The sequence below is a fragment of the Rhizobacter sp. OV335 genome (assembly GCF_900142965.1).
In the GTDB taxonomy this organism is placed as follows: domain Bacteria; phylum Pseudomonadota; class Gammaproteobacteria; order Burkholderiales; family Burkholderiaceae_C; genus Rhizobacter.
The window spans coordinates 1-341,316 of sequence record NZ_FRCQ01000004.1 but is presented as its reverse complement, the minus strand read 5'-3'; the positions used below and the strand labels follow the sequence as shown (position 1 = coordinate 341,316).

The 341,316-nt window shown below is 68.9% G+C and carries 301 protein-coding genes, 5 tRNA genes, 3 rRNA genes and 1 pseudogene; 171 read left to right on the top strand and 139 right to left on the bottom strand.

Translation table 11 applies throughout. The features are described from left to right. Nucleotides 1-253: 253 nt before the first annotated feature. A complete protein-coding gene (locus tag BUE42_RS06780) occupies nt 254-2,839 on the bottom strand; it encodes a winged helix-turn-helix domain-containing protein (protein WP_159445379.1) in 2,586 nt (861 codons plus the stop codon). A gap of 247 nt (nt 2,840-3,086) precedes the next feature. On the opposite strand from BUE42_RS06780, the gene BUE42_RS06775 reads away from it, so the two are divergent. Then, complete coding sequence (locus BUE42_RS06775) at nt 3,087-5,870, top strand: YncE family protein (protein ID WP_200798911.1); 2,784 nt, start codon at nt 3,087-3,089, stop codon at nt 5,868-5,870. 9 nt (nt 5,871-5,879) lie between these two features. Here the strand turns inward: BUE42_RS06775 and BUE42_RS06770 are convergent, their stop codons facing one another. Further along, on the bottom strand, nt 5,880-6,428 hold the full coding sequence (locus BUE42_RS06770) for a carboxymuconolactone decarboxylase family protein (protein WP_073463843.1): 549 nt from the start codon (nt 6,426-6,428) through the stop codon (nt 5,880-5,882). A gap of 143 nt (nt 6,429-6,571) precedes the next feature. Here BUE42_RS06770 and BUE42_RS06765 point away from each other — a divergent pair, with 143 nt between their 5' ends. The 9 genes from BUE42_RS06765 (at nt 6,572) to BUE42_RS06730 (ending at nt 13,056) form a co-directional block, all read left to right on the top strand. Beyond that, nucleotides 6,572-7,444 carry an AraC family transcriptional regulator gene (locus BUE42_RS06765; RefSeq protein ID WP_073463842.1) on the top strand — a complete coding sequence of 291 codons (873 nt, stop codon included), beginning with the start codon at nt 6,572-6,574 and terminating at the stop codon, nt 7,442-7,444. Then, the gene (locus BUE42_RS06760) at nt 7,437-8,792 is read left to right on the top strand and encodes an alpha/beta hydrolase family protein (RefSeq protein WP_083613931.1); all 1,356 of its coding nucleotides are present in this window, start codon (nt 7,437-7,439) and stop codon (nt 8,790-8,792) included. The genes BUE42_RS06765 and BUE42_RS06760 overlap by 8 nt, the downstream gene beginning before the upstream one ends. An 11-nt stretch (nt 8,793-8,803) precedes the next feature. Further along, nucleotides 8,804-9,322: an O-acetyl-ADP-ribose deacetylase gene (locus tag BUE42_RS06755; RefSeq protein WP_073463841.1), complete on the top strand. Its 519-nt coding sequence runs from the start codon at nt 8,804-8,806 to the stop codon at nt 9,320-9,322. Continuing rightward, nucleotides 9,306-9,449 carry a hypothetical protein gene (locus BUE42_RS32945; RefSeq protein WP_159445378.1) on the top strand — a complete coding sequence of 48 codons (144 nt, stop codon included), beginning with the start codon at nt 9,306-9,308 and terminating at the stop codon, nt 9,447-9,449. The genes BUE42_RS06755 and BUE42_RS32945 overlap by 17 nt, the downstream gene beginning before the upstream one ends. A 14-nt stretch (nt 9,450-9,463) precedes the next feature. Beyond that, nucleotides 9,464-10,006, top strand: a complete 543-nt coding sequence (locus BUE42_RS06750) for an ankyrin repeat domain-containing protein (protein WP_073463840.1) — start codon at nt 9,464-9,466, stop codon at nt 10,004-10,006. A gap of 38 nt (nt 10,007-10,044) precedes the next feature. After that, the gene (locus BUE42_RS06745) at nt 10,045-10,566 is read left to right on the top strand and encodes a DUF2199 domain-containing protein (protein ID WP_073463839.1); all 522 of its coding nucleotides are present in this window, start codon (nt 10,045-10,047) and stop codon (nt 10,564-10,566) included. A gap of 35 nt (nt 10,567-10,601) precedes the next feature. Continuing rightward, a complete protein-coding gene (locus BUE42_RS06740) occupies nt 10,602-11,012 on the top strand; it encodes a DUF4259 domain-containing protein (RefSeq protein WP_073463838.1) in 411 nt (136 codons plus the stop codon). Between the two features lie 118 nt (nt 11,013-11,130). Next, nucleotides 11,131-11,844: a DUF899 family protein gene (locus BUE42_RS06735; RefSeq protein ID WP_073463837.1), complete on the top strand. Its 714-nt coding sequence runs from the start codon at nt 11,131-11,133 to the stop codon at nt 11,842-11,844. A 36-nt stretch (nt 11,845-11,880) separates the two neighbouring features. After that, entirely contained in the window at nt 11,881-13,056 is a 1,176-nt protein-coding gene (locus BUE42_RS06730; protein ID WP_073463836.1) for a sensor histidine kinase, read from the top strand. A gap of 28 nt (nt 13,057-13,084) precedes the next feature. On the opposite strand, the gene BUE42_RS06725 is transcribed toward BUE42_RS06730, so the two are convergent. Then, a complete protein-coding gene (locus BUE42_RS06725) occupies nt 13,085-14,107 on the bottom strand; it encodes a zinc-binding dehydrogenase (protein ID WP_073463835.1) in 1,023 nt (340 codons plus the stop codon). A 103-nt stretch (nt 14,108-14,210) separates the two neighbouring features. Here BUE42_RS06725 and BUE42_RS06720 point away from each other — a divergent pair, with 103 nt between their 5' ends. Beyond that, nucleotides 14,211-15,062 (top strand): LysR family transcriptional regulator, encoded by an 852-nt coding sequence (locus BUE42_RS06720; RefSeq protein ID WP_073463834.1) that lies wholly within the window; start codon nt 14,211-14,213, stop codon nt 15,060-15,062. Nucleotides 15,063-15,065: 3 nt separating this feature from the next. On the opposite strand, the gene BUE42_RS06715 is transcribed toward BUE42_RS06720, so the two are convergent. The 5 genes from BUE42_RS06715 to BUE42_RS06695 form a co-directional block, all read right to left on the bottom strand. Next, entirely contained in the window at nt 15,066-16,469 is a 1,404-nt protein-coding gene (locus BUE42_RS06715; RefSeq protein WP_073463833.1) for a DHA2 family efflux MFS transporter permease subunit, read from the bottom strand. Continuing rightward, nucleotides 16,466-17,095, bottom strand: a complete 630-nt coding sequence (locus BUE42_RS06710) for a TetR/AcrR family transcriptional regulator (protein WP_073463832.1) — start codon at nt 17,093-17,095, stop codon at nt 16,466-16,468. The genes BUE42_RS06715 and BUE42_RS06710 overlap by 4 nt, the downstream gene beginning before the upstream one ends. 407 nt (nt 17,096-17,502) lie before the next feature. Further along, nucleotides 17,503-19,002, bottom strand: coding sequence for a hypothetical protein (locus BUE42_RS06705; RefSeq protein ID WP_073463831.1), 1,500 nt, complete (start codon nt 19,000-19,002; stop codon nt 17,503-17,505). Continuing rightward, nucleotides 18,999-19,484: a hypothetical protein gene (locus BUE42_RS06700; RefSeq protein WP_073463830.1), complete on the bottom strand. Its 486-nt coding sequence runs from the start codon at nt 19,482-19,484 to the stop codon at nt 18,999-19,001. Before BUE42_RS06700 ends, BUE42_RS06705 begins: the two co-directional genes overlap by 4 nt. 51 nt (nt 19,485-19,535) lie before the next feature. Then, complete coding sequence (locus tag BUE42_RS06695) at nt 19,536-20,417, bottom strand: LysR family transcriptional regulator (protein WP_073463829.1); 882 nt, start codon at nt 20,415-20,417, stop codon at nt 19,536-19,538. 104 nt (nt 20,418-20,521) lie between these two features. On the opposite strand from BUE42_RS06695, the gene bla reads away from it, so the two are divergent. Beyond that, nucleotides 20,522-21,418, top strand: a complete 897-nt coding sequence (bla, locus tag BUE42_RS06690) for a class A beta-lactamase (protein ID WP_073463828.1) — start codon at nt 20,522-20,524, stop codon at nt 21,416-21,418. Here bla and BUE42_RS06685 read toward each other — a convergent pair. The 3 genes from BUE42_RS06685 to BUE42_RS06675 form a co-directional block, all read right to left on the bottom strand. After that, nucleotides 21,415-23,352: a putative bifunctional diguanylate cyclase/phosphodiesterase gene (locus tag BUE42_RS06685; protein WP_083613930.1), complete on the bottom strand. Its 1,938-nt coding sequence runs from the start codon at nt 23,350-23,352 to the stop codon at nt 21,415-21,417. The genes bla and BUE42_RS06685 overlap by 4 nt on opposite strands. 4 nt (nt 23,353-23,356) lie before the next feature. Further along, nucleotides 23,357-23,821 (bottom strand): YfiR family protein, encoded by a 465-nt coding sequence (locus BUE42_RS06680; RefSeq protein ID WP_083613929.1) that lies wholly within the window; start codon nt 23,819-23,821, stop codon nt 23,357-23,359. A gap of 225 nt (nt 23,822-24,046) precedes the next feature. Continuing rightward, nucleotides 24,047-25,783, bottom strand: a complete 1,737-nt coding sequence (locus BUE42_RS06675) for a beta-1,3-glucanase family protein (RefSeq protein WP_200798910.1) — start codon at nt 25,781-25,783, stop codon at nt 24,047-24,049. 329 nt (nt 25,784-26,112) lie between these two features. Between BUE42_RS06675 and BUE42_RS06670 the strand changes: the two genes are divergently transcribed. Next, complete coding sequence (locus BUE42_RS06670; protein ID WP_073463825.1) at nt 26,113-26,832, top strand: SDR family NAD(P)-dependent oxidoreductase; 720 nt, start codon at nt 26,113-26,115, stop codon at nt 26,830-26,832. Nucleotides 26,833-26,848: 16 nt separating this feature from the next. On the opposite strand, the gene BUE42_RS06665 is transcribed toward BUE42_RS06670, so the two are convergent. After that, nucleotides 26,849-27,412: an NADPH-dependent FMN reductase gene (locus tag BUE42_RS06665; RefSeq protein WP_073463824.1), complete on the bottom strand. Its 564-nt coding sequence runs from the start codon at nt 27,410-27,412 to the stop codon at nt 26,849-26,851. A 322-nt stretch (nt 27,413-27,734) separates the two neighbouring features. Between BUE42_RS06665 and BUE42_RS06660 the strand changes: the two genes are divergently transcribed. Next, nucleotides 27,735-28,145, top strand: a complete 411-nt coding sequence (locus tag BUE42_RS06660) for a hypothetical protein (RefSeq protein ID WP_073463823.1) — start codon at nt 27,735-27,737, stop codon at nt 28,143-28,145. 94 nt (nt 28,146-28,239) lie between these two features. Beyond that, the gene (locus BUE42_RS34070; RefSeq protein WP_369822954.1) at nt 28,240-28,587 is read left to right on the top strand and encodes a methyl-accepting chemotaxis protein; all 348 of its coding nucleotides are present in this window, start codon (nt 28,240-28,242) and stop codon (nt 28,585-28,587) included. 79 nt (nt 28,588-28,666) lie between these two features. Here the strand turns inward: BUE42_RS34070 and BUE42_RS06650 are convergent. The 6 genes from BUE42_RS06650 to BUE42_RS06625 all read right to left on the bottom strand — a co-directional run bounded on the left by BUE42_RS06650 (nt 28,667) and on the right by BUE42_RS06625 (nt 35,298). Beyond that, a tRNA-Thr gene (locus tag BUE42_RS06650) sits at nt 28,667-28,742 on the bottom strand. A gap of 27 nt (nt 28,743-28,769) precedes the next feature. After that, the gene (locus tag BUE42_RS06645; RefSeq protein WP_073463822.1) at nt 28,770-29,819 is read right to left on the bottom strand and encodes a class 1 fructose-bisphosphatase; all 1,050 of its coding nucleotides are present in this window, start codon (nt 29,817-29,819) and stop codon (nt 28,770-28,772) included. Beyond that, the gene (gene pepN / locus BUE42_RS06640; RefSeq protein WP_073463821.1) at nt 29,816-32,512 is read right to left on the bottom strand and encodes an aminopeptidase N; all 2,697 of its coding nucleotides are present in this window, start codon (nt 32,510-32,512) and stop codon (nt 29,816-29,818) included. The genes BUE42_RS06645 and pepN overlap by 4 nt, the downstream gene beginning before the upstream one ends. A gap of 15 nt (nt 32,513-32,527) precedes the next feature. Continuing rightward, entirely contained in the window at nt 32,528-33,190 is a 663-nt protein-coding gene (locus tag BUE42_RS06635) for an HAD family hydrolase (protein ID WP_073463820.1), read from the bottom strand. After that, a protein-coding gene (gene prfB / locus BUE42_RS06630) for a peptide chain release factor 2 (protein WP_143171335.1) occupies nt 33,190-34,294 on the bottom strand; the annotation gives its coding sequence in 2 pieces (ribosomal slippage) (nt 33,190-34,212 and nt 34,214-34,294; 1,104 coding nt in all). Before prfB ends, BUE42_RS06635 begins: the two co-directional genes overlap by 1 nt. A 77-nt stretch (nt 34,295-34,371) precedes the next feature. Beyond that, nucleotides 34,372-35,298, bottom strand: a complete 927-nt coding sequence (locus tag BUE42_RS06625; RefSeq protein ID WP_073463819.1) for an alpha/beta fold hydrolase — start codon at nt 35,296-35,298, stop codon at nt 34,372-34,374. A 129-nt stretch (nt 35,299-35,427) separates the two neighbouring features. Here BUE42_RS06625 and BUE42_RS06620 point away from each other — a divergent pair, with 129 nt between their 5' ends. The 4 genes from BUE42_RS06620 to BUE42_RS06605 all read left to right on the top strand — a co-directional run bounded on the left by BUE42_RS06620 (nt 35,428) and on the right by BUE42_RS06605 (nt 38,923). Beyond that, entirely contained in the window at nt 35,428-35,673 is a 246-nt protein-coding gene (locus BUE42_RS06620) for a hypothetical protein (protein WP_143171334.1), read from the top strand. Nucleotides 35,674-35,787: 114 nt separating this feature from the next. Continuing rightward, entirely contained in the window at nt 35,788-36,363 is a 576-nt protein-coding gene (locus BUE42_RS06615; protein ID WP_073463817.1) for a hypothetical protein, read from the top strand. Then, on the top strand, nt 36,360-38,546 hold the full coding sequence (locus tag BUE42_RS06610) for a TIR domain-containing protein (RefSeq protein ID WP_073463816.1): 2,187 nt from the start codon (nt 36,360-36,362) through the stop codon (nt 38,544-38,546). The genes BUE42_RS06615 and BUE42_RS06610 overlap by 4 nt, the downstream gene beginning before the upstream one ends. Continuing rightward, complete coding sequence (locus BUE42_RS06605) at nt 38,543-38,923, top strand: hypothetical protein (protein WP_143171333.1); 381 nt, start codon at nt 38,543-38,545, stop codon at nt 38,921-38,923. The genes BUE42_RS06610 and BUE42_RS06605 overlap by 4 nt, the downstream gene beginning before the upstream one ends. A gap of 43 nt (nt 38,924-38,966) precedes the next feature. Here the strand turns inward: BUE42_RS06605 and BUE42_RS06600 are convergent, their stop codons facing one another. After that, nucleotides 38,967-39,440, bottom strand: coding sequence for a hypothetical protein (locus BUE42_RS06600; RefSeq protein ID WP_073463814.1), 474 nt, complete (start codon nt 39,438-39,440; stop codon nt 38,967-38,969). A gap of 151 nt (nt 39,441-39,591) precedes the next feature. Here BUE42_RS06600 and BUE42_RS32940 point away from each other — a divergent pair, with 151 nt between their 5' ends. After that, complete coding sequence (locus BUE42_RS32940; protein ID WP_159445377.1) at nt 39,592-39,750, top strand: hypothetical protein; 159 nt, start codon at nt 39,592-39,594, stop codon at nt 39,748-39,750. Between the two features lie 161 nt (nt 39,751-39,911). On the opposite strand, the gene BUE42_RS06595 is transcribed toward BUE42_RS32940, so the two are convergent. Continuing rightward, the gene (locus BUE42_RS06595; protein ID WP_073463813.1) at nt 39,912-42,425 is read right to left on the bottom strand and encodes an ATP-binding protein; all 2,514 of its coding nucleotides are present in this window, start codon (nt 42,423-42,425) and stop codon (nt 39,912-39,914) included. Between the two features lie 132 nt (nt 42,426-42,557). On the opposite strand from BUE42_RS06595, the gene BUE42_RS06590 reads away from it, so the two are divergent. Genes BUE42_RS06590 through BUE42_RS06575 form a run of 4 tightly spaced genes read left to right on the top strand, consistent with a single transcriptional unit; the run spans nt 42,558 to nt 46,804 of the window. Continuing rightward, a complete protein-coding gene (locus BUE42_RS06590) occupies nt 42,558-43,406 on the top strand; it encodes an alpha/beta hydrolase (RefSeq protein WP_073463812.1) in 849 nt (282 codons plus the stop codon). A gap of 45 nt (nt 43,407-43,451) precedes the next feature. Then, nucleotides 43,452-43,961 carry a GNAT family N-acetyltransferase gene (locus BUE42_RS06585; RefSeq protein ID WP_083613927.1) on the top strand — a complete coding sequence of 170 codons (510 nt, stop codon included), beginning with the start codon at nt 43,452-43,454 and terminating at the stop codon, nt 43,959-43,961. Nucleotides 43,962-44,015: 54 nt separating this feature from the next. Continuing rightward, nucleotides 44,016-45,740: an acyl-CoA synthetase gene (locus tag BUE42_RS06580; protein ID WP_073463810.1), complete on the top strand. Its 1,725-nt coding sequence runs from the start codon at nt 44,016-44,018 to the stop codon at nt 45,738-45,740. Next, a complete protein-coding gene (locus BUE42_RS06575; RefSeq protein WP_073463809.1) occupies nt 45,737-46,804 on the top strand; it encodes an aldo/keto reductase in 1,068 nt (355 codons plus the stop codon). Before BUE42_RS06580 ends, BUE42_RS06575 begins: the two co-directional genes overlap by 4 nt. Nucleotides 46,805-46,819: 15 nt before the next feature. Here the strand turns inward: BUE42_RS06575 and BUE42_RS06570 are convergent, their stop codons facing one another. Both BUE42_RS06570 and BUE42_RS06565 read right to left on the bottom strand, forming a co-directional pair. Beyond that, complete coding sequence (locus tag BUE42_RS06570; RefSeq protein ID WP_073463808.1) at nt 46,820-47,884, bottom strand: thioredoxin family protein; 1,065 nt, start codon at nt 47,882-47,884, stop codon at nt 46,820-46,822. Between the two features lie 46 nt (nt 47,885-47,930). After that, a complete protein-coding gene (locus tag BUE42_RS06565; protein WP_073463807.1) occupies nt 47,931-48,974 on the bottom strand; it encodes an alpha/beta fold hydrolase in 1,044 nt (347 codons plus the stop codon). A gap of 160 nt (nt 48,975-49,134) precedes the next feature. Between BUE42_RS06565 and ybaK the strand changes: the two genes are divergently transcribed. The 5 genes from ybaK (at nt 49,135) to BUE42_RS06540 (ending at nt 52,717) form a co-directional block, all read left to right on the top strand. After that, on the top strand, nt 49,135-49,626 hold the full coding sequence (ybaK, locus tag BUE42_RS06560; protein WP_073463806.1) for a Cys-tRNA(Pro) deacylase: 492 nt from the start codon (nt 49,135-49,137) through the stop codon (nt 49,624-49,626). Between the two features lie 33 nt (nt 49,627-49,659). After that, nucleotides 49,660-50,376 (top strand): glycerol-3-phosphate 1-O-acyltransferase PlsY, encoded by a 717-nt coding sequence (gene plsY / locus BUE42_RS06555; protein ID WP_073463805.1) that lies wholly within the window; start codon nt 49,660-49,662, stop codon nt 50,374-50,376. Further along, nucleotides 50,373-50,732, top strand: coding sequence for a RidA family protein (locus tag BUE42_RS06550; RefSeq protein WP_073463804.1), 360 nt, complete (start codon nt 50,373-50,375; stop codon nt 50,730-50,732). The genes plsY and BUE42_RS06550 overlap by 4 nt, the downstream gene beginning before the upstream one ends. 94 nt (nt 50,733-50,826) lie before the next feature. After that, entirely contained in the window at nt 50,827-51,048 is a 222-nt protein-coding gene (gene hemP, locus BUE42_RS06545; protein WP_073463803.1) for a hemin uptake protein HemP, read from the top strand. A gap of 94 nt (nt 51,049-51,142) precedes the next feature. Beyond that, on the top strand, nt 51,143-52,717 hold the full coding sequence (locus BUE42_RS06540; RefSeq protein ID WP_073463802.1) for a methyl-accepting chemotaxis protein: 1,575 nt from the start codon (nt 51,143-51,145) through the stop codon (nt 52,715-52,717). A gap of 4 nt (nt 52,718-52,721) precedes the next feature. Here the strand turns inward: BUE42_RS06540 and BUE42_RS06535 are convergent, their stop codons facing one another. The 6 genes from BUE42_RS06535 to BUE42_RS06510 are packed head-to-tail and all read right to left on the bottom strand — an operon-like array spanning nt 52,722 to nt 58,979. Continuing rightward, nucleotides 52,722-53,354 carry an L-threonylcarbamoyladenylate synthase gene (locus tag BUE42_RS06535; RefSeq protein WP_073463801.1) on the bottom strand — a complete coding sequence of 211 codons (633 nt, stop codon included), beginning with the start codon at nt 53,352-53,354 and terminating at the stop codon, nt 52,722-52,724. Nucleotides 53,355-53,365: 11 nt separating this feature from the next. Next, complete coding sequence (locus tag BUE42_RS06530) at nt 53,366-54,292, bottom strand: DMT family transporter (RefSeq protein WP_073463800.1); 927 nt, start codon at nt 54,290-54,292, stop codon at nt 53,366-53,368. Next, nucleotides 54,289-55,152: a 3',5'-nucleoside bisphosphate phosphatase gene (locus BUE42_RS06525; protein ID WP_235002147.1), complete on the bottom strand. Its 864-nt coding sequence runs from the start codon at nt 55,150-55,152 to the stop codon at nt 54,289-54,291. Before BUE42_RS06525 ends, BUE42_RS06530 begins: the two co-directional genes overlap by 4 nt. 55 nt (nt 55,153-55,207) lie before the next feature. After that, nucleotides 55,208-56,311: a PQQ-dependent sugar dehydrogenase gene (locus BUE42_RS06520; RefSeq protein WP_073463798.1), complete on the bottom strand. Its 1,104-nt coding sequence runs from the start codon at nt 56,309-56,311 to the stop codon at nt 55,208-55,210. After that, a complete protein-coding gene (gene recJ, locus BUE42_RS06515) occupies nt 56,308-58,047 on the bottom strand; it encodes a single-stranded-DNA-specific exonuclease RecJ (protein WP_369822953.1) in 1,740 nt (579 codons plus the stop codon). The genes BUE42_RS06520 and recJ overlap by 4 nt, the downstream gene beginning before the upstream one ends. Then, nucleotides 58,047-58,979: a hypothetical protein gene (locus tag BUE42_RS06510; protein ID WP_073463797.1), complete on the bottom strand. Its 933-nt coding sequence runs from the start codon at nt 58,977-58,979 to the stop codon at nt 58,047-58,049. Before BUE42_RS06510 ends, recJ begins: the two co-directional genes overlap by 1 nt. Before the next feature lie 86 nt (nt 58,980-59,065). Here BUE42_RS06510 and BUE42_RS06505 point away from each other — a divergent pair, with 86 nt between their 5' ends. The 4 genes from BUE42_RS06505 to sixA are packed head-to-tail and all read left to right on the top strand — an operon-like array spanning nt 59,066 to nt 63,580. Then, nucleotides 59,066-59,965 carry a UDP-2,3-diacylglucosamine diphosphatase gene (locus BUE42_RS06505; RefSeq protein WP_073463796.1) on the top strand — a complete coding sequence of 300 codons (900 nt, stop codon included), beginning with the start codon at nt 59,066-59,068 and terminating at the stop codon, nt 59,963-59,965. Beyond that, nucleotides 59,962-61,041, top strand: coding sequence for a glycosyltransferase family 4 protein (locus tag BUE42_RS06500; protein ID WP_073463795.1), 1,080 nt, complete (start codon nt 59,962-59,964; stop codon nt 61,039-61,041). The genes BUE42_RS06505 and BUE42_RS06500 overlap by 4 nt, the downstream gene beginning before the upstream one ends. After that, nucleotides 61,038-63,113, top strand: coding sequence for a polyphosphate kinase 1 (gene ppk1 / locus BUE42_RS06495; protein WP_073463794.1), 2,076 nt, complete (start codon nt 61,038-61,040; stop codon nt 63,111-63,113). Before BUE42_RS06500 ends, ppk1 begins: the two co-directional genes overlap by 4 nt. Before the next feature lie 5 nt (nt 63,114-63,118). Further along, entirely contained in the window at nt 63,119-63,580 is a 462-nt protein-coding gene (gene sixA / locus BUE42_RS06490; RefSeq protein WP_073463793.1) for a phosphohistidine phosphatase SixA, read from the top strand. A 66-nt stretch (nt 63,581-63,646) separates the two neighbouring features. Here sixA and BUE42_RS06485 read toward each other — a convergent pair whose 3' ends face one another. Beyond that, a complete protein-coding gene (locus BUE42_RS06485; protein WP_073463792.1) occupies nt 63,647-64,135 on the bottom strand; it encodes a type III secretion system chaperone in 489 nt (162 codons plus the stop codon). A gap of 234 nt (nt 64,136-64,369) precedes the next feature. On the opposite strand from BUE42_RS06485, the gene BUE42_RS06480 reads away from it, so the two are divergent. The 4 genes from BUE42_RS06480 to BUE42_RS06465 are packed head-to-tail and all read left to right on the top strand — an operon-like array spanning nt 64,370 to nt 69,018. Next, nucleotides 64,370-65,371: a cytochrome-c peroxidase gene (locus BUE42_RS06480; protein ID WP_073463791.1), complete on the top strand. Its 1,002-nt coding sequence runs from the start codon at nt 64,370-64,372 to the stop codon at nt 65,369-65,371. A gap of 23 nt (nt 65,372-65,394) precedes the next feature. Continuing rightward, nucleotides 65,395-67,191, top strand: a complete 1,797-nt coding sequence (locus BUE42_RS06475; RefSeq protein ID WP_159445376.1) for a DAHL domain-containing protein — start codon at nt 65,395-65,397, stop codon at nt 67,189-67,191. Between the two features lie 43 nt (nt 67,192-67,234). Further along, the gene (locus BUE42_RS06470; RefSeq protein WP_083613926.1) at nt 67,235-68,176 is read left to right on the top strand and encodes a response regulator; all 942 of its coding nucleotides are present in this window, start codon (nt 67,235-67,237) and stop codon (nt 68,174-68,176) included. Nucleotides 68,177-68,229: 53 nt separating this feature from the next. Beyond that, a complete protein-coding gene (locus BUE42_RS06465) occupies nt 68,230-69,018 on the top strand; it encodes an NUDIX hydrolase (protein WP_073463789.1) in 789 nt (262 codons plus the stop codon). Between the two features lie 10 nt (nt 69,019-69,028). On the opposite strand, the gene BUE42_RS06460 is transcribed toward BUE42_RS06465, so the two are convergent. Continuing rightward, nucleotides 69,029-70,696, bottom strand: a complete 1,668-nt coding sequence (locus tag BUE42_RS06460) for a Na/Pi cotransporter family protein (RefSeq protein ID WP_073463788.1) — start codon at nt 70,694-70,696, stop codon at nt 69,029-69,031. A 72-nt stretch (nt 70,697-70,768) separates the two neighbouring features. On the opposite strand from BUE42_RS06460, the gene BUE42_RS06455 reads away from it, so the two are divergent. Next, entirely contained in the window at nt 70,769-72,349 is a 1,581-nt protein-coding gene (locus BUE42_RS06455) for an ABC transporter substrate-binding protein (protein ID WP_159445375.1), read from the top strand. A gap of 123 nt (nt 72,350-72,472) precedes the next feature. After that, entirely contained in the window at nt 72,473-75,175 is a 2,703-nt protein-coding gene (locus tag BUE42_RS06450; RefSeq protein WP_159445374.1) for a glycoside hydrolase family 76 protein, read from the top strand. A 4-nt stretch (nt 75,176-75,179) separates the two neighbouring features. On the opposite strand, the gene BUE42_RS06445 is transcribed toward BUE42_RS06450, so the two are convergent. After that, on the bottom strand, nt 75,180-75,995 hold the full coding sequence (locus BUE42_RS06445) for an IclR family transcriptional regulator (protein WP_073463786.1): 816 nt from the start codon (nt 75,993-75,995) through the stop codon (nt 75,180-75,182). Between the two features lie 192 nt (nt 75,996-76,187). Here BUE42_RS06445 and BUE42_RS06435 point away from each other — a divergent pair, with 192 nt between their 5' ends. The 6 genes from BUE42_RS06435 (at nt 76,188) to BUE42_RS06410 (ending at nt 80,665) form a co-directional block, all read left to right on the top strand. Further along, nucleotides 76,188-76,550, top strand: coding sequence for a hypothetical protein (locus tag BUE42_RS06435; RefSeq protein ID WP_143171332.1), 363 nt, complete (start codon nt 76,188-76,190; stop codon nt 76,548-76,550). 61 nt (nt 76,551-76,611) lie between these two features. After that, on the top strand, nt 76,612-77,376 hold the full coding sequence (locus BUE42_RS06430) for an ABC transporter substrate-binding protein (protein WP_073463783.1): 765 nt from the start codon (nt 76,612-76,614) through the stop codon (nt 77,374-77,376). Further along, nucleotides 77,376-78,065 (top strand): ABC transporter permease, encoded by a 690-nt coding sequence (locus tag BUE42_RS06425; protein ID WP_073463782.1) that lies wholly within the window; start codon nt 77,376-77,378, stop codon nt 78,063-78,065. Before BUE42_RS06430 ends, BUE42_RS06425 begins: the two co-directional genes overlap by 1 nt. A gap of 10 nt (nt 78,066-78,075) precedes the next feature. After that, the gene (locus BUE42_RS06420; protein ID WP_073463781.1) at nt 78,076-78,765 is read left to right on the top strand and encodes an ABC transporter permease; all 690 of its coding nucleotides are present in this window, start codon (nt 78,076-78,078) and stop codon (nt 78,763-78,765) included. Between the two features lie 17 nt (nt 78,766-78,782). Further along, complete coding sequence (locus tag BUE42_RS06415; protein ID WP_073463780.1) at nt 78,783-79,901, top strand: succinylglutamate desuccinylase/aspartoacylase family protein; 1,119 nt, start codon at nt 78,783-78,785, stop codon at nt 79,899-79,901. Next, the gene (locus BUE42_RS06410; protein ID WP_073463779.1) at nt 79,901-80,665 is read left to right on the top strand and encodes an ABC transporter ATP-binding protein; all 765 of its coding nucleotides are present in this window, start codon (nt 79,901-79,903) and stop codon (nt 80,663-80,665) included. The genes BUE42_RS06415 and BUE42_RS06410 overlap by 1 nt, the downstream gene beginning before the upstream one ends. On the opposite strand, the gene asd is transcribed toward BUE42_RS06410, so the two are convergent. Together asd and BUE42_RS06400 are read right to left on the bottom strand one after the other, a co-directional pair. Then, complete coding sequence (asd, locus tag BUE42_RS06405; protein ID WP_073463778.1) at nt 80,648-81,511, bottom strand: archaetidylserine decarboxylase; 864 nt, start codon at nt 81,509-81,511, stop codon at nt 80,648-80,650. The genes BUE42_RS06410 and asd overlap by 18 nt on opposite strands. Before the next feature lie 66 nt (nt 81,512-81,577). Further along, entirely contained in the window at nt 81,578-82,486 is a 909-nt protein-coding gene (locus tag BUE42_RS06400; protein ID WP_073463777.1) for a dienelactone hydrolase family protein, read from the bottom strand. 190 nt (nt 82,487-82,676) lie between these two features. Here BUE42_RS06400 and BUE42_RS06395 point away from each other — a divergent pair, with 190 nt between their 5' ends. After that, complete coding sequence (locus BUE42_RS06395; RefSeq protein ID WP_235002136.1) at nt 82,677-83,522, top strand: lipase family protein; 846 nt, start codon at nt 82,677-82,679, stop codon at nt 83,520-83,522. Between the two features lie 3 nt (nt 83,523-83,525). Here the strand turns inward: BUE42_RS06395 and BUE42_RS06390 are convergent, their stop codons facing one another. The 3 genes from BUE42_RS06390 to BUE42_RS06380 form a co-directional block, all read right to left on the bottom strand. Next, complete coding sequence (locus BUE42_RS06390) at nt 83,526-84,404, bottom strand: ion transporter (RefSeq protein WP_073463775.1); 879 nt, start codon at nt 84,402-84,404, stop codon at nt 83,526-83,528. A gap of 8 nt (nt 84,405-84,412) precedes the next feature. Continuing rightward, nucleotides 84,413-85,411, bottom strand: coding sequence for a Gfo/Idh/MocA family protein (locus tag BUE42_RS06385; protein ID WP_073463774.1), 999 nt, complete (start codon nt 85,409-85,411; stop codon nt 84,413-84,415). Between the two features lie 71 nt (nt 85,412-85,482). Then, a complete protein-coding gene (locus BUE42_RS06380; protein WP_073463773.1) occupies nt 85,483-85,944 on the bottom strand; it encodes a GNAT family N-acetyltransferase in 462 nt (153 codons plus the stop codon). 80 nt (nt 85,945-86,024) lie between these two features. Between BUE42_RS06380 and BUE42_RS06375 the strand changes: the two genes are divergently transcribed. Continuing rightward, a tRNA-Ala gene (locus BUE42_RS06375) sits at nt 86,025-86,100 on the top strand. A gap of 212 nt (nt 86,101-86,312) precedes the next feature. Here the strand turns inward: BUE42_RS06375 and BUE42_RS31995 are convergent. After that, nucleotides 86,313-86,513 (bottom strand): hypothetical protein, encoded by a 201-nt coding sequence (locus BUE42_RS31995; protein WP_143171331.1) that lies wholly within the window; start codon nt 86,511-86,513, stop codon nt 86,313-86,315. Between the two features lie 167 nt (nt 86,514-86,680). Here BUE42_RS31995 and BUE42_RS06370 point away from each other — a divergent pair, with 167 nt between their 5' ends. Continuing rightward, nucleotides 86,681-87,001, top strand: a complete 321-nt coding sequence (locus tag BUE42_RS06370) for a type II toxin-antitoxin system ParD family antitoxin (protein ID WP_143171330.1) — start codon at nt 86,681-86,683, stop codon at nt 86,999-87,001. A 34-nt stretch (nt 87,002-87,035) separates the two neighbouring features. On the opposite strand, the gene BUE42_RS06365 is transcribed toward BUE42_RS06370, so the two are convergent. The 9 genes from BUE42_RS06365 to BUE42_RS06325 form a co-directional block, all read right to left on the bottom strand. Then, nucleotides 87,036-88,262 carry an AGE family epimerase/isomerase gene (locus BUE42_RS06365; protein WP_073463771.1) on the bottom strand — a complete coding sequence of 409 codons (1,227 nt, stop codon included), beginning with the start codon at nt 88,260-88,262 and terminating at the stop codon, nt 87,036-87,038. 27 nt (nt 88,263-88,289) lie between these two features. Next, nucleotides 88,290-89,540, bottom strand: a complete 1,251-nt coding sequence (locus tag BUE42_RS06360; protein WP_073463770.1) for a YbiU family protein — start codon at nt 89,538-89,540, stop codon at nt 88,290-88,292. Nucleotides 89,541-89,566: 26 nt separating this feature from the next. Continuing rightward, nucleotides 89,567-90,619 carry an ABC transporter ATP-binding protein gene (locus BUE42_RS06355; RefSeq protein ID WP_073463769.1) on the bottom strand — a complete coding sequence of 351 codons (1,053 nt, stop codon included), beginning with the start codon at nt 90,617-90,619 and terminating at the stop codon, nt 89,567-89,569. Between the two features lie 20 nt (nt 90,620-90,639). Continuing rightward, nucleotides 90,640-91,518 (bottom strand): carbohydrate ABC transporter permease, encoded by an 879-nt coding sequence (locus BUE42_RS06350; protein WP_073463860.1) that lies wholly within the window; start codon nt 91,516-91,518, stop codon nt 90,640-90,642. Continuing rightward, complete coding sequence (locus tag BUE42_RS06345; protein ID WP_073463768.1) at nt 91,511-92,380, bottom strand: carbohydrate ABC transporter permease; 870 nt, start codon at nt 92,378-92,380, stop codon at nt 91,511-91,513. Before BUE42_RS06345 ends, BUE42_RS06350 begins: the two co-directional genes overlap by 8 nt. A 7-nt stretch (nt 92,381-92,387) precedes the next feature. Beyond that, the gene (locus tag BUE42_RS06340) at nt 92,388-93,647 is read right to left on the bottom strand and encodes an ABC transporter substrate-binding protein (protein ID WP_073463767.1); all 1,260 of its coding nucleotides are present in this window, start codon (nt 93,645-93,647) and stop codon (nt 92,388-92,390) included. 131 nt (nt 93,648-93,778) lie between these two features. Continuing rightward, nucleotides 93,779-94,765: a LacI family DNA-binding transcriptional regulator gene (locus BUE42_RS06335; RefSeq protein ID WP_073463766.1), complete on the bottom strand. Its 987-nt coding sequence runs from the start codon at nt 94,763-94,765 to the stop codon at nt 93,779-93,781. Further along, nucleotides 94,762-95,790, bottom strand: coding sequence for a hypothetical protein (locus tag BUE42_RS06330; protein ID WP_073463765.1), 1,029 nt, complete (start codon nt 95,788-95,790; stop codon nt 94,762-94,764). Before BUE42_RS06330 ends, BUE42_RS06335 begins: the two co-directional genes overlap by 4 nt. 41 nt (nt 95,791-95,831) lie before the next feature. After that, complete coding sequence (locus BUE42_RS06325; RefSeq protein ID WP_073463764.1) at nt 95,832-96,506, bottom strand: HAD family hydrolase; 675 nt, start codon at nt 96,504-96,506, stop codon at nt 95,832-95,834. Nucleotides 96,507-96,576: 70 nt separating this feature from the next. Here BUE42_RS06325 and BUE42_RS06320 point away from each other — a divergent pair, with 70 nt between their 5' ends. The 4 genes from BUE42_RS06320 (at nt 96,577) to BUE42_RS34170 (ending at nt 100,971) form a co-directional block, all read left to right on the top strand. Continuing rightward, nucleotides 96,577-96,828, top strand: coding sequence for a hypothetical protein (locus tag BUE42_RS06320; RefSeq protein ID WP_073463763.1), 252 nt, complete (start codon nt 96,577-96,579; stop codon nt 96,826-96,828). Further along, nucleotides 96,825-97,496 (top strand): hypothetical protein, encoded by a 672-nt coding sequence (locus BUE42_RS06315; RefSeq protein ID WP_073463762.1) that lies wholly within the window; start codon nt 96,825-96,827, stop codon nt 97,494-97,496. The genes BUE42_RS06320 and BUE42_RS06315 overlap by 4 nt, the downstream gene beginning before the upstream one ends. A 139-nt stretch (nt 97,497-97,635) precedes the next feature. Continuing rightward, on the top strand, nt 97,636-98,742 hold the full coding sequence (locus BUE42_RS34175; RefSeq protein WP_073463761.1) for a beta/gamma crystallin-related protein: 1,107 nt from the start codon (nt 97,636-97,638) through the stop codon (nt 98,740-98,742). A gap of 222 nt (nt 98,743-98,964) precedes the next feature. Continuing rightward, nucleotides 98,965-100,971 carry a hypothetical protein gene (locus tag BUE42_RS34170; protein WP_200798909.1) on the top strand — a complete coding sequence of 669 codons (2,007 nt, stop codon included), beginning with the start codon at nt 98,965-98,967 and terminating at the stop codon, nt 100,969-100,971. Nucleotides 100,972-101,014: 43 nt separating this feature from the next. Here BUE42_RS34170 and BUE42_RS06300 read toward each other — a convergent pair whose 3' ends face one another. Then, complete coding sequence (locus BUE42_RS06300; RefSeq protein ID WP_073463759.1) at nt 101,015-101,677, bottom strand: TetR/AcrR family transcriptional regulator; 663 nt, start codon at nt 101,675-101,677, stop codon at nt 101,015-101,017. Nucleotides 101,678-101,806: 129 nt separating this feature from the next. Here BUE42_RS06300 and BUE42_RS06295 point away from each other — a divergent pair, with 129 nt between their 5' ends. The 8 genes from BUE42_RS06295 (at nt 101,807) to BUE42_RS06260 (ending at nt 109,104) form a co-directional block, all read left to right on the top strand. Further along, nucleotides 101,807-102,493: a helix-turn-helix domain-containing protein gene (locus tag BUE42_RS06295; RefSeq protein ID WP_073463758.1), complete on the top strand. Its 687-nt coding sequence runs from the start codon at nt 101,807-101,809 to the stop codon at nt 102,491-102,493. Between the two features lie 137 nt (nt 102,494-102,630). Then, nucleotides 102,631-103,962 carry an ABC transporter substrate-binding protein gene (locus tag BUE42_RS06290; protein ID WP_073463757.1) on the top strand — a complete coding sequence of 444 codons (1,332 nt, stop codon included), beginning with the start codon at nt 102,631-102,633 and terminating at the stop codon, nt 103,960-103,962. A 3-nt stretch (nt 103,963-103,965) separates the two neighbouring features. After that, the gene (locus BUE42_RS32935; protein ID WP_073463756.1) at nt 103,966-104,472 is read left to right on the top strand and encodes a hypothetical protein; all 507 of its coding nucleotides are present in this window, start codon (nt 103,966-103,968) and stop codon (nt 104,470-104,472) included. After that, the gene (locus BUE42_RS32930; RefSeq protein WP_073463755.1) at nt 104,469-105,167 is read left to right on the top strand and encodes a GNAT family N-acetyltransferase; all 699 of its coding nucleotides are present in this window, start codon (nt 104,469-104,471) and stop codon (nt 105,165-105,167) included. The genes BUE42_RS32935 and BUE42_RS32930 overlap by 4 nt, the downstream gene beginning before the upstream one ends. Before the next feature lie 60 nt (nt 105,168-105,227). Beyond that, nucleotides 105,228-106,409 carry an aminotransferase class V-fold PLP-dependent enzyme gene (locus BUE42_RS06275; RefSeq protein ID WP_200798908.1) on the top strand — a complete coding sequence of 394 codons (1,182 nt, stop codon included), beginning with the start codon at nt 105,228-105,230 and terminating at the stop codon, nt 106,407-106,409. Further along, nucleotides 106,406-107,011, top strand: a complete 606-nt coding sequence (locus tag BUE42_RS06270) for a YdeI/OmpD-associated family protein (RefSeq protein ID WP_073463753.1) — start codon at nt 106,406-106,408, stop codon at nt 107,009-107,011. The genes BUE42_RS06275 and BUE42_RS06270 overlap by 4 nt, the downstream gene beginning before the upstream one ends. Nucleotides 107,012-107,209: 198 nt before the next feature. Further along, nucleotides 107,210-108,739 carry a serine/threonine protein kinase gene (locus tag BUE42_RS06265; RefSeq protein WP_073463752.1) on the top strand — a complete coding sequence of 510 codons (1,530 nt, stop codon included), beginning with the start codon at nt 107,210-107,212 and terminating at the stop codon, nt 108,737-108,739. 182 nt (nt 108,740-108,921) lie between these two features. After that, complete coding sequence (locus BUE42_RS06260; RefSeq protein WP_073463751.1) at nt 108,922-109,104, top strand: hypothetical protein; 183 nt, start codon at nt 108,922-108,924, stop codon at nt 109,102-109,104. Between the two features lie 15 nt (nt 109,105-109,119). On the opposite strand, the gene BUE42_RS06255 is transcribed toward BUE42_RS06260, so the two are convergent. The 9 genes from BUE42_RS06255 to BUE42_RS06215 form a co-directional block, all read right to left on the bottom strand. Continuing rightward, nucleotides 109,120-110,052, bottom strand: a complete 933-nt coding sequence (locus BUE42_RS06255; protein ID WP_235002134.1) for a sugar kinase — start codon at nt 110,050-110,052, stop codon at nt 109,120-109,122. Beyond that, nucleotides 110,042-111,517: an N-acyl-D-amino-acid deacylase family protein gene (locus BUE42_RS06250; RefSeq protein WP_073463749.1), complete on the bottom strand. Its 1,476-nt coding sequence runs from the start codon at nt 111,515-111,517 to the stop codon at nt 110,042-110,044. Before BUE42_RS06250 ends, BUE42_RS06255 begins: the two co-directional genes overlap by 11 nt. Continuing rightward, nucleotides 111,514-112,416 carry a MurR/RpiR family transcriptional regulator gene (locus BUE42_RS06245; protein ID WP_073463748.1) on the bottom strand — a complete coding sequence of 301 codons (903 nt, stop codon included), beginning with the start codon at nt 112,414-112,416 and terminating at the stop codon, nt 111,514-111,516. The genes BUE42_RS06250 and BUE42_RS06245 overlap by 4 nt, the downstream gene beginning before the upstream one ends. A 10-nt stretch (nt 112,417-112,426) precedes the next feature. Further along, a complete protein-coding gene (locus tag BUE42_RS06240; RefSeq protein ID WP_073463747.1) occupies nt 112,427-113,716 on the bottom strand; it encodes an amino acid deaminase in 1,290 nt (429 codons plus the stop codon). Between the two features lie 172 nt (nt 113,717-113,888). Then, nucleotides 113,889-114,836: an ABC transporter ATP-binding protein gene (locus BUE42_RS06235; RefSeq protein ID WP_073463746.1), complete on the bottom strand. Its 948-nt coding sequence runs from the start codon at nt 114,834-114,836 to the stop codon at nt 113,889-113,891. Beyond that, nucleotides 114,833-115,852 carry an ABC transporter ATP-binding protein gene (locus BUE42_RS06230; protein ID WP_073463745.1) on the bottom strand — a complete coding sequence of 340 codons (1,020 nt, stop codon included), beginning with the start codon at nt 115,850-115,852 and terminating at the stop codon, nt 114,833-114,835. The genes BUE42_RS06235 and BUE42_RS06230 overlap by 4 nt, the downstream gene beginning before the upstream one ends. Beyond that, a complete protein-coding gene (locus BUE42_RS06225) occupies nt 115,852-116,691 on the bottom strand; it encodes an ABC transporter permease (RefSeq protein WP_073463744.1) in 840 nt (279 codons plus the stop codon). The genes BUE42_RS06230 and BUE42_RS06225 overlap by 1 nt, the downstream gene beginning before the upstream one ends. Further along, nucleotides 116,688-117,629 carry an ABC transporter permease gene (locus BUE42_RS06220; protein ID WP_073463743.1) on the bottom strand — a complete coding sequence of 314 codons (942 nt, stop codon included), beginning with the start codon at nt 117,627-117,629 and terminating at the stop codon, nt 116,688-116,690. Before BUE42_RS06220 ends, BUE42_RS06225 begins: the two co-directional genes overlap by 4 nt. Then, entirely contained in the window at nt 117,630-119,192 is a 1,563-nt protein-coding gene (locus BUE42_RS06215) for an ABC transporter substrate-binding protein (RefSeq protein WP_073463742.1), read from the bottom strand. A 181-nt stretch (nt 119,193-119,373) separates the two neighbouring features. Here BUE42_RS06215 and BUE42_RS06210 point away from each other — a divergent pair, with 181 nt between their 5' ends. The 4 genes from BUE42_RS06210 (at nt 119,374) to BUE42_RS06195 (ending at nt 123,139) form a co-directional block, all read left to right on the top strand. Then, nucleotides 119,374-119,763: a RidA family protein gene (locus BUE42_RS06210; protein WP_073463741.1), complete on the top strand. Its 390-nt coding sequence runs from the start codon at nt 119,374-119,376 to the stop codon at nt 119,761-119,763. Between the two features lie 92 nt (nt 119,764-119,855). Then, nucleotides 119,856-121,385, top strand: coding sequence for a Fic family protein (locus BUE42_RS06205; protein ID WP_073463740.1), 1,530 nt, complete (start codon nt 119,856-119,858; stop codon nt 121,383-121,385). Nucleotides 121,386-121,524: 139 nt separating this feature from the next. Next, nucleotides 121,525-121,875 (top strand): helix-turn-helix domain-containing protein, encoded by a 351-nt coding sequence (locus BUE42_RS06200; RefSeq protein WP_073463739.1) that lies wholly within the window; start codon nt 121,525-121,527, stop codon nt 121,873-121,875. Continuing rightward, on the top strand, nt 121,865-123,139 hold the full coding sequence (locus tag BUE42_RS06195; RefSeq protein ID WP_073463738.1) for a type II toxin-antitoxin system HipA family toxin: 1,275 nt from the start codon (nt 121,865-121,867) through the stop codon (nt 123,137-123,139). Before BUE42_RS06200 ends, BUE42_RS06195 begins: the two co-directional genes overlap by 11 nt. A 61-nt stretch (nt 123,140-123,200) precedes the next feature. Here BUE42_RS06195 and BUE42_RS06190 read toward each other — a convergent pair whose 3' ends face one another. The 3 genes from BUE42_RS06190 to BUE42_RS06180 form a co-directional block, all read right to left on the bottom strand. Next, nucleotides 123,201-125,366 carry a peptidase domain-containing ABC transporter gene (locus BUE42_RS06190; protein ID WP_073463737.1) on the bottom strand — a complete coding sequence of 722 codons (2,166 nt, stop codon included), beginning with the start codon at nt 125,364-125,366 and terminating at the stop codon, nt 123,201-123,203. Then, nucleotides 125,363-126,637, bottom strand: coding sequence for an HlyD family secretion protein (locus BUE42_RS06185; RefSeq protein WP_083613918.1), 1,275 nt, complete (start codon nt 126,635-126,637; stop codon nt 125,363-125,365). Before BUE42_RS06185 ends, BUE42_RS06190 begins: the two co-directional genes overlap by 4 nt. Before the next feature lie 88 nt (nt 126,638-126,725). Further along, complete coding sequence (locus tag BUE42_RS06180) at nt 126,726-127,787, bottom strand: HTH-type transcriptional regulator GntR (protein WP_073463736.1); 1,062 nt, start codon at nt 127,785-127,787, stop codon at nt 126,726-126,728. A gap of 226 nt (nt 127,788-128,013) precedes the next feature. Here BUE42_RS06180 and BUE42_RS06175 point away from each other — a divergent pair, with 226 nt between their 5' ends. Genes BUE42_RS06175 through BUE42_RS06160 form a run of 4 tightly spaced genes read left to right on the top strand, consistent with a single transcriptional unit; the run spans nt 128,014 to nt 131,355 of the window. Next, nucleotides 128,014-128,499 carry a gluconokinase gene (locus tag BUE42_RS06175; protein ID WP_083613937.1) on the top strand — a complete coding sequence of 162 codons (486 nt, stop codon included), beginning with the start codon at nt 128,014-128,016 and terminating at the stop codon, nt 128,497-128,499. Then, on the top strand, nt 128,496-129,002 hold the full coding sequence (locus BUE42_RS06170; RefSeq protein ID WP_073463734.1) for a TRAP transporter small permease: 507 nt from the start codon (nt 128,496-128,498) through the stop codon (nt 129,000-129,002). The genes BUE42_RS06175 and BUE42_RS06170 overlap by 4 nt, the downstream gene beginning before the upstream one ends. After that, nucleotides 129,002-130,294 (top strand): TRAP transporter large permease, encoded by a 1,293-nt coding sequence (locus tag BUE42_RS06165; RefSeq protein WP_073463858.1) that lies wholly within the window; start codon nt 129,002-129,004, stop codon nt 130,292-130,294. Before BUE42_RS06170 ends, BUE42_RS06165 begins: the two co-directional genes overlap by 1 nt. Nucleotides 130,295-130,341: 47 nt before the next feature. Beyond that, nucleotides 130,342-131,355 carry a TRAP transporter substrate-binding protein gene (locus BUE42_RS06160; RefSeq protein WP_083613917.1) on the top strand — a complete coding sequence of 338 codons (1,014 nt, stop codon included), beginning with the start codon at nt 130,342-130,344 and terminating at the stop codon, nt 131,353-131,355. A 341-nt stretch (nt 131,356-131,696) separates the two neighbouring features. Here BUE42_RS06160 and BUE42_RS06155 read toward each other — a convergent pair whose 3' ends face one another. From BUE42_RS06155 to BUE42_RS32920, 4 genes are all read right to left on the bottom strand, one after another. Continuing rightward, complete coding sequence (locus BUE42_RS06155; protein WP_073463733.1) at nt 131,697-132,899, bottom strand: metallophosphoesterase; 1,203 nt, start codon at nt 132,897-132,899, stop codon at nt 131,697-131,699. A gap of 13 nt (nt 132,900-132,912) precedes the next feature. Then, a complete protein-coding gene (locus BUE42_RS06150) occupies nt 132,913-134,613 on the bottom strand; it encodes a choice-of-anchor Q domain-containing protein (RefSeq protein ID WP_073463732.1) in 1,701 nt (566 codons plus the stop codon). 119 nt (nt 134,614-134,732) lie between these two features. Further along, on the bottom strand, nt 134,733-137,705 hold the full coding sequence (locus BUE42_RS32925) for an InlB B-repeat-containing protein (RefSeq protein ID WP_073463731.1): 2,973 nt from the start codon (nt 137,703-137,705) through the stop codon (nt 134,733-134,735). Between the two features lie 152 nt (nt 137,706-137,857). Beyond that, on the bottom strand, nt 137,858-140,611 hold the full coding sequence (locus BUE42_RS32920; RefSeq protein WP_159445373.1) for an InlB B-repeat-containing protein: 2,754 nt from the start codon (nt 140,609-140,611) through the stop codon (nt 137,858-137,860). A gap of 673 nt (nt 140,612-141,284) precedes the next feature. Here BUE42_RS32920 and BUE42_RS06135 point away from each other — a divergent pair. The 8 genes from BUE42_RS06135 to BUE42_RS06100 all read left to right on the top strand — a co-directional run bounded on the left by BUE42_RS06135 (nt 141,285) and on the right by BUE42_RS06100 (nt 151,351). Beyond that, entirely contained in the window at nt 141,285-142,565 is a 1,281-nt protein-coding gene (locus BUE42_RS06135; protein WP_073463729.1) for a nucleotide sugar dehydrogenase, read from the top strand. Further along, a complete protein-coding gene (locus BUE42_RS06130; RefSeq protein ID WP_073463728.1) occupies nt 142,565-143,623 on the top strand; it encodes an SDR family oxidoreductase in 1,059 nt (352 codons plus the stop codon). Before BUE42_RS06135 ends, BUE42_RS06130 begins: the two co-directional genes overlap by 1 nt. A gap of 70 nt (nt 143,624-143,693) precedes the next feature. Next, a complete protein-coding gene (locus tag BUE42_RS06125) occupies nt 143,694-143,936 on the top strand; it encodes an acyl carrier protein (RefSeq protein ID WP_056815198.1) in 243 nt (80 codons plus the stop codon). 49 nt (nt 143,937-143,985) lie between these two features. Continuing rightward, complete coding sequence (locus BUE42_RS06120; protein WP_073463727.1) at nt 143,986-145,158, top strand: acyl-CoA dehydrogenase family protein; 1,173 nt, start codon at nt 143,986-143,988, stop codon at nt 145,156-145,158. A 21-nt stretch (nt 145,159-145,179) separates the two neighbouring features. Beyond that, nucleotides 145,180-146,100 carry an amino acid--[acyl-carrier-protein] ligase gene (locus BUE42_RS06115; protein ID WP_073463726.1) on the top strand — a complete coding sequence of 307 codons (921 nt, stop codon included), beginning with the start codon at nt 145,180-145,182 and terminating at the stop codon, nt 146,098-146,100. Nucleotides 146,101-146,110: 10 nt separating this feature from the next. Further along, nucleotides 146,111-147,082 (top strand): DUF1839 family protein, encoded by a 972-nt coding sequence (locus tag BUE42_RS06110; RefSeq protein WP_073463725.1) that lies wholly within the window; start codon nt 146,111-146,113, stop codon nt 147,080-147,082. Nucleotides 147,083-147,093: 11 nt separating this feature from the next. Next, nucleotides 147,094-149,538: a glycoside hydrolase family 2 protein gene (locus BUE42_RS06105; protein ID WP_073463856.1), complete on the top strand. Its 2,445-nt coding sequence runs from the start codon at nt 147,094-147,096 to the stop codon at nt 149,536-149,538. Continuing rightward, entirely contained in the window at nt 149,528-151,351 is a 1,824-nt protein-coding gene (locus tag BUE42_RS06100; protein ID WP_073463724.1) for an alpha/beta fold hydrolase, read from the top strand. The genes BUE42_RS06105 and BUE42_RS06100 overlap by 11 nt, the downstream gene beginning before the upstream one ends. A gap of 192 nt (nt 151,352-151,543) precedes the next feature. On the opposite strand, the gene galE is transcribed toward BUE42_RS06100, so the two are convergent. Continuing rightward, entirely contained in the window at nt 151,544-152,557 is a 1,014-nt protein-coding gene (gene galE / locus BUE42_RS06095) for a UDP-glucose 4-epimerase GalE (protein WP_073463723.1), read from the bottom strand. Nucleotides 152,558-152,660: 103 nt separating this feature from the next. Between galE and BUE42_RS06090 the strand changes: the two genes are divergently transcribed. The 6 genes from BUE42_RS06090 (at nt 152,661) to aspS (ending at nt 159,347) form a co-directional block, all read left to right on the top strand. After that, nucleotides 152,661-153,194, top strand: a complete 534-nt coding sequence (locus BUE42_RS06090; RefSeq protein ID WP_073463722.1) for a hypothetical protein — start codon at nt 152,661-152,663, stop codon at nt 153,192-153,194. Then, nucleotides 153,191-154,738, top strand: a complete 1,548-nt coding sequence (ubiB, locus tag BUE42_RS06085; RefSeq protein ID WP_073463721.1) for a ubiquinone biosynthesis regulatory protein kinase UbiB — start codon at nt 153,191-153,193, stop codon at nt 154,736-154,738. The genes BUE42_RS06090 and ubiB overlap by 4 nt, the downstream gene beginning before the upstream one ends. Before the next feature lie 83 nt (nt 154,739-154,821). After that, nucleotides 154,822-156,285, top strand: coding sequence for a high affinity choline transporter 1 (locus BUE42_RS06080; RefSeq protein WP_073463720.1), 1,464 nt, complete (start codon nt 154,822-154,824; stop codon nt 156,283-156,285). An 81-nt stretch (nt 156,286-156,366) separates the two neighbouring features. Then, complete coding sequence (locus tag BUE42_RS06075) at nt 156,367-156,717, top strand: FmdB family zinc ribbon protein (protein ID WP_073463719.1); 351 nt, start codon at nt 156,367-156,369, stop codon at nt 156,715-156,717. Beyond that, a complete protein-coding gene (locus tag BUE42_RS06070) occupies nt 156,714-157,415 on the top strand; it encodes a DUF502 domain-containing protein (RefSeq protein ID WP_083613911.1) in 702 nt (233 codons plus the stop codon). Before BUE42_RS06075 ends, BUE42_RS06070 begins: the two co-directional genes overlap by 4 nt. Before the next feature lie 135 nt (nt 157,416-157,550). Beyond that, nucleotides 157,551-159,347, top strand: coding sequence for an aspartate--tRNA ligase (aspS, locus tag BUE42_RS06065; RefSeq protein WP_073463718.1), 1,797 nt, complete (start codon nt 157,551-157,553; stop codon nt 159,345-159,347). A 31-nt stretch (nt 159,348-159,378) separates the two neighbouring features. Here the strand turns inward: aspS and BUE42_RS06060 are convergent, their stop codons facing one another. Together BUE42_RS06060 and BUE42_RS06055 are read right to left on the bottom strand one after the other, a co-directional pair. Then, nucleotides 159,379-163,008, bottom strand: a complete 3,630-nt coding sequence (locus BUE42_RS06060) for a fibronectin type III domain-containing protein (protein WP_083613910.1) — start codon at nt 163,006-163,008, stop codon at nt 159,379-159,381. Nucleotides 163,009-163,287: 279 nt separating this feature from the next. Then, nucleotides 163,288-168,141 (bottom strand): beta strand repeat-containing protein, encoded by a 4,854-nt coding sequence (locus BUE42_RS06055; protein ID WP_073463716.1) that lies wholly within the window; start codon nt 168,139-168,141, stop codon nt 163,288-163,290. 228 nt (nt 168,142-168,369) lie between these two features. On the opposite strand from BUE42_RS06055, the pseudogene BUE42_RS31475 reads away from it, so the two are divergent. Next, nucleotides 168,370-168,567, top strand: a pseudogene (locus tag BUE42_RS31475) (aspartate--tRNA ligase); the annotation flags it as partial. Between the two features lie 52 nt (nt 168,568-168,619). Here BUE42_RS31475 and BUE42_RS06050 read toward each other — a convergent pair. Next, nucleotides 168,620-173,179, bottom strand: coding sequence for a beta strand repeat-containing protein (locus tag BUE42_RS06050; protein ID WP_073463715.1), 4,560 nt, complete (start codon nt 173,177-173,179; stop codon nt 168,620-168,622). Nucleotides 173,180-173,483: 304 nt separating this feature from the next. Between BUE42_RS06050 and BUE42_RS06045 the strand changes: the two genes are divergently transcribed. From BUE42_RS06045 to BUE42_RS05990, 12 genes are all read left to right on the top strand, one after another. Further along, on the top strand, nt 173,484-174,281 hold the full coding sequence (locus BUE42_RS06045) for a CsgG/HfaB family protein (protein ID WP_073463714.1): 798 nt from the start codon (nt 173,484-173,486) through the stop codon (nt 174,279-174,281). 92 nt (nt 174,282-174,373) lie between these two features. Beyond that, nucleotides 174,374-174,826 carry a dihydroneopterin triphosphate diphosphatase gene (nudB, locus tag BUE42_RS06040; protein ID WP_073463713.1) on the top strand — a complete coding sequence of 151 codons (453 nt, stop codon included), beginning with the start codon at nt 174,374-174,376 and terminating at the stop codon, nt 174,824-174,826. Next, on the top strand, nt 174,823-175,608 hold the full coding sequence (locus tag BUE42_RS06035) for an endonuclease/exonuclease/phosphatase family protein (protein WP_073463712.1): 786 nt from the start codon (nt 174,823-174,825) through the stop codon (nt 175,606-175,608). The genes nudB and BUE42_RS06035 overlap by 4 nt, the downstream gene beginning before the upstream one ends. Nucleotides 175,609-175,615: 7 nt before the next feature. Next, nucleotides 175,616-176,938, top strand: a complete 1,323-nt coding sequence (clsB, locus tag BUE42_RS06030; RefSeq protein ID WP_073463711.1) for a cardiolipin synthase ClsB — start codon at nt 175,616-175,618, stop codon at nt 176,936-176,938. A gap of 11 nt (nt 176,939-176,949) precedes the next feature. After that, nucleotides 176,950-178,011 (top strand): ligase-associated DNA damage response exonuclease, encoded by a 1,062-nt coding sequence (locus BUE42_RS06025; protein ID WP_073463710.1) that lies wholly within the window; start codon nt 176,950-176,952, stop codon nt 178,009-178,011. Then, the gene (locus BUE42_RS06020; protein ID WP_073463709.1) at nt 178,008-179,750 is read left to right on the top strand and encodes an ATP-dependent DNA ligase; all 1,743 of its coding nucleotides are present in this window, start codon (nt 178,008-178,010) and stop codon (nt 179,748-179,750) included. Before BUE42_RS06025 ends, BUE42_RS06020 begins: the two co-directional genes overlap by 4 nt. Then, nucleotides 179,734-181,170: a glutathione-disulfide reductase gene (gene gorA, locus BUE42_RS06015; protein ID WP_083613907.1), complete on the top strand. Its 1,437-nt coding sequence runs from the start codon at nt 179,734-179,736 to the stop codon at nt 181,168-181,170. Before BUE42_RS06020 ends, gorA begins: the two co-directional genes overlap by 17 nt. Before the next feature lie 51 nt (nt 181,171-181,221). Further along, the gene (locus BUE42_RS06010) at nt 181,222-182,673 is read left to right on the top strand and encodes an ankyrin repeat domain-containing protein (RefSeq protein WP_143171326.1); all 1,452 of its coding nucleotides are present in this window, start codon (nt 181,222-181,224) and stop codon (nt 182,671-182,673) included. A gap of 191 nt (nt 182,674-182,864) precedes the next feature. After that, entirely contained in the window at nt 182,865-185,153 is a 2,289-nt protein-coding gene (locus BUE42_RS06005) for an ankyrin repeat domain-containing protein (protein ID WP_073463707.1), read from the top strand. Further along, the gene (locus tag BUE42_RS06000; protein WP_073463706.1) at nt 185,150-185,590 is read left to right on the top strand and encodes a CesT family type III secretion system chaperone; all 441 of its coding nucleotides are present in this window, start codon (nt 185,150-185,152) and stop codon (nt 185,588-185,590) included. The genes BUE42_RS06005 and BUE42_RS06000 overlap by 4 nt, the downstream gene beginning before the upstream one ends. Nucleotides 185,591-185,656: 66 nt before the next feature. Next, entirely contained in the window at nt 185,657-186,538 is an 882-nt protein-coding gene (locus tag BUE42_RS05995) for a DMT family transporter (RefSeq protein ID WP_073463705.1), read from the top strand. 162 nt (nt 186,539-186,700) lie between these two features. Next, nucleotides 186,701-188,296, top strand: coding sequence for a hypothetical protein (locus tag BUE42_RS05990; protein ID WP_073463704.1), 1,596 nt, complete (start codon nt 186,701-186,703; stop codon nt 188,294-188,296). Nucleotides 188,297-188,330: 34 nt separating this feature from the next. On the opposite strand, the gene BUE42_RS05985 is transcribed toward BUE42_RS05990, so the two are convergent. After that, a complete protein-coding gene (locus tag BUE42_RS05985; protein ID WP_073463703.1) occupies nt 188,331-189,860 on the bottom strand; it encodes a S10 family peptidase in 1,530 nt (509 codons plus the stop codon). Between the two features lie 41 nt (nt 189,861-189,901). Here BUE42_RS05985 and BUE42_RS05980 point away from each other — a divergent pair, with 41 nt between their 5' ends. The 6 genes from BUE42_RS05980 to BUE42_RS31470 are packed head-to-tail and all read left to right on the top strand — an operon-like array spanning nt 189,902 to nt 195,043. Next, a complete protein-coding gene (locus BUE42_RS05980; protein WP_073463702.1) occupies nt 189,902-190,744 on the top strand; it encodes a DUF429 domain-containing protein in 843 nt (280 codons plus the stop codon). A 59-nt stretch (nt 190,745-190,803) separates the two neighbouring features. After that, nucleotides 190,804-191,376 (top strand): GbsR/MarR family transcriptional regulator, encoded by a 573-nt coding sequence (locus tag BUE42_RS05975; protein ID WP_073463701.1) that lies wholly within the window; start codon nt 190,804-190,806, stop codon nt 191,374-191,376. A gap of 60 nt (nt 191,377-191,436) precedes the next feature. Continuing rightward, nucleotides 191,437-191,898, top strand: a complete 462-nt coding sequence (locus tag BUE42_RS05970; RefSeq protein WP_073463700.1) for a thiol-disulfide oxidoreductase DCC family protein — start codon at nt 191,437-191,439, stop codon at nt 191,896-191,898. 7 nt (nt 191,899-191,905) lie between these two features. Then, nucleotides 191,906-192,868, top strand: coding sequence for an acyl-CoA desaturase (locus BUE42_RS05965; RefSeq protein ID WP_200798907.1), 963 nt, complete (start codon nt 191,906-191,908; stop codon nt 192,866-192,868). Next, nucleotides 192,865-193,851: an NAD-dependent epimerase/dehydratase family protein gene (locus tag BUE42_RS05960; protein ID WP_073463696.1), complete on the top strand. Its 987-nt coding sequence runs from the start codon at nt 192,865-192,867 to the stop codon at nt 193,849-193,851. Before BUE42_RS05965 ends, BUE42_RS05960 begins: the two co-directional genes overlap by 4 nt. 7 nt (nt 193,852-193,858) lie before the next feature. Then, entirely contained in the window at nt 193,859-195,043 is a 1,185-nt protein-coding gene (locus BUE42_RS31470; RefSeq protein WP_083613905.1) for an SRPBCC family protein, read from the top strand. Nucleotides 195,044-195,134: 91 nt separating this feature from the next. On the opposite strand, the gene BUE42_RS05945 is transcribed toward BUE42_RS31470, so the two are convergent. After that, entirely contained in the window at nt 195,135-196,082 is a 948-nt protein-coding gene (locus BUE42_RS05945) for a LysM peptidoglycan-binding domain-containing protein (protein WP_143171325.1), read from the bottom strand. A gap of 165 nt (nt 196,083-196,247) precedes the next feature. On the opposite strand from BUE42_RS05945, the gene BUE42_RS34065 reads away from it, so the two are divergent. Further along, nucleotides 196,248-196,379 carry a hypothetical protein gene (locus tag BUE42_RS34065; protein ID WP_255376827.1) on the top strand — a complete coding sequence of 44 codons (132 nt, stop codon included), beginning with the start codon at nt 196,248-196,250 and terminating at the stop codon, nt 196,377-196,379. Nucleotides 196,380-196,401: 22 nt separating this feature from the next. Here BUE42_RS34065 and BUE42_RS05940 read toward each other — a convergent pair whose 3' ends face one another. The 9 genes from BUE42_RS05940 to BUE42_RS05900 form a co-directional block, all read right to left on the bottom strand. Beyond that, nucleotides 196,402-197,301, bottom strand: a complete 900-nt coding sequence (locus BUE42_RS05940; protein WP_143171324.1) for a hypothetical protein — start codon at nt 197,299-197,301, stop codon at nt 196,402-196,404. A 161-nt stretch (nt 197,302-197,462) separates the two neighbouring features. Further along, nucleotides 197,463-197,648, bottom strand: a complete 186-nt coding sequence (locus BUE42_RS05935; RefSeq protein WP_056815283.1) for a hypothetical protein — start codon at nt 197,646-197,648, stop codon at nt 197,463-197,465. Nucleotides 197,649-197,676: 28 nt separating this feature from the next. Further along, the gene (locus tag BUE42_RS05930; RefSeq protein WP_073463686.1) at nt 197,677-198,939 is read right to left on the bottom strand and encodes a TIGR02270 family protein; all 1,263 of its coding nucleotides are present in this window, start codon (nt 198,937-198,939) and stop codon (nt 197,677-197,679) included. Nucleotides 198,940-198,952: 13 nt separating this feature from the next. Next, entirely contained in the window at nt 198,953-199,906 is a 954-nt protein-coding gene (locus BUE42_RS05925; protein ID WP_073463684.1) for a hypothetical protein, read from the bottom strand. A gap of 40 nt (nt 199,907-199,946) precedes the next feature. Further along, a complete protein-coding gene (locus BUE42_RS31960) occupies nt 199,947-201,041 on the bottom strand; it encodes a PAAR-like domain-containing protein (protein ID WP_143171323.1) in 1,095 nt (364 codons plus the stop codon). An 11-nt stretch (nt 201,042-201,052) separates the two neighbouring features. After that, the gene (locus tag BUE42_RS05915) at nt 201,053-202,090 is read right to left on the bottom strand and encodes a 3-oxoacyl-ACP synthase (protein ID WP_073463680.1); all 1,038 of its coding nucleotides are present in this window, start codon (nt 202,088-202,090) and stop codon (nt 201,053-201,055) included. Nucleotides 202,091-202,092: 2 nt separating this feature from the next. Further along, nucleotides 202,093-203,217, bottom strand: coding sequence for a DUF2169 family type VI secretion system accessory protein (locus tag BUE42_RS05910; RefSeq protein ID WP_073463678.1), 1,125 nt, complete (start codon nt 203,215-203,217; stop codon nt 202,093-202,095). Between the two features lie 19 nt (nt 203,218-203,236). Continuing rightward, entirely contained in the window at nt 203,237-203,818 is a 582-nt protein-coding gene (locus tag BUE42_RS05905; RefSeq protein WP_235002131.1) for a DUF6484 domain-containing protein, read from the bottom strand. An 8-nt stretch (nt 203,819-203,826) separates the two neighbouring features. Beyond that, complete coding sequence (locus BUE42_RS05900; RefSeq protein WP_073463676.1) at nt 203,827-206,106, bottom strand: type VI secretion system Vgr family protein; 2,280 nt, start codon at nt 206,104-206,106, stop codon at nt 203,827-203,829. 183 nt (nt 206,107-206,289) lie between these two features. On the opposite strand from BUE42_RS05900, the gene BUE42_RS05895 reads away from it, so the two are divergent. The 8 genes from BUE42_RS05895 to BUE42_RS34165 all read left to right on the top strand — a co-directional run bounded on the left by BUE42_RS05895 (nt 206,290) and on the right by BUE42_RS34165 (nt 213,452). Beyond that, complete coding sequence (locus BUE42_RS05895) at nt 206,290-206,940, top strand: type VI secretion system amidase effector protein Tae4 (RefSeq protein WP_083613904.1); 651 nt, start codon at nt 206,290-206,292, stop codon at nt 206,938-206,940. Further along, complete coding sequence (locus tag BUE42_RS05890) at nt 206,937-207,239, top strand: hypothetical protein (RefSeq protein ID WP_073463673.1); 303 nt, start codon at nt 206,937-206,939, stop codon at nt 207,237-207,239. The genes BUE42_RS05895 and BUE42_RS05890 overlap by 4 nt, the downstream gene beginning before the upstream one ends. 96 nt (nt 207,240-207,335) lie before the next feature. Further along, nucleotides 207,336-207,671, top strand: coding sequence for a hypothetical protein (locus BUE42_RS05885; RefSeq protein WP_073463671.1), 336 nt, complete (start codon nt 207,336-207,338; stop codon nt 207,669-207,671). Between the two features lie 82 nt (nt 207,672-207,753). Continuing rightward, on the top strand, nt 207,754-208,098 hold the full coding sequence (locus tag BUE42_RS05880; RefSeq protein WP_159445372.1) for a hypothetical protein: 345 nt from the start codon (nt 207,754-207,756) through the stop codon (nt 208,096-208,098). A gap of 17 nt (nt 208,099-208,115) precedes the next feature. Next, nucleotides 208,116-208,433: a hypothetical protein gene (locus BUE42_RS05875; protein ID WP_143171322.1), complete on the top strand. Its 318-nt coding sequence runs from the start codon at nt 208,116-208,118 to the stop codon at nt 208,431-208,433. A 171-nt stretch (nt 208,434-208,604) separates the two neighbouring features. Next, entirely contained in the window at nt 208,605-209,879 is a 1,275-nt protein-coding gene (locus BUE42_RS05870) for an acyltransferase family protein (RefSeq protein ID WP_083613903.1), read from the top strand. Next, entirely contained in the window at nt 209,876-210,931 is a 1,056-nt protein-coding gene (locus BUE42_RS05865; protein ID WP_073463663.1) for a cupin-like domain-containing protein, read from the top strand. Before BUE42_RS05870 ends, BUE42_RS05865 begins: the two co-directional genes overlap by 4 nt. A 178-nt stretch (nt 210,932-211,109) precedes the next feature. Further along, a complete protein-coding gene (locus tag BUE42_RS34165; RefSeq protein ID WP_304442373.1) occupies nt 211,110-213,452 on the top strand; it encodes a di-heme oxidoreductase family protein in 2,343 nt (780 codons plus the stop codon). A gap of 145 nt (nt 213,453-213,597) precedes the next feature. Here the strand turns inward: BUE42_RS34165 and BUE42_RS05850 are convergent, their stop codons facing one another. Continuing rightward, complete coding sequence (locus BUE42_RS05850; RefSeq protein ID WP_235002129.1) at nt 213,598-213,780, bottom strand: antitoxin; 183 nt, start codon at nt 213,778-213,780, stop codon at nt 213,598-213,600. A gap of 171 nt (nt 213,781-213,951) precedes the next feature. On the opposite strand from BUE42_RS05850, the gene BUE42_RS05845 reads away from it, so the two are divergent. Genes BUE42_RS05845 through BUE42_RS05830 form a run of 4 tightly spaced genes read left to right on the top strand, consistent with a single transcriptional unit; the run spans nt 213,952 to nt 216,199 of the window. Further along, nucleotides 213,952-214,545: a hypothetical protein gene (locus BUE42_RS05845; RefSeq protein ID WP_143171321.1), complete on the top strand. Its 594-nt coding sequence runs from the start codon at nt 213,952-213,954 to the stop codon at nt 214,543-214,545. Further along, nucleotides 214,542-215,129 (top strand): RHS repeat-associated core domain-containing protein, encoded by a 588-nt coding sequence (locus BUE42_RS33350; RefSeq protein ID WP_073463654.1) that lies wholly within the window; start codon nt 214,542-214,544, stop codon nt 215,127-215,129. Before BUE42_RS05845 ends, BUE42_RS33350 begins: the two co-directional genes overlap by 4 nt. 35 nt (nt 215,130-215,164) lie before the next feature. Continuing rightward, nucleotides 215,165-215,581 (top strand): hypothetical protein, encoded by a 417-nt coding sequence (locus BUE42_RS05835; RefSeq protein WP_073463652.1) that lies wholly within the window; start codon nt 215,165-215,167, stop codon nt 215,579-215,581. Between the two features lie 39 nt (nt 215,582-215,620). Continuing rightward, a complete protein-coding gene (locus BUE42_RS05830; protein WP_073463650.1) occupies nt 215,621-216,199 on the top strand; it encodes a hypothetical protein in 579 nt (192 codons plus the stop codon). 22 nt (nt 216,200-216,221) lie between these two features. On the opposite strand, the gene BUE42_RS05825 is transcribed toward BUE42_RS05830, so the two are convergent. From BUE42_RS05825 to galM, 16 genes are all read right to left on the bottom strand, one after another. Next, nucleotides 216,222-217,535, bottom strand: coding sequence for a tetratricopeptide repeat protein (locus BUE42_RS05825; protein ID WP_073463648.1), 1,314 nt, complete (start codon nt 217,533-217,535; stop codon nt 216,222-216,224). A gap of 17 nt (nt 217,536-217,552) precedes the next feature. Further along, nucleotides 217,553-218,515 carry a hypothetical protein gene (locus BUE42_RS05820; RefSeq protein ID WP_073463646.1) on the bottom strand — a complete coding sequence of 321 codons (963 nt, stop codon included), beginning with the start codon at nt 218,513-218,515 and terminating at the stop codon, nt 217,553-217,555. Between the two features lie 10 nt (nt 218,516-218,525). After that, entirely contained in the window at nt 218,526-221,255 is a 2,730-nt protein-coding gene (gene tssH, locus BUE42_RS05815; protein ID WP_073463644.1) for a type VI secretion system ATPase TssH, read from the bottom strand. Between the two features lie 18 nt (nt 221,256-221,273). After that, complete coding sequence (gene tssG / locus BUE42_RS05810) at nt 221,274-222,344, bottom strand: type VI secretion system baseplate subunit TssG (protein ID WP_200798905.1); 1,071 nt, start codon at nt 222,342-222,344, stop codon at nt 221,274-221,276. After that, the gene (tssF, locus tag BUE42_RS05805) at nt 222,341-224,209 is read right to left on the bottom strand and encodes a type VI secretion system baseplate subunit TssF (protein ID WP_073463642.1); all 1,869 of its coding nucleotides are present in this window, start codon (nt 224,207-224,209) and stop codon (nt 222,341-222,343) included. Before tssF ends, tssG begins: the two co-directional genes overlap by 4 nt. A 13-nt stretch (nt 224,210-224,222) precedes the next feature. Then, complete coding sequence (gene tssE, locus BUE42_RS05800) at nt 224,223-224,744, bottom strand: type VI secretion system baseplate subunit TssE (protein WP_073463640.1); 522 nt, start codon at nt 224,742-224,744, stop codon at nt 224,223-224,225. Next, complete coding sequence (locus BUE42_RS05795) at nt 224,741-225,577, bottom strand: type VI secretion system accessory protein TagJ (RefSeq protein WP_073463638.1); 837 nt, start codon at nt 225,575-225,577, stop codon at nt 224,741-224,743. The genes tssE and BUE42_RS05795 overlap by 4 nt, the downstream gene beginning before the upstream one ends. 128 nt (nt 225,578-225,705) lie before the next feature. Then, complete coding sequence (locus tag BUE42_RS05790) at nt 225,706-226,194, bottom strand: Hcp family type VI secretion system effector (RefSeq protein WP_073463636.1); 489 nt, start codon at nt 226,192-226,194, stop codon at nt 225,706-225,708. An 89-nt stretch (nt 226,195-226,283) separates the two neighbouring features. Beyond that, the gene (locus BUE42_RS05785) at nt 226,284-226,766 is read right to left on the bottom strand and encodes an Hcp family type VI secretion system effector (RefSeq protein WP_073463634.1); all 483 of its coding nucleotides are present in this window, start codon (nt 226,764-226,766) and stop codon (nt 226,284-226,286) included. Between the two features lie 186 nt (nt 226,767-226,952). Further along, nucleotides 226,953-228,446 (bottom strand): type VI secretion system contractile sheath large subunit, encoded by a 1,494-nt coding sequence (gene tssC, locus BUE42_RS05780; RefSeq protein WP_073463632.1) that lies wholly within the window; start codon nt 228,444-228,446, stop codon nt 226,953-226,955. 27 nt (nt 228,447-228,473) lie between these two features. After that, a complete protein-coding gene (gene tssB, locus BUE42_RS05775; RefSeq protein ID WP_073463630.1) occupies nt 228,474-228,986 on the bottom strand; it encodes a type VI secretion system contractile sheath small subunit in 513 nt (170 codons plus the stop codon). Nucleotides 228,987-229,036: 50 nt separating this feature from the next. After that, nucleotides 229,037-230,056: a type VI secretion system protein TssA gene (tssA, locus tag BUE42_RS05770; protein WP_073463628.1), complete on the bottom strand. Its 1,020-nt coding sequence runs from the start codon at nt 230,054-230,056 to the stop codon at nt 229,037-229,039. Between the two features lie 111 nt (nt 230,057-230,167). Then, entirely contained in the window at nt 230,168-231,484 is a 1,317-nt protein-coding gene (locus BUE42_RS05765; protein WP_073463626.1) for a HAMP domain-containing sensor histidine kinase, read from the bottom strand. Further along, nucleotides 231,481-232,182, bottom strand: coding sequence for a response regulator transcription factor (locus BUE42_RS05760; protein ID WP_073463624.1), 702 nt, complete (start codon nt 232,180-232,182; stop codon nt 231,481-231,483). Before BUE42_RS05760 ends, BUE42_RS05765 begins: the two co-directional genes overlap by 4 nt. Before the next feature lie 10 nt (nt 232,183-232,192). Continuing rightward, nucleotides 232,193-232,660 carry a Spy/CpxP family protein refolding chaperone gene (locus tag BUE42_RS05755; protein ID WP_073463622.1) on the bottom strand — a complete coding sequence of 156 codons (468 nt, stop codon included), beginning with the start codon at nt 232,658-232,660 and terminating at the stop codon, nt 232,193-232,195. A gap of 95 nt (nt 232,661-232,755) precedes the next feature. After that, complete coding sequence (gene galM, locus BUE42_RS05750) at nt 232,756-233,778, bottom strand: galactose-1-epimerase (RefSeq protein ID WP_073463620.1); 1,023 nt, start codon at nt 233,776-233,778, stop codon at nt 232,756-232,758. 89 nt (nt 233,779-233,867) lie between these two features. Between galM and BUE42_RS05745 the strand changes: the two genes are divergently transcribed. The 5 genes from BUE42_RS05745 to BUE42_RS05725 all read left to right on the top strand — a co-directional run bounded on the left by BUE42_RS05745 (nt 233,868) and on the right by BUE42_RS05725 (nt 240,405). After that, a complete protein-coding gene (locus BUE42_RS05745; protein WP_073463618.1) occupies nt 233,868-235,331 on the top strand; it encodes a potassium/proton antiporter in 1,464 nt (487 codons plus the stop codon). Next, complete coding sequence (locus tag BUE42_RS05740; RefSeq protein ID WP_073463616.1) at nt 235,328-237,799, top strand: ligase-associated DNA damage response DEXH box helicase; 2,472 nt, start codon at nt 235,328-235,330, stop codon at nt 237,797-237,799. Before BUE42_RS05745 ends, BUE42_RS05740 begins: the two co-directional genes overlap by 4 nt. Nucleotides 237,800-237,823: 24 nt before the next feature. After that, nucleotides 237,824-238,225, top strand: coding sequence for a YkvA family protein (locus BUE42_RS05735; protein WP_235002127.1), 402 nt, complete (start codon nt 237,824-237,826; stop codon nt 238,223-238,225). Between the two features lie 8 nt (nt 238,226-238,233). Then, on the top strand, nt 238,234-238,734 hold the full coding sequence (locus BUE42_RS05730) for a thermonuclease family protein (protein ID WP_235002125.1): 501 nt from the start codon (nt 238,234-238,236) through the stop codon (nt 238,732-238,734). An 81-nt stretch (nt 238,735-238,815) separates the two neighbouring features. Next, complete coding sequence (locus tag BUE42_RS05725) at nt 238,816-240,405, top strand: hypothetical protein (RefSeq protein ID WP_143171320.1); 1,590 nt, start codon at nt 238,816-238,818, stop codon at nt 240,403-240,405. Nucleotides 240,406-240,407: 2 nt separating this feature from the next. Here BUE42_RS05725 and BUE42_RS05720 read toward each other — a convergent pair whose 3' ends face one another. The 7 genes from BUE42_RS05720 to BUE42_RS05690 all read right to left on the bottom strand — a co-directional run bounded on the left by BUE42_RS05720 (nt 240,408) and on the right by BUE42_RS05690 (nt 247,788). Next, a complete protein-coding gene (locus BUE42_RS05720; RefSeq protein WP_073463610.1) occupies nt 240,408-243,269 on the bottom strand; it encodes a hypothetical protein in 2,862 nt (953 codons plus the stop codon). 53 nt (nt 243,270-243,322) lie between these two features. Continuing rightward, on the bottom strand, nt 243,323-243,700 hold the full coding sequence (locus BUE42_RS05715) for a CesT family type III secretion system chaperone (RefSeq protein ID WP_073463607.1): 378 nt from the start codon (nt 243,698-243,700) through the stop codon (nt 243,323-243,325). 21 nt (nt 243,701-243,721) lie between these two features. Next, nucleotides 243,722-244,165 (bottom strand): type III secretion system chaperone family protein, encoded by a 444-nt coding sequence (locus BUE42_RS05710; RefSeq protein WP_073463605.1) that lies wholly within the window; start codon nt 244,163-244,165, stop codon nt 243,722-243,724. A gap of 138 nt (nt 244,166-244,303) precedes the next feature. Continuing rightward, nucleotides 244,304-245,218, bottom strand: coding sequence for an arginase (rocF, locus tag BUE42_RS05705; protein WP_073463603.1), 915 nt, complete (start codon nt 245,216-245,218; stop codon nt 244,304-244,306). A gap of 1 nt (nt 245,219) precedes the next feature. Then, entirely contained in the window at nt 245,220-246,131 is a 912-nt protein-coding gene (locus tag BUE42_RS05700; protein ID WP_073463601.1) for an LOG family protein, read from the bottom strand. Nucleotides 246,132-246,175: 44 nt separating this feature from the next. Further along, entirely contained in the window at nt 246,176-246,988 is an 813-nt protein-coding gene (locus BUE42_RS05695; RefSeq protein WP_073463599.1) for an inositol monophosphatase family protein, read from the bottom strand. Beyond that, nucleotides 246,985-247,788, bottom strand: a complete 804-nt coding sequence (locus tag BUE42_RS05690) for a GntR family transcriptional regulator (protein WP_083613900.1) — start codon at nt 247,786-247,788, stop codon at nt 246,985-246,987. The genes BUE42_RS05695 and BUE42_RS05690 overlap by 4 nt, the downstream gene beginning before the upstream one ends. 132 nt (nt 247,789-247,920) lie before the next feature. Here BUE42_RS05690 and BUE42_RS05685 point away from each other — a divergent pair, with 132 nt between their 5' ends. The 5 genes from BUE42_RS05685 (at nt 247,921) to BUE42_RS05665 (ending at nt 252,340) form a co-directional block, all read left to right on the top strand. Further along, nucleotides 247,921-248,202 carry a UxaA family hydrolase gene (locus BUE42_RS05685; RefSeq protein ID WP_047503134.1) on the top strand — a complete coding sequence of 94 codons (282 nt, stop codon included), beginning with the start codon at nt 247,921-247,923 and terminating at the stop codon, nt 248,200-248,202. 2 nt (nt 248,203-248,204) lie between these two features. Beyond that, complete coding sequence (locus tag BUE42_RS05680; protein ID WP_073463595.1) at nt 248,205-249,380, top strand: UxaA family hydrolase; 1,176 nt, start codon at nt 248,205-248,207, stop codon at nt 249,378-249,380. A 7-nt stretch (nt 249,381-249,387) separates the two neighbouring features. Continuing rightward, nucleotides 249,388-250,293 carry a hydroxyacid dehydrogenase gene (locus BUE42_RS05675; RefSeq protein WP_073463593.1) on the top strand — a complete coding sequence of 302 codons (906 nt, stop codon included), beginning with the start codon at nt 249,388-249,390 and terminating at the stop codon, nt 250,291-250,293. Further along, nucleotides 250,290-251,288 carry an Ldh family oxidoreductase gene (locus tag BUE42_RS05670; RefSeq protein ID WP_073463591.1) on the top strand — a complete coding sequence of 333 codons (999 nt, stop codon included), beginning with the start codon at nt 250,290-250,292 and terminating at the stop codon, nt 251,286-251,288. The genes BUE42_RS05675 and BUE42_RS05670 overlap by 4 nt, the downstream gene beginning before the upstream one ends. Before the next feature lie 86 nt (nt 251,289-251,374). Then, entirely contained in the window at nt 251,375-252,340 is a 966-nt protein-coding gene (locus BUE42_RS05665) for a Bug family tripartite tricarboxylate transporter substrate binding protein (RefSeq protein ID WP_073463589.1), read from the top strand. Here the strand turns inward: BUE42_RS05665 and BUE42_RS05660 are convergent, their stop codons facing one another. From BUE42_RS05660 to BUE42_RS33345, 3 genes are all read right to left on the bottom strand, one after another. Then, on the bottom strand, nt 252,341-253,099 hold the full coding sequence (locus tag BUE42_RS05660) for a HesA/MoeB/ThiF family protein (RefSeq protein ID WP_073463587.1): 759 nt from the start codon (nt 253,097-253,099) through the stop codon (nt 252,341-252,343). 123 nt (nt 253,100-253,222) lie between these two features. Beyond that, the gene (locus BUE42_RS05655) at nt 253,223-254,662 is read right to left on the bottom strand and encodes a S41 family peptidase (protein ID WP_073463850.1); all 1,440 of its coding nucleotides are present in this window, start codon (nt 254,660-254,662) and stop codon (nt 253,223-253,225) included. A gap of 201 nt (nt 254,663-254,863) precedes the next feature. Continuing rightward, a complete protein-coding gene (locus tag BUE42_RS33345) occupies nt 254,864-256,273 on the bottom strand; it encodes a hypothetical protein (RefSeq protein WP_200798904.1) in 1,410 nt (469 codons plus the stop codon). Between the two features lie 281 nt (nt 256,274-256,554). On the opposite strand from BUE42_RS33345, the gene BUE42_RS05645 reads away from it, so the two are divergent. Next, nucleotides 256,555-256,938, top strand: a complete 384-nt coding sequence (locus BUE42_RS05645; RefSeq protein ID WP_073463583.1) for a DUF427 domain-containing protein — start codon at nt 256,555-256,557, stop codon at nt 256,936-256,938. 28 nt (nt 256,939-256,966) lie between these two features. Here BUE42_RS05645 and BUE42_RS05640 read toward each other — a convergent pair whose 3' ends face one another. Further along, nucleotides 256,967-259,888, bottom strand: coding sequence for an adenosylcobalamin-dependent ribonucleoside-diphosphate reductase (locus BUE42_RS05640; RefSeq protein WP_073463581.1), 2,922 nt, complete (start codon nt 259,886-259,888; stop codon nt 256,967-256,969). Between the two features lie 248 nt (nt 259,889-260,136). Here BUE42_RS05640 and BUE42_RS05635 point away from each other — a divergent pair, with 248 nt between their 5' ends. Next, nucleotides 260,137-261,330 (top strand): hypothetical protein, encoded by a 1,194-nt coding sequence (locus BUE42_RS05635; RefSeq protein ID WP_143171319.1) that lies wholly within the window; start codon nt 260,137-260,139, stop codon nt 261,328-261,330. Nucleotides 261,331-261,552: 222 nt separating this feature from the next. After that, the gene (locus BUE42_RS05630) at nt 261,553-263,139 is read left to right on the top strand and encodes a methyl-accepting chemotaxis protein (RefSeq protein ID WP_073463577.1); all 1,587 of its coding nucleotides are present in this window, start codon (nt 261,553-261,555) and stop codon (nt 263,137-263,139) included. Between the two features lie 4 nt (nt 263,140-263,143). Here BUE42_RS05630 and BUE42_RS05625 read toward each other — a convergent pair whose 3' ends face one another. Both BUE42_RS05625 and BUE42_RS05615 read right to left on the bottom strand, forming a co-directional pair. Next, nucleotides 263,144-264,466: a DUF4832 domain-containing protein gene (locus BUE42_RS05625; RefSeq protein ID WP_073463575.1), complete on the bottom strand. Its 1,323-nt coding sequence runs from the start codon at nt 264,464-264,466 to the stop codon at nt 263,144-263,146. 205 nt (nt 264,467-264,671) lie between these two features. Beyond that, nucleotides 264,672-265,688, bottom strand: coding sequence for a LysR family transcriptional regulator (locus BUE42_RS05615; RefSeq protein WP_083613933.1), 1,017 nt, complete (start codon nt 265,686-265,688; stop codon nt 264,672-264,674). Between the two features lie 141 nt (nt 265,689-265,829). Here BUE42_RS05615 and BUE42_RS05610 point away from each other — a divergent pair, with 141 nt between their 5' ends. Next, nucleotides 265,830-266,234, top strand: a complete 405-nt coding sequence (locus BUE42_RS05610) for a RidA family protein (RefSeq protein WP_073463571.1) — start codon at nt 265,830-265,832, stop codon at nt 266,232-266,234. A gap of 19 nt (nt 266,235-266,253) precedes the next feature. Here the strand turns inward: BUE42_RS05610 and BUE42_RS05605 are convergent, their stop codons facing one another. Then, entirely contained in the window at nt 266,254-266,451 is a 198-nt protein-coding gene (locus BUE42_RS05605; protein WP_073463569.1) for a hypothetical protein, read from the bottom strand. A 118-nt stretch (nt 266,452-266,569) separates the two neighbouring features. On the opposite strand from BUE42_RS05605, the gene BUE42_RS05600 reads away from it, so the two are divergent. Then, on the top strand, nt 266,570-267,430 hold the full coding sequence (locus BUE42_RS05600; RefSeq protein ID WP_073463567.1) for a LysR family transcriptional regulator: 861 nt from the start codon (nt 266,570-266,572) through the stop codon (nt 267,428-267,430). 14 nt (nt 267,431-267,444) lie between these two features. On the opposite strand, the gene BUE42_RS05595 is transcribed toward BUE42_RS05600, so the two are convergent. Continuing rightward, entirely contained in the window at nt 267,445-268,971 is a 1,527-nt protein-coding gene (locus BUE42_RS05595) for an FAD-dependent oxidoreductase (protein WP_073463565.1), read from the bottom strand. Between the two features lie 104 nt (nt 268,972-269,075). Between BUE42_RS05595 and kdpE the strand changes: the two genes are divergently transcribed. Next, entirely contained in the window at nt 269,076-269,771 is a 696-nt protein-coding gene (gene kdpE / locus BUE42_RS05590) for a two-component system response regulator KdpE (RefSeq protein ID WP_073463563.1), read from the top strand. On the opposite strand, the gene BUE42_RS05585 is transcribed toward kdpE, so the two are convergent. Continuing rightward, the gene (locus BUE42_RS05585) at nt 269,750-270,037 is read right to left on the bottom strand and encodes a hypothetical protein (RefSeq protein WP_159445371.1); all 288 of its coding nucleotides are present in this window, start codon (nt 270,035-270,037) and stop codon (nt 269,750-269,752) included. The genes kdpE and BUE42_RS05585 overlap by 22 nt on opposite strands. Before the next feature lie 165 nt (nt 270,038-270,202). On the opposite strand from BUE42_RS05585, the gene BUE42_RS31940 reads away from it, so the two are divergent. Genes BUE42_RS31940 through BUE42_RS05565 form a run of 5 tightly spaced genes read left to right on the top strand, consistent with a single transcriptional unit; the run spans nt 270,203 to nt 272,773 of the window. Continuing rightward, nucleotides 270,203-270,451, top strand: coding sequence for a hypothetical protein (locus BUE42_RS31940; RefSeq protein WP_143171317.1), 249 nt, complete (start codon nt 270,203-270,205; stop codon nt 270,449-270,451). Nucleotide 270,452: 1 nt separating this feature from the next. Further along, nucleotides 270,453-270,782 (top strand): hypothetical protein, encoded by a 330-nt coding sequence (locus tag BUE42_RS05580; RefSeq protein WP_073463559.1) that lies wholly within the window; start codon nt 270,453-270,455, stop codon nt 270,780-270,782. Nucleotides 270,783-270,789: 7 nt separating this feature from the next. Further along, nucleotides 270,790-271,326 carry a hypothetical protein gene (locus BUE42_RS05575; protein ID WP_073463557.1) on the top strand — a complete coding sequence of 179 codons (537 nt, stop codon included), beginning with the start codon at nt 270,790-270,792 and terminating at the stop codon, nt 271,324-271,326. Next, complete coding sequence (locus BUE42_RS05570; protein WP_073463555.1) at nt 271,323-272,024, top strand: flagellar basal body L-ring protein FlgH; 702 nt, start codon at nt 271,323-271,325, stop codon at nt 272,022-272,024. Before BUE42_RS05575 ends, BUE42_RS05570 begins: the two co-directional genes overlap by 4 nt. Further along, complete coding sequence (locus BUE42_RS05565; protein ID WP_143171316.1) at nt 272,024-272,773, top strand: Crp/Fnr family transcriptional regulator; 750 nt, start codon at nt 272,024-272,026, stop codon at nt 272,771-272,773. Before BUE42_RS05570 ends, BUE42_RS05565 begins: the two co-directional genes overlap by 1 nt. A gap of 7 nt (nt 272,774-272,780) precedes the next feature. On the opposite strand, the gene BUE42_RS05560 is transcribed toward BUE42_RS05565, so the two are convergent. The 4 genes from BUE42_RS05560 to BUE42_RS05545 all read right to left on the bottom strand — a co-directional run bounded on the left by BUE42_RS05560 (nt 272,781) and on the right by BUE42_RS05545 (nt 276,820). Next, entirely contained in the window at nt 272,781-273,509 is a 729-nt protein-coding gene (locus BUE42_RS05560) for a copper-binding protein (protein WP_159445370.1), read from the bottom strand. Between the two features lie 43 nt (nt 273,510-273,552). Continuing rightward, nucleotides 273,553-274,920, bottom strand: a complete 1,368-nt coding sequence (locus BUE42_RS05555; RefSeq protein ID WP_073463549.1) for a multicopper oxidase family protein — start codon at nt 274,918-274,920, stop codon at nt 273,553-273,555. A 10-nt stretch (nt 274,921-274,930) separates the two neighbouring features. After that, entirely contained in the window at nt 274,931-276,331 is a 1,401-nt protein-coding gene (locus tag BUE42_RS05550) for a TolC family protein (protein WP_073463547.1), read from the bottom strand. Between the two features lie 105 nt (nt 276,332-276,436). Continuing rightward, nucleotides 276,437-276,820 carry a hypothetical protein gene (locus BUE42_RS05545; RefSeq protein ID WP_143171315.1) on the bottom strand — a complete coding sequence of 128 codons (384 nt, stop codon included), beginning with the start codon at nt 276,818-276,820 and terminating at the stop codon, nt 276,437-276,439. Nucleotides 276,821-277,005: 185 nt separating this feature from the next. On the opposite strand from BUE42_RS05545, the gene BUE42_RS05540 reads away from it, so the two are divergent. Then, the gene (locus BUE42_RS05540; protein ID WP_073463543.1) at nt 277,006-278,118 is read left to right on the top strand and encodes an ABC transporter substrate-binding protein; all 1,113 of its coding nucleotides are present in this window, start codon (nt 277,006-277,008) and stop codon (nt 278,116-278,118) included. Nucleotides 278,119-278,144: 26 nt separating this feature from the next. Here the strand turns inward: BUE42_RS05540 and BUE42_RS05535 are convergent, their stop codons facing one another. After that, entirely contained in the window at nt 278,145-279,053 is a 909-nt protein-coding gene (locus tag BUE42_RS05535; protein WP_073463541.1) for a LysR family transcriptional regulator, read from the bottom strand. A 117-nt stretch (nt 279,054-279,170) separates the two neighbouring features. Here BUE42_RS05535 and BUE42_RS05530 point away from each other — a divergent pair, with 117 nt between their 5' ends. Both BUE42_RS05530 and BUE42_RS05525 read left to right on the top strand, forming a co-directional pair. Beyond that, nucleotides 279,171-280,100, top strand: a complete 930-nt coding sequence (locus BUE42_RS05530; protein WP_073463539.1) for a DMT family transporter — start codon at nt 279,171-279,173, stop codon at nt 280,098-280,100. Between the two features lie 83 nt (nt 280,101-280,183). Then, nucleotides 280,184-280,816, top strand: a complete 633-nt coding sequence (locus BUE42_RS05525) for a LysE family translocator (RefSeq protein ID WP_073463537.1) — start codon at nt 280,184-280,186, stop codon at nt 280,814-280,816. 219 nt (nt 280,817-281,035) lie between these two features. Here the strand turns inward: BUE42_RS05525 and BUE42_RS05520 are convergent, their stop codons facing one another. Together BUE42_RS05520 and BUE42_RS05515 are read right to left on the bottom strand one after the other, a co-directional pair. Then, the gene (locus BUE42_RS05520) at nt 281,036-281,242 is read right to left on the bottom strand and encodes a hypothetical protein (RefSeq protein ID WP_073463535.1); all 207 of its coding nucleotides are present in this window, start codon (nt 281,240-281,242) and stop codon (nt 281,036-281,038) included. After that, a complete protein-coding gene (locus BUE42_RS05515) occupies nt 281,239-281,760 on the bottom strand; it encodes a hypothetical protein (RefSeq protein ID WP_143171314.1) in 522 nt (173 codons plus the stop codon). Before BUE42_RS05515 ends, BUE42_RS05520 begins: the two co-directional genes overlap by 4 nt. 225 nt (nt 281,761-281,985) lie before the next feature. Between BUE42_RS05515 and BUE42_RS05510 the strand changes: the two genes are divergently transcribed. Continuing rightward, nucleotides 281,986-282,843, top strand: coding sequence for a substrate-binding periplasmic protein (locus tag BUE42_RS05510; RefSeq protein WP_073463849.1), 858 nt, complete (start codon nt 281,986-281,988; stop codon nt 282,841-282,843). 9 nt (nt 282,844-282,852) lie between these two features. Here the strand turns inward: BUE42_RS05510 and BUE42_RS05505 are convergent, their stop codons facing one another. Together BUE42_RS05505 and BUE42_RS05500 are read right to left on the bottom strand one after the other, a co-directional pair. Further along, nucleotides 282,853-285,930, bottom strand: coding sequence for a response regulator (locus tag BUE42_RS05505; RefSeq protein ID WP_159445369.1), 3,078 nt, complete (start codon nt 285,928-285,930; stop codon nt 282,853-282,855). Nucleotides 285,931-286,074: 144 nt separating this feature from the next. After that, complete coding sequence (locus BUE42_RS05500) at nt 286,075-286,671, bottom strand: ATP-dependent Clp protease proteolytic subunit (protein ID WP_073463528.1); 597 nt, start codon at nt 286,669-286,671, stop codon at nt 286,075-286,077. A 100-nt stretch (nt 286,672-286,771) separates the two neighbouring features. Between BUE42_RS05500 and BUE42_RS05495 the strand changes: the two genes are divergently transcribed. The 5 genes from BUE42_RS05495 (at nt 286,772) to BUE42_RS05475 (ending at nt 289,781) form a co-directional block, all read left to right on the top strand. Then, a complete protein-coding gene (locus tag BUE42_RS05495; protein ID WP_073463848.1) occupies nt 286,772-287,569 on the top strand; it encodes a sigma-70 family RNA polymerase sigma factor in 798 nt (265 codons plus the stop codon). A 56-nt stretch (nt 287,570-287,625) separates the two neighbouring features. Then, complete coding sequence (locus BUE42_RS05490; protein WP_073463526.1) at nt 287,626-288,240, top strand: dihydrofolate reductase family protein; 615 nt, start codon at nt 287,626-287,628, stop codon at nt 288,238-288,240. 336 nt (nt 288,241-288,576) lie between these two features. Further along, nucleotides 288,577-288,804 (top strand): hypothetical protein, encoded by a 228-nt coding sequence (locus tag BUE42_RS05485; RefSeq protein ID WP_073463524.1) that lies wholly within the window; start codon nt 288,577-288,579, stop codon nt 288,802-288,804. A gap of 117 nt (nt 288,805-288,921) precedes the next feature. Continuing rightward, complete coding sequence (locus tag BUE42_RS05480) at nt 288,922-289,374, top strand: Hsp20/alpha crystallin family protein (RefSeq protein ID WP_073463521.1); 453 nt, start codon at nt 288,922-288,924, stop codon at nt 289,372-289,374. 26 nt (nt 289,375-289,400) lie between these two features. Further along, a complete protein-coding gene (locus BUE42_RS05475; protein ID WP_073463518.1) occupies nt 289,401-289,781 on the top strand; it encodes an Hsp20/alpha crystallin family protein in 381 nt (126 codons plus the stop codon). A gap of 169 nt (nt 289,782-289,950) precedes the next feature. Here the strand turns inward: BUE42_RS05475 and BUE42_RS05470 are convergent. Then, nucleotides 289,951-290,025, bottom strand: a tRNA-Arg gene (locus BUE42_RS05470). A 114-nt stretch (nt 290,026-290,139) separates the two neighbouring features. On the opposite strand from BUE42_RS05470, the gene BUE42_RS05465 reads away from it, so the two are divergent. Then, nucleotides 290,140-291,804 (top strand): hypothetical protein, encoded by a 1,665-nt coding sequence (locus BUE42_RS05465; protein ID WP_143171313.1) that lies wholly within the window; start codon nt 290,140-290,142, stop codon nt 291,802-291,804. Nucleotides 291,805-291,825: 21 nt separating this feature from the next. Here BUE42_RS05465 and BUE42_RS32915 read toward each other — a convergent pair whose 3' ends face one another. Next, entirely contained in the window at nt 291,826-293,367 is a 1,542-nt protein-coding gene (locus BUE42_RS32915) for an NHL repeat-containing protein (RefSeq protein WP_159445368.1), read from the bottom strand. A 147-nt stretch (nt 293,368-293,514) separates the two neighbouring features. Between BUE42_RS32915 and BUE42_RS05455 the strand changes: the two genes are divergently transcribed. Both BUE42_RS05455 and BUE42_RS05450 read left to right on the top strand, forming a co-directional pair. Then, nucleotides 293,515-296,070: a BamA/TamA family outer membrane protein gene (locus BUE42_RS05455; protein WP_073463514.1), complete on the top strand. Its 2,556-nt coding sequence runs from the start codon at nt 293,515-293,517 to the stop codon at nt 296,068-296,070. Nucleotides 296,071-296,094: 24 nt separating this feature from the next. Beyond that, nucleotides 296,095-297,225, top strand: coding sequence for a hypothetical protein (locus BUE42_RS05450; RefSeq protein ID WP_073463512.1), 1,131 nt, complete (start codon nt 296,095-296,097; stop codon nt 297,223-297,225). A 12-nt stretch (nt 297,226-297,237) separates the two neighbouring features. Here BUE42_RS05450 and BUE42_RS05445 read toward each other — a convergent pair whose 3' ends face one another. Genes BUE42_RS05445 through BUE42_RS05420 form a run of 6 tightly spaced genes read right to left on the bottom strand, consistent with a single transcriptional unit; the run spans nt 297,238 to nt 302,649 of the window. Continuing rightward, nucleotides 297,238-297,981 (bottom strand): ABC transporter ATP-binding protein, encoded by a 744-nt coding sequence (locus BUE42_RS05445; RefSeq protein WP_073463510.1) that lies wholly within the window; start codon nt 297,979-297,981, stop codon nt 297,238-297,240. A 33-nt stretch (nt 297,982-298,014) separates the two neighbouring features. Beyond that, nucleotides 298,015-298,761, bottom strand: coding sequence for an ABC transporter ATP-binding protein (locus tag BUE42_RS05440; protein ID WP_073463508.1), 747 nt, complete (start codon nt 298,759-298,761; stop codon nt 298,015-298,017). Next, nucleotides 298,758-299,756 carry a branched-chain amino acid ABC transporter permease gene (locus BUE42_RS05435; protein ID WP_073463506.1) on the bottom strand — a complete coding sequence of 333 codons (999 nt, stop codon included), beginning with the start codon at nt 299,754-299,756 and terminating at the stop codon, nt 298,758-298,760. Before BUE42_RS05435 ends, BUE42_RS05440 begins: the two co-directional genes overlap by 4 nt. Beyond that, nucleotides 299,753-300,628, bottom strand: a complete 876-nt coding sequence (locus tag BUE42_RS05430) for a branched-chain amino acid ABC transporter permease (protein ID WP_073463504.1) — start codon at nt 300,626-300,628, stop codon at nt 299,753-299,755. The genes BUE42_RS05435 and BUE42_RS05430 overlap by 4 nt, the downstream gene beginning before the upstream one ends. 15 nt (nt 300,629-300,643) lie before the next feature. Further along, complete coding sequence (locus BUE42_RS05425) at nt 300,644-301,789, bottom strand: ABC transporter substrate-binding protein (RefSeq protein ID WP_073463502.1); 1,146 nt, start codon at nt 301,787-301,789, stop codon at nt 300,644-300,646. Next, entirely contained in the window at nt 301,786-302,649 is an 864-nt protein-coding gene (locus tag BUE42_RS05420) for a shikimate dehydrogenase family protein (RefSeq protein WP_073463500.1), read from the bottom strand. Before BUE42_RS05420 ends, BUE42_RS05425 begins: the two co-directional genes overlap by 4 nt. 127 nt (nt 302,650-302,776) lie before the next feature. Here BUE42_RS05420 and BUE42_RS05415 point away from each other — a divergent pair, with 127 nt between their 5' ends. The 4 genes from BUE42_RS05415 (at nt 302,777) to BUE42_RS05400 (ending at nt 306,468) form a co-directional block, all read left to right on the top strand. Continuing rightward, entirely contained in the window at nt 302,777-303,550 is a 774-nt protein-coding gene (locus BUE42_RS05415; protein ID WP_073463498.1) for an IclR family transcriptional regulator domain-containing protein, read from the top strand. A 134-nt stretch (nt 303,551-303,684) separates the two neighbouring features. Beyond that, nucleotides 303,685-304,431 carry a MipA/OmpV family protein gene (locus BUE42_RS05410; RefSeq protein WP_235002122.1) on the top strand — a complete coding sequence of 249 codons (747 nt, stop codon included), beginning with the start codon at nt 303,685-303,687 and terminating at the stop codon, nt 304,429-304,431. 17 nt (nt 304,432-304,448) lie between these two features. Beyond that, nucleotides 304,449-305,132 carry a response regulator transcription factor gene (locus BUE42_RS05405; protein ID WP_073463496.1) on the top strand — a complete coding sequence of 228 codons (684 nt, stop codon included), beginning with the start codon at nt 304,449-304,451 and terminating at the stop codon, nt 305,130-305,132. Further along, nucleotides 305,104-306,468, top strand: a complete 1,365-nt coding sequence (locus BUE42_RS05400) for a sensor histidine kinase (protein ID WP_073463494.1) — start codon at nt 305,104-305,106, stop codon at nt 306,466-306,468. Before BUE42_RS05405 ends, BUE42_RS05400 begins: the two co-directional genes overlap by 29 nt. 29 nt (nt 306,469-306,497) lie before the next feature. Here BUE42_RS05400 and BUE42_RS05395 read toward each other — a convergent pair whose 3' ends face one another. Next, on the bottom strand, nt 306,498-307,010 hold the full coding sequence (locus BUE42_RS05395; protein ID WP_073463492.1) for a DUF3455 domain-containing protein: 513 nt from the start codon (nt 307,008-307,010) through the stop codon (nt 306,498-306,500). Nucleotides 307,011-307,117: 107 nt separating this feature from the next. On the opposite strand from BUE42_RS05395, the gene BUE42_RS05390 reads away from it, so the two are divergent. Further along, on the top strand, nt 307,118-308,056 hold the full coding sequence (locus BUE42_RS05390) for an extracellular catalytic domain type 1 short-chain-length polyhydroxyalkanoate depolymerase (protein WP_073463490.1): 939 nt from the start codon (nt 307,118-307,120) through the stop codon (nt 308,054-308,056). A 9-nt stretch (nt 308,057-308,065) separates the two neighbouring features. On the opposite strand, the gene BUE42_RS05385 is transcribed toward BUE42_RS05390, so the two are convergent. Together BUE42_RS05385 and BUE42_RS05380 are read right to left on the bottom strand one after the other, a co-directional pair. Next, nucleotides 308,066-309,304 carry an HD-GYP domain-containing protein gene (locus tag BUE42_RS05385; RefSeq protein ID WP_073463488.1) on the bottom strand — a complete coding sequence of 413 codons (1,239 nt, stop codon included), beginning with the start codon at nt 309,302-309,304 and terminating at the stop codon, nt 308,066-308,068. A 163-nt stretch (nt 309,305-309,467) separates the two neighbouring features. Next, entirely contained in the window at nt 309,468-309,680 is a 213-nt protein-coding gene (locus tag BUE42_RS05380; protein WP_073463485.1) for a DUF3563 family protein, read from the bottom strand. 140 nt (nt 309,681-309,820) lie between these two features. Here BUE42_RS05380 and BUE42_RS05375 point away from each other — a divergent pair, with 140 nt between their 5' ends. The 7 genes from BUE42_RS05375 to BUE42_RS05345 all read left to right on the top strand — a co-directional run bounded on the left by BUE42_RS05375 (nt 309,821) and on the right by BUE42_RS05345 (nt 319,034). Continuing rightward, entirely contained in the window at nt 309,821-311,974 is a 2,154-nt protein-coding gene (locus BUE42_RS05375) for an ATP-binding protein (protein WP_073463483.1), read from the top strand. A gap of 164 nt (nt 311,975-312,138) precedes the next feature. Next, nucleotides 312,139-313,320 (top strand): ROK family protein, encoded by a 1,182-nt coding sequence (locus BUE42_RS05370; RefSeq protein ID WP_073463845.1) that lies wholly within the window; start codon nt 312,139-312,141, stop codon nt 313,318-313,320. Further along, entirely contained in the window at nt 313,317-314,804 is a 1,488-nt protein-coding gene (locus tag BUE42_RS05365) for a sugar ABC transporter ATP-binding protein (RefSeq protein WP_073463481.1), read from the top strand. The genes BUE42_RS05370 and BUE42_RS05365 overlap by 4 nt, the downstream gene beginning before the upstream one ends. After that, nucleotides 314,785-315,801, top strand: a complete 1,017-nt coding sequence (locus BUE42_RS05360; protein ID WP_073463478.1) for an ABC transporter permease — start codon at nt 314,785-314,787, stop codon at nt 315,799-315,801. Before BUE42_RS05365 ends, BUE42_RS05360 begins: the two co-directional genes overlap by 20 nt. Nucleotides 315,802-315,885: 84 nt before the next feature. Continuing rightward, the gene (locus BUE42_RS05355; protein WP_073463476.1) at nt 315,886-316,836 is read left to right on the top strand and encodes a substrate-binding domain-containing protein; all 951 of its coding nucleotides are present in this window, start codon (nt 315,886-315,888) and stop codon (nt 316,834-316,836) included. A 34-nt stretch (nt 316,837-316,870) separates the two neighbouring features. Continuing rightward, on the top strand, nt 316,871-317,869 hold the full coding sequence (locus tag BUE42_RS05350; protein ID WP_073463474.1) for a sugar phosphate isomerase/epimerase family protein: 999 nt from the start codon (nt 316,871-316,873) through the stop codon (nt 317,867-317,869). 13 nt (nt 317,870-317,882) lie between these two features. Continuing rightward, nucleotides 317,883-319,034 (top strand): Gfo/Idh/MocA family protein, encoded by a 1,152-nt coding sequence (locus tag BUE42_RS05345; RefSeq protein WP_073463472.1) that lies wholly within the window; start codon nt 317,883-317,885, stop codon nt 319,032-319,034. Between the two features lie 7 nt (nt 319,035-319,041). Here the strand turns inward: BUE42_RS05345 and BUE42_RS05340 are convergent, their stop codons facing one another. Next, complete coding sequence (locus BUE42_RS05340; RefSeq protein WP_073463470.1) at nt 319,042-320,001, bottom strand: inositol monophosphatase family protein; 960 nt, start codon at nt 319,999-320,001, stop codon at nt 319,042-319,044. Between the two features lie 117 nt (nt 320,002-320,118). On the opposite strand from BUE42_RS05340, the gene BUE42_RS05335 reads away from it, so the two are divergent. Together BUE42_RS05335 and cysE are read left to right on the top strand one after the other, a co-directional pair. Further along, nucleotides 320,119-320,838 carry an RNA methyltransferase gene (locus tag BUE42_RS05335; protein WP_073463468.1) on the top strand — a complete coding sequence of 240 codons (720 nt, stop codon included), beginning with the start codon at nt 320,119-320,121 and terminating at the stop codon, nt 320,836-320,838. Between the two features lie 80 nt (nt 320,839-320,918). Continuing rightward, nucleotides 320,919-321,683, top strand: coding sequence for a serine O-acetyltransferase (gene cysE, locus BUE42_RS05330; RefSeq protein ID WP_073463466.1), 765 nt, complete (start codon nt 320,919-320,921; stop codon nt 321,681-321,683). Between the two features lie 6 nt (nt 321,684-321,689). On the opposite strand, the gene mog is transcribed toward cysE, so the two are convergent. Further along, entirely contained in the window at nt 321,690-322,304 is a 615-nt protein-coding gene (gene mog / locus BUE42_RS05325) for a molybdopterin adenylyltransferase (protein ID WP_073463464.1), read from the bottom strand. Next, nucleotides 322,282-322,827: a ribosome biogenesis factor YjgA gene (yjgA, locus tag BUE42_RS05320; RefSeq protein WP_235002119.1), complete on the bottom strand. Its 546-nt coding sequence runs from the start codon at nt 322,825-322,827 to the stop codon at nt 322,282-322,284. The genes mog and yjgA overlap by 23 nt, the downstream gene beginning before the upstream one ends. Nucleotides 322,828-322,922: 95 nt before the next feature. Between yjgA and pmbA the strand changes: the two genes are divergently transcribed. Further along, nucleotides 322,923-324,311 carry a metalloprotease PmbA gene (pmbA, locus tag BUE42_RS05315; protein WP_073463460.1) on the top strand — a complete coding sequence of 463 codons (1,389 nt, stop codon included), beginning with the start codon at nt 322,923-322,925 and terminating at the stop codon, nt 324,309-324,311. Between the two features lie 116 nt (nt 324,312-324,427). Continuing rightward, a complete protein-coding gene (locus BUE42_RS05310) occupies nt 324,428-325,510 on the top strand; it encodes a TRAP transporter substrate-binding protein (RefSeq protein WP_073463458.1) in 1,083 nt (360 codons plus the stop codon). A 6-nt stretch (nt 325,511-325,516) separates the two neighbouring features. Here BUE42_RS05310 and BUE42_RS05305 read toward each other — a convergent pair whose 3' ends face one another. Further along, complete coding sequence (locus tag BUE42_RS05305; protein WP_073463456.1) at nt 325,517-326,647, bottom strand: lipocalin-like domain-containing protein; 1,131 nt, start codon at nt 326,645-326,647, stop codon at nt 325,517-325,519. Between the two features lie 57 nt (nt 326,648-326,704). On the opposite strand from BUE42_RS05305, the gene BUE42_RS05300 reads away from it, so the two are divergent. From BUE42_RS05300 to BUE42_RS05290, 3 genes are read left to right on the top strand one after another with little or no spacing between them, the layout of a single operon-like run. After that, entirely contained in the window at nt 326,705-330,337 is a 3,633-nt protein-coding gene (locus BUE42_RS05300) for a DEAD/DEAH box helicase (protein WP_073463453.1), read from the top strand. Further along, a complete protein-coding gene (locus BUE42_RS05295; RefSeq protein ID WP_073463451.1) occupies nt 330,337-331,386 on the top strand; it encodes a histone deacetylase family protein in 1,050 nt (349 codons plus the stop codon). Before BUE42_RS05300 ends, BUE42_RS05295 begins: the two co-directional genes overlap by 1 nt. Next, nucleotides 331,383-332,012: a hypothetical protein gene (locus BUE42_RS05290; protein WP_073463449.1), complete on the top strand. Its 630-nt coding sequence runs from the start codon at nt 331,383-331,385 to the stop codon at nt 332,010-332,012. The genes BUE42_RS05295 and BUE42_RS05290 overlap by 4 nt, the downstream gene beginning before the upstream one ends. On the opposite strand, the gene BUE42_RS05285 is transcribed toward BUE42_RS05290, so the two are convergent. The 4 genes from BUE42_RS05285 to BUE42_RS05270 form a co-directional block, all read right to left on the bottom strand. Then, entirely contained in the window at nt 331,954-333,144 is a 1,191-nt protein-coding gene (locus tag BUE42_RS05285) for an acyltransferase family protein (protein WP_073463446.1), read from the bottom strand. The genes BUE42_RS05290 and BUE42_RS05285 overlap by 59 nt on opposite strands. 97 nt (nt 333,145-333,241) lie before the next feature. Beyond that, nucleotides 333,242-333,946 (bottom strand): LytR/AlgR family response regulator transcription factor, encoded by a 705-nt coding sequence (locus tag BUE42_RS05280; RefSeq protein ID WP_073463444.1) that lies wholly within the window; start codon nt 333,944-333,946, stop codon nt 333,242-333,244. Beyond that, complete coding sequence (locus tag BUE42_RS05275) at nt 333,934-335,010, bottom strand: sensor histidine kinase (RefSeq protein WP_073463442.1); 1,077 nt, start codon at nt 335,008-335,010, stop codon at nt 333,934-333,936. The genes BUE42_RS05280 and BUE42_RS05275 overlap by 13 nt, the downstream gene beginning before the upstream one ends. A 142-nt stretch (nt 335,011-335,152) precedes the next feature. Continuing rightward, nucleotides 335,153-335,401 (bottom strand): hypothetical protein, encoded by a 249-nt coding sequence (locus tag BUE42_RS05270; protein ID WP_073463440.1) that lies wholly within the window; start codon nt 335,399-335,401, stop codon nt 335,153-335,155. Between the two features lie 553 nt (nt 335,402-335,954). Here BUE42_RS05270 and BUE42_RS05265 point away from each other — a divergent pair. From BUE42_RS05265 to rrf, 5 genes are all read left to right on the top strand, one after another. Beyond that, nucleotides 335,955-337,485, top strand: a 16S ribosomal RNA gene (locus BUE42_RS05265). An 86-nt stretch (nt 337,486-337,571) separates the two neighbouring features. Then, nucleotides 337,572-337,648, top strand: a tRNA-Ile gene (locus BUE42_RS05260). 9 nt (nt 337,649-337,657) lie between these two features. Next, a tRNA-Ala gene (locus tag BUE42_RS05255) sits at nt 337,658-337,733 on the top strand. 338 nt (nt 337,734-338,071) lie between these two features. After that, nucleotides 338,072-340,948: ribosomal RNA gene (locus tag BUE42_RS05250) — 23S ribosomal RNA — on the top strand. A gap of 197 nt (nt 340,949-341,145) precedes the next feature. Then, nucleotides 341,146-341,258, top strand: a 5S ribosomal RNA gene (gene rrf / locus BUE42_RS05245). The 16S, 23S and 5S rRNA genes sit together here with 2 tRNA genes alongside, the layout of an rRNA operon. Nucleotides 341,259-341,316: the final 58 nt, after the last annotated feature.

The following is a 341,316-nucleotide window of genomic DNA, read 5'->3' as shown; positions in this document are numbered from 1 at the left end:
TGGGCTGGGGGCGATTTCTGGGGCGACGGAGAAGATCGGCTTTGGGGATGGCGCGCGCCAGCGCGCTTCGTAGACATACTCATCGGCACTGTTTGACCACAACGAACGAAGTGAGTGGCGGGAGTTTGCCGATGCATCCCCAAAGCCGATCTTCTTCGTGGAGTCGGCCCCCGGGCCGACCGCCCCGGCATGAGCACCCAGCCCAGCCCATCCCCTCACCCGCCGCGACGCGTGGCGCCGCGCCGCGCACAAGCTACACCAGACGCAGCGCCCGAGCCCGTACCAACGCGCCGACCCGCGTGCCGACACCCAGCTTCGCGAAGATGTTCTTCACATGCCACTTCACGGTGGTCATCGAGATCTGTGCCCGCGCGCTGATCTGCTGGTTGCTCAAGCCCTGCGCCAGCAGCGCCAGCACCTCCAGCTCGCGCGCGGTCAGCGCATCCACCGCATGCGCGGGCCGGGGCTCGCTGCGCCCGAGCGCGGCACCGAAGACGCGCAGCACGTGCTCTGGCATCAGGCGGCGCATCGTCGGCACCTGCAGCGCGGCCACCAGCACCTCGTGGAAGCGCGGGTTGTCGTCGAACCAGCTGCGCGACGGCGCATGGCCGCGCGCACGCAGCAGCGATGTGTGCAGGCATTGCAGCGCTTCGTCGCGCGCGCCGGTCTCCCACAGGTTGCTGGCCAGCGCCGCCTCGATCGCATGCAGCCGCAGCACGTGCCCTGCGGCCTCGGCACTGCCGCGCAGCACCTGCAGCACGCCGCGTGCTTCATCGTGCCGCTGCGCATGCGAGAGCAGCGCGGCCTGCGCCATGCCGCGCCGCTCCCAGGCCTCGTCATAGGGTCGCATGGCCTGCCATTCGGTCGCGTCGGCGATGCCGAATTCTGCCGCGCAGTCGCGTGCCCGCACCGGCTCGCCCTGCGCCAGCCACAGCCGCACCTTGTCGAATCCCACCTGCGCCGCAAAGCGCCGCTCGTGGCTGCCGCCGAGCACGCCGTGCAGGTAGTCGAGCAGCCGCATCGCGGCCTCGGGTTCGCGCTCGGCGGCATGCACGCGGGCGAGCGTGCGCGCGGCGGCCACCAGCGTCTCGTAGGTGCCGCCGGCCTCGACCAGCGGCAGCAGCTCTTCGCACAGTGCACGCGCTTCGGCCAGCCGGTTGGTCTCGTAGCGCAGCACCGCGAGCGCGGTCGCCGCATTCGCCCACGCCGCATTGCGCGGGCCGTTGCGCGTGCCGGCCCACAGCGTTTCCACGCGGCGCGCGGCCGATCCGAAATCGCCCTTCGCCCGCTCCACCATCGCCAGCACGCTGCTCGCGTAGCCCTCGCCGTACGGGGTGATCGGCTGCAGGATCTCGCGGGCGCGCATCGCGAGCCGCCACGCGGCATCGAAGCGGTGCGCGCAGAACAGCGCATACGCGCGGTTGACCAACTGCAGCCCGCGCAGCTGGGCATCGCCATCGCTCTCGTCGGCCGCCGGCATCTCGACGCCGAGCGCCGCATGCTCGCCGAGCATCGCCTGCAGGATCTGCTGCAGCGTGCGCAGGTGGAAGCCGAACGGCGCGCCCTCGTGCGTCGCAGGGTCCGCGGCCAGGTGGCGCAGCATCGCACGCGCTTCGTCGAAACGGCGGCACAGCACCAGGCAGGTGGTGAAGGTCACGCCCAGCGCCGGCCGGGCCAGCAGTTGCTGGGGTGGCAGCCGCTCGCACCAGCGCACCACCTCGGCGATGTCGCCCGATTGCTGCCAGCGTGCGGCGGCGCGCTCCATCAGCTCGGCGCACCACGCCGGCTCGCCGGACTGGAAGGCATGGGTGAGCGCTTCGGCGAAGCGCAACTGCGCGGCATGCCAATGGCTGGCGCGTGCGTGCAAGGCGCGCTGGCGTGCCGGGTCGGCGGCGAGCCGGCTGCGCAGGAAACCGAGGAACAGCGGGTGGTAGCGGAAGGCGAGGCCGTGGCTGTCCTGCGCGGTGACGAACAGCTGGCTGCGCTCCAGCTTCTCGAGCACCGCCTGCGAGCCGTCGCGGCCGAGCAGCGCATCGCACAGCTCGGCCGTCATCACCTCGACCACGCTGGTCGAGACCAGGAACTCCTGCAGCGCGGCATCCTGCTCGTTCAGCACCTCGCGCTGCAGGTAGGCGGCGATGTCGACATGGCCGCCGTCGAAGTCGCCGTGGTCACCGTGCACGAGCAGGCCGAGCTTGACGCCCGCTGTCCAGCCTTGCGTGATCTCCAGCAATCGCTCGGCGTGTTCGCGGCTCAGCGGCTCGGGCACCAGCTTGCGGCCGAGTTGCGTGACCTGGCCGATGTCGAACGCGAGGTCACCCCCATCGAGCACTTCCAGCTGATCGCGCAGCCGCCACGTGGGCAGGTTCAGGCCGGGCATGCAGCGACCCGACAGCACCCAGTGCACTCCAGGCGCGCACGATGCCAGCAGCGTGTCGAGCAGCGCGAGGCAGGGCGCGTCCTGCGCGTGCTGCACGTCGTCGATCATGATCAGCAGGTCGCCGCTGCGCTGTGCGAGCAGCGTCTGCAGGGTCTGCACCGCGCCGTCGGCGCCTGTCGCCGATGGGGGCTGCACGCCGGCTGCTGCCACGCTGGCCAGCAGCCGCGTCGCCAGCGCCTGCGGGCTCGGCACCGGCCCGTCCAGCGTCAACCAGGCCACCGTGCGCCGTTGCCGCCGATTGCGGAACCACTGCGTCAGCAGCGTCGTCTTGCCGGAGCCGGCCGGCGCGGCCACCAGCACCAGCCGCAGTTTCGACGCGGCATCGAGCCGCGCCATCAAGGCGGGTCGCGAGACGCTGGAAGGCGCCAGCAGCGGGGGCTCGATCGTCGTTTCTGACATCGCGGCGGCCGGGGAGGGTGAACCCCTGGAGGGAGGGCGCGCGAGTGTAGCGCCCCCTCCCGGCGGAGGGGGCGCGGCGGAAAGGCGCTCCGTACGATCGTGCGGCGAGCCACCGTCGAGGCAGCCCGCCATCCAACAAAGAATCAAGGAGACACACATGCAAGCGCATCCCATGCCGGGCCGAGGCAGGCCGCGGCTCACCCTGTCGATGTTGTTGTCGTCGTTGCGGTCCCTGACGGGCCTCGTGATGGCCCTGTTGCTGATGCCGCTTGCGGCGCACGCGCAGGCACCGTCGTTCATGCAGTTCGAGAGCGGCCCGGTGCGGCCGATGGCGATGTCGCCCGACCGCAGCCGGCTGTTCGTCGCGAACACGCCCAACGACACGCTCGATGTCTTCAACATCGCCGGCGCCACGCCGCAGCTCGTCGCGCGCGTGCCGGTGGGGCTGGAGCCGGTGTCGGTGGCGGTGCGCGGCAACACCGAGGTGTGGGTGGTGAACCACCTGTCCGACAGCGTCAGCATCGTCGACCTGGCCGGCACGCCGCGCGTCGTGCGCACGCTGCTGGTGGGCGACGAGCCGCGCGACATCGTGTTCGCCGGCAACCCGGAGCGCGCCTTCATCACCACCGCGCATCGCGGGCAGCAGCGCAGCGACCCGTCGCTGGCCGCCGTGCCTGGTGCCGGCGACCCGCAGCTCACGACGCCCGGCATCGGCCGCGCCGACGTGTGGGTCTTCAACCCGGCGAGCCTGGGCAGCGCGTTCGGCGGCCTGCCGCTGCGCATCATGAGCTTCTTCAGCGACACGCCGCGCGCGCTGGCGGTGAGCCCCGACCGCAGCACCGTCTACGTCGCGGCCTTCAAGTCGGGCAACCAGACCACCACGCTGCTGGCCGGAATGATCTGCGGCGGCTTCAACCCGAACCTGCCGTGCCTGGGTCCGAACTTCAAGATCGTTCCCGGCGGCAACCCCGGCCCGAAGACCAACTTCGAAGGGAAGCAGGCGCCCGAGGTCGGCCTGATCGTCAAGTTCAACAAGGCTGCCGGGCGCTGGGAAGACGAGCTGCACCGCAACTGGAACAACGCGGTGCAGTTCCGCCTGCCCGACCGCGACGTGTTCGCCGTCGATGCCAACACGCTGGCGCAGAAGACCAGCTGGTCGGGTGTCGGCACGGTGCTGTTCAACATGGTCACCAACCCGGTCAGCGGCGCGGTCTACGTGTCGAACACCGAGGCGATCAACGAGGCCCGCTTCGAGGGGCCGGGCACCTACGCCGGCCACACGGTGCAGGGCAAGCTGGCGCAGACGCGCGTCACCGTGCTGTCGGGCGCGAACGTCTCGCCACGCCACCTCAACAAGCACATCGACTATTCGAAGCTGCCGGGCAACCCCGGCTTCGACTGGACGATGAAGAACCATTCGCTGGCGATGCCGCTCGACATGGTGGTCACCGGCGACGGCCGCACGCTGTACGTGGCGGCCTTCGGCTCCAGCCGCATCGGCGTGTTCGATACCGCCGCGCTCGAGAGCGACAGCTTCGATCCGCGCAGCGCCAGCGCGCGCTACATCGAACTGGCCGGCGGCGGCCCGAGCGGGCTGGTGCTCGACGAGGCGCGCGGCCGCCTCTACGTCACCACCCGCTTCGACAACGCGGTCAAGGTGGTCGACCTGGCGTCGCGCGCCACGCTGTCGTCGGTCGCGATGAAGAACCCCGAGCCGGCGTCGGTGACGGCCGGGCGGCCGTTCCTGTACGACGCGCGCCGCTTCTCGGCCAACGGCGAGGCCTCGTGCGCGAGCTGCCACACCTTCGGCGATGCCGACGACCTGGCCTGGGACCTCGGCAACCCCGACGACCGCGTCACCAACAACCCGATCACGAAGAACCTGGCGTCGCCGCTGGAGATCACGCTCGGCAAGCTGCTGTTCGGCGTCAAGTCGCCGGTCAACGGCAGCGACAACGCCAACGAGTTCCACCCGATGAAGGGGCCGATGACGACGCAGACGCTGCGCGGCATGCGCAACTCGGGTGCGATGCACTGGCGTGGCGACCGCGCCACCGGGCTGTTCGGCAGCAGCGGCACCGACAGCGTGCTGTCGTTCAAGAACTTCGCGGTGGCCTTCGAGGGCCTCCTGGGTGGCACCGCGCCGCTGAGCGAGGCCGAGATGCAGACCTTCGCCGACTTCCAGCTCCCGGTGATGCTGCCGCCGAACCCGATCCGCAAGCTCGACAACACGCTGACCGCATCGCAGCAGCGCGGGCGCAGCTTCTACAGCGGCACGCGGCCGTCGGACGGCATCGACATCGGCGCGCTGGGCGGGCTGGTGCCGAACCAGACGGCGTTCACCTGCGAGGGTTGCCACCGGCTCGACCCGGCCAGCGGCTTCTTCGGCACCGGCGGGCGCGCGAGCTTCGAGGGCATCACGCAGATCGTGAAGATCCCGCACCTGCGCAACATGTACCAGAAGGTCGGCATGTTCGGCTCGCCGCGGGTGGAGTTCTTCGGCGCGCCCGACACCGGCTTCCTGGGCGACCAGGTGCGCGGCTTCGGCTTCGTCAACGACGGCTCGGTGGACACGCTGTTCCGCTTCTTCACCGCCAAGGTGTTCAACCCGCAGCTCACGGTCGGCTTCCCGATCGTGGACCCGGATGCGACGCGGCGCGATGTGGTCGATTTCATGATGGCCTTCGACAGCGACCTCGCGCCGATCGTCGGCCAGCAGGTCACGCTGACCAGCACCAATGCAGCGGCGGTGGCGGGCCGCATCAACCTGCTGCTGCAGCGCGCGGCCACGCCGTTCACGTCGAAGGAGCTGGGCGGCGCGACCACCGAATGCAGCCTGGTCGTGCGGATCGTGGAAGGCGGCGTGTCGCGCGGGCTGCTCTACAAGCCGGCGGTGCAGGCCTTCGTCGCGTCCGACGGCAGCCAGCGCAGCGATGCGGCCGTGCGGGCGCTGGCCACCGTGCCGGGACAGGAGGTGACCTACACCTGCACGCCGCCGGGGTCGGGGGCGCGCATCGCGTACGACTCCTGAGCGAGGACGTCAGGCGGCCCGGCGGCTCAGCTTGACCGCCGGGAAATCGACCGGCACCGCGAGCGCCACGTTCAGGTAGTTGGTGAACAGGTTCAGCGCGACGTGGGCAATGATCTCGACGATCTGTTCGTCGTCGAAGCCCGCACCGCGCAGCGCCTGCACGTCGGCATCGCCGACCTGGCCGCGGTCGTTGACCAGCTTCAGCGCGAAGCGCAGCGCGACGGCCGTCTTCGGATCGGCAGATTCGCCGTCTTGCGCCGCCACCATCTCGTCGGCGCTGGCACCTGCCTTGCGCCCCAGTGCCGTGTGGGCCGCCAGGCAGTACTCGCAAGCATTGCGGTCGGCCACCGCCACGGCGATCTGCTCACCCAGCTTGGCCGGGAGCACGCCGGCGCCCAATGCGCCGAAGCTGCCCCACAAGCTCTTCAGCGCAGCAGGGGAGTTGGCGACGGCGCGGAACATCGCCGGTGTGGCGCCGAGGGCACCGTGGATCTGGTCGAGCAGCTGCTTGCGCTCGCCGTCGGTGCTTGCGGGAGCGATCAGTTGGACGCGGGACATGGTGGGTCTCCTTGAGAGGTCGAGAAGTTGGTTGGGAGGGTGATCGGCAGCTGCTGGTCGCCAGTGTGCGTCGCGAAGCCGTACCATTGGGCACCTATCGTCCCGATGACATGCCTGATCGTCCAGGGCTTCGCATCCTCCGCATGAACCATCCCGACCCGGCTCCGATCGACCGCCTCTCCGGCCTGCTGGAGCGGTTCAAGGTGCGTGCGCGGCTGTTCCACAGCGGCCCGCTGTGCGGCACCACGCATTTCCCGGCCGAGCCGGGCCGCGGCTTCCTGCACGTGATGCGGCGCGGCGAGATGGAGCTGCGCCATGGCGCGAAGACGCTGCTGCCGCGGCGCATCGTCGTCGCCGAGCCGACGCTGCTGTTCTACCCGCGGCCGCTGTCGCACGCGTTCCGCAATCCGCCGCAGGACGGCTCTGATTTCGTGTGCGCCGAGCTGGAGTTCGATGGCGGCGAGCGCAACCCGCTGGTGCGCGCGTTGCCGCCGCTGATCGTGCTGCCCTTGTCGCGCGTCGAGGGGCTGGCGCCGGCGCTCGCGCTGCTGTTCGGCGAGGCGGAGCGGCTGCGCTGCGGGCAGCGCCTGCTGGCCGATCGCTTGTTCGAGGTGGTGCTGATCCAGCTGCTGCGCTGGCTGATCGACCACCCGGCCGAGGCCGGCATGCCGCAGGGGCTGCTGACGGGGCTGTCCGATCCGCGGCTGGCGCGTGCGCTGGTGGCGCTGCACGACACGCCCGGCGCGCCGTGGAGCCTGGCGACGATGGCGGCTGAAGCCGGCATGTCGCGCAGTGCGTTCGCCGTCGCCTTCAAGACCGTGGTCGGCCAGCCGCCGGCCGCGTACCTCGCCGACTGGCGGCTCAGCCTGACGCAGTCGCAGCTGCGCCAGGGCCGCTCGGTCAAGGCCATCGCCGACGAACTGGGCTATGCCAACGCGTCGGCGTTGTCGCGCCTGTTCAGCCAGCGTGTGGGCCACTCACCGCGTCAATGGCTGGAGCAGAACCAGGATGGCTGAACGAACAATCCACTTGGTGCGCGCGTGGGTGGCGATGGCCGCGCTCGCGCTGTGCGGCCTCGGCGTGTCGCCGGCTTCGCAGGCGGCAGAGGAGCTGGCGCTGGATTGCGGTGTCGGCACGTACCGGCTCGACGATGGGTCCAGCCTCGATGTCGGCCCGTCGGCGGGCAGCTCGCTGCGCTGGCGGCGGCCCGACGGAACGAGCGGTGCGTTCTCGACCACCGGCCCGGAGGCCGGCGTGAGTTCGCTCGGGTGGACGAAGCGGCCGGACGGCCAGCGTGTGCGCATCGACTGCGCGAAGGCGCAGATCGACGTCGACGGCGTGCGTGGCCGGCGGCTGGCGCTCGCGACGACCGAGGTGCGTTTCACGAGCGACGGCACGACGCTCGCGGGCCGCCTGGTGATGCCCGAGGGCGACGGGCCGGTGCCGGTCGTCGTGCTGCTGCAGGGCTCGGAGCACGACTCGGCGATGCGCTTCGATTCGATGCAGCGGCGATTCCCCGCGGCGGGTGTCGGCGCCTTCGTGTTCGACAAGCGCGGCACCGGGGCGTCCGGCGGTCGCTACTCGCAGGACTTCGATCAGCTGGCGCGCGACGCGGTCGCGGCGCTGCAGGAAGCCCGTCGGCTGGTCGGCACGCGCGTCGCGAGGATCGGATTCCACGGGCCGAGCCAGGGCGGTTGGATCGCACCGCTCGCGGCAAGGATCGCGCCGGTCGATTTCATCATCGTCGGCTTCGGGCTGGCGGTGTCGGTGCTGGACGAGGATCGCGAAGCGGTCGCGATGAACATCGCCGCAGCGGGGCATGGGCCGCAGGCGATGGCCGGTGCGATGGCGCTGGTGGACGCATGCGGTGCGCTGGCCGTGAACCCGGCGCCGCAGGTGTTCGAGCGCTTCGCGCGCGTGCGGCAGCGCTTTGCAGGCGAGCCGTGGTTCAAGGACGTGCGCGGGGATTTCTGCTACCTGCTGCTGGGCCTGAAGACCCAGGAGGAGTTCGCGGAATTCGCGCAGCACCTGAATGCCGGCACGCCGTGGCTGTTCGATCCGCTGGCGACGATCGGGGCGGTGACGGCTCCGCAGTTGTGGATCCTCGCGCAGGACGACCTCGAGGCACCCGCCGCGGAGACAGCACGCCGCCTCGCGGTGCTGCGCATGGCCGGTCGCCCGATCGCGACGGCGGTGTTCCCGTGGACGGAGCACGGCATCTACGAGTACGAGACGGCCGCCGACGGCAGCCGCCTGTCGACCCGCCAGCCGGACGGCTACCTGCGGATGATGGTCGACTTCGCGTTCGGGCCGGTGCTGAAGCCGGTGTATGGCACGGCGGCGCTCGCGCGGCCGCATCGGTAGACTGCAGGCCCATGCCTGCAACGCTCCGCGCCATTCGCGCCGACATCACGACCCTCGCCGTCGACGCGATCGTCAATGCCGCGAACTCGTCGCTGCTGGGTGGCGGTGGCGTGGATGGAGCGATCCACCGCGCGGCAGGTCCGGAACTCGTGCATGAATGCCGACTGCTGGCTGGCTGCAAGACGGGCGACGCGAAGCTGACGAAAGGCTACCGGCTCAAGGCGATGTACATCGTCCACACCGTCGGCCCGGTCTGGCGTGGTGGCGAGCACGGTGAGGCGGATCTGCTCGCGTCTTGCTATCGCAGATCCCTCGAAGTCGCCGGTGCGAAGGGGGTCAGGTCGATGGCGTTTCCGAGCATCAGCACCGGCATCTACGGCTACCCCATCGACTTGGCGGCGCAGGTTGCGGTTCGCACCGTGCGCAGCCATCTCGCGCAGTTTCCCGAGTTGGAAGAGGTGGTGTTCTGTTGCTTCTCGCCCAGCGATCTGGCGGTCTACGAAAGGGCGATCCATGGACCAGCAAGCTGAATCCTGGCCGGTGCGCACGATGCTGCTCTTGAACTTCAAATCACGCGAGCCCGAGCTGGCGAAGGCCGCGGCTGCATCGACCTTCCTCGAGGGTGCGCTTGAGTTGCTGATGGCACTGTTCTCGTGACCCGGAGGCAAACATTGCCGTCCATCGAATCCTGGGGCGACCTGCTGCGCGATCGTTCAGAGGCGGACGTGATCTCGTTCATTCGCCAGCAGCCTGAACTGGTGAACGTGCCGGATGCCGTGTTGTCCGAGTACGCGCTGGAGCAAGCCGTCTTCTTCGAAATGCGCGAGCTGGTGCAAGTGCTGCTCGACCTGGGCGCGAATCCTGATCAATTGAACGACCAGGGCTGCCTGGCACTCCACACGGCCATCGAGTTGTTCGAGCGTTCGCCGAAAGTCGCGTTGCAACTGGTCGACGTTCTGCTGGCGCGCGGCGCCGATCTCGAAGCCAGAGGGTATCCAGACTTCACCGCGCTGCATCGGGCCTGCGCGGTGAATGCCATTCCCATCGCGATGATGCTCATCGAGCGAGGTGCCAGCCTGACGGCTGCAGCGGAAGCGTGGGTGGATGGCGGGCGCACGCCGCTCGACGTGGCGTGGACCCATCGATACCAGGAGCTTGCGTCGCTGCTGCAGAGCCGAGGTGCAAAGAGCGTCGATGATCTTCCGACACCCTGACCCTTCCGGTTCCGTCCCACTTCTTGATCCCGACAACCATGGCAGCCATCTTTGCATTCAAGTGCAGCAATTGCGAAGAGATCCACGAGGGCTCTCCGAGCATCGGCTATCGAATGCCCGACCCGTACGCATCCTTGTCGGAGGAGCAGAAGGCGACGATGGGAGAACTGAGCAGCGACTTCTGCACCATCACGCATGAGGACAGAACCGACCGCTTCATCCGCGCCGTGCTGGAGGTGCCGATTCACGGGATCGAGGAGCCGTTCCTGTGGGGCATCTGGGTGTCGCTGAGCGAGAAGAGCTTCAACCGCTATCTCGAAACCTACGATGAGCCCGTCGACGGAGACTGCTTCTTCGGCTGGGTCTGCAACGGGATTCCGGACTACCCGTACGGCGAGTCGAGGCCGGCCGATGTCGTGGTGCAGCCCGGAGGTCAGCGACCCAAGGTCATTCTCCACCGTGGCGAGCACGACCGCGATCCGTTGGTCATTGATCAAACTCGTGGAATTTCCATTGCCCGAGCACAGGAAATTGCGGAACATGTGTTCCATCGGGACTGAGCCGGTCCAAGCACGGAATTCATCGAGGAGCGCACATGGGAGCATGGTCTGTCGATCCCTTCGGAAATGACGACGCCGCGGATTGGGCCTACGAGCTTGAAGAAGCCGACAGCCTCGCTCCCATCGAAGAAGCGATCGACGCGGTGCTTTCGTCTGGCGACGATTACCTTGAAGCGCCGGAAGCGTCGGTGGCCATCGCGGCCATCGAGGTCCTGGCCAGACTGGGAGGCGGCTCCGGCGAGAAGACCTCGTACACGGAAACTGCCGACAAGTGGGTGGCCGAGCACCCACTCAAACCATCGGTGGAACTGGTGGACAAAGCGCAAGCCGCAATCGCCCGCATCCTTGCCGAGAATTCCGAGCTGGCGGAACTCTGGCAGGATAGTGATGAATACGATGCCTGGCAGGCTTCGGTTGAAGATCTGCGAGTGCGAGTCGGTGCCTGACTCTCCCATCTGTCGGATCGTCTTTGTCAGCCCAGTAGGTCGAATTTTTCGGCTTCGATAGTCGATTCCACCTTCCGTCGTTCGTCGTCCCAGCATCCCCTCATCCCTGGAGATGCCCATGACCGCACAGCCCACCCTCCGCCCCGCGAAGGACCTGGCCCAGTCCAAGCGCCGCTTCCCCGGCGAGACCCCCGAGTACCGCGCCGCCCGCAACGCGCTGCTCGAACAGGAGATCGAGCTGCGCCGCCTGAACGAGCGCGTCGCCGCGCAGCGCCGCGCGCTGCCGCCGGGCGGCGTCGTGCCGCACGACTACCGCTTCGACGGCGAGCAAGGCCCGGTCACGCTGTCGCAGCTGTTCGGCGAGCACGACACGCTGGTCACCTACAACTTCATGTTCGGCCCGCAGCGCAAGCGGCCGTGCCCGATGTGCACCTCGATGCTCAGCGCGTTCGACGGCGAGATGCCCGACATGCTGCAGCGCGTGTCGTTCGCGGTGATCGCGCGCGCGCCGCTCGACCGCATCGTCGCCTTCAAGAAGGAACGCGGTTGGCGCCACCTGCGCCTGTACTCGTCGGGCGGCAACGACTTCAACCGCGACTATGCCGACGAAGACCCGGCCAGCGGCTCCGACAACGCCGGCTTCAACGTCTTCACGCGCCGCGACGGCGTCATCCGCCACACCTGGGGCGACGAGATGGGCCCGGAGAGCGCCGACCCCGGCCAGGACCCGCGCGGTGCGCCCGAGGTGATGCCGATCTGGATCGTGCTCGACATGACGCCGGGTGGCCGCGGCACCGACTGGTACCCGGAGCTCGACTACCCGCAGCGCTGAGGCTTCGGCGGCCGCACGCTGAGCGCAGAATGCCGGATGCGCCTGTCGAGCTTCATCCACGCCAATCTCGATGCCATCCTGCGGGAGTGGGTCGCTTTCGCCGCCAGCCAGTTGCCTGCCGCGGCCAGCATCGACGAGGCGGGCCTGCTCGACCACGGCAGGTTGATCCTGCAGGAGATCGCCGAAGACATGCGCCGTCCGCAAGACGACGACGAGCGGCAAGCCAAATCGGAAGGCCAGAGCGACACGCCCGCCCGCGCCCGAAGCGTCCCGTCGCGCAGCCATGCCCGGCAGCGCGAGCGACAGGGGTTCGAGGTCGAGCAGATGGTGGCCGAATACCGTGCGCTGCGGGCGACGGTGTTGAGGTTGTGGAGCGCTTCCCCGGGCGAGGCACAGGTTGCCCGGGATCTCGACGACGTGACGCGCTTCAACGAGGCGGTGGACCAGGCCATCGCGGAGTCGCTGAGCGTTTTCGTGCTGGAAGTGAACCGCACGCGCGACCTGTTTCTCGGGATGCTGGGCCACGACCTGCGGGGTCCCCTCAGCACGATCTCGGCCTACGCGGCGCTGGCGCTGCGCACCCGCCCCGACGATGCGCCGCAACTCGCCGTGGTGCAGCGCAGCGTCGGCCAGATGAAGGCCCTGCTGAACGACCTGGTCGAGTACACGCGCCATCGCCTGGGGTCGGGTCTGCCCGTCAGTCCGGCGCCGCTTCATCTCGACAAGTTCGCCCAGAACACCTTGCAGGAAATCGATGCGATCACCCCCGGTCGAGTCCTGCAGTTGACCGTGCTGGGCGATCTGCAAGGCGAATGGGACGCGCGGCGCCTGCACCAGGCCTTGTCCAACCTGGTGTTCAATGCCTTGAAGTACGGATTCCCCAGTTCGCCGGTCCGCGTCATCCTGGATGGAACCCTCGCCGACGAAGTCCTGCTGGCCGTCGAGAATCACGGCAAACCGATTCCGGCCGACCTGCTGCCGAGCCTCTTCGATCCGCTGGTGCGCGCCGGCAGCGATGATGACGATGCCGACTCCCAGGTGGCCGGCGCCAATCTGGGCCTCGGGCTGTACGTCGTCCGCGAGATCGCGCTGGCCCACGGCGGCACGGTGGGTGTCTCGTCAGATGCGGACTCCACGCGCTTCGAGCTTCGCTTGCCGCGCATCTGCGTGCGCCGCAACGGCGAGAGTCCGACTCCTCCCCGATCTGCGTGAGTCGCGACGGCGTGGTCGGCGCCGGCTATCACGCCGCGCCGAGGTCGACGGCGATCTTGCCGCGCGCCGGCCCGCCGGCCCCACCCATCAGCGCGTGGGCGGCGTCCACCTCGGCCAGCGTGAAGCGGTGCGGGTCGAGCATCGGCCGCAGCGTTCCTTCGGCCGCCAGCCGCGCGGCGTGGCCGAGGATCTCGCCGTGGTGCTTGAGCCCTTCGCCGGTCAGCAGCGGCAGCAGCGTGAACACGCCGGAGTAGGTGGCGCCGCGGAACGACAGCGGCGCCAGCGCATGCGTGCCCCAACCGAGGCTGCTGACGACGTGGCCGGTGTAGCGGCGCGCCGCGACGAACGACGCATCGAGCGTCGCACCGCCCACCGTGTCGACCACGATGTCGAAGCCCGCGCCGGCGGTCGCCTCGGTCACGTAGCGCTCCACCGGCGTCGCGGTGTAGTCGATCGGCGTGGCGCCGAGCCGGTGGATCGCGTCGAGCTGCGCTGCGCTGCCGGTCGCCCACACCTCGGCCCCGTGCGCACGCGCCAGCTGCACCGCGATGTGCCCGACGCCACCCGCTCCGCCGTGCACCAGCACACGGTCGCCGGGCTTCACTCGTGCGCGATCCACCAGCCCTTCCCACGCTGTGATCGTGACCAGCGGCAGCACCGCCGCCTCGCGCGGTGACAGCGCGGCCGGCCGCAGCGCCAGCAAGCGCGCATCGACCGCGATGAAGCCGGCCAGCGTGCCCGCATGCCCGCCGACGCCGCCGACCATCCCGAACACCTCGTCGCCCGGCTTCAGCTGCGACACGCCCGCGCCGACGGCGCGCACGGTGCCTGCCATGTCGATGCCGAGTACTGCCGGCAGCGGCTGGCGTGCATGGGCCGCCTGGCCGGCGCGGATCTTCGCGTCGAGCGGGTTCACGCCGCTGGCCCGGACCTCGACGAGGACCTGGCCGGCGCCGACCGACGGCATCGGCAGCTCGCGCACGACGAAGGGCGCGCCGGGCGCGTCGGCGAAGGCCGCGGTGGTGGTGGAAGGGAGGTGGAAGGTCGACATGGCTGTTCTCCGGTGATCGATGCAGCCAGTCTGGTTCATTCACAAACGTTCTTCAATCGACAAGAATGCACGTTGCTCATGCAAATATGAATGCGAGGTCGAGATGGAATGGAGCGATGTGAAGGTGTTCCTCGCAGTGGCTCGCGAAGGCTCGCTCGGCGGTGCCGCGCGGCGCATCGGCCAGACGCAGCCGACGATGGGCCGGCGGCTGCACGCGCTCGAAGACTCGCTCGGCCAGCGGCTGTTCCAGCGCGGCAGCGCCGGCTTCGTGCTGACCGAGGAGGGTCAGTCGGTGCTGCAGCATGCGCAGCGCATCGAGGAAGAAGCGCTGGCGATCGAGCGGCGTCTCGCCGACGGGCAGGTGGCGCTGAGCGGGCTGCTGCGCATCTCGTCGTCGGACTGGTTCGGCGTGCACGTGCTCGCGCCGTGGTGCGCCGAGTTCATGGCGTTGCACCCGGAGGTGACGATCGAGCTGATCACCGACAGCCGTCTGTTCAGCCTGGCGCGCCGCGAGGCCGACCTGGTGTTCCGCATCGCGCCGTTCAGCGAACCCGAGGTGGTGCAGCGGCGCTTCATGCACCTCGACTACGGGCTGTACGTCGCGAGCACCCACAAGGGGCCGCTGCCGCGGCGCGGCAAGGGCCTGCGGCTGGTGACGATGGACAGCGCCTTCGACGACATGCCCGACGTGGCCTGGCTCAAGCGCAGCTTCCCCGAGGGCCGCACGGTGTTCGGCAGCAACAGCCGCGAGGCGCAGGCCCGCCTGTGCGCGGCCGGTGCCGGCGTGGCGGTGCTGCCGTGCGCGTTGGCGGCGGGCATGCCCGGCCTGCGGCGTGTTGCGCGGGCCGAGCCGCCGCCCGGCCGCGAGGTCTGGGCGGGCTACCACCAGGACCTGCGCAACGCCGGCCGGCTGCGCGCGTTCCTCGAGTTCGTGGTGGCGAAGGCGGCGGCCTGACGCTCAGGGGCGCGGGGCCGGCCGCGTGTTGACGAACAGGCACAGGAAGGCCGTCAGCAGCGCGAGGCCGATGTGCAGGCCGTAGACCACGTCGAAATCGCTGCGTTGCACCACGCCGTGGCCGAGCAGCAGCACCGTGATCGCGACACCGATCACCGCGCCGATCTGGCGCGTGGCCTGGTTGACCGCGCTGCCGACCGCGTAGTGCTGCGCCGGCAGCTTGCTGACCGCGGCGCCCGACAGCGACGGCAGCACCATGCCGACGCTGGCACCGCTGAGGAACAGGCCGGGCAGCCAGTGCGTCAGGTAGGCGGGTTCGAGGCCGGGCACCAGCATGAACCACAGGCCGGCGGCCGCGTAGAGCAGCGCTCCGCCGACCAGGAAGGGCCGATGGCCGAGCCGCCCGGCGAGGCGGCCGGTGATGATGGCGACCGGGATCACCGTGAGCGGGCCGGGTGCGATCGCGAGGCCGGCCTGCGCCTGGCTGTAGTGCCACACGTTGTTCATGTAGAAGAAGAACGCGAAGAACATCATCGCGAACGCGATGCCGAAGGCCAGCGTCGCCGCGTTGACGGCGCTGTAGGTGCGGTGGCGGAACAGGCCGAGGTCGACCAGCGGATCGCGCACCCGGCCGGCCCAGATCACGAACGCGACCAGAGCGATCACGCCGGTGCCGGCGGCGGCGATCAGCTGCGCCCGCGTCCAGGCGGGGGATTCGGATTCGACGATGGCCAGCGCGATCGCGCCGACCGCGACGATCAGCAGCGCCATGCCGACCGCATCGACCTTGCGCCGTGTCGCCGCGCGCGGCGATTCGCCGAGCAGTGCGGCACCGCGCCACAGCGACAGCGCGCCGATCGGCAGGTTGATGAAGAAGGCCCACGGCCAGCCGACGGTCTCGACGACCAGCGAACCGAGGCTCGGGCCGACCGCGGCCGCGAAGCCGGCGACGGCGCCCCACAGGCTGACGGTCAACGCGCGTTTTTCTTGCGGGAAGGCGGCCAGCACGATCGACAGCGAGGCCGGCGTCAGCAGTGCCGCGCCGACGGCCTGCAGCACGCGTGCGGCGATCAACCAGCCGACGCTGCCGGCCAGCCCGCAGGCGGCCGAGGCGGCGATGAACACCGTGACGCCGAACAGGAAGACGCGCTTGCGGCCGTGCGTGTCGGCCAGCCCGCCGGCGGGGATCAGCATCGCGGCATAGACGACGGTGTAGGCGTTGAGCACCCACGACATGTCGGCCGCGGTCGCCTGCGGGAAGCCGGCGCGCAGCGCGCCGAAGGCCGCGTACAGCATCGTGCTGTCGAGCGACACCAGGAAGGCCGCGACGCTCGCGACCCAGAACACGGGCCACGGGGAGGTGCGCGGGGCGGGCGGCTCGATGGCGACGGGGGTGGCGATGCTCATGGGGATTTCCGGGTGGATGCGGTTGCAGTGGCAGCGGATGCGAGGGAGGGGGTGTCGTACTGCAGCAGCAGCGCCTGGCGTGCGCCCGACAGCATCGCGCGGCTTTCGGCGGTGTTGCCGAGCGCGCGGGCGATCTGCAACGAGCCGACCAGCGTGCCGGTGACCACGCTGGCGGCGGCGTGGTGCGCCTCGGGCAAAGCGGCGTTCACGCGCTCGATGAGGCGGCGCACGCGCTGCGCGGAGGCCTCGCGCACGAGGTCGGACTGGCGCGGCATGTCGGAGCCGAGCGCGGCGACCGGGCAGCCGCTGTCCATCGACACGAGGTGGCGGTCGGCGAGGTAGGCGTCGACCAGCGCGCGGAACGGGCTGATGCCCTTCGCGGCGCGTTGCGCGGTGGAGCGCGCGACGCTGTCGGCGCTCTCGCGGCCGGCGCGTTCGAGCGCTTCGACGAGCAGTGCGTCGCGCGACTCGAAGTGCGCATAGAAGCCGCCATGCGTGAGCCCGGCGTCCTTCATCACGTCGGCGACACCGAGGCCGGCATAGCCGTGGCGGCGGATCGCGCGGGCCGCGGCCTCGACGATGCGCTCGTGGGTCTCTTCCTTGCGGGTGTTGGCGGGGCGTGCCATTGCGGCTCCATTTAATATGATGTGAATCATATTCTTGTTTGCCGGTTTGTGCTGGTGAGCTCATTCGCAGGTCGGCGCGGCAAAGGCGCGGGTGGAGAGGCTGTGGCTCGCCGTCAGGTGCGGTCATCGCCCCTGGCGGGGCAATGACTGCCCTGCGCTGACTGGTTTCATGGCCCGTCGCCGAAACTCCCGCCACTCACTTCGTTCGTTGTGGTCAAACAGTCGGCGACAGTCAGTGCACGAAGCGTGCTGCGCACGCGGGCCATGAAACCAGCCAGCTCCGGCGCCCCCTCCTCATTGGCGCTCCACAGCCTCCCCACCCGCGCCTTTGTGCCACCGCCCCAGCCGAGCCCCCGGCCCCTCACGCCACCCGCCGCGCCACGCCGCACAGAAGCAGCCGCGGAAGTTCACCAGCCTGACATTCCGAAGCTGCGGCTCCAGGACAGTTCGACCACCGGAGTCGCCTTGCTTCCACGCAACGGCTGCATCGCTCCCGCACCAAGGCGCCATTCGCTGCGGGGCGTGGCGGCCCAGCCGGCCCACAACACGCTTTGCAGGATCGCGCCGCCGGCCGTGGCGACCCCGCCGCCGCCTGCCGCTCCGGCCAGCGCCTCGATGCCGACTCGCACCGGCGTGCCCGGGCGGCTGGCGATGCCGGCCCCGATCAGCCCGGTTGAATAAGCGCCGGCATGTCCGGCGTAGGCACTGTGAGCCTGGCCGCTGACATAGATGAAGTCGTCGACGTAGCGATTCAGCTTCAGGCCGATCGTGTCGAGCGATTGGCGGCTGCCGTCCTGGCGCAGCACGCGGGCATGGTGCTGCAGCGCGGCCACCCATTCGGTGCGCACGACGCGCGGCGGCGTGTTGCGGCCGTCGTGACCGGGTTCCAGGTCGATGCCCAGCCACAGCTGGGCCTGGCGCGCGCGCAGGTCGCCGTTGGCGGCGCGGATGCGGCCGTACTCGCCGCCGATCGTCCAGCCGGGCAGGGGGCTCCATTCCAGCGTACCGGTGGCCTTGCCGATCAGGCCGCCCCCGGTCGGCACGGCACCGCCGCCGCCGAGCCCGCCCGCCACCCGCAGGCCGGCCCGCCACGTGGGCAACATCACCGGAAACGGCGCGAAGCTCGCGCCGACCGTGCCGAGGATCTCCATGTAGCCGGCCGCATCGCCCTTGGCCGCGGCCGCCGATTCGAGGCCCCACGACCAGCCGTTGGCGAATCGGCGTTCCGCGCGTGCGCCGGCCAGGCCGGCTGTCGGGCGCGGCGCGCCATCGAAGCGGTAGGCGGTGGCGGTCAGCGCCATGCGGTCGAAGCCGAGGCCGGTGATGCCGCTCGACGCGCTGGCCACGCCGCCATGTTCTCCCGCCAGGTGCGCGAAACCGCCGCGCCACGCGAGGGCCAGCCCGAACTGCCGGCTCTTGATCTCGCCGCTCGGGAAACTCACGGCTGAAGCCGAGAGCCCCAGTTGCAACGACGAGCCGATGTCCCTCATCACCGTCAGCGCAGGCCGCAGCATCAGGCCCGAGCCAACCGGCGCCGAGGCGCCACCGCCGCCGCCCGCATACAAGCCCGTGGCCAGCGTCCAGCCGGGGCTGAACTGCCAGCGGTGCTGCACCTCGATGCCGGCGACGAACAAGCCGCCGCGCTGCCCGGTGGCCGCACCGTACACCGCCGGCCCGAACGCCCAGCCTGAGCCGGCATCGAACAGCAGCGAGCCGCCCACCAGGCCCATGCGCTCGCCCTGCGGCAGCCGCACCCGCTCGTAGCCGAACAGCGTGATGGTCGGGATCGGCGCATCGGCACCGTCGCGGCCACCTTCGTCGCCGCCCTCGGGTTCCGCCTGGGCCACACCGGCCGCCAGCAGCGCGCCGGCGAGCGCCGCCGCGCTGCGAAAACGCCGCCGGATCAAGCGAGTTCGCGCTCGAGCCAGGTCGCCGCGCTGTCGGCCGTCAGCCGGAACCCGGCCTCGACGCGCTTGCGGGCCACTTCCTGGCCATCGGCATTGCGGGCCGCCAGCATTGCGTAGGGATCGTCGTCGTCCGGCACGATGTCGAGCGTCACGACGATCTCATGGGCGCCGCTGCCGATCCATATCTTCTTGTGCAGCCGCGCCGCCAGTTGCTGCTCATGCCGGCGCCGCACTTCATGCGCGGTCTTGACCAGCGTGTGGAAGGCGGGGGCATCGAGCGGCTTCGGGTTCTTCTTGTCGCGGCCCATCGTCCACGGGCCGATCAGCGCCGGCTCGGCCTCGCCGCGCAGCGTCATCGAGACGGCCCAGCCGTCGTCGTCTTCGTTCTTGATGACCTGGGCGATCCAGGCCTCGTCTTCCCAATGGCGCGCTTCCTGGATCGGCGCGGGTTCGTCATCAACGGGGGTCGTGGTGTCGGACATGACAGCGGGATGGTGAAGGGATTGGGGGCGTACTGTATAGGCGTACAGCCATCAAGTCGAGTGCTGCGACGTTTGCTGCGACGCCTGCTGGATCACCCACGCCTGGAACACCCGCAGCGCCTGCGTCGGCGCGCGCGACTTCAGCCGCGTGATCCAGTAGCGCCCGAGCGACACGCCGAGCGCGAACGGCTGCACCAGCCGCTCGGTGCGCAGCTCCTCGCCGAACATCGCCGGCGGCAGCAGTGCGACACCGATGCCCTGCGCCGCGGCGGCCGCCATCGCGATCGACGAATCGAACACCGGCCCGCGCAGCAGCGGCGTCTCGATGCCGGCGGCCGCGCACCAGCGCGCCCATTCGTCGGCGCGGTACGAGCGCAGCAAGGTCTCGTCGGCGAGCGCGGCCGGCGTTTGCAATCGCCGCGCCAGCGCCGGCGCGCACACCGGCGACAACGGCGCCTCCAGCAAGGGCTCGGCCTCGGTGCCGTGCCAGGCGCCATCGCCGAAGCGGATCGCGCAGTCGAGCCCCTCGGCGGCCAGGTCGACGCGGTTGTTGTTCGTCATCAGCCGCAGGTCGATGGACGGGTGGTCGCGCCGGAAGGCCGCGAGCCGCGGCAGCAGCCAGCCGACCGCGAAGGTGCCGACCACCGCCACCGTCAGCACCTCGCGGTGCAGGCCGCCCTCGAACTGCTCCAGCACCAGGCGCATGCGCTCGAAGCTTTCGCTCAGCATCGGCAACAGTGCGCTGCCCTCGTCGGTCAGCGCCAAGCCGCGCGGCAGGCGGCGGAACAGCGAGACGCCCAGGCGCTCCTCGAGGTTCTTGACCTGCGCGCTGACGGCGTTCTGCGTCACGCACAGCTCCAGCGCGGCGCGCGTGAAGCTCAGGTGGCGCGCCGACACCTCGAAGGCGCGCAAGGCGTTCAGCGGAAGTTGCATGGCCCAGATTATCTGGGGGCTCGCCCCCGAAAGCAGTGTTTGAGCGATGGCGGTGCGGTCGCTATCGTGCACGCTCCCAACCGACACGCCCTGAGGATTCCCCGATGCAAAGAAGACAGTTCAACAGCGCGCTCGCGCTGTCGCTCGGCACCGCGATGCCGTTCGCCTGCGCCGCGATGCCGGCCACGGCCGCCCAGAAAAATTGGGAGCAGGGCGCCGATGCGCGCTGGGCCGCGATCGAGGCCGATGTCGGCGGACGGCTCGGCGCCGCGGTGCTCGACACCGGCAGCGGCCGCGTCGACGGGCACCGCCTCGACGAGCGCTTCCCGATGTGCAGCACCTTCAAGTGGCTGGCCGCGTCGCTGGTGCTGCAGCGCGTCGACGCCGGGCTCGAGCGGCTGGACCGGCGCATCGTCGTGCGCCGCGAGGTGCTGATCGCGAACTCGCCCGTCAGCGAGCAGCATGTGGGCGGCGACGGCATGAGCATCGCCGAACTGTGCGAAGCGACGGTGCTGGTCAGCGACAACGCCGCGGCCAACCTGCTGCTCGCGAGCTTCGGCGGACCGCCCGCGATCACGCGCCATGCACGCTCGCTCGGCGACACGAAGACGCGGCTGGACCGCACCGAACCCGCGCTGAACGAGGCCCGCCCCGGCGACCCGCGCGACACGACGACGCCGCGCTCGATGGCGACCGCGCTGCGCAGCGCCTTGCTCGGCACCGCGCTCTCCGACGCCTCGCGCGCCCGGCTCGTCGCGTGGATGGAAGCGGTGCGCACCGGCACCGACCGGCTGCGCGCCGGCCTGCCGCCCGACTGGCGCGTCGCCGACAAGACCGGCACCGGTGCGCGCGGCAGCACCAACGACGTGGCGGTGGCCTGGCCGCCGAATCGCGCGCCGTTGGTCATCACCGCCTACCTGACCGACAGCAAGGCGGATGCGAAGCGCCGCAATGCCGCGCTGGCGGCGGTGGCGCGAGAGGCGGCCACCCGGGCTGCCTAAGTTGCAGCGAGTGCGGGCAACACCCGGCCCGCGGCCAGCATCGCGTCGATCGCCTGCACGCTCACCGGCTTGCTGTACAGGAAGCCCTGTGCGAAATCGCAGCGCTGTGCGGCCAGGAAGTCGCGCTGCGCCACCGTCTCGACCCCTTCGGCGACGACGGTCAGCGACAGGCTGTGCGCCATCGTGATGATGGCCGACGCGATCGCCGCGTCGTCGCTGCTGTCCGGCAGGTCCTTGACGAAGGCGCGGTCGATCTTCAGCTTGCCGATCGGCAGGCGCTTCAGGTACGCGAGCGACGACAGCCCGGTGCCGAAATCGTCGACCGCCACCTGGATGCCGAGCGCGCGCACCGCCTCCAGCTGCGCGACGTTGCTCGCCAGGTCCTCGACCATCGAATGCTCGGTGATCTCGATCTGCAGCGCGCGCGGGTCGGCGCCCGAGGCGCGCAGCGCGGCGTCGATCTGCGCCTGGATGCCGCGGCGGATCTGCAGCGCCGACACGTTCACCGCGACGTGCAGCCGGTGGCCGCCGTCATGCCAGCGGCGGATCTGCAGGCACGCGGCATGCAGCACCCACTGGCCGATGTCGACGATCAGCCCGCTCGATTCGGCGATCGGGATGAACTCGACCGGCGACACCATGCCGAGCTGCGGATGCTCCCAGCGCAGCAGCGCCTCCACGCCGACCAGCCGCTGCGTGGCGAGGTCGACGATCGGCTGGTACAGCAGGCGCAGCTGCCGGTGCGAGACGGCCTCGCGCAGGTCGGCTTCGAGCTGCACGCGGCGCGTGGTGTCGTTCAGCATGCGGGGGTGGAACACCGCGAAGGTGTTCTTGCCCATGCGCTTGGCCTCGTACATCGCGGTGTCGGCGGCCAGCACCAGCGAGGCCGCGTCGACCGCGTCGTTCGGGTACAGCGCGACGCCGGCGCTGCCGCGCGCCCGCAGCAGCTGCGCACCGACGGCCAGCGGCTCGTCGAAGGCGCGCATCGCCGCATTCGCGAGCGCCTGCAGCTGCACCGGGTCGACGACGCGCGGCGACAGGATCACGAACTCGTCGCCACCGAAGCGGAACGCGATGTCGGTCGGCCGCATGAACTTCGTCAGCCGCCCGGCCAGCGCGCGCAGCAGCTCGTCGCCGACGCCGTGGCCGAGCGTGTCGTTGACGAGCTTGAAGTCGTCCAGGTCGAGCAGCAGCAGGCCGAAGCCCTCGCTGGTGCGGCCGACGGTCGCGATCAGCCGCTGGATCTGCTCGTTGGCCGCATGCCGGTTCGGCAGCCCGGTGACCGGGTCGTAGTGGGCGAGGTAGTCGAGCCGTTTCTCGGTGCCTTCGATCTGGCGGCGGATGCCGATCGCGAGCGCATAGGCGAGCGCGAACGACACCAGGCTGACCACCAGCGTGATCGCGATGAAGGCCGCGACGCGCTCGTACAGGACGCGCAGGCTCGCGCTCACCAGCACGTGGCCGACCACGCGGTCGCCCTCGCGCACCGGCACGCGCACGTGCAGGCGGTTCCCGGCGAAGCGATGGCCTTCGGTGGCCAGGGCCGGCGGCGCGGCGTCGACCCGCTGCGTGCGCTGGCCGGGCGCGCTGTAGGCGGCGAGCTGGCGGTCCTGCAGGTCGAGCAGCGATGCGCGCTCGATGCCCACCGACGATTGCAGGCCGGAGAGCGTCTGCGCCGCGGCGCCGCTGTCGCCGAACAGCACCGCGGCCGAGCTGTTGTCGGCGACGATGTGCGCCTGCGCGGTGAGGTCGTCGACCATCGCGCTGCGCAGCGAGAAGTACACGTAGGCGTCGAAGCTCAGGCCCGCCAGCAGCAGCGCGGTGCTGACGCTGAGCGCCACCGCGCGCATCAGCCGGCGCCCGAGCTGCGGCCCGGGTTGCACGCGGAACGGGTCGCGGCGGCGTTCGGCGTCGGTCATGCGCTCGGTCGACATGCGGTCATTCCGTGACGCGGCGCGCCACGCGCAGCAGCTTCGAGCTGACCTGCAGGCGCGACTGGCGGACGGTGGCGAGGTCGATGTCGAAGCGCACGCGGTCGCCGTCGCGGTGCAGCACGACGGCCGCGGCGATCGACGGCGCGGCGTCGCCGTCGGCGATCAGCAGCGTGCCGACCGGCGGGCGCTCCGGCGCGTTCGACGGGCTGTCCAGCAGCGCCGCATGGCAGGCCGACCAGCTGCCGGCCGACGCCAGGTCGCGCACGTCGAGCCGCCAGTGGCGCACGATGCGGCCGTCGAGCGCCTGCACCGCCGGCCGCAACGGGCTGGCGCGGTCGATGCACAGCGCGAGCGACGGCGCCTGCGGGGGCAGCACGTCGGCGGGCCATTCGACGAACAGCAGCAGGTTGAAGACGAGGGTCGCCTTGCGCTCGGCTTCGGCGGCTTCATCGGCCTGTGCCACAGGCATCCAGGCACACGCCGCGGCGCAGGCAAGGGCTGCCAGCTGCTGCGATGCAGGCCGAAGGACCGGAAGTGTGAAGCGATACACGGCGCGGGCGGGTGCACGAATGCACGAAAGCGAAAAGGCGCCGCCCGCGACATGCGGACGGCGCCTTTTCTTATCGGCCCGTGACCCTCCCGCTTGAGCGCCGGCCGCGAGACACGCGTACCGGCACGGGAGCGGGGACTTACCTTACCAGCCGATCGTCACGATCATGCCGCGCGGGCTCGGGTGCTCCAGCAGCGTGCTCTTGCTGCGCACGTCGTCGTAGGCGAAGCCGTAGGCCAGGCCGTCGATGCTGTGGTCATGCCAGAACTTCGCGTAGTAGTTGGCCGGGCCGGCGGGGTAGTACGCGGCCGAGTTGCTCCACTGCGACGGGTCGACGCTGATCAGCAGGTGGCGGTTGAAGGCGGCGGCGATCTGCGCCTGCACCACCAGCTCCTGCGAGTTGCCGCTGGCGAGGTTGCCCGAGGCTTCGAGGATGCCCTGCGTCGTCGGCTTGCCGCGGATGTACAGGTTCTGCGGGCCGCCGTCCTTCGAGAACACGAAGTCGTTGCCGATCACGCGGCCGCGGAAGGTGCCGGCCTCGGCGCTGAACACCAGGTCGGTGCCGGCGTAGCGGCTCCACACCTGGTCGACGTACGACGCGAAGTAGTTGCCCTGCGCGCGACCGGCGCCGAACTGGCCCTTGGCCGGCGCGACGATGCGGTAGGGGCGTTGCACCAGCGCGCGGAACTCGGCCTGCGGCAGCGCTTCGAAGTCGGCGAAGATCTGCGCCCGCGAGGCGTTCTCGCCCAGCGTGCGGTCGTAGCCGTCCTTGCCCAGCAGGCGCGCCTTCAGCGGGAAGCCGAACTGGTCCACGCGCGTGGTGTTGCCGTGGTAGCCGCTGTTGTCGACGGTGAACTCGATCCACTCGAAGTTCACATCCTGGTTCGGGTCGGTCGGGTTATTCAGGTCGGGGCCGGCGAAGCCGAGGCGCCCGTCGCCGGCGGTGTTGATCTTGATGAACATCGGCGAACCCAGGCTGATGAACATGCGGCCCGAGTCGATCTTCGGGATCGAGACCCAGCCGGCGTCGCTCAGCTTGTTGAAGTAGTTCGAGTAGGTCTGGCCGTTCTTCGCGAGGCGGTTGCCAGCGTCGTTGTCGGACAGCGCGGACGGCACCAGGCGGCCGCTCGCGTCGACGTGCGACAGCACGCGCGTCGCCGGGTCGTAGCCGATGATCGACCAGTAGACCTGGTTGTCGGCGAAGCTGCCGTTGGTGCTGTTCACCAGCTTGATCGTCATCACGCCGTTGCCCACCGGCAGGTCGACGCTGCCGTTGCCCTGGCGCACGCGGAACGACGACACGATGTCGTTGAAGTTCACGTTGACCAGGTTGGGCGTGTCGGCGCCGAGCGTCAGCGTGCGGCCGCCGAAGTTGACGTCGTCGAACAGGTCGACCTGGTAGCCGCTCTTGACCTTGACCGACGAGACGCGGTCGTTCCAGGTGCCGCCCACCCAGGAATTGTCGGCATCGCCGCAGAACGAGGCGCCCTGGTAGTCGGCGTTCTCGTAGAAGCAGATCGTGCCGGTGGCCGCGGGCGGCGGGGTGGTCGTGCCGCCGCCGACCGTCGCGCTGAAGCGGGCCGAGTCATAGGCCGGCGCGCCGTTGTTGTAGGTGAAGAAATAGCCGAGCGTGTTGCCGTTCGCGACGCCGGTCACCACCTGCTCGTAGCGGGCGGTGCCGCTGTTGTAGCCCATGCGCAGGTTCTGCTGCGGGCCGCCGTTGACCTGGTAGTGGATGTCGACCCAGGTGGTCGCGACGCTCGACTTGAACCAGATCGTCGCGGTGCTGCCCGAACTGGTCACGCCCTGCGTGAAGTCGGCCGCCGCGGCGTGGCCCGCCAGCCCGGCCGTGAGCGCGAACGCGGCCACGATCCATCCCAAGAAGCTTCTTGCTTTGCCCAACATGACGTTTCCCCTCGCTGTGTGTCTGCCGGCACGGCCGGACGTTCGGGGGCGATTCTCGAAGCGCGGCCGCCCGGGCGGGGCGACGGCTTGCAACCAATTGCGAGGGGATTCAGAAAGCGCTTTCACGAACGACCGTGCGATCGGATGCGGGATCGCTCACAGGTGGCGGGTGGGTCTGCCCGGTTCGGCGATGGGTGGGTGTCCCGGGAACAACCGGTTGCAAATGAGGGCGGGGCGCTGCGCGAACCGCGACAATCGCCGCCTTCGTCCCTCTCTCTTGTCCGAATCCCCTCGAGGACCTGCGCATGACTTCTTCGATCTCTTCCCGCGTGGTGCTGGTCGCCGGCGGCACCGGTGCGCTCGGTGGCGCGGTGACGCAGGCCTTCGTCGACACCGGCGCGACGGTGCTGGTTACCTACCGGCAGCGCAAGTCGTTCGATGCGTTGCAGAAGCAGCTGCGCGCCGGGGCGGTGCCGGTCGAAGGCATCGAGCTCGATGCGAGCGACGAGGCCGCGGTGCGCGCGGCCGTCGCGGCCTGCCTGGCGCGCCACGGGCGGCTGGATGCGATGGTCAACGCGATCGGCGGCTGGGCCGGCGGCGTGAAGCTGTGGCAGCAGGACGCGGCCGCGTTCGACCAGATGATCGACCTGAACCTGCGTGCCACGCACGCGCTGCTGCGCGCCGTGGTGCCGGCGATGCAGGCGCGCGGCGCCGGCGCGCTGGTCAACGTGGCAGCCATGTCGGGGCTGGTGCCGGCGGCCGGCTCGGCGGTGTATTCGGCCGCGAAGGCCGCGGTGCTTGCGCTGATGACGGCGCTGGCCGAGGAGCTGCGCGGCAGCGGCGTGCGGGCCAACTCGGTGCTGCCCGGCACCATCGACACGCCGGCCAACCGCAGCGCGATGCCGACCGCCGACGCCACCCAGTGGACCGCGCCGCAGGACATCGCCCGCGTGATCGTCTTCCTGTGCAGCGACGACGCGCGCGCCGTGCACGGCGCGGCGATCCCGGTGCGCGGCGGCGCCTGACGCCGCTCGGCGTTGATCAGCGCCGCTGGCGCTGGATCCAGGCCTCGAACTTCTGCAGCAGCTGCGTGCAGAACTCGCGCGTCTTCTCGTCGCTGATCTCGCCGTTCGGCCCGAGCAGCTTCGCGACATTCCCGATGTAGGCCTCCGGCTGCTGCAGCACGGGCATGTCGAGGAACACCAGGCACTGCCGCAGGTGGTGGTTGCTGCCGAAGCCGCCGATCGCGCCGGGCGAACAGCTCACCACCGCCGCCGGCTTGCCCGACCAGACGCTCTTGCCATACGGGCGCGAGCCGACATCGATCGCGTTCTTCAGCCCGCCGGGGATCGAGCGGTTGTACTCGGGCGTTGCGAACAGCACCGCATCGGCCCGCGAGACCCGCTCGCGGAAGGCCTTCCACGCGGCGGGCGGGGCGGCCTCGCCGTCTTCATCGTAGAGCGGCAGGTCGCCGATGCCGACGATCTCGATCTTCAACGACGGCGGGGCCAGCGGCGTGAACGCGTTCACCAGCGCGCGCGTGAACGATGCGCGCCGCAGGCTGCCGACGATCGCGACGACATCGAGAGGGGAAGTGCTGCTCATGTGGTGTTCTCCTTGAGGTGGTCAAGACGCGAGGCGACAGGCTACCCCGCGCCGCCGCGGCGCAACAGCGCCCCCAGCCGATCGCCCCGACTTCAAGTGCGGTCGTCGCGTTTCATTGTTGCGATCGTGGCAATGATCAATTCACCAAATGGCCGTCGATGAATTCAGGGTTAACCACTAGAGTTCACCCCATCGACTCTTTGTCTCCCCAGATGACCGGTCGAGTTCGAACGAGCCGGACACGCGATGAAGGCGTGGCGACCCGCAAGAAACAAGCCCCAACGATCTTTCACTTGCCACCTTCAAGCTCAAGGAACTCATCATGAACAGCAAGCTTTTCATCGCCGCCTCCCTCGCCCTTGCCGCCGCCCACGGTGCTGCGATGGCTGAAACCTCATCGTATGCCGAAAGAATGCGCCTGATCGGCCGCACCGCCCAAGCCGGTGAACAGGCTCCCGCCCAGTTCGTCGACAGCAGCACCAGCAAGCTGCAGACGGCCTCCGAACAACGCGCCGCCCATGTCGCCCGCATGAACCTGATCGGCCGCACCGCCGCCTACGGCGAAACCTCGGCAGCAGCAGTCGGCGACACCTTCGCCGGCAGCGCGCAACAGCAGTTCGAACAGCGCATGAAGCTGATCGGCCGCTCGGTGGGCCAAGGCGAACTGGCCGGCTACAACGTCGAGGTCAACAACCAGCTGAGCGCACAACGCGCTTCGCGCTCGGCGCAATGAACCCGGCGGCCTGAGGGCCGCTGTAGACCCCGCGCCCCGCGTCGGCTTCTGCCGCGCGGGGCGTTCTTCATCCGGCGCCGATCCCCGGGGTGTCGTGCTGCTGGCCGACAAGACCGTGATGCAGGCCGAGAAGAAGCGCATCGAGGAGATGCGCGCGACGAACGCCGAGATCATCAGCGGCCTCGAGGCCACGGTGCACAGCGCGTCGGTGAGCCGCGTGGTCGACACGATGCGCGGCATCCAGGAGTCGTCGAAGAAGATCGTCGACATCATCGGCGTGATCGACGGCATCGCGTTCCAGACCAACATCCTCGCGCTGAACGCGGCGCTGGTGGAAGAGGGCGCCGCAGCGGCCGAAAGCCTGAAGCAGCAGGCGCGCATGCTGGTGGAGGCGGTCGCGGTGTTCAAGCTGCGCGGCGGGCACGCGGCGATGCCGGCCTGATCTCAAAGAAAGCCAGGCACAAAAAAAGCCGCTGTGAAGCGGCTTTTCTTGATCCGACCCCCGGAAGGGCCAGCGATGTTGGTGCCGGTGAGAAGAGTCGAACTCCCGACCTTCGCATTACGAATGCGCTGCTCTACCAACTGAGCTACACCGGCGTGAAGCCAACGAGTATAGCTCGACTTTCAGCCGTTTTCGCGGTGGTGTTCGCGGTGATACGCCGTGATGCGTTCAACTTCGTTCTTCGAACCCAGGATCACGCTCACGCGCTCGTGCAACGCGGTCGGCTGCAGGTCGAGGATGCGCTGCCCTGCATTGGTCGCAGCGCCGCCGGCCTGCTCGACGATGAAGGCCATCGGGTTCGCCTCGTACATCAGCCGCAGCTTGCCGGCTTTCTTCGGCTCGCGCTTGTCCCACGGGTACATGAACACGCCGCCGCGCGTCAGGATGCGGTGCACGTCGGCCACCATGCTGGCGATCCAGCGCATGTTGAAGTCCTTGGCGCGCGGGCCGCTGCTGCCGGCCAGGCATTCCTCGACATAGCGCTGCATCGGCGGCGCCCAGTGCCGCAGGTTGCTCATGTTGATCGCGAATTCCTTCGTGTCTTCCGGGATCTTCGCGCCGTCCTGCGTCAGCAGCCAGGCGCCTTCCTCGCGGTCGAGCGTGAAGATCGCGACGCCGTCGCCCACCGTCAGCACCAGCATCGTCTGCGGGCCGTACACGCAGTAGCCGGCCGCGACCTGCTGCGTTCCGGGCTGCAGGAAATCGGCCTCGCTGACGCCCACGCTCGCACCCGCCGTGCTCTCGGGCTTCTTCAGCACCGAGAAGATCGTGCCGATGCTGACGTTGACGTCGATGTTGCTCGAGCCGTCGAGCGGGTCGAACAGCAGCAGGTACTCGCCCTGCGGGAAGCGGTTGGGCACCACGTAGATGCCTTCCATCTCCTCGCTGGCCATCGCCGCGAGGTGGCCGCCCCATTCGTTGGCCTCGATCAGCACCTCGTTGGCGATGATGTCGAGCTTCTTCTGCATCTCGCCCTGCACGTTCTCGGTCTCGGCGCTGCCGAGCACGCCGCCGAGCGCGCCCTTGTTGACGCTGATGCTGATGCGCTTGCAGGCGCGCGCCACCACCTCGATCAGCAGCCGCAGCTGCGACGGGATGTTGCCGTGGCTGCGCTGCTGCTCGATCAGGTACTGCGTCAGGCTGATGCGTTTCGGAGTCAGGCGCTGCGTCATGCCGCGACCTCGCCGGATTGCAGCGCTCGGCCGACGATCTCGCGCACGTCGTTCGACAGGTCGGCCTTGGCCGCGACGCGCTTCAGCGCTTCGCCGGCGGCGGTGCGGTAGGGCTCGGCCAAGTTGCTCCAGCGGTCCATCACGCGGGCGACGCGCGCGGCGAGCTGCGGGTTCAGGCTGTCGAGCTCGATCATGCGGTCGGCCCAGAACACGTAGCCGGCGGCATCGCTGCGGTGGAAGGCGGCCGGGTTCAGCATGCACAGCGCGCTGATCAGGCTGCGCGCCCGGTTCGGGTTCTTCAGCGAGAAGTCCGGGTGCTGCAGCAGCTGCTTGGCGCGCGTGAACACGCGGCCGTCCTTCTCGGGGGCGCCGGCCTGCAGCGTGAACCACTTGTCGATGACCAGCGGTTCGGCCCTGAAGATCTCGTGGAAGCGTTGCAGCGCCGGCTCGGCCAGCTCGGCGTGGGCATGCACCAGCGCGGCCAGCGCGCCCAGCCGATCGGTCATGTTGCCGGCGTCCTTGAAGCGCTGGTAGGCGCGGCCCGGCCACACGGTGTCACCGCGGCGCGTCGCGTCGAGGCACAGCATCGCGAGCGCCAGGTTGGCCAGCGCGCGCTTGCCGGACGACACCGGGTCGGGCGAGTAGCCGCCGCGCACCTGGTGCGTGTCGAAGGCCCACTGCCAGTCGTCGCGCAGCGCCTGCGCGAGCTGCAGCTTCATCGATTCGCGCGCCGCATGGATGCGCTGCGGGTCGACCACGTCGAGCTGCTCGGCGACGTAGGTCTCGCTCGGCAGCGTCAGCGCCAGTTCCTTGAACGCGGCATCGAGTTCGGCATGCCGCAGCACCGCGCGCATCGCCTCGATGAAGGCGGCATCGAGCGGCTGCGGCTGCTCGGTCGCCACCGCGGCCAGCAGGCGGTTCAGCGCCAGGCGCTGGCCGGCTTCCCAGCGGTTGAACGGGTCGCTGTCGTGCTTCAGCAGCACCAGCAGGTCCTCATCGGACAGGTGGTCGATCAGCATGACCGGCGCCGAGAAGCCGCGCAGCAGCGACGGCACCGGTTCCACGTCGATGTTGACGAAGGTGAAGAAGCTGCGCGATTCGTGCAGCACCAGCACGCGCTCGGTGCCGCCGGCGGCCGCTTCGCCTTCCAGCTGCAGCGGCAGCGGCCGGCCGTCGCGGCCGATCAGCCCCATCGCGACCGGGATCACGTTCGACTCCTTGACCACCTGCCCCGGCGAGGGCAGGCAGCTCTGCTCGATGCCCAGCGTGTAGGTGCGCGACGGCGCGTCGTAGCGGCCGCGGGCGTTGACGCGCGGCGTGCCGGCCTGGCTGTACCAGCGCTTGAACTGCGTCAGGTGCTTCGCCAGTTCGCTGTCGGGGTTGGCATCGGCGATGGCCTGCGCGAAGTCGTCGCAGGTCACGGCCTGGCCGTCGTGGCGCGCGAAGTACAGCGTGATGCCGCGCGCGAAGCCTTCGCGGCCCACCAGCGTCTGCATCATCCGCACCACCTCCGAGCCCTTCTCGTAGATGGTCGCGGTGTAGAAGTTGTTGATCTCGACGTAGCTGTCCGGGCGCACCGGGTGGGCCATCGAGCCGGCATCTTCGGGGAACTGGATCTGGCGCAGCTGGCGCACGTCCTCGATGCGCTTGACGGCGCGGGCCGTCGGGCTGCCGGCCATGTCCATGCTGAACTCCTGGTCGCGGAAGACCGTCAGGCCCTCCTTCAGGCTCAGCTGGAACCAGTCGCGGCAGGTGATGCGGTTGCCGGTCCAGTTGTGGAAGTACTCGTGGCCGACCACGCTCTCGATGCCGGCGTAATCCACGTCGGTGGCCGTCGCCGGGTTGGCGAGAACGAACTTCGTGTTGAAGATGTTCAGGCCCTTGTTCTCCATCGCGCCCATGTTGAAGTCGCCGACCGCGACGATCATGAAGCGCTCCAGGTCCAGCGGCAGCTTGAAGCGGGCCTCGTCCCACACCACGCTCGCGATCAGCGAGTTCATCGCATGCTCGGTCTTCTCGAGGTCGCCGCGGCGCACGTACACCTGCAGCAGGTGGTCCTTGCCCGAGCGGGTGCGGATGTGCTGCTCGCGCGCGACCAGGTCGGCCGCGACCAGCGCGAACAGGTAGCTCGGCTTCGGGAACGGGTCGTGCCATTTCGCGAAGTGGCGGCCGTTGTCGAGCTCGCCCTGCTGCACCAGGTTGCCGTTCGACAGCAGCACCGGGTAGGCCTTCTTGTTCGCCTTCAGCGTCACGGTGTAGACCGCCATCACGTCCGGGCGGTCGAGGAAATAGGCGATGCGGCGGAAGCCCTCGGCCTCGCACTGCGTGAAGAAGCCGCCACCCGAGGTGTACAGGCCCGACAGCTGCGTGTTCTTCTCGGGCGCGCAGGTGTTGCGGATCTCGAGCGTGAACTCGCCGGCCGGCACGTCGGACAAGCTGTCGATCACCAGCATGCCGTCTTCATGGCGGAACGACACCGATTCGCCGTTGACCAGCACGCGCGTCAGCGTCAGGTCTTCGCCATGCAGGCGCAGCGGCTGCGGCGGCAGCGTGGTGTTGCGCTCCATCGTCATGCGGTTGATGACCAGCGTCTTGGCCGGGTCGAGGTCGAACGTCAGGTCGACGGTGCGGATCCAGAACGCCGGGGCGGTGTAGTCCTCGCGGCGGATCAGCGGTGCAGTGCCTTCACGCATGGTGTTCTTCTTTCGTCAGGGCTGATGGATCGGAAAGGAAAGGTGCACATCGAGCAGGTCGGGCACCACGGCGACGACGTTGTCGAAGCCGGCGAAGGCGTCGGCGCCCATCGTCGTGGTCAGCGCGACGGCCTTCATGCCGGCGCGGCGCGCGGCCTCGACGCCGAGCGGCGCGTCCTCGAAGACCAGGCATTCGGCCGGGCTCACGCCGAGGCGCTTCGCCGCCTCGAGGAAGATGTCCGGGTGCGGCTTGCCGCGCAGGCCGTCGGCCGGGCTGACGGTGGTCTGCACCTTGTCGCCGATGCCGAAGCGGTCGTAGGCGAGCGCGATGTTCTGCGGCGTCGACGCGGTGCACACCGCGAGCTTCAGGCCGAGGCCGGCCGCGCGGTCGAGCAGCTCGTGCGTGCCGGCGATCAACCCGAGCCGGGTGGCGGCGATGTCGCGGTAGATCGCCTCCTTCTCGGCGGCGAGCGCGGCGTAGTCGTCACCGCTGCGGCCGGGCAGCATGTCGGTGAAGATCTCGACGTTGCTGCGCCCGGCCGTCTCGAGGAAGAAGCGCTCGGCGTCGATCGTCAGCTCGCGCCGCCGGTGCCACTCGACCCAGGCGGTGTGGTGGTGCGGCATGCTGTCGATCAGCGTGCCGTCCAGGTCGAAGAGCAGGGCCTTCAGCTGCGTCATCAGATGCCCTGCTTCAGGCTGGCGGTGATCAGCTGGTCGAGGTCGCCGTCCAGCACCTTCTGGGTGTTGGAGATCTCCACGTTGGTGCGCAGGTCCTTGATGCGGCTCTGGTCGAGCACGTAGCTGCGGATCTGGTGGCCCCAGCCGACGTCGGTCTTGGTGTCTTCCAGCTTCTGCTGCTCTTCCATGCGCTTGCGCATCTCATGGTCGTACAGGCGCGAGCGCAGCCGCTTCCAGGCCACGTCGCGGTTGCTGTGCTGGCTGCGGCCGTCCTGGCATTGCACGACGATGCCGGTCGGGATGTGCGTGAGGCGCACCGCCGAGTCGGTCTTGTTGATGTGCTGGCCACCGGCGCCGCTCGCGCGGAAGGTGTCGGTGCGCACGTCCGACGGGTTGATGTCGATCTCGATCGTGTCGTCGACCTCGGGGTAGACGAACACGCTCGCGAAGCTGGTGTGGCGCCCGCCCGCGGAGTCGAACGGGCTCTTGCGCACCAGCCGGTGCACGCCGGTCTCGGTGCGCAGCAGGCCGAACGCGTACTCGCCCTCGATCTTGATCGTGGCGCTCTTGATGCCGGCGATTTCGCCGTCGGACTGGTCCTCGACCGTCGCCTTGAAATCCTTGCGCTCGGCGTACTTCAGGTACTGGCGCAGCAGCATGCCGGCCCAGTCGCAGGCCTCGGTGCCACCGGCGCCGGCCTGGATGTCGAGGAAGCAGTTGAGTGGGTCGGCCGGGTTGTTGAACATGCGGCGGAACTCGAGCCCGTCGACGATCTCGGCCAGCTTGGCGGTCTCGGCCTCGATGGCCTGCAGGCCGTCGGTGTCACCCTCGGCCTTCGACATCTCGTACAGCTCGGAGTTGTCGGCCAGGTTGCCGGTCAGGTGGTCGATGGTCTCGACGACCTGCTCGAGCGTGCGCTTCTCGCGCCCCAGCTCCTGCGCGCGCTTCGGCTCGTCCCAGACCTTGGGGTTCTCGAGCGCGGCGTTGACTTCGTTCAGTCGCAGTGCTTTGCGATCGTAGTCAAAGATACCCCCGGAGGCCGACCGTGCGCTCGGTCAGGTCGGCCAGGGTGTTGCCGATGGCATTGATGTGTTCGACGTCCATGGTGCAGTTCCCGTGTGTGTTTTGTGAATCGCGGGATTTTCGCACGCAGCGCATGCCCGCACGGGCGAGGCGGCCGGTCAGGCCTGGAGGAAACGCGCCAGATGGGCGGCGAGGGCCTCGGGCTGGTCGTGGTGCAGCATGTGCCCGGCCGGCGACAGCACCTGGCGTTCGACCTGCGGCACCTGCGCGAGGCGGGCGTCGAAGTCGCTGCGCGGGTAGCGGTCGCCCCACCACTTCGAGACGTCGGTGCGGTCGCCCTCGACCCACAGCAGCGGCGCGGCGATGCGCTGCCAGCAGGCCAGCACCTCGTCCTTCTGGTACAGCACCGGGTTGGCGCGCTTGTGGGCCGGGTCGCCGAGGATGTGCCAGCGCCCGTCGTCGGCCTGGCGCGACCAGTGGCCGGCCAGCCAGGCCGCGCGGTCCTCGCTCAGCAGCGGGTTGGTCTTGCGCAGCCGGTCGGCGACAGCCTGCAGGCTGTCGTAGGGGCGCAGCTCCATCGGCTGCTTCAACTCGTCCAGCCATTGCAGGTAGCGCTTCGGCGCCTGCGCCGGGCGGGTCGCCGGCAAGCCGAAGCCCTCCAGGTTGACGAGCCGGCGGATGCGCTCGGGCCGCACGCCGGCATAGACCATCGCGACGTTGCCGCCCATGCTGTGGCCGAGCAGGTCGATCGCGGCGGCCGGGCCGGCCACCGAATCGACCAGCGCATCGAGGTCGCCGAGGTAGTCGGGGAACCAGTAGCCATCGGCGCCGCCCGGGTCGCTGAGGCCGAAGCCGCGCCAGTCGGGCGCGATCACGTGGCGGTCGGCGCCTTCGATCGCCGCCAGCGCATCGACGGCGAACTGGAACGACGCGCCGACATCCATCCAGCCGTGCAGCATCACGAGCGTCGGCCGCGCGGGGCTGGCCTGGCTCGCATCGCCCCATTCGTGCAGGTGGCAGCGCAGGCCGCGCAGTTCGACGAAGCGGCTGCGGCCGGGGCGATGGGGGAGGTACGGGGACGACATGGCCGCCGATCTTAGGAGCTTGCCCGCCGCCGCGCTGTCCGCCCTGGGACAGCGGCGGCCTATGCGGCTTCAGGACAATTCAGCCGCGCTTCAGGACGGCAGGCCGGTGCAGCGCCGACCATCGGGGCCATGAAACCGATGCGCCCGCTCTTCATCCTGCACACCTCGCAACTGCGCTTTGCCGCGGCCGTTCTCGGGGTCGCAGCGCTGTTCGCGGGCTTCCATGCGCTCGCGACGCCGGCGCCACTCGTGATTTCTTGCGCACTTCCCACCGCGGCTGGCCATGCACGCACCACGCAGTCATCCGGCACGGGGTCAACGCGCCCTATGCTCGGGGACGAGGCCATGTCCGCAGTGAAGGAAAAACTGGACTGACCTGTGCCGTTCTGCAGTAGCGACGTGAGGGAGCCCGAGGGGATCGCGATGCCGGCACCGTGCCACAAGCGGCATCCGGCGAGGGGGCTGCACGTCGGTGTCACGGGGCATCGCTTGAATCGCATCTCACAACATCAGCTGGACCTGATCACGCCGCAGATCGAGCCGGTGCTCGCCCACCTGGCGAGCGCGTCGCGCTGCATCGAGCCGGTGCTGCTGTCGAACCTGGCCGAAGGCAGCGACCGCCACCTCGCGCGGCTCGGCCTGCAGGTCGGCTACACGCTGCACGCGGTGCTGCCGCGCCCGCGCGACGACTACGCCCGCGGCTTCAGCAGCGCCGCATCGCGCCGCGAGTACCGGGCGCTGCTCGACGACGCAGCGCGCATCACCGAGCTGCGCGGGCCGCTGCGCGTCGCCGGGCGCACCTACCTGCGCGCCGGGCATGCCTTGCTCGACCGCGCCGACCTGCTGCTCGCGCTGTGGGACGGCGCGCCGTCGCGCGGCACCGGCGGCACCGCCGACGTGGTCGACGAAGCCGTCCGGCGCCGCATCCCCGTGCTGCACCTGTCGACCCGGCCGCGCCAGCGCCCGCGGCTGCTGTGGCCGCGCGCCGGCGGCACGCTGGAGCAGCGCTGCGACCGTCGCCGGCTCGACGCGGTGCTCGCGCACGTGCGGGACACGCGCCGATGAGCGCCGAGGATTCGCTGCCCGCCTCGCCGCCCGCCCCCTCGCCCCGCTACGGGGCGTTCATCAGCTACAGCCACCACGACAAGCTGGTGGCGCGCCGCCTGCAGCGGCAGCTGGAGACGTACCGCGTGCCGAAGCGGCTGGTCGGGCGCGCGACGCCGCAGGGGCCGGTGCCGGCGCGGCTGTCGCCGCTGTTCCGCGACCGCGACGAGCTGAACGCCGGCGCCGACCTGAAGGCGAGCGTGCAGGAGGCGCTGGCGGCCAGCCGCTGGCTGATCGTCGTCTGCTCGCCGGACGCGGCGCGATCGCCGTGGGTCAACCGCGAGATCATCGAATTCAAGCGCCTGCATGGCGAAGGCCGCGTGCTGGCACTGATCGCGGCGGGCGAACCGTTCGCGAGCAACACGCCGGGCCGCGAGGCGAGCGAGTGCTTCCCGCCAGCGCTGCGCTTCGCGTTGACGGCCGACGGCCGGGCCGAGGGCGAAGCGCTGGAGCCGATCGCCGCCGACCAGCGCGCCGAGGGCGACGGCCCGCGTCGCGCGGCGCTGAAGCTGCTGGCCGGCATGGTCGGCGTCGGCTTCGACGACCTGGTGCAGCGCGACACGCAGCGCCGGCTGCGCTGGCTGGCGGGAATCGCATCGGCCTCGGCCGTCGGCGTCGTCGTGTTCGCGCTGATGGCCGTGCTGGCGGTGCGCGCGCGCAACGAGGCACAGCACCAGCGTGCGCAGGCCGAGGGCCTGATCGAGTTCATGCTCGGCGACCTGCGCAAGAAGCTGGAGCCGGTGGGCCGGCTGGAGGTGCTGGATTCGGTGGGCGAGAAGGCGCTCGCGTACTACGGGGCGCAGGACGCCGAGGTGCTGGATTCGACCGCGCTCGGGCACCGGTCGCGGGCGATGCACCTGATCGGCGAGATCCGGCAATTGCGCGGCAACGCCGCGCAGGCCCAGGAAGTGTTCGAGCGCGCGGCGCAGACCACGGCCCAGTTGCTGGCCCAGGCACCGGGCGACAGCCAGCGCCTGTTCGAGCATGCGCAGAGCGTGTTCTGGGTCGGCCAGGCGGCGTGGAAGCGTGGGGACGTGCGCACCGCGGAGGCCCGGCTCACCGAGTACCGGACGCTGTCGGAGCAACTGTTGCGCATCGACCCGTCCAACCTGGACTGGCGCGCCGAGGTCGCCTTTGCGCATGTCAACCTGGGCACTGTGCTGCTGGGCACGAACCGGCCGGGGCCGGCCCTCGAATCGCTGCAGGCGGCACGCGATCTCCTGCAGCAGATCGCGCAGAGCCGGCCGGCGGTGAGGTTCGAGCTGGCGCAGGCGCTCGGCTGGCGCGCGATCGGCTATGAGATGCTGGGCGACTACGAGCGTGCCTTGGCGGAGCAGCGCGAGAAGCTGGCGCTGTTCCGCGGCATGCCGGACGTCGACAGGAACAAGACGGCACAGCGCGGCATCCAGAATGCGCTCAACGCGACCAGCCAGTACCAGCTGGCGCTGGGGCGCCCCACCGAGGCCACCGAGGATGCGGCGGCCAGCCTGCGCATCGCGGACAGGCTGTCGAACGAAGACCCGGCCAATCTTTTCTGGAAGGGCGACGCCTGCTTCGCCCGGCTGCGCGTCGCCGAGGTCCTGCTCGCCCGGCAGCGCCTGGCCGAGGCCCGCGGCGAGTGGGCGCAGGCCTCCGAATGCGGTGCCCAGGTGCGCTCGACCAACAGCAGCAACCCTCTCTACGCGGTGCGGTTGCGCGCGCGCGAGCTGGCACTGGCGGCGCAGCTGGCCGAGCCGAAGGATCGATCGGCGGTGGCCGTGCGCATCGACAGTTTCCTCAACGATCCCGCGGCGCGTCTGGGCGCCGGCACGCCGGACCGCGCCAAGCATGCTGTGTTCGTCGCCCAGGCGGCGCTCGGCCTGGGCGAGTTGCGAGCCGAGGGCGACCCCGACGCGGCACGCGCCGCGTGGCGGCGCGCCGCCGACGAGCTGGCGCCCTTTGCCGACATGGCCGATGGCGCGATCCTCACCCCGCTCGCCTGGGCGAAGTTCCGCCTCGGGGATCTCGCGGCGGCCCATGCCCTGGCCGAGCGGATCGAACGTTCCACCTATCGACACCCCGCGTATGTCGAGTTTGCCAACAAGCTGCGTGCCGCGCGGGGCGGCAGTGCGGTCTCCAACCCTTCATCAGGAGCCAGGTCATGAGTGAAAATCCGAGCGCAGTGCGCACCCCCATCGTCCGCGTCGTGGGCTTTCGCGACATAGACAACAAATTGAAGGCCAGCGCGACGCCCGAGGTGCTCTACATGGCGGACTACGGCGCGGGGCCCTTGACCATCGTGTTCTCGCTGGTCACCCAGAACATGGAATTCGACAACCCGCCCGTCATCTTCAACACCTTGTCGGGGAATCCGTTCGGCACGCCGATGATCGACCCGCAGGACCCGAGCCGCTGCCTGGTGAGCAACCTGAACAACAACGGCGAGGCGTATTCGTACACCGTGTTCATCAAGCAGACCGGCTTGAATGGTCCGACGGACAAGGCGAGTTTCGATCCGGTGATCCAGAACGACAACACCTGAATCCGCGGCTGCCCGGGGGAGGCTTCTCACCGAGGCCGGGCCCTCAGGCAGCCGTTGCCCTGTCCCACAGCGCCACGACGTCGGCCTCGCCCGGCGCGGCACCGGTCGACGTCGACTCGGCACGCAGGGCGGGCGGCAGCGAGTCGATCATCGATTGCACCGTCTCCCGGCGCGGCGAGCGCCGGATCCCCTCCGGTTCGCCGCGGCGCCGGGAGGCGGCGTCCGACCAGCCCGCGAGCTGCGCCGCGGTCTGCAGGTCGCCCTGGACGGCGGCGAGCCAGGCCAGCGTGTCGGCGGCCTGCCACAGCAACCCGCAATCGCTCGCCAGCGGCACAGCCTCGCGCGACAGCCGCGACGCTTCGTCGAACGAGCCGTGGACGAGCAGCGCATGCATCAGGTTCAGCTGCGCCGTGCACAGCGTCGCCGGGGCGCGCTTGCTGCGCAGCGAATCGACCAGTTGGTGGCCGAGGTACACCGCCTCGTCGACCTCGCTCATCGCCAGCGCCAGGTCGGCCATGTCCGCGAAATCGCCTCGGGCTTGACCGGCAGCTTCGATCCCGTGATCCAGAACAAAAACCGCTGAGCTGTCCGACCTGTCGTCGATACTTCGACAGGCGCGCCGGGTTCCCGACGCGCCGTCTTTCCCCTCAACTCAACACGGAGCAGAAATGACACCTTTGGTCAACGTGAACGGCGAGCTGGACGGTCTGGCGGCGGATGTACCGAGCACCGAACCCATGCAGGCACCTTCCTCGACGCGAGAACTCGATCCGGACGAACTCCGGGCGGTGTGCGGCGGGCCTGTCGTCCAGAACGACACCAGGTGAATGACCTGGCCTCGGCAATTGTCGAGTGATGAATTGCGGGCCGTGACGGGTGCTCCGGTAATTCAAGACGACAACACCTGAGTCACGTTCGTCCGGTCGAGCGCCCGCCTCGCGCGGGCGCCATGCATCGTGGCTGGCGAAAATGTGAATCCGCCGGCGCTTCAATCGCCGGCCGACGTGCCATTCCACAACGACACGATTGCCTTCTCGGTGAGGCGCGCGCCCGCAATGGAAGCAAGGTCCGCTGCCGCCGGGGTCAGCGCGGCCAGCAGGGGCTGCAGCTGTTGCCTCGCCTGTGCACGCTGCCCGGCCCGCGGCTCGTCGCGATGCCGGTACACCGCATCGGACCAGGCGGCCAGCTGCGCCGCTGTCTTGAGCCGGTTGCGGCAGGCAGCCAGCCACGCCAAGGTATCGATCGCCTGCCACAGCAAGCCGCAATCGCTCGCCAGTTGCACCAGGTCGTGGGCCAGCGCTGCCGCATCGTCGATCGACCCACGCACCAGCAGCGCCTGCATCAGGTTCAGCTGCGCCGTGCAAAGCGTTGCCGGCGCGCGCTTGCCGCGCAGCGAATCGACCAGCTGGTGGCCGAGGTACACCGCGTCGTCGACCTCGCCCATCGCGAGTGCCAGGTCGGCCAGGTGCGAGCGGGCGCGCAACGCGCCGCGCTCGTCGCCCGCCGCGAGCCGCAGGCCGAGCTCGACCTCGCGGGCGGCCCGGCTGTCGGCCAGGCGGCCTTCGGCGCGCGCCACGTCGGCCCGCGCGCGCTGGCCCCAGGCGCGCTCGCGTGCCGGCCAGTCCAGGCGCTCCAGCGTCAGCGCCTCGTCCAATGCGGCACGCGCCGCCGGGTTCGGCACCTGCCACAGGCCCGCCAGCCCGGTCAGCTGCGCATACAGCCCGTGCTCGTCGCCGAGCGCGCGGAAAAGCGACTGCGCATGATCGGCCGCGCCGCGCGAGCGCCCCGGCGAGGCTTCGGCCCACACCCATTGCGCCGCCCGCCACCACGCGGCGGCCAGCGGCTTGGGAACGTTGTCATCAACCATCGCCTCGCTCAGCTCGTGCCAGCGCCTGGCCTCGGCGTGCAGCGACAGGTGGTGCCACAGCGGCGCGGCCGCGCCGACCAGCGCGACCAGCGTCTCGGGGTCGTGCTGCAGCGACCATGCGAGCGCGGCCCGCAGGTTGTCGAGCTCGGGTTCGTAGAGCGCCAGCCATGGCGCATCCGGCATGCGCAGCCAGTCACTGTGCGCGCCGGCGAAGAACGCACGCAGCGCACGCGCATGCCGGCCGCGCAGCGCGTGGGCCTGCGGGTCGTCCGCCAGCCGCGCCTGCGCATAGGCCCGCGCGCTCTCGCTGAGCGCATAGCGCGGCGGATCGCCGGCGCCGACCTGCACCAGCGAGTGGTCCGACAGCAGTGCCAGCCCGTCGATCACGGCCCAGCCGTCGGGGTCGCTGCCGTCGGCCAGCACCGCGCCGGCCAGCGGCAGCGTGAAGCCGCCGGCGAACACACCGAGCGAATCGAACAACGCACGCTGCGCCGGCGTTAGCAGCGCGAGGCTCCAGTCGAGCGCCGCCTGCAGCGTCTGCTGGCGCGTCGGCGTGCCGCGCGTGCTGCTGGCCAGCAGGCGGAAGCGGTCGTCCAGCCGCGAGGCGATGCCGGCGACACCCAGCAGCGGCACGCGCGCCGCCGCCAGCTCCAGCGCCAGCGGCACGCCGTCGAGCCGGCGGCAGATCTCGGTCACCGCGCCGACGTTGGCGTCGGTCAGCGCGAAGCGGCGGTCGACCGCCAGGGCGCGCTCGCAGAACAGCGCCACCGCGCCGTGCTGCAGCGCCGGCTCGGCGGCGCTGCCGTCGGGCGGCACCGCCAGCGCCTCGATGCGCTGCAGCCGCTCGCCGGCGAGGTGCAGCGGCACCTGGCTCGTCACCAGGATGCGCAGCCCGGGCGCGCCCTGCTGCAGCGCCTGCACCAGCGGCGCGAGGCCGTCGAGCAGGTGCTCGGCGTTGTCGAGCACCAGCAGGCCTTGCAGGTTCTTCATCGACGACAGCAGCGCGGCCTGCGCATCGCCGTCCACCGCGAGCTGCAGCGACAAGGCTTGCGCGACCGCGCCGCCGATCAGCGAGGCATCGGTGAGCGACGCGAGCTCGACCCACGCGACGCCGTCGGCCCAGGTCCGCCGCCGCGCCTGGGCGGCGGCGCGGGCGAGCGTGGTCTTGCCGATGCCGCCGGGGCCGACCAGCGTCACCAGGCCCGAGCCGTCCAGTTGCGCCAGCAGCTCGGCCAGCTCGCGGTCGCGCCCGACCAGCGCGACCGGCCGCTCGGGCAGTGCGTCGCGCGCGGCCAGTGCGGCCACCGGTGCGGGCGACGGTGCCGCCGCCGGGGCGGGCGCCTGCGCCGCCATCGTGAACCGGTAGCCGCGCCCGGGCACCGTCGCGATCGCCTGCGTGCCCAGCAGCTTGCGCAGCGCCGAGACGTGCACCTGCAGGTTGTTCTCCTCGACCACCAGGCCGGGCCAGACGAGGTCCAGCAGTTCGCCCTTGGACACCAGCCGGTCGCTGCGCTCGACCAGCGCCTGCAGCAGGTCGAACGCGCGCGAGCCCAGCAGCGCGGGCCGGCCATCGACCAGCAGCTGGCGGGTGGCCGGGTTCAGCGCGATGCGTCCGAAGCGGTAGTGGTCAGGCAAGGGGATCCTCCAAGGCGGCGAATTTACGCGATGCCGCCGATTTCAGAACGATTCAGGCGCGCTTCAGGCTTTTGAAGGACGGCCCGGGCGTGCAATCGGACACTGGGTTTCGCTCAGGGAGACCTTTTCATCGTGGACATCAGCTCGGCAGGGACGGTCGTCGCGCTCACAGGCGCTCTCGCCTATGCGGCGGCCTGCCTGGCGCTGGCGCACCGTCACACCCGGGCCTGGCCGAAACCGCCGGCGCGCGGCGTGGCGGCCTTCGACCGGGTGGATTTCGCGGCGCGCGACGGCCGCGCCCGCGTCTGCGGCGAGTACCTGCCGGCGCCGGCCGGGCGCGCCGCGGTGGTGCTGGTGAACGGCCGCGACCGCTGGCGCAACCGCGAGCTGGCCCAGGCGCTGTGCGCCCAGGGCCTGTCGGTGCTGTCGATCGACCTGCGCGGGCGCGGCGGCAGCAGCGCGCACCGCGGCAGCTTCGGCCGCCACGAGCGCCACGATGTGCTCGGCGCGGTCGACTACCTGCTGGAGCGCGGCCATCCGCCGGGACGCATCGGCGTGATGGGCTCGGGCATCGGCGCGAACGCGGTGCTGGGCGCCGCGGCCGACGAGCCGGCCATTCGCGCGGTGCTGGCCGAGGGCACCGGCCCGACGCTCGATCGCGCGTTGCGCCGCCAATGGCAGGCGCTGCCCTGGCTGGCCGCCACGCTGGCGCCCGGGGTGCAGGCAGCGGCCTGGTGGCTGGGCAGTGCCTCGCTGGACGACGACTGGCTGCGCCGGCGCATCGGCGCGCTGCGGGGCCGGGCGCTGCAGCTCGATTCCGGACGGACCGCTGCCGGCAGCGCCGCGGCGCACACGGCACGCACCGCGCGTGCCGCCGCCTTTTTCTGCCAGCACCTGACGACCCCGCGCACCGTCTGCGTGATCTGGCCCGAACCGGCCCGCGCCACCCCGGCCGTTGCCTGGGAGCGGCTGGCCGCCTGAACGGTCACGACAGCGGCAGGCCCGTCGGCCTGAGACAATCGCCGCATGCCCACCTCTTCGATGCCGCTCGACGGCAACCCTGCTTACGCACTGCGCGCCGCCGAACTGCGCGATGTCGTGCCGATCGTCGGCCTGATCCGCGAACTCGCCGAGTTCGAGAAGCTGACCCACCTGCTGCAAGTCACGCCCGAGAAGCTGCGCCCCAACCTGTTCGGCGAGAAGGCTGTCGCCGAGGCGATGGTGGCCGAGGTCGACGGCGAGGTGATCGCCTTCGCGCTGTTCTTCACCAATTTCTCCACCTTCCTCGCGCAGCCGGGGCTCTACCTGGAGGACCTGTACGTGCAGCCCGCGCACCGCGGCGCGGGCGTCGGCGAGGCCCTGCTGACGCGGCTGGCCCGGCTGGCGGTCGACCGCGGCTACGGCCGCTTCGAATGGAGCGTGCTCGACTGGAACGAGAACGCCATCCGCTTCTACGAGCGCATGGGCGCGACGGTGCTGCCCGACTGGCGCATCTGCCGCATCACCGGCGACGCGCTGGCGAGGTTCGGCGCCTGACGCCCGCGTAGATCCCGATGCGCCGTGGCGGCGCCGGCGCCTAAGCTGCGCCGGATGACCGCCGTCGACGCCTACCGCAGCCTTCATTCCTCGTTCCGCTGGCAGGTGCCGGCCGACTTCAACATCGGCGAGGCCTGCTGCGGCCGCTGGGCGCGCGAGACGCCGGACGCGATCGCGATCCGCCACGAACGCGAGGACGGCACGCGCCGCACCTGCAGCTACCGCCAGCTGCAGGCCCGTTCGCGGCGGCTCGCGGCCGCGCTGCAGCGGCTCGGCGTGCGGCGAGGCGACCGCGTCGCGATCGTGATGGCGCAGCGCATCGAGACCGCGGTGGCGCACATCGCGCTGCACCAGCTGGGCGCGGTCGCGATGCCGCTGTCGGTGCTGTTCGGCCCGGAGGCGCTCGAGTTCCGGCTGCAGGACAGCGAGGCCTGTGTCGCGATCGGTGACGAGGCGTCGATCGCCGCGCTGCGCGCGGTGCGCCCGCAGTGCCCGGCGCTCGCCTCGTTGATCGCCGTCGGCGCGGCGGCGGCCGGGCCGGGCGAGGTCGACTGGGACGCGCTGCTGCAACAGGACGAGGCCGGCTTCGTGCCGGTCACGACGCACGCCGCCGACCCGGCGATCCTGATCTACACCAGCGGCACCACCGGCCCGCCGAAGGGTGCGCTGCTGCCGCAGCGGGCGCTGATCGGCAACCTGAGCGGCTTCGTCGCGAGCCAGAACTGGTTCCCGCGCCGCGACGAGGTGTTCTGGAGCCCAGCCGACTGGGCCTGGACCGGTGGCCTGATGGACGCGCTGCTGCCGACGCTGTACTTCGGCCGCGAGATCGTCGCGTACCAGGGCCGCTTCGGCCCGGAGAAAGCCTTCGAGCTGATGGCGCGCTACGGCGTGACCAACACCTTCCTGTTCCCGACCGCGCTGAAGGCGATGATGAAGGCCGTGCCGTCGCCGCGCGGGCGCTACGCGCTGCGGCTGCGTTCGGTGATGAGCGCCGGCGAGGCGGTCGGCGACGCGGTGTTCGCGTGGTGCCGCGAGCAGCTCGGCATCACCGTCAACGAGATGTTCGGCCAGACCGAGATCAACTACGTGGTCGGCAACTGCACCGAGTTCCTCGACGCCGACGGCCGCGCGCAGCCCGGCTGGCCGGCGCGCCCGGGCAGCATGGGCCGGGCCTACCCGGGGCACCGGGTGGCGGTGCTCGACGACGACGGCCGCGAATGCCCGCGCGGCACGCCCGGCGATGTCGCGGTGCACTGCCGCGACGTGCATGGCGACCCCGACCCGGTGTTCTTCCTCGGCTACTGGAGGAATGACGGCGCGACGCGCGCCAAGTTCACCGGCGACCCCGACGACAGCTGGTGCCGCACCGGCGACACCGCGCTGATGGACGACGACGGCTACCTCTGGTACCAGGGCCGCAGCGACGACGTGTTCAAGGCCGCCGGCTACCGGATCGGGCCGAGCGAGATCGAGAATTGCCTGGTCAAGCACCCGGCGGTCGTGAACGCCGCGGTCGTGCCCAAGCCCGACTCCGAGCGCGGCGCGCTGGTCAAGGCCTACGTGGTGCTGGCCCCCGGCGTGGTCGGCGATGCGGCATTGATCGAGGAGTTGCAGGCGCACGTGAAGGGCCGGCTCGCGCCCTACGAGTACCCGAAGGAGATCGAGTTCATCGACGCGCTGCCGATGACGACCACCGGCAAGGTGCAGCGGCGGGTGCTGCGGCTGCAGGAGGAGGAGCGCGCGCGAGCTTCCGGATTTCTCCCTAAACTTGCCCGATGACCACCTTCACCACCCTCCCGCTCGGCCGCAGCGACCTGCGCGTCACCCCCGTCTGCCTCGGCACGATGACCTTCGGCGAACAGGTCGACGAAGCCGCTGCCCACCGAATCCTCGACGAGGCCGTCGCGCGCGGCATCAATTTCATCGACACCGCCGAGATGTACGCGGTGCCGACGCGCCGCGAGACCTACGGCGCTACCGAACGCATCATCGGCAGCTGGTTCGCGGCCCGGCCCGGCGTGCGCCAGAAGGTGGTGCTCGCGACCAAGGTGGCCGGCCCGGGGCGCAACATGGACTGGGTGCGCGGCGGCAGCCCGAACCTGCTGCCGGCCGAGATCGTGCAGGCCTGCGACGAGAGCCTGAAGCGCCTGCGCACCGACGTGATCGACCTCTACCAGATCCACTGGCCGAACCGCAACGTGCCGACCTTCGGCGCGCTCTACTTCGACCCGGCCAAGGACGCCGAATTCAGCAGCATCCACGAGCAGCTGGAGGCGCTGGCCGGGCTGGTGAAGGCCGGCAAGGTCCGGCACATCGGGCTGTCGAACGAGACGCCGTGGGGCGTCGGCGAGTTCCTGCGGGTGGCCGGCCAGCACGGGCTGCCGCGCGTGGCCACGGTGCAGAACCCGTACGCGCTGACCAGCCGCGCGCTCGACAACGGGCTCGACGAGATGCTGTACCGCGAGCAGGTCTCACTGCTCGCGTATTCGCCGCTCGCATTCGGCTCGCTGACCGGCAAGTACGACGAGATCGGCTTCGGCGCTGCCGACAAGCCCGGGCGGCTGGCGATCTTCGACGGCATGAAGAAAGGCCGCTGGGGCCGCCCCGAGGCGCTGGCCGCGGCGCGCCTGTACAACGCGCTGGCACGCCGCCATGGCCTGACGCCGACGCAGCTCGCGCTCGCCTTCGTCTACGGCAGCCGGCGCGTCGCGAGCACCATCATCGGCGTCACCTCGCTCGCGCAGCTGGACGAGAACCTGGCGGCCTGGGGCACCGCGCTGTCACCGGAGCTGCTGGCCGAGATCGACGCGATCCGCTGGACGCACCGCGATCCGGCGCAGTGATGCGGGCTGTTGTGTTCAGCCGAAGGTGAACGCGAAGGCGCGCGCGCCGGGATCGAGGAAGCGGATCTCGATCGTCCGGTCGCCGATGCGGCCTTGCTGGCGCACCAGCTGGTACAGGCGCTCGGCGTCGATCACGCCGTTGCCGTCGGCGTCGGTGTCGACGCCGTGGTCGGCGCCGGGCGGCTTGCCGTCCAGCGTCAGCCGGAAGCGCACCCGCATGCCGGCCGATGCGCGGCCGAGCACCAGGTGCAGGTCGCGTGCATGGAAGCGATACACCACGCTGCCGCCGGCGCGGCTCAGCTCGGCGAACTCGGGCTGCACCGCCCATTCGCCCGACAGCCCCCATTCGTTCACGCGTGGCATGCCCGGCGTGTAGGCGTGTGCGCGGTCGCGGACGATGCCGCCCGGCGACGCGAAGCTCTCCGCCTGTTGGTAGCCGACGTAGGTCTCCGGCGACTTCGCGTTGGCCATGTCGGGCGGCAGGCCGACGCCGCTGGTGTCCAGCGTGACGGAGGGCATCGGTTTGCGGGCCGCATCGGTGCCCGATTCCTTCAGCAGCGCCTGGATCACCTTCTCGGTTGCGTCGAAGTCGCCTTCGCCGTACTGCTGGTGGCGGATGCGGCCCTGCGCATCGACGAGGTAGAACGCCGGCCAGGCCCGGTTCTGGAACGAGCGCCAGACCGCGAAGTTGCTGTCGACGGCGACCGGGAAGCCGATCTTCAGGTCCTGCATCGCGCGCTGGATGTTCGCGAGGTTCTTCTCGAACGCGAACTCCGGCGTGTGCACGCCGACCACGACCAGGCCCTGGGCGGCGTAGCGCTCGGCCCACGCGCGCACGTGGGGCAGCGTGCGCAGGCAGTTGATGCACGAGTACGTCCAGAAGTCCACCAGCACGACCTTGCCGCGCAGCGACTCGAGCGTCAGCGGTGGCGAGTTGAGCCAGCCGACCGCGCCGGCGAGGCTGGGGGGCGCGATGGGCGGCTCGGCCGCGCGGGCGATGGGCGTGGCGAGGCAGGCTGCCAGCACGGCCAACAGGGTCAGCGGCCGGCACGGCGAGGTGATGCGGTGGAGGATGGACATGGTGGTCAGTGTGGAGGGAGAACCGGGGAAAATCGAAGGAAGGCGCTCATGCCTTGGCCACGTCGATCACCGCCTGCGCGAACGCACGCGGCGCTTCCTGCGGCAGGTTGTGCCCGATGCCGCCTTTCAGGTTGCGGTGCTCGTACGGGCCGCTGAACTTGCCGGCATACGCCGAAGGTTCCGGGTGCGGCGCGCCGTTGGCATCGCCTTCCAGCGTGATGGCTGGCACCGCGATGCGCGGTGCGGTGGCCAGCTTCGCCTCGATCTCGTCGTACTTCGATTCGCCGGCCGCGAGGCCGAGCCGCCAGCGGTAGTTGTGCACCGCGATCGCGACGTGGTCCGGGTTGTCCAGCGAGCGGGCCGAGCGGTCGAAGGTCGCGTCGTCGAAGCGCCACTGCGGCGAGGCGGTCTGCCAGATCAGCTTCGCGAACGCATGGCGGTTCGCGTCGTAGCCGCGGCGGCCGCGTTCGGTCGTCAGGTAGAACTGGTACCACCACTGCAGCTCGGCGGCCGGCGGCAGCGGTTGCTGGCCGGCCTGCACGTTGGACACCAGGTAACCGCTGACCGACACCAGCGCCTTCGTGCGCTGCGGCCACAGCGCCGCGACGATGCAGGCGGTGCGCGCGCCCCAGTCGCAGCCGGCCATCACGGCCTGGTCGATCTTCAGCGCGTCCATCAGCGCGATCACGTCCTGCGCGATGGCACCTTGCTGGCCGTTGCGCGGCGTGTCGGCCGACAGGAAGCGCGTGCTGCCGTAGCCACGCAGGAACGGCACGATCACGCGCCAGCCGGCCGCCGCCAGCAGCGGGGCCACGTCGACGTAGGTGTGGATGTCGTACGGCCAGCCGTGCAACAGCATGACCACCGGGCCGTTGGCCGGGCCGGCTTCGGCATAGCCGACGCTCAGCACGCCGGCATCGATCTGCTTCAGCGCGCCGAACGAGGTGTTGGTGCCGGGCTTGATGTCGGGCAGCGTGGTGCGTGATGCCTCGGCGAAGGCCGGGGTCATCAGGCCCAGCTGGGCAACGCCGATGGTGGCGGCAGCGGCGCCGAACAGGTGGCGGCGTTGGAGATCGATCTTCTCGGACATGGCGAACCTCTTGTGTTGGAGACGGGTTGAAGGACAGGGCTCATTGAGCCGGCCCGACGTATCCCGGGTGTGTCATGGAGGCCGCGTTTTTGTCCCGCGCCGTGTCGGCGCCCGGTCCGGACAAAGAGTGATACAGAACGATGTCCCTACACTCGCGGCCATGGCACGCAAGGACCACGCTTCCGAGACCCCCGCGACGCAGCTGCTGCGCAAGAGCGGCATCCCGTTCACCGAACACCTCTACGACTACGTCGAGCACGGCGGTACCACCGAATCGGCGCGCCAGCTCGGCGTCGACGAGCACCACGTCGTCAAGACGCTGGTGATGGAGGACGAGGGCGCCGCACCGCTGATCGTGCTGATGCACGGCGACCGGCAGGTCAGCACGAAGAACCTCGCGCGGCAGATCGGCGCGAAGAAGGTCGCGCCGTGCAAGCCCGAGGTGGCGCAGCGCCACAGCGGTTTCCTGGTCGGCGGCACCTCGCCGTTCGGTACGCGCAAGGCGATGCCGGTGTACGTGGAGGCCAGCATCCTCGAGCTGCCCGCGATCTACATCAACGGCGGGCGCCGCGGCTACCTGGTCGGCATCGCGCCCGGCGTGCTGACGAGCCTGCTCGGGGCGAAGCCGGTGCAGTGCGCCGGTGCAGAATGAGCGCCCAGCCGCCAACCGCACGCCAAGAACCCCATGGAGACTCTCTACACCGTTGCCGCCGTGATCGCGGCCTACCTGATCGGCTCGCTGTCGTTCGCCGTGATCGTCAGCCGGGCCATGGGCCTGAACGATCCGCGCAGCTACGGCTCGGGCAACCCGGGCGCCACCAACGTGCTGCGCTCGGGCAACAAGACGGCCGCCATCCTGACGCTGCTGTTCGACGCGCTGAAGGGCTACGTACCGGTGCTGCTGGTGGTGCTGTTCGGTGCGCGCTTCGGGCTGCACGAGGGCACCGTCGCGCTGGTCGGGCTGGCCGCCTTCGTCGGGCACCTGTGGCCGGTGTTCTTCCGCTTCCAGGGCGGCAAGGGCGTGGCCACCGCGGCCGGCGTGCTGCTCGCGTTCAACCCCTGGCTCGGCGCGGCGACGCTGCTCACCTGGATCATCATCGCGGGCTTCTTCCGCTACTCGTCGCTCGCGGCGCTGGTGGCCGCGGTGTTCGCGCCCTTCTATCAATTGCTGATCTGGGACGGCGGCCCGCTGGCCGGCGCGATCGTCGTGATGAGCCTGCTGCTGGTCTGGCGCCACCTGCCCAACATCCAGAAGCTGATCGCCGGCACCGAGAGCAAGCTCGGCAGCAAGAAGAGCGCGCCGGCCAAGGCCGATGCTGCCAAGCACGATGCCGCCAGGCACGGCGCCAAGCATTCGCACAAGCATCCCCCCAAGCATTCCGACCACGGAGCCAAGCCATGACCCACGCCGTACGGCGTTTCCACGTCGAGGACCGCTATTCCGACATGGCCATCCACCATGGCACGGTCTACCTCGCCGGCCAGGTGCCGGACGACACCACGCAGGACATCCGCGGCCAGACCCGCCAGGTGCTGGCGATGGTCGACCGGCTGCTGGGCGAAGCGCACACCGACAACGCGCACATCCTGATGGCGCAGATCTTCCTGGCCGACATGGCCGATTTCGCCGGCATGAACGAGGTCTGGGACGACTGGGTCGCGCCCGGCGACGCTCCGCCGCGCGCGACCGTGCAGGCGAAGCTGGCGAACCCGGCCTACCGCATCGAGATCGTCGTCACCGCGGCCCTGAAGGCCTGATCGCCCCCGCCTCACGGCGAAAGCCGCGCCGGTGCAGGGGTTTGTCGACGAGGGGGCTTGTAGATGCGAACGGTTCGCATTTAAACTGCAACCCATGCACACCTCCACCCACCTGTCCTCCGCCGCGCAGGCCTTGCCCGCGGCGCCCGCCCGTTCTCACCGTGCGCAGCCGGCTGGCGGCAGCACGGCGGGGCCGGTCCGCTGTATCACCAGCGCGCAGATCCTCGACGGCGAGACGGTCGTCGAGATCGAACACGACGGCATGCGCTACCGCCTGCGACAAACGTCGCTCGGCAAGCTGATCCTGACCAAATAGGGTCCAGGCGTCCTCAAGTCGGCGCCAGAGCGCGCCGATAGCCTCCTGATCCCGTTGCAGCCGCCCAGGCTGCGCGAGCGAATCAGGAGACAACATGAATTTCGTCAACCGGATGAAGATCGGGACGCGGCTGGGCCTGGGTTTCGGCGTCGTGATCCTGTTGCTGGTGCTGATCACCGGCGTGTCGGTGTGGCGCATCCGCGCCATCAATGCGGCCACGGCCGAGATCGTCACCGAGGGCTATGGCCAGATCGCTCTCGCCACCGAGATCGACCGCGCCGTCAACAAGCAGGCCAACCACCTGCGCAGCGCGGTGCTGGCGGTCGGCGACGAGGCCGAGGTCAAGGGCTACATCACGAAGGTCAGCGAGGCCACGCGCGAGATCTCGCTGCTGCGCGAGAAGCTGGCCGCGACCGGCGCCTCCGCGAAGGGCGACGAACTGCTGAAGGCCTTGCAGGAAAGCGGCGACGCCTACGTCAAGAAGCGCCAGAAGGTCGTCACGCTGCTGCAGGCCAACCTGCCCGATGCCGCGCGCAACTTCCTGCTGAAGGAAGTGCGGCCGCTGCAAGATGCCTACCTCGCCGCGTCGCTCGACATGGTGAAGTTCCACGAATCGCAGATGCAGGCGGACGCGCAGCAGGCGCAAGCTTCCGGCCGTGCGGGGATCGTCACGACGCTGGTGCTGGCCGGCGTGGCCGCGCTGTGCGGCGTCGCGATCAGCCTGGTCATCAGCCGCTCGATCACCGGTGCGCTGCGCCGCGCGGTGCTGGTGGCCGAGACGGTGGCGGCCGGCGACCTGACCTCGCGCATCGAGGTGCACGGCACCGACGAGACCAGCCAGCTGCTGGGCGCGCTGCAGGTGATGAACGACAGCCTGGTGCGGGTGGTGGGCGCGGTGCGCGCCGGCTCGGACAGCATCGCGACCGGTTCGAGCGAGATCGCCGGCGGCAACGCCGACCTGTCGCAGCGCACCGAGGAGCAGGCGTCGAACCTGCAGCGCACGGCCGCGTCGATGGAGCAGATCACCGCGACGGTGCGGGCGAATGCCGACACCGCGCGCCAGGCGACGCAGCTCGCGAGCTCGGCCCGCCAGGTGGCGGTGCAGGGCGGCGACGTGGTCGGCCGGGTCGTGACGACGATGGAAGAGATCAGCGCGAGCTCGCGCAAGATCAGCGACATCATCGGCGTGATCGACGGCATCGCGTTCCAGACCAACATCCTGGCGCTGAATGCGGCCGTCGAGGCAGCACGTGCCGGCGAGCAGGGCCGCGGCTTCGCGGTGGTCGCCAGCGAGGTGCGCAGCCTCGCGCAGCGCAGCGCGCAGGCGGCCAAGGAGATCAAGGCGCTGATCGGCGCGAGCGTCGAGAAGGTCGCGGCCGGCACGCAGCTGGTGGGCGACGCCGGCGTGACGATGAAGGATGTCGTGGCTCAGGTGAAGCGGGTGGCCGAACTGATCGACGAGATCAGCAATGCGACCGGCGAGCAGACGGCCGGCATCGGGCTGGTCAGCGATTCGGTGATGCAGATCGAGCAGGTGACGCAGCAGAATGCGGCGCTGGTCGAGCAGTCGGCTGCGGCGGCGGACAGCCTTCAGCAGCAGGCGGCACGGCTGGTGGATGCGGTGCGGCAGTTCAAGCTGAAGGACGACGGCTTGCTCGCGGCGGCCTGACGCGTCACGCGACCGGCAGCCCCAGCAGGGCGGGATCCCCTCGCCCCAGCCGGAACAGCACCGGTTCGTCCGTCGTCAGGTCGACGACCGTGGTCGGCTCGCGCGGGCAGGCGCCGGCATCGACCACCGCCTGCACCTGGCCCTGGAAGCGTTCGCGAATCTCGTCGGGGTCGTTCATCGGCTCGGTTTCACCGGGTGCGATCAGCGTCGTCGACAGCAGCGGCTCGCCGAAGATGTCGAGCAGTTGCTGCAGCATCTTGTGGTCCGGCACGCGCAGGCCGATCGTGCGGCGGGACGGGTGCGACACACGCCGCGGCACTTCCTTGGTCGCCTCCAGGATGAAGGTGAACGGGCCGGGCGTCGCATGCTTCAACAGGCGGTACTGCCGGTTGTCGACGCGGGCGTAGCTGGACAGCTCCGACAGGTCGCGGCACAGCAGCGTCAGGTGGTGCTTGTCGTCGACGCCGCGGATGCGCCGCAGGTTCTCGGCTGCCGCCTTGTCGTCGAGGTGGCACACCAGCGCATAGCTCGAATCGGTGGGCACCGCGGCGATGCCGCCGTCGTGCAGGATCTGCGCGGCCTGCTTCAGCAGACGCTGCTGCGGGTTGTCGGGATGGACTTCGAAGAGTTGCGGCATGGGCCGCGATGCTAATCCGCGATCGTGTCGGCCGCCACTGTCGATGTCGCGGGGTGCGCCGCGGTCTTTCGCATGTTCAGCCACGCGCTCGCGGCACCGCACACCGCGATCACGCCCATGCCGACCCAGGCCCAGGCGTCCGGCACGTAGCGGAACACCAGCCAGCTGACCGCCGCGGCCACGCCGATCTGCAGGTAGATGAAGGGCATCAGCGTCGCCGTCGGCGCCAGGCCGAGCGCCAGGATCAGGAACAGGTGGCCCACGGTGCCGAGCGCGCCGATCGCGAGCAGCAGCGCGAGCTGCTGCAGCGGCGCGGCCAGCAGCGTGCCGTCGGTGTCGATCGCGCTGAAGAACAGCACCGGCGTCAGCGCCAGCGCGCCGGTCAGGCCGGTGTAGAAGTGCGTGGTGTACGGGCTCTCCAGCGCCGACAGCTTGCTCGTCAGCACCTGGAAGCTGGCGTAGGTCAGCGCGCCGGCCAGTGGGAACAGCACCGCCCAGCCGAACAACCCGCTGCCGGGGCGGATCACGATGACCGCGCCGGCGAAGGCCGCGCACACCAGCGCCCAGCGCGGCGCCGACACGCGCTCGTGCAGCACCCACGCAGCCAGCAGCGTCACCACCACCGGCGTCAGCATGTTGATCGCGGTGAACTCGGCCACCGGCATGCGCTGCACGCCGAAGAAGCTCAGCGCGCTGGTCGCCAGCAGCAAGGCGCCACGGGCGAGCTGGAAGCGCGGGTGCTCGGTGCGGAAGCTGGCGGTCTTCGAGCGCAGCAACCAGACGCCCATCGACACCGCCTGGAAGGCATAGCGCGCCCACAGGATCAGCAGCACCGGCAGGAAGGCGCCGAGGTACTTGATCGTGGTGTCCATGGTCGCGAAGCACAGCGCCGCCAGAGCGATCAGCGCGATACCTCGCGCGGGGCGCTGACCTGTCACGGAAGTTGCACGCGATCGCCCAGCGCTTCCCACACCGGCGTCAGCTTGCCCGGCAGCGGCGGCAGCGTGCCCAGGTCGACGTGGCTCTCGTCGGGGCTGTGGAAGTCGGACCCGCGCGACGCCAGCAGCTCGAACTCGAGCGCCATGTCGGCGTACTTGATGAAGTCGCTGCCCGAGTGGCTGCCGGTGATGACCTCGACACCGCGCCCGCCGTGCACCTTGAATTCGGTGAAGAGCGCGTACTCCTCGTTCGCGGTGAACTTGTAGCGCCCCGGGTGCGCGATCACCGCGATGCCATGCGCCTCGCGGATCCAGCGCACCGCGTCGCCGAGCTTGGCCCAGCGGTGCGGCACGTAACCCGGCTTGCCCTCGACGAGGAACTTGCGGAAGACCTCGTGGGTGTCCTGGCAGACGCCGCTTTCCACCAGGTGCCGCGCGAAGTGCGTGCGCGAGATCAGCTCCGGGTTGCCGACGTACTTCAGCGCGCCCTCATAGGCGCCGTGGATGCCGACCTGCGCCAGGCCCGCGGCCATCTCGCGGGCGCGTTCCTCGCGGCCGCCGCGCGTCGCGGCGAGGCCGGCGGCGAGCTGCGCATCGTCGACATCGAAACCGAGCCCGACGATGTGCACCGTGATCCCGGCGAAGGTCACCGAGATCTCGGCGCCGGTCAGGTAGGGCAGGCCCAGCGCCAGCGCCGCCGCCTGAGCGCGGTGCTGGCCGCCGATCTCGTCATGGTCGGTCAGTGCCCACAGCTCGACGCCGTTGGCCTTCGCGCGCGCCGCGAGTTCCTCGGGCTGCAGCGTGCCGTCCGACACGACGGAATGGCAGTGCAGGTCGGCGTTGGTCCAGACAGCAGGCAGGCTCACGAGTGGCATTGTAGGGAGCCGGCCCTGCCAAGGCCGCCGCAGGGGCTACTCAGGGCACCACGCGCAGCACGCGCCCGGGGTTGTTGTCGGTCAGCAGGTACAGGAACCCGTCCGGCCCCTGGCGCACGTCGCGGATGCGCTCGTGCAACTCGGTCAGCAGCCGCTCTTCCTTGACGATCTTGTCGCCGTCGAGCTGCAGCCGCACCAGCATCTGCCCGGCCAAGGCGCCGACGAACAGGCTGCCCTTCCAGCCGGCGTAGCGCTCGCTCGTGAGAAAGGCCATGCCGCTCGGCGCGATCGACGGCACCCAGTACGTCAGCGGCTGCTCCATGCCGGCCTTGGCCTTGCCCTCGCCGATCGCCGCGCAGCTGCCGTACTCGCAGCCGTAGGTGATCACCGGCCAGCCGTAGTTCTTTCCTGCCCCATCGAGGTTGACCTCGTCGCCGCCCTGCGGCCCATGCTCGTGCGTCCACAGCGCGCCGGTCCACGGGTTCAGCGCGGCGCCCTGCATGTTGCGGTGGCCGATGCTCCACAGCTCGGGCCGCGCGCCCGCCGTCTTGACATACGGGTTGTCGGCCGGCACGCGACCATCGGCCTCGATGCGCACCACCTTGCCCAGGTGGTTGCCGAGGTTCTGCGCGTCGTCGCGCATCAGGTAGCGGTCGCCCAGCGTGATGAACAGCCGGCCGTCGCGGCCGAACACCAGCCGCGAGCCGAAGTGCGCCGTGCTCTTCACCTTCGGCAATTGCCGGAAGATCACGCTGACCTCGGTCAGCCTGTCCCCCTGAAGCCGGCCGCGCGCGACCGCGGTGCCGTTCTTGTCGGATTCGCTGCGACTGCCGGCTTCGGCATAGCTCCAGTAGACGAGGCCGTTGCTCGCGAACTTCGGATCGAGCGCGACATCGAGCAGCCCGCCCTGGCTGCGCGCATCGACCGCCGGCAGGCCCTGCAGCGGCTCGCCGAGCCGGCCATCGGCCGTGACGATGCGCATGCGGCCCGGTCGCTCGGTGACCAGCATCCGCCCGTCCGGCAGGAAGGCCAGTCCCCATGGGTTCTGCAGCCCGCTCGCTACCGAGGCCACGTCGACGGCTTGCGCCGTGCAAGCCACCGCGCACGTCATGGCGACCAGCGCCGCCCGGATCATCGCGTTCATCCCGCTCCTTCCACGACCATCTGCACCCGCTGCTGGCCGTTGTACTCGTCGACCCGCAGCTGGTAGGCCAGCCGCACCTTCGCGCCCACCGGCTCGGTGTGGCCGAACCAGATCGCGTCGCGCAGCGCGCCCGCATGCCGCACCGACAGCTTCAGGTGCTTCTCGGCCACCAGCCGCTGCGACACCACCTCGACGTCGTCGCAGAACAGCGGCGGCTCGAAGGCCTGCCCCCACACCTGCGCATCGAGCGAGCGCACCGTCTCGGCATTGAAATACTCGGCCGCCAGCGGGCCGTCGGTCAGCAGCGTGCGCGACAGCGTCGCCGCATCGAGCCACTCGCGTGCGACCTGCTGCAACGCGCCGTCGAAGGTGTCGAAATCTTCCTCGGCCAAGGTGCAGCCGGCGGCCATTGCGTGCCCGCCGAAGCGCTTCAGCACGCCCGGGTGGCGCTTGGTGACGAGGTCGAGCGCATCGCGCAGGTGAAAGCCCGGGATCGAGCGGCCCGAGCCCTTCAGCAGCCCATCCTGGCCGAGCGCGAACACGAAGGTCGGCCGGTGCAGCCGGTCCTTCAGCCGCCCGGCGACGATGCCGACCACGCCCTCGTGGAACTCGGGGTCGTAGAGCGCCAGTGCTGGCGGCGCATCGCCTTCGGGCATCAGCGTCTCGAGCATGGCCTCGGCCTGCTCGCGCATGCCGGCCTCGACCTCGCGGCGCTCGCGGTTGATGGTGTCCAGCGTCTGCGCGAGCTGCGCGGCGCGCGCCGGGTCGTCGGTCAGCAGGCATTCGATGCCGAGCGACATGTCCGACAGCCGGCCGGCCGCATTGATGCGCGGCCCGAGCGCGAAGCCGAAGTCGAAGCCGCAGGCGCGCGACGCATCGCGCCCGGCGGCGCTGAACAGCGCGGCGATGCCCGGCTGCATGCGGCCGCTGCGGATGCGGCGCAGGCCTTGCGCGACCAGCCGGCGATTGTTGGCATCGAGCCGCACCACGTCGGCCACGGTGCCGAGCGCGACCAGGTCGAGCAGTGCGTCGAGCCGCGGCTGCTGCTCGGCGCTGAAGGCACCGCGCGTGCGCAGTTCGCTGCGCAACGCGAGCAGCACGTAGAACATCACGCCGACGCCCGCCAGGTTCTTGCTCGGGAAGCCGCAACCGGGCTGGTTCGGGTTGACGATCACGCTCGCGTCCGGCAGCACGACCAGCTCGCCTTCCTTGGCGGGCAGGTGGTGGTCGGTGACCAGCACGTCGAGGCCGAGCGCGCGCGCATGCGCGACGCCGGCGATGCTCGCGATGCCGTTGTCGACGGTCAGCAGCAGCGCGGGCTTCTGCCCGCTTTTCTCACCGAGCGCGAGCGCCAGGTCGACGATGGTCGGCGTCAGCCCGTAGCCGTGCACCGCGCGGTCGGGCACCACGTGCTGCAGCGTGCCCGCTGCCGCGCCGAGCAGCGCCAGCCCGCGCAGCGCGACCACGCAGGCGGTGGCGCCGTCGCAGTCGTAGTCGGCGACCACGCAGATGCGCTTGCGCGCTGCGATCGCGTCGGCCAGCAGCACTGCCGCGGCCTGCGCGCCGAGCAGCTCGGTCGGCGGGATCAGCCGTGCGAGGCCGTCGTCGAGCTCGTCGTTGCTGCGCACGCCGCGCGCCGCGAACAGCTGGGCCAGCAGCGGGTGCACGCCGGCCTGCTCCAGCGCCCACACGCTGCGCGGCGGGGCATCGCGGCGCGAGAGCCGCACCTCGGCCATCACAGCGCCTCCAGCAACGCCAGCGGCGACGAGCCACCGAAGCGCCGCGCCAGCCGCGCGAGAAAGCCCTGCGACTGCGCCTGCAGCCGCTGCGCGAAGCGCTCGCCGCACAGCGTCAGCGACACCGCCTCGCCGGCGTCGTGGTGCGCCAGCAGTTCGCGCACCGGTCCGGCGTCGAGCGCGCGCCAGGCCTCGGCCCAGTCGCCCCAGTTCTCGCCCAGCAGCGGCGCGCGCAGCCGGTGGTCGATGACAAGGTCGGCGGTGGCAGCGGTCGGCTGGCGGCGGCCGCAGCCGCTGAGCCAGAACGAGTTGACCGGCATCATGCTCATCTCGGCCCGGTGGTCGTTCTCCGGCTGCTGGTACAGCATCATCTGCACCTCGTTCTGCAGCCGGCGGATCGCCTTGGCCTGCGGGTGGTCGGGCATCCACAGGTCGAGGTTGCGGCCGATCACGCGCTCGAGCGATGCGGTGGGCAGGCCGTCGAGCGACGCGTGCGACGCATACCAGCGCAGCGGCGAGCCCCAGGTCAGCTGCCAGCCCTCACCCTCGAACAGCGGCCGCACCGCCTCGAACAGCGCGTGCGATTCGGTGGCGCTGAGCCGCAGCTGCTCCGGGTAGCCGACGCTGACATGCTCGGCGCCGACATGCCAATGCACCGGCGTCAGCAGGCCCCAGGGCGCGTCGCCGACCGGCACGCCGTCGGCTGCGGCGGCCTGGGCGGCCCACGGCAGGCAGCCGTCGGCGCCGTGCCAGCCCAGCAGCTGCGCGTGCGCCTGCTCGGCCGGCGTGCTCAGCGAGTACTCGTCGGTGCCCAGCCGCTGGGCGGGCACCATGCGCGGCAGCAGGCGCTGCAGGTGGGGGAGGGCGAGGCCGCGTTGCGTCGGCAGGCCAGCGTCGGAGAGCGTGCTGGCGTAGGGGATCAACAAGTGCATCGGGCGATTATCGGCGGTGCCCGCGTCACCGGTCCGTCATGCCCTTGCCACCACCACGTCATGCCCGGCTGCGAAGCTGGGCGTCCATGCAACGAGACGCTTTTCTTCGCGCGGCCTGGACCCTCCCGCAGGACCCGCCCTCCGGGCCGGAGGACGAGCCGACCGCGCACAGTCTGCGCTACCGCAGCGTATGGATCTCGGACCTGCACCTGGGCACGCCCGGCTGCCGCGCCGATGCGCTGCTCGACTTCCTGCGCCACGTCGAGAGCGACACGCTGTTCCTGGTCGGCGACATCGTCGACGGCTGGCAGCTGCGGCGCCACTGGTACTGGCCGCAGTCGCACAACGACGTGGTGCAGAAGCTGCTGCGCAAGGCGCGCAAGGGCACGCGCGTCGTCTTCATCCCCGGCAACCACGACGAGTTCGCGCGCCGCTACGTGGGCCACGAGTTCGGCGGCATCGAGGTCGCCGACGAATGGGTGCACGAGACGGCCGACGGCCGCAAGCTGTGGATCCTGCACGGTGACCTGTTCGACGGCGTGATCCAGTGCGCCAAGTGGCTGGCCCACGTCGGCGATACGCTCTACGAGTTCACGCTGAAGCTGAACCGCCACCTCAACTCGCTGCGCGCGCGCATGGGCCTGCCCTACTGGAGCCTGTCGAAGTACCTGAAGCTGAAGGTCAAGCGGGCCGTCAGCTTCATCGGCGACTTCGAGAACGCGGTCGCCCGCGAGGCGCGCCGCCGCGGCGTGCAGGGCGTCGTCTGCGGGCACATCCACCATGCCGAGCTGCGCGACATCGACGGCATCACCTACGCGAACGACGGCGACTGGGTCGAGAGCCTGACCGCGCTGGTCGAGCATGCCGACGGGCGGCTCGAGATCATCGACTGGGCGCAGCAGTTGCGCGAGCGGGAGCCGCAGGCGGCACCCAAAGTGGCACCCAAAGTGGCACAAGCGGCACCCACCGTGGTGGAGGCCGCATGAGGATCCTGCTGGTCACCGATGCCTGGAAGCCGCAGGTCAACGGCGTCGTCACGACGCTGGTGGAGCTGCAGCAGGGCTTGACGGCGCTCGGCCACGAGGTGCTGATGATCGAGCCCTCGGGGTTCAGGCGTTTCGCCTGCCCGGGCTACCGCGAGATCGAACTCGCGTGGCGGCCGGGGCGCGAGGTGGCGCGCCGCATCGATGCCGCGTTGCGCGACGGTGGCATCGACGCGATCCACATCGCGACCGAAGGCCCGCTGGGCGGCGCGGCGCGTGCGCACTGCCTCAAGCGCAGCCTTGCCTTCACGACCGCCTTCCACACCCGCTTCCCCGAGATCCTGGCGCGTGCGCTGCACCTGCCGGAGCGCTGGGGCTATGCCTGGTTCCGCCGCTTCCATGCGAAGTCCAGCGGCATCATGGTGCCGGCCTCCGGCATGTTCGACATCCTGCAGGGCCATGGCTTCACGCCGCTGCGGCGCTGGTCGCACGGCGTCGACCTGGGGCTGTTCGAGCCGGTGCCGGGCGCCGACCTCGGGTTGCCGCGGCCGGTGTTCCTGCACGTCGGCCGGCTCAGCTACGAGAAGAACCTGGAGGCCTTCCTCGACCTCGACCTGCCGGGCTCGAAGATCGTCTACGGCGTCGGGCCGCTGCAGGAGCGGCTGCAGCGCGAGTACCCGCAGGTGCACTGGCGCGGCGTGGTCGACCGGACCGAGCTGGCGCGCATCTACAGCGCGGCCGACGTGTTCGTGTTCCCCGGCCGCTCGGAGACCTTCGGGCTGGTGATGCTGGAGGCGCTGGCTTGCGGCACGCCGGTCGCCGCCTACCCGGTGGCCGGTCCGCTGGACGTGGTCGCGCCGCAGGGCGACGGGCGCGATGGCGGCGTGTTGCACGACGATCTGCGCACAGCGGCACTGCAGGCGCTGGAGATCCCGCGCGATCGTGCCCGCGAGCGCGCGCTGCAGTTCGGCTGGGAGCCGGTCTGCCGCGAGTTCCTCGGCCACCTGGTGCCGGCGGTGCGCGGGGCTGACATCGATGTCACGAAACCGACGCAAAACCTTCATAAACTCGTCGGATGACCCCGACGACCGCCGCTTCGCCGGCACCGCTGATGCCGGCGCTGCTGAACCGTGAAAGCGCCATCCTGGAGTTCAACCGCCGCGTGCTGGCCCAGGCCCGGCGCGACGACGTGCCGCTGCTGGAGCGGCTGCGCTACATCTGCATCGTGTCGTCCAACATGGACGAGTTCTTCGAGGTGCGCTTCGCCGACTACATCGAGGCGGTGCGCCAGCCCGGCGCCGGCGTCTCGGCGCGCGACCTGGCGACGGTGGCCGCCGAGGCCCACCTGCTGATCGACGACCAGTACCGCTGCTTCAACGACGAGGTGATGCCGGCGCTGAAGCTGCAGGGCATCCAGATCCTGAACCACAGCGACCGCAACGAGGCGCAGCGCCGCTGGGTCGACACCTTCTTCCAGCGCCAGGTGCGGCCGCTGCTGGTGCCGGTGGGGTTGGACCCGTCGCACCCGTTCCCGCAGGTCGCGAACAAGTCGCTGAACTTCATCGTGCGGCTGGGTGGCAAGGATGCGTTCGGGCGCGAGAACACGATCGCGATCGTCAAGGTGCCGCGCGTGCTGCCGCGGGTGATCCGGCTGCCGGACGAGATCGCCGGCACCGGCCAGGCCTTCGTGCTGCTGACGAGCGTGATCCGTGCGCACCTGGCCGAGCTGTTCCCAGGCCGCGAGGTCGAGGCGTTCTCGCAGTTCCGGCTGACGCGCGATTCGGACCTGGCGGTCGACGAGGAGGACGTGGCGAACCTGCGGCAGGCGCTGCGCTCCGGGCTGACGACGCGTCACTTCGGCCAGGCGGTGCGGCTGGAGGTGGTGAACACCTGCCCGCCGGAGCTGTCGGAATTTTTGCTGATGCAGTTCGCGCTGCCGCAGGCCGCGCTCTACCACGTGAACGGGCCGGTGAACCTGGTGCGGCTGAACGCGCTGATCGACGGCGCCGATGCGCCGGCGCTGCGTTTTCCGCAGCACGACGCGCCGTGGCCGGCGGGGCTGTCGCGCGATCATTCGATCTTCGAACGGCTTCGCCACGGCGACGTGCTGATGCACCACCCGTTCGAATCGTTCGAGCCGGTGGTGCAGTTCCTGCGCGAAGCGGTGGAAGACCCGGACGTGCTCGCGATCAAGCAGACCATCTACCGCACCGGCAGCGAGTCGCCGCTGATGGACCTGCTGATCGAGGCGGCGCGACGCGGCAAGGAGGTGATGGCCGTCGTCGAGCTGAAGGCGCGCTTCGACGAAGAGGCGAACATCAACTGGGCCGAGCGGCTGGAGGCGGTCGGCGCGCAGGTGGTGTACGGCATCGTCGGCCTGAAGACGCATGCCAAGCTGCTGCTCGTGACGCGCCGCGAAGACGGCCGGCTGCGCCGCTACGGCCACCTGTCGACCGGCAACTACAACCCGAAGACGGCGAGGCTGTACACCGACGTCGGCTGCCTGACGGCCGATGCGGAGATGACCGCCGACATCGACGCGGTGTTCCAGCAGCTCGCAAGCCTCGGCAAGATGCGCCCGCTGCGCCAGCTGCTGCAGGCGCCGTTCACGCTGCACAAGCAGATGCTCGCGCACATCCACCAGGTGGCCGACGCGGCGCGGCAGGGGCGGCCGGCGCGCATCGTCGTGAAGATCAACGCGTTGACCGACGTGCCCTTGATCGAGGCGCTGGTCGCCGCCGGCCAGGCTGGCGCCGACATCGACCTGATCGTGCGCGGCGCCTGCATGCTGCCGCCGGGCATCGCGGGCCGGACCGACCGCATCCGCGTGCGCTCGGTGGTCGGTCGCTTGCTTGAGCATTCGCGCGTGCTGTATTTCCGCTGGGGCGCGAGCGAGGCGGACGAAGCGCTGTTCATGTCGAGCGCCGACTGGATGGGGCGCAACATGTTTCGCCGCATCGAGGTGGCCTGGCCGGTGCGCGATGCGGCGATGCGCCAGCGCGTCATCGACGAATGCCTGGTGCCCTATCTGCACGACGGCAAGGACGCGTGGCGCCTGCAGTCGGACGGCAGTTACCAGCGGATCGGTACCGACGGCCCGAGCGCGCAGCAGGCGCTGATGACGCGGATGGCCGCGAAACAAGCGGGGTGATCGCCATGGACCTGATCCTGTGGCGCCATGCGGAAGCGCACGTCCTGCGCGACGGGCAGGACGACCTGGAGCGGGCGTTGACGCCGAAGGGCGAGCGCCAGGCGCAACGCATGGCCGACTGGCTGAACCAGCGGCTCGCGCATTCGACGCGCATCCTGGTGAGCCCGGCGCTGCGCACGCAGCAGACGGCGAAGGCGCTCGACAAGTCGTTCAAGACCTTGCCTGCGTTGGCACCCGATGCGGCGGCGGACGCGGTGCTGAAGGCCGCACGCTGGCCCGATGCGACCGAGCCGGTGCTGGTGATCGGTCACCAGCCGACGCTGGGGCAGGTGGCGGCGCTGCTGCTGAGCGGGCAGGCGCAGGACTGGTCGATCAAGAAGGGCGCGGTGTGGTGGCTGCGCCGGCGTGACCGGGAAGGTCTCGTCGACACGGTGCTGCAGGCGGTGCAGGCGCCGGACTGCTTGTAGATCCGGCGATCAGCGCTGCGGCCAGCTCGGGAGGGCGGCCAGCCCTTCTCGTGCTGTCAGCCCGCCTCACACCATCAGCTGCAGTTCCAGTTCCAGCGGATCCATCGGCGGAAACTCGCTGACCTCGATCACCTCGGCGTTGTCGACATCCGGTCCGGCCGCGATCATGTCGCCGAGCTTCGACAGGTTGTCGAGGAACAGCTTGAGCCAGGTCGCGAACTTCACATCGTCGAGTTGCGCGAGCGGCGCGCTCGCCAGCTGAAGCACGCTGCCGGTGGATTCATGCCAGCGCAGCATCGACGTGAAGCCCTCGGCATCGATGCGATCGGTGCTGGCTTGCCAGCGGTCTTCGTCGACGACGTGTTCCAGGCCGAAGGGCATCGTGCCGGCTTCGGCAAACAAGTGGATCCGGGATTCGGTGGGCTCGTGCAGCAGGCTCACGACGAACTTGCCGTCCGCCACCAGTTGCAGATGGCCTTCGCCGTCGAACTCGACGTGCGCGCCGCCGACGCGGCGGGCGAAGCCGTCCACCAGGTTCTTGAGGATGTTGCTCATGGGTCGATGTCTGCGCCGGGAGATTCGGTGCGGACTGAGTGACCCGAAGTCGCCGCAGGTTCCCATCGAATCGCCAGACGTTTGGTCCTGTGAATGGCGTTTCAACTCAGTTGGCAGTTGTTGACCTTTTGGGTCGATGACCTGTGCGGCAATTCCTTACGTCACATGACAACCTGAGTCGATAGTCCACGGGTGCAGTGACGTACCACGCACACAACGACTGATGAGGTGCTCATGCCCTGGTTGGATGCCGAAAAAATTTCCGCCGCTCTCCTCGCCGCCATCGTGGGCGGCTTCACTGCAGGACAAGCGTGGGCGCAGGTCGACGAGCCGATCCGGCCGATCCCGCTCGATGTGCGGCTCGATGCGCGGAAGGTGGCGCTCGGCGACCGCCTGTTCCACGACAAGCGCCTGTCCGGCGACGACACCATCGCCTGCGCCAGCTGCCATTCGCTCGAGCGCGGCGGCGTCGACGGGCGCGTCAGCGCGATCGGCATCGGCGGCTCGGTCGGCCCGATCAACGTGCCCACGGTGCTGAACAGCGGCTTCAACTTCCGCCAGTTCTGGGACGGCCGCGCGGCGTCGCTGGAAGAGCAGGCGGCCGGTCCAGTCCACAACCCGAAGGAAATGGGCAGCAACTGGTCGCAGGTGATCGAGAAGCTCTCGCGCGACAAGAGCCTGGTCTCGGCCTTCGGCGAGTCGTACCGCGACGGGCTGAAGCCGCGCAACATCCAGGATGCGATCGCGGTGTTCGAGCGCTCGCTGACGACGCCGAATGCGCGCTTCGACAAGTACCTCCGTGGCGACGCGACGGCGCTGCGCAGCGACGAGCTGCAAGGCTACCGCTTGTTCAAGAGCTACGGCTGCGTGGCCTGCCACCAGGGCGTCAACGTCGGCGGCAACATGTTCCAGGTGTTCGGCGTGATGGGCGACTACTTCGCCGGCCGCGGCGAGCCGACCGGCGCCGACATGGGGCGCTACAACGTCACGCACAACGAGGCGGACCGGCACATGTTCAAGGTGCCCAGCCTGCGCAACGTGGCGCTGACGGCACCGTACTTCCACGACGGCTCGGCCCGCACGCTCGACGATGCGGTGGACACGATGTTCCGCTACCAGCTCGGCCGGCCGGCCCCGCAGCAGGACAAGGCGCTGATCGTGAAGTTCCTGTACACGCTCACCGGCGAGCTTCGCGGCCGCCCGCTCGAGCCCTCATCTCAATCACACCAACCTTGAGCGAGTGCCCGGCCATGATCATGATGAACAAGCGAACCTGGATGCATCTGCTGGTCGGCACCGCGCTGGCGGTGGTGCTGGCGCTGCTGGTGAACAAGACCTCGGACGTCAACCACGCCGAGTACGGCGAGATCGGCTCGCTGCTGCGCCAGCTCAAGCAGATCGATGCCGAATGGAACGTCGACGTGCTGCGTTCGAAGACCGGGCTGAATGCGAGCTACGACCCGGTCGCGAGCCCGTTGCCGGTGATCGAGTCGCTCGACGAGCTGCTGCGCAGCAAGACCAACCTGTTCTGGCGCGGTCACGGCGACAGCGGCGAGCGGATCGTGCCGCTGCTCGACAACTACCGGCAGCTGATGGGTTCCAAGGTGGAGCTGATCGATCGGTTCAAGTCGCAGCATTCGATCCTGCGCAACTCCACGCGCTACCTGCCGTCGGCGGCCGCTGAGGTGCTGGCCGCCTGGCAGGCGGGCGAGCGCGACGGGCTGGTCTCGGCGGTCGATCGCGTGCTGGTCGACACGCTCGTCTACACCGACACCCCCGAGGCCGGCCTGGTCGCGCGTGTCGACGAGAGCCTTGCCCAGCTGCGCAAGCTCGCGAAATCGCTGCCCGCCGAAACGGCCGAGCGCGTCGCGGGCTTCTCGGCCCATGCCGAGACGGTGGTGCGCCAGCAGCAGCTGGGCGACAAGCTGCTGAAGCAGCTCGCCGTGCTGCCGACGGCGCGGGCGCTGGACGAACTGGCCGACATGCACGCCCTCGAGCACGAGAAGCTGCTGGTCTCGCAGCAGACCTGGCGCTGGGTGCTGGTGGCCTATTCGGCCGCGCTGCTGGTCGCGCTGGGCTGGTTCGCGTGGCGCCTCGTCGCGAGCTACCGGATGCTCGCACGCGTCAACCAGGAACTCACGCGCAGCCACGCCGAGCTGAAGGAATCGCAGGTGCACTTGGTGCAGTCCGAGAAGATGTCCGCCCTCGGGCAGATGGTGGCCGGCATCGCGCACGAGATCAACACGCCGCTCGCCTACGTCAAGGGCACGTTCGAGGTGCTGCGCGAACAGGTCGCGCCGGTGGCGCAGCTGGCGGCCAACAGCGTGCAGTTCGCGCAGATGCTGCACCTGCCGAACGAGCAGCGCGATCGTGCGCAGCTGCAGACGCTGGCCCACCAGTTCGACAAGTCCACGCGCGAGGTCTCCGGCAGCCGCGTGATGGACGAGATGGGCCAGTTGCTGGCCGACGGCATCCACGGCATCGAGCAGATCTCCGAGATCGTCATGAACCTGAAGAACTTCAGCCGGCTCGACCGCGCGAAGGTCAGCGAGTTCGCGGTGCATGAAGGCCTGGAGAGCACGCTGCTGCTGGCGCGCAACCTGCTGAAGAACACGGTCGAGATCCGCCGCGAACTGGCCTTCGACCTGCCGAAGATCCAGTGCTCGCCCTCGCAGATCAACCAGGTGTTCCTGAACATCATCACGAACGCGGTGCATGCGATGCCGGCGGAGCGCGCCGAGCCCGGCGTGATCACGCTGCGCACCGCGCGCGAGGGCGACGACATGGTGCGCATCGAGATCCAGGACAACGGCAGCGGCATCCCGGCGAACGTGCTGCCGAAGATCTTCGACCCGTTCTACACGACGAAGCCGATCGGCAAGGGCACCGGCATGGGCCTGTCGATCTCGTTCAAGATCATCCAGGAGCACGGCGGCAAGATCCTCGTCGACACCGAGCCCGGCGTCGGCACCGTGTTCTCGATCCTGCTGCCGCTGCGCCCGCGCGAGCCCGGCAAGCCCGACAACGCCGGCGAGCCGGCGCTGCTGGCCGCCTGATCCCCTTGCCAAATCCACCCAACCCGCCGACGGAGCCCGCCACGTGACCGCCCCGCAAAAAGCCCGCATCCTGTTCGTCGACGACGAAGAACGCATCATCAACCTGCTGCGCGTGATGTTCCGCAGCACCTACGAGGTGTTCACCGCATCCGGCGGCGCGCAGGCGCTGGAGATCCTGCGGAAGGAGCACATCGACGTGATCGTCAGCGACCAGCGCATGCCCGGCATGACAGGCGTGCAATTGCTGGCCAAGGTCTGCCACCAATGGCCGCAGACGGTGCGCGTGCTGCTGACCGGCTACGCCGACCAGGAGGCCATCCTCGGCTCGGTCAACGACGGCCAGATCTTCCGCTACGTGACGAAGCCATGGGACCAGGACGCGTTCCGCACGACGCTGGCCGATGCCGCCGAGGTCGGCCAGATGCAGTCGCGGCCGGCGCCCATCGTCACGCCGCCGGGGTCGGCCGGCCGCGGCGGCCCGGCGCCCACCGCGGGCGTGCTGCTGCTCGACGACAGCGAAAGCGACTGCGCGCTGGTCCGGCAGGCGCTCGGCGCGGAGATCACGGTGTACCGCGCCGACAGCGTGGCCGGCGCCTTGCAGCTGCTGGCGCGCCATGCGATCGGCGTGATGGTCTGCGAATCGCGCGTGGGCGGGGCCGACACCGGCCAGCTGCTGCACGCGCTGAAGACCCATTTCCCGGCGCTGATCACCGTGATGCTGACCGACCGCACCGATGCCGACGAGGTCGTGCGGCTGATCAACCAGGCCCGCATCTACCGCTTCGCCAGCAAGCCGATCCGCCCGGCGGTGCTGAGCCTGGCGGTGTCGGCGGCGATGAAGGAGCATCACCGCTGCGTGGGCGACGCGCGCCACGTCGCGCTGCACCGCACCGTGCGGATGTCCGCGCAGGACGCGCCGGTCCCCAGCGGCATCCTGCAGGGCCTGAAGGCGATGACCGCGCGCTGGCGGCTGTTCTCCGCCTGAGGAGCCAGGTCGGTCCGGGAACCGGTCGCGGAGCCGATACCATCGCAGTCACGATGGATGACATTCCCGACTGGCTGCAACACCTCCACACCCTGGCCGACCAGCCCCCGCAGACGCTGCGCGAGCGGCTGTGGCTGCAGGCCACCGACGCGGTGATCGGCTCGATCGAGCCGCTGCTCGCCCGCCACATGGAAGAAGCCGACCTGCCGGTGCGCCCGCGCGCCGGTGGCTGGCAGGTCGAGGGCCCGCCCGATGCGGCGCTGGCGGTGATCGCCCGCTGGATGCAGCAGCACGACCTGGGTGGCGCCTGGCGCAACGAACTGCTGGTGGTGAACAACGAGCATGGCGAGCGCCAGGCGCTGATCGAGCGCGCAGCGGTGCGCCCGCTCGGCATCGCGACCGTCGCGGTGCACCTGGTGGGCCACACCGGCGACGGCCGGGTGTGGGTGCAGCAACGCGCGTTCGACAAGGCGACCGACCCCGGCCAGTGGGACACGCTGTCCGGCGGCATGCTGTCGGCCAGCGAGACCGTCGCGTCCGCGCTGCACCGCGAGACCTGGGAGGAAGCCGGGCTCGAGGTGGCCACGATGCGCAACGTGCGCGCGCTCGGCCACCAGTGGGTGCGCCGCCCGGTCGACGGCAACGGCTACATGATCGAGCGCATCGAGATGTTCGAGGGTGAGGTGCTGCCGGGCCTGGACCCCGACAACCAGGATGGCGAGGTCGAGGGCTTCGACTGCGTGCCGGCCGAGCAGCTGCTCGAGAGCCTGAAGGCCGGCGTCTTCACGCTCGAGGCGGCGCTGGTGCACGCGCACTGGCTGCGCCGGCACAACCACCTCTAGGTTCGTTCGCTCAGGACTCGTCGGAAGACAAGGCCGACAGCTGCGAGTGCCGGATCCGCGTCTGCGAGAGCGCGCCGGCCGATTCGAGGATCGGGTACGCGATCGAGCAGATGTGCGAGTTGATGCGCTTCAGGTCGCTGATCAGGTCGATGTGCAGCGAGCTGGTCTCGATGCTCTGCGCGGTGTTTTCCTGCAGCCGCACGATGTGGCTGGCGGCGTACTCGTGCTCCAGGTCGCGGAAGCGCGCCTTCTCTTCCAGCAGCCGCTTCGCGTCGCGCACGTGGCCGTCGAGGAAGACGCTCATGCCCAGCCGCAGGTTGGCCATCAGCCGCTCGTGCAGGTGCACGATCTCGGCCATGCCGGCATCGGAGAAGCTGCGGTTCTTGCGCACCTTCTTGTCCTCGATGTCCTGCAGCACGCGCTCGATGATGTCGCCGATCTGCTCCATGTTGATCGTGAACGAGACGATGTCGGTCCAGCGCCGGCTCTCGCGCTCGGACAGCGCCGCCCGCGAGATCTGCGTCAGGTAGAACTTGATCGCCGAATACAGCTCGTCGACCACGTCGTCCATCTTGCGCAGCTGCTCGGCCAGCGCCAGGTCGTTGTAGCGGATCACCGGCAGGATGCCGCGCAGCATCGTCTCGACCACGTCGGCCTGGTGCAGCGCCTCGCGCGCCGCGCAGGCGATCGCGACCGACGGCGAACTCAGCGCCAGCGGGTCGAGGTGGCGCGGCCGGTCGGTGCCGAGCGCGCGCGGCTGCGGCAGGTAGCGGTCGAGCAGGCGGCCGACCAGCGGCGTGAACGGGATGAAGAGCACCGAGCGGGCGACGTTGAAGGCGAGGTGGAACACCACCACCTGCTGCAGCACGGTCGGCACGGCTTCCTGCAGCAGCACGTGGGCCTGCGGCAGCAGCGGAATCATCGCGAGGCAGCCGATCACCTTGAACAGGAAGTTGCCGAGCGGCATGCGGCGCGACTGCACCGATCCGCGCGCGGTGGCCAGCAGCGGCAGCGCGCCGGTGCCCAGGTTGGCGCCCAGCACCAGGCCGAGCGCGACCGGGGTCGGCAGCAGGCCGGCGTTGGCCAGCATCGCCACCAGCAGCACGGTGGCAAGGCTCGAATACGAGACGACGGCCAGCACCGCGCCGATCGTGATCTCGAGCATCACGTCGTTGGGCAGGCTGACCAGCATCGCGCGCACCGCCGGCGAGCGCGTCAACGGCTCGGTGGCGGCGACGATCAGCTGCAGCGCGAGCGTGATCAGGCCGAGGCCGATGACGACGCGCCCGACCCGGCCGATGCCGCGGTCCTCCTGAGACAGGAACATCACGACGCCGGCGAAGATCAGCAGCGGCGACACCCACGACAGGTCGAACGACAGCAGCACCGACATCAGCGCGGTGCCGATGTCGGCGCCCAGCATCACCGCGAGTGCGGCGCCGGTGTCCATCAGCCCCTTGCCGACGAACGAGGTCACGATCAGGCTGGTGGCGGTGCTCGACTGCACCAGCGCGGTGACGCCGACGCCGGCCAGCAGCGCGACGATGCGGCTGCGCACGCTGCGCGAGATCACGGCCCGCAGGTTCTCGCCGAACACCCGCAGCATGCCGACCCGCACGATGTGCGTGCCCCAGACGAGCAGGGAGATGGCGGCGAGCAGGTTCAGCAGGTGTTGCATGTGGTGGGGTTGTAACCCAATTTCGGGCCCGTCTTTGCGATCATGCAGGCATCCAACTGCGGGGGAGTGTTCATGGAACGGAACGTGAAGCGCTGGCTGCTGGCGATCGTCGGGCTCTGGATCGGGTGCGCCGCGGGGCTGGCTTCTGCGGCCAGCCTGCGGGTGGCCAGCGGGTTCGACCCGCAGACGATGGATCCGCATGCGCTCGCGCTGCTGTACCACTCGCGGGTCGTCACGCAGGTGTACGAGTCGCTGGTGGGGCGCGACGAGCAGTTCAAGCTCGAGCCGGCGCTCGCGCTGTCGTGGCAGGCGCTGAACGACCGCACCTGGCGCTTCCGGCTGCGGCCGGGCGTTCTGTTCCACGACGGCGGCACGATGAGCGCGGACGACGTGATCTTCTCGGTCGACCGGGCGCGCCAGCCGCCATCGCAGCGCGCCTTCCAGCTCGGCGCCGTCGCCGAGGTCCGCAAGGTCGACGCGCTGACGGTCGACTTCGCGTTGAGCTCGCCCGATGCGGTGTTCCCCGAGAAATTGCCGTTCATCGGCATCATGAGCAAGGCCTGGGCCAGCCAGCACGGCGTCGAGCGCGCGCAGGACTTCAACGGCAAGCAGGAGACCTTCGCGGTACGCAATGCCAACGGCACCGGGCCGTTCCGGCTGGAGCGCTACGAGCCGGACGTGCGTGTCGTGCTGAAGGCCAACGAGCGCTGGTGGGGGCGCGGCGACAAGCGCAACGGCAACCTCGACGAGGTGAGCTTCCTGCCGATCCGCCAGGAAGCCACGCGGCTGGCGGCGCTGAGTTCCGGCGAGGTCGACCTGGTGCTCGACCCGCCGTTCCAGGACGTGGCGCGCCTGAAGACCGACGCTGGCCTGAGCGTGCTGCAGGTCGCCGACCTGGGCCAGCAGTACCTCGCGTTCGACCAGGCGCGCGAGCAGCTGCTCGATGCCGACGTGAAGGGCCGCAACCCCTTCAAGGACCGGCGGGTGCGCCAGGCGGTGTACCAGGCGATCAACGTCGACCTGATCGTCAGCAAGGTGCTGCGCGGCCAGGGCACGCCGACCGGGGCCTTCCTGTCGCCGCAGGTCGACGGCTCGCTGGCCGAACTGGACAGGCGCCTGCCCTACGACCCGGTGGCCGCGAAGAAGCTGCTCGCGCAGGCCGGCTACCCGGACGGCTTCGCGGTGACGCTCGACTGCGTGAACATCGCGTGGCGCGAGAACGTCTGCCAGGCCGCCACCGCGATGCTGGCGCAGGTGGGCATCCGCACGACGCTGCGCTCGTCGGCGACCAACCAGTTCTTCCCGAAGCTGAGCCAGGCGACCGGCAGCTTCGTCGAATTCGGCTGGACGCCGACCACCGACGCGTGGGCGACGCTGAACGCGCTGTTCCACAGCTTCGGCAAGGGCGGGGCGGGCACCTTCAACGTCGGCCGCTATGCCAACCCGGCGCTGGACACGCTGATCGACAGCATCCGCGTCGAACCCGACCTGATGCGCCGGCGTGCGATGGTCGGCGTCGCGCTGCGGTTGATCGGCGAAGACCTGCCCTACGTGCCGCTGTACCGGCGCACGCTGAGCTGGGCGATGCAGAAGAAGGTGAAGGCGGTGCAGTGGCCGGATGACGTGCTGGCGCTGCGTTGGGTTCGCAACTAGGGGCCTGTTAACACCGCGACACCGATGTCACCTGGCCGGGCTGGTGCGGTGGAATGAATGTTCTACATTGTTCAAACGATAGAACATGTTTTCCATTGTGACCGCCGGTATCAGGAGACTCCGTTGAAGACTTCCCCCCCATGGCTCGCGCTGGTCGCGGCCACAGCGTTGATGGCCGCCTGCGGCGGCGCGGACGACACCGCCGGCCCCGGCACACCGGCGGCCGATGAACTCGAATCCGCCGCGGCGCTGGCGGCCGCCGCCACGCCGGCGACCACGGTGATGCTGCTCGGCGATTCGATCACCTACGGCTACGACGGCAAGGGCACGCAGGGCGGCTACCGCACCTCGCTCTACAACGCGTTGCGCGCCGACGGCCTGAACGTCGACTTCGTCGGCTCGCAGTCCGACGGGCCGGCCGCGCTGGCCGACAAGAACCACGAGGGCCACTCCGGCTGGCGCATCGCCGGCATTGCCGGCTCGGTCGACGGCTGGCTGGGCACCTACAAGCCGCAGGTCGTCGCGCTGATGATCGGCACCAACGACGTGGTGTTCAACGACGACCTCGCCAACGCGCCGGCCCGCCTCGGCCGGCTGATCGACCAGATCACCGCGAAGCTGCCCGACAGCCGGCTGCTGGTGTCGTCGATCACGCCGGAGGGCGATGCCGCGCTGAACGCCAAGGTGAAGGCCTACAACGCGGCGATCCCGGCGATCGTGCGGCAGAAGGCCGCGGCCGGCCGCAAGGTCGGCTTCGTCGACATGAACGCCTCGGTCGCGCCGGCCAACCTGTTCGACGGCACGCACCCCGACGCCAGCGGCTACGGCAAGATGGCGCTGGTCTGGCGCAACGCCTTGCTGCCGGTGCTGCGCGCCGGCACGGCGAGCCTGCCGCTGAACACCACCAAGTCGTTCCAGGTCACGACGGCCAACTTCACGACGCAGGTGATGCGCCACGACGCCGGCTTGGGCGTCACCAGCCCGGTCAACGCCGGCAGCGCGGCGATCGAGAAGCAGCAGGCCACCTTCCGCATCGTGCGCGGCCTGGCGAACCCGGCCTGCTATTCGCTGCAGTCGCTCACCGCGCCGGTCGGCTACCTGCGGCATGCCAACTCGCGGCTGCGGCTGGACACGGCCGACAACAGCGAGCTGTTCAGGCAGGACGCCACCTGGTGCGCGCGGCCGGGCGTGTCCGGCCAGGGCGTGTCGCTGGAGTCGTTCAACTTCCCGGGCCGCTTCATCCGGCATTTCAACGACCAGCTGTGGCTGGCGTCGGGCTCTGACCTGAACGGCTTCGATGGCGCCGGGCCGTTCGTCGACGACGTCAGCTGGAAGCTGCAGCAGCCGCTCGCGCCCAACGTGGCCACCGGCGGCAGCGCCGAGGCGCGCGACGATGCGGCGATGGCGCAGCTGCTGACGAGCTTCAACGTGCGCACCAACGGCTGGACCAAGGGGCCGACGCTCGACGCGATCATCAACACCTATGAGCGCACCGGCGACCCGAAGTACCGCACGCTGATCGACCAGTCGCTGCAGTACGGCCGCGGCTGGCGCTCCGGCGACGCGAACAAGGTCTACCACGACGATTCCGGCTGGTACGCCAACGCCTGGCTGCGCGCCTACGACGTGACCGGCGACGAGGCCTTCCTGGTCGAGGCCAAGGCGATCTTCAGCGACATGGCCAAGGCCTGGGACGGCACCTGCGGCGGCGGCCTGTGGTGGACCTCCGAGAAGACCTACAAGAACGCGATCACCAACGAGCTGTTCCTGCTGGCGGCCGCGCGGCTCGCGCGCCGCGCGCCGAACGGCACCGGGCCGGGCAGCTACCAGGACTGGGCGCTGAAGGAGTTCGACTGGTTCGTCAACCGCAGCGGCATGATCAATGCGCAAGGCCTGGTCAACGACGGGCTGACGACCGCCACCTGCAAGAACAACGGGCAGGCGACCTGGTCGTACAACCAGGGCGTGATCCTCGGCGGGCTGACGGAGCTGTGGCGCCTGAGCGGCGACCGCGGCTACCTGGCGCATGCCGAGCGCATCGCCGAAGCGACGATCTCGCGCATGGCCTATGCGGACGGCGTGCTGCGCGATGCCTGCGACCCGAACGGCTGCGGCGGCGATGCGCTGATCTTCAAGGGCATGTTCGCGCAGGGCCTGGCGCGGCTGTATAACGCCGACCGCGGCAACAAGCCGCAGTACGGCGAGTACCTGAGCCTGAACGCCGACAGCCTGTGGGACCACAGCCGCAACGCGCAGAACGCGCTGGGCGTGAACTGGGCCGGGCCGGTCGGCACGCCGACGGCGTCGTCGCAGGCGGCCGGTGCGCTGCTGCTCGGCGGCATCGCGCTGCTGAACGCCGGCGGCGAGACCAGCGAGCCGCTGAAGCAGAAGCCGGGCGCGCTGAGCGGCCCCCACACGCTGCTGCCGCGCAGCTCGCCCGGCATGGCGCTGGACGACTTCGGCGGCAGCACGCAGGCCGGCAACCGCATCGTGATCTGGGGCATCAACGGCACCGGCGCGCAGTCGTGGGTGCTGGCCAGCGACGGCGTGTCGCCGGCGGGCGCCTACCGCATCGCGCTGGCCGCGGGCAACTTCTGCCTGACCTCGGGCGCAGGCAGCGGATCGGCCGCGACGCTGCAGCCGTGCAGCGGGGCGTCGACACAGGCCTGGCGCGCGGCACCGGCCCCGGGCGGCGGCACCAGCTTCAGCCCCGCGAGCAACACCGGCTTGTGCCTGGATGTCTCTTCGTCCGGCACCACCGCCGGCACGACGGTGCAGTCGTGGAGCTGCAACGGCACCGCGGCCCAGCAATGGGAGCTTCGCTGACGCCTCAGGTCTTCATCTGCAACAAGCGCGAGATCGTGTCCGCCGCCTCCAGCAGTTTCGGCAGGAACACCTCCAGCATGTGGGCCGGCGGCGTGCGGTTCACCTGGCCGCTGATGTTCAGCGCGGCGATCGAGCGGCCGGAGCGGTCGCGGATCGGCGCCGACATCGACACCAGCCCTTCCTCCAGCTCCTGGCTGACGAGGCTCCAGCCCTGGCGCCGCACCTGGGCGATCAGCCCTTTCAGGCGCTGCGGGTCGGTCTCGGTGTGCGGCGTGCGGGCGGTGAGCGCCATCGACGCGATGCGCTGGTCGAGTTCGTCCGGCGCCAAGCCGGCCAGCAGCGTGCGGCCCATCGAGGTGCAGTAGGCCGGCAACCGGCTGCCGATGCCCAGGTTGATGCTCATGATCTTGTGCGTCGGCACGCGCAGCACGTAGACGATGTCGGCGCCTTCGAGCACCGCCGCCGAGCTCGATTCCTTCACCTGCTCGACCAGCGCCTCCATCACCGGCTCGGCCAGGTTCCACAGCGGCAGCGACGACAGGTAGGCGAAGCCGAGGTCGAGGATCTTCGGCGTGAGCCGGAACTGCCGGCCCTGGCTCTCGACGTAGCCCAGGCCTTCCAGCGTCAGCAGGATGCGACGCGCGCCGGCGCGTGTCAGGCCGGTGCGCTGCGCGACCTCGCTGAGCGTCTGCTGCGGCGCCTTGGCGCTGAACGACCGGATCACGCTCAGGCCGCGTGCGAACGACTGCACGTAGGTGTCGCCGGGGCGGGGTTTGTCGGAAGGCGGGACAGCGGGGGAGGCGTCGTCGGGCGAGGTCATCGGCGCAGTCTAGCGCCGGGTTTCGCGCCATCGGCCGGCGCACGGCATGAGATCGATTGCGACGGCAGATGTCGTCCGCGTCGCGCGATGTGGCATCAGGGTTTCACCGGGTAAAGCCCCGGCTCGAGGGGAACGGCGGGGGCCGGCGGGCGACCCAAGAAGCACCCTCCACTCCTTGCGAAAGGATGTCCCATGAGACCCCTCCTGATCCTGGCCCTCTCCACCGTCACCACCCTCGCCACGCAGGGTGCCGCCTTTGCCGCCTGCCCCGCCGACCACGCCGCCGGCCCCGATGCCGCGTACGTCGAACGCATGCACCTGATCGGTCGCACGCCCGAGCCCGGCGAACGGGCGGTGCCGTTGCCGCCCGACACCTCGGCACAGAATGCCACCGAGCGCCGCCAGGACTTCGTCGAGCGCATGGCCCTGATCGGCCGCACGCCCGATGCCGGCGAGGTGGCCGCCGCGGCCGCGCCCGGCCATCAGCTGCTGGCCGACGCGCCCAGCTTCGACGAGCGGATGAAGCTGATCGGGCGCACCCCCTACGCCCAGTGAGCCGGGGCGCGGTATGGTGCGGGACTTGCAACGCGGTCCCGTCCCTTTCCGGAGCCCCCCGATGAAACGATTCCTCCCGCTGGTGCTGTTGTTCGCCGCGCTGGGTGCGCAGGCGCTTGACCTGTCGAAGCTGCGCGTCGGCGTCGAAGGCGCCTACCCGCCGTTCAGCACCGTCGGCCCCGACGGCAAGCTGCAGGGCTTCGACATCGACATCGCGAACGCGCTGTGCACCGAAATGAAGGCCCGCTGCACGCTGGTGCAGCAGGAGTTCGACGGGCTGATCCCGTCGCTGCAGTCGCGCAAGTTCGACCTGGTGGTCGCGTCGATGGCGATCACGCCCGAGCGCCTGAAGGTGGTCGCGTTCACCGACAAGTACTACGACAGCGCGAACCGGCTGATCGCGAAGACCGGCTCGCCGATCGACGGCACGCCGGAGCGTTTCAAGGGCGTGCGCATCGGCGTGCAGCGCACCACCATCAACGACCGCTACGTCACCGCCAAGTTCAGCGCCGCGACCATCGTGCGCTATGCGAGCCAGGACGAGGTGTACCTCGACCTCGCGGCCGGCCGCGTCGATGCGACGATGGTCGACGCGATTGCCGGCGACGTCGGCTTCCTGAAGACGCCGGCCGGCAAGGGCTTCGGCTTCGTCGGGCCGGACTACCGCGACCCGGCGTACTTCGGCGCCGGGGTCGGCATCGCGCTGCGCCAGGGCGACACCGAGCTGCGCGAGAAGCTCAATGCCGCGATCAAGGCAATCCGTGCCAACGGCAGCTACCAGAAGCTCGCATCGAAGTACTTCAACTTCGACATCTACGGGCACTGATGCTGCACGGCTACCTGCCGAGCCTGCTCGACGGCCTGCGGCTGACGCTGGGCGTGGCGCTCGCGTCGCTGGCCGTCGCGGTGCTGCTGGGCCTGGCGGGCGCGGCGGCGAAGCTGTCGCATTCGGCGTTCTGGCGCCGCAGCGCGACGGTCTACACCACGCTGATCCGCGGCGTGCCCGACCTGGTGCTGATGCTGCTGATCTTCTACGGCGGGCAGCTCGCGGTGAACGAGATCGCGCTGCAGCTGGGCATCGACGAATACATCGACATCGACCCGTTCGTTGCCGGCGTCGCCACGCTCGGCTTCATCTTCGGCGCCTACCTGACCGAAACCTTCCGCGGCGCGATCCTCGCGATCCCGCACGGGCAGGCCGAGGCCGGCCTGGCCTTCGGGATGCGGCCGCTGCAGGTGTTCCGCCGCATCGTGCTGCCGCAAATGCTGCGGCTGGCCTTGCCCGGCTTCGCGAACAACTGGCTGGTGCTGGTGAAGTCGACCGCGCTGGTGTCGGTGATCGGGCTGACCGACATGATGCAGAAGGCCGGCCAGGCGGCCGGCGCGACACGCGAGCCGTTCACGTTCTACCTGGCCGCGGCGCTCGGCTACCTGCTGATCACGTCGGTCTCGGTCGTCGTGCTGCGCGCGCTGGAAAAGCGCTGGTCGGCGGGCGTGAAGGCGGTGTCGCTGTGAGCGTTGTGCCATGAGTTTCGAGGCCATCGTCGACAACCTGCCGCTGTACCTGTCGGGCGCATGGACCACGCTGCGCCTGCTGGCGATGTCGCTGGCGCTGGGCCTGCTGGGCGCGATCCCGCTGGGCGTGATGCGCGCGTCGAGCCGGCGCCGCTGGTGGGTGCCGGTGTGGTGTTTCACCTTCGTGGTCCGCGGCACGCCGCTGCTGGTGCAGCTGTTCCTGCTGTACTACGGCCTGGCGCAGTTCGAGGCGGTGCGGGCGAGCGTGCTGTGGCCGCTGCTGTCGAGTGCCTGGTTCTGCGCGGTGGCCGCGTTCGCGATCAACACCTGTGCGTACACCACCGAGATCATCGCCGGCGCGATCCGCGCGACGCCGGCTGGCGAGGTCGAGGCGGCGCGCAGCGTCGGCATGCCGTGGGGACTGATGGTGCGGCGCATCCTGCTGCCGTCGGCGCTGCGGCGCGCGCTGCCGACCTACGGCAACGAAGTGGTGCTGATGCTGCACGCGACCTCGCTGGCCAGCATCGTGACGCTGCTCGACCTGACCGGCGCGGCGCGCGACGTCAACTCGCGCTTCTTCCTGCCGTTCCCGGCCTTCATCACCGCGGCGCTGTTCTACCTGGCCATCACCTTCGTGCTGGTGGCGCTGTTTCGCCGCGCCGAGGCCCGCTGGGCGCGCCACCTGCGACCCCGTTCCTGAAACTCCTCGATCCTCCGATGCAAATCCGACACCACCCGCTGAGCGGCGCTTCGCTGCTGACCCGGCGCGAGATCGTCAGCTTCCACTACGGACCGCAGGACAGCGGCCGCAAGGTCTACGTCCAGGCCTCGCTGCATGCCGACGAACTGCCCGGCATGCTGGTCGCACACCACCTGCGGCTGCGCCTGGCGCAGCTGGAAACGGAGGGCCGGCTGCGCGCCGAGATCGTCGTCGTGCCGGTGGCCAACCCGATCGGCTTGGACCAGCAACTGCTGCGCATGCCGATCGGGCGCTTCGAGCTCGGCAGCGGCGAGAACTTCAACCGGCACTACCCCGCGTTGTTCGAGCCGGTGCGCTCGCGCATCGACGCGGTGCTGGGCGCCGACCCGGTCGCCAATGCGCGGCTGGTGCGCGAGGCGCTGCGCGAATCGGTGCGAACCTTGCCCGAGACCCATGAGCTGATGAGCCAGCGCAAGGCGCTGATGACGCTGGCCTGCGATGCCGAGGTGGTGCTCGACCTGCACTGCGACAGCGAGGCGGTGGCCCACCTGTACACCGCCACGCCGCTGTGGCCCGAGGTCGAGCCGCTGGCGCGTTGCCTGGGCGCGCAGGCCTCGCTGCTGGCGCTGGAGTCGGGCGACAACCCGTTCGACGAAGCGTGTTCGCAGACCTGGTGGCAGCTCGCGGCGCATTTCGGCGAGCAGCGTCCGGTGCCGCTCGGCTGCTTGTCGGTCACCGTGGAGCTGCGCGGCGAGACCAGCGTGACCCACCCGCAGGCTGCGGCCGATGCGGCGGCGCTGCTCGACTTCCTGACCTTGCGCGGCCTGGTCGACGGCCCGGTTCCGGCCTTGCCGCCGCTGCTGTTCCCGGCCACGCCGCTGTCGGGCACCGAAGTGGTGTCCGCGCCGGCGAGCGGCGTGGTCGCCTACCACCGCGAACCCGGCGACGTGGTTCGGGCCGGCGACCTGATTGCCGACGTGATCGACCCGATCAGCGGCGAGGTGCATCCGCTGCACACCCGCACCGACGGCTTGTTCTTCGCGCGCGACCGGGTGCGCTATGCGGTCGCCGGCCGCCCGCTGTTCAAGGTGGCGGGCACCACGCCGATCCGCAGCGGCAAGTTGTCGAGCGATTGATGGTGCAGCTCCAGGTCGAAGACCTGCACAAGAAGTTCGGCGATGTCGAGGTGCTGAAGGGCGTCTCGCTGACGGCCCGCCAGGGCGACGTGATCAGCATCGTCGGCTCGTCCGGCTCGGGCAAGAGCACGCTGCTGCGCTGCATCAACCTGCTGGAACAGCCGGATGCCGGGCGCATCACGCTCGCGGGCGAGACGATCGCGCTGAAGCCCGGTCGCGACGGCCGGCTGCACGCCACCGATGCGAAACAGTTGCAGCGCCTGCGCAGCGGGCTCGCGATGGTGTTCCAGCACTTCAACCTGTGGGCGCACATGACGGCGCTCGAGAACGTGATCGAGGCGCCCATCCACGTGCTCGGCGTGCCGAAGGCGCAGGCGGTGGAGCGCGCCAAGGCGCTGCTCGCGCGCGTCGGCGTGCTGCACCGCAAGGGGCTCTACCCGTCGCAGTTGTCCGGCGGCGAGCAGCAGCGCGTCGCGATCGCGCGGGCGCTGGCGATGGAGCCGCAGGTGATGCTGTTCGATGAGCCGACCTCGGCGCTCGACCCTGAGCTCGTCGGCGAGGTGCTGAAGGTGATGCGCGAGCTGGCCGGCGAGGGCCGCACGATGATCGTCGTCACGCACGAGATGGCGTTCGCGGCCGAGGTGTCGCGCCACGTGATGTTCCTGCACCAGGGCGTCGTCGAGGAGCAGGGCGATCCCCGCGAGGTGCTGGCACGCCCGCGCAGCGAGCGGCTGCGCGCGTTCCTGTCAGGCGGACTGAAGTGACGCGCCGGTGCTCGCCATCGCCTCGCCGAGGCGGATCGCGCGGCCGGCTTCCCACGCCGGGTTGAACGCCAGCGGCCCGGCCGGGAACAGCATCACCACCGTCGAGCCGAGCAGGAAGCGGCCCATCTCGTCGCCCTGCTTCAGCGTGACCGGCGCATCGTCGTAGCGCCACTCGCGAAGCAGGCCCGCCCGCGGCGGATTGACGACGCCGTGCCACACCGTCGACATGCTGCCGACGATGGTCGCGCCGACCAGCGCCAGCACGAAGGGCCCGCGCGGGCCGTCGAACACGCAGACTACGCGCTCGTTGCGCGCGAACAGCCCCGGCACGCCGCGCGCGGTGGTCGGGTTGACCGAGAACAGCGCGCCTGGCACGTGGATCATCCGGCGCAGCCGGCCGTCGCAGGGCATGTGGATGCGGTGGTAGTCGCGCGGGCTCAGGTAGAGCGTCGCGAAGTGGCCGTCATCGAACTGCTTTGCGAGCGCCGCATCGCCGCCGACCATCGCCGTCGTGCTGTAGCGGTGGCCCTTGGCCTGGAAGATCTGGTCGCGCTCGATGCGGCCGAACTGGCTGATCGCACCGTCGACCGGGCAGATCAGGTCGGCCTGCGCGATCGGGCGGGCACCGGGTTTCAGCGCGCGCGTGAAGAACTCGTTGAAGCTCGGGTAGGCGGCGATGTCGGGGTCGGCGGCCTCGGCCATGTCGACGCCGTAGCGCTTGACGAACCAGCGGATCAGCCGCGTCGTCGAACTGCCCGCGCGGGCCGACGCGATGCGGCCGGCCAGCAGCGTCAGCGCTTGCTTGGGGAGAAGGTACTGCGGGAGGACTGCGAGACGATCCGACACGTTGAGGGCGCGAGGCTGGGCGAAGCTGCGCAGTGTAGCCACGCCGCCGGGCGCGCCCCCCGGGGATCATCCCGCAGTGCGCAGCTGGGTGTTGAAGAACGCGATCGTGCGCGTCCAGGCCTGCTTCGCGGCGGCCTCGTCATAGCGCGGCGTCGTGTCGTTGTTGAAGCCGTGCTGCGTGCCGGGGTACTTGTAGGCGTCGAACTTCACCTTGGCGGCCTTCAGCGCCGCCTCGTACGCCGGCCAGGCGGCATTGATGCGCTCGTCGTTGTCGGCGAAGAACAGCAGCAGCGGCGCCTTGATGCCGGCCACCTTGTCGAGCGCCGGTGCGTTGCCGTAGAACGGCACGCCGGCGGCCAGCTCGGGCAACCGCGTGGCCAGCAGGTTGACGACGCCGCCGCCGTAGCAGAAGCCGACCGCGCCGAGCTTGCCGTTGCCCAGCTGGTGGGCGCGCAGGAAGTTGGCGGCGGCGATGAAGTCCTCTTGCGTCTTGGCCTGGTCGAGCTTGGCGAACAGCTCGCGGGCCTTGTCCTCGTCGCCGGGGTAGCCGCCGAGCGGGAACAGCGCGTCGGGCGCGAACGCGATGAAGTTCTCGAGCGCGAGGCGGCGGGTGATGTCCTCGATGTGCGGATTCAGGCCGCGGTTCTCGTGCACCACCAGCACCAGCGGCAGCTTGCCGGAGACGCGTGCCGGCTTGACGAGGTAGCCGCGCACCTTGCCGTAGCCGAGCGGGGAGGGGATCTCGACCGATTCGGCCGAGATGCGCGGGTCGGTCTTCGGCACCTGTTCGGCGGCGGCGAATTTCGGGCTCAGCGCCTCGAGCAGGCCGACGGCCGTCAGGCCGCCGACGGCGTACTTGCGCGCGCCGTCGAGGAAACCGCGGCGGTCGATCTGGCCGTGCACGTACTTGTCGAACAGGCGCAGCACCTCCGGGTCGAAGTCGCTTGCGGTCTGGCGGGGCTTGTCTTGTGCCATCGGTTTTCCTCTCTGGTGATGAATCGGAACGGGCTGAGCCGCGCAGTTGAGTCGCAAACGGCGTGCCTGTCACCTGCGGGGTGATTGCCACCGTACAGAACTCAGGTTCTGGGCGCTTGCCGCACGCCTGAAACGCAGGCCTGCCCGCCCGGCCTGCAGAATGCGCGATCCCCGCTTCCGCAGTACCCCCGTGATCGCCTACGACCCCAGCCGCACCGCGTTGTACTCGCCCGAGCGGGCGCCCACGCTGTTCACGCCCGATGCGCCGCCGACGCTGCTGCAACTGGCCACCGAGGCGTCGCGCCTGGCCTACCTGCGCGCCGAAGGCTCGAAGCCCGAGGCCGAGCGGCTGGCGGCCGCGCTGGCACGTGCCGGGTTCGAGGCGCCGCGGGTGTTCGTCGATGCCGGCAGCGGCTCGCAGGCCTTCGGCGCACTGCGCCCGTCGGACGGGATGGTGCTGGTGGCCTTCCGCGGCACGCAGCCCGACGAACTGGCCGACTTGGCGAACGACCTCAATGCCCTCACCACGCCATGGCCGGAGGCCAGCGGCCGGGTGCATGCCGGCTTTGCCGGCGCGGCGCGCACGCTGCTGCCGCGCATCGGCCATTGGCTGGATGGTGATGCGAAGCCGCGCAACGGGCTGCTGCTGACCGGCCACAGCCTCGGTGCGGCGCTCGCGACGCTGGCGGCCTCGGTGTGGCCCGAGGGCCGGCTGGTCACGCTCGGTTCCCCCCGCGTCGGCGATGCGGCCTTTGCAGCCGGGCTGCGCAATGCGCAACGCATCCGGCTCGTCAACTGCTGCGATCTGGTCACCGACCTGCCGCCGAGCCTGCGCGCCTACACGCACGTGACGCCGGCCAGCTACATCACGAGCGGCGGCGCGCTGGTCGAGCGGCCGGACGCGACGCTGGTCGACGACGACCGCATGCGCGCCCGCACCGCCTACTTCGGCGAGCACGCCGGCAAGCCCGGCGCGGTGCTGCTGCGCGACCTGGCGGACCACGCGCCGATCAACTATGTGCGGGCGTTCTTCTGAGCGTCAGGACCGGTTGTCGGGCAGCGCCGCGCCGCAATCGCTGCAGTAGCGCGCGCTGAAGGCATGGCCTTCGGTCAGGCAGGCGGGGCAGGTGCGCGTCGTGGGCGGGTGCGGACTGCGGAACCGCAACGCGGTGAACTCGGCGCTGACGATGCCGGTCGGCACCGCGAGCGTGCCCCAGCCCACCAGCATCATGATCGACGCGATCAAGCGGCCGAGCCCGGTCTTCGGCGTGATGTCGCCGAAGCCAACGGTGGTCATCGTCGAGATCGCCCAGTAGATCGACACCGGGATGTTGTCGAAGCCGTTGCCTGGCCCCTCGACGGCGTACATCAGGCTGCCCATCACGACGGTGACCAGCAGCACGAAGCTCAGGAACACCAGGATCTTGCGGCGGCTGGCCATCAGCGCCTCGCCGAGCGCGCGGTACTCGGCGATGTAGGCGGCCAGCTTCAGGATCCGGAACAGCCGCAGCAGGCGCAGCGCCCGCACGTCGATCAACGCATGCAGGCCAGGCACCACCAGCGCGGCCCAGGTGGGCAGCACCGCCAGCAGGTCGATGACGCCGAACACGCTGCCGGCGTAGCGGCCGGGCCGCTGCACGCAGGCGAGCCGCGCGAGGTACTCGAGGCTGAACAGCACCGTGAACACCCATTCGAGGATCGAGAAGACGCCGCCCCAGCGCGCATGCACCGACGCGAAGCTGTCGAGCATCACGACGGCCACGCTTGCGAGGATCAGCCACACCAGAGCCAAGTCGAACAGCCGGCCGCTGCGGGTGTCGGCCTCGAAGATCACCGTGAACAGCCGCAGCCGCCAGCCGGTGGGCGGGCGGCCGAAGCGGTCGGCGGGTTCGTTGGGGCTTGCCGGCGGCACGGACATGGCGCTGTTCAGACCGCTTCCCAGCGCTCGCTGCGCTCGGAGCGGAACAGCGCGTCGATCACCCGCATGTTGGTGATCGCGTCGTCGACGCCGTAGGGCAGCGCGATCTCGCCGCGCACCGCACGCGAGAACGCATCGCCCTGCAGCGTGTACTGGTCGGACTCGGGGAGGGTCTCGGTCTCGATGGCCGAGCCGTCGAGCGCGCGGCCGGCGTCGATGAAGATCTTCGTCTGGCCGCCGAGCGGCGCGTTGAACGGGATCTGGATCTCGATGCGGCCGGTGGTGCCGACCACCTGCACGCGCTGGTACGGCACGCTTTGCGTCGACACCGTGAAGTCGAGGTGGCGGCCGCCGCCGAAATCGGCCAGTGCGCTGCAGCTGCGGTCGGTGTGGAAGCTCGGGTCGCGGTCGACCAGCGCGATCACGCGCTTCGGGTCGGCCTCGAACAGGAAGCGGCCGGCGACGATCGCATAGCAGCCGATGTCATACAGCGCGCCGCCGCCGATGTCGGGCATGTTGCGGATGTTGGCCGGGTCGTCGTTGAAGTACGAGAAGAACACCTGCACCTGGCGCACGGTGCCGATGCGGCCGGCGCGCAGCAGTTCGCGCACGCGCAGCCACTGCGGGTGGTAGCGCACCATGAAGGCCTCGCTGACCAGCACCTTGTCGGCGACGGTGCGCAGCTCGGCGGCCTCTTGCGCGGTGATGGACACCGGCTTCTCGCACAGCACGTGCTTGCCGGCGCGCGCGGCCTGCAGCGTCAGCGGGATGTGCAGGTGGTTGGGCAGCGGGTTGTAGACGGCCTCGATCTCGGGGTCGGCGAGCATCTCTTCATACGAGCCATAGGCCTTGGCCAGGCCGAGCTTGTCGGCGGCCCGTTGCGCCGGTTCGAGCGAGCGCGACGCGATGCCGCGCACGTCGCAGAAGGCGCTCTTCTGCATGCCGGGAATGACCTTCTCGATGCCGATCTTCGCGGTGCTCAGGACACCCCACACGACCTTCTTCATGCTGCCTCCGGAATTGATGCCGGCGCAGACTTTAGTCCGTGCCGGCGGGTTCGGGAAGGCGCTGGCGGAAATCAGCTGCGCAGGTCGCGGCGCATGCGGACCGCGTCTTCCACGTCCTCGTAGTAGCCCGAGACGATGCCGGTCTCGCGGAAGCCGTGGTGCTTGTAGAACGAGCGGGCCTGCGTGTTGCTGGCGCGCGCTTCGACGCGGATCACCGCAATGCCCGCGGCGCGGGTGGTGGCATCGAGCCAGGCCATCAGGGTCGAGCCGATGTGGCGGTGTCGCTGTGCCGCAGCGACGGCGAGCAGCAGCAGGTGCGCTTCCTCGTCGTCGTATTTCATGATCGCGAAGCCATGCAGCACGCCTTGTTCATGGCCCACGATCACGTTGGTGCTGCGGTCGCGCAGGCTGCGGCGCACGCGCTGCGGTGTCCAGCGCCACGGCAGGCCGTGCTCGATGGCCTCGCGCGACAGCGCAGCGATGGCGTGCGCGTCTTCAGGCAGGGCGAGTCGGATCTCGACGGAGGCGGGCATGGCGCGCAGCTTAAGCGCTCCGGCACCCCGATCCGGGCGAGCAGGCCCGCCGTTTTTTTTGATAGACTGGCGCCCTTGTTGGGGGGGTAGCTCAGCTGGGAGAGCGTCGCGTTCGCAATGCGAAGGTCGGGAGTTCGATCCTCCTCCTCTCCACCAACAAATTCGGGCCTCAGAGGGAAACCTCTGAGGCCTTTCTATTTCAAGGTCCTCGTTGTCCGATCGCGCCTGAGGTCAGGCGCCGTTTTACCGGCGCTCCAGATCGAAGGCCCGATTGCGCGCCTGCTCCTGCACCTGGGTGAGCAGCTTCTTGAACATCCGCTCGTCAATGTTTTCCCAGCCCTGGGTCATGGTTGTGGCGCGGAGCACGCTCAAGGAGTTGGACCCCTCCACATGCTGTCGACCTCGCCGTTGGTCCGCTCGCTCTTCTTGAAGCTGCGTGCATAAACCACGATGGCTGCGTGCATCAGTGCCGAGTGAATGGTGCCTTCAGGGTCCGCACGAGCGCCCTTGCTGTGCAGTGCAGCCAGGGCATCCAGGTACTGCGCCGCTTGCTCGGCGTCCTTGTACACAGCGACAACCGGTTTGCGGTCGGGTTGCTCTTCACAGGCATGTCAGTTCCCCAATCCATGAGCCCGTGGCAGGCCGCCATCATTCTGTGGCGCGCCGGGTTGTCTTGACGATGCGCGCATCAATGCACATGCTTCGCTGTGCGCTACAGCCTCGATCCCAGACCGACATGAGCAAACCATCTACCGTTAAAAACTCGGCCGAGCTGCAAGCAGACAAGCCGCTGCGCCAAGCCGATATCGACGCCGGCAAGTTGGTGCTGCGCAAGCGCGGCGAAGGAAGGGCTGCACAGCCCCACGAAGCGCTGAAGCCTTTTGAGGAGCCCGAGCGCATTGAGGGCGTCAAGCTTGACGCCCTCAAGCAGGCGGCCTGCCAAGGCTGGGTGCACGTCTCGGTGGGGCGGTACACCGATGTCGCAGATGATCAGCTTGAGGACTTCGTCGGGCAACTGGGTCACCGCGCTGCACGCCAAGCCAAGACGTCGAGCTGATGCCTCGCCATTCCCGCGACCGAGCGCCTCACCCTCAGGCCTTCATCCCCCTCAGCACGTCATAGCACGCCCCCATCGTGTGGTAGTCCACCTTCCCGGCCGGGCTCTTCTCGTCCGAGATCTTGCGGTTGTCGGGTGTGAGGATGCGGTACCAGGCACCGTGCTCGTGGTCGATCATGTGCGCCCAGCTGTAGCCCCACAGCTTGTCGTACCAGCCCCAGTAGCCGGCGTCGCCGGTGCGCAGCGCGAGCAGCGCCGCCGCGGCCAGGCTCTCGGCCTGCACCCAGAAGTACTTGTCGCCGTCGCACACGCTGCCGTCGGGCGCGAAGCCATACACCAAGCCGCCGTGCGTCGCATCCCAGCCGCGGCGCATCGCGGTGTCGAAGAAGCGGCGCGCAGTCGGCAGCAGCCACGCTGGGCGCTGGTCGGCCGGCAGGTGGGTCTCCAGCTGCAGCAGCAGCTTCGCCCATTCGGTCAGGTGCCCGGTCTGGAAGCCCCACGGCCGGAAGATGTTCGTCTTGTCGTCGCGGTTGTAGTCCCAGTCGACCGACCAGTCGGCGCGGTAGTGCTCCCACACCAGCGGGCCGTCCTGCGTGTCGGCCAGCGCCGCCTGGCGCTGCGTGATCGACTCGGCCAGCGTCAGCGCACGCTGCAGGTACTTCGCGTCCTTGGTTGCGTCATACGCCGCGATCATCGCCTCGCAGCTGTGCATGTTCGCGTTCTGGCCGCGGTAGCTGCCGACCTTCCACGCGGCGTCCGCCTCGTCGGCATACAGGCCACGTGACGGCTCCCAGAAGCGCTGCTCCATCAGTGCGAAGCTCGCGTCGAGCCCGGCCCGCACTTCCTCCACGCCGGCCATCAGTGCATGCGCATGCGCGAGCACGACAAACGCCAGGCCGTAGCAGTGGTTGGTCGAATCCTGCACCGTGGCCTTGCTGCCATCCCAGTCGAGCTGCCACGCATAGCCGCCGTTCGGCTGCAGGTGCGCCTGCTGCAGGAAGCGCAGCGCGTGGCGCGTGTTGTCTTGATAGCGCTGCTCGCCGAAGCGCCGGAACGCCATCGCCTGCGTGAACACGAAGCGCGTGCTGCTGACGAGGTGGCGCGTGCGCCGGTCGTAGACCGTGCCGTCGTCCTTGTAGAAGTGGAAGAAGCCGCCGCTGTCGTCGCGGCAGCGGCCGTCGTAGAACGCGAGCGTGTGGCGGATGTGGGCGAGCAGCGGCTCGGGGCGGCGGAAGTCGGGCAGGGGCGGCGTCGTTGTCATGGAAATCATCGGAAAAAGTCGGTCAGTTCAAGCCCATTCTCTCAGTCCCATCTGCATGCGGCCGAGCGGGCTCAGGTTCTCCTCGCGCGCGCGGCCGTCGAAGCCGAGCTCGTAGTCCTCCGGCGCGAAATCCGGGCTGCTGCGCCCTTCGAGGAAGGCCGGCGCCTGGCGCTGCGCGAACGCGGCGTTCTTGCCGCACCACGGCGCCGCGCCGATGTAGATCACGTTGCTGTAGCCGTTGCCGGCGTGCTGGTCTTCCACTGCGTGGATCACGTCGGAGTGCCACCACACGGTGTCGCCCGGCTCCACCCGCGGGATCGACACCAGCCCTGCCAGCAGCGGCGCATGCCATTGCGGCGAGGCGCCCAGCGCACGGCCGGGTTGCGCGCCGCACAGGTCGCCGTCCGGCACGTCGGGCTGCAGCGCGCGCAGCAGCATCCACGGCGTGGTCTTCGCGATCGGCACCAGCTTCAGCGTGCCGTCGCCCGGGCCTTGTCGCGTCAGCGCGGTCCAGCCCTGGAAGGTGCGGAATGCCGAGCACACGGCCGGTGACGGGATCTCGCGCGTCGCGGTGCGGCCCTCGGCATCGAACGGGTCGAAGGCCAGCGGATCGCCGTCGAACACCTCGCGGTAGACGTGGCGGAAGGTCGGCTCGCACCAGCGCTCGACCGAGCCGCCGTCGGAATGCGGCGAGAGCCCGAGCGTCGAATCGCCCGGCTCGCGGCGTCGGATCCGGTCGGCGTAGTTGAACTGCCGGTCCGGGTCGAAGTACCGCGTGCCGTTCTTCTCGAAGGTCCACAGCCGGTTCAGCCACGCGCGCACCGCCGCCATGTCGGCATGCTGGCGCGCCTGCATCTGCGGCAGCGACCAGTACAGGCTGTAGATCTGCGGCCGGCTCGCGCCGAGCGCGCTGAAGTACTTGTCCAGCCCCGCCTTCTGCGGCATGCGCTGCAGGTACTGCACCGCGTCGATGTAGCGCACGATGGCTTCGTTCCACGCGCCGACCACGTCGGGGTCGAACACGCGGCGAATCACGACGCAGCCGCGGCGCTTGATGTGCGCCCTCTGCGCTGGCGTGACCTTGCCGGCCGCCACGTCCTTGAACAGCAGCTCGGGCACCGCACCGCCCTGCGCCTGCTCGGCGCGGATCGCGGCCACCTCGGCTTCCAGCGCTTCGCTGAGCCGTGCAAAGCGGCCGGGCAGGTCGCGCACGTCGCGGCGCAGTTGCTGTTGCGATGCCCGCACCGCGGTGGGCACGTCGTTCATCCAGGCTTCCATCGCATGGTCCTCCTGCTGTGAAGTCCTCAGTTCAGCCGCTCGCCGGTCTCGGACGCGAACACATGCAGCGCCTGCGGTGGCACATGCACCCGCACCGCCGCGCCGGGCACCACGTTTGGGAGGCCGCTCATGCGCACCGTGACCTCGGTGTGGCCGAGGTCGACCAGCGCATAGGTTTCGGGCCCGGTCGGCTCCACCAGCGAGATGGTCCCGGCCAGCTGGCCGTCGTCGCGCAGGCTCATGTCCTCCGGCCGCACGCCGACCGCCACCTTGCCGGCCGGTCCGTTCGCAAGCTCGCCGATCGCAGTCCCATCCGGCAGCCGCAGCAGCCCGGCGGCATCGCGCGTCGCGTCGAACAGGTTGATCGACGGCGAGCCGATGAAGGTCGCGACGAAGCGGTTGGCCGGCCGGGTGTAGATCTCCAGCGGCGTCGCCAGCTGCTGGATGCGCCCGGCATCGAGCACCGCGATGCGCGTGCCCAGCGTCATCGCCTCGACCTGGTCGTGCGTCACGTAGATCGTCGTCACGCCGGTGCGCATGTGCAGCCGCTTGATCTCGGCGCGCATGTCCACCCGCAGCTTCGCGTCGAGGTTCGACAGCGGCTCGTCGAACAGGAACAGCTGCGGCTGCCGCGCGAGCGCGCGCCCGATCGCGACGCGCTGGCGCTGCCCGCCCGACAGCTGGCGCGGCTTGCGCTGCAGCAGCGGGGTGATCTGCAGCATCGCGGCCACGTCCTGCACCGTCTTGTCGCGCGCGGCCTTGGCCACGCCGCGCATCTCCAGCGGGAACGCGATGTTGGCCGCCACCGTCATGTTCGGGTACAGCGCGTACGACTGGAACACCATCGCGATGTTGCGGTCGGCCGGGCCGGCGTCGGTGATGTCCTGGCCACCGAGCACGATGCGCCCGCCGCTCGGCTCCTCGAGCCCGGCGATCAGGTTCATCAGCGTGCTCTTGCCGCAGCCCGACGGGCCGACCAGCACCAGGAACTCGCCGTCGGGCAGGTGGATGTCGATCTCGTGCAGCACGCGGGTCGCGCCGAACAGCTTGTGGATGCCTTGCAGGGCGAGGTCGGCCATGGTGTGTGTTGAAACTGCGATCAGCCCTTGACGGACCCGGCCATCAGGCCGCGGACGAAGTACTTGCCGGAGAGGATGTAGACCAGCAGCGTCGGCGCGCCGGCGATGAACGCCGCCGCGAAGTGCACGTTGTATTCCTTGACCCCGGTGCTCGAGTTCACCAGGTTGTTCAGCGCCACCGTGATCGGGAAGCTGCTGTAGTCGCTGAACGACGCGCCGAACAGGAAGTCGTTCCAGACGTTCGTGAACTGCCAGATCACCGAGACCACGATGATCGGCACGCTGTTGGGCAGAAGCAGCCGGAAGAACAGCCGGAAGAAGCGCGCGCCGTCCATGCGCGCCGAGCGCACCAGCTCGGGCGGAAAGGCCGCGTAGTAGTTGCGGAAGAAGAGGGTGGTGAAGCCGATGCCGTACACCACGTGCACCAGCACCAGCCCCGGCACCGTGCCGGCCAGGTGCAGCAGCCCGAGCGTGCGCGCCATCGGGATCAGCACGATCTGGAACGGGATGAACACCGAGAACATCAGCGCCGCGAACACCAGGTGCGCGCCGCGGAAGCGGAACTGCGTCAGCACGTAGCCGTTGAAGGCGCCGATGCCGGTGGAGATCAGCACCGCCGGCAGCGTCATCAGGAAGCTGTTGAAGAAGTACGGCTTGAGGCCGGTCGCCTGCACGCCGATCTGCGCGAGGCTCCAGGCGTCGTGCCACGGCTGCAGCGTGAACGCGTCGGGCCAGGCCATCAGGTCGCCGGCGCGGATCTCGTCGAGCGGCTTCACCGAGTTGACCAGCATCACGTACAGCGGCATCAGGAACAGCAGCGCGAACCAGCCGAGCACGCCGTACAGCAGCACACGCGGCAACACACGTGCCAGCACCGTCTTCAGCGAGCGCTCAGCCATGCGCATCCCCCCCGCGCGTCTCGCGCAGGATGTACGGCACCACGACGATCGCGATGGCAATCAGCATCAGCACCGCGCTGGCCGCGCCGACCGCCATCTCGTTGCGCGTGAAGGTGTATTGGTACATGAAGAGCGACGGCAGCCAGCTTGCGCGCCCCGGGCCGCCATTGGTCAGCGCGATCACCAGGTCATACGACTTGATCGCCATGTGCGCGAGGATCACGAAGGCCGAGATGAAGCTCGCGCCGAGCTGCGGCAGGATCACGCGCTGGTAGATGCGCCAGGCGCGCGCGCCGTCGAGCCGGGCGGCGTTGACCACCTCGGTGTCGACGCCGCGCAGCCCGGCCAGGAACAGCGCCATCACGAAGCCCGAGGTCTGCCACACCGCGGCGATCACGACGCAGTAGATCGCGAGGTCGCTGTCCTTGACCCAGCCGAACGCGAAGCTGGTCCAGCCGACCGCGTGCATCGAGCGTTCGAGCCCGATGCCCGGGTCCATCAGCCACTTCCACGCGGTGCCGGTGACGATGAACGACAACGCCATCGGGTACAGGAAGATCGAGCGGAAGCCCGCCTCGGCGCGCACCTTCTGGTCGATCAGCACCGCCAGCAGCAGCCCCAGCACCCCGCAGCCGAGGATGTACAGCGTCGCGAAGATGCCGAGGTTCTTGACCGACAGCACCCAGTTGTTCAGCCCGACGAGGCGCACGTACGCCTCGGGGCCGGACAGCGTCGTCACCGGCACCATCGTCGATGCGGTGAACGACAGCCACACGGTGAACGCGATGTAGCCGTAGACGCAGACGCCGATCAGCAGCACGCTCGGCGACAGCACCGCCTTCGCGATCAACGGAGCTTTCATCGACGGATCAGTTGTCGACTGCGGCGACCATTTCCTTGACGGCGGCCTTGCTGTCGATCTGGCCGTTGAAGTGGCGCGTGATCACGTCGTAGAACGCGTTCTTGATGCCGGCCGGCACCGCGTGGCCGTGCGCCATCGAGCCGACCAGCGCGCCCTTGCCGCTGGCCTCGGCCAAGTCCTTGATGCCCTTCTTGCCGCAGTCGTCGAAGGCCGCGTCCGACACGTCGGTGCGCGCCGGCACCGAGCCCTTGACGACGTTGAAGGCCGACTGGAATGCCGGGTCCATCACCGCGCTGGCCATCTTGGCCTGCGCCGCGGCCTTGTCGCCGCCCACCTTGAACATCGCGAACTGGTCGGAGTTGAACGACACCATGCCCTGCGTACCGGGGAAGCGCATGCAGATGAAGTCGACGCCCGGCTTCTTCTTCGCCGCGACGAACTCGCCCTTGGCCCAGTCGCCCATCATCTGGAAGCCGGCCTTGCCGCTGATGACCATCGCCGACGCGAGGTTCCAGTCGCGGTTGGAGAAGTCCTTGTCGACCAGCTTGCGCAGCTGGCCCATGCGGTCGAAGGCCTTCAGCATCGTCGGCGAACCGAGCGCGGCCTTGTCCTTCTGGATGAAGACCTTCTTGTAGAAGTCGATGCCGCCGGTGCTCAGCACCACGCTGTCGAACAGCGTCGCGTCCTGCCACGGCTGGCCGCCGTGCGCGAGCGCGACGAAGCCCGCCTTCTGCACCTTCTCGGCGGCGGCGATGAACTCGTCGAAATTGGTCGGCATCGTCGTGACGCCGGCCTTGTCGAGCACCGACTTGTTGGCCCAGACCCAGTTGGTCGAGTGCACGTTGACCGGCGCGGCAATCCACTTGCCGTCGTACTTCGAGAACGCCTGCAGCGCGCCCGGCACGACCTTGTCCCAGCCTTCCTTCGCGGCGACCGCGTTCAGGTCGGCCAGCACGCCCTGCTTGGCCCAGTCCTGGATGTCGAAGCCGAGCAGCTGCACGGCGGTCGGCGGGTTGCCGGCCGTCACGCGGGCGCGCACCGCGGTCATCGCGGCCTCGCCGCCGCCGCCGGCCACCGGCATGTCGTTCCACTTGACGCCCTGCTTCTCGAGGTTGCCCTTCAGCACGTTCAGCGCCGCGGCCTCGCCGCCGGAGGTCCACCAGTGCAGCACCTCCACGCTTTGCTGGGCCGATGCCACGGAGGCCAGGCCCGAGAACGCGAGCGCGCATGCGGCCGCGATGAATGTCTTCAGAGGGTGACGTGTCATTCGCTTGTCTCCTGCTTTGTAGGGGTGTGACGTCGAGGTCACGCCGATCAGGATAGGCCGCAGCGCCGAACGTTCTGACGGGGGATTCCCGCGCAAGAGTCAGCGCTGATCGCGAAACAAACCCTGTTTAGCTACGAGAGGCTGCTGTCCCGCACCACCAGTTCGACCGGCTGAACGATGTCCTGCGGCATCGAATCGCCCCGCATCACCATCTCGACGCCGGTGCGGCCGAGCGCCTCCTTGTCGACGCGCATTGTCGTCAGCCCCATCGTGCCGTAGGCCGCGGCGGCGATGTCGTCGAAGCCGACGAAGGCGATGTCCTGCGGCACGCGCAGCCCGGCCGCCTGGCAGACGCGGATCGCGGCGAGCGCGGCCATGTCGTTGTAGGCGAACACGGCATCGGGCCGCGGCCGCAGCTTCAGCAGCTCGCGCATCGCGGCCTCGGCACCGGCGGTGGTGTCCAGCCCGGGGGGCGCGACCACCTCCAGATCGGGATCGGCCAGCACGCCGGCCTCGAACAGCGCGCGCCGGTAGCCGCGCTCGCGCTCGCGGATGCTGAAGTGCGCCAGCGAGCCGGCCAGGTAGGCGATGCGCCGGTAGCCCTGCGCCAGCAGGTGCTGTGTCGCTAGGTAGCCACCCTGCGCGTTGTCGGGGTTCACCGCGCGGCAGCCCGGCATCCAGAAATCGACCAGCGCGAGCGGCAGGTCCATCGCGCGCAGCAGGTCGACGACCTCGGCCTCGAAGTAGCCGGCCGCCATCAGCGCATCGGGCTCGTGCAGCCGCAGCAGCTGGCGCACCGGATCGGCCGGGCCGGTGCTGAGCACCGTCGGCACCACGCCGAATTCGCGGCAGGCTTCTTCGACACCGTGCATCACCTGCGAGAAGAACGGGTTCAGCGAGAAGCTGCTGTGGTGGCGGTGCACCATGAACAGCAGCCGCCGCGCCTTGGCCGAACGCAGCCGGCCGGGGTCGTAGCCGAGCTTGCGCGCGACCTCGCGCACCTGGCGGCGGGTTTCGTCGGAGAGGCCGCGCTGGTTCTTCAGCGCGCGCGAGACGGTGCCGATCGAGACGCCGGCCGCCTCGGCGATGTCGCGGATGGTCACGCCATCGGCGCTCATGGCGTCAGCGGCCGCGCCGACAGGCGATAGCGGATCACGCATGGCGCATCGGGATGCAGCGCGATGCCGCCGCGCGCCGCCAGCGGGTGCTCGGCCGGCGGGCGGCCGACGCGGCCCAGGTCCCAGGCGCCGTTCACCGGCTCGACGCCGAGCGCGAGGTGCCGGCCGCTCCATGGCGGCGCGAGCCGGCCGCGCTGGCTCACCCACAGCATCAGGTCGGGCAGCAGCGCGCGGTCCCAGTCGATCGTCAACGCCCAGCCGGCGTCGATGAAGCGAGCCGTCACCGGGCCGACGATGTCCATCAGCTGCAGCAGGTCTTCGCCGTCGGCCGGCTGCGGGAACTGCGTGAAGTCGCCCGGCGTGCCGTCGGCCAGCGGCACGGCGTCGAGCTGCTCGAAGCGGGCACCGGGCATGAGCCGCGAGTGCCCCGGCTCGGTCGGCACCGGGTAGTTGAAGCCCGCGCCATCGTGCTGCAGGTCGAGCGCGACGCGGCCGAGGTCCAGCCGCAGCGTCGGGTGCAGCGCGACCGGCAGCCGGCAGGGCTTGCGGGCGTCGATCTGCAGTTCGATCTCCAGCGCCGGCGCGTCGGCCACGGCACGCACGGTGCGTGTCAGGCGCTGCACCGGGTGCCCGGGCGGCATCTCGATGCGCAACGCCAGCGCAAGCGGTCCCGAGGGCAGCCACTGCCAGCGATGGTGCGATGCGTAGCCGTGTGGCCAGTCGTCGGCGGGTTGACGTGCAAGCCAGGTGGCAGGCAGCCCATCGGGCCGGTCGCAGCGCCCGAACGGCACGCAGGGCCACTCGCCGCGCAGCCGGCCGAGCAGGCCGGGCCATTGCTGGTGCGCCTGCGGATCGTCGGCCCAGGACGCCACGTGCAGCGGCGAGAAATCCGCCTGCCCGTCCGCGCGAAAGTGCACCGGCGCCAGCATGCCGCCGAAAGCGTGCAACTCCGCGTCGCCATGCGCCCAGCGCAGGCGGCGAGCGTCGTCTTCGGGGAGAGCAGTGGAGGAGGGCGGAGGGGCCACGATCGGGCCAGTGTAGAAACCCGTCGTTGTTTAGTAAACGTCTAAAGCCCGGGCAGGGTGTTCCTGGGGGCCGCCGCAAACCAGTCGTCGAGGTGCTGCAGCGCGTCGACGAGCGACGCCAGTTGCTGCAGCGAGCTGGCGGCATCGGGGGTCTTCAGGTCGGGCACGGTGACCACCTGCAGGCCGGCGGCGCGCGCGGCGGCGCTGCCGTGGTCGCTGTCTTCGAACGCGAGCGCGGTGTGCGGGTCGATGCCGGCGCGCTGGGCCGCGAGGCGGTAGACCGCGGGGTCGGGCTTGCCGCGCGGCACCTCGTCGCCACCGGCCACCGCGCGGAAGAAGCCGTCGATGCCGGCCACCGCGAGGCGGCGGCGTACCTCCGCCACCTGCGTCGACGAAGCCACCGCGCACGGCACGCCGCGTTGCTGCAAGGCCTGCAACAGCAGCATCGCGCCAGGCTTCAGCGCGAACACGACGCCGGCCTCGGGTGACAACCGCCGCGCCGCATCGCGCTGCACGCGTTCGTAGTCGTGCGTGCTCCCGAGCAACGCGGTCAGCCGCGCGGTCGATTCGGCATGGGCCAGCCCGACCACGCCGATGTAGTCGGCCTCGTGCAGCAGCAGGTCGAGCGCGCGTGCCGACGCGAGCCACGCCTTCATGATGGTGCGTTCGGAATCGAGCAGCAGCCCGTCCATGTCGAAGATGGCGGCGGTGAACATGGGGCGGGATTGTGGCGCGGCGGGTGACAATCGCCGCGCCGAGGGGGCATGTCTTCCGTCGATTCAACGAATGAGTTCCAGAGCCGTCCAGTTCCATGCCGCGCCGTCGGACCTGCCCGAGTTGCTCGGCGTTCTGCGCCAGGCGGTGCCTGGCGTGAGCTTGCACACCTGGTCCGCGGCCTCGGGCCTGCGGCCGCTGGCGACCGCATCGCCTGGCACCGATGTCGACTGGCTGACCGCGTCGGTGGGACCGCTCGCGCACGTCGTTCTGCTGGCCGCAGCCGGCCGTGCCCGCCATGACTTCCGCGCGCCGGCCCCATGACGTCAACGGCTCTGCTGCCGACCGGCCTGGCCGGCCTCCACCCCGAATCGTTCAGCCTGATCGAGGCCGACCCGGCCGAAGTCATGGCGCTGTGCCGCTTGCTCTGGGAGGCCGCGGCGCGTGATGGCTGGGTGGCATGGCACGCGTTGCCATGCCGCTTCGACATGTCGGCAGTGGACCGCTACGCAGGCCGGGTGCAGTTCGGCGTGCTCGCCGCATCCGCCAGCCGGCCCGGACAGACCTGCCTGTGGAGCGCCGAGACCGATCGCGCCGACGGCCTGCTGACGACGATCGCGATCCGCCTGCGCTGCCGTGTGATCAGCACCTCGCTCTGCCGTGACTGGCAGCATGCCGATGCACTCGGCGAACTGGTCGTGCGGCAAGGTGCCGTGGCGACGCGGCCGCGCGTCGTCAGGGTCATGCGCAACGACCATGGGCGGCTCGAGTACTTCGAGCAGGGCGAGCCGCTGGATTTCGAACGGGCGGCGCATTACGCGAAGCGCCTGTTGAAACATCGCGTCAGCGAGGAGGTGCTGGTGTCGTACTGGAACGAACTCGGCGTCGATGTGGCGGCGGAGTTGGCTGAATGGTCCGGGCGGGCGGGCCTGGCCTACGTGCGTGCCAACCGTGTTCCGATCGCGGTCGGTGCTGCATTGCAAGCCGCGTGAGGCCCGGCCCGACGTGTCTGCTTGTAAATCCGACGCTTCGATCGCGCGCGTGTCGTCTGACACACCGCCCCGCGCGTTGTTCGCCCCATGCAGGGCCGCACCGGCCCCGCGACGAATCCCAACCAGGATGGACGCCCCCATGAAAGCAGTCTTGAAGATCGCACTGGCCTTGTGTGCCGCGATCGGTGCCAGCGCCGCGTCGGCCGAGGCCACCTTCTACGAGCACGACAACTTCGGCGGCCGCAGCTTCGCCGCCCGCGACCCGTTGAACGACTTCACCCGCATCGGCTTCAACGACCGCGTCTCGTCGGTTGTGGTGCGCGGCGAGCCCTGGGAGGTCTGCGAGCACGTCGACTACGGCGGCCAGTGCTTCATCCTGCGGCCCGGCAGCTATGCGTCGCTCGGCGCGATGCGCATGAACGACAAGCTGTCGTCGGCCCGCCCGGTCGATCGCGACCGCCGCCACGACGAAGGCCGCTACGCGCCGCCGCCGATGGACGGGCAGATCACCTTCTTCGAGCGCGAGGGCTTCCAGGGCCGCGCGTTCAGCACCGAACGCGACGTCGTCAACTTCGACCGCTTCGGCTTCAACGACCGCGCGTCGTCGGTGATCGTGCTCGGCGAACGCTGGGAGGCCTGCGAACACGCCGACTTCAGCGGCCGCTGCGTGATCCTGCGCCCGGGCCGCTACCCCGACCTGCGCTCGATGGGGCTGAACGACCGGCTGTCGTCGGTGCGCGCGCTGCACCCCGCCGCCCGCTATGACGAAGGCCGCTATGCGCCGCCGCCGGCGCCGGTCTACGACTGGCGCCGTCGCCCGCAGGAGCGCATCTTCGAAGCGCCGGTGACGGCGGTGCACGCGGTCTATGCCGCGCCGACGCAACGCTGCTGGGTCGAGCGCGAGCAGGTCGTGAAAAACGAGCGTGGTGACCCGAACGTCGGCGGTGCGGTGATCGGCGGGATCGTCGGCGGCATCCTCGGCCACCAGGTCGGCAGCGGCTCGGGTCGCGACATCGCGACCGTCGGCGGCGCGGTGGCCGGTGCGGTGATCGGCGCCAACGTCGGCCGCGACGGCCGCAGCGTCGCGACGCAGGACGTGCAGCGCTGCGCCGCCGTGCCGGCGCAAGGCCGCCCCGAGTACTGGGACGTGGCCTACCAGTTCCGCGGCGTCGAGCACCACGTGCAGATGACCGCCCCGCCGGGCCGCACGGTGGTCGTCAACGACAACGGCGAACCGCGCCTTTGAGCTGACGCTTTGAGCTGAACTTCCAAGCGACATGCTGTAAAGCCTGCTTACACGATGGACGCGCTGCGTGCGCGCCCATCGTGATGCGGCATGCCAGCCATCGCAGCTTCGGAGTGACGACACACGAATCGTCAGCTCTGCCCCCACCCGGCCGGGTCGTGACAAAGGCACGTTTTCTGCGTCATGGAACAAGACCGTTCCGTGTAACAGGAAGAGAGCCCCATGCAGCCCGACGATTCCACCCGCCCGCACGCCCCCTCGCGTGCCGCGCTTCTTGCGGCGATGTTCGCCTCTGCGGTGGCCGTCGCGGCCTGCGGTGGCGGCAAGGACGACGCGCCGGCGGGCAGCCCGCCGAGTTCGTCGGCGCCCTCGCCATCACCGGCTCCCGCCCCCGCGCCATCCCCTGCACCGGCCCCCGCTCCCGCGCCGAGCCCGGCACCTTCGCCGAGTCCGGCGCCTGCACCTGCACCGGCGCCCAGTCCCTCTCCTGCTCCGAGCCCTGCGCCTGCACCGGCACCCGCGCCGGCACCTTCTCCTGCAGCGCCGTCCCCGGCCCCCGCACCCGGCACCGTGCCCGACACCGGCGCGACGCCCGACCTCGGCCCGAACGTGCTGGTGTTCGATCCGTCGACGCCGCAGGCCACGCTGCAGGCCAAGGTCGATGCCGTGTTCGCGACGCAGCAGCGCAACCAGTTCGGTACCGAGCGCTATGCGCTTGCGTTCAAGCCGGGCACCTACCGCGTCAACATCAACGTCGGCTTCTACACGCAGGTGCTGGGCCTCGGCGCCTCGCCGGACGACGTGACGATCAACGGCCGCACGCAGGTCGACGCCGCGTGGTTCGACGGCAATGCGACGCAGAACTTCTGGCGCAGCGCCGAGAACCTGTCGGTGGCGCCGCAGAACGGTGAATCGCTGCTGTGGGCGGTGGCGCAGGCCGCGCCGTTCCGCCGCATGCACGTGAAGGGCAACATGACGCTCGACCCGGGCGGCGGCTGGTCCAGCGGCGGCTTCATCGCCGACAGCAAGATCGACGGCAACACCGGTTCCGGCAGCCAGCAGCAGTGGATGTCGCGCAATGCATCCTTCGGCAGCTGGAGCGGTGGCGTGTGGAACATGGTGTTCGTCGGCAGCGACAACGCGCCGCCCGGCAACGCCTGGCCGGGCACGCCGCACACCACGGTGCCGCAGACGCCGTCGGTGCGCGAGAAGCCGTTCCTGACGGTCGGCGGCGACGGGCGCTATGCCGTCGTCGTGCCCTCGGTGCGCAGCAACAGCCACGGCGTGAGCTGGCTGAACAACAACGCGCCGCCGAGCCAGTCGATCCCGATCGCCGACTTCTACGTCGCGAAGCCGGCCGACAGCACCGCCACGCTGAACGCCGCGCTGGCCGGCGGCAAGCACCTGCTGTTCACGCCGGGCGTGTACCACCTGAAGGAGACGCTGAAGGTCACGAAGGCGAACACCGTGGTGCTGGGGCTGGGTCTCGCGACGCTGATCCCGGACGGTGGCGTGACCGCGATGCAGGTGGCCGATGTCGACGGCGTCAAGGTCGCCGGCCTGCTGTTCGATGCCGGCACCACCAGCTCGCCGTCGCTGCTGGAGGTGGGCACGGCGAACGGCACGGCCGATCACTCGGCCAACCCGAGTTCGCTGCACGACCTGTTCTTCCGCGTCGGCGGGGCCGGGCCCGGCAAGGCCGACGCCAGCCTGGTGATCAACAGCCGGCAGGTGCTGGGCGACCACTTCTGGATCTGGCGCGCCGACCACGGTGATGGGGTGGGCTGGACCGTCAACACGACGCGCAACGGGCTGGTCGTCAATGGTGCCGACGTGACGCTGTACGGCCTGTTCGTCGAGCACTTCCACGAGTACCAGACGCTGTGGAACGGCAACGGCGGCAAGCTCTACTTCTACCAGAGCGAGATCCCGTACGACGTGCCGAACCAGGCGGCGTGGATGAACGGCACGGCCAACGGCTATGCGTCGTACAAGCTCGGCAGCCAGGTGACGAGCCACATGGCGACGGGCCTGGGCATCTACTGCTTCTTCCAGACCAACCCGCAGGTCAAGCTGGGCAGCGCGATCGAGGCGCCGACGGCGGCCGGCGTGCAGTTCACCCGCATGGCGACTGTCTCGCTGGGCGGCAAGGGCGAGATCACGCACGTGATCAACGACCGCGGGCCGACGGTGAAGGACGGGGCGAACAACGGGTACCTGGCGCAGTAGCCCGGAGGCCCATCCGGGGCGGCGCTCCGGATGGGCTTGAGGGTCATGACCGGGTGCGCCGCTTGGCAGGCGCGGCTTCGCCCGCCGCCCCGTGAAAACAGAAATCCACCAGCGGCCCGATCAGCGCCGACGCGTCGACCCGGCGCCCGCGCTTCACCTCGCCCGCTGCCTGCGCGGCCATGCCCAGCGGGTGCAGCAGCGATTCGGTGATGCTGCCGAACACGCAGGCCGCCGCAACGCGCGTGTCGGCCACGCGCAGTTCGCCGCTCGCCCGGCCGTCGTCCAGGATCTTCTGGAACAGCGCGATGAACTCGGCATGGAACTGCAGCCGCAGCTGCTCGACCTCGTTGTCGGTCGGCTCCTGCACCAGCGCGTACGACAGCCGCCCGCCGTTCAGCGCGCGCTGCGCGAAGCTGCCGATGGCCGCCGCGAGCCGCTCGCGCGCCGTGCCTGCTTGTGCGGCGATCGCCGTCGTGACCTCCAGCTCCTTGCCCGCCTGCACGCGGTACAGCTCCAGCAGCAGCTGCGTCTTCGACGGGAAATGCAGGTACAGCGCGCCCGTCGACAGCCCCGCCAGCGCCGCGACAGCCGACATCTGCACGTCGCGCCAGCCGCCCTGCGCCAGCAGCGTCACGCCGGCCTCGATGAAGCGGTCGCGCGCCTCGGCACGCTTGCTCTCGACATAAGGGGTGCGCTGGTACGCCATGCGGGTTGATGAATCGCCTTGGGTCGCCTAAGCTCTGAATCCGGATTCATCTCATGAATCCAGGTTCGATCTTTCACCGGCGCCGTGCTGCTGTCAATGAGTTCCGTCCCCAGCTTTCCCTCGGTTTCGATGCTGACCCTGCAGTCCGGCGACGAGACGGTGCCGGCCAGCGACCACTTCCAGGTCGTCTTCGGCATGCAGGGGCGCCTCGAGCTGATGCTGAAGGGCCGCCGCCACGCGGTGCAGGCCGGCCGCGTGCTGGTGATCCCGCCCGGCGAGCAGCGTTGCTGCGCGATGCGCTCCGGCGCGGCCTGCCTGGTGCTGCGCTCCGGCGAGGCTGCGCACCGCGCGGCGCTGGCGCCGCTGGCGGGGCAGGTGCGCTCGGTCCACCCGTCGACCGCCCACCTGATGCGCTACCTCGCCAGCCGCCGGCATGCCGACGACGCGGCCTCGCAGGCCGCGACCATCGAGCTGCTGATCGCGAGCCTGGCCGCCAGCACGCCGCTCGGCGGGCCGCGGCTGCGCCGCAGCATCGACTGGGAGGCGCTCGACCGCTGGATCGATGAGCGCCTCGACGAGCCGCTGGCCGTCGCCGACCTCGCGGCGCAGGTCCACCTGAGCGCACCGCAGTTCGCGTTGCGTTGCCGGGCCGAGCTCGGCATGAGCCCGATGGCGCTGGTGCGGCGGCGTCGCCTCGCGGCGGCCCGCCGCTGCCTCGACGCCGGCATGCCGGTCTACCAGGCCGCGCTGCAGTGCGGCTACCAGTCGCCCTCGGCGCTGACGGCGGCGCTGCGCCGCGAGCCGCTGCCCGCCTGAAACTGAAGCCTGAACATTTGCAACATCGCTGCGCGACGAAGCAACGTCGTCGCGCGACGAGTGCGACGGGGTCCTCCTCCTACGCTGTGCGACATGTCCCGACCGGGGCATGCCAACCCCCTTTCGAGGACCTCCCGATGAACGCTTTCCTGACGAAATTGATGACCACCGTTGCCACCGTCGCCGCCGCCTGCAGCGCCGTGCCGGGCCATGCCGCGATCCCGAACGAGCAGTTCTTTCCGGTGCTGGTGTTCCGCACCGGCGCCTACGCGCCGAACGGCGTGCCGTGGGCGAACGGCTTCGTCGACTACCTGAACCTCGTCAACGAGCGTGACGGCGGCATCGGCGGGGTGAAGATCACCTACGAAGAATGCGAGACCGGCTACTCGACCGACCGCGGCGTCGAATGCTACGAGCGCCTGAAGGGCAAGGGCCCGACCGGCGCGACCAGCTTCAACCCGCTGTCCACTGGCATCACCTTCGCGCTCGGCGACAAGGTCGCCGCCGACAAGATCCCGCTGATCACGATGGGCTACGGCCGCTCCGAGTCGACCGACGGCAGCGTGTTCAAGTGGAACTTCCCGCTGCTCGGCACCTACTGGGATGCGGCCGACATGCTGGTGCAGCACGTCGCGGCGCGCGAGGGTGGGCTGCCGAAGCTGCGCGGCCGCAAGATCGCGCTGCTGTACCACGACTCACCGTACGGCAAGGAGCCGATCCCGGTGCTGCAGGCGCTGTCGCACCGGCTCGGCTTCGAGTTCACCGCGATCCCGGTCGTGCACCCCGGCGTCGAGCAGAAGGCGGCGTGGCTGCAGATCCGCCAGACCCGGCCCGACCATGTGTTCGTCTGGGGCTGGGGCGTGATGAACTCGACCGCGATCAACGAGGCCATCGCGGTGAACTACCCGCGCGATCGCATGTACGGCGTCTGGTGGGCCGGTGCCGAGCCCGACGTGTTGCCGTCGCAGGCGGCAGCCGCCGGCTACAACGCGCTGACGCTGCAGCACAGCGCCGACCAGCGCCGCGTGCACGACGACATCCGCCGCTACGTGTACGGCCGCGGCAAGGGCATCGGCGAGGCGTCGGCGGTCGGCCAGGTGCTCTACAACCGCGGGCTGCTGAACGCGCTGCTGGTGGTCGAGGCGGTGCGCACCGCGCAGGGCCGCTATGGCCGGCAACCGCTGACCGGCGACCAGGTGCGCTGGGGGGCTGAACACCTCGCGATCGATGCGACGCGCATCGCCGCGCTCGGCATCGACGGCATGCTGCAGCCGCTGCACACCTCGTGCGCCGACCATGAAGGCGCGCACCGCGCGCGCATCCACAGCTGGGACGGTGCGGCGTGGCACTACACCTCCGACTGGTACGAATCCGACCGCACGCTGCTCGGGCCGATGATGGAAGTGGCCGCCAAGAAATACGCCGCCGACAAGGGCCTCCCCGTGCGCGACTGCAGCAAGGAGGGATGAGCGATGAAGGCCGTCTTCAAGCTGATCCTGCTGCTGCAGGCCTGCGGGACGCTGCTCGCGGCGGCGCATGGCGAGGGCGACCTGCAGGTCGCGTTCGGCGACTACAGCGTCAGCCGGCGCGAGGTCATCGCGACCGGCCAGCCCGACGGCGAAGCCATCGTCGTGGTCGAGAGCCTGGCCCGCACGCGCGTCGATGGCGGCAGCGGCCGGTTCCACGTGGCCAGCGGGCGCTGCATCAGCCTGCGCGGGGCCGGTGTCGTGAGCCGCCGCACCTGCGTGCTGGTCGATCCCGCCGGCGATCGCTTCGTGTTCGAGACGCAGGCCGACGAGGCCGAACTCGAGGGCTACGGCGTGCGGCGCAGCCGGCTGGTGGGCGGCAGCGGCAAGTACGCCGGGCTGGTCGGCGAGGTGCTGGCCTACCCGGTGTCGGTCCGCGCCGGTGCGCGCAGCAGCGGCCGGCTGGAGATCCGCTACCGCAGCGCCGGTGCGGCGATGGGAGGGGTGTCATGAGCGCTCCACCCATCGACCGGGCGCTGCTGGACGGCGTGCTCGACGCGTCGCCGCTGCCGGCGGGCTACCGCTTCGAGCTGCTGCGGCGCGACGACATCGGCGCGCTGGTGGCCCACCTCGACCGCTGGTACCCGGACGTGGGCGTCGGCGCGGCGAGCGGCTTCCTGCGCCGCAGCTTCTATGAGAGCGAGGTGCTGCTGCCCGACGCGCCCGGGCGCAACTTCATCGTCGTCGTGGTGAAGTGCGGCGAGCGCATCGCCGGGATGATCGCGTGCGAACGCGAGCCCGAGGCGCTGACGCTGTACGGCCGCCTGGCCGTCGTCGCGCCCGAGCACCGCGGCGCCGGCCTCGGCCTGCATGCGATCGCCGCGATCGAGCGCATCGGCCGCGCGCTCGGCATGGGGCTGATCTACGGCATGGCGACGCTGAAGATCCCGCACACCCAGCAGGCCTTCGAGCGGCTGGGCTGGCGGCTGATCGGCATCGTGCCCGGCTACGACCGCGAGATCGTCGGCGCCGGCGGCACGGTGCGGCGCATCTACGAGGCGGTGTACGCGAAGGTGCTGGCGGCGTGCCACGAACTGCAGCACCCGGACCCGCGGCAAATGACGCCTCGCACGCGACAGTTGTTCGAGTTGCTGTTCGCGGGGGCCGGACAACCGACCGAACAAGCGGCCGAAGAGTCTCTTTCATGAGGCCGCGCTTGCGTCAGAATCGTCCCCTGGCGGCCACGACCGCCAGGGAGGACCCACAAGGTGCGCTTCGGACGACAGATGCTCGACCACTGGTGGCTCGACCGCGACGCCACCTACCTGAACCACGGCACCGTCGGCGTCACGCCGCGCCGCGTGCTCGATGCGCAGCAGGCGATGCGCGAGCAGATCGAGCGCCATCCCGCGCGCTTCCTGCTGCGCGAGCTGATGAGCCTCGCACCGCAGGCGCCGGCCGAACCCACCCGCGTGCGCGCCGCGGCGTCGCGCGTCGCGGCCTTCGTCGGCGCCGCCGGCGATGACCTCGTCTTCGTCGACAACGCGAGCGCCGGCGTCAATTCGGTGCTGCGCTCGCTGCGGCTGCAGGCCGGCGACGAGATCGTGCTGTTCGACCATGCCTATGGCGCGGTGTCGCGCACCGCCGCGTTCGTTGCGCGCGAGCACGGCGCCCGCGTCGTCACGCTGACGCTGCCGTTCCCGCTCGCCGACGCGTCGCTGCCGCAGCGCCTGCTCGAGCCGGTGCTGAACGCCCGCACGCGGCTCGTGATCCTCGACCACGTCACGTCCGAGACCGCGCTGGTGCTGCCGCTCGCGCAGCTCGCCGCGCTGTGCCGCGCGCATGGCGTGCCGGTGCTGGCCGACGGCGCGCATGCGCCGGGCGCGATCCCGCTCGACATCCCGTCGCTCGGCGTCGACTGGTATGTCGCGAACATGCACAAGTGGGCCTTCGCGCCGCGCGGCTGCGGCCTGCTGTGGGCCGCGCCCGGCCGTCGCGACGGGCTGCACCCGCCGGTCATCTCGTGGGGCCTGGACGTCGGCTGGCACCAGGAATTCGACTGGACCGGCACGCGCGACCCGACGCCGTTCTTGTGCGCCCCCGACGGCATCGATTTCATCACCGGCTTCCTCGGCGAGTCGACGATGCACGACTACAAGCACGCGCTGGCGCGGCGTGCGGCGCAGCGGCTGGCCTCGCTGTGGGGCCAGCCGTGGGAGACGCCCGACGCGATGACCGGCTGCATGGTCACGCTGCCGCTGCCGGCGCGGCTCGCGCACGGTGATGCGGCGGCGGCCGTGCGATTGAAGGACTGGTTGCTGGACGAGCGCCGCATCGAGGTGCCGGTGATCTCGCGCGGCGATCGCCTGTTCGTGCGGGTGTCCGCACAGGTCTACAACGATGACGACGACATCGAGCGCCTGGCGCAGGCCATCGACGACGCGAGATGACCCCGCCCGCCGGCAAGAAGCCTCAAGAGACGCCCGAAGGCAGCGCCCGTCGCTTCGCGACCGTGCGCAGCTGGGAGACATGGCTGAACAAGCACCACGACAGCTCCGACGGCCTGTGGCTGCTGATCTCGCGCCCGGGCGCCGAGAAGGGCTCGGTCAGCTACCCCGAGGCGCTCGAGGTCGCGCTGTGCCACGGCTGGATCGACGGACAGAAGAAGGGCCTCGACGAGCACCACTGGCTGCAGCGCTTCACACCGCGGCGGGCGCGCAGCATCTGGTCGAAGGTGAACCGCGAGAAGGTCGCGGCCCTCATTGCCCAGGGCCGCATGCGGCCGGCCGGCCGGCGCGAGATCGACCGCGCCAAGGCCGACGGCCGCTGGGAGCAGGCCTACGACTCGCCGCGCAGCGCCACCGTGCCGCCCGACCTGCAGGCCGCGCTCGATGCCGCGCCGGGGGCCGCTGCCTTCTTCAAGACGCTGAACGGCGCGAACCGCTATGCGGTGCTGTGGCGCGTCCAGACCGCGAAGAAGCCCGAGACCCGCGAGCGCCGCATCGCGACGCTGGTGGCCATGCTCGCCCGCCACGAGAAGCTCCACCCGTGAGCCCGATGGCTGGCGCAACATCTGCTTCATCGTTGGCGATGGACAGCTCACCGTTGGTAACACGTCGACTTCTTCAAGTTTCCTGCCGTGACTTTTCTCACGAGGCCCCGCGATGTATGACGACCACCTCCCGGCCGCCCCACGCGCTCGGATCAAATGAGTGCCCACCGCCGGATTCGCAGCGATGAACCTTCGACCATGACGACGCCTCGCGCTCCCAAGAGACCCGACTTCGGCCCGACCACGCAGTTCGACACCGTGCCGGCGAGCGACGTGCTGCTGGCGGGTGCGCGCGTCGGCGGCTTCCGCATCGTCGAGCTGCTCGGCCGTGGCGATTCGGGCGTCGTGTACCTGGCGCTGGATTCGTCGCTGCAGCGGCAGGTGGCGATCAAGGAATACTTTCCCGCCACGCTCGCGCAGCGCGACGACGGCCTGCGCGTGGTGCCTCGGCGCAGCGGCGATGGGGCCGCCCTCGAAGCCGGCCGGCGTGAGTTCGTGCAGCGTGCGAAGTTGTTCGCCCGCTTCGAGCATTCGGCACTGATCCGGGTGCAGAGCCACTGGGAAGAGAACGGCACCGCGTACTACGCGATGAATTTCGTGCCGGGCCCGAACCTGGCCGGCGCGTTGAAGGCCTTGCCGCGCGCGCCCGACGAAGCCTGGCTGCGCGCGATGCTGACGCCGGTGCTCGATGCGGTCGACCTGCTGCATGCGGCGCAGGCCCACCACGGCGGCATCTCGTCCGAGGCGATCGTCGTGCGCGGCGTTGGCGTGCCGGTGCTGCTGGCCAGCACGCCGCCGCCCACCGACGAGAAGCCGCTGGCGCCACCCGGGGCCTGGAGCGACCTGCGCGCGCTCGCCAGCGTGCTGCACGCGGCGGTCACCGGCCAGGCCGCGCTCGGCTCGGCGGTGCCGCGCGTGCACCGGCCGCTGACCGGGCTGCCGTACGACCCGCGCTTCCTGTCGGGCATCGACCGCGCGCTGTCGGTCGATCCGCGCCAGCGCCTGCGCAGCGTGGCCGAGTTCCGCCGTTGCCTGGGATGGGCGCCGCCGGTCGCGGCCCCTGCAACGGCTTCCGCTTCATCGGCGCCCGCGCCGGCACGGGCCGCGGCACCGGTCTTGTCGGCCGCGGCCGAACGGGCCCTCGCGCCGCCGGTCCGGCCGGCGACGCGCGCCAATGGCAGCGGCCGCGCCGAGCCCGGCTTCGGCGATTCACGCTTCCAGTCGCGCTTCGATCCGCCGCCGTTGCCGGTGGCGCCTCCCCGCCGCACCGGCACCTGGCTGGTGCTGCTGTGCGCGGCCTCGCTGGCGGGCGCGGCGCTCTACCTCACGCTGCGCCCCCGCGCCCCCAAACCCGTGCCGGTGCCGGCCGTGGCCTTGCAGCCGCTGGCACCGCCCGCGCGCCTGGTGCCGGTCGAGCCGGACAAATCGGCCGACGACGACACGCCGGAGTCCACGCCGGCCGCGGCAGCGACCCCGCCGGTGTCCGAGCCGGCGGCCGTTGCGCCTGCCGCGGCCCCACCGGCGCAACCCATCCAGGCACCGGCCGGGCCCACCACCGCGAAGCCACCGGCCGAGGCCATCGTGGCGAATGCGACCAACCCGCGCGCCGCCTGCGGCTCGCGCGTGAATTTCGCACTGCTCTACTGCATGCAGGCGCAGTGCGCCAAGCCGCAGTTCGCGAAGCACGCGCAGTGCGACGAACTGCGGCGCGCCGGCGAGGTTCAATAGCACCGGAACAATGACCTTGGAACCCGCCGCCGCCTGCCGTTACTCAGCGGGCGGGTCGGCGTGGCGCGGTGCCGCCGACCGACTCATCGGGAGTTCGGTATGCGGCGATTCCAGCATCAGTTCAGGCACGTTTCTCCCTTTCAGACGCGAGGCGGGCCCCCTTCGGAGCCGAGGCGTGCGCGGTGCGCGCCGTCACGAACGAAGACATGCAGCAGATCGAGAAGCCGGTGGTGCGCATCGAGGTGCGCGCGCCCGACACGCTGGCGGGACTGGGTGAGCTGATGGTCCGCTGGGCGGTGCTGGCCGAAGGCGGGGCCTGGGACTTCATCGAGATCGGGTGCCAGCGCATGCTGCACGGCGCCTGACGATCCCACCCGAACTCAGCCCTCGGCCGCGAAGACCTCCGCCAGCGTCGGCAGCGGCGCGACGGCGCCATGCCCGCAGGTGCTGAGCGCCGCGGCGATGTTGGCCAGCCGGGCCGCGCGGTCCAGCGTGTCGCCGGCCGACAGCCGCGCGAGCAGCGCGCCGGCGAAGCAGTCGCCGGCACCGGTCGCGTCGACCGGCGTCACCGGGTGCGGCGCGATCAGCCGCGTGCCGTTCGCGTCCGACACCAGGCAGCCCGACGCACCGAGCTTCAGCGCGACCCGCTTTGCGCCCTGGTCGTGCGACCAGCGCAGGATGTCGTCGTGCCGCAGCAGCCCGGTCAGCGCGCCGATCTCGTCGATGCTCGGGAAGAACAGGTCGCAGTGCGCCAGCGTCTCGCGCGCGATCGCGAGTGCGCGGGTGGCCGGCCACAGCGCCGGGCGAAAGTTCAGGTCGTAGCTGACGTGCGTGCCGGCGCTGCGTGCGCGGGCGATGGCTTCGAACACCGCATCGCAGGCCGACGCGCTGATCGCCTGCGAGATGCCCGAGCAATGCAGCCAGTGCGCGCCCTGCACCACGCTGGGCGGCAGGTCGGTGGGGCGCATGCGGCTCGCGGCGCTGCCGGCACGGCGGTACGAGAAGCGGTGGCCGCCGTCCCCATGCGTCACGAAGTAGAGCCCGGTCTCGGCGCCCGCGATGCGCTGCACGCCCTGCGTCTCGATGCCTTCGTGCCGCCACAGCGCCAGCAGCTGCTCGCCGAACAGGTCGTCGCCGAGCTGCGTCAGGTAGCCGGTGCGCGCGCCCATGCGGGCGGCGGCGATCGCGCAGTTCGAGGTGTCGCCGCCGAAGCCGGCGAGGTAGCGGCCGTCGGGCTGCTGGTTGAACTCGGCCATCGCCTCGCCGATGGCCAACACGTCGAGCGACTTCTCGAGCATCTGTTCAGACGACATCCGATGTTCCCCTCGTCAACATCCGCCCGGCACGCCGCAGCACCTGCGGCACCGGTCCCGCAGCATAGGCGCGGACGCCGTTCACGTGCACCGAGGCAATCCCGATGCTCGCGCTGATCGGCACGTCGTAGGTGGCGGTGTCGGCGATGCGCGCCGGGTCGAACACCACCACGTCGGCCATCATCCCCGGGCGCAGCAGGCCGCGCTCGGCGATGCGGAAGTTGCGCGCGGTCAGGCCGGTCATCTTGTGCACTGCCTGCTCCAGCGTGAAGAGCCGGCGCTCGCGCCAGTAGCGCGCCAGCACGCGCGGGAACGCGCCCCACAGCCGCGGGTGCGGATGGCGGTCGTGCGGCAGGCCGTCGGAGCCGATCATCGTGCGCGGGTGCGCGATCACGCGCTCGACGTCTTCTTCGTTCATCTGGAAGTAGCAGGCGCCGCCCGGCTGCAGCCGGCGGCACGCGGTCTTCTGGTCGACGCCCCAGTCGTCGGCGATCGCCGACAGCATCCGGCCGGTGTGCTCCGGATGGGTGTCGCTCCAGGTCAGCATCACGTCGATCACGCCGTCGACCAGGTCCTCGCGCAGCACGGTGGAGCCGGCCACATAGGGGTACACGTCCATCGCGACCGGCTGGCGCGCGCCGAGCGCGTCGATCAGCGGCAGCGTCTCGCGGGTGCGGCCCCAGTTGGCCGGGCCGGCGCACTTGTGGTGCGAGATGACCAGCGGCACGCCGGCCTCGAACGCGGTGTCGCCGGCCTCGTGCAGCGCCTCGATGATCTGCGCCATCTCGCTGCGCAGGTGGGTCGCGTAGATGCCGCCGTGGCGCGCGACGATGCGGGCGAGCTGCGTCACCTCGTCGGCTGGCGCCGGGTAGGCCTCTTCGTAGAACAGCCCGGACGACAGGCCGTGCGCGCCGTCCGCCATGCTGGCCTCGAGCAGCGCGGCCATGCGCGCGCGCTCGTCGCCGCTGGCCGGCTGCGACAGGTCGGCCAGCGCGGCAAAGCGCAGCGTCGTGTGGCCGACCAGCGCGGCGACGTTCAGCGACGGCTGCGCGGTGCGCACCGCATCGCGGTAGGCAGCCATCGTCGGGTAGCGGAACGAGCCGGCGCCCAGCAGGTTCAGCGGCGGCTTCGCGGTGTCGGTGACGAAGGGCGCGAGCGAGATGCCGCAGTTGCCGGTGATGACGGTGGTGATGCCCTGCGACAGCTTCGGCAGCCCGTCGGGGTCGCGCAGCACGATCGCGTCGTCGTGCGTGTGGGCGTCGATGAAGCCGGGCGCGATCGCCAGGCCCGTGCAGTCGACGGTCTCGACCTCGTCGGGCGACAGGCCCTCGGGCAGGCGGTCGCGCAGGCCGGCGCCGGTGCGCAGGATGCGGTCGCCGGCGATCAGCACGTCACCGGTCCAGCCGGGGGTGCCCGAGCCGTCGATGACGAGTCCGTTCTGGAACAGGGTGGCCGAGACGGTCATGGCTTGGCTCCCACGCCGCCGCCATCCCAGCTCTGCAGCGGGTGCGTGCGCACGTCGATGCCGTGGCGCTGTAGTGCTTCGCGCACGTAGCGCAGCCGCTGCACCGCAGGGTCGCCGCGGCGCTGCGCGACCAGCACGGTCAGGATCTCGATCACGGTCAGGTGGGTCAGGTAGGCGTCGATGCCGACGTGCATCACCGCGTCGTCGGGCACGCTCAGCGCGATCAGCATGTCGGCGCGCTCGGCCAGCGGCGTGCCGGGGCGGGTGATGCACACCGCCTTCGCGCCCTGTGCACGGGCGATGTCGACCGAATCGAGCAGCGAGGGCATGCCGCCGACGTGCGAGATCGCGATCACGACGCCGCGTTCGTCCTGCGCGGCGGCCGCCACCTGCTGCAGGTGGTAGTCGGCCCACGCGGTGGCCGACAGGCCGAGGCGGAACAGCCGCGCCTGCAGGTCCTGCGCCATGAACCACGAGGTGGAACCGGCGCCGTACAGGTCGACGTGGCGCGCGACCGCGAGCGCGTCGACCGCGGCGCCGAGCGCGGCCATGTCGAGTTGCGCGCGCACCCCGGCCACCGACGCGGCGGCGCTGCGTGAGATCTTCGTGACCACCTCGTCGGCGCTGTCCTCGATGTTGACGCGCCGGTGCAGCGGCGAGCCGCCGAGTGCCAGTGCATGGGCCAGCGCGAGCTTGAACTCGCGCAGCCCGGCGAAGCCGAGGTCGCGGCAGGTGCGCATCACGGTGGGCACCGAGCTGCCGGCGCGCGCGGCCAGCGATTCGAAGCTTTCCTCGAGCACGCGGTCGGGGTCGTCGAGGATCAGGTCGAGGATCGCGCGGCGTGCGGTCGGTGCGCCCTCGCGCGCCGCGGCCACGTTCTCCAGCAGGCTCTTGGTCATGGTCGGGGGATCAGAAGTGCATCGCCACGGCGTCGCTGACGCGGTAGTCGTTCTCGACGACCGGCATCCAGTGCCATTTGTCGAAGGTGGTGCAGGGGTGCGAGATGCCGAGGCCGATGCGCTCGCCGACGGCGGGGGCGGTGGCTTCGTCATCCGCGGCCCAGCGCAGGTAGGCGTGCTGGTCGTTCAGGCCGGTGATCGACCAGCCCGCCGGCACCAGCGAGGCCTGCAGCGCACCGCGCGCCGCGCGTGCGATCGGCACCGGCAGCGCCAGGTCGAACGAGATGTCGCGCTTGCCGACCGCGAGGATCGCGAGGCCCGGCTCCGGGCGCGACTGCACCATCGCCCACACCTCCATCGCGGGGCGAAGCGTTTCGCCGCAGCCGCAGCCCAGGCGGGCCTCGACGCTGTTCACCATGCGCTGGTAGAAGCCGTGGTCGTGCGTCACGTAGCAGCCCGAGCGCAGCAGGCCGCGCACCGGCCGCCCGAGCGACGGCGTGAGCCGGCCGGCCACCAGGTCGAAGATGGCCGAGCCGCCGGCCGACAGCAGCACCTCATCGGCATCGAACAGGCCCTCGGCGTCGGCGGTCTTCGTGATCGCCTCGACACGGTCCATCAGCGCCTTCGCATACGCCGTGTCGGCATCGGTCTCGCCCTTGGCGCCGAGGCCTTCGTAGCATTCGATGCCGACCAGCTTCAGCGCCGCGCTCGCGTGCATCCGGCGCGCGAGCGCGGTGGCTTCTTCGGATGTGCGCACGCCGCTGCGGCCGCCGGCCACGCCGACCTCGAGCATCGCCTCGAAGGGCAGGGCGCCGGGGTGGGCCTGCGCCCAGGCCTCGATCAGGTCGAGCTGCGCGAGCGAGTCGACCAGGAACACGATGCGCAGCTCGGCGTGGCCGCGCAGCAGCGCCTGGATCGCCGCGAGGTCGGCGTCGTGCACGACCTGGTTGGCGATCAGCGTGCGGCGCGCACCGGCGGCGACGCCGATCGCGAGCTGGTTCACCGTCGCGAAGGTCAGGCCCCAGGCGCCGGCATCGAGCTGGCGGCGGAACAGCTGCGGCGACATCGTCGTCTTGCCGTGCGGCGCGAGCTCGATGCCCCAGTCCTTGGTGCGCTGCTGCATCCACGCGATGTTGTGCTCCAGCGCCTCGCGCTTGAGCAGCGCCAGCGGCAGCGGCAGGTCGCCGGCCAGCACGTTCCAGGCGGCGGCGGCGACCTCGCTGCGGCGGCGCGGCGAAGCGGTCAGCGGGTAGCCCTTCAGGCCGGGTTGCAGCAGCGGGTCGATCAGGTCGTTGGTCATGGGGTGACTCTCTTTGCGAATGGACTCCACACCCGCTCGCCCTGAGCTTGTCGAAGGGCCGGGCTGAGCCTGTCGAAGCCCTGGTCGAGTCGCTCCGGAGGCAGCCCTTCGACACGGGCCCTCGACAAGCTCGGTCCCTGCTCAGGGTGAACGGGAGGGGAGTGATGCAGCTTCACAGGATGCACGCCGAGAACCGTCCCGGCGCCTTCTCTTCCAGCGGCGGCACGGCCTGCGCGCACGCATCGATCGCCTTCGGGCAGCGCGTGCGGAACACGCAGCCCGACGGCGGGTTCATCGGGCTCGGGATGTCGCCTTTCAGCGGGATGATCTCGGTCTTGTCCAGCGGGTCGGGCTTCGGGCTCGCGGCCAGCAGCGCCTGCGTGTACGGGTGCAGCGGCTGCGCGAACAGCTCGGCGGTGGTCGACACCTCCATCACGCGCCCCAGGTACAGCACCACCACGCGGTCGCACAGGTACTCGACCACGTCGAGGTCGTGCGAGATGAACAGCATCGTCAGCGACAGGCGCTCGCGCAGCTCGGCCAGCAGGTTGATCACCTGCGCCTGGATCGACACGTCGAGCGCCGACAGCGGCTCGTCGGCGACGATGAACTCCGGCTCCACCGCCAGCGCGCGCGCGATGCCGATGCGCTGCCGCTGGCCGCCGGAGAACTCGTGCGGGAAGCGGCTCGCATGCTCCGGCCGCAGCCCGACCAGGTCGAGCAGTTCGGCGATGCGCTCCTTGCGCCGGCCCTTCGCGAGCCCGTGCGTGGACAAGGCCTCGTCGAGGATCGCGCTGATGCGCATCTTCGGGTTCAGGCTCGCGTACGGGTCCTGGAAGATGATCTGCAGCTTGCTGCGCAGCTTGCGCATGCGCTCGGCCGACAGCGCACCGAGGTCTTCGCCGCGGTACAGCACCTGGCCGCCGGTGCGCTCGATCAGGCGCAGCACGGTGCGGCCGATCGTGCTCTTGCCCGAGCCGGATTCGCCGACCAAGCCCAGCGTCTCGCCGGCGCGGATCTCGAACGAAACGTCGTCGACGGCGCGCACCGGCTTGTCGGCGCTGCCGAAATAGCGCTTGAGGTTCCGCACCTCGATCAGCGGGGTGGCCGTCGCGCTCATGCCGCGTTCCTTTCAACCGACGGCACGCGAATGCAGCGCGCCTGTCGCGATTCATCGGTGGGCACCAGCGGCGGCACCGCCTGCGCGCAGGCCGGGATCGCCTGGTCGCAGCGCGGCTCGAACGCACAGCCCGGCGGCGGCGCGAGCGGGCTCGACACCTGGCCGCGGATCGCGAACAAGTGCTTCGGCCGGGGTTGTCCGGCCGCATGGGCCTTGCCCGGCAGGCAGGCCAGCAGCCCCTGCGTGTACGGGTGCGCGGGCGATGCGAACAGCGGCCGCACCGGCGCCGACTCGACCACGCGGCCGGCGTACATCACGACGACGTCGTCTGCATGGTGCGCGACCACGCCGAGGTTGTGCGTGATGAACAGGATGCTCATGCCGGTCTCGGCCTGCAGCCGGCGCATCAGCACCAGGATCTGCGCCTGGATCGTCACGTCGAGCGCGGTGGTCGGCTCGTCGGCGATCAGCAGCGTCGGGTCGCAGGCCATCGCGAGCGCGATCATCACGCGCTGGCGCATGCCGCCCGACAGCTGGTGCGGGTACTCGTGCAGGCGCTGCGCGGCGGCCGGGATCTCGACCAGGTCGAGCATGCGCTTGGCGTGCGCCAGCGCGGCGCTGCGGTCCAGCCGCTTGTGCAGCCGCACGCTCTCGGCGATCTGCTCGCCGACCGTGAACACCGGGTTCAGGCTCGTCATCGGCTCCTGGAAGATCATCGCCAGCTCGTTGCCGCGCAGCGCGCGCATCGGCGCATCGGCCAGCGTCAGCAGGTCGACCTCGGTGCCGGCGCGCGTGACGAAGCGCGCGCTGCCCTCGACCTGCGCGCGTGCGGTCTTCGGCAGCAGGCGCATCAGCGTCAGGCTGGTGACCGACTTGCCCGAGCCGGATTCGCCGACGATCGCGGTGGTCTTGCCGGGCGCGATGCCGAAGCTGACGTCAGCGACCGAGCGCACCAGCCCGTCTTCGGTCGGGAAGCAGGTGCTGAGGCCGCTGACGGTGAGGCGATTCGTGGTCATCACAAGGTCTTCTTCAGCTTCGGGTCGAGCAGGTCGCGCACGCCGTCGCCGAGGATCTGCAGCGACAGCGCGGTCACGATGATCGCGAGGCCGGGGAACAGCACGACCCAGAACGCGCGGTCGGCGTACTGCTGGCTGCCGGCGACCATCGTGCCCCAGGTGGGGATCTCCGGCGGCACGCCGACGCCTAGGAACGACAGCCCGGCCTCGGCCAGGATCGCGTACGCGAAGATGAACGACACCTGCACCAGGATCGGCGACAGCAGGTTCGGCAGGATGTGGCGCCACAGGATGCGTGAGGTGCGCACGCCCAGCGCGCGCACCGCCTCGACGAACAGCAGCTCGCGCACCACCAGCGTCGAGGCCCGCACCACGCGCGCGACGCGCGGCGTGTAGACCAGCACCAGCGCCAGCACCACGTTCAGCAGCGAGGCCCCGAGGATCGCGACCAGCGCGATCGCCAGCAGGATGTCGGGGAAGGACATCATCGCGTCGACCACCCGCATCAGCGGCGTGTCGAGCCGGCGGAAGAAGCCGGCCACCAGCCCGAGCAGCGTGCCGGCGAGCACCGAGCCGAGCGCCGTCAGCGCCGCGATGGCGAGCGAATAGCGCGCGCCATGCACGATGCGCGCATACAGGTCGCGGCCGAGCTCGTCGGTGCCGAGCAGGTGGGCGGCGCTCGGTGCCTTCAGGCGGTCGAGCACCGCGGTGTCGTTCGGATCGAACGACGCGAACCAGGGCGCGCCGAGCGCCAGCACCGCAATGATCAGCAGCAGCGCGGCCGAGACCATCACGATGCGGCGATGCATCAGTTGTCGAAGGAGGCGAGGGAGTTTCACAATTTCACCCGGGGGTCGACCGCCACGTACAGCAGGTCGATCGCGAAATTGATCAGCACATAGATCGCCGCGATCACCAGCAGCGCGCCCTGGATCACCGGGTAGTCGCGCCGCAGCACCGCGTTGACCACCAGGTTGCCGATGCCGGGCAGCCCGAACACCGTCTCGGTGACGACCGCGCCGCCGATCATCAGCGCGACCGTCAGCCCCAGCACCGTGACGACCGGCACCAGCGCGTTGCGCAGCGCGTGCTTCAGCACCACCGTGCCTTCGCCGAGGCCCTTCGAGCGCGCGGTACGCACGTAGTCTTCGCCCAGCACGTCGAGCATCGACGCGCGCGTGAAGCGGATGATCAGCGCCGAGTTCAGCACGCCCAGCACCAGCGACGGCAGCATCAGCGCATGCAGGCGTTCGCCGAGCCCGGCATCGGGCGCGCCGTAGCCCGACACCGGGAACCAGCCGAGCGACACCGCGAACAGCTGGATCAGCACGATGCCGAACCAGAAGCTCGGGATGCTGGCGCCCAGCATCGCGGCGCCGGTGACGACCTGGTCGAGCCAGCGCCCGCGGTACACCGCCGAGACGATGCCGCACGGGATGCCGATCAGCGCCGCGATGGCGACCGCCATCAGCGCGAGCAGCGTGGTCGGCTCGGCGCGCTCCCACAGCGCCTGCGTGACCGGGCGCTGCAAGAAGATCGACTGGCCGAGGTTGCCGTGCAGCACCTCGCCGAGCCAGTACGCGAATTGCACCGGCAGCGGCTTGTCGAGGCCGTAGTCCTTCTGCACGCGGGCGATGTCCTCGGCGGTGGCCTGGTCGCCCAGCAGCACCGAGATCGGGTCGCCCGACGCGGCGCGCGTCAGCACGAACACCATCACCGCGACGATGGCGAGCACCGCCAGCATGCCGGCCAGGCGTGAGAGGAGGTAGCGGTGCATTTACTTGATGCGCACGTTCCAGAAGAACGGCCAGGTCGCCGGCACGTAGCCGTCGAGCGCCAGGCTGCGCGCCGACAGCCCGTTGAAGCGGCCGACGTTGATGTACGGCACTTCGTCGTAGACCACCTGCTGCACCTTGCCCCACAGTGCGCCGCGTTTCGCCGCATCGGTTTCCTGGTTGAAGGCCGACAGCGCCGCCTGCTTGGCCGGCGAACTCCACCAGCCCGGCGCGCCTTCGCCGAGTTGCGGCGGCGACAGCATCGGCTCGGGGAACTGGCCGGAGTGGGTGACGTACAGGTCCCACAGCTTCGAGTCGTTGCGGCGCTGCACCAGCGTGGCCCAGTCGACGACGTTGAGCTCGACCTTGAAGCCGGCGCGCTTCAGCTGCTCGGCCATCAGCAGCGCCATGTTGTAGTGGAAGTCGTACTGGCGGCTCGTCAGCACCCGCACCGGCTCGCCCTTGTAGCCGGCCTTCTCGGCCTCGTCCTTGGCCTTCTTCGCGTTGCGCTGGTTGTAGAGGTCGGTGCCGACGTTCGAGTAGAACGGCGAGCCCTTCGGGAAGTGGTTGCCCTCGGCGCTGAAGAAGCGGGTGTCGCCGAAGCCGGCGGCCAGCATCTCGCCTTCGCCGATCGCGGTCTGCAGCGCACGGCGCACGCCGACGTTGGCGTTCACGCCTTCCTTGGTGTTGAGCACCAGGTACGGGAAGCCGAACGAGGTGGTCAGGATCGGCACCGTCTTGCCGCCGGCCTTCTCGAGCCGCGACAGCGCCTCGACCGGCAGCAGGTCGGCGAAGTCGTACTGCGCGGCGAGCGCGCCTTCGACGCGGGTGTTCGCGTTGGGCACCGGCACGAAGCGCAGTTCCTCGATCAGGGCCTCGCGCTTGCCGGCGTAGCCGCTCGCCGGCTCCTTGCGGGCGCTGTACTTGTCGAAGCGCGTCAGCAGCACGTAGGCGTCGGGCTTGCGTTCCTTGAAGCGGTACGGGCCGGTGCCGACGAACTCCTTCAGCGGCGTCGCGATCGACTCCTTGGCCATGATCGCGGCCATGCCGCTCGGCAGCGCGAGCTGGGCCAGCAGCGGGGCATACGGGTTCTTCAGCACGATCTGCACCGCGAGCGGGCCGGTCGCCTTGAGGCTGTCGAGCTCCTTCGCGACGGCCTTGCCGCGCGGCGCCTGTTCCATCCAGCGCTGCAGGCTCGCGACCACGTCGTCGGCGGTCAGCTCGCGGCCACTGTGCAGCATCACGCCCTTGCGCAGCGTGATCACGTAGGTCTTGCCGTCGGCGCTGATCTTCGGCTGCGACTCGGCCAGCATCGGCACCACGTTCCACTTCGCGTCGAAGGTGTAGAGCGGCTCGTAGACGTGCTGCATGATGGTGCCGACCAGGTCGGCGGTGGAGCCCATCGGGTCCAGCGTCTGCGGTTCGCCGACCATCGCGAGCGTCGCGAAGTTGCGCGGGCCCTGGGCCTGCGCGGCGCCGGCGGCCCCGAGCAGGCAGGCGGCCAGGCCGAGCGCGGCGGGCAGCTTCAGCAGGGTGCGGCGGGGGAGGGAGTCGATGCGGGACATGGCGGGCTCTCCAATGAACAGTACGGCTGGAATCTGAAAGTATTTTTCAGAACGACGCGACTATGGAGCAATCCCCATGCCAAATAATCGGGGTTTACCCGCCATGTGACGGTGTTGACTGAAAGACACTTTCACATCTATGGTGCGCAGCTGCACTGTTTTCACCCTGAAGGAGTCTTCCATGCCCCTTGAATACCTCGGCGCCCCGCCGGTGGCCTCCGACCGCCAGGCGCGGCCTTTCTCGCCGGCGGTGCGCGCCGGCGATTTCATCTACGTGTCAGGACAGGTCCCGGCCGATGCGAACGGCGAGATCGTCGCCGGTGGCATCGAGGCGCAGACGCGCCAGGTGATGGAGAACCTGAAGGCGGTGCTGGCGCTGGCCGGCGCGACGTTCGACGACGTCTGCAAGAGCACCTGCTGGCTGCAGGACGCGCGCGACTTCGGCGCGTTCAACCGCATCTACATGAGCTACTTCCCGAACGGGAAACCGGCGCGCTCGACGACCGAGGCGCGGCTGATGGTGGACGCGAAGGTGGAAGTCGACGTGATCGCGTTCAAGCCGGTGAAGTGAAGGGTTTGTAATCGTTTTATTGACGATTGGTCGATTTCTAATCAATATCTCGGGCCGTTAATCGATTTTCATCACGAACCCGGGATTCCGAAGTGACCGACTGGATCGGCTACCAGTGGCTGGCCGAGCGCCACGGCGTGGCGCCGGTGCAGGCCTTTCGCACCGTCAGCGCCATTGCCGGCTCTCGCAGCACCGTCAGCGAGAACGGCTACGTTCGCGAGCACTACCCGGCGTCGGCCCGGCCCTCGGACACCGTGTCCGGGCATCTGGCCTTCGCGTTGAAACGAGAGGGCGTCCACCTCGAGTTCCTGGCACGCCTGTTCGCCGTGGTGGAGGTGTCGGTGCTGGAGGCCTGGATCGCCGCCGAACCGACCGGCCAGTATGCGCGCCGGGCCTGCTTCTTCTACGAGTACCTGACGGGGCGCCGGCTGGCCTTCGCGGGCGTCGCGTCCGGCAACTACGTGGCCGCGCTCGACGAGGAATCCTGCGTGACCGCGCGCCAGGTCGTGAACGACCCGCGCTGGCGGGTTCGCGACAACCTGCCGGGCACGCGAGACTATTGCCCGATGGTGCTGCGCACGGCCCGTGTGCGCGACGCCGAGGACTACGACTGTGCGAAGCAACTCGCCGCGCTTGAAGTCGAGTTCGGCGCCGACCTGCTGCTGCGCAGCGTGGTCTGGCTGACGGTCAAGGAGAGCCGGGCGAGCTTTGCGATCGAGCACGAAGAGCAGCACGTCGATCGCGTGCGGCGCTTTGCATCGGCGATGGAGCAGCGTTGCGGCCAGGGCGACGACCCCTTGTCGATCGACGCGCTGGGCGAGCTGCAATCGCAGATTCTCGGCCCGCGCGCGACGCGTTACGGCGTGCGCCGCTCACCGGTGTTCGTCGGTGAGATCGATGGCTTCATCGAGGTGGTCCACTACATCGCGCCTCATTGGGAAGACGCGCCCGCGTTGCTGTCCGGGCTGCGAAGTTTTGCAGAACGCACGGCCGGCGCGTCGGCGCTGGTGCGGGCGGCGGTGCTGTCGTTCGGCTTCGTCTACATCCACCCGATGTCCGACGGCAACGGGCGGATCTCGCGCTTCCTGATCAACGACACGCTGCGGCGCGATGGTGCGGTGGCAGCACCGTTCATCCTTCCGGTGTCGGCCACGATCATCAGCAGCGTCGTCCGCCGGCGTGGCTATGACCAGGTGCTCGAGTTGTTCTCGCGGCCGTTGATGCGCAAGTACGCCGAAGCCTGGCGCTTCGGCGCGGAAGAGGTGGCAGACGACGGGGTGCTCAGCAACCTTCGCTTCGATGCCTATGACGACGCCTTGCCTGCGTGGCGCTATCCCGACCTGACCGACCACGTGGAGTACCTGGCCGAGGTCGTGCAATCGACCCTCGAGCAGGAAATGCGCAAGGAAGCGCGCCATCTGCGCAGCCTTCGCACCGCGCGCGAACGGGTCAAGCAGTTCGTCGAGGGGCCTGACGCCGACATCGACCGGATCATCCGTTCGGTGCGCGACAGCGGCGGACTGGTGTCGAACAAGCTGAAGAAGGAGTTTCCGGCGCTGTTGCAGGAGAGCCTGGCTGCCGAGGTTGCGGCGGCGATCGGTGCCGCATTCGACGGGGGATGAAACAGGGACGAATGGACTGATTCAGTTTGAGGCGGTTTACAGCTTAATTGCTACCTTATCTTCTTAAGGCAGCAAATATGATGGATTATTGCATTGTCAATGCATCAGATATGATGCATTCCTTTGACTGCGAGAAGTCATGCGCCGTCCCGAAGCCGCCTTTGCCAGCCCTGCGTCCGTCGCGGCCTCCGGCCAGCTGGGGGCGGCGATCCGCCTGGCCCGCCTGGCGCGCAACCTCACGCAGGCCGACTTTGCGGAGCGTGCCCGCATGAGCGTCGCCACCTTGCAGCGCATCGAGCGGGGTGACCCCGCGGTGAGCTTTTCTTCGTGGCTGTCCGCGATGGAAGTCTCCAACCTGCTGCCGATTCTTCAAAGGGCTGCCGACCCTGATGCCGATGCTGCCGGCCGAGCCCGGCGCCAGCTCGAACAGCGCAAGCGCGCCACCGGGTCGAGGGGCAAGGACGCCGCGGAGGACCCCTATGCCTTCTGAATTCAAGGGTGTCGTCTTCGCCTGGCTGCCGGGCGAGCTGAAGGCCGTTCCGGCCGGGCAACTGTCCATCGTCGAAGAGGGGCTGGCGGTCGTGTCGTCGAGCTTCGGCTTCGGTGCCAAGTACCTCGAACGGCCCAAGGCCATTCCGATCGATGCCGCGACGCTGTCGCTGGCCACCGCGGTTCCCGGGTCGCAACGCACGTACGAACCCTCCAATGGCCTGGAGTTCTTCGGTGCCGTGCGCGACGCCATGCCCGACATGTGGGGCCGGCGGGTCATCGAGAACATCCTGAAGGCGCCACCGAACGCACTGGCCGAGACGCGCTACCTGATGGAGGCCGGGTCGAACCGGTTCGGCGCGCTCGACATCCGACCGGGCCTGGACCACGACGAGACCCGGGACCGGCTGGTGCCGGTGGCCGATGTGCGTTACCTGCTCGACGCGGCCGACAAGGTGCAGCGCAGCGAACCGGTGCCGCACGAACTCGAGCAGCTGTTCGATGCCGGCCCGAGCATGGGCGGCGCCCGTCCGAAGGCGGTGGTGGTGAAGGACGGCGTCCAGTACCTCGCCAAGTTTCCGTCGGTCGGCGACCGCTTCAACATCCCTGCGGTGGAGCGCGCCACGCTGGAACTGGCGCGCACCTGCGGGTTGGCCGTGCCGGTGACCGAGCTGATGCGCCTGCCGGACGGCCGTGACGTGATGCTGATCGAGCGCTTCGACCGCTACCCCTGCGAAGGCGGCTTCGCGCGGCGGCATGCCATCAGTGCGTTGACCGCGCTCGAACTGCACGAGTCGCAGTCCTCGCAGGCGTCGTATGCCGACATCTCGTTGAAGCTTGCCGCCATCGGCGCGGCGGGGCGGGTGCAGAGCGACCGCACGGAGCTGTTCGGCCGCATGGTCTTCAACATCCTGGTCAGCAACGACGACGACCACCTGCGCAACCATGCGTTCGTGTGGCAGCCGCAGGTGAAGGGCTGGACCCTCAGCCCGCTGTACGACGTGCTGCCGAAGCCGCAGGTGGCGCACACACGCTACCTGCACCTGAGCGTCGGCGCCGAAGGGCGGCTGGCCACCTTGCCCAATGCGCTGAGCCGCGCGCCGCTGTTCGGGCTGACCGATGAACAGGCGCGCGAGATCGTCGACCGGATCGCCCGCTGCGTGGACGAGTGGCGAACCTGGTTCGAGCAGTTCGGCGTCGAGGCGAAGGACCTGGAGATCGTCAGCTCCGCGATGCGGCACCCGCGCGACGTCGGGTGGGCATAGCGGCAGAAATGACCGCAATCACGGTCGTTGTCGGAATGCGGACTGGGATTGCGGTCATTTTTCAGCTGACCGGGGCCTCCGCGTTCCGCTCCTCCCCCGCCACCCGCCCGTGCTCGATCACCACCACCCGATCCGCCATCGCGATCGTGTCCGGCCGGTGCGCCACCACCACCCGCGTCAGCCGCATCGCCGCCACCGCGTGGTTCACCGTCTGCTCGTTGCGCAGGTCGAGGTGGCTGGTGGCTTCGTCGAGCACGAGGATGCGCGGCTCGCGGTACAGCGAGCGCGCCAGCAGCACGCGCTGCTTCTGCCCGCCCGAGATGCCGACGCCCACGTCGCCGACCAGCGTGTGGTAGCCCATCGGCATCGCCTGGATCTCGGTGTCGATCGCCGCGATCTTCGCGCAGGCCTCGATGCGCGCCATGTCGGGCTCGGCATCGAAGAAGCAGATGTTGTCCGCCAGCGAGCCGGAGAACAGCCGGTCCTCCTGCATCACGGTGCCGATCAGCGCGCGGTAGTTCGCGAGGCCCAGGTGCAGGATCGGCGTGCCGTCGAACAGCACCTCGCCCTGCGTCGGCGGCAGCAGCCCGAGCATCACCTTCACCAGCGTCGTCTTGCCACAGCCCGAGGCCCCGGTCAGCGCCAGGCACTCGCCGGCCTCCACCGTCAGGTTGACGTTCTCCAGCACCCAGGGCTCGGTGCTCGCATAGCGGTACGACACGCCGCGCAGCTCGATGCGCGCCGGCCGGCGCGACAGGTCGACCTCGACCGCGTTCGCGCCTGCCAGCCCCTCGGCGGCTTCGGCCTCGGCCAGCACGATGTCGGCCACGCGCTCGCCGTGCAGGCGCAGCATCGCGAGTTCTGACAGCTTGTCGATCATCGACGCGACGCGCGTCGAGAACAGCTCCTTGTAGGCCATGTACGCGAACAGCATGCCGACCGTGAAGCTGCCGGCCAGCACCGAGCGCGCCGCGAGCCACACCACCAGCACCCGCTCCAGCCCGAACAGCAGCGTCTGCGCGGTCTCGTTGCCGATGTGCACCCGCTGCACGCGCAGCCCGGCGTTGAACTGGTCGGCCAGCATGTTCATCCAGCCGGCGCGGCGCAGGTTGCCGCGGCCGAACAGCCGCACGCTCTGGATGCCGCTGGCGGTCTCGAGGAAGTGCGTCTGCTGGCGCGCCGCGTGGATGATCTCCTCGGCGCTGGCGGCGCGCAGCGCGCGGAACACCGACCAGCGCAGCCCGGCGTACAGCAGCGTCGCGACGACCGACACCGCCATCAGCTGCAGGCTGTAGGCCGCCATCATCGCGGCGGTGCCGAGCACCATCAGCGCATCGACCAGCGCGGTCACCACGCCGGTCGTCAGCGTCTTCTGGATCACCGTGACCGAGCCGAAGCAGGAGATGATGTGGCCGACGTGCCGCTTCTCGAAGAACTCCAGCGGCAGCTTCACCAGGTGGCCGAACACGTTGCCCAGCCACTGGAAGTTCAGCCGCGCGCTCAGCGTCGCGACCCACCAGCCGCGCACCGCGCCGAGCCCGCTCTGCAGCAGCACCAGCAGGCTGAAGCCGATCGCGAGGATCGCCAGCAGGTCGAGGTCGGCGGCCAGCAGCCCATGGTCGACCACCCACTGCAGGTAGAACGGCAGCGCGATCACCACCACCTCGAGCGCCACCGCCAGCGCGACGATCTGCCCGAGGCTCGCGCCCAGCCCGGTGATGCGGCCCATCAGCCCGCGCAGCGTGAACTCGAGCTTCTCGCGCCGCGGCTCGAAGCCGGCCGCCGGCGTCAGCTCCATCGCGATGCCGGTGAAGTGCTGCGCGAATTCCGCGGGCGTGAACGAGCGCACACCGATCGCCGGGTCGTGGATCACGATGCGCCGCGCCGACACCGACTTCAGCACCACGAAGTGGTTCATGTCCCAGTGCAGCACGCAGGGCAACGCGAGCTGCGGCAGGTGCTCCATCTCGAGCTTCAGCGGCCGGTTGTCGAGCCCGAGCGCGGCGGCGATGCGCACCATGCTCTCGAAGTTGGTGCCCTTGCGCGACAGCGCGAAGCGCAGCCGCAGTGTCGGCAGGTCGGTGTCGATGCCGTGGTAGACCGCGATCATCGCGATGCTGGCGAGCCCGCATTCGGTGGCCTCGGTCTGCACGATCACCGGCAGGTGCCGCCCGAGGCCGAGCCGGCGCGTCACGCCGGGCGGCACCGGATCCTGGTCGAGGCTCATCGGGCCGCCACCTGCAGGCCGGCCAGCGGCTCCAGCACCCATTCGATCAGCGTGCGCTTCTCGGCGACCAGGCTGGCCTGCACACGCATGCCGGCCTTCAGCGAGTCGCGCCACGCGAGGGCAGCGCTGTCGGTCGCGTCGATCACGACGCGCACGCGGTAGACGCCGCTGCTGCCACCGGGGCTGGCACTGCCGGTGACGGCGGGCGTGTCATCGGTGGGCGCCATCGCCACCGCGCTCTGCGACACCTCGCGCACATGCGCCGGCAACTGCCCGAAGCGCGCATACGGGAACGCGTCGACGCGCAGCTTCACCAGCGTGCCCGGCTTCACGAAGCCGGCGGCGCGGGTCGGCACCTCCAGCTCGGCCTCGAGCGCGCTGCCGCTGCCGCCGGGCAGCAGCGTCGCGAGCAGCTGCCCGGCCGCGACCGACTGGCCGGGGCTCGCCAGCACGGTGCCGATGCGCCCGGCCTGCGGCGCGAGCACGGCCGTCTCTCGGCGGGCCTCGTTCTCGGCCTGCTGCTGCGACAAGGCCTGGGCCTCGCGGCGCAGCTGCGAGCCTTCGCGCTCGGCCTGCAGCGGCACCGCCTGGCGCTGCGCGCGGGCGCTCGCCAGGTCCTGCTGCAGCGCGAGGCGTTGCCGCTCCAGCGTCGACAGCCGCGCGCGCTGGTCGAGCACCTCGGCGTTCTTCTCGGCCACCTCGACCGGCGAGACCGCGCCGCTGCGCACCAGCTCCGGGTAGCGCGCGGCGATGTCCTGCATCACCGCGATGCGCTCGCGCTGCAGCGCGAGTTCGCGCTCGTGCTGCTGCAGTGCGGCATCGAGGTTGGCGATGCGGGCGTCGAGCGCGGCGGCCTGCTGGCGCGCCTGCTCGGCCTGCTGCTTCAGTTCGTCGAGCAGCGCGCGCTGGCGGCTCGTCAGCGAGTCGGCGACCGCCGATTGCGTCGGCCCCGTCGCACTGGACTGTTCGGCCGACAGGCGCAGCACCGGCGCGTTCGCCGCCACCGGCTGCCCCTGCGCGGCGCCGCCCGGCAGCACCACGCCGGCCTGCGGCGCCACCAGCCGCAGCACGCCGCCGCTCGGCAGCAGCACGCCGGTGACGGTTTCCTGGCGCGCGAAGCCCTGCGTCGCGGCGAACGCGATCAGCGCGAGCACCAGCAGCACGAAGAACACCGTCCACGCGGCCTGTTGCGGGCTGCGCGTGAGCACGATGGCACCGTGGAATTTCTGGCGCTGTTGGTCGATGGCCTGGCGGCGGAACAGGTCGGGCACGACGGCGTGGAGTCGGTTGCGGGCCGGGAATCCGGAACGCGCAAGCGTACCTCAGTACTTCACCCTTGCAGGGGCCCCTTCAGGCTCCTCAGGTGCTGGCGCGCACCATCAACTGATAGCCCGCATCGACCGCCGGCTGCGCGACGCCTTCGCCGCGCATCAGCGCGAGCAGCATGCGGGCCGCCGCCGCGCCGACCTCGCCGCGCGGCGTGCGCACGGTGGTCAGCGCCGGCAGCATCTGGTCGCTGCCGGTCAGGTCGTTGAAGCCGGCGATCGCGATGCGCTCCGGCACCGCCACGCCCAGCCGCAGCGCGGCCAGCAGCGCGCCCTGCGCGAGGTCGTCGTTGCAGAAGAAGATCGCGTCGACCGGCCGCTTCAGCTCGAGGATCTGCTCCAGCATCTGCCCGCCGAGCGCGAGCGACGACGGCGCCGGGTTCAGCCATTCGAGCGTCGCGTCGTAGGCACCGGCCGCCTTCAGCTCGCGCCGCCAGCCTTCGCGCCGCTGCATCGTGCGCGGGTCGAGCTGGGCGGCGGCGAACGCGATGCGGCGCCGCCCGCGCGACAGCAGGTGGCGCGTCAGCGTGGCGGCCGCATCGGCCTGCGAGAAACCGACGCTGTAGACGCCCGGCACCTCCGACAGCTCCATCAGGTGCACGCAGGGCACGCCGCTCTGCGCGATCAGCGCCCGCGTGGCCTCGCTGCGGTCGAGCCCGGTCACCATCAGGCCGGCCGGGCGGTGCTGCAGCTGCTCGCGCAGCAGCTGCTCTTCTTCGCCGATGTCGTAGTGCGTGACGCCGATCAGGCTCTGGTAGCCGGCCGCGCGCAGCGTGCGCTGCACCTCTTCGAGCAGGTCGACGAACAGCGCGTTCGACAGCATCGGGATCAGCACCGCGACGTGCGCGCTGTGCCGCGAGGCGAGCGCGCGCGCCGCCGGGTCGGGCACGTAGCCCAGGCGCTGCGCCGCGCTCTTGACGCGCGCGACCAGGTCGGGGTGCACCGCGCGCTCGCCGCGCAGCGCGCGCGACACCGTGATCGGGCTCACCTCGGCCAGCCGCGCCACGTCGGCCAGCGTCACGCGGCCGGTGGCGCGGGGGCGCGACGGGCTGGTGCTGGTGCCTGTGCTGGCGAGTGGGCTCGCATCGGTGGTCATGGCGCGTGGATCAGGGAGACCGATCAGGGAAAGTCCGCATCGGTGGGCGGACCATTGTTGACTAGGATAGCGCTGTCCTGCAACACGAATGATGCAGTGATTCCCCTGATACCTTCCATCGAGACGATGGAGGACAGCGCTGTCTTGGCCGGTACCCTGCCGGGCAGCCCAGGCCTTGTTTTTCCAGCTTCTCGTGCGACTGCAGATGATCGGTTCGGTGGTGATGATGGGTGTGGCCGGGTGCGGCAAATCGACGGTGGGCGCGGTGGTTGCGCAGGCCGAGCGCATGCCCTTGGTGGAAGGCGATGACCACCACAGCGCGGCCAGCCGCGACAAGATGAGCCGCGGCGTCCCGCTGACCGATGCCGACCGCGTCGGCTGGCTGGCGACGCTGGCCGGCGAGCTGGCGGCGCAGCCGCAGGGCATCGTGCTCACCTGCTCGGCCCTGCGCCGCGCCTACCGCGATCAGCTGCGCGCCGCCTCGCCGGCGCTGCGCTTCGTGTTCCTCGACCTGACGCGCGACCAGGCGCTGGCGCGCGTCACCGCGCGGGCGTCGTCGCACTTCTTCTCGGCCACCCTGGTCGACAGCCAGTTCGAGACGCTCGAATCACCGGTCGGCGAGCCGCTCGTGCTGCGCGTCGACGCGACCGCCCCACTGGCCGAACTGCAGACCCGCATCTCGGCCTGGCTGCATGCCACGGAGACCCCATGACAACAACCTCTTCCTCGCGGCCGCACCGCCTGCTGCGCCTCGCCAACTGGGCGATGGCCGCCTGCCTGGGCGTGATGGCGGTGGCGGTGTTCATCAACGTCGTGCTGCGCTACGGCTTCGGCAGCGGCGTCGCGGCGAGTGAAGAGCTGTCGCGGCTGCTGTTCGTCTGGATGGTGTTCATCGGCGCGACCGCGGCCTACCCGCTTGGCGAGCACATGGCCTTCACCAGCCTGCTCGGCGCGCTGCAGCGCAAGCCGCTCGCGGTGCGGCTGCTCACCGTGCTGATCCGCGCGCTGGTCGTGCTGGCCAGCGTGCTGCTGGCCTGGGGCGCGTGGCAGCAGGTGGTGGTCGGCATGGACAGCCACTCGGTGGTGCTCGGCTACCCGGCGGCGCTGCTGCCGCTGCCGGCCTTCCTGTGCGCCTGCGCGATCGGCGTGATGGCGCTCATCGAGCTGGTGCGCAACCGGCCGATCCAGCTAGGCCACGGCGCGGAGGTCGAATGATGTCGCCAGAAGGTCTCGCCTTCGTCGTCTTCTCGGCCGGCATGCTGCTGCTGATGGGCATCGGCATGAACATGGCGCTCGCGCTGGTGCTCACCGGCGCCGGCATGGCCTGGGTGCTCGGCTTCTGGGACACCCAGCTGCTGGCGCAGAACCTGGTGGCCGGCGTCGACAGCTTCCCGCTGCTGGCCGTGCCCTTCTTCATCCTGGCCGGCGAGCTGATGAACTCCGGTGGCATCAGCCGCCGCATCATCGACATGGCGCAGGCCTGGGTCGGCCACATTCGCGGCGGGCTCGGCTACGTGGCGATCGGCGCGGCGGTGCTGATGGCCAGCATGAGCGGCTCGGCGCTGGCCGACACCGCGGCGCTCGCCACCATCCTGCTGCCGATGATGCGCCAGCAGGGCTACCCGATGGCCACCTCGGCCGGGCTGATCGCGTCGGGCGGGATCATCGCGCCGATCATCCCGCCGTCGATGCCGTTCGTGATCTACGGCGTGACGACCAACACCTCGATCTCGGCGCTGTTCATCTCCGGCATCGTGCCGGGGCTGCTGATGGGCACGGGGTTGATCGTCGCGTGGAAGTGGGTGCTGCGCCGCATCGAGCTGCCGCGCGGCACGCCGCTGCCGATGCGCGATCGGCTGAAGGCCACGGCCCGCGCGTTCTGGGCGATGCTGATGCCGATCATCATCATCGGCGGCATGAAGAGCGGCGTGTTCACGCCGACCGAGGCCGCGGTGGTCGCGGCCTTCTATGCGCTGGTGGTGGCCTTGTTCGTGCACCGCGAGATGCGCATTGCCGAGGTCGTCGGCGTGCTCGAGCGGGCGGCCAAGACCACGGCCATCGTGATGTTCCTGTGCGCCGGCGCGCAGGTCGCGAGCTACATGATCACGCTGGCCGATCTGCCGAGCGTGCTGACGAGCTGGCTCGGCCCGCTGGTCGAGAGCCCGCGGCTGCTGATGGCGGTGATGATGATCGTGCTGGTGCTGATCGGCACCGCGCTCGACCTGACGCCGACGATCCTGATCTTTGGCCCGGTGATGCTGCCGATCGCGGTGAAGGCCGGCATCGACCCGGTGTACTTCGGGCTGATGTTCATCCTGAACGGCGCGATCGGGCTGATCACGCCGCCGGTGGGCACGGTGCTGAACGTGGTGGCCGGCGTGGGCCGGCTGTCGATGGGCAGCGTGATCAAGGGCGTGAACCCGTTCCTGCTGGTCTACGTGCTGATCCTGGCGCTGTTCGTCGTGTTCCCGCAGATCGTGATCGCGCCGGTGCACTGGATGCGCTGACGGCGCAGAGATTCCCCTTTCCCTTCCATCCCCTGAGGAGACAAAGCATGAACATGATTCGCCGTACGCTCGTGGCCGCCGCCGCAGCCGCCACCCTCGCCTTGCCGCTGGCCGGCTTTGCGCAGGACATCAAGCCGCGCCTGATCCGTTTCGGCTACGGCCTGAACGAGCAGAGCAACCAGGGCCGCGCCGCGAAGTTCTTCGCCGAGCAGGTCGAGAAGGCCTCGGGCGGCAAGATGAAGGTGCGCGCGATCGGTGCCGCCGCGCTCGGCCCGGACGTGCAGATGCAGCAGGCGCTGATCGGTGGCGCGCAGGAGATGATGGTCGGCTCCACGGCGACGCTGGTCGGCATCACGAAGGAGATGGCGCTGTGGGACACGCCCTTCCTGTTCAACAACGCGAAGGAAGCCGACGCGGTGCTGGACGGCCCGATCGGCCAGAAGGTGAATGCCAAGCTGACCGAGAAGGGCCTGGTCGGCCTGGCGTACTGGGAGAACGGCTTCCGCAACCTGACCAACAGCAAGCGGCCGATCACGAAGCTGGAGGACCTGAACGGCGTCAAGCTGCGCGTGATGCAGAACAACGTCTACCTCGACAGCTTCAAGACGCTGGGCGCCAACGCGGTCCCGTTGCCGTTCTCCGAACTCTTCAGCGCGCTGGAGACGAACACCGTCGATGGCCAGGAAAATCCGTACAACACCATCCTGTCGAGCAAGTTCTTCGAGGTGCAGAAGTACCTCAGCATCACCAACCACGTCTACAGCCCGTGGATCGTGCTGGTGAGCAAGAAGTGGTGGGACGGGTTGTCGAAGGACGAGCAGAAGGTGTTGGCCGATGCTGCGAAGGCGAGCCGCGATTTCGAGCGCAAGGACACGCGTGAGGAAGCGGGCAAGGCGCTGGCCGACCTGAAGTCCAAGGGCATGCAGATCAACGAGCTGTCGCCCACTGAAGCCGGCCGCATGCGCGACAAGCTGACGCGCGTCAACGCCGGGATCGGCGCCGGCATCGGCATGGACCTCTGGCAGGAGACGCAAGCTGAGCTTGTGCGGCTGCGGAAGTAAGTCGTTCTTTGCCTTCGGGGCGCGGGGAGCTGGGGGGCTCCTCTGCGGTCATGTCCCCCGCCCGTTGCTGGCCTGGCGGCCATCAACGGGCTCCTCCTTTACTTCCCTCCGAGGAGCCCCCCAGCTCCCCGCGCCCACACCGCGCACTTCCTCCCAAAGAGAGGGCTGCATCGTCTTTTCTCAGGAAGTGAGAGAGCGGCGGCGCCGCGAGGAGGCGGGGTGCCCCTCGGAGGGAAGTAAAGGAGGAGCGGAAGGCCTGCCGCGAGGCAGGCGTTTCGCGGGGGACATGACCGGAGAGGGGCACCCCGCCTCCTCGCGGCACACACAAGAAAGAACGAACGTCAGCGCGTGAAGCTGTCGACAGTGCTTCCGTCGGCACCGATCGCCTTGACCGTGATGGTCGAGTCCTTCACGTCGAGCCGCAGGTAGTGGTAGGTCGCGGTGGCCTTCGCATTCAGCGAGCCGATCGCGCGGAACCCCGCCAGGTCGGACCCGCCGCCACCGGTGATCACATAGACCGTGCCCTTCGCGTCGTCGCGTGCGCCGGCCGGGTTCGCGCTGTCGGCATACACCGGCACCGAGCGCTCGTACACGTGGTTGTGGCCCGAGATCACCATCTTCACCTTGTACTTGCTGAACTCCTGCAGCAGCGTGTTCCATGACGCGTTCGCCGCGTGGCCGTCGGAATAGGTCACCAGCGGCGCATGCGTCAGCACGATGGTGTTCTTGATCGCCGGATTGGCCGCCGCCTTCGCCAGGTCCCAGCGCAGCCAGTCGAGCTGGTGCTTGTAGTAGTACGAGTCGTAGTTGCCCTCGTTCGCCACCGTGCAGTTGTTCGAACACTCCATCAGGTTGTAGTAGTCCGAATTCAGGTGCATCACCGTGAAGTGCGTGTTCTTGTAGTCGAACGAGTAGTACATGAACTCCGCATACACGCCGCGAACCTTCGCGCAGGCCGATGCATAGAACGCGCTGTCGGTCAGGTGCTGGATGTCGGGGCGCGTCCAGTCCTGGAAGTAGGCCTTGGACTGCGTGTGGTTCGGCACCAGCTTCTGCACCGTCGCCTGGCTGAACACGTCGCAAAAACCGTTGCCGAACTTGTCGGGGTACCAGCCGTCGCCGAAGTTGTCGTCGTGGTTGCCCACCACCGGGAAGTAGTACACCGGCAGCCCCGCCGCCGGCGCCTTGTTCTGCAGCGGCGCGATGATTTCCTTGAAGCTGCCCTTCGAGGCATCGGCCGCGCAATCGCCGCGCTGCACCCAGTTGGTCGACTTGTCGTAGCCGGTGATCATGTCGCCGGTGTTGAAGACGAAGGCGGTGTTGGCCTCGGCCGCCATCTTGCTCACCAGGTTGATGTGGGTCGCGTTGCCGTCGCAGCCGCCGCCGGCCCGGCTGTCGCCATAGGCCAGGAAGCTGAACGACGTGCCGTCGCCGGTGGCGGGCGCGCTCGGCGCCGCGGCTTCCGCCGACTCGCCGCCACCGCCGCCGCTGCAGGCCGCGATCGCCGCCAGGACGGCCAGCGTGATGTGGAAGAAGCGATGCATCACCGTGCTCCGATCAGTATTCATAAGCGCCAACATCGATCTTGCCGCCCTGCGGCCGCGCCGTGGCGAGGAAATCCTTCGCCACCAGCGCGGTCGGCACGCCGGTGTTGATGGCCGGGCTCGTGGCCTTCAGCGTCAACGGGGTGCCGCCGCCGGTGGTCGCGAACTGAGGGTCGAGCACGCGGCTCGCATCGGTGAGGCCGGTGATGGTGTTGTACAGCGTCGACCACTGCCCCGCCGGCACGTCCGTGCCCTTCAGCGAGAAGGTCGGCGCGCCGTTGCTCGTCCAGTAGATGTTGCCGCTGATGCGCAGCGTCGCGAAGTCGGTCAGCGCATCATCGTTGACCTTGATCACCGGCCGGCCCGCCGCGCCGTAGATGATGTTGTTGACGATCTCGACGTTGGTGCCGGCCTGCTGCACTTCCGATTCGTTGGACAGGAAGATCGAGCCCTGGCCGGCGGTGGCCGTGTTGAAGCAGCTGTTGTTGTAGATGCGCACGTTCGACGACGACGAGGTCGCGACGCAGGCCCAGGTGGCGTTCACCACGACGTTGTTGCGCACGATGCCGTCGTAGCTCTCGTAGCGGCCGTCGGCCAGCCGGTCCGAATCGGTCTCCTGGCCCAGCATGATCGCGTGGCCGTTGTCGGCACGGCCGATGTTGACCAGCAGGTTGTTCTCGAAGATCGTGCTGCGCGCATTGCCCTTCGCGTACATGCCGAAGTCGGGCACGTCGTGCACGTAGTTGCCGGCCACGCGGGTGTTGTTGGCGCCGACGATGTCGATGCCCTGCGCGTTGCTGCCGGGGGTCACGGTGCCGACGCTCTGGAAGATCTCGTTGTCCAGCACTTCCACGTCATTCGCGGTGCGCACCAGCTTGACGATGTCGGCGACGCTGCAGCACAGCTTGTTGCCCTGGATGCGCACCTTCGCGGTGTCGATCTTGATCACGTTGCCGTCGTCGCCACCGGTCGTGCTGCCGCGCACCTCGAGGCCTTGCACCGTCCACCAGCTGGCGAAGCAGTCGACATTGCCGCTGGCGGTGCCGACGGTGTCTTCATCGCAGGCGTCGTTGTAGAAGTAGATCGTCGGGCCGGTGCCGGCGCGCTGCAGCACCGGGCGCGCGGGCAGGTCGGCGGTGTAGCCGCGCAGCGTGATGCGGGCCGTCGAGGTGCCGGCGGTGCGGATGATCACCGCCTCGGTGTAGTTGCCGGCACGCACTTCGATGGTGTCGCCGGCGGTCGCGACACCGACGGCCTTCGTGATGGTCATGAACGGTGCCGCCAGCGTGCCGGCCGCGCCGTCGCTGCCGGTGGTGGCGACGAACCAGCTCTTGCCGGTGGAGCTGCCGCCGGGCGTGAAGCTCGCGCTCACCGTCGCGGCCGCGCTCATCGTCACGGTGCAGCCCCCGGTGCCGCTGCAGGCGCCGCCCCAGCCGCTGAACACGTAGCCGGTGCCCGGCACGGCGTTCAGCACGAAGCTGGTGCCCTGGGTCAGCGAGACGCTGCAGTCGCTGCTGCAGCCCAGCCCGGCCACCGCCGAGGTGATGCTGCCGGAGCCGTCGACGTGTGCCTGCAGCGTGACCTGCGGTCCGCTCGGCTCGCCGCCGTTGCCGCCGTCACTGGAACTGCCGCCACCGCCTCCGCTGCACCCGGCCAGGCCGACGACGACGAATGCGGCGGCTGCCGCGAACTGCTGGATTCTGGTGATGACCACGGAGACCTCGGAAAACGACCGCGCCCGGGCGATACCCGGGCGAGTCCCGATTGTCTGACAAGGCCGTGGCCCTGCGCCGGCCCACCCCCTCACTCAGGGTGGCCGCCGCATCCTTCAAGTTATCGAGAGAACGAGTCGAGGACGGTGCCGTCCTTGCCGATGGTTTTCACCGTCAGCGTGCTGCCGTTCACGTCCAGCTTCATGTAGTGGTGCGCCGCGGTCGCCTTCGCATTCAGCGGCCCCAGCGTCTTGAAGCCGGCCAGCGCCGAGCCGCCGCCGCCGGTCACCACGTAGACAGTGCCCTTGGCATCGTCGCGCACGCCGTTCGGGTTGGCATCGTCGGCATACACCGGCACCGAGCGCTCGTACACGTGGCTGTGGCCCGAGATCACCATCTTCACCTTGTACTTGCTGAACTCCTTGACCAGCGTCGGCCACGAGGCCACCGGCGCATGGCCGTCGGAGTACGAGATCACCGGCGCGTGCATCAGCACCACGGTGTTCTGGATGGCGGTGTTGGCCACCGCCTTCGCCAGGTCGTAGCGCAGCCAGTCGAGCTGGTGCTTGTAGTAGTAGGCGTCGTAGTTGCCTTCGTTCGCCGCGGTGCAGTTGCTCGAGCACTCCATCAGGTCGAAGTAGTCGGAGTTGATCCGCAGCACGACGAAGTGGGTGTTCTTGTAGTCGAACGAGTAGTACATGAAGTCCGGGTAGACGCCGTTGCGCGTGGTCGCGCAGGCGCCGGTGTAGAACTCGGCATCGCTGTAGTGCTTGATGCTCGAGGTCGTCCAGTCCTTGAAGTACGCCTTGCTCTGCGTGTGGTTCGGCACCAGCTGCTTCGGGTCGAACACGCTGCAGAAGCCGTCGCCGAACTTGTCGGGGTACCAGCCGTCGCCGAAGTTGTCGTCGTGGTTGCCGACCACCGGGTAGTAGAAGACCGGCAGGCCCGCCGCCGGCGTCTTGGTCTGCAGCGGCGCGATGATTTCCTTGAAGCTGCCCTTCGACGCATCGCTCGGGCAGTCGCCACGCTGGATCCAGTTGGTCGACTTGTCGTAGCCGGTGATCATGTCGCCGAGGTTGAACACGAACGACGCCGGCTCGGCCACCATGCGGCTGACCAGCGCCATGTGCGCCACGTTGCCGTCGCAGCCGTTGCCCGAGCGGCTGTCGCCGTAGGCCATGAAGCTGAACGCGCCGCCGGCGACCGGCGCGGCGCCGGTCGTGAAGGCCCACGATTTCGCGGCGGCCATCGCGTTGCCGGCGGTGTCCTTCACCGCGGTCGTGACCTGCGCGGTGTAGCTCGTCGAGTAGGCCAGGCTCGCGGCCGGCGTGAAGATCGCGGTCGAACCGCTGCACGAGACCGTGCCGCTGACGCCGCTGATACCCAGGCTCGCGCTCGTCACGGTGCTGCAGTTGACGGCTTCCGAGAAGCTCACCGAGACGGTGGTCGCGATGCCGATCGAGCTGCCGCCGGTGGCCGGCGTCGTGCTCGAGACGGTGGGCGGCGTGGTGTCGGCCGGTGCGGTCGACGCGAAGCTCGCGGTGACCGACGCTGCCTGCGACATCGTCACCGTGCAGGCGCCGGTGCCGGTGCAGGCGCCGCTCCAGCCGCTGAAGTTGGCGCTGCTGCCGGCGGCGGCATTCAGCGTCACGACGGTGCCCGACGTGAAGTTCTGCGTGCACGACGCGCCGCAGGCGAGGCCGGTCGGCGTCGCGATCGACACGGTGCCGCTGCCGGTGCCGGCGGTCGCGACCGTCAGCGTGTACTTCGGCTTCTCGGTGAAGCTCGCGCTGACCGCCTGGTTCGCGCTCATCGTCAGGCTGCAGGTCGCGACCTTGCTGCTCGCGCAGGCGCCGCCCCAGGACGCGAACTGGAAGCCGTCGGCCGGCGTCGCGGTCAGCGTGGTCGCGGCGCCGGTCTCCAGGCTCACCGCGCAGGTCGCGCCGCAATTCAATCCGCCGGTTGACGAGGTGATGCTGCCCGAGCCGGTCTTGGTCGCGGTCAGCGTGTACGTGATGGCCTGGAACGCTGCGTTGACCGAGGTCGCGCTCGACAGCGTGACGTTGCAGGTGGCGTCGGTGCCGGTGCAGCCGGAGGTCCAGCCGGTGAAGCGCTGCTTCGCGGCGGCTTGCGCGGTCAGCTTGACCTGCGTGCCCATCGGCAGCGATTCGCTGCAGTCGCCGGGGCAGTTGATGCCCGACGGTGCCGACAGCACGCTGCCGCTGCCGTCGACCTTGACGTTGATGGCCGCCATGCCGACGGGCGTCGGCGTGAAGCTCGCGGTGACGCCCTGCGCATTGCTCATCGTCACCTTGCAGGTGCCGGAGCCGGTGCAGCCCGCACCGCTCCAGCCGCTGAACGTGAAGCCGCTGCTGGCGCTGGCGGTGAGCGTGACGCTGCTGCCCTGCGCGAAGCTCTTGTTGCAGACCGTGCCGCAGCTGATGCCGGCCGGCGACGAGCTGACGCTGCCCGAGCCGCTCAGGATCACGTTGAGCGCGAAGTTCGCGGTCGGCACCGCGGTGAAGGTGGCCGTCACCGAGCGGGCGCTGCTCATCTGCACCTGGCAGCTGCTGCCGGTGCAGGCGAGGCCGCTGCCGCTCCAGCCGCTGAAGGCGAAGCCGGTGGCCGGCGTCGCGGTCAGCGTGACGGCGGTGTTGGCCGCGTAGTTGCCGATGCAATCGCTGGCGGTGGCGCAGGTCAGGCCGCCGACGTCGGCGGCGATGCTGCCGCTGCCGGCGATCGTCAGCGCGAGGTTGAAGCGGGTGGCGGCTTGCTGGCTGAAGGTGGCGGTCACTGCCTTCGACGCCTCGACCGTCACCGCGCAGTCGCCGTTGCCCTTGCAATCGAGCGCGCTGCCGCTCCAGCCGATGAAGTCGTAGCCGCTGGCCGGCTCGGCGCTCAGCGTCACCGACGCACCGGCCGAGAAGGTCTTCGCGCAGACGCTGCCGCAGTCGATGCCGCCGGGGCTGGACTGCACCTGGCCCTGGCCGACGCGGCTGACCGTCAGCGTGGCCTGGTCGGCGGTGGCGGGGGTGTCGTCCTCGCCCTTGCCGCAGGCAGCGAGGGTCAGTGCGGCCAGCAAGGCTGCCAGCACCAGCCCCGTTCGCCCTGAGCAGGGACTGAGCTTGTCGAAGGCCCGTCTGTCGAAGGGTTGTTGTCCTGGCACGAGGGCTTCGACAGGCTCAGCCCGGCCCTTCGACAAGCTCAGGGCGAGCGGTTCTTTTGCATTCATGGGGGCGTGGGTGTTCAGTACTCGTAAGCGCCGACGTCGATCTTGCCGTTCAGCGGTCGAGCGGTGCCGATGTAGTCCGTCGTGACCAGCGAGGTCGCGACACCGGTGTTGATCGCCGGGCTGCCGGTCGACAGCGTCAGCGGCCGGCTGGTCGCGCCGGTCACGGCGGTGCTGGCGTACTTCGGGTCGACGATGCGGCTGGTGTCGGTGCGGCCGGAGCTCGCGGTCGCGTACTGCAGGGCCCACAGCGACGCCGACACGCTGTTGTCCTTCAGCACGAAGGTCGGCGCGCCGCCGGTCACCCAGTAGATGTTGCCGTCGATGCGCAGTGTCGAGAAATCGGCCAGCGCGTCGGCGTTCACCTTGATCAGCGGGCGTCCGGCCGAGCCGTAGATGATGTTGTTGTAGATCTCGATGTTGACGCCCTTGGTGCCGATCTCCGACTCGTTCGACACGAAGATCGAGCCCTGGCCGGCGGTGGCGGTGTTGTAGCAGCTGTTGTTGTAGATGCGCACGTTCGACGACGACGAGGTCGCGACGCAGGCCCAGGTGGCGTTGACGACCACGTTGTTGCGCACGATGCCGTCGTAGCTCTCGTAGACGCCGTCGACCAGGCGATCGGTGTCGGTCTCCTGGCCGAGCATGATCGCGTGGCCGTTGTCGCTGCGCCCGATGTTGTAGAGCAGGTTGTTCTCGAAGACCGTGTTGCGCGCGTTGCCCTTGGCGTACATGCCGAAATCGGGCACGTCGTGCACGTAGTTGCCGGCCACGCGGGTGTTGTTGGCGCCGACGATGTCCACGCCCTGCGCATTGGTGCCCGGCGTCACGACGCTGCTGCTCTGGTAGATCTCGTTGTCCAGCACCTCGACGTCATTCGCGGTGCGCACCAGCTTGACGATGTCGGCGACGCTGCAGCACAGCGTGTTGCCCTGGATGCGCACTTTCGCGGTGTCGATCTTGATCACGTTGCCGTCGTCGCCGCCGGTCGTGCTGCCGCGCACTTCCAGGCCCTGGATCGTCCACCAGCTGGCGAAGCAGTCGGTGTTGCCGGTGCCGCTGCCGATGGCGTCTTCGTCGCAGGCGCTGTTGTAGAAATAGATCGTCGGGCCGGCGCCGGTGCGCTGCAGCACCGGGCGCTCGCCGTTGTAGCCGCGCATCGTGATGCGGGCGGTGGAGGTGCCGGCGGTGCGGATCACCACCGCTTCGGAGTAGGTGCCGGCGCGCACCTCGATGATGTCGCCCGCGGTCGCGACGCCGACTGCCTTCGTGATGCTCTTGAACGGCGCTGCCAGCGTGCCGGCCGCGCTGTCGCTGCCGGTGGTCGCGACGAACCAGCTCTTGCCGCTGGTGCCCCCGCCACCACCACCGCCGCCGGTGCTGATCGCGGTGAAGGTCGCGCTGACCGACTTCGCGGCGTTCATCGTGACCGCGCAGCTGCCGCTGCCCGAGCAGGCGCCGCCCCAGGAGGTGAAGGTGTAGCCGGTGGCCGGCGTGGCGGTCAGCGTGACGGCGGTGCCGGCGTTGAAGCTCGCGCTGCAGGTGCTGCCGCAGGCGATGTTGCCGCCGCTCGACGCGACCGTGCCGCTGCCCACCTTGGTGACGGCCAGCGCGTAGGTGTTCAGCGTGAACACGGCGCCGGCCTGCGTCGCGGCGCTGACCTTCACGGTGCAGCTGCCGCCGGTGGCCGTCACCGTGCCGGTGGCCGCGCAAGCGCCGCTCCAGCCGTTGAAGGTCGAGGTGCTGCCGCTGGCGGCCGTCAACGTGACGTTGGTGCCGGAGGTGACGGTGCTGCTGCAGGTGGTCGGGCAGTTGATGCCGGACGGGTTCGACGTCAGCGTGCCCTGGCCGGAGCCGGTCACGGTGGTGGTCAGCGCGAAGCTGCTGGCCGGGATCGCGGTGAAGGTGGCAGCGACCGTGCGCGCGGCCGACATCGTCACCACGCAGGTGTTGGTGCCGGTGCAGCCCGCGCCGCTCCAGCCGGTGAACGAATAGCCGCTGGCCGGCGCGGCGCTCAGCGTGACGACGGTGTTCTGGTTGTAGCTGTGCGCGCAGGTGCTGCCGCAGGAGATGCCGGCCGGCGAAGAGCTGACGGTGCCGGAACCGGTGACCGAGACGCCGAGCGAATAGGTCGGCACCGCGACGGCCGTGAAGCTGACGCTGACGTTGCGCGCCGCGCTCATCGTGACCTGGCAGGTGCTGCCGCTGCAGGTGCTGCCGTTGACGGTCCATGCGCCGACGGTGTAGCCGGAGGCGGGCGTGGCCGTCAGCGTGACGACGGTGCCGGCGGTGTAGGTGCCGCCGCAGTCGGTGGCGCTGCTGCACGAGAACGGCGCGGTGCCGGCGACGCTTCCGGAGCCGGCGATCGCCACGTCGAGCGGGTACTCGGCTGCATTGACGGTGCTGAAGGTCGCGACCAGCGACTTCGACTGGTCGAGCATCACGCTGCAATCGCCGGTGCCTGCGCAGTCGATGCCGACGCCGCTCCAGCCGGCGAACTGGTTGCCCTGGGCCGCCGCGGCATGCAGCGTGACCTCGGTGTCCTTCGCGTACGAGCCGGAACAGTCGGTGCCGCAGTCGATGCCGTTCGGCGTCGATGCGATGCTGCCCTGGCCGACGCGGTTGATCGACAGCACCGACATCTGCGGTTCGGGGGAAGGGGCGGCGGCGTCATCGCCCTTGCCACCGCAGGCCGCGAGGGCCGCACCGAGCGCGAACAGCGTCAGATACTTCGAGACACAAGAGAGGGCGGAGATCGGGGTCGGGGACATCGCGGCTTCCAGCTAACACCACGATCCGACACGGACGGTGGCCGAAGCGGATTGTGTTGGCACCCACTCACCAACCTGTGTCCAGATGTGGGATAGACAGGTTACAGATGCTTGTGGCTTGCTGCCGACGGCCGTTCGGCGTGTGGGCGTTCGCTCGCCGCGATTCGTGGTGCAGCGCACACAGTCCATCCATCGGATGTCCGAATGGTTGACATCGCGGCACCGGACTGTCGGCCGCCTGCAACGCCGGCCACTTCGCCTGCTGTTCCGGGGCGTGCCACGCACCCCCTCGTTCGCGGGAGCGCTGTTACAAAAACAATCGGAAAAGTGTGCCGGTCCGGAGTGCCCGCCTGGCAGAACTTGCAGGGGCTTCGGCCCCGTGCGGGCCGCTGCGAAGGGCGCCGGAGATACCTGCGGAGAACCTGTGCTCGTTTCGGCGGACCCCACAACTCAGGGATTGGCGCTGTGGAGGGGTTCTCCGATCATCCGCACCATTCAAATTGGGAGCGTCAGCGAGGTCCGGAGCTTGTATCGGTAAATCGGGGCGGGTTTTGTCAAACACGTCATCTACGATTCGTCTGTCGTCCGGCACCGTGCTCTTTTCCATGGCAACGCTGGGCTTTTTCAATACGTCGCGGCGAGATTCGCGGCACCACTTTCAAACAAAAGAATCATGACCACCGTTGCTATCGTCGGCCTGGGGTATGTCGGATTGCCGCTGGCAGTTGAATTCGGCAAGAAATACAAGACCATCGGGTTTGATTTGTCGGCCGCCAAAATCGCCGCATACCGCGAACACATCGACCCGACCGGTGAAGTCAGCACCGAGGCGCTGAAGGCCGCGAGCCAGCTGCACCCCACCACCGATCCCGCCGCGCTGAAAGAGGCCGATTTCATCGTCGTCGCGGTGCCGACGCCGGTGGACGACGCCCACAACCCCGACCTGTCGCCGCTGGTGGGCTCCAGCACCTCGGTCGGCCGCAACCTGAAGCGCGGCGCGACCATCGTCTTCGAATCCACCGTCTACCCGGGCGCGACCGAAGAGGTCTGCATTCCGATCATCGAGCGCGAATCCGGCCTCAAGTGGAAGCAGGATTTCTTCGTCGGATATTCCCCCGAGCGCATCAACCCGGGCGACAAGCTGCACACGCTGACGACCATCACCAAGGTGGTGTCGGGCGACACGCCGGACACGCTGAAGCTGGTCGCCGAGATGTACGGCAGCGTCATCACCGCCGGCGTCTACAAGGCCACCAGCATCAAGGTGGCCGAGGCCGCGAAGGTGATCGAGAACACCCAGCGCGACCTGAACATCGCGCTCGTCAACGAGCTTTCGCTGATCTTCCACCGCATCGGCATCGACACGCTCGAGGTGCTGGAAGCCGCCGGCACGAAGTGGAACTTCCTGCCGTTCAGGCCGGGCCTGGTCGGCGGGCATTGCATCGGCGTCGACCCGTACTACCTGACGCACAAGGCCGAGCGCCTGGGGTATCACCCGCAGGTCATCCTGGCCGGGCGCCGCATCAACGACGGCATGGCCAAGTATGTGGCCGAGCAGACCATCAAGAACCTGATCCAGGCCGGCTTCCAGGTGAAAGGCGCCGACGTCATCGTGCTGGGCCTGACCTTCAAGGAAGACTGCCCGGACCTGCGCAACTCGAAGGTGATCGACGTGGTGCGCGAGCTCGAGAGCTACGGCGTGACGGTGCACGTGCACGACCCGGTGGCCGCGGCCGACGAGGCGAAGCACGAGTACGGTGTCGACCTGGTGGCCTGGGATGCGCTGCCGCAGGCGCAGGCCGTGGTGGCCGCCGTCGCGCACAAGGCGTTGAAGGCCCGCCCGATCGACGACTTCGTCGCGAAGCTGGTGCCGAACGGGCTGTATGTGGACGTGAAGAGCCAGGCCGATGCGAAAGCCTTGCGCGCGCGTGGCCTGAACGTCTGGCGCCTGTGATGGAAGCCAACGTGACGACCAACGAATTCCTCGACCCGGTGCTCGCGCAGCTGCGCGCCGCGCCGCGCCGCTGGCTCGTCACCGGCAGCGCCGGCTTCATCGGCTCGCACCTGCTGGAGAACCTGCTGCGCGCCGGCCAGCAGGTCACGAGCCTCGACAACTTCTCGACCGGCCACCAGGCCAACCTCGATGAGGTGCGCCGCCTCGTCGGCGAAGAGGCCTGGTCGCGCCACACCTTCATCCGCGGCGACATCGCCGACCTCGCGAGCTGCGCGCAGGCCTGCGACGGCGCCGAGATCGTGCTGCACCAGGCCGCGCTCGGCTCGGTGCCGCGTTCCATCAAGGACCCGCTGACCACGCACCGCTCGAACGCGACCGGCTTCCTGACGATGCTCGAGGCCGCGCGCACTGCCGGCGTGAAGCGCTTCGTCTATGCCGCGTCGAGTTCGACGTACGGCGATTCGCCGACGCTGCCGAAGGTCGAGGACACCATCGGCCGGCCGCTGTCGCCGTACGCCGTCACCAAGTACCTGAACGAGCTGTATGCCGAGGTGTTCGGCCGCTGCTACGGGCTGTCGACGATCGGGCTGCGCTACTTCAACGTGTTCGGCCCGCGCCAGGACCCGAACGGCGCCTATGCCGCGGTGATCCCGCGCTGGGCGGCGCAGATGCTCGAAGGCTCGCGCTGCGTGATCAACGGCGACGGCGAGACCTCGCGCGACTTCTGCTTCGTGACGAACGCGGTGCAGGCCAACCTGCGCGCCGGCCTCTGCGAGGAGCCCGAGGCGTCGAACCAGGTGTTCAACGTGGCGGTGGGCGACCGCACCACGCTGAACCAGCTGCACGGCGCGCTCGCCGAGGCGCTGCTGCGCGAATGCCCGGCGCTGCGAGTCGAGCCGCCGCAATACGCCTCGTTCCGCGCCGGCGACGTGCGCCACTCGCTGGCCGACGTGTCGAAGGCGCGCCGGCTGCTCGGCTACCAACCCAGCCACGACGTGCGCGCCGGGCTGCTCGAGGCGATCGGCTGGTACGTGCAGCGCGCCCGCCAGACCGTCTGAATTCTTTCACGACGCTGCGCGGCACGGGCCGCTCGGCAGAACCCTTTCCCTTGAACTGCAGGACATCGACATGCACACCGACAAGATCCGTTCCGTCATCGCCAAGCACGCCCGCCTGTCGGTGGACGCCGCCACGCTGACCGAAGACAGCGACCTGTACGCCGCCGGGCTGACCTCGCTGACGACGGTCAACCTGATGCTGGCGCTCGAAGACGAGTTCGACATCGAGTTCTCCGACAAGATGCTCGGCCGCAAGACCTTCGAGAGCATCCGCTCGCTGTCCGAAGCCATCGAAGAACTCGTCAGCGCCTGAAGCGCTGCACTGCCGCCATCCCTGGCGACCTCCGCGTTTGGAACACACCATGCAACCCACCCGACTCAGCCCCCAACTGCCTGCCCTGCTCGAAGGGCTGCACGGCATCGGCCGCGACATCATCGCGCCGCACGCCGCCGAGGTGGACCGCGACGCGCGCTTTCCGCACGAGGCCTATGCGGCGCTGAAGCAGCAGAAGCTGCTGAGCTGCTACGTGCCGGTGGAGTACGGCGGCATGGGGTTGAACATCAGCGACCTGTCGCAGATCTGCGAGGTGCTGGGCCAGTACTGCGGCTCGACCGCGATGATCTTCGCGATGCACCAGATCCAGGTCGGCTGCATCGTGCACCACGCGCTCGACTCCGAGTTCTTCCGCGGCTATGCCCGCGAGATGGTCGAGCAGCAGTACCTGATCGCGTCGGCCACCACCGAGCTGGGCATCGGCGGCGACGTGCGCTCCAGCCTGTGCGCGGTGCAGGTGACCGGTGACCGCTTCACGCTCGAGAAGCAGACGCCGGTGATCTCGTACGGCGCCACCGCGGACGCGATCCTGGTGACTTGCCGCAAGTCGGAAGACGCGGCGCGCAACGACCAGGTGCAGGTGCTGGTGCGCAAGAGCGACTACGAGCTGACCAAGCTCTCGGGCTGGGACACGCTGGGCTTCCGCGGCACCTGCAGCGAAGGCTTCGTGCTGAAGTCGCAAGGGCGAGTGGAGCAGATCCTGCCGCAGCCGTACGCCGACATCCACCGCCGCACGATGCACCCGTTCTCGCACGTCGTGTGGGCCTCGCTGTGGCTGGGCCTGTCGATCGACGCGGTGAGCCGCGCGCGCAGCGCGGTGCGGGCCGAAGCGCGCAAGAACCCGAGCGTGACGCCGATCTCGGCGACGCGCCTGGCGGAGCTCGACACGGTGCTGTTCTCGATGCGCGGCGGCGTCTACCAGACGCTGCGCGAGTACCACGACGTGCTGATCGCCAACGATCCCGAGGCCTACTCGGGCTTCAGCTTCGCGATCAATATCAACAACCTGAAGCTGACGGCCTCGCAGTTCGTGGTCGAGGTGGTCGGCAAGGCGATGCTGATCTGCGGCATCCAGGGCTACCGCAACGATTCGAAGCTGACGCTGGGCCGGCACCTGCGCGATGCGTATGGCGCGGCGCTGATGGTCAACAACGACCGCATCCTCGGGCAGAGCGCCACGATGCAGATCGTGCAACGCTGAAGAACCACAAGGATTCCTGCCATGTGCACCCAACACGACGATCCCTACAAGCAGTACCAGGCCGAGCTGATCGAGGCCGGCCTGCTGATCCCCTCGGGCGTGCGCGGCGTCTACGGCCGCAGCGGCACCTTCGAGAACATCATCGACCAGTTCGAAGGCCTGGTGACGCGCGAAGGTGCGTTCCAGAACGCCGAGGTGATGCGCTTTCCGCCGATCTTTCCGCGGGCCCACTACGCGCGCATCGACCACATCAACAACTTCCCGGACCTGATGGGCTCGGTGCACAGCTTCCTCGGTGGCGAGAAAGAACACCAGGCCATGCTCGGCAAGTTCGAGGCGAAGGAAGACTGGACCTCCTCGCTGACGCCGGCCGAAGTGATGCTGGTGCCGGCCGCCTGCTACCCGCTGTACCCGACGGCCACCGGCACGCTGACGGCGCAAGGCCGCGTCGTCGACCTGAAGACCTTCGTGTTCCGCCATGAGCCGTCGGACGATCCGGCGCGCATGCAGATCTTCCGCCAGCGCGAGTTCGTGCGCCTCGGCACCCCCGACCAGGCGCTGAACCACCGCAACGACTGGCTCGCGCGCGGCCAGGCCATCCTCGAATCGGTGGGCCTGCCGGTCAAGAAAGTGCTGGCCGACGATCCGTTCTTCGGGCGCGGCGCGCGCATCATGAAGGCCACGCAGCGCGAGCAGGACCTGAAGTACGAACTGGTGGTGCCGATCTGCAAGGAAGACAAGCCGACCGCGATCACCTCGTGCAACTACCACCTCGACCACTTCGGCATCTCGTTCGACATCCTGCAGGCCGACGGCACGCCGGCGCACACTGCCTGCATCGGCTTCGGGCTCGAACGCATCGCGCTCGCGCTGCTGAAGACGCACGGGTTCGACCCGAAGCGCTGGCCGCACGAGGTGCGCCAACAGCTTGCGATGGCTTGACGAGGGCCGCATGAAACGTGTCCTGCCGATCGAGCCGGCGAGCTTCCAGCGCCACCCGATCCACACCGCGCCGCGCACCTGGGCCGAGACCAACTGCTACGCCGACGTGCTGATCGAGCTGCTGCACGGGCTCGGCCACGACCCGGTGCCGGCGCTCGCGTTCACGCTCGGCGTCGACTTCGAAGGCGACCAGTGGACCTTCTTCAAGTTCCCCGATGGCGACCTGTACGACCTGTACGGCGTCGACATCCAGGAACTCGCGGTGTGGCGGCCGCTGGTCGACCACATCGAGGACCAGGTCGCGCAAGGCCGGCCGGTGCTGGTCGAGCTGGACTCGTGGTTCCTGCCGGACACCGCCGGCTCGGCCTACCGGCTCGCGCACACCAAGTCGACGGTGGGCGTCAATGCGATCGACGTGAAGGCGCGTCGCATGGACTACTTCCACAACCAGGGCTTCTACGCGCTGGCGGGTGACGACTTCCGCGACGTGTTCCAGCTCGATGGGCTGGTGCATGAGCGCATGCTGCCGCCGTACATCGAGTACCTGAAGGCGCGGCCGAACTTCACGCCGCCGACCGGCGCGGCACTCGTCGACGGCTCGCTCGCGCTGCTGCGCAAGCACCTGACGCGCGTGCCGGCGACCAACCCGTTCGAGCGCTTCAAGACGCAGTTCGCGAAAGACCTCGACTGGCTGATGCAGTCCGACATCGCGGTCTTCCACACCTATTCGTTCGCGACGCTGCGCCAGTACGGCGCCTGCTTCGAGCTGGCCGAGACCTACCTGCGCTGGCTCGCGGAGCAGGGTGTCGACGTGGGCAGTGCGGCCGACGACGTGTCGCAGATCTCGCAGACCGCGAAGGCCTTCCAGTTCCAGCTCGCGCGCTCGATGGCGCGCAAGAAGGCGCTCGACCTGTCGCCGATCGACGCGATGGGCGAGGCCTGGGCACGAGGCATCGGCGAGCTGCGTCGACAGCACGGGTGACGCACGCGGCCATGAACTCGGCGATCGCACTGGACAGCGGCTGGGAGATCGCCGCGGGTGCGGCTGAGGGCTTGGCCTGGGCGCCGGTGCGTGAACTCGGCACAGTAGGTGCGAGCCTGGGCGTCGAGCTTGACACGCCACATGGTCGCTACGACACGCAGGACTGGTGGTACCGCTGCCGCTTCAAGGCGCCTGCGCAGCGCAGCGGCGACCGCCAGCAACTGCGCTGCGACGGCCTCGCCGGCATCGCCGACGTGTGGCTGAATGACGAGCCGGTGCTGAGCACCCGCAACATGTTCACCACCGAGCGGGTCGACGTGACCGGCCGGCTGCGGCCCGACAACGAGCTGCGCATCCGCTTCCGCTCGCTCGACGCCGAACTCGCCGCGCGCAAGCCGCGCCCGCGCTGGAAGACCGCGCTGGTCGACGCGCAGAACCTGCGCTGGGTGCGCACCACGCTGCTCGGCCGCATCCCCGGCTGGACGCCGCCGATCCACCCGGTCGGCGTGTGGAAACCGGTGTGGCTGGAGACGGTGTCGCCGGGCGGCCTCGCATCGATCGACCTGCAGTGCGATGCCGCGGGTGGCGTGGCCCGGCTGCGGCTGAGCGCCACGCTGACGGCCGGCAGCGATGTGGCCGAGGCGCGCTTGCGCATCGGCGACCAGACTCATGCGCTCGCGCTCGACGGCGACACGCTGTCGGCCGATCTGCGGCTGCCCGATGTGCCGCTGTGGTGGCCGCACACGCACGGCGCGCCGGCATTGCACGACTGCGCGATCGAACTGCGCCAGGGCACGCAATGGCATTCGATCGACCGCGGCCGCATCGGTTTCCGTCAGGTCGAGGTGCGGCGGGACGACGGCCTGGTGCAGTTCCACGTCAACGGCTCGCCGGTGTTCTGCCGCGGCGCCTGCTGGACCACCGACGATTTCCTGCGCTTGCACGGCGACCCGGCGCAACTGCGCCGCACGCTGACGCTCGCGCGCGACGGCGGCCTGAACATGCTGCGCATCGGCGGCACGATGACCTACGAGTCCGACGCGTTCTACGCGCTGTGCGACGAGCTCGGCATCCTGGTGTGGCAGGACTTCATGTTCGCCAACATGGACTACCCGGTTGCCGACGAAGCCTTCCGCGCCGAGATCGAGCGTGAGGCCGCGCAGCAGCTCCAGCGCCTGCAGGCGCACCCGTGCATCGCCGCGTACTGCGGCGGCAGCGAGGTCGAGCAGCAGGCCGCGATGCTCGGCCTGCCGGCCTCGGAGTGGAGCAACGATTTCTTCAGCGAGACGCTGCCGGCGCGCTGCGCGAGCCGCCATGCCGGCGTGCCGTACTTCCGCTCGTCGCCGTGCGAGGGCGCACTGCCCTTCCACGTGGGCGTCGGCATCTCGCACTACTACGGGGTCGGCGCCTACCGACGCCCGGTCAGCGACGCGAAGCACGCGGGCGTCAAGTTCACGACCGAGTGCCTCGGCTTCTCGCACGTGCCCGAGCCCGAGACCATCGAGCTGATGGGCGGCCACCCGACGATCGCGCCGCACCACCCGCTGTGGAAGCAGCGCCAGCCGCGCGACAACGGCGCCGGCTGGGATTTCGAGGACATCCGCGACCACTACCTGCGCGAGCTCACCGGGCTCGATCCGGTCGCGCTGCGCAGCACCGACATCGCGCGCTACCTCGCGATCTCGCGCGCGGTGACCGGCGAGGTGCTGAAGCGCGTGTTCGCCGAATGGCGCGCACCGGGCAGCGCCTGCGGCGGCGGCCTGGTCTGGTTCCTGAAGGACCTGTGGCCGGGCGCCGGCTGGGGCCTGATCGACAGCACCGGCCGGCCGAAGGCGGTGTACTGGGCGCTGAAGCGCGCCTGGGCGCCGCGCACCGTGCTGATCACCGACGGCGGGCTCGACGGGCTGCAGCTGCAGGTGCACAACGAGGGTGTCGCGCCGTTCGCGGGCAGCGTCGAGTTCGCGCTGTACCAGGACGGCCAGGTGCGCACCGCCGGCGGCAGCATCGGCGTGATGCTGGCCGCGAACGAGAGCCTCGCGCTGCAGGCCGATGCACTGGTCGGCCACTTCGCCGACACCGCGTATGCGTACCGCTTCGGGCCGCCGCAGCATGACGTGGCGGTCGCGCGGCTGAAGAACGAAGCGGGTGAGACGCTGGCCGAGGACTTCCACTTTCCGCACGGGCTCAACCTGCCGCCGCAGCGCGCCGGTGCACTGGCCGCGCAGGCACGGCGCCTCGACGGCGGCAGCGTCGAGGTGGTGCTGGAGAGCACCGCGCTCATCCACGCGCTGCACGTCGAATGCGACGGCTACTCGGTGGACGACTTGCATTTCCACCTGGCGCCGCAGTCGCGCCGCACGCTGCGCTTTCGTCCGCTGGACGCCGCGCCGCGCAAGTTCAAGGCGCACCTCGGTGCGCTGAACCTGCGAGAGACGGTGACCGTCCGTGCGGACTGACGACATCCCGCTGCAGCCGGACGCCGCGCGGCGCCCCGAGGTGAGGCGCGAGCCGCTGATGCTCGGCAGCGCCGAGCAGCCGCTGTTCGGCTGGTACCACGTGGCCGATGCGGTGCCGCGCCGCGACGCGGTCGTCGTGATCTGCAACCCGATGGGCTACGAGTACGCGCACGGCCACCGCTCGCTGCGCCACCTGGCCGACGACCTCGCGCGCTCCGGCGTGCCGGCGCTGCGCTTCGACTACCACGGCACCGGCGATTCGCCGGGGCTGGAGACCGACGCCGGCCGGCTGCAGCGCTGGCAGGACGATGTGCATGCGGCGATCGCCGCCGCGCAGTCGCTCAGCGGCAGCGCGCGCGTCGGGCTGCTCGGCGTGCGGCTGGGCGCGACGCTCGCGGCGCTGGTCGCCGCGCAGCGCGAGGTCGACTGGCTGGTGCTGTGGAACGTGTGTGCCTCGGGCCGGCGCCATGTGCGCGAGATGCAGGCGCTCGACATGGCGGCCGGCGGCGGGCAGCGGCCGGTGAGTGCGCCGCTGGAGCCGGCGGGCTTCCTGATGAGCCGCGAGACGCAGGAGGCCGTGAAGGCCGTGCAACTGACGCGCGAGGCGTTGCGCGTCAGCGGCCGCGCGCTGCTGGTCGCGCGCGACGACCTGATCGGCGAGGAAGACGCGTTGCGCGAGCACCTGCTGACGCTCGGCATCGCGACCGATGCGATCGCCTGCGCCGGCTATGCCGACATGATGGCCGAGCCGGTGCACACCGTCGTGCCGCGCCAGGCGCTCGACAGCATCGTGCAGTGGATGGTGGCGCAGACGGCGCCGCGTGAGGCGGCGGTGCCGCTGTTGCCGTCACCGGAGGGGGCGACGCAGGCGCGCTTCACGCATGCGACGGCCGATGGCCGCACGGTGGCGCTGACCGAAACGCTGTGCGCGCTCGGCACCGAGGGGCAGCTGTTCGGGCTGCATGTGCAGGCCGATGCGGAGGTCGGTGTTTCCAATTCGACGCGGCCGATGGTCGTGCTGTTCAACTCCGGCACGGTGCACCACGTCGGCCCGAACCGGCTGTACGTGATGCTTGCGCGCGAGCTGGCCGCGCTCGGTTTCCCGACGGTGCGCTGCGACCTGGAGGGCCTGGGCGACAGCGTGCAGCGCGGAGCGGGTCGCGAGAACCATCCTTACCCGGACAGTGCGGTGCCCGATGCGCAGCAGGTGCTGCACAGCCTGCGCGAGCGTTTCGGCGTGCGCGAGTTCGTGCTGATGGGCTTGTGCTCGGGCGCGTACACCGCGTTCCAGACCGGGCTGGTCGAGCAGGCGGCGCAGATCAGCGAGCTGGTGCTGATCAACCCGCTGACCTGGCGCTGGGTCGAGGGCGATGCGGTCGACACGAAGCACTTCTCGGCGGTGGCGCACTACAAGGGCACGATGCGCCGGCTCGACAGCTGGAAGAAGCTGCTGCGCGGGCAGGTGAACCTGGTCTACCTCGCGGGGGTGGTGCTGTCGCACCTGCGCAAGCAGGTGGCCTCGCGCGTGAGCGCGATCACCGAGCTGCTGTTCCCGTCGCGCGGGCCGTTGCTGTCACGGCAGCTGCGGCAGCTGTTCGCGGCGAAGCGGCACGTGACCTTGATCGTGTCGTCGGGCGACCCCGGCTGGGACATGCTGCAGGACGGTGCGCGCCAGACGGCGCGGCGCGCGATCAAGAACGGCGATCTCGCGCTGGAGTTCATCGACGAGGCCGACCACACGTTCTCGCGCGAAGCGGCAAGGCGGCGCGTGGTGGCGGCGATCGGAAGACGGCTGACGGCCCGCTCGGGCTGACAAACTCCCCGTTCGGGCTGAGCCTGTCGAAGCCGGCGAGCCACCAATCCGTTCGGGTTGAGCCTGTCGAAACCGGCGAGCGGCACGGCGTTTCGACAAGCTCAACGCGACCCTTCGACAGGCTCAGGGCGAGCGGAAATGGGCTTCGACAGGCTCAGCCCGAACGGGAATCAAGTCGGCCCGAACGGCGTATCACTCGAACCCGCGCGGATTCCCGCTCTGCCACCGCCACGCATCCACGCACATCGCGTCGATGTCGCGCGTCGCCGACCACCCGAGCAGCTCGCGCGCCTTCGACGGATCCGCATAGCAGGCCGCCACATCCCCCGGCCGGCGCGGCACGATGCGGTACGGAACCGCCTTGCCGCTGGCCCGCTCGAAGGCCTTCACCACCTCCAGCACGCTGTAGCCGCGCCCTGTCCCGAGGTTGACCGTCAGCGACTTCTGCTGCGCCAGCAGGTAGCGCAGCGCCGCCACATGCCCGTCGGCCAGGTCCATCACATGGATGTAGTCGCGCACGCCGGTGCCGTCGGGCGTGTCGTAGTCGTCGCCGAACACCTGCAGGAACTCGCGCTGGCCGACCGCCACCTGCGCCACGTACGGCATCAGGTTGTTCGGCACGCCGCGCGGGTCTTCGCCGATGCGCCCGCTCGGGTGTGCGCCCACCGGGTTGAAGTAGCGCAGGAACGCGATCTGCCAGGCCGCGTCGCAGCGCGCCAGCTCGCGCAGCAACTCTTCGCCGAGCAGCTTGGTGGTGCCATAGGGGTTGGTGGCCGACAGCGCCGAATCCTCCGTGATCGGCAGCCGCTCGGGCTGGCCGTAGACGGTGGCCGACGAGCTGAACACCAGCCGCTTGCAACCGTGGTCCTGCATCACCTGCGCCACATTGATCAGCCCGCCGATGTTGTTGCGGTAGTACTCCAGCGGCTTCTGCGCCGATTCGCCGACCGCCTTGTGCGCCGCGAAATGCACCACCGCGTCGATGCGGTGCTGGCGGAACACCGCGTCCATCGCCGCGCGCTCGCAGACATCGGCCTCGATGAACACCGGCGTGCGGCCGCCCAGTTCGGCCAGCCGGTCCAGCACGATGCGTGAACTGTTCGCGAAGTTGTCGACGCCGACCACGTCGAAGCCGGCAGCCTGCAGCGCAAGCCAGGTGTGGGAGGCGATGTAGCCGGTGGCACCGGTCAGCAGGATCGTGGGCATGGGATCGTTCGTTCTGCGCAGGGCGACGGATCATAGGTTGCAGGGGCCGCGGCGAGAGCCCCCGGGATGGAGGGCACCGGTGCCGCCACCTACAATCCCGCGCATGCTGAATGCCTTCTTCGCGTCGCTAGGCGCCGGTGCGCTGGAGCGCATCACCCTGTTGCTCAACCACGTGATCGCGTCCGAGACCGTCGCGACCGATCGCCTCAAGCCGCACGCCGGCCGCAGCGTGCAGCTCACGCTGACCGGCTGGCCGTCGATGCTGCCGGCACCGCCGCAGATCGCGTTCCGCGTGACGCCGGCCGGGCTGCTCGAATGGTGCGGCGAGGAGCCGCCCGCCAACCCCGACCTCCGATTGACCCTCGACGCCTCGAACCCGGCGCGGCTGGCCGCCCAGTGGTTCAGCGGCGTGCGCCCGAAGGTCGGCATCGAGGGCGATTCGGCCTTCGCCGCCGACGTCAGCTGGCTGATCGACAACCTGCGCTGGGACCTGCAGGACGACCTGGCCAAGATCATCGGCCCGGCCCCCGCGCACGAGCTGTCGCGTTTCGCCGCGATGGTGGCCGGCGGCCTGCGCGAGGCGGTGCACGTGCTGCAGAGCCTGGTCAATCGCAACGGGGGCGGCACCCCCCGATGAGGCACCTGCTTCGCCTGCTGTTCATCGGCTTCATCGTCCTGCGCTACGGGCTCGACGAACTCGCACTCTCGGGCTTCCGCCAGCGCTGGGTGCGGCTGCTGGTGCGCGTGATGACGCTCGGCCGCCGGCTGCATGCGCCGCGCGGCGTGCGGCTGCGCGAGGCGCTGGAGCGGCTCGGGCCCATCTTCGTCAAGTTCGGCCAGGTGCTGTCGACCCGGCGCGACCTGCTGCCCGACGACCTGGCCGACGAGCTGGCCCGGCTGCAGGACAACGTGCCGCCGTTCCCGGCCGTGCTGGCGCGCCAGCTGGTCGAGCGGGCCTACGGCCGGCCGATCGAGGACATCTTCGCGAGCTTCGAGGCCGAGCCGGTGGCCAGCGCGTCGATCGCGCAGGTGCACTTCGCGACGCTGAAGAGCGGCCGCCAGGTCGCGGTGAAGGTGCTGCGCCCCGGCATGCTCGCGGTGATCGAGGACGACCTGACGCTGCTGCGCAGCATCGCGCGCTGGATCGAGCGCCTGTCGTCGGACGGCAAGCGCCTGAAGCCGCGCGAGGTGGTGGCCGAGTTCGACAACTACCTGCACGACGAGCTCGACCTGGTGCGCGAGGCCGCCAACGCCGCGCAGCTGCGCCGCAACATGCAGGGCCTGAACCTGGTGCTGGTGCCCGAGATGGTGTGGGACCTGTGCACCACCAGCGTGATCGTGATGGAGCGCATGTACGGCGTGCCGATCAGCCAGTCGCAGCGGCTGCGCGATGCCGGCGTCGACATCCCGAAGCTCGCGCGCGACGGCGTGACCATCTTCTTCACGCAGGTGTTCCGCGACGGCTTCTTCCATGCCGACATGCACCCCGGCAACATCCAGGTGAGCCTCGACCCGAAGACCTTCGGGCACTACATCGCGCTCGATTTCGGCATCGTCGGCACGCTGACCGAGTTCGACAAGGACTACCTCGCGCAGAACTTCATCGCGTTCTTCCGCCGCGACTACAAGCGCGTCGCCGAGCTGCACGTGGAGTCGGGCTGGGTGCCGTCGACCACGCGGGTGGACGAACTCGAAGGCGCGATCCGCGCGGTCTGCGAGCCGCACTTCGACCGGCCGCTGAAAGACATCTCGCTGGGCCAGGTGCTGCTGCGGCTGTTCCAGACCTCGCGCCGCTTCAATGTGGAGATCCAGCCGCAGCTGGTGCTGCTGCAGAAGACGCTGCTGAACGTCGAGGGCCTGGGCCGCCAGCTCGACCCCGAACTCGACCTGTGGAACACCGCCAAGCCTTTCCTCGAGCGCTGGATGAACCAGCAGGTCGGCTGGCGCGGGCTGCTGCAGAACCTGAAGAAAGAGGCGCCGCGCTACGTGCAGCTGCTGCCCGAGCTGCCGCGCCTGCTGCACCACGCGCTGCAGCAGCCGCGCGGCACCGAGCCGAGGCTGCTCGAGGCGGTGCTCGCTGAGCAGCGGCGCACCAACCGGCTGCTGCGGGCGATCATCTACGGGGCGGTGGGGTTCGTGCTCGGCCTGGTCGCGACGCAGGTGATGACGCACTGGCGGTAACCCGGGTCCCGGATGCCATCCGGGCCCGGCACTTGCATGGATAATCTCGCCCGCCTCCAACCCCGCGCCGCGCGCCCAGGTCGATGAACACCACCCTGATTTCCTTCGTCGTGCTGTATCTGCTGGGAACCCTGGGCCTGGGCGTCTGGGCCGGCACGCGCATCAAGACCACCCGCGATTTCGCGATCGCCGGCCGCAGCCTGCCGCTGATCATGGTGGTCACCACCACCTTCGCCACCTGGTTCGGCGCCGAAACCGTGATGGGCATCCCGGCCAAGTTCGTGCAAAGCGGCCTCGGGGCCATCGTCGAAGACCCGTTCGGCGCCGGTACCTGCCTGGTCCTGGTCGGCCTGTTCTTCGCGACCAAGCTCTACAAGCAGAACCTGCTGACCATCGGCGACTTCTATCGCAAGCGCTACGGCAAGGGCGTCGAGGTGTTCTGCTCGCTGGCCATCATCCTGAGCTACCTCGGCTGGGTGGCGGCGCAGATCACCGCGCTGGGCGTGGTCTTCTCGGTGCTCACCAACGGCGCCATGTCCGAAACCGCCGGCATGATCGTCGGCACGCTCGCGGTGCTGATCTACGTGGTGGTGGGCGGCTTCCTGGCGGTGGCCTGGACCGATTTCATCCAGATGATCGTGCTGGTGATCGGCCTGAGCGTCATCGCGGTGTTCGCGAGCGACCTGGCCGGCGGCACCGACAAGGTGTTCGCGCTCGCGCAGCAAAAGGAGCTGTGGCACTTCCTGCCGGCGCCCAGCTTCACCGAGATCGCGATGTTCGTCGGGGCGGGCCTCACGATGATGCTGGGCAGCATTCCGCAGCAGGACGTGTTCCAGCGCGTGATGTCGGCCCGCAGCGCCGAGACCGCCCGCAACGGCGCGGTGATCGGCGGCGTCAGCTACATCCTGTTCGCGTTCGTGCCGATGTTCATCGTCGCCTGCGCCGTCATCGTGATGGGCGAGAACGCGCTCGACCTCGCGAAGAACGACTACCAGCGGCTGCTGCCGGTGTTCGTGCTGACCAAGATGCCGCTGCTGATGCAGATCCTGTTCTTCGGCGCGCTGCTGTCGGCCATCAAGAGCACGTCGTCGGCCACGCTGCTGGCGCCCAGCACCAGCTTCGTCGAGAACATCCTGAAGAACCTGCGCCCCGGCATGAAAGACCGCGAGCAGCTGTTCGCGATGCGCTGCACCATCGTCGTGTTCGCCGCGCTGGTGCTGGCCTACGCGATCGCGATGAAGGGCACGCCGATCTACGACCTGGTCTCGGCGGCCTACCAGATCACGCTGGTCGGCGCCTTCGTGCCGCTGGTGATGGGGCTGTACTGGAAGCGCTCGACGACGCAGGGCGCCATCGTGTCGCTCGGCGCCGGCATCGCGGTGTGGCTGGTGTTCTTCCCGCAGATCTCCAGCTGGGGCGAGCACTTTCCGGGGCAGCTGGCCGGCCTGATCGCCGCGTTTGCGGGCATGATCGTGGGTTCGCTGGCACCCCAGGTGCTGCAGAACCGGAGCGAGCCGCGCCACCACATGGCGGGCTCGAACGGCTGAGCGCCGGGGTCTGCCAGCGCGGGCCCCGAGGGCAAAGCCGGGGCCACCTATAATTTCGTGTTTTGAATCAAAGGCTTAGCCATGCCTATCTACGCCTACCGGTGTGCGGCCTGCGGCCACGCCAAGGACGTCCTGCAAAAGATCTCCGACCCCGTGCTCACCGTGTGCCCGAACTGCGGGGCCGAGGCCTTCCAGAAACAGGTCACCGCCGCCGGCTTCCAGCTGAAGGGCTCGGGCTGGTACGTCACCGACTTCCGCAACGGATCGACCCCGCCGGCCAGCGGTGCTGCCGCGTCCGGTGGTGACAGCAAGGCGGCCGACACCGGCACCGCCAAGACCGAAGGCGCCGCCGCGCCGAAGGCCGATGCTCCCGCCGCGGCGCCGCCGGCGGCCACGCCCGCCGCCCCGCCGAAGCCCCAAGGAACCCAGTGAAGAAATACCTGATCGCCGGCCTGCTGGTCTGGCTGCCGCTGGCCGTGACCATCTGGGTGCTGCACTCGGTGCTGGGCCTGCTCGACGACGTGTTCGGCAGCCTGGTCTCGGCCTCGCAGGCGGTGCTGCCCGAGGCCGCGCGCCAGCCGCTGACCGACCTGCGCAACATCCCGGGCCTGGGCATCGTGCTGCTGATCGCCGGGCTGCTGCTCACCGGCATGTTCGCCGCCAACATGTTCGGCCAGTGGTGGCTGACGCAGGCGCACCGGCTGCTCAACCACATCCCGATCGTCAAGTCGATCTACAGCTCGGTGAAGCAGGTCTCGGACACGCTGTTCTCGAGCAGCGGCAATGCCTTTCGCGAAGCCGTGCTGGTGCAGTACCCGCGCACCGGGTCGTGGACCATCGCGTTCGTCACCGGCCGCCCCGGCGGCGAGGCGGCCACGCACCTGAGCGGCGACTACCTCAGCGTCTACGTGCCGACCACGCCAAACCCGACCTCGGGCTTCTTTTTGATGGTGCCGCGCGCCGACGTGGTGGTGCTCGCAATGAGCGTCGACGAAGCGCTGAAGTACGTGATCTCGATGGGCGTGGTGGCGCCGCCGATGCCCACGCCGCCGCTGGTGATGTCGCAAGGGACGCCGCAAGGAGCGCCGCAAGAGACGCCCCCGGACGAGCCGCGAAATCAGACCGGTTGAGCGCCTGGCAGCCGCTCAACCGGTGCGCACCCCGCGGGGCTTGCAAGCGCGCCCGCCAACGCCTACCACCTTGATGATGCCGACGCGCGCTGCGCGCAGCGCGCCGGCCACGATGACCGATTCCGGAGAAGACACATGAGAACAACGTATTGCGGCCTCGTCAGCGAGGCACTGATGGGCCAGACCGTCACCCTGATGGGCTGGGCCCACCGCCGCCGCGACCATGGCGGCGTGATCTTCATCGACCTGCGCGATCGCGAAGGCCTGGTGCAACTGGTATGCGACCCCGACCGCGCCGAGATGTTCAAGGCGGCCGAGGGCGTGCGCAACGAGTTCTGCCTGAAGATCGTCGGCAAGGTGCGCCCGCGCCCGGCCGGCACCGAGAACAGCAACCTCACCAGCGGCAAGATCGAGATCCTGTGCCATGAGCTCGAGGTGCTGAACCCGAGTGTCACGCCGCCGTTCCAGATCGACGACGACAACCTGTCGGAGACCACGCGCCTGACGCACCGCGTGCTCGACCTGCGCCGCCCGGCGATGCAGAAAAACCTGATCCTGCGCTACCGCGTGGCGATGGAGGTGCGCAAGTTCCTCGATGCCAACGGCTTCATCGACATCGAGACCCCGATGCTGACGAAGAGCACGCCCGAAGGCGCGCGCGACTACCTGGTGCCGAGCCGCGTCAACGAAGGCATGTTCTTCGCGCTGCCGCAGAGTCCGCAGCTCTTCAAGCAGCTGCTGATGGTGTCGGGCTTCGACCGCTACTACCAGATCACCAAGTGCTTCCGCGACGAAGACCTGCGTGCCGACCGCCAGCCGGAATTCACGCAGATCGACATCGAGACGAGCTTCCTGACCGAGGAAGAGATCCGCGGCATGTTCGAGGGGATGATCCGCAACGTCTTCCGCACCACCATCGGCGTGGAGCTGCCGGTGTACCCGGTGATGACGTATGCCGACGCGATGTTCCGCTTCGGCTCCGACAAGCCCGACCTGCGCGTGAAGCTCGAGTTCACCGAACTCACCGAGCTGATGAAGGACGTCGACTTCAAGGTGTTCTCGGCGCCGGCCAACGCGGTCGACGGCCGCGTGGTGGCGCTGCGCGTGCCGGGTGGCGGCGAGATGAGCCGCGGCGAGATCGATGCGTACACCGATTTCGTGAAGATCTACGGTGCCAAGGGCCTGGCCTGGATCAAGGTGAACGACGCCGGCAAGGGCCGCGAAGGCCTGCAGAGCCCGATCGTGAAGAACCTGCACGACGCGGCGATCACCGCGATCATCGCGCGCACCGGCGCGCGCAACGGCGACCTGATCTTCTTCGGTGCCGACAAGGCCAAGGTCGTCAACGACGCGATCGGCGGGCTGCGCGTGAAGATCGGCCTCAGCGAGTTCGGCAAGAAGAACGGCCTGTTCGAAGACAAGTGGGCACCGCTGTGGGTGGTCGATTTCCCGATGTTCGAGTACGACGACGACGGCGAGCGCTGGAACGCGGTGCACCACCCGTTCACCGCGCCGAAGGACGGCCATGAAAACTACATGGACACCGACCCGGGCAAGTGCATCGCCAAGGCCTACGACATGGTGCTCAACGGCTGGGAACTGGGCGGCGGCTCGATCCGCATCCACCGCGCCGAGGTGCAGAGCAAGGTCTTCAGCGCGCTGAAGATCGGGCCGGAAGAGGCGCAGCTGAAGTTCGGCTTTTTGCTCGACGCGCTGCAGTACGGCGCGCCGCCGCACGGTGGCCTGGCCTTCGGGCTCGACCGCCTGGTGACGCTGATGACCAAGGCCGAATCGATCCGCGACGTGATCGCGTTCCCGAAGACGCAGCGCGCGCAGGATCTGCTGACGCATGCGCCGAGCCCGGTGGATGAGAAGCAACTGCGGGAGCTGCACATCCGGCTGAGGAATCCGCAGGCGACGCAGGCGGGATGAGCAAAGGGTGCGGCCCCGGAGGGCCGCGCCGCTATTCCGGGCAACTTTCCCATCCGCTCCCGAAGCCGCTTTCGCCAGAGGTTTTTCGCGTCAGCGTGGTGGTGGGGCCATCGCCCACGGCATTGGAGGCGTACACGGTCATGGAGTATTCCGTGTCGTAGGCGAGGCCCGTGAACGTGGTCTGTCCCGGTGTCGTCGTGCCGTAGGTCTTGACCAGGGCGCCACTGGCGTTGTTGACCTGGAGCTTCGCGACGTACCCCGTGACGGCGGCTGCGCCGTTGTAGGTTGGTGCAGAGAACTTGAGCACGATACGGTTTCTGCTGCAGACGTAGGCGCTGACCGACGTCACAACGCTTGGCTGAGTCTTCGCCGTCAACGCAACGCCACCAGCTGCAGCGCTGTCGCCGCCGACGTTGTGAGCCGTTGCCCAGCAGCTGTAGCTGACGTTGTTGGCCAGCCCGGCAAGGGTCGCCGGGCCCGCTGCCGCCAGCGTGACCGGCGTGACGCCGGCCTGGCCGGCGGCGGCGCAGCCGAGGTCATAGCGGCTGATGGCTCGGCCGCCGTTCGATGCCGGCGCCGTCACCGTGAGCTTCAGTTTGGCATTCGCTGCGGACGAATAGTCACTTGCCGTCGCGTCGGTGACGAGCGCGGGCGGGCCGATCACGCTGACGGTGAGACCCGGTGCGTCGGGTAGCGTGTACGGGCTCAGCTGCAGCTCGGCCGACGGAGAACTTGCCGCTGAATGGCTGTTCTTCGCCGTGACGCTGCACCGGTAGGTCGCGCCGTTCGTGAGTGGCGACACGACGATCGGACTCGCGCTGCCGCTGACGATCTTCTGGTCGACCGCGTTGGCGATGTTGGTGCAACTGGCGTTGTAGATCAGGCTGCTGCTTGTGTCGCCGGTGGACGAGGAAGCAGCGAAGGCGACTGTCACCGCCTGGTTTCCGACGGAGCTTCCGTTGCCTTCGCTCAGCACGGTGGGGGTGGTCGGTGCCGTGTACGGTGTGGCGCTGGCGTTGACGGAGGCCGAACTCCTGCTGTTGGTGGCGACGGCGGTGCAGGTGTAGCTGCTGCCGTTGGCGAGCCCGGTCAGCGAGACGATGAACGGGTCTGTGTCGGTGGCGACGGTGGCCGTGATGCCGGCGCTGGTGCTGGTGTTCTTGCAGCTCGCCGAGTAGGCCGTGTCGGCACCGTTGCCGGCCGGCTTGCCGAACTTGAAAGTCAGTGCGCCGTCGCCGATGACGGTGTTGCCGGCGGCATAGGTCGGTGCGGCAGGTGCCTTGTTCGGCGTGGCACTGGCGCTGGCAGACACCGAGCCCTTGCTGTTGGTGGCAGTGGCTGTGCAGGTGTAGCTGATGCCGGTGAGCAGGCCGGTGAGCGATGCGGAGAATGGGTTCGCCGCGAGGTTCAGGCCGCTTGGCGACACCGGAGTCTGTGTCGCAGTCTGCTTGCACGCCACCGCGTAGCTGACGTCGCTCAGATTGGCGGCCGGCTTGCCGAACTTGAAAGTCAATGCGCCATCGCCGATGACGGTGTCACCCAGCGTGAAGGTCGGTGCGATGGGCAGCGATGCATTGGGGGTCGCAACGAGGCTGGCCGTGCTGCTTCCGGCACCGTTGGTGGCCATCAACGCGCAGCTGTAGCTGACGCCGTTGCTCAAGCCGACAACGATGATGGAGCGGCTGCCGGTGCTCTCGGCAAGGACGGACTTGCTCGTACCGTTGCTGTCGCTGCAACGGGCGGCATAGCCGGAGATGTCGCCGCCGCCGTCGCTCGCGGGCGCACTGAAGCTGAGCGTCACGCTGCCGTCGCCCGGCTGGGCGGCGAGCCCCTGGACGGGATCCGGAATGGTCAGCGGCCTGACGGGCAGCGCGTTCGAACTTTCGCTGCTTCCGACGGCGTTGGTGGCCGTGAGCGTGCACGCGTAGCGCGTGCCGTTCGTCAGTCCGTCGACCGTGATCGGCGAAGCCGTGCCCGAAGCGGGGTGAAGGTCGCAGCTCGCGTCGTAGCGGATGATCGGCGAGCCGTTGTCCGAGCGCGGCGTGAACCGCAGCACGGCGGACGCATTCGCGGGCTCTGCATACAACAACTCCGGCGCCTGCGGCACGGCGGGTCGCGGCGTGACGTCCAGGCTCAGCGACGGCAGGCTGTCGCCACTCGCGTTGCGTGCCGTGACGCTGCAGTCGTAGAGGCGACCATTGGAGAGGCCGCCGACGGTGATCGGCGAACCTGCGCTCGTGGTGCTGAAGCTGGCCTTCGGCAGATCGCGTGTCGTGCAGGCGGCGGTGTACGAGAGGATGGACGCGTCCGGGGCATTCGGCGCGAAGTTCACGATCGCCAGCGCGTTGCCGGCAGTCACGCTGGCGAGCGAGGGTGCGGCAGGCACCGGATCGACGCCCGGGATCGGCGTGCCGGTCGACAGCACGGGCGTGACCTGCATCGCCGGCGTCGATGCCGGGCCGCTGCCGGCCGCGTTGCTGGCGGTGACGCTGCAGCTGTACGTGCTGTCGTTCGCCAGACCGGCGATGACCACCGTGCCTGCGGTGGCGGTATCGACGCTGGCTTCATGCAGTCCGGCCACGCACCGCACCTGATATGCCGTGATGGTCGCCCCGCCGTTCCACGAGGGTGCATCGAACGACACGGTGGCAGCGCCGCTGCCGGGCGTCGCCGAGATCCCCCGTGGTGCATCCGGCACCGTTCGCGGTGTGGCCGTCACGCCGGCAGACGCGTCGCTCGCGCCGGCGGCGGTGTTGGTCGTCACGCTGCAGGCATAGGGCATGCCGTTCTGCAATCCCGGGACGAACACCGGCGAAGCGCTGGACTCGGCTGTCACCACGACACCGGTCGCCGAACACGTCGCGCGGTAGGTTGCCAGCGGGGCCATGCCGGCAGGGGGCTCGAAGCTCACCGACAGGGCGCCGTCTGATGGTGCAGCGCCGAGGATGGTCGGCGTGTCGGGGCGGGTGGCTGGCGGTGCATCGGGTGCTGCCGGGATCACCTCGACCTGCACCGAAGCCGGGCTGTCGCCGACGCTGTTCGTTGCGACGACGCTGCATGCATAGCGCTGGCCGTTGCCCAACCCCGGGACGGTGATGGGGCTGGCCGTGCCGGTGCTGTAGGCGTTGAGTTCGGTTCCCTGGCACGTGACGGTGTACGACGACACCGTAGCGACGGGCGCCGAAAAGCTGACGATGACCGACGCATCGGCGCCCGTGGCCTGCACGTCGGTGGGTGCAGCGGGTACCTGCGAAACCGGGGCGGCCGCGGTGGGTGTCACCTGGACCGGCTGTGAGGTCGCGCTGGCGCCGCTGGCATCGGTGGCGGCCACGGTGCACGAATAGGCGAGATCGTTGGTCAGGCCGGTGACCTGCATCTGTTCGGTGCCGGTTGCGTGCGACACCATGCTGACCGTCACCTGTGAGTTGTCAGCGCTGCAACTGACGTGGAAGAGCAGGTCGGTCCGCGGCACGGTGACGGTGAAACTCAGCGTCGCCGAGGCATCGCCCGGGATGGCCTGCAGGTTGAGCGGTGCGCTCAGGCTCGCATCACCGACAGCCCCGTCTGCACTGCCGTCGCCTCCGCAAGCCGCCAGCAGCATCAGGGGGAAGCCAAGCCATGGCGCAAGGGTGCGAGCTGGAGAAAGCGATGCTGTGGTCATGTCCGATCCCTGGGTTGCGGAGGGATGCGAGCTTGGCGGTCAAATATGGAGACTCTGTGCAGACGGCGGTGTGACAGCGTTGGCGATGCCCGATCGCGCGCAGGACCTGCTGACGCATGCGCCGAGCCCGGTGGATGAGAAGCAGCTGCGGGAGCTGCACATCCGGTTGAGGAATCCGCAGGCGACGCAGGCGGGGTGAATGAAAAACACCGCCGGGGAGGGCGGTGTCCTGGATGGCGTGCTGCGGTTACTCTCGTGCAGAGAATGTGCGGAACTGACTCACAACGACGGGACCGACGTCAGCGCAGACGACAAGCTGCTGACGCCGAGCGAGTTGGTGACCTTCAACGAGCAGAGGTAGCTGCCTGAGGACACTGTCAGCGACAGATGGGCCGTCATCGCCGTTCCGGAGGTGGCGAACGGAGCGGTCGTGTTTCCATTGCCGCAGGTGAGCCAGGCAGTCTGCAGCGTGCCGCCACCGTTGACGGCGCTGCTGGCGACGGACTCGATGCGAACGTCCGCGACGATCTTCCCGCTGGTGGGGGAGTAGGTCGGTGCCTCCGGTGTCGCGGGGCGTCCCGGCGTCACCTGCATCGCCGCCGACGAGGGGCTGCTGCCAATGCCGTTGGTGGCCTTGACGCTGCACGACGCGGTCTGGTTGTTGGTCAGGCCGGTGAATCGGAACGGCGAGGCGGCAGTGCTCTTCTCTACGCCTTGGCAATTGACGGTGTAGGAACTGATGGCGTCTCCGCCGTTCGACGACGGCGCGGTGAACTCGATGTCGGCATAGGTGTTGCCGGGCGTGGCGGACGTGACCGTGGGGACCCCGGGGGCGGTCGGCATCGCGACCGACAGGTGAGGCGAGTACTCAGGCCCCGCAATGCCGCTGCTGTTGGTGGCGTACACCGTGCAGTCGTAGGTCGTTTCGTTGCTCAGGCCGGTGAACACAAGGCTCCCGGGCGAGACCCCGGTGCGGACCACCGGGCTGCTGCTCCCCGCGGCTGTGCAGGTGGCCGTGTAGCTCGCGATCGTGGCGTTGTTCGCGGGTGCGGAATACGTCAGCGTGATCTGGCTCTTCTGGGCGAGTGCGGTGGCGGTCAACGGCGGCAGCGGAACGATGCTCGGTGTCACGTTCGAGCCATAGATCGCCGACGGACCTGTTCCTGCAGCGTTCGATGCCTTGGCGCTGCAGCTGTAGCTCTTGCCATTGGTAAGACCCGTGACGTAGATCGGCGTGCTGAGCTGGTTGATCGTCTTGCTGTCCGACGCGTCGGTGGTCGAGGTGCAGGTGGCTGCATAGCTGCTGATGGCCGCGCCGCCGTTCGAAGCCGGGGCATCGAACGTGAACATGGCTTGGCCGTCCAGCGCCGTCACGCCGAGGTTCTGCACCGTGCCTGGCTTGGTGGCGGGGATGACCGGTGCCGAAGTGGACGCCGGGCCCGTTCCCTTGCTGTTGGTGGCCTTGACGCTGCAGGTGTAGAGCGTGCCATTGGTCAGCCCCGTCACGGTGATCGGGCTGGACGTGCCGTTCACCGGGACCGGGGTGCCGCCCGCGGCGGGGGTGCACGAGGCGGTGTACTGCGTGATGGCGTAGCCGCCGGTGGCGCCGGCTGTGAAGCTCACCGTGGCCGAGGCATTGCCGGAAAGCGCCGCCGCGCCGGCCGGGCTGGCCGGAACCCCCGTGGGTTGCACGACGGAACTCGCAAGCGACGTGGTGGTGCCCTTGGCGTTTGTCGCGCTGACGGTGCAGGTGTAGGAAATGGCGCTGGTGAGCCCGGTGACCGTCGCGGTCGTGGTGCTGCCGGCCTTCGTCACACCGGTGCTCGAACCGACCGGCGTGCAGGTGGCGGCATAGGTGGTGGCGAGATGGCCTTCGGAGCCGGCCGTGTACGTCAGGGTGATCTGGTAGTCGCCCACGCTTGCGGCGGGGGTCGACGGGGTGCCCGGCGCAGAGGTGGTGTAGGGCGTGCCCTTGTTGGCCCCCCCCATGGCCGTGCCCACGCTGTTGGTCGCCGTGCCATAGCAGGTGTATTCGGCGTCGTTGGTCAGTTGCTTGGCGACGACCGTGATGGTCGTGGCGCCCTTGGTGACGACGACATTGGAAACCGGTGGCCCTGCATCCCGTTGGCAAACCGCCCCATAGGTGACATCGGACGTGTTGGTCGGCTTGCTGAACACGAACGTCAGTTGGCCGTCTGCTGGCGTGGTCGACACCGCGACGTCGGGAGGCTGCGGGAGACTGGCGTTCGGTTCCTTGTACGAGGTACCGGTTTTACTGGAGCCGACGTTGTTCGTGGCCGTGACGTAGCAGCCGTAGGTTGTGCCGTTGGTCAGGCCGGGGACGATGAGCGCGTCCGTCGACGTCTGCAGTACGGTGGTGAAGACCGTCGCGGAGCCGGCTGTCGAGCAAAAGCCCTGGTACGCCACGTCGGACAGGTTGTTGTTCGATGTGAAGTACAGGGCCAGCTGCCGGTCGGCGACGCCGATGCTGGTGAGCGTCGGTGAATTCGGCGTACCGGCGTTCGGAATGCCGATCGTCAGCATGCTGTCGCTGGAACCCTTGCTGTTGGTCGCCGTGACGTAGCACGAGTAGGCCTGGCCATTGGTGAGGGCGGTCACCGTCTGCGGGCTGGTGCTGCCGGTCGAGCCGTTGCCGGCGGCCTTGTTGTTGATGAGGCAGGTGGCGGTGTACAGGACATCGCCCAGATTGGCCGTCGGCGGGGTGAAGCGCAGCGTCAGCTGCGCGTTGCCGGTGGTCGCGCCGACGCCGGTAGGAGCCGTCGGCTTGCTCGCATTGGGCACCTTCTTGACGACGGTGCTGGTGCTGCCGGCGCTGTTGGTGACGGTGATCGTGCAGGTGTAGCTCGAACTGTTGGTGAGGTCGCTGACGACGTAGGTGCCGTTGCCGGCCGATGTGCCGGGGCTCACCGCTGCCGTGTCGTCGTTCTTGCAGCTCACCGAGGTCGTGGTGTCGGCACTGTTGCCGGACGACGAAGGAAGCGTGAAGGTCAGCGTGCCGTTGTCGATGGTGGTCGCGATGCTGTCCGGGGCCGGTGCCGTCGGCGCGCTGCCGTTCGGGATCTGGGTGATCGTCGAATAGCCGGAGTCACCCGCCGTGTTGTGGGCGACGACCCAGCAGGTGTAGGTGGAGCCGTTCGTGAGGTTGGGGATGACGATGGACGTCCCGGCCGCACCGATCTGGACGGTCGACGGGTTGCTCGTGCCGAGGCTGCACTTGCCGTCGTAGTGGTCGATGTCCGCTCCGCCGGTGTCGCTCGTCTTGGTGAAGCCGAGGGTCAGCTTGCCGTCGCCGACCGCGGCCTGGACGCTGGTCACCTGGCCGGGGACGGTGCGGGGCTTGACCGGGACGGTGTCGGAGTCGGGGCTGGTGCCCGCGTCGCTGGTGGCCGTGACGTAGCACGAGTACAGCGTGCCGTTGACCAGGCCGGTGACATCGATTGGGCTGCTGCTGCCGTACGCCGGCAGGGTGTCGCCGCAATAGGCGGCGTACGACCTGACCGGCGATCCGTTGTCATTGCCGGGCGTGAAGCTGATCCGGGCGGACTGATCGCGGGGCTCGCCACTCACGCTCGTCGGTCGGTCGGGCACGCCGGCGGCCGGCGTCGCGTACAGCTTGTTGGAAGGCGAGCTGTCGACGGTGTTGTGGGCCACGACGGTGCAGCCGTAGTTGACGTTGTTCGTCAGCTTGGTCACCGTGAGCGACAAGGTCGTGCCGGAGGCGTGGGCGTCGGCTTGCTGGTCGGCACTGCAGGTCGCGATGTAGTAGGCGGCAACGCTGCCCGAGGCCGACGGCACGAAGTTGATCGTGGCGCTTCCGTTGCCGGCGACGATCTCGGTCGCGGTGGGCGCCAGCGGCGCCGTTTCGCCAGCGACGGGGGCGGCCGCCTGCGAGCGCGACGGCGTCACCGTCGTGGCGGCGGCGGGGCCGTCGCCGGCATCGTTGTGTGCCTTGACGGTGCATGTGTAGAGCGTGTCGTTGACGAGGCCGCCGACGATGGCCGAGCCTGGTGCGACCGACTGGGCCGACGACGAACCCGGGCTGCAGTCGATGAGGTACCGCGAGATCGGCGAACCCCCGTCCTTGTCGGGCGCGCCGAACGAGACGGTGGCCGACGTGTCGCCGGCCACTGCCGACACCGTGGTGGGGGCGTTCGGCGTGGTGAACGGCGTGGCGGTGGCCGAGGCCGATTCACTGCTGCGCAAGCCGGCGATGATGGTCGTGACCGTGCAGCTGTGAGCGGTGCCGTTTTCCAGGACGCCGACGGTGACCGGCGAGGCGCTCGACTCGTTGCTGACCGCGACGCCCTTCGCCGTGCAGGTGGCCTGGTAGGTGGCGCCGGCACCGGCGTCGGCCGGCGCGGTGAACGAGACCGAGATGCTCTGGTTGCCCCCGCGGGCGGACACGCCGCTGACGGCGGACGGCGCATTCGGCGATGCGGGCGTGGCGGCGACCGGCGTCACCTTCACCGAAGACGAGGGCGGGCCGTCGCCGATGCCGTTGGTGGCCACGACACTGCAGTCGTAGCTGGGATCGTTGCCGAGGGGCACGGTGATCGGACTGGCGGTCGCGGTGCTGTACCGGTTCACGTCCCCGCCGCTGCAGGTGGCGGTGTAGTTCTCGATCGCAGACCCGTTGTCCGACAGCGGTGCGGTGAACGAGATCGTTGCCGAACGGTCGCCGGCGGTTGCGCTGACATCGCGCGGCGCTTCGGGCACCGAAGCGGGCGTGCTGCCGCTCGGCGTGACCTTCACCGGTGTCGAGGGTTGGCTGGCGGTGGTCGCGCTCAGAGCCGTCACGGTGCAGGTGTAGGTCTGGTCGTTCGTCAGCGACAGCGAGGCCTGCTCGGTGTCGGTGCCGTGCGATGGTGTGGTGAGGCGGACCGGGGCCGTCTGGCCGACGGCGCATTCGGTGAGGAAGGCCGATACGGCGGCCGGGTCGGCGACGCTGAAACTGATGATCGCTGAGCTGTCGCCGGCCTTCGCGCTGAGATCCGTCGGCGCAGCCAGGACCGCTTCGACGATCACGCCGGGCGTTGCCGTGTCGTCGGTGGTGCTGCTGCCTCCACCGCCGCCGCCGCAACCCGCGATGAGCAGGGCGACCAGCAAGGCCATGGCAGGGCGCCAGGGTCGGAATGAGCCGGGACGAACAGTGTTGATGGGGGCCGGATGCGTCATGGCAGTCGTCTACTCCTGGAAAGTGCCGGCCGGCGCGAAGGGTGCATCGGAGGCTGCTGCGGGATCTGTGGAGCTTGCGGACCGAAATTGCAGAACGTGTGCAGATGCGCAAGACATACCAACCGAGCACAAAGTGATACGCATTGGCCGACCCGTGTTCGTGAAGATCTACGCGGTGGCCCGATCCGTATCCACCGCGCCGAGGTGCAGAGCAAGGCCGAGTCGATCCGCGACGTGATCGCGTTCCCGAAGACGCAGCGCGCGCAAGACCTGCTGACGCATGCACCGAGCCCGGTGGATGAGAAGCAGCTGCGGGAGCTGCATATTCGCTTGAGGAATCCGCAGGCGACGCAGGCGGGCTGAATGAAAAACACCGCCCGGGAGGGCGGTGTTCTGGATGGCGGGTCGTCGTCTGTTACTTCGGAACGGCACCGTCCCAGCATGAGACGGCCTTTGGAGCCGTGTCAGCGGTAGGACCATTGCCAATGGCGTTGTGTGCCGATACCTTGACGGTCAGTTTGCCCGCACCACTGCCAATGTCAGTCCATTGCATTGAACCGGCCGCCGCGCCAGTGGTGTTCTGGGTTGTCTTCGAGGTTGTGCTGCCGGTGGCGCTTTGCACGAGGGTTACGGTGAAGTAGTCCACCGCGGCGCCTCCATCCGAACTCGGAAGACCCCAGGAAACGGTCCCATCGGAAATACCTCCTTGCGATCCGCTGCAGGTGACCGTCAAAGACACACTCGTCGGCGCGCCGGGAACGGTAGCCGGCACCGGCAGCCCAACTGTCATCCACGCTTTGGATACTCCCGCCCCTTTTGAGGCCGTGATCCCGCACACATAGACGCTTCCGTTGGCAAGACCGGTGACCTTCAAGGGGCTGGTGGTGCCACTGAAGCCCGTGCCGACCGTCGTGCCGCTCGCCCAGTTGGTCTCGCTGGTTGCGCAGCTCGCCGTGTAGAGCGTGCCGCTCGGGTTGGTCGATGGCTTTGTGAAGTTCAGCGTCACTTGGCCGTCGCCGGGGATCGGCCCTCCCAGCGCTGCCTGGGCCAGCGGGGTCACGCTGGTGCTTGCGGAGGTGACTGACACGTTGGACGAGTTGGTGGCTACGACCGTGCAGGCATAGGCCGTTCCGTTGGCCAGTCCCGTCACCGTCACCTTGCCATCCGAGGCCTTGTCGACGCTCGTGACGCCGTTGCAGCTCCCGGTGTAGGCGACGTTGCTCTCGGCGTTCGGGGAGAAGCTCAGCACGATCTGCGCATCGCCCGCTTGAGCTTGCGTGATGGAAGGCTTCGTGGCCGGTAACGTGAAGGTCGGTGCCGCGTCGGACGTGGTCTTCGCTCCACCGGTGTCGTTGGTGGCCGTGACATGGCAATTGTTGTAGGTCGAGGCGTTGACGAGGCCGGTGACGGTCAGTTGGGTGCTGGACACTTTCGTGAAGCTGTCGCCAGTGACGCAGGTGGCCGAGTAGGTGACACCGCTCTGGGCCGGGCTGAAAGTCAGCGTCACCTGGTTGTTGCTCGGTGACGGGGTCTGGATCGTCGGCTTCGTCGGCGCGGCCGGCAGCGTGAAGCTGGGCACTGCGGTTGTCGTCTTGTCACCGTTGCCGTTGGTGGCCGTCACGCCACAGTTGGCATAGGTGCTGCCATTGACCAGGCCTTTCACCGTCAGGCTGCCGTTGGCATTGGCAGTGAAGCTGTCGCCGGCGACGCAGGTGGCCGAGTAGGTGACGCCGCTCCCGTTGTTCCCGCTGAAGCTCAGCGTCGCGCTCGCATCGCCGGGCGTGACAGTGATGCCGGACGGCGCCGTGGGCTTGGCGACCGACCTGCCGAGGACTCTGTCGGAGGTCGCCGAGCCGGCGTTGTTCTCGGCTTTCAGGGTGCAGTAGTAGTCGTTCCAGTTCGACAGGGTGGTGACCGTGAAGGTCTTTTCGCCGACCGTGATGCTGGAGGGGGGGATGCCATCGCAGGCGGCGCTGTACTTCTCGACATTGAGCGCCGGCGTGAACGAGTAGGTGAGCAGCTTGTCGCCCACCGCCGAAACCGCGATCGTCGGCTTGTCTGGCTTGACGTTCGGCGTCCCAGACACGGTATTCGAGTCGACCGGACCGGCGCCGTTGCGGGCGGTGAGCGTGCAGCTGTAGGAGGTGCTGTTCGTCAGCCCGGTGACGGTGAACGCGCCGTTGGCAATGGCGCCGGCGCTGCTGACGGAATTGCCGCCGCCCGTGCAGATGGCCGTGTAGGTGACACCGGTGACGGTCGCCGGCGTGAAGCTGAAGCCGAGTTGCCGGTCACCGATTGCCGACACCGCGAGCACCGGCGTGGCGGGCAAGGCATCCGGCGTGGCGGCTTTGGGCGTTGCCGTGGCGACGGAGGTCGCGGAGCCGCCGCTGTTGGCGGCCGTCAGCGTGCAGCTGAAGGGCTCGTCGTTGGGCAATCCGGTGACGCTGAAACTGTTCCCGTCGATCGCGCTGCTGTAGCAGGTGGCGGTGTAGGTGAGGCCGTCGACCCGCGTGAACGAGTAGTTCAACTGCCGGTCGCCGACCGTCACCGAGAACTCCGGTACCGCGGGCTTCGCATTGGGCGTGACATGCACGGAGCCTGAATCGCTGTGTTGCGAGCCGAGCATGGCGCGGATCCAGCAGGTGTATGTCGTGCCATTGGTCCCCTTGGCCGTGACCTGGGAGGCCGGGCCGGCGCTGACGTCGATGCCGTCCGGCGAGCAGATCAGCTCATAGGTGGTGCTTGGATCGTTGGACACGGGACGATCGAACGTGACCGTCAGCGTGCCGTCACCGGCACTCTTGCCGAGGTTGGTCGCCGCGTACAGCGGCGCCTCGACGACGGTTGCGGACGGTGTGGCCTTCACGGTGGGGTCGGATGCCACGCTCGGGCCGGCGGTGTTGCTTGCCGTCACCCAGCAGGTGTACTCGCTGTCGTTGCTCAGGCCTGACACCGTGATGCTGGTGTCGGTGGCCGTAGTGGACGGTGCCGTGAAGATGTTGTTGCCGTTCTGGCACCACGCGGTGTAGCCGGTGATCTCCGCGCCGCCTTTGTTGATCGGCTCGGTGTAGGTCACCGTGATCGTCGTGTTGCCCGCCTTCGCCTGCACTGCGGTCGGTGGCTGCGGCACCGTGCGTGGCTTGGCGTTCTTGGTCCCACTGGAGGGGCCGGTGCCGAATGTATTCGTGGCCGTCACCGAGCACGCGTAGATGCTGCCGTTGCTCAGCCCTTTGACCGTCACCGGGCTGGTGGCTGCTGTGCCTGTCTTGTCATCACCGCAGGTGCCGGTGAAGGCGGTCACCGCGGAGCCGCCGTCGGAGTTGGCGGTGAAGACCAGGGTGATCGCAGCATCGCCGGGCGTCGCGTCGATCAGCGTCGGGGCGGCCGGCACCGTGCCGGCCGGCTTCGCGGGCTGCCCTTCCGATGGCGTGCCGCTGCCGTCCCGGGTGCGGGCCGTGACCACGCAGCTGTAGCTGACGCCGTACGACAAGCCGCTGACCGTGATCGGCGAGCTGGTGCCGGTCGCGGTGACGATCGAGTCGGCACTGGTGCAGGTGGCGGTGTAGTCGAGCACCGGCAAGCTGCTGTCGGTGACCGGCGTGAAGCTGATCACTGCGGTGGTGTCGGTCGTGATCACCCGCACATCCTGCGGTGCGTTCGCGACGGTGCCACCGGTCGGGGCCGTCGAGGCGACCGGCGTCACGGGCTGCCCGGCCGATGCCTTGCCGGTGCCGGCGGCGTTGACCGCGGCCACGCTGCAGGTGTACTGCTGGTCATTGACCAGGCCGGCCACGACCACCGAGCCCGCGCTGGTGGCATCGCCCGTCGCCGTCTGCGTGCCCCCCGTGCAGGTCGCGTGGTAGCCGGTGATCGTCGAGCCGCCATCGGCGGGCGTCCCGGGCGAACCGGCCGGCGCGGTGAAGTTCAGCGTGGCGATCCTGTCGCCGGCGCTGACCAGCGTGAGCGTCGGCGCTTCGGGCACCGTGCGCGGCACGACAGTCATCGCGTTGGACGGATCGCTGGTGCCGGCGGTCGTCGTTGCGGTGACGGTGCAGCTGTAGGTCGCACCGTTCACCAGCTGCGGCACCGTGATCGGGCTGCCGGCCGATTCGACGCTGACGACGCTGTCGTCTTTCGAGCAGGTCGCGTGGTACAGCGTGCCCGATTCGGTGGCCGAGCCGAGCGAGCGGCGCTTGGCGGCGCTGGCGCCCACGCTGGTCTTGTTGAACTCGACGACCGCCGAGCTCGGGGCGCCCTTGACGGCGCTGATCGTCGGTGCCGCTGGTGCGCCGGCGGTGGCCGCAGCCTTGGCCAACGGTGTCACCACCGACGTGGCCGACGGGGTGCCCAGGCCTTGTGCATTCACGGCAGTGACCGAGCAGGTGTAGGCCACGCCCTCGGTCAGCCCGAGCACGGTGATCGGGCTCGCGACGGCATAGCTGTAGGCGGTCTTGTCGCCGACGCAGATGCCGACGTACGAACTGACGGCGGAGCCGCCCGAGACGCTGGCCTCCGAGAAACTGATCACCACCGAGGTCGGCGCGGCGTCCATGTGCAGTGCGCTGGGGGCGTCGGGGGTGCCGTTCCCCGTCGACGGGTCGGCCGTGGGCTGCACCGGACTCGACGCGACGCCGGCACCGCTGCTGTTGATCGCACTGACCGTGCAGGTGTAGTTCTGTGGGTTGGTCAGGCCGGTCACGGTGATCGTGTCGGTGGCCGTGCCGTGCGAGGGGCTGCGTGCCGTGACCGTCGGGCCGCTGCCGGTGCAGACCGCTTCGAAGGCCGTCACGTTCTGCGGATTCGCCACCTTGAAGCTCAGCACGATCGCGTCGTTGCTGGAAGTGGCCGTCAGGTCGGTGACCGCGGCCGGGACCGCTTCGACGATCACGCCGGGCGTGGCCGTGTCATCCGTGGTGCTGCCGCCTCCACCGCCTCCACCGCAACCCGCGATGAGCAAGGCGACCAGCAAGGCCATGGCAGGGCGCCAGGGTCGGAATGAGCCGGAGCGAACCGTGTTGATGGGGGCCGGATGCGTCATGGCAGTCGTCTACTCCTGGAAAGTGCCGGCCGGCGCGAAGGGTGCACCGGAGGCTGCTGCGGGATCCAGGGAGCTTGCGGACCGAAATTGCAGAACTTGTGCAGATGCGCAAGACATGCCAACCGAGAACAAAGTGCTACCAATTGGCAGACCCGCAACTGAGGGGTGCCTGCCTGATGCCGGGTGTTGCGCTGGCATGATCGATGTCTTGCTTGGTATAGATAGCTTGGAAAGGCTCCGCATGAACCGTGTCACCGTTGCATCAGGACTGGTGCTGGCATTGATCGTTGCCGGCTGCGGCAAGCAGGGCGCTCAGCTCGGCGAAGGCGGTTCGGTGGTGACCGGCTCGGCCGGCCCCGCCGGTGCGCAATCGGCGGCGCGCGAACTGGTGAGGTGCGATGCGCCGGTGGCGACGCTCGCGCTGGTCGAGAACCCGAACGGCTACACGATGGTGTCGGGCTACAACCTGCCGCAGTCGCCGGTGCCGCTGATCCGGCTGCTGGCGCAGCAGAGCGGGTGCTTCCGCGTGGTGGATCGCTCGGCCGGCCTGCGCGCCACGGTGCAGGAGCAGGAGCTGAAGAACGCCGGCGTGCTGCGCCAGAACGGCACGGTCGCCAAGGGCAAGGGCTACGAGGCGCAGTACTCGCTGACGCCCAGCCTCACCTTCAGCGAGCAGAATGCCGGCCGCGAGATCGGCGGCATCCTCGGGATGATCCCGGTGCTGAACAAGTTCGTCGGCATGGCCGACAGCGTGAAGCTGAAGGAAGCGCAGGTCGCGCTGCTGCTGACCGACAACGAGACCACCGAGCAGCTGGCCGCGTCGACCGGTTCAGTGCGCGTGACCGACCTTGGCATGGGCGGCCTGGTGCTCGGCAAGCTGGGCGGCGCGGCCGGTGCCGGCTGGAGCAACAGCAACGAGGGCAAGGTGATCGCCGCCGCGTTCCTCGATGCGCACAACCACCTGGTGACGCAGGTGCGCCTGCTGCAGAGCAAGGAGCTGCCGCCGGCGGTGGCGGTGAAGGCCGGCGCGAAGGGGTGAATCCGGGTCGCGCCGCGCGGGCGTTTGCCCGACCCGGCGGCGAGGCATCTGCCGACACGGGCCTGCCGCGGCGAGCCGCTATCCTTCACGGCATGAAACTGCCGGAATCGGTGCTGGTGCTGATCCATTCGCCGCAGCGCGAGGTGCTGCTGCTGGAGCGCACCGATGCGCCGGGCGGCTGGCAGAGCGTGACCGGCTCGCGCGCGTCGGCCGACGAGCCGCTGCGCGACACCGCGGTGCGCGAGGTCGCCGAGGAAACCGGCATCGCCGTCGGCTCGCCAGACGTGCCGGCCGAACGGCTGGTCGATCTCGACCGCCGCCACGTCTACGAGATCCTGCCGGCCTGGGCGCACCGCTATGCGCCGGGCGTCACCCACAACACCGAGCATGTGTTCACGCTGCAGGTCGATCGCGGCACGCCGATCCGCCTGAGCCCGCACGAACACATGCGCTTCGAATGGCTGCCGTGGCGCGACGCCGCCACGCGGTGCTTCTCGCGCACCAACGCAGCCGCCATCCTCGACCTGGGAAACACCCCGCGATGACCGCGTCACCCTCGACCCTGCATCCCCCGCACGTGCTGCGGGTGGCCACCTACAACATCCACAAGGGCGTGCGCGGCGTCGGCCCGCGCAAGCGGCTGGAGATCCACAACCTCGGCCTCGGCATCGAGGCGCTCGACGCCGACATGGTGTTCCTGCAGGAGGTGCGCAGCTTCCACCACGCCGAGGCGCGGCTTTTTCCGGACACGCACAAGGGCTGGCCGCGCCTGCCGCAGGCCGAGTACCTGGCGCCCGACGGCTACCACGCGGCCTACCGCACCAACGCGGTCACGCCGGGCGGCGAGCACGGCAACGCGCTGCTGTCGCGCTGGCCGCTGGGCGACGAGATCGGGCACCACGACGTGTCCGACCACCGCTTCGAGCAGCGCGGGCTGCTGCACGTGCGCGTGCACTGGAATTCGGTGGTGGTGCATGCGATCGTCGCCCACCTCGGGCTGATCCATTCGAGCCGCGTGCGGCAGGTGGAGCGCATCGGGGCGTTCGTCGCGAACCACGTGCCGGCCAACGAGCTGGTGGTGCTGGCCGGCGATTTCAACGACTGGGGCGGCAAGCTCGATGCGCCGATGCATGCGCTCGGGCTGTACCGCGCCGAGCGGCGCGGCATCAGCTCGCAGCGCACCTTCCCGTCGCGCATGCCGGTGTTCTCGCTCGACCGCATCTACACGCGCGGCTTCCGCTGCACCGGCACCTCGGTGCCGCGCGGGGCGGCCTGGGCGCGGATGTCGGATCACCTGCCGCTGGTGGCCGAACTCGAACTGGAATGAGCCCGCATTGACCTCGACCGCGACACGGACGCGCAAGCACCACCGCCGGCACGGCGAACCGCCGCTGCCCGACGACCTGTGGAGCACGCTGCCGCGCGCGCTGTTCTGCGGCGACAACCAGGTCGAGCTGCTGAGCGGCGGCGATCAACTCTTCCCGGCGATGGCGCGGGCGATCGATGCGGCCCGGCACGAGGTCTGGCTCGCGACCTACATCTACCAGCACGAAGGCAGCGTCACCGCCGTCACCGACGCGCTGCTGGCGGCTGCGGCGCGCGGCGTCGCGGTGCGCGTGGTGCTCGACGGCTTCGGCTCGCGCGCCTTCCTGCCGCAGCTGCAGCCGCTGCTCGAGAACGGCGGCGTCGACCTCGCGGTGTTCCGCCCGATCACCAGCTGGTGGAGCTGGTTCCAGCCCGGCCAACTGCGCCGGCTGCACCAGAAGCTGTGCGTGGTCGACGGCGAGGTCGGCTTCGTCGGCGGCATCAACCAGATCGACGACCGCATCGACCTGGTGCACGGCGTCACCGAGCAGCCGCGCCTCGATTTCGCGGTGCAGCTGCGCGGGCCGGTGGTCGCACCGGTCGAGCAGGCGATCCGCGCGGTGTGGACGCGTGCCGGCCTGGGCCAGGATTTCCGCGAGGAGATGGTGGCCCTCGCGCGCAGCGCCGAGCCGATCGCGCGCGCCAAACGCCTGATGCGCCGGCTGCGCATGCCGCGCAGCAAGGGCCTGCAGCTGAGCCCCGATGCGCTGCCGCCGGTGCGCGCCGCCTTCGTGCTGCGCGACAACCTGCGCCAGCGCCGCACCATCGAGCGCAGCTACATCGATGCGATCCGCGGCGCGCGCGAACGCGTCGACCTGATCAGCCCGTACTTCTACCCCGGCCGGCCGTTCCGCCGCGCGCTGCGCGATGCGGCCGACCGCGGCGTCGCGGTGCGGCTGCTGCTGCAGGGCAAGCTCGACTACCGCATCGCCGGGCTGGCGGCGCGGGTGCTGTACGACGAGCTGCTGGCGCACGGCGTGCGCATCCACGAGTACACGCCGGCCTACCTGCACGCCAAGGTGGCGGTGATCGACGGCGACTGGGCGACGGTGGGCAGCTCGAACATCGATCCGCTGTCGCTGCTGCTGAACCTCGAGGCCAACGTGATCGTGCGCGACGAGGCCTTCACGCGCTCGCTCGCCGAGCGCTTCGACGCCGCCGCGGCGCAGTCGCGCGAGATCGACCCGAAGCTCGCGCACCCGCGCACGCTGGCCGGCACGCTGCGGCGCGGCTTCGTCGCGTGGTGCGCGCATGTCTACCTGCGCATCGCCGGCCAGACAGGCCGCTACTGACGGCGCCGGCGATGGCGGTCGACGACCTGGTGATCGAACGGCCCGAGGGGCTGTACTGCCCGCCCGGCGATTTCTACATCGACCCGTGGCGCCCGGTCGAGCGGGCGGTGATCACGCATGCGCACGGCGACCATGCGCGGCGCGGGCATGCGCACTACCTCGCGTCGGCGCCGTCCGAGGGCGTGCTGCGCGCGCGGCTCGGCGACGACATCACGCTGCAGACGCTCGCCTACGGCGACGTGATCGAGCACCACGGCGTGCGCCTCTCGCTGCACCCCGCCGGTCACGTGCTCGGCTCGTCGCAGGTGCGTCTCGAGCAGGGCGGCCGCGTGTGGGTGGCGTCGGGCGACTACTTCGTCAGCGGCGCCGGCGACGACAACAGCACCTGCACGCCGTTCGAGCCGGTGCCCTGCGATTGCTTCATCACCGAATCGACCTTCGGCCTGCCGATCTACCGCTGGCGGCCGCAGCGCGAGGTGTTCGCCGACATCGACGCCTGGTGGCGCGCCAATGCCGACGCCGGCCGCGCGAGCCTGCTGATGGCCTACAGCTTCGGCAAGGCGCAGCGGCTGCTCGCGGGTGTCGATGCGTCGATCGGCCCGATCGTCGTGCATGGCGCCGTCGAGCCGCTGAACCAGGCCTACCGCGCGGCCGGCGTGGCCTTGCCGCCGACGCAGCTGGCGACCGAGGCCACCGACAAGGCGAGCCTCGCGCGAGCGCTGGTGATCGCGCCGCCTTCGGTGCAGGGTTCGGCGTGGACGCGCCGCTTCGGCGACTACGGCGATGCGTTCGCGAGCGGCTGGATGCAGCTGCGCGGCACGCGGCGCCGGCGCGCGGTCGACCGCGGCTTCGTGCTGAGCGACCATGCCGACTGGCCGGGGCTGCGGCGCGCGATCAGCGCGACTGGTGCCTCGCGCGTGATCGTCACGCACGGCTACGAGGCGGTGATGGTGCGCTGGCTGCAGGAGCAGGGGCTGCAGGCCGGGGCGTTCCATACCGAATATGACGACGAGCGCGATGACCAGCGCGATAGCGAACAAGCGGCCGCGCCCGATCCGGAGCCGACCGCATGAAGCGCTTCGCGCGGCTCTTCGCCGAACTCGATGCGACCACGGCCACCTCGGCCAAGGTGGCGGCGCTGCAGCGCTACTTCGCCGAGGCCGCGCCCGGCGATGCGGCCTGGGCGGTGTACTTCCTGTCGGGCGGCAAGCCGCGGCAGGTGGTGCCCACCGCGACGCTGCGCGCGCTGGCCTGCGAGCGTGCCGGCATCAGCGACTGGCTGTTCGACGAGTGCTACCAAGCGGTCGGCGACCTCGCCGAGACGATCGCGCTGGTGCTGCCGGCGCCGCAGCATGAAGGCGACGTCGGTCTGGCCGAGTGGGTCGAGCAGCGGCTGCTGCCGTTGCGCGGGCTCTCGCCGGCCGAGCAGGCGGCGCGCATCGCCGCGTTCTGGGACGAGCTCGACACCACCGGCCGCTTCCTGCTGACCAAGCTGATCGGCGGTGGCTTCCGCGTCGGCGTCAGCAAGCTGCTGGTGCAGCGCGCGCTGGCCGCGCATGCCGGGCTCGACGACAAGCTGGTGGCCCAGCGCATGATGGGCTGGACCGATGCGAAGCAGACGCCCGACGCGGCGCGCTTCGCGGCCTTGGTCGCCCCCATGGGCGAGGGCGCCGCAGCACCGCTCGGCCAGCCGTATCCGTTCTTCCTCGCGCATCCCGTCGAGGCGCTGCCGCCCGATTTCGACGCGCGGCTCGGCGCGCCGGGCGATTGGCTGGTCGAATGGAAATACGACGGCATCCGCGCGCAGATCGTGCGGCGCGGCGGCCAGACCTGGATCTGGTCGCGCGGCGAAGAGCTCGTCACCGAGCGTTTTCCCGAGGTCGTCGCGCTGGCGCAGGAATGGCCCGACGGCAGCGTGCTCGACGGCGAGATCCTCGTGTGGAAGGGCGATGCGCCGGCGCCGTTCAACCTGCTGCAGCAGCGCATCGCGCGCAAGACGCTGACCAAGCGCGTGCTGGCCGATGCGCCGGCCAGCTTCATCGCGTACGACCTGCTCGAATGGCAGGGCGTCGACCTGCGCGCCAGGCCGCAACGCGAGCGCCGTGCGTTGCTCGAAGCCGCCTCCGCGGGGCGAACGATGCGGGTGTCGCCGCTCGAACAGCGCGACAGCTGGGCCGCGCTGGCCGCCTTGCGCGAGGAATCGCGCGGCCGCGGCGTCGAGGGCTTCATGCTGAAGCACGCGCAGGCACAGTACGGCAGCGGCCGGCGCAAGCAGGAGGGGCTGACGGGCGGCACCTGGCTGAAATGGAAGATCGACCCGCTGAGCGTCGATGCGGTGCTGGTTTATGCGCAGGCCGGGCACGGGCGGCGCGCGAGCGTCTACACCGACTACACCTTCGCGGTGTGGAGCACGCCGCCGCAGGATGCCGCCGAGGCGCAGGCGGTGGTCGAGGCGATCGCCCGGCGCGAGCCGGCGCAGGCCGGGGCGCTGCAGCTGGTGACCTTCGCGAAGGCGTATTCGGGTTTGAGCGATGACGAATTCACCGAGGTTGACCGCATCATCCGTCAGACGACGCTCGAGAAATTCGGGCCGGTGCGCAGCGTGCGGCCCACGCTGGTGTTCGAGCTCGGTTTCGAGGGCATCAACGCGAGTCCGCGCCACAAGAGTGGAATCGCCGTGCGCTTTCCACGCATGCTGCGCATCCGGCACGACAAGCCTTTGCATGAAGCCGACAGCCTCGCTACGCTCAGGGCGCTGATGGAAGACGGTGGACGACAGGAGAGGGAGCCTTCGCATGACGGTGACAGCTGACAACAATGCCGACTTCGGTGGCAATTTCGCCGATGCCGGCCAGGCAAGCCCATCCTACGACTGCGACCTGTTCGTGATCGGTGCCGGCAGCGGCGGCGTGCGGGCGAGCCGCGCGGCCTCGCAGCTCGGTGCGCGGGTGATCCTGGCCGAGGGCAGCGCGCTCGGCGGCACCTGCGTGAACCTGGGCTGCATCCCGAAGAAGCTGTACAGCTATGCGGCGCATTACCACGAGGCCTTTGCGCAGGCGCGCGGCTTCGGCTGGACGCTGGGCGAGCCCGAGTTCGACTGGGACGTGCTGAAGGCGCGGCGCGGCACCGAGATCGCGCGGCTCAACGGCGTGTATGCCGAGCTGCTGCGCGGCGCCAACGTGCAGCTGGTGCGCGGCTGGGCCAAGCTGCTCGATGCGCACACGGTGGCCGTGAAGACCACGACCCACGAGCAGCGCTTCACCGCGCGGCACATCCTGCTGGCCACCGGCGGCGAGCCGGTGCGGCTCGACGGCCCCGGCGCCCAGTGGGCGATGAGTTCCGACGACATGTTCGACCTGTCGCCGTTCCCGAAGCGGCTGGTGGTGGTGGGCGGCGGCTACATCGCCTGCGAGTTCGCATCGATCTTCCACGGGCTGGGATCCAAGGTGACGCTGCTGCACCGCGGGCCGCAGCTGCTGCGCGGCTTCGACGGCGAGATGGCGCGCTTCGTCACCGCCGAGATGCGCAAGAAGGGCATCGACATCCGGCTCGAGTCGCGCATCGCCGCGGTGGAGCGGCGTGGCGAGGTGCAGCGGCTGCAGCTCATCGACGACAGCGTGCTCGAGGCCGACACCGTGCTGCACGCCACCGGCCGGCGCGCGCGCAGCCGCGGGCTGGGGCTGGCCGAGGTGGGCGTGAAGGTCAACGAAGACGGAACGGTGCCGGTGGACGAGGGCTTCACGACCAACGTGCCCTCGGTGCATGCGCTGGGCGACCTGGTGGGCAACAAGGCGTTGACGCCGGTGGCGCTGGCCGAGGCGATGGTGCTGATCGACCGGCTGTTCGGCGAAGGCCGCCGGCCGGTGCTCGACTACGCGACGGTGCCGACCGCGATCTTCACGCACCCGCAGGCCGCGACGGTGGGCCTGAGCGAAGAGGTCGCGCGCACGCGGCACGGCGTGCTGCGCATCTACCGCAGCGAGTTCAAGCCGCTGCAGCACACGCTGAGCGGCAGCACCGAGCGCACGCTGCTGAAGCTGGTGGTCGACGATGCGAGCGACCGGCTGCTGGGTGCGCACATGGTGGGCGGCGATGCCGGCGAGGTGCTGCAGGGCTTCGCGGTCGCGGTGCAGGCGGGGCTGACGAAGGCGCAGCTCGACCGCACGATCGGCATCCACCCGACCGTGGCGGAGGAGTTCGTGACGATGCGGGTGGCGGCGTCGAAGGGGTGAGGGGAGAAGTGAAGGGAGAAAAGCGAGGGGAGGAGCGCGAAGGGTGAAACGGTGAAAGCCGGGGCCCGTGCGCCGTGGAACCCTTTGCAGGCGGCCGTCACCCAGGAGCATGCTTCGTTCCAGCGGTCTCTCTCGATCCCACAGCAGTCCGTGCGGCACACCGGGGCCGGCGCGCAGGCCCACCGGCGGCCCGACGCGCTGCAAAGCAAGTATCAAGCGCTGCACCCGCAGGGCCCGCCGCCGAGCCTGCGCGCCGTCTGCGTTCAGCTGCGAACCATGGCGGCGATGCAGGTGTTTCCCGTGGCCTGGCCCGAGTACTGCAAGTGGATAGGTCCGTTCCCGGCGAACCTGCTGTGGGCGATCGAGGCCACGCGCGGCGCGTCGGCGCGTGCCTTCCTGCAGATGTGGTGCATGCTGTCCGGGTGCATCGACGCGAGTGAGCGCACGGTGCTGGCGAGCCTGATGTTTGGCTACGCGACCTGCGACAACGCCGCGGTGGTGGTCTTCCACATCCTGGTCGATGTCTGTCGGCGGCTGCCGCGGCATCTGCAGCAGCCTGTCTTCCTAGTGGAGTCCGACACGCACCGCTGGTGCGAGGTCGGGCAGGGGGCCGAGGCGGTCGTGCACGACTACTGGGCTGCGTTTCCCGAGCCGCACCTGCGAGACGAGGGGTTCTTCTCGCAGCGCCCTCCGGTGCGGGTGGCGCGGCGGTGGGACCCCGGCGATGAGGTGGATGTCTCGTGGCGCGATCTCAAGCGTGCTGCCGTTGCCGGGCGTCGCGAGCTGGCGCGGCGGGCGCCGCCGCGCCGGGTGGCAGATTGGCGCGCCGACTTCGTCGCGTCGTGGGTCGCCGGCGATACCGCCTCCATGTGGAACCGCTTCGAGTCCATTCTCACGAGCCCCGAGCGTGCGGCGCAGGGCAGGCTGCCGAACGAGCGCGTGGTGTACCGATGCGTCGAGAGCCTGTGGCAACTGAACGGTGACCTGGTGGATGCGCGGCGCCTGCGGCAGGTGCTTGACGCTGAATCGAGGCGCGCGCGCGCCAACTTTCCATTCCGCCAGCTGGCAGTGCACCTGCGCGGCATGTCGATCGATGAATGGACGCAGGCGGTGTGTCTCCACGGTCGCCGGGGCCACGCGCAGGTGGTCGACCTGTTGGTGTGCCCGGATGCCACCCGCCGCTTCGCACCGCGGCACCGTGAGCGGCGGCTGGCCGTCGCATTGCGCGAGATCGCGGCGCAGGTGGACGGCACGGACGAAGAGATCTTCGCGACCCTGCAGGCGCTGGGGGCGGCGCATGGGCGCGCCGACGGCAGCGGGCGAACGGCGCTGCAACTGGCCGTGGAGTCCGGTCAGGTCGATGTGGTGCGGTGGCTGCTGCAGTTGCCTGGTGTGCGTGGCCGCGATGACAGGCGGCGCGATGTGCGCGGTGACACGCCGCTGCGCATCGCGCGCCGACGCGGCAATCGAGAGCTTGTGGAGTTGCTGCGCGGCATCGGGTGAGGCTGTGGCAGGGCCCTGGACGGTTGGATCCTGGCCTCTGAGACGGGAACGCATGCCGGTGTGGACGACGGGAACTGCGACGTGCCTACGACCACTCATGCCCACAGGTTGACGGCACCGGCTTCGCACGATTCATGCGAACGCTTGCGGCATGCCGTCAGGTCGATCCCTCCTTGCCACGAGCACGAACCATGCAGTCCCCGCCTTCCTCCGCCTCCTATCGGAACTACCTGCGCACGTCGCTGCGCAATACCCGGGGGGAGTTTCCGGAGAATGTGCAGGGGCCCGACACGCCGGCCAGTGCTTTCGTTGAAGGGAGGCAGGTGAAACTGGGCGTCCAGCGCGTCAGTCGTCATAAGGCCACCACCGGGCGCAGCGCCGACTATGTGATCGTGGACGTGAGTGACGACGCCATGCATTGCATGCAGCTGGCTCCCATGCTGAAAAGAAAGCTTGCCGAGGGCTTTTCGCGCGACTCAGGCAATGTGCTATCGCACATCATTGCGTCGAACGGAAAATCGAATTGGCTGCTTCTTCGCGTCGAAAACTTACATGATCTATTCGATAAGGGATTGCTTGTCAACAGCTTGCGGGAGGGCTCAAGAAAGTGTCAATCGCTCGCCCTCGCAACGCAAGCAATTCTGATCGAGCACTACGCCAGTCAGCCGAATCCGCAGTGCGTGTGCATCGAGCGCGTCCAATCTGAGATGTCGGACCACGCGTTCGTGCGAGTGCTCATGAAGGACGGCTCCGTCGTGGTTCACGATCAGTGGATCAACCCGGAGGCATTCCTCGCGCAGGACGGCAGGTTCGGTACGGCGGGCGATCTTCTCGTACGGTCACGCTGGCGCCCGGGAGACGTCGTACCGCAACGGTGGGAGGAGTTGAAGCAGCAAGCTCTAGATGCAGGCGGGATCCAGAACGCTGAGCTGAAGCCCAGCTCCGTGAATCTTCTCGGAGATGTCAGTCCAAGCGATCTGACCTCCTACCTCCAACGGACTCTCAGGTACGGCTCCGGGGTTGCCAGACAAGAGGCGGACTGCCTCCTCACGGACGATCAGGCAGCGGAGCGAGGTTTGCTGCCAAACGAGAAGATCGCCTACCACTGTGGCGGCGCCTACTACTCGAACGATGTGGTGAATGAATCATCGGTCCGACAGGTCGATATGGTGTCATTTGTTGGCTTGTTCCTGGCCGAGTGGGAAGCTGGCGTTAGGGAGGCATTCAACACGGACAACCTCCACCAATTGACCAAGCTGCTGCAACGCAGCGATATCCGTGAAGCGTTCCCCTCCCAGTATCAGACAGTGTGCTGTCGTGTCCTGGCAGGTGCGATGAGCAGGCCATCGACTACGTGGAGCCGAGCCATCGGCAAGGCGTTTTCCGACAACGGCGGCGACGCATGGGAGATGTCGCAGAAGGCGCTCACGTATCGGATGCAGACCATCGAGTACGCCGTGATGCGTGACGACGTGTCTGAGCTGGAGCGGACATTGAGAGCGCGGGATCTCGAAGATGTCGGCGACCTAGGCGCCGGGTGGCTGACCCTCGCATGCAACCAGCCCCATGTCGGGAGCATCAAACATCTGCTGAAATCGGGAGCGCAGTTCGGTGCAATACCGATCGGTGCTCTCGATGCGCTGGTTGTTGCCATCAGAGAGGGAGACACCGGCCTGGTGCAGTTGCTGTTCAAGTCGCTGGTCTCGGCGCTGAGGGCGGAACACCAGGGGACGAGTCCCTGGTATATCGCGCAGCCGGCGCAACAGGTTTCCGCTCGGTCCGGTGTCCACGTGGTTCAACGAGCAATCATCAAACTCGTGTGCCTCAGCGTTGTAACCGAGACACTTGCGCATGGGTCTGCCGAACGCCTTCAGCTCGAGTTGCTGAAGGCCATCGAGGGCAAGGCTATCGGTCGCATGCTGACTGTCGCGATCTGGCACGTGAACCTGGAGACCGCATGTTCCTGGGGTGACACGAGGGAGATTCAACGCCTGCTTGCGTCGCATTACTCGAAGGCCGACAGGGACGTGCACAAGGTCGCAACAACGCTGCTGTACCAGGTGATCGAGGCGAAACCTGTCAACCAATCGGTCGTCAAGGCCTTGGTGGACGGTGGCGTGGACATCAACAGGCCATTGAAGAATGGCAAGACGCCATTGTTGGCGGCTTGCGGCATTGCCGATGTCGAGACGGTCAGTCTGCTGATTCAAGCTGGAGCGGTCATCGATGATTCTTCGTGCTGGGACGGCTTCACCGCCTTGGGTCACGCATGCCGGACCGGCTCATTGGCGTTGACTCGTCTGCTGCTTGAAAGGGGCGCTTCGCCGATCAAAGTGGATTCGACGGGGTGGTCGCCGGTGGCACACGCGCAGATGTTCTCTATGTCTGACTTCATGGATCCGATGTATGGCGAGCGCGTGCAGTTGCTCCATGAGCTCGAGAACGCAGTTGCCAATCTTGCCAAAGGCGAGTTGCAATGACGCCTGCACCGTCTTTCCAGGATGTCACCCGTCCGCTGTGCGAGCGTCTCGGCATCGCACCCTTGGACGAGAGTCGACAAAGCATCGCACTAGCCATCGATGAGGGGCTGACGGTCGGGTTGTTGGGGCACCAGGAAGGATTCATGATCGTGATAGCCGAGATTGCCACGCTTGTAGATCCGGGCGATGCGCAACGCCTGCTGCCCTTGCTGACTGCGAATCAGTTCACTGCGGAACATCCCGCATTGATCGGCGCCGTCGAACCCGAGAGCGGCCGCTTCTCGCTGTGGACGCGCCTTCGCCTCACGGAACTCGACGAGCCCGCGTTGATGGTCTTGTTCGATCGCGTGCTGGCCGCAGCGAGCAGCGTTCGCGACTGGTTGCAGGAGCCTCTCACGTCTGGGCCGGCATTGCCCGGGGTCGAGCTTCGGGCGTGATGTCGAGCGGGCGAGGCACGCCCGCAACTCTGACGACAATGCGGGTTTCGCCCTGCCTGCGTCTTCATGTCCCTGTTCGCGCTCTCCCTCGTCCTGATCGCCGCCCTGCTGCACGCCACCTGGAACCTGGTCGCCAAGAAGGCCGGCGGCGACAGCCGCTTCGCGCTGCTGTCCAGCCTGATGATCCTGGTGTTGTGGGGGCCGGTCGGCATATGGGCGGCCTGGGGCACGGTGCCGCTTTGGGGCGCGAAGGAATGGGCGCTGATCTTCGCGAGCGGCATCACCCACCTCGTGTACTTCAACGTGCTGCTGCGCGGCTATGCGGCGAGCGACCTGACGGTGGTCTACCCGGTGGCGCGCGGCACCGGGCCGTTGATCAGCTCGTTCGGTGCGCTGCTGCTGCTCGACGAGCACATGAGCCTGGGTGGCGTGCTCGGCGTGTTCGCGGTCACCGGGGGGGTGTTCCTGATCGCCGGCGGGCCGTCGCTGTGGGCGCGGGCGCACGACCCGGTGCAGCGGCAGCGCGTGATGGCCGGCCTGGGCTACGGCGCGGCCACCGGCTGCATGATCGCGCTCTACACGCTGATCGACGGCTACTCGGTCAAGGTGATGCTGATCTCGCCGATCCTGATCGACTACTTCGGCAACCTCGCGCGGCTGCCGTTCATGCTGCCGAGTGCGCTGCGCAAGCCCACGGCCTTCATGGAATCGGCGCGCGCGCTGTGGAAGCACGCGCTGGTGCTGGCCGTGATCAGCCCGCTCGGCTACATCCTCGTGCTGTATGCGGCCCGGCTCGCACCGCTGTCGCACGTGGCGCCGGCGCGCGAGGTCTCGATGCTGTTCGCCGCGCTGCTCGGCGGGCGGCTGCTGGGCGAGGGCGAGCGCGGCACGCGGATCGTGGGGGCGGCGTGCATCGCTGCGGGGGTGGTGGGGCTGGCGACGGGCTGATCACGCTGCATTCGGACTTTCGTTTCGATGTCAATTGTTCGATGACGCATGCCGTGAAGGCTGCCGAAACTGGCGAGGCGGAATCGTTACTCATGCAGGACAGTTTGTGCGGCCGTCCACCAGCGGCGGGACCGCCATTCATCCTCACCAGGAGTTGGATTCATGATCGGTCGTACCAGCACCCTCCGGGATTCCGCAGGCAAATTCGAATCTCGCGTGATGGGGCCTTACACCCCGGCCTCAGTGGAAATATGCGGGGAACTCCACGAACTCGACAAGCTTGTCAGCAGGTACGAAGCCGAAACACGAGCGCGGCCCACTTACCGCATCAAGCCCATCGAGAGCCCCGACACCTGGGCTGTCATGACGATGGTGGAAGACGTCGGCAAGGAAGTGGGCTCGGTCATGTCGAGCTACGCAGGGAACTTGTTGGGCGACGTATTGAGAACAAAGGGGGAGTCCAGGCAGCGACTCGACTTGCTATGGCATTTCGTGGGATCCGGCGTCCCGATAGAGAGGATTGCCGCCAGGGGCGCCGCGAAATCTTGTGCTTCCATCAGTGCCGTCACCTTCGAGGCGATGATCGACAGACTGAAGCGTCCGGGTGCGCCGCGCTGCAAGCGGGTTGATCTCGTGGCTTCAACGTCGTTGGATCATGCGTGGCTGTCCATCGTGATGCCGGATGACACGCAGGTGATCTACGACTTCTGGACTGGCCGTCAGGCATTCATGCTCGACGACGGCCGATTTGCGGCCGCTCAGGATGCGACCATCTGCAAGTCGTGGACTCCGGGTCAAGAAATACCGATGCCATGGCAGAGCTTCAAGAGCGAAGCAACCGATGCGGGCTTGCCCAGGCCCGAAGAACTTCGCGTGCCCTTTCCGGGCAGTTGGCCGTACGAGAGTGACTCGCTGCGAGGCCTGGAATCCCCCATTCCGGTGAACGCGCCCATCCAGGAACTGCGCACCGAGACGGACTGTTTGCTCACCGGGCCACAGCGCGAGGATGCCGGCTTGGCTCCCGACGAACTCATCGCTTATCAAGGGCCTGACGGTTCGATCTTCTCGAATGACGTCGTGCCGGAGGCATCTCTCCAGCCGAAGTGGGTCCGGGCAGAGGTCAAGCTGTATGGTGCACAAGGCGAGTGGGAAGCTCGACTGAGCGAGGCTTGTGAAGCAGGCGACACCGCATTGGTCGCCGAACTGCTGTCATCGCCTGCAGTGCGAGCGAAATTTGCGAAACGGCACGAGGAATGGTCATGTCGTGCGTTGCTGTCGACATTGAATCGGTCGCCGCTCGATGAGCCCATGGTCCAAGTTCTGCTCGCAGGCGCCGTCGATGCAGAGGCCTCCAGTCGCCTGCAGCGTGAGGTTGATGCCTGGCAGAGTTTCCAGGCTATCGCGCAGGTGAATCAGGCCGTGATGCTCTGGGCGTTGTCGATGCAACTTCGTGTCGGTGAAGGGAGCGTGCCGAGTCTGCGCCAGCTTTTGACATCGCAAGGCTCGGCAGCTGCTTTCAATGCTTGCCCCAGAGAGGTGGCAACGAGTGCCTTGTGTTATTTGATCACTATGGGGCAGATGACCAAGGAGGCGCTTGAGACCTTGATTGAACTCGGTGCAGATCCGCATTGGGCGACTTTGGAAGGTTCACCGCTGGACCTGGCCACGCGCCTCGGCAAAGAACCTGGCGAGCACCATGCAATTCGTCAAGAGATCAGCCAGTTGCTCCAGGCCGCCGCCGAATCCGTCAATCAATGAAATGCGCGTGTGAGCGCAAGTGCGAAGCGCCCGCTCACCCCCGCACGAACGCCCTCAACTCCCCCGCCATCCGCTTCAACGACGGCTGGTGGATGTACATCATGTGCCCCGCCTCGAAGTAGCTGACGCTGACGTTCTTGCGCAGCGGCTCGCGCAGGCCCAGGTGGCTCAGCGTGTAGTCGCCGGCGGCGTGCGGCGTCGCGAGGTCGTAGTACCCGCTCGCCACGTACACCCGCATCGCGGGGTTCGCGTGCATCGCGCGCCGCAGGCTGCCGCCGACGTTCACGTACTTGCCCGCGAAATCCTTCCAGCCCCACTTGTCCCAGATCGGCGCGTGCACCACGTAGGGAGCGTCGGTGTCGAACTTCAGCGTGTCCCTCAGCAGCCGGTTGATGCCGCTCGCATACGCGCCCAGCAGGTTGCTCATCGCCGGGTCGCCCTCGGGCTCCTCGCCGGCATCGTCGCGGTCCAGGCCGAGGAAGCGGCTGTCGAGCCGGCCCACCGTCTGCCCGCGCTCGCGCAGCAGCTCCTTGAAGTAGCGGAACTCGCGCGGGCGCAGGTCGCAGCGCAGCACATAGGCCACGCTCAGCCCGCTGTACAACGCCACCTGCTCGGCAATGCGCTGGCGCGTCTTCGCGTCGAGCGTCGAACCGGCCATCAGCGCCACCGTGTAGTCGCCGAGCGCAAAGGCCTCGGCCGCGGCGATCACCGCGGCCAACGGCTTCTTCTGCAGCGCCGGCGCAAGCGCGCGGTGGTACCACGCGGTGGCCGCGTAGGTCGGCAGGAACAAGGGGTAGGGCAGTTCGTTGCCATGGTCGAAGTGCAGCGTCTGCAGGTCGACTGCCAGCGACACCAGCATCACGCCGTTCAGGAACACGTCGTGCTTGTCCTGCAGGTGCAGCGAGAGCCCGGCCGCGCGTGTCGTGCCGTAGCTCTCGCCGATCAGGTACTTCGGGCTGCCCCAGCGGCCGTAGCGTGCCAGGTAGAGGCGGATGAACTCGCCGACCGCGTCGAGGTCGCGCTGGTAGTCGTGGAACTCGGCCACCTTCTCGCCCTCGACCATGCGCGAATGGCCGGTGCCCACCGGGTCGATGAAGACCAGGTCGCTGTCGGTCAGCAGCGTGTGCTCGTTGTTGGTCAACGCGTAGGGCGGCGGCGGTGCGTTGCCCATCTCGTCGGTGACGACCCGCTGCGGCCCGAGGATGCCCAGGTGCAGCCACACGCTGCTCGACCCCGGCCCGCCGTTGAAGCTGAACGTGACCGGCCGCGACTCGGGCTTCGCACCCTTCAGCGTGTAGGCGATGAAGAACAGGCTCGCGCGCGGCTTGTCGGCGCTGCGCTGGCCGTCGCGCTGCTCGTCCTCGCGCAGCACGACGGTGCCGCAGGTCACGCTGTAGTCCAGCGTGCGCTTGCCGACGACCGCGCGGTGCTCGGTGGTGACGAGGCGCTCCTTCGGTTCCTCGCGCGAGGAGGGCGATGGCGATGAAGCCGGCGCGGGCGACGAAGAGGGCGCGGACTTGTCTGCGGAAGCGTCGGCGTGCGGTTCAGCGTGGTGGTCGGCCATGGGGGTCGCTAGAGTGAGGGCCCGACTGTAACGGCACCCCAATGACCTCCGTTTCCCTTCAGTACACCGATCGGCCCCTGGCCGGCGTCGACTTCACCAGCCGGCCGACACGGCGCAAGCCGATCACCGTCGCGCGCGGCCAACTCGCACACGCCGTCGTGCGGCTGGAGCGCATCGAGACGCATGAGCACTTCGAAGGCTTTGCCGCGTGGCTGCGCACGCCGGGGCCATGGCTCGCGGCCTTCGACTTTCCGTTCGGCCTGCCGCGCGAGCTGGTGCAGGCGCTCGGCTGGCCGCTGGCCTGGCTGCCGTTGATGCGCCACTACGCCGGGCTGTCGCGCGACGAGATCCGCACGCGCTTCGCGGCGTTCTGCGATGCGCGGCCGGTGGGCGCGAAGTTCGCGCACCGCGCGGCCGACGGGCCGGCCGGCTCGTCGCCGTCGATGAAGTGGGTCAACCCGCCGGTCGCGCTGATGCTGCATGCCGGCGTGCCGCTGCTGATCGATGCCGGCGTCGACCTGCCCGGCCTGCACGCCGGCGATGCGCAGCGCGTCGCGCTCGAGGGCTACCCCGGGCTGCTGGCGTGCGAGCTGATCGGCCGCCGCTCGTACAAGGCCGACGACAAGGCCCGCCAGACGCCCGATCGCCTGATCGCCCGCAAGGACCTGCTCGATGCGCTGGAGCAGGGCCGCTCGCGCCTCGGGCTGCGGTTGCGCCTGTCGCATGCGCAACGCGATGCGCTGGTCGCTGATGCGTCGGGCGACCGGCTCGATGCGGTGCTGTGCCTGATGCAGGCCGCGTGGGCGGCCGGGCAACCCGGCTTCGGCCGGCCGGCCGATGCGGATCCGCTCGAAGGTTGGATCGTCTCGTCGCCGCTCGCGTGATCTGCATTTTCTGAATTTCTGTGTTGACAGAAATATCTGGCGACCCTAGAGTCCGCCTCATGAACCTGTCGCCGACCCTCTCCCGATTCGTGCTGCACTGGGGCGAGATGGGCACGCGCTGGGGCGTCAACCGCACGGTGGCGCAGATCCACGCGCTGCTCTTCATCACCGGCCGGCCGATGCATGCCGAGGAGATCGCCGACACGCTCGACGTCGCGCGCTCGAACGTCAGCAACAGCCTGCGCGAGCTGCAGGGCTGGAACCTGATCAAGCTGGTGCACCTGGCCGGCGACCGGCGCGACCACTTCGAGACCTCGACCCAGGTGTGGGAGCTGCTGCGCACCGTGGTGCGTGAGCGCCAACGTCGAGAGATCGCACCCACCATCGAGGTGCTGAACGAACTGCTGGCCGATCCCGCATTGAGCCGCGACCCGGCCGAGGCGCGCCTGCGCATCCGCGAGACGCAGGAACTGCTGGTCACGCTGACCGCGTGGAGCGACGAGATGCTGAAGCTCGACACCGACACGCTGACCAAGGTGCTGAAGCTCGGCGCGAAGATCAAGAAGCTGCTCGGCCGCGACGGCGCTGCGGCGCCCGAAGAGATCAACCCGGCGCAGTTGCTGGGTCCCTGAGGCCTCTTTTTTTGCTGGGTAATTTCTCTATAGACAGAAATTTCTGAAGGAGCATTCGCGATGAACCACGCCCTGTACCCGATGACGCTGCTGTACGACGCCGCCTGCCCGGTGTGCTCGCTGGAGATGGATCACCTGTGGGAGCGCAATGCGGCGGGGCGCCTGGCCTTCGTCGACATCAGCGCCGAGGGGTTCGATCCGACGCCCTATGGCGTGACGTTGCAGGCGATGAACGAGGAGATCCACGCGATCGCCGCCGACGGCCGGGTGCTGCACGGCGTGCAGGTGCTGCGGCTGGCCTACGAGGCGGTGGGCCTGGGCTGGGTGCTGAAGCCGATCGGCTGGGCGCCGCTGCAGCCGGCCTTCGAGCTGGGCTACCGCTGGTTCGCGCGGCACCGCCAGGCGATCTCGCGGACAAGCGCACCGCTGGTGCGCGGCATCCGCCGCGTTCGCGCGGCGCGGATGGCCGCGCGCATGCAGGCCTGCCGTGATGGCGCCTGCCGCCTCCACCGCGGCGAGTGAGCGGGCCATGCGCAACGAGGTCACCACGGTCCACGCCACTGACGGATGCAACGCGGTCGAGGGCCGCGTCGTCTGGGCGCCGCAGCGCTCGCTGTGGTGGTTCGCGATGCTCGCCGGCAGCGTGCTGGCCGTCACCCGCTACGCCAGCTGGGGCGGCGTCGCGCTGTTCCTCGCGAGCAGCGCCGTCACGCTGTGCCTCGGCCATTCGCTCGGCATGCACCGGCGGTTGATCCATCGCGCGTATGCGTGCCCGCTGTGGCTCGAACGCGTGCTGGTCTACCTGGGCGTGCTGGTCAGCATGGCCGGGCCAGCCGGCATGATGCGCACGCACGACCTGCGCGACTGGGCGCAGCGCCAGCCGCACTGCCACGATTTCTTCGCGCACCGGCGCGGCTTCTTCGTCGATGCGTGGTGGCAACTGCACTGCGAGCTGCGCCTGGCCCGCCCGCCGCGCTTCGAGCTGCCCGGGCACCTCGCGGACGACCCGGTGCTGATGTGGATCGAGCGGCACTGGCTGCTGCAGCAGTTGCCGTGGGCGCTGCTGTTCCTCGCGTTCGGCGGCATCGGCTGGGTGCTGTGGGGCGTGTGCCTGCGCTGCGTCGTCGGCCTGACCGGGCACTGGATGGTCGGCCACTTCGCGCACCGCGTCGGCCACCGCAGCTGGCATGTCGACGGCGCCGGGGTGCAAGGCCACGACGTGCGCGGCTGCGGGCTGATCACCTTCGGCGAAGGCTGGCACAACAACCACCATGCGTTTCCCGGCTCGGCCCGCCTCGGGCTCTACCCCGGCCAGGCCGATCCCGGCTGGTGGGTGCTGTGCGCGCTGCAGCGTGTCGGCCTGGTGTGGGACATCAGCCTGCCGGCCAGCTTGCCCCCGCGCGCCGCGCTTCAGGCGCTCGAACCGGGTGCAGCCCGTGCGTTCGATGTCGCGGCGCCGGCCCCCTGCTGCTTCTCAAGGAGTGCGTCATGAAGGTCCTCGTCTGCGGATCGACCGGCTGCATCGGTGCGGCGGTCGTGCATGCGCTGCGTGCGCGCGGCAACAAGGTGGTCGAAGCCTCGCGCCGGCCGGGCGCGGCGCGCGAGCACTGGCCGCTGGATTTCTCCAGTCCGGTGTCGCCGCAGCACTGGGCCGCGCGGCTGCGCGGTGCGCAGGTCGACACGGTGGTCAACTGCGTCGGCATCCTGGTGCCCTCGCGCGGGCAGCGCTTCGAGCGCGTGCATGCGCAGGGGCCGATCGAGTTGTTCCGCGGCGCGGCGCTGGCGGGGGTGCGGCGCGTGATCCAGGTGTCGGCCCTCGGCGTCGGGCCAGAGGGTCTCGACAGCGACTACCTGCGCAGCAAGCTGCTCGCCGACGACCTGCTCGCGACGCTGCCGCTCGACTGGGCCGTGCTGCGCCCGTCGCTGGTGTACGGGCCGCGCAGCGCGAGTGCCGCGCTGTTCGCGACGCTCGCGTCGCTGCCGGTCGTCAGCCTGCCGGGGCGCGGTGCGCAGCGCTTGCAGCCGCTGCACGTCTACGAGTTGGCCGAGGCGATCGCGCGGCTGGTCGAGCAACCCGGCCCGCTGCGCGTGGTGCATGAAGTCGGCGGCCCCGAGGCCATCAGCTACCGCGAGATGCTCGCCACCTATCGCATCGCGCTCGGCCTCGGCCAGCCGCTGTGGTTGCCGGTGCCGATGCCGTTGATGAAGCTCGCGGCGCGGGTTGCCTGTGTGCTGCCGCAGAAGGCCTTCAGCCCCGAGACGCTGCGCCTGCTCGAGCGCGGCAGCGTGCCATCGGTCAATGCGTTGCCCGCGCTGCTGGGCCGCGCGCCGACCGCGCTGGCGCAGGGCCTGCGCATCAGCCCGCCCGAGCCGCTGATCGATCTGCGCGGCAGTTTCGCGCGCGCGGCCTCGCTGCTGCAGAAGCTGACGATCGGCGTGCTCGCGGTGCTGCTGTGGATCTCGCATACGAGGTGACTGCGCGATGATGAACCCCGACCACCTCCCGTTCCGCTACCGCTGGCCGGTGCTGGCCGGTGCGCTGTCGGGCATCGTGCTGCGTCTGCTGTTCTCGGGTGCGGCCGGCAGCTCCTGGTCGGCGATGGCCGGCGCCTTCGTGTTCCTCGCGCCGATCGTCGTCGGCATGGTGACCGTCTACATCGCCGAGCGCGACGAGCGTCGCTCCTGGGCCTATTACGTCGGCGCACCGTTCCTCGCCACCGGGCTGTTCATCACCGGCACGCTGCTGATCAACGTCGAGGGGTTGATCTGCGTGCTCGTGATCGCGCCGCTGTTCGGCATGCTGGGCAGCGTCGGCGGGCTGTTGATGGGCGTCGCCTGCCGCGTCACCGGCTGGCCACGGCCGACGCTGTATGCCGCCGGCGTGCTGCCCTTGCTGATGGGTGCGCTGGTGCCGGGGACCACGTTGCAGGACGACCGCAGCCAGATCGAACGCAGCCTGTGGATTGCCGCGCCGCCGGCGGTGGTGTGGCAGCAGTTGACGCAGACGCCGGACATCCGCGCGGACGAAGTCGAGCGTGGCTGGGCCTACCGCATCGGCGTGCCGCCGCCGCAGTCCGGCGTCACCGAAGCCGCCGGGCAACGCGTGCAGCATTTCCGGATGGGCAAGGGCATCCACTTCGAAGGCGACATCACCGAGTGGCAGCCGGCGCGCCGCATCGCGTGGGCCTATCGATTCGCCGACGACTCGGTGCCTGCCGGCGCATTGGACGACCACGTGCGCATCGGCGGCCTGTACTTCGACCTGCTCGACACCGCGTTCGAGCTGCTGCCGGAGAACGGCGGCACGCGCCTCGCGATGCGCACGCGCTACCGCGTCAGCACGCAGTTCAATTTCTACGCGAACGGCGTGGCCCGGCTGCTGCTCGGCAACGTCAGCGAGGTGCTGCTGGAGCTGTACGCCCGGCGCTCGGTGGCCGGGTCAGTGCTTCAACTCGATCGTGCCGCGCGCCACGTAGCGCTGGAAGTCACCGATCGGGATCGCGGTGGAGCCGTGCGTGTCGCCGTCGACCCAGCTGAGCGTGGCATCGGTGAGCGTGGTCTCGACCTCGATCGGGCCGGGTCGGATCTCGATCGGCTGGCCGTCGCCTTCGCGGTACTCGACCTTGCCGATGATCTGGGCTTCCTGGGACATGGGGTTCCTCCTTGATGTCATGTCATGGCTTGCATGACACCAAGGGTCCCCCGGCACGGCCGGTCGCGAGAATAGGACGGGACGCCGCCTGCGCGTAGGCAAGCTCCTACAGCGCGTTGACCTTTTCCTTCAAGCGCAATGCCTTCTGCCGTTCGAGCTTGGCGGTGTCGTTGGCCGGGTCGAGCTCGAGCACCTTGTCCCAGGACTTGATCGCGCCGTCGAGGTCTTGCCGCGCGAGCGCCGAGCGGGCATTGCGCGAGTGCGTGTCGACCAGCCGCTTGCTGGTGGCATCGGCCTTCGGGCCGGCGGCGGCGACGCCCAGGCTGGCCGCCTGCTTGTAGTCGGCCAGCGCGCGCTCCAGGTTGCCGGCCTTGGCCGAAGCCTCGGCCGCGCGGAAGGCCTTCTCGCCGGCCGACGGCTCGGCCGGTGCGGCCGGCGCGGCAGCCACCGGCGGCGGTGCCGGTTCAGCGGCCGGCTCGGGCTTGGCCGGCGCGGGCCGGGTCGGGCGCGCCGTCTCGGGCGGGGGCGCCTTGCCGGGGATGCGGATCGTCGTGCCTTCACCCACCTGGCGCGGCACCTTGATGTTGTTGTAGCGCGCGAGGATGTGGAAGGCGTAGATGTCGCCGAGGAAGCGGCCGGCGATGCGCGACAGCGTGTCGCCCGCGCGCACCACGTAAGGGAACGACTCGCGACCGAGCGTGGCCTGCGGGTCCTCGGTCATCTGCTTCTGCAGGTTCAGCGCCAGCTTGTTGGCCGGGTCCAGGCTCAGCGCGCGCTGCAACTCGGCCCGGGCCTGCTCTTCGTTGCCGGCCTCGAGCAGCTCGACCACGCCTTGCGCGACCTTCTGCGCCTGGGCCTGCATCGCGGGCGTCGGCGGGGGCGGGGGCTCCGGGGCGGGTGCCGGGGCCACCGGCGTGGTGGCGGGCGCCTCGGCGGGCGGGTCGGCCGGCTTGGTGGCGCAGGCCGACAGCGCCAGCGCCGCGACCAGGGCCGTCATCAGGGCGGCGGTGCCGACGAGGCGGGACGGCGCCGTGCGATCAGAGGTTTCGATCATGCGTTCCATCTTCAGTCGAAGTGAGCGGAGCCCGGCAGCCGGGATGCCGTCCGGGTGAGGGCGGCGCCGCTGGGGCGAACGGCAGATTGTGCCCCGTCCCGATGCCGGATCAGAACCGCTTCACCCCGTCATCCGTGTGAAGAAAGTGCTTGCCACCCCAACCACGTGGCCACCGCCGAGAAGATCGCGCCGACCGGCCCCTTCGGCTTTCGCCAGCTGCTGCAACGCGACGACGGCTGCCGCACGGTCACCCAGCAGCACGGACGCACTCGCCGCGCCGGGCGGCGCTCAGCATGACCGGGTGGCGTGGGACAGCCGCTCAGACATTGCACATCACCTGCGTCCAGGTCACCCCGTCCTCGCTGCTCAGCAGGTGCCTGGCACCGACACTCCAGATGACGTCGGCATCGGACTCCAGGTGGCCGAAGGTCAACGGCCCCGGCAGGCCGGTGTCCACCGCCTCGAGACCCTTCGGACCGATCAGGTAGAGGCCGGTCAGGCTGGCGACGAAGGCCTTGCCCTTGAACAGGGTCAGGCCATGGAGGTTGTCGCGTGTGACCTCGTTCTGGACCGTCGTCGAACGGTCGCCCGCGGCCTGCAGGAGCACGCCCGCAGCGCCGCACATCAGCGCATGTCCCGACGGCGTGACCAGCACGCGCTGCAGCGCAACCGAGGTCGGGCTGTCGAGTTGGCGCCAGGCGCTGCCGTCGTACAGCCAGATCTCGCCGCCGAAGCCTACCGCGTAGACCGCCTGCGGCGTCAGCCCGTGGACCGAATTGAAACCGGTGCTCTCGCCCTTTTGCGCATGGATGGCGCCGGAAATGGCCTGCCAGGCACCGCCGCTGCGGCGGTAGGCCTGGCGCGACATCCCGACGGCGAAGACGTCGCTGTCGACCCAGCGGATGTCGCGCATCGCGCCGTAGCGGTCCGGGCCCTTGGCCTGCGGATCGACGTGCGACTCGGAGAATCCGCCCGGGATGCCGACCAGCAACTCGCCATCCAGGCCGAGCGCCAGCACCTCGAACTGACCGTTGCCCTTGTCGACGCCGCAGATCGAGGCCACCGGCCACTCGGGTGTCTTGACGAACCACTTGCCGCCCTTCAACTGCAGCACGCGCGAGTCGTCCTCTTCCTCGGCGACGAACCAGACGCGGTCGCGCGAGCCGACCGCGGATTGCGCGAACGTCATGTGGGGTGAAGAGGGCTTGGGCTTGGCCATGGGTCGGAAATCTCCCGAATCAGAATGCAGCGTCATCGAGGACCTCCTCGTCGGCGCATTGCTCGTCGCCGGCCTTGCCGCTGCAGGCGTCCTCTCCGGTCTCGTTGCCGCTGCTCTGATCGTGCCTCCAGCCGGGCGCCGATCAGAACCGCATCACCCCGTCATCCGTGTGAAGAAAGTGCCTGCCACCACAACCACGTGGCCACCGCCGAGAAGATCGCGCCGACCAGCAGCCAGGCCTTGGCCTGCGGGATCACGCGGCCGGCGGTGAGCCAGCGCGCGAGGCCGAGCACGAGGAAGGCCGGGCCGAGGATGGCGAGGATCAGCTTGGCGTCGATCGGGGGCATCGGGGCGTCCTGGGTGCGTCTGGCGAGCTTACCCTGCCATCCTGGCCAGCAGCCGTTGCTGGCGCCAGGTCGGCGCGCCGGCATGGAACAGGGGCGTTCCCGGGTTCAACAGGCACAGGTATTCCGCCGCGGCCAGGCGCTGGCGTTGAAACCCGCCTCGCAGGACCGACAGGCAATGGGCAGTCGATGGAGGCTCGCCCATGAAATGGCGAATGCCGGCCGTGAAGCGATGGCCATTCGACTGCCACCACGCTGCGATGCGCTGCGGGTCCGGCCAGGGCAATCCGTCATCCTCGTCCATCGCGACATCGTCATCCTCGGGCGCATCGCTCGGGCCCCCACGCTCGTTCTCGAATGCCGCGCCGTCCAGGTCCAGCTGCGCCAAGTCCAGGCCGGTCACCAAGCTGAACGATTCACCGGCCAGCCGAGCGAGCTTCGCATCGCTCATCTGCTTGATCAACCACGGCACATGGTGAGGGTCGCCGCCCATGCCTGTGGCGCGGATCAGCGTTCGCACCCGCGCGGCGTCCTGCGAAAGAGCGCGCAGCAAGGCATGCGTCTGCTCCATCGGCTGGCTGCGCACCAGCAGGTCGACTGCAGCATCATCCAGCACGCCGGGCGTTCGGCACAGCGCGGACAGCGCCTGCGGTGCAGCCTGCCGGTCCCCCAGCAGCAGCGCGGCGCACGCGGCTTCGACCACGCGTTCCGGGTCGGCGTCTTCGAGCAGCTTCAGCAGGGCCGGCAGCAGGTCCGCCCGGCCGCATCGTGCGGCCAGCCGCAACACCCGCGCAGGCGTCGCCGCGTCCTGCAGAGCCGTATCCATCGACGTGCCGGGCTCGACGCCGTGCAGCACGCACGTCGTCCAGCCGATCTCGCGGTGCAGCAGGGAAGGGGAGTCGATCAGTGACTTGATGATGCCTCGCAGCGAACCTGCAGGCACCCAGTCGAAGGCGGACACCAGCCCGGCACGGGCCTCGGGCAATGCCTCGGCCAGCGTGAGCAGTCGTCCCGTCAGGCCGGCATCCCGCCCGTCGATCGCGGCGACCGCGGCGACGAAGACGCTGTGCGGGGTCGGGTTCTCCAGCGCCGCCACGCACTGTGCGCGAGCATGATCGCCCGCCACGGCCAAGCCATCCAGGCTGGCGGCCAAGCGCTCGTCGAGGCGCTGCAGCTGATGCAGCCGCACATGCGGTGCACGCACCAGCACCGAGCGGGTGGCATGAAGACCTTGGGCGTCGTCCAGATGCTGCTGCAGGACGACGGGAACGGGAGGGCGAAGGAACGCAGACATGCGACGCGCAGCCTTACCCGACCAGGCAGGTCCACTGCGTCCCGTCGCGCGAGACCCAGACCTCCTGGCCGGCGACGGACATCACCTCACCCGCGTTGGCGGTGACCTGCATGCACGGGACCACCTCCTCGACGCCGAAGTCGATGACCTTCAGCTGGTCGCCCACCAGCACCCGCAGCGAATGACCGTCGGCCACGTAGATGGCGCCGCCGAACGTGTCGATCGAACAGAAGCCCAGGCGCGGCTCGCCCTCGTAGTCCAATTGCTGCCATTGGTCATCGCGGCCCCGCAGCAGCGTACCGCGCAGGCCGCATACGAAGATGTCCCCGTCCGGACCGTTCACTGCATCCTTCAGCATCACGTTGGTGGGGCTGTCCATCGGTTCCCAGCGGTCCTTGAGGTAGCGCCAGATCTCTCCCCGCATGCCGAAGGCCAGCAACCGGTCGTCGCCCTGGGAGACGATGCCATTGATGCCGCCGCCCGACTTGATGCTCCTGCCGATCAGGGCGTCGATGTCGAGGGTGGCGGACACAAGTTCCTGCGCCATGCCCTTGTCGAACCGGATCCAGCGGCCTTGCGCATCGCGCACGAACACGTGTCGCTGCATGCCCCAGGCCATCACCCGGCCGAACACGATGCCGATGTCGCGCATCGGGCCGAGGGCGGTGCCCGGTTCCAGGAGTTCGGCACTGATCGCGTCGCCTTGAAGCACCCCCACTTCGCCGTCTCGGCCGAGCACCTCGACCCGCAGAGGGGCGTTCGAGGCGATCGCCAGGCCGACCGATTGCCAGGGCCAGGCCGCCAGCTGGCTCCAGACGCCCGCCTTGCGCCGCAACAGCCGTGTTGCGTAGTTGCCGTTCTCCAGCAAGGAGGCGTCGTGGGCGACGAAGAAGTAGTCGTCCGCGGCGGCGATGGCTGCTGCCACGAAGACGTGATCGTCAGAGGCGAAGGTGAATGTCTGCGTCATGTTGAAGAACCCTGTCCGTCACGGGGCGAGCGGGGGGGCGTCATTCCGCGGCGCCCACAGCTTTGGTGTGGATGAGCGAGCCGTCCCTCAGGCCGACGCTCTTCTGGCGATGGTAGGCGTTGATTTGCGCTTCCAGGCATCCGGGGCTGCAATCGCTGTCCGAGAAGATCTGCTCGTGTGCGTTGACGCCGTTGTCGCGAGCCTCGCCGTACTTCATGGCGTGGTCTGCGCTGCGGCCCTTCGTGTCCCCCCCGGCTGCCGCCGTGGCGTTGACCGTGTTGATGGCGGAACGCTCGAACGCGTCCTGCAGGTCATGCATGTCAGGGTGGGTCTTGTCGGCCTTCCTGAACGGTGCCTTGCAGTTCCGATGCCACGAATACCCCTCGACGCAGACGCACGGCGCGGCGGCCTGGTCATAGTTGGGAAATTCCGCCTTCGGGAAGTGGTGCTTGGGCACGATGTGGTGTGCCGTCTGGCCCGGGCAGCAACCGCCCTTCTTGTTGTTCTGCTTCGAATAGGGCACGAGCATGCAGCGCTTGGCCTTGACGCATGGGTCGTCCGCATAGCCCTTGTTCTTGCTCGCGCTTGAGTAGACCTCCGGGCAGTCCTGGTCTGCATGCTTGTTGGTCTGGCACTCCGGGCAGGCGGTTGTGACGGCGGTCATCTCGTCGCCGCACGCCTTGATCTTCTGCGGCCCCGTCATGTCGTCCAGGTAGGGCCAGGTCGGGCTGTTACCCGGCACCGAACCGTGGTTGTGCGTCGTGAGATCGAGGTGGCGCACGACGTTCTCGCCTTCAATCTTCACATCCATCGACCAGGCGTTGAAGTAGACCTTGCCGGTGATCTTGCTCGTGACCACGCCTTTCTTGGGCGCCGAGCCCGCCTCGTCTCCCGTGCTCTTCTTGAAGTACGACTTGTTCTTCAGCATCACCTCCTTGCCGGAGACGGTGACGCTGGTCGATCCGTCGGTGGCGTCGGACGCCATGCCGGTGTTGGGATAGGGGATGGGCACGCCCGGAGGGGTTGCCGGGGTCAACGGCGGCGTGAAGCACACGTCGGGAAAGGCGCAGATCGCCTTGCCAGCCGCGGCCTTGCACGACACCTCCATCATGTTCGCGAAAACCTGGTTTGCCATGGTCGTCGTCTCTAGGGTGTTTGCGGCCGCACGGCGGCCCAGTGCAGGACGACTGCCGCTCGCGGGCCGCCGTCGTTGGAGAAGTGCGCGAGCACGAAGGGCCCGGGGGCATGGCCCTTGCGGAACGCCGAGTCGACGACGGCCAGCATCACCAGGCCGATCGCCGCTCCCGTTTCCCCGATGCTCTCGGCCGGGTGCCAGATGTCGAAGAACTCCTTGCGCTGCCGCATCGTGCGCGACACGGCCAGCGCGGCTTCCTTGAAGTAGTACTGCTCGCCGGAGACGTCCGCGATGCGGAAGTCGAGCTCATGCATCTGTTTGCCGGCGTCGACGAGTGCCTGCCGGATGGCGTGCGACAGGCCCTCGGCCCGCAGCGGCGCTTCGGAGTGAACGGGGGCAGGTTCGACCCCGAAGCCGATGCCGGTGCACACGAGTTGCGCCTCCTCGCCGGGCGGGCCGACGAGCACGGCCGCGGAGGCCTCCGCCGGCATGAAGCCGTCCGAGGTGCCGTCCTTCAGCAGCCGGTCGTCGGCGTCGTAGGCCTGCAAGGTGGGCCATCGCAGCAGGCTGTCGGTCCCTACCATCAGCACCTGGGCGGCATGGCCGCCTTCCAGCAACTGGCGGGCATGCGAAAGCGCCACGGCCGTCCCCACTTTGCCATGGGCGACGATCGCCGACGTGGACGCGAAGCGGGCCCCCAACAGTTCGCACACCTGGGTGAACAGGTCGCCGTCGATTCCCTCGAGACGGCCCGGCCTGTCGGGGTCTGCCACGCACAGCAACAGCGGGATCTGCGCCCAGGCTTCCTTGTCGATGCCTTCCAGGCATTCGTCGATGGCCATGGCAGCCATCTGCGCGAGCTTGGCAAGGCCGCGCCAGGGCTTCTCCAGTGAAACCTCGTGGGCCACGATCATGCGCGCGCCGCGGCCGGTAAAGCGTGTCTCGACCGGGTTGGTCACTTTCGCCCGGATGGCCGCGCAGGCGGATCCGGCGTCCAGTCCTACGCTCGTGACCAGGCCGGTGCGCCGGACTGCGATGGCGGCAACCATGCTCAGGCCGCCTCGGCCGCAGCCGGCCGGGACATCGGAACCATCACCACCGGGATCGGGAAGCCGATGCTGTCCCGGGACTGCCACCACTCGCGGCCCTTCTTGCCAACCAGCACCTGCTCGATCTCGTGCAGGTTCTTCCTCAAGGGCCGCGCGACACGCCAGGTCAGGTTGAACCGCTGCAGCTCCGGCTCGATCACGATGGTGTCCAGCGTCGCGGTGTAGTCCTCGCGCTCGCCGCGTTTCGGAAACACGTGCACCGGCGCCACCAGGTGCGGAATGGTGAAGCGCGTCAGCCCTTCGGGCGTCAGGTTCGCCAGCGCCACCTCCACCGGCCCGCCGGTGAACGATTCCAGCGGCAGCTGCTGGTCCAGCGGCGCCGCCTGGAAGTACCGCGCGTCGAAATCCGGTGGCAGGAAGGGAAAGTGCTTGTCGAGCCACTCGTCGTCGTACGTGCCCGCAAAGCGCGAGCGCGACGACCAGCCACGCCCCAGCGGCCCGTACGACATCGGCGCGTAGTCGCTGTCGGGGTCGCTGACGCTGCGCCCGATCTCCTCGGTGCGCGGCAGCGGCTTGCCGTCGACCCAGGCCTTCTTCAGGTGCTTGTGGAATCCCACGCCCACCGGGTTGGCCATGTAGGCCGCATGCTGCGCTGGGTCTTCATGCGCCAGGTCGGCACCGCCGTACGCCACGTCGTAGCTGATCGGCTGCGTGACGAAGGGCTCGGCCGGCGTCGCGCGCAGCGTGGCCAGCCCGCAATCCCATTGCCGCGCGCCGACCACCGCGATGCGCTTGCTCCAGTTGCCAATGCGGATGCCGGTCTCCACGCGCGTCGTGGGCCGCCCGTGCGGCGCATGCGCGCTGCCCAGCAGCAGCACGTCGACGAACGGCTTGTGCGGCGCGAAATCCACCTCGTAGACCGGTGCTGACAGTCCGGGTTCGCCGGTGAAGGTATCGGCCATCACCAGCGGCAGTTGTTCCTCATGCAGTGCGAAATGCGTGGCCGGCTCGCCGGCCTGCGGGAATCGGAAGGTGCCCTTGATGACGACCACGAGCGACTCGCGGCCGCTCGGCTCGAGGCCCATGTTGTAGCCCGCCGTCATGCGGGTGGCGTTGATCAGTTCCATGGCGGGTACTGCGGCGCGATCAGTTCAGTTGCACCGAGCCGCCCTTGATGCGGTTGACGCCGGTCGAGCGGCTCGACACGTAGCTGCCCTGGATCAGCACCTTGCCGGCTTCGGTGAGCGTGATGCTCGCCTTGCCGCAGCGCAGCGTCAGCTCTTTCTTCGCGCTGACCAGCATGCGCTGGCCGTCGCTGTCGAGCTGCACCTGGTCGGGCCGGTCGGCCAGCGGCCAGCCGGCGGCCGGGCGCAGCACGCCGGTGACGATCGGCAGCGCCGCGTCGCCGTTCTCGAACATCAGCGTCACCTGCGCGCCGATGTGCGCGCCGTGCAGGTCGAGCACCGCGCGCGCACGCAGCGCGGCGGTGCCCGGCTGGCCCGGGTACAGCACCAGCGGCGTCGCGCCGTCGTCGGTGATCGCGATCAGCTCGCCGACCACGACCGACGGCAGCGGCTCGCTGCGCAGCACCGCCGCGCGCGCATGCAGCAGCGGCTGCAGCGCGTCGACGGGATCGGCTGTCGGGTCGCCGACGGGTGAGAGAGGTGTGGCTTCCTCGCGCGCGTGCGCTTCGAGAAGTTGTTGGTCCAGCGTGTCGCGGCCGCTCATCGTGTGCCTCAGTTCTGCAGAATCTTGGAGCCCTTCATCACGATGTCGCTGCTCGCCTTCACGTTGATCTTGCCCGAGCCCTCCACGGTGATGTCCTTGCCCTTGATGGTGATCGTGCCGTCTTTCTTCATCGTGATGCTGGCGCTGCCGGTCTTCAGCGTGATGGAGTCGGCCGCCTCGAGCACGTAGTTCTTGCCCACCTTCAGCGTGTTGTCTTCGCCGATGGTGGTGTTGCGGGCCTTGGCCACCTGCACGCTCTGCTTGCCGCCGACGCTCAGGCTGCGGTCGGAGCCGACGTCGATGCTCTGCTTGGCGCCGATCGAATGGCTTTCGTTGATGCCGACCGAGACCGAGCGCGTGGCGCCCACCGTGATGCTCTGTGCCGCGCCGACCACCACTTCCTGGGCGGCGCCGATCGCCACCGTCTCGTTGATGCCGACCGCGCGGGTGCGCTGCAGCGCGACCGTCTCGGTCTTGCTGGCGCCGATGGTCACGGTGCGGTTGCTGCCGATCGTGATCGTCTCGTTCGCGCCGACCGTTTCGGTGCGGTTCACGCCGATCGCGATGGTCTCGTTGCTGCCGACCTTCTCGTTGCGGTTGACGCCGATCGTGATGTCTTCGTTGTTGCCGACCTTCTCGGTGCGGTCGACCCCGATCGTGATCGTCTCGTTGTTGTCGACGGTCTCGGTGCGGTCGTGCTTGACGTGCACCGTCTCGTCGTGGTCGATGGTCTTGGTGCGGTCGTGGCCGACCCACTTGGCCTCGTCGTTCTCGACCTCGATCAGCTGGTCTTTCTCGGCGTGCAGCCACAGCTGCTCGGCGCCCTGCTTGTCCTCGAAGCGGATCGCGTTGGCGTTGCCGTAGCCGCCGCCCTTCGACGAGCGGGTCAGGATGCCCGACTGCGTCGCGTTGGCCGGCAGGTCCCACGGCGGCATCTGCTCGGCGTTGTAGACGCGGCCGGTGATCAGCGGCTGGTCGGGGTCGCCCTCGAGGAAGCCGACGACCACTTCCTGGCCGATGCGCGGGATCGAGATGCCGCCGAAGTTCTTGCCGGCCCAGGGCGACGACACCCGCACCCAGCACGAACTCTTCTCGTTGTTCTGGCCGAGGCGGTCCCAGTGGAACTGCACCTTCACGCGGCCGTACTTGTCGGTGAAGATCTCTTCGCCGCCGGGGCCCACCACCACGGCCGTCTGCGGGCCCTGCACGAAGGGCTTGGGCGTGATGCGCTGCGGGCGGAACTGCTGCTTGCTCGGGATCGCGGAGAACGCGCAGTGGAACCCGGTGTCGCCACCGCCCGATTCGTGCACGCCGAGTTCGGCCTTCACCGACATCGACGTGATCAGGTACTCGCTGTTCTGGTCGTCGCGCGGGTGCTTGGTGAGCTTCAGGTTGCAGCCGACCTTCAGGCCGAGCGCGTTCGACGCGCCGCGCAACTGCGTGTAGCGCGACTGGATCTCGTCCATGCGGTTCTCGATCCACTGCGAGCCGTCGGCCTTCTGGACGTAGTCGCCCTGGTAGTCGAAGCTCTCGTAGTCGGCGAGCTCATGCGGGCGGGTGTTGGCGGTCTCGACCTCGAGCGAGGTCGACGGGCGTTCGAAGTCATAGCTCGTCATCACCGTCTTGCCGGTGCGCACCGATTCGTCGAATACCCAGTTCGAGATGTATTCCTGGTCGGGCGGTGCGCTCGAGCTGTCTTCGATGTAGCGCATGCTTTCGTAGCCCGGCGCCGCATCGTGTGCGCTCTGCGAGTCGACGAGGATCAGCTTGTGCGCGCCGTCGGTGTGCTCGAAGTACCAGTAGATGCCTTCGTGCTCGAGCAGCCGCGCGACGAAGTTGTAGTCGCTCTCGCGGTACTGCACGCAATAAGTCCACGGCTGGTACGAGCGGAACAGCTTGGGTTCGAAGCTTGCGATGCCGTGGTCGCCGAACACCTTCTTGACGATGTCGGGCACCGACATGTCCTGGAAGATGCGGCAATCGGTGGTGCGGGTCAGGAACCACAGCCACGGCCGCACGGTGGCGCGGTAGCCGAAGTAGCGGCCCTTGTGCCCGCCCAGGCCGAAGCGCGTGACGTAGCCGTTGTAGTGGCGCTTGCTGCCGTTGGCGAGCGTCACGTTGACGGTGACCAGCTTGCCGAGCAGGTCCTGCGGCTTCAGGTCGGGCTTCTCGCTCAGCAGCGACAACTGCATGTCGCCCAGCGAACTCAGGCCGGTCGAGAACGTCATCGACTCGAAGAACAGGTCTTCGGCCGGAAGCGGTGAACTCAGCGTGATGGGATTGGCCATGGGTGCGCTTGCTGTGCAGACGAAAGGCGCACGGGCGGTGCACCATGGTCCTCAGAGTAGGAAAAGCGGCCCGGGGGGTAAAGCGACGAAAGTCATGTGCCCCCCGCGACCGGGCGCTCGCGCCGGGTGGTTTGCCCTAGCATCCGCGCAGGCCGGCAGGCCGATCAGGAGAGGTGAAACAAGATGGGCGCAAGAAAGCCAGGGCCGCTGTGCGTGACGAGTGCGGAACGACGTGACAGCGGAACGGCGTGCCTGCACCGCACCGATCCGCCGGGACCGAGCCGGCCGAAGGCCGAGCCCAAGCCGCCGGAGCTGAGCTTCGACAAGCTGTGGCAGGGCTACCCGAGCAGCAAGCCCTATGTCGACAAGTCGGGCGACCCGCCGAAGGGCTTCGAGAACCAGTGCGCGATCAAGGTCAGCGTTGCGCTGCATGCGGCGGGCGTCGACATGAAATCGTTTCGCGGTGCAACCGTGACCGTCGACGGCAAGCGGCTGGCGATCCGGGCCGAGGAACTGGCGGCCTGGCTGAAGACGCAGCACTTGATCAGGTTGCCGCTGAAACCGGAGAACGTGACCGGCAAGGAGTGGCAGGAGAAGATCAAGGGGCGCAAAGGGATCGTCTTCTTTGCGAATTACTGGGCGCGGCCGGGTGAAAAGAGCCCGACCGGCGACCACATCGATCTGTGGAACAAGTCGACTCTCACTCCATCGTTCGCATCGATATTGCGCTTTCGAGTGGGCATGTCGAGTCTGGCGAATCCTCTCGATCCTTCGGATCCGTACTTCTCAAACTTGGACAATTCCGAGGTCATTTTGCTTTGGGAGATCCGATGAGGCGATTCCTCGCTGCGTTCGTCGGCTTCGTCGCCGGTCTTGCCTTGACGTGGCTTTGCCTGTACACGCTCAGCCATGCCAATCTTTCGCCCAGGACCGGCAGAGGGTGCGACGCGGAACATTGCGGTCCATGGTGGGCGTTGCCGCTGGGTGTCGCGTTGTATCTGATTCCAACAGTCGGATTCACGATTGCCGGCTACTTGTCGGTGGCCCGGGCGTGGCCTCGTCGCAAGACGTTCGTTGTCTTCGGGCTGCTGGTGATTGCGGCAGTGTTTTTCATGGTCCGCCCGTATCTCTGAACTGCACTGATGAGCCGTTTCTCTGCTCTGGAGGCGTCGTGTCCTGCCTCCATGCCCGCTGTTCCCATCCCTTGTCTGGTTGATTAGCGATACGAAATGAACACGGCTGAACTTGGCAGGTTGTTCAAGCACGTTCCGGCCGCATTTGCCGCATTCGTCGGTGGCCTGTTCTGGACTTGGCTTTGCGGCTACACCTTGAGTCATGCGAATCTGCCGCAGCCGAAGCCGATCTGGGGTTGCCGCATAGAAGATTGCAGCGCATGGTGGTTGGGCCCGCTCATTCTTGCGTACTACCTGTTTCCTGCTGTGGTGTTCGCTGTTTCGGGCTGCCTGGCTGCGGCCCGGATGTGGCCGGTCCGCAAGACAACCGTCGTGTTCGCGTTGCTGGTGGCTGCAACAGTGTCCTTTTACGTCTATTCCTTCATCGGGTAAGCATGCTCGATGAGGACATCGGACTTTGGCTGGTTGCTCAAGCTTGAGAAATCCGATGAGGTTGCCAGCACCGCACTCGTGCTTGCCCTTCCTTGCATCGGCTGAACTGATGAAGCGTTTTTTTGCGGCATTTCTCGGGCTGGTGGCCGGCCTTGTCTTGACCTGGGCTTGTCTCTACGCCTTGAGTCACTCCGATTTGGCGAGCCGGTCGGCACCCTCGGGTTGCGATGTAGAACATTGCGGCCCATGGTGGCTCGGGCCCCTCATTCTGGTCGCCTGCCTGCTGCCGTCGATCGGCTTCTCTGTCGCGGCCTATTTCGCGCAGGCCCGGTCATGGCCGATCCGGCGGATAGCCATCGTGTTTGCGTTGCTGGTCGTCGGCACCGTGTTCTTCTTTGTTCGTCCTTATGTCTGGCCCGGCAGATGACACAGCAAAGTCGGCGGATGAACCTGATACGGCTATGGATCTCGCTGGCGACGGGCGTCGGCATCGGTTGCTTGATCGTTCGCGCGCTGTGGCTCGCGTGGACTCCGCTTTGCTCCGAAACCTGTCCGCCACGATTGGCCCTGAGCCTGTACGCGTTCATCGTGACGCTGCCGATCATGTGGGGCTGTGTCGGCGCTGTCGTGGGATCGTCGTCCCGAACACGAGGGCGAAAAATCCTTGCCGTCTCGGCGGTATCGGCCATCACGATGGCGACCGTCGTTGGACTGACCATTGCGCTGCATGTGGCTCCCAAGGTGAATTCGATGTCCGGCTGAGACCCCGGCGTCAATCGCCTCCCGCTCACCAACCGTTACGCCTCCAACCCCCGATCCGGCAATTCCCCGTTGTCCAACGCCCCTCGGCGCCCGTAACATTCCCGGCGCAATGGAAGAGGGCAGACGGGCGCCACCCAGGACGCCCGCGTCGACCGCATCGGAGGGATCTTCATGGCATTGCACGGCGCCAACACCGCCCCGCAGGAGAACCTGCCCGAGCTGACCAGCCTGCGCTTCATCGCAGCCTTCGCGGTGCTCGTGCTGCACTACCGCGACCTCTTCGGGCCGCTCCCCGACGCGCTGCTGCGCGCGATCGTCGGCGGCCAGTACGGCGTCACGTTCTTCTTCGTGCTGAGCGGCTTCATCCTGACCTATCGCTATCACGACTGGTTCGCCGGCGGTGTTCGCGATGGACGCTTCTGGCGCTTCCAGCGCCTGCGCTTCGCCCGCATCTACCCGATCTACCTGCTCGGTCTGTTGCTCGACACGCCGTGGCATGTGATCGAGCGCGCGCAGGCCGGCCAGCTGGCCGAGGTCGGGCAGACCTGGTGGGCCTCGTGGCTGCTGAACCTGGTCGGCTTGCAGGCCTGGGTGCCGGCGGTGCCGTTCGCGATGTTCTGGAACACGCCGGCCTGGAGCGTGGCCGCCGAGTTCTTCTTCTACGCGACCTTCCCGTTCCTGTGCGCCGGGCTGCTGCGCCTGCGGCTGCGTCTGCGCGGCCTCGCGCTGCTGATGGCCGCCACCGTCGCGCTCGGCATCGGCGCCTACGTGGCCGTGATCTGGTGGATGAACTTCGTGCTGCATGCCGAGCCGCAGACGCAGTACATCGTGCTGGTCTACAACCCGCTGCTGCGCTACAGCGAATTCCTCGGCGGCTGCCTGACCGGCCTCGCGTTCCTGCAGCTGCGCGCCGGCACCGTGCCGCGCGCCGCCTGGCTGACCGGCACCGATGCGCGCGCCCGCCGCGTGCGCGATGCGATCGTGCTGCTCGCGCTGGTGGCCGCCGGCCTGCGCATCGGCCTGCCGGACTACACCGGGCCCGAGATGTGGCGCTGGCTGCTCGACGTGGCGATGAAGTACGGCGTCTTCATCGTGCCGTTCAGCGCGCTGATCCTGGCCGTGGCGTCGGGCCGCACCTTCCTCAGCCTGCTGCTGGAGCGGCCGTGGATGGTGCTGCTCGGGGAGGCCAGCTATGCGCTCTACATCATCCACTGGTCGGTGACGACCTTCCTGCGGCTGGGCTGGCTCGGCGAGGCCGGCACGCCGATCGTGCACGGGCTGTTCCTGCTCGGCACCGTGGCCGCTTCCGTGCTCTGCTACCGCTTCATCGAGGTGCCGTGGCGCCGCCGCTTGCGCGGCACGGGCGCTGCTGACACGCTCGACACCTCCGCGGCCGCCGCGCCGGCCGCATCGCTTCAACCCCAACCGAGACCCGCTCTGCCATGAACTCTTCCACGCTGATGCCCGCGCCGCGCCCGCGCGAGATCGAGGCCCGCCCGGTCGACAACGGCTGGCTGCAGTGGGTGGCCGAGAACAAGCTGCGCAACTGCGCGATGGAGTCGATGCTGCAGACGATGACGGCCGCCGGCCTGTCGCGCGCCGAATCCGAGGCCGCGATCATCCGCATGGACAACGACCCGGCCTACCTCGCGGCCAAGCGCTACCAGCAGATGCAGCGCAAGTTCGAATCGGTGCTCGCGAACCAGCAGAAGCTGTGGGAATCGTCGCCGCACTACGGGCGGGTCGAGAAGCGCAGCCACGTGTCGCGCGACGAGTTCATCGAGCGCTATGTGCGCGGCAGCCGCCCGCTGGTGCTCACCGAAGCGGCGCGCGACTGGCCGGCGCGCACGCGCTGGTCGCCGCAGGACCTGAAGACCCGCTTCGGCCACCTCGACGTCGAGATCCAGGCCGAGCGCAACGCCGATTCGAACTACGAGCAGAACAAGCTCGAGCACCGGCGCACGGTGCGGCTGGGCAATTTCGTCGACCAGGTGCTGGCCGGCGGCGCGACCAACGACTACTACCTGACGGCCAACAACGAGGTGCTGCGGCGCCCGGAGTTTGCGCCGCTGCTGAAGGACATCGGCACGCTGCCGGAGATCTGCGATCCGGCGCAGCTGGCGGCGCGCTCGTCGTTCTGGTTCGGGCCGGCCGGCACGCGCACGCCGCTGCACCACGACACGCTGATGCTGATGCACACGCAGATCGTCGGGCGCAAGCGCTGGCGCTTCATCTCGCCGCTGGAAACGCCGAAGCTCTACAACCACTTCCGCGTCTACAGCCCGATTGACCTCGACGCGCCGGACCTGGTGCGCTACCCCGATTTCGCGAGCGTGAAGGTGCTCGATGTGGTCGTCGAGCCGGGCGAAACGATTTTCCTGCCGCTCGGCTGGTGGCACCAGGTGACCTCGCTGGAGGTGAGCCTGTCCTTCTCGTACTCGAACCTGGCGATCCCGAACGACTTCACCTACGTGAACGCGGAGATCCACAACTGGTGAAGTGACGCTCCCTGTCTGGAATGCCTCTTGCAACTGGTGTCCGAACAAATCGAATGCCAGCGCGGGCAAGTAACTGCCCGTATCAGCAACACGCCAACGGGAGGGTTCCATGAATCAGAAGCGCACGCCAGCAGGAGCAGGTCGGAACGACAGGTCACGAACACTCGCCACGGTGGCGATGTTGTTCAGCACCGCGATGGCGCTGTCGGCCTGCGGCTCGGGCGGAGGCGATGATTCGAGCCCGGCGAGCAGCCCCCCGCCGACGAGCAATGCACCTTCGCCGGTACCCGCACCCGCTCCGGCGCCGACACCGTCAGCGGCGCCCGCCCCAGCGCCTGCTCCGTCCCCAGCGCCGGCACCTGCGCCAGCCCCCGCACCGTCCCCCAGCACCCCCGTCTCGTCGGCGCCCGCACCCGCACCGGCCGACACCGGTGCGACCGACTACGTGCCGCTGTTCACCAGCAGCACTCAGGTGATCGAGCAGATCCAGGTCACCGAGGCCGACGGCACGCTGGTCACGTACGCCGGCTTTCGCCCGACCCCGCGCCATGCGCGCGAAGGCGGCGAGCCGTGGACCGACACCGTCGACAAGGGACCGGGCAGCTACTTCGCCTTTCCGCCGTTCTACTTCCAGAACCGCACCTTCGGCCTGGTGATCCGCGACGAGGTGCCGGCCGGTCGCCAGAAGATCACCGCCTACCTGAAACCGAACGTCGGCACGATGATCAACAACAGCTTCAGCGCGTTCCGCCGGCTGGACCCGAACGTCATCGAGTACGGCTGGAAGATGGGCGTCGGCTACACCAACCCGAAGGACGGCACGCAGCGCTGCAATCCCGCTGCCGCGATCGCCGACCTGTGCGTGGCGCAGAGCATCACCGACTACTGGCGCATGGCCGACGAGGCGCAGTACCAGGGCATCACGCGGGCGAACAACAAGCTGAAGCTGGGCGACAAGATCGAGATGTCGCCCGGCGTGTTCCTCGACTACACGCCCGGCACCGACATCGCGCTGATCGATGGCGGCCACAACCGCGACTATTCGTTCGAGCAGCTCTACGTGGTGGGCAAGGGCATGGTGCCGTGGTACGGCATCGCGCCGAAGCTCGACACCACGCCGCTGCCCGACGACGCGCTGCTCGGCGGCCAGGCCAGCGTCTCGTACAACTATTCGGAAGAGCCGCACCGCGTGTTCCAGCAGGCGGCCAACAACATCGGCATCGCCAACATGCAGCGCTTCGTCGAAGGGCGCCGGCTGTTCCACACCTCGTTCGTCGATGGCAAGCACTCCGAGAGCCCGACGGTGAACCCGGTGTTCACCGCGCATGCGAACCAGCTGGGCGAGCGCTTCAACGAGGTGCGCTGCCTGGGCTGCCACACCTTGAACGGCCGCAGCCCGGCGGCCGACATCGGTACGCCGCTGAACAAGTTCGCGGTGCTCACCGCGGCGGCCAGCAGCACGGCGGGCATCACGCCCGATGCGACCTATGGCGTCAACGTGCAGCAGCTGTCGCGCACGGCGGGCGCGCCCGACTACGGGGTCTCGATCCAGTCGTTCGTGAAGACGGTGCGCACGCTGGCCGGTGGCGAGACGGTCGAACTGCAGAAGCCGGTCTATGCGTTCAAGGGCCCGGTGCCGGCGCAGTTGTCGGTGCGGCAGGCGCCGCAGGTGGTGGGCATGGGCCTGATCGAGGCACTGGACGAGGCCACGATCCTCGCGCAGGCCGACCCGCAGGATGCGAACGGCGACGGCATCCGCGGCGTGCCGAACTGGTCGATCGACCCCGAGACCGGCCAGCGCCACCTCGGCCGCTACGGCTGGAAGGCCGGCAAGGCGACCGTGCGCCAGCAGGCGGCGGGCGCCTTCCTGCAGGACATGGGCGTCACCAGCCCGGCCTTCAGGTCGCTGGGTTGCCTGCGTGGCGCCGCCGATTGCAAGACCAGCACCGCGACGCCGTCGATGAGCGATCTGGAACTCGAACGCGTGGCCTCGTACCTGCAACTGCTGGGCGTGCCGGCGCAGCGCAAGTACGCGAGCGGCTACACCGACGGCACGGTCACGCCGCCCGAGCACGACATCAGCGACGCGACGCGCACGGCCATCGGGCGCGGCAACCAGCTGTTCGCGCAGGCGGGTTGCACGGGGTGCCACACCGCCGAGCTGAAGACGGGCGCGAACCACCCGTTCCAGGAACTGCGCAACCAGACCATCCACCCGTACACCGACGTGCTGCTGCACGACATGGGCGCGGAGCTGGCCGACACGATGACCGAAGGCCGGGCGAGCCCGAGCATGTGGCGCACGCAGCCGCTGTGGGGCCTGGGCTCGCTGAAGTACGTGCAGAAGGAAACCGGCTTCGCCGATGCGAGCAGCGTGCGCTACCTGCACGACGGGCGGGCGCGGACGCTGGTGGAGGCGATCGGCTGGCACGGCGGCGAGGGCAGCGGCAGCCGGGCGAAGTTCGAGGCGATGAGCAAGGCGGATCGCGATGCGGTGGTGGTGTTTCTGGAGTCGCTGTGAGGCGAGTGCATGAACTACATTGATTCACGCGAAATTCCTGGAAATTGCGAATTTGCCGTGTTGGGTTGTAGTTTTGAGCGGCGGATTCCGCCATCAGAGCCCGCCCCGGGTCTGGGACGGGCTGTCCTCCATGTCGGGTAAGCCTTCATCCAGCGGCATCCCACGATGCCAGCAGATCCAGCAAACGGTTCTTGCGGAAGGGTGTGAGGATCAGGCGCTCACCTTCCTTGCGGATCAGCACCTCGGATCCTTCCATCTCGAACTCGCGAGGGATTCGAACCGCCTGATGGCGTCCGTCGCGAAACAGAGAGGCATGCCGCTCGGGCACTTGAATTTCCGATAGATGGGATGGCATGTGGCCAAGCATAGGCCAGACGCTTTTCAATCGTGCTTGCCTGAGCGGTAGCGGCGCAAGACCGCGCCGCTCACGAGGGCTTCTGCACTTTTTCTCCAAAGTCCCTGTCGAGACTCGCCGGCGAAGTCCAACCGGGGAGATGACATGGACCACACGCTGTCGAGCCCGCATCGCGGCGGGCGACGAGTTCGCGGCCTGATCAGGCGCTGGCTGGTGCCACCGCTGATCGCCTGCTTTGTCTTTCCAGCGATGGCGGCGCCAACGCCTGCAAAGAGCCAATCGGCCGCTGAGCACGATGGGGACCTCGCCATCGTGCGCGGCATCCTGATGCTGCCGGATTCCGAGATCGACCTCGCCACCGCCAAGCTGACGATCGACCGGCTGATGGATCCCGGCGTCGACGTGCAGGCAACGACCCACGAGCGGCAGGGTCTGCGCGAACAGCAACTGAAGATGTCTCGCATGGCGCTCGATCACAACCCGAGGGATGTGGCGATCCTCCTTCATCAGCATGCTGCGTGGCTGTGGTTCAGGAACCTGCTCGTCAATCGGTACGTGACGCCTGACGACGTGCCGGCTGCGGAGCGCGCATTGCTCGCGAGACACGACACCGCGCTTCGGGACCTGTACGAGCGGGCTTGGTCGCTCGGCTGGCGACCGCCGGATGCGCCGCAGGACGAAGCGGTTCGTCAGCGCGCCGCAAAGGCAAAGGCAACTCAACTGGAGAAAACGAAATGAACATCGCATCGGCTTTCGCCGCTCCGCTTCTGCTTGTCGTGCTGTGTCAGCCGGAGATTGCGGCTGCACGCTACGTGCAGAGCGATCCGATCGGACTGACGGGCGGAATCAACACCTACACCTACGGCGACGGAAATCCATTGAGCTATGTCGATCCGCAAGGGCTGGCGACGTGCGTCTATTCCGTCGGCACGGGGCGCATGGACTGCATGCGCAACGGGAGCGAGAAGTTCACGTGGTCAGGAAGCTTTGCCTCTGGCAACAACAGCGTCGCCGGATGCAAGAACAACGCGAGCTGTGAAAGCATGCCAAACGTCGGGCCGATTCCGAGAGGCTGTTGGCTCTGGAACGGAGGTGCGACCAGCAAGCCCGGCGGTCGAACGCTGGTGGCATTGCCACCGCAGTCGTCAACGCCGTTCGGTCGAGACCTTTTTCGAACACACAGCTGTCTGAACCCCTTCGGGCCATCGACGGCATCGCCCTATTGCTCGGAAGGGTGCGTGACCGGGACATCGAGTACTGTCTTCGATCTGAATGATTTAATCGACTCGGAACCTGGGAGCGTGATGTGCGTGGTCGATTGATTGCTGCGACTGGTCTACTGCTGGCTTCACTTCCGTTGCTGGCTGCCCCCGCAGATGAGGAACAGGATCGCATTGGCGGAAAGTTCATCTTCCAGATCGTGAGGATCCTGGCGACGACACCGGACCTGGATCGTGAAGCACACAGTGCGCTGGGCTCATCGCTGGAATTCATGTTTCTGCAGCTTCAGCGCTCTCCGACGAAATCGGCCGCAGAAGCTTTAGCGCAGACCGCTGTCCTTCAGATTGATGCAGGTGGAGGCGAAAGCAGGGACGAGGCCATTCTGTCGAAAGGAGCCGAGATGTTGCCGCTGCTCAAGAAGCTCTCGCTGGGAGACTACGGGCGTCTGTGTGCTGGCGCAATGAGCGCTGTCTGCATGAGCGAAAGCGACGTGGAGCGGTACGTCACCGATCTGTCTGACGCATTGGCTCACGGGCGGGTCGTTCCCGACTGAGTTCCTCCGGACGTGAAGGGTTCAGATTCACTGAGGTCGGTGGGCGCGGTGCTCTTCGGCGGCTTGGTGTCGTTCGCCGCCTCCGCAAGCGCCCAGCCGCCGGTGCAGCGATGTGCGGGAGCCGTGTGCCTGCGAGAGCCGCACCTGACGGAAGACGCGTTCGTCGAGAAGTTCGGGACAGGAGCGGTCTTGACGGATGCGGATGAGCCTCGGCGACATCAGCATTGCTTCTTCCTCGGCGCTTCGTCGCGATGGATTCTCTTCACGTTCGAGCGCGCCTCGACGCAGAGGACATCGGAGTTGGTGAGCATCCTGATCAGCAGCATCGAGCTTTGCACGATGCGCGTTCCTCCGAAGATGCGCATGGGACAGGCCGCCACCGAAGGTGGCGTCGCGCTGGGGCATCAACGAGCCGACATCGAGCGCGTCTTGGGTCGTCCGCATCGGCTGGATCAGGTCGCGGAGGGATCGAGCTCAGCGTCGAACATCAACGACTATTCCCCACGGCTGGGCCGAACCAGGCTCGTCTACGAGATCGAGAACGACACCTTGTTCAATTTCTTCTACCTGAGCGACTCGGGCGAGCTCAGCAGCATTCTCTTGGCCGACACCCCTTGATGTGCTTGCCGCCTTGCCGCCGTCACCGCCGAGCCGCCACCAACCACCCCGTCACCGGCTTCCCACCCTCCTGCCGCAGCGTCTCGCCGCTGATCTCCACCAGCGTGAACCCGTTCGCCGCCAGCGCCGCCTCCACATGCGCCCGCGCATGCGCATAGCGCCCATGCGGCTCCAGGTGGAACATCTCCGGGCGGTCGTCGGGCAGCGCCTCGACGGTGAACACCATCAGCCCGCCCGGCTTCACCGAGCCGCTCGCCGCCGCCATCAACGGCATCAGGTCGCCGAAGTAGCACAGCGTGTCGGCCGACAGCATCACGTCCCACTGGCCCGGTGATTCGCGCAGGAACTCGGTCAGCTCGGCCTTGTACAGGTCGCCGTAGACGCCCTTGGTCTGCGCGTGCTTCAGCATGCCGCCCGACAGATCCACGCCCACCAGCACGCGCGCCCACGGCGCCACCAGCGGGCCGCACAGGCCGGTGCCGCAACCGGCGTCCAGCACGGTGAACTGCTGCGCCGCCGGCGGCAGCAGCCGCGCCAGCAGCTGCGCACACAGCTGCGGCGCGCGGTAGTCCAGCCGCTCGTTCAGCTGCGTCTCGAAGCTGTCGGCGAAGTGGTCGAAGGTGTACTCGACATAGTCGTCCGAGGCCCGCTCCGGCGCGCCGCTGCCGGAGCACGCGGCGAACATGTGCTGCGCCATCGGGTGGCCGGGCTCGTCGGCCAGCCACTGGCGGAACACCTCGGCCGCCTCGCGCACCTTGCCCATCGTGTAGTAGGTCATGCCCAGCAGCTTGCGGCCGTCCGGGTGCTCGGGCAGCAGCTCGATCGACTTGCAGTACCAGCGGATCGACTCCGGCAGGTCGTCCTGCGCGGCCGCCAGCAGCCCCAGGTTGTTGTGCGCGTTCAGGTGCCGCGGGTCGAGCTCGATCGCGCGCAGGTAGGCGGCGCGCGCATCGGCCGGGCGCTTCTGCGCGCGGTACAGCGAGCCGAGGTTGTTCTGCAGGTCGGCGCTGCCCGGCTGCAGCGCGCCCGCGCGCTCGTAGGCCGCGGTGGCCTCGGGCAGCTCGTGGCGCGACACATGGATGTTGCCGAGGTTGTTGTGGTAGCCCGCGTAATCGGGCACCAGCTCGATCGCACGGCGGATCGACGCGATGCCTTCGTCGCCGCGGCCGGTCTGGTGCAGCACCATGCCCAGCAGGTGCAGCGCGTCGGGGTGGTCCGGCGCCACCGCGAGCACGCGGCGGTAGACCTGCTCGGCGCCTTCGAGCTGCTGGTTCTGGTGCAGCCCGATCGCGTACTGCAGCGCTTCGTCGAGGCTGAGGTCAGCGGGTTCGCTCACGGTGCGGTCCTCAGGACTCACATGTCCCCGAGCGTCGCGCCCAGGCGGTTGTTCGGCACGATCATCGGCACGCCGCCGCTCAGCAGCATCAGCACGTAGGCCAGCCGGGCGGCGCGCTTGTTGCCGTCGGTGAAGGCCTGCGTGGTGATGATCGCGCCCATCAGGTACAGCGCCAGCTCGTACCAGTCGTCGCTGCCCTGCGTCGGCATCGGCGAGGTGCTCAGGTCGGACAGCACGTCGCCCAGCACCTTCGCACCGCCGACGTTCGACGGGTACTTCTGCATGCCGGCGGCGTTGTTCCAGCCCCGATAGGCCGGTGCCAGCGGCACCATCCGCTGCCAGGCCGCCTGCAGCGGCGCGAGGTTGCCGCCCAGCGGGAAGCTGCCGTCGCGCTTGACCAGCCCGAGCAGCACCTGCGAGTAGGCCGACGCGTCGCCCTGCACGCCGTTCGTCAGCCAGGCCAGGCCCCGGGCTTGGTCGAGCGAGCGCTCGGAGCGCGGCGGCACCGCCGGCACGCCGGACTTCGGGGCCACCGGCGGCGGGGCCTGGTAGTAGCTGTCCTCGGACTGCGTCTCGGCCCGCAGCTGCGGCAGCAGCAGCTTGGAGCCGGCCTTGCCCTTCAAGCCGTTCGCGTAGGCCGCGCGCCGCTCGATCAGCTTCAGGTCCATCTCGAACATGCCTTCGATCGCGGTCATGAAGAAGTTCAGGCCGGCCGCGTCGGCAAAGCGCAGCGCGCTCGGGTTGCCGAAGTTCGCATTGGTGCCGAAATGCCAGAAGCCGTCGGCGCCCATCGCGCGCAGCGATTCGGTGAAGGCGTTGTCGAACGCGACACCGGCCGGCAGCAGGCCCACCGCCTGGCTGTATTGCCGGTAGATCGGCCGCGGCCGCACCGTGTTGATGAACTGCGTCCTGTCCATCGTGATCGGGCCGGCCGGCGCGACGTACGGGGCGACCTTGGGCTTGCTGTCGAAGAGGGCCATGGATGTGTCCTCAGAACCCGTAGTGGAAGTTGTTGTCGACGACGCTGACCTTCACGCGCTCGATCGGCGTGCCGTCCATCATCCGCGTCAGGAACTCCTTCGAGATGTCCGGCAGCATCGTGTTGGTCAGGATCGCGTCGATCATGCGGCCGCCCGATTCGCTCTCGGTGCAACGGCTCACGACCAGCTTGACCACGTCGTCGCCGACCTCGAACGGGATCTTGTAGCGCGTCTCGACGCGCTTCTTGATGCGCCCGAGCTGCAGCTTGACGATCTGCCCGAGCATCTCGTCCGACAGCGGGTAGTACGGGATCGTCACCAGCCGGCCGAGCAGCGCCGGCGGGAAGATCTTCAGCAGCGGCTCGCGCAGCGCCTTCGCCAGCCCCTCGGCCTCGGGCATCAGCTCCGGGTCCTTGCACATGTTGGCGATCAGCTCGGTGCCGGCGTTCGTCGTCAGCAGGATCAGCGTGTTCTTGAAGTCGATGAAGCGGCCTTCGCCGTCTTCCATGAAGCCCTTGTCGAACACCTGGAAGAACATCTCGTGCACGTCGGGGTGGGCCTTCTCGACCTCGTCGAGCAGCACCACCGAATACGGTTTGCGCCGCACCGCCTCGGTCAGCACGCCGCCTTCGCCGTAGCCGACGTAGCCGGGCGGCGCGCCCTTCAGCGTCGAGACGGTGTGCGCCTCCTGGAACTCGCTCATGTTGATCGTGATCAGGTTCTGCTCGCCGCCGTACAAGGCCTCGGCCAGCGCGAGCGCCGTCTCGGTCTTGCCGACGCCGGAGGTGCCGGCCAGCATGAACACGCCGATCGGTTTGCTCGGGTTGTCGAGCCCGGCCCGCGAGGTCTGGATGCGCTTGGCGATCATCTCCATCGCATGGTCCTGGCCGATCACGCGCTGGCTCAGCAGCGAAGCGACCTTCAGGATCGTTTCCATCTCGTTGCGCGCCATGCGGCCGACCGGGATGCCGGTCCAGTCGCCGACCACGCTGGCCACCGCCTGGTAGTCCACCGTCGGCAGGATCAGCGGGTGCTCGCCCTGCAGCGTGGCGAGTTCGGCCTGCACCTTCTTCAGCTCGGCCAGCGTCGCGGCGCGGTCTTCATCGGACAGCTTCGGCATCTCGGCCGTTGCCGTGGCCGCCACCGTCGCTGCAACCTTCTCGGCGTTCTTCTCCAGCGCGCTGCCGGTGCCCTCGACCGCGCCGGCCACGCCGCGCAGTTTCGAGCGCAGCGCGAGCAGCGTGTCGACCAGGCCCTTCTCGGTCGCCCAGCGCGTCTTCAGCTCGTCGAGCCGCTTGCGCTCGATGCCGAGCTGCTCGGTGACGAGCGCGCTGCGTTCACGCGTGTCGATGCCGATCGCCGATTCGCGGCCGATGATGCCCTGCTCGGTCTCCAGCGCTTCGATGCGCTTGCTGCAATCGTCGACCTCGGCCGGCGTCGCATGCAGGCTGACCGCGACGCGCGCGCACGCGGTGTCGAGCAGGCTGACCGACTTGTCGGGCAGCTGGCGCGCCGGGATGTAGCGGTGGCTCAGCTTCACCGCCGCCTCCAGCGCCTCGTCAAGGATCTGCACCTTGTGGTGCTTCTCCATCGTCGACGCCACGCCGCGCATCATCAGGATGGCCTTCGGCTCGTCCGGCTCGTCGACCTGCACGCTCTGGAAGCGCCGCGTCAGCGCCGGGTCCTTCTCGATGTACTTCTTGTACTCGGCGAAGGTGGTCGCGCCGATGGTGCGCAGCTGGCCGCGCGCGAGCGCCGGCTTCAGCAGGTTGGCGGCGTCGCCGGTGCCGGCCGCGCCGCCGGCGCCCACCAGCGTGTGCGTCTCGTCGATGAACAGGATGATCGGCTTCGCGCTCGCCTGCACCTCGTCGATCACCGAGCGCAGCCGCTGCTCGAACTCGCCCTTCATGCTGGCGCCGGCCTGCAGCAGGCCGACGTCGAGCGCGCGCAGCTCCACGTCCTTCAGGGCCGGTGGCACGTCGCCGCGGGCGATGCGCTGCGCGAAGCCTTCGACGATGGCCGTCTTGCCGACGCCGGCCTCGCCGACCAGGATCGGGTTGTTCTGGCGCCGGCGCATCAGGATGTCGACCACCTGGCGGATCTCGTCGTCGCGGCCGACGATCGGGTCCATCGTGCCGCCGCGGGCCTGCTCGGTCAGGTCGGTCGTGAAGCGCTTCAGCGCCTCCTGCTTGCCCATCGCCGCCGGCGCGATGGCCTCGCTGGCCTCGCCCGGCGCGCCACCGTCGCTGGCGGCCTGCGCATGCTCGGGGGAACTCGCCAGCAGCGAGCCGAAGCGGTCGATCAGGTCGTCGAGCTTGATGCGCTCGAACTGCTTGCTGATGGCCAGCAGCGCATTGCGCAGCGACGGCGTCTTCAGCGCGCCCACCAGCAGGTAGCCGGTGCGCACCTGGCGGTCGCCGAACATCAGCGAGCCGTAGACCCAGCCGCGTTCGACCGCGTTCTCGACGATGCTCGACAGGTCGGTCACCGAGGTGGCGCCGCGCGGCAGCCGGTCGAGCGACTGCGTCAGGTCGGCCACCAGCTGCGCGCCGTCGAGCTCGTAGTGCTTGACGATGCGGTGCAGGTCGCTGTCGTTGCCGTTGAGGATCTGGTAGATCCAGTGCTGCAGCTCGACGTACGGGTTGCCGCGCAGCTTGCAGAACACCGTGGCGCCTTCGATGGCCTTGTAGGCGATCGGGTTGAGCTTGCCGAAGAGGGCGGTGCGACTGATTTCAGCCATGGTCGTTCCTTGGGTCCCTTAGGTGGAGGAAGGCGAACCTGCGGCATGCATCTGCGCCGGGTTCAGGAGGAGTTCGCCGCGGTCGGGGTGCGGTGTCTTGCGGCCGAGCCAACTGGTCAGGCCGAGCGCGGCCGGGGCGGCGTTCGACAGGCCGAGTGCCGGCACCGCGCTGCCCTGCAGGATCAGCCGCAGGTCCCACAGCATCTCGAAGCCGAGCAGCTGGCGCATCCAGTCGCGCAGCTCGACGAGCGAGCGCTGGCCGGGCAGGAACTGGCGGTACTGCGCGAGCGTCAGCGGCCCGATGTGCAGCCGCAGCTTGTACTGGCGGTCCCAGACCTTGCTGCCGGCCACTGCCGAGACACCGAGCGCCGCGCCCATGCTGCCGCGCCCGCCGAGGCGGGTGCGGTCTTCGGGCCGCAGCGGCAACCAGTGGCCGACGTGCGACTCGACGCGGATCGGCACCGCGAAATACTGGCGCAGCACCTTGACGATCGATTCGGGCCGGCGCGTCGCGCTCGCCAGGTGGCCGCCCACGAAGCGCTTGGCGGCATCGGGCACCTGGTCGGCGCGGCGCAGCGTGGCCGGCGCCTGGCCGAACAGCGCGCTGACCCATTTCGCGAATTGGTCGTCGCTCGCGCGGTCGGCTTGCACGGCCGGCTGCGACTGCGCCCAGGCGCGGTAGAACAGCAGCAGCATGCGGTGGTGGAACATGTCGGCGAAGCGCGCGAAGGTGGCGTCGCCGTGGTTGCGCAGCCGGTCGCGCGCGTGTTCGGTGTAGTGCAGCGGCAGCGGCCCCATCGGGCCGAACAGCCCGAAGAAGCGCACACCGAGCCGCGGCACGGTGCGCTCGTTCGCTTCGAACGACATCACGCCGGCCGGCGCGAAATCGAGCTCCGGGTCCTGGCCCAGCCGCACCGGCTCCCCGCCGGGCCGCAGCGCCGAGCCGAGCCGCGGCGACTGCGGCCACAGCGCATCGATCTGGCGCAGCACCGCGAAGAAGTCGTGCGCCCACGGCTGCTTCGCGATCTCGTCGAACAGCCGGGTGCGGCGTTCGTGCAGGGCTTGCGGGTCCGGCGGTGGCGTGCTCACAGCATCGCCTTCGATCCGATGCGCGGTTGCGATCGGAGGATCTCGCCGCGCGTCGCCGAGCGGACGATGGTTTCTGAAAAGCTGTTGGCCGACGCATGCCGGGCGTAGAAGTGCTCCAGCACGCAGCCGAGCAGAAAGGCGCTCGAGCCCTGGAAGCCGAGCTCGTCGACGGTGGTCGTCACCTCGACGCCGCAGCCGAAGGTCAGCGGCCCGGGGAAGGGCAGGCGGCGCACCACCGCGCGCGCGTCCACCGCCTGAATGCCCTCGACCTGCTTGGCCCAGCTGACGTCCTGCTCCGGCCCGTGCAGCGCCATCAGGCTGCGCAGCGCCGAGGCGGCGCGGCGCGGGTCTTCGCCGGCGATGCTCAGGTAGTTCAGCGTCAACAGGCTCACCAGCGACCAGCCGACATCGCCGCGCGCGATGCGCTGCACCGGCCGCGACGGGCCGCGCATCGTCTCGATGCGGCCGGCTGGCCCGGCGACGTCGAGCGCCCAGGTGCTGGCCGAGCCGGGCAGCAGCGTCGGCAGGTCGCGGTTGGTGACCAGCGCGGTCAGCGAGACCTGGCGGATGTCTTCGCGGTACGGCGCGTTGCGCGGGTCGACCAGCGACAGGAACACTTCCTGGCCGATGTAGGCCGAGCGCGGACCTTCGAGGCGCTGCCGGCTCGACAGCAGGCGCGGCTCGCGGCGCAGCGTGTAGAACGCCCCGTGGTTGCGCGACTCTTCGTGGAAGGTCGCGTACAGCGGCAGGAAGCGCTGCTCGGCGACCTGGCCGGTGCCGAAGCCGGTCACGCTCTCGATCGTGTGGACCTCGTAGTCCATCGGCCGCGTGCGGTCGGGCACCGCATGGTGCTCGAAGCTGCCCGGGCCGAGCTGGATGCGGTCGAGCCGCTTCGGGAACAGGTTGATCGCCGGCGTGCAATACAGCGCGAGGCTGTTCGCGTCGACCAGCGATTCGAGCGCCGGCTCGCCGCGCCCGAACAGCAGCACGATCTCGCACTCGCTGCTCTCGATGCGTGCCAGCCGCCGCGCCAGGTCGGTGACCGAGAAGAACAGGAAGCGCTGCGGCAGCGCCGCGTACTCCTGCAGCAGCCGGTGGCCGCTGAAGCCGCGCAGCGTGTCGGGCAGCAGCGCCTGGTCGTCGTCGTAGCCGACCGCCTCGACCGAGGCGGCATCGGCATAGCCCTGGTTCGGCGAGCGCGCCGCGCCGCCCTGCACCCAGGTCGCGAGGCTCGCGCCCAGCACCAGCTCGTGCAGGCGGAACGCGACGTCGTCGCCGGCGCTGATGTAGAAGCTCAGCTGCTCCATCGGCAGCTGGCTGAACTTGAGGCCGGCGCTCGCCTTCAGCCGGATGCGCAGGCCGCCGCGCACCTGGCGGGCCGGCGGCAGGTGCGCGATCGGCAGGTCGGGCGCGTGCGTGAAGTACTGCACCGCATCGATCTCGACCGGCCACAGCATCACGTCGTGCGCGGTGCGGAATTCGCAGCGGGTGTTCTGGCCGCGCACCATGTCGCTGTGCAGCGCGCTGCCGCGCTTGACGCTGAAGCCGCGCGCCAGGTTCGGGTCGAGCGGATCGGGCCGCATGCGCGCGATCATCGTCGACGGCATCGGCGACAGGAAGCCGGGGTAGACGGTCTCGAGCAGGTGCTGGATCAGCCGCGGGTGCTCGGCGTCGATCTTCAGCTGCACGCGCGCAGCCAGGAAGGCGAAGCCCTCCAGCAGGCGCTCGACATACGGGTCGGTGACCTCGACGCCGTCCATCGACAGGCGCGCGGCGATCTTCGGGAATTCTTTCGCGAACTCGGCGCCGACCTCTTTCAGGTGGCCGAGTTCGTCGTTGTACAGGCGAAGCAGGTTCGGATCCATCGGGAGCGGCTGCTCAGGTTCTGCGTTTCAGGGAGCTGCCGGCGGCGTCGCGCACCTCGATCTGGCCGGCCTCCAGGTCGACCTGGGTGCGCAGCAGCAGCTCCAGCGGCACCGGTTGGGCCCACATGAAGCCGCGGATCTCGAACTCGATCACGTTGTGCGTGTCGAGCACGCTGGACGGCTCGAGCGCACGCACGTCGAGCGAGTCTTCCATCACGCGCGGCTCGAAGCGCAGGATGGCCTGCTTGATCGTGCGTTCGAGCAGCGGCACGTCGATGCGCGACGCGAGCTGGCCCGACATCGGCGGCAGCCCGAAGTTGATGACCGATTCTCCCGCCAGCGGGTACTGCTCCGACAGCAGCGGCATCGGCTTCACTGCATTCAGCAGCCACGACAGGTCGCGCAGCACCGCCTCGCGGATCTGCGCCTTGTTCATCACGCGGCTGTCATCGGACTCGACGCGCGAATGCGGCTCGAGGTCGGTCAGGCGGTCGAGCAGGACCGGCTGCAGGCGATCACGTACCTCTTGGGTCACGGTGCAACGGGTTCGTCGTCGTCTTGCACCGGCAGCGGATCGAGCGTGATCTCGCGCACCGCGAGCAGGTCGCTGTCGTGCTCGCCGAGCGCCAGCACGCGCTGGCCGATGCCGCGGAAGTGCTCTTCATTCAGCGCCTGCCACTCGGTGCGGCGCGCCAGCTGCGCGAGCGCGTCGCCTTCGGTCGCGGTGCCGGGGTAGCGGGTCGGGATCAGCGCGACCGACTGGCCGCCGTTGGTGAACTCGAGCTGCGCGGCACTCCACACCATGTCGCGCAGGTCGGCCGGTTCCTCGATCGTGATCTTCGCCAGCGCGCTGAACGGCACCCAGCAGTAGCGGCCGTTGATCAGCGCTTCGAGCACCGGGCCGAGCCGCGAATCGGCATCGGCGATCCAGTCGAACGGCTGGCCGTTCAGCGTGCCCGGCGTCGGCGGCGCGGCCTCGAACGCATCGGTGCGCAGCTTCGCGGCCAGCGCCGCATCGCCGCGTGCATCGGCCATCAGCGCCTCGACCAGCCAGGCCACCCAGGCCTGCGGCCGGCCGAACACCATCGGCGTGGTCTTGCCGGCGAACACCGCCTCGCGCAGCGTCTCGCACTTCAGCGCCTCGCGGTAGGTGTTGACCATCGGCAGCGTCGACGCGTCGAGCTCGCCGCACACCTCCAGCTGCGTCATCGCGCGCGGCCACTGGCCGAGCACGCACAGCAGCTGGAACAGGAAGACGCGCAGCTTCGGGTCCGCCGGCTTGGCGCGCACGCCGTCCTGCAGGCTTTTCAGCGCGGCATCGGTGCGGCCCTCGCGCAGTGCTTGCTCCGCAGCTTGTACTGGGGTCATGAAAAAACTCCGAACTGACAAACGTTCGCGCGCACGGACCGAGCGGACGCCGCGGAACCGGCTTTGCCGGGCCGCTGGCGGCGCCCCCTTGAGGGGGAGGCGCCGAAGGCGCTTCGGGGGTGGGTCATTCAACCTGCCTGTACTTCGTTCTCGAAGGTGTTGACGCCCTTGGCGGCGCCGGCAAGGTCTTGCGCGCGGTACTCGACCTTCACCTTGAAGAAGGCGATGCGGATCTCCTCGATCAGCTCCGGTGCGCCATCGGTCTCGTTGCGCAGCCGGTGCGACAGGATGCGCGCCTTCTCGGCGGTGATCGTCAGGTACGGGATCGATGCCGCGCCGCCGGCCTTGTGCACCGCCAGCGTCGCCTTCTTGATGACTTCATTGCTGCGCAGCGCCGACATCAGGCCGGTGCTGGCCGAATCGACGCGCTTGCGCACGACCAGTTCCTGCATCGTCGTGCGGGCGGCCGCGCTGCCGAAGGCCGTGGCATTGCCGTCCAGGCCCCAGCTCCAGCCGACGACCTCGATCTCGTCGGTGTGATTGGCATCGCGCGATTCGCCCTTGATCGGGCCCTGCGCCGTGCCCTCGACCTTCAGGTACATGTCGGCCTTGGCCATGGTCTTTCCTTGCTGGCGTTTTCAAAAAGGGATCGCCACGAAAAGGCCCGAAGGCCGATCCGTGGCGTGCGCAGGAAGCCTGCGACCGATCACTTGACTTCGTTCTTCTCGCGATCGATGCCGACGGTGCTGGTGGAACCCTTGCCGCCGGTGTCCGACTGCGTGGTGTATTCCATCTTGAACTTCGCGAAGTTCAGGCTGATGTTTTCCGTCAGCCGGTCTTCGCCGCCGCTGCCGCCGGTGGAGAGCGACGACACGATGACGCTCTCGAGCGTGATCTTGATGTACTCGAGCGGCTTGTCGCCGGCCTTGCGCACGGTCAGCACGGCCTGCTTGATGTGCGTGCCCTTGAAGCTGGCCATCGCCAGTGCGGTCGACGACGCGTCGACGTACTTGGTCAGCGACAGGTCCTGGATGCTGACCTTGCCCGAACCGCCGCCGGCGCCGTTGCCGAACGAGGCGCTCTGTGCGCAGCCCCAGTTCCATGCCAGGACGTCGATCTCGTCCTTGTGCGAGCTGTCCTTCGACTCGCCCTTGATGTCACCGATCTTGATGAACATGTCTACAGCCATGATGCTTCTCCTTCAACTAAGTTGACCCGCTTGTGGGATGCCGGGAGAGGGGTGCCGCGACGTCTGGGTATTCCGTCGCGCGCCCGGCGTTTCTGTTTCGTTCCCGGCAAGCTGAACCTCCCGGGCTGCGATGCGCGTGGCGCGCCGTGGGAGGTTCCACGCCGGCCACGCTTTCCTGTACCTGGATCAGGCCGCCTTCTGGGAGGGCAGCTTCGAGACCAGGCGCAGAGACACTGTCAAACCTTCCAGCTGGTAGTGGGGGCGCAGGAAGAACTTCGAGCTGTAGTAGCCCGGGTTGCCCTCGACCTCTTCCACCACCACCTCGGCCGCCGCCAGCGGGCGACGCGCCTTGGTGTCTTCCGACGAGTGGGCAGGATCCCCATCGACGTAATTCATGATCCAGTCCTGCAGCCAGCGCTGCACCTCGTCGCGTTCCTTGAACGAGCCCACCTTGTCGCGCACGATGCACTTCAGGTAGTGCGCGAAGCGGCAGGTCGCGAACAGGTACGGCAGGCGCGCGGCCAGGTTGGCGTTGGCGCTCGCGTCGGGATCGTCGTACTCGGCCGGCTTCTGCAGCGACTGCGCACCGATGAAGGCCGCGAAGTCGGAGTTCTTGCGGTGCACCAGCGGCATGAAGCCGTTCTTGGCCAGCTCGGCCTCGCGCCGGTCGCTGATCGCAATCTCGGTCGGGCACTTCATGTCGACACCGCCGTCGTCGGTCGGGAAGGTGTGCGTCGGCAGGCCCTCGACCGCGCCGCCCGACTCGATGCCGCGGATGCGCGAGCACCAGCCATACTGTTTGAAAGAACGATTGATATTGACCGCCATCGCGTACGCCGAGTTCGCCCAGGTGTACTTGGTGTGGTCGGCGCTGCCGGTGTCTTCCTCGAAGTTGAACGCCTCGACCGGGTTGGTCTTCGCGCCGTACGGGATGCGCGCCAGGAAGCGCGGCATCGCGAGGCCGATGTAGCGGGCGTCGTCCGATTCGCGCAGCGAGCGCCAGCCGGCGTATTCGGGCGTCGTGAAGATCTTGCTCAGGTCGCGCGGGTTCGCGAGTTCCTGCCACGAGCCCATCTGCATCAGGCCCGGGTCGGCGGCGGCGATGAACGGCGAGTGGGCCGCAGCCGAGACCTTGGCGATCTCGCCCAGCAGCTCGACGTCGGGCGGGGTCTGGCCGAAGTAGTAGTCGCCGACCAGGCAGCCGAACGGCTCGCCGCCGAACTGGCCGAACTCTTCTTCATAGACGCGCTTGAAGATCGGGCTCTGGTCCCAGGCCGTGCCCTTGTAGCGCTTCAGCGTCTTGCCGAGTTCCTGCTTGCTGATGTTCATCACGCGGATCTTCAGCTGCTCGTCGCTCTCGGTGTTGTTGACGAGGTGGTGCAGCCCGCGCCACGCGCTTTCCAGTTGCTGGAATTCGGGGTGGTGCATGATCAGGTTGATCTGCTCGCTGAGCTTCTTGTCGAGCTCGGCGATCATCGCCTCGATCGAGTTGACGACATCGGTGCCGATCAGCTTGGTCTGCGACAGCGCTTGCTGCGCCAGCGTGAGGATCGCGGTCTCGACCGCGGATTTCGCCTCGTCGCTCTTGGGCTTGAATTCCTTGTTCAACAGGCTCGCGAAATCGCCGCCCTGGAATTCGACGCCCTGCAGCGCGGAGGATTGGTTCTGTGCTTCTGCCATTGCGTTCTCCTATGACTCGCGCTGCGCTTACTCGGCCTTCGGCTCGTCGCCGGCCTTCTTGGCCCCGGCCAGGCTGCTCAGCAGCGCCGGATCGGCCATCACCTTGGCCAGCAGTTCCTCGGCACCGCTCTTGCCGTCCATGTAGGTGATCAGGTTCGACAGCTGCTGGCGGGCTTCGAGCAGCTTGCGCAGCGCGTCGTTGTTGCGCGCGATGGCGGCCGGCGAGAAGTCGTCCATGCTGTTGAAGGTGAGGTCGACGCTGACGTTGCCTTCGCCGGTCAGCGTGTTGGGCACCTGGAACGCGACGCGCGGCTTCATCGACTTCATGCGGCTGTCGAAGTTGTCGACGTCGAACTCGAGGAACTTGCGGTCGGCCACCGGCGCGAGCGGATCGGCCGGCTTGCCCGACAGGTCGGACAGCACGCCCATCACGAACGGGAGCTGCACCTTCTTCTCGGCGCCGTAGAGCTCCACGTCGTATTCGATCTGGACGCGCGGCGCACGGTTGCGGGCGATGAATTTCTGACTGCTGGTGGCCATGGTGGACTCCTCTGGGGCGGGTTCGGTGGTTTAGGGCCTGTTGACCTGATTCACTGGTCGGGACTGCCGGCGATGCGTTCGACCTGGCCGAGGCCGTCGGACGCGAGGTCGCGGATGATGTCCATGAAATTCTTGCCCATCAGCCGCTGCGCGCGGCGGATCAGCAGCGGCGCCGGGTTGCTGGGCTCGTTGCGTTCGATCCATTCGCAGACGCGGTCGAGCGTGCGGCTCACGTCTTCGCGGCTGCGCAGTGCGCCGACCGCGACGGCGCTGCCGCCGGTGGCCGCGCCGCCGGCATCGGCGCCGTCGGAGGCTTCAGCGGCGGCCGCTTCGGCATCGGAGGCCAGCGCCTGCGCGGCGGCGCTCGCCAGGCACTGGGCCAGCACGCGCAGCGGACGCAGCTCGGGGCCCTGGCTGCCGCCGACCTTGTCGATCAGCACCGCCTCGATGCGGGCCATTTCGTCGCCGGTCTGCTTCAGCGCGGCCAGCGTGCCGGGGGTCTGGGCCTCGGCCGCCTTCAGCGCCTGCTGCACGCCTTCGGCCGTGGGCACGGTTTCGCTGCTGCCGGGCTGGGCCTTGCCGGCGGCGAGTTCGATCTGGCGCACGGTGAGCTGGGAGCGGCCGCCGCCGACCGGGGCGTGGCGCAGGTCAGCGAGGCCGAACGACGGGTCGACCAGCGGCGCCAGTGCGTTCAGGCGCATCGTCGGGTCGTTGTTGTCGTCGGCGTCGAGCAGCGGGTAGGCGTGGTCCCAGTGGCGTTCCAGCAGGCCGGCGATCAGCGCCAGCGCGCCGGCATAGGCCGTCACACCGTGCTGGCGGGCGCCGGAGCGGGCCAGCAGCACGGCCACGCGCAGGTCGCGGGTGCGTTCGGCGAGCTGGCGGGATTGCTCGAAGACGGTGCGCCAGTCGGGGTCTTCGGCCGGGATCACGGTGTCGCCGAACTGCTGCTCGGGCTTGCCGCGCGAGGCTTCTTCCAGCGCGAGGAACGCCGGGTCGTACTCCAGATCGGGCCCGCAGGGCGCGTCGTCGGAGAGCGGCGCCAGCAGTTCTTCGACGGGGAGGGCGTTCATGGAGGTGCGCGACGGCAGACAGTGACGATGGGGTGGACTCTAGAAAGGAGGGGAGCCCTCCACATCTGCCGAAAGTCACTTCTTCACGTTCAGGCCTCGCTTGTGCCCGGTTCAGGCCCCCGCGTCCGAGGGGGTGGAATCGAACCGGACCGAGACCTCGAGCCCCGGTTCGGCGGCCCGGATCTGCAGCGCGCTGCCGTGCGCCTGCGCGACCAGCCGGCACAGGTAAAGCCCGAGGCCGACGCCGCCGGTGGTGCGCTGGCGCGAGCGGTCGAGCCGGTAGAAGGCCTCGCTGAGCTGCGCCAGCTGCTCCGGCGGCACGCCCGGGCCGTGGTCGCGCACGCTGAGCGTCACGCTGCCGTCATCGCCGAGCCGGGTGCTGACGACGGGCGGCCGGGTGGCGTCGGCGGCATGGCGCAGCGCGTTGTCGACCGCATTGCGCAGCAGCAGCCGCACCCGCACCCGGTCCAGCGCCAGCATCGGCAGCGCCGGCGCGAGCTGCTGCTCGACCGGCTGGCCGGCGAAATGTGTCGCCAGCGTGTCGACGACCAGCGCGTTCAGGTCGGTCGGCTCGCGTTGCAGCGCGGCATGGCCGGACGCGAGGCGCTCGCTTTCGAGCAGGTCGCTGACCAGGTCGCGCATCTCGGCCAGGTCGCGCAGCAGCGCGCTGCGCTCGGGGCTGTCGTCGACCAGCTCGGCATTCACCCGCGCCCGCGTCAGCGGCGAGCGCAGCTCATGGCTGATGGCCAGCAGCAGGCCGCGCTTCGCGTCGAGCATCGCGCGGATCTCCTGCGCCATCGTGTTGACCTGGCGGGCCAGCTCGCCGAGCTCGTCGTCGCGCCGCACCGGAATCGCGTCGTCGAACTCGCCGCGGCCGAAGCGGATCGCGCCGGCGCGGATGTCGTCCAGCGGGCGCAGCAGGTGCCGTACATGCCGGAACGCGATCCAGGTGATCGCGAGCAGCAGCGAGAGCGTCCCCCAGCCGACCCATTTCGGGTGGGCGGCCGGGCTGGGCGGCGCGAGGCCGAACACCAGCCGGTGGCCGTCGGCCAGCGTGCGGATGTGCACCATTCCTTCCTGGTTGCCGGGTGACGGAACGCGCTGCCACGGCGCCGAACGCTGGGGGTGCGAGTCCCATTGCACCTGCGGCCCGTCGATGTGCAGCGAGATCGGCAGCCGCGCGACCAGCGCCTTCGCGCGCTCGACGTCGGGGGGCGTTCCGATGTCGGCGGCCAGCAGCGTGACGTAGTCGGCCAGCAGCGGCCGCCCCCAGCCCTGCCAGCCCAGGCGCACGATCTCCTTCATGCCGACCAGGAAGATCACCGTGGTGCCGATCGCCAGCAGCAGGAACAGCCGCACCAGCTTCCACTTCAGCGAGTGCTTCACCCGCTGGCGGGCCTGGTGCCAGGGTCGGGACCAGGGATTCATTCAGCGTGGTTCCCGATGCGCCCCGCGGCGAAGCGGTAGCCTGCATTGCGCAGCGTCTTGATGCAGTCCAGCGGTTCAAGCTTCTTGCGCAGCCGGCTGACGAGGATGTCGACGGCGCGGGTGACGAGGTCGTCGGCCGACTGGCCGCGCAGCTGCTCGAGGATTTCCTCGCGCGTGAACACCCGGCCGGGCATCTTGGCCAGCAGCGCCAGCAGCGCGAACTCGGTGCTGGTGAGTTCGAGCACCTGGCCGTCGCGGCGCGCCTCGTGGCGTTCGAGGTCGATCTGCAAGCCGTCGAAGTTCAGCACCGTCGCGACGCCCAGGCGCAGCGAGACCGGCCGCGTGCGGCGCAGGATGGCCTGCATGCGCACCAGCAGCTCGCGCGGCTCGAAGGGCTTGGGCAGGTAGTCGTCGGCACCGAGTTCGATGCCGACGACGCGGTCCATCACGTCGCCGCGCGCGGTCAGCATCAGGATCGGGATGTCGCTGAAGCGGCGGATCTCGCGGCAGACCTGGAAGCCGTCCATCTCGGGCAGCATCACGTCGAGGATCGCGAGGTCGTAGGCGTGGTCGCGCAGCAGCGGCAGCGCGGCGCTGGGCCGCGTCACCGCATCGAGGTCGAGGTCGTGGCGGTGGAAGTAGGTCCGCAGCGGCCCCGCCAGGTGCTCGTCGTCGTCGATCAGCAGGATGCGTTGCATGGACGGATTGTCAGCTCCACGGCCCGTGCCTCCGCTGCAGGAAGTCTCGCACCTGCCGCTGCTGCTCCGGCCGCAGGCTGTCGTAGAAATCCCCGACCGCCGCCACCAGCTTCGGGCTGCCGTCGCGCACGCTCGCGAGCTTGCCGTTGATCAGGTCCTGCGCATGCCAGCGGTCGAAGGTGCCGTCGCCCATCAGCGCCTGGAACTGTGCGCGCGGATCGGCGCTGCCGCGCAAGGCCTGGCGCTGCTGCTGCAAGGTGTCGATCAGCACGCCGAGCCGCGCCTGCTGCACCGCGTCGAGGTCGAGGCGGCGGGTCGCGTGGTCGATCGCCCGCGACTTGAAGCGCGCGACATCGGCCTCGCTCATCGATTCCCAGCGCCCGAAGCCGTGCGGGTGCTGCGACCAGGCCGCGAAGCCGCCGAACAGGGCCGAGGCGCCGAAGACGCCGATCAGGGTGCGTTTGAGCCAGGGTCGCATGAAGATTCCTCCTGCAGGTGTGAACATGGCCTGCATGGTCGGCGCTGCGGCACCCGGCGGCTTGTCGTGGCGGTATCGCTGTGTTTCGTTTCTTTTCAGCGCACCGCGAACACGTAGTGCAGCGCCTGCTCGAAGCGCTGCCCCGGCCGCAGCACGCAGCCCGGCCACTCCGGGTGGTTCGGCGTGTCGGGCGAGTACTGCGGCTCGAGCGCGAAGCCGGCGTGCTGCGCATAGGTGGCGCCGGCCGTGCGCGTCGGCGTGCCGGGCAGGTAGTTGCCGCTGTAGAACTGCAGCGCCGGCAGCCGCGTGTGCAGCGCGAGCGTGACGCGGCCGTCGCCCGACAACACCTCGGCGGCCGGCGCCCGGCCGTCGGCGCAGGCGTCGTCGAGCCAGTACGAGTGGTCGTAACCGCGCGTGAGCTGCTGCTGTTCGTCGCGCATCAGCGCTTCGCCGATCGGGCGCGGCGTGCGGAAGTCGAAACCGGTGCCGGCCACGTCGCGCCGCTCGCCGGTCGGGATCGATTCGGCATCGATCGGCAGGAACTGCTGCGCCGCGATGCGCAGACGGTGCGCGCGGATGTCGCCGGCGGGCGCGTCGCCATCGAGGTTGAAGTAGGCGTGGTTGGTGAGGTTGACCGGGCACGGCGCGCTGACGGTGGCGCTGAGCTCGACGTGCACGCTGAGGTCGTCGCCGAGCCGGTAGCGCACGGTGGTCTCCATGCGGCCCGGGTAGCCCTGGTCGCCGTCTTCGCTGACCAGCGACAGCACCAGCTCGGCCGGCGTGTGCGAGACCAGCGTCCACAGCCGCTTGTCGAAGCCGACCGGCCCGCCGTGCAGCTGGTTGCGGCCTTCGTTCGCTGCCACGCTCACCTCGCGCCCGTCGACTGGAAAGCGCGCGCCGCCGATGCGGTTGGCATAGCGGCCGATGGTCGCGCCGAGGTAGCCGGTCTGTCGGCGGTAGTCGTCGAGGCGCGCACAGCCCAGCAGCACCTCGCGCGCTGCGCCGCCGGGCAGCGGCACGCGGCAGGACACCCAGGTGGCGCCATGGTCCATCACCTGGATGGAGAGGCCGGCGGCGTTGGTCAGCGTGAAGACGGCGGTATCGAGGTCGAGGCTCATGCGGATGTGGCGGATGTAGGCGAAGGACTGCAGCGAAATCAGCCCGCCAGTGTGCCTCGGGTTGAGGGTCCTCTGCTAAGGTCGGCCGGATGCACGCCTTCCACCTCCTGCTGCTGGCGAGCGGGCTGTTGATGTTCGTCAGCCTGCTCGCGGGGGTGTTCTCGGCGCGGCTCGGCCTGTCGTTCCTGCTGGTGTTCCTCGCCGCGGGCATGCTGATCGGCGTTGACGGCCCGGGTGGCCTGCGCTTCGACGACACGCAGATGACGGCCTGGGTCGGCAACGCCGCGCTCGCGGTGATCCTGCTCGAAGGCGGCATCAGCACGCCGATGGCCAGCGTGCGCGTGGGGCTGAAGCCTGCGCTGTGGCTGGCGACGCTGGGCGTGATGCTGACGGCGCTGGTGATCGGCGCGGTCGCGATGGGGGTGATGGGCGTCGACTGGCGCTACGGCTTCCTGCTCGGCGCGATCGTCGCGTCGACCGACGCGGCGGCGGTGTTCTCGCTGCTGCGCCACGCCGGCATCCAGCTGCCGGAGCGGGTGTCGGCGACGCTCGAGATGGAGTCCGGCCTGAACGACCCGATGGCGGTGTTCCTGACGCTCGCGATGACGGCCGTGATCCGCACGCATGCCGGGGCGGGCGAACTCGCGCTGCTGCTGGCACAGCAGGCCGGCTTCGGCCTCGCGATCGGGCTGGCCGGCGGCTGGGGCGTTGCATGGCTGCTGAACCGGCTGACGCTCACCGTCGAGCACAGCGGCCTGCTCGCGCTGATCGTGCTGTCAGGCGGGCTGGTGGTGTTCGCCGCGGCGGGGCTGGTCGAGGGCTCGGGCTTCCTCGCGGTGTACCTGTTCGGGCTGCAGGTGCGCGCGCGGGCCGAGGCGGCGGCGCATGCCGCGTCGTCGGCGCTCGACGGCTTTGCCTGGGCCGCGCAGGCCAGCCTGTTCATGCTGCTCGGGCTGCTGGTGTCGCCGCGGCAGATGATCGGCATGGCGGTGCCGATCGTCGCGGTGGTGGCGGCACTGCTGTTCGTCGCGCGGCCGCTGGCGGTGTGGCTGTGCCTGGCGCCGCTGCGCTTCCCGGCGGCGCAGCGGCTGTTCATCGGCTGGGTGGGCCTGCGCGGTGCGGTGCCGATCGTGCTGGCGCTGGTCCCGCTGATGGCCCAGGTGCCCGACAGCTACCGCTTCTTCAACGTCGCGTTCGGCGTGGTGCTCGCGTCGCTGCTGATGCAGGGCATCTCGCTGCGCTGGGTGGCGAACCGGCTCGGCGTGGTCGAGCCGCCGGCGCTGCCGCCCGACACCGAGCGCGCGGTGCAGGGCCGGCTGACGCTCGATGCCCACCTGCCGCTGGCCGACGTGTTCGCGTTCTTCCAGCTGCCGGTGCCGCACAACGCCGGGCCGTCGCTCGGGGATTGGCTGACCGACAGCCTGGCGCGCGGCCATGCCGAGGGCGACGGTGTCGACTGGCACGGCGCGCACTTCGCGGTGAGCGAGATGGTGGAAGGGCGGGTGTCGCGGGTGGCGATGGCGCTGCGCTCGCGGGACCCGCAGGCGGAATGAACCGGCGGGCGAAAGGGAATGAGCTGCAGCGCGAGGCCGGCCTCGGCGCGCGCTGGTTCGCGCAGCGCGGCTGGAAGCCGTTCCCGTTCCAACGCGAGGTCTGGGCCGCGATGGCCGACGGCCGCAGCGGCCTGCTGCACGCCACCACCGGGGCCGGCAAGACCTACGCGGTGTGGTTCGGCGCGCTCGCGAACGCCGCGCGCTGCGGCATCGACCCGCTGGCGCCGCAGGCCCCGCGGCTCGGCGTGCTGTGGATCACGCCGATGCGCGCGCTGGCCGCCGATTCGGCGCGCGCGTTGCAGGTGCCGCTGGCCGAGCTGGGCAGCGGCTGGAGCCTGGGCCTGCGCACCGGCGACACCGCCTCGGCCGAGCGCGCGCGGCAGGACCGGCGCTTCCCGACCGTGCTCGTGACGACGCCCGAATCGCTGAGCCTGATGCTCACGCGCGAGGCCGCGCGCGACGAACTCGCCGGCGTGCACACCGTGATCGTCGACGAGTGGCACGAGCTGATGGGCAACAAGCGCGGCGTGCAGGTGCAGCTGGCGCTGGCGCGGCTGAAGCGCTGGAACCCCGGCCTCGTCACCTGGGGCCTGAGCGCGACGCTCGGCAACCTCGACGACGCGATGCGCGTGCTGCTCGGCGACACGCCCGGCACCGCAGTGCGCGGCGGCCTCGACAAGACGCTGGTGATCGACACGCTGCTGCCGCACGAGCCCGGCCGCTTCTCGTGGGGCGGGCACCTGGGCAAGCAGATGCAGCAGCCGGTGGTCGACGAGATCGAGCGCTCCGGCACGACGCTGGTGTTCGTGAACATGCGCTCGCAGGCCGAGGCCTGGTACCAGATGCTGCTGGAACGGCGCCCGGAGTGGGCCGGCAGTGTCGCGCTGCACCACGGCTCGCTCGACCCTGCGGTGCGCGAGTGGGTGGAGCTCGGGCTGAAGGAGGGCCGGCTGAAGGCGGTGGTCGCGACCTCGTCGCTCGACCTGGGGGTCGATTTCTTGCCGGTCGAGCGGGTGCTGCAGATCGGCTCGGCCAAGGGCGTCGCGCGGCTGCTGCAGCGCGCCGGCCGCAGCGGCCATGCGCCGGGGCGGCCGAGCCGCATCACGCTCGTGCCCACCAACACGCTGGAGCTGGTGGAGGCGGTGGCCGCGCGTCGGGCCGCGCAGCTCGGCCGCATCGAGAAGCGCGCGACGCCCGACAAGCCCTTCGACGTGCTGGTGCAGCACCTGGTGACGGTGGCGCTCGGCGGCGGCTTCACCGCCGACGCGCTGTACGGCGAGGTGATCACGGCCCATGCCTACCGCACGCTCACGCGCGACGAGTTCGACTGGGCGCTGGCCTTCGTCGAGCAGGGCGGCACCAGCCTCACGGCCTACCCGGAATACCACCGCGTGCAAGCGATCGACGGCGTCTACCGCGTGCCCGACCGCGGCATCGCCCGCCGCCACAAGCTGCAGGTGGGCACGATCGTCGCCGACTCGGCGATGCAGGTGAAGTACCTGAGCGGCGGGCGCATCGGCACGGTGGAAGAGGGCTTCATTTCGCGGCTGCGCGCGGGCGACTGCTTCGTCTTCGCCGGCCGCACGCTGGAGTACGTGCGCACGCAGGAGATGACGGCTTACGTGCGGCGCGCCGAGGGCCGCAAGGGCCTCGTGACGAACTGGAACGGCAGCAAGATGCCGCTGTCGAGCGAGCTGGCCGACGCGGTGCTGGAGGTGCTGGCCGCGGCCGATGCCGGCGATTTCGACGCGCCGGAGCTGCAGGCCGCGCGACCGATGCTGAACGCGCAGCAGCGCATCTCGCGGCTGCCGACGCCGGGCACGCTGCTGGTCGAGCGCATCCGCTCGCGCGAGGGCCAGCACCTGTTCCTGTACCCGTTCGGCGGGCGCAACATGCACATCGGCCTCGCGAGCCTGCTGGCCTGGCGGCTGGCGCGCGACGCGCCCAACACCTTCAGCATCTCGATCAACGACTACGGGCTGGAGCTGCTGAGCGCGTTGCCGATCGACCCGCAGCCGCTGCTGGCGGGCGCGCTGTTCGGCGACGAGCACCTGCAGGACGACGTGCTCGCGAGCCTGAACTCCAGCGAGCTGGCGCGAAGGCGCTTCCGCGAGATCGCGCGCGTGGCGGGATTGATCTTCACCGGCTACCCGGGGCAGGCCAAGAGCGCGCGCCAGCTGCAGGCGTCGAGCACGCTGTTCTACGAGGTGTTCCGCAAGTACGACGGCGGCAACCGGCTGCTCGGGCAGGCGGAGAACGAGGTGCTGAGCCAGGAGCTTGATATCCGGCGGCTCGCCGCCAGCTTGGAGCGCATGCGCGGGCAGCGCATCGCGTTCGTCGAGCTCGCGGTGCCCAGCCCGTTCGCGTTGCCGCTGATGGTGGAGCGCTTTCGCGAGAAACTCAGCACCGAGAAGCTCAACGACCGCCTGGCCCGCATGCTCAAGGACATGGAGCGCGCGGCAGGCTAGTGTCAACCGTCCCGAGGACCCCTGATGATGTTGCGCAAATCACGGCTGCTGCGCGCGGCCAACACCGCCCGGCTGGCCACCTACCTGATCGCGCTGTGGAAGCTGTTCAAGCACCCGCAGGCGCCGCGCGGCGCGAAATGGGTGGCGGTGGCCGTGCTCGCGTACGCGGCGAGCCCGATCGACCTGATCCCCGATTTCATCCCGGTGCTCGGGCAGCTCGACGACCTGCTGATCATCCCGCTGGGCGTGGCGCTGGTGCGGCGCATGACGCCGGATCCGCTGTGGCAGCAGCTGCTGATCGACGCCGAGAAGACGCGCGAGAAGCTGCCGCGGTGGTGGTGGGGCGCGCTGCTGGTGGTCCTGGTGTGGCTGCTGCTGTTCGGTGGCTTCGTCTGGTGGCTGGTGCGCGGGGTCTTCGGCGGATGATGTTGCGAATGAGGTGGCGTGCAGGGGTGTGGCTGGCCGCGCTGCTGGCGGCAGGATCGGTGCAGGCGGCCAGCGGCGTCGTGACCTACGTGACCGATGGCGACACGCTGTGGGTGCGGGTCGACGGCGCATCGCCGCGGGCCAAGCCGAAGAAGCTGCGGCTGCGCGGCATCGATGCGCCGGAGCACTGCCAGGCCTGGGGGCCGCAGGCCAGTGAGGCGCTGGCGCGGCGCGTGCTGCACCGGCGCGTGCAGTTCGAGACCGTCGCGCAGGACAGCTACCACCGCAGCGTGGCGCGCGTGGCCATCGACGGTGACGACGTGGCGGCATGGATGGTGGCGCAGGGGCATGCGTGGAGCGATCACTACAAGCGCCGCGATGGTGGTGCGTACGGCGCGCTCGAAACGCAGGCGAAGGCCGCGCGGCGAGGCCTCTTCGCGCAGCCCGGCGCGATCGAACCGCGGGTGTTTCGTAGGATGCACGGTCGCTGCGAGGTGATTGCGCACTGACCGTTACATCGCTTGCCGGTGCAGAAGACGAATCGATGACAGCCGCGCCCTACCATCCGCGCGGGTTCAACAGGAGCGTCGATGAGCAGGACGATCAGGCGCTTCGCGCGAGGGGGTGTCGTGGCCGCGTACAGCGTGGCGGCGGCCTGTGTGCTGAGCGCTTGCGGCGGTGGGGGAGATGGCGGCGCAGGCCCGACCACGCCCGACCCGGGGCCGCCGACACCGACCGGGCTGACATTGAGCGGCAAGGTGATGCGCGGCTACCTGCAGGGCGCGGTGGTGTGCGTCGATGCGAACGACGACCTGCAGTGCAATGGCGACGAGCCCTTGGCCGTGACCGATGCACAGGGCGACTACACGCTGGTGCTGAGCGCGGCGCAAGCGGCGCTGCTGGCGAGCGCACGGCTGGTGGCGCAGGTGCCGGCCTCGGCGATCGATGCATCGACCGGCGCGCCGGTGGGCAGCGAGCAGGTGCTGCTGGCCCGGCCGTATGAGGCGGGGCGCACGGCGTACTTCTTCACGCCGGTGCGTACGCGCGTCGAGCAACTGGTGTGGAGCGGGGTTGTGCGCGAAGACGCCGAGGCCGTCGTGCGGCGCGGGGCCGGCCTGGTGGACCTGGCGATCGACGACGACTACATCGCCGGCGCCGCCGGATTGCATGGCGACGAGGCTGCGTGGGTGCGCGAGCAGGCGGCGGCGTGGTTCGGCCAGCAGACGCGCGGGCTGATGGCGATGCTGCACCGGCCGTCGGACGCGTGGTTCAACGCGCAGGCGGGTGCCGGGGCATTCGAGCTGTCGGCGGATCCGGGACGTGATGGCACGGTGTTCACCGCGACGGCCACGAACCTGGCGCCAAGCCCGGTGGCGGGCGAGATGCTGGCCTCGCGGCGCACCTGGAGCTTCGATCCGGCGGTCGATACCGCGTTTCACGGCTACGCGCCGATCAGCGAGCGATCGGATTTCCTCGACGAGACGGCAGGCTGGCTGGACGGCGATCCGCAGGGCACGCTGGCACAACGGCTCGACGCAGGGCGGGTGCTGCAACTGCGCAGCGGGATCGCGATCGCGGCCGAGTTCCGCGACGTCGAAGACCTCGCGGGCCGTGCGATCACGCGCGATGACGTGGGCGGCAGTGCTGACGTGGCGGTGACCGGCACCTACCCCGAGGGCGCGCAACGCTTTCGCCACCACGCCCGCGTGCAGTGGCGCGCGGGTGGCTATGCGCGGGTGCACGAGGAGGGCGAGCCGTTCGGGATGACGCTCGCGAGTCTCGACCAGTTCATCGCACTGCGCCAGGTGCAGGCCGACGGCAGCGGCTCATGGCGCGCGCTGCGCGGGATGGACGCGAGCGCGGTCGAGATGGGCTTTGACGGACAGGGCGGCGTGATCTTCCGCGACACCGCGACGCTGCAGCCGCTGGGCGGGGCTGCGATCGAGACCTTCACATTCGGCGGCGTGCCGGTGCTGCGCGTGCCGCTGAGCGATCAGGCCAGCGCGGCGGAGTTCGGGGTGTTCGGGGTCAGTTTGTATTTCGCGGTGTACCGCGGGGTGCATCAGCTGGACATGGTGGAGGTGGGGGGGATGGAGGTGGGTGCGGAGGGGCGATGGGTCAACCGGGTGGCGACAAATGCGCTGACGCAGGCCCTGACAGTGCCCGTCATCGGAGATTGACGTCAGACGAAGATGCTCGCGGCTGCCAAGCCTTCGGCGTACTCATCCGATGTCTTGTCGGTTCCCTTGACGGTGCGTCTGTCGGCCTTCGGGCCGGCACCGATGTCGTAGGGTTCCTCCGAATCACTGCCGCTGGAAACGTCGCCCCTTGTCATTTCCGGCGGCTTCTTTCTCCGTCGTGCCAGCCTCGACGTCGCTTGAGGATCGAGGTCCGGCGACCTGGGCGGTTCCAACGTCGCTTGAGGATCGGGGTCCAGCGAGCCGGGCTTGCGAAATGGTGGGCCGGCCCACTTCTTCAACACCTTGCTGGAAAACAGCGGCTGCGGCTTCGTCATCTGCTCCCACATGTCGCGCATCACCGAGACTTCACACTCGTAGTCGAAGGGCGGTGGAACATCTTCCGGTGCGATGAACGGCGGGATGAGGGTGTCGAAATTGTCGGCTCGCCGCCGCATGGTGGACAGGCTGAACACCGGCATGAAGTCGTGTTCGCCCTGCATCTGAATGCCGCTGTTGGGTGGCGCGATCACGTCGGCTTCCTTGTCGGCCGCACGCCCCTCGTTCTTCAGCTTCACGGTCCTGTATGCATAGCCGGAGGTCGAGCCGCAGACGGGGCCGCAGCAGGAAAAGACTGCCGTGGCGAGATCGATCCAGTCGCTGGCCTCGCTCGGACTGTCGATGCCTGCCCCCAGTTGCACGCCCGATGAAACCGCGGTGCCAAGGGCCTTGATGGCGAAGAAGCTGCCGTTGCCACCAAAGATGTTGCTGAAGGTCGGTCCCCCTTTGGCCGAGATCTGTTTGCCATTGCCGGTCAGCACGCGAATCTCGGTTTCCGCTCCCCAGCGGATGAGACGTTCGTCGCATCCATGGGCGTAGGCGTCATAGTCATCGCCCGAATACAAGTGCTGCGCATGCTGGAGTGCTCCGACAAGCACTTCCATGACCTCGGGCGCGAGGAGATCGTCTTCGTCGAGTTCGCTCAGCTTTCCCTTCTTGCACGCCTTAACCGCGCGACCGTTGATCGCAATCTGTTGAAGAAGGCGTGTGACGGACGCTTCGGTTTCATCACGCACCCGGATGCGCTCCAGTGTTGCATTGACAAAGGCATCAATGTGTTTCTTTGCCTTGATGAGGGCATTGAACTCGCGCTGAAGCCCCAGGAACGTCAGCGGCACCATCCTGCGGCCATCGGGGCTGCGAACTTCACTGATCGTTGCGGACGACTTGATGTGACACTTGATGTGACCAATGATGGCGAGCATGTGAACGGCGCTGTTGAAGTTCAGTCCCTTGACCAAGGTCGTCATGCGAGTCATGCGAGGGCCGATCACAAGCTTGTCCAGCGCCTTCGGGTCGATCCTGCCGTTCCTGGCGGACCGCAGGTCCCCCCGCTTGGTCTGGCCGATCAGCGCGAACAGGCTGGCGATCTTGGCGCAGTGGTCCTCGCCCGAGGCCGACCCCTGCGTGCATCGATAGAGCAACACCTGAGTGACGGTCAAGGCAGTTGAAACCAAGCCGGCAGTGATGATGCCAAAGTCATAGCCACTCGCGTGGCCATCGGCGATTTCGTGAGTAGCCTTGATGATCGAGGTCAGGCCGTTGCTCATGTTGAACATGCTGCGCCACCACTTGCCATTGCCGACACGGTGCTGGACATTGGCGCGAAGCAATCGGTCTGCGACCGCCAGTTCGTCGGACAGTCGTGCCTGGTGCCGGAAGACGAGCATCACCGGATCGAGGCGAGGTCCCTCGAATGTGTCTTCATCGCCGTCGGCCGAGCCTGTGTCATCCGAGTTGGTTTCGACTGGCGTCAATGCCTTGAGAAGATCCTCGATCAGGCCACGGTGTTCATCCAGTCGCTTCAATTCGAGTTTCTGGTGTCCCGCCGGGTCCGGATGCTTCCTCCTCTTCTCCTCGATGGCGCGTTCAACCCGCTCACGCCGCGTCTGCAGGCTCTGCAACAAGTTCTCGGCCGATTCGCATCCTGCATCCTTCCGGATGGTGCGGACGACCGCATTGACAAGCCTGAGGCTTTTCTTGACGTGGGGCAACGAAGGAGGAGGCGCCTCGTCGCCGAGCACGTTGGTGTAGCTGGTGGTCGGCTGGTCGGGCATGAATTCGGTTGCGAGGTGCAATGTCCTCTGGTAGACATCGCTTTGATGCGTACCGCTGCCCACCGTGCTTACACAGCATGTGACGAACGACTGAAGAACGGCGTAGCTGAGATTGAAGGCGATCTTGGTGCCATGCAATGCAACTGCATGCGCCGGTGACCCCATCGCCGCGACGTCGAGAATCAAGCCCAGGAGTGTCTTTGCGATGAGGAGTCCGCTGCTGAGGTCATTGACGAACACGGACGGATAGACGTAGGCATCGCCCATCTCCTTGCACCGGCGCTTCGTCTCGTCCGTCCAGCCCTGTTCGTTGGCAAGTCCGTATACGCGCGCGAGCAAGGTTCCGAGCGCGGTTGCACGATGCTCCATGTCGTCGATGCTGACGGTGCCGGCCTCGCGCTCCGTCAGCAGCCTCTGATAGCCGGCGTCGTACTCGCCTATCAGTTTTCGCAGTGCGTCGCCGGACTCGGACTTCGACTTGTATTTCTTTTGCCACGTCGAGCGTTCGGCCTTGATGGCTTTGTCCAGCGCATCAATCGTCTTTCGGAGGCCGTCCTTTGTTCCCAGAATGGACGGGACATCGACGTGAGTCGAGAAGTTTCCGCGAGGAAGAGACCTGTCGCGACGGGCCGATGCGGATTTCATGCCCTCATCGACAGGGGCCTCGCTTGCGTCGTCGAACGCGTCGACGACGATGTGCTCCGGTTGATGGTTGCGAAAGGTCTTGAAGCAATCGAACATGATGGACAAGGGGTACGAATTTCGGAATCAGGCACAAGAAGGGCGTGCGGTTCGGATCGGCCTCAGGCATCTGTCTCGGACAGGATCCGGCGCCATTGGCGAACGGACGCCGCGAGGTGAACCGCACTGCCGTAGATCTGGTCAGGGCTGGTCGCGTCGAGCCGGTACGTCGAGGCGCAGATCACGTCCGCGCTATTCGGGCAGAGGCTGAAGCCGCTGCGTTGCAATGTGCAAAGCTGGAAATTCAGCGTGAGCAATCGTTCATGCCAGAGCGCTTCACGACCGGGCGGAATGCGGCCCAGCCGGCACTCGATGACCAGTTGATCGCCCGTTTCGATCCCGCAGACGCGTGTCAGCGTCAACGACTCCCCGTGCAGGGTGAGATTGATCGACACGGACGGCATGAAGCCGTTCGAAGCGGTGAACAACGCGTCCGACATGCTGAAGTCGCGCCTCGCACATCAATGGCACGCCTGCGGAATCAATGCTCTCCAATGGTGAACCATCGGGACCATGCCTTCCATCGTTCGCAGTACGCCGGGCGCGGATGCGTCTTGCAAGGGCGACAACAGGCTGAAGATCAGCTCCCGCGTATCGGCATCGAACACGAACATTCCGGCAGCTTGCCGGGCAAGTCCGTGGTTCAGTTCCAGCGCGGCCAGCATCATATCGGCCGGCGGTTCTTCCGCAATACTGCAGAAATGACACTGCAGCAAGAAGTTGCCGATGCTGTCGTCGGGGTCGTCATGCAGCAGACGGAATCTGACGTCGCGCAGCTGCAGCGTTGTCTGCCAACTGCCCTCGAGCGCGTCGGCAACGGGTGGCGGCACCTGGCCCCGAAGTCGGTACAGAGATTCTGTCAGCTCGATGAAGCGTCTCCGCCATAAGCGACTCTCAGTCGTCATCTTGTCTCCTGCAATTGCTTTTGTGGCTGCAGGCAACATCCCTGCAGCATCGTGCAGGCTGAGTAACGCTTCGCGGCAGACAGTTCCCTCGCCGGGAAACGGATGACGCGTCTAGGCCTTGGAGCGGCCTGTTCGCCCCTACTTCCTCATCAACGTACTCTTCCCGAACAACGACTCGATCAGATCCACCGCCACCTCAGCCGTCCGGTTGCGCACATCCAGCGCCGGGTTCAGCTCCATCACGTCGAGCGACCCCAGCCGCCCGGTGTCGGCGATCATCTCCATGCACAGCTGCGCCTCGCGGTAGGTCGGCCCGCCGCGCACCGTGGTGCCGACACCCGGCGCCACATCCGGGTCCAGGAAGTCCACGTCGAAGCTCACATGCAGGTGCGTGTTCGCGTCCAGCGTGGCCAGCGCCAGCTCCATCGCATGCCGCATGCCCATCTCGTCGATGTAGCGCATGTCGAACACTTCCAGGTCCATCTCGTGCACGAAGCGCTTCTCGCCTTCGTCGACGCTGCGGATGCCGATCTGGCGGATCCATTTCGGGTTGATCGCCGGCACGTGCCCGCCGATCTCGATCAGCTCTTTCGGGCCGTGCCCGCACAGGCAGGCCACCGGCATGCCGTGCAGGTTGCCGCTCGGCGTCAGGATGTTGGTGTTGAAATCGGCATGCGCATCGAGCCACAGGATGCGCAGCTTCTTGCCCGTCTCGCGGCAGTGCCGCGACACCGCGCTGATCGACCCCAGTCCCAGGCAGTGGTCGCCACCCAGCAGGATGGGCAGCCGCCCCAGCGCCAACTCGGCATGCACCGCGTTGTGTACCGACTGGTTCCACGCCACCACCTCGTGCAGGTGACGGTAGCCGTCGACCGGCGGCAGCCACGGGTTCGACGGGCCGGCCAGGTTGCCGCGGTCGGCCACCTCCAGCCCGTGCCCTTCGAGCACCGGCACGATGTTGGCCACGCGCAAGGCCTCCGGTCCCATGCTGGAGCCGCGGGTGCCGGCGCCGATGTCGGTCGGCGCGCCGATGATGCTGATCTGTTTGCTCATGTCACAGGTCCGTGGCGAAGTGGTTCTTGTCGTCGGGATCGACGTCCTTCAGTTCGAAGCCGTACTCGGCCTCCAGCAGCGCCCAGGCCTCTTCCGCCGTCTCGACGAAGCGGAACAGCTGCAGGTCGACCTCGCTGATCATGCCGGTCTGCACCAGCAGGTCGAAGTTGACCAGCTGCGTCCAGAACTCGCGCCCGAACAGCAGGATCGGCCGGCGCCGGCACTTGCCGGTCTGGATCAGCGTCAGCGCCTCGAACATCTCGTCGAGCGTGCCGAAGCCACCGGGGAAGCACACCAGCCCGATGCTGCGCATCAGGAAGTGCATCTTGCGCATGCCGAAGTAGTGGAACTGGAAGCACAGCTCCGGCGTGATGTAGGGGTTCGGCGCCTGCTCGTGCGGCAGCACGATGTTCAACCCGATGCTCTTGCCGCCGATCTCGTAGGCGCCGCGGTTGCCCGCTTCCATGATGCCGGGGCCGCCGCCGGTCACGACGTAGATCGGCGTGCTCAGCGCCTTCGATTTCAGCGTGACGATCTCGGCGAAGCGGCGCGCCTCTTCGTAGAAGCGCGACATCGCCACGTGCCGCTCGGCAATGCGCAGCGCGGTGGCATCACCGGCAACCTGCGCATCGCCCAGCAGCCGCTGCGCGACCTCCGGCGACACGATGCGCGCGCTGCCGAAGATCACGATCGTCGATTCGATGCCCTGCTCGGTCTGCACCAGCTCGGGTTTCAGCAGCTCCAGCTGCATGCGCACCGGGCGCAACTCTTCACGCAGCAGGAAGGTGGTGTCGGTGAACGCCAGGCGGTAGGCGCTCTCGGGGCCGTCGTAGCGGTTCGGTGCGCTCGGTTTGTCGGCCTCCTGGCGGGCCGATGGGAAGTTGCGGGCGGTGAGGTCGGTTCGCTTGTCCATGGCGCGCAGCTTAACGCCGTCTCGGGGGTGAATTCAGCCCCGAATCACCCCGTGTGCGACAGCAGCGCATCGAAGGCCTCGCGCATCGCCGGCGTGCTGGCGGCCAGCGAGCGGCTCTCGAGCAGCGGCAGCCCGTCGCGCGCGACGATGCCGGCCCCCGCCTCCTGCAGCAGCACGATGCCGGCGGCGGCGTCCCAGGCGCCCATGTCGTGCTCCCAGAACGCGTCGATCCGGCCGGCCGCCAGGTAGGCCAGCTCCAGCGCCATCGAGCCCGAGCGCCGCACGCCGCCGAAGCTGCGCAGCACCCGGCCGAACTCGCCCAGGTAGCTCCCCATGCGAGGCGAGGTGGGCTTGGGGAACACCGTTGCGGCCAGCGCATCGATCGGCCGGGCCCGGTCGGCGCACTGCAGCGCCGCGCCGTTCAGCCGCGCGCCGCGCCCGCGGATCGCTGCGAAGAATTCGTTGCGGCAGGGGTCGAAGATGGTGCCCAGCACCGGCATGCCGTCCACGACCAGCGCGATCGACACCGCGTACTGCGGGTAGCCGCGCAGGTAGTTGGCCGTGCCGTCCAGCGGGTCGACGACCCACAGCGGCGGCTCGCCGTCACCGGCCACCACCGCCTCGTGCCGGCCGATCTCCTCGCCGAGGAAGGCGTGGCCCGGGTAGGCGCGGCGCACCACGTCGAGGATCTGCTGCTCGGCCTCGTGGTCGATCTCGCTGGCCAGGTCGCCCGGCTGCTTGCGCATCAGCGCCACCGCGTTCAGCCGCGAGCGCGAGGCCTGCAGGTGGGCGCCGGCCGCGCGCGCCGCCCGTTCGGCCACCTTGTAGGCGGCGAGCAGATCGAGGGTGTCTGTCATCGGGCGGCATCCTTTCGGGACAACAGGCTCACGTAGTCGTGCTGCGCGGTGTTGATGATCGATTCGCGGTGCTCCACCGGCTTGTCGCCGAAGGTCAGCGCGACGCGGTGCACCTGCATCACCGGCAGCCCGGCCGCGATGCCGAGCAGCCGCGACACATGGCGGTCGGCGGCGGCGGCGCGGGCGCGTTCGTGTGCATGCACGACGGTGATGCCGAACTCGCTCTGGTACAGCTGGTACAGCGTGCTCGGCCGCTCGCGCAGGCGCTTCTCGGTCAGGCCCTTGAAGAGGCCAGCCGGCAGCGTCAGGCGGTCGAGCATCACCGCGCGGCCCTGCAGCGCGAGCCGGTTCTCGAACTGGAACGCGGCATGGCCGGCGCGCAGGTTCAGCATCTCGGCCTGTGCGTCGTCGAGCTTCACGCGGTCGAACGACAGCAGCTCGACCGACGGCGCCTCGCGCAGCCCGTCGGCGCGCTCGACGTGGAAGAACTGGAACAGGAAGCGGTCGGGCGAATGCGTCGCGACGAAGGTGCCGCGGCCCTGGCGCCGCACCAGGATGTGCTCGGTCGAGAGTTCGTCGACCGCCTTGCGCAGCGTGCCGATCGACACGCCGAACGCCAGCGCCAGCTCGGTCTCGCTCGGCAGCGTGCTGCCGGGCGCCCAGGTGCCGCCCTCGATCGCCTGCAGCAGCGCGCGCTTGACGACGCGGTACAGCGGCATGCCGGCCGCCTCCGGGGCAATGGCCGCGAAATGCAGGCTGGCGGGCCGGGGTGAGGACGCTGGCGCGGGCGCGGTCGGCATCCGGGCATTCTACGTCTGGGTGATACAGGTCAATCAAGTCATCTGAATGACTCGTTTGACAGCCGGCGGGCGCGGGCAGATATTGGCCGCCATCGTTGCAGGCAGCCGCCGTTGCGCGGCAGGAGTTTCCGGATGATTCATTTCGTATTGCATGACGCGCACGACAGTGTCGCGGTGGTGGTGGTCGAAGGCGTCAAGGCCGGCATGCCGCTGGCCGGCTGGATCATGGACGAGGACCGCATGACCGAGCTGGTCGCGCGGCAGGACATCCCGATCGGCCACAAGGTCGCGCTGCGCGACATGGCGGTCGGCGACACGGTGCTGAAGTACGGCATCGACATGGGCAAGGTGGTCGCGCCGATCAAGGCGGGCGAGCACGCTCATGTCCAGAACATTAAAACTAAAAGGTGGTGAGCATGGCCGTCATTTCCAACACCACCACCTTCCTCGGCTACCGCCGCGAGAACGGCCGCGTCGGCGTTCGCAACCACGTGATCATCCTGCCGCTCGACGACCTGTCGAACGCCGCGGCCGAGGCCGTCGCCCACAACATCAAGGGCACGATGGCGATCCCGCACCCGTACGGCCGCTTGCAGTTCGGCGCCGACCTCGACCTGCATTTCCGCACGCTGATCGGCGCCGGTTGCAACCCGAACGTCGCCGCGGTCGTCGTGATCGGCATCGAGGACGGCTGGACCAAGAAGGTGGTCGACGGCATCGCCGCCACCGGCAAGCCGGTCACCGGCTTCGGCATCGAGGGCCATGGCGACCACGACACCATCCTGCGCGCCTCGCGCATCGCCCGCGAGTACGTGCAGTGGGCCAGCGAGAAGCAGCGCGAGGCCTGCCCGCTCAGCGAGCTGTGGGTCTCTACCAAGTGCGGCGAATCGGACACCACCTCCGGCTGCGGGGCGAACCCGACGGTCGGCAACGCCTTCGACAAGCTGCACCCGCTGGGCAGCACGCTGTGCTTCGGCGAGACCTCCGAGATCACCGGCGGCGAGCAGATCGTCGCGGCGCGCTGCGCGAACGACACGGTGCGCGAGCGCTTCATGTTCATGTTCAACCGCTACCAGGACATGATCAACCGCCACAAGACCAGCGACCTCTCCGACAGCCAGCCGACCAAGGGCAACATCGCCGGCGGGCTGACGACGATCGAGGAGAAGGCGCTCGGCAACATCCAGAAGATCGGCAAGATCTGCACCGTCGATGGCGTGATCGACAAGGCCGAGATCCCGACGCACCCCGGGCTGTGGTTCATGGATTCGTCGTCGGCCGCGGCCGAGATGGTGACGCTGTGCGCGGCCTCCGGCTTCGCGCTGCACTTCTTCCCGACCGGCCAGGGCAACGTGATCGGCAACCCGATCGTGCCGGTGATCAAGATCTGCGCGAACCCGCGCACAGTGCGGCTGATGGGCGAGCACATCGACGTCGACACCTCGGGCCTGCTGCAGCGCGAGATCACGCTCGACCAGGCCGGCGACCAGCTGCTCGAATCGATGCTGCGCACCGCCAACGGCCGCCTCACGTCGGCCGAGGCGCTGGGCCATCGCGAGTTCGTGCTGACGCGCTTGTTCGAAAGTGCATGATCCGGCGATGAAGATTCTCATCACCGAATTCATGGACGCGCCGGCGGTGGCGCGGCTGGCTGCGAAGCACGAAGTGGTGCACGACGCGACGCTGGTCGACCACCCGGCGCGGATGATCGCGCTGGCGTCCAGCGTCGACGCGATCATCGTGCGCAACCGAACGCAGGTGCGCGGCGAACTGCTCGCGGCGCTGACGCGCTGCAAGGTGGTTGGCCGGCTGGGCGTCGGGCTCGACAACCTCGACATGGCGGGCTGCGAGGCGCGCGGCATCCGCGTGATCCCGGCGACGGGTGCCAATGCGCAGAGCGTGGCCGAGTACGTGATCGCGACCGCGATGCTGTTGCTGCGCGGGGCTTACGGTTCCACCGCCGAGGTCGCCGCCGGCACCTGGCCGCGTGCCGCGCTGACGAACGGCCGCGAGATCGGCGGCAAGACGCTGGGGCTGGTCGGCTACGGCTCGATCGGGCAGTTGACCGGGCGGCTGGCGCGCGCAGTCGGCATGCAGGTCGTCGCGCACGATGCGGCGATGCCGGCCGGTTCCGACGTGCCGTCGCTGTCGCTCGATGCCTTGCTGGCGCAGGCCGATGTCGTCAGCCTCCACGTGCCGCTGCTCGACAGCACGCGCCACCTGATCAATGCGCAGCGCCTCGCCGCGATGAAGCCCGGCGCGGTGCTGATCAACACCGCACGCGGTGGCGTCGTCGACGAGGCGGCGCTGGCCGATGCGCTGACCGCCGGGCGCCTGGCCGGTGCGGCGCTCGATGTCTTCGAGGCCGAGCCGCTGCCCGCCGGCAACCCGCTCGCCGACTGCCCGAACCTGCTGCTGACACCGCACATCGCCGGCGTCACGGCCGAGGCGAACGAGCGCGTCTCATCGCTGATCGCCGAGAAGGTGCTGGAGGCGCTCGCATGACGGTGATGACGATGGAGGTGGCCCGCGCGAAAGTGGCCGCCGCGCTGCAACGCGCCGGTGCCGGGGCCGCGATGGCCGAGTCCACCGCCCGCGCGCTGGTGCTGGCCGAGGCGCAGGGCCTGGCCTCGCACGGGCTGAGCCGCGTCGCGCAGTACAGCGGCCACCTGCGCTGCGACCGCGTGAACGGCGCGGCGCAGCCACAGGTCGTCAAGCGCAAGGGCGCCGCGCTGGTCGTCGATGCGCAGGAGGGGCTCGCGTTCCCGGCCTGCGACCTGGCGATCGCCGAGGCGATCCGCAGCGCCGGCGAGTTCGGCATCTGCATCGTCGGCATCGTCAACAGCCACCACTGCGGCGTCGTCGTCGACCACCTGCGCGCGGTCACGGCGGCCGGCATGGCGGGGCTCGGTTTCTCGAACTCGCCGTCGGCGATGCCGGCCGCCGGCGGGCGGCACCCGATCTTTGGCACCAACCCGGTGGCGGCAGCGTTTCCTCGGCGTGGTGCCGACCCGCTGCTGATCGACCTGAGCCTCAGCGAGGTCGCGCGCGGCAAGCTGATGGTGGCCGCCAAGGAGGGCCGCAGCATCCCGCTCGGCTGGGCGCTCGATGCGAACGGCGAGCCCACCACCGACCCGAAGGCCGGCATGGCGGGCTCGATGCTCGCGATCGGCGCGGCCAGCAGTCCCAAGGGCGCGATGCTGGCGCTGGTGGTCGAGCTGCTGGTCACGGCGCTGATCGGCGCGAACTTCGGCTTCGAGGCATCGAGCTTCTTCGTCGACGAAGGCAACCGCCCGCACCTGGGGCAGACCTTCATCGTGATCGACCCCGGCGCGCTGGCCGGGCGCGAGATGTTCCTGGACCGGTTGGAGTTGCTGGTGGCCGAGATGCTGCGCGACGACGGCGTGCGGCTGCCGGGTGCGCGTCGCGAGCAACTGCGGCGTGCGGTGGAGCGTGACGGATTGAACGTGTCGGAGGCGCTAGCGCAACAGCTGTCCTGAAGCTACGACTTTCCGCGCATAACGATAGGTTTGCAGCCGTCCCGCATCGCGGGCAGCATGCCGGCCTTCTGACGAAGGAGACGAGCGTGAAACGACGAGCAGTACTGATCGGTGCCGCGGGCCTGTGGCCCGCGCTGGGTTTTTCACAGGCGGGTGACTATCCGAAGCCCGGCGCAACCATCCGCTATGTGGTCCCGTTCCCGCCCGGCGGCCTGACCGACGTGATGGCGCGCCTGGTCGGGCAGCAGCTCGGCGAGCGCTGGAAGGTCAGCGTCGTGATCGACAACAAGCCCGGCAGCGGCGGGCAGATCGGCGCCGACGTGGCGGCCAAGTCGCCCGGCGACGGCAACACGCTGCTCGCGATCACGCTGACGCATGCGGCCAACGTCACGCTGTTCCCGAAGGCGGCCTACAGCTTCACGAAGGACCTGCGCCCGGTCGCGCTGCTGGCCGGCTCGCCGATCCTGATCGTGGTGCCGGCCGCGAGCCCGATCCAGAGCCTGAAGGAGCTGACCGCCGCCGCGAAGGCGCGCAACCTGAACGCCGGATCCAGCGGCAACGGCACGCCGCCGCACCTGACGCTCGCGCTGTTCAACGAACTGGCCAAGACCAACATCCAGCACGTGCCGTACAAGGGCGGCTCGCCGGCGATGACCGACCTGATCGGCGGCCAGCTCGATGTGGTGTTCTCGAACTTCCCCGAGAGCATCGCCCATGTGAAATCGGGCAAGCTGCGCGCGATCGCCATCGCGAGCGCCGCCCGCCACCCGCTGGTGCCCGACGTGCCGACGACCGCCGAGGCCGGCCTGCCGGAGCTGCTGACCGAGAACTGGACCGGCCTGATGGCGCCGGCCTCGATGTCCGACGCCGCGGTCAAGAAACTCGCCGCCGAGGTCGTGCGCATCATGCAGACGCCCGAGCTCGAGGAGCGGGCGCGCACGCAGGGCTTTCGGGTCGATGCGCGCGGGCCGGAGGCGTTCGCCGCCTTCCTGCACGACGAAGTGGCGCGCTGGGCGAAGGTGATTCAGTCGGCCAACATCAAACCCGACTGATCAGGCGTGGCCGCGCTGCCCACACACCGGGCAGCCGGCTTGGCGGGCGAGGCGGATCTCGGTCCATTCCATCGTGCGGGCGTCCAGCATCTGCAGCCGCCCGGCCAGTGAGCTGCCGATGCCGGCCAGCAGCTTCAGCGCCTCGGCGGCCTGCATGCTGCCGATGATGCCGACCAGCGGCGCGAGCACGCCCATCGTCGAGCAGGCGACCTCCTCGAACGCGGCATCGGGCGGGAACAGGCAGGCATAGCAGGGCGCGGTGTCGCTGCGGGTGTCGTAGACCGAGATCTGGCCGTCGAAGCCGATCGCCGCGCCCGACACCAGCGGCTTGGCGTGCGCCACGCAGGCGGCGTTGACGGCATGGCGGGTCGCGAAGTTGTCGCTGCAGTCGATCACCACGTCGGCCGCGGCCACCAGCGTGTCGAGCCGCTGCGCATCGGCACGCTCGGTCAGCGCGTGGACCCGCACGTCGGGGTTGATCGCCGCGATGGAGCGCGCGGCCGAGGCCGCTTTCGGCTGGCCGACGCGCGACAGGTCGTGCGCGATCTGGCGCTGCAGGTTGGTCAGGTCGACGCTGTCGTGGTCGACGATCGTCAGCGTGCCGACGCCGGAGGTGGCGAGGTACAGCGCCACCGGCGAGCCCAGGCCGCCGGCACCGATCACCAGCGCATGCGAATCGAGCAGCCGCTGCTGGCCGGCGATGTCCAGCTCGTCGAGCAGGATGTGGCGGGAGTAGCGCAGCAGCTGGTCGTCGTTCATCGGGGCAGGATAGCGAAGAGTGAGGGTTGGGGGCTTCGACAGGCTCAGCCCGAACGGCCAGTATTCCGTTCGCACCAAGCAAAACGCCCGCGCGGGGCGGGCGTTCGGAGGGAGCGGGTCGCTTCAGTTCGTCGCCGGGGCCTCGGCGTGCCGTTCGACGACCGTCTTCGAGACGACGACCGGCTTGCCCTTCAGGCGGTTGATCGCCTGCGCCAGCGGGAAGTCTTCGTCGCTGCCGAACTCGGGCAGCGGCTTCAGCGGGTTCTTCTTCGCGGCTTCTTCCTCGAACTTCTTGCGCGCTTCCTCGCGCGCCTTTTCGCGGGCTTCGTCCTTCTGCTCGGCACCCTGGCCGCTGGCGATGTGCTTTTCCAGGTCGGCTTCGCGCACGCGCAAGGCCGAGAACAGGTTGCCGTCGGCGGTTTCGTCGATCATCACGTCGGGCACGATGCCCTTGGCCTGGATCGAGCGGCCGCTCGGCGTGTAGTAGCGCGCGGTCGTGATCTTCAGCGCCGTCTCGGGCGACAGCTGGCGCACGGTCTGCACCGAGCCTTTGCCAAACGTCTGGGTGCCCATGATGGTGGCGCGCTGGTGGTCTTGCAACGCACCGGCGACGATCTCGCTGGCCGAGGCCGAGCCTTCATTCACCAGCACGACCAGCGGCACCTTCTTCAGCGCGTCCGGCAGCTTGCGCAGCGGGTCACCGCCGCCACGGCGCAGGTAGTCGCTCGGCGAGGCCTTGAAGGATTGCTTCGATTCGGCGATCTGGCCGTTGGTGGTCACGACCACCGCATCGGCCGGCAGGAAGGCCGCCGACACCGCCACCGACGCCTCGAGCAGGCCGCCCGGGTCGTTGCGCAGGTCGAGCACCAGGCCCTTCAGGTTGGGTTCCTGCTTGTAGATCTCTTCGAGCTTGCGCGCGAAATCGTCGACCGTGCGGTCCTGGAACTGGCTGACGCGCAACCAGGCGTAGCCGGGCTCGACGATCTTCGAACGCACGCTCTGCACGCGGATCTCTTCGCGCGTGATCGTGACGGGGAAGGTGCGGTTCTCGGTCTTGCGGAAGATGGTCAGCAGCACCTTGGTGCTCGGCTCGCCGCGCATGCGCTTGACGGCCTGGTCCATCGTCAGGCCCTTGACCACGGTGTCGTCGATCTTGGTGATCAGGTCGCCGCTCTTCAGGCCGGCGCGGAAGGCCGGTGAGCCTTCGATCGGCGAGACGATCTTGACGAGACCGTCTTCCATGCCGATCTCGATGCCGACGCCGACGAAGCGGCCGGTCGTGCCTTCACGGAATTCCTTGAAGGTCTTCTTGTCGAAGTATTGCGAGTGGGGGTCGAGTCCGGCCACCATGCCGCCGATGGCGTCGGTGATCAGCTTCTTCTCGTCGACCGGCTCGACGTAATCGCTCTTGACCATCCCGAAGACGGCGGCGAGCTGCTGGAGTTCTTCCAGCGGGAGTTGCGCGGCGGTGTTGCGGGCCGTGGCCTGCAACTGCATGGTAGTGAGCGCGCCAGCGACGGCCCCCAGCGTGATCCAGCCTGCGACCTTGAGTTTGGCACCCATCATTGACCCACTTCCTGCCTGATATGAAGACTTCACGCGGACCCAGTATAGAGCTGTGACCGCGTTTGGAGCCGCGGAGCTGCAGGAAGTTTCAAGGCTATTTCGGGGCTTTGCCCGGCATGGTGTCGCCACGTGACGCGGGGTTTTCCCGCGGCTGTGTCAGACACGCATGCCGTCCGGCGGCAGATGAGGCCACTCGGCTCACTGCTTCGTGGCGTTCCAGGTGCCGGTCGCCGACGCGCTCGGGCGCGACCAGGTGCCCGAACCGGTGGTGGCGCCGAGCGTGCCGCTGAAGCTGGCGTCGCTGCTGGTGCTGCCCACCGAGAGGCCGCCGGCGGCATCGACCGTGCCGCTGACGATGAAGCTGCCGCCCACGCCGGACGAGGTGCAGGTGCCGATCACGTGGGCCGCGGCATTGACCGACAGCGCGGTGCAGCTGCCGGTGTCGCCGCCGGCGTAGGTGACGCTCCAGGTGCCGGCCGTGGTCGCCGGGTGGTCGGGAATGGCCGGTGGCGCGAAGACGAGGCTCGCGGCGAGCGCCTCGAACGCGACCTTGTTGAGGCGGGTCTGCTTCGCCATCGTGGCCGGCTTGTCCTGGAAGCCCTGGTAGACGTGGCCGCCGCGCTGCACGAAGACGCGCGTGAAGGTCTGGGCGGAGATGGCCGCCGGCAGGCCGGTGAAGGTCATGACCGGTGTCGCGCCATCCGCCGCGTTGCCCACCTGGTAGCTGGCGGCGGCGAGGCTGCTGCAATTGGAGATCGCACCCGACACCGTGTCGAGGTCGCACAGGTGCAGGGTCACGGCGCCGCCGGCGCTGAAGCTGGCTCGCACCCGTTCCTGGGCACAGACCTGGGTTCCGCAGCCGTTGCTGCCATGGATGTTGCCCATCGACACCGTGTTCGCCGTCGAGACCGACGCGCTGTTCGACACGGCCGGGTAGTTGGCGATCAGCTGGGCCAGCGTGGTCACGCTGTTGCCGACGAAGCCGTCCGACAGCCGATAGCCGACCGGGGTGCTGCTCTCGGTGTTCGAGATCGCGCGGATCTTCGCGCCGGCCGGCATCATGCCGGTCAGGTTCGCTGCGGTGACGCCAATGATGGTGGACGAGGTGTTGGTGCCCAGGTCCTGCGCCTTGGCGACGACGCTTGCGATCGTCTGTCCGGCCACGTCGGTGTCGACCCAGGTCGATTGGCCGATGTAGCCGTGGTTGTAGTCGTAGGCGCCGTTCGGGCCGCTGTGGTTCGGCGTCGCGCCGTCCAGTGGCGTATGCCAGCCCTCGGCGGTGACGAACTGGACGGTGTCGTACACCACCACCGCAGGCTTGCCGGCCGACAGCGCTTCGCGCACGTCGTAGTAGGTGCCGCGGCCGGTCGAGTCGACGACGTTGTCGGAGTAGTAGTAGCGCAGCACGTAGGTGCCGACCGAGGTGTACGTGAAGGCGCGGGCCCAGTAGCTGGCCGGTGCCGCGGCGGGCGTGGGTGCCGGCGGGGTGCCTGCGACAGGGGCCGGGGCAGGTGCATCGTCGCTGCCCCCACCGCCACAGGCGGCGAGCGCGGACAGTGAAACGGCCAGGACCGACGCCCACAGGGCGCGCGTGGAAGCAGAAATCATGGATCTCCCTCGTGAGATGACGTTGTGATCGTTGTGATCCGGGCGCGATCTCGGCCGCGACCGGTCGGCCAGATTCTGGGCGGGAGGTCCGCTGTCTTACAAGCCCTCACATTGATGAGGCGGCATTCGCATGTGTGTCATCGGTGACACGAATGCGCGGACTCATGTCCGCTGGCCCGTGTCGGGTTGCGGTTGACACGGCGGGCATCGCGATTGCCCGCCGAAGGCAGCGGCCGTCAGCGTGTGCGGCGTTCCCTTCATTCCATGCAGGAGCCATTCCGATGAGTCGATCACCTGGTCACCAGCAGCATCCCGAGCACAAGGTTCGGGAGTCCCGCGCCGAAGGGCGCATGAGCGTGAACGTCAACGGTCTCGTCGTCGCGGATTCGCGCAACGCCGTGAAGCTGGACGAGGACGGCCATCCGCCGCGCTTCTACTTCCCGCGGGAAGACGTGAAGATGGAATTTCTCGAACGCAGCGACACGACGACCGAGTGCCCGTTCAAGGGCCACGCGAGCTACTTCGACCTGCACAACGGCGGCCAGACGATCAAGGATGCCGTCTGGAGCTACGAGACGCCGTACGACGAGCATCTCGGCATCAAGAAAATGCTGGCCTTCGACGAGTCGAAGTCGGCCGGCATCCAGATCCGCAGCTTGCCCTGACCCAGGCACGCCGCGCCGGCGGGAACCTTCACCCGCAGCTCCCGATGTGCCCGCACGCGGTGCAGAACTCGCACCCATCCTTGTGGATCACCGCGTGGTTGCCGCACTCCGGGCAGGCCGCACCGGCCAGCGGGGCGGCCGCGGCCGATTCGTCCGGGCTCGGCGGTTGCAGGATGCCCATGTCGCGCAGCGGATAGCCCTCTTCGTTCAGCACGCCGAGCATCGTGTAGCGGTGGATCACCAGCCGCGCGAGGTAGGCCACCGTCGACGGCCAGGTCTGCTGGCGCTGCTGGCCGGGCGCGAGCCCCGGCACGAAGGCCATGAAGTGGCCGAGCGGCTCGGCATAGCTCAGCAGCTTGCGCAGCTTCATGCCGATCCACGCCGGGTCGAGCACGCGCATGTCCAGCGACAGGATGCGCGCGAGTCCGTCCATCGCCCGCGGGTAGTTGCCCGACAGCCCGATCGCGCACGGCAGCGTGACGATGCCGCCCTGGCCGCCCAGGCCTTCCGGCAGCTGCACCTCCTTCAGCGACAGCGTGAAGGCCTCGTCGCTGGCCGGGTTGTGGATGTCGACCGACCACGCCAGCGTGCCGTTCGGGCCGGTCAGCGGCTCCTGGCGGCTGAACATCGCGTCGATCACCGGCGTGGAGGCGGCCGTTCCGTCAGCCCCCGACCACAGCCCCAGCTGCTCGCAGCGCCAGCGGATCACCGCCGCGGTGGCCGCCACCACGCCGGGGAAGCGCCGTGGCGTGCCATCGGGCGGGAAGGGCATGTCGAAGGCGCGCTCCTCCTGCACGGTGGCCAGTGCGTCGAGCTTCAGCCGGACCCACGCGGGGTCCTTCGCGCGCAGGTCCATCGACAGCGTCTTCGCGAGCGCGCCCAGCCCGCGCGGCTGCTCGGCGCCATTCACCCACACCTCGAACGGCGCGCTGCGTCCATCCTGCGGCAGCTCGCCGATGAAGAGCGCGAACTCGCCGTGCGGGTGCCGGATCATGTAGGTCCACGCGGCATTGCCGGCTGCGAGCTCGGGCCGGCCCGGCCAGCGCAGCGAGGCCAGCACCGGCTGCGGCGGGCGCTCGATCGCCAGCCGCTGGTTCGCATGCCCCGCCGGTGCCAGCTGCAGCGGCAAGGCAGCCGGCTCCACGCTCAGCACCGAGCCGAGCACCGCGTTCGGCCGGTAGGTCGCCAGCCCCTTCAGGCCGGAGGTCCAGGCCCGCAGGTACAGGTCCTGGAAATCCGCATACGGGTAGTCGGCCGGCACGTTCACCGTCTTCGAGATCGCGGTGTCGACGAAGGGTGAGACCGCGGCCACCATCTCCTCGTGCGCCTGCGCGCTCATATCGAGCGCGGTGACGAACGCGTCCGTGAGCGGCGCCTGCGGGCCGCGCAGGTGGCGAAAGAGCCGCCACGCGTGGTCCTCCACCGGGTACTGCTTCATGCTGCCGTCGGCCATGCGCTTCTTGCGCTGGTAGCTCCACGAGAACGCCGGCTCGATGCCGTTGCTCGCGTTGTCGGCGAAGGCCAGGCTGATGGTGCCGGTGGGGGCGATCGACAGCAGGTGCGAGTTGCGCAGCCCCTGCTGGCGGATGCGCTCCTTTAGCGGCCCGGGCAGGCGCGATGCGAAGGTGCCGCGGCTCAGGAACATGTCGGCGTTGAACAGCGGGAAGGCGCCGCGTTCGGCCGCGAGGTCGCAGGACGCGGCATACGCGGTGTCGCGCAGCAGCGTGGCGATGCGGCGCGCCTCGTCGCGCGCGGCGGCGCTGTCGTAGCGCAGGTTCAGCATCACCAGCGCGTCGCCCAGGCCGGTGAAGCCCAGGCCGATGCGGCGCTTGTTGCGCGCCTCGCGGGCCTGTTGCTCGAGCGGCCAGAAGCTGATGTCGAGCACGTTGTCGAGCATGCGCACCGCGAGCGCCGCGAGGCGCGCGAAGCCGGCGTCGTCGAAGCGCGCGTTGTCGTCGAACGGCGCGCGCACGAAGCGCGTCAGGTCGATCGAGCCGAGGCAGCAGCAGCCGTAGGCCGGCAGCGGCTGTTCGCCACAGGGGTTGGTGGCGGTGATGGTCTCGCAGTACGACAGGTTGTTGTCGAGGTTGATGCGGTCGAGGAACAGCACGCCCGGCTCGGCATGGTCGTAGGTGGAACGCATGATCTGCTCCCACAGCGCGCGGGCCGGCAGGCTGCGGTAGACCCACAACCCGTCGCTGCGCTGGTGGGCGCCGGCAGCCACCTGCTGCGGGCCGGCCGCGGCGCGGTGCACCAGGTCGACGGGGGCGTCGCGCTGCACCGCCTCCATGAAGGCATCGGTCAGGCCGACCGAGATGTTGAAGTTGCTGAGGTCGCCCTTGTCCTTCGCGTGGATGAACTCCTCGATGTCGGGGTGGTCGCAGCGCAGCACGCCCATCTGCGCACCGCGCCGCGCGCCGGCCGATTCCACCGTCTCGCAGGAGCGGTCGAACACCCGCATGTACGACACCGGGCCCGATGCGCTTGCCTGCGTGCTGGCAACCCACGCGCCGCGCGGGCGGATGCGCGAGAAGTCGTAGCCGACGCCACCGCCGCGGCGCATCGTCTCGGCGGCTTCGGTCAGCGCGGTGTAGATGCCGGGGTGGCCGTCTTCCTCCTGCGCGATCGCGTCGCCCACCGGCTGCACGAAGCAGTTGATCAGCGTCGCGGTGAGCTCGGTGCCGGCGGCCGAGTTGATGCGGCCGGCCGGGATGAAGCCGGCCTGCAGCGCCTCGAGGAAGCGCGATTCCCACTGTTCGCGCGATCCGGCACGCGATTCGGCGGGCTCGACCTGGGCCAGCGCGCGTGCCACGCGGCGGCGCACGTCGTCGGGCGTGCGCTCGTCGCCCTTGGCGTATTTCTCGAGCAGCACCTCGGTGCTGATGTCCTGCGGGAGGAGGGCGGTGGCCCTCGTGTCGGCGGGCTTGTCGGTGGAGGTGTCGGTCTTCATCGGGCTCCTTCGATGCAGCAGGCTGCCATCGTGACCCCGGCACGAGCGCGCGTAAAGCGACCCTTCGGTCAGATACCGATCCCCGTTACGGTTCGACGCAGATTCGCGGCCGCGAACTTCCGCGGGGCGATCTTCCGCTTCGCATTTCCGTCGCTGGCCGGGTTGGCCCGCTTCAACACTGCAGAAGCGTCGAAACGGGCTGCAACCCGCCGTCTTCGCCCCTCCTCCCCACACAGGAAGCCATTGCCATGATGAAACTCAACCAGACCAACGGAGCTCGCCCTGCCTCCGCAAGATCCGAAACGCAGCGGCCGGACAGCACTCCCACTTCGAACGCCCCCGCCGGCGCGCGCTCGCGATCGGTGGATGGCTCGCTTGGAACGCTGTCGACGCGCACCTCGAGGGCGTCCAGCACATCGAGCGCCAACCGCGGCCCCACCAACAGCGCCTTCGAGCTCTCGAGCGCCGTGACCTACCAGCCCGGCAGCGGCCAGAAGCCGTCGCAGCCCAATGGCGAGCCGTATGTGACAGCTCATTTCATCCATCCGAAAACGGGCGAGCGCGCCCTCGTCACGGGCGTCGAGTCCTCCGGTGTCTTCATGGTCACGAACCACCAGACGCACGAGGCCGTGGCGCGCCTGCGCAGCTCGGGCCACGGCGACGAGAAGGTCGCCGTGCCGCCCGAGAACTACGGGGCGAAGGGCGGCGCACGCGACAGCCATGGCAACCGGCTGCGCAACTCGAGTTCGTCCCCGCGTCGCACGCCCACCGCCTATGAAAGCTCCGGCCTGAGGGTCAGGCGCGGTTCGGGCGACAGTGACGATTCCAACCACTCGCACTACTCGGGCAGCGCCCTCATCGGCGGCGCACCGTCGCGGGCCGAGATCGAGCGGCGTACCAGAGACCTGGAGCAACGCGGCTTCCGCCCCATGGGCTACCACGGCACCAACCAGGAGGGGATGAACTCGCTCGTCCAGCATGGCCCGCGCCGCGGCCATGGCGGCGCCAACAGCGGGCTCGAACGCGGCGAGGGCTTCTACATCTCGCGCGAGCCCGGGTACGCCCGGGACTGGGCAGACAGCGCCACCCAATCGGGCGATCCGCAGCCGCCGCGCTATGAGACGCCGCGCTACCCCGGCGAGCGCGGCATGCCTGCCGTCGGCACCGTCTACATGCAGCATCCGCAATACAACACCCCGGGACGCGATTTCGCCTGGGGCCAGCAGGCCTCGCAGGGCGACCCCAATTACGACCGCCGCCCGTCGGCCCACGACACCCACGGCGACATGGCCGACGGCCGCTACGCGACCGAGGCCGTCATCGCTCCGCGCCAGTACCGCAACACGCGCATCGTGCCGTCGGACTCCTCGCACGGTCGCATGGGATCGTATCCGTCGCACGAGACGCCGGAATACGGGCGGCCGTTCTATCCGGACCGATAGTGAGGGAGGGGGGCAGGCCCGAACCGCCGACAGTTCCGGCACCCGGCAAACTCGGGGCGCGCGACCCGGATCAGCGCCCCGAGCCAACGCATGCACCCAGGTTGAGACATTCAACCGCTCGACGGCTCAAGGCGCCCCGGCGAAGACCGACAACCCTCTTACGTCATTGCGCCCCGCGGGAATTTTCCCCTGGGCGGTCCGTGCCGAAGCTCGGCCATCGCCATGAACAAGCTCAAAGTTTCCACTCGGTTGATGATGCTGATCGGCGTCCTCTCGGCGCTGCTCGTGGCGATCGGCGGCCTCGGCCTGTTGGGCATCGGCCGGTCCAACGACGCATTGAAGGCCGTCTACGCGGATCGCACCGTGCCCTCGTCTCAACTGGGCGAGATCAGGGCCTTGCAGTTGATCAACCGCATGGACCTCAATATCGCGCTGGTCACCCCGACGCCCGAGAAAATCGCCGAGACGACCGGCCAGATCGAAGCCAACATCGCCAAGGCCAGCAAGGTCTGGGATGACTATGCGGCGTCAAACCTGACGCCGGAGGAAGAGAAGATTTCGAAGGCGTTCGTCGAGTCCCGCAAGCAGTTTGTCCAGGAAGGATTGATGCCGGCCGTGGCTGCGCTTCGTGCCAACGACTTGACGCAGGCCAGGCATTTGGTGACGGAGAAGATTCGGCCGTTGTTCATCCCGCTCGCACAAGGCATCGATGCGCTCGTCAAGATCCAGATCGACGAGGCGCGCAGGGAATACGAGGAAGCCGACGCACGCTATGCGACGATTCGTGCCACCTCGATCACGGCCATCCTGGCGGGCTTGCTGTTTGCCGGGATCTTCGGTTTCGTGCTGGTGCGTTCCCTCGGACGCCAACTCGGAGGCGAGCCGGGCGAGGCTGCGGATCTGGCGCGAAGCGTCGCCGCCGGCGACCTCAGCGTGACGATCGACCTCAAGCGAGGCGACACCACGAGCATGATGGCCCAACTCAAGGAGATGCAGGCCAGGCTCTCGACGGTGGTATCGAGCGTGCGGCAGAACTCGGAGTCGGTTGCCACCGCCTCGGCGCAGATCGCTCAAGGCAACATGGACTTGAGCCAGCGCACCGAAGAGCAGGCCTCGGCGCTCGAAGAGACCGCGGCCTCGATGGAGCAACTCAGTTCCACGGTCAAGCAAAACGCCGACAACGCCAGGCAGGCCAATCAGCTCGCGATGAACGCCAGCACCGTGGCCATCAAGGGCGGCGACGTGGTCGGCCAGGTCGTGAGCACCATGAAGGCCATCAACGACAGTTCGAAGAAGATCGTCGACATCATCGGGGTCATCGACGGTATCGCCTTCCAGACCAACATCCTCGCGCTGAACGCTGCCGTGGAAGCAGCGCGCGCCGGCGAACAGGGCCGCGGCTTTGCGGTGGTCGCGACCGAGGTGCGCAGTCTGGCGGGCCGATCGGCTGAAGCGGCCAAGGAAATCAAGAGCTTGATCGGCGCCAGCGTGGAACGTGTCGAACAGGGCACGGCACTGGTCGATCAAGCCGGCGTCACGATGACCGAAGTGGTCGACTCGATCCGGCGCGTGACCGACATCATGGGGGAAATCAGTTCGGCCAGCGCCGAGCAGAGCGCCGGGGTCTCGCAGGTCGGAGATGCCGTCAACCAGATGGATCGGGTCACGCAGCAGAACGCAGCCCTGGTGGAGGAAAGCGCTGCTGCGGCCGAGAGCCTGAAGGTGCAGGCGCTGCAACTGGTGCAGACCATGGCGGTCTTCAAGCTGGCGCACGGCGACGTGGCGCGAGCTCCGTTGGGCAGGGCCTGACTGGCTACTTGACCGTGAGCGTGGTGCCGAAGCGGAAGGCCCCCAGCGACGCGTCCCATCCCTGCCGGCTGCCGGCATTGTCTGCATTGGCCGGTCGCACGGCGAAGCGTGCATCGCTGCCGAGCTGCCCTGCGCCGTCGGGCAGCGCGATGTAGACGTCGTGCTCTCCCGCCTGCGTGCCCGCGGGAACGGTCACCGACACCTCGTGGGTGAAGGTGTTGCCCGCGGTCCAGGTCCGGGGATCGACGGAGGTCGCCAGCTTCACCACCGTGCCGCTGGTTCGATGCTTCAGCAGCAGGCCGACCGGGCGCGCCTTGAAGGGCCGGGCCCAACCGACATTGCGCACGGTGAATCGCACGGACAACGCAGTACCGGCCGTGGCGCTCGCCGCATGTTCGGCCGAGACGAACTCCAGCCGGTAGCCCATCAGGCGCTTGACCTCGTCGTAGCACCCGTCCTGTTTCCAGCGGGTGTGGAAGGCTTCGGTGTAGTAGTCGTTGTTCAGGTAGGTCAGCGAGAACTGCTTGCCTTCCGCAAGGATGTCCGCGCAGCTTGTCCGAGGCTGCGCGCCGGCGTCGTCCGCCGGGTTGCAGGTTTCGCCGCCGAAGGGCGTGACCTTCGCGAGGGCCATGGTGTAGTTGCGCTGTTGCTGCCTCGTGGCGGCGTTGTCGCTGTAGGTGCCGACGTCGGTCGCGCTGGCCAGGAAACAGTCGTTGTGCACGCCCGAGCGTGACGCGGCCGATCCGTTGAAGGCGCTCGACTCCGTCGGTGGCGTGGCGAACCACTCCATCACGTAGGGCGGGTAGCGGAACTGGACGAACTGCTCCTGGGGCAGGGCGCCGAGCAAGGCATCGCGGATGCTCGTGCGGTTGCCGGCGCTGGTCAGGCCGTTCGACGAGGTGTGCCACTCGCCCCAGGCCCCGATGAAGCCCGCTTGCAGGTAGGCGATGACATCGGTGTTCTCCTGCAGCACCGGCTTGAGCTGGGCGATGTGGGCGAGCACCTGGCTGAGCGATGCGTCCGTGGCGTTGCGGTACTCGGTTTCGCCGTCCGGGTAGTTGTAGACGAAGCGCGGGATGATCTTCACGCCCGACTGCCGCGCGTTGGCGAAGCCGGTGCGCAAGCCGTCGAGCAGGCTGCTGGGCAGGGCGGTGCTCTTGTAGGCATCGAGCCGGACCATCGCGTAGAGGACGCGGAAGCCGTTCGTGTACGCATCGGCGCCGTCGTCCTTGCTGAACTGGTTCAGGTCCGACCAGGCCCAGCGGTAGAAGCCGCGCTCGGGGTTGGGGATCTCGGCGTTGCTCGCGGTGAATTGCGCGGACACCATCGGAGCCGGAGCCGGAGCCGGAGCCGGAGCCGGAGCCGGAGCCGGAGCCGGAGCCGGAGCCGGAGCCGGAGCTGGCGAAGGTGCAGGGCCAGCTTGCTGCGGGGCGTTCGAGTTGCCGTCACTGTCCGAGCTGCCGCCGCAGCCCGCCACCAACGCGGTGCTGGCGCACAAAGCCGTCAAGGCCAGCAGCTTGCGGAATCTCTCTTCATTTCTGTTCATGGAGTGGGCTGTGGCCAATGGATTGGAGGCGTCCGGATTGTCGTGAATCGCGCTGTGCAAGCGGTTGGAATTGGTATCTTTGAGAAACCGGCCCGTCCACCGGCGCATGCTGCGCCATCAACTCGGCCACCCACTCGATGAACACCCGCAGCTTCGCGCTGACGTACCGGTTCGGCGGAAACGCCACGTAGAGCGGCATCGGGTCGAAGCGCCAGTCGGGAAACAGCGGCACCAGCTCGCCGCGCGCGCGATGCGCCTGCGACATGTAGTCCGGCAACCAGAGCGCCCCCAGGCCCGCCAGGCCGGCCGCGAGGTAGGCGTTGCCGTCGTCCAGCGCCACCACGTAGCGCCCGAGCACCTCGATGCGCTCGCCGTCGCGCTGCATCGCGTAGGGCACGACCTTGCCGGTGCGCGAGCCCTTGAAGCCGACGATGCGGTGATGCGTATCCTGCAGCTCCCGCGGATGCGCCGGCGTGCCCGCGCGCGCCAGGTAGCTCGGCGCCGCACAGACCCGGGCCTGGAGATCACCGATGCGGCGCGCCATCAGCGACAGGTCGGTGAGTTCGCCGCCGCGCACGACGCAATCCACCTTCTCGCCGATCAGGTCCACCATGCGGTCGCTCACGCCCAGGTCGAGCTGGATGTCAGGGTAGCGCGCATGGAACGCCGGCAAGGCCGGCACCAGGATCATCAGCGCCAGCGGGCTCGGCACGTCGACCCGCAAGCGGCCCCGCGGCGACGACGACGCGCCGGGCAGGCTGGCCTCGGCGTCGTCCATGTCGGCCAGCAGCCGCAGCACGTGCTCGTAGTACGCCTCGCCGTCGGCCGTCACGTTGACCTTGCGCGTCGTGCGGTTCAGCAGCTTCACGCGCAATCGCGCCTCCAGCTGCTGCACCAGTTGCGTCACGCTGGTCTTGCTCAGCTGGAGCGTGTCGGCGGCCTTCGTGAAGCTGCCGGTTTCCACCACGCGGGCGAATGCCTGCATCGCATCGAAACGGTCCATCGCTGCCCCTCGGTCGCTTGATTGTTCGGTTTTCGCAAACGGTGATTGTTGACGGACCCCGTAGATCCGGGCGCCAGGGATCCCTAGAGTCCCTTCATCGCAAACAACGGGTCGGCTTCGACCCCTTCAAGGACGACATCGATGGGCCAACGTGATGTGGTTTTCCCGGCCGGGCGCCAGGCGCTCTACGACAGGAATCGCTATTCCCCGGCGATCCGGTCGAACGGCTTCCTGTTCGTCTCGGGGCAGGTCGGCAGCCGGCCGGACGGCTCGCCCGAGCCGGACCTGCAGGCGCAGGTGCGGCTCGCGTTCGACAACCTGAACGCTGTCCTCGCGGCCGCGGGTTGCACGTTCGACGACGTGGTCGACGTGACCGTCTTTCTGGTCGATCCCGAATCGACCTTCGACACGGTCTGGAAGATCGTGCCGGAGTACTGGGGCAACGCCCCGCACCCGACGCTCACCGGCGTCGGCGTGACCTGGCTGTACGGGTTCCAGTTCGAGATCAAGGGGATCGCGAAGCTGCCCGAGGCCGCCCCGATCTGACGAAGCGAGGGCGACGGCGTCAGACGCCGACGATCAGGACCTCGCTGTCGGCCGCCACGCGGGTCGCGTGACGCGCATCGCTGCGGCTCTGCGCGGCAGCGGGCAAGCGCTGCGGGTCGGCGTTGCGGCGCGGTGCATCCCCGCGTTGCGCGGGCCCGGCCTGCGGGCGTTCCGCTGCGGCGGGCCGCGGGCTGGTGTTCTGAGAGCGCATGTTCATCGTGGACTCCTTCTGGTTCGGTGCCGGTGATGGTCGCCCTTGCTTGAGGCCTGGTAAAGCGATCTTTATTGGCCGATAGAAGCAATAATCTTGCATTCAAATCGGCTCCGGAGGCCCCGTGGACGTGACCCTGGCCCGCACCTTCCTCGACATCGTCGACACCGGCAGCTTCGTGCGCGCGGCCGACCGGCTGCACGTCACGCAGACGGCGGTCAGCGCCCGCGTGAAGGCGCTCGAGGAAGCGGTCGGCGCGACCCTGTTCGTGCGCAGCAAGGCCGGCGCGTCGCTCACGCCGGCCGGCGAACGCTTCGTGCGTCATGCGTCGATGATGGTGCAGGTGTGGGAGCGTGCGCGCCACCAGGTGGCGGTGCCGGCCGGCCATGAGTCGGTGCTGACGGTCGGCTGCGAGATGAGCCTGTGGGATCCGCTGCTGCTCGACTGGCTGCTGTGGATGCGCAACGCGGCGCCGCACCTGGCGCTGCGCACCGAGGTGGGCGTGGCCGGCGAGCTGATGGACCGCGTGGCCTCCGGCATGCTCGACATCGCGGTGGTCTATGCGCCGCAGCGCCGCCCGGGCCTGCGCATCGAGCTGCTGATCGAGGAGAAGCTGGTGCTGGTCACCACCCACAAGCGGGCGCGCCGACTCGACCCGGCCGACTACGTCTACGTCGACTGGGGCCCGGAGTTCGCACAGCAGCACAGCCTGGCCTTCCCGCAGCTCGGCCATGCGGCCGTGTCGGCCGGGCTCGGGCCGCTCGGCCGCGAGTTCGTGCTGGCGGCCGGCGGCTCCGGCTACTTCCGGCTGGCGGTCGTGCGCAAGCACCTCGACAGCGGCCGGCTGCACCGCGTGAAGGGCGCGCCCGAGTTCCTGTACCCGGCCTACGCGGTGTTCGCCGAAGAGTCCGATGCCGCGGTCGTGCAGCCGGCGCTCGACGGGCTGCGCCATGCCGCCGGCGGCACGACGGCCGACCACGAGTAGCGCCCCGCCATCGGTCAGCCCGCCGGTGCCATGTCGGCTTCGAGCGCGCGCTCGGCGCGCAGGCTCGCCAGGTCGCGGCCGAGGGTCACGACCGCGAGCACCCGGCCGCCGAGCAGGTAGCGCACGCTGCAGTCGCGTGCCGCCAGCGAGCCGTCGATCTCGATCGCATCCCAGCGTTCGGCGTGGCCCACGTACTGGATCGTCACGTCGTAGTGCTGGCTCCAGAAGAACGGACTGATGTCGAACGCGCGGCGCTGGCCGAGCATGTTCAGCGCGGCGACCTGGCCCTGGCGCTCGGCCAGCGCCCAGTGCTCCACGCGGATGCGCTCGCCCGAATGCGGATCCGGCCAGCGCGCGATGTCGCCGGCCGCGTAGATGCCGGGCGCACTGGTCTGCAGCCAGGCGTCGACGCTGACGCCGCGGTCGACCGCGAACCCGGCCTGCTCGGCCAGTGCGAGCGCGGGCCGCACGCCGATGCCCGCGACGACCATGTCGGCCGTGACCACCGTGCCATCGGCCAGCCGGGCCTGCGTGCCATCGAGGCGTTCGAGCGTGGTGCCGAGGTGGAAGACCACGCCGTGGGAGGCATGCAGCTCGCGCACGAAGGCGCCGAGCTCCGGGCCGAGCACGCGCTGCATCGGCACCGCATCGGGCGCCACCACGTGCACCTCCAGCCCGCGTGCGCGCAGCGATGCCGCGACCTCGAGGCCGATGAAGCTCGCGCCGACGACCAGCGCCGAGCGGGCGGTTGCCGCCCGCGCGACGATCGCACGGCTGTCGGCGAAGCTGCGCAGGCCGAGCACCTGGCCGGGCGCGGCACCGGGCACCTCGAGCCGCACCGGGTCGGCGCCGGTGGCGAGCAGCAGCGCGCCGAACGGCCGCGTCGCGCCGCCGGCCAGCCGCAGCCGGCGCGCGGCGACGTCGATCGCGTCGACCCGCGTGTCCAGCAGCAGCTCGATGCGGCGTTCGGCATACCACGCGTCGGGCCGCAACGGCAGCCAGTCGGCCTCGGCGGTGCCGGCGAGGAAGTCCTTCGACAGGTTCGGCCGGTCGACGGGCGGGTCGGCGTCGGCACTGAGGATCGCCAGCCGGCCTTCGTAGCCCTCGCGCCGCAGCATGTCGGCGGCGGCCAGGCCGGCCGCGCCGCCGCCGACGATGAGCACGTCGTCGAGCGCGTCCGGCCTTGCCTCGCGGCGCGAACGCGGCGCGGCGACGAGGCGCTCGCGCGCGAACACCTGGCCGCCGCGCTGCTCGACGCGCCAGCAGGGCAGGTCGTCGAGCGCCGGCGCGCACAGCGCCGTGCCGCTGCGGATGTCGAACTGCGCGTGGTGCATCGGGCAGTGCAGCACGTGGCCGTCGAGCAGGCCGTCGGCCAGCGCTGCGTGGTAGTGGGTGCACTGCGCGCCGATCGCGAAGACCGCATCGCCCTGGCGCACCAGCAGCGCGTCTTCGCCGTCGATCCGGCCGGCGAGCATCGCACCGTCGGCGATGCGCTCGAGCGGGATGCCGGCGGCCAGGTCGGGAGGGGTGTCGTCGCTCATGGGTCGCTCCGGTGGGTTGCGGTCGGACATCGTGGCACGAATGGCTGTGACAATCCCTCCTCACTTCCTCCTTCACCGCTCACCCACCTGCCGCAGGAGACCTGATGTCCACGCCGCTGCCGATCGCGCTGGTGCTCGAGGACGAGCGCGAGATCCGCCAGTTCGTCCGCCACTCGCTGGAGGGCGAGGGCTGGCAGGTGTTCGAGGCCGGCACCGTGAAGCAGGGGCTGATCGAAGCCGGCACGCGGCGGCCCGACCTGGTGATCGCCGACCTCGGCCTGCCCGACGGCGATGGCGTCGACTTCATCCGCCAGCTGCGCAGCTGGTCGGGCGTGCCGGTCATCGTGCTGTCGGCGCGCACCCAGGAGAGCGACAAGGTGGCGGCCCTCGACGCCGGCGCCGACGACTTCATCACCAAGCCGTTCGGCGTGGCCGAGCTGCTCGCGCGCACGCGGGCCAACCTGCGCCGCATGCGGGCCGGGCGGGCGCCGGCCGATGCGCTGTTCCGTTTCGGCGAGGTCGAGGTCGACCTGTCGGCGCGCGTGGTGCGCCGGCGCGGCACCGAGGTGCACCTGACGCCGATCGAGTACCGGCTGCTCGGCGTGCTGATCGCGAATGCCGGCCGCGTGCTGACGCATCCGCACCTGCTGCGCGAGGTGTGGGGGCCGGGGCATGCGCAGAGCACGCACTACCTGCGCGTCTACATGGGCAACCTGCGGCAGAAGCTGGAGGACGACTCGGCGCAGCCGCGCCACATCCTGACCGAGACGGGGGTCGGCTACCGGCTGCTGGTCGACTGACCTGCGGACACCGGCCCGGCGTCCGCCGGGTAGGCCTCGCCGAAGCCGCGCGTCGTCAGCCGCTGCACGGCGATGCCTCGGGTGCTGGCGCATGAAGTCCGCGAGCTCGTCATCTCCGGGGCGGCGAACTCGTTGGCCTTCGGGTCAGTCTCCAGCTGCCGGTAGCTGGCGCGTGCGCGGTCGAGCGCGGCGTTCGGCGCGGGCACGGTGCTGCAGCCCATCAACACGGCGGCGAGCGCGGTGGCGGTGACAAGCGGGTGGGACATTCGCAGGCGCTGCGCTCGCCGTCTGTCTGCCAGCGCACCCAGCGCGTGGGTGATATCCATCACCCAAGGCCCGCTGCGGTCATCGCGCGACATGCTTTTCCGGCGATCGGCCGGGCTCGCGATGAGAACAATTCACTCTCATCGCAACCCCCACATGACACCACCATGCATGTCGCCCGCCCTTCCGCCGACCTGTCGGCCCGCTCCCTTCCGAAGCCTGCTGCCACACCACCGGCGGCTGCCGCCGGTGGATTCGGTTCCAGCCTGAAGCCGGCAGCCACTTCGGCGATTGGCGCTGACGCGGCTGAGGCCGCACCGGCCGCTGCTGCGTCGGCGCCGCCGAAGCCGGACCTGGCCAGCTCGCTCTCGACGGTGTCGCTCGCCGCCGCCACGACCCCGCGCCCGGCCGCCTGAGATGGAGCATGCAGCTTCGATCGGCGCGGGCGCTTCCGCGGCGCATGCGGCGCCGGCCGCGCCCGCGGCGGGGTCGTCGGCCCGGGCAGCCGCGGCGCCGGCGCCGGCCGGCAACACCGTCGGCACCGCCGTCTCGATCAGCCACGAAGGCCAGGCCCGAGCCGACAGCGATGGCGGCGCCGGACCGGACCCCGTGCTGCTGGCCGCCCACCTCGCGCTCGCCGCGCTCGGTGCGCCCGACGGGCTGGTCGGCGACGTGGTGCAGGTGGCGGCGGGCTACGCCGCGCAGACCGGGCTCGACCTGGCCGGCCGCATCGACGAGATCGTCTGAGGCCGTGATGCACCTGCGCCTTGCCGCTGTCTCGGCTGCCTGCCTGGGCCTGGCCGGCTGTTCGCTGCTGAGCCCCGCGCCCACCTGGGAGCTGGTGAAGGCGACCGGCAGCGCGACCTCGCTGGCGATCGGCCGCTCGCCATCGCATGCGACCAACACCGTCCACTTCGGCGATGCACCGGTGAAGCGGCTGTGCATCGAGTTCAACCGCAACGCGCCCTTGCCCGACCTGGTGCCGGCGCTGCAGGCCGAGCTTCGGGGCATCGGCGTCATGAGCCGCGTCTACGAGGCCGGTGCCGGTGCCGACGACTGCGAGGTCTGGCTGCGCTATGCGGCCACGGTCGACTGGGACACGCCGCCGTTCGGCGATGCCGCCCGGCCCTACCTGAGCGCCGCCTCGATGAGCCTGCAGCGATCGGGCGGCGCGCTGCTCGCGAGCAGCGGCTACAGCGTCGGCGACGCCGGCTTCGGCGCCAGCAAGTGGGCCACGACAAGAACCAAGCTCGCGCCGGTGGTGCGGGCACTCATCCAAGGATTCGAATGAAACCCCCGAAGTACGCGGTACGTGGTGCGGCAGCGGTGTGTGTGCTGGCGCTGGGTGCCTGTGCCAGCCCGCCGCCGAGCCTGGTGCCCGGCCCGGTGAGCGCCGCGCCGCCGCTCGCGCCGATGTTCATCGAGCGCCGCAGCAACGGCGCCATCTGGCAGCCGCAACTCGAATCGGCCTCGCTGTTCTCCGGCGAACGCCGGCCGCAGGCGGTGGGCGACACGATGAAGGTCGACATCTCCGAGAGCCTGAAGGCCTCGCAGAAGCGCGCCACCGACACCAGCCGCGACAACAAGCAGGCAGTCAAGGGGCCCGGCAACGGGCAGAAGGACGGCGGGCTGTTCGACAAGATCCTGAACGTCGACGCGAGCGCCGGCAGCAGCGATTCGTTCAAGGGCAGCGGCAACACCGAGGTCGCGACCGAGTTCACCGCGCAGCTGGCGGTCTCGGTGATCAACGTGCTGCCCAACGGCCACCTGGTGGTGGCCGGCGAGCGCCGCATCGGCGTCAACGGCGGCGCGAGCGCGCTGCGCTTCTCCGGCGTCGTGAACCCGCAGGACATCCGGCTGGGCAACGTCGTCAACTCGCGCGACGTGGCCAATGCCTCGCTCGAGAGCGCCGGCAGCGGCGACGTGTCGGAAGCGGCCTCGCGCAGCTGGCTGCAGCGCGTGCTGGCCAAGACCTTGTCGGTGTGGTGATGCCGCCGCACTGGATCGACGAGGCGGTGGAGCAGGTCTTCCGCCGCGGGCAAGCCATCGTGCGGGCCGGCGGCGAGCTGGCCGACTGGATGGCGATCCGCCAGGGGGCGGTGAGCCTGCACATCCGCGTCGCCGCGGGCACCGAGGTGGGCGTGGCGGTGCTGTGGGGCGGCGACGTGATCGGCTGGGGGTCGCCGCTCGGGCAGGACCGCGCGCTGTATGACGTGACGGCATTGATCGATGTCGTGGCCGTCAAGGTGCAGGCGGCCACCGTGCGGGCGGCGCGCGATGCCGGTGAGCGCGGGCCGGGCGACGACATCGGCCGCCTGCATTCCGCGACCGCGTTGCGCATGCAGGAGCAGCTCGCCCTGCGGCTCGCGGGCAGCGGCTTCCAGCGGCTGGTCAACGTGCTGGCGACCTTCGCGGCGGCCTTTGCGCCGACGCAAGGTGCGCGCGGCCTGCACATCGGGCTGCCGGTGTCGCAGGCCTTCATGGGGCAACTGGCCGGGCTGTCGCGGCGGCAGACCTGGATCTACCTCGGCCAGCTGGCCGATGCGGGCTGGGTCCGCACCGAGCGTGCGCAGGTGATGCTGGAGGCGCCGGCCGCGTGGCTGCAACTGCCGGCGCACGTCGAGCGCGAGGGGCTGGAGTGCATCGCGACCGCCGACGACTGCAGCGCGACGCTCGGGCTGCTGTGCCTGGCCGCGGCGTCGGGCCGGTCGGGCGGCGGGGCGGTGTCGACGCGCTGAGCTCGCGTCATTTCACGGCCTCGATCGCCGTCACGGTGATCGAGCCGTTCACCCGCTCCGCGCTGAACCGCACCTTGTCGCCCTCGCGCAAGGTGTCCAGCATCCGCGGGTCGGCCACCCGGAACACCATCGTCATGCCCGGCATCTCGAGGTTGGCGATCGGCCCGTGCCGCAGCGTGAGCTTGCCCTGGCCCTTGTCGACGCGGCGCACCTCGCCGTCCGTCATCGCGGCGGGGTCGCCCGTCACCACCACGCGGCCCAGCATGCCGGCTTCGAAATGCCCGGGCTGCAGGCAGGCGAACTGGAATTCACCGGCCTGGGTGAACTGCCAGACGATCTCGCCGCTGGCCCCCGGCTTCACATGCGCCATGTTCGGGCTCGCATGCTCCATCTCCGGAAACTTCTGCATCAGCGCCGCATGCGCCTTCAGGTCCGCCGGCGTGCCGAGCACCATCTCGTGCAGCAGCCGGCCGTCGTTGCGCACGACGAACTTCACCGTCTCGCCGCGCCGCACGCTGATGTCGGCCGGCGTGAAGCGCATCGCGTCGCTCATGCCGAGCGGGATCACGCGGCGCGCCTTCGCCGGGTCGCCCTCGTGGCCGAAGGCGGTCTCCTCGACCTTGGCGGCGTCGTAGCGTCGCGGCGTCGCGTGATCTTCATCGCCGTGGGCCGCAGCGGAGGCGACGTGCAGGGCCAGCGCGGCGGCCACCAGGGTCATCAGGGATCGGGTGTTCATTCGGGAATTCCTTCGTGTCGTGTTCAAGGGGGGTCAAGAGTGATCAGTGGCCGGCGTGGCCCTGCGGCTTGCGGATCTGCAGCGTGCTGCCATCGGGTGGCGCGGACGGCGCGCGCACCGCGGCGCCGACCTCGCCGGTGAATTCATGCGCCTGCGTGCCGGGCGGGTGGCGGTACGGCCCGGGGTCGCGGAAGTCGCCGCGCTGCAGGTCGTCGCGCACCTTCACCACGCTGAACATGCCGCCCATGCCGATCGGCCCGAACGGTCCGGTGCCGCTCATCATCGGCAGCGTGTTGTCGGGCAGCGGCATCTCCATCACCGCCATGTCGTGCATGCCCTTGTCGCCCATCACCATGTAGTCGGGCACCAGCTTCGCGATCTTCTGCGCGACCTCGCGGTGGTCGACGCCGATCATCGTCGGCACCCCATGACCCATCGCGTTCATCGTGTGGTGCGACTTGTGGCAATGGATCGCCCAGTCGCCCGCCAGCGCGTCGAACTCGAAGGCGCGCATCTGGCCGACGCCGATGTCGGTCGTCACCTCCGGCCAGCGGGCCGATTTCGGCACCCAGCCGCCGTCGGTGCCGGTCACTTCGAAGTGCGGCCCGTGCATGTGGATCGGGTGGTTGGTCATCGTCAGGTTGCCGACGCGGATGCGCACCCGCTCGCCGGTGCGCGCGACGATCGGGTCGATGCCGGGGAACGCGCGGCTGTTCCAGGTCCACAAATTGAAATCGAGCATCGTGTTGACGCGCGGCGTCGCCGCCCCCGGCTCCACGTCGTAGGCGTTCAGGATGAAGCCGTAGTCGCGGTCGACGCGCAGTTGCCGCGCATCCTTCGGGTGGACGATGAACAGGCCCATCATCCCCATCGCCATCTGCGTCATCTCGTCGGCATGCGGGTGGTACATGAAGGTGCCCGAGCGCTGCAGCACGAACTCGTAGACGAAGGTCTTGCCGACCTCGATCGGCGGCTGGGTCAGGCCCGTCACGCCGTCCATGCCCGACGGCAGCAGGATGCCGTGCCAGTGCACGCTGGTGACCTCGGGCAGGTGGTTCGTCACGAAGATGCGCACGCGGTCGCCCTCGACCGCCTCGATGGTCGGGCCCGGGCTCTGGCCGTTGTAGCCCCACAGCCTGGCCTTCATGCCGGGCGCGATCTCGCGCACCACCGGCTCGGCCAGCAGGAGGAACTCCTTGACGCCGTCCTTCATGCGCCACGGCAGCGACCAGCCGTTCAGCGTGACGATCGGGTTGAAGGGGCGGCCGTTGGGCGGTGGCGGGGGCGGCTGCATCGTCGCGCTCGATTGCGTGGCCGCTTCGGGCAGCGAGGCGGCGCCGACGCGGCTGACGGTGGCGGCGCCGAGCAGCGTCGCGCCGGCGGCCTTGAAGAAGGTTCTGCGTTGGGTCATGGGGGCTCCGTCAGCGGGGCATGTCGGGGGAGTCAGCGGTGGGCGCGTTGACAGGCGAGCGGCCGGCGAGCGCCGTCTGCAGCGCGCTCTCGGCGATCCAGTGGTCGCGCAGCGACTCGACCGCGCCGGTCACGCCGGCGATCTGCGAGCGCGCATCGGCCAGCAGCTCGAAGACGCTGCCGAGCATGCCGTTGTAGCGAAGCAGTTGCTCGTCGGAGATGCGCTTGCGCAGCGGCACGACCTCGTCGCGGTAGTGCTTCGCCAGCTCGTACGCGCCGAGGTAGGCCGAGTACGACTCGCGCACCTCGGAGCGCGCCTGCAGCGCGAGCTGCGCGGCACGGTCCACCGATTGCCGGTAGGTCGCCTCGGCGCGCGCCACGCGGGCGCCTCCGAAATCGAACAGCGGGAGCTCGAACGTGATCTCGTAGCCGTTGCGGCGCGGCTCGCTGCCTTGGTCACTGCGGCTGCTCTGGTTCTGGTAGCCGGCGTCGAGCACGTTGATGAAGCGCGTCGCCTTCGTCAAGCCGAGCGAGGCGGCGGTCGATTCGGCGTTGCGCCGCGCCATCAGCAGGTCGAGGCGCTTGTCCATCGCGGCCTGCTCGGCGTTCTGCGCGTCGACCGGCGCGGGCGGCAACTCGGGCAGGCGCTCGGGCAGCGTGAACGACGGCAGGTCGTCGGCCAGGCCGAGCGCGCGCACCAGCCGTTCGCGCCCGGCCACCGCCTGGTGGCGCGCACGCAGCCACTGCGCCAGCGCATCGGACTGGAACGCCTGCTCGCGCATCTGCTCCAGCTTGCTGAAGTTGCCGGCGGCCGCCATGCGCCGTGCGAGCTCGCCCGACGCGTCGGCGGCCTCCTTCACCTGCTCGGCATAGCCCAGCAGTTGCTGCGCAGCGACCGCGTCGAAGAAGGCGCGCCGGGCCTCGGCGGCGAGGCTCACCGCATCGGCCGCGGCCTGCAGCTGGGCCAGCTCGAAGCGGTCGCGCTCGATGCGCGACGCGGTCGGCATCGCCAGCAGCCCCAGCACGTCGAAGATCACCGCGCGGTCGATCTCGACGCTGCCGCCGCCGGCCAGCCGGCCGAAGCGCAGCGAGGGGTTGTGCAGGCGGCCGGCGCGCACCAGATCGGCCTCGGCGATGCCGAGTTCGGCGAAGCTCGCGCGCAGGCCGCGGTGGTTGAGCAGCGCGAGTTCGACCGCGGCGTCAGGCGTCAGCGGCTGTTGCAGCAGCTCGGTGCTGCGGGTGCGTGCCGCGTCGGACGCCGCGGGGGTGCGCAACGAGTCCGGCGCGATGCCGGTGCGTTCGCGCGTCAGCGACGCGACGCGGTCGAAGCCGCCGTCCGCCGAGAAGGACGCGCAGCCGGTCAGCGCCAGCAGCGACAAGGCGCCGGCCACCTTCGACAGGTTCAGGTTCATGGTTCGAAGTCGGTTGAATCGCCGGCGCCCGCAGGGCGGGGTCGGCAACAGCCCGCGCAGGGACGCGCGAGCACCCTCGGGCCCGGTCACCGGGCCCTCGCGGGGTCAGCGGCTTCGGGGTGGACGGTCCTGGCCGTCGGACTGGAAGCTCGGGGCCGGCGCGCGCAGCGCCGGGAAGCTCAGCGTGGCGGCAAGCATCGACGGCTCGATCGTCGGCGCGGTGCTCGGCATCGGGGTCATCGAGCAGAACGCCGCGCAGAGGTTGCAGCCGGTGTCGTGCGCATCGGGCGCGGGAGACGGCTCTGCCTCGTTGTGGTGCATGCCCTCGTGATGCGCATGCGCAGCGGCCGAGTCGTCGGACATCCCCTGGTGCTGCTGGTGAGCTACAGCAGCGCCACCGGTCGGGCACAGCATCGCCCCGGCGACTGCTGCCCGCAGGGGCATCAGCAGCGCAAGGAAGATCACGAAGAGGGCGCGGACGGTTCTCAAGGCGGATGGAGATTTCAGGCTCGGGCGGAGTCTAGGGGCTGACCGCGTGGGAATGTCAAGCGATGACCTTGCCGCGGAAACCGTGACTTCTTGCCGCCGAATTTCCAGGTGCTTCAACAGGATTCGTGACGTCGATCACTAGACTTGTACGACAAGTGGAACCTTTCCACGCCCAGGGAGCTTGAATGCACATGTGGAAGAGTCTGCTGGCAGTGACCGCCAGCCTGATGGTGTTGGCACCTGCCCAAGGCCAGATCCGGATCGGCCAGACGGCTGGTTTCACCGGTCCCGTCGCGGCCGGCGTGCGCGACATGACGGCCGGCGCGACGCTGTACTTCGACACGATCAACGCCCGTGGCGGCATCGACGGCCAGCGCCTCGAACTGGTGTCGCTCGACGATCACTTCGAGGCACCGCTCGCCGCGAAGAACGCGAAGACGCTGGCGGCCGACCCGAAGGTGGTCGCGCTGTTCCTGAGCCGCGGCACGCCGCAGACCCAGGCGATGCTGCCGGTGCTCGAGCAATCGAAGATCGCGCTGGTGGCGCCGTTGACCGGCGCCGCCGTGCTGCGCAAGCCGGTGCAGCCCTATGTGTTCAACGTCCGCGCGTCGTCGTCGCGCGAGGCCCAGCGTGCGATCGAGCACCTGATGAGCGTGGGCGTGAGCCGCATCGCGGTCGTGTACCCGGAGGATTCGTCGGGGCTCGATGCGATGGCCGGTGCGCGCGCCGGCTTCGAGACGGGCCACATCACGCCGGTGTTCGCCGGCCAGTTCAACCAGCAGAAGCCCGAATTCGGGCCGACGGTCGAGGCCTTGAAGAAGGCCGAGCCGCAGGCGATCCTGTTCGTCGGCTCGGCGCAGGCGGTGTCCGGCGGCACCGCGCTGATCCGCGCGGCAGGCCTGCAATCGCAGATCGTCACCTTGTCGAACAACGCATCGAAGGGCTTCATCGACCTGATGAAGTCCAACGCGCACGGCACGATCATCGCGCAGGTGTTCCCGAACGAGCGGGCCATCGCGTCGCCGCTGATCAAGGAGGTGCTCGAGTTCGCGAAGGCGGCGCACGTCGAGGACATCACGCCGGCGCTCGTCGAGGGCTTTGCCGACGCGAAGGTGCTGGTCGAGGCGATCCGCCGCGCCGGCCGCGCGCCGAACCGAACATCGGTGCTGGCTGCGCTGAACGGCATGTCGGCCTACGACCTCGGCGGCATGCGCATCAACTACAGCCCGACCGACCACACCGGGCTCGATTTCGTCGACCTGTCGATCGTCGACGCGAGCGGGCGGCTGCGCCGCTGATCAGCCCCGCGCCGCAACGGGGGCGGTCATGCGGAGGCCTTCTTCGCGGTGAGCTTCGGGCGGCACACACGCGCCGCGATCTTCTGGAACTCCTTCGCGGCCGGCGAGGCCTGCCGCAGGCTGCGCACCGCCAGGCCGATCTGGCGGCGTGCGACCGGGCGCAGCGGTCGCGCCACGATGCCCGGGTAGTGCGTCTCGAGCCGCTCGGGCAGGGCGTGCTCGGCGACGATGGACACGCCTTCGCCGCGGTCGACCATCGCCAGGATCGTGACCATCTGCGAGACGCGGTAGCGGATGTCGGGGTGCAGGCCCAGCGCGCTGAAGCGGCTCTCGACCAGCGAGGAACTGCCCGCCTGCGTGAGGATGAACGGCATGCCGATCAGATCGGCCGGCGCGATGCTGCGCGCCTTCGACAGCGGGTGGGCCGCGGGCACCAGCGCCATCAGCTCGTCGACCAGCAGCGGCGTGGTGTCGAAGCGCTCGTCGGGCAGCACCACGAAGCCGACGTCGACGCGGCCTTCGAGGATCCAGCGCGTCACCGCACTGTCTTCGCCTTCGTCGACATAGACCTCGATGCCCGGAAAGCCGCGGCGGAACTCGGCCAGGATGCCGGGCAGCAGCCGGACCGACGAGGTGGGCCCGAACGAGCCGATGCGCAGCACGCCCTGGCTCAGTCCGCCCACCGCGGCGGCTTCCTGCTTCAAGGCCTCGGCCAGGTTCAGGATCTCGCGCGCGCGCAGCAGCACCTGCTGACCGATCTCGGTCGGCTTCAACGCCGTCGGGTGGCGCGAGATCAGCGACACGCGCAGTTCCTTCTCGAGCGCCTTCAGCGCGTGCGAAGCGGCCGACTGGCCGATCCCGAGGCGCGAGGCTGCCGCGGTGAAGCCGCCGAGCTCGGCGACGAGCGCGAAGATTTCCAGTTGGGTGAAGGTCATGGCGGGGTCATGAGAAGGCCATGGGCGGCCGTGCACCAGGTATGAGCGTTTGCTCATTTGACCATGACGACCCATGAAAACTAGCATCCGGCGCCGACCAACGATCCACACGCCTTCATGACCGCCACCATCGCCGCTTCGCCCCCGTGGGGCCCGCCGAACACCAGCATCGTCTACGCCAAGCTCGTGATGGTCGCGCTGTTCTGGGGCGGCACCTTCATCGCCGGCAAGGAACTCGCGCAGGCGATGCCGCCGGCGGTGGCCGCCGTGCTGCGCTTCGGCGTCGCGGTGCTGCTGTTGCTGCCGCTGGCCTGGCGCTCGGCCGGCGGCCTGCCGCGGCTGAGCTGGCGCCAATGCGTGGCCACCGCGGGCCTCGGGCTCACCGGCATCTTTCTCTACAACCTGTGCTTCTTCTCGGCGCTGGCACGCATGCCGGCCGGCCGCACCGCGCTGTTCGTCGCACTGAACCCGGTCGTGACGGCGGTGGCCGCGAGCCTGGTGTTCCGCGAGCGGTTGAGGCCGCTGCAGTGGTGGGGCATTGCGTTGGCATTGACCGGCGCCGTCGTCGTGATCACGCGTGGCAGCCCGCTCGCGGCCCTGCACGACATCAGCCGATCGATCGGTACCGGCGAGCTGCTGATGTTCGGCGCGGTGCTGAGCTGGGCCGCCTACACGGTGATCGGCCGCGTCGCGTTCGCCGGGCTGAGCCCGCTGGTCGCGACCACCTGGGCCGCGCTGTGGGGCCTGTCGTTCCTGCTGCTCGGGTCGGCCGGCGAATGGGCCGATGTCGCGTGGCGGCAGGTGGCGTGGCCGGTCTGGGCGGCCGTGGTCTACCTCGGCGCATTCGGCACGGTGCTCGGCTTCGTCTGGTACGGCGAAGGCGTGAAGGCCATCGGCCCGTCGCGCACGGTGGTGTTCAACAACCTGGTGCCGGTGTTCGGCGTCGCGCTCGCGTCGCTGCTGCTCGGCGAGACCATCACGGCGTCGATGGGCATCGGCGGCGCGCTGAGCGTGCTCGGCGTGATGCTGACCAATCGCAAGCGCTGATCCATCGCACGTGACCCATTGTGGGTCACGGCAACCCGGCGTCGAGGGGTATCCTCGCCGCCACTTCAACAGGAGATCGAATCGTGCAGGAACTCATCGCCTTGGCGGGCATCGTCGCCGCGCTGTCCGTCGGCGTCGTCAGCCCGGGACCCAGTTTCGTGATGGTGGCGCGCATGTCGGTCGCCGGCTCCCGCTCGCAGGGCGTCGCGGCGGCGCTCGGCATGGGGCTCGGCGGCATGGCGTTCGCCACGATGGCCTTGCTCGGGCTGCAGGCGGTGCTGATGGCGGTGCCCACCTTGTACTTCGCGCTGAAGCTCGGCGGCGGGCTCTACCTCTGCTACCTCGGCTTCCTGATCTTCCGCGGCGCGCGCGAATCGCTGACGCTGCAGTCCGGCGGCGCGGACGAGCCCCGGCAGTTCGGGCGCTCGCTGTGGCGTGGGCTGGCCACCCAGCTCAGCAACCCGAAGACGGCGATCGTCTACGGCAGCGTGTTCGCGGCCTTCCTGCCGCACAGCTTCTCGGCCGGCTTCGGCATCGCGCTCGTCGCCGCGGTGTTCGCGGTCGAGGCCAGCTGGTACGCGTTCGTCGCGCTGCTGCTGTCGTCGCAGGGGCCGCGCAAGGTCTACCTCGGCTGCAAGACCTGGGTCGACCGCAGCGCGGGCGTCGTGCTGTTCGGGCTGGGCGTCCGGCTGATCGCGACCGCGCCCGACGCGTGAATCAAGGGCCCGCCGCTGATCAGGCGGTGCTCGGGTTCGCGAAGGTGGCGCACGAGCGGGTCAGCGCCCGCGCGCCCGGCGACGGGTAGCAACCCTGGCGTTGCGAGAGGCCGATCTCGCCGTCGCGGGCGTGCTGCTCGCGCTGGTGGTGGTGGTGAAGGCGGGGAACGCGAGGACGGAGTGAGGGGACGGAGGAGGTGGGCTCTGCAGGCCCGCCCGCTACGACGTGCTGGCCGGCGACTGAGCTTTCCATTCCTCCAGGCCGCCGGCGCTCGCGATGTCGGCATCCAGTCGCCTCTGGGCCGCCTCAACGCCACTGAACGCGCCGGGCCCGTCAAACACAAGGCGGTCCTCGGGCAACAACTCTTCGCGAGTCTTCCGAATGAAGGTGCCGTCTGCGGCTTCTACAAGAAAGCTGGCGTTCATGAGTCTTCTCTCCTGTACTGAAAATGCCACTTGCCGGACAGGCGCAGCCACGTTCGGTGAACCAGTTCGCATCCGAAATCGTTCGGGTGCAATTTGTTGCAGCGAATTTCATCCTGCAGCAGCCGATCGATCCGAACTTCCTCCCGGTCGTATTCGGCTTGGAGGTCTGCGACTTTAATACGGTCGAGGTGCTCGACCATGTATCGATGGTTACGCGTCACAACCCTGACCTCATGAAATCCGAATTCGCATCCGATCGTGACGTCGCCGACGCTGGGCCCGGTGTTTCGCGGGTGGTTGTGCGTGAAGGTGGCGCCGGCACCGCCAAGGAGCTCTTGCACCGTGAACGGGACGCGATCGGCATGACCAGTGTGCTGAGCAAGCGTCGTGCCGTTTGCTGCGATCAAAGCGCCGGTCTCGACGGTGTCGTTGCGGATCCTGTTCTCGACGACGACTGCGCTGACCCGTGCCGCAGTACTGGTATCGGGCGACACCCGTATGCGCCCGGAAGCGCTCAAGAGATGACCTCGCTGAGGTCCAGCATCGCTTGTCTCCTCGTTCTGGTTGCCACAGACGAGCCACATGTTGCATCGGCCAGAGGACTCGTCCGTCCGCTTGTTCCGACGCAGGTGCCGGATTGTGGATCCCCGTCCGAATCGGCGCAATCGGAGCGACGATCTGGAGCCACCGAACACGCCCGCGCCGTATGATCGCCGCGTCGCCCGGACGTCGAGGAGATGATCATGCGGATGGTGTCTCGCCTGCTGGCATGCGTGCTGTTCGCAGCCCACCTGGCCGCTTCCGCGGTCGAGATCGTCCGCGTTCCGAAACCCGAGTTCGAAGGCGACCACCGCTACGACTATGCACTGCAACTGCTGCAGCTCGCGTTGTCGAAGGTCGCAACCGAGTACCGCCTCCAGCCGGCCGAGACCGCGATGAACCAGGAGCGGCAGGTGCTCGAGATCGAGGCCGGCCGCAGCATCGACGTCGGACCGATCCCCAGTTCCGCCGAGCGCGAGGCGCGCCTGCTGCCGATCTACATCCCGATCAACAAGGGCCTGCTCGGCTGGCGCCTGGGCCTGATCCGCAAGGGCGACCAGGGCCTGGTCGCCGGCGTCGACACGCTGGCCGACCTGAAGCGCCTGCGGCTCGCGCAGGGCCAGGAGTGGCCGGACACGCAGATCCTGCGGGCCAACGGCATCGACGTGATCACCGCGCCGCGCTACGAGGGCCTGTTCAAGATGCTCACCGGCAAGCGTTTCGATTACTTCCCGCGCAGCATGATGGAGATCTGGGAAGAGCAGGCCCTCAATGCCGACACGCTGGACGTCGAGCCGCACCTCGCCTTGCACTACTTCTACGACGCCTACTTCATGGTGAACCGCAAGAACACCCGGCTCGCGCAAGACATCCGCGAGGGCCTCGAGAGGGCCATCACCGACGGTTCGTTCGACAAGCTGTTCCGGCAGTACTTCGGCGAGTGGCTGCGCAAGGCGCGCCTCGAGACGCGCACGGTGATCGAATTGACCAACCCGCTGCTGACGCCGGGCACGCCCTCCGATCGCCCGGAACTCTGGTACGACGCCAAGCGCGGCCGCTGACGCGGGCGTTCAACCGAGTGCGACCAGCTCGGCCATGACCGGGCCCAGCAGCCGCTCGACCTTGCGCAGCAGCGGCTCGACACCGGCGTCGTCGATCTCGTCGATGCAGGCCCGTTCAAGCTCGGCCGCCGCCTGGTGCACGGCACGCACGGCCAGCGTGCCGGCGACATTCTTCAGGTCGTGCGCCATGCGCATCGCCGTGGCCATCTCGCCCGCCGCGCGGGCGGCCCGGAAGCGTGGCGCGAAGTCCGTCTCGCGGTCGCGAAACATGCGCATCAGGCGCCGGTACAGGTCCTCGTCACCCATCGTCGCGGTGATGCCGGCCTCGCGGTCGATCGCGGGGGAGTCGTCGGGCGCCGCCGCGGCCGGATGGATCCAGCGGGCGAGGGTGGCGAACAACTGATCCACGTTGATCGGCTTGGCGACGTGGTCGTTCATGCCGGCCGCCAGCACCTTGTCGCGGTCGCCGACCAGCGCGTTGGCGGTCATCGCGATCACCGGCAGCTCGCGCCATTGCGGCTGCAGGCGCAGTGCGCGCGTGGCCTCGTAGCCGTCCATCACCGGCATCTGGCAGTCCATCAGCACGCCGTCGAAACGCTGGCCCGCCAGCATTTGCAGCGCCTCGCGGCCGTCGCAGGCCACGCTGACGGCGATGTCGGCGCGGCCCAGGATGCTGAGCGCGATCTCGCGGTTGATCGGGTTGTCTTCCACCAGCAGGATCTGCGCGCCGCGCAACTGCGCCTGGTGCCCGTGCAAGGCCTCCTGGCGCTGCATCGCGCGCGGTGCACGGGGCCGCGCCAGGCCCAGTGCCTCGCCGCAGGCATCGAACAGCGTCGACGGCGAAACCGGCTTCGTCAGCAAGGCGCCGACGCGGACCTGGCGCTGCGCCAGCTGCCGTTGCGCTTCATCGCGGCCGAACGCCGTCACCATCAGCACGGTCGGCGCCGCATGGCGCCGGCTTTCATCGAGACTCAGCAGGCGCGCGCATTCGACGCCGTCGAGCCCGGGCATCTTCCAATCGAGCAGCACCAGGTGATAGGGCGTACCGGCCGCGTCCGCCCGCCGCGCCATGCGCAACGCGGCATGGCCGTCGGCGGCCGTGTCGATGTCGAGGCCGAGCGCGGTGCACATGCTGGCCAGCAGCTCGCGCGCGCAGGCGTTGTCGTCGACCACCAGCGCGCGCCGGCCGCGCAGCTCTGCTTCGTGCGACACCGGCGTGTCGGCCGGCTCCGGCTGCAGGCCGAAGCGCAGCGTGAAGCGGAAGATGCTGCCCCGGCGCGGCGCGCTGTCGACGCCGATCTCGCCGCCCATCAGTTCCACCAGGCGCCGGCTGATCGACAGGCCCAGGCCGGTGCCGCCGTAGCGCCGGCTGGTCGACGCGTCGCCCTGCGTGAAGGGCTGGAACAGGCGCTGCTGTTCGTCGGGCGTCATGCCGATGCCGGTGTCGCGCACCTCGAAGCGCAGGTCGATCGTGCCGGCCCCGCGCCCGGCGATCGCGATCGCGATGACCACCTCGCCGCGTTCGGTGAACTTGACGGCGTTGTAGCCCAGGTTCAGCAGCACCTGGCGCAGCCGCGACGGGTCGCCCACCAGCGCGCGGGGCAGCTGCGGCGGCAACGCGATCAGCAGCTCCAGCCCCTTCTCCTCGGCGTTCATGCCGACGAGGTGGCCCAGGCCTTCCAGCACGTCGCCGAGGTCGAAGTCGATCGACTCGATGTCGAGCTTGCCGGCCTCGATCTTCGAGAAATCGAGGATGTCGTTGATGATCCCGAGCAGCGATTCGGCCGCGCCGTGGATCTTCTGGACCTGGTTGAGCTGCTGCGGGTCGAGCCCGCTTTGCAGGGCCAGGTACGACATGCCGAGGATGGCGTTCATCGGCGTGCGGATCTCGTGGCTCATGTTGGCCAGGAACTCGCTCTTGGCCTGGTTGGCCGCTTCGGCGGCGTGGCGGGCCACCCGGTCGGCTTCGGCCTGCTGGCGCCCGCTGATGTCGCGGGCGATGCCGACCGTGCCGGTCACGCGGCCGTCGCGGTCGCGCAGTGCCGTCTTGATGGTTTCCACCAGCGCGCTGCTGCCGTCGGCGCGCACGTGCTGCTCCTCGATGCGCTTGCTGGTGCTCGACGCCATCACCTCGGCGTCGTCGAGCAGGTACGAGCGGCTGAGCTCCGGCGGATGGACGTCGAGGTCGGTCTTGCCGATCATCTGGCCCGGGTTCTCGAAGCCGAGCGTGGTGGCGAGGGCGCGGTTGACCGCGACGTAGTGCCCGTCGGCATCCTTCACCCAGGCGAGGTCCGGGATGTTGTCGAGGATGATCGCCATGCGGGCATTGGCGTTGCCCAGCTCCGCCGCATGCTGGGCCAGCCGCTCGCGCATCGCGTTCAGGGCATCGACCAGCTGGTCGAGTTCATCGCCACGGGACTGCTGGCGCCGCAGTTGCAGCGGCGGTGCCTGGGCCTGCGGCGTGACGTTGCCGATCGACGCGACGATGTCCAGCAGGTGGCGGGTCGCGAGCCGGTGCACGACGAACAGGATGAAGAGCGCGACCAGGAAGGTCTTGGCGGCATTGCTGAGCAGGATGACGACGGCCTGTGCCGCCAGGTCGCGGTAGATGTCGGCCAGCGTGGCCTCGATGTGCAGCACGCCGATGACCTGCGGATGGTCGCCGCAGCAGGCGAGCGGAAATTCCTTCACCACCGAGCGGGCGGTCTGCCGCTCGCCGCGCAGGACCGTCAGCGCATGGGAGGACGACGCCGTCTCGCGCACCTCGGCCGCGCGGATGGACGGCAGGCGCACGATGCCTTCGAGCTGCTCCTCGAGCTGCTTGGAGTCCAGCGCCCACAGGCTCTCGCTGAGGCTGCGCGAGCTGGCCTGGTCGATTTCGCCGAAGCGGCTTTCCAGGCGCGCGCGCTCGCTGCGGTAGCTGAGCGTCAGCTGCAGGATGGTCAGCAGCAGCGTGACCGCGGTGCTGAACAGCAGCACGCGGATGAGCAGCGCGATCGCGATGCCACCGCCCGGAATCCGCGCCACGGAAGCCAGCCAGCCGCGCCGCTGGGGCGTGGAACCCGCCGCAGGTTCTTTGGATGTCATCGGTGACCTCGCTCGGACCGCCGCTTCCGGCGGGGCTCCCCGGCTCCGGACGAGCATAGCGGCGCACGGGATCCGCCACCCCGGGGTTCTCCCGAGGGCGGTTCAGTCAACGAACATCGGCCGGGTCGCTCGCCGGCCTGGGGCTCAGGCGCCCCGGAGCTCGGTCTTGCGCTCGATGATCCGCGACACCAGCCCGTACTCGACCGCTTCCTCGGCCGACATCCAGCGGTCGCGCTCGATGTCGCTCAGCACCACCTCGAGCGACTTGCCGGTCTCGCGTGCGATCGTGCGCGCGATGCGCTCGCGGGCCTTGATGATCTCGATCGCCTGGATGGCGATGTCGCTGGCCTGCCCGCCGGCACCGCCGCTGGGCTGGTGGATCAGGAAGCGCGTGTTGGGCAGGCAGTAGCGCCGCTCGCGGGGCACCGCCAGGTAGAGATGGGTGGCGGCGCTGCCGACCCAGCCGGTGCCGATCATGTTCACCGGCGCGGCAATGAAGCGCAGGATGTCGTGGATGGCATCGCCCGACTCCAGGTGGCCGCCCGGCGAGCTCACCAGTACGTCGATGGGGTCGGCGCTCTCGGCGTCGAGTGCGATGAGCCGGCGCGTCACGTCGGCGGCGGTCACGTCGGTGACGGTGCCGAAGATCAGCAGCGTGCGTGCCTTGAAGGCCTTTTCCTCCAGGTAGGAGGTGCGCGGCTCGGTGGCGCTCGACGGCGGCGTGGTGTCTGGGGTGTCCATGGTGGGGGTCCTGGTGGTGTTCTGGTGGTTGAGCTGCCTTGACGAACGAGACGCGGCTGGCGTGACACCGCGCCGGTGCCGGCTGTGGCAAGCTGCGCCGATGCATGACGACCGCACGCTGGCCCTGATCCACGCCGACCGCCGCCGCCTGGTGCGCGCGGCCACCCGCCTGCTGGGCCCGGCGGACGCCGAGGATGCCGTGCAGGACGCCTACGTCCGTGCGCTGGAGGCTGATGCGCTCGAGCTGAACGCCGCGCAGGCCTGGTTGCTCACCGTGGTGCGCCATCTGGCCATCGACCGCCTGCGGCGTCGCCAGTGGATGCAGCAATGGGTGGCCGAGATGGAGGCCGACGACGACACGGCGCGGGCCTCGCCGTCGGCCGAGATGGATGCGGCGCTCGCGGAAGAGGCGGCCCGCGCCTTGCGGCTGCTCGCGGCCCATCTGACGCCGGCGGACGGTGCTGCCGTGTTGCTGCATGCGGTGTTCGAGGTCGGCCATGCCGAGATCGCACAGGCCAGCGGCAGGTCCGAAGCCGCCAGCCGGCAGCAGTTGCGGCGGGCGCTGTCGCGGCTGCGGGAGGCGGGCGGGGCACCCGGGCACCGGCCCCCTCCCGAGCTGGATCCGGGCGAAGAGACCGTCTTCCGGCGGTACCTGCAGTCGCTGCAGCTGCGTGATCCACAGGCGCTGTGGGCGATGCTTCGCCAGCCGCCGATCAGTGCGTTGGCGGGGACGTCCGCGGGGGTGGCCGAAACATCGTCATCACCGCATGCGAGCGCCTGCGGTGTGATGCAGGTGGGCGGGCAACTGGGGCTGGTGCTCACGCTGGACGGCGTCACGCTGTCGGTGTTGCCGCTGGGTGTGCGGCCTGAGCACGACCTGGAGACCGCGCTGTCGTAGGTCGTGTCGATTCGGGCCGGCCTGGTTCGTCGTGATGATGAAAGGACAAACTCATCATGCCCAAGATCATCGTGAATGCATTCCTGACCCTGGATGGCGTCATGCAGGCTCCCGGCGGCCCCGACGAGGACCGCGAGGGGGGCTTCGTGCATGGAGGCTGGCAGGGCCCCTACTCCGACGACGTCATGGGGCGGCTGATCACCGAGGGGTTCGCGGACGCCGACGGTTTTCTGCTCGGCCGCAAGACCTACGACATCTTCTCCAATTACTGGCCCAAGATCACCGACCCGGGCAATGCGATCGCGACCGCGCTCAACTCGCGGCCGAAGCACGTGGTGTCGCGCAGCCTGGAGCGTGTCAGCTGGAACAATTCCAACCTGGTCCGGGGCGACGTGGTCGCCGAACTCCGCAAGCTGCGAGAGCAGCCGGGCCAGAGCGTGCAGACCTGGGGCAGCACCGACCTGATGCAGACGCTGCTGAAGCACGACCTGATCGACGAGTACCGGTTGTTCATCTTTCCGGTGGTGCTCGGTTCGGGCAAGCGGCTCTTCGGCAGCGGCACGGTGCCGGCGGCATTCAAGCAGGTGGCGTCGGCCACCAGCAGCAAGGGGGCGACGTACCACCGGTTGGAGCGCGACGGGAAGCCGACGTATGGTGAGATTGGGGCGTAGTGCCGCCGCGGGACCCGGCCTCAATCGCGAGCAGCAGCCTGACCGTGTCGACGTAGTCCGGTGTCATGGGTGCCTGAGGTCCAGTCGCTCGCCCGTACGTGCTCGAGGCGTTGCGTACGGGCTGACGCGTCGACAGAGCATCGCTGGGACCGAATCAGCCTGTTGCGATGTAGATTGGCTCTGCAGCCCGCGCCACACAATGATCTGACGCCGGTATCTACGTCGGTCGCAGGGTGCGGGATCGACCCCTTGAATCCGCGAGCAGCAGCCACTATTTTTGTCGCGAGTCGGCCGGCAGCCCTTGTTGGTCGACGCCTGATGACCAGGAGGACACCCATGGACGAAGCAAGATCGTCGTGTCCCGGGCCGACGGCCGAGGACACAACAAGCAGCCGAACCTGCTCGCTGGCGATCGGGGCCACCGGCCCGCGCCAGGGCGGCGAAGCACGCCACCCGCAGCGGCCTGCGTGGGTCCACGCGGCGCTGCCCAGAGGCCAGGCGCTGCCACGCCAGCAGCGCTGGACGTGGCTGGCCGAGGACCTCTTCGACGAGGACAAGTGGTAGCGACCGGTAGCGGGCAGCGTCTCCTCTTGAAACGCCCAGGGGGACTCCTATCTGGTTTTCCGTGCCGGCTGGTCCTGGTCTCCGGCCGGCGTCCACCATTGAATCGGAGGTCACACCATGTACGAATCGATCCTGAATCATCCGGGCAGCCTGTTCGGTCAGTTCGAACGCCTGCGTCGTGAACTCGATGACGTGTTTGGCGTCTCGGGTCTTCCCGGCAGCATCCGGTCGGTGGCACCGGGCACGGTCCCGGCCATCAATGTCGGCCGCACCCCGAACAGCGTCGAGGTCTATGCGTTCGCACCGGGGCTGGATGCCTCGAAGATCGAGGTGACGATCGACCGCGGCGTGCTGCGCATCGCGGGTGAGCGCTCGTCCGGCATCCCGGACGCGGCCGGAAAGGTGAACGTCTACACCCGGGAGCGCGGTGCCGGCAGTTTCATGCGGGCCGTCTCGTTGCCCGACGACATCGACCCCGGGCAGGTGAACGCCACCTACCGCGACGGCGTGCTCCGCGTGAGCGTCGCGCGCCGCGAATCTGCCCAACCGAAGCGCATCACGGTGCAGTGACGCGCGTAACCCTCAGGAGAAAGATCATGAGCGACAACAAGCAAGTGACCCGAACCGGTGCCGAACCTGACACGCTGCGCGCCGTACCGCCCGCCGTCGACGTGTTCGAGGATGCGAACGGCATCACGTTGCTGGCCGACATGCCCGGCGTTCCGAAGGAGCAGCTGGAGCTGAAGGTCGAAGGCGATGCCCTGCTGATCGAAGGCGGCGTGCAGCCGCTGACGCCAGACGGATTGGAAGCGGTGTACGCCGAAGTGCGTGTGCCGCGCTACCGTCGCAGCTTCACGCTCAGCCGCGAGCTCGACACGGCGCGGATCGAGGCCAACCTGAAGGATGGGGTGCTCACGCTGCGCATTCCGAAGCAGGCGCATGCGCAGCCGCGTCGCATCGAGGTGACAGCGGGTTGACCGTCAACGCGCGACTGACCCGCCCGCGCTCCATTCACCGATGAGGCGCCTCGTTCGGTGTCGCCCTGCGGCGGCACCGTCCGTAGCGATCAGCAGGATCGATGTCAGCCAGGGATGACAGGCGCGCGATCGAGCTGTACAGCGAGCGCAGAACCGGGCGACTGTGCACTGGTCCCGCCGACAGGAATCGAACCTGTATTTGCCGCTTAGGAGGCGGCCGTTCTATCCATTGAACTACGGCGAGCGAGGCTGCGGATTCTAGCGGCAGGGGGGCACGTCAACGGGGGCTCTTCGTACCAGCCGGCGGCGTTGTCGCCGCCTAGAATCCGCCGCTCCGTCTCCTCCCCGCCGAGTCCCGTTGACGACACCGACGCTGCCCCGATCCGCTTTCCTGCCTCGCCGACCGCTCAACCACAAGGAGCGCCAGGACATCGTGGTGCGTCGCGATCGCCTCTTTGCGCTGTGCACGCCGGCCGAGCAGCGCCGTCTGGTCGACGTTGCACGGTGGTATGCCGCGCACGAGACGCGATTGCTGACGAGGCCCAATGTCCTGATGGAAAGCTTCGAGGTGGTGTTCCACCACAGGTATCTCTCCGTGCTGTATCCCAGGCCACCAGGCCTGCTCACGCGCGGGCTGGCGCTTGCCTGGCGCGCCGTGCTCCGCGTTGAAATCTGGCGTGAACGGCGCATGCGAGCGGGCCTCGTCGCCCATTTGGCCACCGTTCGCGACGAAGGCGCGGCAGATGAGTTGCTGGGCGTCGTTCACTTCCTGCTCTTGCTGCGCGTGGACGTGGGGATGAATGAGCAATCCACGTTCGATCGGCAGCTCGAGGCTCTGGCCGCGGATTGCGTCGGCGACGGACGCGTGCCGGTGGCGCGGAGGTTCGCGGCGGCGCAGCGCTGCGAGCTGTGGCCCCGGGAGGTGACGGGTTGGAACGTGTCGCGCCACATGGACTTGCACGTGTGGCGCCTGCTGCTGCAGTTGGCGCACGAAGACGCCCAGGCCGCGGTGCGTGTGATCGATGAGCACTGGGGCCGTCGCGAGTCTCCTCAACTCCTGCAGGCGATGTGCCTGCACGACGATCCGCAGCTGGCCAGTCAGCTGGCGACGAGGCTGAAGCCGCATCGTGCCGACTTCGCCGCATCGATGCTGTGCACGTCGATCCAGGAGTCTTCGTACCAACTCTCGAGGGTGCCCGAGCCTGCGGCCGCGAGCCTGCAGCAGTTGATGGATGCCAGTTGTCTTCTGCTGGCCGAATGGACGTTCGCCACCAACCCGGGCCTGGAAACGCGAGCCGCGCTGGTCGCGCTGGATCACCTGTTCCGATTCGGCGATCCGGCCCAACGGTACTGGCGCGAGCTCCCACCGCGGTGCCTGGCGCTCGTGCAAGGTCTCCCGTCCGTGGAGCAGGTCGACTGGTTGCGGCTGTTGGCAGGCGCGGTGTTCTACGCGGATCGCGCCGAGCCGGTGGCCGCCGAGGCGTTGCTGCTCACGGAGGTGCTCATCCGGGACAGGATCGCCAGCGCGCTGGGGCGCGCCGAAGATCTCGACGCCTGTGCATCGGACATCTGCAGGGCCGCGCTGGGCGTGCTGGAGGACAAGGTGCTGTCCGGCCGCAATCGGCGCGTGCCCGCGATGCCGGACCACGTCCTGCTGCGGACGGTCGAGCCCTTGCTGGACGACCTGCTGGCAAGGGCGATGGCGGGCGAACCCCATCACGCATTGCGGCAGCTCGTGTCCCTGGTCTGCGGGCTGTCCGGCGAGGTGCTTGCGCGCAAGTATCACGCGCGCTTGCGCGAGCGATTCGAACAGCATGCCCGCAACCATCCCGATGATGCGGGCCTCGCGTTGAAACAGCTGATCCAGCACTGCGGCTTCAGCCAGGTCGACGACGAGATGTACAAGAAGGACCTGTACCGGGAGTCCTTCAACCTGCTGCTGCCGGTGCTCGAAACCATCTCGCTGCAGGATGCAGCGGTGGCGCGCACGGGAATCGGTTGGAGCCCACGCGGCGATATCTGAAGCGCGGCGATGACTGCCGGACTATTGCGGCGTCAGCTTTCGAATCCGGTTCCCGTCCACGACATAGAGGTTGCCCGCGCCATCGATCGTGATCCCTTGCAGCCGCGTGAATGTCGCATTGCTGCCGTCGGCGTGACCCGCGACGTCGGGCGTGCCCGCCACGATCGACATGACTCCCTCCGCGGAAATCCTTCGGATGACCATGCCCAGTTGGTCCGCGACATAGAGCGTGCCGTCGGGGGCGCTCGCGAGCTTTGCGTTGAACGCCGGCCCTTGGGTGAAGCCGAACGTGCAACTGCCGCCGGGCATGGCTTGCGTGAAGCCTGAAGCAGAAATCTTCAGCAACACGCAGACGGTCTGCGTCGCATACAGGTTTCCGGTCGCATCGATGGCGAGACTGTTGGGCAGCCAGGGACTGGCGTACGAGCCGGACAGCACGCGCGTCGAGGTGTTGCCGTTGGCGGCGATCAGGCGAATCGCGTTGTTGCCCGAATCTGCCACCAGCACGTTGCCCGCCAGATCCAGCGCGATGGCCGCTGGCGTGGAGAACGCAGCGACGTTGCCGGCACCATCGGTCGCGCCACGCGCGCCAGTGCCGGACAAGGTGCTGACCGTGCGGTCGGTGGCGATCCGCCGGATCTTGTTGTTGCCGGTGTCAGCGACGATGACGTTGCCGGAGGCGTCCACTGCCAGCCCTCGTGGAGCGGAGAAGCTGGCGCCTGCACCTGACGCGTCAACTGCTCCCACGGAACCGCTGCCAGCCCAGGTCGAAACCGCACCCGTCGGCGTGATGCGACGAACCAGGTTGTTGCCCTCGTCAGCGACGAACACGTTGCCATGGCTGTCGACTGCCAGCCCGACCGGCCTGTTGAACGAGGCGTTGGCGCCTGTTGCATCGGACGCGCCGGCCGTGTCGCTGCCTGCCAGCGTGCTGGTCAGGTAGCCCTCGCCGTGGCAGGAGATCGCGATCGTCGTGACATCGCTCGTTCCCACCGTGCCGCTGCCTTGCGAGATGTCGCAGGTGCGCCCGGCGGGTTGGGTCGTGACGGTGACAGCGTAGGCACTGCCTTGCAACTTGGCGGTCGGCATCGTGAACGATGTCGCGCCGGCTTGAACGGTGAGGGAGTCGGCGCCGTTCGTGAGCACGAGGCCATCGCGATCCAGTCCGCTGATCGTCCCTCCAATCTGATGATCAGACGGCGCAACGACCACATCGACGCAGGTGATGGCGACCGTCGTGGTACCGCTGGCCGGCATCGTGCCGCTGGCGTTCGCAGTCGTGCAGTTCTGGCCGGTCGGCTGCGACTTCACGGTGACGGCGTAGGCCTGGCCCACCGGGACCGTTGCGGTGAAAGTGAATGCGGTGGCTCCGGTCACCACATCGAGCGTCTGGGCGCCATTGGCAAGCACGAGCCCGCTCTGCGTCAGTCCGCTGATCGTGCCTGCCAGCGCCGCACTGGGCGCAGCGGGCGCAACGGGCGGCTCGCTCGATTCCGAGCCGCCGCAGGCGGACAAAAGCATACACAGCGCGGCGACTGCCGCGAGTCCACGATGATTCGACACTTCAACTCCCTCCAATTGTTTTCTCGATCGGGCGGGATTCTACGAGCCACGATCTGGTCCGACGGTGCCGGCGCATCCTCAATGCAGACGAGGCCCGCGAGCCGGCGCGCCGCTATGCTCGCCCCCACAATGGGAGGCCGGGATCGCGTGAAGAAGCTGTCGTACCTGGCCGTCGCGGCCCTGATGCTGCCGCTGCTGCTGGCATGCCGGCCCGCCGTGGCACAGAGCACCGCGACCGGGCCGGTGCAGCCCCCCACCTTCACCGTGCAGGTCGAGTTGCGCGAGGGGCACCTCGCCATCGCCGCGGGCTCCGCACGCATCGATTGGCATGACGGCAGCGCCAGGCCGGCGTTCGACGGCTGCCAACTCAGCCCCGACGCGGTCACGGCGGAATTGACCGGCTACCTGCAAACCCTCTTCGCCGCGCGGCCGAAAGTGCTGGCGCAATTGCTGCAGACCGCTGACAGCCCGGCGCGCCAGCGCGAACTCGAATCGCTCGTGCAAACGGACCCGCTCGCGGCCGAGCTCTGGCAGGGCTCGATGCCCTGGGGCGAGGCGACCGTGAAGGTCGGCCGTTGGTCGCAGGCCCTGCGCAGCCGGGGCTCACCACTGGTGGTGCAAGACCTCGCTTCGGTCTTCACCGCGCTGCACGAGAACAACGCGGCGCTGGCCGACGGGCCCCTGATGCCGAAGGTGGATGTCGATTCGCCCGTGCGCCCGCGCCAGGGCCTGATGGACTTCGAGATCGCGCCGCCGCTGCGCGACCTCAAGCTGAGGCCCACCGCCAACGTCGTGCAATGGGAGACCTTGCGCGGCGGGCTGGCCCAGGCCGCGCTGTCGGACTTCCAGTGCAGGCTGTGGTACCGCCCGCGCGTCCAGGACGCGATGCAGGACTACCTGGAGGTGCGCGGCCTGACGACCTCGACCCAGCTGCAGGCCAAGGACCAGGCGGGCGCGCGCGAGCTGGGCGGGGTGTCGAACGCGCCTCGCGAGCACGCCAACATCCGCGTCGCCCGGCCGCACTGGCTCGACACGCAACCGGTCGCCCCCGGCCAGCCGCGCGGCGTGGGCGGCCGCATCCTGCTGGAGCCCGATCCGATGATCGCGGCCGTCTACCTGCGCGGTTCCTTCGCATCGGTCGAACGCGCCCTCTACATGCTGTTGCCCAGCAGCGATTTCGGGCGGGTGCACGGCCAACCGCGCGAGCATCTGTGCGCGGCCAGGGCGGTCTGGCTTCCGCAGGCTCCGCAACCCGCGGCGATCCAGTTGCCGTTGGACGACGCCATGCCGGGCATCGAGGGCAGCTCGTTGCAGATCGCCCACCAGTACTACACGCAGGGTGTGCTGGCCGAGCGCTTGCAGCGATTGAGCGCGATCGGCTACCACGCGCGGCTGGCGATGTTCCACGAGCGCCTGGCGCCGGACGCCGATGCGCTGAAGGCGCGCGGCGAGAGCCCGATGCAGCACCTGGCGCTGCTGATCGTCGAGCCGGTGGCCGAAGCGGCGGACACGCCGCCCCCCGCCGACCTGCCCCCCTGCGCCACGCCGCGCGACCTGCCGAAAGCCACGCCCGAATGTGCCGGCACCCAGAGCGCAGCCGCTTCGACCGCTGCGGTGCCCGCCTGCACGCGCCAGGCCGAGCCCATTGAGGCGACACAGGTCGATCCCGGCCCGGTGCCCGCGACACCGCGCCAGCGCGAGGCGATGCGCCCGGCGCGCAACCACGTGGAAGCAGGCGCCGAGTTCCGCTCGGGCAAGCCGGTCCGGCTGTCGGCCGACTACCGCCGCGACGGCCTCGCGCCGGGCGATTCGATGGGGCTCGGCGTGGGCCAGCAGCGCGAAGCCTCGGGCAGCGCGTCGTACGACAGCGACTTCGTCGGCTTCGCGCTGCTGGGGCGGCGCCTGCAATTGAACGGCCGCGTGTACTCCGATTTCACGCCCGACCGCGCCACCGACAGCACGCGGCCCGACGAGCGCCGCAAGGGCGTCGACCTGCGTGGCGTGCTCGACCTGTGGCGAGACCGCGGCGGCAGCTTCGGCCAGGCCGAGTTCGGCATCGCGCGCAGCCGCGCCGAACTGCATCACGATGAGAGTGCGGGCGACGACGCATCGCAGACCACGCTGGTCGACACCAGCCTGGTGCTGCAACACTCGCAGCCGGGCACGCCGTCGTCGCTGTACACCGAGGCGGAACTTGGCGCCGCGCGCGGCCGCACCGATGGCGAGGGCTTCGGCAAGCTGCGCGCCGAGGCATCGGCCCGCGGCCTGTTCGGCCGGCTGGAGTTCTGGGCGCTGCGCGGTCGATGGGGTCGCGTGACGGCGCAGGCCCCGCTGACCGAGTACCTGCCGTTCGGCGGCGCCGACAGCGTGCGGGGTTACCGCGAAGAAGCTGCCGTCGGCCGCCGCGTCTGGAGCGTGCAGGGCGAGTACTGGCGACCGCTGCCGTGGCAGCCCGCCGACGAAGGCCTGGCACGCCTGTTGCGCCGCAGCCTGTCGATGGCGGTGTTTGCCGACGTCGGCGCGGTCGCCGATTCGCCGACCGGTTTCAGCGGCACCAAGGCCGCGCTCGGGCTGGGCCTGCGCTGGCGCTACGGCAACGCGTTGACGCTGCAGCTCGATGCCGCGCGGCCGGTCGGCTCGGTGCCGCCCGGCGAGGGCCGGCTGCGCTTCCAATTCGGCGTCGCCACGCTGCGCACGCTCTGACATCCACCCACAGGAGAATCCCCGATGAGACAGTTCCCGCTGATGGTCGGCAACGGCATCCTGACCCTCGACACCAACGGCAGCGTGCACGACAGCGCCGCCAACAAGCTGGGCGATTGGACCACCGAAGGCAACCGCATCAAGATCCGCAACGCCGGGGGCGGCAGCGACCTCGTCGACGTCGAGTGGTCGTTCAACGACCGCAACCAGCTCACGCTGGTGCAGGGCGGCCAGACGGTGTTCACCATCATGAGCGGCACCGATGGCCTGCCCGGCTTCCACCTCGACAAGAACCGGCTGGTGGTCGATCCCGACGGCGACCGCGACTTCACGTTCACGCTGGACTGCCTGTGGGGGCTGAACGGCGACGGCAACCTGGTGCTGTCGATCGGCGGCAAGGAGTCGGTGATCGACGGCTTCATCGAAGACACGAAGTCGCGCCTGCGTTTCCAGTTCGACGACAAGGACACCAGCACCTTCCCGAACAGCCTGGTGTTCGCCGGGCAGTGGGAACGCGTGGCCACGGCCACCACCGCGATCCACCTGCATTTCGTGCTCGAGGATCCGGCGCTCGAGATCGCCGGCACGCCGATGACCCTGCCCGCCGAGGTGCGGGTCGACCCGCTGCGCAACCACCTGGCCCTGGTCTACGAGTCGAAGAGCAGCGGCACGCACCGGCTGCAGTTCATGGGCAGCTTCGAGATCCGCCCGGATTTCACGCTGAGCTTCCGCATCGACGACGTGAAGGACAGCGGCTTGCGCAAGTCGCGCATCGAGGTCGAGACCAGCTTCGCGTTCGACGTGGTGCGCGGCAACCTGCAGCTGTTCGTCGGCCGCGAGCGCACGGCGCAGTCGCAGGTGCTGGAGGTCGGCGGCGCGCTCAGCGCGAAGCTGAAGAACGGGCAGCTCGACTGGAGCTTCGCGTACCGCAAGGCCACGTCGGGCGGGCAGAGCAGCGTGACGGTGGCCACCGCGCTGTCGTTCGTCTCGAAGAACCAGAGCATCCTGATCAAGTACACGCAGAACGGCACGCAGCGCCAGCTCGACGTGACCGCCAAGTTCACGAACGACAACTTCACCGCCCAGGGCGGGCTGTCGATCGTCAACGACCCCCAGGGCAGGAGCGTCAAGGCGTTCGTCGGCGTGTCGTTCTGAGCGCTCCTCGCGTCAAGCCGCCTGCGTGCCGGTCGCGTGCGCGCCGCCGAGGAACAGCCGCTCGATGTGCGGATCGGCCAGCAGCTCGCCGGCCGGGCGGTGCAGCACCGTGCGGCCCGATTCGAGCGCGATCGCCTCGTCGGCGACCTTCAACGCGCTCTTCACGTTCTGCTCGACCATCAGCACGGTGGTGCCCTGCTGCGCCAGCTCGCGCAGCAGCTTGAACACGTCGGCCACGACGATCGGCGACAGCCCGATCGACGGTTCGTCGATCAGCAGCACGCGCGGGCGCAGCAGCATCGCCCGCGCGATCTCCAGCTGCTTCTGCTCGCCGCCCGACAGCGCGGACGCCTGGCTGCCGATGCGCGCCTGCACGCGCGGAAAGCGCGCCAGCACCTCGGGGATGCGCGCATGCGTGGTCTTCATGCCGAGCGTGATGCCGCCGAGCTCCAGGTTCTGCCACACGGTGAGCTGGCCGAACAGGTTGCGGCCCTGCGGCACGAAGGCGATGCCGTGTTTCAGCAGCAGGTCCTTCGGGGCGGTGCCGGTGATGTCGGCGCCGTCGAGCCGGATGCGGCCCTGGCGCACCTTCAGCAGGCCGAACAGCGTCTTCAACACGGTCGACTTGCCGGCGCCGTTGGGGCCGAGCAGCAGCGTGATCTGGCCGCGCTTCGCCTGCAGGCTGAGGTTGTTGAGGATCATGAACTCGCCATAGCCGGCGACGACGTCCTCGAACTCGATGGCTGTGTCGGTCATGTGTGCTCGACGAGCGGATGCTCGGTTGCCGACTCAGTTGCCAAGATAAGCATCGAGCACCTCCCGGTTGGAACGAATCTCGGCAGGCGTGCCGATCGCCATCACGGTCCCCTCGACCATCACCAGGATGCGGTGGCACAGGTCCATCACGAAATCCATGTTGTGCTCGATCACGATGAAGCTGCCACCCCGCTCGCGGTTGAGCTCCTTCAGCAGCACGCTGATGCCGCCCACCAGGCTCGGGTTGACGCCGGCACACGGCTCGTCGAGCAGCACCAGGTCGGGCTCGCTCATGAAGGCCATCGCGATGTCGACCAGTTTCTGCTGGCCGTAGCTCAGCTCGCCGGCCAGTTGGTGGGCCACGTGGCCGATGCGGAACTTCTCGATCAACGCATCGGCCTGCGCGCCGCGCCCCGAGTCGCCCGGCGCGAACAAGCGGCTCGCCATGCTGCCGTGGTGCTCCTGCGCGGCCACCAGCAGGTTGTCGCGCACGCTCATCTTGCCGAACACCTGCAGCGTCTGGAAGGTGCGGCCCACGCCGCGCCGGCTCAGCTGCAAGGGCGACAGGCCGGTGATGTCCCGCCCCTTCAGCTCGACCCGCCCGCCGTCCGGCTGGATCTGCCCTAGCACGCTGTTGAACATCGTGGTCTTGCCCGAACCGTTCGGCCCGATCACGCCGAAGATCTCGCCCGGCATCACCTCGAACGACACCCCGGCGACCGCGACGATCGCGCCATACGACTTGCGCAGGTCGCACACCTTCAGCAACGGCGCGCTCATGACGGTGCGCCGATCGACGCCGCCGCGGCCGCCCGGGCCGCCGACGCCTCGCGCGCCGCACGCCGCGCCCGGATCCGCTCGGGGATGCTCAGCAGGCCGTCCGGCAACCACAGCATCAGCAGCACCACCGCGCTGCCGAACACGAACAGGTACCAGCCCTGCGCGAAACGCAGCCACTCGGGCAGCAGCACGCCAACCGCCGAGCCGATCACCGGCCCGAAGAAGCGGCCCGAGCCGCCCACCACCACCATCAGGTACATCATGATCGACGCGCCCACGGTGAACGGCGCCGGCTCGATGAACTGCACCAGCGAGGCGAACAGCGCGCCCGCCGCGCCGGCATACGCCGCGCCGATCGCGAACGACAGCAGCGTGTAGGCCTGGATGTGGATGCCCAGGCTCTCGGCGCGGATCGGGTTGTCGCGCAGCGCCGTGAAGGCCTTGCCCCACGGCGAGCGCAGCAGCTTCCACAGCAGCGCGCCCAGCACCAGCGTGCAGCCGAGGATGAAGTAGTAATACGGCAGCTTGCGCTCGAGCGACCACCCGGGCAGCGACGGCCGCGCGATGTTGTTGATGCCGAAGGTGCCACCGGTCAGCCACTCTTCGTTGCGCATCACCAGCCACACCGCGGTGTTGAAGCCGAGCGTCGCGAACGCCAGGTAGATGGCCTGCACCCGCAGCGCCGGGAAGCCGAGCGCGAGCCCCACCGCGAAGCAGCCCGCCATCGCGAGCGGCAGCCCCAGCCAGAAGCTGAAGCCTGCCTTCATCGCGATCGCCAGCGTGTACGCGCCGATGCCGAAGAAGGCGGCATGGCCGAGCGACTTCTGGCCGGCGTAACCCACCGTCAGGTTCAGCCCCATCGTGGCGATCACGAACACCAGCCAGTAGCTCAGCAGGTACACCCCGTAGCTCTTCAGGAAAGGTGGCACCGCGACCAGCAGCACGAGGCCTGCGACGCCGATCAGCACCGGCATCCGGGGCTTGCCCGGGCTCATACCTTGCGCTCCTCGCGGCGGCCCAGCAGCCCCTGCGGCTTGAACAGGATCACCAGCATGAAGACCACCAGCGCGACGGCGTCCTTGTAGGCCGCCGAGATGTAGGCCGACGCCAGGTTCTCGGCCACGCCGACGATCAGCCCGCCGAGCAGCGCGCCGCGCGAGTTGTTGAAGCCGCCGATGATCGCCGCGAAGAAGGCCTTGGTGCCCAGCGGCTCGCCCATGTCGAACTTGGCCAGGTAGGTGGGCGTGATCAGCAGCGCCGCGGCGCAGGCCAGCAGCGCATTGATCGCGAAGGTGTAGAACACCATGCGCGGCACGTCGATGCCGAGCACGGTGGCGCTCTCGGTGTTCTGGGCCACGGCCTGCATCGCGCGGCCGGTCACCGTCTTCGCGAGGAAGGCCTGCGTGCCGAGCACCAGCACCAGCGCCATCGCGAGCGTGCCCAGGTCGATCAGCGTCACGGTGACGCCGCCCAGGTGGAACAGCTGGTCGGCGAACAGGCTCGGGAACGGATGCGCCTCGGCGGTGAAACCGGCGCGCACGCCATTGCGCATCGCGATCGCGAGGCCGATGGTCGCGACCACCACCGGCATCAGGCCGAAGCGCAGCAGCGGGTCGGCGATGCCGCGCTTGAAGGCCCAGCCCAGCACGCCCACCGCCAGCACGCACGTGAGCACGAAGCCGGCCCACAGCGGCAGGCCGGCGCTCATGAAGCCGAGCATCGTGAACGCCGGCAGCATCACGAACTCGCCCTGCGCGAAGTTGATGGTGCCGCAGGCCTGCCACAGCAGCGTGAAGCCGAGCGCGGCCAGCGCGTAGATGCTGCCGGTCGCCATGCCCGACAGCACGAGTTGCAGGAAATCGGTCATGTCATGGCGGTCACGTCACGACTTCTTGCCGAGCGCCGGCAGCGTCTCCCGGACCTCCTGCTTGCCGTTCTTCACCTCGACGATGAAGCTCTCGCGGTCGAGGTCGCCGTTGGCGTCGATGCTCACGTCCATCAGCACGCCCGGCTCCTTGGCCACCGTGATGCTCAGCCCGTGCAGCGCCTTCGCCACCGCGATGCGGTCGAACTTGCCGACCTTCTCGATCGCGGCCTTCAGCATGTAGACGCTGGTGTAGCCCTTGATGCCGTTGTGGTCCGAGACGTACTTGTATTCCTTCTCGAACCGGGTGCGGAAGGCGCGCATCGCCGGCGTCGGCGCATCCACCGTCAGCCCGACGTGCGCGATCGCGCCGTTCGCGGCCTCGCCGGCCAGGTCGATCACCTTCTGGCCGGTCAGCGTCGTCTCGCCGATCACCGGCTTGCTCCAGCCCTGCTTGCGCAGCTCGCGCAGCGCGCGCGCCGACTCTTCCTCGTTCGTGTAGACGAACAGCACGTCGGCATTGCTCTGCTTCGCGCGCAGCACCGGCGCCGCGAAATCGACCTGGCCCGATTCGGTGGAGATGTCGGCCGCCACCTTCAGCCCGCTCGCGTCGGCCGACTTGACGAAGGCATCGCGCCCGCCCTTGCCGAAGTCGTTGTTGACGAACATCACCGCCACCGTCTTCGCCTTCAGCGTGGTCGCGATGTAGCGCGTGACCTTCGGCATCGACGAGGCCTGCGTGAAGCTGGTGCGGAAGATGTACGGGTTGCCCTGCTGCGTGATCGAGCTGGCCTCGCCGCCGGTGAAGTTGGGCACCTCGGCACGCCGCGTCTCGGCCATGCTGACCAGCACCGAGCCGGAGAAGGTGGGCCCGAGCACCGCGAACACCTCGTCGTCGACCGCCTTGGTGGCCAGGCCCTTCGCGACGCCCGGGTTCGACTGCGTGTCGTTGACCAGCGTCTCGAGCTTGCGCCCGAGGATGCCGCCGGCCGCGTTGATCTCCTTCACCGCGAGCTCGATGCCGTTCTTCGCGTTGGTGCCGGCGGTGGCGCCGGTGCCGGAGAGCTCCTGGATCACGGCCAGCTTCACGGTCTGGGCCTGCGCGGCGACGGTGGCGGCACCGACGATCGCCGCCAGCAGCGCGAGGCGGAGGGGTGAGTTCATGTCTTGTCTCCTTGGGGTTGGAACAGTGCGCGCACGTCGGAAGCATCTTCCTGCACCGCCTGCGCGATGCGGTCGAAGCCGAAGAACGACAGGTACTCGGGCACCTGCTGCACCAGCATCTCGAAGCCGGGGTGGGCCACGATGCCGCGCGCGTGGCACGCCCGCAGCAGCGGCGTCGGCTGGTTCTTCATCAGGATGTCGACGACGACGGTGCCGGGGTCGAGTTGCGCGGGATCGAAGGGCAGCGGGTCGTCGGGACGCAAGCCGAGCGGCGTCGCGTTGACGACCAGGTCGAAGCCGGCCGGGTCCGGTCGATCGAGCGGCACCACGTCGACGCCGAACTCGGCGGCCAACCGCGCGGCGATGGCCGCGGTGCGGCCCGGCGTGGTGTCGAACAGCGCGATGCGCGCCGCACCCGCCGCGGCCAGCGAGGTCGCGATCGCCACGCCGCCACCGCCCACCCCGACCACCAGCGCGCTGCGGCCTTGCACGGGCACATCGAAATGCGCCAGTGCCTTCGTGAAGCCGACGCCATCGAACAGCGCGCCTTCGAGCGTGTCGTCGGCGTTGCGCCGCGCCGCGTTCACCGCGCCGGCGCTGCGGCCGAGCCGGTCGCAGCGGTCCAGCAGCTCGACCATCGCGGTCTTGTGCGGGATCGCGAGCCACAGCCCGTCGATGTTGCGGGCCTTCAGCGCCTGCCGCGCGAAGCCCGCCAGGTCGGCCGCCGCGACCTGCGCCGGCACCAGCACCGCATCGGCCCCGTGGCGCGCGAACAGGTGGTTGAACACCTCCGGCGCACGCACCTGCGCCACCGGGTCGCCGAGGATCAGGAAAACGCGCGTGCTGCCGGAAAGGGTCATCGGCGCGAGGGTAGGCAGCCCCCGGGTCGGCCACAAGCGTGCTGACCCGGAAATGCGCGATAGTCGCGCAGGCAGCGCGATGATCGCGCGTTCTTCGGGTTAACTCGGGTCGCGGACCCGCCACTGCATGGACGACACCCCGTTCCAGATCGACAGGAAGGACCTCATCGACGGCCTGGGCAAGGGCCTGCGCGTGATCGAGGCCTTCGACGACGACCACCCGCGCCTGACGCCGAGCGAGGCCGCGCAACTCGCCGGCCTGACGCGCACCGCCGCGCGCCGCTACCTGCTGAGCCTGGTGCACTTCGGCTATGCCGGCACCGACGGCAAGCGCTTCTGGCTGGCGCCGCGCGTGCTGCGCCTGGGCCAGAGCTACATCGGCGCGGCCCGGCTGCCGCGGCTGGTGCAGCCCTTCATCCAGCGGGTCTCGATGCAGTGCGGCGAGACGGTCAACGTCAGCGTGCTCGATGGCCACGAGGTGGTCTACGTCGCGCGCAGCAATGCGCCGCGCGTCGTGTCGATCGGCTACCACGTCGGTGCGCGCGCGCCGGCGCATGTGGCGACGCCGGGCATCGTGATGGTGTCGGCGCTGGGCGATGCGGAGCTCGAGGCCTGGCTCGCCGAGCACGACTTCCATGCGTTCACGGCCCACACGGTGAGCACCGCCGACGTGTTCCGCGAGCATGTGCGCGCGGCGCGGGCCGCCGACCACTGGATCACCGCGCAGCAGCGCGACCTGGGCCTGTCGGGCATCGCCACCGCGCTGCGCGACCGCAAGGGCGTCTGCAAGGGCGCCGTCGGCATGACGCTGCAATCGGTCGCGTACACGCCGGAGCAGATGCGTTCGCAACTGCTGCCGCTGCTGCACGAGGCGGCCCAGGCGCTGCGGCCGCTGCTGTGATTTGTGGTCACATGATGTATCGCGCCGCCGTGGGTAAGTCGCCTGTAAGTCGACCGAAAGAACCATCGCGGCTTCGTCACTGGATAGACCTCACCATGCTGAACCCCACCGTGCTCCGTTCCCTCGTGCTCTCCATGCTCGCCCTGTCCGCCGCCCCGCTGGTGATGGCACAGCCGCAGCCGGGAGAGGATCAACCCGCGCCGCCGCCCTCGGGCTGGGGCCTGGGCATCGGTGCCGGCTGGCAGCGCCCGGTGTACACGGGCGCCGAGAACAAGACCCGCGTGCTGCCGCTGATCAGCTTCGAGAACGAGTACGTGCGCGTGCTGGGCCTCGGCGCCGACCTGAAGCTGCCCTCTGCCGGCCCGGTGTCGTTCGCGCTGCGCGCGCGCTATGCGCTGGGCGACGGCTACGAGTCGGACGACGCGCCCATCCTCAACGGCATGGAAGAGCGCAAGCCGAGCTTCTGGCTGGGCGGTGCGGTGCAATGGCGCACCGAGTACGCGAAGCTGTCGGCCGAGCTGGCCGGTGATGCTTCTTCGCACAGCAAGGGCACCGAGGCGCGCCTGGGGGTGGAGCGCGACTTCCGCTTCGGGCGCTTCATGTTCACGCCGCGTGTCGCCGCGGTCTGGCGCGACGCGAAGTACGTCGACTACTACTACGGCGTGCGGCCGGAGGAAGCCACTGCATTCCGGCCGGCCTATGAGGGCCGCGCCACCACCAACGCCGAGCTCGGCCTGCGCACGTTCTACGGCCTGTCGCCGCGCGACGGCGCGTTCCTCGACGTGAGTGCCACCGCGCTCGGCTCGAGCATCAAGGACAGCCCGCTGGTCGACCGCCGCATCCTGCCGGCGGTGCGCCTGGGTTACCTTTACCGCTTCTGAGCTGACAACCCCCGACGATGAACCGTGTCGTGCTGGTCGAAGATCACACCCGCCTGGCCGCGCTGGTCGGCAAGGCGCTGTCCGGCGCGGGCATCGAGGTCGATGCCTTCGAGCGCATCGAGCCGGCCTGGCATGCACTCGCCGAGGCCGACTACGCCGCGCTGATCGTCGACCGCGGCCTGCCCGACGGCGACGGCCTCGACCTGGTGCGCCGCCTGCGCGCGGCCGGGCAGCGCGTGCCCTGCCTGATGCTGACGGCGCGCGACGCGCTGCACGACCGCGTGGCCGGGCTGGAGGCGGGTGCCGACGACTACCTGGCCAAGCCGTTCGCGATGGAGGAACTGGTGGCCCGCGTGCGCGCGCTGATGCGCCGCCCGGCCCAGCTGCAAAGCCTGTCGCCGGCCTTCGGCGACCTGCAACTGCGGCCGGAGGCCGGCTGCATGAACTGTGGCGCCGAATCGGTGACGCTGCCGCCGGCCGAGCTGCAGATCATGCTCAGCCTGGTGCGCGCGGCCGGGCAGACGGTGCGCCGCACGGCCATGGAGCGCGCGGCCTGGGGCGTCGACGAGGCGGTGACGCCGAACGCGCTCGACGTGGCGCTGCACCGGCTGCGCAAGAAGCTGCCGGCGATCGGCTCGGCGCTGGAGATCGTCAACGTGAGGGGCCACGGCTATGCGCTTCGGCATCCGGATTCCGTCTAGCCTCGCGGCCCAGCTGCTGCTGGCCGCGATCGGCGGGCTGCTGGTCGTGATGCTGCTGGCCGGCGCGGTGCTGGCCACCGTGGTGCTGCTGGTGCCCTCCGATGCGACGCGTCACGGACTGGACGACACCGCCGAGCACATCGAGCAGGGGCTGCGTTTCGATGCCCAGGGGCGGTTGGTGCAGGTGCAGCTGAGCGACAAGCACCAGGCGATGGTGGACGGCCTGCCGAAGGATTTCAGCTACCGCGTGCTGGACGCGCAGGGCCGGGTGTTGCTGGCCAGCGAGGACGGGCCGGCCGCACAGGTGCTGGCGGCGCAGCCGGTGGTCACCGACGGGCAGCTCACCTCCGTGGCGGCCGGCAAGGTGACGCTGCAGATCCTCAGCCAGCCGTTCCGGCGTGCCGGGCGCGACTACGTGATCCAGGTGGCGCGCAGCGAGCGGCTGGAGACGGTGCTGCGCCGGGTCGGTGGCGGCATCTTCGTGAAGGGCGGCATCGTTGCCGCGGTGCTCGCGGTGGGCGTCTTCACCGGCGTCGTGCTGCTGACGCTGCGCCGCCTGCTGGAGCCGGTGCGGGCCGCGTCGCTCGCGGCGGCGCGCATCGGCCCGCACAACCTGAAGGCGCGGCTCGACGGCGCTCGGCTGCCGCGCGAGCTGTCGCCGCTGATCGAGGCTTTCAACCAGGCACTCGCGCGGCTGGAGACCGGCTACCGCGTGCAGCAGGAATTCCTGGCCGCGGCGGCGCACGAACTGAAAACGCCGCTGGCGCTGATTCGCGCCGAGGTGGAGCTTGACGAAGAAGGCGGCGAGCGCCGCGAGCTGCTGCTGAAGGACCTGGATTTCATGGCCCGGCAGGTGCACCAACTGCTGCACCTGGCCGAGGTCAGCGAAGCGCAGAACTACATCTTCGAGACCACCGACGTGGGCAGCACCGTGGCCGATGCGGCCGGGCAGCTGGAGCGGCTGGCCGGACGGCACGCGGTGGCATTGCAGGTGGAGCGGCCGGCCGCGGCGGTGCGGATGCAGGCCGATGCCGGGGCCTTGTTCATCCTGGTGAAGAACCTGGCCGAGAACGCGATCCTGCATTCACCGCCGGGCGCGGTGGTGACGCTCGCCGTCGATGCGCAGGGGCTGCGCGTGCGCGACCAGGGCCCGGGCATCGCGGCAGCCGACCTGCCGCGGCTGTTCGAGCGCTTCTGGCGCGGCAACGGCAGCGCGCACCAAGGGGCGGGGCTCGGGCTGTCGATCTGCCGCGAGATCGCGCGGGCGCATGGCTGGACGCTGGCGGCCGCGAATGCGCAGGGCGGGGCCGAGTTCAGCCTGATCTTTTCAGCCTGACCTTTTCAGCCACACATCCGCGAGCTTCCTCAGGGCGCCAGCAGGATGTAGTCCGCGGTGTACGGCACCCGCTCGGTGCGGCCCAGGCTCGTGGCATCGCAGCCGGTTGCAGGCGCCGCGCCACCGGCGGTGTTGACGCGCTGCACGCTGGTGATCTTCGTCAGGCGGCCCGGCCCGCCCACCGAGCGTGCCGACAGCAGCAGCCACGGGATCGCGCCGGCCAGCGGTGCATCGGCGCGGGCCTTCACGGTGCCGACGATGCGGCTGCCGTCGGCCACTTCCCAGTGCGGGCCGGCGTAGTGCCTGCCGGCGGGCGCGCCCTGCGTGTCGAACAGCTCGGCCTCGGGCGCGACGAACACCCATTCGGTGCCGGTTCCGCCGACCTTGTTGCGGCATTCGTAGATCTGTACGCCGCGGGCGGCCAGCCGTTCGACGGCCCGTTCGCCGCTCGGCACCAGGTTGGACGGCACCGCGACGCTGGCCGGTTGCGAGGCGCAGGCGACCAGTGCGAGGGCGCCGAGGCAGGACGTGAGCTTGAACATGGGAGTCTCTCCTGTGACGAATTTGAAATGGAACGTAGCAGATGCGGCGATCCGCGCCCAGGCCAGGGTCGTAAGCTCGGCGCGAGATCTTTCAGCGAAGGGAAACTATGCGCTGCCTGACCCGCTTTGCCGCGGCCCTGGGGCTGCTGTTGTGCAACAGCCTGTGCCACGGGCAGGACGACATGACGGCCGGCATCGCCGCGCCGGGCGACTACCGTTACACGATCCGCCACGGCGGGCTCGACCGCATGGTCCGCGTGCACGTGCCGAAGGGCTTCGATGCCGCGAAGCCGCAGACGCTGATCGTCGCGCTGCACGGTGGCGGCGGCAGCATGGACTACCAGGCCGACGACGCGAACTACGGGCTGATCAGCCTGTCGGAGCGCCAAGGCGTGGTGCTGGTGTTCCCGAACGGCTTCAGCCGGCTGCGCCGCGGCACGCTCGCCACCTGGAACGCCGGCACCTGCTGCGGCACCGCACGCGACCGTGACGTCGACGATGTCGGCTTCATCCGGCAGGTGGTCGCGAACCTGCAGCAGCAGATGGTGGTCGACCGCAGCCGCATCTTCGCGACCGGCATGTCCAACGGCGCGATGATGGCCTACCGCCTCGCGTGCGAGGCGAGCGACGTGTTCAGCGCGATCGCCGCGGTGGCCGGCACCGACAACACGCGCCGCTGCGCGCCGGCGCGCCCGGTCAGCGTGCTGCACATCCATGCACGCAACGACCCGATGGTGCCGTTCGACGGTGGGTTCAGTAGCAACACGCGGCTGCGCGCGGCGACCTCCGAGTTCAGCTCGGTGTCCGACACGATGGCGCGCTGGGCCCGCCACGACGCCTGCTCCGCGACGCCGCAGACGGTGCTTGCGGTGCCGGGCGCCCGCTGCGAGGCCTACCCGTCGTGCGGCAGCGGTGCGCAGGTGAAGCTGTGCGTCACCGAGACCGGCGGCCACTCCTGGCCGGGCGGGCAGAAGGCACGCGGCGAGGCGCCGAGCCAGGCGGTGTCGGCCAACGCGCTGATGTGGGAGTTCTTCAACCGGCCGTGAAGGCCGAGCTCAGTTGCGTTTCACGCCCGCCAGGATGTCCAGATCCTTGAACTGCCAGTCGTCCGGCGATTCGCAGCGCAGCACCTTGTCCTGGCACCACCCGCTGCCCAGGTCCATCTCCAGCGGCTCGATGCGCATGTTGGACTTGGTGCTGAAGAAGGCCTTCACCTTCGGCTGCAGCAGGTTCTGCGCGTTCTGCGCCGTCACCACCGCGAGCTTGCCGGACTGCAGCCGCAGCAACGAGCCGACCGGGTAGATCCCCACCGTCTTGACGAAGGCCTGGAACACGCGCGGCTCGAAGTGGCCCTTCCACTGCGCCATGCGGCGCAGCGCTTCGCCCGGATCCCAGCCGCTCTTGTACGGCCGCACCGAGGTGACCGCGTCGTACACGTCGCACACCGCGCCCATCTTCGCGAACAGGCTGATCTGCTGGCCCGAGAGCTTGTGCGGGTAGCCGCTGCCGTCGACCTTCTCATGGTGGTGCAGGCACACGTCGAGCACCACCGCGCCGGCGCTGCCGCCTTCGAGCAGCATCTCGTGGCCGCGCTCGGGGTGGCTCTTCATGATGTCGAACTCGGCGTCGGTGAGCTTGCCGGGCTTGTTCAGCACGTCCAGCGGCATCACCGCCTTGCCCAGGTCGTGCAGCATGCCGGCGAGGCCCGCCTTCTTCAGCTGCTCGCCCTGCAGGCCGAGCTGGCGGCCGAGCGACACCATCAGCGCGCACACCGCCACCGAATGCATGTAGGTGTATTCGTCGGCGCGCTTGAGCCGTGCGACGCTGATCAGCGCGCCAGGGTTGCGCAGCACCGATTCGGAGATTTCCTCGACGAGTTCCTCGCACTGGCCGGCGTCGATCGCCTTGCCGAGGCGGGCTTCGCCGAACATCGACGCGATCTTCGGGACCGAGCGGCGGTACAGCGCGGCGGCCTTGGCCATCGCGGCGTCGCCGCTGTCGAGGGCGTCGAACTCCATCGGCATCGACGCGACGAACTCCAGTTCGCGCTCGACCTCGTCGGCGACCGCTTCCTGGGTGATGGCCCGTACCGTGGCCGCGGGCCCTTCGACATCCAGGCCCTTGTCGGTGTCGATCCAGAGCTCGGCCACGCCGCCGGACTTGATGCGTTCGAAGTCGGCGTCGCTCTTCAGCGTGAATTTGGAACGCCAGAACGGGTGATCCATCCACGAGCCGCAGAACTCGTGGACGTGCATGCCCATGCGCAGCTGTCCAACGGAAATCTTCTTGATCACGCTCGGTCTTTCGTCACGGGAGAGCCGAAGGCTTGAATGTGTGCGGAATGTCGCGCCGTGGACAAACCGGGGGAGCAGGGTACCCGGTGCTTATCGGCCGAGGTGACGGTGCCTTGAGCGCTGGCGTCGGATGCGTTGGAAAGTGCCGGAAGCGGCCGGTGCGTCAGTGGCGATGGCGCAGGAAGTTCAGCCGGACGTGCGCGTCCAGGGTGGCAAGGCGATCCAGGTGGTGCAAGCGTCGTTCCAGGTCGACCATGTCCGTGGCCTCGGCCAGGAGGTCGTCGCGCCGGGGCTGGGCGGGCAGCAGGCGGTGCAGGCCGGCAAGGGTGCGTCGGGCCAGGGACAGGGCAGGGCGCAGTGCGCGGAACGAAGGCATGGCGGGTGGTTTCGGAGTGGGACCGCCACTGTGGGGCGGCCGTGCTTCGCGCCCACTTCAGCGCAGCACAACGGGGTTTCATTTGTTGGATCGGGTCCCCCCAATTGCGCCGCCCGCCGCGCCGGGCTACAAGCCATCCCATGCCCACCACCCCGCCGGCGAACGCCGCCCTGCATCCGCCGCGCCGCAAGTTCGCCGCCTTGCTGGCCGGCGCCGCGCTGGCCGCCTCGGTGCTGATCGGCTGGCTGCTGTGGACGGCACGGCAGGACGCCATCCAGTCCGCCCAGACCACCGCGTTGAACTACGCCCGCACGCTGGAGGTGCGCATGGACGGCACCTTCCGCCGCACCGATGCCGTGCTGCGCACGCTGACGCAGCTGGTGCCGCCCGAGGCGCTCGCGCCGCAGGGCGAGCTGGCCTACGCCAAACAGGTCAACGGCGAGCTCGACGCGATGCTGCGCGATTTCGACGAGCTGATCGCGCTGCGCATCATCGATACACACGGCGACCAGCGCTACGTGACCGCGTCGGCCAGCACGCCGATGGCGAACTACGCCGACCGCTCGTTCTTCAAGGCCTACCAGCGCGACGCTCAGGCGGAACTGCTGTTCACCGATGTGGTGACCGGCCGCGTCAGCCAACGCCAGACGATCGTGATGACGCGCCCGCTGCGCGATGCGCAAGGCCGGTTCGTCGGCGCCGCGCTGGCGCCGCTGGACCTCAGCTACTTCCAGCAGCAGTTCCGCAAGCTCGACATCGGCCGCAACGGCACGGTGTTCCTGCGCCGCGTGGAGGCCGGGCAACTGGTGCTGCGCTGGCCGCAGATCGACGCCGAGGTCAACAAGCCGATGCCGCCGAGCCAACCGATCCTGCTGGCGGTTCGCTCGGGGCAGCAGGAGGCGGTGAACGAGTACGTCGCCTTCACCGACGGCGTGCGGCGCATCTCGGGCACCGTCGTCGTGAAGGGCTACCCGTTCTTCCTGACGGTGGCGCTCAGCCACGACGACGTGCTCGCCAGCTGGCGCCGCCTGGCGCTGTTCACCACGCTGGCCTGGCTGCTGCTGCACGTGCTGATCATCGTGATGGTCCGCCGGCTGTGGCGCAGCGACCGCGAGCGCCGCTCGCTCGAGGCGCAACTGCGCGAGTCGCAGCGCATCGAATCGATCGGCACGCTGGCCGGCGGCATCGCGCACGATTTCAACAACATCCTGGCGGCGATCCTGGGCAACGTCGCGCTGGCGCGCGAGGACATCGGCGCCGGCCACCCGGCGCTCGCGAGCATCGAGCAGATCCACAAGGCCAGCGTGCGCGCCCGCGACCTGGTGCAGCAGATCCTCGCGTTCGGCCGCCGCCAGCCGCAGGCGCTGGTCAACCAGCCGCTGCAGCCGCTGGTGGAGGAATCGGTGCGGCTGCTGCGCTCCACGCTGCCGGCCGCGGTGTCGCTGGAATGCCGGGTGACGGCACAGCCGCTGCACGTCAACGCCGACGGCACCCAGGTGCAGCAGGTGTTGATGAACCTGTGCACCAACGCCTGGCACGCGTTGCAGGGGCGGCCGGGGCGCGTCGAGGTCGGGCTGGAGCCGCACGAGGTGGCGCCGGGCGAAGAGCGCGCCGTCGGCACCACGCCGCCGCTGGCCGCCGGCCACTATGCGCACCTCTGGGTGCAGGACCAGGGCTGCGGCATGGACGCGGCCACGCAGGCGCGCATCTTCGAGCCGTTCTTCACCACGAAGCCGACCGGGCAGGGCACCGGGCTCGGCTTGTCGGTGGTGCACGGCATCGTCGCGGCGCACCACGGCGCGATCCGCGTCGACAGCCAGCCCGGCTTGGGCACGACGATGCACCTCTACCTGCCGACCACCGATGCGGCACCGGTCGAGGAGGCGGCGCCGGTCACCGCGCCCGGTGCGCTGCAGGGCGCCGGGCAGCACGTGGCCTATGTCGACGACGACGAGGTCATCGTGCTGATGGTGGAGCGGCTGCTGCTGCAGGCCGGCTACCGCGTCACCGCGTTCCGCGAGGGGCACGAGGCGGTGGCGGCCATCGCGGGCAAGCCCTTCGACTTCGACCTGGTGATCACCGATTTCAACATGCCCGGCTACTCGGGCCTGGACGTCGCGCTGGCGCTGCACGAGGTCCGCGCCGACCTGCCGGTGGTGATCAGCTCCGGCTACATCACCGAGGAACTGCAGGCCCGGGCCGCCGCTGCGGGCGTGCGCGGCCTGATGCGCAAGCAGAACACGATGGAGGAGTTGCTGCGGCTGGTGCGCAAGATCCTGGCGCCTTCGGCCTGAATTTGGTCAAAGATCGCGCTTGCGGCGCCGAAGTGCTGTTCTTAGCATCCGCTCCAAGGCGCTCGGCCCGGACGTTCCGGCTCGAAGACGACCACAAGCAGGCCGACCACGGCCGCAAGGAGACAAGCAAGGTGATCCGCTGGGACGATCTGTCGCCGGGTGAACTGGCTGTGCTGGAGACCGTGTTCTGGTCGGCCAGCAGCTCGCGCAGTGCGCTGGCCGCCGCATCCACCTTCTCGAAGAGCAAGGCCAACGCGGCCGTCGCCGGCTTGGTCGAGCGCGGGCTGCTGGAAGAAATCGGCCTGCAGGCCTCGTCCGGTGGCCGCCGGCCCGAGGCGCTGCGCATGAGCCGGTCGGTCGGCGTGCTGGCCTGCATCGACCTCGGCGCGACCAGCCTCGACGTCGCGATCCTGTCGCCCGACATGGGCGTGCTGGCCCACCACGCGGAGCCGGCTGACGTGCGCGCCAGCCCGGCGGTGCTGCTGTCGCGCATCCGCGACCTGCTGCGCGAGCTGCTGCAGCGCTGCGGCGCGACCCGCAAGGAGGTGATCGGCATCGGCATGGGCGTGCCCGGGCCGGTCGCGTTCAGCAGCGGCCTGCTCGTCAACCCGCCGCTGATGCCGGGCTGGGAAGGTTTGTCGATCCGCGACGTGCTGGGCGAGGACTACGCCGCGCCGGTCTTCATCGACAACGACGTCAACGTGATGGCGCTCGGCGAGCTGTGGCGGCTGCACCGGCAGCTGCCGAACTTCCTGGTGGTCAAGATCGGCACCGGCATCGGCTGCGGCATCGTCTGCCATGGCGAGGTCTACCGCGGTGCCGACGGCTCGGCCGGCGACGTCGGCCACATCTGCGTCGACCCCGACGGCCCGCGCTGCCACTGCGGCAACCTCGGCTGCGTCGAGGCGATGGCGGCCGGGCCGGCGATCTCGCGCATGGCGGTCGAGGCGGCGCAGTCGGGGCAGAGCGCCTTGCTGGCCGAGGTGCTGAAGACGCAAGGCAGCATCTCGCCGGTCGACGTCGGCCAGGCGAGCCGCGCCGGCGATGCGGCTGCGCACGGCATCGTGCAGAAGGCCGGCACGCGGATCGGGCAGATGCTGGCCTCCATCGTCAACTTCTTCAACCCGTCGCATGTGTTCATCGGCGGCGGCATCACCGGCATCGGGCCGCTGCTGCTGGCGTCGATCCGGCAGAGCGTGTACCACCGGTCGCTCGCGCTGTCGACGCGGCACCTCGACATCCAGTACGCGCCCTTGGGCGAGCGCACCGGCGTGATCGGCGCGGGCGTGCTGGCGCTGCAGGAGACGATGCGCGCACGCGGCGGCGTTCCGGAGGCCGTGACATGAGTCTCCAGGTGGCCTTCGCCGATGTGACCAAGGACTTCGGCCCGGTGCGCGTGCTGCACGGAGTCAGCTTCGAGCTCGAGCCCGGCCGCGTCGTCGGCCTGCTCGGCGAGAACGGCGCCGGCAAGTCGACGCTGATGAAGATCCTGTCCGGCTACGAGGCCTTGAGCGACGGCGAACTGCGCATCGACGGCACGCCGCAGCGCTTCACGAACTCGCGCGATGCCGAGCGCTGCGGCATCGTGCTGATCCACCAGGAGTTCAACCTCGCCGAAGACCTGAGCATCGCGCAGAACATCTTCCTCGGGCACGAGCGCCGGCGCGGCTGGCTGCTCGACGACGCGGCGATGCGCGACGAAGCGCGCCGCGTGCTGCAGCAGGTGGGCCTGCAGGCCGACCCCGACACCCGGGTGCGCGAGCTGATCGTCGCCGAGAAGCAGTTGGTCGAGATCGCGAAGGCGCTGTCGCGCAAGGCGCGGCTGCTGATCATGGACGAGCCGACCGCGACGCTGACGCCCGGCGAGACGCAGCGCCTGTTCGCGCTGATCGCGCAGCTGAAGGCCGACGGCGTGACCATCGTCTACATCTCGCACAAGCTCGACGAGGTGGAGCGCATCACCGACGAGATCGTCGTGATGCGCGACGGCCGCTTCGTCACCCGCGCGCCTACCGCCGGGCTGTCGCGCCAGCAGATGGCCAACCTGATGGTCGGCCGCGAGCTGTCGGACATGTTCCCAGTCAAGTTGCCGGTGGTCGGCGCGCCCGCACCGCTGCTGAAGGTGGACGGCCTCAGCGTGCCCGGCTGGGCGCACGACGTGAGCTTCGAGGTGCGCCCGGGCGAGATCCTCGGCTTCGCGGGGCTGGTCGGTGCCGGCCGCACCGAGATGTTCGAAGGCCTGCTGGGCCTGCGCCCGCGCAGCGCCGGCCGCATCGAGCTGAATGGAAAAGAGCTCCAGTTGCGCAGCCCGCGCGAGGCGGCGCAGCACGGGTTGACCTACCTCAGCGAAGACCGCAAGGGCAAGGGCCTGCACGTGCGGCTCTCGCTGCGCGACAACCTGACGCTGATGGACCTGGCGCGCCACACGCACCCGCTGCTCGACCCGGCGTCGGAGCAGCGCGCGCTGGAGCAGGCGGTGGCGGATTTCGGCATCCGCACGCGCGAACTCGGCAGCAAGGCATCGTCGCTGTCGGGTGGCAACCAGCAGAAGCTCGCGATCGCGAAGGTGCTGCAGCCGCAGCCGCGCGTGGTGGTGCTCGACGAGCCGACGCGCGGCGTCGACGTCGGCGCCAAGCGCGACATCTATTTCCTGATCCAGCGCCTGGCCGAACAGGGCCGCGGCGTGGTCGTCATTTCATCCGAGCTGATCGAGCTGATCGGCCTGTGCCACCGCGTCGCCGTGATGCGCGCGGGCCGGCTGCAGGCCACGCTGTCGGCCGACCACCTGACCGAAGAGGAGCTCATCGCTCATGCCACAGGCACCCACTGACGCAGCGGCGGAGAAGCCCGCTGCCACGACGAGCGCCCGCCGCTGGAGCGTGAAGCTGCAGGCAGCCGGCCCGTGGCTCGGCCTCGTGCTGCTGTGCATCGCCGGCACGCTGCTGAACGGCGATTTCGCGACCTGGGACAACGCGATGAACGTGCTGACCCGCACCGCCTTCATCGGCATCATCGCGGTCGGCATGTGCTTCGTGATCATCAGCGGCGGCATCGACCTGTCGGTCGGCTCGATGGCGGCGCTGATCGCCGGCAGCATGATCCTGCTGATGAACGGCATCGCCGCGCAGGTCGGCTCGCCGCTGCTGACGGTCGCCATCGGCATCGTGTTCGCGCTCGCGCTCGGCGCGATCTTCGGGCTCGCGCACGGGCTGCTCGTCACCAAGGGGCGCATCGAGCCCTTCATCGTGACGCTGGGCACGCTGGGCATCTTCCGCGCGTACCTCACCTACCTGGCCAACGGCGGCGCGATCACGCTCGACGGCAAGCTGTCCGACGCCTACAGCCCGGTCTACTACGGCAGCCTGCTCGGCGTGCCGTTCCCGATCTGGGTGTTCGCCGCGGTCGCGCTGATCGGCGCGCTGATCCTGAACCGCACCGGCTACGGCCGCTACGTGCAGGCGATCGGCTCGAACGAGCAGGTGGCGCGCTATGCGGCGGTCAACGTCGACCGCATCAAGGTGCTGACCTACATGCTGCTCGGCGTGTGCGTCGGCGTGGCCACCGTGCTGTACGTGCCGCGGCTGGGCTCGGCCTCGCCGACGACCGGCCTGCTGTGGGAGCTGGAGGCGATCGCCGCGGTGATCGTCGGCGGCACCGCGCTGAAGGGCGGCGAAGGCCGCATCACCGGTACCGTGATCGGCGCGATCCTGCTCTCGGTGATCAGCAACATCCTGAACCTCACCAGCATCATCAGCGTGTACCTGAACGCCGCCGTGCAGGGCGTCGTGATCATCATCGTCGCGTTCCTCCAACGAGGAAGGCGCTAGAAAGATTTCACCCGGCCGGCAACGGTCATGTTCCGCAGAGACCCCGATCGAGTCCCGATCGACACACAACAGGAGACGAGTTCCATGAAGTTCATTCCCCGCATCCTCGTGACGCTGGCGGCACTGGCCGCAGGCGCCGGCGCGTTCGCGCAAGACAAGGTCGTGATGGGCGTGTCCATCCCGGCCGCCACGCACGGCTGGGCCGGCGGCGTCGTGTATTGGGCCAACCGCACCAAGGCCGAACTGGAAAAGGCGCACCCCGGCCTGCAGGTGATCGTGAAGACGGCCGGCTCGGCCTCGGAGCAGGCCAACCAGGTGCAGGACCTGCAGACCGTCAACAAGATCAACACGCTGGTGATCCTGCCCTTCGAATCGGCGCCGCTGACGCAGCCGGTCGCGCAGGTCAAGGCCAAGGGCGTGTTCGTGACCGTGGTCGACCGCGGCCTGACCGACACCAGCGCGCAGAACGCCTACGTGGCCGGCGACAACCCCGGCTTCGGCAAGGTGGCCGGCGAGTACATGGCCAAGGCGATGGGCGGCAAGGGCAACGTGGTGATCCTGCGCGGCATTCCGACGGTGATCGACAACCAGCGCGTCGACGCGTTCAACGCGGTGATGAAGGCGAACCCGGGCATCAAGGTGCTGGACGCCAAGCACGGCAACTGGAACCGCGACGATGCGTTCAAGGTGATGCAGGACTACCTGACCCGCTTCAAGCAGATCGACGCGGTGTGGGCCTCGGACGACGACATGGCGGTGGGCGTGCAGAAGGCCATCGAGCAGGCCAAGCGCAGCGACGTGAAGCTGGTGATCGGCGGCGCCGGCTCGAAGGACTACATCAAGAAGGTGATGGACGGCGACAAGATCGTCAGCGCCGACGTGACCTACTCGCCCAGCATGATCGCCGACGCGATGAAGATGACGGCCGAGGCGCGCGTGAAGGGCGCGGCGATGCCGGCCACGACCATCATCCCGTCGGTGCTGATCACCAAGGACAACGCGGCCAAGTACTACGTGCCGGACTCCCCGTTCTGAGGTTTCCCGTTCTGACCTGAAGGAGGACCAGACCATGGCCAGACCCGTCACCCTGTTCACCGGCCAGTGGGCCGACCTGTCGCTTGCCGAACTGGCGCCCCTCGCCAAATCGATGGGCTACGACGGGCTGGAGCTCGCCTGCTGGGGCGACCATTTCAACGTGCAGGAGGCCCTGCAGTCGGAGCGCTACGTGGCCGACAAGCGCCGGCTGCTGGAGCAGCACGGCCTGCAGTGCTTCGCGATCGGCAACCACCTGACCGGCCAGGCGGTGTGCGATCTGATCGACGAGCGGCACAAGGCGATCCTGCCGGCCCATGTCTGGGGCGACGGCGAGCCCGAGGGCGTGCGCCGGCGCGCCGCGAAGGAGATGCAGGACACCGCGCGCGCTGCCGCGAAGTTCGGCGCGAAGACGGTGACCGGCTTCACCGGTTCGTCGATCTGGCATGCGCTGTATGCCTTCCCGCCCACCAACCAGGCGTTCTGGAACAAGGGCTTCGAGGACTTCGCGACGCGCTGGACGCCGATCCTCGACATGTTCGAGGAGGTCGATGTGAACTTCGCGCTCGAGGTGCACCCGACCGAGATCGCGTTCGACATCGCAAGCAGCCAGCGCGCGATCGACGCGGTGAAGGGCCACGCGCGCTTCGGCTTCAACTTCGACCCGAGCCACCTCGGCTACCAGGGCGTCGACTACGTCAAGTTCCTGCGCAGCTTCGGGCCGCGCATCTTCAACGTGCACATGAAGGACGTGTGGTGGGGCAAGGGCGACGGCACGGTCGGCGTGTTCGGCGGCCACACCAGCTTCGGCGATGCGCGGCGCTTCTGGGATTTCCGCAGCGTCGGGCGCGGGATGATCGACTTCGAGGGGATCATCGTCGCGCTGAACGACATCCGCTATGCCGGGCCGCTGAGCGTCGAGTGGGAAGACAGCCGCATGGACCGCGTGCATGGCGCGACCGAGAGCGCGGCGTTCTCGCGCCGGCTCGATTTCAAGCCGTCGGCGCGTGCGTTCGACGCGTCGTTCGAGAAGTGAGAAGGGGCTGCTGATGCGCAAGCTGCGATATGCGATGGTCGGTGGCGGCCGGGGCGCGTTCATCGGTGCGGTGCACCGCAAGGCGATGGCGCTGGACGGGCAGATCGAGCTGGTGGCGGGGGCGCTGTCGGCCGATGCCGAGCGGGCGCGCGCCTCGGGGCGCGACCTCAGCCTGGCCGAGGCGCGCAACCACGGCAGCTGGCAGGCGCTGCTCGACGACGAGTTGAAACGTCCGCGCGGCGAGCGCATCGATTTCGTCAGCATCGTGACGCCCAACCACGTGCACTTCGAGGTGGCGAAGGCCTTCACCGAGGCCGGCATCCACGTGGTGTGCGACAAGCCGCTGGTGCACACCAGCGAGCAGGCGCAGGCGCTGGTCGCGGCGCGCGAGCGCAGCGGCACGGTGTTCGGCGTCACGCACAACTACACCGGCTACCCGATGGTGCGGCAGGCGCGCGAGATGGTACGCAGCGGCGAGCTCGGCCCGATCCGCAAGGTGATCGTCGAATACAACCAGGGCTGGCTCGCGACGCAGCTGGAGACCACCGACCACAAGCAGGCCGACTGGCGGGTCGACCCGGCGAGGAGCGGCATCGTCGGCGCGATGGGCGACATCGGCACGCATGCGGAGAACCTGGTGGCCAGCGTCTGCGGGCTGGAGATCGAATCGCTGTGCGCCGACCTGACCGCCTTCGTGCCGGGGCGGCGGCTCGATGACGACGGCAACCTGCTGCTGCGCTACAAGGGCGGTGCGCGCGGCGTGATGATTGCGTCGCAGATCGAGATCGGCGGCGAGAACGACCTGCGGCTGCGGGTGTTCGGCACGCAGGGGTCGCTCGCCTGGCACCAGGAGGATCCGAACCTGCTGGTGCATGCCTCGCTCGACGGGCCGAAGCGCCTGCTGACGCGCGGGTCGCCGTGGCTGTGCGATGCGGCGAAGAAGGCCTCGCGGCTGCCGACCGGGCACCCGGAGGCGTTCATCGAGGCGTTCGCGAACCTCTACCTGGGGGTGGCCGAGGCGATCCTCGCGAAGGAGGAGGGGCGGGCGCTTGGCGCATTGGAAGGCGATTTCCCGACGCTCGCCGATGGCGCGCGCGGGGTGAAGTTCATGGAGAAGACGGTGGAGTCGAGCCGGTCCACCGCGAAGTGGACCGCCTGGGATTGACTGCCGGTCAGTCCTTCAGATCGGCCTTGCGGATCCGCACGGCCTTCTTCTTCTCCGGCTCGGCCGGCTTCGCCGTCGCCGCCAGCGCCGATTCGGGCGTCAGCGCATGCTCGGGTACACCGTCTGCCGCCACCGCCGCGGCGGCGGTGCCATCCGCCTTGATCACCCGCGTGTACGGCGCGAGGATCCCGACCATCTGCCCGTAGATCTTCGGGTTGCCGGCCACCACCTCGCGCTGGTACATGAAGTCGGATTCGCCGGTGAAGTTGCCGATCAGCCCGCCCGCCTCGGTGATCAGCAGCGAGCCGGCGGCGATGTCCCACGGGTTCAAGCCGGTCTCGAAGAAGCCGTCGTAGAAGCCCGCGGCCACGTAGCACAGGTCGAGTGCCGCAGCACCCGGGCGGCGCAGGCCGGCGCAGTTCTGCATCACCTCCTCGAACATCTTCACGTAGCGCTTGAAGTTGTCGCCCTTGCGGAACGGGAAGCCGGTGCCGATCAGCGATTCCTGCATGCGCGTGCGCTTGGAGACGCGCAGCCGCTTGTCGTTCAGGAACGCGCCGCGGCCCTTCGAGGCGTAGAACAGGTCGTTGCGGGTCGGGTCGTAGACCACCGCCTGCTGGATCTGGTCGCGGAACGCCAGCGCGATCGAGACCGCATAGACCGGGAAGCCGTGGATGAAGTTGGTGGTGCCGTCCAGCGGGTCGATGATCCAGACGTATTCGCTGTTCTTCGCACCGTGCGTGCGGCCGGATTCTTCGGCCAGGATGCCGTGGCCGGGGTAGGCCGTGAGCAGCGTCTCGATGATGACCTGCTCGGCCATCTGGTCCACCTCGGTCACGAAGTCGTTCGGCGACTTGGTGTTCACCTTCAGCAGGTCGAGGTCGAGCGACGCCCGGTTGATGATCGCGCCGGCGGCGCGTGCGGCCTTGATGGCCACGTTGAGCATGGGATGCAGTGCTTGCGACATGAGGCGCCCTGAAGGGTGAGAGGCAGACGGAGGTGAGAAAGAGCGTGCGGCGCGCGGGGCGCTGCGGATAATCGCGGATTTTAGCCGTTCGTCCCTGGGGAAATCCCCGAGCCACCGATGTCCACCGACAGCACCCGCTTCATCCTGCTCAACACCAGCCACTACGGCAACATCGGCGCCACCGCGCGCGCGATGAAGACGATGGGCTTCTCCGACCTGGTGCTGGTCGCGCCGCGTTTTGCCGATGCGCTGGTGCACGAGGACACCGTCGCGATGGCCAGCGGTGCGGCCGACGTGCTGGTGCGCGCCCGTGTGGTCGCGAGCCTGGCCGAGGCGCTCGACGGCGTCAGTTACGCCTGCGCCACCGCGATGACGCCGCGCGATTTCGGCCCGACCACGCACGCGCCGCGGCCGCTGTTCGCCGAGCTGGCGCGCAGCGAGCAGCGCGTGGCCTTCGTGTTCGGCTCCGAGCGCTTCGGCATGTCGAACGACGACGTCTACCGCTGCCACGCCTGCATCAGCATCCCGACCCACCCCGACTACGGCTCGCTGAACCTCGCGCAGGCGGTGCAACTGCTGGCCTACGACTGGCGCCAGGCGCTCGGCGGCTTCGACGTGGTGCCGCGCGTGTCCGACCCGACCCTCGCCGACGGCGCGCAGGTACAGGGCCTGCTCGATCACTGGCAGCAGGCGCTCGCCGACATCGGCTTCCTCGATCCGGCGGCGCCGAAGAAGCTGATGCCGCGGCTGAACCAGCTGATCAACCGGGCCGGGCTCAGCGCGGAAGAAGTGCACATCCTGCGCGGCATCGCGCGGGCGATCCAGCGCCGAGGCTGAGCCGATGCGCTTGTCCCTGATGCCCACCGACTTTCAAGCTGCCAGATAAACTGGCCCGCCCCGGTCTCACCCCCACCCCCATGTTCGACCGCCTCCGAGAAGACATCGCCTGCATCCTCGAGCGCGACCCCGCCGCGCGCAGCACCTGGGAGGTCCTCACCTGTTACCCCGGCCTGCATGCGCTGCTGATGCACCGCTGGTCGCACGCCTGCTGGACGCACGGCTGGCACTGGCCGGCGCGCTTCATCTCGCACCTCGGGCGCTTCTTCTCCGGCATCGAGATCCACCCCGGCGCGACCATCGGCCGGCGCGTCTTCATCGACCACGGCATGGGCGTCGTGATCGGCGAGATGGCCGAGATCGGCGACGAATGCACGATCTACCAGGGCGTGACGCTCGGCGGCACCTCGCTGGTGAAGGGTGCCAAGCGGCATCCGACGCTCGAGCGCGGCGTGATCCTCGGCGCCAATGCCTGCGTGCTCGGCGGCTTCACGATCGGCGAGGGCGCGCGGGTCGGTTCGGGCGCGGTGGTGACCAAGCCGGTGCCGGCGGGCGCCACGGCGGTCGGCAACCCGGCGCGCATCATCCTCGCGAAGGACGTCGCCGCTGCCGACGACGGCGCGGCGAAGAAGGGCTTCTCGGCCTACGGCGTCACGCAGGGCGACGACCCGGTGTCGCAGGCGATGAAGGGGCTGATCGACAACGCGTCGGGGCACGAGCACCAGATCGCGCTGCTGTGGGCGGCGATCGAGAAGCTGTCGCCGACGAAGGCGGATTGCGTGCCGACGGATGCGCAGAAGACCGAGCACTTCGACGCCGAGCGGATGAACCAGCTGGTCAAGTAGCCCGGTTTACCGCTTCGGCCGGAAGGCGCGGCACACCGACTCGTCCGTCTCCAGGTACGGCCCGCCGATCAGGTCGATGCAATACGGCACCGCCGCAAAGATCCCTGGCGCCGGCGGCTGCGCGTTCGGCAGGCCCTCCAGCGTCTCGGCGATCGACTTCGGCTGCCCCGGCAGGTTGATGATCAGCGCCTTGCCGCGCAGCACCGCAACCTGCCGCGACAGGATCGCCGTCGGCACGAAGCGCAGGCCGATCTGGCGCATCTGCTCGCCGAAGCCCGGCATCTCGCGGTCGGCCACCGCGAGCGTGGCCTCCGGCGTCACGTCGCGCGGCGACGGGCCGGTGCCGCCGGTCGTCAGCACCAGGTGGCATTCGCGCCGGTCGACCAGCTCGACCAGCGCCGCGCTGATCACCGCCTGCTCGTCCGGGATCAGCCGCGTTTCCCATTCGATCGGGTTGCGCAGCGCCCGGCTCAGCCAAGCCTGCAGCGCCGGCAGGCCCTTGTCCTCGTAGACGCCGGTCGAGGCCCGGTCGCTGATCGACACCAGGCCGATGCGCACCGTGCCGAGCGGGGCGCACGCGCCCCCGCCGCCGGTCGCGTCATTCGCCGCCGTGGTCGTCATTCGCCAGCTCCTGCGACTTGATGAACTGGAACAGCTCGCGGTAGGCGCGGCCGCTGCGCTGCTCCGGCGCCACCGCGGCATCCTTGCGCGCCGCGCGGATCAGGCTGCGCAGCTGCTGCAGGTCGCCGCCGGGGTGCTTCTGGGTCCAGGCGGTCAGCGCGTCGTCGCTCGCGATCAGCTCGGCGCGCAGGCGCTCGGCCTCGTGCAGCGCCAGCGAATCCTTGGCCTGGCCGAGCTGCATCGCGGTGACCGCCTCGCGGATCGCATCGACGTCGTTGCGCCGCATCAGCTTGCCGATGTACTGCATCTGGCGGCGCCGGCCCTCGTGCGAGCGGGTGCGGCGGTATTGCATCACCGCGTCGATCAGCGTCTCGGAGATCGGCAGGCCGACGATGCGGCTCTCGGGCAGCGCCGCGAAAGCCTCGCCCAGCGTCTGCAGCTCGTGCATCTCTTTCTTGAGTTGCGTCTTGCTGGGGCCGTCGTAGTCGTCGTCGCTCTCATCGGAGGCGGCGGGGTCGGGCACGTGATTCTTGGGAGTTCGAGGGGCCATGAGGGGAAACGAGGGATGCGCGGGCAAGGGCGTCGGTATGATAGCCCTCGCTAAAACACCCCGATCCCATGACCCAGCCTGCACTCACCACCCACGGTTTCGCGTACTCGCGCGAGCGCTTCCAGCAACTCGTCGAAGACGCGTTGTCGCTCGGCAAGACGCTCGGCGCGAGCGACATGGGGGTCGAGGTGTCCGAAGGCGCGGGCCTGTCGGTGTCGGTGCGCAAGGGCGAGATCGAGAACGTCGAGCGCAACCGCGACAAGTCGATCGGCGTCACCGTGTACCTCGGCCAGCGCCGCGGCAACGCCAGCACCTCCGATTTTTCGCCGGCCGCGCTCGAGCAGACGGTCAAGGCCGCCTACGACATCGCCCGCTTCACCGCCGAAGACCCAGCCGCCGGCCTGCCCGATGATGCCGACCTGGCGCTCGGCGAAGCCGCCACCCGCGACCTCGACCTGTTCCACCCCTGGGACATCGACGCTGCCCAGGCGGCCGAGATCGCGCAGCGCTGCGAAGCCGCCGCGATCACCACCGACCGCCGCATCACCAATTCCGAAGGCGCCGGCGTGTCGGCGCAGCAATCGCATTTCTTCGCCGGCAACAGCCGCGGTTTTCGCGGTGGCTATGCGAGCTCGCGGCATTCGGTGTCGGTGGCGCCGATCGCGTCGCTGCCCGGCCGCGGCGGCGACGACATGCAGCGCGACGCCTGGTACAGCTCGATGCGCTCACCCGCTGACCTGGCCAGCCCCGAGGCCATCGGCCGCTACGCCGCCGAGCGCGCGCTGTCGCGCCTGAAGTCGCGCAAGATCAAGACCTGCGTGGTGCCGGTGCTGTTCGAGTCGACGCTCGCCACCGGGCTGCTCGGTGGCTACGTGCAGGCCACCAGCGGCGGCGCGCTGTACCGCAACTCCAGCTTCCTGCTCGACAGCCTCGGCAAGGAGGTGCTCGCGCCGCACATCGACCTGCGCGAGAACCCGCACGTGCGCGGCGGCAAAGGCAGCGCGCCGTTCGACGACGAAGGCGTCGTCACGCGGGTGCGCGATGTCGTCTCCGGCGGCGTCGTGCAAGGCTATTTCCTGTCGAGCTACTCGGCGCGCAAGCTCGGCATGAAGACCACCGGCCACGCCGGCGGCTCGCAGAACCTCACCTTCAGCAGCCGGCTGACCAAGCCCGGCGACAACCTCGACGAGATGCTGCGCAAGCTGGGCCGCGGGCTGTTCGTGATCGAGCTGATGGGGCAGGGCGTGAACTACGTGACCGGCGACTACTCGCGCGGTGCCGCCGGCTTCTGGGTCGAGAACGGCCGCATCGCCTACCCGGTGCACGAGATCACGATCGCCGGCAACCTGAAGCAGATGCTGAAGAACATCGTCGCGGTCGGCTCCGATGCGTACACGATGGGCACCAAGACCATCGGCTCGGTGCTGATCCCCGAGATGAAGATCGCCGGCCTGTAAGCGGCCGGGCCGCCGTGCGTAGTTTCGCTGACGGGGAAACACCGCAGCGTGCGGCGCAGGGCGACTTCTAGAATTCCGCGGTTCACCCGCATCACCCCATTCAAAGGAGACACCGCATGGAACGTCGTTCCTTCATCCGTCAGACCGGCCTCGCCGGCGTGCTGGCCGCCGGCATGGCGCCGGCCGTGGTGCACGCACAGCAGGCGCTGCGCTGGCGCCTGGCCTCCAGCTTCCCGAAATCGCTCGACACCATCTACGGCGGCGGCGAAGTGTTCGCGAAGAAGGTCGGCGAGATGACCGGCGGCAAGTTCCAGATCTCGGTGCACGCGGCCGGCGAGATCATGCCGGCCTTCGGCGTGGTCGACGGCGTGCAGAACGGCACCGTCGAGATGGCGCACACCGTGCCGTACTACTTCTTCGGCAAGGACGAGACCTTCGCGATCGGCGCCTCGATCCCGTTCGGGCTGAACTCGCGCCAGATGACGGCATGGATGCTCGAAGGCAACGGCCTGAAGCTGATGCGCGACTTCTACCGCAACTACAACATCATCAACTTCCCCGGCGGCAACACCGGCGCGCAGATGGGCGGCTGGTTCCGCAAGGAAATCAACACCGTCGCCGACATGAAGGGCCTGAAGTTCCGCATCGGCGGCTTTGCCGGCCGCATCATCGAACGCCTGGGCGCGGTGCCGCAGAACCTGCCGGGCGGCGACATCTATCCCGCGCTCGAGAAGGGCACGATCGACGCCGCCGAATGGGTCGGCCCGTACGACGACCAGAAGCTCGGCTTCAACAAGGTCGCGCCGCACTACTACTACCCCGGCTGGTGGGAAGGCGGCCCGCAGGTCGACCTGTTCATCAACACCAAGGCCTATGACGCGCTGACGCCGGAGTACAAGGCCATCGTCGAAGCCGCGTCGTCGCACGCGCACGTCGACATGCAGGCCAAGTACGACGCCCGCAACCCGGGCGCGCTGAAGCAACTGGTCGGCGCCGGCACCAAGCTGCATCGCTTCCCGAAGGACGTGATGGAAGCCTGCTTCAAGGTGTCGATGGACTACTACAGCGAGCTGTCGGGCAAGAACCCGGCGTGGAAGAAGGTCTACGAGGACTACACCAAGTTCCGCGCCGACCAGGTGCTGTGGTTCCGCTTCGCCGAAGCCGCGTTCGACGACTTCATGCAGGCACAGAAACTCTGAGTTTCTTCAAGTGCGCAGGCGGCCGGCATAGCCGGTCATCTCGAGGTAGCCGAGTCCGACCCTGCGGCCGGACTCGTCCATCACCTCGCTGAGTCCTTCCCAGTAGAAGCCGCCGGTGCTGGCGCGGCTGTCGAGTTCCTGTTCGTCGAACAGGGCCCGCACCCGGTAGCGCCCGGCCGGCGTCTCGACCGTCCACTCGACCGGGTAGCTCGCCTGCGACGCCGGGCTCGCCCAGCGGCGGCCGGCGACGAAGCGCACCTCGTCGGTCCTGAAGTTGCGCACCGCCCCGCCCGCGGCGCGGAAGCTGCCGCCGGCGTAGAACTGCGAGCCGTCGGCGCGCCGGTGCCGCACCGCCATCAGCGCGCTGCCGTCGTCGAGGTTGATGCCGATCCAGTCCCAGCCGACCGCCTCTTCGGCCAGCGCGTGGTCGCTCCATTCATGGTCGAACCAGGCCCGGCCCTGCACCGCGAGCGCTCGGCCGTCGAGCGTCAGCGTGCCGCTGGCGCGCAGCTGCGGCTCGCTGTAGTAGTGGCTCGCCTGCCAGGGCTTCGGGCCCTTGCGCGAGAAGCCGGCCTCGCCCTGCACCAGCACCGGCTGCGTCGCCGCGAACGAGAGCTCGAACGCAAAGCCGCCGCGCTCGCTGGCCACGCGTGTCGTGTAGCGGCTCGCGTCGGCGCTGCCCTCGCGGCGCAGGGACCAGTCGCGCAGCAGCACGCCGGTGTCGCCCTCGGTGGTGTCGGCGATGCCGAAGCCGGCGCGCGCGATGCGCTGGTCGTGCCGCTGGCGCTTGCCCGCCACGTCGCCGAGCACCGCGTGCGCGAACACCAGCTGCTGTGCGGCGAAGCGGCTCGGCGACGCCGCCAGCCCGGTGGCCGAGCGGAAGAAGGTGACCTGGAAGCCGTACAGCGCGGGCGCCGCGCCGGCTGCGGCCTGCGCCTGCGCCTGCGTCTGTGTCTGTACCCAGCCGGTGACATACCACCACTCGGTGCGCGTCTGCGGGTGGGCGCCGAAATCGGCCGGGAAGACCAGCGGACGCGGGCGCACGCTGGTCTCGGTCGGCGCGGCGAAGGACACTTCGGGCGACACCGCCGACGACACCGCGGCCCCGGCCGCGGCGATGAATTCGCGTCTTTGCATGGGGCGCGAGCATCGCATGGATGAGGCCGCCGGCTGAACGACAATGGCCCGCAGCCCATGACCGAATTTTCCATTCCCCCCGAGTTCGATTTCGGCCAGCAGTTCGACCGCGTGACGCTGACGCGGGCGATGGCGCTCCAACCCGAGCAGGCCCTGCTGGCGATGCAGATCGACGGCGAGGCGCTGCTCACGCGAATGCGCGGCAGCGGCGCCCACGTGTACGAGCAGCGCATCGAGTTGCCGATCGACCGGCGGCTCGGCCTGCAAGTGCGCGGCGTCTGCTCATGCCCGGTCGGCCTGAACTGCAAGCACGTGGCCGCCGCGCTGATGGCCTTCGAGGCGCTCGAACTGCGCCGCCGCAAGAACCCCGACCTCGCGCCGCCGCGCCGCCTCGACACGACTCCCACCCCGGTGGCCCGTGCCGCGCCGGTGCCGACCGCCGACGACTGGCCGCGCCCGGTGCGGATGTGGCTGGCCGAGTTGGCCGACATCGCCGGCCGGCCGGTGCCGCCGCCGAGCGCGGCCACCGTGCCGCAGCGCACGCTGATGTACGTGCTGGCCGCGCGCGCCGGCACGCTGGTGCTGACGCTGCACCTGGGCAGCCTGCGGCGCACCGGCGAGCTCGGCTCGCACCGCCCGCATTCGCCGAGCGTGATCGACATGCTGCGCAACCGGCCCGCCTACCTGGCGCCGGCCGACCTGGAGATCCTGGCCGCGCTGCTGCCGCTGCTCGGCCCGAACGTCAACACCGGCTCGCTGCCGATGCGGGGCCGCGACGCGCTGGCCGTGGTCGAGCTGATCCTGCGCAGCGGGCGCGCCTGGATCGTGCCGCCGTCGCTCGGCGAGCTGCCGCATCCGCCCGGTGCGGCGGCGCAGCGCGTCGACGAACCGCTGCCCGTCTCGCTGCACTGGTTCGCCGACGAGATGGGCGACTGGCACACGCAGTGGCGCGGCCCCGAGGACGAGCCGGTGGTCGTCGTGATGCTGCCCGAGCCGCAGGCGATCGACCTCGGCGGGTTGGCGCTGCGGCCGGCCGCGCTGCAGGGCGTGTCCCCGGATGCGCCGGTGGTCGACTGGCTGTCGCGCATGCCGCCGGTGCCGGCCGAGCTGCTGTCGTCCTTCACCGAGCGGCTGCAAGGCCTGGCGGTGCAGCGCGGGTTGCAGTTGCCGGTGCCCGACGAGCGGGCGCGTGCGCTGCGCAACCTCGGCACGCTGGCGCTGGTGCCGGTGCTGCGGCTGGGCACCTGCGTCGACGCCGCCTCCGAGGCGATGCTGCACCAGCGTTTCGGCACCCGCGCGAGCCGCCCGCTGGTCAGCGACCACGCGCCGCGCCAGGCCTCGGTGCAACTGCTGCTGCGCTACCGCGTGCCGGGCATGCCGCCGGTGGACTACCACCTGCCGGCCGGGCAGGCCGAGGCGACCTTCCTCGATGCGACCCGCGTCAGCGGCGCCACCACCGCGCAGCTGACGCGCTTCGATCGCGATGCCGACGCCGAGGCCGCGGCCGTGCGGGCGATGACCGACCCGCTGCGCCTGCGCCCGTGGAGCCTCGCGGCGGGTGCCGCGATGCAGCGGCAATCCACCTTCGGCAGCGGCCGCATCGTCAGCGCCGGCTATGGCGTGGCGCTCGAGGGCCAGCCGATGATCTTCGTGCCGCAGCAGCGCGACCAATGGCCGCAGCTGCTGACGCAGGAAGTGCCGCGCCTGAAGGAGCAGGGCTGGCTGGTCGAGATCGACGACGATTTTCCGTTCGAGCTGCACGAGGCCGACGACTGGACCGTCGACCTGCAGCAGGACCCGGGCAGCGAGTGGTTCCGACTCGGCCTGAAGCTGACCGTCGAGGGCCAGCCGGTGAACCTGGTGCCGCTGCTGGTCGGGCTGGTGCAGAGCGGCTGGCTGAAGGTCGACAGCGCGCTGCGCGCCGGCACCGGCGAGGTGCTGGTGCCGTGGCCGGGCGAGGCGCCGCCGTCGGCACCGCTGCCGCTCGGCGCGCCGGCGCGCCAGCGGTTGCTGCGCGTGCCGGTGCAGCGCATCGCGCCGCTGCTCGACTGGCTGCGCGGCGTGTTCGAGAAGCCGACGATGAAGGCCGCCGATGCCAGCGTGCAGCTGTCGCGCTTCGACCTCGGCACGCTCGACGCGCTGACCACCGGCGCGCGCGTCGTCGCGCCGCCGAGCCTCGATGCGCTGATCCGCGAACTGCGCGGCCTGGGCAACGGCAACGGGCTGCCGCCGGTCGAGCCGTCGCCCCACGTGAACGCCACGCTGCGCCACTACCAGCTCGACGGGCTGGCGTGGATGGATTTCCTGCGCCGTGCCAGGCTCGGTGGCGTGCTGGCCGACGACATGGGCCTGGGCAAGACGCTGCAGACGCTCGCGTTGCTGCAGGGCGAGCTCGACGCCGGCCGGCTCGACCGGCCGTCGCTCGTCGTCGTGCCGACCAGCCTGGTCGACAACTGGCACACCGAGGCGCAGCGCTTCACGCCGCAGCTGAAGACGCTGGTGCTGCATGGCGCGCGGCGCATGCAGCACTTCGAGCGCCTCGGCCAGGCGCACCTGGTGATCACCAGCTACCCGCTGGCGGTGCGCGACATCGACGTGCTGGCCGCGCAGGACTGGCACTACGTCGTGCTCGACGAGGCGCAGCGCATCAAGAACAGCCGCAGCCAAGCCGCGCTCGCGCTGAAGGGGCTGCGCGCGCAGCACCGGTTGTGCCTGAGCGGCACGCCGCTCGAGAACCACCTGGGCGAGCTGTGGAGCCTGATGGATTTCGTCTGCCCGGGCCTGCTCGGCAGCGAGCTGCAGTTCCGCGAGCGCTACCGCCAGCCGATCGAGAAGCGGCAGGATCACCTGCAGGCCCAGCACCTCGCGCGGCGCGTGCGGCCGTTCATCCTGCGCCGCACCAAGCAGCAGGTGGCGCAGGAGCTGCCGGCCAAGACCGAGACGCTGCTGCGCGTGGAGTTGTCCGGTGCGCAGGCCGACCTGTACGAGACGGTGCGCGCGACGATGGACGAGAAGCTGCGCGACGCGATCGAGAAGCAGGGCCTCGCGCGCAGCCAGATCATGGTGCTGGACGCGCTGCTGAAGCTGCGCCAGGTGTGCTGCGATCCGCGGCTGCTGAAGGGCGATGCCCAGGCTGCCGCCGGCAAGGCCGCGCCGTCGGCCAAGCTGGAGCTGCTGCTCGACCTGTTGCCGACGCTGGTGGAAGACGGCCGGCGCGTGCTGCTGTTCTCGCAGTTCACCGAGATGCTGGCGCTGATCGAGCCGGAGCTGGTGCGGCTGAAGCTGCCCTATCTGCTGCTCACCGGCGAGACCGATGACCGGGCCGGGCTGGTCGCGCAGTTCCAGCAGGGCGAGGTGCCGCTGTTCCTGATCAGCCTGAAGGCCGGTGGCGTCGGGCTGAACCTGACCGCGGCCGACACCGTGATCCTGTATGACCCCTGGTGGAACCCGGCGGTCGAGCAGCAGGCCATCGACCGTGCCTACCGGATCGGGCAGGACAAGCCGGTGTTCGTCTACAAGCTGCTGGCCAGCGGCACGGTCGAAGACAAGATGATCGAGCTGCAGGCCCGCAAGGCCGGGCTCGCGGACCTGCTGCTGAAGGGCGTGGCGAGCGACGCGGCGTTGAACGCCGAAGATTTCGACGATCTCTTCAAGCCGCTGTCCGATGGCGCGCCGAAGGAGGGCGACTGATGTTGACGGTCCACAACCCGGTGCATCACCTGCATGCCGGGCGGCACGAGATGTACCGCGGCCGGCTGGTGCCGTGCCACGAGGTGCCCGATCGGCTCGACCACGTGCTGGCCGAGCTGAAGCGGCGCCCGCTCGGCGAGCTGCGCGAGCCGGGCGAGGTGCCGATGGACGTGCTGCGGCGCATCCACAGCGGGCGCTATCTCGATTTCCTGTCGCGGGCCTGGGACGACTGGGTCGCGCTCGATCCGGCGAATGCGCAGGTCGACGCGTTGCCGTCGGTGTGGCCGGTGCGCGGCTTCCGCGCCGACGTGCTGCCCGACAACTTCGCGGCGCGCATGGGCCTGTTCTCGTTCGACGCCGGCACGCCGCTGACGGCCGGCACCTGGCAGGCGGCGCGGGCCGGTGCCGCGTGCGCGGTCGATGCGGCACAGGCGGTGGAGGGCCGCACGCAGCGCAGCGCCTTCGCGCTGACGCGCCCGCCGGGCCACCACGCCGGCGCCGATTTCTTCGGCGGCTACTGCTTCCTCAACAATGCGGCGCTGGCGGCGCAGACGCTGCGCGACGGCGGCTTCGAGCGCGTCGCGGTGCTCGATGTCGACTACCACCACGGCAACGGCACGCAGAGCATCTTCTACGCGCGCGGCGACGTGCTGACCGTGTCGCTGCACGGCGATCCGCGCACCGAATACCCGTTCTACCTCGGCCATGCCGACGAGCGCGGCAGCGGCGACGGCGAAGGCGCGAACCTGAACCTGCCGCTGCCGCGCGGCACCGACTTCAAGCGCTGGCGCGCCGCGCTGGACACCGCGCGAGAAGCGCTGGTCCGCTTCGGCGCGCAGGCGCTGGTGGTGTCGCTCGGCGTCGACACCTTCGAGGGTGACCCGATCTCCAGCTTCGCGCTGGGCAGCGCCGACTACCTGCAGGTCGGGCGCGACATCGCCGGGCTGCAACTGCCGACGGTGTTCGTGTTCGAGGGCGGCTACGCGGTGGCCGAGGTCGGCGTCAACGCGGTCAACGTGCTGGAAGGCTTCGAGAAGGGGGCGGCATGACATTCGAGATCCGGCAAGCGGACAGCGTGCGGCAGTTCGCGGCGGTGGAGACCGCGCCTGAACACGTCGACGACACCGTGCGCTACCTCGACGGGCTGTTCGCCTCGGGATCGTCGCGCCCCGAGTGGTGCTTCGTCGCGTGGCGCGACGGCCGTCCCTGCGGGCGTGTCGCGTTCTGGGCCTTGCCGCGGGTCGGCCGGCCGCTCGACATCGTGCTGCTGAACCTGCCCTGGGACGGCGAGGCCGATGCCATCGGACGGGCGTTGCTGGAGGGCGCCCGCCGCGCGATGGCGGACGCGGGCCTGACGACCGTGGGCCACTGCCACGATCACCCGCCGCGCACGCCGCAATGGCAGACGCACGGCGACGCGCGGCTGGCCTTCCTGGCCGGCCTGGGTTTCAGGACCCAGCGCGACACGCTGCGCTTCGAGGCGGCACCGGCGCTGGGTGCCGCGGTCGGCACCGGCGATCTGCGCCTGCGCGCGGCGACCCCGGATGACGAGACGCTGCTGCGGCAGATGGTGGCCGCGGTGGCGGCGGCCTCGCGCGACCAGATCGCGCGGGCTTTCACGCGCGGTGGGTGGCGACAGTTCGGCGAGCGTCGCGAACTGCTGCTGCCGGCTTGAGCCCGAACAGGATGCGCAGCGGCCCGCTGCGCAGCGCGAGGCGGTAGCCCAGCCAGCCGAGGGCGAAGGTCCCGGCGACCAGCAGCGGCGCTTCCGCTTCGAAGGGCAGCGCCCACGGCAGCAGCGCGTGTGCCAGCAGGATGATCAGCGTCTGGTGCAGCAGGTAGAGCGGGAACACCGCCTCGGCGAGCGTTCGGCGGCAGGGCGCATCGACGTCGGCATGGCGCTGCGCGAAGCCGAGCGCAGCCACCAGCGCGCTCCATTGCAGCACCGAGAACGCGAGCGCCCGCATCCACGGCTGGCCCTCGCCCGACATCGCCAGGAACTGCAGCACGGCCCAGCCGGCGAGCGCCGCGACCAATGCCGGCCAGCGCCAGGCCAGCGCCCGCAGCATCATCGGCAGGCCCCGTGCGACGACCGCGCCGAACAGGAACATGCCGAGGTACTGCAGGTGCAGGAACCAGTCGTCGACCAATGCATGCGTGGCCGAGAAACGGCGGGCGAGCAGCAGGCGCGACACGAACAGCAGTGCGATCGGCACCAGCAGCAGGCCGACGCCGCGCAAGGCACGCAGCGCCGCCGACGCCAGCGCGTCGATCGCGCCGGGCCACAGGCGCAGCAGCCCCCACAGCAGCAGCGTGTACGCGAACAGGTAGGGCAGGTACCAGAGGTGGTTCCAGGTCGGCAGCACCAGGCAGCCGTGCAGTGCGTCGCAGAAGCCGGCGTTCTCGCCGCGCAGGTACAGCGGCAGGAAGTCGAGGTAGCTGCCGGTGTAGCCGAAGCGGCGCTGCACCTCGAAATACGACTGCGGCGGCACGATCACCAGCATGCCCAGCAGCAGCGGCAGCAGAAGGCGCGCGCTGCGCCGGCGCAGCCACGGCACGCTGGGCGCGTGGTCGTGCAGCATCAGCGCGGTGGCGGCGCCGGAGACGATGAAGAGCAGGTCCATGCGCCAGGGCGACAGCATCTGCATCCACGGTTCGAGCCAGAGCTGCCAGCGCGGGCTCTTGATGTGCCAGTCCCAGCTCACGTAGTACATGCCCACGTGGTAGGGAACGAGCAGCGCGAACGCGGCGATGCGCAGCCAGTCGAGCGGGTAGCGGCGGGTGGTGTCGTCGGACGGGATGGTCATGGGCGCCTCCGTGGCAGGGATGCCGTCAGCCTGAGGCTGGGCGCGCCGCGTGGCGAGCCTGCCGGGACGAAGCGTGTCCCCGGCGGGGCGAAGCGGATCAGCGCAAGGTGGCCAACTGCGCGAGCAATTCGGCGCGGAACTGGCGGCTGCACGGTGCCGACTGGCCCGCGGGCAGGTGCACGAGCGCATCGCCCTTGCCGAGCGGCTCGATCTGCCGCACCTGCGCCAGCGCGACGGCTGCCCCGCGGTGCGTGCGCACGAAGCCCGGGCCCAGGTCGGCCAGCAGCCCGCCCAGCGTGCGGCGCAGCAGCGGCGCGCGGTCGGCGGTGTGCAGCACGACGTAGTTGTCGGCCGCTTCGAGCCACAGCAGCTCGGCGACCGCCACCACCTCGGTGCGGCCGCGCTCGGCCACCAGCAGCTGCGCAGGCCGCGCCGGCCGGCGCGGGGCGGCGATGCGTTCGCGCAGGCGCTGCACCGACTGCGCGAGGCGCTGCGGATCGACCGGCTTCAGCAGGTAGTCGACCGCGGCCGCGTCGAAGGCCTGCACCGCGTAGCGGTCGTGCGCGGTGACGAAGACGACCGCGGGCGCCGGGTCGGGCAGCGAGGCGGCGACGTCCAGCCCGCTCGGGCCGGGCATCTGCACGTCGAGGAACAGCGCGTCGGGCGCCAGCGTGGCGACCGCGGAGAGGGACTCGGCGGCATCGCGGGCCTGGCCGACGACGTCGACATCGTCGAAGGCGAGCAGTTGGCGGCGCAGGCGCTCGCGTGCCGGCGTTTCGTCGTCGACGATCAGCACACGCATGGCAGCTCGATGCGGGCCAGCACGCCGCCTTCGGGACGGGGCTGCAAGGTGAAGGACGCGTCGGCGCCGTGGCGCGCGACCAAGCGCTGTTGCAGGTTGGCGAGGCCGACGCCGGGCGTCGGCGTGCCGTGCAGCTCGCCGGCGTCGTCCTCCACCTCGAGGCTCAGGCGGGCGCCCGCGCGCCGGGTGCGCACGACGATGCGCGTGGGCTGCAGTCGGCGCTCGACCCCGTGGCGGAACGCGTTCTCCAGCAGGGGCTGCAACAGCAGCGTCGGCACGAGGCAGGACTGCGCGGTGGGGTCGAACTCGAACACGATCTCGACGCGGTCGGCGAAGCGCTCGCGCATGATCGCGGCATAGGCCTCGAGCAGCGCCAGCTCATCGCACAGCGCGCTTTCCGGGCGGCGCGCCAGGTCGGTGGCGGCACGCAGCAGCGCGGCCAGGCGCGTCAGCAGCGAATCGGCCAGGTCGGGATCGGTGTGCACCGTCGAGGCAATCGTGTTGAGCGCGTTGAACAGGAAGTGGGGCTCGATCTGCTGCGCCAGTTGCAGCAGCTGCGCGCTCTTCGCGAGGCGGCTCTCGCGCTCCAGCCGCCACCGCGCCTGCGTCATTGCTGCATGCGAGCGCAGGCCGAACACCACGGCGACGAACAGCAGGTAGAAGATCGAGAACTTCAGCGTCTCGTAGCGGAACACCACCGGCCACGGGTCGTGCGGGTAGGGCGAATCGAGCGCCGCGTGGACCGCGTGGCGCAGCGCATAGACGGCGCAGACGAAGGCCGGTGCGATCAGCGGCAACCAGCGCAGCCGCAACCAGAACCAGCGCCAGGGGCGGTTGAGCAGCGCGTCGTGCCGGGCGACGCGGCGCCATTGCAGCGCGCCGATGAGGCTCGCGACCAGCAGCGAACTGCCTTCCCAGAGCAGCGGCTTCCACAGCGTGGTGCCGCCTTGCCGCAGGTGATCCTGGATGCCGATGGTGACCATCAGCACGCAGAAGATGCTCCATGCCAAGGCGATGGCCGCGCGCGGAGCGGGCACGGCGAGGTCGTCTGGGAGGGCCGTCATGCTCACGCATTGTTGCCCTGGGTCGGCACGGGCGCCACGGCTCTGGGGTGAGCGGGGTCCGGCGAGGGGTGGAGGGTAGGGCGGAGGGGTAAGGGAGAGGGCGCAGCGCGGACCGGACAGCAGGCCGCGCTGCGCGGGGGGATCAGGCCTCGGCCTTGCCCTTGGTCGTTTTCTTGAGCGCGGTACCGGCGCGGGGGCCGTTCGCGAACAGCGCCTCGATCTTGGCGTCGTGCTCCATCAGGTCGGCGGCGACGCCGCGCAGTTTGTCGGCACGGGCGAACACGCGGCGTTGCAGCTGGGCGATGCCAGCCGACTGTTCAACGCGTTGCAGGACGGTGCCGGGGTCAATAGTCGATTCGAAGGGGTTGTTGACGAAGGGCGTGTCGTACATCGGGGTCTCTTGTATGTTGGCTCTATCAACGCCGACCGCTGTTTGCCACCAGACGGCCGGACGCGCCTCCCAACGGGGGCAGGGCGCGGATTCTCGCCGATGGCTCGCCGCCTGCGAAGCCCCGGCGGCGGAATGAAGGGACTCTCGGTGTGTCGCGGCATTTCAGAGAATCCCGACAAAATTACAGGGGTTATGGTGTTGACGATCCCAAGACGTCTGTGCATAATCGTGGGCTTCGCTGATGACAAATCAACGAAGCGACCAAGGCAACAGATTGGTTTCGGCAGGCGGCGAAAGCGGCGGACGAAAAAAATCAAGCAAGTTGTTGAAGTCGAGCAAAAAGGTGCTACAGTCTAAGGCTGCGCTGAACGAGATAGATCGAACAGCAAAGCAAGACGGCGAAGCCGGTTTGCAGCTCTTTAAAAATTAACAGCCGATAAGTGTGGGCGTTAGAAGGCGAGTGCCGAAGAGTCGCAAGACTCGAGGTCTCATGGACCTTAAACGCTCATAGAAGTGAAGTTCACTTCAATTCTTTGAGTAATTTATCAAGATCGAACTGAAGAGTTTGATCCTGGCTCAGATTGAACGCTGGCGGCATGCCTTACACATGCAAGTCGAACGGCAGCACGGGAGCAATCCTGGTGGCGAGTGGCGAACGGGTGAGTAATATATCGGAACGTGCCCAGTTGTGGGGGATAGCCCGGCGAAAGCCGGATTAATACCGCATACGACCTGAGGGTGAAAGCGGGGGATCGCAAGACCTCGCGCAATTGGAGCGGCCGATATCAGATTAGCTAGTTGGTGGGGTAAAAGCCTACCAAGGCGACGATCTGTAGCTGGTCTGAGAGGACGACCAGCCACACTGGGACTGAGACACGGCCCAGACTCCTACGGGAGGCAGCAGTGGGGAATTTTGGACAATGGGCGCAAGCCTGATCCAGCCATGCCGCGTGCGGGAAGAAGGCCTTCGGGTTGTAAACCGCTTTTGTCAGGGAAGAAACGGTCTGAACTAATACTTTGGACTAATGACGGTACCTGAAGAATAAGCACCGGCTAACTACGTGCCAGCAGCCGCGGTAATACGTAGGGTGCAAGCGTTAATCGGAATTACTGGGCGTAAAGCGTGCGCAGGCGGCTATGCAAGACAGATGTGAAATCCCCGGGCTCAACCTGGGAACTGCATTTGTGACTGCATGGCTAGAGTACGGTAGAGGGGGATGGAATTCCGCGTGTAGCAGTGAAATGCGTAGATATGCGGAGGAACACCGATGGCGAAGGCAATCCCCTGGACCTGTACTGACGCTCATGCACGAAAGCGTGGGGAGCAAACAGGATTAGATACCCTGGTAGTCCACGCCCTAAACGATGTCAACTGGTTGTTGGACGGCTTGCTGTTCAGTAACGAAGCTAACGCGTGAAGTTGACCGCCTGGGGAGTACGGCCGCAAGGTTGAAACTCAAAGGAATTGACGGGGACCCGCACAAGCGGTGGATGATGTGGTTTAATTCGATGCAACGCGAAAAACCTTACCTACCCTTGACATGTCTAGAAGTTACCAGAGATGGTTTCGTGCTCGAAAGAGAGCTAGAACACAGGTGCTGCATGGCCGTCGTCAGCTCGTGTCGTGAGATGTTGGGTTAAGTCCCGCAACGAGCGCAACCCTTATCATTAGTTGCTACGCAAGGGCACTCTAATGAGACTGCCGGTGACAAACCGGAGGAAGGTGGGGATGACGTCAGGTCATCATGGCCCTTATGGGTAGGGCTACACACGTCATACAATGGCCGGTACAGAGGGCTGCCAACCCGCGAGGGGGAGCTAATCTCAGAAAACCGGTCGTAGTCCGGATCGCAGTCTGCAACTCGACTGCGTGAAGTCGGAATCGCTAGTAATCGCGGATCAGCTTGCCGCGGTGAATACGTTCCCGGGTCTTGTACACACCGCCCGTCACACCATGGGAGCGGGTTCTGCCAGAAGTAGTTAGCCTAACCGCAAGGGGGGCGATTACCACGGCAGGGTTCGTGACTGGGGTGAAGTCGTAACAAGGTAGCCGTATCGGAAGGTGCGGCTGGATCACCTCCTTTCTGGAAAAAATGGTGCTCAATTTTTAGCGCCCACGCTTATCGGCTGTTGTGACAACAGTTCAAGAGAACGGTTCAATCCGGAACAAGGGTCTGTAGCTCAGCTGGTTAGAGCACCGTCTTGATAAGGCGGGGGTCGTTGGTTCGAGCCCAACTAGACCCACCAACTTCCATCGGGGGATTAGCTCAGCTGGGAGAGCACCTGCTTTGCAAGCAGGGGGTCGTCGGTTCGATCCCGTCATCCTCCACCAATGTACCAACGTCTTTGAAGAAGGCGTTCTCTTGAAGAAGAAGAAATCGTCGCTGACGCAAGCAGCTTGGTGTTCCCGCCAGGCTGTTTTCGTCAGCGGTTCGAAAGAATCGGCTGTTGCTCTTTAACAATTTGTAGAGTCGAAAATCAGCGTTGTCGGCGGAAAGCAGACCGAAAGGGATGCACCGTGCCGCCGATGACGAACTTGATTGCGTCAACAGATATTCAACTTGAGTTGATCGAGAAATCGATTGAAGCGAGTTTTGAAGAACGGCATAACGCGAAATACTCAAACAGTCATTGACCGATGCTCACCGCGTGTGGGCGTCAAAGTTATAGGGTCAAGTGACTAAGTGCATGTGGTGGATGCCTTGGCGATTACAGGCGACGAAGGACGTGATAGCCTGCGATAAGCTTCGGGGAGCTGGCAAATTAGCTTTGATCCGGAGATTTCCGAATGGGGAAACCCGACCGTAAGGTCATCGCATACTGAATACATAGGTATGCGAGGCGAACCGGGTGAACTGAAACATCTCAGTAGCTCGAGGAAAAGACATCAACCGAGATTCCGAAAGTAGTGGCGAGCGAAATCGGAAGAGCCTGCACGTTTTAGCATCTTGCATATCAGAACGGAATGGAAAGTCCGGCCATAGCGGGTGATAGCCCCGTATGAAAAATGTAGGGTGTGGAACTAGGCGTGCGACAAGTAGGGCGGGACACGTGTAATCCTGTCTGAATATGGGGGGACCATCCTCCAAGGCTAAATACTCGTAATCGACCGATAGTGAACTAGTACCGTGAGGGAAAGGCGAAAAGAACCCCGGGAGGGGAGTGAAATAGATCCTGAAACCGCATGCATACAAACAGTCGGAGCCCGCAAGGGTGACGGCGTACCTTTTGTATAATGGGTCAGCGACTTACATTCAGTGGCAAGGTTAACCGAATAGGGAAGCCGTAGAGAAATCGAGTCCGAATAGGGCGTTCAGTCGCTGGGTGTAGACCCGAAACCAAGTGATCTATCCATGGCCAGGATGAAGGTGAGGTAACACTTACTGGAGGTCCGAACCGACTAGTGTTGCAAAACTAGCGGATGAGCTGTGGATAGGGGTGAAAGGCTAAACAAACTTGGAAATAGCTGGTTCTCTCCGAAAACTATTTAGGTAGTGCCTCAAGTATTACCGTCGGGGGTAGAGCACTGTTATGGCTAGGGGGTCATGGCGACTTACCAAACCATTGCAAACTCCGAATACCGATGAGTACAGCTTGGGAGACAGTGCACCGGGTGCTAACGTCCGGACACAAGAGGGAAACAACCCAGACCGCCAGCTAAGGTCCCCAAAATTGGCTAAGTGGGAAACGAAGTGGGAAGGCTAAAACAGTCAGGATGTTGGCTTAGAAGCAGCCATCATTTAAAGAAAGCGTAATAGCTCACTGATCGAGTCGTCCTGCGCGGAAGATGTAACGGGGCTAAGCCAGTTACCGAAGCTGCGGATTTGCTAGCAATAGCAAGTGGTAGGAGAGCGTTCTGTAAGCCTGTGAAGGTGGCTTGTGAAGGCTGCTGGAGGTATCAGAAGTGCGAATGCTGACATGAGTAGCGTTAAAGGGGGTGAAAAGCCCCCTCGCCGAAAGCGCAAGGTTTCCTACGCAACGTTCATCGGCGTAGGGTGAGTCGGCCCCTAAGGCGAGGCAGAGATGCGTAGCTGATGGGAAACAGGTCAATATTCCTGTACCGATATGTAGTGCGATGTGGGGACGGAGAAGGTTAGCTCAGCCGGGTGTTGGATGTCCCGGTTCAAGCGTGTAGTCGTGCTGCCTAGGCAAATCCGGGCAGCTTAGATGAGGCGTGATAACGAGGCGGCTTGCCGCTGAAGTGAGTGATACCCTGCTTCCAGGAAAAGCCACTAAGCTCCAGCTACATACGACCGTACCGCAAACCGACACTGGTGCGCGAGATGAGTATTCTAAGGCGCTTGAGAGAACTCTGGAGAAGGAACTCGGCAAATTGACACCGTAACTTCGGAAGAAGGTGTGCCTTTAGTAGGTGAACCATTTACTTGGGGAGCCCAATGAGGCCGCAGAGAATCGGTGGCTGCGACTGTTTATTAAAAACACAGCACTCTGCAAAGACGAAAGTCGACGTATAGGGTGTGACGCCTGCCCGGTGCTGGAAGATTAAATGATGGGGTGCAAGCTCTTGACTGAAGTCCCAGTAAACGGCGGCCGTAACTATAACGGTCCTAAGGTAGCGAAATTCCTTGTCGGGTAAGTTCCGACCTGCACGAATGGCGTAACGATGGCCACACTGTCTCCTCCAGAGACTCAGCGAAGTTGAAATGTTTGTGATGATGCAATCTCCCCGCGGAAAGACGGAAAGACCCCATGAACCTTTACTGTAGCTTTACATTGGACTTTGAACAGATCTGTGTAGGATAGGTGGGAGGCTTTGAAGCGGTGCCGCTAGGTGTCGTGGAGCCAACGTTGAAATACCACCCTGGTGTGTTTGAGGTTCTAACCTTGGCCCGTTATCCGGGTTGGGGACAGTGTATGGTGGGCAGTTTGACTGGGGCGGTCTCCTCCCAAAGCGTAACGGAGGAGTTCGAAGGTACGCTAGGCACGGTCGGAAATCGTGCTGATAGTGCATTGGCATAAGCGTGCTTGACTGCGAGACTGACAAGTCGAGCAGGTACGAAAGTAGGACAAAGTGATCCGGTGGTTCTGTATGGAAGGGCCATCGCTCAACGGATAAAAGGTACTCTGGGGATAACAGGCTGATACCGCCCAAGAGTTCATATCGACGGCGGTGTTTGGCACCTCGATGTCGGCTCATCTCATCCTGGGGCTGTAGCCGGTCCCAAGGGTATGGCTGTTCGCCATTTAAAGAGGTACGTGAGCTGGGTTTAAAACGTCGTGAGACAGTTTGGTCCCTATCTTCCGTGGGCGCTGCAAGATTGAGAGAGCCTGCTCCTAGTACGAGAGGACCGGAGTGGACGCACCTCTGGTGTATCGGTTGTCACGCCAGTGGCATCGCCGAGTAGCTATGTGCGGAAGAGATAACCGCTGAAAGCATCTAAGCGGGAAACTCGTCTCAAGATGAGTCTTGCCGGGGCCTTGAGCCCCCTGAAGAGTCGTTCGAGACCAGGACGTTGATAGGCTGGGTGTGGAAGCGCAGTAATGCGTTAAGCTAACCAGTACTAATTGCTCGTGAGGCTTGACCCTATAACTTTGATCCAACGATCAAAGCTGTCTGAGGACAAGCGTTGTGCAGTTCTTCCAACGAATATCCTTGGACGCAATCAAGTTCACCGGTCGAAAGACCACCGCTGATTCCGCTTGCGTGGTTCAATTCCACGAAGCTTCGACTCTACCAATTGGTCGCAAAGCACCCCACAGGTGCTCGGCGGCAACAAGTTAAGCCTGATGACCATAGCGAGGTGGTCCCACTCCTTCCCATCCCGAACAGGACAGTGAAACGCCTCAGCGCCGATGATAGTGCGGGTTCCCGTGTGAAAGTAGGACATCGTCAGGCTATTAATAAAGCCAACCCCCGTCTCCTCCCAAGGTGACGGGGGTTTCGCTTTTGGGGC

What these genes read in the sequence shown, in the direction of transcription:
- BUE42_RS05560 (WP_159445370.1), bottom strand. Translation starts at nt 273,509, where the DNA reads ATGAACACCCGATCCCTGATGACCCTGGTGGCCGCCGCGCTGGCCCTG.
- BUE42_RS05635 (WP_143171319.1), top strand. Translation starts at nt 260,137, where the DNA reads ATGATGAAACTCAACCAGACCAACGGAGCTCGCCCTGCCTCCGCAAGA.
- BUE42_RS05915 (WP_073463680.1), bottom strand. Translation starts at nt 202,090, where the DNA reads ATGGTTGCCGCCATCGCAGTCCGGCGCACCGGCCTGGTCACGAGCGTA.
- BUE42_RS05865 (WP_073463663.1), top strand. Translation starts at nt 209,876, where the DNA reads ATGAACTCTTCCACGCTGATGCCCGCGCCGCGCCCGCGCGAGATCGAG.
- BUE42_RS06485 (WP_073463792.1), bottom strand. Translation starts at nt 64,135, where the DNA reads ATGAGCAACATCCTCAAGAACCTGGTGGACGGCTTCGCCCGCCGCGTC.
- BUE42_RS05565 (WP_143171316.1), top strand. Translation starts at nt 272,024, where the DNA reads ATGCCGCCGCACTGGATCGACGAGGCGGTGGAGCAGGTCTTCCGCCGC.
- BUE42_RS05335 (WP_073463468.1), top strand. Translation starts at nt 320,119, where the DNA reads ATGTCCACCGACAGCACCCGCTTCATCCTGCTCAACACCAGCCACTAC.
- BUE42_RS05735 (WP_235002127.1), top strand. Translation starts at nt 237,824, where the DNA reads ATGATGTTGCGCAAATCACGGCTGCTGCGCGCGGCCAACACCGCCCGG.
- BUE42_RS06165 (WP_073463858.1), top strand. Translation starts at nt 129,002, where the DNA reads ATGTCGCCAGAAGGTCTCGCCTTCGTCGTCTTCTCGGCCGGCATGCTG.
- BUE42_RS05375 (WP_073463483.1), top strand. Translation starts at nt 309,821, where the DNA reads ATGCCCACCACCCCGCCGGCGAACGCCGCCCTGCATCCGCCGCGCCGC.
- BUE42_RS05350 (WP_073463474.1), top strand. Translation starts at nt 316,871, where the DNA reads ATGGCCAGACCCGTCACCCTGTTCACCGGCCAGTGGGCCGACCTGTCG.
- BUE42_RS06465 (WP_073463789.1), top strand. Translation starts at nt 68,230, where the DNA reads ATGGATGACATTCCCGACTGGCTGCAACACCTCCACACCCTGGCCGAC.
- BUE42_RS06505 (WP_073463796.1), top strand. Translation starts at nt 59,066, where the DNA reads ATGCAACGAGACGCTTTTCTTCGCGCGGCCTGGACCCTCCCGCAGGAC.
- BUE42_RS05390 (WP_073463490.1), top strand. Translation starts at nt 307,118, where the DNA reads ATGCGCTGCCTGACCCGCTTTGCCGCGGCCCTGGGGCTGCTGTTGTGC.
- BUE42_RS06730 (WP_073463836.1), top strand. Translation starts at nt 11,881, where the DNA reads ATGCGCCTGTCGAGCTTCATCCACGCCAATCTCGATGCCATCCTGCGG.
- BUE42_RS05935 (WP_056815283.1), bottom strand. Translation starts at nt 197,648, where the DNA reads ATGCCCCCGATCGACGCCAAGCTGATCCTCGCCATCCTCGGCCCGGCC.
- BUE42_RS05615 (WP_083613933.1), bottom strand. Translation starts at nt 265,688, where the DNA reads ATGGACCGTTTCGATGCGATGCAGGCATTCGCCCGCGTGGTGGAAACC.
- BUE42_RS06500 (WP_073463795.1), top strand. Translation starts at nt 59,962, where the DNA reads ATGAGGATCCTGCTGGTCACCGATGCCTGGAAGCCGCAGGTCAACGGC.
- ybaK (WP_073463806.1), top strand. Translation starts at nt 49,135, where the DNA reads ATGGCACGCAAGGACCACGCTTCCGAGACCCCCGCGACGCAGCTGCTG.
- BUE42_RS06550 (WP_073463804.1), top strand. Translation starts at nt 50,373, where the DNA reads ATGACCCACGCCGTACGGCGTTTCCACGTCGAGGACCGCTATTCCGAC.
- BUE42_RS05520 (WP_073463535.1), bottom strand. Translation starts at nt 281,242, where the DNA reads ATGAACGCCAGCTTTCTTGTAGAAGCCGCAGACGGCACCTTCATTCGG.
- BUE42_RS05490 (WP_073463526.1), top strand. Translation starts at nt 287,626, where the DNA reads ATGCCCAAGATCATCGTGAATGCATTCCTGACCCTGGATGGCGTCATG.
- BUE42_RS05495 (WP_073463848.1), top strand. Translation starts at nt 286,772, where the DNA reads ATGCATGACGACCGCACGCTGGCCCTGATCCACGCCGACCGCCGCCGC.
- BUE42_RS06390 (WP_073463775.1), bottom strand. Translation starts at nt 84,404, where the DNA reads ATGTCCGTGCCGCCGGCAAGCCCCAACGAACCCGCCGACCGCTTCGGC.
- sixA (WP_073463793.1), top strand. Translation starts at nt 63,119, where the DNA reads ATGGACCTGATCCTGTGGCGCCATGCGGAAGCGCACGTCCTGCGCGAC.
- BUE42_RS06570 (WP_073463808.1), bottom strand. Translation starts at nt 47,884, where the DNA reads ATGTCCATCCTCCACCGCATCACCTCGCCGTGCCGGCCGCTGACCCTG.
- BUE42_RS06365 (WP_073463771.1), bottom strand. Translation starts at nt 88,262, where the DNA reads ATGACAACGACGCCGCCCCTGCCCGACTTCCGCCGCCCCGAGCCGCTG.
- BUE42_RS05345 (WP_073463472.1), top strand. Translation starts at nt 317,883, where the DNA reads ATGCGCAAGCTGCGATATGCGATGGTCGGTGGCGGCCGGGGCGCGTTC.
- BUE42_RS05875 (WP_143171322.1), top strand. Translation starts at nt 208,116, where the DNA reads ATGAACCTGATACGGCTATGGATCTCGCTGGCGACGGGCGTCGGCATC.
- BUE42_RS05890 (WP_073463673.1), top strand. Translation starts at nt 206,937, where the DNA reads ATGAGGCGATTCCTCGCTGCGTTCGTCGGCTTCGTCGCCGGTCTTGCC.
- BUE42_RS05930 (WP_073463686.1), bottom strand. Translation starts at nt 198,939, where the DNA reads ATGTCTGCGTTCCTTCGCCCTCCCGTTCCCGTCGTCCTGCAGCAGCAT.
- BUE42_RS05610 (WP_073463571.1), top strand. Translation starts at nt 265,830, where the DNA reads ATGGGCCAACGTGATGTGGTTTTCCCGGCCGGGCGCCAGGCGCTCTAC.
- BUE42_RS06200 (WP_073463739.1), top strand. Translation starts at nt 121,525, where the DNA reads ATGCGCCGTCCCGAAGCCGCCTTTGCCAGCCCTGCGTCCGTCGCGGCC.
- BUE42_RS06160 (WP_083613917.1), top strand. Translation starts at nt 130,342, where the DNA reads ATGAACATGATTCGCCGTACGCTCGTGGCCGCCGCCGCAGCCGCCACC.
- BUE42_RS06220 (WP_073463743.1), bottom strand. Translation starts at nt 117,629, where the DNA reads ATGCACCGCTACCTCCTCTCACGCCTGGCCGGCATGCTGGCGGTGCTC.
- galM (WP_073463620.1), bottom strand. Translation starts at nt 233,778, where the DNA reads ATGAGCCTCGACCTCGATACCGCCGTCTTCACGCTGACCAACGCCGCC.
- BUE42_RS06780 (WP_159445379.1), bottom strand. Translation starts at nt 2,839, where the DNA reads ATGTCAGAAACGACGATCGAGCCCCCGCTGCTGGCGCCTTCCAGCGTC.
- BUE42_RS05530 (WP_073463539.1), top strand. Translation starts at nt 279,171, where the DNA reads ATGACCGCCACCATCGCCGCTTCGCCCCCGTGGGGCCCGCCGAACACC.
- BUE42_RS05275 (WP_073463442.1), bottom strand. Translation starts at nt 335,010, where the DNA reads ATGACGGCCCTCCCAGACGACCTCGCCGTGCCCGCTCCGCGCGCGGCC.
- BUE42_RS05425 (WP_073463502.1), bottom strand. Translation starts at nt 301,789, where the DNA reads ATGAACTCACCCCTCCGCCTCGCGCTGCTGGCGGCGATCGTCGGTGCC.
- BUE42_RS05485 (WP_073463524.1), top strand. Translation starts at nt 288,577, where the DNA reads ATGGACGAAGCAAGATCGTCGTGTCCCGGGCCGACGGCCGAGGACACA.
- BUE42_RS06130 (WP_073463728.1), top strand. Translation starts at nt 142,565, where the DNA reads ATGGAAGCCAACGTGACGACCAACGAATTCCTCGACCCGGTGCTCGCG.
- BUE42_RS05945 (WP_143171325.1), bottom strand. Translation starts at nt 196,082, where the DNA reads ATGATCGAAACCTCTGATCGCACGGCGCCGTCCCGCCTCGTCGGCACC.
- BUE42_RS05550 (WP_073463547.1), bottom strand. Translation starts at nt 276,331, where the DNA reads ATGAACCTGAACCTGTCGAAGGTGGCCGGCGCCTTGTCGCTGCTGGCG.
- BUE42_RS05420 (WP_073463500.1), bottom strand. Translation starts at nt 302,649, where the DNA reads ATGACCCTTTCCGGCAGCACGCGCGTTTTCCTGATCCTCGGCGACCCG.
- BUE42_RS06770 (WP_073463843.1), bottom strand. Translation starts at nt 6,428, where the DNA reads ATGTCCCGCGTCCAACTGATCGCTCCCGCAAGCACCGACGGCGAGCGC.
- BUE42_RS05870 (WP_083613903.1), top strand. Translation starts at nt 208,605, where the DNA reads ATGGCATTGCACGGCGCCAACACCGCCCCGCAGGAGAACCTGCCCGAG.
- BUE42_RS06735 (WP_073463837.1), top strand. Translation starts at nt 11,131, where the DNA reads ATGACCGCACAGCCCACCCTCCGCCCCGCGAAGGACCTGGCCCAGTCC.
- nudB (WP_073463713.1), top strand. Translation starts at nt 174,374, where the DNA reads ATGAAACTGCCGGAATCGGTGCTGGTGCTGATCCATTCGCCGCAGCGC.
- BUE42_RS05925 (WP_073463684.1), bottom strand. Translation starts at nt 199,906, where the DNA reads ATGACGCAGACATTCACCTTCGCCTCTGACGATCACGTCTTCGTGGCA.
- BUE42_RS05970 (WP_073463700.1), top strand. Translation starts at nt 191,437, where the DNA reads ATGAACCACGCCCTGTACCCGATGACGCTGCTGTACGACGCCGCCTGC.
- BUE42_RS06665 (WP_073463824.1), bottom strand. Translation starts at nt 27,412, where the DNA reads ATGAGCAGCACTTCCCCTCTCGATGTCGTCGCGATCGTCGGCAGCCTG.
- BUE42_RS06445 (WP_073463786.1), bottom strand. Translation starts at nt 75,995, where the DNA reads ATGACCTCGCCCGACGACGCCTCCCCCGCTGTCCCGCCTTCCGACAAA.
- BUE42_RS06125 (WP_056815198.1), top strand. Translation starts at nt 143,694, where the DNA reads ATGCACACCGACAAGATCCGTTCCGTCATCGCCAAGCACGCCCGCCTG.
- mog (WP_073463464.1), bottom strand. Translation starts at nt 322,304, where the DNA reads ATGACGACCACGGCGGCGAATGACGCGACCGGCGGCGGGGGCGCGTGC.
- BUE42_RS06195 (WP_073463738.1), top strand. Translation starts at nt 121,865, where the DNA reads ATGCCTTCTGAATTCAAGGGTGTCGTCTTCGCCTGGCTGCCGGGCGAG.
- tssH (WP_073463644.1), bottom strand. Translation starts at nt 221,255, where the DNA reads ATGGCTGAAATCAGTCGCACCGCCCTCTTCGGCAAGCTCAACCCGATC.
- BUE42_RS05510 (WP_073463849.1), top strand. Translation starts at nt 281,986, where the DNA reads ATGCGGATGGTGTCTCGCCTGCTGGCATGCGTGCTGTTCGCAGCCCAC.
- BUE42_RS06585 (WP_083613927.1), top strand. Translation starts at nt 43,452, where the DNA reads ATGCCCACCTCTTCGATGCCGCTCGACGGCAACCCTGCTTACGCACTG.
- BUE42_RS05685 (WP_047503134.1), top strand. Translation starts at nt 247,921, where the DNA reads ATGATTCATTTCGTATTGCATGACGCGCACGACAGTGTCGCGGTGGTG.
- BUE42_RS05660 (WP_073463587.1), bottom strand. Translation starts at nt 253,099, where the DNA reads ATGAACGACGACCAGCTGCTGCGCTACTCCCGCCACATCCTGCTCGAC.
- BUE42_RS06345 (WP_073463768.1), bottom strand. Translation starts at nt 92,380, where the DNA reads ATGAAAGCTCCGTTGATCGCGAAGGCGGTGCTGTCGCCGAGCGTGCTG.
- BUE42_RS06660 (WP_073463823.1), top strand. Translation starts at nt 27,735, where the DNA reads ATGAACAGCAAGCTTTTCATCGCCGCCTCCCTCGCCCTTGCCGCCGCC.
- BUE42_RS06425 (WP_073463782.1), top strand. Translation starts at nt 77,376, where the DNA reads ATGCTGCACGGCTACCTGCCGAGCCTGCTCGACGGCCTGCGGCTGACG.
- BUE42_RS06115 (WP_073463726.1), top strand. Translation starts at nt 145,180, where the DNA reads ATGTGCACCCAACACGACGATCCCTACAAGCAGTACCAGGCCGAGCTG.
- BUE42_RS05570 (WP_073463555.1), top strand. Translation starts at nt 271,323, where the DNA reads ATGAAACCCCCGAAGTACGCGGTACGTGGTGCGGCAGCGGTGTGTGTG.
- BUE42_RS05535 (WP_073463541.1), bottom strand. Translation starts at nt 279,053, where the DNA reads ATGACCTTCACCCAACTGGAAATCTTCGCGCTCGTCGCCGAGCTCGGC.
- BUE42_RS05415 (WP_073463498.1), top strand. Translation starts at nt 302,777, where the DNA reads ATGGACGACACCCCGTTCCAGATCGACAGGAAGGACCTCATCGACGGC.
- BUE42_RS05585 (WP_159445371.1), bottom strand. Translation starts at nt 270,037, where the DNA reads ATGTCCCACCCGCTTGTCACCGCCACCGCGCTCGCCGCCGTGTTGATG.
- BUE42_RS05680 (WP_073463595.1), top strand. Translation starts at nt 248,205, where the DNA reads ATGGCCGTCATTTCCAACACCACCACCTTCCTCGGCTACCGCCGCGAG.
- BUE42_RS05655 (WP_073463850.1), bottom strand. Translation starts at nt 254,662, where the DNA reads ATGGGTGCCAAACTCAAGGTCGCAGGCTGGATCACGCTGGGGGCCGTC.
- BUE42_RS05630 (WP_073463577.1), top strand. Translation starts at nt 261,553, where the DNA reads ATGAACAAGCTCAAAGTTTCCACTCGGTTGATGATGCTGATCGGCGTC.
- BUE42_RS06215 (WP_073463742.1), bottom strand. Translation starts at nt 119,192, where the DNA reads ATGTCCCGCATCGACTCCCTCCCCCGCCGCACCCTGCTGAAGCTGCCC.
- BUE42_RS05795 (WP_073463638.1), bottom strand. Translation starts at nt 225,577, where the DNA reads ATGACCCCAGTACAAGCTGCGGAGCAAGCACTGCGCGAGGGCCGCACC.
- BUE42_RS06580 (WP_073463810.1), top strand. Translation starts at nt 44,016, where the DNA reads ATGACCGCCGTCGACGCCTACCGCAGCCTTCATTCCTCGTTCCGCTGG.
- BUE42_RS05450 (WP_073463512.1), top strand. Translation starts at nt 296,095, where the DNA reads ATGAGACAGTTCCCGCTGATGGTCGGCAACGGCATCCTGACCCTCGAC.
- BUE42_RS06765 (WP_073463842.1), top strand. Translation starts at nt 6,572, where the DNA reads ATGAACCATCCCGACCCGGCTCCGATCGACCGCCTCTCCGGCCTGCTG.
- BUE42_RS06335 (WP_073463766.1), bottom strand. Translation starts at nt 94,765, where the DNA reads ATGAGCGCCGATGGCGTGACCATCCGCGACATCGCCGAGGCGGCCGGC.
- BUE42_RS05605 (WP_073463569.1), bottom strand. Translation starts at nt 266,451, where the DNA reads ATGAACATGCGCTCTCAGAACACCAGCCCGCGGCCCGCCGCAGCGGAA.
- BUE42_RS05785 (WP_073463634.1), bottom strand. Translation starts at nt 226,766, where the DNA reads ATGGCTGTAGACATGTTCATCAAGATCGGTGACATCAAGGGCGAGTCG.
- BUE42_RS06350 (WP_073463860.1), bottom strand. Translation starts at nt 91,518, where the DNA reads ATGGCTGAGCGCTCGCTGAAGACGGTGCTGGCACGTGTGTTGCCGCGT.
- tssA (WP_073463628.1), bottom strand. Translation starts at nt 230,056, where the DNA reads ATGAACGCCCTCCCCGTCGAAGAACTGCTGGCGCCGCTCTCCGACGAC.
- BUE42_RS32930 (WP_073463755.1), top strand. Translation starts at nt 104,469, where the DNA reads ATGAGCGCTCCACCCATCGACCGGGCGCTGCTGGACGGCGTGCTCGAC.
- BUE42_RS06700 (WP_073463830.1), bottom strand. Translation starts at nt 19,484, where the DNA reads ATGTCCGACACCACGACCCCCGTTGATGACGAACCCGCGCCGATCCAG.
- BUE42_RS06295 (WP_073463758.1), top strand. Translation starts at nt 101,807, where the DNA reads ATGCTGACCCTGCAGTCCGGCGACGAGACGGTGCCGGCCAGCGACCAC.
- BUE42_RS05910 (WP_073463678.1), bottom strand. Translation starts at nt 203,217, where the DNA reads ATGGAACTGATCAACGCCACCCGCATGACGGCGGGCTACAACATGGGC.
- BUE42_RS06105 (WP_073463856.1), top strand. Translation starts at nt 147,094, where the DNA reads ATGAACTCGGCGATCGCACTGGACAGCGGCTGGGAGATCGCCGCGGGT.
- BUE42_RS06025 (WP_073463710.1), top strand. Translation starts at nt 176,950, where the DNA reads ATGGCGGTCGACGACCTGGTGATCGAACGGCCCGAGGGGCTGTACTGC.
- BUE42_RS06745 (WP_073463839.1), top strand. Translation starts at nt 10,045, where the DNA reads ATGGCAGCCATCTTTGCATTCAAGTGCAGCAATTGCGAAGAGATCCAC.
- BUE42_RS06680 (WP_083613929.1), bottom strand. Translation starts at nt 23,821, where the DNA reads ATGCCTGTGGCACAGGCCGATGAAGCCGCCGAAGCCGAGCGCAAGGCG.
- BUE42_RS06245 (WP_073463748.1), bottom strand. Translation starts at nt 112,416, where the DNA reads ATGACCAAGAGCCTGCTGGAGAACGTGGCCGCGGCGCGCGAGGGCGCA.
- BUE42_RS05940 (WP_143171324.1), bottom strand. Translation starts at nt 197,301, where the DNA reads ATGGCCAAGCCCAAGCCCTCTTCACCCCACATGACGTTCGCGCAATCC.
- BUE42_RS06050 (WP_073463715.1), bottom strand. Translation starts at nt 173,179, where the DNA reads ATGGCCTTGCTGGTCGCCTTGCTCATCGCGGGTTGCGGTGGAGGCGGT.
- BUE42_RS05700 (WP_073463601.1), bottom strand. Translation starts at nt 246,131, where the DNA reads ATGGACAAGCGAACCGACCTCACCGCCCGCAACTTCCCATCGGCCCGC.
- BUE42_RS06355 (WP_073463769.1), bottom strand. Translation starts at nt 90,619, where the DNA reads ATGGCCGACCTCGCCCTGCAAGGCATCCACAAGCTGTTCGGCGCGACC.
- BUE42_RS05305 (WP_073463456.1), bottom strand. Translation starts at nt 326,647, where the DNA reads ATGCAAAGACGCGAATTCATCGCCGCGGCCGGGGCCGCGGTGTCGTCG.
- BUE42_RS05900 (WP_073463676.1), bottom strand. Translation starts at nt 206,106, where the DNA reads ATGGCCAATCCCATCACGCTGAGTTCACCGCTTCCGGCCGAAGACCTG.
- BUE42_RS05885 (WP_073463671.1), top strand. Translation starts at nt 207,336, where the DNA reads ATGAACACGGCTGAACTTGGCAGGTTGTTCAAGCACGTTCCGGCCGCA.
- BUE42_RS06740 (WP_073463838.1), top strand. Translation starts at nt 10,602, where the DNA reads ATGGGAGCATGGTCTGTCGATCCCTTCGGAAATGACGACGCCGCGGAT.
- BUE42_RS05445 (WP_073463510.1), bottom strand. Translation starts at nt 297,981, where the DNA reads ATGACCGACACAGCCATCGAGTTCGAGGACGTCGTCGCCGGCTATGGC.
- BUE42_RS06190 (WP_073463737.1), bottom strand. Translation starts at nt 125,366, where the DNA reads ATGAGCCTCGACCAGGATCCGGTGCCGCCCGGCGTGACGCGCCGGCTC.
- BUE42_RS33345 (WP_200798904.1), bottom strand. Translation starts at nt 256,273, where the DNA reads ATGATTTCTGCTTCCACGCGCGCCCTGTGGGCGTCGGTCCTGGCCGTT.
- BUE42_RS06685 (WP_083613930.1), bottom strand. Translation starts at nt 23,352, where the DNA reads ATGTCGACCGAGCGCATGACCGACGCCGAACGCCGCCGCGACCCGTTC.
- BUE42_RS05290 (WP_073463449.1), top strand. Translation starts at nt 331,383, where the DNA reads ATGACATTCGAGATCCGGCAAGCGGACAGCGTGCGGCAGTTCGCGGCG.
- BUE42_RS06175 (WP_083613937.1), top strand. Translation starts at nt 128,014, where the DNA reads ATGGGTGTGGCCGGGTGCGGCAAATCGACGGTGGGCGCGGTGGTTGCG.
- kdpE (WP_073463563.1), top strand. Translation starts at nt 269,076, where the DNA reads ATGTCCACGCCGCTGCCGATCGCGCTGGTGCTCGAGGACGAGCGCGAG.
- BUE42_RS06230 (WP_073463745.1), bottom strand. Translation starts at nt 115,852, where the DNA reads ATGACCACGAATCGCCTCACCGTCAGCGGCCTCAGCACCTGCTTCCCG.
- BUE42_RS34165 (WP_304442373.1), top strand. Translation starts at nt 211,110, where the DNA reads ATGTTGTTCAGCACCGCGATGGCGCTGTCGGCCTGCGGCTCGGGCGGA.
- BUE42_RS05765 (WP_073463626.1), bottom strand. Translation starts at nt 231,484, where the DNA reads ATGAATCCCTGGTCCCGACCCTGGCACCAGGCCCGCCAGCGGGTGAAG.
- BUE42_RS06775 (WP_200798911.1), top strand. Translation starts at nt 3,087, where the DNA reads ATGGCCCTGTTGCTGATGCCGCTTGCGGCGCACGCGCAGGCACCGTCG.
- rocF (WP_073463603.1), bottom strand. Translation starts at nt 245,218, where the DNA reads ATGAGCAAACAGATCAGCATCATCGGCGCGCCGACCGACATCGGCGCC.
- BUE42_RS06380 (WP_073463773.1), bottom strand. Translation starts at nt 85,944, where the DNA reads ATGCCCGCCTCCGTCGAGATCCGACTCGCCCTGCCTGAAGACGCGCAC.
- BUE42_RS05965 (WP_200798907.1), top strand. Translation starts at nt 191,906, where the DNA reads ATGCGCAACGAGGTCACCACGGTCCACGCCACTGACGGATGCAACGCG.
- BUE42_RS06725 (WP_073463835.1), bottom strand. Translation starts at nt 14,107, where the DNA reads ATGTCGACCTTCCACCTCCCTTCCACCACCACCGCGGCCTTCGCCGAC.
- BUE42_RS06320 (WP_073463763.1), top strand. Translation starts at nt 96,577, where the DNA reads ATGAGTTCCAGAGCCGTCCAGTTCCATGCCGCGCCGTCGGACCTGCCC.
- BUE42_RS05410 (WP_235002122.1), top strand. Translation starts at nt 303,685, where the DNA reads ATGCTCGCCCTGTCCGCCGCCCCGCTGGTGATGGCACAGCCGCAGCCG.
- BUE42_RS06625 (WP_073463819.1), bottom strand. Translation starts at nt 35,298, where the DNA reads ATGTCGTCCCCGTACCTCCCCCATCGCCCCGGCCGCAGCCGCTTCGTC.
- BUE42_RS06510 (WP_073463797.1), bottom strand. Translation starts at nt 58,979, where the DNA reads ATGCACTTGTTGATCCCCTACGCCAGCACGCTCTCCGACGCTGGCCTG.
- BUE42_RS06370 (WP_143171330.1), top strand. Translation starts at nt 86,681, where the DNA reads ATGAGCAAACCATCTACCGTTAAAAACTCGGCCGAGCTGCAAGCAGAC.
- gorA (WP_083613907.1), top strand. Translation starts at nt 179,734, where the DNA reads ATGACGGTGACAGCTGACAACAATGCCGACTTCGGTGGCAATTTCGCC.
- cysE (WP_073463466.1), top strand. Translation starts at nt 320,919, where the DNA reads ATGTTCGACCGCCTCCGAGAAGACATCGCCTGCATCCTCGAGCGCGAC.
- BUE42_RS31470 (WP_083613905.1), top strand. Translation starts at nt 193,859, where the DNA reads ATGATGAACCCCGACCACCTCCCGTTCCGCTACCGCTGGCCGGTGCTG.
- bla (WP_073463828.1), top strand. Translation starts at nt 20,522, where the DNA reads ATGCAAAGAAGACAGTTCAACAGCGCGCTCGCGCTGTCGCTCGGCACC.
- BUE42_RS06020 (WP_073463709.1), top strand. Translation starts at nt 178,008, where the DNA reads ATGAAGCGCTTCGCGCGGCTCTTCGCCGAACTCGATGCGACCACGGCC.
- BUE42_RS06265 (WP_073463752.1), top strand. Translation starts at nt 107,210, where the DNA reads ATGACGACGCCTCGCGCTCCCAAGAGACCCGACTTCGGCCCGACCACG.
- BUE42_RS05895 (WP_083613904.1), top strand. Translation starts at nt 206,290, where the DNA reads ATGGGCGCAAGAAAGCCAGGGCCGCTGTGCGTGACGAGTGCGGAACGA.
- BUE42_RS06340 (WP_073463767.1), bottom strand. Translation starts at nt 93,647, where the DNA reads ATGACACGTCACCCTCTGAAGACATTCATCGCGGCCGCATGCGCGCTC.
- BUE42_RS06300 (WP_073463759.1), bottom strand. Translation starts at nt 101,677, where the DNA reads ATGGCGTACCAGCGCACCCCTTATGTCGAGAGCAAGCGTGCCGAGGCG.
- BUE42_RS06360 (WP_073463770.1), bottom strand. Translation starts at nt 89,540, where the DNA reads ATGGAAGCCTGGATGAACGACGTGCCCACCGCGGTGCGGGCATCGCAA.
- BUE42_RS06045 (WP_073463714.1), top strand. Translation starts at nt 173,484, where the DNA reads ATGAACCGTGTCACCGTTGCATCAGGACTGGTGCTGGCATTGATCGTT.
- BUE42_RS06060 (WP_083613910.1), bottom strand. Translation starts at nt 163,008, where the DNA reads ATGACCACAGCATCGCTTTCTCCAGCTCGCACCCTTGCGCCATGGCTT.
- BUE42_RS06250 (WP_073463749.1), bottom strand. Translation starts at nt 111,517, where the DNA reads ATGACCGTCTCGGCCACCCTGTTCCAGAACGGACTCGTCATCGACGGC.
- BUE42_RS33350 (WP_073463654.1), top strand. Translation starts at nt 214,542, where the DNA reads ATGAACATCGCATCGGCTTTCGCCGCTCCGCTTCTGCTTGTCGTGCTG.
- BUE42_RS06710 (WP_073463832.1), bottom strand. Translation starts at nt 17,095, where the DNA reads ATGGCACGCCCCGCCAACACCCGCAAGGAAGAGACCCACGAGCGCATC.
- BUE42_RS05645 (WP_073463583.1), top strand. Translation starts at nt 256,555, where the DNA reads ATGAGTCGATCACCTGGTCACCAGCAGCATCCCGAGCACAAGGTTCGG.
- BUE42_RS05725 (WP_143171320.1), top strand. Translation starts at nt 238,816, where the DNA reads ATGAGCAGGACGATCAGGCGCTTCGCGCGAGGGGGTGTCGTGGCCGCG.
- BUE42_RS06170 (WP_073463734.1), top strand. Translation starts at nt 128,496, where the DNA reads ATGACAACAACCTCTTCCTCGCGGCCGCACCGCCTGCTGCGCCTCGCC.
- galE (WP_073463723.1), bottom strand. Translation starts at nt 152,557, where the DNA reads ATGCCCACGATCCTGCTGACCGGTGCCACCGGCTACATCGCCTCCCAC.
- BUE42_RS05995 (WP_073463705.1), top strand. Translation starts at nt 185,657, where the DNA reads ATGTCCCTGTTCGCGCTCTCCCTCGTCCTGATCGCCGCCCTGCTGCAC.
- BUE42_RS06565 (WP_073463807.1), bottom strand. Translation starts at nt 48,974, where the DNA reads ATGTCCGAGAAGATCGATCTCCAACGCCGCCACCTGTTCGGCGCCGCT.
- BUE42_RS06460 (WP_073463788.1), bottom strand. Translation starts at nt 70,696, where the DNA reads ATGCAACACCTGCTGAACCTGCTCGCCGCCATCTCCCTGCTCGTCTGG.
- BUE42_RS34175 (WP_073463761.1), top strand. Translation starts at nt 97,636, where the DNA reads ATGAAAGCAGTCTTGAAGATCGCACTGGCCTTGTGTGCCGCGATCGGT.
- BUE42_RS06635 (WP_073463820.1), bottom strand. Translation starts at nt 33,190, where the DNA reads ATGACGCAGCTGAAGGCCCTGCTCTTCGACCTGGACGGCACGCTGATC.
- BUE42_RS06455 (WP_159445375.1), top strand. Translation starts at nt 70,769, where the DNA reads ATGGAACGGAACGTGAAGCGCTGGCTGCTGGCGATCGTCGGGCTCTGG.
- BUE42_RS06080 (WP_073463720.1), top strand. Translation starts at nt 154,822, where the DNA reads ATGAACACCACCCTGATTTCCTTCGTCGTGCTGTATCTGCTGGGAACC.
- BUE42_RS05505 (WP_159445369.1), bottom strand. Translation starts at nt 285,930, where the DNA reads ATGACATCCAAAGAACCTGCGGCGGGTTCCACGCCCCAGCGGCGCGGC.
- BUE42_RS05540 (WP_073463543.1), top strand. Translation starts at nt 277,006, where the DNA reads ATGCACATGTGGAAGAGTCTGCTGGCAGTGACCGCCAGCCTGATGGTG.
- BUE42_RS05440 (WP_073463508.1), bottom strand. Translation starts at nt 298,761, where the DNA reads ATGAGCGCGCCGTTGCTGAAGGTGTGCGACCTGCGCAAGTCGTATGGC.
- tssF (WP_073463642.1), bottom strand. Translation starts at nt 224,209, where the DNA reads ATGGATCCGAACCTGCTTCGCCTGTACAACGACGAACTCGGCCACCTG.
- BUE42_RS05280 (WP_073463444.1), bottom strand. Translation starts at nt 333,946, where the DNA reads ATGCGTGTGCTGATCGTCGACGACGAAACGCCGGCACGCGAGCGCCTG.
- BUE42_RS06760 (WP_083613931.1), top strand. Translation starts at nt 7,437, where the DNA reads ATGGCTGAACGAACAATCCACTTGGTGCGCGCGTGGGTGGCGATGGCC.
- tssB (WP_073463630.1), bottom strand. Translation starts at nt 228,986, where the DNA reads ATGGCCACCAGCAGTCAGAAATTCATCGCCCGCAACCGTGCGCCGCGC.
- BUE42_RS05500 (WP_073463528.1), bottom strand. Translation starts at nt 286,671, where the DNA reads ATGGACACCCCAGACACCACGCCGCCGTCGAGCGCCACCGAGCCGCGC.
- BUE42_RS05790 (WP_073463636.1), bottom strand. Translation starts at nt 226,194, where the DNA reads ATGGCCAAGGCCGACATGTACCTGAAGGTCGAGGGCACGGCGCAGGGC.
- BUE42_RS05430 (WP_073463504.1), bottom strand. Translation starts at nt 300,628, where the DNA reads ATGACCGATTTCCTGCAACTCGTGCTGTCGGGCATGGCGACCGGCAGC.
- BUE42_RS06400 (WP_073463777.1), bottom strand. Translation starts at nt 82,486, where the DNA reads ATGGCACAAGACAAGCCCCGCCAGACCGCAAGCGACTTCGACCCGGAG.
- BUE42_RS06695 (WP_073463829.1), bottom strand. Translation starts at nt 20,417, where the DNA reads ATGCAACTTCCGCTGAACGCCTTGCGCGCCTTCGAGGTGTCGGCGCGC.
- BUE42_RS06385 (WP_073463774.1), bottom strand. Translation starts at nt 85,411, where the DNA reads ATGAAGAAGGTCGTGTGGGGTGTCCTGAGCACCGCGAAGATCGGCATC.
- BUE42_RS05405 (WP_073463496.1), top strand. Translation starts at nt 304,449, where the DNA reads ATGAACCGTGTCGTGCTGGTCGAAGATCACACCCGCCTGGCCGCGCTG.
- BUE42_RS05475 (WP_073463518.1), top strand. Translation starts at nt 289,401, where the DNA reads ATGAGCGACAACAAGCAAGTGACCCGAACCGGTGCCGAACCTGACACG.
- BUE42_RS06000 (WP_073463706.1), top strand. Translation starts at nt 185,150, where the DNA reads ATGACGCCTGCACCGTCTTTCCAGGATGTCACCCGTCCGCTGTGCGAG.
- recJ (WP_369822953.1), bottom strand. Translation starts at nt 58,047, where the DNA reads ATGGCCGAGGTGCGGCTCTCGCGCCGCGATGCCCCGCCGCGCAGCGTG.
- BUE42_RS06535 (WP_073463801.1), bottom strand. Translation starts at nt 53,354, where the DNA reads ATGCCGCAACTCTTCGAAGTCCATCCCGACAACCCGCAGCAGCGTCTG.
- BUE42_RS32920 (WP_159445373.1), bottom strand. Translation starts at nt 140,611, where the DNA reads ATGTCCCCGACCCCGATCTCCGCCCTCTCTTGTGTCTCGAAGTATCTG.
- BUE42_RS06315 (WP_073463762.1), top strand. Translation starts at nt 96,825, where the DNA reads ATGACGTCAACGGCTCTGCTGCCGACCGGCCTGGCCGGCCTCCACCCC.
- ppk1 (WP_073463794.1), top strand. Translation starts at nt 61,038, where the DNA reads ATGACCCCGACGACCGCCGCTTCGCCGGCACCGCTGATGCCGGCGCTG.
- BUE42_RS05985 (WP_073463703.1), bottom strand. Translation starts at nt 189,860, where the DNA reads ATGGCCGACCACCACGCTGAACCGCACGCCGACGCTTCCGCAGACAAG.
- BUE42_RS06620 (WP_143171334.1), top strand. Translation starts at nt 35,428, where the DNA reads ATGAAACCGATGCGCCCGCTCTTCATCCTGCACACCTCGCAACTGCGC.
- BUE42_RS05400 (WP_073463494.1), top strand. Translation starts at nt 305,104, where the DNA reads ATGCGCTTCGGCATCCGGATTCCGTCTAGCCTCGCGGCCCAGCTGCTG.
- BUE42_RS06075 (WP_073463719.1), top strand. Translation starts at nt 156,367, where the DNA reads ATGCCTATCTACGCCTACCGGTGTGCGGCCTGCGGCCACGCCAAGGAC.
- BUE42_RS06325 (WP_073463764.1), bottom strand. Translation starts at nt 96,506, where the DNA reads ATGTTCACCGCCGCCATCTTCGACATGGACGGGCTGCTGCTCGATTCC.
- BUE42_RS32935 (WP_073463756.1), top strand. Translation starts at nt 103,966, where the DNA reads ATGAAGGCCGTCTTCAAGCTGATCCTGCTGCTGCAGGCCTGCGGGACG.
- BUE42_RS06645 (WP_073463822.1), bottom strand. Translation starts at nt 29,819, where the DNA reads ATGACGCAGCGCCTGACTCCGAAACGCATCAGCCTGACGCAGTACCTG.
- BUE42_RS06435 (WP_143171332.1), top strand. Translation starts at nt 76,188, where the DNA reads ATGAGACCCCTCCTGATCCTGGCCCTCTCCACCGTCACCACCCTCGCC.
- BUE42_RS06290 (WP_073463757.1), top strand. Translation starts at nt 102,631, where the DNA reads ATGAACGCTTTCCTGACGAAATTGATGACCACCGTTGCCACCGTCGCC.
- BUE42_RS05555 (WP_073463549.1), bottom strand. Translation starts at nt 274,920, where the DNA reads ATGACCCAACGCAGAACCTTCTTCAAGGCCGCCGGCGCGACGCTGCTC.
- BUE42_RS05625 (WP_073463575.1), bottom strand. Translation starts at nt 264,466, where the DNA reads ATGGTGTCCGCGCAATTCACCGCGAGCAACGCCGAGATCCCCAACCCC.
- BUE42_RS05730 (WP_235002125.1), top strand. Translation starts at nt 238,234, where the DNA reads ATGAGGTGGCGTGCAGGGGTGTGGCTGGCCGCGCTGCTGGCGGCAGGA.
- BUE42_RS05365 (WP_073463481.1), top strand. Translation starts at nt 313,317, where the DNA reads ATGAGTCTCCAGGTGGCCTTCGCCGATGTGACCAAGGACTTCGGCCCG.
- BUE42_RS05990 (WP_073463704.1), top strand. Translation starts at nt 186,701, where the DNA reads ATGATCGGTCGTACCAGCACCCTCCGGGATTCCGCAGGCAAATTCGAA.
- BUE42_RS05760 (WP_073463624.1), bottom strand. Translation starts at nt 232,182, where the DNA reads ATGCAACGCATCCTGCTGATCGACGACGACGAGCACCTGGCGGGGCCG.
- BUE42_RS06255 (WP_235002134.1), bottom strand. Translation starts at nt 110,052, where the DNA reads ATGTCGTCTGAACAGATGCTCGAGAAGTCGCTCGACGTGTTGGCCATC.
- BUE42_RS05820 (WP_073463646.1), bottom strand. Translation starts at nt 218,515, where the DNA reads ATGGCCCTCTTCGACAGCAAGCCCAAGGTCGCCCCGTACGTCGCGCCG.
- BUE42_RS05690 (WP_083613900.1), bottom strand. Translation starts at nt 247,788, where the DNA reads ATGCCGACCGCGCCCGCGCCAGCGTCCTCACCCCGGCCCGCCAGCCTG.
- tssC (WP_073463632.1), bottom strand. Translation starts at nt 228,446, where the DNA reads ATGGCAGAAGCACAGAACCAATCCTCCGCGCTGCAGGGCGTCGAATTC.
- BUE42_RS06155 (WP_073463733.1), bottom strand. Translation starts at nt 132,899, where the DNA reads ATGCATCGCTTCTTCCACATCACGCTGGCCGTCCTGGCGGCGATCGCG.
- hemP (WP_073463803.1), top strand. Translation starts at nt 50,827, where the DNA reads ATGCACACCTCCACCCACCTGTCCTCCGCCGCGCAGGCCTTGCCCGCG.
- pmbA (WP_073463460.1), top strand. Translation starts at nt 322,923, where the DNA reads ATGACCCAGCCTGCACTCACCACCCACGGTTTCGCGTACTCGCGCGAG.
- BUE42_RS06415 (WP_073463780.1), top strand. Translation starts at nt 78,783, where the DNA reads ATGCAAATCCGACACCACCCGCTGAGCGGCGCTTCGCTGCTGACCCGG.
- BUE42_RS06610 (WP_073463816.1), top strand. Translation starts at nt 36,360, where the DNA reads ATGAGCGCCGAGGATTCGCTGCCCGCCTCGCCGCCCGCCCCCTCGCCC.
- BUE42_RS32945 (WP_159445378.1), top strand. Translation starts at nt 9,306, where the DNA reads ATGGACCAGCAAGCTGAATCCTGGCCGGTGCGCACGATGCTGCTCTTG.
- BUE42_RS06670 (WP_073463825.1), top strand. Translation starts at nt 26,113, where the DNA reads ATGACTTCTTCGATCTCTTCCCGCGTGGTGCTGGTCGCCGGCGGCACC.
- BUE42_RS05435 (WP_073463506.1), bottom strand. Translation starts at nt 299,756, where the DNA reads ATGAGCCCGGGCAAGCCCCGGATGCCGGTGCTGATCGGCGTCGCAGGC.
- BUE42_RS06410 (WP_073463779.1), top strand. Translation starts at nt 79,901, where the DNA reads ATGGTGCAGCTCCAGGTCGAAGACCTGCACAAGAAGTTCGGCGATGTC.
- BUE42_RS05340 (WP_073463470.1), bottom strand. Translation starts at nt 320,001, where the DNA reads ATGTCGCAAGCACTGCATCCCATGCTCAACGTGGCCATCAAGGCCGCA.
- BUE42_RS05595 (WP_073463565.1), bottom strand. Translation starts at nt 268,971, where the DNA reads ATGAGCGACGACACCCCTCCCGACCTGGCCGCCGGCATCCCGCTCGAG.
- pepN (WP_073463821.1), bottom strand. Translation starts at nt 32,512, where the DNA reads ATGCGTGAAGGCACTGCACCGCTGATCCGCCGCGAGGACTACACCGCC.
- BUE42_RS06055 (WP_073463716.1), bottom strand. Translation starts at nt 168,141, where the DNA reads ATGGCCTTGCTGGTCGCCCTGCTCATCGCGGGTTGCGGCGGCGGCGGT.
- BUE42_RS05755 (WP_073463622.1), bottom strand. Translation starts at nt 232,660, where the DNA reads ATGCGACCCTGGCTCAAACGCACCCTGATCGGCGTCTTCGGCGCCTCG.
- BUE42_RS32940 (WP_159445377.1), top strand. Translation starts at nt 39,592, where the DNA reads ATGACACCTTTGGTCAACGTGAACGGCGAGCTGGACGGTCTGGCGGCG.
- BUE42_RS05975 (WP_073463701.1), top strand. Translation starts at nt 190,804, where the DNA reads ATGAACCTGTCGCCGACCCTCTCCCGATTCGTGCTGCACTGGGGCGAG.
- BUE42_RS06575 (WP_073463809.1), top strand. Translation starts at nt 45,737, where the DNA reads ATGACCACCTTCACCACCCTCCCGCTCGGCCGCAGCGACCTGCGCGTC.
- BUE42_RS05675 (WP_073463593.1), top strand. Translation starts at nt 249,388, where the DNA reads ATGAAGATTCTCATCACCGAATTCATGGACGCGCCGGCGGTGGCGCGG.
- BUE42_RS06090 (WP_073463722.1), top strand. Translation starts at nt 152,661, where the DNA reads ATGCTGAATGCCTTCTTCGCGTCGCTAGGCGCCGGTGCGCTGGAGCGC.
- BUE42_RS05960 (WP_073463696.1), top strand. Translation starts at nt 192,865, where the DNA reads ATGAAGGTCCTCGTCTGCGGATCGACCGGCTGCATCGGTGCGGCGGTC.
- BUE42_RS05670 (WP_073463591.1), top strand. Translation starts at nt 250,290, where the DNA reads ATGACGGTGATGACGATGGAGGTGGCCCGCGCGAAAGTGGCCGCCGCG.
- BUE42_RS06240 (WP_073463747.1), bottom strand. Translation starts at nt 113,716, where the DNA reads ATGACCAACGACCTGATCGACCCGCTGCTGCAACCCGGCCTGAAGGGC.
- BUE42_RS06475 (WP_159445376.1), top strand. Translation starts at nt 65,395, where the DNA reads ATGAACAAGCGAACCTGGATGCATCTGCTGGTCGGCACCGCGCTGGCG.
- BUE42_RS05310 (WP_073463458.1), top strand. Translation starts at nt 324,428, where the DNA reads ATGGAACGTCGTTCCTTCATCCGTCAGACCGGCCTCGCCGGCGTGCTG.
- BUE42_RS05300 (WP_073463453.1), top strand. Translation starts at nt 326,705, where the DNA reads ATGACCGAATTTTCCATTCCCCCCGAGTTCGATTTCGGCCAGCAGTTC.
- BUE42_RS06600 (WP_073463814.1), bottom strand. Translation starts at nt 39,440, where the DNA reads ATGGCCGACCTGGCGCTGGCGATGAGCGAGGTCGACGAGGCGGTGTAC.
- BUE42_RS05480 (WP_073463521.1), top strand. Translation starts at nt 288,922, where the DNA reads ATGTACGAATCGATCCTGAATCATCCGGGCAGCCTGTTCGGTCAGTTC.
- BUE42_RS05845 (WP_143171321.1), top strand. Translation starts at nt 213,952, where the DNA reads ATGGACCACACGCTGTCGAGCCCGCATCGCGGCGGGCGACGAGTTCGC.
- BUE42_RS06035 (WP_073463712.1), top strand. Translation starts at nt 174,823, where the DNA reads ATGACCGCGTCACCCTCGACCCTGCATCCCCCGCACGTGCTGCGGGTG.
- BUE42_RS05380 (WP_073463485.1), bottom strand. Translation starts at nt 309,680, where the DNA reads ATGCCTTCGTTCCGCGCACTGCGCCCTGCCCTGTCCCTGGCCCGACGC.
- BUE42_RS06540 (WP_073463802.1), top strand. Translation starts at nt 51,143, where the DNA reads ATGAATTTCGTCAACCGGATGAAGATCGGGACGCGGCTGGGCCTGGGT.
- BUE42_RS06135 (WP_073463729.1), top strand. Translation starts at nt 141,285, where the DNA reads ATGACCACCGTTGCTATCGTCGGCCTGGGGTATGTCGGATTGCCGCTG.
- BUE42_RS06110 (WP_073463725.1), top strand. Translation starts at nt 146,111, where the DNA reads ATGAAACGTGTCCTGCCGATCGAGCCGGCGAGCTTCCAGCGCCACCCG.
- BUE42_RS06210 (WP_073463741.1), top strand. Translation starts at nt 119,374, where the DNA reads ATGCCCCTTGAATACCTCGGCGCCCCGCCGGTGGCCTCCGACCGCCAG.
- aspS (WP_073463718.1), top strand. Translation starts at nt 157,551, where the DNA reads ATGAGAACAACGTATTGCGGCCTCGTCAGCGAGGCACTGATGGGCCAG.
- BUE42_RS06005 (WP_073463707.1), top strand. Translation starts at nt 182,865, where the DNA reads ATGCAGTCCCCGCCTTCCTCCGCCTCCTATCGGAACTACCTGCGCACG.
- BUE42_RS06480 (WP_073463791.1), top strand. Translation starts at nt 64,370, where the DNA reads ATGCCCTGGTTGGATGCCGAAAAAATTTCCGCCGCTCTCCTCGCCGCC.
- ubiB (WP_073463721.1), top strand. Translation starts at nt 153,191, where the DNA reads ATGAGGCACCTGCTTCGCCTGCTGTTCATCGGCTTCATCGTCCTGCGC.
- BUE42_RS06520 (WP_073463798.1), bottom strand. Translation starts at nt 56,311, where the DNA reads ATGAACGCGATGATCCGGGCGGCGCTGGTCGCCATGACGTGCGCGGTG.
- BUE42_RS05715 (WP_073463607.1), bottom strand. Translation starts at nt 243,700, where the DNA reads ATGTCGGACGCGTTGTTCACCGCTTCGAACGGCTTCATGCCGTCCGTG.
- BUE42_RS05980 (WP_073463702.1), top strand. Translation starts at nt 189,902, where the DNA reads ATGACCTCCGTTTCCCTTCAGTACACCGATCGGCCCCTGGCCGGCGTC.
- BUE42_RS06605 (WP_143171333.1), top strand. Translation starts at nt 38,543, where the DNA reads ATGAGTGAAAATCCGAGCGCAGTGCGCACCCCCATCGTCCGCGTCGTG.
- BUE42_RS06715 (WP_073463833.1), bottom strand. Translation starts at nt 16,469, where the DNA reads ATGAGCATCGCCACCCCCGTCGCCATCGAGCCGCCCGCCCCGCGCACC.
- BUE42_RS05740 (WP_073463616.1), top strand. Translation starts at nt 235,328, where the DNA reads ATGAACCGGCGGGCGAAAGGGAATGAGCTGCAGCGCGAGGCCGGCCTC.
- BUE42_RS34170 (WP_200798909.1), top strand. Translation starts at nt 98,965, where the DNA reads ATGCAGCCCGACGATTCCACCCGCCCGCACGCCCCCTCGCGTGCCGCG.
- BUE42_RS06720 (WP_073463834.1), top strand. Translation starts at nt 14,211, where the DNA reads ATGGAATGGAGCGATGTGAAGGTGTTCCTCGCAGTGGCTCGCGAAGGC.
- BUE42_RS06180 (WP_073463736.1), bottom strand. Translation starts at nt 127,787, where the DNA reads ATGACCACCGATGCGAGCCCACTCGCCAGCACAGGCACCAGCACCAGC.
- BUE42_RS05295 (WP_073463451.1), top strand. Translation starts at nt 330,337, where the DNA reads ATGTTGACGGTCCACAACCCGGTGCATCACCTGCATGCCGGGCGGCAC.
- BUE42_RS05285 (WP_073463446.1), bottom strand. Translation starts at nt 333,144, where the DNA reads ATGACCATCCCGTCCGACGACACCACCCGCCGCTACCCGCTCGACTGG.
- BUE42_RS05395 (WP_073463492.1), bottom strand. Translation starts at nt 307,010, where the DNA reads ATGTTCAAGCTCACGTCCTGCCTCGGCGCCCTCGCACTGGTCGCCTGC.
- BUE42_RS05640 (WP_073463581.1), bottom strand. Translation starts at nt 259,888, where the DNA reads ATGAAGACCGACACCTCCACCGACAAGCCCGCCGACACGAGGGCCACC.
- BUE42_RS05905 (WP_235002131.1), bottom strand. Translation starts at nt 203,818, where the DNA reads ATGAGCGGCCGCGACACGCTGGACCAACAACTTCTCGAAGCGCACGCG.
- BUE42_RS06420 (WP_073463781.1), top strand. Translation starts at nt 78,076, where the DNA reads ATGAGTTTCGAGGCCATCGTCGACAACCTGCCGCTGTACCTGTCGGGC.
- BUE42_RS05360 (WP_073463478.1), top strand. Translation starts at nt 314,785, where the DNA reads ATGCCACAGGCACCCACTGACGCAGCGGCGGAGAAGCCCGCTGCCACG.
- BUE42_RS05270 (WP_073463440.1), bottom strand. Translation starts at nt 335,401, where the DNA reads ATGTACGACACGCCCTTCGTCAACAACCCCTTCGAATCGACTATTGAC.
- BUE42_RS05580 (WP_073463559.1), top strand. Translation starts at nt 270,453, where the DNA reads ATGGAGCATGCAGCTTCGATCGGCGCGGGCGCTTCCGCGGCGCATGCG.
- plsY (WP_073463805.1), top strand. Translation starts at nt 49,660, where the DNA reads ATGGAGACTCTCTACACCGTTGCCGCCGTGATCGCGGCCTACCTGATC.
- BUE42_RS31940 (WP_143171317.1), top strand. Translation starts at nt 270,203, where the DNA reads ATGCATGTCGCCCGCCCTTCCGCCGACCTGTCGGCCCGCTCCCTTCCG.
- BUE42_RS31960 (WP_143171323.1), bottom strand. Translation starts at nt 201,041, where the DNA reads ATGGCAAACCAGGTTTTCGCGAACATGATGGAGGTGTCGTGCAAGGCC.
- BUE42_RS05710 (WP_073463605.1), bottom strand. Translation starts at nt 244,165, where the DNA reads ATGACGACTGAGAGTCGCTTATGGCGGAGACGCTTCATCGAGCTGACA.
- BUE42_RS06270 (WP_073463753.1), top strand. Translation starts at nt 106,406, where the DNA reads ATGACCCCGCCCGCCGGCAAGAAGCCTCAAGAGACGCCCGAAGGCAGC.
- BUE42_RS06120 (WP_073463727.1), top strand. Translation starts at nt 143,986, where the DNA reads ATGCAACCCACCCGACTCAGCCCCCAACTGCCTGCCCTGCTCGAAGGG.
- BUE42_RS06430 (WP_073463783.1), top strand. Translation starts at nt 76,612, where the DNA reads ATGAAACGATTCCTCCCGCTGGTGCTGTTGTTCGCCGCGCTGGGTGCG.
- BUE42_RS05695 (WP_073463599.1), bottom strand. Translation starts at nt 246,988, where the DNA reads ATGACAGACACCCTCGATCTGCTCGCCGCCTACAAGGTGGCCGAACGG.
- BUE42_RS06235 (WP_073463746.1), bottom strand. Translation starts at nt 114,836, where the DNA reads ATGAGCGCGACGGCCACCCCGCTGATCGAGGTGCGGAACCTCAAGCGC.
- BUE42_RS05745 (WP_073463618.1), top strand. Translation starts at nt 233,868, where the DNA reads ATGCACGCCTTCCACCTCCTGCTGCTGGCGAGCGGGCTGTTGATGTTC.
- BUE42_RS06755 (WP_073463841.1), top strand. Translation starts at nt 8,804, where the DNA reads ATGCCTGCAACGCTCCGCGCCATTCGCGCCGACATCACGACCCTCGCC.
- BUE42_RS05355 (WP_073463476.1), top strand. Translation starts at nt 315,886, where the DNA reads ATGAAGTTCATTCCCCGCATCCTCGTGACGCTGGCGGCACTGGCCGCA.
- BUE42_RS05575 (WP_073463557.1), top strand. Translation starts at nt 270,790, where the DNA reads ATGCACCTGCGCCTTGCCGCTGTCTCGGCTGCCTGCCTGGGCCTGGCC.